This is a genomic window from Campylobacter fetus subsp. fetus, assembly GCF_900475935.1.
In the GTDB taxonomy this organism is placed as follows: Bacteria; Campylobacterota; Campylobacteria; order Campylobacterales; family Campylobacteraceae; genus Campylobacter; species Campylobacter fetus.
This window is the reverse complement of record NZ_LS483431.1, coordinates 746,821-1,208,193: the sequence shown is the minus strand read 5'-3', so window position 1 is coordinate 1,208,193 and position 461,373 is coordinate 746,821. Positions and strand designations below refer to the sequence as shown.

Sequence of the window (461,373 nt, the reverse complement as noted above, 5' to 3'; positions counted from 1 at the left end):
TTATAAAATATAGATTAAAAATATAGAACCAAGTATTATCCTATATATTCCAAAGCTGATATAGCTAAATTTAGATACGAATTTTAAAAACAGCTTGATAACTATCAAAGCTACTATAAATGCCATAAATCCGCCGACTAAAAATATCCATAAAGCTTCTTTGTTTTGCACGAAAATATCTGCGTTTTTATAGCTATCATAAGCAGTTGCGGCAAACATAGTAGGGATGGCTAGTAAAAAGCTAAATCTAGCCGCAACTTCACGACTAAGTCCGCAAAGTAGACCGGTTATGATGGTAGAGCCACTTCTTGAAGTGCCGGGTATCATGGCAAAGCATTGAGAAAGTCCTATTATAAAAGCTTGTTTGAAACTCACTTCGTGTAAGGTTTTCGTATCGCCCTCATAGTTTATCTTTTTATGCCAAAGCTCAACTACTATAAAAACGATACCGCCGATGATGAGCATATAAGCAACGGTGCTTGGCTCAAAAAATGTTTTTATGTGTTTGTAAGCCAAAAAGCCGATGATAGCTGTGGGCACAAAGCCTATAGCAAGCTTTATCCAAAGGTTAAAATCCTCTTTTAATCTATCAAAAAACATAAACACGACCGCTAAGATGCTTCCTAGCTGGATAACAACTTCAAAGCATTTTAACACGCTTGTTTGCTCAAGTCCAAGCAGCTTTGCGCTAAGTATCATATGCCCAGTCGAGCTAACAGGCAAAAACTCGGTCAGACCCTCGACTATTCCTAGTATTACTGCGTTTAAAAAATCCATTTAATTCCTTATTATATTGTTTAAATTTGTTATGTTTTCACTGATACTTTTTGGAGAGTAAGCGGCACTTACTATAGCTATTAGATCAGGCATAAGAGCACTAACTTCTTTTAAATTTAGAGCATTTATTCCACCTATGACACAGATAGGAACGTTTAAATTCTCTTTTGCTTTTTTTATAGTATTATGGTCGCAAAGAGGAGCGTTTGGCTTTGTTTGGCTTGGATACATCGCTCCAAAAGCAACGTAAGAAGCACCATCTTTTTGGGCTTTTAGCGCTAAATTTATGTCATTGTAACAACTAACTCCTATAATGGAGTTCTTACCTAGTAGCTCTTTTGCTTTTTTTATATCTTCATCGTCTTTTCCGATATGAACACCGTGTGCACCGCAAGCTTTTGCTAGAAACGGATCATCGTTTATGATAAACTTTGCGTTAAAATCATCGCATAAATTAGCTATGGATTTGAGTAATTTTATATCGTGATCTTGTGTTTTGTTTCTGTATTGAATTAACTTGATACCTGAATTTAAGAGCTCTAAAATTTGTTGGGAGATACTGTTTTGCGGAGTGAGTTCTTTGTCAGTTAAAACATATAATTGACACATTTTAAGTCCTTAAATTTAGCCCTAAAGTAGGGCTAAGCTATTTTAGATCGTATTTTTCAAGAAGTTTTTCGTATGTTCCATCGCTTTTGATATCTTCTAAAGCTTTGTTAAATTTGGCTAAAAACTCGCTATGTTTATCTTTATCAAACGCCATTGCAAAACCGTCGCTTCCGTCGTTTTCTTCAAGCCATTTTACTATGTCGGCGTTTTTCTTAAGATAGCCGTATCCTACTGAACTATCTACTATTACGGCATCGACTTTGCCGGCTTTTAGGTTCATGATGCTTCCTGCTATGCCTTCTGTGGCTATGACTTTTGCGCCTTTTATCCCGTGAGCAACGCTTTCTTGGACTGTGCCTAGCATTGCGCCTATCCTTTTTTTCTTAAGGTCGTCTTTTGAAGCGATCTCTTTGTCTGTCGCCATTTTTAGATATAAATTTTTTGTATAAAAATAAGGAGACGAGAAATCAACCGATTTTTTTCTCTCAGTTGTGGCACTCATACTAGCTGCGATAGCGTCTATTTTGCCGACTTTTAGAGCAGGTATTAGAGCGTCAAATCCGACTTTTATAAATTTATACTCAAATCCAGCTTTTTTAGATATAGCATCCACTAGATCTATGTCAAATCCAGCTATTTTATTGTTTTCATCCATATAGCCAAACGGAGGATACTCGGCGTCTGAGCCAAATATCAACGTTTTGGCGTTTGCTAAGTTTAGCATCAATAACAAAGCAAAGATAAATTTAAAAATTCTATTCATCAAACTCTCCTTTTTATTTGTTTGAGGCTATTTTAGATCGTATTTTGCAAGCAATTTATCATAAGTGCCATCACTTTTTAGCTCTTCAACTGCTTGATTGATCTTTGCTATCAGATCGGTATGTTTGTTTTTATCAAAAGCTATAGAAAAGCCTTCGCTACCATCTGGTTCTTTTAGAAACTCAGCTAGATCTTTGTTCTTGTTTAAGTAGCCATAACCTATAGAACTATCTACTAAAACAGCATCGACTTTGCCGTTTTTAAGCGCCATTATAGCTGCAAATATATCTTCGTTTGCCATAACTTTAACGCCTTTCATAGCGCGAGCCGCTATTTCTTGGACGGTTCCTAATTGTACTGCGATTTTTTTACCATCTAAGTTTTGCTTTGATGTTAGATCACCGTTTTTAGCTTGTTTGATAAATAAATTTTCCGTATTATAGTAAGGCTTTGTAAAACTGACTGCCTTTATGCGATCAGGAGTTGCGCTCATGGCCGCTGCTACCGCGTCTATTTTACCTGCTTTTAAAGCAGGTATTAGAGCGTCAAAGCTCATATTTACTATCTTATATTCAAATCCTACTTTTTTTGATAGAGCGTCTATTAGATCCATATCAAAACCGGCTATCTTGTTTTGTTCATCTATAAACTCAAATGGAGGATAAGTGGCATTTGTGCCTACTCTTATCACGTCTGCGGCGTGAGAAAAACCAGCCGCTATACAAGCAACAACGATAAATTTAAAAAAACATTTCATTTTGTTTTCCTTTTTTAGTGATTTAGTATCTTGTTTAAAAATTCGTTCAAACGCGGATTAGTGCAGTTTTCAAAGACGTTTTTCGGAGTATCGTCTACTGCGATGATGCCTTTATCCATAAAAAATATCCTATTTGCAACGTTTTTAGCAAATCCCATCTCGTGAGTTACCACAAGCATCGTAAGCCCGTCCTTAGCAACGTCTTTCATAATGCTCAAAACTTCACCTATCATCTCTGGATCAAGTGCGCTTGTCGGCTCGTCAAAAAGTATGATATCAGGCTCCATAGCAAGGCTTCTAGCTATGGCTATGCGTTGTTTTTGTCCGCCGCTTAGTTTATGCGGATAAGCATTTGCCTTGTTCGCAAGTCCGACTTTTTTTAGCAGTTCGTTTGCTTTATCGTTTGCTGTTTTTAGGTCGTAAAGTCCTGTTTGAAGCGGAGCAAGCGTGAGATTTTGCATCACAGTTTTGTTTGCGAAAAGATTGAAATGCTGAAATACCATAGATACTTTTTGGCGAATTTTATTTATGTTGATTTTAGGGTCTAAAATATCTATACCGTTTATAAAAATATGACCGCTCGTAGGCTCTTCAAGACGGTTAATGCAGCGTAAAAACGTACTTTTTCCACCGCCGCTAGGTCCGATGATGGCTACGACTTCACCTTTTTTTATCTCAGTGCTTATACTGCTTAAAACTTTTAAATTTCCGTAGTTTTTTACTAAATTTTCTATTTTAATCATTTTTGTTTAGCCTATTTTCTAAGAGTTTTGCAAGAAGCGAAAAGAATTTAACATTTGCGTAGTATATAACTCCCGCAAACAAGATAGGCTCGGGACTAAATAGAGTTGCTTGCAAGCTTTTACTTTGCATAGTAAGATCAAATATACCTATAAGTCCGACGACCGAAGTCTCTTTAAATAGGCTTATAAACTCGTTTGCAAGAGCCGGAAGTATGTTTTTAACGGCTTGAGGAAAGATGATTTGGCGCATAGAAACGCTGTAGCTAAGTCCCATAGCGCGAGCTGCTTCCATTTGACCTTTATCTACGCTGTTTATACCGCTTCTTACGATTTCGGCTACGTATGCAGAACTGTTTAGTCCAAGAGCTATTACCGCGGCGTAAAAGTTATCGCTAAGAGTAGCAAGTATGACAAAGGCAAATATCATGAGTTGCAAAAGTACCGGAGTTCCTCTTACTATATCTATGTATTCGTCTATGATAAATGATAGAATTTTGATATTTAAAAACTTTAAAAAAGCTAATATGAAACCAAGTACGATACCTATAAAAATACCGCCGAATGTAAGTCCTAACGTCGTAAAATATGAATCTACGTAAGCGCCTTTTTGGGCATCTGTTATGCTAACTGGGTAAGTATAGTAAATTCCTATAATTATAATAGCTATGGAAAATATAAATTTTAAAAATTTTTCATTATATAAATTTGTCAATATAAAACCTTGCTTAAATTTAGAATAATCGTAAATTATACAAAAAAATATATATTTTTAAACTTAAATGTGATAAGATAACTACTATATTGTTTTTGGGGGTTTTAAATGAGTTTGGGAGCATATATCGCTATCGCTTTGTATTTTGGCGTGCTTTTAGCTATAGGAAAATTATCTTACAATAAAAGAACAAATTTAAATGAGTATTTGCTAGATAATAGAAGTCTTGGACCGTTTATAACAGCTCTTAGCGCCGGAGCTAGCGATATGAGCGGTTGGATGTTGTTAGGTCTTCCCGGTGCGCTTTATTTAAGCGGTATTTCAAATATGTGGATTGCTATAGGACTTAGTATAGGAGCTTGGGCGAATTATAAATATTTGGCAAAACGTCTTAGGGTTTATACGGAAGTTGCAGGAGATAGTATTACGATTCCAGATTATCTAGAAAATAGATTCAAAGACAAAACAAAGGTTTTACGTATAATTTCCGGCATTTTCATTTTGGTATTTTTTACTCTTTATGTAAGTAGCGGTATTATAGCCGGGGGCAAGACTTTTGAAAGCTTTTTTGGACTTGGATTTAGCTCCGGGGCCATTTTAACGCTTTTGATAGTTGTTTCTTATACATTTTTTGGCGGATTTAAAGCTGTTTGTTTGACAGATGCATTTCAAGGAATGCTTATGTTTTTAGTTTTAGTTCTCATACCAGTCGTTGCTTTTTTAAATTTAAATATACCTGATGGAGAAAATTTCTTTAGCGAATTAAATAAATATAGTACCGCCGCTAATCAAGATCATTTAAATTTATTTGCCGGACAGAGTTTTCTTGGTATTTTAGGATTGCTTGCTTGGGGGCTTGGGTATTTTGGACAACCGCACATAATAGTTAGATTTATGGCGATTAGAAACTCAAAAGAACTTGATAGTGCTAGAAGAATAGGTATATCATGGATGGTTATCGGTCTCATAGGTGCTATGTCTAGCGGACTTATAGGATTTGTATATTTTAATGAAATAAGAAGTCCTTTAAACGATCCTGAAACCGTATTTTTAAAGCTTGGCGAGACTCTGTTTCATCCATTTATCGTCGGCGTTATAATATCTGCTGTTTTGGCGGCGATTATGAGTACTATATCAAGTCAGCTGTTAGTAAGTGCTAGCTCGATAACAAGGGATTTTATATTTGCATTTTATAAAAAAGACGTAAGTGATAAAACTCAAGTTTTGGTTGGACGTTTAGCAGTTATATTAGTTGCTATAGTAGCTACTTTGTTTGCGTTTAATTCTACTGATACAGTACTTGGTGTCGTAGGAAATGCATGGGCTGGATTTGGAGCTAGTTTTGGACCTGCGCTTTTGTTTAGTTTGTACTCACGCCATATGAGCGCACTTTCGGCTCTTGCTGGTATGATAGTGGGTGGAGTGACTGTGTTGTTATGGATAGTTTTTGGTCTTAGTAGCGTTGTTTATGAGTTGCTTCCAGGATTTGTATTTTCTAGTTTGGCTATACTTTTGGTAAATAAATATAGCAATATGATCAAAAAGATGTCTAACGAACCTAATTTATCTATAATAGGTGATGAATTTGATAAAATGAAACAAGGAAGTAGTAAACAAATTTAATTTCGCGATGATGTAGTTGCTGAATTTAAAAATACCTTGATGTTGTGAATTATGATTCGCATAATACTATTGGTTTAGGCTGAATTAAGCAGATAGGATTCAAGGTAATTTAAGTAATTATTAAGTAAAAAAAGTATATAATCCCAACTTCAATTCAAGTGGGTTCATAGCTCAGTTGGTTAGAGCATCCGGCTCATAACCGGATGGTCCCAGGTTCGAGTCCTGGTGAACCCACCACTGCATATTTTTAAATATAATCTTTAATATATCTCCATTTTTAGCATCAATCGGTATTTTTTTATTATCTTAATTGGCCTATTTTATTTTCTTTCATTTGCACTTACAAATTTGCTGTCAAATATTAAATTTTATATATCAATCAATTATAAAATCTTTAAACAAATTTAATTTAGATGTTAGAAATTTGTAAAATCATAGTAAATATGAATTATTATTATAATATATTAATTAAATTATAAGATATATTTTTATAAAATATACAAAATTTAAATATATCTACATTAAATTTAGTACGTAATATGATAAACAGAAAATAAAATTGAAAGGTAAAATATGTCAAATTTAACTACTAATTTAACTACCAAAACTAAACTTGTGGTGCTATCGGCTATTCTTCTTTTATTTACTATAATATCCGGAACTACGGCATTTATGGGATTTAAGAAATCAAATGAGTCTATAGCTTTTATCAAAGAAAAAAATATTGATTCCGTAACGCATTTAGAAAAGTTAAATATCGAACTACTTACATTAAGAATTGAAGTGTATAAATACATTGCTAATATAATAGATTATGACAAATTAAAGCAATCGGCAAATAAGTATGCAAATGTCGTTGATCAGTTTGAAAAAGATTACCCAAATACGTTTTCAACAGCAGATGATGAGGCTAATTTTAAAATAGTTTTAGAAAATGCTAAAATATATAAAAATACACTTATGCAAGCTATGGGGGGGGGTAAGGACGAATTATTAAACAAGCTTCTTGGACTCGGAAGTAAAATATCTAAAGGCATAGTTGATACCAAAAGCGTTAACGAGCAATCTATGCATCATACTATCGAATATATGAAAAACTATCTATCTTTACTAACCAAAACAATAATTATTATTATAGCTGTGTCTATAATAATAGGTGTGATATTATCTATAATCATAACTAAATCTATCAAAAAATCTATAGACGCTATATTAGATGGTTTAACATCGTTTTTTAAATTTATCTCAGGAGAGACGGATAAACCTCAAATTATTCCCCTCGTCTCAAAAGACGAGTTTGGAACTATGGCAAATATAATCAACAACAACATACAAAGCATCAAAGAAGGACTCTTGCAAGATAATAGAACAATAGAAGAGAGCAATCTTGTAATAGACTCTCTTAAAAAAGGTACTCTTAGTAAAACAGTTACAACCAAACCTCACAATGCTCAGCTAAAAGAGCTTACGAATTTATTAAATGAGATGATAAAAGAGTGGCACTCTATGATATCTACTATGCAAGCTACTCTAACTAGTTTTTCAAATAAAGACTTTAGAGCTAGAATAGAGATACACGGTATACAAAACGATATGTTAGGACTTATAAACGGTATAAACTATTTAGGAAATGAAATATCTGGTATGTTAAGTAGTAGCTTAAAAAACGGCCAAAGTCTAGAGCAAAAATCAATTCAGTTAAAAGAGTATATGCAAGACTTAGCAAATCAAACTAAAAATCAATCTACTAATGTAAATGAGAGTGCTGCAGCTATAGAACAGATGAGTAGCTCTATGAACTCTGTATCAAATATGGCAAATGATGTTATAAGACATAGTGATGATATAAAAAATATCATAGTAGTAATAAAAGATATAGCAGATCAAACAAACTTACTAGCATTAAATGCAGCTATAGAAGCAGCTAGAGCCGGAGAACACGGAAGAGGATTTGCAGTTGTTGCAGATGAAGTAAGAAAACTAGCTGAAAGAACTCAACGCTCACTAAGTGAGATAGAAGCAAATGTTAATATACTATCTCAAAGCGTAAATGAAGTAAATCAAAGCATAAACGAACAAGCAGATGCTATAAGGCAGATAAATGAAGCCGTTACAAATATAGATGAAACTACCAAATCAAACTTAGAAGCTACAAATAGCACAAATGATCTTGCAAATGAAATAAGTCAAATGGCAACTACTTCGGTAAAAGAAGCTAAAAACAGCAAATGGTAAATTTAAGATTTAAAGCCTTTTTATGAGGCTTTAAATTTAAAACAATCTATACGCTACATTGGAAAAATTTAAAATATATAAAATAAATATATTTAAAATCGTATTTAAATCTTTTTAAAAAATACTAATGCTAAATTTGCTACAATGTTAAAAGTACTCATAAAGGAGAGTTGATGCAATTTGGCAAAGCTGCGGTAAATTACGGTAAAAAGATAAGAGATAATAAACTTCAAGATATTGAATTTACAAAAGAAAATATTAGCCATAAAGAGCAGTTTGTGCTCAAAGTTTCTATGTATTGCGCACTTATTTTAGCAATTTTTGGTATAGGTTTTGGACTATTCGTAAAGAGTTTGACCATAGTTTTTGATGGAATTATAGCTCTTGTAAGCGTTGGGCTTGGACTTCTTAGCGTGGTTACTGCTCGTTATATTTATAAAGAAGACGATGATATTTTTCAATACGGATATATTCGTTTTGAGCCTATGGTGAATTTATTTAAAAGTCTTATTTTGCTTGTTGTATGTTTGTATGCATTTTTTAGTGCAATTAAAAGCATTTTTGGCGGAGGTTATACTTTGGAGCTTGGCGCGGCTGTGATTTATACTATAGTTGCTTTTGCCTTGTGCTTTATAATTTTTACTTATACAAGTTTTTATTCTAAATATTTAGGTTCCGAACTTATTTACGTAGATAGAGCAGAGTGGCTTATAGATTGCGTTTTATACTGTGGAGGCATTATAGCTTTTGGTTTGATCTATATCTTTGATCCTGCCCAAGAAAAGTGGTTTAGTCCTTATATAGATCCTATTTTGCTTGTTTTATTTTCGATTTTTCTTTCTGTGGCGCCGCTAAAAATTTTTATATCTAATCTTAAAGATTTAATTATGGTGGCTCCTAAAGATCTTGATGATAAAATAACAGAAATTATGCAGAGTTTAAGTCTAAAATACGGCTTTAGGGATTATGATACTCACGTTGCAAAAAGCGGTAGATTTTTTATTATAGAAGTTAATATTTTAAGTACTAGCAGCAATGATATACTTAGCGTAAGAGAGTTAGATTGTATCCGCAATGAGATAGAGCAGAGACTTGAGATACCTAGCTATAAAATTTGGCTTTTAGTGAGTCTAACGGCTAATCCAAAATGGTTATAAGATATAGTTTTTGATTTAAATTTATGCTGTTTTATAAATTTAAATCGCTCCAATCTGACTTGTTTTGCTGAAGCGATTTTATTTAATATATAAATAGTATATTTTATAAGCCTATTACGCCTATGCGCGTTCGATTTAGTTTATAATTTAACATAGCATCAAGTAAAGCTGCTGCGTAATCTTTGTAGCTTCCTTTGCTCTCTCCTTTGTCATTTACCTCAAATTCTTCGCTTATAATTTTGTATTTACCACTTTTTGGGGCATCTGGAATAAAATCGGCAGGAGGACTTACATATAACCAATTAATCTTGTTTTCACTGCGTAAAAACTCTAAACCTTCAGCCATAGCTTTTCCTAAAGGTTTGTATTCGTTTGGGAAATTTGGCATATCTATAAGCATAGTTGAATGATTTTTATCCATATATAAACTTCCTGCGCCGCCTACTATAACAAGCTTTGCCTTATTATTATGTAAAATTTTACATAAATGTTCTATGTGTTTTTTATGCAAATTTAAATCTTCCCACTCTCCAAAAGCATCAATTATATAATCAAATCCTTCCAAATTTTCTGAATTTAAAGAAAAAATATCTTTTTGCACGATTTTTATATCGTCTTTGAATTGCTGTTTTAAACCATTTCGTATAAAAGCGCTTATGTTAAAACCTCTACTTAACGCTTCATAAACGATTGCTTGTCCTGCTTTACCGTTTGCGGCTAATATAGCTATCTTTTTCATATGATCACCTAAATAAATTTGTATTTTTAACTTGCATACTAAAATTAATGCTAGAATTATAATAAATTTAAGTTCTAAAAAACAAGTAGATATTTTTTTATAATTTAGTATTATTTTTAATAGCATTGTCTATTTTAGAGATTTAAAGTGTATAATTTTTTAAATATTTTTAAATTTAATTGAGATATTGATCTCAAAATTTGTTATAATTTGGCTTGAAATTTAAAAAGGATTTTATCATGAATAGATATTTTTCTCCTTGTCCTGTGGAGACTACTTTAAATCTTATCGGCAATAAATGGAAATTTCTAGTTATTAGAGACTTAATGGGTGGTAAAAAACGCTTTGGCGAACTTAAAAAAAGTATAAGTGCAACTAAAAATCAAAGCATTAGTCAAAACGTATTAACTCAAAATTTACGTGAGTTAGAAGATGCAAAAATCATCAGCAGGAAGGTTTATGCCGAAGTGCCTCCGCGTGTAGAATACGCACTTACTCCGCTTGGCCATAGTTTAGAAAATATTTTAATCGCTTTAGAAAATTGGGGCGAGAGTTATAAAAACGGATTTTAAATTTATTTGATAGATTTGAATTTTTAAGATATTTTCAAATTTATTTTTATAAAAAATAGCTATTTTTTATCTTTATCAAATTGTTTTTTTGATATATTCGAGTCTAAGCTCAAATATATCAATTAAGTATTTATTTAAAAAAGCTATCTACGGCTCTTTGTAGCTCATCAAAACTGTTTTTTATATCTTTTGAAATTTCATTTATATCTTTTGAATTTACAAGGCTATTATCCGCTAGAATTCCGATTTTGCCTACTTCTGCAGTAATGTCTTTTAAATTTGATTTAGTTTGCGAGCTATGTTCTATAATCTTTTGAGTGGTTTTGTAGTTGTTGTTAAAAATAGATTCAAAGTTGTTTAATTTTTCATTCGTATCTGTGCTTTTTGATAGTAAATAATCTACATTTTCCATAGTTGATGATAGCGAATTTTTACTATTATCAACACCTTTTGTGATCTCTTTTATATTATTATTTATCTCTTCTAACGAGTTTTGCGTTGATTCAGATAGCTTTCTTATCTCGTCCGCAACAACTGCAAATCCCTTTCCGTGTTCTCCGGCTCTGGCTGCTTCTATAGCTGCATTCAATGCTAGTAAGTTTGTTTGATCTGCTACGTTACTTACGGTTTGTACTATTTTCATTATCGAATTTATGTTGTTTTTTAAAGAGTTGAAATGATCCGCAAGTTCGCTGTTTTGATTGAAAATTTTCTTTACTAAGTTTTGCACGTCTTCTAATAAATTTTTAATTTCTTGAGATGTGCTGAACATGCTTTCTTGATCCGCTTTTGCTTGGAGTATATCTTTGATAAAATTATCGAGTAGGGCGTTGATAGAGTTTGTTTTTGAATATGTTATATCTACGATATTTTTCATATTATTGTTGGAAATATATAGCGAATTTCCTATATTTTCTAATCCTTTGATGTTTTGACTATTTTTAATGGTATTTTCAGAAATTGCCGCTACGATAATTTTAATATTTTCTTTAAATTCATCTATGCTCGAAAGGATTTTTCCATTTTCCTTGCTAAAAGACGTATTTACTTTAATATCTGAGTTTAATGTTATATTGTTCAACTTTTTTATTATCTCTTTGGTCATATCTACTCCCCATCTTTTTTCATCGATATCGTGAAATACCAGTGCCGCAACTATTATGTATTGTACTATTTGACCGATTTGATTTTCGGTAAAGAAAAAAGCATTTATCGCTAAAACTAAGATTCCTGCTATATGTATTATTCTCATTCTAAAATAGAGTGATTTAAACATAATGATACTCCTTATTATTTTTTAAACTTATATCATTTTGTATTAAATCTTATATTGATATTTATCAATGTCTAAATTTAAATAAGTTTTATATAATTTTATTCTAATCTTTACTGTGATACAATGCAAAGTTATGTTTATATTAAACTCAAAGGGATATGAATGAAAAAGATACTATATCTGTTAGTCTTTGTGTTTATCGCTTCTGGCGCATTTTTGCTAGTAAATCATAAGTTAAAAATATTTAAATATGATTTTGAAGCGACTACCGTAAATGGTGAAGTTAGCATGAAGAGTTTTGATGGTAAATACAAGATATTGTATTTTGGCTATGTATTTTGTCCGGATGTTTGCCCTACGACACTCACTTTGGTTTCAACAGCTCTAAATGAGCTTAAGATAAATGACTCTGTAGAGATCTTGTTTGTTACTCTTGATCTAAAAAGAGATGATATCAAAAGTTGTGATGAGTTTGCTAAGTACTTTTATCCGAATTCTGTTTGTTTGAGATTTAGCGATAGTGAGCTAGATAGAGTAACTAAAAATTATGGAGCCAAATATCAAATAGTAGATTTAAATGACTCTGTGATGGAGTATTCTGTGGCGCATAGTTCGTCTATATATTTATTTGATAAAAAAGGTAGGTTTATAAAAGAAGTTTCAAACTTAACATACGAAAATGTGAAAAGTCAAATTCAAAACTTAGTTAAAAATCATTAAAATTTGATCTTTATAAATCTATAAGTAGGATCAAATCTAAATGTAAGCAGGTTTTGCAATATCCCAAATAAGCACATAAACGTTACAAAACTACTTCCGCCATAACTATAAAATGGCAGAGGTATTCCTACGACAGGCGCAAAACCTATAGTCATAAATATATTGACACTTACATATATAAATATTAAAATGGAAATTCCGCTTGTGACGGCCTTTATAAAGTAATTTCCTTTTAGTTTATAATTAAGACTTAATAAATGAGCTATCAAAAATCCATAAAGCAAGATAAGCACCATGCCCCCTATAAAACCGTGTCTTTCTATAGTATAGGCAAATATAAAATCACTTGTTGCTATAGGTAGAAATTTAAATCTAGTTTGAGTAGCTTCTTCAGCCGATTTTCCAGTGATTCCGCCGTTTCCTATTGCTATAATAGATTGCCTTACTTGATAGCTTGGCTCTTTACTCAAAAAATCTACTATTCGCTTTTTTTGATAGTCGTGCAAGCTTTCATAAATTACTGGAGCTGCTACACCGATGCAAATAGCGAGTGTTAGCCAAATTTTTTTATTTACTCCTATTATAAATAAAATACCATATCCTGTGATGATCAGCATCATTGCCGTACCAAGATCAGGCTCTTTTAGTATAAGTCCAAATGGTAGTAATATATAAATGCTGATTTTTAAAAACTGTTTTAGATTATATCCGTTTATACCAGGAGGATCTCTTTTTATAAGATATGCTAACATAAGAATAAAAGATGGCTTCATAATTTCACTAGGTTGAAGAGTAAAATGTACAAATGGAATTTCTAGCCATCTTTGCGCACCAAGTTTACTTACACCAAAAATATCAACACTGAAAAGTAAAATGATATTTATCCAATATACGGTAGGTATAAGCCACTCTATCTTTCTAATAGGCATCAAAAAAAAGAATGTAAAAGCTAAAAAACCTATGCTAAAATATACTATTTGTTTGCTAGATAACATGTCATTTGCTTCAGAGATTAGAGTATAAGATAAAATAATAATAGGAAGCACTAAAATAGGCTGAACAAAATCAAAATGCGTTAAAATACGCTTGTCTAATCGTATCAAATTTAAACCTAAGAATTTTTTGGTAAAATTATACTAAAAAAAGGATTAAGATTGAATGAATTTATATCTAGCAACAGTGCTAGGCTAGATCAAATTCTCGCTTCATATCTGAGCATTTCAAGAAATCAAATTAGTGAGCTTATAAAATCTGGAAATGTATATGTGAATGATAATTTAATGCTAAAACCGTCATTTAAAGTTCTTTTAAACGACAAAATCGGTTTTAATTTGCCTAAGGCTAAATTTGAAAACTGCGAGTTTAAAGCTGATTTTGATGTGAAAATTTTATACGAAGATGATGATATTTTAGTGTTAAATAAACCTTCAAATCTTACAGTCCATCCGGCACCTAGCGTTAAAGAAGCAACATTGGTAGAGTGGCTAAAACAAAACGGTTATATGCTCTCTACTCTTAATGGAGACATAAGAGCCGGTATCGTTCATAGGCTAGATAAAGGAACTAGTGGAGTTATAGTAGTAGCTAAAAATAACGCTTCTCACTCCGCATTAGCCGCTCAATTAAGTGATAAGAGTATGGGCAGAGTATATTTAGCTTTGATAGATTTCAATCTTAAAGATAAATTAATTATTGATAGGCCAATAGGCAGAAATCCGCAAAATAGATTGAAAAATAGTGTTGCGGCAAACGGTAGAGCTGCAAAATCCGCTTTTACGAATATTATTTGCGAAGACGATCTAAATTTAATAGCAGCGAAGTTATTCACGGGTAGAACTCATCAGATAAGAGTGCATTTAGCTAGTATAAATCGCCACATTTTAGGTGATAATTTATATGGTTTTAAGAGCAAAAATTGTAAAATAAAAAGAGTTATGCTGCATGCTTATATATTAAATTTAACACACCCTAAAAGCGGTGAAAAGATGCAGTTTATAGCACCTTTACCAACTGATTTTTATGATATTTTAAGTAAAAAAATTGACAAGGAGATTTTAAATGAAAAAATTGATCCCGAGTTTGTTAGCTCTGCTTTTTATGGCTTTAATGAGTGGATGTGCCTATAAAGTATCTCAGGTAAATCCAAATCTCCCGACCATAAATAGCCTAAAAACAATCAGCGATATGACTCAAATAGCGTTTGAGTGGAATCCTGTAAATGATGAAAATATCGCCGGATACTATCTTTATCGCTCAAATCCTAATGAAGATGGAAAAATGAGCGTAGTAGCAAATATCAAAGATAGATTCGCAACTCATTACGTAGATACAAACTTAGCTCCATCTACGGAGTACAGCTATGAGCTAAGAAGCTATGATAATAATGGTGATATATCAAACAACGGAGAGATTATAACTGTTTCTACAAGCAAACTAATTGAATCGGTATCTTTTGCCCAAGCCGTTTATGGATTGCCAAATAGAATTAAAATTTTATGGAGACCGCATCCAGATCCTAGAGTTGCTTCATATATAATTGAAAGAAATAATATTTCAAGCGATAAGTGGTATCGTATAGCTGAGGTAAAAGGTAGATTAAACGTAGAGTATATAGATGATGGTCTTGATCCAAATCATCATTATAGGTATAGAATACTTGTTAAAACAGTTGACGGCATTACTTCTGGACCAAGTGCTATTATATCTGCTCAAACGAAAGCTCTTCCAAATTTGGTTTTGAATTTGCAAGCGACAACAAATCTTCCTAAAAAGATAACTTTGACATGGGAGCCAAACACGAATGACGATTTTTCTCATTATAATATATATCGTTCGTCAAATGAGATATTTCCACTTTTGAAACTTACAGAAACGACATCTGTTCAGTATGATGATCTTATAAACGAAAACGGCGCTCAGATGTATTATAAAGTAACTGCGGTAGATAAAGACGGATTAGAAAGTCCAAAACAAAACAATCCGGTAGTGGGGAATACTCTAACATCTCCTAAATCTCCTATTATAACAGGAGCTAGCTTTAATGGTATAAGTATAGAACTTTCATGGAGCTCAGGAAGCGATAACAGAAGCGTAAAATACAAAATACTAAAATCAAGTGCTGCAGGTGAAGAAGCCATAGAAGATATAGTTGGTAATAGTTATAATGATGACCAAATACAATTTGGGCTTGAATATACTTATAAAATTGTAGGAATTGACGAGTACGGCATAAACTCAAATGAGTCCAAACAAGCTATTGTAGTAGCCAAGTAATGCCAAATTTCGTAGCAACCAGTCTAAAAAATCTCAAATTTCCGTTTGGGGCAGATGGCGTTGAGTTCTTATGGAGTGCAAAAGCAGGTGATGAAAGTCTTATCTATACAAAAACAGGTAAAAAGGAGTTTTTTTTACTTGTAAAGGATAAGAAAACCGAATTCGTAGTTAAATCAGATAAGCTAACTCGTCCTGCTAGTCTGGGCACTATCCAAAAAGCTCTTAGTGTATATAAAGATCTTAATGTTTTAGATCTAAAATCATCGACCATAGCTATTAAAAATGAAAAACAACTTGCAAAAAAAGAGTTTATATTAAACGACATTCAGTTTTTAGAAAAGCTAAAGAGCGGTGAGTTTAAAAAGATTTTTGTAGAGATTGGATTTGGCAGCGGAAGACATCTATTATATCAGGCAAAAACAGATGAAAATACTTTAGTAGTTGGTATAGAAGTTTATAAACGCTCTTGCGAGCAGGTAAATAATCTAGCTTTGAGTATGGGATTAAAAAATGTCATTCTTTTGAATTTAGATGCTAGATTGGTTATGTCTTTGCTCCATTCAAATAGCGTAGATAGATTGTTTCTACACTTTCCAGTGCCTTGGGAAAAGTCAGAAAAAAGACGCGTAGTGAGTGCTGAGTTTGCAAATGAGTGTCAAAGAGTTTTAAAATCAGGCGGCTCATTTGAGCTTAGGAGTGATGATAAAAATTACACCGATTTTACGATATCTTGTTTTTTAAATTTAAAAGAAGCTAAAATGGAGATCTATAAAAATCGTTTTTTAGATGTTTCAAGCAAATATGAAGATAGATGGATAAAACAAAATAGAGATATTTATGATGTTGTTTTTACAAATTTAATTGTTAGTGAGCAGAAAGTTTTGCATGGAGATTTTGAGTTTGGGACTGTTTTAGAAGAAGATATTTTGTCTAAATTCGAGAATAAAACTATAAAAAAAGATGACTATTTTATTCATATGGAGCGTATTTATAAAAAAGATAGCAGCGAAAAAAACGGCGGACTGCTTTTAAGGGTCGCATTTGGCTCGTTTTATAGACCTGAGCACTGTTTTATACTAGTGGAGAATTCAAAAGCCTCATATTTTATTAAAAAACCACTTCTTACTTATGAAAATTTAAAAGCACACAGCACTCTAAAGGAGTATTTAAGTTGCAGCACATCGTAGAAGCTAAGGATCTAAATATCGGATATGAAAGAGATCAAAATGTTATAAATGGAGCAAATTTTAACATAAACGTGAATGATTTTGTATTTATAACAGGCAAAAGCGGCAGTGGAAAATCTACGCTAATAAAATCTATGTACGGAGATATATCTGTAAATAGAGGCAGTCTAATAGTATGTTTAAGCGAGCTTAAAGATATAAACAGATCAAGCTTGGCGCTTCTTAGACAAAGAGTAGGAATAATTTTTCAAGATTTTAGACTTATAAATGAGTGGAATGTTGAAAAAAATGTAATGCTTCCTCTTATAATTAAAGGTTATAACCAAAGTGTATGTAAAAAACAGGCCGCAAAGCTGCTAAATCATGTAAATTTACTTCATAAAGCAGATAAATTTCCACTTGAACTAAGTGGCGGAGAGCAACAAAGAGTAGCTATGGCAAGGGCTTTAGTGCATAATCCTCAGCTTCTGTTATGTGATGAGCCTACAGGTAGTTTGGATGAGTATTCAAGTGATGTGATATGGTCGCTTTTAAAGTCTGCTAGAGATGGTCTTGGAACTTGCGTTGTTGTTGTAACTCATAAAATTCCATCTAGCTTGAGAACCGAGTATAGACATTTTGAACTATTAAATGGAGAGATAAATGAAATCATTTAAAAGCCATTTAGGTGTTATTTTTCCGCTTGTTATACTGCTTTTTTCTATCGAGTTTAGTTTTATGGTCGATAAGATAGTAAGTAATTACGAAACTACTATGGGAAATGATTATAATATTATTATCGTTTCTGAAAATGAGATTAGCAGTGATACGATCAAGCAAAATATTGAAACCTTTAAAGATTTAATACCCCTTGATACGAAATCTGTTTTAGATCGGCTTAAAAATGATGTTTCAACAAGAAATTTATCAGTATTAAGTAACTCTCTTCCAAAGTTTTACTCTTTAAAATTAAATAGTTTTCCAAGCTCTGAGTATATGTCAAAGATTCAAAGTAGATTGCTAAAAATAAATGGTATAAAAAAGGTAGAAACTTTTTCTAAAACATATGATAAAGTATATAAAATGCTTGTTTTATCAAAATCTATTTTTGAATATTTTGCCGTACTTATAGCTCTTATGGGAGTTGCTTTAATATTTAAACAGATGAAAATTTGGCTGTATGAGCATAAAAGAAGAGTCGAGATCATGACTCTTTTTGGGGCTCCATACTGGCTAAAATCTGCCATGCTATATAAATTAGCAATAATTGATAGCATTATAGCGACTAGTTTAGTAACTCTGTTTTATGCTTTTATTCCGGCTCTTGATATATTTCAAAATGCTGTTTTTAGCATAGGTTTTGAACTTCCAAATTTAGACTTGTTTAGCGATACGGTGCTGCTTTTTAGTGCTTCTATAGTGGTATCTATAATAGCAGTTAGTCTAGTGATGCTTCAGTCTAGAGAGCCTAAATGAGATTTATTTCACTACTATTATTATTTTATGTCGTTTTGTTCGGTGCTAGTGTTGCTGACAAGATACAAGACAAAAAAGAGACTTTAAGTTCTGCTAAGAAGTTAGAAACCCAATTAAATAAAAAACTTGAAGAATTAGTTAGCGATATAATAAAAGGCGAAGCCGATGTGAAAAATACCGCTATTCAGATAGAGGAGTTGGCTAAGCAAGTAAAAGAGTTGGAAAGTAGCGCAAATGATGCTAATGCAGAGTTAAACAAGCTTACTAGTCAAAATAGTGATTTGATAAAGAATCAAAAAGATATGGAAAAAAGATTGATTAGAATTATTAGTGAGGATTTTGCGTATGATCTTATAATTCCAAACGATTATGAAGAGAGCGAAGAGAGTATTATAGCAAATGAAGTTTTGTCTAAATTAAATTTGGTTATGCAAGATGAATTTAAAAAGATAGCAAAAAACTATGAGCAGACCGTAAATCTTATAAAATCTCAGTCTGATAAGATAAACTCAATTAAATTTGACTTAAGAGAGTTTAAACAAAAACAAGCAAAATTAAAAAGCCTTCAAAACAAACAAAAGAGCAATTTATCAAATTTAAAGCAAGATAAAGATATTTATTCAAAAAAGTTAGCAAAACTGCAAGATCAACAAGATGAGCTCAGAAAAACTCTTGAGAAGCTCCAAATTCTAGCTAAAAAAGAAGATGAAAAAAAAGAGACTAAACAAACCAAGCCAAATACTCCGGCTAATGCGAACACTGGAGATATAAAACAAATAGGATCTAGTTATAAAACAAGTAATGTTAAAAAATACGTAGGCGAAAAAACTATAGCTCCTCTTGATAATTTTAGCGTAAAGCAGAAATTCGGAGACTACGTTGATCCTATTTACAATATTAAGATTTTTAATGAATCTATCGTGCTTCGCTCTAACGAACCAGATGCAAAAGTAAAAAGTGTACTTGCTGGAACTGTGGTATTTGCTAAAGATACGCCGATACTTGATAAAGTAGTTATTGTGGAAAATTCAGACGGTATTCATACTATTTATGCTCATTTAGATAAGATAGCTCCTACTATAAAAGTAGGAAGTAAAATAAAAAAAGGTTATGTTATAGGAAGAGTTAAGCAGGATTTGACATTTGAAGTTACTCAAAAAAACTATCATATCAATCCTCTTGATCTTATTAGTCTTAAATGAGTTAATAAATATTAAGGAGTTTTTAGGTATAATTCCCAAATTTTAGGAGACAGTAATGAGTGACAAAAAGCGAGTTTTGGTTAAATTTTCAGGTGAGGCTTTGGCTGGCGGAAACGGTTTTGGAATAGATACTCACATATTAAAATACATAGCAGGCGAGATAAAAGGCTTAGTTTTAAATGGCATAGAAATCGGGATAGTTATAGGCGGTGGAAATATTATCAGGGGTGTAAGTGCGGCAAAAGACGGCATTATCAAAAGAACAAGCGGCGATCATATGGGAATGCTTGCAACCGTAATTAATGCAATTGCTATGAGAGAGGCTTTGGAGTATAGCGGACTTAGCGTTAGAGTTCAAAGCGCCATAAAAATGGAAGCTATTTGTGAGACGTTTATCATGGGTAGAGCGCAACGTCATCTTGAAAAGGGTCGCGTTGTTATATTTGCTGCTGGAACCGGAAATCCATTTTTTACCACCGATACTGCGGCTACTTTGAGAGCCATTGAGATAGATGCGAATATGATTATAAAAGCTACAAAGGTTAATGGGGTTTATGACAGAGACCCTATGAAATTTGAAGACGCTGTTTTATTAAACGAGATATCTTATGAAAGAGCTATGGAAGATAATATAAAAGTTATGGACGATACGGCAATAGCTTTAGCAAAAGATAATAAGCTTCCTATCGTAGTTTGTAATATGTTTGAAGAGGGTAATTTGCTTAAGATAGCAAATGGAGATTATACAAACTGCTCAGTAGTTAAAAATTAACAAGGAGAGATAATGCAAAGAACAGAAGAGATAGCAGCAAAAGCGCTTCAAGTAGTAGGCAATGATAGATATAAATTGGCTCTACTAGTAGCAAAAAGAGCTGAAATGCTAGCAGAGGGAGCAGCGCCGCTTGTAAAGATAAACGCTGCAAAAATGAAATTTACGGATATTGCTCTTCTTGAGATATCAGAGGGCAAGGTTTTGTTAGAGGCATTCGTTGAATCAAATAGATAATGGACAGATACTAGAACAGCTTATAGAAGAGGTTGTTGTCAGTAAAAATATTGAATCGGCAAAAGATGTTTTATACTCCGTTGCAAAGCCCACAGGAATGCTTTTAAAAGCAGTTGATTACTGTGTTAGGCTTCATGAGGGTCAGTTTAGAAAAAGTGGAGAACCATATGCCATACATCCTATATTGGTATGCTCTTTCGTAGCTCATATGGGTGGCGATGAGAGTATGCTTATAGCTTCTTTATTGCATGATGTTGTTGAAGATACCGAGTGTAGCGAAGATGAAGTTAGATTTGAATTTGGCGAAGAGGTTACAAATTTAGTAAGAGGGCTTACTAAGATAGTCGCTATAAGAGAAAATGAGTTGGCTAGTTCTAATTCAAATGAAAAATTAGCAGCCTCAGCGCTAACTTTTAGAAAAATGCTTTTAGTATCTATAGAAGATGTTAGAGTACTTGTAATAAAACTTTGTGATAGATTGCATAATATGCTAACATTAGAAGCCCTTAGGCCAGATAAACAAAAACGCATAGCAGAAGAAACTCTAGTTGTTTATGCTCCTATAGCACATAGACTTGGAATTTCGGCGGTAAAAAATATCTTAGAAGATCTTAGTTTTAAGTACGTTTTACCAAAAGAGTATTGCGTAATAGACTCATATATAAATGAACACAAACAGCAGCTTCAGTTAAAAATCAACTCATTTAGTCAAAAAGTAGGCGAAAAACTTCTTACTAGCGGTTTTACAGAAGATAGTTTTGAAGTTCAAAAAAGAATAAAGCATTACTACTCTATCTATCTAAAGATGCAAAGAAAAGGTATCAGTATGGAAGAGGTTTTGGATCTACTTGCAATAAGAATAATAGTTAAAAATCCAAAAGATTGTTACTTGGCTTTAGGTGTCCTTCATATGAACTTTAATCCTCTTATTTCAAGATTTAAAGATTACGTTGCTTTACCAAAACAAAACGGTTATCAGACTATTCATACGACTATTTTTGATAACAAAAGTATTATCGAAGCTCAAATCAGAACATTTGATATGCATAAAACTGCAGAGTACGGTGTAGCGGCTCACTGGAAGTATAAAAATGGAGGGTTAATAGCTCCAAAACTCGATTGGCTAAGCGATATAAGTGCCCAAGAAGGCGATGATAAAAGCATAGAAGATCTATATGAGTATGCAAAAGATAGTTTATATGTAGAAGATATAGCCGTTTATTCTCCAAAAGGAGGAATTTTTACTCTTCCACGTGGAGCTACTGCTCTTGATTATGCTTATGAGATACACTCTGAAGTAGGACTTCACGCTAAAGAAGCATATGTCAATAGAATACGAGTACCACTCTTAACAGAGCTCAAAAACGGTGATATAATCCGCATAGTAACGGGAAATGAAGCTCATTACCGCTGTTCTTGGTTATCAAATGTCAAAACAGGAAAAGCAAGAGCAACTATAAGAAGTTTTTGCAGACAAAAGATAAGAGAAGTAAATCAGCAAGTAGCTATGGATATATTAGTCGGTATATTTAATGTTGGAGAAAGAAAGATATTAGACTGGCTAGAGAGTGAAAATTTAAATAAAAAAATCGCAAGAGCCGCCAGTGATTCAGTTTATCTTCAAGACGTTGTAAATGCACTTAAAAAATATCCTAAACAAGATAAATTATTTAGTCTTAAATTTGCCGATAAATATGAGGTAAAAAAACAGAAATTTGATAATATCGTTGTCTATTCAAATCATACTATAAAAGGTGTAGAGTTTGACTACTGCTGCAATCCAAAACGCGGCGATGATATAATAGGCTTTAAAAATGGTCACAACGTAGTAGTTCATCATAAGCTTTGCGAAAGAGCTGCTAAACTTATGAGCGATAAAGAAGAGATGATATTTGTCAAATGGACCAGAAACGCACCGCATAGATATAAAATTATTTTAAGTATAGAGAATAAGCGCGGTAGTTTAGCTGCTTTTTTAACATATTTGGCTAAATTAAATGTGGATCTAGTAACTATTACTTTAAGCGAAAGCGATGACCTTATTGCTGCTGATTATTTTGACGTAACTATAGAATTAAATGAGAATTTAGATAGCAATATGATAAGAGATAAGTTAAAAGAGAGGTATAAGATAGCTGAGTTTAAATCCCTATCTGATGCTTACCATAATCAAGGAGAGTAATATGAATAATATAGATAGTATAATGCAAGAGATAAAAAAAGGTGTTGCTGAGATAATAGATTTCTCTCGTATTGAAAGCCTTATTAAAAATTATTACGAAAATGGTAAAAATTTCTATATAAAAGCAGGTTTTGACCCAACCGCTCCTGATCTTCACTTAGGGCATACCGTAGTTTTAAATAAAATGAGACTGCTTCAAAAACATGGCGGTATAGTTCAATTTTTGATAGGTGATTTTACTGCTAAAATAGGAGATCCAAGCGGCAAAAGCGCAACTAGAAAAGTGTTGGACGATGATACTATAGCTAAAAATGCAAAAACATATAAAGAGCAGGTTTTTAAAATTTTAGATGAGAGTAAAACCGAAGTTATGTTTAACTCGGCTTGGTTAAGCAAGCTAGGAGCAGATGGACTTATCGCTCTTGCAAGTACGTTTAACGTAGCTAGAATGCTAGAGCGAGACGACTTTACAAAACGCTATAAAAACGAAACTCCTATAGCTATAAGCGAGTTTTTATATCCTCTTTTGCAAGGTTATGATAGTGTAGCTATGAAATGTGATATAGAAATGGGTGGAACAGATCAGAAATTTAATCTTTTAATGGGTCGCACTCTTGGACGAACGTACGGTATAGGTAAAGAACAAGCTATTATTATGATGCCTCTGCTTGTAGGCTTAGACGGTGTAAATAAAATGAGTAAAAGCCTTGGCAATTACATAGGCGTAACAGAGAGTGCAAATGATATTTTTGCTAAAACTCTTAGCATAAGTGACGATCTTATGTGGGTATGGTATGAGCTTTTAAGCGATAAAAGTTCTGATGATATTTTAAATTTAAAAGCAGATGTTAGCAGTGCAAAATTGCATCCAAAAAAAGTGAAAGAGAATTTAGCTTTAGAAATTACAAGTCGTTTTCACGGAATAAGTGAAGCCGGGGCTGCAAAAGATGAGTTCGACAGAGTTCATTCTAAAAAAGAACTTCCAAGCGATATGCCTGAGTTTGAGATAGTTAAAGACGAAATTTGGATAGTAGAAGCGCTTAGCAATTGTGCATTGTGTTCTAGTAACGCTGAAGCGCGTCGTCATATAAAAGCAAACGCAGTGAGTGTAAATCAGCAAAAGGTTATAGATGAGCAGCTTAAACTTGCTAAGGGTGAGTATATTTTGCAAGTCGGTAAAAAAACGTACGCAAAATTAAAGGTAAAATAATGGAACTAAAAAGCTTAAAAATAGGCAAATATGAGATAAAATATCCTATTATTCAAGGTGGAATGGGACTTGGTATCAGTTGGGACAAGCTTGCTGGTAATGTTAGTTTAAATGGTGGATTAGGAGTTATAAGTTCAGTTGGAACCGGTTATTATGAACATAGAAGTCATATTGCTAAAGAGATAAATAATAAACCTTATGATAGTGAAAATTTCTACTCAAGAGATGGATTTAAAGCCATCATAGACAATGCTAGAAAAATATGCGGCGATAGACCTTTAGCTGCAAATATAATGTGTGCTAGTAATGATTATGCTAGGATAGTAAAAGACGCTTGTGAACATGGGATAAATATCATAATTTCAGGTGCCGGACTTCCTACAAATTTACCGGAACTTACAAAAGGCTTCAAAGACGTTGCTTTAGTCCCTATAGTAAGCTCCGCAAAAGCACTTAAAATAATATGTAAAAGATGGCATCTAAGATATGAAAAACTTCCTGATGCAGTTGTATTAGAAGGACCTCTTAGCGGCGGACATCAAGGATTTACCTATGAACAGTGTATTGATCCGGAGTTTCAATTAGAAAAGCTTATAGAACCTGTCGTTAAAGAAGCTAGTGAGTGGGAAAAGATCGGCGGAAAACCGATTCCTGTTATGGCTGCTGGTGGAATTTGGGATCATGGCGATATAGCAAAAGTCATAAGTTTGGGAGCAAGCGGCGTACAGATGGGAACTAGATTTATCGGAACTTTTGAATGCGACGCTAGCGATAATTTTAAAAGTGTTTTGCTAAATGCTAAAAAAGAAGATATAAAACTTATAAAAAGTCCGGTTGGATATCCTGCTCGTGGAGTTAGAACAAATTTAATAGAGTTAGTAGAAAAAAGAAGCGGACCTAAAATTCAGTGTATAAGCAACTGTGTGAGTCCTTGTTGTCGTGGTAAAGAAGCTAAAGAAGTCGGTTATTGTATAGCAGACAGACTTTATGATGCTTATTCAGGAAAAAAAGAGACCGGACTATTTTTTACCGGCGCAAACGGATATAGACTAAATGAGATAATTAGTGTGAAAGATCTGATAAAAAAGTTGGTATATGGGGAAAATAGTTAGAGTTCTTTTACTATTTATCCTAAGTGCGTTTGCATTCGGAGCTGACTTTTCGTCTTGGTTGGGCGAGTTTGATACGAAATTTTATAGCTCGGCAAAACAAGAACAGCTCCGTATTTATCATGATTTAAAAGGCGTTTATGTACATTCTATATTAAACGACAATAAAGACTTAAAAATACAAACTCTTTTAAGATTGGTAGATGGCTCAAAAAAGCTTGGGTTGGATTATAAAGTTTATGAAAGCGAACTTAAAAATTATGAAAATCAGGATATTATAAGCTACGCTCAAACTAAAGAATTAGTAAAAAAACCTGAAAAGCAGACTATAAATAAAAATATTATCCCGAAAGTTGAAACTTCTGCTAAAAAAATAGAATCTAAAGAGCAAAAAGTAGAGAATGAAGTTCAAAAAAGCAGCTCAAAAGAGAACGAAGATGAGGTAAAAAAACCTCTAAAGGTACTTAAATTTAGTAGCGATGATGATAGTTTTGTTTTGAGTTTAAATAGGGATATGGATGAAAAAGAGATTAAAACTTTTGAATTAAATACAAAAGAGCTATATAAAAGAATTTATGATATTAATGCGATTTTAACTACTCAATTTAAAAAACCAACTCAAAAAATATCTGATGATATAAGAGTCGCTCAGTTTGATAAAGATACGGTAAGGGTTGTATTTTATAGTGATAAAAAACAAAATATCAATACTAAATTTGAAAATAAAAATATAATTTTTTTCATAAAAGATGGAGTATCTAAAAAACCAGTTGCTAATTTAGACTCAAAATCTCAAACTCAAAAAACTAGTGATAAAACCGCTCAAAAAAATAAGACTCAGACCTCTGCTGTGGCTAAAACAGCTAAAAAAGAAGATGATAAAAAATCTCAAACACAAAATAAAAATACCATAAAAAATATACCTAGGAACAAAACTATAGTTTTGGATGCGGGACACGGTGGAAAGGACGCCGGAGCGGTCGGTTCAAGAACGCTTTATGAAAAAAATGTTGTTTTAAAAGTAGCTTTGAAAGCTGGAAAGATACTCAAAAATAGAGGTTACAAAGTTTATTATACGCGAGATAAAGATAAATTTATAGGTCTTAGAAATAGAACTAGTTTTGCCAATGATAAGATGGCTGATCTTTTTATATCTATTCATGCTAACGCCGCGCCAAATAGTAAAAAAGCTCCTGAAATGCAAGGTATAGAAACATTTTTTCTTAGTCCAACTAGAAGTGAGAGAAGTATGCGAGCAGCAAATTTAGAGAATAAATCAGATACAGATGAGATGAATTATTTCACTAAAATTAGCTTTTTAAATTTCTTAAATAGAGAAAAAATAATTGCCTCAAATAAACTTGCTATCGATATCCAAACAAATCTTTTAAGCTCTGTGAGAACTAATTATAACGTGTCTGATGGAGGAGTAAGGGAAGCTCCTTTTTGGGTTTTAGTAGGTGCGCTTATGCCAGCAGTTCTTATAGAAACTGGATATATTACTCATCCAAAAGAGGGAAAACTCCTTGCAAATGATGCTTACGCCGATAAATTAGCGGAGGGAATCGCAAATGGAATTGATGATTATTTTGCGAAAAATAGATGATAACTTTTAGAGGCGACGGACTTTATAATTCTAAATTTGATGATATATACTTTAATACAAATGAGCCTTTGATTGAATGTGAACATACTTATAGCAGCGTCTTAGATGAAATTAATGCTAAATTTATTGTTGTTGCAGAGGCTGGATTTGGCACCGGACTAAATTTTTTTAGCACCGTTTTAAAGTTTCTAAGTTTAAATAGTACCGAACTTCACTATATAGCCGTGGAAAAATATCCTTTTAAAAAGAGCGAATTAAGAGAAATATATCTTAAATTTGAGATATTAAAACCGTTTTTTGATGAGTTTATAGAGCAATATGAGATCTTAGATGGTGCATTGATTCGTATAAAGCTTTTAAATGAAAGAGTTATTTTAGATCTGTACTTTGGTGATATTTTAGATGCTTTTGATGAGCTTAGTTTTAGAGCAGACGCATGGTATTTAGATGGATTTTCTCCTACTAAAAATCCAGATATGTGGAGCAAAGAAGTTTTTGATAGGCTCAGCAAGTTTTGTAAAAATAGAGCTAAAGTACGTACTTTTAGCAGTGCTAAAATAGTTCAAAATAGATTTTTAGAGCATGGATTTAGTATAAAAAAATTAAAAGGTCATTATAAAAAACGCGAGATTTTAGAAGCTAGTTTGGAACACTCAAGCCCAAAAATACTTAAAGAACCGTGGTATGCATTGCCAAATATATCTAAATTTAGTGATGTTTTGATTATCGGTGCAGGAGTAGCCGGGTTAGCGGCTGCTTTTAAATTTAAAAAGGCTGGATTTAATGTTTGTATAGCTGAAAAAATGAGTGAAGCTGCTACAAATGGAAGTTCAAATTTAGCGGGAATTTTGATGCCTCTTATAACTAAACCTAAGGTTGCTTTAGGAAATATGCATATGAGCGCTTTTTTATTTGCTAGGCATTTTTATGCAAATAGTCCGTTTGCTGATTTTTGCGGCGTTTATGATTATGGTGTGAACGACTTAGAAAAAACAAGATTATCTCTTTGGGATAGTGAGATTTTTAAATTTGAAAACGATTTTGAGCCGTATCCAAGAGCGTTTATAAAAAGTGCCGCTCAAATACGACCAAAAGAGCTTTGCATGAGTTTAGCGAGTGAGTTTGATATAAAATACGGTTATGAGTTTGAATCGATAGAAAAAAGCACGGGCGGTTACGTAGTTAAATTTAAAAATTCAAAAAATATTTTTTCATCTCTTGTGATATTTGCTATGGGAGATGCTAGCACAAATCTGTTTCAAAACGTTTTTGCAGACGAATTCATGCAGCTTAGCAGTGTCAGAGGTCAAGTAACTCACTTAAATAAAGTTTTAAATTTAAATAGCGCATTTAGCGCTCGCGGTTATATGTGCAAAGATGTTAGAGGCATACAAGTTGTAGGCGCGACGTATGATAGAAATGATAATCGCAGCGCAGCAAGAGCTACCGATGATGAGAAAAATATAGATTCTTTATCTGAGTTTATAACAAATTTAGATGTTAAAGTAGTAGGTTCAAATGTTGGATTTAGAGGATATAGCGGCGATAGATTTCCAATTGTAGGTGCCGTGCATAATGCTAGTGAGTTTAAGAAAATTTACAAATCTTTATTATGGACAAAACATAGCAAAAACAATGAATTTGCCGTTCACCACGAAAATATTTTGATAAGTAGCGCTCATGGTTCAAGAGGACTTGGAACTGCTATTTTTGGAGCTGAAATTTTGCTAGATATCGCTTTAAATCGTCCTGTTTGCACTACAAACAGTATATTAAACTCTCTAAATCCTGCAAGATTTTTAGTAAGAAAACTTAAAAGAGGTTTAGTTAGATAAATTTTTATATCTGAACTAGGTATAAAAGTAGATTTGACGCCCACATTTAGCTTACGGTTTTAGTAAAATTGCTAGGATTCAATCCAAAGTATTTTTTAAAAGCAGTTGTGAAGTTATGGGGCTGTTTATATCCTAATTCTTTTGAGATTTGATTCAAACTAAGCTCTCCTTTTTCTATAAATTCCTTTGCTTTTTGCATTTTAGTATCCATATGTACGCTATAAGGAGTCGTTCTAAATAGAGTTTTAAAACCTTGTTTTAGCTTGCATTGGTTTAATCTTACTTTCTTTGATAGTTCTGTTATAGAAGGAGGGTTTTTATAATCGTTTTTTAAAATCTCCATGGCTTTATTTAAAGATAATATATCAAATTTACTCAAATTTAAGCTTTCTTTGAGATTTAAATTTAAATTTGTCAGCTCATAAGATAAAATTTCAAGTATTTTAGCTTTTATAAATAGAGCATTTATCTGTTTTTGGTTTATAAATTTATAAATTTCACTTGCACAAAATGCTGTTTTAGCATAAGTCGCTCTGTTTTGTATAATTTTTGAGCTATCCGTGTTTTGAATTTTTGTTGTTATATTTTTATCAAGATATTTTTCAAGAAACTCGTTTTTTATGGTTATTATCACGTTTTTGATTTGAGTATTTGCTTTGTAATGAATTACTCCTTTATCCATATAAAAGTAGTTTATAAGAGTTCGACCGGCTTTTGGAGCTAAATAAAAGTCGCAAACAGTACTTTTATAGTAGTGATCTGCGCTAAAAGTTATGTTTATCGTCACTCCTTTGAAGTCCGAGTCGTAGTTCGCGGCATTGTCTTCATAAATTATAAAATTGTTTATATGTAGACCTATATCTTTTGAAATTTCAACTATTTTGGTTGATATATTTGCTTTGTTTTGGTCTATTTGGATTGATTTATTTATGCGTGAAATGTCGCTATTATCTAAAATAAATTTATTCAAAAAATACTCCTTCGGTAAAATTTACTACTTATTTGGTAATTTTTATATTGAAATCTACTATCAATTTTAGTATTATAACAAAAATATCTAAGGAATTATAAATGTATAAAAAGATTACTATTTTACTATCTTTAGTTTTAGCAAGCAGTTTATATGCCGGTACAAAGCTTGATGATGTCATAGTAAGTGCAAATAGAAGTGCACAAAAACTTGATGATATAAGCAAAAGCGTATCTGTTGTAGATGGCGATACGATAAAGCGCAGACAAAGCACGAATTTAACCGGCATTATAGCCGATGAGCCGGGAATTTCTTATGCTCCTGATGGAATGAGCTCGGGACAGATTATTTTAAGAGGATTTAGTACTCAGAACTTTAGAGCACCTCTTTTTGTAGACGGTAATAGGTTTAGAGGTAGAAATACTCTTGAGTATATGCTTTTTGATCCAAACCAGATAGAGCGAATAGAGATAATAAGAGGTCCTGCTTCATCTTTGTATGGTACGGATTCCTTTGGAGGCGTGGTAAATGTTATAACAAAAAGAGCTACTGGGGATGTTCAAGCTCCATTTAATATAACAGATACTTATATAAGCAGTGAATATCAAAGCGTAAATCATGCGATTGCAAATAGATTTCAGCTTGGAGGAGTTGGAGACGGATTTGATATTTTGTTAGGTATAAACTACAAAGACGGAGATAATTACGGTACGAAAGAGGGCGTAATACCAAACTCGGACTATCTTTATAGAGGCTTTGATCTAAAAGCCGGTTATAGCTTTTTAGATACGAATAGAGTAGAACTTGCGGCTAGATATACTAAAGTAAATCGAGGTAGAGCTGCAGGACAATTTGCATCTCCTGGAGCCGGAAATGCACCCGGTGTTTTGCAAAGACAGATGAGAGAAGAGCCTATGAGGGAAAAATATTTAGCTTTGGGATATAGTGCGCAGATGCAAAACGGTAGTTTAGAAGCTAGTCTTTATAGAAGAGAGCTTTATACTCATATAAACGTAATTCCAAATTTAAACTCGCCGCAAAAATGGGTTGATAATTATGTTATTGGACCAGTTGTATATGGCGGTAAAAGTATAGTTGCTTATAGCGGTGAGTCTTTGTCTCAGACATATGGAATAGACTGGTATTATGAGAGTAGAGACGGTAGCGAGCAGAGCGTAAACGGTAAAAATAGAATAAAAAGTGCGCCAAATTCTACTCAACTAAATATCGGAGTGTTTGGGCTATTGGAGTATGGATTTGAAGGAGGAACTTTGCTGAGCGCTAGTCTTAGGCATGATTATTTTAAGACCGGACTTGAAACAAGTTTTATCAAAAATAACGAGATAAAAAAATTGTTTGAAAGTGCCGGAGATACGTCTACAAACAAAACTACTAGCGGTTTTGGTATGATATATCCTTTATTTGGAGGTTTGGATTTTGTTTTAAATATAAACTCATCTTTTAGGGCGCCATCAGTCACGGAGATAACGGCTGTTGGTGATGGAGTGAGCGGCGTATTTACTCTTCCAAATAGTAGTATAAAACCAGAAACCGGATTAAGTTATGAAACCGGATTAAAGTATAAAGACGGTTTGATAATTTCAAATTTAACAGCATTCACAAGCAGTTATAAAAATTTAATAGTTACGAGAAATATAACATATAAAAATACTCCCGCAAGGCAGCTGCAAAACGTAGGAGAATCTAGCATAAGCGGAATTGAGTTTGATATAGCTTATAAATTGCTTTCAAATTTGATTTTTAAAACAAATGCAAGTTATCTTTACGGCGAGGATAAAACGTCTCATAAACCATTGCCCCAGATAATGCCTTTAAATGGTTTTATCAGTCTAATGTATGAGCCAAAATCTATAAAAAAATCATATATAGAATATACTACTCAATGGGCGTCAAATAAGACAAGAACGGATAATTTGAGTGAGCGAGAACGAAGCGGTTACGCGGTTTCAAATTTATATTTTGGAAAAGAATTCGGAAATATGGGCGCTTTTAAGAGTGTGGAGTTGAATTTCGGCATTGAAAATATATTTGATAAAAAATATTCTATGCCATCAGTGCCCGAGGATATTAGATATCCCGTGAGCAAGACAAATCCGCTTTTAAATCCAGGTAGAAATTTTAAAATAGGCTTAAGAGCTAGTTTTTAGGAGATTTTATGAAAGATATTTTATTTATAGGAGCCAAGCCCTCCCAACTGAGTAATTTTGAGAGTTTAGGTGAGTTTAAAAGAGTTGAATGCGTTAGTCAATATAGTATAGAAGATATGGATTTTAACAGATATAACGGTATTTTGATGACTATTTATCTAGATCAATATCTAATAAAAAAACTTAGTTTCAAATTTGAAAACTTTTTAAATTTAGGAGGACGAGTGTTTTATAACGGTCATATTATTTTACCGTTTTTAAAGGAATTAAAAGAGTTTAAACCTATTCAAAATCCCAAATTTACGGATTTTTTTATTATGCAGTGCATTTATCATAAAATTTATGATCAAATAGACATAGAAAAGTTAAATACGAGAAAAGGCGTGGCAGGATTTTACTCAAGAGGTCAAAATCCACCTCCTTTAAACGCAGATATTATCACTTCTATAAGTAGCGGTAATGTTCCTGTTGATTGGGAGATTGAGGTTGGAAATGGAAAATTCTACTCTCATTGTGGAAATGATCTTTATACTTGCGGTGAAAATTACGAGATAAACTCTAAGATATTGAAAAATATCATTAGTTATTTAGGAGATAGATATGAATAGTATAGCGGCTTTAGATAGCGGAACACCGTATCATATAGTATCTTTGCATAAAAAACCTTTTAATAAATTTTTTTCAAAAGTTATTTATATACCTGAGCTTCAAATAGATGATTTGCATGATGTGGATATTTTGATAGTGACTTGCGCTAGTTCGATAGAAAAAATTCTAGAGCATAAAAATATTTTTTATGAGTTTTTAAAAGCCGGAAAGACTTTAGTCGTAATGGGCAGAAACGATGCTGAGCTTTGGCTGCATGGCGTGAAATTATCCAAGCTTCCTTTTAATTTTTGGTGGTGGTTAGATAAGAAAAATAATAGCATAGATATAGAGGTTTCAAATGCGGATTATGAACTATTTAAGTATATAAATTTTAACGATATGATATGGCATTATCATGATGGATATGAGCCTATGAACGGTGCTATAAGTGTTATAGAACATAAAATACAGAAAAAAACTATATTTTTAGATAATAAAGATTATTACGGTGGTAGACTAATATTAACTTCCTTAGATCCATTTTATCATCACGGAAGTTTTTTTATGCCAAATGCTACAAAATTTGCAGAAGCATTTTTAAGATATTTATCTAAAATGGAATTATATAAGTGAAAAAAATATTTGTTGTTTTATTTGTATTGCTTGTATCTTTATTTTCACAAGAAATAGAGTTTAGCGATGAGAGAGGAAATTTGATAAAGCTCGAAAAACCAGCTAGTAGAGTCATCAGTTTTCCGATTCCATTAGCTTCATTTAGCATAAGCGTAGATAATAACGCAGATAAACTAGTATCCATCCATCCGCTTGCAAAAATCGCAATTCAAAACGGTATCTTAGGAAGGATTTTTCCTAAGACGCTTGATTTACAAACAAATGCAGTCGGCTCAAATTTCGTTCCAAATGTGGAAGAAGTTATAAGATTAAAGCCTGATATAGTATTTCAATGGGCACATATGTCTCAAAAGATAGTTGAACCTTTGCAGAAAATAGGTATAAATTTAGTACTTTTAGACTATGGAGACGAGAAAAACGCTATTAATTGGTTTAAAATAATAGGCAAAGCTTACGATTTAGAACATAAAGTAGAAACTATACTTAAAAATAGAAGTTTTGTTGAAAATCAGATTACAACTAGCTTAAAAAATATACGTAATAGACCAAAAGTTCTATATTTTTTAAGGTACAAACAAGCTTTTTTGGTTTCAGGAAAGCAGACCTATCAAGATTATAATATTAAATTAGCAGGCGGGATAAACGTTGCTTCTCATATCGGTCAAAAAACTGTGAATTTAGAGCAGATATTACTTTATAATCCGGATATAGTACTATTAAATAATTTCGAGCAAGATCTCAGTCCCGAGGATATCTACTCAAATAAATTTCTAAAACATATAAATGCGGTAAAAAATAGAGCCGTTTATAAAATTCCCTTCGGTAGCGAGAGATGGGATCCCCCGTCTCAAGAGTCTCATCTGTCGTGGATATGGTTAAATAAGATATTTTATGGCAAATCTAGTTTAAATTTAAAAAAAGAGATGATGAATAGTTATAATATTTTTTATAATTATAATTTGAACGATAGTGAAATTTTATCTATTTTGCATTACGAAAAGAATAAAAATAGTAGATATTATGAAGATATATTGGAGTGATAAAATGAAAAAATACGCAGTTGTTTTGACTGCTTTGATTGCGATAGCCGGTTTTTCTCTTTTAGTAGGAAGAATAAGTTTAAGTGAGCTTTTATATAGTTCGCAAAATGAATTTTTTGATATGATATTGTTTGAAATAAGACTCCCAAGACTGATAGCGGCGTTTTTTATCGGAGCTAGTTTATCGGTAGCCGGAGCAGCGTTTCAAGCCATCTTTCAAAACCCTCTAGTAGGTCCAAATATATTAGGAGTGACAAGCGGTGCAGGATTTGGAGCCGTGGTGTTTATATTATTTTTTAACGAGCCGTTTTTGGTTCAAATAGGGGCTTTTGTATTTGGATTTATAGCTGTTTTAATGGCATATTTTATAGGAAATATATCAAATAAAAACTCAAAACTAATGCTAGTTTTAGCAGGCATTATAGTCGGAGCGTTATTCGGAGCTTTGATCGCCATAGTTAAATATTTGGCTGATCCTAATGATAAACTTCCAAATATCATATATTGGCTTATGGGAAGTTTGAACTTTACTAGCTGGTCTGATCTTCTGTTTTTGCTTCCCATATCGTTAGTCGGTCTATTTTTATTATGCTCTTTTAGCTATAAAGTAAATATTCTTTCTTTGAGCAGTGATCACGCAAGATTTTTAGGCGAGAGTAGAATGCTTAGTTTATCTATCATTATATTATCAACTCTTGTCGTATCGTCTAGCGTGGCTGTTAGCGGTATCATAGGTTGGGTTGGACTTTTGGTGCCGCATATAGTAAGAATGATATTTGGTGCAAATAATCTTGTAGTTCTACCTATGTCAGCTTTGATAGGAGGAGGTTATCTAATTTTAGTCGATACCGTAGCAAGGAGCGCTACTCAGTCTGAAATACCGCTTAGCATATTAACAGCACTTATTGGAGCTCCGCTTGTCGGTTTTATAATTATCAAAAAGGCAAATCAGTGGTTTTAAACGTAAATAATCTATCATTTAGTTACGCAGATGATTTAATTTTAAATAGAGTTAGCTTTGATATTTTAAAAGGTGAAACCGTATCGATTTTAGGTAAAAACGGTATAGGTAAAAGTACTCTTTTAAAGATATTATTGTCTTTGCAAAGCTATAGTAGTGGTGAAATATTTATAGACGGCGTTAATATCCGTTCTATAAATTTAAAACATAGAGCAAGGTTTCTAGGCTACGTACCTCAAGCAGAGAATTCAACATTTGCATTTTTAGTAAAAGATATTATTTTAATGGGTAGAAACGCTCATTTAGGGCTTTTCCAAAGACCGAGTAAATATGACTTGGATTATGTTTTAGAAGCTGCAGATATCGTAGGTATAACTAATTTGCTTAGTAAAAATATTTATGAGTTAAGCGGAGGAGAGAAACAACTTGTGTTGATAGCTAGAGCTTTATGTTTGTTTCCTAAGCTTTTGATTATGGATGAGCCGATATCCTACCTCGATGTTTTTCACCAAAACAAGATCTTATCTCTTATAAATCTTTTAAATACTAAATATAATATATCTGTTTTATTTACATCTCATTATCCAGATCATACTCTTGCTATATCTCACAAAACTCTTTTGCTAAATGGTGTTAATGGCGCTATATTCGGCGAGTCAAAAGATATTTTAACTGATGTAAATTTAAAAAATCTTTTTGGAATAAGCTTTTTTGGCTTAAAAATCAATGAAAAAGATAGACTGTTGCCAAAATGGAATATATGAAATTAGTATTTAGTTTTTAATCAGATATAAATTATCTTTTATATTTATAATTTTTTTTGTATAATTAACGCAAAAAAAGGAAATTTTATGCATTGGTTAGATAAAGAAATAGTCGTAGTCGAGATAGATGGGAGATTTTTTGCGCTTAATGGATGGGATGGAGAGTGCTATTCGAGATGTTGGGAGTGCGGTGATAGAAGAGGTGATAAATTTCATAAAGTGGTCGGAGTGGATACTTATAAGATTACTCCGCGCTTTGGAGATGAGTTTGTGTTGGAAAAAAATCCCCTTATCGGAACAATGGATGATATAAAAGAACAGATGTATAAAAGCTTGCTTCCTTATATGGGTCAAGCAAATACTATCAGCGGCGAGATACTGCGTGCAATACAGTTTATAGAACATAGCATTACAAAAAATACAGATATCAGTGGAGCTCTTAAATTTTTATCTTTAAATTTAGATGATGACTCCTGTTTGATTTTGATCGATGAGATAAGAAACAATGATTTTGAAAATTTTTCGGTATTGAAACAAAAGGTTGAAAATATAGTTTTAAAACAGTATGAAAATAATGAACTAGAGATAAATTATGATGATTTTGAGGATATGAACGACTAAAATTTGCGCTTGCAAATCTTGTCAAATTTGATTTGAGGTAAAAAATAAATGAAAATAGTAGAAATAAAAGACAGAAATTCGGTTTTGATAGAACGACTTGTAAACGTCTGGGAAGATTCGCTCAGAGTGACACATCTGTTTTTATCTGATCTGGAAATAGAGAATATAAAAAAATACGTCCCGCAAGCTCTATATGATGTTTCAAATTTGATTATTTTAAAAGATGAAAAAGGAAATATACAAGCATTTATGGGGATAGAAGGTCAAAAACTAGATATGTTATTTGTCTCTTCAAAAGAGCAAAATAAAGGTTTTGGAAAGAAACTCATCTGTTATGGTATAAACAACTATTCCATTAACGAAGTGTGCGTAAATGAGCAAAATCCTATAGCTAAACGGTTTTATGAATATATGGGTTTTCGTGTTTATAAAAGATCAGATATTGACGAACAGGGCAATCCATATCCTATTTTATATATGAGATTAGCATAAATTAGAGATCAAATCAGATATTTAAATTTAAAGGCGCTAAGAAGCGCCGTTTTAAATTTAGTTATTTATAATTTTTAATAGCTTTGTCTAAAATCTCTTCGGCTTTTTTAGCATCTTCAAAGCCTTTTACTTTTACCCATTTTCCTGGTTCGAGTAGTTTATAAGTCTCAAAAAAGTTTTTTATTCGGTTTAGCGTAGCTTCACTAAGGTCGCTTATAGAGTGGATATCTGCGTATCTTGGATCTATCTTAGTAACAGGAACCGCTAAAAGCTTTTCGTCCATTCCGGCTTCATCTTCCATGACTAAAACACCTATCAAACGGCAAGGTATCACGCTACCTGCTTGAAGCGGATATTCGTTTAGCACTAAGATATCTGCAGGATCGCCATCATCAGCCAAAGTGTTTGGTACAAAACCGTAGTTTGCAGGATAGAACATAGCTGAGTATAAAACTCTATCTACGACTACGGCACCGCTATCTTTGTCGATCTCGTACTTTATGTTTGAGCCAAACGGAATTTCGATAACTGCGTTTAGTTTGTCTGGATTGCTTCCGAATTTGATTTTGCTTATATCCATGATTTTATCCTTTGATTAAGTTTTCGATTAAATTTTTCATATCCGCTACTATTGTTTCTATAGTGCGTTCGCCATTTATCATGTGAAGTATTTTTTTGTCATTATAAAATGCGCGTATTTCTTTTATAGGGTCAAGATATACTTTCATTCTATTGTTAAATACTTCATTGTTATCATCGGCTCCGCGTGCTCTACCTAAAACTCTGTTTCTCGCTACTTCTTCGCTTACATCTACTTCAATGACGCCATCGAGTTTAACTTCGCTTTGAGAAGCTAAAACCCTATCAAGCTCTCTCATTTGCTCTTCGCTTCTTGGATATCCGTCTATTAAGATATAGTTTTTATCACTTGATCTTATGGCTGAGATGATAGTGTTTACGACTACTTCTAAAGGAACTAAATTTCCTTTAGATATAAAGCTGTCTATTAGCTTTCCTAGCTCACTTCCGCTCGCAACTTCGGCTCTTAAAAGATCTCCGGTTGAATAATGCGCAAATTTATCATCGTTTGCGGCTATCATACTTGCATCGGTTGTTTTGCCGCTTCCTGGCGCTCCGATGATTAAAAATAGTTTTTTCATTTAGTTTCCTTCCCTTTAAGTCTTAGTCCTAGCTCTCTTAATTGCTCGTTTGAGACATTGCTAGGAGCCTTTGTCATAGGGCAGCTTGCACGCTGAGTTTTAGGAAACGCTATAACATCTCTTATGCTAGCTGATTTTGTGACAAGCATGATAAGTCTATCAAGACCTATGGCAAATCCACCGTGTGGAGGTGCACCAAAACTAAGAGCGTCAAGTAAAAATCCGAATTTTTCTCTTTGCTCCGCTTCATCTATTTTTAGTAATTTAAATACTTTTTGTTGGATATCGTTTTTGTGAATTCTGATACTTCCGCCGCCAAGTTCTACGCCGTTTAAAACAACGTCATAAGCTATGCTTGTTATATCTTCAAGGTCTTCTTCGTCTGGGTTGTTTGGCATAGTAAATGGATGGTGCATCGCAGAGTAGCTACCGTCGTCATTTTGTTCAAACATAGGGAAATTCACTACCCATAAAAACTCAAGCTTGTTTTCGTCTATGATGCCAAGCTCGTTTGCAAGGAAAGCTCTAAATCTTCCCATATAATCAAGAACGGTTTTTTTATCTCCAATACCGAAAAATACGACGTCTCCTACTTTAAGTTCGCATCTTTTTATTAGTTCATCTACTTGCTCTTGTTCAAAAAATTTAACTAAAGGTCCTTTTAGTCCGTCTTCTTTAACTTGTATAAATGCTAGACCTTTTGCTCCGAATTTACGCACAAACTCTTCAAAACGTTGCATTTGACGTTTGCTAAAGATATTATCTCCTCCCGGAACTTTTATGGCTTTTGCACGGTTTTTCTTTGTATTTTGTGCAGGAGTGCTGAAAATTTCGTTATTTGATTTTGCAAATATATCTATGACATCAACCATAGGTAGATCAAATCTTAAGTCTGGTTTATCGTTACCGTAAGTCTCCATAGCGTCTTTGTACTCCATTCTTCTAAACGGAGTTATGATATCGTGTCCGCAAGCGTAAAATATATCTTTTAGAATTTCTTCGCCGACTTTTATCACGTCTTCTTGTGTGCAAAAGCTCATTTCGACGTCGATTTGAGTAAATTCTGGTTGGCGATCGGCTCTTAAGTCTTCATCTCTAAAACAACGGGCTATTTGAAAGTATTTATCAAATCCTGCACACATCAAAAGTTGTTTGAAAAGCTGCGGACTTTGCGGAAGTGCGTAAAAACTTCCCGGATATACGCGGCTAGGCACGAGATAATCTCTTGCTCCCTCAGGGGTAGCGCGAGTCAAAATAGGAGTTTCAACCTCTAAAAATCCTAGTCTATCAAGAGCGTTTCTACACGCTATAGAAGCTTTTGAGCGTAGTTTAAATTTATCAAAACTCTCCGTGTTTCTAAGGTCCAAAAAGCGGTATTTTAAGCGAATATCTTCGCCGACGTTTGGATCGCCGATAACAAACGGAAGTGCGGCGCTCTCGTTTTCTATGTATAGCTCATCAACTATGACTTCGATCTCGCCCGTTTTTAACTTCGGATTTATTAATCCTTCCCCTCTTGCTCTTATAGTTCCTGTAGCTTTTAAAACATATTCATCTCTTACTTTTGATCCTATTTCGTGTGCTGATTTGCTATCTTTTGGATCGCATACAAGCTGAATAATACCTGTTCTATCTCTTAAATCTATAAAAATGACACCGCCGTGATCACGGTATGAATTTACCCAGCCGCAAAGCTGGACTTTTTTGCCTATATCGTTGCTGCTAAGGTCGGTGCAATAATGACTCCGCATATTTTGTCCTTTCTTAATAAAAACTACTATTATAATACAAGTTTTATAAATTTTTTATCAAACTATAGTTTATATATTTAAATTTAAAATAGATTGTTATGTTTTTAAATTTAGTTATGATTTTATAGTTTAGTTTTTAAGCATTTTTTTTATAAAATACAAAAATTAGGAAAACATAATGATTGAAATTCATAAAAATTTAAAAGCCGTAGGAATATTAACTAGAAACGCAATAGACCAAAAAGACGCTATAAATACGTTAAAAAAAATACTTGAAAAATATGAAGTAAGCGTACTTTTAGAGCATCATATAGCAGCCGAGTTAAATGAAGTAGGCTGCAGTTTAGACGAGATGTTAAAAAATACAAATTTAATAATATCAGTAGGCGGCGACGGCAATTTCATCAGCACTTGCAGAAAATGCGCTAGTAGCGGCGTGTTTGTATTTGGCGTGCATACTGGACATCTTGGATTTCTCACTGATGTTACATTAAATCAGTGTGATAAATTTTTTGAAGAGTTTTTTAGAGGATGCTACGAAATAGAAAAACCATATATGCTTGAAGCTAAATTTAAAAAAGATGATAAGATAATGGAAAAATTAGCTTTTAATGATATAGTTTTGATGAGACGAAAGATCGATTCTACATCTAATATAGAAGCTTTTTTAAACTCAAAATACTTTAATTCATATTTTGGAGACGGCGTTATAATAAGCTCTGCCATGGGATCAACTGCTTATAATATGAGTGCAGGCGGAGCGATAATATATCCGCTTTGCGACGTTTTTAGTCTTACCCCTGTTTGTTCTCATAGTTTAACTCAGCGTCCGCTCATACTTCCAAAAGAGTTTAAAGTAGAATTTAAAAGCTGTGATGATGTTGTAGTTTTGATAGACGGACAAGATAGAGTGGATTTGAAAAATTATACTAGCGTAGAAGTTGGAATTAGCGATGTTAGAGTAAATCTTATCCGCCATAAAGATAGAGATTATTTTGAAATTTTAAAACAGAAGCTTAGATGGGGGCATAATGATAAGTAGAGTTTATATAAAAAACTATCTTGGATTTAGCGAGCTTGAGCTTAATTTTGGATCCGGACTTAGCGTATTTACCGGAGTCAGCGGAGCCGGAAAGTCTGTTTTAATGGGTGCGATTTTATCTGTTTTTGGATTTAAAGATAGTGAAGCAAAGCTTATAGAAGCTGATGTGGAGTATGATTTTTGCGCAGATGAATTTGGCATAGAAACAGCAGATATAAATACGTTTAAGTTATTAAAAGATAAAAGCACGAGATATTTTATAAATAATCAATCTATATCTAAAAAGAATCTTAGTTTGATAGCTGGTTCTCACTTAAAATATCTAAGCGCAAAAGAGATAGGCGAGTTTGAAAATAGCAGACTAATATCCGTTTTGGACGGTTTGGCTAGTAAAAATGATAAAAATTTTGTTCTAAATTTAAAAAACTTTACTACTAAATTTGAAGAGTTTATTCTCATCAAAAAGGAATTGGAAAAGGTTTTAGAAGAGGAAAAAAAAGTAGATGAGCTAAAGGAATTTGCTAGTTTCGAGATACAAAAAATATCAAGCATCAATCCACAAATAGGGGAATTTGATGAGCTTATCGCTACTAAAAAAAAGTTAAGTAAAAAAGACAAGATAGAAGCCGCATGGCAAAAAGCTGATGCTATATTTAACTATGAAAAAGCTGTGCTTGATGCTCTTGAGATCAGCGATATCGACGGGACGTTTTTTAGTGATGCGTTAAATGAGTTAAAGATCGCTAGAAGCAGCGTGAGTTTTGATGAATTTGACGATATTAATATCGAGGAAATTTTAGATAGAATTGAGAATTTAAACGGACTTATAAAACGTTATGGAAGCATAGAAGAAGCCATAGACGTGTTAAACACAAAAAAAGCGGAGTTGGCTCATTATGAAAAAATCGAGTTTGAAAAGAGTGAACTTGAGTTTAAATTTAAAAAACTTCATAGTGAAGTGTTGAATTTAGCAAGTAGCATTTCTAAAGCTAGAAATGAACAAATCACACAATTTGCCATGATTTTAAACGGATATTTAAAAGAGCTTTATATGGATATGGTATCTGTAAAATTATCCCAAAAAGAGTTGGGAAATGACGGCATTGATGCAGTAGAAATCAGTTTAAATAGTTCAAATTTAAAAACTCTAAGCAGCGGCGAGATAAACCGTTTAAGACTGGCTTTTATAGCAAGCGAAGCTAAAATAACAGGTTTTGGAAACGGAGTTTTGATACTTGATGAGATTGATTCTAATCTGAGCGGAAAAGAGGCTATGAGCATCGCAGATGTTCTTTTAGAACTTGCTAAGTTTTATCAGATATTTGCTATATCTCATCAGCCTCAACTCAGCTCAAAAGCGCATCATCACTTTTTGGTAGAAAAAAATGGCGAGAATTCATTTGCAAGAGAATTAGACGCAAATGATAGAATAAAGGAGCTTTCAAGAATGATAAGCGGTGAAGTTATAAGCGAAGAAGCTAGAGAATTTGCCAAAACGTTGCTTAATATTTAAAGATTAAACAAAGTTTAAAATGATACAATAAACAATTATTATTAATAATAATTATAAGGGAGATTATGAAAGAAAGAGTTTTAATAGTCGATGATAATAAGGCTTTAGCAAGATTAATAGCTAAGAAAATGGAAAATAATGTTGACATGGACATAGTTGTTGCTCATACTTTTAATGAAGCAAGAGATATCGTCGATGACAACGATGATTTTTTTATAGCGCTTTTGGATCTGAATTTACCAGATGCGCCAAATGGCGAAATAGTAGATTATATAATATCTAAAAATATTCTTGTTATAGTTCTTACAGGAAGTATAGATAGCGCGACAAAAGATATATTTATGAATAAAAATATAGTGGATTACGTCGTTAAAAGCAATATGAATAATATAGATTATATTTTTGATAGTATAAATAGACTTAGTAAAAACAGATATTATAAAGTTATGGTTGTTGATGATAGTACGCCGATGAGAAATAAAATTAAACAAATTTTACTCTCTCAGCAGTTTAAGGTATTTGCCGCAGCGCACGGAGAGGAAGCTATGAGTTATCTAGCCGATAATCCGGATATTAAACTCGTACTAACTGATTATAATATGCCGGTTATGGACGGATTTGAGCTTATGGGTCATATAAGGGAAAAATATTCTAAAAATGATCTAAGTGTTATAGCTATAACAGGAGATGGAAAAGACGCCGATACTGGAGCAAAATTTCTAAAAAACGGAGCAAACGATTTCATTGTTAAACCTTTTAGTAAAGAGGAGTTAGTTTGTCGTGTAAATAATAGTATCGAGTTTATGGAAAATATCAAATTTATGGCAAAGCTAGCTAATACGGATTTTTTAAGTGGAGCTTATAGTAGAAGATATTTTTATATGGATATGAAAGAGTATTATAAAAACTGTTCAGATCAAAGCTTTGCTGTTGCTATGTTTGATATAGACGATTTTAAAAAGATAAATGATAAATTTGGACATGATATAGGAGATATTATCATACAAAAACTCTCGAGTTTTTTAATAGGCTGGATTAGCGAAGGAGATTTGGTTGCTCGATTTGGTGGAGAGGAGTTCTGTGTAGTTTTGAAAAATATTAATTTTGATGATGCAGTTAAAAAAGCAGTATCTATAAGAGCTAAAATCGCCTCTTCTTTGATAAATATAAAAGGGTTTGATATCAAATTTACAGTTTCTATAGGCGTCACGAACGGAGATTTTTCTAAAAATATCGATCATATTATATCAAAAGCCGATGAAGCACTTTATAATGCTAAAATAGCAGGCAAGAATAGGGTAGAAATACTATGATCATAGATACGCATTGTCATCTTGATGATGAGAGATATGATGAGGATCTAGATGCTGTTCTTGAAAATGCATTTAAAAACGGTATAAAAAAAATAATAATTCCAGGCGCTGATATTAATGATTTACCAAAAGCCTGTAAAATAGCAAATAGTTATGAAAATTTATATTTTTCCGTTGGCGTTCATCCTTATGAAGTAGATGGATATGATAAAAGTCGTTTAGAATCGTTTGCAAATGATGATAAATGTGTAGCCGTTGGTGAGTGCGGACTTGATTATTTCAGGCTTCCTGAGTCCGGAGTTTTGGAGTATAAAAATAGGCAAAAAGAAGTTTTCATAGATCAAATAAAGCTTGCTTGTGAGCTCAAAAAGCCTCTTATAGTGCATATAAGAGATGCAAACGAAGATAGTCTAAATATATTAAAAGAGTATCAAAATGATCTTGTAGGTGGAGTTTTACATTGTTATAATGCAAGTCCGATTTTGCTTGAATTAAGCGATAAGTTTTATTATGGGATAGGCGGAGTTTTAACCTTTAAAAACGGTAAAAAACTGGTTGAAATATTACCTAAAATTCCAAAAAATAGACTTATAATAGAAACAGACGGTCCATATCTTTCTCCAGAACCGCATAGAGGAAGTAGAAACGAACCCGTTTTTACAAATTATGTAGCTCAGAAGATGGCCGACATATTAAATTTGAAAAAAGAAGAAGTTGAGGAGATGACTACAAAAAACGCACAAAAACTATTTAATATTTAAGGAGTTCAATGAGATTTTTTATAGCAATTTTATTATGTTTTTTAACTTATAGTTCGGCTTTTGGATTTATTCAAACTAGAGATGATTATAGTGCACAGCTAAGAATCTTAAAAGAACTTGATATAGACCCAAAATATATGAAAGATCCGCACTTTCTAGCTATGAAAGCCGAGAGATCAAATATAGCTAAAAAAGATTTTGTAAATACTATAAAAGAGGAGTATAAGCATATCTCTATGTTAAAAGAGCTTATAAGTAAAACAGATATGCCAAAATCGTTTTTATATCTAGCTATGGTTGAGAGCGGGCTTTCAAATAAAGCTGTTTCCAATGTAAAAGCCGTTGGTATGTGGCAGTTTATGGAAGGAACAGCAAAGCTTTATGGACTTAGAGTCGATAAGTACGTAGATGAAAGACGTGATCCGGTGGCTTCAACTTTGGCTGCAGTGCAATACTTAAAAAGATTAAAAGATCAGTTTGGTAAATGGTACCTTGCTATAATGGCTTATAATAGCGGTGAAGTAAGAGTAAAACAGGCTATACAAAAAGCAGGTACAGATGAGCTTAGCGTACTTATAGATCCTGATAAAAAATATCTATCATTAGAAACAAGGCTTTTTATAAGAAAAATTTTACTAGCAGCAAATATAGCAGAAGATAGCGATTTTATTATATCCAATGACTCATCAATGTTAAATAGACCAAATCAAATAAGCGTTTCAAAGGTTTTCGTTCCCGGAGGAACTAGCCTTGCCATGGTAGCTAGTAGCATCGGTCTTAGCTTAAAAAAACTAAAAGAGCACAATACTCATTTGAGGTATGATTTTACTCCGCCAAATCAAAAAGAGTATCATATATATATTCCAATCGGCAAAAAAGATCTATTTGCTACAAATTTTAAATCATTCAACAACGATCAGAAGTTTCAAATTTATAGTGTAAAAAAAGGTGACACTATAGCAAAAATAGCTTCAAAATGGCGTGTTGGTACTAAAGATATACAAAAATACAATGAGATAGCAAAACTAAGCCCAAATTCTCAGATAATTATCCCTGTATCAAAAAATACAGCTCCTATTTTTGAAAATTATAAAGTAAAAAAAGGCGATACCTTGATAGGGATATCTAAGAAATTTGATGTAGAAGTAAAAGAGATAATAAAAGCAAATAATATCAAAAATTCTAAAGTAGCAGCGGGAGATAGCCTTGTTATACCTAAATAAAATTTCAATTATAGTTATAACTATCCTATTTTTTACGGGTTGTTCGGTGGTAAAAAATTTACCTTATTATCCAGGTACTAGTGACTTTAAAACAAATAAAGTAAATAATTCCTCAAGTATGCAAAAAGCCACAATGCGTCCTTATACGATAAACGGCAAAACATACTATCCTACTGTTGTTGAAGTGGGTGACACTGCAAGCGGTATAGCTAGTTGGTACGGTCCTAATTTTCATGGCAAAAAGACTAGCAACGGCGAGAGTTATAATATGAACGCTATGACAGCAGCCCATAAAACTTTACCTATGAACACTATGGTTAAGGTTTCAAATTTAAAAAACGGAAAATCTACGGTAGTTAGGATAAATGATAGAGGACCTTTTGTAGCAGGTAGAATAATAGATCTATCAAAAGCCGCAGCAAACGATATATCTATGATAGCGGCCGGCACTGCTCCTGTTAGGCTTGAGGTTTTAGGATTTTATGGCAAGATAGAAACTCCAAGCAATAAATCAGCAACTACGCATACATATTCTGGAGGAAATTTCATGGTACAAATCGGAGCGTTTAGGAAAAGAGACGGGGCTAATACCTATAAAACTCAATACGATAAAACAAGTGGTTATAGAACCGCGGTTAGAAACTATATCTTAGAGGGAGAACCTATATATAGAGTATTCCTTACTGGATTTAGAAGCGAAGATGAAGCTAGAGATTTCATAGGCACTAGTAAATTTAAAGGCGCATTTATAGTAAGGGATAATTAAATGGTAAAAAAACATAGAGAAACTAAAGAGACTGATATTAGCGTAGAGCTTGAAATTTATGGAAGCGGCAAATGTGAGATAGATACCGGAGTAGGATTTTTTGACCATATGTTAAATGCTCTTTGCAAACATTCGTTGATGGATATAAAGCTTGTTTGTAAAGGAGATCTTTTTATAGACGATCATCATAGTGTTGAGGATTGTGGTATTGTATTAGGATCTGCTATAAAAGAGAGTATATATCCCCTTAGTTGTGTTGAGAGATATGGAAATAGTATAGTCGTTATGGATGAAGCTGCGGTTGAATGTGCAATTGATCTGTCAAATAGACCGTATCTAGTATATGAAAGTAGCTTAAATGAAAAAATAGGCACATTTGATAGTGAGCTTATAAGAGAATTCTTTCAAGCTTTGGCTATGAATGCAGGTATAACACTTCATCTAATAAGACTAAGAGGAGATAACTCTCATCATATAGCGGAGGCAACTTTTAAAGCTTTTGCCGTAGCATTTAGACGTGCTATAAGCAAAAATGATAGAATGGGAACACCTAGTACAAAAGGTGTTTTATGATAGAAATTATATTTTTAGATGTTGATGGCTGTCTTAGCGATGGCGGAATTTACAAAACAAATACCGGCGATGAGTTCAAAAGGTTTGACGTAAAAGACGGTTTTGCTATAGAACAGTGGAACAAACTAGGTAAAATCTCAGCCATCATAACTGGTAAAAGATCACTTATAGTCGAAAATAGGGCAAAAGAACTTGGTATAAAATACTGTTTTCAAGGAGTAAAAGATAAACTTGCTCAAGCAGATCAAATTTTAAAGTTAGAAGGATTTAGCTGGGGGAATGCTGCTGCTATAGGAGATGATTTAAATGACATGAAATTACTTTCTAAAGTAGCCATCAGTTTTAAGCCTATAGATGCTCATAACTCTCTGCAAACAGATATAGAACTTAGCAAAAAAGGTGGTTACGGTGCTGTTAGGGAGATGATAGATATATTAATAGAGCGTTTAAATTTAAAAGATGAGTGGATGAAGCGTTGGTTATAAAAATATTCTATTTTGTGATCGCTCTTTTTAGTGTAAGTATGGTGTTTTTGATGTTGCAAACTCCGTACTCGGCAAATATATATAAAAATGAGCTAAAAGTGGCCAATATGCAAGCTAGTAATGTTGTTAGCTATGAATTAAATTCTACTTTAGTATATGGAAGATATGAAGCTAGTGATGTCACAAGATATGAAACTTATGATCTTTTAAATAGTTTCAGCGGGTTGTTTTTAAGAGGAGATTACACTCACTCTTTGAGTTCAAAATTAGCTATATTAAAAGATGATAATATAACTTTAAAAAATAGTGCAATTTATAGAAATTTAATAACCGGATTAAGATATGACTCAGAGGAAATTGTCTATGATTCTAAAGCAAAAATTATAAATAGCAATGTGCCTTTTAAAATAACTCAAAACGCAGATACTATAGTAGGTCAAAGCGTAATTTACGATATGATGGATAATACGATATATGCACAAAAGGTAAAGGGATGGTTTTACGAAAAATAGTTTTAATTTTATGTTTTTTTACTATTGGTTTAAATGCCGAGCAAGTAGAAGTAACTGCCGATAATTTTTTTGCCGATGAGAAGTCACTAACCAGTGATCTAAAAGGCAATGTTGTTATAAAAAAAGGAAGTTATGATACTTTAACTTCTAATAGCGTAAAGATATATTTTGATATTAAAAGACAGCCTATTAAGTATGTTGCTACCGGAAATGCTAAATTTAAAGCTATTTTAAATAAAAAAAATTATAACGGCAGCGGAAATATACTTATATATGAGCCGTTAAAAAAAACTTATACATTGAGCGGAGATGCATATTTACATGAAGAGCAGACCGATAAAAAAGTATATGGCGATGAGATCGTTGTAAATCAAGGCGATGGAACATATAAAGTAAGTAGCAAAGATAAAAAGCCGGTAAAATTGATATTTCAAGTAGAGGATAAATAAAACGTGATAAGGATAGTAAGCGCTAAGTTTCTTACGTCATCTGTAAATTCTTTGGACGCTCCTGATTTTGGTATCAGCGAAGTCGCATTTTTAGGGCGTAGCAATGTTGGTAAGAGTTCTATAATAAATGCCCTTACAAATCATCAAGGTTTGGCAAAGTCCAGTTCTATTCCGGGAAAAACTCAGCTGATAAACTTTTTTGAAGTAATTTTTGATAATGATGGACAAAAAATACCTATTATATTTGTAGATTTACCGGGGTTTGGTTATGCTAAAGTAAGCAAAAGTCTTTATAGCGCATGGCAGAAAAATTTAGATGAGTTTTTAAAAAATAGAATTAATATAAAAACTTTTGTTCATTTAGTTGACTCTAGACATGCAAATTTAGAAAAAGATGAGAATTTAGGTGTTTATCTTAATGAATTTATAAGAAATGATCAAAAGATTTTAAATTTATACACAAAATGCGATAAGCTAAATCAGAGCGAAAGATCAAAAGTATTAAAGATGGATAGTTCTGCTATTTTGGTATCTAGTACAAAAAAAACCGGTATAGACAAAGCCAGTGAAACTATATATAATAGTGTTTTTGGACTGTAGGTTTCAATGATAACATATAAAAAAGCAAAATTAAAAAACATACCTCTTATGCAATCCATAGTGAAAAAAGAGATAGAAAACGGAATAATTTTATCTAGAAATGATGATGAAATAGCTACTAATATCCGTTCATATACGCTTGCTTATAAAGATGATGAGTTAGTCGGTTATAGTGCGCTTCACATTCATGCTTCAAATTTAGCTGAAGTAAGAAGCCTTGTTATAAAAGAGAATTTAAGAGGTCAAGGCATAGGAGGCGGGCTTGTAAAAGAGCTCTTAAAAGAAGCTAATGACTTAGAAATTGAGCAGGTTTTTACATTGACTTATCAAAAAAGTTTTTTTGAAAAATTAGGTTTTAATGAGATATCAAAAGAGAAGCTTCCGGCTCAAAAAATTTGGGCCGATTGTATCAAATGCAAACATTTTCCAGTATGCAACGAAATAGCGTTAATTTACTATCTTTAAGATTTATTGTATTTTGTGCTATGCTTATAGCTTATGAAATACTAAGTTCTACTAGCCACATAGTGCCGCCTTTTATCGGGTTATTTTTTGCCTATATAGTTATACTCAAAAATGAGAGCGAAAGAAATATGAATAACTTTGATAAGAGATGGTATCTGGCTATTTTATTTCTTATTTTTGCTGAGCAGATACATGGATTTGAGCTATTTTCTACAATTTTAAATTTTTTGATATTTTACTATTTTATACATGATTGGCTAAAAGTAAATATGAAATGGAGACAATGTCTGCTTATTATATTTATTTTTAGTGGATATATAGGAACTCTTTTGATGAGCAATTTAATCTTATATATTTTAAATCAACCGCGACTTTGGATAAGTTATGAATATCTTATTTATATAGTTGTTGAATCTGTTATAGCTATACTTCTTTTTAAGGAAAGAGTATTATGAGAATGCGTATTGTTTATGCTATCTTGATTTTAGTATGGACTATTTTGCTTGTTAGAATATATTATTTAAGTATAAAATCAAATGAATATTATGAAGAAATAGCTGAAAAAAACGCTATTAAAACTGAGCTTATAGCTCCTGTTAGAGGGCAAGTCTTTGATATAAAAGGAAAACCGTTAGCCGTAAATAGGCTTGGTTTTTCAGTGTTAGTAAAGCCTCACTTAAGAAAAAATGAGAAAGTTTTAGATGAAGAGCTAAAAATTTTAACTCATACTTTTACGGATTTAAATGTTACAAAATTAAAAAAAGAGTATTTAAAAAACGACTCTCCATACAATCAAGACTTTGTAGAAGTCATTGAATTTGTAGATTATGATAGTATGATTCCTCATTTTGCGAAGCTGAGTTTAAGAGAAAATATCATGATTAAACCAGCTAGTAAGCGTCATTATCCGTTTAATAATTTAGCAAGCCATGTTATAGGATATGTCGGCAGAGCAAACCAAAAAGATGTAGAAACCGATGAGCTGACTAAGCTTACAAATTATACCGGAAGAAGCGGTGTTGAGAGATATTATAATCAAATTTTACAAGGCAGCAGGGGGGAGAGAAAAACCAAAGTTACCGCGCTCAATCAAGAAGTTGAAGAGGTATCATATTCGCCAGCTACTAGTAAAGATATAACTCTTACTTTAGAATCAGAGTTGCAGCAGTATGTTACTGAAGCATTTAATAAAGACTCCGGAGCAGTGGTAGTGATGAGCCTTAAAGATGGTGCTATTTTAGCTGCAGGAAGTTTCCCGGAGTATGATTTAAATCCATTTGTAACAGGGATAACTCAAAAAGAGTGGGATGCCATTATAAATAATTTAGATCATCCGTTTACCAACAAATTAGTAAATTCTCTATATCCTCCAGGAAGCGTTGTCAAAATGGCTATGGGAATGGCGTTTTTTGATAGCGGGAAGATAGATCCTACTACAAAGATAATGTGTGATCCGTATTTTGAACTTGGCGGCAGGAAATTTCGTAACTGGAAAAATTACGGTTATGTAAATATGACTATAGTCGAAGCTTTAAAAGAGAGTTGCGATACATATTTTTATAGAGGTTCGTATAAAGTAGGCATCGATATTATCGCTCCTGTTTTGGAGAAATACGGATTTGGCGTTAGAAGTGGAATTGATCTTCCAAATGAGTATATAGGTATAGTTCCAAATAAAGATTGGAAAAGAACAAAATCAAAAGAGCCTTGGTATCAAGGAGATACGTTAAACACGTCTATTGGTCAAGGAAGCTTTTTGGCTACTCCTGTGCAAGTAGCAAGAGATACTGCTATCTTTGCTTCTGGTGTTGATATGACGCCACACTTTTTGCATAGCATAGATGGTGAGATCGTAGAGTGGAAAACTAAAGATATCTTAACCCCGCAAGAAAAATCATATCTAAAATATATTAGGCGCGGTATGTATGAGGTTGCAAATGTTCAGGGCGGAACTGGTTTTAGAGCTTTAAGTGCGTCTAAAATATCTCTTGGAGCAAAAACAGGAACGGCGCAAGTAGTAGGAATATCTCAAAGCGAGAAAACTAGAATGAAAGAGTCTGAGATGAAACGCTATGAGAGATCTCACGCGTGGATTACTACTTATGGGCCATATGAAGATCCGCAGTTTGTAGTTACTGTTTTGGTAGAGCACGGTAGTAGCGGAGGAAGTGCCGGGGGACCTATTGTAGCTAAAATTTATAATAAGTTGCTAGATATGGGTTATATAGATCAAAAATACATAAAGAAAGAGATAAAATAGTTTAGTTTTTTGTCTTTGTTGCTCTATATAAAAAGCTAAATACTTCAGCTACCGCTTTGTATAAATTCGGTGGAATTTCTTGGTTTATATCTATTTTGCTGAGTATCTCTACAAGGTCCGAATCCTCTTTTATAGGTATTTTATGTTTTTGAGCTTCTTCTATGATTTTGCTAGCCATCTCACCTTTTCCAGATGCTAGTACTTTTGGAGCGTTGTCTCTTTTTTTATTATATCCTAAAGCCACAGCTTTTTTAATTTTCGCCATTTTAAGCCTTCACATTGAATCCAAGATCGAATGCTTTTTCTTCATTGTATGGTTCAAATTTAGATTTGTTAGCAAGCGTAAAACTACTTACTATGAGTCCTAAATTTGTTATGGCTGATTTAAGCTCTTTACTGGAGCTTAAAATTATATTTTTAAACTCATCTGTACCGGTTAATATCGAAATATCTATATATTTCGTATCAAATAGTCCCAAAACTACCGAAATAGATCCAAATTTAATAAAATTAAGATCTATTTTTGCATAGAATTTATTCTTTTTACCATGCTTAAAAGCAACCGTGCTGCTTTCTAATCCATCCCAAGTATACGGCAAATACGTCTGCACCGAATTTTGAGCAAAGCTTATTAATTGATGCATTTCAATTTGAGTTATTAAGCGATTTACGTTTTGATTTATATTGTTTAAGCTTTGCTGATTAGCGGTTGCTTCTTTTATGTTTAGTAATGCTCCTTTTATATCGTTTTGCAGATTTTTAAAACTCGTGTTTTCATCAAAAGGAATGATTTTATCTATGTCGTTTCCAGCTCTTAAAGCGGCTTTTAAGAGATGTTTTATTTCAGTTACGTTATTTTTTGCATCGACGCTATTTTTATCAAAAAAGTTCATTATGTTTGATAGTTTTTTAGCGGCTAGATTAAGCTTTTCTTGTAAATTTAGACTATTAGCATCAGTGCTTATCTCTTTTGTCATTATGGATAAATTTATGTTTGCTACTTGATTTTGTGATGTTTCACTGCTTAATGAGTTTATTAAATTTGAAAGGTTTATTTGAGTATTTGGTGCTGCTTCTTTTTGTACTGCTTGAACAGCTTGTTTCGTTGTTGCATCAAGCTTTTGCGCAGCTATTTGTTTTGGATCTCTATTTAGTGCTATATCATGATCTTTTTTTAAGCTACTTTTTATATTTTCTATTTCCGTTTTTATGTTGTTTATAGTTTTTATAAACTCGTTTTTTATCTCTTTAATATCTTTTAAATTCGGTAATTCAAAATTAATTTTAGATAAAATTTGTTCCGAATTTTTTACTATTTGCGTTATTTGATCTAGTACTTTTGGCATTTGTACTTCTACGCTTTTTATATTTAATTTGTCACTTTTTGTCTGCATTAAATTTGATAATTTATCTAGGTATTTTATCGCATTTTCTAATTTCGCATGAGTGTCTATAAGACCTTTAAAATTTGAAGTTTGGATTATTTGTTGATTTTTATCTTTTGCATTTTGCAATATATTTTTTAAATTTTCAAAATTTTTTGCTATATCCGTACTTTCATCCTTTGCTAAATTTAAAAAACTATTTTCAAGCTGCTTATTTGAAACATTTTTCATAAGACTTAAAAGCTCTTTTATACTTGTGGGCAGAGTTTGAGGGTTTAAACTTTGAGCTATTTTAGCTTCTAACATAATGCCCGTATCTTTTATGGTTTGAGCCATATTTGTATTTTTTATATGCTCAACAGGTTTTAAAAACTCATCTAGTTTATTTGCAAGTTTTATAAGAGACGGTTCTGATTTTAGTGCTTTTGATAGTTCGTTTAGATCTTTTGCTAAATTTGGAGCCACTTGAGCCATCTTGACTTCAGCTAAAATTTTTGGCTTATATCCGCCCTCTTCATTGCTTGCTTTTAAAGCGTTTAGTAGTTTGTTAGTTAGTTTATTTAATTCTAAATCAAGCTTTGAAAGAGGTATATCTGCGTTTTGTATGACGTCTTTTTTAAATATAGTTTTAGACGAGATCTCTGATTTGAGGTCTTTTTTCTCCTCTTTTTTCTCGTCTTTTTGGGTAATTTGGGACTGAGCGGCTTGATTATTGTTTGTGATTATCATCTTTTAACTCATCAAAAACTACGCTATGACCGCTATGTCTTGTAAATGCGACTTCAAGTTCTTTTGGAATTGATTTTTGAAATATTGCAAATACTATCAGCAAAGCAAGCGTTAAACTATAAAAATATATAAAACCAAAATCCCCAAGCGTATTTATCGCAAATCCGATTATAAGTGGAGAAAAAAATGATCCTAAAAGATAGCTAAATAACAGCGCTCTTCCGACTTCTACGCATCTGCTTTTATCTTCTATAACATCATTTGCTCTAGCAAGAGCTAGTGCATATAATACGAAAATTCCTATACCTAAAAAAAATGCAAAAATATATTGAATATTTATAGACGGTTTTATAACTATAAATAAAAGTGACGAGATAAGTGCTATACAAGAGGCTAAAATAATGGCAAATTTTCTTCCAAATTTATCCGATAAAACTCCAAAAAACATATGTGATAAAAATCCACCGCACATAGATGAAACTATAAATACGCCGGCTTCTTTTGCACTATATCCTTGAGCTAGTATAAATAGAGCAGACATGGAAAAAAATCCATTTATAAGAAGTCCTGCTACTATGCTAGTTGCTAAGGCCAGAGGAGCTATACCGTAAATTTTAGGTAGGCTAATATTTGCAGTTTGGGGAATTTGCGGTGACCTTACTTTTAAAAAATTAAGAGGAATGGAACCTAGTATAATGAATATAGTTCCTATTAAAAATACTTTTGTAGCATCTAAATTTAGACTCATAATAATAGCTCCTAGACCAAAGCAGCTGTAAAATATAATCTCATAAAACGCTAAAACTCGTGATCTAATAGAGTTTGCGGTTTTTGCATTTAGCCAGCTTTCTATTACCATTACTATACTATAATAACAAAATCCGAGCATAAATCTTAAAAAAGCCCAAACTATAAGATTGCTGCTTAAATCATGCAATAAAGCTGAAATAGCAAAAATTGCAGTAAATATAGCATAAGCTCTCATATGACCGACTTTTGAAATAAGTCTATGAGAAACTACCGTGCAAGTAAGCGCTCCTATGAAAAAAAACGATGTTATCACTCCGATCATCGTTTTATCTGCATTCATACTAGTAAGGAGCACACCAGCAGAACTTACTACTAAACCGTTTGCAATAAAAATGAATGACATTCCAAAAAATAGCGCACTTAGCGATATTATAACTCTTTTGCTACTTACCACGTGTAAAAACTCCAGCTAAAAATACTCCAAGAGGCATCAAAACTAGCCCTAAGAGGAAAGAAAACGGCTCAAATAATTCTCTTCTTAGAAGCATAAAAAATGCTAAAATAAGAGTAATATATCCAAGCAGCCTATATGGTTTAAATGCTCCTACAATATCCATTTTTTTAAATTTAGCCTTTTTTTTGATCTCTTTTATATCTAAATCATTATCATCTTCTTCATTATCGTCAAAAAATGATTTTTCTTGCGCACTTAATTGATAATTTATAGATTTTTCATTAATTCTTTTTTTGTATCCGTAATAACTAGTAAAAAGTATAAAAGTAGAACAGATAAAAGCTACTTGCGAATTTAAAAGATAAATATATCCAAACGCTGCCATAAATAGTATCAAAACAGCGTCTAAAAAAACATAAAATATAATAAGATTTTTAAATTTCATCATCATCGTCTTTAAAATTCGGTGATGGTTTGTTTTTAAATTCCTCATAGCTTTTAATCTGCGATTTGTAAGCTTTATATACGTTATTTATAGCTGCTGCTACGCCTATAAAAATACCTATTCCAAGTCCCCAGTTAGAGCCGCTTAATAGCTTCAAACCCCATCCAATACCAAATCCCATTATCACAGCTACAACCATAGAAATACCAAGACTTAACCCGTCTGCTGCTCTGATTGCTTTGTTTATGTTTGTGGCTCTATTTGATTTTTCACTCATAACGCTTTGAAACTTTCTTCTATCGCATTTGCTGTTTTTTCTAGGCTTTTTTGGCTAAGTTTATCGCATACAAATCCTGTTTCAAACTGACTAGGAGCTAGATAGATGCCGCGCTTTATCATTTGTGCGTGAAATTTAGCAAACATTTTCGTGTCCGAGTTTAATGCGTCTTTATAGTTTTTAACAGGCCTATCATTAAAAAAGTATCCCCACATAGATCCTCTAACTTCGGTTTGCAAAGCTATACCTGCTTTTTTAGCACTATTTTCCAATGCTTCTACTATAAATTTGGATTTGTTTTCTAAATCTTTATATAAATTTGGAGAGTTATATATTTTGCTTAGCGATGCAAGTCCGGCTGCCATGGCTACTGGATTTCCGCTTAAAGTTCCTGCTTGATATACTCCTCCAAGCGGGCTTATCATCTCCATTATCTCGTTTTTTGCCGCAAACGCCGCAGCACTCATTCCTCCGCCGATTACTTTACCGAAAGTTACGATATCGGCTTGTATTTTATTAAATTCATAGCTTCCAGTAGCGCTTGCTCTAAATCCGCTCATAACTTCATCAAATATCAAAACCGCGCCGTACTCATCACAAAGTTTTCTAAGCGCATCTAGAAATACTTGATCTGCTGGGACTAATCCCATATTTCCTGCGATCGGTTCTACTATGATAACTCCTATATCTTCATTTTTAAAGCATTGCTCTACGCTTTGAATATCGTTGTAAATAGCAATGTGCGTGTTTTTTACGATATCTTCAGGTACTCCAAGTGAGCTTGAATATCCAAAAGTCGTAGCTCCGCTACCGGCTTTTACTAATAAACTATCGCTGTGTCCGTGGTAGCAGCCTTCGAATTTAATAATACCGTTTTTTTTGCTATATCCACGAGCCAATCTTATTGCACTCATTGTAGCTTCTGTTCCACTGCTTACAAAACGAATTTTTCCCAACCATGGAAATTTTGATAAAACAAGTTTTGCAAGAGCTGTTTCAAGCAGACACGGAGCACCAAAGCTAAGTCCTTTTTTCGCAGTTTTGATAACAGCTTCCTCTATATCCGAGTCGCAATGACCAAATATAAGAGGACCCCAGCTAAGAACATAATCTATATACTCATTTCCTTCAATATCGTATAAAAACTCGCCATTGCCGTGATCTATAAAAACAGGATCTGACCCTACCGATCCAAAAGCCCTTACAGGAGAATCGACACCGCCTGGTATATATGTTTTAGCTTCTAAAAAAGCATTTTTATTAGTCATTTGTTTTCCTTATTAAAAGTTTTTATATATTCGTATAAATTTAGTATCTCGTTATCTGTTAAAAAGTAGCTCGGCATTATACCTTTTGACTCTTTGACTGCTGATTTAAATTTATCAAAATCGAGATTATTTATCCTTGGAGCAATAAGTGATTTTTCTACGTAAACATTGTTTTTCCTATCTAAATTTTTATATTTTACTATGAGGCTTCCCTCTCCTTTTTCACCGTGACATTTATTGCATCCGATGCCGCGTGGATTTTGATATAGCATTTTAGCGTATTCTAATTTTGTTATGAACTCTTCAGCCATTAAAAAACTAAAAGACATTAAAAAAATATAAAGAAATTTCATCTAAAATCACCTGAGTTTAATTTGAATTTTGATATGATACAATTTTTGTAATAAAAAAAGTATAAAAAGGATGAACTTTGCAGATCATAGATGGAAAAAGCGTAAGTGCAAAAGTCAAAGAATACGTAAAAAACGAAGCAATAAGCTTAAAAAAATCAGGTATAACCCCAACATTAGCAGTAATTTTAGTAGGAGAGGATAAAGCCAGCCAAACATACGTCGCAAGTAAAGAAAAAGCTTGCCTGGCTTGTGAAATGGGTTCGGTGATGCATAGGCTTAGTAAAGAAACTAGTCAAAGCGAGCTTTTAGCTCTTATAGAGGTTTTAAATTTAGACGATAGCATTGATGGTATTTTAGTTCAGCTTCCATTGCCAAAACATATAGACACAAACAGAGTGTTGGAAGCTATCGATCCGACTAAGGACGTTGACGGATTTCACGCTGTAAATGTTGGAAAACTCTCAAGCGGACTTGATGGATTCGTGCCTTGCACTCCGCTTGGCATAATGGAACTTTTAAAAGAGTATGACGTAAATTTGCAAGGTATCGATGCAGTCGTTATAGGAAGAAGCAATATAGTCGGAAAGCCTATGGCGAGCCTTCTTTTAAATGCTGGAGCAACTATAAGCATCGCTCATTCTAAAACTAAAAATCTCCCCGAAATAACCAGACGTGCTAAGCTTGTAGTAGTAGCAGTCGGAAGACCAAATTTCTTAAATGCCGATATGGTGAGCGATGGCGCTATAGTCATTGATGTAGGCATAAATCGTTTAGATAGTGGTAAGTTAGTAGGCGACGTGGATTTTGATAGTGTTGCTCCAAAATGCTCTCTCATCACGCCTGTTCCAGGCGGCGTTGGACCTATGACTATCGCTATGCTTTTAAGTAATACATTAAAATCTGCTAAAAATAGAAAGCGCAATGTATGAAAAAATTTCTTTCTAAAGCTTATAATTTTTCTAGCAGTTGGACCGGGACTATAATTATAGTTTTGTTGTTTATATTTTTTGTCGCTCAAGCTTTTGTTATACCAAGTGGTTCTATGAAAAATACGCTTCTTATAGGTGATCATTTATTTGTAAAAAAATTTGCTTATGGCGTCTCTACTCCGCATATTCCGTTTTTAGAAGTTCCTGTTTGGTTTGATAGTGACGGAGATGGACATATAATAGAAGGAAGTAAGCCAAAACGTGGAGATATCGTTGTTTTTAGATATCCCGGAGATCCTAAAATTTACTATGTAAAAAGAAATTTTGCAAATGGCGGCGATGAGGTGATATTTGCACCAAAAACTATGTATTTAAGACCTTCTGGCGGTGATGCTCAGATAGAAGAAAACTATAATAAAAACGATATTGTTACACTACTTGGTAAGAAATTTGTTAAAGAGCCTTATAAATTTAAAGGTATTCACTATGAAAATAGGGGTGAAAAAGATAATTTTGCCGGGCAAAGCGCAGATACATTTACCATAGCGCTTTATTATCTAAATCAAAATAAATTTGCTATGACTCCAGCACTTATTCAGGAACTTCCGTCCGTGGACGGGCTTCCTTTTAATGCATTTTACTTTAAAGTTCCAGAAAATGAGTTCTTTATGGTCGGAGATAATAGAGAAAATAGCAATGACAGCAGATTTTGGGGAAGCGTACCGTATAAATACATAGTTGGAAAACCTTGGTTTGTATATTTTAGTTGGGATAAAGAGTATAAAGTTAGATGGGAGAGAATAGGCAGACTCGCTAGCACCTTAGAGACTGATGAGACGCTGATACATGAGTAATTTTGATGCGCCTACTATAATAACGCTTGTTGTAGTTTTGATAATATCTGTAGTAGGTCATGAGATAGCCCATGGTTTTGTCGCTTTTAAATTTAAAGATAATACGGCAAAAAATGCAGGCAGACTTAGTATAAATCCTTTAAAACATATCGATATTTTAGGTACGATTGTGGTTCCATCGCTTATGTATTTAGCCGGCGGAGTTTTATTTGGTTGGGCAAAACCTGTTCCTATAAATACATATACAGTGATTAAAAACGGTGGATATTTTGGCGCCATATGTGTTAGCTTGGCGGGCATTGTTTATAATTTTTTACTTGCTTTGGCTTCATTTTTGCTTATATATTTCGGAATCGCTCCAGAGTTTGGCCTAAGAGCGATAAGCATGCTTTTAACTATAAATTTGATATTAGGAATTTTTAATCTTTATCCTATACCGCCTCTTGATGGATCACATGCTCTTTCTTATGTTTTAAGGATTTTTAAATTTGAAAAATTAGCAAATTTATATCAAAGTCTTAGCAGATATGGATTTATAATTCTTGTAATTTTGATCATAAGTCCAGTGGCTAGTTATGTTTTTTCACCTATTTATACTATTTTGGATTTGGTTAGAACTATGCTTATATCACGCTAAATTCAGGTTTTTATGATATAATTATGCGAAATTTAAAGGTTATGGGATGATTTTATGAAAGTTGCTCAGATTTTTATAGCAAGTGATCACGCTGGATTTGATACTAAGGAGTTTGTAAAAAGTTATTTATCAAATTTCGAGTTTGATGTGGTTGATCTTGGAGCATATTCTAAAGATATGAGCGTAGATTATCCTGATTTTGCCGATAAAATGGCTGAAAATATAAATAACGATTTTAAATTTGGTATTTTAATATGCGGAACAGGAATAGGCATATCCATAGCCGCAAATCGCCATCCTCATATAAGATGCGCTCTTTGCCATGATGCTACTACTGCAAAATTAGCTCGTGAGCATAATGATGCAAATGTACTTTGCTTTGGCGGCAGAATAGTCGGAACTAGTATCATTCAAGATATGGTAAAAGTATTTTTTACTACTGAGTTTGCCGGTGGTAGACATGAAAAAAGAGTTTATAAATTAGGAAACTACAAATGCTAGTGGATTGGTTATTTTATACATTTTTAATATGCTTTAGCATATATCTCGTAGTAATGGTGTTTTATTATAAAACTTTGCTTAGAAAAGAGCGCTCAATGCGTGATTTTATGAAAAATAATCTTGATGATACCGAAATAGTTATCAGGAAACTACAAGTTCAGCTCCAACGTTCATTAGGAAATATCGATATTTTAACAGATGAACTAAATAAAATTAAATCAGATGTTACTAGTCTTCGTACTAGAAATTCTCAGTACCGTATAGAAAATGATAAATTAAGATTAAGAATAAAAGAGCTAGAGGGCAAGATAGAAGCTCTACTATAAAGTAAGGATAAAAATGAAAGAACTTTCTAAATTTGATAAAGAGTATCTTTTGGGTACTATAAGAGATATAAAAAATTTTCCAAAACCGGGAATTATATTTAAAGATATAACCACGCTTTTAGGCAATGCTAAAGCTTTTAAATTTCTACTTGATCACCTAGAAGATAGATATAAAGATGAAAATTTAGATTTTATAGTCGGTATAGAGAGCAGAGGATTTATTTTAGGTGCGGCACTTAGTGCGAGACTAAATTTAGGATTTGTACCTGTTAGAAAACCAAATAAACTTCCTTATATAACAATTTCACAAAAATATAGCTTGGAGTATGGATTTGATGAAGTTGAAATGCACATTGACGCATTTGATAGCATCAAAAATCCTAAAGTGCTTTTGGTGGATGATTTAATAGCAACCGGAGGCACGGCAAAAGCCTCGTCTCAGCTTCTAAAAAAATTAGGCGTAAATTTAGTAGAAGCTTGTTTTTTAGTGGATTTAGTGGAACTTGGAGGAAGCAAAGAGCTTAAAAGCGAGTGCCCAGTTTATAGTGTTTTAGAGGTCTAAAGATGGAAGAGACCTTAAAACATATATTATTTGAATACAAAAATTGGGCGTATCTTATTATTTTTGCTTGGTGTATTATGGAAGGTGAGATAGCTCTCATACTTGCTGGAATACTAGCTCACGAAGGGCATGTAAATCTTGCTATGATAGTGTTTGTAGCCGGTATAGGCGGATTTGTGGGAGATCAAATTTATTTTTATATAGGTAGATATAATAAAAAATATATTCAAAAAAAACTTGTTAAACAGAGACGAAAATTCGCAGTTGCGCATCTGCTTTTAGGACGATACGGTTGGCCTATAATTTTTATCCAGCGTTATATGTATGGATTTCGCACGATTATACCTATGAGTATTGGTATAACTCGTTATAGTGCTAAAAAATTTGCATTTATAAATTTGCTAAGTGCTTGGATGTGGGCTGCTATAACAATACTCTTAGCTTGGTATTTCGGTCAGCAGATCTGGAATGCGATTCACTGGGCAGAAGCTCACTGGTACTTTGCTATACCTATCATCATACTGTTCTTAACAGCGTTGATTTTAGGATTTAAACAATTGGAAAAAAATATACTAAATGAAAGGAAAAAACGACATGAAATTCACAATAATTGAAAAACCATTAGATGATATAAAAGCCGATTACGAAATAATTTTTGTTGTCAATAAAGATTTAAATCATAAATTTATAAAAGACGGAGATGAGTTTGATTTTTTTAAATTTAAAGGTGAAAATGTTCTTAATCTAACAACTTTAAGAAGAATTTATGTTGGCATAAAAGATCTTGAGCCAAATAGTATTAGATTAGGTGTTTCAAATGCTTATAACGCATTAAAAGATTTGAATTTAAAAACTATTAAAATGGCTAGTTACGTAGGATGCTGCTTTAAAATGAGTTTTCAGGCTATAGGCGAAGGATTTTTGCTAGGTAGTTACAAATTTGATAAGTATAAAACTGAAAAAAAAGAGAGCTCTATAAGCGAAATTTATATTTCTACCGATGAGTTTAGCGGTAAGCAGATAGCTTTATTTGAAGCAAATCTTGGCTTACAACATGCTCAGATAATAGCAGAATCTACAAACTATGCAAAAGATATAGTAAATGAAATACCCGATATTTATACTCCTCAAAAAATGGCAGAAGATGCAAAAAAGCTGTCCCTTAGTTATCCTAGTATAGAGTGTAAAATTCATGATGAAAACTATATAAAATCACAAAATATGAATGCATTTTTAGCGGTAAATAGAGCTAGTGCGCATCCTCCTCGTCTAATTCATTTAAAATATACTCCAAAAGATAACAGTCTTAAAAAGGTTGTTTTTGTAGGTAAAGGCTTAACTTATGATAGTGGCGGACTAAGTTTAAAACCGAGTGATTATATGCTAACTATGAAATCAGATAAAAGCGGTGCGGCAGCTGCTATGGCGATCATAATGGGAGCAGCTAGAATGGGGCTTCCTTTCGAGATACACGCTGTTTTAGGTGCAACTGAAAATATGATAGGCGGTAATGCGTATAAACCGGACGACGTGCTGATCACCAGAAGCGGCGTTAGTGTTGAAGTAAGAAACACGGACGCAGAAGGTCGTCTTGTACTAGCCGATTGTCTTGACTGGGCGCAAAGTGAGTTGAAACCTGATCTTCTTATAGATATGGCAACTTTAACAGGTGCTTGCGTTGTCGGTCTTGGTGAATATACTACAGGGATTATGGGAAACAACTATGAACTCCAAAATGAGTTCAAAAATTTTACGAAAAAGAGTGGCGAGTTTTTGACTATTTTAGAGTTTAATGATCATTTAAGAGAACTTGTGAAATCTCAAATAGCAGATATAAGCAATACATCTTCAAGCAGATACGGCGGAGCTATAACTGCCGGTATATTTTTAGATAAATTTATAAAAGACGATTATAAAGATAAATGGCTGCATCTTGATATCGCCGGACCCGCTTATACGGAAAAGGCTTGGGGTTATAATCAGTCTGGAGCTACTGGAGCTGGAGTGAGAGCAAATTTATATTATCTGGTTAAACTTGCTAGAAATGCCGAAAAAGGCTGCAAATAATGGGCTTAGCAGTAGGTATAGTAGGACTTCCAAATGTTGGAAAATCAACGACTTTTAATGCGTTAACAAAAGCTAGCAATGCAGAATCTGCAAACTATCCATTTTGCACTATAGAGCCAAATAAAGCCATAGTTCCGGTTCCAGATATACGCTTAAATGAGCTTGCAAAAATAGTAAATCCAAATAAAATCCAACATTCGACTATCGAATTTGTAGATATCGCAGGACTTGTGAAAGGCGCTAGTAAAGGCGAAGGACTTGGCAATAAATTTCTCTCAAATATAAGAGAAACCGAAGTAATTTTACATATGGTTAGATGTTTTGATGACTCAAATATTACTCATGTAGAAAATAGCATAGATCCTATAAGGGATATAGAAATAATTGAAACAGAGCTGATTCTAGCCGACATCGAACAGTTAAATAAAAAGATAGAAAAATTAAACAAAGAAGCAAAAGCCGGAGCAAAAGGTGCCAAAGAGAGTCTTGAGTGTGCAAGTAAATTACTAGAACATTTAAATGCAGGAAATAGTGCAAGCAGCTTTGAGCTTTTTGATAGTGATATTTTTAACAATCTAAATAAAGAACTCAGGCTGTTATCTGCTAAAGAGGTGATATACGGCGCAAATGTATCAGAAGACGATATATCCAACGATAATGAGTATGTAAAAATGGTAAAAGAGTATGCTTCTCATTCAAATCATGAAGTTATAAAGCTTTGTGCAAAGATAGAAGAAGAACTGATCTCACTAGATGATAATGAAGCTCATGAGATGTTAGAGAGTTTAGGGGCTAAGCAAAGCGGTCTTGAAAGTATTATAAAAACAGCATTTGCAAAACTAAATTTAATAAGTTACTTTACAGCCGGAGTTGTTGAAGTAAGAGCTTGGACCATACATAAAGGTTGGAAAGCACCAAAAGCAGCCAGCGTCATACATAATGACTTTGAAAGAGGCTTTATTCGTGCTGAAGTTATAAGCTACGATGATTATGTTGCTTGCGGCGGAGAATCTAAAGCCAAAGAGGCTGGAAAAATGCGTTTAGAAGGTAAAGAATATATCGTAAATGACGGCGATGTAATGCATTTTAGATTTAACGTTTAACCATCTATTAAGGAGCTTTTTTAAATTTATAAAAGCTCCTATGTTATAAATTTGACTCATATTTTTGAATTCTATTATTAAATACACTCTTTTTATATAAATTGTTACTATAAGAAACATAGATTAAATTATTTTAATAAAATATTAAACAAATATAATATCATTAATATTTATGTGATATAGTCGTTACATAAAATTATTGGAGTTAAAATTGGTTCAATTAGAAAATGTTAATAAGTATTTTGGCAACTTTCAAGCATTAAAAGATATAAATTTAACAGTAAAAGAGGGCGAGAAATTAGTTATCATAGGTCCAAGCGGAAGTGGAAAATCAACTGCTATTCGCTGTATAAATGGGCTAGAAGAGATCACTAGCGGTAGAGTAATCGTAGATGGAAAAGAGTTAAATAAAAAAACTAAACTTGAAATTTGCAGACAAAATGTGGCTATGGTATTTCAGCACTTTAATCTTTATCCGCATATGACTGTTTTACAAAATTTAACTTTAGCACCTATAAAACTTCGCAAAAAAAGTAAAGAAGAGGCAAACGAGATAGCTTATAGATACTTAAAAGTAGTCGGTTTAGAAAATAAAGCAAATGTTTATCCATCGACTTTAAGCGGAGGTCAGCAGCAAAGAGTTGCGATAGCTAGAAGTCTTTGCACTCAAAAAAGATTATTTTGTTTGATGAGCCGACTTCGGCTTTAGATCCTGAGACTATCCAAGAAGTTTTAGACGTGATGATAAAAATATCGGGAGAGAAATCCACAACAATGGTTGTTGTCACTCACGAAATGGGTTTTGCAAAGCAGGTTGCCGATAGAGTTATATTTATGGAAAATGGAACCATTTTAGAAGAAGCAGTGCCTAATGAATTTTTTAACAGTCCAAAAAACAAGAGAACAGAGATATTTTTAAGTAAGATATTAAAACACTAATATAAGGAGAAAGAAATGAATAAATTTGTAAAAGGTTTGCTGATTTTGGGCACAGGACTTGTATTTGCGGCGTGCAGCTCAAATACGAGTAGCGACTCTAAAGAGGCAAATTCAAACTTAGAAAATATAAAATCAAAAGGTATTTTCACAGCCGGAGTAAAAGACGATGTTCCTGGTTTCGGGCTTTTAAATAAGCAAACTGGAAAGATAGAAGGCTTTGAGATTGACATAGCAAAACTTTTATCAAAACATATTTTGGGTGATGAAAATAAAGTTAAATTGGTTTCTGTTACAGCAAAAACAAGAGGACCTATGCTAGATAACGGTACGTTAGATGCCGTTATAGCCACATTTACTATAACAGATGAGCGCAAGAAGACATATGATTATACAACTCCGTATTATAAAGATGCAGTAGGTCTTTTAGTAAGAAAAGATGGCGGTGTAAACACTCTAAAAGATCTTGAAGGCGGGACAATAGGAGTTTCTATGAGTTCTACTAGCAAAAAGAGTATTTTAGAAGCCGCTAAAAATCTTGGAATAGAGCTTAAATTTAATGAATATCCAGATTATCCTTCTATAAAAGCCGCTCTTGATGCAAAAAGAATAGACGCATTTAGCGTTGATAAATCTATACTTTTGGGATATATCGATGATAATAGTGTTATTTTAGATGAGAGTTTTGCTCCTCAAGAATACGGCATAGCTACTAGAAAAAATGATCCTGAGTTTTCAAAATACGTTGATGAGTTTGTAATAGCAAATAAATCTCAGATTGATGAATTGGCAAAAAAATGGGGTCTTAAGTAATGGATAGCCTAAGTCCATTTGCTTTGTGGAAATGGGAAGATACATTAGCTCACTGGCAGATGTTTGCTAGTGGGCTTGGCTTTACTTTAGGAGTAAGCATTTTAGCGCTTATCTTAGCTGGTGTCATAGGGGTAATAAGCGGTATGATGGCTACTGGAAAAATAGCTATTTTACGCTATTGTTCTCGTATATATGTTGAAGTATTTCAAAATACTCCACTTGTAATTCAGCTGTTTTTCTTATATTTTGCTTTGCCTCCTATGGGTATAAATTTAGACGTATTTACTATAGGAGTTTTAGGTATAGGCGCTTATCATGGTGCTTATATGAGCGAAGTAGTAAGAAGTGGTATAAACTCCATTCCTAAAGGTCAATTCGAAGCAGCCACGTCGCAAGGTTTTAGTTATATAGAACAAATGATGTATATCATATTACCTCAATCTATAAAAATCATATTACCGCCAGCCACAAATCAGGCAGTAAATTTGATAAAAAATAGCTCTGTACTTCTTATAATAGCAGGCGCGGAACTTATGTATATGAGCGATTCTTATGCGAGCGACAGTCTAAATTACGCAACTTCATATAGTGTTGCTGGAATTTTATATTTTATAATGTGTTTTCCACTTGCCATGTGGGCTAGAAATTATGAAGAAAAGCTTAAAAATGCACATTTGACAAGGAATTAATAATGGAAGCTGTTCTAAACTACATAAATTTAAAAAATCTATTATATGGACTAAGTCTTACGCTGATTATGGCGTTTTTTGCTGCCGTAGGGAGTATTATTTTTGGATCTATTTTGGCTGTTATGAGAAATTATGGGAATAAATTTATAAGAGGCATAGCAGGAGCGTATGTGGAAATTTATAGAAACACTCCGCTTCTACTATGGATGTATGCCGGATGTTTTGTTTTGCCTACTATTTTTTCATTTTTACAAGGATTTAGTTACGCAGTTTTGGGTACTATCGGGCTATTTTTATATACGTCTTCTGTTATGTCCGAGATAATAAGAGGAGGTCTAAACTCCATTCCTAAAGGTCAATTCGAAGCAGCCGCGTCGCAAGGTTTTGGCTTCTTTTATACTCTTTATAAGATAATTTTTCCACAAACAATCAAAAAAGCAACTCCAGCTATATTATCCCAAGTAATAACCACAGTAAAAGACACGTCTTTTATGGCTGGACTAGGAGTTTATGAACTAACAAATCAAAGTAAGCTCATACTAGCTAGTTTAAAAGAATTTAGCCATATACTCGCTGTTATAGGTTTGGTTGCAGCTATGTATTTTATAGTGTGCTTTAGCCTATCTATTATAGTTAGATATTATAATACTAGAACTACTTATTAATAAGCCATTGGCTTATTAAATTTTTAATTATAAATTGTTTCTTAATTTATTACTGAAATATAAAAATATTTTTTAAATTTTTTAATTAAATTTGCTTAAAGTATGCTATAATAGTGTTATATATTTTTTTAATTTTATTATTTTATTTTGATAGCTGGTATTAAGATATATTTTTTAAATTTAAAGTATAAAAAAATATACTAACTAACTTTTACTATCTAAATACCGTATTCATTGATTTTTAACTTGAGCTTTAAAGGATTAAGTGTTTATTAAATTATATAAAATTATAAAAATATATATTTAAAAACTGTTGGAAATTTTATTATAAACCAATAAATTTTAAATATAATACATTTACGATATTTTGCAATATTAGAGCAAGAAAGGTGTAACGATATGGATAGACGAGAATTTATAAAAAGCTCAGCTGCAGCTGCTGCTTGCTCGGCTGCTGGGATAGCAGTACCAAGCTCATTAAGCGCTGCTGAGAATCAAGATGGTTGGCGCTGGGATAAATCTGCTTGTAGGTTCTGTGGTACTGGTTGTGGTATCATGGTGGCTACAAAAAATGGTAAAATCGTGGCAGTCAAAGGTGATCCTCTAGCTCCAGTTAATAGAGGTCTTAACTGTATTAAAGGTTACTTTAATGCAAAAATTATGTATGGTGAAGACCGTATAACAAAACCTCTTCTTAGAGTTAATGCAAATGGTGAATTTGACAAAAAAGGTAAATTTCAAGAAGTTAGCTGGAAAAGAGCTTTTGACGAGATGGAAAAACAATTCCGCAAAACTTACGCAGAGCTCGGACCTACTGGTATAGGTGTTTTTGGTAGCGGTCAATACACTATACAAGAAGGTTACGCTATTTCTAAGCTAATTAAAGGCGGTTTTAGAAGCCATAATATAGATCCAAATGCACGCCATTGTATGGCTAGTGCCGTTGTTGGTTTTATGCAAACATTTGGTATAGATGAACCTGCTGGCTGTTATGATGATATCGAGCTTACGGATACTATCGTAACTTGGGGAGCAAATATGGCAGAAATGCACCCGATACTTTGGTCAAGAGTTAGTGATAGAAAACTTCAAAATAGCGATAAAGTAAAAGTAGTAAATTTATCTACTTATTCAACTAGAACTTCAAACATAGCTGATATAGAGATTATATTTACTCCGCATACCGACCTTGCTATATGGAACTATATAGCAAGAGAGATTGTTTATAATCACCCAGAAGCTATAGACGAAGAGTTTGTAAAAGCAAATTGTGTATTTACAACAGGACCAGTAGATATCGGTTATGGTATGCGTGCAAATATAAAGCACCCAAAATACCTTCCGAGTGAACTTGATACTGCCGCAAAAGAAAAATCAACAGTACTAAGCGAAAATGAAGGAGTTACTCTTGCTTATTTAGGAATGAAAGCAGGTGATACTTTAGAAAATAAAAGTACAGGCGCTCCGGATAAGCACTGGATAATTCAATATGAAGATTTTAAAAAGGCTTTAGCTCCTTATACTTTGGATTTTGTAGCTAAGCTTGCAAAAGGTGATCCAAACGAAGATTTAGAAGAATTTAAGAAAAAATTAAAAGCATTAGCCGACCTTTATATAGAAAAAAATCGTAAAGTCGTCAGTTTTTGGACAATGGGTATGAACCAACATACAAGAGGTGTTTGGGTAAATGAGCAAAGTTATATGGTGCATTTCTTGTTGGGCAAACAAGCAAAACCGGGTAGCGGAGCATTCTCATTAACAGGACAACCAAGTGCTTGTGGAACAGCTAGAGAAGTCGGTACGTTCTCACACAGACTTCCAGCAGATATGGTTGTTGCAAATCCAAAACATAGAGAAATTACTGAAAAAATTTGGAAAATTCCAGCCGGAACTATAAATCCAAAACCGGGTGCTCCATATATGAAGATCATGAGAGATCTTGAAGATGGAAAAGTTAAATTTGTATGGGTGCATGTAAATAATCCATGGCAAAACTCGGCAAACGCAAACCACTGGATAAAAGCGGCACGCGAGATGGATAACTTTATAGTAGTAAGCGACCCGTATCCTGGAATTTCAGCTAAAGTCGGAGATCTTATACTTCCGACTGCTATGATATATGAAAAATGGGGCGCTTATGGTAATGCTGAAAGAAGAACTCAACACTGGAGACAACAAGTTTTACCAGTAGGTGATGCTATGAGTGATACTTGGCAATATATGGAATTTGCAAAACGTTTTAAATTAAAAGATTTTTGGGGTGAAGTTAAAGTAGACGGCAAACTTACTTTACCAAATGTTTTAGATAAAGCAGTTGCGATGGGATATAATCCTGAAAATACTCTTTTTGAAGTTTTATTTGCCAACAAAAGTGCTATGAAATTTAGTAGTGATGATAAAATTATGGCCGGCTATGATAATACCGAAGTATTTGGTGATAGCAGAAATGTTGTTGGATCAGACGGAAACGTATTTAAGGGTTATGGATTCTTTGTCCAAAAATATCTTTGGGAAGAGTATCGTGAGTTTGGTCTAGGACACGGTCACGATTTAGCCGATTTTGATACTTATCACAAAGTTAGAGGTCTTAGATGGCCAGTTGTTGATGGTAAAGAGACTCTTTGGAGATTTAATACAAAGTATGATGTATATGCTAAAAAAGATAATCCAAACGGAGATTTTTCATTCTATGGAAATAAAAACGGAGCTTTAGTAACCGGAGATCTAGCCAAAGCTACTTCAAAAGAGAAAGAAGCACTTAAGAGCAGAGCTAAGATATTCTTTCGTCCTTATATGGATCCACCAGAGATGCCAAGCAAAGATTATCCGCTATGGTTATGTACGGGTCGTGTTCTCGAGCATTGGCATAGTGGTACTATGACTATGCGTGTTCCTGAGCTTTACCGTGCCGTTCCTGAGGCATTATGCTTTATGAATGAAATAGACGGAAATAAATTTGGTATTAAACAAAATGATATCATATGGGTTGAAAGCCGCCGTGGTAAAGTAAAAGCTAGGGTTGATTTCCGTGGTAGAAATAAACCTGCAGAGGGTTTAATATATGTTCCATGGTTTGATGAAAACGTATTTATAAATAAGGTCTGTTTGGATGCAACAGATCCACTCTCAAAACAAACTGACTTTAAGAAATGCGCAGTTAAGATTTATAAGGCTTAATTATGCAAAGAAGGGAAGCAATAAAACAAGGTTTTAGCTTAGTGGGTCTTTTGGCGGCTAGCGGATTTGCTTATTGTGAATTTGCTGCTGCTGAACCAACACTCAAACTCCGTCCACCAGCAGCAAGAGATGAAAATGAATTTTTAGCTCGCTGTATTCGTTGCGGATTGTGTGTAGAGGCGTGTCCGTTTGATACGCTGAAATTAGCACAGTTTAAAGACGGCGGAATTGGGCTAGGAACGCCATTTTTTAAGCCGCGTGAAATTCCTTGCTTTATGTGTACCGATATTCCGTGTGCAGTTAAATGCCCTACTGGAGCTTTGGACGTAGAAGCTGTTAGTAGCGATGGAAAACTTGATATCAATAAAGCTAGAATGGGTATGGCAGTTGTAGATGATAAAGCTTGTATAGCTTATTTTGGTCTTAGATGTGACGCCTGTTATAGAAATTGTCCACTTATAGATAAAGCGTTAAAACTTGAGTATAAACACAATGAAAGAACAGGAAAACACGCATTATTACTTCCTATAGTAGATACTGATGTATGTACTGGATGTGGTAAATGTGAGCAGTCTTGTATAACCAAGAAGGCTTCTATCACGGTTGTTCCTAGAGAAATTCTAAAAGGCGAAATGAACGATAATTACGTAAAAGGCTGGGATCAAAGTGATGAAAATAGGATCAAAGATAACGATACTAAAATAAAGCTAGATGGCAAGAAAAGTCTAAAATACCTAAATGGAGATGAGCTATGAAATTTACTATTTTAAGACGATTAGTTCAGCTTAGCATTATCTTGCTTTTTATTGCTGGTAATATTTTTGGAATTAAGATTTTACAGGGAAATTTAAGCAGTTCTTTACTGTTTGATACTATAAATTTAAGCGATCCTTTTGCTGTATTGCAAGTAGCTTTAGCTAGTTTTAGCGTATCTTCAGTAGCAATTACTGGAGCGATAATTGTTTTTGCATTTTATGCGCTTATTGCTCCGCGTGCATTTTGTGGTTGGGTTTGTCCTGTAAATATCCTTACGGATTTTGGGGCTTTTTTAAGAACAAAATTGAAAATAGGTAAAAATATCTTAAATATAAGTCAAAATTTAAGATATTATTTGCTGGCTTTAAGCCTTATATTTAGTTTGATTTTTGGTATAGCAGCTTTTGAAAGCTTAAGTTTTGTTAATGCATTTAACAGAAGTCTATTTTATCTAAGTTATAGCGTGATCAGCGTAGGCGTTATTATCATTATAATTGAAACTTTTGTAGGCAAAAGACTCATTTGTTCTCATATCTGTCCGCTTGGAGCGTTTTATGCGATTATCAGTAAATTTAGTCTGATTCGTGTTAAATACGACTTAAATAAATGCAGTAAATGCTACAGATGTAAAGCAGTTTGCCCCGAAGAGAGAGTTTTGGATCTAGTTGGAGTAAAAGATGGTATTATTGGCAGCGAGTGTATAAGCTGCGGCAAGTGTATTGAAGCTTGCAATGATGATGCGATTAATTTTAGTATATTAAAATTTGGAGATAATAAATGAAAACTATTATACTTTGTTTGGCTGCAGGATTATTTATAAGCGCTTGTAGTTTGGCTAATCCTGCCGATAAAAATAAAAGCCCTGTTTCTGATACTGAAATAGGTCTTAGAAACGTTGATTTAAACGATGAAAATAACGTTGCAAATCCTGATATAAAATGGTTAGGAGATGCCCCGGGAACTAATAAAACATTTGATAGAAGTTTCGAAAATGCACCTCCGCTTATTTCTCATAGTCTTGATGGATTGGTTCCTATTACTATCGAGAGCAATAGTTGCCTTAGCTGTCACGTTCCAGAAGTAGCAAAAGACGCTGGAACTATACCGGTTCCAAAGAGTCACCTTGTTGTTTTAAGAACCGGAAAAGATCTAAACGGACAAGTTAGTGATGAGAGATTTAACTGTACTCAATGTCACGTACCTCAAGCAGATGTTAAACCTCTTAAGAAAAACAATTTCAAAGCCGACTTTAGATATAAAGATAGCAATGAAAGCTCAAACTTACTAGATATTTTAAATCAAGGTATCTAAGAATGCCAGACCTTTCTAAAAGGACAATATTTAGTAAAATTTTGGGTCAAAAGAGATCCAATGTAATACCGCCGCCATATTTTGGCGGCAAATTTGATTGTAATGAATGTGATGGAAAATGTACATTTGTTTGCGAACGAGAGTTGCTAAATTTAGAAAACGGTGTCGTAAAATTTGATGCTTCAAATATAGGCTGTAATTTCTGTGAAAAGTGTGCTATAGAGTGTCCGAATGAGGTTTTAAATTTAGAAAATGGTGCGTTTATTAATGCCAATACTGTGATTGATGTGAATTTATGTATATCTTGGAATGGTGTAATTTGCTCAAGTTGTCAAGATGTTTGCGGATTTAGGGCTATTGATTTTTTTGGTATGTTGCGCCCTGTTATCAACGACAAATGCACTAACTGCGGTGAATGTATAAGCAGCTGTTTTAAGAGTGCGATTTCGATGAATTCAAAGGATTGTTTATGAAATTTTTTGTAGTGTTATTTAGCTTTTTTGTAGTTTTGTTTGCCGATTCAAAGCTGGATTTAGATGCAAATGTCGTGGGACTTAAACTAGATCAAAATAGACTTTTTATAGGATTGGATAGTGGCGAACTATATGATTATAATCTAGAAGATAAAAGTTTAGTAAAGCTACTGGAATTACCAAAAATTTCAACCACAACTCAAGAAAATATCGGTTCTAGAATTAGCAGTATAGATAATTTTAAAAATAAAATTGCTTTTATATACGAGACGGATAATAAACTAAAAAGAGTTGGTATTTTTGATGGAGAACTTACTTCGTTTGATGTAGAAGAAGGAATGAAACAACTATTTTTTATAGATGAGAATTTGGTTTTATTAGTTAGTCTTAGTAGTGAAATTTATTATCTTGATTTAAATTCTAAAAAGATTACTTTAAAAGCAAAACTTAGCTACTCATCTTGGATTGCCGATTCTGTTTATTTGTCAAATAAATCATGCCTTGTTTCTGTTAGCGAGGGCGGAGTTGTATATTATTTTGACGTAAAAAGTAAAAAAGTGATTAAAGATCTGCCTATACAAAAAGATATTTTATATAGCGTTGGAGCAGTAGGGGATAAATTTGTAGCTGGATCTGCTGAAAATTTGGCTTATTATTTTGACGGTATTAAACCTCATATATTCAAAACGGATAATAAGCATGTTTTTAGAGTCGGTTTGAGCGATGAGTTTGGTGCTTATTATACGGAAGACGGCATAGAGATATTTTCTGCTAACGGTAAGAAGATAAAACATATTGATTATGACAAAGATCAGATAAATTATTTGCTATTTTGGAATAATACTTTAATAAGTGCTAGTTATGATAATACAATTTATTTTTGGAGTATAAAATGAATATCTCAAGTGTTGTTGTGAATGTAATAGATCCTAGCTTTGTGAGCGACGTTATAAGCTCTATATCTGACATATATGGTTGCGAAGTTGTTACTCAAAGTGAAAATAAAATAGTTGTAGTGATAGAATCTCAAACATTTGATGATGAGATAAAATCATATAAAAGCATAGAGGCTATAAATGGCATTTCTACTGTGGCTATGATATATAGTTATCAAAATTTAGATGAAGACATAGAAAAATCGAATAATAACCATATAGGAGAAATAGTAAGAAAAATAGATGAAAGCGATGTTGATGATATAGTTTATAGCGGAAATCCAACCGTTTGATTTAACTTATGCTATTTTTCTTTATAAGTGAGATACTTTTATAGTATTTTGCCTATATTTTTTCCAAATTTTAGTGTATCGTCGGCTTTTACGTTATATTCTATACTATTTTTTTCACTTATCATCACAATAGTTGATCCTAGTTCAAAATTTCCTATATGATCTCCTTTTTTTAAATTTAAATTTGAATATTCATAATATACGGCTTTGGCTTCTATATTTGTATTTATTCGCGGTTCAAAATCAAATTTCATTTTACCGACATTCCAAGCCCCTATAAATACTAGCCAAATCTGTTTTTCATTGTTTAATTTAGCTTTTAGTATCACTCTCTCATTTTTGCAATATAGATTATCAACTTTTTCTAGCCAATTTTTTGCTACGCTAAAAAGCTTTCCTGGAATATAGTGCAAACTCATAATATCCAAATCACACGGAGAATGATAATGGTGATAATCCTTAGGAGATAAGTATATATTTATATACTCAAACTGTGACTCTAATTCACCTTTTTTAAGGCTTTTACCAAGAAGCTCATTAATACTATAAGAGTAGTTTTTTATACTATAAGCTGTTTGCTTATCTCCTTTTTTGCACTCAAGGCATATTCCGTCACTAGGGCTTATAAATCCATCTTCTAGCTTTCTTTGTTTATTTAAAGTACGTGTAAATAGCTCATTTAAGCTGTTATATTTATCTGCACTTTTAAATTCTTCCATATTTATATTAAATTTTTTTATATACCAACTATTTATTAAATTTTGAATAGTTTTTGGAAATTTATAGTGAGCTACAAGTCCGAAATAATTTGAAAATTTATTGTAATTCATTTTTTATCCTCTTTTAAATTTATATATACTATTTCGCTTTTACTTAAAATTCTTACTGGAGGACCCCAAAAGCCGATTCCGCTACTTACTAAAAGTTGCATTTTTTTACTTAATTTGTATAGTCCGTAAACGTATTTTTGATCAAGCCATACAAGTAAAGAAAATGGAAAAATCTGCCCAGCGTGAGTGTGTCCGCAGATAACTAAATCAACTTCTTGCTTAAGATAATTCAGAGATTTTGGTTGATGAGTTAGTAAAATAGTCGGTAAATTTGGATCTAAATTTGAAAGCGCTTCATCAAAATTCGGTTCAAAAATACCCATTTTAAGCCCTTGTATATCATAAACTCCGGCTAAATTTATACCTCCAAAACTTACGTTTTCATTTTCTAAAATTTTTAAATTTAAATTTTTAAATTTATTTAAAAGAGAACTTATACCATGATAATACTCATGATTTCCAACAACAAAAAATGTTCCGAATCGTGATTTTAGTTCATTTAAAGGATCTAAAAAGTCTCCTAAGCTCTCAGCGTTTAAATCTACTAAATCACCGACTATAAAAATAGCGTCGGGTGAGAGCGTGTTTATTCTATCAACTGTTTTTTGCAAAAAATCTTTTTGTAAAAATTGACCTATATGAACATCGGTAATTACTACGATATTTAATGGATTTGCAAGATTTTTTAGATAAATTTCTCTAGTTGTTATGTAAGTATTAAAGTTGGCGTTAAACAATCCTTTGAAAAAATATGTAAAAAAACCTATAAGAACGCTGATATCAAGTATAAATTTAATAGCCCTTCTTCTTCCTTTGCTAAATTTAGTTACTCCAAAAAGCAACGTATCATAAGGCAAAATTATACAAAATAGCATAAAACTTATACCAACGCTGATAATCGATATTTTATATAATATACCGCTCAGTTCGCCATTTTTTAAACTTATAAAAAATAGCAGTTCAAAAATAAATAATAACACAAAAAAAGCAGCTAAAATATTTTTAAATTTAGATAAAAGTAAGTTTTGTTTAAGCTTTTTATAGCAGTAAAAATTAATAGCTAAAAATATAGATATAGATACGATACTAAATAAATACGGGTTCAAAAACTACCTCTTTTTCGTAGTATAAAAATTATGTATGAGACGCAAAAACAGATGATTCCGGGTATTACCCAGCCAAGACCGATATCGTAAAACGGTATATTTTTAAATATATTTACTATGACAGGCAGCTTAATTCCTATTTGTTCTAAGGAGTAAGCAAGGCTTATTATCAATGTTAGATATACACAAGAGCGATATATCAGCTTTGAAGAGTTTATAATATTATTTATAAGAGCCAATAGTATCAATACTATAGATACCGGATAGAATGTAGTTAAAATAGGTATGCTATAATTTAATATATCATTTAAGCCTATGTTTGCCATACAAAAACTAGTAAAACTCCAGATGAATACCCAAAATTTATAACTAAGCTTAGGAACTATAGAGCTAAAATATTCGCTTGCTGAGCCTATAAGCCCCACTGTAGTGGTAAGACAAGCTAATAAAAATATAGATCCTAATATAAACTTTCCATAAAAACCAAATAGATAATGTGTTACTAAAGATAGTACGTTTGCACCGTTTACCGCTTCAGGAAATCTGCTAGCGCTACTAGCTCCTATATAAGATAGTATTATATATATACTCATTAATATAACTCCAGCTAAAATACCAGAGCTAATAACCGAGTTTGCAAGTCGTTTATTATCTTTTATACCGATACTTTTCATAGCTTGTATAACTACGATACCAAAAACAAGAGCCGCCATAGCATCCATAGTTTGATATCCGTCTAAAAATCCACTAGACATAGGGCTGATTGCGTATTTTCCACTTGCTTCGCCAAGTTCGCCTAAAGGATTTATAATACTAGCCATAAAAAGAGCAAAGATAAGCACAAGCATAATAGGAGCAAGCCATTTTCCTATAGTATCTATCATAGTGCTTTTGTTGATGCAGATTATATAATTTATGATGAAATAAACTGCGGTATATACAAAAAGTAGACTATCTCCAAAAGACGGCGAAAGACTAACTTCATAAGGCATATTTGCAGCTCTAGGAATTGCTAAAAGTGGACCTATAATTATATAGACAGATATAGTAAAAATTGGCGCAAATAGTCTATCTACACGTTTTACTAGTGCATCTAACGTACCGCTTTTTGCTACAGCCGCTATACCAAGTACCGGCAAAGCAACAGCAGTGAGGCAAAAAAATGCTATAGCTTCATATAAATTTTCTCCGGCTTCTTTTCCTACCATTGGTGGAAAAATGAAGTTTCCAGCTCCAAAAAACATGGAAAACAGCATCAAAGATATGATAAGAAAATCACTTTTTAATAGATTCTTTTTCAAATTTATACTTAATTTATAACTGAGTTAATTTTATGGTATAAAGATAGTATCTCATCTCTTTTTGTTATAAAGCTATTTTTATTTGCAATAAGATGAGCAGAGCTTTCCATGATGATATCGGCGACTTTTAGTCCATTTTGCTTCATAGTTGTTCCTGTCTCGACGATATCTACTATAGCGTCACTTAGTCCTACTATTGGAGCTAATTCTATAGATCCGTATAGTTTTATGATTTTTGCTGCAACTGCCTTGCTCGCGAAATAATTTTTTGTGATATTTGGCATTTTAGTTGCTATTTTAAGTTCTGGTTTTGTGTAATCTAGCGTATCGCTATTTTTTATACCTATGCAGACTTTGCATTTTCCAAGTTTTAAATTTAAAAGCCTCAAAACATCACAATTATGCTCTTCTAAGACGTCAAGCCCAACTACTCCTATATCTGCAGCACCTTCTGTAACATATGTAGGAATATCTTGATTTCTTACCATTAAAAATTCAAAATTATCTTTTATCATAGTTAATTTTCTATCTTCAAATTTAAACTCGTCATTAAAAATTTTACTAAAAATATTTAATGTTTCATCGGCAATTCTGCCTTTTGGTAAAGCTACTGTAAGCAAAATATCTCCTTATTTTCATTTATGGCTTTTTCCATACCTCTAAAAACTAAAGCCCTATCATAAATAGAGTTTTTAAAAAATCTCGATAAAAACTCTCCGTCTCCGCCCGTAAAATATATAGGTTTTTCGTTTGAAAGCTGTTCTACTAGTAAGATTATCGGTTTTATAACTCCATAGCTAATGGCGTCATTTGTTTTTTGCGGTAGACACTCAAGATCTATTTGTGAGTTTAGCGTTTGATTCAATCTAGAAGAGATTGTCTTCAAGCTATTTAAAGTAGTAGTTATACCGGGCATTATAAATCCTCCTAGATGAAATCCGTTTGACATTACATCCATAGTTATAGCACTTCCCGCGTCTACTACTAGTCCCGTATCTATACTATAGCAAGCCGCTGCTCTATCTACTCCAAGCCCTATATACGTTGTGTTGAAATTTATCTGTTTTTGTATATCTATAAACATAGGATTTCTTAATTTATCAGATAAACTATCATTTACATTTATATAATACACCGTCTCTTTTGGCTGCCAAGCTCTAAACTCGTCTATTTTGTAGCTCCATATTTTTCTATTTTGATAGAAAGTAGCGGTTGTATTTCCTATATCACATAAAAGCATAAAATTTCCAATCCGTGGCGTTCTTTATCACTTTAGAACAGATCTGAGATCTATAAAGTAGGATCAATTTTTTGATGTTGGTATCAAATTTAGTCTCCACAAGCTTAGTTATATTAACTAGCTCGTCAAGCTCTTTTTTTATAAATTTGCTTTTGGCTTCACGCATAAAAACAAGAGTATATAGACTATTTTTATCGATTCCTATAAATAGTTTATATGTACGTTTTTTACTAAACTCACCAAAATCCAGCGTTTTTAAATTTTTTAATAAAATTTTATTTTGGCTAAAAATTTCAGATATTTTATTATCCATATTTATTTAAATTTGATCTAGTTTTAAAACTTTATTATCGTAATAAAATGCATCTTTTCCGGCAAAACTTTTATCTTCGATTTCGTTGTTTAGCTCTATTATTTTGCTATTATTTAAATTTAGATCCGTTTTGATCAAATATCCTGTTTTTTCAAAAATGTAAAGATAATCCCCTTTTGGGATTACGTTTGAAAATATCGCAAATTTAAACTCTTTTTTATTTATAGGTTGAAGATCTAAGTCTGTTATCTCGATATTTCCATCTTTTAACAATATATATATTTTATTTTGATATGCTATTACGTCTTTTATCTGACCGTTGTAGTATTTCGTTCCGTTTGGGCTTATCATAATTAATTTTGTAGCCGTTGCCGCAAACATTTTGTCGTTTAAAACATCTAAAAATATTACATTATTAAAAAACGGATCACTACTCACTACGGCGTCTCTTATTATTCTTGCGTTTTGTTTATCGACTATCATAATTTTTCCATCTAGCGTCGGATATATTATAAGACTAGTAAGAAATACAGGATTGGCTGTTCTTGAGTCTTGGGCGAATGAGTCGCCTGTTCTATACTCAAGCATTGTAGTATCGCTGTTTATGTCTATTAAATATATAGTATTTTCAGAGCTAAGAGCTGCTAGATATCCGTCTTTTAGTGATGCAGATACAACTGTTCCTTGAAATTTTTTTGTATAGATAACGTCTTTACCTTCAATTATTTTCAAATTTCCGTCTAAATTCGCAACTATCAGTTTGCCGTTAAATTCACCTATAAAGTTATCTTTTTTATCTAAATTTAGACCGGGTATAATACTATTTTTTGATATTGCATCGCCATTTTTTAATGTAGCTCCGCTTTTTGTCGTATAATTTATAGATGAGCTTAAAGTTTCATTATAGCTAATTTTTCCAGCAATATCTGTAGGCTCAAAATACTCTCTTTTTGTACTACAACCAGCTAATATCAGCACGGCAAAAATAGAAGCTATGATAGTTATATTTTTCATATTTATTTTCCTTGATAGTGTTCTAGATTCTTAGCCACAGGCTCTAATGGCGAATTTGACGGTATTTTTGAAAACTCTATTTTAGCTTCTGGCAGTTTGTTTTCTGCTAGCAGCTCATATCCTTTTACAAGCGAATTGTAAGTAGATAAAAGTCCATCACCGCTCTCTCCTTTTGCATTTTGTAAAATTTGTTTTAAAAGCGGATCGATAGTTAGATTTGTTGCTTCATCTAATATCTTAGTGTTATTTGAGTCATAAGCTGTTTTTATAGCATAAAGAGCAAATAAAGATGGATTTTTTTGCATTAAGGTTTGTTTTGCTTCTTTATCGTTTGGATTTGATAAAAGAGCCGCATAAGCTTGGTTTGATTCTGTTATGTTGCTTGATTTTATTTGATCTAAAACCGCATAAGCTATTAACGCTGCTACTGCTACTGCAACTATCGCTATAATTATTTTTTTATTTTTTTTTATGAATCTTTCGCTTCTTATCGCATTTTCTAAAAATTGCTCTTGCGAACTTATCTCTGTTTTTATATAATTTAAATCGTCTTTGATAGCCAAAATAGTATCCTTAACATAAAATTTTGGTAATTCTAGCATAAATTTTCTTAAAAATATAAAACAGGAAGCTATATTATTTGTAAATTTATAAATTGAGCATAATTTTAAACTTCGTAGGTAACTTGCTTATTCAAAATTGAGTTAATTTTGATAATTTATTACTAAAAACCAATGAAAATGTGTTATAATTTTATAAAAAATCAAAAATGGAGTTGTATTCTATGCAAATTGATGACAAAATGCTTGAGAAACTTGAGAAATTAAGCGCACTAAAAATACCAGATCAAAATCGCGAAGAGTTTAAATCTCAGCTCGGAAAGATTGTTGATTTTGTTGATATATTAAATGAGTTAGACTTAGATGGCATAGAAGCTACCGTAAGCACCATAGGAGGCGGAACTCCGTTTAGAGAAGATATTTCAAAAGAAGGTAGCGTTATAGACGGTATTTTGACCCATGCTCCGAAAAAACAAAATAGATATTTTGAAGTACCAAAAATAATAGAGTAAAATATGAATATTGAAACTCTTTTAAAAACTGTGATGCATAACAAGGCGAGCGATCTACATTTAGTCGGTAGAAGTGAGCCTCAAATCAGAATTGATGGTAGCTTAAGACCGCTTGAAGGTAAAGTTTTAGATGGAAGCGATATAGAAAATTTATGCTACACTATTTTAACTGATGCGCAAAAAAGCGAATTGGAAGAGAACAAGGATTTAGATTTTGCTCTAGAATTACCAGGAATAGGGCGTTTTAGAGGTAATTGCTACTATACTATGAACGGAAGTTTAGCGGCTGCTTTTAGAATGATACCTCTAAATATACCAAGTCTTGATGATCTTAATGCTCCGGCTATTTTTAAAGAGTTGGTAAAAAAAGAAAAAGGTCTTGTTCTTGTTACTGGAGGAACGGGAGCTGGAAAATCGACGACTTTAGCAGCTTTGCTAAATGAGATAAATATTACTGAGCGAAAACATATAATCACCATAGAAGATCCTATAGAATTTGTTCATCAAAATAAGAATTCTCTATTCTCTCATAGAAACGTAGGCACCGATACTAAATCGTTTGCTAGGGCTTTGAAATACGCTCTTAGAGAAGATCCGGATATAATATTAGTAGGTGATTTAAGAGATCCGGAGACCATATCTATAGCTATAGCGGCCGCAGAAACAGGACACTTGGTATTTGGTACTTTGCACACAAACTCAGCCGTACAAACAATAAATAGAATAGTCGATAGTTTTAATGAGACAGAGCAGGCTCAAGTAAGAAATATGCTTAGCGTATCTCTAAATGCTATTATATCTCAAACTCTTGTGCCAAAAGCAGATAACGGCAGATTTGCCGTTCATGAAGTTTTGATAAATAATCATGCAATTTCAAATTTGATCAGAGAAAATAAATCTCATCAAATTTACTCTCAAATACAATTAAATCAACAAAATACAGGTATGCAAACACAAACTCAAGCGATGGAAAAGGCGGTGCAAATGGGTTTTATAACAAAAGAAAACGCTATAAGATATTCAACAAATCAGCAAGAATTAGCTGGAAAGTTAGGTGCAATTTAATGAATTTTGTAACTTGGTTTGATATTATTGTTATAGCCCTTGTGGTTATATTAGGTATAAAAGGTATAATAAACGGACTTGTAAAAGAGGTTTTTGGGCTTATAGGACTTATAGGTGGAGTTATTATAGCAAGCAGAAATGCTCAAAGCGTAGGAGATCTTATAAGCAGCAATATTTATCAATTAAACGATTCTTCTTCATTTTTCTTTGGATTTTTAGTAACTTTAATTCTATTTTGGTTTGTATGCTTGATAGCTGGAAATATATTTTCAAAGATGTTGTCTCTAAGTGGACTTGGGTTTTTAGATAGAATATTAGGATTTTTTATAGGAAGCGCTAAAATATTTTTAGTTTTTGCTATATTTTGCGCTATTATATCAAATATAAGTGTATTAAGCCAAAAAATTGAGCCATATTTTGAAAATAGCAAGGTTTATCCGGTTCTTTTGGCTAGTGGAAAGTTTATAATGAATATAGATTTAAATAGAACAAAACAAGATGCAATAGACAAATTTGATAATGAGCCTATGAGTGTTGATAGTAATGAGACAAATAGTACAAAGGAGGATAGATAGCTAATGACAAATGTTGATAATATCGAATACGACACGCTTCTTGATCGCTTCAAGAAGGTTTTAAGAGATAATGGTCTAAAATATACAAAGCAAAGAGAGATTTTATTGAAAACTCTTTATAATAATAGTGATCACTTTACACCAGAGCAACTTTATCTTTATATAAAAGATAGTCATCCTGATTTAAATTTAGGTATCGCTACTGTTTATCGTAGTCTAAATTTATTAGAAGAATCCGGAATGGTGACTTCAATTAGTTTTGGGGCTCAAGGTAAGAAATTTGAGTTAGCGACAAAACCGCACCATGATCATATGATATGCAGAACTTGCGGAAATATAATCGAATTTGAGGATCCGATTATAGAAAAAAGACAATCTATTATATCAAAAGAACACGGATTTAAGCTCACTGGTCATATGATGCAGCTTTATGGAGTATGCCAAGAGTGCAACAAGAAAAAGAATTGAGGTAAGATACGTGATATTTGAAAATGAATTAGAATTAACAAGGTTAGCTAAAGCAGATGAGCTTAGAAGCTTAGGAGTAAATCCATATCCTCACTTTTTAAAACGCGATATGAGTATTAGCGAGTTTAAAACCAAATTTGCCTATATCAAAGATTTAAATGGCGATGAAAAAAAAGCAGATGAAGAAGTAACTATTTCAGGGCGTTTGAAACTAAAAAGGGTGGCCGGAAAATCTACTTTTGCAAATATGGAAGATGAAAATGATAATATTCAAATTTACTACTCTTTAGGCAGTATAGGCGAAGAAGATTATACTAAATTTAAAAAAAATCTGGAAGTCGGAGATATAGTATTAGTCACCGGATACGCGTTTATAACAAAAACCGGTGAGTTTAGTATCCATGCAAGTAAAATAGTATTAGCTAGTAAAGCTATCAGTCCTCTTCCAGAGAAGTTTCACGGTCTTACCGATATCGAGATGAGATATCGTCAAAGATATCTTGATATGATAATGGATAAAGATGTTAGAGCCGATTTCGTAAAACGCTCACTTATAATAAGCACTATTCGAAGATTTTTTGAAGATAAAGGCTTTTTGGAAGTTGAAACTCCTATGATGCATCCGATAGCTGGCGGGGCAAACGCAAAGCCGTTTATCACTCACCATAACGCACTAGATGTGGATAGGTATTTGAAAATCGCTCCGGAGTTATATCTAAAAAGACTTATTGTAGGTGGTATGGAAGCCGTGTTTGAGATGAATAGATGTTTCAGAAATGAAGGAATGGACCTTACTCATAATCCGGAATTTACAAGCATTGAGTTTTACTGGGCATGGCATAATTATTTTGAAGCAATGGATTTAACTGAAGAGTTATTTGCTGTTTTATTAGATAGATTAAATTTACCACAAGTTATCGAATTTGATGGTAAAAGTATTGATTTTTCTAAGCCTTTTGCTAGAGTAAAATACATAGACGCTATAGTTGAAATCGGTGGTATTAGCAGAGATATAGTTACTAATAAAGATAAAATTTTATCAAAATTAAAAGCAGATAAATTTGAAGCGAATGATAAGCTGGATCTTGGTCATTTACAAGCTGAACTTTTTGATAATTATGTTGAAGATAAGCTAATAAATCCAACATTTATAGTGGATTTTCCTATATCTATAAGCCCGCTTTCAAGAAGAAGTGATGCAGATAAAAATGTAGCCGAAAGATTTGAGCTGTTCATCGCAGGTCGTGAGTTGGCAAATGCATTTAATGAGTTAAATGATCCAGTTGATCAGTATGAGAGATTTAAATCCCAAATAGAAGCAAAAAATGCAGGAGATGATGAGGCGCATGAGATGGATGAAGATTATTGTCAAGCATTAGGCTATGGTATGTCTCCAACCGTAGGATGGGGACTTGGCGTTGATAGGTTAGTAATGCTGCTTCTAAATAAAAAGTCTATACGAGATGTTATACTTTTTCCTGCTATGAAACCACTAAAAACCGAAAATAAGGAGAATAAAAAATGAGTTTGGAAAGTTTTGATAAGGATATTTACTCTTTAGTAAATAAAGAGTTAGAAAGACAGTGCGATCATTTAGAGATGATAGCTAGCGAAAATTTTACATATCCTGATGTCATGGAAGTTATGGGCTCGGTACTCACAAATAAATATGCTGAGGGATACCCTGGCAAAAGATATTATGGTGGTTGTGAGTTTGTAGATGAGATAGAACAAATAGCAATTGATAGATGTAAAAAGCTTTTTGGTTGCGAGTTTGCAAACGTTCAGCCAAATAGCGGAAGTCAGGCAAATCAAGGCGTTTATGGAGCGTTTTTGAAACCTGGTGATAAAATACTTGGTATGGATCTAAGCCATGGCGGACACCTTACTCACGGTTCTAAAGTTTCAAGCTCTGGAAAAAACTATGAGAGCTTTTTCTACGGTGTTGAGCTTGATGGACGTATAAATTATAATAAAGTAGAAGAGATAGCAAATATAACTAAACCTAAAATGATAGTTTGCGGTGCTAGTGCTTATGCTAGAGAGATTGATTTTAAGAAATTTAGAGAGATAGCCGATAGCGTTGGAGCATATTTATTTGCCGATGTTGCTCATATAGCAGGTCTTGTAGTAGCAGGAGAACATAACAATCCATTTCCTCACTGTCACGTTGTAAGTTCAACCACTCATAAAACATTAAGAGGTCCAAGAGGCGGTATCATCATGACAAATGATGAGGAATTTGCTAAAAAAATAAATAGTTCTATATTTCCGGGAATTCAAGGCGGGCCGCTTATGCACGTGATTGCTGGAAAAGCAGTTGGATTTAAGCATAATCTTAGTGAGGAGTGGAAAGTTTATGCTAAGCAAGTAAAGACAAACGCTAAAAAACTCGGAGAAGTCTTAATAAACAGAGGGTATGATCTAGTAAGCGGCGGAACAGACAATCACCTTGTTCTAGTAAGTTTTTTAAATAAAGAATTTAGTGGAAAAGATGCAGATATCGCTTTAGGTAACGCAGGAATAACAGTAAATAAAAATACGGTTCCGGGCGAAACTAGAAGTCCGTTTATAACAAGTGGTATAAGAGTAGGTAGCCCGGCACTTACTGCAAGAGGCATGAAAGAGAGTGAATTTGAGCTTATAGCAAACCGTATAGCAGATGTTTTAGATGATATAGATAATTCTTCAAAACAAGAGAAGATAAAAGCAGAACTAAAAGAGCTTGCTCACCAGTTTATTATTTATGACAAGGCGATGTTCTAATGCAGAGTATAGATTTAACTTTAATTAAAATGATAACAGATCACTATTATATAAAACGTGATGCTATTTTAAATAAGATTGAATATAAAGGTAGGCATTTTTTTGATAAATTTGAAAGAATAGACGAGCCTCTTAATTATAATGTACAAAAAGAGCATGAAGAACGTAAGATAATAGCTGCTCATTCATTAATTAGTAAAAATGATAAGATAGAAAATATAGTTTTTGATTATAATGGTAGAACTCCAGAGCGTTTTTGGCATAGGGCACAACTTATGCTTAGAGAAGAGGGTTTTATAAATTTTACAGCGTATGAAAGTAAGACTCCGGGCCATCTTCATCTGTATGTTCATAAAGGTCACACCACTTTAAGCGAAGGATATCAGATAGCAAATAGATTATCTGTTATGTTGGCTCAAAAGTTGCCTCAAGAATGGAGAATGTTTCCTAGTCTTGATTTGCCTCGCGAGTTTAATATTTTAGCGTTGCCTTATGCTCTATATCAAAAAGAGCGTGGAGCTAGCTGGTCAAAGCATATGTAAGGAGAAAGATATGGAAGAGAACAACAAAGGTCTGCAAGATATATTGCTAGATAAAAATGAAGATGATAAATCTAGTAAAATAAGAAAAATTTTAATCAGTGTTGCTGGACTGGTAATACTGTTTGTAATAGTTCTTATAGTCATGAAATTGTTAAATGGTGGCAGTCCTAGTACAGATACTAAAGAAGAGAGTTTAGCTCTTCCATCAGAACCGGAGCTTAGAGTAGAAACAAATCAGCCGGCTACTACTCCAAATAACGAAATTTTTGAACAAGTCCCTATAATTTCAGACACTAATTCTAAGGATAATTTTGAAAATATAGTAAATGAGTATAAAAATAATCAAGCCGCTATGAATAATAACCAGACAGTTGCCGCTCCTTTAAAAGCACCTGAATCTGTAGTTCCTGCTAAAGATAATACTCCAAAAGCCGAAACAAATAAAAATATAACTCCAAAGGTACCGACTCAGAAAAAAGCCGAGCCTTCAGCTAAACCAGCTCAAAAAGCAGCTGTTACTAAACCGGCTAAAACAGGAAATTTGGCTAGTGGAAACTATATACAAGTAGCGTCTCTTTCTAAGGTAAATTCAAATGATCCGTTTATAAAAAAGATCAAAGAAAATGGATTTGATTATCATGCGTATGAAACAACCGTAAATGGAAAAAATGTGGTAAAAATCTTAATAGGACCATATAATGGAGCAGAGCTAAATACAAATATGGAAAAAATCAGAAAAAATATATCAAGCGGTGCGTTTTTATTTAAGGTGCAGTAGTGAAGTATTTTGCTGTTTTTGGAAATCCTATAAATCATTCTATATCTCCACGCCTACATAACCTTGCTTTACAAGGTTATGGGCTGGCTGGATTTTATGGCAGAGTTCATTTAGAAGATGGACTTGAGTTAATAAATACATTTAATAAACTTGAATTGAGTGGAGCAAATGTCACGGTTCCATTTAAAGAGATTGTTCTAAATCAGTGTGACGAAATAGATGAAACTGCTAAAAGTATAGGTTCGTTAAATACGCTTGTAAAAAGAAACGGTAAAATATTTGGATATAATACGGATGCACCCGGATTTATGCTTGCTATAAGTGAGTTTAAAGATATCGAAAGTGCGTTGATTTTGGGGGCTGGCGGAACGGCTAGAGCTATTTGTTATATTCTTCAAAAAAACGGTATAGATGTAGAAATATTAAATAGAAGCAGCAGCAGAGCACAGAGTTTCAAAGATTGCAGTTTTTTTACACATCAAGACTATAAGCCTAAAGGCTACACTTTAGTTGTTAATACAACTTCCGCGGGACTTGCGGACGACCATTTGCCGGCTAATAGAGATATTTTAAAACAAGTGTTAGATAGTTCTAAATTTGCATTTGATGTTATTTATAATAAAAATACTCCTTTTTTAAATTTAGCAAAGTCGTGTTCTCTCACTTGCAAAGATGGAAAAGATATGCTGCTTTTTCAGGCTATCTTATCGTTTAATATTTTTTATGAAAATAAATTTGAAAATGAAAAAATTAGATCTTTTATGCAAGAAGCTTTGTTTTTCTAAATTTAAATTTTAACTTTATAAAGATCTTCTATCTTTTATCGCTTTAGTCAGAGATAAAATATCTACATTTTCAAGACTAACTCCAGTAGGTATGCCTTGTGCTATTTTTGTAAAACTTACGTCAAAATCTTTTAATTTATCTTCTATATATAGCATCATACCATCGCTATTTATGCTAGGAGTTAAAGCGAAAAGTAGCTCTTTGATTCCATTTTCTTTGATATTGGATTTCAATTTATCAAGTTTATTTGCATCATCGAAAACAAAGTACAAACCGTTAAATGAGTTTGAATACTCTATGGTTAATATATCTTTTGGCGTTTCTACTATACAAAGGGTTTTTTTATCTCTATTTATATCGCTGCATATATCACAGATCTCATTTTCGCTTATTCCACCGCACATTGAGCAGTGTTTTAGAAATCTTACAGCATCTTCTATGGTATGTGCTAAATTTAAACCAAAAAACGAGTCTTGTAGGGCTACGTGATACGCATATTTTAGTGCTGATTTTTTACCTACTCCCGGTATTTTTTCAAAACAAGACACAAGCTCGTTAAATTTTTCAAGCTTTTGATTTGGCATTTGTCGGCTTTTTAAAAGTTATGAAAAATGTATGATAACCGTCTGTATATTCATATAAAAATCCAAATTTATGCATTGCGCAAATATGCTCTATGATATATAATCCAAGTCCCATACCCGTATTTTTTGATGCGTTATCTCTTATAAATGCTTGTTTATAATGCTCAATAGGTTTTTCAAGCGGATTTCCCTTGTTTTTTATACAGATGTATTCTTCATCACATATGATGATAGCTTTTTTATCATCTGAATATTTTAGCGCATTGTCGATTAGATTTTTAATTGCCAAAGAAAATAGCTGAAAATCAACCCTTAAAAGAGCATCTTCTTTTATATCTACGCTTACTTTATTGTCAAAATCGTCTAATAACAATATATCTTTTGTTTGATCAAGTATCAAACTAAAATGGTAGTTTTCGTATTGTAAAGCATAGCTTTTACTTAATAGTTGTTCTATTTTTGCAAATTCGTTTATCAAGATATTTAATCTTTCAAATATAGCTACTAATCTATCTTTTTGTGTTTCATCGTCTAACATTTCGCTGACGATTCTACCTTTTCCGATAGGAGTTTTTAACTCATGCATGATAGTTCTAAGAAACAACTGTCTTGACATGATAAGTTCTTTTATTTTACATGCAGCATTATTGAACTCATAAGCGACTTCGGCTATTTCGTCATCGCCTTTTATTATATTGTTTTTACAGCATATGCTGTCCATATTTCCAGCAGCAAATTTTCTTATATCGTCTCTTAAATTTTTAAGCGGCAAAAGACTTTTAAATATAGAAACATATAAAGATATAAAAAGTGCTATAGTGATAATAAATCCTATTAAAAGTGAATCATTTGTCCCTTTTAAAGTGCTTTGAAGCATTATAACAACACTTTGATTTTTTATTCTCAAAAATAGTTCGTTTCTATAAAAAATAGTTTCTATTATACCTATTGGAGTATCTACTCTTTCGATCAGATCACCGTTATTTAATATTATTTTTTCTAAATTCGGATCTTTGATATATGCTAGATTAAAATTTTTAAAATACTGCTCCCAATCTTCTGGCATATTTGACTTTTTGTATAGTGAAAGTAGCCAGTTTATGGAGTTATACTGGTTTTCTTTTACTTTATCTAACACGCTTTCATGCTGAAGCTTTGAAAACATAAAAAATAGTGCACAAATTACAGTAAATCCTATGGCAAAGATAACTGTAATTTTTGTGGTTAAAGAGTATTTCATCCTATTAATTTATAACCGATTCCGCGCACTGAGAATATATGCTTAGGAGATTTTGAACTATCGCCTATTTTTGATCTTAATCTTCCTATAATTACATCAAGACTTTTTGAATCTTTGTCTTTCAAGCTTTTGCAGTGATATACTAGCTGTTCGCGAGATACTGAAAAACTATGTTGTTTTATGAGATATTCTAAGATTTCGTATTCGGCAGGGGTTAGTGTTAAAACATTACCGCCATATGAAATTTCATGACGTTTATCATCTACTTTAAATGCCGTATCTGCAGTCTCTTCTTGTATCTCATTTGTTTTTTTATATCTTCTTATTAGACTTATGATTCTAGCGTGCATCTCTTTTGGATCATAGGGTTTTGGCAAGTAGTCATCGGCTCCTATTTGTAGTCCTACAACTCGGTCATTTACATCGCTTCTTGCCGAGCTTATTATTATTGGGATGTCATATTTTTCTCTTATCTCTTTACAGACTTCTAAGCCATCCATTCCCGGTAAAGTTAGATCCAAAATAAGCAGGTCATAGTTTTTAATACCCGCGCTAAGTCCTAAATATGGATCTTCGTAATTAGTAACTTTGATATTAAATTTCAAAAGATATTCAGATAGTATTTGAGCAAACTCTGGATCATCTTCTATCATTAGGACATTTATCATTTTTTACTCCTGTAATTTTATGCTTTATTATATCAAAAAAATAGTAAAAACTTAACCTAAATTTAGTAAATGAACTAAAAATAAGTTAGTTTTATAGGCAGATTTGTTATATATAAATATTTTTAAATTTAGGGATAAATTTATTATTTTTTAGATAGAATACTTGGTTAAAATTTTAATTAAAAGGAAACGGTTTGGAGTTTGATTACTATGAAATTTTAGAAGTTTCAAGAGATGCTGATGGTGAAACTATAAAAAAAGCATATAGAAAACTTGCGCTAAAATATCATCCAGATAGAAATCAAGGCGATAAAGAAGCCGAAGAAAAGTTTAAACGTATAAATGAAGCTTATGAAATTTTAAGCGATGAAAATAAACGTAGTATTTATGATAGATATGGAAAAGATGGTTTAAGCGGCAGCGGATTTGATGATGGATTTGATCTGGGAGATATTTTTAGTTCATTTTTCGGCGGTGATTTTGGTGGAACAAGAAGTTCTAGAAATAGCTACAAATACCCATTAGATATAGAAGTAAATATTACTTTAAATTTTAATGAAGCTGTTTTTGGCTGTGAAAAAGAGATAAAATACAACTATAAAGTGCCTTGCGAAACTTGCAGTGCTACTGGAGCTAAAGATGGCAAAAAATCAACTTGCTCACATTGCGGTGGACGTGGAAAGATAAGTCATAGGCAAGGATTTATGAATTTTGTTCAGACTTGTCCTTATTGCGGTGGAACCGGAGAGATTATAAAAGATAAATGTTTAGACTGCTCTGGAAATGGATACAATGAAACTAGCGATAATATCAAAATAAATATTCCAGAAGGCGTTGATAATGGAAATCGAATACGCATTCAAGGCAAAGGCAATAAATCTTCTAATGGCGGCGGAGATCTTTACGTAAGAATAAACGTAAGAGATGATGAGCATTTTGTTAGAAATGGAGATGATGTTTATATAGAAATTCCGGTATTTTTTACTCAAGCCATGCTTGGTGAAACTATAAAAATACCAACCTTAAGAGGAGAAAGCGAGCTCAAACTTCCAGTTGGGGCTAAAGATAAACAACAATTTGTGCTTGAAAATGAAGGAATACAAAATACTCATACAAAATTAAAGGGCAGACTCATAGCGCAGATAGCTATAAATACTCCAAAAAAAATAACTGATGAACAAAAAGAGTTATTAGAAAAACTTCAAAATAGTTTTGGTATAAAAAGTGGTGAAAGTTCAGGCGATGAGGGTATTTTTGATAAGATAAAAAGTTGGTTTAAGTAGTTTTGGTCATAAAGACCAAAACTTTTATGTTTTACATGCCTTCAAAAGGGTTTGTAACTACGTTGTCACGATCCACTATATAAGGTATTAAAGCAACGTGTCTTGCTCTTTTTATAGCTTTTTCTACCATTTCTTGATATTTTTTGCTTGTACCAGTTAAACGTCTAGGCATAATTTTAAATCTCTCTGATAAGCAGTATTTTAAAAGAGTTGTATCTTTGTAATCTATAAATTCAACCTTAGCTTCTGTGTATTTGCAGTATTTTTTACTATATTTTCTTTTTTCTGCCATTGTATTGTCCTTTTAAAATGGAATTTCTTCATCGTCTATATTGACATCGATATTTTGTTTTGGTTTATTTTGGCGATTTTGGCTTTGGGTAGGTAAATCGCTGTCGATATCAATCTCTGGGATTTTCTCCTCATAAGGCTGCTCGTTCGTAGCTCTTTTTGGTGTTTTTTGAGCAAACGACTCTTGCTCTCTATAACCGCTATTCATATTGCTATCATTTTGGTATCCAGTAGGATTTTGGTAGTTACTTGAATAGCTTGTATTAGAGTATTGGCTATTTGTTTGGTCTTGATGAGAATCTTTAAATCCGCCTTGTGTCTGACTTCCTAACATCTCCATACTTTCTACGGTTATGCTATGTTTTGAGCGGTTGTTTCCATTTTGGTCTTGCCACTGATCAAATTTTAATCTTCCTTCAACAAGTATTTTACTTCCTTTGTTTAAGTATTGATTTGCTATTTCAGCTTGTCTACCAAAAAATGTAATGTCAATAAAGCATGTCTCTTCACGTTTTTCACCGTTTGCACCACTAAATTTACGGGTCACGGCTATACCTGTGCTACCAATAGCAGATCCGCTTTGAGCATATCTTAGTTCAATATCTCTTGTTAAATTACCGACTAAAATGACTTTATTAAACATTTTGCAACCTTTTAGTGATTATTATTCTGCTTCAACCGGTTTTTCCGGGGCTTTTAGCTCTTTTTTAGCAGGCATTAGTTTTTGACCTTTGCTTAGCTTGTCCCAAGCTGATATCTCTCTTTTGTTTTCATATTTTACAGTTAAGAATCTTATAATCTCTTCAGTGATTCTTACGTTTCTTACAAGTTCAGCGATTAATTGAGTAGGAGCCATAAAGTATATAACTACGTAAGTTCCTCTTTCATACTTGTCTATTTTATAAGCAAGTTTGCGAGTTCCCATCTCTATTACGCTAGCGATCTCGCCGCCGTTTTTTGTGATAACTTCTTTTATGAAGTCGACTTTAACTTTAGCTTCATCTTCAGTCAATGTTGGCTTTAAGATGAATAAAAGCTCATAATGTTTCATTCGTTCTCCTTATGGATTTTAGCTCTTTTTGGTAATTCAAAGAGCAAGGATTTGTGCATAAAATGCAGCTTATTATAATACCGAAGTCTTGCTTAAGATTTGCTGTTTTTTGCAATTAAATTTTGTATAGATAAAATAGATGATAGTAAAAAACATTCTTTATCTATATCTTTTTTTGTTTTTATATCATACTCTATAGAGTTTAATTTCATAAAAATATCCATATATAACTCTGTTTTTATGCTAAGAGCTTGTGATTTTATCTGGTTTAAAATAGTCGGAGGCGGAGTATATCCTATGGCTTTTTCTATATCAAATTTACCGTTGATTTTAACATAAGTTTGTATCTTAAATAGTCTAAAAAAAGATGAATACAGTGAGTTTATCAGTGCAATTTCATTGAAATTAGAATCATTCGTATAGCTAAAATAATCATCTTTTATGTTTTGCAAAGAGATAAGTTTATTAAAAAATAGTTCAAAACTAATTCCGTTTAAACTAAAAACTAACTTTTTTACGCTATCGTCATTGATAGTTTTAGTTAAATTTGCGAGCTTATTTAATTCACTGCTAGAAAGATATAAACTTTCATTTTGCAAACTGTAAATTTGATAAAGTGCGGATGTTTGTATGTTTAATCCCAGTTTTTCAGCGTGATACATAAGCAAACTAACGCCTTCAGCCGGAGTATTTGGCGAAAAAAACCTAACAAAATTTTCACCAAATGCCTTTTTAGTATCAAAAATTGTTTTCATATCACCTTCGTGCAGCTCATATATAAATGCATTATTTGTATTTTTTTTGCACAGATCTATCAGGTATTTTAACTCTTTTGCCGGTATTTTTTTATCTGTTTTTATATGCAGCGTACTTGAATCGCAAAATAACGACGACTCCATTAAGTGCGACTTTGCGCTGATAAAATCATATTCGTCAAAATACAAACTAAGTAAATTTTCACTTTTAAATTTAGAAATCAACTCTTTAGCAAAAATTTCTACTTGATACTCTTCATTCCCAAAAAGCAAAAAATAGTTTGGCAATCTATTAGAATTTAGCAGATTTTGAAACTCTTTTTTATACATCTAGTTTTTGTACTACTTTTCCTATAATTTTTGCACTTGGTATATCTACTTCTTTTATCTGCACCATAACAGAAGCAAGAAGTGAACAAGTAAAGTTTTCTATGTATATTCTAGCTCCTTTTATTTCATCGTCTAATTTAGCTATTGTTTGATTGCCGACTTCGCTTATGTAGCAGCGAAATACTTTATTGATATTATTTGTAGCCCATCTTGCAAATTTTCTATCCATAAAATCCCACGCTACTCTATCGGCTTCACGTTCAAGTTCGTTTAATCCCCTGCAAACTCCTTCTATATCCAAAAGGAGATAGTTAAAAAGTTTCGCATTATTCTCTAAATTTGCTTTTAAAAGTCTATGTAAAATAAGATCAGAATAACGTCTAATCGGACTTGTAAAATGAGAATACAGATCAAATCCTAAACCAAAATGTCCGGTAGGCTTACTTGCATATTCTGCTCTTTTTTGTGCTTTTATGATGAGTTTATCAACATCTTCTCTGATATTTAAACTATCTGCTTGAGTTTGGATTTTAGATATTAGCGCTACTAAATCACTTTCATAAGTAATTTCTATGCCAAGAGCTGCTAGATCATCTAAAAGCGTGTTTATTTTTTTAAGATCGGCTGGAGCGTGGTTTCTAAATATACCGTGATTTATTCTTTTTGCAGCGGCTTTATTTGCTAAAAGCATACAATCTTCTATAAGAGAGTGAGAAGGAGTCTCTTTTTCATACGTTGTTTTTAAGATATCTCCATTTGTAGAAATACTCATTCTAAGCTCTTTGCTTCTAAAATCAAATCCGTTTTGTAATCTTTTAAATTTCAGCTTTTTAGCAGTCTCAAATAGCGGCAAAATCCACTCTTGTATCTCATCATCTGTTTTTAAATTTAAAGCTAAAATTTCATCTACTTCATCATAATTAAACCGTTTTCTAGAGTGGATAACAGCTTCAAAAAGTTCCTCTTTTATAGACTCTAAATTCTCATCTAAAGATATTTTAAATACAAAAGCCAGCCTATCGCAATTTGGTTTTAAAGAGCAGATATTTTCACTAAGTGATCTTGGCAACATAGGAATGGCGATATGAGGAAAATAGATTGAAAATCCTCTAAATTTAGCCTCTTTATCTATACCGCTATAAGCGGCTACGTATTCGCTAACATCGGCTATAGCCACATATACGGTTCGATTTTTTACGTCATAATAAATAGCATCGTCAAAATCTTTTGCATCAACCGGATCTATCGTGCAAAATGGTAAATTTGTTAAATCTACTCTATTTGGATACATACTTTTATCTACGTTATCTCCAAAACTTTTTGCTTCGTTTTCGCATATTTTGGGGAAAAGATTTTTTTTATTGTAGATTGCTAATGATATTTTTTCATCTACTGATGGATCGCTTAATACGCCTAAAACTTCTGTTATATCATTATCTAGATTGTTGATTTTTAAAACAGTTCCTATTGGTAGTTCTTTTAAGGATTTTTGGCTGGCTTTAAGTGCTATAGTAAGAGAATTTGGGATGCTTACTCCCATTATGACTTGACCGAATTGCTTAGTATAAACTACGCTTGTTTCATTTGCCATAGCCAAAACTGCTATCATGGTTGCGTGTAGTCTGGATTTTTTAGATTTTGTTAATTTTGATAGTACTATATCTCCAAAATGAGCACCGTTTAAATCTCGATTTTCTATTATTATATCTTGTTTAAAACGCACATCGTATGGCATCAAAAATCCTGTGCCCCCACTACTTATATCAAGCTTACCGCAGACATATCCATCGTTTAAGTAATATTTGTTTTTATGCTTTTTAACAGCTTTTATCTGTTCTAGTACGCGCAGAATTTCTCGTTCGTCTATTTTTATAAATTTATCATCTACGCCGTTTACAAGGGCGTTTAAAAACTCTTTCACCCTTTTACTTTTTTAACCGCATCTATAAATTTAGCTTGTTCTAATCCATAAGTATCAAGAAGTGTTAATGTGCTTTGTATATTCTCATCGCTTAATATGCCAAATATATTAACGCTATTTTTTATAATTTTAAGTGCTATAGATGATGCTCTTATATGATTTGGAGCATCATCTGGACTATTTGAGTATAGTATAGCATCTATCATTTCTGTTTCTAAATTCCACTGTTCAAATATTTTTACCGTAACTTCCTCATTTGAAATTCCTACCATATCTATTTCTAAATCAGATAGTTCTGATGGAGTGCTAATGTGTGTTAAAGCATCTTTAAAAGCAGCATTTTTATCATTTTCCAAAATTTCTTTTGCTATAACTATTTTTCCTATTTCCATCATAAAACTAGCAGGAGAGAGTATGTTTAAAAGCTCTCTATCTATCTTGCTGTACCAGTTAAATGCAAGAGCGTTTTGAGTTGTAGCAATCTCCATAAATTGGCTATCTTTTATGTTATAAGGAGATAGATCTATAGAAAAAGATTTTTTAATCGCTCCGCAAAGCGCGAAACCTCTTATAGTAGCCATACCAAAAAGCGTAACTGCTCTATTTATATCTGTTATCTCTCGGCTAAATCCATAAAGCGGGCTATTGGCAGAACGCAATATATTTGCTGTTAGCATAGGATCTTTTTGTATAACTGTTATAAGCTCATTGATATCGCTATTTTCATCGTTACAGATTTGTTGTATTCTTACAATCGTATCATCAAGTGGCGGTAAAGTTTTTATGCTTTTATATATTGCTTGATTCATTTTTCTTCTCGGAAATTTTAATTTTGTATATTTTACAACACTTGGCTTTTTAAATCACTTAAATTTAAATAATTTTTTTAAATTTCAGTGATTTTAAATTTCTACAGTAGTATAATTCCTAAATAAATTTTAAAAAAGGAAAAGTTATGGCGATAACAGTTTATTACGACAAAGATTGCGATTTAAGCTTAATTAGATCAAAAAAAGTTGCTATGATAGGTTTTGGATCTCAAGGTCACGCCCACGCTGAAAATCTAAGAGATAGTGGTGTTGATGTCGTTGTAGGTTTAAATCCAAAAGGTAAAAGCTGGGCAAAAGCAGAAGCTAAAGGCTTTAAAGTAATGAGCGTAAGCGAGGCTACAAAATATGCCGATCTTATAATGATTTTAACTCCTGATGAGTTTCAAGCCGATATTTTTAAAGCTGAAATAGAGCCAAACTTAAGCGAGGGCAACGCCATAGCTTTCGGACACGGTTTTAATATACATTACGGTCAAATCATTCCCCCAAAAGGTATCGATTGCATAATGATAGCTCCAAAAGCTCCGGGCCATACTGTTAGAAACGAGTTTGTAAATGGTGGAGGAATTCCTGATCTTATAGCTGTTTCTCAAGATGCGACTGGCAAAGCAAAAGATCTAGCTTTAAGTTATGCAAGCGCAATAGGCGGTGGAAGAACAGGCATCATAGAAACTACGTTTAAAGCTGAAACGGAAACTGATTTGTTCGGTGAGCAAGCCGTTCTTTGCGGCGGACTTTGTGCTCTTATAAATGCTGGATTTGAAACTCTTACCGAAGCCGGATATGAGCCTGAAATGGCGTATTTTGAATGTTTGCATGAGATGAAACTTATAGTTGATTTAATCTATCAAGGCGGTATGGCCGATATGAGATACTCCATATCAAATACTGCTGAGTATGGGGATTATGTAAGTGGAGTAAGAGTAGTAAATGAAAGTAGTAAAGCTGCTATGAAGGCTATATTAAAAGAGATCCAAGACGGTACTTTTGCGAAAAACTTTATTTTAGAAAGAAAAGCTGGATATACTAAAATGAATGCTGAGAGAAAAATTAGCGAAGCAAGTCTGCTTAATAAAACAGGCGAAAAACTTCGCGGTATGATGCCTTGGATAAATAAAGGCAGATTAGTTAATAAAGACAAAAATTAATTGGCAAAGAGGTCGAGAAAAAAAGCCCCTAAAACTAAAAAAGGGGCTTTTTTAGTTTATATCGGTATAGCTGTTTGTTTGCTTGCGATTTTTGGCGTAATTTATGCTGTTTCAGGCTCTAAAAAAGATCCAAATTTAGATAGTCAAAAGACGATAAAAAAGATAGAGCGTTACTTAGATACGCAAAAAAATGAAATTTCTAAAGATAAAAATATATCGTTCAACAGACCAAATTTAAAAAAAGATAAAAATATTTCCGAGCTTTTTGAAACTTTGAAATTTAAAGTAGATAGCAATATCTCAGATTCCGATAAAAATATAACTGTTGCATTGCCAAAAGAACAGATCGTTTCGCCTTTAAAGCCGAATTTGAAAAAAGAAATATCTATGTTCGTTGATCAAAATATTACTTCAAAACTGGATGAAAATAGTTCAAATTCGAGTTTAAAATATGAACAAAAAAATATCGAAAAAATAGTGAAAAAACAAGATATTCATAAATTTGAAAAGCCAAAGCTCGTTATCATAATCGATGATCTTTCCACAATGGCTCAAGCAAGAGATATAAAGTCTTTAGGGCTTAAGATAACTCCGTCTATTTTTCCGCCGACAGATTTTTATCCAGATAGCGTAAAGATCTCAAAACAGTTTGAGTTTTATATGGTTCATTTGCCTTTAGAAGCGATATTTTTCAAGAAAAATGAGCAAAATACGTTAAATGTAGGCGATACGAAAGATAAGATAGAAAATAGAATATCAACTATAAAAAAGCAGTTTGGGAATGTATCTTATATAAACAATCATACCGGAAGCAAATTTACAAGTGATTACTCGTCTATGAAAATGCTTTTAAAATCCATGAAAAATCATAATATTTTATTTGTCGATAGTCTTACTTCAAAAGGTTCTAAAGCTAAACAAGTCACTAAAGAAATGGGACTTAAATACGTTTTTAGAGATGTGTTTATAGATAATGATCAAAGTAGTGTTGCTATATTTAAACAGCTTGAAATAGCTATAAAAAAAGCAAAGAAAAATGGTTTTGCTATAGCAATAGGTCATCCTTATAAGGTAACTTTTGAAACTATTAAAGTTGCTAAAAAAACTATTTTAAAAGATGTAGAAGTAGTATATTTAAAAGATATTTATGGACTTTATAACTGATATTTTAAGCTTAAAAAAGCTAAAAAAACCTGTAAATAAACTATATTATAAAGGAAATTTAGAACTCTTAAATTTCCCCAAAGTAGCGATAGTCGGCTCGAGAAAATGTACTTCTTATACAAAAAATATTGTTTTGAGTTTAGCCTCTACTCTTAAAAATTACGGTATTTGCGTAGTTAGCGGAGCGGCTATAGGTACCGATATACATGCTCACGAAGGCGCTTTTCCAAATACCATCGCAGTCTTTGGAAATGGACTTAATAATATATATCCGGCTCAAAACTCAAAAATGATAGAAAAAATTTATAAAGACGCATTGGCTCTTAGCGAGTATGAACCTAATACTTTTGCGACTCCTTGGAGTTTTTTAGAAAGAAACAGAATAGTCGTATCCCTAAGCGACGCCGTGATCATAGCAGAAGCGGATATTAAAAGCGGATCAATGTCTAGCGCAAGACTCGCTTTGGATATGGGAATTCCTCTTTTTGTATTGCCTCAAAGGTTTAATGAGAGCAATGGAACAAATGATCTGCTTAGTAAAAATAGGGCGAATTTAATAGCCGATTTTGATGAGTTTGCTTCTAAATTCGGAAGTTTAAACAGTGATTTGAGTAAAGACGATGTTTTGGAATTTATAAAAATAAATCAAAACTTTGATGAGTGTTACGCGAGATTTGGAGACGCTTTGTATGAATACGAGCTGGAGGGTAAAATTTCTATAGACGGAGTATATATAAGGATTTTATCTTGATAGTAGCTATCGATGTCGGACTAAAAAGAATAGGAGTTGCGGTTGCGGTTTTACCGACTGTTGTACTTCCTAGCGAACCTATTTTACGTAAAAATCGCAATCAGGCGGCGAAAGATACTTTAAAAATGTTAAAAGAAAAAAATGCGACAAAACTAGTAGTCGGCTTGCCAAAAGGCGGCAGCTGCGAGGATGAAATGGAAAGACGAATTAAGCATTTTATCTCTTTAGTCGGTTTTGATTCAGAGATAATTTATGTTGATGAAGCTTATAGCAGCTGCGAAGCTAGCGAACTGTCAAAAGATTCTAAAGACGGTAGATTTGATAGCATTGCCGCTATGGTGATTTTAAAAAGATATCTAAATATTTTGTGAGATTTGTATGAGTTTTAAAGATGATTTATATGATTTAGTTCCGCACGATAAATTCAGTAGTGTGTGGAATAGTTTTTTTAAGCCAAAAAATGTTGGGTTTTTTATAAATTTATTAAAAGCCGATGAGAAAAGTGTTTTAGACGAACTTAAGATTTTAGGTGTGGAGTTTTCTAAATTTTATGAGAATTTCTATATATGTAAATCAAATTTTAAAAGTATTTTGACTCATTGCGATTTATTTAACAGCGGTAAAATTTATATACAAAATCCAAGTAGTTTTTTAGCTCCATTGACGCTAAATGCAGCCCCTGGTCAAACCGTTCTTGATATGTGCGCTAGTCCTGGGGGAAAGAGCATAGCTCTATCAAATTTTATGAAAAAAAACGGCTATCTGGCTGCTATGGAATCAGATACCAATCGCTTCTTTACATTAAAATCAAATTTAAAAAAATATAACTGCGAATGGGTAAAGACATATAACAAAGATGCAAGAAGCGTTTCTCGCACTTGTTATGAAAAATTCGATAAAATTTTACTTGACGCACCTTGTTCTAGCTACTCTTGTTATAATGAAAACTTTAAAGAAAAATCTTACAAAGAGATAAAAAACATATCGAAGCTTCAAAAACAGCTACTAAATTCAGCTTTAAATGCATTAAAAAGTGGTGGAGAGATAGTTTATAGCACCTGTACTTTTTATAAAGAAGAGAATGAAGAAGTTATAAAAAATGCATTAAATTCGAAGTTTAAAATACAAATTCTTCCTATAGACGTAAATTTACAACAAGTAGTAAAAAGTGAATTTGGAATTAGAATTTTACCTGATGATACGATGGATGCATTTTTTATATCGCACTTAATAAAACTTTAGTTTTTTTTCCGTTTTGTATCCTAAGAAATTCGCCATACCCCCCCCATAGCTACTTGTTGCGATCTGTTCAGTACGGCTAAAAGAGCATCTTGCGTATAAGGTTGTCTTAATATAAATGTTTCAAAATCCAAAAGTTTATTTACATCATCATAGCTTGAGTTGTTGCTCAGTATTATAAATGTGATGTTTTTTCTCTCTTTATGCTCTTTTAAAACATTAATATCATTTTTTGATAATTTTTTGATAATTTTTGCTTGTATGAATACTAATTCCGGTTTAAAAATAGTATCTGTGATGTGCTTTTTTACTATTTCCCAATTGTGATTTGGTTTTGTTTTGATATCATAATGTCTTAATCCTGCAGTTAATGTATAGAACGAATTTATATCGTCTTCGGCGATAATAGCGCTTATTTCGTTTTTATACTCATTTATAAATTTATGATTATTGTCTTTTTGTATAGGAGTTAAAAGTAGATTAAAACTAAACTCAAATTCGCTAGATTTACTTTGATATCTTAGTTTTGATCCTAAAAGTTTTGCTATATCTGATGCTATAACTAGTTTTTTGTAGTTTATATTTTTTGTTTTTCCTTTTAAAGCATCTTTGATGTTATTGTCCATTTCTATAAGATTTGTATTTGCTTTTAGAGTCACTTTGTATACGTTGTTCGTAGCGTTTATACTTTTTATAGTAAGAACTATAGACGAGTTTGAAATTATATTTATGACAAATTGGGTCAACATATGCACTGCATATGATATAATTTTAAAATCCGCGCTAAAGTATCTGTGCTGTTTTGGATCGTAGTTAAATATAACTACGTTATTATTTTTTGCAGCTTTTATATGGAGTATTTTAAAAAATAGCTCAAGTCTCTCTACGATATCGCCTTGCTGCGGCTTTGATAACATAAATTTTCTATGTATTTTTTCCATATAAAATGGCTCTTGTATTATTTTTAATCTATTTTTTAACTGTAGTTTTTTAGGCTTTTCTATTCTTAAAAATATAATAAACATAATCAAGCTGATAAAAGCTACTATAAGAGCCGTAAAAATAATACTATTCATCAAAGCTGAGTTATTTTTTGTGTTTGAGTATAAATGATACGATGAGAAATATGTCGTTTTTAAATTTGAATTACTATTTACAGAAGTTTTTTCTTCTTTGGCTTGCGCCGTAAATAGAGTTAAAACAAGTAGCAAAATTCCTATAAAAAGCTTCATAAATATCTCCTAAATTATAAGCATACCGTCGCCATAAGAGTAAAATTTATATCTATTTTCTACGGCTTGTTTATAAATTTCCATCGTTTTTTCAAGTCCTATAAAACTTGCTACGAGCATTATCAGTGTTGATTTCGGTAGATGAAAGTTTGTAAGTAAAAAATCCTGTCTCAAAGGCTTGTTGTCAGGATGTAAAAATAGATCGCAAAATCCTTTTGGCTGTTTGGTTCTATAGTAGTACTCGATGCATCTAGTAACAGTAGTTCCGACTCCTAGAAGCTTTATATCTGAATCTATAATGTTTTTTGCTTTTTTGGATATACAGTAAAATTCGCTGTGCATTTTATGCTCTCTTATATCGCAGTGCTCAACTCCTTTAAACGTACCTGCGCCTACGTGTAGAGTGATATATGAGATATCATGAGTTTTGTTTAGATCATCAAGCATTTGATCGTTAAAATGTAAGCTTGCGGTTGGAGCTGCGACAGCGCCTTCATTTTTAGCAAATATGCTTTGATACCAGATCTCATCATCGGGAGTATCTTCTCTTTTTATATACGGAGGAAGCGGCACGTGACCTATATGAGATAAGATATTATAAATTTCACTTGTATTTAAAATTTGCTCATTTTTTTTAAATTTTACTATACGGCTAGAGTCGTCTTTTAGTTCTAAAACTTCAGCTTCAACTCCAAGATCAAATTTAAGTTTAGTTCCAACCTTTACTTTACCTCTTATATAACAGCTAAAAAGTGAGTTTTGAAGCGGCTGATTTAAAAGCATTTGTATTTCTGCACCGCTATCTTTACGACCGTAAATTCTAGCTTTTATTACCTTTGTATCATTAAAAATTATTGCACATTCGGGTAAAATTTCGCTTAGATTTTTAAATTTAAGATGACATACGCTATCTTTTTGTCTATCATAAACCAAAAGTCTTGCTTCTTCTTTTGGCATAGTCGGAGCGGCGGCTATAAGATCTTGAGGAAGTTTATAATCATAACTTGAAAGGCTGAATATATCGCTCATTGCTCTTCTTCTCGATTTTCTTGCATATCTTCTTCTTCATCTTTTTTTGCCGGATTTACCATTTTTGCTATAAATATAGAAAGAGCATATAACGCTATAAGCGGAATAGCTAGTAAAAATTGACTAAGTACATCAGGGGGAGTCATAATAGCAGCAAATATAAATATAATTACTACCGCATATCTAAAAAATCCTTTTAGCGCTTTATCATCGATCATGCCTAGCTTTGCTAAAAAAAATGTAACAACTGGAAGTTCAAAGCTTATACCGAAAGCTACTATTAGTTTCGTAAAAAATCCTACGTAGTCTCCTATGCTAGGAAGCGCTTGAAAAAGCTCTCCGCCAAAATTTATAAGAAAATGAAATCCCACCGGAACTACAAAATAGTAACAAAAAGCAGCTCCTACTAAAAACATAAAAGTAGCGCTTATAACAAACGGAATAACGTATTTTTTCTCATTTTCATAAAGTCCTGGTGCCACAAATAGCCAAAATTGCCAAAATATTACTGGCAATGCTAATAAAAGTCCGGCAAAAAATGCAACTTTCATAGCGGTGAAAAATGGCTCCGCAACTTGAGTGAAGATTATATTACTTCCATCTGGCAATACCGCTTTTAAAGGAGCGCTCATATAAGCCAAGATCGGATTCCAGAAGTTAAAACATACTACAAAACATACTATAATAGCAAATGCACTGATGATAAGTCGCTTTCTAAGTTCTATTAAATGTGGTCTTAAATCTTCAAACATTATGCCTCTTTTTTTATTTCTTTATTTTCTAAATTTAAATTTGGTGATGGTTTGCTCGGCTGTTCATTTAAAGTTTCGTTATTTAATGGATCATTATTTAACAGTGTTAAAGGATCTTTAGTTATCTCTTTTTTGATATCTGCTAAACTCTCGTTTATGCTGTTTTTTGTGCCGCTAACCGTACTTTTTAGCTCATCAAGCTCTTCAAAAGTCAGCTTTTTACGCACACTGCTAGCTGCGTTTGTTATATTTTCTTTGTATTTTTTTGCATCTTCTTTGAGTTCGGCTATCTTAACTTCTTGCTCAAATGTACTCTTTGCGCTATTTACAGTCTGCTTAAAGAGTTTGAAAAACTTAGCTATTTTTACCATAGCATCGGGCAATTTATCAGGACCTAAAAAAATAACCGCAATAACCGCTATTATGATTATTTCTGGCAGGCTCATTCCAAACATAGATGTTCCTAATTATAGATTTTTATATAACATTTTACAATCTTTTTTCTAATTGCTAGGTTAAGAATAAATAAATTTCATCACTAAGTAAGAAGTTTTTATTAAAAATGCGTCCATTTTTTATGTAAATTCTATTTTTCTTAGCTAAAATATTTGCTTTTTGGAGTTGTAAATCATTTAAATTTGAAATTTTAACTCCGACTATACTTCTAAGACCAAGAAAAATATGCTCATTTAATTTATCGTTTTTACTTAAATTCTCTACGGATTTTTCGAGCGGATTTTTGATGTAAGCTTCTAAATTCGGTGTAGAATAAAATCGTTTTTCTCCTATAGTTCCTACTGCGTAAGCTCCAAATCCAAGATAATCTTTTTGCTTCCAGTAACCTATATTGTGCAAGCAAGGTTTTCCGAAATTTGATATTTCATACTGTTTGTGACCTATATTTTCCAACTCTTGTATCATAAATTTAGCTAATGCAGGACTGTCTTTTTTGAGATTTATACGTTCAAAAAACGGAGTATTTTCCTCTAGCATTAAAGAATATGCTGAAACGTGAGATATATTTAGGTTAAAAATATTTTCAACTTCGGTTAAAAGAAGTTTTTTCGTATCAAGTTTTGTTCCGTACATTAGATCTATATTTATGTTGTTAAATTTAGCTATTTTAGCGTTTTGCACAGCTTTTGAAATACCGTTTTTTGAATGGATTCTACCAAGTAGCTTAAGCTTTTTTTCATTGAAACTTTGAGCTCCGAAACTTACTCTATTTACTCCAAGCTCTCTCATTTCCAAAAGCCATTTTAAGCTTGCTGAGTTCGGGTTTGCTTCGGTTGTTATTTCACAGTTTTTAGCAAGTTTCGGTTTTATAATTTCAAAAATATCCGAATAAAATCCAGCCTCGACACTACTAGGCGTACCGCCGCCTATAAAAATCGTACTTATTTTTTTATTTAAATTTAAAATAGATTCTTTTATTTCACTTTTAAGCGCACTAAAATAGCGCTTTGTTAAACTAAATTTATCGCTGTGAGAACCAAAAGCGCAGTAAGGGCATTTTGATTCGCAAAATGGTATATGTATGTAGATTTGCAAAGTTCCTCTTTCATTAAAAAGAAAAATTGTATAAAAATATCTCTTAAAACTCTTTTATTTATTAAACTTTAAACGCTTTTAGGGTAGCATTTTTTTTAAAATTTTAGGAAAAAAAATGGATAAAGAGAAAAACTACAGACCAAATGTAGCAGCAGTTATCCTATCTCCAACTTATCCGCTTGAGTGTAAAATTCTTATAGCTCAAAGATATGATATAATCGGTGCATGGCAGTTTCCTCAAGGTGGAATTGACAAAGGAGAAGTCCCAAGAGATGCACTTTTAAGAGAACTAGGAGAAGAGATAGGCACTAGTGATGTTGAGATTTTGTGTGAACATCCGGAATGGCTTAGTTATGATTTTCCACAAAATATAGCTAAAAAAATGGCTCCATACGATGGTCAAACGCAGAAATATTTTTTAGTAAGACTTAAGCCGATGGCAAAGATAAACTTAAATACTAAAAATCCAGAGTTTAATGATTATAGGTTTGTTATGCAAAATGAAGTTTTAGAAAGTGTTAATCATTTCAAAAAAAATGTATATAATAAGGTACTGAAATATTTTAAAGAGGAGGGGTATATTTAATGCTTATAGTTCAAAAATACGGCGGAACAAGTGTTGGTGTGCTTGAGAGGATTGAAGAAGTAGCAAAAAGGGTGATAGAGACAAAAAAAGCTGGAAATGACGTAGTAGTCGTAGTTTCAGCTATGAGCGGAGTGACTAATAAATTAATTGAATATGCTGAGTATTTTACCAAAAATGAGCCATGCTCCGCTGATATGGATATGCTATTAAGCTCAGGAGAAAGAGTTACTAGCGCACTTCTATCTATAGCATTAAATGAAAAAGGGTATTCTTCTATAGCTATGAGCGGTAGAGCAGCCGGTATACTTACTGATAGTACTTATACAAAAGCTAGAATTATAAGTATAGATAATTCAAATATGAAAAAAGCCATAAGCGAGGGTAAAATCGTAGTTTTAGCAGGTTTTCAAGGCGTTGATGCAAACGGATACGTTACTACTTTAGGGCGTGGAGGAAGTGATCTTAGTGCCGTTGCTATAGCAGGAGCTTTGAATGCTGATTTGTGTGAAATTTATACCGATGTAGACGGAGTATATACAACCGATCCTCGTATAGAACCAAAAGCTAAAAAGCTTGAAAAGATTAGTTATGATGAGATGCTAGAGCTTGCCAGTATGGGCGCAAAAGTACTGCAAAACAGAAGCGTTGAGCTAGCTAAAAAATTAAATGTAAGTTTAGTTACTAGAAGTAGTTTTAATAATAATGAAGGAACATTAATAACAGGAGAAGCAAATATGGAAAATAACAGTATGGAACAAGCATTAATCAGCGGCATCGCTTTGGATAAAAATCAAGCAAGAGTAACTATGCGCGGTGTTGTCGATAAGCCAGGAGTTGCAGCTGGAATTTTTAAGAAACTTGCTGAAAAAAATATAAATGTAGATATGATAATTCAAAACACGAGTCATGAAGACGGCACTACAAGTCTCGGTTTTACAGTGCCGCAAAATGAGATGGAAGCAGCTAGAAGCGTTGTAGATGGCGTAGCAAAATCTGTTGAAATAGACAGCGACGTAGTAAAGGTAAGCGTTGTCGGAGTAGGTATGAAAAGTCATAGCGGCGTAGCAAGTCTTGCTTTTTCAACTTTGGCTAATGAGAGTATAAATATACAGATGATCTCTACTAGTGAAATAAAAATATCTATGATAGTGGCATCAAAATATGGAGAGTTAGCAGTTAGAGCGCTTCATAAAGCTTATGAGCTAGATAACTAATGACTGATTTTATCAAGTGGAGCTTAGAAGCTATAAGAGATGAAGGCTCTCTTATGAGCTGGATGGAAGAAAGACGCGTGGAGTGGGCTCCACTGCTTGCTTCTAGAGTAAAATATCTATTTGAAGGCGTTACATTTATAGTTATTAGCGATGAGGAAAGAGATTGGTTCGAGAGCTATTTTTTAAGAAATATTAATCGTAGAGATAATGCTAGGCCGATACTTCCTTTTGTATCTTTAAAATCGCTTTATCCGTCATTTAATGAGATAAACTCTAAAGAGGAGATAAGTCTTTTAGAAGATATGTTAAGTATCGCTTTTCCAAATGGATTTATATATTTTTATGTAGGAAAGTCAAGTTCAAAATTATCTTTGATAGCAAAAAGCAAGGATGATAGCTATATGTGGCTTTTTGATGAGCAAGCGCAAAATAGCTTTTATCTAAGCTCGAATGATGATTTGCTTGATATTAAACTTCTATCTTTATTTAGACTTTTTAATAAAAGTATAGATGCTGTTTTGTTTGGTAAAGTAAGTTTATAGGAGAAGTTTTGCATAGTAAAATCATAATCTCAAGCGATTTTAGTAGCGTTAAAGATGAGCTTATAAGAGATATTAAGCCTAATTTTTTACGTATTTTTGAATATGATAATTTTTTGGTCGATGATGCAAAAGAGATTATAAATGAAGCTTATATAGCTGAGATAGAAGAAAAAGTTATAGTGATAATGGCTTTTAAATTTGGGATTGAGCCGCAAAATGCACTTCTAAAGATACTAGAAGAACCTCCAAAAAATAGCATTTTTATCCTTGTAGCGCCGTCTAAAAATAGTCTTTTGCCTACTATTCGTTCAAGACTTATGATAGAAAATAGAAAATTAAATTTACAAAGAGCGGCTACTGGTTTAAATTTAAAAAAACTAGAGCTTAAAGATATATATAATTTTATAGAACAAAGTATATCTTTAGAAAAAGTCGATAAACTAAATAAAACTTCTTTGCTAAACTTAGTAAAGTCGATAGTTTGCGAAGCTATCGATTCTGGAGCTTCTTTTAGTGTTGAGGATTATAGATATTTTTATAAAATTTACCGTTTAGTTGATCTAAATGCAAAATCGACTCAAGTTTTAACGCCGCTTTTATTACTGATTATGCAAAGGATGCGATGAGAGTTTTTAAGATAGATGCAAATAGTGGATTTGAAAGTATTTGCTATACCATAAAGCCTCAAAAGGCAGGGCTAAATATCATGAAACAAAAGAGCCATTTGAATTTTTTTTATATAAAAGATATAAAAAGAGCCGCAGCAAATATCTTAAAACAAGACGCTTTGAGTATAGGTGCCGAGTTGGTTAGTTCAAAAGAAACGGTTTTAGGCGGAGATGAACTTGAAAATGCACTTCTTATAGCAAATGATAAGCAAATTTCTTATTTAGCTAAAAAAGAGTTAATGCAAGATTTTGGACTGAAAACTTTAGCTAAATTTATCTCAAAAGAGTTCAGAAAACCGGATAATCCTCTTATTATGGGTGTTTTAAATTTTAATGAAGATAGTTTTAATCCGAGTAGTAGAACAAATATACATGAGGCTGTTTTTAAGATAGAAAAAATGATAAATGATGGCGCCAGCTATGTTGATATCGGTATGGTAAGTTCTCGTCCAGGAAGTCAATACATAGGTAGCGAACATGAATTTAATAGAGTTAAGCCGGTTATAGATGAAATTTATTCAAATAAATTGCACGAAAAGGTAAAGTTGAGTCTCGATAGTTTTGATGAAAAGTGTCTTAGGTACGCTTTGGAGCGTGGATTTAGTATGATAAACGATATAAGTGCAGACTGTTCGTTAGCCACGCTTGCAAAGGAATTTGGCGCTAGTTATTGTCTTATGCATAAAAAAGGCGATCCGCAAACTATGCAACAAAATGTTTGCGACTGTGAAATTTTAAGTGAAGTTGATGATTTTTTCAGTAAAAAGCTGGAAATTTTAGAAAGTTTGGGAGCAAAAGATATATATCTTGATGTTGGAATAGGATTTGGAAAAACGCCTAGAGATAATATGATTTTGATAAAGCATTTGGAGCATTTCTTGCATTTTGGTTATCCTCTTTTTGTCGGAGCTAGCAGGAAATCGGTTATTGATTTTTACTCTAAGAGCAGCGTTGAGCAGAGATTAGCCGGAACGCTATTTTTGCATCTTAATGCGTTTTATAACGGAGCTAGTATAGTGCGCGTTCATGATGTTGGCGAACATGCGCAGATGTTTAAATTAGCGCTTGCTTATAGAGATTTAGATATTGAGGGTTAGATGGATAAAAATGATTATTTAAAAGCAGTCGATAGTTTAAATTTATGGGCAAAGGCTTATTATACCGATGATTCTCCGATGGCGTCAGATGATGAGTATGACAAGCTTTATAACGCCGTAGTTCAGTTTGAAAAAGAAAATCCGGATTTAAAACTCTCTTACTCTCCTACAAATAGAATCGGTGGAGAGATTTTAGATGAGTTTAAGAAGATATCTCATATAGAAAAAATGTGGTCCATGGAGGATATATTTAGTGATAGCGAGCTTGTTGCTTGGATTTCTAGAGGAGATAAAACGGATTGCGAGTTTTTTGCCGAACCTAAATTTGATGGAGCTAGTTTAAATTTACTTTATGAAAACGGAAATCTTATAAGCGCTGCTACAAGAGGCGATGGAAGCGTTGGAGAAGACGTCACGAACAATGCAAAGGTCATAAGCTCAGTACCGTTGCAAATAGACTATAAAGATAAAATAGAAATAAGAGGCGAAGTCGTCATAACAAAAGATGATTTTGAATTGATAAATATTGAGCGTAGCAAAAATTCAGAACCGCCTTTAGCAAATCCGAGAAACGCAGCAGCCGGAAGCCTTAGACAGCTTGATAATGGTATAGTAAAACAGAGAAAACTTAAGTTTTATCCATGGGGAGTCGGAGAGAACTCTTTGAAATTTAATAAACATTCTCAGATTATGGATTTTGTAAGAAGTCTTGGTTTTTTACATGATAATTTTTGTAAAGTGATCAGAGGTATCGACGAGTTAAAAATTGCTTATAAAGAGCTTTTAAGTGTAAGAGAGCTTAAGCCTATTTTGATGGACGGAATGGTAATACGAGTAAATGATTTATCAAAAGCTAATCAGCTTGGTTATACCGTTAAATTTCCAAAATTTATGGTAGCTTATAAATTTCCTGCCACTGAAAAGACTGCAAGATTGATAGATATATTGCTGCAAGTAGGAAGAACAGGAGTCGTAACTCCAGTGGGATTGCTTGATGGAGTTTTGATAGACGGTGCGTTTATAAAAAATGTCACGCTTCATAATTTTGATGAGATAGATAGATTAAATTTAATGAAAAATGACTTTGTTACCGTGATAAGAAGCGGAGATGTCATACCTAAGATTACTGGAGTATTTAAAGATAGAAGAGACGGTAGTCAAAGTGAGATAATTCGCCCGAAAATTTGCCCTGAATGCGGAAACGAGCTTTTAGACGAAGGTGTTTTTATAAAGTGTCAAAATCTAACTTGCAAAGCTAGAGTCGTGAGTTCTATTATCTATTTCGCATCTAAAAAATGTATGAATATAGACGGTCTTGGTGATGCTATAGTAGAGCTTTTATATCAAAAAAATATTATTAAAGATATCGCTGATATTTATAGGCTTGATGAGCTTAGTTTTATAGGTCTTGAGGGATTTAAAACTAAAAAAATTTCAAATTTATTATCGGCTATTAATAACTCTAAAACTCCAAATTTAGATAAATTTATAGCGTCTTTAGGCATCGAACATATAGGCGAAGTTGCCGCTAAAAAAATAGCAAATAATTATGGAGATAGGTGGCTTGAATTAACTCTTGAAGAGCTTTTAGCTTTAGACGGATTTGGTGAAGCTATGGCTCTTAGTTATCTTGAGTTTATGAGAGTAAATTTAGAAAAAATAAAAGAACTTTTAGAATTTATCACTCCAAAAATGCAAAATTTAGAGTTAAAAACAAATATATTTTCAGGAAAAACAGTAGTTATAACAGGTACTTTGTCTCGCTCTAGAGATGAGTTCAAAGCAGAACTAGAAAGTTATGGTGCTAAAGTATCTAGCTCGGTGTCTAAAAAAACGGATTTCGTATTATATGGAAATGAAGCCGGAAGTAAGCTAGAAAAAGCAAATGAATTAGGTGTAAGAGCAATAGATGAGAGTGAGTATGAAAGTTTAAAATGAGAGCCGATGTTTTCGTATCTGCAACTCTTGGTATCAGCAGAAATCAAGCTAGTGAGCTTATAAAATCAAAAAATATAACTTTAAACGAAAATATGATAGATAAACCGAGTTTAGAAGTAAAGGGCGATGAGAGAGTTGTTGCAAATGATAATATTTATGTGAGTAGAGCCGCTCTTAAACTAAAAGGTTTTTTAGGCGAATTAAAACCGTGTTTTTTAAATTTAAATGCTCTTGATGTCGGCAGCAGTACTGGTGGATTTGTGCAAATTTTACTTGAAAATGGTGTTAAAAGCGTAACCGCTTTAGATGTGGGAAGTGCTCAATTAAGCACCGTTTTAAGAAACGATAAAAGAGTTATAGTACAAGAAAATACTGATATAAGAAAATTTAACTCTTCTAAATTTGATTTGGTTACGGTTGATGTTAGTTTTATATCTATTTTACAAATTTTAAACGATATTGACCGTTTAGCTAAACGAGATATAATTTTACTATTTAAGCCGCAATTTGAAGTAGGAGCGAATGCCAAAAGAAGCAAAAAAGGCGTTGTCAAAGATAAAAAGCTAATAAACTTATCTAAAGCAAAATTCGAAATAGCCGCAAGCGAACTTGGCTGGAGTTTAAAAAAGAGTAAAGAGTCTGTAATAACTGGTAAGGAGGGTAACCTTGAGTTATTTTACTACTATGTCAAAAGATAAGATAGAAGCGATTGCGATAGGCCATTTTGACGGTATTCACAAAGGTCACAAAGAGCTTATAAAAAAATTAGGTAAAAACGGCGCGTTGGTCGTTGTAGAAAGCGATAAAGCTTGCATAACTCCCGGAGATAGAAGAGAAGAGTACTCCGGAGTACCCTGTTTTTACTATCATTTAAAAGATATCGTAGAGCTTAGGGGAGACGAGTTTTTGAAGCTTTTACAAAACGAGTTTCCAAATTTAAAACGTATAGTCGTGGGTTATGATTTTAAATTCGGAAAAGATAGAGCTTGGGATAAACACGATCTTAAAAATTTATTTCACGGCGAAGTTTTGGTTGTAAATGAGTTTAGTTTTGATGGTCTCGGTGTTCATAGCTCTGCTATCAGGCGTTTTTTAAGAGATGGCGATATATATAGAGCAAATCGTCTTTTAGGGCGCGAATATAGCATTAAAGGCAGAGTTATAAGCGGTCAAGGTTTAGGAAAAAAAAGTATATATCCGACGCTAAATTTGGTGGTTGAGCCTTATATCACTCCCAAAAACGGAGTTTATGCAACTAGAACAAAAATAGGCGACGATACTTATAGTTCTATAACTTTTATAGGCAATAGATTTACGACAGATGGCGCTTTTAGCATAGAAAGTCATCTTTTTGACGTAGATTTAAAAGATAATATATATGAAGTTAGAGTATGTTTTATAGAAAGAATTAGGGATAATTTTAAATTCAACTCTCTAGATGAGCTAAAAACTCAGATATCAAAAGATATGCTTATAGCAAGAAATGTCGCAAAATGCTGTGATCTGAGTTTGCAAGACGATTATATACATGCAAGGGATCTGGTTTGAGAGATGAGGTTTTTAAACGTCCTATAAAAAAGCAGTTTGAGTTTGATGAAAGCGTAGTGAGTGTTTTTGATGATATGGTTAGTAGATCCGTGCCGTATTATTGCGATGTACAGGCTCTTATCTCTTTAATTTTAAGTAAAAATTTGTCACCAAACGCTAAAGTTTTTGATCTTGGTTGCTCTACTGCTACAACTTTACTTGAGATTTTTAAGCTTAGAAACGATCTAAGTTTAAACGGTGTCGATAGTAGTGAAGCTATGATAAAAACCGCAAGAAATAGATCTTTGGCTTACTTGGCAAATTTAAATTTATATGTGAGCGATATTTTGGATTTTGATTTTAGCGGTAGTGACGCTGTTATCTTAAATTATACGTTGCAATTCATTCGTCCTATAAAAAGAGAGGAATTTATAAAGAAGATATATTCAAATTTAAAAAGCGGCGGAATATTTATATTTAGCGAAAAATTGGTTTATGAAGATAAAAAACTAACTCTTGATATGATAGAAATATATGAAAATTATAAACATTCGCAAGGATATTCTAAATTTGAGATTGCTCAAAAGCGTCAAGCTTTAGAAAATATACTTATTCCATATAGCGAAAATGAAAATAAAGAACTCTGTTTAAATGCAGGATTTAAAAGCGTAGAAACGATTTTTAAATGGGCAAATTTTGCTACATTTATAGCTTTTAAATAATTCGGTTATAATTTTGTATCTATTTTGTTTCCAAAAGAAATTACAATTTGTTAATTTCTTAAGGAGACAAAATGAAAATACTTAAAACTTTTTTTAGCGCGACCATTGTTTTTGGAGCATTAAATGCAGCGGATATCGACGCAAATTTGATAGAAGCCGCCAAAAAAGAGGGCGTTATAAATAGCGTTGCTATGCCTGATACATGGGCAAACTGGAAAGATACCTGGGATGATTTAGCTAGGCTTTATTCGCTTAAACATAGCGATACTGATATGAGTTCTGCTCAAGAAATAGCTAAATTTAAAGCCGAGAAAAAAAACGCCACTGCAGATATCGGTGATGTTGGTCAAAGTTTTGGTCGCATAGCGATTTTGGAGGGCGTTAGCGAGCCTTTTAAAACTAGTTACTGGGATCAAATACCTGATTGGGCAAAAGACAAAGACGGTCACTGGATGTTAGCTTATACCGGTACTATAGCTTTTATAATAAACAATCAAACAGTAAAAAATCCTCCTAAAACTTGGAAAGATCTTAAAAACGCAACTTATAAGATTACAGTAGGCGATGTAAGCGTAGCGGCTCAAGCAGTTAGCGGAGTTTTGGCGGCAAATTATGCTTTAGGAGGAGATGAGAGAGACTTAAGTCCGGCTTTAAACTTTTTTGCCGAATTAGCAAAACAAGGTCGTTTAGCCATGGTAGATCCTAGTATTGCAAATTTAGAAAAAGGCGAGATAGACGTAGCTATAATTTGGGATTTTAACGCTCTTAATTACAGAGACAAAGTAGGCAAAGATAGATATTTGGTAACTATCCCGCAAGACGGATCTATAGTGAGCGGCTATACGACTATTATCAACAAATATGCTAAAAATATAAACGCAGCAAAACTTGCTAGAGAGTATATCTTATCTGATCAAGGTCAAATAAATTTAGCAAAAGGTTACGCAAGACCGATTAGAAATGCTTATATAGAGCTTCCCCAAGACATAAAAGACAAACTTATACCAGAAAATGAGTATAAAAATGCTAAACCTATAAAAAATCCGGAAGTTTGGGAAAAGACTGCAAAAAAGCTTCCAAGGCTTTGGCAAGAAAATGTTATTATAAATATCAAATAGGGAATAAAATATGAAAAAAATAGTATTTAGTGCTTTATTGATTTATAATTATTTGTTTGCGGCTCAGTATGAGGCAAATTTGGCAGGGCAAATGGCGATAGACTCAAAAAGCTTTATCTAAATTCCAAAAGACGCTCCCGAATTTTTTCAAAGTTACGGTAAATTTTCAAATTTTATTATAGAAGAAAAAGTTGAAACATATAGATCTAAAGGCGCGAGAGATACGGATTATTATCTACCTTTTGAAAATCAGCCTATACAAGGTTATAGAGGGATTAAATATATCCCGGGAGACGCAACGTACCGAGTTTTACCGATAGCGGTTTAGGAAAAAAAAGCATAATTCTTACGATGTTATGCTATATATTAGTTTAAATTTGATTTTAAAAATTTAAAATACAGAATTGTTAAAACTATATTTTTTAAAGATAAATATAAGAAATATCATTATCCTATCACGTCTGAGATAAGTAAATAGCGTTATTTGAGCGGATTTTGATTTGGAAAGTTTTCATATTATTGACGGAGAGTTTTGTGTAGCCGAGGAATTTGGACCTTTTTTACTGAATTTTGATAAAAGTGGAAATTTAAAAGAGGTTTATGATGTTTTTGTAGATGGCGTAAAGCTTCTCTCTCCAGATAATCCAAACGAGGCCAATCCCGGGTAACGTCAAACGCTCACGCGGATTTGAGGCGATGGCAAGTTCAAAAGATGGCTCAAAGCTCTTACTTCTCAAGTAGAGATCCAAATAAAACGTATGGTAACGAGTTTATTTTACTTGAAGTAGGCTTTTCTTAAGGCTAAATGATAGATGAGATATAAAGGTATTTTGATATTTTATACATAAATTTGTATCGGAAATTTAAAATAAATTATTTTTATTGAAGGAAGTAAAAATGTCTAAGGTGGTTTTAGTAATTCTAGACGGTCTTGAATATAGTACGGCACAGCAGTGTATGGGTGGTTTGCTCGCACTTTGTAATGCAAATATGGGTAAAATTTATAAGATGAAAAGCGAGCTTCCGTCTATCTCAAGACCGCTTTACGAGTGTATATTGACAGGAGTTAAACCGGCTTTAAGCGGCATACTAAATAATTATTGCAAACCTTTTAGCAGCAATAGAAGTATATTTGAGTATGCAAAACTAGCTAATTTAAAAGCCGGCGCGGCAGCGTATTACTGGATAAGTGAACTGTATAATAAAACTTTGTTTGACCGGGTTAAAGATAGAATTATAATAAATGAGCAGAGTTTAAACATACCTTACGGCATTTTTTATTATGAAGACGACTACAACGATAGTCATTTATTTAGTGACGCAGAGTGTTTGAGAGTTAAATTCGATCTTGATTTTACTCTTTTTCATTCTATGAATATAGATGATATAGGTCATAAATTTTCTCACGATAGCAAAGAGTATAGAAATGCTGCTAGAAAAGTAGATACTATATTATCTTCTTTGGTATTAAAATGGCTAGAAGAGGGCGTAAACGTGATAATCACAAGCGATCACGGTATGAATAACGATGGTACTCATGGTGGGAATTTAGATATAGAAAGAGACGTGGCGTTTTTTGTTTTTGGCGATAAGTTTAGTTTTGCTAGAGTTGAGGTAGAACAGAGCGGAATTTGCGGTTTAGTTTGTGAAATTTTAGGTGTAGATCACGATAAAAGCTTTGCTAAAGAGTTATTAAAATGAATAGAGAAAAGTTTATCGCTACTCTATTTTTAATTCCGTTTTTTGTGGTATTTTTTATGTTTATCGCAGCTCCGTTTTTATGGATTTTGATAAATAGTTTTATAGATCAAAACGGCGAGTGGGGGTTTGATAATTATAAAGAGATATTTGATAGTAGATTTTTTATGCAGAGTTTTTTAAATTCATTTTATATAAGTTTGATTTCAAGTTTTGTAGCGCTTATAATTTCTCTTTTTGGTTCATATTCGCTTTATAAAATTCAAACCTCGCATTTTGGGAATTTATTTTTGTCTTTAAATACTATGACTAGCAATTTTTCAGGAGTTCCTCTAGCCTTTGCATTTATCATTTTAATGGGTGCAAACGGCGCTATAAATCTGCTTTTTAAGGATTTGGGAATTGATTTTGTTATCGATATATACGGAAGCGTAGGGATAAACTTAGTATATATTTACTTTCAAATTCCACTTGCTATCTTGCTATTGTATCCTGCGTTTAATGTTTTAGATAAACAAAGCAGCGAATCTAGCGATATACTAGGAGCTAGCAGAGCTATTTATTGGCTAAAGGTCGCCATACCTATTATGATGCCCTCTATAATCGGAGTTTTTATAGTATTGTTTGCAAATGCGGTTGGAGCTTACGCTACTATTTATGCCCTTAGCAGCGGAAATTTCAATGTAGTTCCGGTGCGAATAGCGTCTTTGATAGCCGGAGATATCGACTTAAATCCGTATTTAGCTAGTGCGCTTAGCGTTATGCTGTTTTACGTGTCAAATTTATTTAATTACAAGAGACAAATATGAGTAGATTATCGAAAATTTATCATTATAGCGTTGTTTTAGTGTTATTTCTTATCATAGTTTTGCCTATGGCGGCTACTTTTATATACTCGATATCCTCAAGCTGGTCATCAAATATTTTACCGGACGGATTTAGTATTTCTCATTATAAAGAGCTTTTAAGCGATCCTAGATTTTTAAAAGCACTTTTAAACTCGCTTTTAGTATGTTTTGCGGCGATATTTTTAGCTATTTTATTTTTGTTTCCGGTTGTATTTTGTGCAAATTTTTACTTTTTAAATTTAAAAAACGTAATGAGTTTTATATCTGTTTTACCGTTTGCCATTGCTCCTATCGTGCTTAGCACCGGACTTTTAAATTTATATAGCGATACTATAAGTGGAACTCCGTATATACTTATAGGCTGTTATTTTTGTATCGCAGTACCTTTTGTATATAGAACTATTGATAATAATATCGCGGCTTTAAATTTAAAAGAGATAGTTTACTCAAATTATATTCTTGGAAACGGTATATTTAGAGCTATTTTTAGAGTAATAATTCCAAATTTAAAAGATTCGATACTTATAGCAGTATTTTTATCGTTTTCATTTTTGATAGGCGAGTTTTTATATGCAAATATACTTGCCGGTACGCAGTTTGAAACTCTTCAAGTATATCTTTACAATATAAAAAACAGAAGCGGTCACGTTTCAAGCGCAGCTATCGTTAGTTATCTGCTTTTGATATTTATAGCAAATTTTATAAGTTCATATATAAGTCACAGAAAAAAGGTTTAAAATGTCATACTTGCAAGTTAAAAATTTAAAAAAATCATATAAAGAGAAGTTTGTTTTCGATAATATTAATTTTAGCGCAAAAAGAGGTGAGCTGATAACTCTCTTAGGTCCGTCCGGATGCGGTAAATCCACTCTTCTTAGATGCATTTGCGGACTTAGTACTCCGCAAAGCGGAAAGATAATTTTAGACGATAAAGATATAACAAAAATTAGCATTAAAAAGCGAAATATCGGTATGGTATTTCAAAACTACGCTCTTTTTCCGAATTTAAATGTTTATGAAAATATCGCTTATGGATTAAAAATAAAAAAAATAGATAAAAAAGATATAGAAAAAAGAGTTAAAAAGATGCTTGAGACGGTTGGACTTGAAAAAGAGATAAAATCATATCCGCATCAACTCTCCGGCGGTCAGGCTCAAAGAGTGGCCCTTGCTAGATCTCTTGTTACTAAACCAAGTATGTTGTTGCTAGATGAACCTCTTTCGGCTCTTGATGCAAAGATAAGAAAACATCTAAGAGAACAGATAAAACTGATAACTAAAAAGATGAGTTTAACTACGATTTTCGTAACTCACGATCAAGAAGAAGCTCTTGCCATGAGCGATAGAATAATTCTTATGCAAGATGGTAAAATAGCTCAAAATAGCGACGCTTTAGAGTTGTATCACAAACCAAAAAATAAATTTGTAGCTAGTTTTATAGGAAGTTATAATATACTAAGCTCCGAGGCGCTTTTAAATTTAGTAAAACATGATTTTAAAAGAGATCTTGCGATCAGACCAGAAACTATAGAAATAACAAAAAACGGATCTATACAAGCAGTGGTAAAAGAGAAGATATTTTTAGGAAATATCATAAGATATTCCATGGATGCTAAAGGTATAAGCTTAAAAGTAGATACTTTGAATCACTCTCTAAACTCTTTGTATGAAGTGGGCGATAGTGTATTTTTAGAAATTCATTTAGAAATGATAAAGGAGTTGGATGATTTACCTGTATGATCTCGATAAAACTATTATAAAAGAAGATAGTGCTAAACTTTGGGTTGATTTTATGTATGAAAACTCTTTTGTAGGGTATGATTTTGTTTTAAAACAAGCTATTTTTGAAGAGGATTATGCAAAAGGAGTTCTTGATATGAATGCATATCAAGAGCATTTTTTGATGCCTTTAAAAGGTATGAAAAATAGTGATTTAAAACCGCTTTTAGATAGATATATAAAAGATAAAATAGAACCGATTATTTACAAAGATGCTCTAAATTTGATAGATCAAAACGGCGGCAGAAAGATAGTTATCTCAGCTACAAACGATTTTATAGTGAAAGCAATTTGTCGGTTTATTTGTATAGATGAGTTTTTAGCCACAAACAGCGAGATAATAAATGGAGTTTATAGCGCGCGGATGAGCGGAATTCCCGCATTTAAAGAGGGAAAAGTGAAGCGTATAAAAGAGTTGTTATCGCAAGACGAGTTTAAAGATACTGTTTTTTATAGCGACAGTATAAATGATCTTCCGCTTTTAAAAGCGGCGAAAATCGGAGTTTTGGTCAATCCTGATGATATGCTTTTAGAAGAGAATAAAAAGTTAAAATTTGGTGTTTTGAAATTTAAAAAATAGAACGAACTTATCTCGTAAAGATATAAATTTGATCTATTTATTTAAATTTAGTAGCTAAATTTAAATAATTTTAGCTCTAAAAAACCTATCATAGCATTCATAATGGCAAATCTTTTTGTTTTTAAAAGATCATTTAAGTCTATATCTTTTTGTTTTAAAAATCGATTTTGAAGCAATCTATCTCTTGTCGTACCTTTTAGCAGCGGAGTTTTCGGCGTTAACCATGTATCGTTGTAGCTATCAAATACGGCGATATTTGCTATACTTGTATCTGTGATGAGACCGTTTTTTATCATTATTATTTCATTGAAGTTGGATTTTACTGCTTCTATCTCGCTTCTATCGAGATATTTTTTATCGTAGTCAAAGTCTATATTTACTAGTTTGAACTCATAAAAATTACGTATTTCATATGGAAAATACTCCACATTTTTTAAATTCCCATTTATATCATAAATCACTTTTGCTCTAATAGTTCCGTTAAAAGAAGGCTGCAAAATATCCTTAAAATCAAATTTAAGACCGTTTATTGTAGAGTTTTCGGCTCTTTTTATATGAAAATTTAAGTTACAAATCTCTTTATCGATGATTTTTATCGTTTCAAAAAGGAAAATAGACTTTTTGTATGAGTTCATCATACTCCTTTTTTACGTCACTTCTAGTTGTTATACCTCCGCCGCTAAAAAATGATAATCCATTATCATCTTGTTTTACAAATCTTATCATGACAAAACTCCTGCAAATTTTACCATCAAAATATATAAAAACTCCACTATAAAATCCCCTGGGTTCATTTTCACACTCTTTTATGATCTTGCAAGTTTGGATTTTTGGAGTTCCTGTTATGGAACCAGCAGGTAAAAGTTTACTGAAAATATCGCCTAATTTAAGCTCTTTTCGCAACTTTCCGCTTATATGCGAGCTGGTTTGATATAAATTTTTCACACGCTCTATATATCTAAAACGCTCTACTTTTACATCTGTGGCTACCATGTTTAGATCATTTCTCATAAGATCTGTCATCATAACTTGTTCGCTAAATTCCTTTTGATCATTTAAAAGCAACTCTTTTGCATTTGGTATATCGGCATTTATCGTGCCTTTCATAGGAAACGTATGGATAAATCCGTCTTTTATGACCACGAACGGTTCTGGAGTGAAACATACAAAATCATCTTTTTTATAGATAACAGCAGCAGCATTTGAGTGATTATATATATCTTCTAAGTTTAAATTTGTTTTTATTTTTGTTTTGAAACATAAATTTAAAAGATAACTGTTTCCGTTTCTTTGATGGTTGATAACTTTATCAAAACTTTTTTTATACTCATCAAAACTAATCGGATATTTTTCTAAAAAATAGCTTATTGGTGTTTGATTTACAGCGTTTAATTTAAATTTAATTCCTAGTTTAATGGCATTTTGTGGGAAGCAAATTATACTATCATCTGGTTTATCATAGCTGATAATTGCTATAAAAGGCGTATTTTGAAATGAATTTAAAGCAGCTTTTATCATAGTTAAAGCCCCAAAATAGGGCTTTATTATTTATCTCTGATGCCTAACTCAGCGATAAGTTTCGTATAAGATTCGTAGTTTTTAGCTTTTAAGTATTTTAAAAGTCTTTTTCTTCTGCCGACTAGCTTAAGAAGACCTAGACGAGAACTAAAATCTTTTTTATTGATTTTTAAGTGTCCTGTAAGTTCTGAAATCCTTGTTGTAAGAAGTGCTACTTGAACTTCTGGAGAACCTGTATCTCCGCTTTTTCTAGCGAATTTCGCAACTATTTCTGCTTTTTTAGCCGAATCTAAAGCCATTTTTGACCTCCTGAGCGGTATTTGAATTTTGAACGAAAATTATATCTAAGTAAAGCAAAAAGAAAGCTGAAACTAAATTTAACCTACTAAATTTAAAAGAGTAAGCGTTATATCAATCAAAATTTAATAAAATTTGGTAAAATATTAAAATCAAAAATTTAAGGAGTCCATGTGCTATTTACTAAAGCTAGTGAATATGCTTTGTTATCTTTGATACTTTTATCACAAAGTAACTCTCCAAAAGACGTAGATACTATGTCGACTGAACTTGGAATTTCAAAAAGCTTTTTAGCTAAAATCTTGCAAAATCTTGCAAAAGAGGGAATACTAAATTCCTTTAAAGGTGCAAACGGCGGATTTATTTTAGCTAATAAGCCGGCAAACATAAGTATAAAAAATATTTTAGAAAGTGCCGAAAAAAGAAAAGCCTCTGTATTTGAGTGCAGCAATGCAAGAAGTGATTGCCCTAGCAATAAAGGTGACATTTGTAAAATGTGGCCTATGTTCAATTCATTACAATTAAAAGTCGACGACTTTTTAGACAACATTAGCTTAGCAGATATTATTAAGAAGTAAAATTGGCAAAACGTAATATATTGACGATGGTTGCTCCGTTTTTAGCACCATTTGTAAAGGCTAAAAGCCTAACCGTCGTTTTTGTTATTATAGCTATTTTAGCTATTATCATAGTTCCGCTCCCAAGCCCGGTACTTGATTTTTTCTTAGCGCTCTCACTATCAATTTCTGTATTGATAATATTAATTTCTATATATATACCAAAGCCGACAGATCTTAGCACGTTTCCTACTTTAATACTTATAATAACACTGTTTCGTCTATCTTTAAATATAGCCACAACGCGTATGATTTTAAGCGAAGGCCATAATGGTCCAGAAGCGGTTAGTGAGATTATCGCTAGTTTCGGACAGTTTGTCGTTGGTGGAAATTATGTTATAGGTATTATAGTATTTTGTATATTGGTTCTTATAAATTTTATGGTTGTAACAAAGGGCTCAACGAGAGTTAGTGAGGTACAAGCTAGATTTACTCTTGATGCTATGCCTGGAAAACAGATGGCTATCGATGCGGATTTGAATGCCGGATTGATAGATGAACAAACAGCGCGCTCACGTCGTCAAGAAATTATCGGAGAGGCAAACTTTTATGGAGCAATGGACGGTTCGTCTAAATTTATAAAAGGTGACGCGGTTGCCGGTATTATCATAACAATTATAAATATAATAGGTGGATTTTTAATAGGTACTTTTCAGCATGATCTTGATATGGCAAATGCTGCTCAAACATATACTATTTTAACTATAGGCGATGGTTTGGTCAGTCAAATTCCCGGTTTGATAACTTCAACCGCTACTGCTATTATCATAACTAGAGCTAGTAAAGATGAGGATAATTTTGCAGAAGGCGTTATAAGCCAACTTTTGGGTGAATATAAAACACTTTTGATAGTAGGATTTATACTGTTTGTGTTTGCTTTAGTGCCAGGACTTCCTACCTTTTCGCTTGGGTTTATGGCGATTTTATTTTTGAGTATAGGTTATATTATGAAGCAAACAGAAGAAGGGAATCTTGATTTTTCTAATATAAACAAAGATGAAAAAAAACCTCAAAAACAAGGCTCATCTACTTCTGCTGATACAGGTGGAGATATTAAACCTGCTAAAAAGAGTGAAGAAGAGATAGCAAAAGAAGAACAGATAAAGATAGATGATATATTGAAAATAGAGATTTTAGAACTCGATCTTGGATATGGACTTTTGAAACTAGCCGACGGGGATTTAATAGAAAGAATACGTGCTATGAGAAGAAATATAGCCGGACTTCTTGGATTTTTAATGCCAAAAATCAGAATACGAGATAATCTCCAACTTCCGCCAAATGAGTATAGATTTAAGTTAAAAGGCGTTGTAATCGGTCAAGGCGTTATATACGCCGATAAGTTTTTGGCTATGGATAGCGGATATGTGAGCAGTGATATAGATGGTATCGCAACAAAAGAGCCGGCGTTTGGACTTGATGCTTTATGGATAGATCAAGGATTAAAAGAAGATGCGATTCTTAGCGGATATACGGTTGTTGATCCAGCTAGTGTTATATCGACTCATATGAGTGAGCTTGTCAAACAAAACGCAAGCGAACTTCTGACCAAACAAGAGGTTCAAAATATTTTAGATAAAGTAAAATCAGAATATCCGGTCGTAGTAGAAGATACTTTAAAAGTAGCTAGCGTGGGACTTATACAAAAGGTTTTAAAAACTCTGCTTAAAGACAACATACCTATAAAAGATATGCTTAGCATACTTGAAGCAGTAGGAGATGTATCAGAAGTAAGTAAAAACTTAGATATGATAATCGAGCATGTAAGAGCCGCTCTTTGCCGAGTTATAACATCACTTTACGCAGATGAGAAGGGGCAGCTGAACTTCTATATATTAGACGCTCCTGTACAACAAAAGCTTATAGATAGTTTAAATTACAAAGACGGCGCTTATCATCTAATGATAAATGTGGCTCAAACTTCAGCCATAGTAAATGCTTTGCGTCAAAAAAGAGCAAATCGAAATATCAGCGAACAAGGCGATATGCTGCTTTGCGTTGAGCCTAGTATAAGAAAATTTATAGCAAATATAGTTCAAAATTTTGCTATAGATATAGTAATACTAAGCTTTGCCGAGATCGCGCCAAATACGCAGTTTGAAACGTTAGGCGTTATAGAAATACCAGAATTATAAAGGAAAAATATGAAAATTTACCACCTTAGTCACACAGATTTAGATGGATATTCAGCTCAGTTAGTGACTAGTTTTTATCTTAAAAATATAAAATTTTATAACTCAAATTACGGAAAAGAGATAGATGATAAATTTGCTCATATTTTATCTCAAATAGGGGATGAAAAAGCTATTATATTGATAACTGATCTAAATTTAACTATACAGCAATGTTCATATTACGAGAATTTAATAAGCGATAAAAATATAAAACTTATACTACTAGATCATCACCAAACAGGGCTTGAGTGTGCGGATAAATTTGGGTGGTATTACATGGATTCTAAAAGATGCGCAACTAAGATTACGTATGATTTTTTTAGTTCTATGTTTGGTGCGGATGAAAGGCTTGAGTCTTACTGTAATGTTGTAAATGCGGTAGATATATGGCTAAAAGATGATCCAAATTTCGAGCTTGGCAAGGTTTGTATGGGCATTATAGCCGGAGCAAGAGAGATAAATAAAGTGCTTTTTGAGGACAAGCATATGGAATATATGTTTTATTTGATGAACTCTTTTATGGAATTTATAGGGCAAAATAATGCTCACATAAAGCTAGATAATGAGATACATCAGATAAAAAAGGCATTTTTTAAATTTAAAAATGATGATACACTTAGTAATCTAAACTCATCTTATCTTGTAAGACTTTTAAGCTTTGAAAAAGATAAATTTACTATAGATTATAGAGGTCATAAAGGTATTTTAACTCATAATATAGGTAGTACATCGATTATCGGAAATGACTTTTTGGTGGCGAATCCGGATTATGATTTCTTTTTAGATGTTACTAGTAAAAAAACATTTAGTTTTAGAGCAAATGGAAATTTAGATGTTAGTTTGATGGCAAAAGAGTTGGTGGATGGAGGAGGGCATGTAAATGCTAGCGGCGGATTTTTTACAGGATTTAAGGATAGTTATAACTATGAGTTGGTAAAATCTCAAATAATACAGCTTATAGAGAAAAAAACAGGAGTCGTAAAATGAAAGATTATGAAAACGAAATCACGCAAGAAGAGATGAGTTACGAGCTAGATATAATGATGCAAGGAATGTTGTATTTTGCCGGAGTAAAAAAAGACAAACTTCTTGATGCTTGTGATATTTATATCGAAAATATCGATGATGTATTAGAAAATTCAGAAGCACAAGGTGTAGGCGAAGTCATAGAAGTAATTGAATTTATGAAAAAAAATTATAAAGAATTATTTAATTAATGGCTTATATCGCTTAGCTTTTTTATAGAGTTTTATTCTAATTTTCTTGACTATTTTGTGACAGTCTTTATAAAATTGTTTATAAAACTCTATTAATTTACAATCATTGTCTTTAGTACATATTAGCGAAAAGATGCTTTCTAAGTCGGTACGTTCTTTGTTTGTTAATTTACTCAAAGCGGTTTCCTAAAGCCTTTTTTATTTTTTTAATAGTATGAAGAGCCTCTTCATCATCAAGTTCGCAAAGCATTTTGCATATAGCCATAGCAGCTTGCGGATTTGTAGTACCTAATCTCCAGTCTTGGTATGTTCTCATAGATACTCCTAATCGTTCAGCCATTTGCGATTGAGATATTTTATTTCCAAGATTTTGGCTCTCAACAGCATTATGTAATATATTAAAAATATTGCTAACTTTTATCATACGTAAAATTATACAAGAATTATCATTAAATATACTTTAAAAAATATATTATATACTATATATGATATATAAATATATTAAATACGTTTGTTTTTACGCTATAATATATATTTTATACGAAAAAACGTGTATGTAGCCTAAATTTATGTTGATAGATATAAATTTTTGCAAATATTTTAATATTTTTATTTAAAAGACTTGACAAAGATAGGCTCAATGTTGTATAATTCACTTAGCAATTGAATAGGAAGAGTGCTAAGATGAAGGTAGATAAAAGAGATCTAATATTAGAATCAATCATACATGCTTACTTAGAAGCAAATGAGCCTATAGGCTCAAGCGAACTTGGAACGCGTATGAGTACTAGTATACCGGCATCTACGATTAGGGTTTATTTTAAAAAGTTAAGCGATGAGGGAGCTATAACTCAGCTTCACATAAGCGGCGGACGGATTCCTACAGTTCCAACTATGCAGTTTTACTGGCAAAATAGACTTAAATTTGATGATAATTTTATCATAAATGATAGTGATATTTTAAATTTTTTGGTCTATGATTTTGGTATTTACTGTATGATTTTTGGCGCAGGAAAACTAACATTGAAAGAGATCTTGAATTTGAAAGATAGATTTTTAGTTCTGGATTTTGAAAGCGAGAGTATAGTTATTAAATTTAATCCTAGAGTAGAGAAATTTTTAAATAACTTAGTAGGAATTAGTCTTGAAGAGCTTGATAGGATATCTATACAAGTGGGTCTTAGTGAGCTTAGAGCTAAAATAAAAGAGTTAAAAAGAAGTAGAATTTACTTCCAAGAAAATGAAAAAGTTGCATTTGAGATATGTAAGGATGAGAGGATAAAAACTATCTTAGATCCTGCTTTTGAACACTATTTTAGATCAAATTTGGCTTTCAAACCGGTTTTTAACTCGGGTTATATGGGGATTAAAACCGATGTTATTTATGAGGGTAAAAATGCCGTAATGATCTGTGCTGGTAGTGTTTATAGCGATTATGAGAAATTTTTAAATAGTATTAAGGAGGCAGCATGAGCGAAGATACCAATAAAAACGAAAATGTAGATAATATACCCGATAATTTTGATGATAATGTGAGTTTTACTAAACTCAATGAAGATGTAAAAGATGAGTTAGCTTTAGCAAAAGAAAGCTTGATGAGGGCTACTGCGGATTTTGAAAATATCAAAAAGCGCCTTGAAAGAGAAAAGGGCGAAGCGGTTAAATTTGCAAACGAGAGCTTTGCAAGAGATCTGCTGCCCGTCATTGATGCTTTAGAGATCGCTTCAAATTTGCAAAGCGGAGATGATGAAATAGCAAATAAAATAAAAGACGGTATAAACTTAACGATAGAACAGTTCAAAAAATGTTTTGAAAAATATGGAATTAAGGAGATTAGAACGGATGCAGAGTTTAATCCGGAATTTCACAACGCCATAAATTATATAGAGAGCGATGAGGTAGAAAGCGGTAAGATAGCTGCTGTTTATCAAAAAGGTTATCTATATAATGATAGGGTTTTAAGACCGTCTATGGTCGTAATTGCCAAGTAAATAAGAATTAAGTAAATTAAATTTAAAAGGATAAAAAAATGAGTAAAGTAATAGGAATAGATTTAGGAACAACAAATTCATGCGTAAGCATATATGAAAGAGGAGAAAGCAAAGTTATACCAAACAAAGAGGGTAAAAATACTACTCCTTCAGTGGTAGCTTTCACTGATAAAGGCGAGATCTTAGTAGGTGATACGGCAAAACGTCAAGCAGTAACAAACCCTGAAAAGACTATATTTTCTATAAAAAGAATTATGGGTCTTATGATGAACGAGAAAAATGCCAAGGAAGCAAAAAACCGCCTTCCGTATCATATAGTAGATAGAAATGGTGCGTGCGCCGTTGAGATAGCTGGTAAAACATATACTCCGCAAGAAATTTCTGCTAAAGTTCTTATGAAATTAAAAGAAGATGCAGAGGCGTTTTTAGGAGAGAGCGTCGTGGACGCCGTTATCACGGTGCCTGCATACTTCAATGATAGTCAGAGAAAGGCTACAAAAGAAGCAGGAACTATCGCAGGACTAAACGTACTTCGTATCATAAACGAGCCTACGGCTGCGGCTCTTGCTTACGGGCTTGATAAAAAAGAGGCTGAAAAAATCGTAGTTTATGACTTAGGCGGTGGTACGTTTGACGTAACCGTGCTTGAAACAGGCGATAGTGTAGTTGAGGTTTTAGCAACTGGTGGTAACGCTTTTTTAGGCGGTGATGATTTTGATAATAGACTTATTGACTTTTTAGTAAGTGAGTTCAAAAGTGAAACAGGGATTGATCTAAAAAACGACGTAATGGCACTTCAAAGACTAAAAGAAGCTGCTGAAAATGCTAAAAAAGAGCTAAGTAGTGCTATGGAGACAACTATAAATCTTCCGTTTATCACAGCTGATGCGACAGGACCAAAACACCTTACGAAAACTCTTAGCAGAGCTAAATTTGAAGGTATGATAGACGACTTAGTAGGCGAAACTATCACAAAGATAAACGAAGTAGTAAAAGACGCCGGTATAAGCAAAGGCGATATAAAAGAAGTAGTTATGGTGGGTGGTTCAACTCGTGTTCCGCTGGTACAAGAAGAGGTCAAGAAAGCATTTAGTAAAGAACTAAACAAATCAGTAAATCCTGATGAAGTAGTCGCCATCGGAGCTGCTATACAAGGCGCTGTTATAAAAGGTGACGTAAAAGACGTGCTTTTACTTGATGTTACTCCGCTAAGTCTTGGTATCGAAACTCTTGGTGGAGTTATGAGCAAACTTATAGAAAAAGGAACTACGATCCCTACTAAAAAGTCTCAAACTTTCTCAACTGCCGAAGATAATCAAAGTGCGGTTACTATAAACGTGCTTCAAGGCGAGCGTGAGTTTGCAAAAGACAACAAAAGTTTAGGTAACTTCAATCTTGAAGGTATAATGCCAGCTCCTAGAGGCGTTCCGCAAATTGAAGTTACGTTTGATATAGACGCAAACGGAATTTTAACTGTTTCGGCTAAAGATAAGGCTAGCGGTAAAGCTCAAAATATCACTATAAGCGGTTCAAGCGGTCTTAGCGAGGAAGAGATAAATAAAATGGTAAATGACGCCGAAGCTCATAAAGAAGATGACAAAAAAAGAAAAGAAGCCGTAGAAGCTAGAAATGCAGCAGATAGTTTGGCTCATCAAACCGAAAAATCTCTAAGCGAGATGGGTGAAAAAATTCCGGCCGAAGATAGAGCAAAGATCGAAGCTGCTTTGAATGATCTAAAAGAGGTATTAAAAGATGAAAGTGCTTCAAAAGAGCAGATCGATGTAAAAGTAAAAGCTCTAAGCGAAGTTAGTCATAAACTAGCCGAAGCTATGTATAAAGATCAAAATGCAGGTGCAGCGGATGGTGGCGCAGAGAAAAAGAAAAAAGACGATGATGTTATAGACGCAGAAGTCGAATAAATTTATCTATAAATTCTATAAATGGAGTTGCGATTTGATTCGTAACTCCAAATGCAAAGATATATAAATTCATTTATAGTTTTTTGCTTATTAAATGTTTTAAATTTAAGTATAATTTTAAGTGTCAAATTCGTAAGACTATTAAAAATTTACTACCCGTTTATACGTTTTAAATTCTCATTTCTGAGATTTTCTTCCATAAGTCTTATCTCCGTACTTCCTGTTTTGACTATTTCATCATCTATTTTCATCTCGTCATTGCTTATTTTTTTATTATATTCGACATTGTTTAATAGATATCTAAATGTGTTTAATCTAGCTTTTTTCTTATCGTTACTAACTATGATAGTCCATGGCGCATAAGGCGTATTTGAAGCTAGTAGCATTGAGTACTTTGCGACTGTGTATTGATCCCATAGTTCTTGACTCCTTTGATCTACTGGAGATAGTTTGAACTGTTTTAGTGGATCTGTTTTTCTATCTTTGAAACGTTTTTTCTGTTCATCTTTTGAAACCGAGAAGTAGAATTTAAACAGTAAAATTCCCGAACTTACCAGCATTTCTTCAAATTTAGGAACTTGCCTTAAAAATTCTTTATGTTGCTCTTGAGTACAAAATCCCATCACAGGTTCAACTCCAGCACGGTTATACCAGCTTCTATCAAATATAACTATCTCACCGGCACTTGGAAGATGGTCTGAGTATCTTTGAAAATACCACTGAGTTCTCTCAACATCGCTTGGTTTTTCCAAAGCGACGACTCTACATCCCCTAGGATTTAGATGTTCGGTAAGTCTTTTGATGACGCCGCCTTTTCCTGACGCGTCTCTTCCTTCTATTATAATCAATACTTTTAGACCAGTTTCTTTTACATGGTTTTGAAATTTGAGCAGTTCAATTTGTAATTGTCTAAGCTCTTTTTCGTATTTTAATTTAGATTTTTTTACTTTCACCATAATAAAATCATCTTTTTTTTCTTCCATTTTTGCTCCTTTTTAAAGTGTATATAATTTTATACTTAGTTAATTAAAAGTTTCATTAAAGTTTACCACTTTTGATGAAGATATTTACAAATATGAAGTAGAATTGACAAATATTTTTTTACAAGGAAATGCATTGCATAAGCTACTTATTTCATTTATCTTGTTTTTTAGTACTGTTTTTGCTGAGCCTCTTAGCGTAGAAGATGCTTTTAAAGTCAATATCACAGGCGATAAAACGCAAGGGATAAATATCAATCTCGTAGTAGATAAAAGTGTTTATTTATATAAAGACAAACTTAAAGTTAAGGTTTCAGATACCGATATAACCGAGTTTTTAAATTTACCTAAATACGAAAAACACGATGAGTATGATATATACGGCGGTACGTTTGATCTATTTATACCGGAGGGTTTGCTCAAAAATTTTGTAAATAGTAATGAGTTTGACATACAATTAAATTATCAAGGTTGCTCTTATAGTGGATTTTGTTATCAGCCTATAGAGAGTCATTATGTCGTTACTTATGATGGCGATAAAGCTCAAGTAAAAGAGGTATCTGTTTCAAAAACTATATCTTCAAATTCCAAGATAAATAAAAAAAATATCGTTGACTCGCAGCAAGATAAGATAGCAAAATCATTTACCGACGAGGGAAAACTTTTTACTATCATCACGTTTTTTGGTTATGGTTTGCTTTTATCTCTTACGCCTTGTATCTTTCCTATGATCCCGATAGTTTCAAGCATAATAGTATCAAAAACAGGTCAAAAACCATCGGCTAAAACAGGTTTTTGGATAAGTCTTGTTTATGTATTTTTCATGTCATTAGCTTACGCTTTGGCCGGAGTTTTGGCAAGTGTATTTGGTGCAAGCGTCCAAGGATTGCTTCAAATTCCAAGCGTTATTATAGGTTTTAGTATCATCTTTGTTTTGCTATCGTTTTCTATGTTCGGATTTTATAACATCGAGATGCCAAAAAAAATTCAAAACTATATAAATTTAAAGAGTGAAAAAAAAGGTGGAATAATCGGTGTCGGAATTATGGGGTTTTTATCCGCTCTTATAGTGGGACCTTGCGTTGCTGCACCTCTTGCCGGAGCTCTTTTATATATAGCTGAAAGCGGAGATGCTCTTTTTGGAGGTATAGCTCTATTTGTTATGAGTGTCGGTATGGGAGTTCCTCTTTTATTGATAGGTATTGGTAGTTCAAAACTACTTCCTAAGCCCGGATTTTGGATGGAAGAGATAAAAAGAATATTTGGATTTTTGATGCTTGCGATGGCTATCTGGATGCTTGATAGAGTAGTTGGATCTGAAATTTCAAATGCGCTTTATGGAGTTCTCGGAGTATTTTTTGCGGTATATTTAGGCGCGTTTAACGAAGCAAAAGACGGTGCTACGAAGTTTTTAAAATCGTTTGGAATATTGATATTCGTAGTTTCGATAATCTTAGTTTCTATATTTAGTATTTCCACTTTTGCTCCGAATTTAAGCTCATATAATAATTCTACGATATCAAAAAACAGCATCGATAAAATAGAGTTTAGTTATATTTCAAATTCAAAAGATCTTGAAGCCGTTATAAATAGCAGTCAAAAACCTGTTATGATCGATTTTTGGGCGATTTGGTGCGTAAACTGTAAAGAGCTTGATGAGAAAACATTTACAAATCCGGATGTTATAAAAAGATTAAAAGATTTTACTCTTATCAAAATAGATGTCTCTGATAATACGCCTGAAGATATAGCTATGATGAGAAAATACAATGTTTTTGGTCCACCGGCACTTATATTTTATAAAGACAAAAAAGAGCTGAACTCAAAACAGCTTGTAGGCTATGTGTCTTATGACGAATTTTTAAAACATATAGAAGATATTTAAAAATAAGCGGCTTTAAAAAGCTGCTTATTTTTAGTTTATTTTGAAACGATGCAGTTTTTTGTACTATTTTTACCTTTATACAATCTTTCATCTGCTTGTTTTATAAGTAAATTTCTATCATTTCCAACTTCAGATACTCCAAAAGTAACACTAAAATTAAATGTTTCATTACCTTCTTTTATTATGGTTTCGCTAATTTGAAATTTTATTTTTTGAATTTTGGTTAAAAAGTCATTTTTACTTATATCAAAAGATACTATTACAAATTCCTCTCCGCCCCATCTGCAAACTATATCTGTTTTGTTTGTATGATCTAAAAATATATTTGAGAGTGTTTTTAAAACAAGATCTCCGGTATTGTGTCCAAATTGGTCATTTATCTGTTTAAAGTTATCTATATCGCACATAGAGATTATCATGCTGCTTCGTCTTTTATTGTCTATTATTAAATTTAATGTTCTTTTATTTATAAGTCCGGTTAGATCATCTGTTTCGGACGCGTTTTTAAATTTATCGTTATCGTCTTTTAATTGATAAAAGTATGCGATATCTGTAGATTTTAATATCTTAGATATGATAAGAAGCATAACAATAAGAAATATAAAATTTGCCACATAAAAGTAGTCTTGATAATATGATACAGACTGCTCTCCTTCATTTGAGATATGTACCAAATATAGTGCTATATAGATAATAGATTCTGATAAAACCAATATATAAGATATAAGTCTATTTCTAAATATATCAATATACATGATAGATATTAAAGCTATCAATATAATTTGAAATCCATATCCCCATCCAAGTATCAAAACACTTATGCTAGAGCTAAATAAAATTTGTATATGAGCTATAAAAAATGCTTTTTCAAGCTCGTTTTTACCAACCGTTTTAATGCAGAAAATATATGTAAATACGCCGACTATGCTAACGATTGCTAAGTCGTACATTTTCAAACTAATAAAAGATATGAAGTAACTTATGCTGGCTACTAAAAACATAATTAGTACGGTTCTTAAATTTGTTGATAAATTATCACTTTTTATATTCATAATTTTTAAATACCAGTCTATTTTTTCCTTGACTTTTTCCATAATACATAAGCTCATCGACAATGCTAATAGCCGGTTCTAGCTCAAAGTCTGCTTCGATTTTGGTGAGATAGAGCGCCCCAAATGTTACGCTTACTTTTATTCCTTCCGGATTTAATTTTTCTACTTTTAGTCTTGCTGATTCTATGATGTCTTTTATATCCGTAGCATTTTTATTTTCTAAAATTATTAAAAATTCCTCTCCGCCCCATCTGCAAAGTTTGCCGTATTTTATAAAGCTGCTTTTTAAAGAAGCTGCGACTCTGCTTAGTATAGTATCACCAAAAATATGCCCCAACGTATCGTTTATATTTTTAAAATTATCAAGGTCGCATAGGATTATACATATGGATTTTAACTCTTCGTTTTTTAGCATACTTAAACGACTAGTTAGCATCTGACGCATAGGAGCCCTAGTATAAAATCCTGTTAAAAAGTCATGTTCTGCTATACGCTGATAATCTTTTTTCTTTCTTTGTAAATTTAAGATATCTACCGCGCCTACTATATTTAAATTTTGATGTAAAAAGAAGAATACAAATACGATTGCTAAAAATCCAGATATATATGATATATGTTTTAAATCATCATTTCCGTAGTTTATATCTTGATGAGCAAATAGATAGTGTAAAACAAGATAAGTTATGGATTGTGCTACTACAATTATGATTTTAAAATAACTATTTTTTATAGCAGATGAGTAGTATATCGCGATTAGACCGACTAAAAATAGTTCAAATCCATATCCCCAGCCCATGACTATTATATCGCAAACTATATTATAAGTACCGCTTAGTTGTATCCAGATATTTATCAGTGATTGGTATTTTTCTTCATATAATTCATCATAGATTATTATGGATATTGCAAATGTTATAGCACCATTTATAAGCAAAAAAGACATACCAAAATAAGCAAATACAATGCAATATGCAAATAGCAACAATAAATATATCACAAGTAGTTTATGATATACGTTTTGTGCTGATTCTAATTTGATTTCTTGTATAATTTGTTTCATATTTTTTATTTTATGATATCACAAAATAACTTAATCTAGTATATATACTAACTTTTAAAAAATGATTTTATCTTTGATAATCCAAGCTTTATTCCGCTACTTTTCATCACTTTTATAATATGTTTTAGTTCATTTTTTTCATAACAGATGTGTGGACATTTTCTGCATTTTGGTTTTTCTTTGTGTGGACAGTTTTGTAGTCTCTCATTGGCATATAAAAGAAGATGCTCACACTCTTTGCATAAGTTATACTCTATAAATTTATCTAAATTTACTCCTTTATAAATAGTTTTAAATTTAGATATAGTTTTTGGCTCATTTTTGTGATGATCATCGCAGTAAATTTGTGTAAATTTGGCTACGGTCGTTAGTTGCTCTAAAAATTGTTCATTTGTCATATTTGCCTTTTCGTGGCTATTGTATCACAAATTTATATAGTTAAATTTGATTTTAGTCAATCCTAAAACCGAATTTATCCGCTGCGGTCTTAAGATCTTCTTTTGTATCTATTCCGATACTTTTTGTTTGTATTTGCATCATTTTAATTTTTTTACCGCTTTGTAAAGCCCTAAGCTGCTCTAGTTTTTCTATATTTTCTAACTCTTTTGTCTCTAAAGTACAAAACTCTTTTAAATTTACTACGCTATATGCGTAAATTCCTATATGTGCTTTAAAAACCTCACATTCGTTTCTAGGATATGGCAGAAGTGAACGTGAAAAATACAGAGCGTTATCGTTTGTGTCAAGAACGACTTTTACTAAATTTGGATTTTGAGCGTCCTCTTTTTTGACTAGTTTAAAACAGCTTGCCATAAACGAGCCGCTTGCAATGGATTTACTTGCAAAATCTTTAAATTTAATCAAATTTTCTACTTCAAAAAACGGCTCATCGGCTTGAACATTTATAATGATCTCGTTATCTTTTAGATTAAATTTATCCGCTGCTTCATTTATGCGGTCGGTTCCGCTTTCGTGATTCACGTTTGTTAAAATAGCATCTAAGCCATAACTTTTTGCTATGTTTGCTACTTTTTCATCGTCACATGCTATTAGCACGTTATCCGCATTTTTGGCGTTCATCGCGGTTTTTACAAACATAGGAACGCCATCAATGGTTCTTAGAATTTTATGTTCAAAACGAGTTGAAGCGAGCCGAGCCGGTATGATTATCATTTTTTAAGCCAATTTATGATGTTTGATTTTATCTTATCTTGCTCTATAACGTCTTTATGAAGCTCTTTTTGTGAAAATAACTCTAAGATGGACTTTGGAATTTTTACGTCAAACTCTTTTGCAAGCTCTTTCATATCTACTAATTCATCTTGTGTAGGTTTATTTTTGATAGCTTTTACCATGCTTGGAGTAAATTTTACCCATTGAGCTGTAGATGTTATCACGCTAAGTTTATCATTGTCAACTAGTTTTAGGCAAGTTGCCGTATGAGGATCTATCAAAATACCTTTGCTTGAAACGTTTTTTATATAATTTTCACACTCTTCATCGCTACAAAAATCTGCTTCAAAATCTGCTTTTAGCTCCTCAAGTTCTTCTTGAGCGAGTTTATAAAATCCACTGTTTTTCAAACTATCCATAAGCTCTTTTGTTCTAATACTTCCAAACTTATCAAACAAAAGCCTTTCGACATTTGAGCTAATTAGTATATCCATAGCAGGGCTTATAGTTTGAATTAATTTTTTATCTTGCAGATTATAAATTCCTGTTGTGAAAAGTTCCGTTAATATATTGTTCGCGTTCGAAGCAATTTTTATTTTTCCTATATTTGCACCCATTTTTTTAGCGTAATACGCCCCTAAAGCATTACCGAAGTTGCCGCTTGGAACAACGATATCTATCGGTTTTTTATTACTGTTTATTTTTATACAAACATAGATATGATAAATAATCTGAAATAAAATTCTGCCGAAATTAACAGAATTCGCAGCACTTAAGTTAAGCCCCAAATTTGATAGCTCATTTTTAAAAGATTTATCGTTTAATAGCGCTTTTAAGGCTTTTTGAGCATCATCAAAATTACCTTTTATCCCTATGGATTTCAAATTTTTACCTTTTTGATTTACCATTTGTAAGCGTTGAACTTCGCTTGTGCCGTCTTTTGGATATATGCATACGACTTTTATATTTTGAACATCGCTAAATGTATTAAGTGTGGCAGGTCCGGTATCGCCGCTTGTTGCACACATAATGAGATATTTTTTATTATTTTGTTTGGCAAGCTCTTTTAAAATTACACCAAAAGGCTGAAGCGCCATATCTTTAAATGCTCTTGTAGGTCCGTGCCATAGCTCATTTATATATAAATTTTTATTTAATTTTTTTATTTCCACTGCTTCTTTATCAAATTTAGCGTATCTTTTTAATGCTTTTTTAAAAATATCTTTGTCTATATCAAATTTAAACTTTTTAATAACCATCATAGCTATCTCATCATACTTTAATTTAGATGCTTTTTTAAAAAAGTTATCATCTAAAATAGGTAAATTTATAGGCGCGTAAAGTCCGCCATGTTTTGCTGCTGGTTGCAATAAAGCTTCGTTTAAACTAACGCAAGAAACTTCTTCGTTGTTATTTAACCTTGTACCTACTAACATAGGTGATATTTTTGTACTTTTTTCTAACCATTTTTTATAGCTTTTTTCTATTTTTTTAGGTTTTATAGCTATGACTTCCGGTGTTTCATAAGGGTGATTTTTTAAAATAACATCTTTTATTTTCTTATAATTTCCTTTTATCATAATAAGAACTTCAGAGTCGTTTTGTACTTCATTTTTCCAAGTATAAAAGCTTTTCAGATCTTTTATACAATTCACACAAGCCGCAGCTTTTTTATCTACTAACTCTTTAGCTAACTTATTTGCTATTTTTTCATCTGGTGTTGTACTTAATACTATCATTTTATAACGCTCCCTATACCTTCATCTGTAAATATTTCAAGCAGCAAAGAGTGAGGAATTTTTCCATCTATTATGTGTGCTGCACCAACTCCGCTTTTTATACATTCTAAACACGCGTCTATCTTCGGTATCATTCCACCGCTGATTGCTCCGTTATTTTTCAACTCATTTATAGAAGTTTCGTTTAACTTGCTGATAAGTTTTTCATCCTTGTCTAAAACCCCCTTGATATCACTTAAAAATATAACTTTTCTAGCTTTTAATTTGCTAGCAATAGCACTTGCGCAAAGATCTGCGTTTATGTTATATGTTTCATACTCGCTTCCTATAGCTATAGGGGCGATGACTGGTATGAGTCCATCGTTTATTATGGTTAATATAACATTTTCATTGACGTCTGTTATCTCTCCTACAAATCCGTATTTTCCATCATCTAAGCTTTTTGCCTTTAACATATTATCGTCTTTGCCGCTTATGCCGATAGCCCTTGCGCCGTGTTTGTTTAAAAGACTTGTTATTTCTTTATTTATAAGTCCGCTCAAGGTCATTTCTACTACTTCCATAGCATCTTTATCCGTGACTCTTAAGCCGTCTATAAATTCACTTTTCAAATTTAGTCTTTCTAAAAATGAATTTATCTTTTTTCCGCCTCCATGTACAATGACGGCTTTAATGCCTACTAGTTGTAAAAGCACAATATCTCTTGCAAAATTATTTTTCAATTTTTCATCTATTTGAGCTGCGCCGCCGTATTTTATGACAAAAATTTCATCTCTAAATTTCTGAATATAAGGCAGGGCGCTTAATATTATCTCAGCTGTTCTTATGCTTTTTAACACAACTTTTCCTTAATTTATTTTATTATTTTATCATATTCTGGTTGTAATTATCTATAAACTTATCTAATTTTAGCTTGAATTGAGATGAAATTTCAGTACGCAGTTCTAAAATCGAAACATTAAAGCCGAAATCTCGTATTTTAACATAATCCTTTTGGGTCACCAAAATAGTTGTTGCATTCCATTTTTTAAATATATCTTCTATTTCTGATTTTTTAAATTTATGATGATCTTCAAACAACTCTATACCTAAGCAGCTATCAAATAGTTTTTTTAACCTTAATGGATTTGCTATAGCTGTTACTAAAACCATATTCGTTGTTTTGTTTATTATATAATTAGAGCTTATTATATCATCTTTTGTCGGAATAAAATCTGCAAATTTATAAAAACTTTTTGGATATCTATATGCGCCGCTAGGCAAAACTAGTTTAAAAATAGGTTCTATAGTAGGTTTCAAAATAATATTAAATTTAAAAATATCAAACTTTCCAAATCCATCATCAAGCAAAACAAGCTCTGCGCCGTATTTTATCGCTTCTTCTATGGCTAATTTTCTATTTTCGCTTACTATAACATTTGCATTTTTAAGGCTTAACGCATACTCCATAGCTTCATCGCCGCTCTCATCTACGCTGCATAATATTTCACCATCTATGCAGACTTTTAGCATACCTTTGCTGCTTCTTTTATATCCTCTTAATATGATAAAAGTTTTAAATTTGGTATTGTATTCATTAAAAATAGCTTTTGTAAGCGGAGTTTTGCCTGTGCCGCCGACTATTAAATTTCCAATACTTATTATAGGTATATCAAATTTGATCTGTTTTGAGAGTCTAAATTTAATAACTACTAAAATATAATATATCAAAGCCAACGGGCTTAAAGCCATAGAAATTAGCGTTTCAAGATACCTTGGACGATAAAAATATCTATTTATCCAACTATGCAGTTTTCTATCAAACACGAGTTTTTGCTACTGATTTTATTATATCACAAACATATTTTACTTCATCATTACTCATAGCGGCATAGATAGGTAAAGATAGCACTTGTTGATATACCTTTAATGCTTTTGGGAAATCATTTACCCTAAGATTGTATTTTGTTTTGTAATAGCTTAGCAGATGAAGCGGTATGTAGTGAAGACCTGTATGAATTCCTGCATCTTTTAACTCTCTTGCGAAGCCATCTCTGTTTTTATCTACTTTTATTATGTATTGATTATATATATGATCTCTTTTTATAACAGGAGTAGTTATATGCGGGCATGTTTTTAACTCTTCATTATATATTGCTGCTATTTCTTTTCGTCTTCTTATAAATATCTCTAGTTTTTCAAACTGAGCTATACTAAAAGCAGCGCAAAGAGAATTTAAATCATATTTTTGTCCTATATCTACTACATCATAAACATATCCTAAATTTCCATCTTTATCAAAACTATCATTTACTATTGCGTGATTTCTTATGAGCCTGGCGCGTTTTGCCATCTCATCGTCATTTGTCAATATAATACCAGTTGATGCAATAGCATGTTGTACTTGAGGATTTATCTGAAAACAAGACATATATGAGTCTAAATTTCCTATAAGCTTTCCTTTATATGTAGCACCCATAGCGCGACTAGCATCATCTATGATTTTTATACCGTTTTCTTTTGCTAAAGCATATATGGTATCCATATCTGCACTTTGTCCTGCGACGTGAGTTATGAATGCGGCTTTTAGTTTTTTATGTTTTTGTTCTTTTAATACCTTTTCTAGCTCGGTCGGACTTATGTTAAAATCATCTTCGTCTATATCTACAAATATCGGCTCAGCATCAAAGTGACGGATGACTTGAGCTATGCTAGGAAAAGCATTTACTGAGCAAATTATCTTGTCTCCTCTTTTAAGATCCATAGCACAAAGTGCTAAATGATTTGCCGCAGTTCCGTTATTTGTAGTTATAACGTGTTTTACCCCGAAATACTTCTTTATGTTATCTTCTAAATTTGTTACCATATAAACGGCGTTTTTATCAAGACTCTCTTTTACTAGTTCATGTTCTCTTTCGGTAATATATGGTCTAAAAAATGCTATATCTCTCATCTCTATCCTTTATTTAACTGATATTTGCAATCGGTACCGGATTTAGCTTAAAGCTATTTTTTTCTACTCTATCAAGTACGCTATCTACTAAATTTTTGTTAAAAATAGCGTATAAATTCTCTCTTTGATCGTTTTTTTCAAATTCTTTTAGCACGGCATCAACGCTAGAATAAGCAAAACCGATCTCATCTTCGTCTTTTTGACCTTCCCAAAGATCTGCACTTGGGGCTTTATTTATTATATTTTCATCTATTTCTAAGTATTTTGCAAACAAAAATAGGTCACTTTTATAAATATCTCCGATAGGATTTAGTGCGCAAGCCGTATCTCCGTATATAGTTCCATAGCCCAGTAGTCTCTCGCTTTTATTGCTTGTTCCTGCTACTAATGTGCCTAATTTAGCCGAGTTGTCGTATAATAGTATCATTCTAACTCTTGCTATTATATTGGCTTTTCTTAGTTTGTCCGTAACATCTAAAACAGATATAAAGCTTTGTACAATCGGTTCTATATTTATAACTTCATACTCTAAATCAAGCTTTTCACATAGGATTAAACCATCTTCTAAATTTAGATTATTTGAACTATTTGTAGGCATTAAAAGAGCGTGAGTTTTGGCTACTTTTGAACATAACGTGGCGACTATGGCAGAGTCAAGTCCGCCGCTCACTCCTATGCTAAATCCGCTAGCACCGGATTGTTTTAAATATTTATCTAAAAAGCATAATAATTTATTTTCTAAAAATTTAAAATCTTTCATTAAATTTACCTATAAGAAATTAGTTGCATTATAACGAAAAAATGTTAAAATAAAACTTTTAATTCGCTCTTGTGGGCAAAGGAGGGGAAAATGCAAATTTTATCAAAGTCTTTTGGAATTTATGATACAAATTGTTACATTTTAATAAATGAATCCGGTGAGGTTATAGTCGATCCAGGCGATGGAGCTTTTGAATGGGTGAGTAAAGTTTGCAAAAATCCGCTTGCTATTTTAAATACGCATGGACATTTTGATCATATTTATGATGATAATGCGATAAGGGATAAATTTAAAATACCTATTTATATACCAAAAGACGACGCTTTTTTATGTGAACAAGATCCGTTTACATATTTGCAAACTACCTTTAAACCCGATTTTTTAGTAGAAGATAATCAAATCATAGAAATAGGCAGTTTTAAATTTACATTTCACCATTTTGCGGGACATACTCCCGGATGTTCTATGATCGAGATAGGAGATGTTATGTTTAGTGGTGATTTTATATTTAAAAACTCTATTGGACGATATGATTTTCCTTTTTCAAATGCTGTTGAAATGAGAAAAAGCCTTGAGAGGGTTTTAAATTTCAAAGACTTCAAGCTATATCCAGGACATGGAGATCAAACTAGCTTAGAGAGTGAAAGACGAAATTTAAAACGCTGGATGCAGGCTATTTAGCAGCTTTTGAGGCTGCTTGCTCATTTTGTTTTTCTTTGTTTTTTTTCTGAAGTTTAAATATATGATCTTCTAAAACTACTATTTGAAAAGTTCCTTCGAAAACCTTTATTTCTTTGATTTTTCCTATAACTTTTATTTCTCGTTTTTTGGATTCGTCAAAATAAGCATGTGCTTCAAACTCTATGATATCTCCTACTTTAGCTGGAGCAAAAAAGCTTACTTTAGAACCTATTGTTACGCTAAAAGGCTGATTTACTGCTACTTGAGCAGACCAGTCTGCCGCGCTAAATATAAATCCGCTGTGAATAAGCCCCTCATCGTCATATATCATATCATTATTTGTTTTTAGAACTGTTTTTGAGTAGTTTTGCTTGGCGTCTATTATACTTCCGTTGAAGATCGTATTTATCGCCTGAGGTATATTCAAAGAATTTTGAAATAGACTTTCATCTATCACCGTTGCGCTATCTTTTATGCTATCACTATAGACATTTTCAGCCATTAAACTACCTTTTAACTTAATCTTACATAAACACGTTTTGGAGCAGGATAACCCTCTATAGTTAATTCAGGATCGTTTGGATCTAGAAAATTTTCCAAACTTTCCCCGTATATCCACTGTGTTTTTCTCTGCTCGTTAAAATCCGTATTTTTAATACTGAGTATATCAAAAGTTTTAAACTTAGCTCTCTCACACCAATTTCTAAGAGCTTTTATACTAGGTATAAAATAGATATTTGGTATCTTTGAGTAGGTGCTTTTCGGACTTAAGACAAACTCATCGTCTCTTTGTATAAACATAGTATCTATAAATACTTCACCGCCTTTATTTAGGCTACTTTTTAACTCTTTTAACGTTTTTATAGGATCACTTCTATGATATAAAACTCCAAGACAGAGTATCGTATCAAATTTGATATTATAATTAGGTAAATCTTGCACTCCAAGAAGCTCAAATTTGATATTTGATTTCACAAAATGATTTATAAAACTAAATTGCAAAAAGCTAAGTACGCTAGGATCGAATCCTACTATGCTTTTTGGCTCAAGTTCTAGCATTTTAAACATATAATATCCGTTATTGCAGCCTACATCGGCTACAATTTTATCTTTTAAATTTAAAAAAGGCTTGAGCCCATTAAATTTTATAAAGCTTTGCCATTCGCTATCTATAAGTGTAGCATTTAGCTTAAAAGGACCTTTTCTCCATGGTTTAAGGTCTTTTGCAAGATCTATTATGTTATCATCGAAATCATTTATTTCTATCTCTATGGCATCACTGAATTTAACTTGACAGCTATAATTTTTAAGATTATTTATTTTTTCAAAAAGCTTTTTGTTTGCATTATTTATTAGATTCATTTGACCAATCCAAGAGATTTTCGTCGCATTTTTTATGATAAATTCCGGCTCCGTCATAGTACTCTTTGCAGTCGTTATAATATTTATTTGAGATACCGCGTTCATTTATCCAAAGGCAACCTTGTAACAAAAAAACCAAAATAACAAAACTAACGATACGTTTCATAGCCGATATATTATCATTAAAATGCTATAATTTTTGTTAAAAAATATGCAAAGGCATTATAAAATGAAAGTTTTTGATTATTTTAATGAAATTTGCTCTATTCCGCATTGCAGTTTTGAAACAGATAAATTAAAAGAGTACCTAATGCAATTCTCAAAAGATAGCGGATTTAGCGTAAATAGCGATGAGTTTGGCAATATATATGCTATAAAAGGTAAGCCAAATATCTGTTTACAGGCTCATTATGATATGGTTTGCGTAGGAGATGCTCCAAATATAGAGATCATAAAAGAAAACGGTTTTTTAAAAGCAAAAAATTCAACTCTAGGTGCAGATAACGGAATCGGCGTAGCTATAATTATGGATATGATGAGAGAATTCGAGAGTCTTGAAGTTTTATTTACAAACAATGAAGAAGTAGGGCTTCTTGGCGCAAACGGATTTAATACTAAGTTAGTAAGCGGACGGATTTTAAATTTAGATAGCGAGCATGAAGACGGTGTTTTTATAGGATGCGCAAGCGGAGTTGGTATTTTTGCTAGTTCGAAAATAGAAACAAAAAATGAAATAAATAATGTTTACGAAGTAGAAATAAGTGGATTAAAAGGCGGTCACAGCGGTATAGAAATAGTAAAAGATATACCAAACGCTATAAAACTTTTAGCCGATTTTTTAGCTAAAAGCAAAGCAAAAATAGTTAGTATAAATGGTGGTGAAAGAAATAATTCTATACCGGTAAAAGCCGTTGCTACTGTGATTTGCGATGATTTAAATTTGCAAGGTAATAGTCTAATAAAAGTCAAAAAACTAGGTAAAAAAGATGCACTTGTGCTGAAAAATTCGGATTGTATTTTGAGCTTTATAAATTCATTTGCTCAAGGAGTAAGAAGTTATGATGAGAGTTTAAAAATCGTCAATGAGAGTATAAATTTGTCTATTATAAAGCAAGATAAAAATATGTTAGAAATAGAATTTTTTGCAAGATCTATGAGCGATTTAGGGCTTGAAAGAATTAAATCCGAAACAGAAGTTTTAGCTAAAATGGCTGGATTTGATGTGCGTTTTGCCGAAGAGAGCAGGGCTTGGACACCTAAGGTTACTGATTTTGCTAAAGAAGTATTATCTTCTATGCAAGAATTTAATAAAAATGTTAAATTTGAAGCTGTTCATGCAGGACTTGAGTGCGGAGTTTTACTATCAAAGCAGAGCGGTTTAGAAGCTTGTTCGATTGGTCCAAATATTTATTCGCCTCATAGTATCAATGAGTGTTGTGAGATAAATTCAGTGGATTTGATAAGTAGAGTTGTAAAAAATATAGTAAGAAAATATCAAAATTAATATATAAATTTAAAAAAAGCTTTCCGGAGTTAATACCCCAGAAAGCAAACTTTTCTAATAAAGTCCGAATTTGCCGTCGTTTCTTTTATAAATGATACGCATTTTGGCTTCCATATCATTAAATACATAAAATTGTGCACCTGAGTTTTTTAGTTTTTCTAAAGCTTCTTCTATCTCAATAGGCTTATAAAGTTCAAGTTCAGCCGGAACTATCTCGTCTACTCCATCTATATGAGGTTCGTCTATGATACCGTTTATACTTGCTTTTTCATCATCTTTGTTTTTATGGGTTGTTAGTTTATCGTGATGTCTACGTAAAACTTTGCTTGCTCTATCAACCGCTAAATCGATAGCCGCGTAAAGATCTTTATCTTTTTGTCTTATGACGATCGTATCTTTTTTTGCAAGGTTTATAGCAAATTCAACATCAAAGCCTTTTTTACCTTGTTTTTCATCTGCTGATATGATAACCCTACTTGAAATAATATCAAGATTGTATTTAGATAATGACTCAAATGCATTATCTATATAGTTTTTTATAGCTTGTGTTAATTCAAATTGTTTTCCTACAATACTTGTATTCATTTCATGCTCCTTTGGAATAAAGTTAATATATTATACCATAAAATCACGGTTTTTGGATAGTTGTACGCTTTATGGAGATCTGTTCTTGAGTAATCCTTGCGTCTGAGATTACGCTTGTATCTAAGATGACTGCTTGGATAGAAGTTTTAGGTTTTCCATCAGCGTCTTTTAGCTCTTGACCGTCTTTATCTTGTGTAATACCAGAATCTATCCATTCTGTACACTTGGTAGGCGGATTTGCTCCTATATACGTTACATCTACAGTAATTGTAAAAATGGGTTTGTCTGTTGTTGGATAGGATAAAGTGAAATTATTGTCGCAATCTGCTTCTGTAAAGTCTTTTTCTTGAATTTTTAGTATAGCGTACTCAGTTCCGCTAATAGCTAAAAGTTTTGCTTGTTCATATAGATATAAATCCGCGCTCTCTTTGCTACCTCCGGCTATGATTCTTAATGTAAGAGTTCCTACTATCCCAAGCATAACTACAAAAAATATCGCCATAATCAAACTAAAAGCTTTTTTCATCACTGCACCACCTGGGTTTTACAAACTTCTAATTTTTGACCTTTTATTTTAAAATTTGGATCTTCTAAGCAGAGTTTTATAGAGATAGAGTCGCTTCCGCCTAGATACATAAATCTAAGTGAGCTTACGTTTTCGGCTAATACGTTTTTCCTAACTTCTTTGTGCGTTCCATTATCATTTCCAAATGGAATAAATTCGGTTAGCCAAAGATTGTTATCCTTATCTATACTAAGTTGATTTATGGAGTGAGATAGATAGTATAGCTCAGATATTTCTAATTTATTAGTATCTTTCTTTTCAAGAAATTTCGGTTTATCTATATTTAAATTCGTATCATTTTTAATTTTTATTTTATGTGCTAAAGGATTTTTATCATCTGATTTTATATTATAGTATTGATCATTGTTGTTTCCCTGATCTACTTTAAATACTATAAAAAGATCACTAAAACCCAAATCTTTTATAATATTTTCAATCTTTGAAAAATTACTTCCCGGTGAGTTGATAGTTAGTACTTCTTCATTTTTATCTGTTTTATCTGGATGTGTTTTATCTTTATCTAAATTTATAAATCCGCTCCAGCCGAGTATTCTTTTATCATCGTTAAATATTCTTTGTGTTTCATAGCTTTGCATATACCATATAATCGGATATTTTTTATTAGTCTTTATATCGTCATCCGTTAGTTTGTCTAAACGCTTATATTTATTTTCTATATTTACTGATAAAGTCGGTTTTATGCGGTATGATAGTCGTTTTTCTATCTGCTCTATAACTGTTTTTGATATAGATTCTAGCTCTACTATACTTTTTTGTCTAATGTAATTTGTATAAATTACATCAAATATTTTAACTCCTATAGATAGCAATATACCAGAAATTACTATAGCTACGACTAGTTCTATCATAGTAAATGCGCGTTTCATTATTTAAACTCACTATTCGCAAAAGATTTTGTAATAATCTTAGGCGTTCCTATATTAAAACTATAAGCTCTCATTACTACGTTTTTTTTCTTATCTGAAAGAGTTGCTGTTGTTTCTATCTTTACTGAGATTTCATTTGTTGTATTTTTAGTATATGCTCCTTCTAGATTTCATTCATTGTTAGGTACGTAAAGATAGCTTACTGTTACGGTATAATCTAATTTTAGAATATTTTTACGCTCATTGAATTTTGGATTTGATATATCTATACTTCCTTTGTCTTGATCAAATTGATTTATTCCTTCTTTTTTAGCAGCAGTTCCTACGATTTCTGCATTGACTTCTTCTGTGGTGCCATCATCCTTTAATCTTGTAATATCCCTTTTGTTATAAAAGCTATTTAAACCCGGTCTACTTTTTGCCAGATTGTCTACAGATGATGTTTTTAAGATAGGGAAAGACGATGTATTTGAGTTTGATTGATTCAACGCACTGTTCCAAGGATATAATAATATTTGAGAGAGTTTTGTTTTTGATGAGGTTATGGCTTCTTGTAGTAAAACAGCTTCATTTGTTTTTGTGCTGGACATCACTAGTGCAGGTACAGCTGCCGCGCTAATTCCTACTATAACAATAACTAAGATAAGCTCTAATACCGTAAAAGCATGTTTCATAGTAGTTTAGTGGCTTTTGCCACTAAATTATTTCTTTTTAAGAAGCGTGCTTATTTTTTCAGCTTGACTATACTGAGGGTAATTCACAGGATCTAGTATAACTTGCGAAAGAGTCATATTTGTAGTATTACAAACTATAGGAGCCATAAAATTTACGCTTGATTCTTCTATAGGGCTAGAAATAACTAGCATATTATATACTTGTAATTCGCTTTTGTCGCTTATTTGCATTAAATCTTGATAGTATGTAGGTATATCAAATTCATAATTTCTTAGTGAATATGGATTTATCATAGTAAATGACGTATCTCCGTCTTTGTCTTGCATTTTAACAAAAAAATCATCAATCTTTGTAATTTCTACGTTTTTAATACCTTCAAAACCTAATATTGGACTTTTAACACTGAATGTCATCTGCATGCTCCTTTTTTAAATTTAGTATATTCTACCATTTTTTATCGTAAATTTAAAGTATTTTTTTAAAATTTTAGACTTAATGTTGAGAATTTCTTTAAATTTAAAACTATTTTAGTCGATAAACTAAATCCATAGCTGCCCACCACTCATCTTTTTTAGCATCTTCGATTCTTTTTTGGCATGGATCAGTTAATTTCCACCATTCTTTCGTAGCTTCATCATTAGCCATTTTTGTCATATCATAATCAAAATCATCTCCGTTGTACTCCATAATAGAAAAAAGCATATCATCTCTATGATAAATCTCATATCTGGTTATACCGCACTCTTTTATCATTTTATTTACTCCTGATAGCGGATTTTCATGAAGTTTTTTGTAGGTATCGATTTTGTCTTTTCTTATTTTTATCACACTTGCGAATTTCTGTGTTTTGTTGATTTTGTAGAGTTTTTTTGCGTTTTTTGAGAAAAAATCAGCGTCGTCTGCGAAGTACTCTCTTAAGATTTGTAAATGTTCGTCGAAATTTGAATACAGCTCGACAACCGGGAAATTCGAAGCATATAGAAGTTTACTTTTATCGAATTCTCCGGTTACGAAGTTAAGAAGATTTTTTACAAAACTTTTATCGTTGGTCGCAAATCCGGAAATTTTTAGATATGCGTTTGGAAGTTTTGCTATTTTAGACATTGTTCTTTTATATTCGCTATTTAGTTCTTTTACGTTTGCGCAGTGGTTTATCACTACTTTTAAATCAGGAACTAAAGATAGAGCACTATAGATATCTTCTATTTCATCAACTCTGTTACAGCTTTCAAATATCAGATCCATTTGGCTTAAAACTTCAAGCCCGGATATGAAACTTTTCTCTAAGCATCTTCCGCGCTTAGAGCTATCTATATGCAAAGGTTCTCTAACTCCTGCTATTCCAAGAGGTAGTCTCATATGCTCACATAGTTTTGCTCTCATAATTTTGGCTAATATAAAAGGACTGTTTAAACTAAATATATGTTCATCCTCTTTTACCCTATCATCGCAATCCACCTCGACATAAATTCCTCCTTTAAAGCAGAGATCGTATTTGCCATAAGCTTTGCATATATCATCTATATCAAAACTTCTGTTTATAACTCCTTTATAAGAGTTTAGCCAAGGTAAATGCAGTATATCTAAATCCCAGATATGAAAGTGAGTATCTACTATTTCAAGCATATTTTTAACCTTTTTAAAATTTAAATTAATCTAGTTTGCTTCCTTTAAATCCATACCAAGCAACAAATAAAAAGCACGGAAATAATACTAAAAATCCAGCGGCAGTTTGATGCGTTACGTCTGCTATTTTACCCATAATAAAAGGCATTATAGCGCCGCCTACTATACTCATTACAAGTATGCTAGAAGCAGGTTTTACTAAATTTGAAGGTATATTTACTATGCTTAAAGCAAATATAGTCGGAAAACTTATACTCATAAAGAAAAACATAGCTATAAGAGCATATACGCTTATAGGTCCGCTTAATATATAAAGCAAAATTATGATGATAGAGTTTATGAGTGCATATATTCCAAGTACGTTATTTGGACTAAATTTTACCATAAATGGAGTAGTTACGACTCTTCCTATCATAAATGCTACTAAAGCCGTACTAAGATACCAAGCTGCATTAGCATCACTAAGAGTATCCCAGTGTTCTACTGAGTAATTTATAAAAAAAGCTCCGGCTCCTACTTGAGCAGCTACATATAAAAATTGTGCTAAAACGCCTATTTTAAAGTGTTTATAGTTTAATAGATCTTTATATCCTCCGCTATTTTGTTGTTTTTCATCTTCGTTTGTTATCTCAGGCATTTTAATGATTATAAAAAGCAGCATGATAAACAAGACTATAGCCGCTATTCCTACGTATACCATTTGTACGTTTTTCATATTTTCATCCAAATTTCCATGACTTAAAGATAAAAATAGACTTCCGCCGATTATCGGTCCGATAAATTGCCCAACGCCATTAAAACTTTGAGCTAAATTTAGGCGAAAAGAGGCTCTTTTGTCACTTCCTAATTTTGTGATGTATGGATTTGCATTTGTTTCAAGACTTCCAAGTCCGCAAGCTAAGATAAAAAATGCAAGTAAGAATAGATCGAAATTCGCACTATTGCTAGCCGGAATTATCATCAAAGATCCAATAGCATAAAGCAGCAATCCTACTATGATACCGACTTTATAACTATATTTACTAGCTATAAGCGAAGCCGGTATGGCGATGATAAAATATGCACCAAAATACGCAGCTTGTAGAAGTCCAGAGTTTGCTTTTGTGATTCCAAGATGAGTTTGAAAGTTTTTGTTCATAACGTCTAAAAGTCCGTAACTAAGCCCCCATAGCAAAAATAGAGACGTAACTAGTATAAAAGTTATTTTGATATTTTTGTTTTGCATATTTTCTCCTTTATAATGCTCTATCAAGATGCACGTATCCGCCGTCTACAAATATCCATTGACCGGTAGTATGACTAGATAATTCGGATAATAAAAAAATAGCCGTATCGGCTATCTCTTTGACTGTGGTAAATCTATGTTCAAATGGAATTTTTTCTGTTATCAGCTTTAGTCTGGCTTCTGGATTTTCAAAGTTTTTTATCCAGTTTTCATAAAGCGGCGTGTAGCACTCCGCTACTATTATCGCGTTGCTTCTTACGCTATCTTTAGCCAAAGCCGCCGCCCACTCTCTACTAAGAGCTAGTATAGCTCCTTTTGCAGCAGCGTAAGCGCTAGTTTTGCCTTGTCCTGTAAGTGCTGTTTTGGAGCTGATATTTAGTATGGAGCCTTTGCTTGCTTTTAAGTACGGAAGCGAGCTATGAACGACTTCATAATAATGGGTTAAATTTGAATGCAAGCTTTTTTCAAATTCCATCCAGCTTGTCGATTCTAAATCTTTATTATCGTTTGCTCCTGCGTTATTTACTACTGCATAAATTCCTCTATATTCCTTAGCGGCATAATCGATAACTGGTTTTATCTCGTCTGTATTATTTAAATCTATCTGAATAAATTTAAATTTAGAAGTTAAACTTTTCAAGCTATTTTCAAATTCATTTGACGCTTTTGATCTAGATAGTATAATAGGAATAGCACCTTCTTTAGCCAATCCAAGAGATATACCCGCTCCTATGCCTTTTGCGCCGCCAGTAACTATGACAACTCTATCTTTTAAATTTAGATCCATGTTTTATCCTTTAAATTTAGTTAAACCGTTGTGGCAAGCCGCCATACCGAAAAGTCGTTTTGGTCATTTTGTTCAGCTTTTGTGAGTTTTCCGTTTGAGATGGCAACTATAAAATCTAAAATTTCTTCACCTACTTCTTTTATATTTTTTTGACCGTCTATTATGCTGCCTGCATTTATATCTATAGCGTCATTCATATTGTGATAAATGGCACTATTAGACGATACTTTTATAGTCGGAGTTATGGGACTTCCTGTAGGCGTTCCTCTTCCTGTAGTAAATACACATATATTACATCCTCCAGCAACCATTGCGCTTAACTGCTCTATATCGTTTCCGGGGGTATCCATTAGAGTAAGACCTTTTTGGGTGATAGGCTGCGCATATCTTTTTACGCTTATTACCGGTTGATTTCCTGCTTTGTAAATGCAGCCAAGAGATTTTTCCTCGATTGAGCTTAATCCTCCTTCTATGTTGCCCGGGCTAGGATTTGCTCCTCTTATATCTGCTTTTGAATCCAAAACTCTTTGTTCAAAGCTTGTTATGGTAGATATTACTTGTTCTTTTATATCTTCATTTATACTTCTAGCCGCTAATATATGCTCGGCTCCTATAAGCTCTGTAGTTTCAGCTAAGATAACGCTGCCGCCTTTTTGTATAACTATATCGCTAGCTACTCCTAAAGCAGGATTTGCGCTTAAACCTGAAAAACTATCGCTTCCTCCACACTCAGTACCTAAAATCAAATCGCTTAAATCACCGCGACTTTTTTTAAATTTAAGAGCATTTTGTAGCATATTTTTAGCTATTTTTATACCTTTTTCTATGCTTTTTCTAGTTCCTCCGCTTTGTTGAATGGTAAAATACTCCACTTCCTTATAAGGTGCTCTATCTTTTATCTCTTTTGCCACGTTTTGAGCGCTTATTACTTCACATCCAAGTCCTATTACTAAAACTCCATAAACATTTGGATTTGCACCATTTCCAACCAGTGTATCCATAGTCTGTCTTGCATCAAATTCAAGCTGGCTGCATCCGTGTTGATGAGTCACATATACTATTTTGCACTCATCATTTCCTAGTCCTAAACCATAGTTTATAGCAGCTGCTATCTTTTCTACTACTTTATTTGCGCAATGTACGCTAGGAAGGATTAAAATATGATTTCTAAGTCCAAAGCTGCCATCGCTTCGTCTATAGCCTTGAAGCTCGTATTTTTTATCGTTTGACGCTGCTTGTTTCTTATTTTTTAATTTTTGAGAAGCGATATGTAAATTTCCACTTATGTCTCCTCTGCCTCTAGTACCTTCGATATTGTGTACATGTATCCATGCGCCTTTTTTAATGTCTTGATTTGCTATGCCGATGATTGATGAGTATTTTATTATAGCTTCACCTTTTTTAATATCTTTTGTAGCGAATTTATGCCCTTTTGAGATATCTTCTATTATCGTTACGCCAAGTTCTACACTGTTTTTTTGAATGAGTTTTAAAGCAGTTGCCGCATTATCCTTTTCATCTACGTGAATAGCGTTCATTTTACTAACCTTCTCGCATCTTCTAATATCATTTTTGCTTTTTCAAATTTAATCTCGTCTAAAGAGTTAAACGGAAAAATAGCATTTTCATTTAAATTTAATCCATTTAAATTTAAAAGCTTTTTAAATATTAGTGAGAAATTAGCGTCTAGTGTATATAATTGCATTAGTTTATTTATGGCCGATGAACAGTTTTTTAAATTTATAAAATCATTATCATTTGCAGATTTTACAAGCTTTGTCCATATGTCCGGGGCTATATTTGATAATCCAGATATACAGCCGACTCCGCCAGCAAAAATATTATCTACAAAATGATCGTCAAAACCGGAGTATACGCTGAAATTATGTTGTTTTGTTGCTTCTATTATCTCTTTTGTATGAGAAACCATAGGAGTAGTATCTTTTATACCTTTTATATTTATATTTCGTTCTATAAGCTTTAAAACTGTTTTTGAGCTTATATCATTTCCTGTTCTAGCCGGATAATTATATATAAATATGTTTCCATGCACCATTTTTGCTAGTTTATCATAGTAGTCAAAAAGATTTTCCTGCGAAGCGGCGTAATAGTACGGAGATACTACTAAAACGCCTTTTGCACCGTTATCTATAGAGTAATTGCTAAGTTCTACGCACTCTTTAAAGTTTAAAGAGCCTGTTCCTACAAATAGTGGATATTTTGATATTTTTAAGTATAAATCTATGAGCTTCTTTTTTTGTTCGGTATCAAAAGCTGTAAATTCTCCGGTACTTCCAAAAAGCACAAATCCATCTAAGCTAAATTCGCAAAGATACTCCAAAAGTCTTGCATTTGCTTTTAAATCTATATTTTGCTCATCATCGAAAATCGTTACGGTAGGAGTATATATAACACTTTTCATAAATTCATCTTTCTAATTTATTTATCGTATATACAAACTAATATTTAATATACGATAAAATATAGTAACAAATTTATACTATAATGTCAATAAAATCGCAAATAATTATCATAAATAGTGTAGAAATGAAACACTTTATACGGTATATTAAAAATAAATTTATGTTCAATTATTTTATATTTAATTTTGTATATACGAACTATATGAGAAACTTGATAAATTTGAATTATTTTGATTTATAAATTAGGCTATTTTCTTTTTCTATAAGAGCGGCTTGAAGTTTTAAAATTTCTATAATAGAGCGAATTTTTTCATTATTTGATCGATATATCGGTAGGCTAACGCTAATTGAGGCTATGATTTTTCCATCAGATCTAAGAGGAACCGCCACGCATTCTATATCTTTATCGCTCTCTGCTATTTCGTGCGCGTATCCATTTGCCCGCACTTCATAAATTTGTTTTAAAAGTGAGCTTATATCCGAAACTGTATTTTGTGTATATTTTTGAAATGAGTTTTTATCTAAATATAGCTTTCTTATCTCATCATCATTTAATCCGCTAAGCAAGCACTTACCGAGCGCAGTAGCGTACGCAGGTAGATTTTTTCCTACGTATGATTCTAATTTGATGGCTTGTTTTGGTTCTGTTTTTTCTATATATAAAACATCTGACCCGTCAAGTACGCCTAGTTGGCATATTTCGCCGCAAACAAAGACTATATCTTTCATATGAGGTTTTATAGTATCTATAAAATCTAGCGAATGCACGTAAGCGTTTCCGATTTTAAAACAGTTTTTGCCGATATTTATCTTATTTTCATTTATTTGTAAAAAATCTTCATAAATGAGAGTTGTTAAAATAGGATGAAGAGTACCTTTTGATATACCTGTTATTTGTGAAATTTCAGAAAAACTAAGTCCGTTGTTGTTTACAAAAAGTACTTTAAATATCTCTAGAACTCTAAGAGTTGGATTGTGCAGTTTCTTTTCCATTTGCGGATTATAGCATAAATAATTTCAAATTTAAATATAGATTTTTTCTAAATTTACTAAATATTGATATAATCATTTACCATAAAATTTAAACCGATTTTATACTTTATTTATAGTAAAATATTGCATTACTAAAAAAAGGAAACAGATGAAAATAAATTTAAAAAGTGTCATCTTTGCAGTTAGCTTACTTGTTTTTGTCGGCTGCAGCGATAAAAATGACAATGAACTTTTTAATCTAACGCCAGATGGCTGGTATTCTCAAATTATCGAAGATATAAAAAGTAACGATTTAGATAGCGCCGATAAACATTATGTCTCATTTGCTAGCGAACACGTAGCTTCACCGCTTTTAGAGCAGATGCTACTTATATTAGCTCAAGCTCACGTAGATGAAGAGCAGTATATTTTAGCGAATTTCTATCTTGATGAATATATAAAAAGATATGGAACAAAGCAATCTATAGAATTTGCTCAGTATCTAAAGATAAAGGCAAATTTCGATTCTTTTACAAAACCGAATAGAAATCAAAAACTTATGCAAGATAGTATTTATGAGATAGAAAAATTTCTAAACGCATACCCAAATACGCAATACAGACCTCTTATAGAAACTATGTTGGTTAAATTTAGGTTAGCAAAACAGTATTTAGATACCCAAATTTATGATCTTTATGAAAGAACAGACAGAGGCGAGTCGGCTGAAATTTATAAAGATAAATTAGAAAGTTCGCCTTTAAATAACGTAGATTCTATAAAACCAAAACTTCCTTGGTATATGAGACCTTTTGAGTAGGAGATTTGATGCAGATAAATAGTATAAGAACTTTTCCGGCAAATTTACCGGTTATCGTGGAAGATGAGCTGTTTTTGTACCCTTTTATGATAACACCTCTTTTTTTAAATGATGAGAAAAACATAAAAGCACTTGACTTGGCTCTTAGAGATAATACTCCTATTTTGGTTGTATCATCAAAACCGCAAAATGAGGGTATGAGAGAGTTTGATACTTGCTATAGCGCTGGAGTTATAGGAAGTGTTATGAGAAGGATATCTCTTCCTGATGGTAGAGTAAAAATACTTTTTCAAGGCTCACAAAAAGGCAAAATCATAGCCAACATAAGCTCTGATCCGCTTATAGCGCTAGTAGATACTATAGATATAGAAAGACCTTCTAATCAAAAAGTGGATGCACTTTTGAGCGTGTTAAGAGAAAAGGTAAAAAGCTTAAGCTTATTAAATCACTTTTTTCCTCCAGATCTCTTAAAAACTATAGATGAAAGTATAGAAGCTACTAGGGTTTGTGATCTTATTTCAAGTGCTTTAAGACTTAAAAAAGGTGTAGCTTACGACTTTTTTATAGAAGAAAATTTAGAAAATAGAGTACTTAAAATAATTGATTATTTAATAGAGGAGATAGAGGCTAATAAACTCCAAAAAGAGATAAAATCAAAAGTTCATTCTAAAATAGATAAAGTAAATAAAGAGTATTTCTTAAAAGAGCAGTTAAAAGAGATACAAAAAGAGCTTGGTAGTGATGTTGGGCGTGAAGAAGAGATAAGTGAGTATAAAAATAAATTAGAAGCCAAAAAACCGTATATGGGAGAAGATGCTTATAAAGAGATAAATAAGCAAATTCTAAAACTATCACGTATGCATCCTGATGGCTCAGAAGCTAGCATGACAGGAAGCTACTTGGATTGGGCTTTAGATGTGCCTTTTGGAAATTTCTCTAAAAAAAAGCTAGGTGTAAAAGATGTGGCTAATCAGCTTGATAGCGATCATTACGGACTGCAAAAGCCAAAAAAACGCATAGTCGAATATTTTGGGCTAAGAGAACTTTTGGAACTTAGAGGACTTGATTCTAAAACAAATAATGGAGTTATACTATGTTTTGCGGGACCTCCTGGAGTAGGTAAAACAAGTCTTGCAAACTCTATTTCAAAAGCTTTAAAAAGAGAGCTTGTGCGAATAGCCTTGGGCGGGCTTGAAGACGTAAATGAGTTAAGAGGTCATAGAAGAACTTATATAGGAGCTATGCCGGGGCGAATAGTGCAAGGATTGATAGAAGCTAAAACCATGAATCCAGTCGTTGTTTTAGATGAGATAGATAAGCTTGCAAGATCATATAAAGGAGATCCAACCGCTGTTTTATTAGAAGTTTTAGATCCCGAGCAGAACTCTAAATTTAGGGATTATTATCTGAATTTTAATGTAGATTTAAGTAAGGTTATATTTATAGCCACCGCAAATGATATAGGACTTATACCAGCTCCGCTTAGAGATAGGATGGAGTTTATATCGTTAAATAGCTACACTCCGCAAGAAAAGTTTCAGATAGCAAAAAAATATCTCATTCCTTCAGAGCTTAAAAAACATGGATTAAAACCATCTGAAATCAGTATAACAAAAGAAGCTTTAAGCTTGATAATAGAAGAATATACAAGAGAGAGCGGAGTAAGAAATTTAAGAAGAAAAATAGCCGATATCTTAAGAAAAGTCGCTCTTGAGATTTTGGAAAATAAGATACAAAAAGTATCCATAACTCCTAAAAATTTAAAAAACTTTTTGGATAAAAAAGTATTTGAGATAGATAGCGTAGACAGCACGGATCAAGTAGGTATAGTTAACGGGCTTGCGTGGACGAGTGTCGGTGGAGATGTACTAAAAATCGAAGTTGTACGCATAAAAGGCAAAGGATCTATGCAGATCACGGGACAGCTTGGAGATGTGATGAAAGAGTCTGCCCAGATATCTTTTAGCCTAATTAAGACTCTTATTGATACAAATAAGATAAAAGTTCCAAAATCTATGCTTGCAAAAGACGATAAAGGCAAAGAAATGGCGGTTTATAACTCATTTGATCTTCATATCCACGTTCCTGAGGGAGCCACTCCAAAAGACGGTCCTAGCGCAGGTATAACTATGAGTACTGCCATAGCGTCTATACTTAGCGATACTCCTATAAAAAGCGATGTTGCTATGACAGGAGAGATCACTTTGAGTGGAAAAGTTCTTCCTATAGGAGGATTAAAGGAGAAGCTCATAGCAGCTTATAAAGCTAAAATAAAAACTGCTTTGATTCCGCGTAAAAATTATGATCGCGATCTTGAGGAGATACCAAGCGAGGTCAAAGAAAATATGCAGATAATTCCTGTAGATACGATAGAAGATGTCCTAAAGTTATCGTTTTCAAAGTAAATTCATACTCAATTTTATTTTATTATTATTTTGATTTTATTAAATTTAAACGCCTTTAAAAGGCGTTTAATATTATATTATTATATTAATATATTTAATCTATATATAAGATAATATTAGATACTATCATATCCTAGACTTCGTTTATTTGCAGTTTAAAACTAAAATATAGTGCAAGTTCCTATATTTATTTTTAACAATAAAATTTAATTTAATAATAAAAATATCTATTTACTAATAGTTATAAATTCATAAAAGGATCAAAATGCGTTTTTCATCTGTCATTGCAAGCTCTTTGCTATGTGCTACTGTTTTAAATGCTAGTTCAGACACTCCTAGCAAAAATTCAGTCGTGGTGTTGGATAAAATCAGTGTTAGCTCGAAGATAGAAAAAAATATCTTAGATGAGCCTACAAAAGTAGAAATTGCAGGAAAAGAGACTATTTTGGAATCTCCGGATCTAGCAAAGTCGCTTTTAAACGTTAGCGGATTTTCTATGACTAGAAAAGGTGGCGGAGGAAGTGAAATTTTATATCGTTCTCAAGGCGCCGGAAGGCTTCCTATATTCATAGATAACTCTTTATTGCATGGAGGTTGCGGCGGTAGAATGGACACTGCCGTTACTTATATATCTCCTGAAAATTATAGATCAGTTAGGATCATTAAAGGACCTCAAGACGTAAGATTCGGAGCTCTTATAAGCGGCGCGGTGTTATTTGATAGAGATATGCTTCGTCTTAGCGAAACTACTTTTAATGGAAATTTAAATGCGCTTTATGGTAGTTTTGATAGAAGAGAAACAAGCGTAAATTTATTAGGCGGAAATGATCTAGGAAGCTTGCAAGCAACCGGCGGAATTTATAAAAGTGGTGATTATAAAGATGGCGATGGTAACAATGTTCATTCTAAATATTCAAAAAAGACAGGCGCTCTTATAGCTACATTTACTCCTTTAGATGATACTGCTTTAAGCTTTAGTGCTGATTTTGGAAGCGGAAAAGCCGCTTACGCAGATAGAGCTATGGATGGAGTAAAGTTTGACCGCACGTCTTTTGGTTTTGGATTGGAGCAGGGCTTTGGCGAGCATCAGCTAAATATGCAAGCTTTTTATCATGAGATAGATCACGTTATGGATAATTTTTCTCTACGACCAAATATCAACAAAGGAAATAGTTATAATTATAGCAACCCAAAAAGAGAGATAAAAGGTATCAGAGCCGAGGGAGTTTTAAATTTCGGTGATTTAACAGGATTTATAGGTGCTTCATATAGTACAGACGAACATAGCTCAAGAAACGGCATGGGGTCAAGCGGCGGAATAGTAACAAATTTAGTTAGTAGTATGCCTTATAGAAAAAATGCAGTAATAGACTATACTTCTGGATTTGCTCAAGGCGAATATATAGAAGGCGATTATGGAATATTTAGCGGCGTTAGGATAGATCACGTTAGCATAGATAAATATAACGCAGGGCAATTAGCCACTACAAAAGATCAAAATCCGGTATCTGCGTTTGTTAGGTATGAGCGTTATTTAAATGATTTGACTTTATATGCGGGTTTAGGACATGCTCAAAGAGTTGCTGATTTTTGGGAGTTTTCAAAAGTAGGCGGTATGGATTTAAATAAAGAAAAAAATAGCCAAATCGACTTAGGAAGCGTACTTAAAAATGATAATTCCGAGGTGAGTTTCAATCTTTTTGCTTCTAAAATAGATGATTATATAATGCTTCGATACGGTACTGCTACGAGCGCGTTTAATACCGATGTTATGATGCTTGGCGGAGAGCTTGATGCAGAGATATTGCTACAAGATCTATTTAAAATAGGCGGTGGCGCTTCATATACATACGGAAAAAATTTAAAAAATACAAACGGTTTAAGAGACGGCGATCCTCTACCTCAAATTTCACCGCTTGCATTTAAATTTTTAGTTGGACTTGAGCAAAAATCATGGTTTGCAAATGCACAATTTTATGCTAATGCAGCTCAACATCGCTATAAAGAAGGTTATGGAAATGCCATAGGAAAGGATTTAGGATATAGTGATGATTTTTGGACGGTTGGACTGTATGGCGGATATAAATATAAAAATTATCAATTCTTGGTTGCGGCTGAAAATTTAAATAACGCACTTTATAGTTACCATAACTCCAAAAACGGATCAGCAATTTCTACTTTAGATATCCCTGCTACTACTAGAGTTTATGAACCGGGACGAAGCTTTTGGATAAAATTTAAAGCACATTTTTAATCAATATAAATTTAATTAATACAAAATTCCATACTCTATATACCAAATATTTATCTAGAGTATGGAATTTATTTCTATTTAGACTTTTAAATTTCCTGTATTTAAGCTATAATAACCTTAATATATAGAGTTAATCAGCTATATAACAAAAATAATATTAAGAACTGTAATCAATAAAAATTATTTCTATTTAAAATTTATTATCATTTAATAGATATAATTCTCAAACAATAAAATTTATTATAAAGGAATAAATATGGCAAAGTTATTAAATACAGCTAGCGGCAATCCAATCGCTGATAATCAAAATAGTTTAACAGCGGGCGTAAGAGGTCCTGTTTTATTACAAGATTATCAATTACTTGAAAAACTTGCATTTCAAAACAGAGAGAGAATCCCTGAAAGAACAGTACATGCAAACGGTAGCGGAGCTTATGGAGAGTTAGAAATCACTGAAGATATCAGCAAATATACTAAAGCTTCACTTTTCCAAAAAGGTGAAAAAACAAAACTATTTTTAAGATTTTCAACAGTTGCAGGCGAAGCCGGTGCTGCTGATGCTGAGAGAGACGTTCGTGGTTTTGCTATCAAATTTTATACAAAAGAGGGTAACTGGGATTTAGTGGGTAATAATACTCCTACATTCTTTTTAAGAGACGGTTTTAAATTTCCAGATTTTATCCATACTCAAAAAAGAGATCCAAAAACTCATTTAAGATCAAATAGCGCAGCCTGGGATTTTTGGTCATTAAATCCTGAAACACTTCATCAAGTAACTATACTTATGAGCGATCGCGGAATTCCTGCAAGCTACCGCCATATGCATGGTTTTGGAAGCCATACTTATAGCCTTATAAATGCAAAAGGTGAAAGATTTTGGGTTAAATTCCACTTTAAAACAAGACAAGGAATTAAAAATCTTACAAACGCAGAAGCTGGTGCTATAGTGGCAAAAGACAGAGAGAGCCATCAAAGAGATCTATATAATAGTATCGATAAAGGTGATTTTCCAAAATGGGATTTCAAAATACAAATTATGACTGAAGAAGAAGCTAATAACTGTAAATTTAATCCATTTGATTTAACAAAAATTTGGCCTCATGCAGAGTATCCGCTAATCCCGGTTGGCGTAATGACTTTAAATAAAAATCCTGAAAATTATTTCAACGAAGTAGAGCAAGCCGCATTTAGCCCAAGTAACATAGTTCCTGGCATTAGCTACAGCCCAGATCGTATGCTTCAAGCTAGAATTTTCAGCTATCCAGATGCTCAAAGATATAGAATAGGCGTACATTATCAACAACTAGACGTGAATAAACCGATAGTAAACGTAAATAATTATTATGTAGGTGGATCTATGAATAACGGTAGCTATAAACAAGAGCCGCACGCTTATTATGAGCCAAATAGTTTTGGCGGTCCTGCTGAAAACAAAGATTATCTTGAGCCTGATCTTGCTATATCAAATGCAGCTCAAAGATTTGATCATAGAGTAGATACAGATTATTATAGTAATGCAGCAGCGTTATTTGCGATACTTCCGGCTGATGAAAAAGAGAGACTTTATTCAAATATCGCTGAGAGTATGGATGGAGTCGAGGATTTCATCATAGAAAGAGCGCTTGGTCACTTTGAAAAAATTAATCCGGCTTACGCAGCAGGAGTAAAAGCGGCACTTTCTTCTAAGAAAAGTTGTTAATACGACTAAATAAAATAATTAAATAATTCTTAAGCTGCTTATTTTTAAGCAGCTTTTCAAATTTAAAAGTCTTTTTTGGAAGTTTTTCAAATTTGAAAAAAAAGGAAATAATATGGAAAATATAAACTTAACGCCAGAAGAAGAAAAAAGATATGAAGAACTTTGCGGATATGCTTTTAATTTTGCTAGAAATAATGAATATAGCGAACTTGAAAAGATGATAAATTCAGGACTTAGTCCAAATTTAAAAAATCATAAAGGTGATAGTTTGATTATGCTAGCAGCTTATAATGGTTCATTGGAAACTACTAAAATGCTTATTCAAAAAGGCGCTAGAGTAGATGAAAGAAATGATAGAGGTCAAACTCCGCTTGCTGGAGTATGTTTCAAAGGAAATTTAGAAATAGTAAAACTTCTAGTTGAAAATGGTGCGGATATAGATGCAAATAACGGCATGGGACTTACTCCGTACAGTTTTGCAGTTATGTTTAATAGAGGCGAAATAGCCGAGTATTTACTTACTAAAAGTAGAAAAAGAACTATTTTGAAGATAATAAGTGCTAAAGTCTTAAAACTATTTTCAAAGAAAAAATCTGCAAATTTAAATCAAACTCCTAGTACTGCGATATAAAAAAAGGGTTTTATAACCCTTTTTTACTCTATTTTTATAATATTTTTAAATTTAATTGTATGGCTTTTAATTCTATCAAAATTTTTATATTCGTAATTTTTGGAATATATTTTGCTTATAATTTTCAACTAAAAAAGGAGTTAAAATGCAAGTAACTGATAGTATTATCACAAAATATGTCGGCTCAGCTTATAAAAGTATCAACAATGATGATAATAGTTTTGGAGATACTTTGACTAATCTAGTTAGTCAATCGTCTAGTAATGACAATCCTTCAAATAGCAATAAGATAGACACCGTTGAAAAATTCTTAGAAAATTTGAGTAAATACGGTTCTGCCGTAACTCTAATAAATATAAATCAACAAAAAATTGATGAGAAATTAGAGCAAAAAAGACAAGAACTTATGGCTAGTTTGGATGTTGAGAACTTAAGCGATGAAGACAAAGCTAAAGCTATAGCAAGTATAAATGAGACTCTTGAGGATTATAAAAAACAGCTTGAAAAAGAGATGAATGAAAAACGTATGGCAGAACAAACCGACAAGGATAAGCTTAAATCCATACTTTCAAATTTATAATATTTTTATATTGATATTTATTTAGTTTTAGGGTTTTTGCCCCAAAACTAAATTTACATAAACTAACAAGAAAATGAAGTTTTAAACTCAAACGGAGTAGGTCTTTGCTCATAAGGCCATACTTGAGTTTCAAATTTATAATGTTGATATGTTTCTATAAATAAATTGCTCATTGCGGGACTTAGATATTTATTATCACGGATAACTGCTTCAAGGCTGCCTCTTAAAGTGTGAGGAAGTTGCTCTATACCTCGATCTCTTATCTCATCAAGAGTTAGCTCAAACAAATCTTCATCCATAGGACCGACAGGTTCCACTTTATTTTTTATACCATCAAGCCCTGCTAGAAGCATAGCAGCAAACGCTAAATATGGGCAAGCCGTGCTATCTGGAAATCTAAACTCCGCTCTAACGCTTTTCTCTCCTGAACCATAAGGAATACGACAACTAGCGCTTCTGTTTTGGCAAGAATAAGTTAAAATGCTAGGAGCTTCAAAACCAGGAATTAATCTTTTATAACTATTTGTACTAGGGTTTGTAAATGCAGCCACGCTTCTTGCGTGTTTTAAAACACCACCTATATACCACCTTGCGATATCGCTAAGATTTGCATAATTTCCATCTTTATAAAATAAATTTTTACCGTCTTTCCAGATAGATTGATGTACGTGCATACCGCTTCCGTTATCTCCATAAAGCGGTTTTGGCATAAATGTAGCTGTTTTACCGTTTAGATGAGCTACCATTTTTACTACATATTTATAAATTTGAACATTATCCGCAGCCTCTACAAGTGTGCCGAATTTGACGCCTATTTCGCCTTGTCCTTGAGCAACTTCATGATGAACCACAAAAGTTTCAAGTCCTACTTGTTCAAGTACATTTACCATTTCAGCTCTTAGATCCACCATGCTATCGACTGGTTGAACTGGAAAATATCCACCTTTGGTGCGTGGTCTGTGACCCGTATTGTATCCATCTGTATACTCTTTACCATCATTCCACTCGCCTTCTTCCGTATCTACTTCATACATAGCGCAATTTGGTTTATCTATAATGCGAACATTGTCAAATACAAAAAACTCATTTTCAGGTCCAAAGTAAGCTACGTCTCCTACACCGCTATCTCTTAGATATTGCGATGCCTTTTTTGCTATACTTCTAGGACATTTTTCATATAATTCACCTTTGTATATGTCATAAACATCACATATTACTATAATAGTCGTATCTGCAGTAAAAGGATCTAAAAACGCAGTTTCTACATCTGGTTTTAGCATCATATCTGATTTATGAATCGGCTGCCAAGCGTCTATAGAACTACCATCAAACGGAAGTCCGTTGAATGAATCTTCATTAATCGCTTTTATATTATACGATACGTGATGCCAAGTACCTTTTAAGTCCGTGAAACGAAAATCCACAAATTTGACTTCATTTTCCTTGCAGAACTCAAAAAATTCTTTTACGTTATTTACAAATTTGCCCATATCGGCTCCTTTAAAAATTTAAATTTTAAGAATTATACCATAAAATTTTAATTTTAAGCTTAGTTTTATATTAAAAATATAGTCTTTTTTAAATTTTAATCATTTTCCTATTTCTATTTATAAAAATCGCAGCTTCATTAAATCCAAATTCTTTCGCTTTTTGCATAGTTTTTTCCATATTTGCTCCGACATGATCGACTGCGTGAGCGTCGCTTGAAAAAGTTATAGGTATGTTAAACTCAGCTAGCATTTCTAAAATTTCATCACTAGGATATAACTCACTGACTGGTTTTCTATATCCTGCACTGTTTAATTCAACTACCAAATTTGCTTTTTTTATCTCTTTTATGGCATTTTTTGCTATGATTTTTATCTCTTTTGTTGGTTTGAAATTAAATACTTTTATAAGATCTATATGACCGACTATATCAAATTTTCCGCATTTAGCTAAATTTTCTATAGCATTAAAGTATTGTTCCCAAATTTGGTTTATATCTTTGTTTTTGTACTCGCCTATGAACTCTGGATTATCAAATCCCCATCCGCCGATAAAATGTACCGAACCGATGAAGTAATCACACTTTGCATTTAAAACTCGTTCATCCATATAGCCATCTAAAAAATCAACTTCATAACCAAATAAAATTTCCATTTTGTTATCAAATTTGGCTTTGACTTCATCTATTATTTGTCTATAAAGTTGCATTTGCTCAAATTTCATTCTGTATTTTTCATCAAATTTCATTGGATTGTGGTCACTAAATCCGTAGTATTTACACCCCATTGAGTAAGCTTTTTGTGCGTATTGTATAGGTGAGCCTGAAGCGTGATTACAAAGCGGTGTATGGTTATGTAGGTCTATTATCATTTTCTTTCCCCTAAGTTATTAATATATTTTTATTGTTCATAAAACCTTTATTAAATATATTTATTATTTAGCTGTATATTTAATACATTTTATAAGTAACAAATATATAAATCGAAAAAATCATTCAAATCAGCTAAAACTTTAAAATTAACTACATATAAAAATATATATAGCTAATTTTATTTTAAATTTTAAATTATACCGATAAATTAAATATCATAAAAATACTAAAATTACATGATCAAGACAAAAGTTATATAAAATATCGAATTAAAAGTTTAACTAAAATTATGTTGGAAAACACTTAATTTCATACGAATTGATTTAAATTTTGATATTAAAAAAAGACAATGATTTTACAGAAATGTGTTAAACTGCAATAAATTAAGATAGAATTAATTAAAATAATAGAATGGTGCGCCCTAGAGAATTCGAATCTCTGACCTTTTGAACCGCAATCAAATGCTCTATCCAGCTGAGCTAAGAGCGCACTAAATAAGAAGTCGCAATTATACAGAACTTTTCCTTAAAAGAAACAAAATATTTTTATAGAATATACTATAAATTTAATATTATACATTAGAATATGCTGATTAATTATTATAAAAATTTGTTAAAATATTTTGATTTAAAGCGACAGATATTTATCAAATCTTGACTTATTTATAATAAATTAATAGATAAATTTATTGTTTTAATAAATTTAAAAAAGCAGTATAAATAATCCAAATATATCATGAAGTATTATAAATATTAGAGTTACACAATCGATATTTTTTAAATTATTAAAAGATTTATAATACATTTTTTTATGTTTTAGAGGCTATTTTTTACAGCTATTTTTGTATTATATTATAAGTATTTTATATATTTTATAAAGTATATTTTTATAAAAATAGGAGTTGAAATTTAAAAAAATGTTGCTTGTAAAGCAATTTTTAGAAATTTTAAGCTACAATATGGGAATTAAGTTTTAGGAGTTTTTGATGACGCAAGAAGAGTTAGATGCTTTGATGGCTGATGGTCTTGATGGTGATGAACAAACGTCTGAGGTAAATGATGATATTTTAGATGAATCTTCTCAGAGTAGTAGTAATTCAAATTTAGAAACAGAGCAAGAGACAAGTAAATGTAAAGATAAAGATGAAGACAGTAGTTATAGAGTATCATCTACTAGTGCGTGGCCACCGCCTCCTCCTACGGATGATCACAAAATGGTTCGTCAATTAGATGATGTAACAAAAGACTCTGAAGAAAAAGCTACAGAGATGTTTGATAAGCTAGAAACTATAAATAATTTTTTTATGGACGCTGAAAATGTTTGTAATGAAGCAAAAGATTTAGCTACTAAAAATATAGAAGTATTTGAAAAACTTCTTGATAAATTTCCAAACGTCGCAACATTTGCCCAAATGCTCGAGTCAAATAAAGACTTAGAAGGCAAATTTGAAGATATCGTAGGCAATTTGCAAATGGGTCAAGATGAAGTGATGATGACTATGGATATGATGCAGTATCAAGATATTCATAGACAAAAAATAGAACGCGTTATAAACGTTATGAGAGCACTTAGTAAGTATATGAATAGCCTATTTGAGGGCAAAGTCGATGATGAGAAACGAGTTAGCTCTGCTGTGCATATAGAAGGCGATACAACTACTGAAAATATCGTAAGCAATGAAGATATAGAAGCTTTAATTGAAAATTTAGGCAAAAAGTGAAAAAACCCGAGCTTCTGAGTCCTGCTGGAAATTTAACAAAATTAAAAATAGCATTAAATTACGGTGCAGACGCTGTATATGCTAGTGTAGGCAGCTTTTCTTTACGCCAAAGAAGTGCAAAAGAATTTAATTTAGAAAGCTTTGAAGAGGGCGTGAGACTAGCTCATAAGCATAATGCTAAATTTTACGCTACTATAAATGGATTTCCTTTTAACGGTCAAATAGAACCTTTAAAAAGACATATAAAAACGGTGTCTAGTTTTGGTGTAGATGCATTTATCATAGCAACTCCGGGAGTTATGAGTTTAGCTAAAGAGATAGCTCCTGATATCGAAGTTCATTTATCAACTCAAGCAAATGTTATGAACTATCTTGATGCTTCTATCTATCATCAGATGGGCGCTAGTCGTATAGTAGCCGCGCGTGAAATGAGCTTAAAAGACGCAGTTTTAATAAAAGAAAAAATTCCTAGTCTTGAAATAGAAATTTTTTGTCACGGCTCTATGTGTTTTGCATACTCTGGACGTTGTTTGATATCTGCTGTGCAAAGCGGACGTTTTAGTAACCGCGGAAGTTGTGCGAATGACTGTAGGTTCAAGTATGAATTGTATGCTAAAAGTGAAGATAACGGAGCTTTATTTAGATTGGAAGAAGACGAGAGTGGAACTCATATAATGAACTCAAAAGATCTAAATTTAGCCGTTCATATAGAAAAGATTATAAAAACCGGAGCGATCGATAGCTTAAAGATAGAAGGTCGCACAAAAAGTGAGTATTACGCTGCTTGTACGACAAGAGCTTACAGAATGGCTATCGATGATGCGATAAACGGTAAATTCGAACCATCTGTATATGAAGCCGAGCTCAATACATTAAAAAATCGCGGATTTAGCGATGGATATTTGATACATAAACCTTATGAGAGATCAAATACTCAAAATCATATTTCTAGCATAGAAGAGGGCACTCATCAAGTTCATGCTATAAGTGAAGACGGCGAGTATTTTAAAACCAAATTTAAAATATCACCAAATGAAGCTTATGAGATAATGGCACCGATTGGGTCAGATATAAATTTAGGTCAAAATGAGCTTGGAATGGTTTATGAAAATGGTGGTAAGTATTTTGTGGAATTTACAAAACTCATTAGTAAAAAGGGTAAAGAATTTGACGAGATCCATAGCGGTAATGAAAATGAGATAAAACTTCCGTTTAAGCTACCTGAGTTTAGTTTTTTGCGAAAAGAGATCTAAAAAAATTCGTTAAGTTAAAGCGTTAAAATTTGATTTATAATGAAGTTTTGATTAAATTTGATAACTAATTTATATAAATTTTTATAAGTTTGAAAATAGCTTAACTCGGCTGTAAAATAGAAAATAAAAAGGAGTTTTGGAATGAAATTTGTTAGTATTATTATGGGAAGTAAAAGTGACTATGAAATAGTAAATGAAGCTGCTAAAATTTTAGAGAGTTTCGGTGTTAAATTTGAAATGATTATCAGTTCGGCTCATAGAAGTCCTAAGCGTACGCATGATTATGTTATAGATGCAGATAAAAGGGGCGCGACGGTATTCATCTGCGCTGCTGGTATGGCAGCTCATTTAGCAGGTGCAGTAGCTGCAAATACAGCCAAACCAGTTATCGGAGTACCTATGGGTGGTTCAGCCGTAAATGGTATAGACGCTCTTTATTCTACTGTTCAGATGCCAGCTGGTATGCCGGTTGCGACTCTTGCTATAGGCAAAGCAGGAGCAAAAAATGCAGCTTACTTGGCTATGCAAATTCTAGCACTAAATGATGAAAGCTTAAGTCAAAAATTATTAGACGATAGAACAAAACAAGCTTTAATGCTTGAAGAGGATTCTAAAAAAATAGAAGTTTTACTAGGATAAAAAGGAGCAAAATGAAAACCTATCTTGAAATCGACGAGTTCTGCAAACTAGTTCATCTAAACCGTGATGTTGTGGATGAAATGATCGAAAGAGGAGTTCTAAAAACAAAAACCGAAAACGATACTATCTATATAGAAGCGAATGAAGGCACTATGAGCGTTGTCCCAACTAGCTTAAATGAGATGAATATTACTTCAAATCCAACTCTTCCTGGGGAAAGTTTTGTAGAAAAAACTATAGGTACGATTTTAAATTTGCATGAAAAAGTTTTGGACGCCAAAGATGAGACTTTAGAAGCTTTGCGTAATGAAAATAAATTTCTAAAAGAAGCGCTTTATTCTATGCAAGATTTATATGATGAAGATAGAAAAACCGTTGAAACTCTTACTAATCAGCTTAAAATTTCTCAAGATGAAGTTGAATTTCTCAAAAGGAAATATAAACTTATGTGGAACAAAGCTGTAGAAAATTTTAAATCTTAAGTTATTTAAATTTAAGCTACTAAAGTGATAAAATTAAAGGAATTATATGACATTTAGCGAGATAATACTTACTCTTCAAACGTATTGGCATGAGCAAGGCTGCATTATAGTCCAGCCTTACGATATGCCTGCTGGCGCAGGAACTTACCATCAAGCAACATTTTTAAGAAGTCTTGGCGATAAACCGTGGAACGTAGCTTACGTAGCACCTAGCCGCCGCCCGACTGATGGTAGATATGGTGAAAATCCAAATCGTCTTGGGAGCTATTATCAGTTTCAAGTGATAATGAAACCAAGTCCAAAAAATATACAAGAACTCTATCTAAAAAGCTTGGAGCGTTTAGGTCTTGATATAAATAAACACGATATACGTTTCGTAGAAGACAACTGGGAAAGCCCAACTCTTGGAGCTTGGGGTCTTGGTTGGGAAGTTTGGTTAGACGGTATGGAAGTGACGCAATTTACGTATTTTCAGCAAGTAGGCGGAATTCCTTGCGAGTTAGTTAGTGCTGAAGTAACTTATGGAATTGAGCGTTTAGCTATGTATTTACAAGATAAAAATAACGTATATGATATAGTTTGGGATGAAAGAGACGGTAAAATCGTCACTTACGGTGATGTTCATAAACAAAGTGAATATGAGTTTAGCAAATACAACTTTGAGATCGCCGATACTGCTATACTTTTTAAACATTTTGAAGATTATGGTAAAGAGTGTAAAGCGATACTAGAACACGGCTTAGCCCTACCTGCTTATGACTATTGCATGCTCGCGGCTCATACATTTAACGTGCTTGATGCAAGAGGAGCTATAAGTGTTACGCAGCGTCAAGATTTTATACTAAAAATTAGAGAGTTAGCAAAGGGCTGTGCTTTAGCTTATAAAGAGAGCTTGCAAAAGTGAAAATATCCGAGATTTACGCTATTTTAGATAGTATCGCTCCATTTGAAAATCAAGAAAATTGGGATAATTCGGGACTTATTATAGGAAGTATGAACAGTGAGTTTGATCAAGTTGTTTTAAGCCTTGATTTAGATACGAATATAGTAAATAATGCTAAAGAAAAAACTCTTTTTATAACTCATCATCCGCTTATTTTTAAGGGTTTAAAGAGGCTTGAATTATCTAAATTTCCATCAAATTTAATAAATATAATGCTTAAAAAAGATATAAGTCTTATATCTATGCATACAAATTTTGATTTGCATGTGTTAAATAAGTATGTTTTGAGCGAAGTTTTAGGATATAGGGATTTTATAGAGGACGGTTTTATACTAAAATTTGACGTAAATAAAAGTTTTGAAGAGTTTGCAAATGAGATAAAAACGAAACTTAAAATATCAAATTTAAGAGTTGTAAAATCAAATGAATTTATAAAAACAGCTGCATTTTGTACGGGAAGCGGAGCAGATCTAATAGGTGATTTTGAAGCCGACTGTTTTTTAAGCGGAGATTTTAAATACCATACGGCTTTAGAATGTTATGAAAATTCTCTTAGTCTTATAGATATCGGACATTTTGAAAGTGAGCGGTATTTTGGGGATTCATTGGCTGCTTACTTGCAAAAAAACGGAGTTTTTGCTACAATCACAAATTCAATCAATCCATTTGAATATCGTTAATCAAAAAAAGGACATATATGAACAAATACCTAGAACAGCTAGTTAATCTATCTCAAATTGACCAAAAAATAGATAGCTATGCGCCGCGTATCGAGAATATTAATAAAAACTTAAACGTTAAAAAAGAGGAAATCTTATCTATAGATGAGAAGGTAGAAACTATACAAACAGAAATAGAAGAGTTAAAAAGTCAAATTTCAAATACAAACTCTCATATAGTTGAGTTTGGTGCGAAAATAAAAGATATCGGTAAAAAAAGCGGATCTGTAAAAACTGAAAAAGAGATAAAGGCTCTGAATTTAGAAGAAGATTTAGCAAAAGATCAACTAGAAGCGGCAAACAAAGAGATAACTAGATTGGAAAGGATTATAGAGTCAAAACTTAATTATGAAAATGAGCTTAAGCAAAAAAAAATAGAGATATCTAAAACTCTTAGCGAACTTGAAAATGAAGTTTCTGAAGAGCTTTCAAATATAGAAAAAGATAGAAATGAAGTATATACTCAAAAAGAGGATCTTTTAGCTAAGATGAATCAAAAAGTTTTGACTTTTTATGAAAAAATTCGTAAATGGGCTAAAAATACAGCCGTAGTTCCTGTAAGAAAACAGGCATGTTATGGTTGCTTTATGAAAATAAACGATAAAACTTATGCAAACGTTATAAAAAGCGAAGATATAATTACTTGTCCGCACTGCGGTCGTATTTTATACAAAGAAGAAAATGGCGAGTGATCTATACATTTTTAAGCTTTGTCATTTTGATTTTAGCATCGCCTTTTCTGGCTTTGCTAAGCTTTAAGTCTAAATTTAAAAATAGTATTCCTGCTAGATTTTTTTTAAAAAACAGTAAAAAACTTCCGGTTTCAAATTTCCATTTCCATGCATGCAGCCTAGGTGAAGTTGCTAGTATAGAGCCGTTTTTTAATTCTTGCGAGAGTTCGCGTATATCTGTTGTCACGCAAACAGGATTTGATAGGGCTAAAAAGTTTACTAATGATCTATGTTTTTTACCATTTGAATGTTTTTTGCCGTTTTGGTGGTCTCATTGTAAAGTGCTTGTGGTTTTTGAGGCTGAGCTCTGGCTAAATTTATTTAAAATAGCAAAACAAAATGGTAGCAAAACCATACTTTTAAATGCTAGGATTAGCGATAAATCTTATAAATCTTATTTGAGATTTAAATTTTATTATCAATGGATTTTTACCTATGTGGATTTGGTATTGGCTCAAAGCGATACTGATAAAATTCGCCTTGAGAGTCTTGGCGCAAAGAACGTAAAAGTGATAGGAAATATAAAGTCTGCAAACTTACTAAAACCAACTAAAATATATCAAAAACCTCAAAAAAGAGTTATTACTATAGCTAGTAGTCATGAAAACGAGGAGAAGCAGATACTCTCTTTATTGAATTTAAAAGATAACGATATGCTTTTTATAGCTCCTCGTCATCCTGAGAGATTTCAAAAAGTAGGTATTTTAGTGAGTGAATTTGCCAGCAAAAACAATTTGAGTTATGAAAAATTTAGCCAAAACTTAGGCTTTAAAAGCGATGTTGTGCTTATCGATACTTTAGGAGAACTTGTAAATATCTATAATATCAGTGATATAGTAGTTCTTTGTGGTAGTTTTGAAAAAGGTATCGGCGGACATAATCCTATAGAAGCGGCTCAGTTTAATTGTTCTATAATAAGCGGTGAGTTTGTTTATAATCAAAAGCCGCTATTTGAAGCGGTAGATGGCGTGGTGATGAGCGATTATAAGAGTTTAAATACGGCTCTAAACTCAAATTTAAAAAAATGTAGTATAAAAAATAGATGCGATTTTAACACAGTATTACAAGAGATAAAAAGCTACTTATAAGAGGTAAAAATGAAACAAGAAAAAGCATATAAACTTCTTGCTTTGCAAGAAGGTATTTCAAACAATGAAGCAAAAGAGTTGATAGATTCAGGTCTTGTGAGTGCAGGCGGCAAAAGACTCGTGCTCGCAAGAGGACTTTTAAACGAAAACACCTCTTTTAAAGTCACAAAACTCGCAAAGCCGGTTATGATTTATGAAGACGACAATATCGTAGCTGTAAATAAACCGCCTTTTATAACGAGTGAAAAAGTAGCAGAAATATTTAAATTTCCGCTTTTAAATAGACTCGATAAAGAGACTAGCGGCGTGATTTTGTTATATAAAAATGAAGAGTTTCAAAAAGCAGCTATAAAAGAATTTGCCAATAACAAAGTAAAAAAAACATATCTTGCTATAGTTAGAGGAATAGTAGTAGATGAATTTAGCGTAGAACTTCCTATAAGTACAGTAAAAACAAAGTCTGGAGCATTTTCTAAAATAGATTTAAGTCGTGGAAAAACAGCTATAACTCATGTAAGTCCTCTTATGGTAGAGGGTAAAAAATCACTCATAAAAGTCGGTATAGAGACCGGAAGAACTCACCAGATAAGATGTCATTTAGCTTACTCCGGTTACGGCGTGATAGGTGATGAAAAATATGCTAAAAATAGCTCAAAAAGAGTATATTTGCATAGTTTTGAAACTGCTCTTTTAGGTTATAAATTTAAAGCTTTGCCCGATAGAAGTTTTTGTGATTTTGGATTTGAAATTTCTAATGGAATTTTAAACTCATAGTTTTTAAAATAAATTTATAAAAAGATACTCCAAATAATTTCGGAGTATCTTAAATTTTTAGAATTTCTTTTTATTTACGTCCGCTAATATATTATCGGCTATGGTATTTACGTTTTGTGTAATATCGTTAGTAGTATTTGCAATTCCGACATTTGTTTGAGTTACGCTTTCTAACTGAGCTATAGATTCATTGATTTGTCCAAGACCTATAGTTTGCTCTTTTATAGATTCACTCATATCATTTACACTTTGTACTAAGATATTTACATTGACTTCAATTTCGCCTAAAGAGTTATTTGTTCTCTCAGCTAGTTTTCTAACTTCATCCGCAACAACCGCAAATCCACGTCCGTGTTCTCCTGCACGCGCCGCCTCTATAGCTGCGTTTAGCGCAAGAAGATTTGTTTGATCTGCGATATCTTTTATCACGCCCACGATATTTTTGATATCTTCGGCTTGTTTTGTAGTTTCAACAGTTCTATCGCTGATACTTTGCATAGAGCAGCTTATTTGTTCTACCGCGGCTGCGGATTGCTCAAGAGAATGTGCTTGTGTGCGCGATCCGTCTGTTAATTTTTGCATAGATTCTCTAAGCTCTTTGCTTTGCTCGGCTAGATCTTTGGCAAAACTTAAACTAGATCTTAGCATTTCTTTTATCTCATCTCCTAAGACATTAGTGGTTACTTCTACTTCTCCTTTTGCGTTTGCAATATTTGTTGTAAAATCAAGAGATTTATAAGAGTTAAATACGCGATTTATCTCATTCATATTGCTTCCTACTTTATTTTGAAGCACTAACAACATTTTGTTTAATACGTTTTTGAGTTCGATTAACTGCGGATTTGCAGGATCTTTTACTATCCTTGCGGTAAGATTTCCACCTTCTATTTCTTTTGCTGTTTCTACTGATTGTTGTACTGCTTCTTGATCTTTTATTAAACTATCTCTTGTTTTTGCTATATTTGCATTGATCATATTTCCCATAGCTCCTAGCTCATCGTTTGCATGGATTTTGATCATTTGTACTTCTTTACTTTCATGATTTATAAATTTAAAGAACGAGTCTAAAGCATTTAATAAAATTGGAAGCCTCATAGCAAGATTTGCTTTGATATAAAAGTAGATAAACGCTAAAGATACAACTAAAAATATCAATGACGCGACAAATATAGTTTTTTGTAGACTGTATAAAGGAGCAAATACAGAATCTATCGGCGCTGTGGTTATAATTGCCCAGTTGCTAGAGTCTCTTGCTGTAGTAAACGGAGCGACCACGGCGTAACTACTTACTCCTGTTGAAGTTGTATAATTTGAGAATATCTTAAATTCATTTTTAGCAACTGCATCTGTCAATGCTTTAGCATGAGGATTGATATCTTGAATCTTTTTTAATAGTATATTAGAGTTATCATGCACTGCTATTGTACCATCTTTTGCTATAATGGCTTTTGTATAACCGCTAAATGAATCTAATTTATTATCTAAAAGAAAATTTGAAATCTCTTTAAAATTAAGTGAAAATGCTATCACTCCGATCGGTTTTTTACTATCATTATTAAAAATAGGTAAAGCTACGTTAATTCCTATAAAACTATTTGATCCAAAAGATATTTTTTCGACATTTCCTACAAAAACTCTATTGCCATTAGGGTTTCCTTCAATTAAGGCTTTTTTTAAGATTGAGTCGTTGATCGCAGTATCTGAGGCTTGCATCGATTCTATGCCGCCTTTTTTGCTTGTATCTTCATCGCGGAATAATATTAGAAATTTTCCGCTTTCTGTAGTATATTTATTAATACCTTTAAACTGCTCTGGAGGATTTGTGAGATATAACATCGCATAATTCGCATAAAGACTACTGTCAAATACGTTTGATAGTATGCTCTCTATGTTTTCAAGTTTTATCTCATTCATAGGAACTCTATGAAAAAAGTCATCTATTACGGCGTGAGCACTTTGAGTAGTGGCTATGATTTCATTCATCATTCCTTCTATAGTAGCTGCGTATTTGAAAGCATCGTTTGTGATGATATATTCAGCATTTTTTGTCATATTACTGCTAGTTTGCCTAGCGACAATATAGCTTAAAATCGCAATTCCTATAGTGATGATAATACCGACTATAAGAACTAATTTGGTTCCGAGTTTTAGGTTTTTCAACGCACCCCCCCCCATCATTTTTCTCTCCTTATGATTTAATGATATTAAATTTAACATAGCATAATACCAGATATTAAATTTAGCCAAAATCATATTATAGTACGATAAATATATTATTAATAATAAATAAAAATATAATAACTCATTATGGTATATTAATAAAACAAAATACTTACAAAAACCATCTCCAATAAAGCATAGAAAGTATAATTATAAATGTAACTCCAACTAAACTAAGCAAAATCCCAAAGCGAAACATGTCCCAAATTTTAATCTCTCCTTTACTAAAAACGATAGCATTTGGTGGAGTCGATATAGGAAACATAAAAGAAAAACCAACGCAAATAGTCGCTACAAGCATAACTAAACTTTGCATTTGAGGATCTAGAAATCCTTTTGTAGAGGCAAATATAATAGAAAGCAAAATTGCTATTAATGCAGTTGAGCTTATGAACATAGTTAAAAATAGCACAACCATACAGACGCAAAGCAGAAAAACCAATATAGGAAGAGTGCCAAAAAATTCAAAAATAACTTTAAACGAATTTCCGAGTTGCATTTCAGATATCGCCATTGCTATGCAAAATCCAGCTCCGAATAAAAAATTTATTTCATAAGGAATAGACTTTGAATCCTCCCATTTTAAAAATCCTATTTTTGGTATAAACATTAAGAGTCCAAACGCCAGTAAAATCACATTTTCATTCAATCCAAGTCCGGGATAAATAGGTTTTATAGGCGAATTTAAAAGTAAAATTATAAGTAGAGCGGCTATCATTACGATAAGTCTTTTGTGTTCTAAATTTATGCTTATATCTTTAAAAATATCATTTTGTAAAGTATGATTTCCTATATTATAAGATAAAATTTTTACCATAGCATATAACATACATAGCGTTAGTGGTAGCATCATAGCTATCCAAGTTACAAATCCTATACTTTCAAATAGAGCCGTTTCTAGAAATCCTATAAAAATTAGGTTCGGAGGCGTTCCGATAGGAGTAGTAATTCCGCTTATACTTGCACCAAAAGCTACTGATAGCAAAAAACGAGTTTTTAAAATCGGATCATTAGATATAGACATTGCCACTGGTATAAGAAGTAATGCTACCGTGGAGTTTGAAAGCGCACTTCCAAGCATCACGCTAATAAGTCCTAATGCTGTTATAACTCCTTTTGGAGTTGATGGAAAATAACTTAAAACTTTTTTAGCTATGATTCGATGCAGGCCTATTTTTTCAACAGCAGTTGCCAACATAAAACCGCCTAAAAATAAGAATATTATAGGATTTGCATAGTTTCCAGTTGTGCTTTTTACATCTAAAATTCCAAAAGCAGGAAAAAGTATGATAGGTAGCAATGATACGATGCCTAAAGGTAAAGCTTGATTTGTCCATAATATGATAAGCAAGGTCAAAATACCTACAAAAGCTCCTATCTGTAAAGAAGCTTCAAAGTACGCTATACTAAGAATTGCTACTAGTAGAGCAGGGAGTATAGCGGCTATCAAGCCTAATGAAATTTGTTTTTGTGTTTTTGATTTTATTGTCATATAAATTTTACTTTTTAATTTCATAAGTTTACCTCGTATTTACATTAAATATATTTTATAATATTTTATTTGCATTATTTTTCAAAATTTATAAATATTTATGTGTAATAAAATTATCTTTTTATTAATATATTTTATTATATTTTTTCTTTATGTATAATAAATTTTTACCATAAAAATATTATAATTATATATTTATAGTATTATTTTATAGTATTATTTTAAATTTTATTAAATTTTTGTATATAGATACTTACTAAACAAAAATAGATTTACATCAAAAAAGCATTTAAACAATTTCAAAGTAAATAAAAGCTATAATTAGCACCTTTTAATAAAATTTATAAAGGTAAATTGTGTTTGAACTTATAGGTGAATCATTAAAATCAGCTGTTAATAAACTTAAATTTGTCGATGATGAAAAGGCGCTTAAAAATGCGCTTGATACCCTAAAAAAAGCACTTTTAAAAGCAGATGTTCATCACAAAGTTACTAAAGAATTAGTGAATTTAGTAGAATCCGACCTTAAAAAGACTTCAATTGGTCAAAAACAATTTTTAGATAGCATTAAATCAAATTTAACAAGTATTTTAACTGCTCCAAACGACGGAAATAAAGGTAGCGGCTTTGTTTATGCGAGTAATCCTCCAACCGTAGTTTTGATGGCCGGACTTCAAGGTGGCGGAAAGACGACTACGACCGTAAAACTAGCTAATTATCTAAAAGTTCGTAAGAAAAAAGTTTTAATCGCAGCTTGCGACTTGCAGCGTTTAGCCGCAGTTGAGCAATTGCGTCAGCTTTGCACCGCAAATGAGCTTGAGCTATTTTATATGGAAAATGAAAACGATCCTATAAAAGTAGCTAAAAATGCCTTACAAAAAGCAAAAAACGAGTTGTATGACGTTCTTTTAGTCGATACCGCAGGTCGTCTTGCTATAGATGAAACTCTTATGAGTCAGATAAAAGATATTAAATCAACTATAAATCCGCATGAGATATTTTACGTAGCTGATGCTATGAGCGGACAAGACGGCGTAAAAACTGCTGCTAGCTTTAATGAGGCGCTTGGCATAACAGGCGTGATTTTAAGTAAATTTGACGCTGATACAAAAGGCGGCGTTGCTATTGGCATAGCAAAACAGATAAATATTCCGCTTAGATTTGTCGGTGTAGGTGAAAAACCGGCGGATCTAGAGAGCTTTATACCAGATAGAATCGTCGGTCGTATAATGGGCGAGGGCGATTTGGCAACGCTTGCTGAAAAAACAAGCACGATAATAGATGAAAAAGAAGCAAAAAGATTAAACAAAAAAATCAAAAAGGGTGAGTTTAATTTTAATGACTTTTTAGCTCAGCTTGAGAGTGTTAAAAAACTTGGAAGTATGAAAAGCCTTATAGGGATGATACCGGGTCTTGGAAATATGGCAAATCAGATAAAAGATATAGATCTTGATAATAGCAAAGAGATAAAACATATAAAAGCTATGATAGATTCTATGACTCCAAAAGAGCGTGAAAATCCGGATCTTTTAAATAATGCTAGAAAGCGTAGAATTGCAGCTGGAGCAGGAATAGGTCAGATAGAAGTAAATAAATTTTTAAAACAGTTTAGCAATGCAGCAAAACTTGCTAAAAGATTTTCAAATAAAGACAGCATGAAAGGATTTGCTTCTATGATGGCAAATTCAAATCGCCCTAGATAAATTTAGGGCTTACTTATGGCTAAAATTTAGCTATAATTAAGCCTTAAAAAAAATAATGAGGAGAAAAATAATGGCAACAGTAGTTAGACTAACAAGAATGGGACGTAATAAAAGACCATTTTATCGTATAGTTGTTACAGATAGTAGAAAAAGACGTGATAGCGGTTGGATAGAGAGCATAGGATACTATAATCCAATGGTAGAACCAGAGGTTGTTAAAGTTGATGCTGATAGGCTTGCGTATTGGAAAAGTGTTGGTGCAAAACTTAGCGACAGAGTTGCTCGAATAACAAAATAATCACAATGGTAGAAGAATTTTTAAAAGAGTACGCAAAACTCATAGCCGATTGTCCTGAGCTGATAAAAACCGAAAAAATACATCTTGGTGAAAATTTCGATGAGATAATTATATATGCGAGTAAATCCGATACGGGTAGACTTATAGGCAAAGACGGAAAAATGATAAATGCTATTAAAACAGTGATTATAGGCTGCAAAGCAAAAGATCCAACATCATATAGAATTACGGTAAAAGCTATTGAAGAGTGATTTTGTAGAGGTTTGCATACTTGGAAAGACTGTTGGTTTAAAAGGGGCTTTAAAGCTCCATGACCGCAGTGATTTTCCTAATCAATTTAAAAAGGGTGCTAAATTCTATGATATAAATAGTAAAGAATTTGTCATAAAAAGTTATGATAGAAATAACAATCTGGTAATTTTTGAAAATTATGATAGCATAGATCTTGCTAAAACGCTTGTGAATTATATCTTATACAGAAGTATTAATGATACTATAAGAGATTGTAAGCTCGCAAAAGATGAATTTTTCTATTTTGATATCATAGGTTGTAATGTTTTTGAAGATAAAATTTTGCTCGGAGAGGTAATAGATATATTAGAAGTTGGAGCTGGATTTTTATTCAGTATAAAAACAGAGGGCGATCTCGTAAAAGCCGGTTTAAATTCCAATTTTTATATACCTTACAATGATAATTTTACTCAAAATATAGATATAAAATCTAAAAAAATTCAGGTTAAAAATTCGTTAGATATATTAAAAAATTCATAAATTATGCAGTTTAACTTTATAACTATATTCCCAAATTTAATTAAACCGTACTTTGATGACTCCATACTTTCAAGGGCGATCAAGAGTAGTATTATAAAGTTAAACTTCATAAATCCAAGAGATTTTAGCGCAGATAAGCATTTAAAAGTAGATGATTATATGATAGCTGGAGGTGCAGGGCTTCTTATGAAAGCTCAGCCCGTATTTGATGCTATTGACTCATTGGATAGTACTCACATTATCTATCTTACTCCAGCAGGTAAAAAATTTACTCAAAATGACGCAAAAAGACTATCTAAATTTGAAAATATTACTTTTATTTGCGGAAGATACGAGGGTATTGATGAGAGAATTATAGAAGAAAAAGTTAATGAGGTATTTTGTATAGGTGATTTTATAATGACCGGCGGGGAGCTTGGAGCACTTTGTATGTGCGATGCTATCACAAGAAATCTTAATGGAGTTTTAGGCAATCCGAATTCGCTTGACATCGAGAGTTTTGAGTATGGAATGCTAGAATCTCCGAGTTTTACTAAGCCAAACGTATATAATGGTTTGAGCGTTATTTCAGCTTTTTTAAAGGGTAATCATGGTAGAATCAACGCTTTGAAAAACAATATGGCGTTGTGTAAAACTAGGTTCTTCCGCCCTGATTTATATCAAAAACTCAGATCGCCAAAAAAACAGAAGGAAAAAAGATGAGAAACAAATACATAGAAGCATTTGAAAATGCTCAAATTGAAAACAAGTCTGTGCCTGATTTTCGTGCTGGCGATACTTTAAGAATTGCTATTCGTATCAAAGAAGGCGATAAAACTAGAGTTCAGAATTTTGAAGGTATCTGTATAGCTAGACGCGGTAGCGGTTCTGGGGAGACTTTTATCATCAGAAAAATAGGTGCAAATAGTGTTGGAGTTGAGAGAATTTTCCCTATTTATAGCGAAAGTTTAGAGAGTATTACGGTTCTTAGAAGAGGACGTATAAGAAGATCTAAGCTATTTTATCTAAGAGATAGACGCGGTAAAGCTGCAAGAATTAAAGAACTTAAAAAATAATTATAACTTTTATAATATCACGTCAAAAAAGGCGTGATACTCTTAATCTATATCAATCAATTTTATCTTAAAATTTACTATAATATTTTAAAATTTAAAGGAATATTATGGAAAAAATAGTATTTAATACAACATCTTTTGATGGCGTAAAAGCAATAAAACTAGTCGAAACTAATTTTAGCAAAGAGATTAGAATATCTATGCAAAGTGGATCTATAATGGCCGAACATAAAGCTCCAGCTACTATCATAGTGCAGGTTTTGAAAGGCTCTATTATGTTCTATGTAAATGAAAAAGAAAGTAGGCTTGATGAGTTTGATCTCATAACTCTTGATGCGAATATTCCACATTCTTTAGAAGCTTTAAGTGACTCTATAATTAGACTTAGTTTGGCTAAATCTGATAGTGAAAGTCGTGTTTTTAATGTTACAAATTTAAAACATTAAATTAAAATATTAACCCATCGCTCTCTTGAGTAGAGATTGCATCTGTTTTTTGTGAAGGCAGTGGAGAAGTACTTGTATATATTTCATCTATGCCTTCATAAATTTTATGATATACTCCATTTGGGGTTTCAAATTTACGTTTAGTTTGAGGAAATGCTGCTATATAATTTGTCATAAACTCCTTGAATACAGGAGCTGCGGTTCTTCCGCCACCTTCTATTTTTCTCATAGGTAGATTATTATCGTTTCCATACCAGATAATGGCTTGGACTTCAGGAGTAAATCCGCAAAACCACGCATCTACGTTATTATTTGTAGTTCCTGTCTTTCCTGCTACTTCTATACCTTCAACTTTTGCATTTCGCCCGGTTCCGGCATTTACGACATCTTTTAGCATATCTATCATTAAATACGCCTGCTGAGGATCTATGATTTTAGAACTTTCTTGCTCATATGTTGTTAATGTGCCGTTTGTGCTTTCGATGGATTTTATTAGCCTTGATTTGCTCTGCTCTCCTAAACCTGCGAACATTGAGTAATATTCGCTAAAGTTTATAAGGCTTACTCCAAAACTTCCAAGTGCTATTGAAAGATTTTGAGGTATATTATTAAAACCAAAATATGAAAGTTTTTGCTGAACTACGTCTAATCCTATAGAATTTAAAAGATTTATGGTGGCTAAATTACGAGACTGTCTTAAAGCATGTTTAAGAGTTATGTATCCTTCAAAATTTCCACCATAATTTTTTGGTTTCCAGTCTTTATCCTCTTCGCTTCTATTTACATTTTCAAATACTCTTGATATATCTGCTACTTTACTCATAGGAGAGTAGCCAAGATCAAGAGCGATTTGGTATATGAATGGCTTGAAGCTAGATCCTGGTTGGCGCTCACTTTGCGTGGCACGGTTGAAGTTACTTTTTGCGTAGTCGATACCTCCGACTAATGCTAGTATTTCACCATTTGTAGGATTAGTTACTATCATAGCGCCGTTTAGATAATTTTGATCTGCATTTTTATCTCTTTTTAATATCTCGTTATATCCAAATTTAAGCGCATTTTGCGCTATTTCTTGTACTTTGAGATCGGCATTTAATGTGATTTTATATCCACCGTATTTTATATCCGGAAATATTTTATAAGCTTCTTTTAATGTTTCATCTACTAGATACGGAGCCCTGTTTTGTGTTAATGTCTCATCATATACTACAGGAGTTTCTTTTAAGGCCTGAGCGTATTCGTTTTCACTTATCCAGCCTAATGCATACAGTCTTGTAATAACTCCATTAGCACGTGACAAAGATAGATCTATGTGTCTAGTAGGATCATAGTTACTAGGTGCTTTTGGGAGTCCTACTAGTATAGCAGTCTCTTTTATAGTAAGTTCATTTAACTCTTTTTTAAAATATCCGAGTGCTGCTGTTTTTATACCATAATAGCCGTGTCCAAAATATACTTGATTGAGATATCTTTCGATAATTTCTTCTTTGGTCAGATCTTCTTCTATCTTGAATGCTAAAATAACCTCTTTTAATTTACGAGTAAATTTTTTATCGCGTGTTAGAACCATATTTTTTATCAGTTGTTGAGTTAAAGTGGAGGCTCCTTCCACTAATGACATTGCTTTTATATCTTTTATGGCTGCTCTAAAAATAGCTTCTACATTTATACCTCCATGCTCAAAAAAGCTTGTATCTTCAACTGCGACTAATGCTTCGACAACTCTTGGAGGTATCTCTTGATATTTTGCATATTGTCTATTTTCTTCGTCAAAAACATTAGCTACAAGGTCTCCATTTCTGTCAAAAATTTGAGTTGTTAGTTTTGGTTTATACTCTACTATGGCAGATATATCTACTCTGATTTGTGAGTAAAAATATATAAGAGCTGCAAATATCGCAATTGCAATTATAGTAAAAAAGCCAAAAATATGCTTCATAAAAATACCTTTAAACTCTTTATATCAAGTCCCATGGCAGTTTGTTTATTACCATAGCTTTTTTGTATATATTTTTCATTAAATCCTTCTATCATCATAGCTCCCGCCTTTTTTTGCCAAAGACCACTACTTAGATAGTTTTGCATATCGTCTTTATCAAAAATATTAAATTTATACGTAGCAACGCTAAGCATATCTATGCAAAATTTATTCCCAAAAAACTTCATCGCTGTATATACGCTAGTAAAGTTACCGCTTTGCAAGTTTAACATCCATCTTGCTTCGTCTATATCTTTTGCTTTATTTAGTATAATATTATTGCAAATAACACTACTATCGGCAAATAAAACATTTGCAAATTCATCTTTAAATTTAGAAAAAAACTGCTTTGATTTTTCTGTAACAACATTCATAGAGTATGATTTTGCCGATGTTTTTGGTATGGAGCTTTCGTCATATTCCATGATAATTTGTTTAAATTCTATATTGAACTGAGATAGTATATTCGCTCTTGAAGGAGAACTAGAAGCCAGTATAATCATCAAATTCCTCTAAAAGTTATACCAAGATATATGCTTATAAACGATAAAACTATATTTAATGGAGTAAAGTAATATATGATTAAAACTAAATTTTCATGAGTTCCGATAACCTCATCGTTTAAAAATGCATTTTTGGCTAGATTAAATTTGTGCCACATATATGCGATGTTTGATAATATAAATAGCATCAAAGCCCATTTTGTAGCAACTATCGCCTCTATCATAGGATCTGAGATTTTGAACTCATCTCTGCTAAGAAGAAATATTCCGCTTATGCAAATAACTGATATTAAGCATAGTTCACTTATCATAAAACGCCTAAATTCTTTCAAAATAGTTTTGTATCTATGTGTGTTTTGCTCAATATCTTTGAAAAAATATCTAGAAAATATAACTACGCTTAATTGTACAGCTATAAATAACACTGAACTGCTTATATGTATAAACGGTGCTATTTGATCAATTCTTGCAAATGCGGTATTTGTTACGTTCAAAGTTTCTCACTTATAAATTTAGTAGCAGCATTTAGAGCTTCGTCTATTTTGCTTTCATCTTTACCTCCGGCAGTGGCAAAATCATCTCTTCCGCCTCCGCCTCCACCGACTATAGGAGCCACTGTTTTTACTAATTCTCCGGCTTTTATGCTTGTGTTTTTGCTTCCTGATCCTAAGCTTACTTTGCCGTCTTTTACACCGGCTAAAAATACGACTACTTTATCAAATTTATTTTTTAGTTCATCTATTTTGCTTTTTATATCTCCATCAAATTTAGATACTACAACCTTTACGCCGTTTATATCTTTCACGTCTAAATCTTTTGTATTTGAAGCGTTTTTTAGATCGTTTTGAAGTGATTTTATCTCATCTTTTAGCTTTTTTATAGAAAGCAACGGATCTACACCTTTTAAACTATCTTTTATATCGTTTATCTCTTTTCTGAACTCTTTTGATAGCTCAAGTGCCGCTTTAGAACAAACCGCTTCTATACGCCTTACTCCTGCGCTTACTCCGCTTTCACGGACGATAAAAAAACTTCCTATCTCATTTAAATTTTCTACGTGAGTTCCTCCACAAAGCTCTTTTGATGGGCCAAGTGTTAATACCCTGACTTTATCTGCGTATTTTTCACCAAATAGAGCTATAGCTCCGCTTTTCTTAGCATTTTGTATATCCATAATTTCTATCTTTGCTGGTGCACCTTTTAAGATCGCTTCATTTACGAAATTTTCGATTTTTTCTAATTCTTCTTTTGTTACTGGTTTTGGATGAGAGAAGTCAAATCTAAGCTTATCGGCTTCTACGCTACTTCCGGCTTGAGCTATATGAGCACCTAAGACGTTTCTAAGTGCTGCTTGAAGTAGGTGAGTGGCTGAGTGGTGACGGCGAATCTCTAGTCTATTTAAGCTAACTTCACAAAGTACTATATCGCCTATTTTTATGCTGTTTTTTGCTTCTATCATGCTTAAATTTAGACCGAAATACTTTTTAGTATCAAGAGCTTGATTTTCACCTAACATACCGGTGTCTCCACACTGTCCGCCGCTTTGTGCATAAAATGGAGTAGAGTCTAGCATCACGTATCCGATTTCACCGTTTTTTAACTCATTTACTCTTTTAAATTCGCTATTTAAAAGTGCTAAAACTTTGCTGCTGCTTTTTAGATTATCATATCCTATAAATTTATTTTCTCCAAATTCTTCAAGTAAGGTTTTAAAGTCTCCGCTCTCTTTTGCGGCGTCTCCGCTACCTTTCCAGCTAGCTTTTGCGCGTGCTTTTTGCTCATTCATAAGAGCGTCAAATTTAGCTTCGTCTACGCTAAGTCCTTTTTCTCTTAACATATCAGCAGTTAGATCAAGCGGAAATCCGTAAGTATCGTATAGTTTAAATGCTACTTCGCCGCTAAAGACGTTGCTAGAGGTTTTTGCTAGCTCTTCGTTAAATAGATCAAGCCCCGCTACTATAGTAGCTAAAAATCTCTCTTCTTCAAGTTTTATAAGCTCTTTTACATACTCTTTTTTCTCTTTTAGATACGAGTAGTGTTCGCCCATTAGCTCTACTACTTTATCAACTAGTTTATACATAAACGGTTCTTTTATACCAAGTAAGTATCCGTGGCGAACGGCTCTTCTTAATATACGTCTTAATACATATCCGCGTCCTTCTTTGTCAAAATTTACGCCTTGAGCTAGTAAAAACGTAACAGAGCGGATATGATCGCTGATCACTCTATAGCTAGCTCCTGTTTTATACTCGTACTGCTTATGACAAAGCTTTGCAACTTCGTTAATAAGAGGCATAAATAGCGAGCTGTCGTAGTTGCTAAATTTATCTTCTTTTATAGCCGTAACTCTCTCAAGCCCCATTCCTGTGTCTATAGAAGGCTTTGGAAGAGGAGTCATAGTGCCGTCTTTGCTTCTTTCAAACTGCATAAATACAAGATTCCAAATTTCTAAAAATCTATCTCCATCACCACCCATATAGTCTTCATCGCTGTTAAAATGCTCACTTCCTTGATCATAAAATATCTCACTACAAGGTCCACAAGGTCCAGTATCACCCATGGCCCAGAAGTTATCTTTATCTCCAAAGCGGTAAATTCTATCTTTTTGTATAAATTTTTGCCATAATTCATACGCTTCGTCGTCTTTTTCATGAACCGTAACATAAAGTTTGTCTTTTGGTAACTTTAACACTTCTGTGACAAACTCCCACGCGTAAGATATGGCGTCTTTTTTAAAGTATTCGCCAAAGCTGAAATTTCCCAGCATCTCGAAAAAAGTATGGTGGCGCGCTGTATAACCAACATTGTCTAAATCATTGTGTTTTCCGCCGGCCCTTATGCAGGTTTGACAGCTTGTACGAATAGGCGGATTTGGTCTTGGAACGTCTCCTGTAAAAATACTTTTAAAAGGTACCATTCCAGCATTTGTAAAAAGTAAGGTCGCATCATCTGGTACTAGGGGAGCCGATGCTATAATCTCATGTCCTTTGCTTTTAAAAAAATCCAAATATTCTTTTCTAATATCCATATTAAATTTCCTATAATTTATAAAATAGCTCCAATTCTAGCACAATTTTATTAAAAAATTAGTGAATTTGTATTTTTTGGTCTGATTTTCTACTATTTTTATATTTGAGTATATTTAATTGTGCTTAAAGTATGGAAATGGATTATGTATTAGTTGTAAAATATTAATATTTCAGAATAAAGATTGTATAATATTTTTAAATTTACAAAGGTCTAAAATGGCTAAAGATAGCAATCAAAATGAACTAAACAATGCAGATAGCGTAACTGTTATCAAAGATTTGAAAATAAAAGGTGCCAGCGCCACTATAAAACGCGGTACAACTGTAAAAAACATCAAACTTATAAGCAAAGATAATGAAGTCGAATGCAAGATACCGGGTATAGGAACAGTTGTTTTAAAAACGGAATTTCTAAAGAAAATTTAAATTAATACACTAGAAATTATTTAAATTTAAACTACATAGATCCAAGCATCGGTATGATAACAAAAAGCGTCGCCATAGAGAGTAAAATTTCAAAAGTTGTGATAGAACTCATCAAATTTACATCTCCACCAAGCTCTCTTGATAGTATGTGAGACGTCGGAGCTGTAGGCATCGCAGCGTATAAAGTAGCCACCGCTAGATATAAACCGTTTGCTCCCATGAGTTTAGCTAGCAAATACGCTATGATAGGCAGCAACACTAGTTTTGCAAATGAGCTTACTAAGATCTCTTTTTTGGCCGAGCTTATCGATCTTAGCTCAAAGCCTACACCCACAGATAAAAGCCCCATAGGCAATGCGGCGTGACTTACTATAGAAAGACTTTTAAAGATAAAAGTAGGTATATAGGCATTTGCTAAATTTAAGATATATCCGACTATACAAGCAACTATAAGTGGATTTTTTACTATCGTTTTTATGAAGTTTTGCATAGAAAACTTGCCGTTTTTGATGTATATGGCAAAAATTGATATGCAAAGTATATTTACAAAAGGTATCGCAAACGCTATAATTATGGCTGCGACAACTAAGCCGTCTTTACCGTATATCGCAGATGTAAGAGCTAAAAATACGTATGTGTTAAATCTGATTCCGCCTTGTACGACGGACGTGAATTCGGCGTTTTTAAAGCGGATTATTAAATTTAAAAGCACCAATATAACTAGCATTATTCCAAGGGAGCTAAGTGAAGAAAATACTATATTTATAGTACTTTTTATATCCAGATCCACGCTTCCTAGCTCATATATCAGCAAACAGGGCATTAAAACATAATACGTAAATTTATCCATCTTAGGCCAAAACTCAGTAGATGGAAATTTGATACTTTTAAAAAAATACCCAGTGCTTATTATCAGACAAATAGGCAAGAGCGCATTAAATATATATTCCATGTTTTACTCCGGATCTGGTTTGCAAAAAGCGCCATTATAGCACTTTTGGTATATTAAATCAAAGTTTTTAAGAAAATCTAAGATATAATTTTATCTAAAATAAAATTCGGGAAATAATATGGAAATTTATATACTTTTATCTTTGGTTATTTTTGTTTTTGGAGCTTTGATTTTTTATCAGTTTTTAAAGATAGATAAGTTTAAATTTGAGCTTAAATTACAAAACGAAAGATTTTTAAATTTACAGATCAAATTTGATGAAAATAGATCTGAACTACTCAATTTAGAAAACAAAATCCAAAATTTAAACGAGCAAAAAATGGAAGGCGAGATAGAAAAAGCAAAGCTAAAGACTAAATTAGATGAGCAGATCAATCTAAATTTGGAGTTAAAAGCAAGACAAGACGAGCTGGATTTGAAAACTAGAGAGTATTTTGAGCTAAAAACAAAAGAGATGAGCCAACATCTTTTAAATTTAAATACAAAATCTCTTGGCGAAAATTCACAAAAGATTCTTGAAAATCTGATAAATCCTCTCAAAAACGAGATAGAAAAATATCAAAAAGAGAGCGTAAATACAAGTACGATTTTTAAAGCAAATTTTGAAAATCTCAAAACAGAAACAAAAAACATAATCTCACAAGCCAAAAATCTCGCAGATGCGCTAAACGGTAACAAAAAAGTGCTAGGAAATTGGGGTGAGATACAGCTTGATAGCGTACTAGAAGCTAGCGGATTGATAAATGGAAAAAACTATTTTAAACAAGTCGGCTACAAAGATAAAGACGGAAATCAAAAATACCTAGACGTGGTTGTGGATTTTGGCGAAAGTAAAAAAGCTATCATAGATTCGAAATGTTCTCTTGTGAATTACAACGCGTATTTTAATGCTCAAAGTGACGAGCAAAAAAACCAATTTGCAAAAGCTCTAGCAGGAGATATCAAAAAGCACATTGAGCTACTTAGTTCAAAAGAGTATCAAGACTACGATACTAAAACGTATGAATATATATTTATGTTCGTGCCAAACGATAGCATATTTTACACCGCGTTAAATCAAGACAGCACGATATACGAGTATGCTTATGAAAAGGGCATTTTCATCACAACTCCGCTTACTCTTTTGATGGCGTTAAAAACGGTTTATATATGTTGGAGAAATTTAAAAAGCGATGAGAATGCTATGAGAATTCTTTCTGAGGCCGGTAGAATGTATGATAAATTTAGAGTATTTACTGAACAATTCGATAAGTTAGAGAGTCAGTTGAACACGGTTATAAAAACAGTAAGTTCTAGCAAAACAACTCTATATGATGGCAGCGGAAATTTGCTAAGCAGATTTGAGAATTTAAAAAAACTTGGTGCAAAAACTAATAAAAATATATCTAAAATTTATAACGAATCAGTTGAAAATAATTTAATTTAATTTTTAATATAAATTTATCTTGACTAAATCATTATAAAATTGTATAATTATATTGCAAAAACTGGGATCCTAGATTTTAAACTTTAAATTAAAATCAAAGGAGATAACTATGTGCTTAAAAAAGGTGTTTATACTTATGCTGATTACGATATCCGCTATGTTTGCCAAGCCTACTATTTATATACTTGCTACTGGCGGAACTATCGCAGGCAGCTCTTCAAGCTCTCTTAGTAGCGGCTATACTTCAGGAACGGTTACGGTAGATAAACTTATAGCTGCAGTTCCACAAATCAATGAAATAGCTACGATAAAAGGTGAGCAAGTAAGTAATATCGGCTCTCAAGAGATGAATAACGAAGTTTGGCTAAAACTAGCAAAACGCGTAAATGAGCTTTTAGCTAGCAAAAACGTAGATGGTATCGTGATCACTCACGGAACAGACACTATGGAAGAGACCGCTTATTTTCTAAATTTAGTCGTTAAAAGCGACAAACCTATAGTTATGGTCGGAGCTATGAGAAACTCAGACTCTTTAAGCAGTGACGGTCCGCTAAATCTATATAACGCCGTAAATGTCGCAATTGATAAAGAAGCAGCAGGCAAAGGTGTTTTGGTTGTTATGAACGATGAAATTCACGCTGCTAGAGAAGTCGCTAAGACAAACACTACTGCGGTAAATACTTTCGTTTCTCCAAATAGCGGTAAAATTGGTACCGTTATCTATGGAAACGTTAAGTTTTATATGCAGCCGACTAGAAAACATACAAAAAATAGCGATTTTGATATATCTAAAATCAGCTCTTTACCTAGAGTGGATATAATCTTTAGTCATTCAAATGACAATCCTGATTTTGTCAATGCTTCGCTTGAAAATGGAGCAAAGGGTTATAATTAACGCAGGAATGGGAAATGGAAACATATACCCATCCGCTCTAGAAGCTTTAGCAAAAGCCGTCAAAGACGGTGTAATTGTTGTTAGAGATAGTAGAGTAGGTAGCGGAGAGACTACGAATCCGGGTGAAATAGACGATGCAAAATATGGATTTTTAACAAGTGATAATTTAAATGCTCCAAAAGCTAGAGTGCTTTTGATGGTAGCTTTAACAAAGACAAGCGATCCTAAAAAGATTTGGGAGTATTTTTTAACTCACTAAGCGATACAGCCCCTTGATTTGGGGCTTTATTTGATTTTATTTATTTAATAGTTTTTTTACTAAATCATTTTCTTTTATATTGTTTTTAGCGGCAAATTCTTTTACGCTTATATCTTCAAATTTAAGTCCGTTTTTATTTAGGTATTCATTAAATAAGCTTTCATTCGTGCCGAAAATTTTCTCTGCAGTACTTAAATTTAGATTTGTAAAGTTTTGATATACGTCTTTAAACGGCGGTTTTGGATTATTTGGTGTAGCAGCTATAAAAACTACCGACGCCGCAAATAAAACTCCCATTATAGCCAGTTTTTTTCCTGCGAAGTACTTTTTGAACGGTGTTAAATTTGCCATTATATGCAGCACACAAGCTATCACCATTGCCATACCTATATACTCGTGTAAAACTTTTATACCGCTAGATTTTATATCAAAAAACATAAGAACTCCGGTTATTCCTACTACTATAAACGTAACTATCGTAGCTGTCGTGCCGATCGGTTTTGATGCTTTCATTTTTTCCCTTTTTTTATAAATTTGATGAAATTATTATAAAATAGTGTTAAAAAGTTGTGAATTTATATAAGTTTTTGATACAATACCACGCAAAAATTGAGGTAATTTTATGGATTGGATTTTATTTATCACAAGTTTCTTTTTGGCTGCTTTAAGTCCCGGCCTAAATATGCTTATGGCGCTTACTATCGGGCTTAGCGCAGGTTATAAAAGAGCGTTTTTATTTATCTTGTCATCTACTGTTTGTATAGCTGCTATCGTGTTTTTAAGCGGAATTGGGATAGGATTTTTGATAACTAAATTTCCGTTTTTCTTTACTGTTCTTAGGATTTTTGGTGCGTTTTATCTATTTTTTATAGCTTATAAGATGTTTTTAGCTACTAAAATAAATAGCAATATAAAGATAGATGTTAGAAATTTAAGTTCAAAAGCTATAGTTTTTCAAGGATTCGTAAGCTCTTTTGGCGATCCTATTATATGGGGATTTATGATAAGCTTATTGCCTAAATTTATGGATGTTCATAATCCTTTTAACTCTACTTTTGCTGCGTTTATCATAGTCATAGCTTGTATAGAGTTTGCAGCTACAAATATCTATGCTACTTTTGGCTCAAGCGTGAAGAAGTTTTTTAGTTCAAACTTTAAAGTCATAAATAAGATTAGCGCAACGCTGTTTTTACTACTTGGAGTCTGGATGCTTTTTGACGTGTTTAAATCTTTTTAGGTGTTATTATGGACTGGCTACTTTTTATAACTACATTTTGGGTGATTTCACTACTTCCTGGGCTAAATATGACTTTGGCTCTTAGTCTTGGTATGAGCGTTGGATATAAAAAAACGCTTTTTATGATGGCAGGAGCGACGATAAGCCTTGGTATAGTCGCTTTTGTATGCGCTGTTTCAGTAGGAGCGGTGTTGGCTAAATTTCCGATATTTTTTCAAATTTTTACCGTTATTTGCGCTTCTTATCTTTTGTATCTGAGCTATAAAATGTTTCTCGGAAGCAAATTTAACCTTGATGAAAAAGCAAAAGATATAAGCTCTAAAGCTCTGTTTTGGCAAGGCTTTATGAGCTCAGTATCAAATCCAAAAGCGTGGGCATTTTTTACCGCTTTATTTCCGCTTTTTATAGATAGCGTTTCGCCCTTTGGTATAAGACTGTATATGATGATACTCGTCTTGATGTTTATAGAAATCATAGACTTTAATATCTATGCTCTTGGCGGAGTCGCGTTTAAAAAACTGCTTAAAACTAAAGCTTATCTGATAGAAAGAGTAAGTGCGGTTTTGATAGCTATCATAGCAGTTATGATGATAATTGAGCGATTTTAAGTTTAAATTTGATATAATCGACCAAATTTTTAAAGGAAAAGTATGTCTAAAGTATGGAAATTTAAAGATAATATTGATACAGATATAATAATAGCCGCAAGATACTTAAATACTAGCAATCCAGATGAATTAGCCAAACATATTATGGAAGATGCGGATAAAGATTTTTATAGCAAAGTCACAAAAGGCGATATCATAGTAGCTGGAGAAAATTTTGGTTGCGGAAGTAGCCGTGAGCATGCTCCTCTCGCTTTAAAAGCTGCTGGTATAAGTGTAGTTATAGCGAGGTCTTTTGCAAGGATATTTTATAGGAATAGCTTTAATACGGGACTTTTGATATTAGAGTGTCAAAAGACTGATGATATAAGTGAAGGAGATAATCTAGAAGTTGATTTTAGCGGTGGAATTATAAAAAATTTAACTCAAAAAACTGAGTATAAATTTGAGCCGATTCCGGAATTTATGCAAGAGCTTGTTAGATCTGGCGGTCTTATTAATTATGCTAAAAAAAGTCTAAATTAAATTTAAAAATAAGGTAAAACATTTATGAATCGATATAATATTTGTGTTATAAAAGGTGATGGAATAGGTCCAGAGATAGCAGAAGAGGCTATAAAAGTACTCGATAGTGTTAGTGCTAAGTTTGGATTTGAGTTAAATTACGAATATTTTTTGATGGGCGGAGCGGCTATAGATGTATTTGGCGTACCGCTTCCTGATGAGACTTTGGAGTCTGCTTTAAAAAGTGACGCGGTTCTTTTTGGGGCTATAGGTGGATCAAAATGGGATAATTTGCCAAGAGACCTTCGTCCAGAAAGCGGTCTTTTAAAGCTTAGAAAATCTCTTGGAGCGTACGCAAATTTGCGTCCAGCGCTTATTTTTGACGAGCTTATAAATGCTTCTACTTTAAAACCAGAAGTATTACAAAACGTAGATTTGCTTGTAGTTCGTGAGCTTACTGGGGGACTTTATTTTGGTGAGCCAAGACAAAAAGATACAAATAGAGCTTTTAATACCATGGTTTATACTACTCAAGAGATAGAAAGAATATCTAAAATCGCTTTTGAAGCTGCTATGAAAAGAGATAAAAAAGTCTGTTTAGTAGATAAAGCTAATGTTTTAGAAACGTCTCAACTATGGAGAGAAGTAGCTTCTAAAGTAGCAAAAGATTATCCTGAAGTGAGTTTGGAGTTTATGTATGTTGATAACGCTTCAATGCAGTTAGTTAGAAATCCAGCCCAATTTGATGTTATTTTGACTGAGAATTTATTCGGCGATATTTTAAGTGATGAAGCAAGTATGATATGCGGCTCTATCGGTCTTCTTCCAAGCGCTTCTATAGGCGGAAAAGTAGGAATTTATGAGCCGATACACGGAAGTGCTCCTGATATTGCAGGACAAGGAATTGCCAATCCTATAGCTATGATACTTTCTGCAGCTATGATGTTGAAATATGCTTTAAATAAAAACGAAGCCGCAAACGATATAGAAAAGGCCGTAAGAGCTGTTTTAAGAGATGGATATAGAACAAAAGATATTGCTAAATTTGATGCTAAAGAAATTTGCACCACAAGTGAAATCGGCTCAATAATTAGTGATTACGTAAAAAAGATATGAAAAATACAATCACAGAAGCTTTAATTTATGAAAATCAAGGGCTTAGAAATGACGCCCTTGAAGTTTATAAAAACATTTTAAAAGCTGAGCCGCACAATCAAGAAGCTCAGTCGGCCGTAAGACGTCTTAGCGGTCTTAGACGCAAAAATGTTTATGTAAATGAGCAGATGCTTGATTTTTTTCTAAATTTAAAAACCGATGACGAAATAGGCATAAGAGAATTTAAAAGGTGGCTAGTTAAAATATGAAACTTGAAGATATCGCAAAAATTACTATAGATGAAGTTACAGCTGAACTTGAAAAGATACAAAAATTAGATGAAATTCGCGGCGATATTGTAAGCGTTGAAGAATCTGTTGCAAATAGAGTTGAAAACGATGATAAGTCAACTATTAAGCCTGAGTTTAAGGATGAAAGCGTAAATAGCGAAATTATTTTTCTAAAAAATTTAAAAGAGAGAATAGGCGTTTTATTTGAAGGCTTAAATAGTTCTGATAATAGCAATATGGAATTGAAGCTTGATTTGACAATAAAATTTTTGGAATTCGCACTTGCAAATATCGAACATCGTCTCACAAATCTTTCAAAATAACGAGTTAAGCACTCTAAAAAATATACTTAAACACCGGACTAAACGCGCTTATCTTGTTGGAGGATGCGTTAGAGATATGCTTCTTGGAGCTAAAAATATTGATTTTGATATAGAAGTTTATGATATAGATCCTTTCAAATTTGAAAATATTATGCATGATATCGGTGCTACTGGAGTTGGAAAAAGCTATTTTGTATATAAATATAAAAATTATGATATAAGCCTACCTAGAACTGAAAGTAAGAACGGAATAGGTCATAAAGCTTTCATAGTTTCATACTGTAACGATGAAAAAATTGCGAGTAAAAGACGCGATTTTACTATGAATGCTATGATGATCAATATATTTAATGGCGAAATACTCGACTTTTGGGGCGGTCGTAAAGATATACAAAACAAGATTTTGAAAATAGTTGATAAACATAGTTTTTGCGAGGATAGTTTAAGAGTTTTAAGAGCAGTGCAATTTGCTGCAAGATTTGGTTTGAAAGCGGATGAGCAAAGCTTAAAAATTATGCGCAATATCAGTATAGACGATCTTAGCAAAGATAGAATCAGATCTGAACTTGAAAAGTTTTTTATAGCTCCTCATAAAACTTTTGGAATAGAACTTTTGAGCGATTTGGGGCTAGATAAAAGACTTTTTGGAGTTAAATTTGAACCAGATAGTTTTGGTAAAATAGTTCAGCAGCATTTCAATATAACGCATGATTCAAGAAGTTTTTTATATGATCTTATAAACTTTTATAAATTAAATCCAAAAGAGATTTTAGATAGTTTGTCTCTCGGTAAATTCTATAAAAAATTGATAAACGAGCCGTTTTTAAAGCGAGCTAGCAGATATGAAATGATGAAAATAGCATTAAGTATGCCGCTTTCAAATTGGCTTGGGTTAAATACGAAAAATAGGGTAAGAATGGCAGTTGATTTAGGATTTTATGATAAAACATTTAATCCAAATATCGATATAAGCAAGTTATCTCATCTAAGAGGCAAGGACTTAGGAGAGCATTTAAAAGTGTTAAAAGAACTCGAAATTAAAGCTTTTTTAAAGGATAAAAGATGATCTGCATAGATCTTGGCTCAAATACTATACGAGTTTGCGCTATGGATGATAATCTTGAGATTACCCAAAGTTATGAAAAGATAGTCGGCTCAGCTAGAAATTTAAGCAGCGAAGGTCTTAGTATGGCAGCAAAAATGCGTATTACTGAGGCTCTTGGTGAAATTATCGTTACGTTTGATTTTAAAAATGATAGCCATATAGCAGTTGCCACTGAGGCTTTTAGGCTAGCATCAAATGCTAAAGATTTTTTTTATGATATTGAACGTGATTTTGGTATTAAATTTAATATCATTAGTGGAAATTTGGAGGCTAAATTAGCAAGATTGGGTGTGGAAAATAGAGCTTTGAAACTTGGATTTCATATAGATGAATCTTTGCTGATAGATCTTGGCGGTGCTAGCACTGAGATAAGTTTTGCAAATGAGTTTAAGAGTTTTAAATTTGGAATTGTAAGGTTTTGCGAGGAGTGTTGTAGCGATGAAGCAAAGTTTAAAATAGTCGCTAAAGATAAAATTCAAGATGCTTTGAGCTTTATTTCTAAATTTAATTTTAAAAATATTATTCTTACGTCTGGAGTTCCAACTAGCGTGGTTGCCTTAAAACTTGGACTAAAATATGAGAATTATGACGCTAAAATGATAAATGGAGCTATTTTAGATCTTGAGGATTTTGACGCAGCTCTATTAAAACTATCTTTATCAAATGACAAAGATAGTTTAGTAGGTAAAAATAGGACTTCTTTAGTAATAGCCGGAATTTATCTTTTAAAACCGATATTAGAAGAATTTAGCGTTCCATATATAGTGATAGACGATGGGTTAAGAGAAGGAATAGCAGTAGCCAGTAAGCTTGGATTATTAAATTTAAAGGAGTAAAAATGAGTGTAAAAGAGCGTATTTTAAATGATATAAAAGAGGCGATGAAATCAAAAGATAATTTTCGTCGCGATACTTTAAGAATGATTAGCTCAGCTTTTAAACAGATCGAAGTTGATGAGAGAATTACTCTTAGTGATGAGAGAATCTTTGCTATTTTACAAACCGAGATAAAGCGTAGAAATGAGTCTGCTTCTCAGTATAAAGCAGGCGGTAGAGAGGATTTAGAACAAAAAGAGCTTGAAGAGGTAAATATCATAAGTTCATATTTGCCAACGCAACTAAGCGACTGTGAGCTTGAAGAAAAACTACAAAATTTAATAAGTAAAAATAATTTTGCTAGTATTAAAGATCTAGGCGCACTTATGAAAGTTGCAAAAGAAGAGCTTGGCGCTAGTTGCGACGGCAAGAGAATGAGTGATTGTGCTAAAAAAATGCTGACAAAATAATCATTATTTTTTGTTCTGACTACTATTTGCTATCATTTGATCTATGTTTGAGAAAATGGTAGCGCTTTTATCCTCTATTTTTATAAATTGATTTATAAATTTGTCTATATTTTGCAGATTATATCCTGATTTCGACTCTGAAACATTTTGCTTTACCATATCTGTTATGGCATGTAGTTCTTCTTTGGTTTTAATGCAAAATTTATCCTTTGTGAATCTAGATTCAAAACTATTTTTGTAATTATTTATGATATCTGATTCTTGATCTGATAGTTCCTGAGTGCATCCTAGCTGGTTTAAAGTGTTGTTATACGCAGCTGTTTTATACATAACGATATCAAGTTTAGTTAGAATTCCCATAGTTTTGTTTTGAGTTAGTTCTGCAATTTGTGCGGTATTTTGCGCATCAAAACTAAATTTGCTTAATGCGTCTTTTAGATCTTGCGTATTTTTTGCAGCAGTTTGAGCTATTTTATTTATCATATCTGAGTTCTTATTTAACTCATCTGCTTCTTGAGAGAGTAAATTTACGTTTAAATCGATATCGTTTGTAGCTTTTGTAGTATTTTCGGCTAGTTTTCTAACTTCATCTGCAACAACCGCAAATCCACGTCCGTGCTCACCTGCACGTGCTGCTTCTATGGCTGCATTTAGAGCAAGAAGATTTGTTTGATCTGCGATATCTTTTATCAGACTTATGACATTGCTTATTTCATTCGCTCTTTGGTTTATTGTTTGTGTTGTTTGATTTGAGTTTTTTGTTATATTATCAAAATTTACGCAAAGTTCATTAACATTTTTTATGCTATCTTGCGCCAATGTAGCCGTTGTTTGCGATGAGCTTACTACTTGATTTAGATCTTTTACGCTTTTTTGAAGATCTTTTTTGATATCTGCTATACCTTTGTTTCCGTTTCCTAACTCACATAATTTTTGTGATAATATACCTCTGATTTTGCCTTTTTCACCTTCCAATACCCCAGATACGCCCTCGCTCATTGATTTAGCATTTACTTTAAATAATCCTTTGAATCCTTGAGTGTAGATATTTCTATATTCAAGTCCGTTTCTTGAAGCTTTTATGCTTGTATCGATTTCTCTTTGTAGCGCTTCTATTTGATCTAAAAGATTGTTTATGCATACTGCTATTTGTGTTAGTTTGGAATTTTTATCTACATCTGTAATCCTAGCTTCCAGTTTTCCGTTTGCAGCTTGAGTAGCGACATATAAAATTTGCTCATATAGTTTTTCATCAAAACTACTATTTTTGCTAAATATTGACATTTTTATCCTTTAGAACGCTGTAAATTATTTATGAAACAATCATAAGTGGTATTGTTTTGAGTTAGAAAACTATTTATAAATTTAGAAGAAGCTTCTACGCCTCCTGTTTTTTCCAATTCAACCATTTTTTGATATATCGGGACTATGGTTTTTATCGCTTCTTTGCTTGCTTTGCGCCTTACTGAGTAGTAGCCGATTATATTTCCGTGTTCATCAATGGATGGTGTAACATTTGCGCAAACCCAGTAATAAGCTTGATCGAAAGTTCTATTTTTAACAAATGCAAAGATTTCTTGTTTGTTTTTTATTCTTTTCCATAGCAGTTGAAAGACAAATTTAGGCATATCTGGATGTCTTACTATGTTATGATGTTTTCCTATTAGATCTTTGTTTTTTGAATTTACTACTTCTAAAAAAGTTTGATTGCAGTATGTAATGTCGCCTTTTAAGTCTGTTTTAGAGACTAAAAACGCCTCTTCATCTATATCCTTTTCTAATAGCCCGAGGCTGTCTTTCATATGATTCCTTTATTATAAATTTAAGTTTATAATATTATCATATGTTATATTAAAGTTATATTATTTTACAGCATTCGCCATATCCCACATCGGTAAAAATATACCTAGACCAAGGAGTATTATGGTAGCAGCTATAAATACGAGTAGTATCGGCTCAATATAGCTTGATATGTTGTCAATTAGAGTATTAAATTTCTCTTTATAGTAGTCTGTAACTTTCTCAAGCATAGAGTCTAAACTACCGCTTTTTTCTCCGGCACTTATCATTTGTAAAAGCATACCTTCATATAGTTTGGTTTCGCTAAATGCATAATTTAGTGGATTTCCTCTTTGTACATTTACTTTTACGCCTAAAAGTTTATTTTTAATATATGAATTTGAAATCGTCACACAAGCCGTATCAAGAGCGTCATTTATAGGTATACCTGCTCGAACAAGTTCAGTAAATATGAGATTAAATCTACTCATAGATGAAAAAAATATAATATTTTTTATTAGATAAACTTTTAAAATATATTTATCAAATATATTTTTAAATTTTCCATTTTTCTTATATAAATTAGTTAAGATAAATAGAAATAAAACGATACCTCCTAAGCAGATAAATCCATAGTTTGTAATAAGATATTCTATATTTAGGAGTATTCTAGTAGGCAAAGGAAGTTCTGCATTTAGCTGTTCAAAAATATCTCTAAATGTCGGAACTACAAGCACCATAAGCAGTACAAAAGCTATTGCTATAGCGCAAATAACTAAAGTAGGGTATCGAATGGCTTTTTTAAATTTTCTTTGATTATCCCAAATTTCTTGTAGTATTTCAGCTAATTTTTGTAGAGATTCTGCCATATTTCCGGACTCTTCACCAAGTCTTACCATTGCTATAACAACATTCCCTAGTTCATCGCTATATAAATTTAAAGACTCTGTGATGCTCATTCCGGCATTTAAATCATCATTTACATTTTCAAAAATTAGTTTTAGCCTTTTATCCGTTGTTGATTTTATAACCTCTTTTATGCTATCGTGTATTGATATACCGGCATTTGTCATAACGCTTAACTGTCTTATACAAGCTACTAAATTTGGTATTTTTACCTTTGGATATAATAATTTTTGAGTTAGTTTTTGTTTGATTTCGCTTATTTGCATATCAAGAGGTACAGTTTTGGTTTCTGTTACTTTTATTACGATTCCTCTGTTTTGTTTCATAGCGGTTTCTTTTGCTTCTACTCTATTTTCAGCTTTTATATATATCTTATTGCGTTTAGCTTTTATTATTTGTTCTACTTCATATATCTTCATACTTTTGCTACTCTATATATCTCTTCTATCGTTGTAATTCCGTTTGCCGCTCTTATGATTCCATCATAAAACATATCCGTAAAACCCTCTTCATATGCAACTTTTTTAAGCTCGTCTTTTGAAGCTTCACTTGCTATCATAGACGATATTTTATCACTTATAGGCAAAATTTCGCTTATCATTTCACGCCCTAAAAATCCTGTTTGAGAACATAGCTCACATCCTACGCTTTTATAAAATTGATACTCGCTAGGAAGCTGTTTTTGTATGTCTTTTATGATGTTTGCAGATAGAGCTATTTTTTGTTTACAGTGAGGACAGAGTTTTCTTATTAGACGTTGAGCTTCTATAGCTATCAAAGCTCCGCTTACTAAGTAGCTTTCAACGCCCATGTCTATCATACGAGTTATCGCTGAGATTGCATCGTTTGTGTGTAGTGTAGAAAATACAAGGTGACCAGTTAATGCTGCTTGTATGGCGATTCTTAATGTATCTTGATCTCTTATTTCTCCTATCATTATGATATCTGGATCTTGACGTAATATCGATCTTAACGCTACAGAAAACGTAAGACCCGCTTTTTCGTTTACATGCACTTGTTGGATCATATTTAATTGGTATTCTACTGGATCTTCTACGGTAATAATCTTTTTTTCTACGCTTTTTATATCGTTTAAAGCACCGTATAAAGTAGTTGATTTACCGCTTCCAGTAGGTCCTGTTACTAAAATTATGCCATAAGGTTGATGCATCGAGTGAGTAAATTTAGAGAAATTTTGTTGACGCATACCTAAATTTTCTAAGCTTATTACCACTTTGGATTTATCAAGTATTCTTAAAACTAAACTTTCTCCGTTTAAAATCGGCAAAGTCGATATACGAAAATCATATTCTCTGTTTAATATATGAGCAGAAAAACGCCCGTCTTGAGGTTTTCTACGTTCGGCTATATCCATATTTGATAAGAGTTTTATGCGGCTTATTAAAGGTGGATATATATCTTTATCAAATACAAAAGTCTCAGCGAGCATTCCATCGATCCGGCTTCTTACGATACAGTTTGTTTCTGTAGGCTCTATATGGATATCGCTTGCTCTGTTTTGTATAGATATCCTTAAGATCGTTTCAATGAGCTTTAAAATACCGCTGCTATCGCTATCTTGTGTAGTTTGGCTGCCGAGTTCTTTTCTGATTTCGTTGATTATGCCTTTTACGCTCTCATTTAATTCTATTTTGCTCATGTATTTATCTATGTTATTTGGATCACATACTACTACTTTGAGTAATTTTCTATTAAAAATATGACCGATTCTATCTTGAGCGTCTAAATCAAATGGATTTTTTAGTGCAACATATACATTTATCTCATCTTCTTTTATAGGAAGTGCACCGAGCTTTTTTAGCTGTACCGCAGATACTTTTTCAATGAGATTATAATTGAGTTTAATGTTTTCTAAATTTAAATACTCCAGCCTAAACTGTTTTGCAACATCTTTTAAGAACTCCTCTAAATCTAATAAAAAATGGTCTGTAATATCTTTTAGAGTTACTCTATCGCGCCTATAAAGATCTAAAATAGTATTTATAAAATCATCATAAGATATATTTGCATACTCCATCAAAATATCTTTTATGTTGTTGGCGTTTATCTTTGTTTCTAAATCATTTGCATTGTTTTGACTGAGTTTTCCATCTCTGATTAGAGTGAGTAAAACTTGTTTATCTATTTGACTTAGTTGGGCGTTTTTGTTTTGATAAAACTCAGGTCCTGAAATATCATTTTTTTCATTCATATTTTTTTTACCATTATAAAGTTTCTTTTTTGATCTGCTCTATAAGCTCTTCTATGCTAGCTGATCTATTTTTCTCTTGTAGTGCATTAAGAACTGTTAGCGCGTCTTCTTTTTTGCCTATTTTATACTTCGCTTTAGCAAAGATAACCCAGCCTTTTACCTCGTTTTCATCTATACTATTTATCGTAAAAGCCCATTTTATAGCATTTTCATAGTCGTTTTGTTTGTAAAACTCTTCAGCTAGTAAAATAGCGTATTTTATATCATTCGTACTATCAAATTTAGATTTTAGAGATTCTACTGACATATCTATGGTTTGAGATTCAATTTTTATGCTGTTTTGTGCTTGGTTTTTATTTTGCGCCTGATTTTGATATTGATTTGATTCGCTCTGATTTGTTTCTGAAAATTCCAAAATTTTAGTATCTTGAGGTAGAGGCAAATCAGAAATGATACGCTGATTTGTAATTTCAGAATCGTTTAAATTTGGTAAAGCGTTTTGAGAGATGATTTTTGGTATTAAGACATTGTTGTTATCTGCAGTTTTTATATCTTTTATTTTTTGCTTTGTTTGCTGATTTGGCAACGATTCATCTAGAGTGGTTTGTTTTTCGATATCTAGATTAAAGCCTACATCATCTTTTTTAGCTTGTTCTAGTAGCTCTTTTTCGTCTTGAGCTCTTTGTTGTTCTAGCTTTTGTTTAGCTATTTTTGCTTTTTCTTTTAGTTCATTTACGTGTTTTTTTAAATTTATATTTGCTATTTCATTTTGAAGCATATCGCTTTGTTTTTTCATATATAGATCTATAAAATACCCAGCAGATATACCAATGCTTAAGCATATAAGTATCGTAGCAGATAACATATATAGTTTTTTATTTCTATTTCTGTTATATTTTTTCCATTTGTTTTCCATTTCTTGTATTTCATAAGAATCAAGCATTTATAAGTCCCGAGTCTATGGCAGCCATTTCCACTACTTTTTTTAATAGACGTCTATTTTTTATGGTTGATGGTCTGCTTTCTTCATAATATTCATAAATTTCATATATTTTATATAACAGCTTATTTAGTACTCTTAAATTTCCATTAGTTAATTTATATATAAGTTTTATATGATTTATATTGTACATATCAAAATAACTATGGAGATTATGAAAAACCAACTTTTTTTCTATATATAAGCATATTTCATCCAGACTCGAGCTTTCTAATTCGATATTTTCCCAAATTCTGGTACGAAAATAATCCTTAGCCAGTGTGTCTTCCTCATCTGTTTTATGTACGGTAAAAAGTATCTTAAATAGCCTAGTATCTGCCATTAGTCTTATTTTTTCTATTAAAAAATTAGGATAAAGTTGCGCCTCATCTAAAAGTAAAATTATATATTTACTTTCATGTTGATCCGTTTTTAAACTATTTTTATAGTTTGCTATAAGGTTCTCGTATGTTGGATTTTCAATTTTTTGATTAAAAATCTCTATACTAAGAGCATTTATGAAGTCTGCTTCATTGAAAAATGGTTGAGGGAAAAATATTACTTTATCTTTTTGAGATATATCTTTATAAATTTTATGCAGTAGAAATGTCTTTCCGGATCCTGGTTTTCCATAAAATAACACTAGCTTTAGAGGTTTTTTAAGAGCGTTTAAAATTTTGTAATATGTGATAGTGGATTTATCTAAATTTACATAATCAAAAATACCGTTATCATCAACAAAAACCTCTTTTAAAGCAGTGTAGTTATTCATAAGACAGACTCTGAAAATCCAAGTTCTTTTAATGAATTTCGTATCTGTTTTGGAGTTTCGTTATTGATAACTTTTGGTGTTATTATAAAGATAAGCTCTGTTGTGCTAACTGAATCCTTAGTGCTTTTAAAAAGATTTCCGAACAGAGGTATATCTCCAAGAACCGGAACGCTTGTGTTGTCTTTACCTTTTGTTTCACCGATCAAACCACCAAGAATGATGGTATCTCCACTATTTACTTGAACTACTGTAGATAGTTTCTTTTGTAAAGTATCCGGGGCAATCTCTCTTATATTTGCTTGTCTTCTATTATCATCGCCGTATTTAAAGCTACTCAAACTAGGATTTATTCTTAGCATTATCCTGCCATCATCGCTTACTTCTGGAAGCAAATTTAAAAGTATTCCGATAAATATTGAGTATTGAGTATAAGTCGTATTAGTTACTGCTGTTTGCGTGTTGTTATTTGTTGTGTCTTCTTGTACTCTATAGTTTATATTGTCTCCAACCGTAATTAGAGCTTGTTGGTTATTCATAGTCATAATTTTAGGACTTGAGACGACTTTTGTTCTACCTTTTGTTTCGAGGAAATTTAAAACTCCGTCCATGCTTAGATTGATTCCGCCTCCAAGCACAAAACCGCCTGTTATATTTCTTAGACTTTGAGCCGGATTTCCTGCTGAGCCAGTACCAAATTGTATACTAGATGGAGCTCCTGTAACAGGATCGTTTCCAAGATAGCTGTTAAATCCAAGCTCAAATTTAGACCAATCTATACCTTTTGTATATGAATTACTTAGTTCTACTGCTATTATGGATACGTCTATCATTACTTGTTTTTTAAGTCTGTTTTCAAGCTGATTTAAGTAATCGCCTACTCTTTTTAGCTGAGTATTTGTACCAGTAACTGTTATGAGCCCCGCATTTGTATTTATAACAGGATCCGGTGCTATCAGTTTTTCGCTTCCGTTGTTTAGTATAGCTTTTAACTCTGCATTTAAATTTTGCCAAAAGTCAAATTTTTCGGTTGTTTTTATATGATTATCAAGTCCGTATCCGGCTTGATCGTTCGTATTTGAGTTATTGTTATTATTATTGTTTCCGCCAACCTCAGACGGAGATGAATCAACAGAAGCTTTTATGATAGCAGTTCCTTCTCTCACCGAAGTTATATAATCTATCTTAAACATTTTAGTCTGCATAGATGAAATTTTTAGTATATTTTTATAAAATGTATAGTCTAAATTGTTTTGATTTATTAATATATCAAATATCTCTTTTAACGTCATATCTTTGATATTTATACCAGATATCTGATTTTGCAGTACCTGACTTGCATATTCGTCATTTTGTATAATGCTAAAATGACACATATCCGAAAGTTGATTTAGTATCTCTGCTGTAGATACGCTGTTTGAGATTTTTATATTAAAAACTCTGCTTTTGCATTCATTTGCTAATGCTTCAGTACTAAAAAATATTGCTAAAATTGTTAATATCTTAAATATATTTTTATTTGTAATTAATAAGGACATTGCTGCTACCTTTTTTTAAATTTAATTTTATAGTTTGCGTTTGGTTTTGTAAAATTACACTATCTTTTTGGATACTAGATATAGTGTATATATCTATCGTGTCTTTTATACCATACCAGCTTTGATTTATTTTTACTTTGTTTTGAACTATCGCATATAATACATAAGGATCTTGAGCTGTTTCGTTAGTATCGATCTGTTCTTGGTCAATATTTCTTTGGCTTACGAATGGATCTTTTATATCTTTTAGTTCAGATGGGCTTAGAGTTTGCCTTGATTGAGATATGTTTTTTGTTATATCCATATATTTTTTCATGATTTCTTCATCGGCTGATAAGGTATATGATATAAGCATCAAAAATACATATTTTTTCATATTGATTTTATACCCCATACTATGATATTTAAATTTCCGTTTAGGTTATTTTGAGAGACATTTATATCTAAATTTTGTATATCTATTACGTTGTTCGATCGCTCTAAATTGCTTATGTATCTTACTATATTATTGAAATTTGCTTTAAACGATACATTTACATCGTAAAATTTTTCTACAGATAGAGGCTTTATCTTGCCTGTGTTGTTTATGATATCTATCACTGATATATTGTTATTTTTAGCTTCTAACGCTAAATAATCTAAAAATTTGTTTAAGTCTCTTTCGTTGAAAATTGATTGAGATAGTATTTTTAACTCTTTGCTTAGATATGAGTTTTCATCTTTTATATTTTGCAAATTAAATATATTTTGATTATATGTTTTTTTAGACATAGCTATGTTGTTATTTATTTCATCCGTATTTTTTAAATTCAGATATTGTTCTTGAGCAGAGTGATATCCGCTTAGTTTTTCTTCATAAAAATTTGATGTTTTATCTAGCACAAACATATACACAGTATATGAAATAATCAAAAATATAGCGACAAAAATGAGATAAACTTCGTTTTTTTTCTTTTTTGCAAAATATTCATCTAGTCTTGATAATATATTTTCAATATTCATTATCTTATCTCCACTGTTATATTGCTATCATACTGACCATTGCCGGTTAACGCTATCTGTTTCGTGCTTACTTTATAAGATTTTAGATTATCTATGTTTGTTATAAGCTTAGTTATTCTTTTATCATCATTGCTTATTAAACTTATAAGCGCTGTTTTATCATTTATCTTTATACTCGTCGTTTTAACTCCAAGCGCATTTATCTCTTTAGATATCTCATATAGCGCGATACTCTTTACTGGGTAATCTCGTTTTTTACTATAAATTTGATTTAGTAAGCTCTTTTTTAGACCTAATTGCTGATCTTGATCATAAATATTTTGCTTTGTGACTTGTATATCGTAGTTGATTTTATTTAGTTGATTTTCTAAGTTATTTACTATAATTTCTTGTTCACTTATGATTATATTTTGATCATTTATAAGCTTTGTAAGGTAGATTCCGCTGATTAATTGATAGATTGGATAGATTAAACTTATGATTAAAGTGCTTGTTGCTATTATCAAAAATATTCCGCCATCTCTTTGATATATGGCTGGAGGTCGCAAAAAAGGTGAAAAATTTAGTTTTGTTTTGTAGGATATATAATCTTTTGCGTATAAAGTCATCAATACATGTAAGCAGGAGGGGTCTAAATTTGATGATTTGATATTGTTAAAAAAGTTAAAATCGGATGTATTTATAAGAATTCTGTCTTGAATAAATTTTGCAAGTCCCGGTATATTGCCAACGCAACTTGTTGCATATATATTTTGTATGGAAAGTCCTTGGAATTTCGATACACTGTTTATAATATCTGAAACATAGTAAAATGCATCATCAAGAACCTGATTTAGGCCATCTTTTTGTTCGATATTTATCCCTTTTGTTTTAAGTTCGTCTAAAAAATCAGCAATCTCCACTTTATTTCCGGTCAGCTCACAGAATTTACTATTTATCTGTCCTAAAGATTGCCTTGCAAGCGATCTGCTAAGTACATATTTACCGTTATCGTATATAGTTAAAAACGCGTCATTTTCATCAAAATATATAAAACAATCCGTTTGACTACCCGATAGTAATTTTTCACTGTATAAAGATTCCATAAGCAGAGGTGCTATGGTTATACAATCTATATAATCTACTTTTTCTATAGTATTTTGATATAAATTTAGTATATTTTGATTATTTACTATAAATACAGTGTAAGAGGTATCTGAATCGTTCTGTTTTATATATTTTATCGTGTATTCCAAATTTGGATCAAGATCTAGTTCTTCATAGGCTTTTTGTGTTATTATGGCGTCTATTTCATCTGAATTTGAAGTAAGGGAATTAGTGTTTATTTGACTTATAATGACATCTTTATGCTCAATATACGATATATAAAATCCACTGTTTTTATTTAAATTGGATAGGCTTTTGGTTGTGAAAGTACTATCGAATTCATATATTTTTTCTTTAATAGGATTTATAGATATTATCGGTTTATGATTTTTATTTTTCATTCACAACCCTATATTTTATTCTTTGTCAATTCTGAAGCTATCATTGTAATATAAAAATAATAAAAAGTCAATACAAAAAGTTTTTTTTAATAATTGATTCATTGCTATTCCAATTTTTATCTATTTTGACGTTGATTTTTAAGAATATCTTATTATTTAATAAAGTATTAATAATTTTTCTAGCGTTTATACCTATTCTTTTAATTGTTTGACCGTTTTTACCTATTAATATAGCTTTATGATGCTCATTATCCGTAATTATAGTTGCATAAATTTCCGTAATATTTTGTTTTTCTACTACTTTATCTACATTTACGTCTGTAGAATAGGGCACTTCATCGCTTACGCATTCATAAACAGCTTCAAGTATAAAATCTCTAAAAATCTCACGTTCGTTTGCAGTAGTCAAGTACTGAGGATCATAGAAATATTCGTGTTCTGGCAGATATTTGTAAATTTCATCTAAAAGTATATTTTTGTATGCTTGTTTTTTTACGCTTAAAGGTATGATGGCTTTAAATTCATCAGAGTATATTTGATATTCGTTTAATTTAGCGAAAATCTCTTTATCGCTAGCTTCATCTATTTTTGTAATAGCTATGAGATGAGGAGCGTCTTTTTTTAAATTTAAAAACTTTTTATAGTTTTCTATGTTATCAAATACGCTTGCTACAAAAAGCAGTAAATCACAGTCTCCTATAGATTTTATTGCGGCTTCTACCATTAGTTTATTCATGGTTTTATTGCTTTCGTGAAGTCCTGGAGTATCTATAAATATAGCTTGAGAATCTTTGTGCATAACGATACCGTTTATTTTTCTTCTAGTAGCATTTTGCTTGTGAGAGACCATCGATATTTTTTCATTTAAGAGATAATTTAGCAGGCTACTTTTGCCTGCATTTGTCCTGCCTATAAGGCTTATAAATCCACTTTTCATAGTATATATTTCGCAAGATCTTCATTTTGACAGATATCGCCAAGCTTTTTGTCTACTAACTCTTTTGTGATAGTTACTTTTTCATTTTTATAGCTATCTGCATCAAAACTTATATCTTCAAGAACCTTTTCAATGACCGTATGAAGTCTTCTGGCTCCTATATCTTCTACTTTTTGATTTGTATTTTGAGTAACCTTTGCTATCTCTTTTATGCTTTCATCGCTAAACTCGAGTTCTACTCCTTCAACTCCTAAGAGCGCTTTGTACTGAGATAGAAGTGAGTTTTTAGGTTTTGTTAGTATTTCATAAAGTGCTTTTTCGTCTAAGCTATCTAAATTTACACGTAGTGGAAATCTTCCTTGAAGTTCTGGTATAAGATCGCTTGGCTTACTTATATGAAATGCTCCTGCAGCTATAAATAAGATGTGATCTGTTTTCAAATTTCCAAATTTAGTACTTACGTTCGAACCTTCCACTATAGGTAAAAGATCTCTTTGAACACCTTCTTTGCTGGGATCTTGACGTCCTGAGTTTCCGCTAGAAACTGCTACTTTATCTATCTCGTCTATAAATATAATACCTTCATTCTCGGCTCTTTTTAAAGCTTCTGTTTTTATACTTTCCATGTCTAAAATTTTTTCGCTAGCTTCATTTTTTAGAGCTTCTCTAGCATCTTTTACTTTAAATTCTTTTTTCACTTTTTTATTTGCTATACCTATGACTTTGATAAAACTTTCTTGCATAGCAGCCATATCTGGAGGCAAATTTCCACCGGCTTCAAAAGTAGATTGGTCTATGTCTAATTCGATATTTAAATGATCTAGTTCGCCTTTTTGGAGTTTGTCTTTCATACGCAAATAGCTAGATTCGTAATCTCTTAATTTATCCTCACTAGCACCTTTTGGAAGAGGAGGAAGAAGTTTTTCAAGTATCTTTTTTTCTATATACTCGTTTATTCTATCTGAATTTTTTTCGCGTTGCTCTTTTTTTACTAAATTTAAACTAGCCATAGCCAAATCTCGCACCATAGATTCAACATCTCTACCCACAAAGCCAACTTCGGTATATTTGCTAGCTTCTACTTTGATAAATGGCAAACCAAACATCTTTGAGAGCCGCCTTGCGATCTCGGTTTTACCGACTCCCGTAGAGCCTATCATCAAGATATTCTTTGGTATAATATCTTCTTGAATACTTTTATCAAGTTTCATTCTTCTATAACGGTTTCTAAGAGCTACTGCGATAACTCTTTTTGCGTCATCTTGTCCTATAACATAATCATCTAAAAATTTTACGATCTCTTTTGGTGTAAGATTCATTTTTCATCCCATAAAGCATAAGTTTTTATATTTGTATTTGTGTATATGCAAATTTCGCCTGCTATTTTAAGACTCTCTTTTACGAGTTCTTCTTCATTTATATCAGCAAATTTATCAAGAGCTCTTGCTGCGGCTAAAGCGTAATTTCCACCGCTTCCTATTGCTGCTATTTTTCCGTCTTCTGGCTCGACTACATCTCCCGTACCGCTTAGTAAAAATATATGTTCTCTATCAAGAACTAGCATCATAGCTTCAAGTTTACGCAGTACTTTATCTTTTCTCCACTCTTTACTAAATTCGATAACGGCTTTTAAAAGATCACCTTTAGTGCTTTCAAGTATACGCTCAAACATATCAAATAGATTAAACGCATCGGCGGTACTTCCCGCAAAACCCGCTAAAATTTTACCCCCTAAAAGCTTTCGGATTTTTACTGCGTTTCCTTTTAAAACGGTATTTCCAAAACTTACTTGGCCGTCTCCACCTATAATAGAGCCTTTGTTGCCCTTATAAGCTAAAATAGTTGTAGCATGAAACATTATTCACCCGCTACTTCAACTTTAAATTTAGCCGAAATTCCATGTTTTAGTTTCAACGCTACGTCATAAATTCCGGTTGCTTTTATATGATCACACTCAAGCGCTTTCTTATCTACTTCATACCCTTTTTGCTCTTTTAGAGCGTTTGCTATCTCGTCTTTTGTTATACTGCCAAATAGAGCTCCGTTTGCACCTAGCTTTGTTTTTATAATTATTTTTATATTTTCAAGTTCGGCTTTGAGCTTTTCATTTTGGTTGATTTCATAGTTTATCTCTTCTTGTGCTCTTTTTTTGGCTGCTTCGTATTGTTTTAAAACAGCGTCGGTAGCAGACTTTGCAAGACCTTTTCCTATCAAAAAATTATTACCATAACCATCTTTTACGTCTTTTACTTCCCCGGCTTTTCCAAGCCCTTTTACATCTTTTATCAGCAATACTTTCATAACATAATCCTTATTTAAAATTTAAAGTACATTCTAACATAAAACATTTAACATAACCATAAAATAGTATTTTGGAAGCTAAATTTAAACTTTTTTACACAATATTAATATTAATTTAGTATTTCAAATATCAATGTATAATTTTACAAAATTTTTTAAAAAAGGTATGGAAATATGGCTTTTGATAGGGTTTTGCAAGCTATTGATGATATAAAAAATGGCAAAATGATTGTTATGGTAGATGATGAGGATCGTGAAAATGAAGGGGATATAGTTTACGCTGCTTGTTTTAGCGATATAGAAAAAGTAAATTTTATGATAACTCATGCAAAAGGTGTTTTATGCACTCCTGTTACTAGAGAATTAGCAGATAAATTTGAACTTTCTCCAATGGTAAGTTCAAATACTAGTTGTCATGAAACAGCCTTTACAGTAAGCATCGATGCTAAAGAGGCGGCTACTGGAGTAAGTGCTTATGAACGTGATATGACTATAAAAATGCTAGTTGATTATAATACTAAAGCCGATGATTTTGTGCGTCCGGGACATATTTTTCCTCTTATTGCTAAAAAAGGCGGTGTTTTGGAGAGAACCGGACATACCGAAGGAAGTATAGATCTGTGTAAATTAGCCGGAGTTGCTCCGGTTTCTGTTATATGCGAAGTTGTAAATGATGATGGAACTATGGCTAGAAGAGTAGACTTGGAGAAGTTTTGTTCTAAATTCGGATTAAATATGGTGAGTGTTTCGGATATAATCGAATACCGTTTGCATCATGAAAAACTCATAAATATAGAAGATGCGAAACGGAGCTCTATAGCTGGTTTTGAAGCTTTAAGATACGATGTTAGTGATCATTTAGGAAATAAACATATTGCATTTGTGTTTGGAGATATTAAAGATAAAACAAACGTTAAATTTCATAAGATTAGAACAGATATAGAGCTTCTTAGCTCTCCAAAATATAAGGAATTTATATCTCACCTTAATATTTTAGATAAAGAAGGCGGAATTTTGATATTTCTTGATGGCGAGGATTGTAATTCAAATTTATTTAAAAATTATGGTGTCGGTGCTCAGATCGTAGCATATTTTGGTGTTAAAGATATAGAAATTTTAAGTTCAAGCGAGTATAAAGAATTTGTTGCTATAAAAGGTTTTGGATTAAATATACTTGGATATAGAAGTTGATATTTTCATAGTTTTGTCGTGGTATAGAAACGGCAAAACTATAAAGTTATTTTTATAAACTAAATTCTATAAATAAGATTTTTCTAAATTTAGTAAAATTTTCTTTGTTTCAATCCCATTTCCACCGCTATATCCGCCTAAATTTGATACTCCTACAACTCTATGGCATGGAATTATAATAGGAATTTTGTTTTTAGAATTCGCATTTCCTACGGCTCGAGCTGCTTTTGGAGAGTCGATTTTGTCGGCTATATATTTATAAGTTACAGTGTTTCCATATGGAATTTCAAGTAGTGCTTTATATACTTTTTGTTCAAATTCGCTTCCTACTATATTAATTTTAGTTGTAAAATTTATTAATTTTCCTTGAAAATACAGCTCTAATTCGTGTATGCAAAGGCTTAAGTTTTTGTCATTTACTTCTAAATCTAGAAATTCATCACAGAAATCTATATTTATAATTTTTCCATCATGACAGCTTATTTTTAAATTTCCAACCGGAGTTTTCATATATGCTATTTTCAAAATTTAATCCTTTTTTATACTAAATTTAAATTTTAAATTTACTTTTTCTTTAAAGTATCATAAAATATCAAATTTAAGTTTAATTTTTCTTTTTTCATTTTGTTAATTATGATAGAATTATATTAAAAATTTTATTAAAGGAAAAATTATGGGCTTTTTTGATGATTATAGTGTAGCTAAAGAAGAGCGTTCAAAACTCGGTATCCCACCGCTTCCACTTACGAAGGAGCAGACTAAAGAGGTTTGTGAATTGTTAAAAACCTGTCCGACTAAAGAACTTGTTGATTTGCTTGCAAATCGTGTAAATCCCGGGGTAGATGACGCTGCAAAAGTAAAAGCCGAGTTTTTAAACGAGATTATAAACCATGATTTAAAATGTGATTTGATCGATAAATTTACAGCTATAAAAATGCTTGAGCCTATGCTTGGCGGATATAGCGTGATAGTTCTTGTAGCTAGCCTTCATAATAGTGACGAGAGCATTCAAAAAGCATCGGCTGAAGTATTAAAAAACACTATTTTCGTACATGATTATTTTAATGATATTGCAAAACTTGCAAAAGATGGTAATAAATACGCTAAATCAGTTCTTGAGAGCTGGGCAAACGCCCAATGGTTCAAAGCTAGAGCAGATATACCAGAAAAAATCGAAGCTGTCGTTTTTAAAGTAGCAGGAGAGACAAACACCGATGATTTAAGTCCTGCAAGTGAAGCATTTAGCCGCTCAGACATACCGCTTCATGCAAATGCTATGTTAGTTAAGCGTCAACCAGGCAGTTTAGAAAAAATCGCCGAGCTTAAAAAGAGCGGCTTAGAAGTTATATATGTAGGCGACGTAGTTGGAACCGGAAGTTCAAGAAAAAGCGGTATAAATTCTATCCAGTGGCATTTGGGTCATGAGATAGATGGCATACCAAATAAAAAAACAGGCGGCATTATACTTGGATCTATCATAGCTCCTATTTTCTTCAATACTGCAGAAGATAGCGGCGCTTTACCTATCGTAGTAAATGTAGATGGCTTAGAAATGGGCGATAAGATCGAAATTTATCCATATAAAGGTGAGATAGTAAAAGACTCTAAAGTAGTAAAAACATTTAAACTTGAGCCAAATACCTTAAAAGACGAAGTAAAAGCGGGCGGCAGAATCCCACTTATAATCGCTAGAAGCCTTTGTTCTAAAGCTAGAGCCGAGCTTGGTTTGGGAAATGAAGATATATTTATAAAACCGTCTCAACCGGCAAATAACGACAACTCAGGTTATACTTTAGCTCAAAAAATGGTAGGTCGTGCGTGTGGAGTGCATGGCGTGAGAGCTGGAATGTACGTAGAGCCTATGACTTTAACAGTTGGCTCTCAAGATACGACCGGACCGATGACGAGAGATGAGATAAAAGAGCTCGCTAGTCTCGGATTTTCTGCTGATTTCGTTTTGCAAAGTTTTTGCCATACTGCAGCCTACCCAAAACCTACAGATGCTTTGATGCACAAAACTTTACCTGATTTTATGATGAGTCGTGGCGGCGTCAGCTTGAAACCTGGTGACGGTGTTATCCACTCATGGCTAAATAGAATGGTTTTACCTGACACCGTAGGAACAGGTGGCGACTCTCATACTCGCTTTCCTATCGGTATAAGCTTTCCCGCCGGTAGCGGTTTGGTTGCGTTTGCGGCTGTTCTTGGCTCAATGCCTCTAAACATGCCAGAATCCGTTTTAGTAAGATTTAAAGGTAAAATGCAACCTGGTATCACTTTAAGAGACCTTGTAAATGCGATCCCGTACTACGCTATCAAAAAAGGTCTTTTAACAGTCGAGAAAAAAGGTAAAATCAACGTATTTGCCGGTAAAATTTTAGAAATAGAAGGCTTGCCTGATCTAAAAGTAGAGCAAGCATTCGAGCTAAGCGACGCAAGTGCCGAAAGAAGTGCCGCAGCTTGCGCTGTAGCGCTAAACAAAGAGCCAGTCATCGAATACTTAAATTCAAACGTAGCTTTGATAGACGCGATGATAGAAGCCGGATACGGTGATGAGCAAACACTAGCTAGAAGAAGAGATAAGATGAAAAAATGGCTTGAAAATCCTACTCTTTTAGAGGCTGATAAAGATGCGAAATATCATACCGTTATCGAGATAGATATGAATGATATCACAGAGCCGATCCTTGCTTGCCCGAATGATCCAGATGACGTAGCTACATTAAGCGAGATTTTAGCCGATCCAAAACGCCCTAAAAATATAGATGAAGTTTTCGTAGGTAGTTGTATGACAAACATCGGTCACTACAGAGCCTTAGCAGAAGTTCTAAAAGGCGAAGGACAAGTTCCTGCTCGTCTTTGGATAGCACCGCCTACAAAGATGGATGAAAAACAGTTAAGAGTAGAGGGCAAATACTCGCTATTTGGCGCGGCAGGCGCTAGAACCGAAGTTCCTGGATGCTCACTATGTATGGGTAATCAAGCTAGAGTAGCTGATAATGCGATAGTATTTTCAACTTCTACTAGAAATTTTGATAATCGTATGGGTATGGGAGCTCAAGTTTATCTGGGTTCTGCCGAACTTGCGGCGGTTTGCGCAATGTTAGGTAGACTTCCAAGTGTAGAAGAATATATGAAGATAGTTCCGGCAAAACTTGCTGGAAAAGAAAATGAAATTTATAAATATTTAAATTTCAATCTAGTACCGAACTTCAAGCTAGAGTGTTATTAATAAAAAGGGCATTTTTGCCCTTTTTATAGATTTTTGAATTTATAACCTAGTTAAACTTCTTCCTTTTAACTTCACTAACCACTTCATTATCTATAGTTTCTAAACTCTATGTATTGCTAGCTTCTCTACCGTGATCTCCGGCTCTGCTTCTATAGCAGCATTTAATGCTAGTAAGTTTGTTTGATCTGTTATATCGCGTATATTAGTTATCTCATTACCTAAAAGATTAGTAACCTTTTCAACCTCTCCTTTGGCATTAGGTATATTAGAGGTAAAATCAAGATTTTTAAAATCATCAAATGTTTTTTGAATAACATTTATATCGGATCCTATCTTGCCTTGAAGAGTATTTAGGATTATCATTTTTATGGTTTAAGAAGTCAAAGAAGTTTTTGAGACGATATACTATCTTATTTAACGGTTTGAAATTTAGTTTTATAACAAACCAAACTATCAGTGATGAAATAATAATAGATATGATATTAAAGGCCGATGCTTTTTTTATAATTGAGTTTGTCTGATCTGTAAAAATTTAGCGTCTAAGTCATTGTTTATAAATAATTCACTAGACTCTTAAATGCTACATTATCCATATCTGCACCAAGTACGCCTATAAATTTACCTTTTATATAGATAGGTTTTACCGCACTTATAGATACAAGATTATTATATGCGTTTGTGTAAGGCTCGGTTATTATGAGTTTGTTTGCATTTTTTGCACTTGTATACCGTTTTCTTTCTCTTGCGTCAAAAGTAGAAGCCAGAAGTCCTTTTATACCTCCTGTGCTATACATCATTCCGTTATTATCTAATACCATATATATAAGTGTCAAATTTGAAGTTTTATCTATCGTAGATAATAAAAATTCTATATTTTCATTCATATAGTCTTGATTATCTGATTCTATAATATTAGATAGATGCTCTATACTTGAAATCAATCTATTTCTCTTGTTTTTCGGTATTAGCTTACTGCCTTCTACCGATCTTTTTTCTTTCGTTTTCGACTAGATGTATTATTTTAATTTGCGAATCTTTGTAATTTATATAGGATAGAACAGTTAAAATAATTATAAATATACCAGCTACGCTAAGTGTTATTTTATTTGATATACTGCTGCTTATAAAAGAGGATTTTTTAAAATTACCATAATTGTCGTTTATTTAATTGATTTGACGTCGTCATTCACTTTTATTATTATGATTAAATAGTTATTATTTTATCATAAGTATTTTTAAATCCAAATTTAGACAAAGAGTAGCAATATATAAAATTTAGTAAAATTTTAAAAAGTAAATATATTTATATAATGTTTAGGATACTGCTGATAAATCAACTCCAAAGGTTAGAGTAGGATTTGCCATAATTTTCCTTTTTTTATGTTATAATAATTTAAAAATAAAAGGTAGCCAAATGACAACCAAAAAAAGCCATACCCCCAAAAAAAGGTTTTGTATCTTTTGGGATTTTTTAATACTCTTTGGATTTAAGGCTGCGATTAAATATCTTTTTACAAGAGAATATTAACTCTCATTTATCCTTTTAGCTATCTCAAAATAATCAATAAACTCATTTAAGCTCATTGATAAAATTTCATTAAAACCAAAATGCAGGGTATAACCGATTAAGGCTATACCATCACTTAGTTTTTTGTTTCAACGCCAACTAATTTACTTATTTTTTCGCTTAATGCGGCGATTTCGCTCATAGGTAGGGCGTTTATAAAATATGTATTTGAAAAGATTTTTCAAGGTATAAAAATAAGCCGAGATGATGCTTATTTGCTCAAAATAGTTATTACACAAAATCACCTGATAAAGTCGTCTATTTATAATATGATTTGGAATGGTGTATTTGTTTTTTAAGAGTATTTCCGCTTTGGATTTTTAGTGGATTTTACATTTTATTTTATTAAGCAAATCGCAGAATACAAAAATTTACTCTTGATATAAAACAACTTTTATCTGTTTCAAATTTGTTATAATCGTTCAAATTTAAAAGGATAAAAATGAAAAATAACACGATAAATGAGCAAAACATTGAGACTCTTATGGATAGCTTTTATGACAAGATCAGAGTAGATAAAGATTTGGGTGACATATTTAATGCGGTTATCGGTACGAGCGATGAGGATTGGGAAGTTCATAAACAAAAAATAAGCGACTTTTGGAAAGGAATACTTTTTGGCTCGGGCGTTTATAACGGCAATCCTTTGCAAAAGCATTTCGAGCTGCTGCCTTTTCCAAAGGTGTTTTTTACCATCTGGCTAGGGCTTTTTGAAGATAGTTTAGATGAGATTTATGATGAAGAAAACAAAATTATCATTTTACAAAAAGCTCAAATGATAGCAAATAGATTTATGCATATGCTTTATAATGACTAATTAAATTTAAACCTATATAATAAAAACTTAAGTGTTATTTATAGTATTATTTTGCTTTTATGCATCTTTTTACTCCAAAAACAGCGCATGAAATAATGATTTTATATTCTTATTACTAAGCGTACTTAGTCCTTTATAAATTTTTGATGATAAACTAGAGTTTTTATATGTAAGCTCACGGTAGTTTTGAAACACTTCCCCAACAGCCTTTCCGCCAGATTCAAAATCAAGAAAGTTATTTAGGATTTTGCTCACTGCCCCGCCTGGTAAATCAGCTCCTTTTTTGACTGTATTTTTGACTAACTCCTCTAATTTGTCAAATCCTCTATCTACTAGTCTCTCATAGCTATCCCACGCCTTAGTATATGTGCTATCACCTTTTGGCTTAGCAAACTCACCAGCTTTGATACTTGTATCTGTTATTTTAGAGTTTGCTTCTGCCACTGGCTTTATGCTCTTTTGCTCTTTTAAATTTATACCGTGATAGTCATCTTTAGCCAAATTTTGGCTAGCTTTTATAACATCTTCAGGGCTTACACCTTTTTCGTTTGGCACTATGTAGCTGTTTGTATCAAGAGTTTTAAGCAGTGGATTTTTAGCTTTTGCTTTTTCCCAGCCGTTGCTTAGAGTTTTTGCTAGCTCATCTTTAAAGGCTTGTTTGAATTGTGGATTATCAGCTAGAAATTTATTTGCTCTTTTTATACCAGCCACTCCACCAGCACCAGCTAAAAATCCCAGTGCAAACTTAGCAGGATCAAAGCTGATATTTCCATTCTCATCAGTTTCTACGCCATTAAGCGTACCACCTACTAATCCACCACCGATATGCTCATTAGCAAAAACTTTATTTGAAGTTGGATTTACTTCTTTAGTGTTTTGTGGTATAATGTTGGTATTAGAGTTTAAAGGCGAATTCGTGCCTTTGGTAATAGGCTTAGCGGATATATCTAAGTCTTTCTCTAATTTCTCATAAGCCGTAACTATCCATTTATCTGTAGGCTCTCCGTAAAAATTAGATTTTATAACTATTTTAGCATCATTACTTAAAATTTGAATAGCTTCGTTTTTCTTATTTAATAATTTTCCATTTTGTATTATGTCTGGTATTTTATTGATAAAATCAATAGTCATATTATACGCCGCTGCTTTGCTAAACCCTTGCTCCATGTATTGAGCCATTCGCTTATCTATGATATGAGATAAACCATATCCATTATGTTTTGCCTTATCAGTGACTTCTCCCCAAACTAAAGTTATATCTTTGCCATCTTTCTCAAAAGCTCCAGCTACTTGTCCTTGTTTTTCTACTAATAGCTTTTTGATAGCATTAGATCCGTCGTGGTAAAACTCTGCGTAGTTTGTGCCAAACTCTTTAATAGGGTTGATATTTAATATTTTTTCTAAGCCTCGCCTATTTTCTTGAAGCATATTTTTAAAGCCATTTTCATCTATGCCGTGAGTTTTAGCTATGCTATATTTATAAGCACCTTTATCAGAATAATCTTTAGCAAACATCTTTTTAAGCGCTATTAATCCATCACTTAATTTTTCATTATTGCGAAGTACTTCGGGGATAGAGTATAAATTTAGCTCATTTTCTCTTTTTTGTTTTATCTCTAAATCTTTGTTAGCTTGTGCATTGGCTTTGTTTAATTCGGCTTGTTTTGCTTTTAACGCTTTTAATTGATTTAAGTCTTCAAGGATATTATCTGTTATTTTTTTAGCATTAGAATTAGATATTATTGCGTTAAACTGGTCACCTCTTATACGAAGTTTTATTAATTTTTCTAAATCTTTTATACTCTCTATACGTTTAATATTTTTAAATTTGTAGTTGCCATTATGGTCGACGTATTCTACTCTCATTGTATCAATTCCAAAATCTCTATTTATAGACCTATTAATAGATATTTTCTCATCTATGTATTCGTTTAAATATTTAGAAACTTGTTTAAAATCATCATTTATTTTATTACTCAAACTCACAATATTATCTGCTAAACTTAGCTCATTGCTTTTTGCTGCTTTTTGGGATATAATGTCATCAGCGTTAGTTTCTGTCTGAGATAGTGATTTTTCACTCGGGACAGTTGTAATATTCTCGCCGCGCACTTTACCGAGTTTTTCTAACGCTGTCTTTGTTCTTTCTTGTCTAAACCCATTAAATACCCAATTGTTTGAGCCATTTTTTTCTAAAATTATAACTCCTTTTTTACCAACGATATTAATCCTATTATGTTTGCCTTGCACGATAACGCCATTTTCTATAGTATCTATCAAATACTCTATTTTAAAATCACTATGTTTTTGGATAATCTTACTTAGTCCATAGCCATCACCAGTATTTGTATCATATTTTCCCCAAACTAAATCAATATCGCCTAAACCATCTTTCTCAAACGCTCCAGCTACTTGTCCTTGTTTTTCTACTAATAGCTTTTTGATAGCATTAGATCCGTCGTGGTAAAACTCTGCGTAATTAGTGCCAAACTCTTTTATAGGGGATATGTTGTAAGCTTTTTCTATTCTATTTCTAAATGAGCTATCCAAAAGATATTTTCTTGTTTCTGGAGTATTAGCCATAGGGTCATTAAAAAGGCTAACAATCCCGCCTTTGGTTTTAACTATTTGCTCATCGCTTATAATGCCATCTTGATATACTTCTTTAAAGCCACTCAGCATTGATTTGCCCATATTAATGCGTTCTTGTTGCGCTTTAATCGTCTGCGATGTTGCTTTATCGTTTGCTTCTTTTTTGCGTAATAAAGCTAAAAATGGGGCTAACTCTTTGTTGTCTTTTTCGATTTGTTTTATTATTTTATCTCTTGCAATAATTAATTCGTCTTTGCTAAATCCGTGCGTGAAGAGAATTTGCCTTTCTTTGTTTTTAAGCGTTAAGCCTTGTAAGAAGCTATCAATATCTTTTAAATATTGTTGTTGATTTTGAAGGGCTTTTTCTTGCTTTTGGACTTCTGCGTAAAATTTATTTGTGGATGTATCTTTTAGCCCATCCAAAAACTCTACATTATCACTTCTTAGGATTTGCTCTGCTTTAGCTTCTTTCTTAACCTTTGTCTCTGCTCTTTTTTCTTCAACCAGTGCTTTTTTCTCTTTTAAATTTAGCTTTTGCTTGTTTTCTATTTTATCTTTAGTGCTTTGTAAGACTTGCTTTTTGCTGGTGGATTGTGGTATAATACTACTCATAGCTTCTACACCTTGTTTAGCTACTTGTGGGGTGCTTAGTGTAGAGAGTGTGTCCCCACCTAATATTATATTTCCCTTTAATTTATTTTTTAAATCAGTATTTTTTATAGGCATAGCAGTTATACCGACAATATCGCCTTTATCATTTTCAATAACACTTAGATATTTAATAACCTGGTTGCAAAAGCATTTATTGCAGATTTTAGTTTTGCCCCTATAAAAACGTCTTTTGGAGTAGCTCCGCTATCCCAAATTTGCTGTAAAATTTGATTTAACTTCTCTTCTGTTAGTTTTGTAGCCGTTCCGCTCCAGTCGCCGCTTTCATCAAACGCTAAAACATTTCCGCGCTTTCCACTAGTAAATGCGCTTGAGTTTTTAGCTACGTAATGAAATATTCCTGCCATTTCCCCAGCAGTGGTTTCATCTCTAAGAGTTGGATTTTTAAAAACGCTTTTTTTAACGTCTGCGTCTCTACCTAAGCCAAATAATGCATATTCAATATCTTTTTTATGCTCTTTTGCTTTCTTACTTACTTCTTGTTCAAGCTCTTTACCGCCATACGTTGCTACGCTTTGCATAGTTTCAGATACCATTACTTCAGTGGTAAAAATCTGAACCGAGTTTGTACGTTTTTGCTTAGTAGATTTACCAGAACCAACAAAGTCGCTTATCTCGAGTTGTGCATTCTTTTTAGGCTCTGAAATGCTGTCTATTATCCAGCTATGTTCTATAGCCCTAACTGGACTTGTGCCTATCATGGTCATAAGCGGTGTTTCTTCTGCGCCTATTAAGATTATCTTGTCATATACCGACGATTTCAGCCCGACACGTTTATCGGTTACTCTATCATCAAAACCTGTACTTGTTATAGCCATTTATTTATCCTTTTTTAATAAAATTAGGCTATTTTTGCACATGTAGCAGTCTATAATCTACCCTAAATATAGACTTTATAAATTTTCTTACTAAATTTAGTGATTTTTATCTTTGCTAAGATAGATTTTTATATCTATTTTTTCTTTAGGGCTCAATATTTTAAATGAATTTAAAAAAGCTTGTCTAGCCTTTAGCTCTTCTTTGCTTTTTGGAGGGGAACTAAACTTTAACGCTTTATCCCATTTTAAGTCATCTATAAATTTAGGGTATTTGCTTAAAAATGTTGGAGTATTGTCAAATTTAGAGTTTTGTGGTATAATGTCATTGTTGGTTGAGATAGGAGACTTTATCTCATTAAACTTAGCATTAGCAGAAATAGCCTTGCTATCGCCAACAACAGTCTCTTTTAAATTCTTTTTTTCATAACTAGTAATAATCCAGCTATTATCCCCTTTACCCATCCATCCTTTAGATAAACCAACTGCATAAATTCTATTATTAGTCTTATAAATAATTGTATCAACACCATTTTTAGATACTACTTTACCTTTTTCTATTATTTCGCTTATACCATTTATCATCTTTTCAGTAGGATTTGCTCCGTTAAAATTTGCAAAATCATTTAAATGTTTAGCTTCTATCTTAGCAAGTCCATAGCCGTTTAGTTTTTTATCTACTTCTCCCCAAACTAAATCAATATCGCCTAGCTCTTTTCTTTGAAAAGCTCCAGCTACTTGTCCTTGTTTTTCTACTAATAGCTTTTTGATAGCATTAGATCCGTCGTGGTAAAACTCTGCGTAATTAGTGCCAAACTCTTTAATCGGCTTTGCTTTTACTTGTGAGCTTGGATATTTACCGTCTCGTTTGGTGTTTTGTGGTATAATATCGCTATTAGTAGGTGAAAAATGCTCTTTGCTGGTATTCATTTGCGACCCGGTTACTTGTTGACTATGTTGGGGATAGGTCGTCCCAACCACCGACTTATCATCAAATATCTTTTTATCTGTTTCGCTCATTTTTTTATCTTTATTCAAATGAATAATTCCGTTACTATCCCTACTGATTGTCATATCTGACATTCTTTTATCGCTTGTTTTAGTAGCAATATATGCTAAATTTGGGTCTTTTAAACTATTTCCAGCGTAATCTTGAAACTCAAATAGCATTTTTATAGTTTTATACACATCTCTTTTATTATTAAACATTTCAGGATGTTTGTCATAAAGATACTGCAAACTAGCCCTAATGCGAGCTTGTGGTAGTTTTAATTCATTAGTTAGTTCTTTTTCAATATCTATAAAAGCATTATAAGGGTATGTTTGTTTAGCACTATTTGGATAAGTCGCAAACCCATCGCCTTTTAAAACGTCATTATTTAAATTTGGCTTTAAATCGCTTTTTAAAACTTGGTTTAAATCATTACTAAACTCAACAACCATTTAATCGTATTAGCATCTGCTCCATTTGTCTCGGCTTGTTTTATATAGCCTTTTAGTCTGCCATCATTTATTTTTATATATTTAGCAGCTTCTCTTAAATGATATTTAAAGGCTGCATCGTATCCAAAATACGGTATATACTTAAATGCTATTCCTCTAATTGCGTTTAGATATCCTGTTTTGTGAAGTCAAATTTAAAGATGATCTTGAAAGCTATGTAGAAGTATTGTCTGATATCCAAAAAAGAGATGATTTTAAAGAGTGGCTATCTTACCTTGCTAGAGCCTTTAAACTGGCACTTTGTAGCGAAAAGGTGAGTGATATACTAAGTCAAGATGAGATAAAAACTTATAAAAGCAAGATCAAATTTTATAATGAACTAAGACAAGTGGCACAGCTAAGATATCATGAGACTTGCGATTTTGGTAAATATGAAGCGCAAATGCAAAAACTACTAGATACCTTTGTCAATGCAAATGGCATAAATGAGCTAACAAAGCTTGTAAATATCTTTGAGACAGAATTCGATGAAGAAGTACAGAGGGTCGAGGGTAAAAACGCCAAAGCCGATACGATCTTAAGTGCTATAAGTGCCGTGATACAAGAAAGGATGGAGTCAAATCCTGCATTTTACAAATCTATCTCAGACCAGATCGAAGACGTGATCAGCAAATACAAAGAAAAAAGACTTAGCGAAGAAGAAAAACTAGCCAAGGCAAAACAGCTAAAAGATCTCATAACCGGCGCGATAAAGCCAAACATAGATAAATATCCAAAGGAATTTGAAAATAAAAAATCTATATTTGCGATTTATGATAATCTAGTTGATATCTTAGGCGATATAGAAGTCCCAGACTCAAAGCTCATAATTAAAAATTTGACTATCAAATTTGATGAAATCTATGAAAAAGCATCAAAAAAGCCAGAATGGATCAAAAATAAAGATGTCGAAAACGACATTACTAGCGCTATGGAAGACATGCTATGGGATATAGAAGATGAGTACGGAATCTCTATCGAAAATAAAGAAATAATTTATCAAACAATCAGAGGTATCGGGATCGGCTTTTATGCTTGAAAATATTTTAATCGTTAAAAAAGATGTAAAAAACATCACATTAAAGGTAAAGCCTACAGGCGAAGTTGTTTTGACTACTCCAAAAGCTGTAAGTGATGAGTATACGGAGTATATTATCAAAAAAAGAGCTAAATGGATAGAGCAAAAAAAAGAATTTTTCGCGTCGTTTCAAACCAATCAAAAAGAGTATGTAAGTGGTGAGGAGTTTAGATATTTAGGTAAGAGTTATAGGCTAAAAGTCATTAGCTCAAAAGACGAAAATGTCAAACTCCAACGCGGCTATCTAGAAATTCGCACCAAAAACAAAAATGACCTAAACAAGAAGCAAAATTTGTTATATGAGTGGTACTATGAAAAGGCTTTGCTTCATTTTTTTAGCATTTTGCAAGAGTGGAACAAGATAGTAAAGCGTGATATAAAAGATATCAAGATAAGGCAAATGAAGACAAGATGGGGGAGCTGCAATCCATATAAATCATATATAAATCTCAATATCGAGCTTATCAAAAAGCCTAAAATTTGCATCGAGTATGTTATATTTCATGAATTAACTCATCTGATATATCCTGATCATTCAAGCAAATTTTATGAGTATTTATCGCTTTATATGAGCGACTGGGAAAAACGAAAAGAGATTTTAGGGCAATCGAATTTATAATTTAATTCATAATCGGTTGCTATTTATTTTTAAATTTAATATTTGTCAAGTAACGGATTTGAGTTTTAAACTTATCATATTTTTATCCAAATTTAGTTACACTTTGCGTATCAAATTTACGGAAGAAAAATATGCAAAGATACCCTACAAAACAAATTTTAGTCGGAAATGTCAAGATAGGCGGCGATGCTCCTATCAGTGTTCAGTCTATGACATTTGCAAAAACTAGAGATGTGAAAGAGTGCTTAGAGCAGATAAATAGGCTTTATTTTGCAGGTTGTGATATAGTTCGTTGCGCAGTGTTTAACAAAGAAGATATTGTTGGTCTTGAACAGGTAAAAAAAGATAGTCCGTTGCCTATAGTAGCTGATATACACTTTAATTATAGCTATGCTGTGGCTGTTTCTAAATTTGTAGATGCTATTAGGATAAATCCTGGGAATATCGGTGGAAAAGATAGGATAAAAGCTGTCGTGGAAGCATGTAAAGAGCGAAATATTCCTATTAGAATAGGCGTAAACTCAGGTAGTCTTGAAGAGCAGTTTGAAAATAAATACGGACGCAGCGTAAAAGGTATGGTGCAAAGCGCTTTATATAACATAGGATTACTTGAAGAGCTTGAATTTACCGATATCGCAGTGAGTTTAAAGTCTAGTGACGTGTATAATACCATGCAAGCTTATAGAGAGCTTCGTCCACTTACTTCATATCCGTTTCATCTCGGAGTTACTGAAGCAGGGACTACTTTTCATGCAACTATAAAATCAGCTATCGCTCTAGGAGGTTTGCTGCTCGAGGGTATCGGCGATACGATGAGAGTTAGTATAACAGGTGAGCTTGAAGAGGAGATAAAAGTTGCTCGCGCCATACTTCAAGATACCGGACTTCAAAAATCAGGATTAAATATCATATCTTGTCCTACTTGTGGAAGACTACAAAGTGATCTTGTGAGTGCTATAAAAATAGTTGAAGAAAAAACTAAGCATATAAAAGAACCTTTAAATGTAAGCGTGATGGGATGTGTGGTAAATGCGATAGGAGAAGCAAAAGGAGCTGATGTTGCTATAGCTTTTGGTAAAGGAAATGGACTGGTGATGAGGCACGGTGAAGTCGTAGCAAGACTAAAAGAGCATGAGCTAGTAGATAGATTTTTAAGTGAAATAGATGATGAGATCAAGCAAAGGGCTAGTAATAATGGCTGAGATAATAGGACAAAATTTATACGATCTTGATATGGAAAGATCGATTTTAAGTGCGATTTTATTTAGTGAGGATAATCTTGGCGAGATTTATGATCTTATAAATCCTAGTGATTTTTATTTAAAAGGTCACGCTGATGTTTACGGCGCTATGATAGAATGTTTAAATCATGATGAACCGGTTGATATGGCATTTGTTAAAAAACGACTTGCAAATAATTTTGATGATACTGTTTTTACCGAGATTATTACAACAAATTCTATATTGGATATAAAAAAATATGCTACGGAGCTAAAAGAGAAGTCTATAAAGAGATCTTTGATTAATGTAGCGCATAAAATTCCTAATAAAGTAAATGAAGATAAAGCAAGTCGTGATATGGTAGATGATATAAGCGGTGAAATTTACTCGCTTGTGGATAATTCAAATAACGGAATTATTAAAGAAAGTAAAGAGATTATTACCGATGTTATCAAAGAGTTGGAAAAACAAAAAAATCTAATTGATCGTGATATAGTCGGGATTGATACCGGATTTAAGGTATTAAATGAGAAAACAAAAGGCTTTAAAGACGGTGATTTGGTTATTATAGCTGCACGTCCTGGAATGGGAAAGACTACTTTTGTATTAAATCTTGTGCAAAAAGTGTTAAATCAAGATTTGGGCGTTGTATTTTTCTCTTTAGAAATGCCGGCAACTCAGCTTATGTTAAGGCTTCTTAGTGCTAAAACTTCAATTCCGCTTCAAAATTTAATGACTGCGGATATGGATAATGATGAAATCTCTAGGCTAAGCGATGCTTGCGACGAGATGTCTAGAAAAAAACTGTTTGTTTATGATAGCGGAAATGTGACCATTCATCAAGTAAGAACTCAGATGAGAAAACTAAAAGCGTCTCATCCCGAAATCAAACTTTGCGTGATTGATTATATCGGTTTGATGACAAATTCTTCGGCTTACACTGATAGACATCTACAAATAGCCGAGATTTCTAGAGGCTTAAAGCTTTTAGCTCGTGAGTTAAATCTTCCGGTAATTGCTTTATCTCAGCTAAACAGAAGTTTAGAAGCAAGAGCAAATAAAAGACCGATGTTAAGTGATTTAAGAGAATCAGGAGCCATAGAGCAAGACGCCGATACTATTTTATTTGTTTATAGAAATGATGTTTATATGGAGCAAGAAGAGAAAGAAAGGGAGCAAAAAGCAAAGCTTGATGGGAAAGAGTATGTGAGAAAATTTGTTCCAAATAAGATAGAAGAAAATGCTGAGATTATCATTGGGAAAAATAGAAACGGACCAACCGGTACCGTTGATGTGATATTTCAAAAAGAATTTACTCGTTTTGTCGATAAGAGTTTTTCAGCTCCTAGTATGAGCGTAGAGTTTAATGGATAGTAAAAAACAATAAAACCGCTTTTGGTTCTTTTAGCGGTTTTAAATTTATCTCGTTTTATTTAAATTTTGTGATTTTTTTGAGTTTGTATTATATAAAAAATCGCCGTTATAATTATAAATATAATAGATAAAAGAACTATTGTAGTACCGTATTTACCACTTAAAAACATATCCCCGGTGTTCATTCCGAAAAACCCTGTTATTAAATTTAACGGTAGAAAAAATGCCGAGATAACTGTTAAAATATATAAATTTTTATTATGTTTTTTATCTTTTAATGAATTATAATAACTAAAAGTTATAGCCAATCTTGAAGCGGTATCATCTATGATCTTGTCTATCCTTTTTAACGATTGTATATCGTTTTTAAACTCTTTTTTATAATTTATAAATTCATCTACAAATTCGTTTAAAGCTATCATAAAATATTGATGCAATATCGTAAAAATAGAAAAATTATGCTTTAATTTAAAGTATTTTTCTAAAAAATTGCTATCAAATTTATTTTTATATATTAGATTTTCAGTACTTAAAACTTCTTCTTCATACTTATCAAGATTTGTTCTAAAATAGTTTATAGCGCTTTTTACCGCTGTTTCAAATTTAGCAAAATCAACTTTTATAAACTCTTTGCCGTTTTTTTCAAATATCTCATCTCCTAAAAATACAAATCCCGCATTTTGACTATGAAAATCCGTGCTTATAATAAGCAGTTTGTAGCCTTCCCCACTGAAATATCCGCTTCTACTAGATGCTTTTTCTAGCTTTTTTCTATGTTCGTCATTTATCATATCATGCCTCTTTTTGCGTAGAATTCTCTTTTAAATTCTTTAAATTTACCTTGCATTATCGCTTCTCTCATCTGTTTTACTAAATTTAGATAATAATGCAGATTATGAAGACTTGCAAGCCTAAAAAACGTAAGTTCTCTAGCTTTATAAAGGTGATTTAAGTATCCGCGGCTAAAGTTAGAGCAAGTATAGCAGTCGCATTCAGGATCGATCTTGTTATCGTCTTTTATAAACGCTGCGGATTTTATGTTTATCTTCCCGAAACTAGTAAAAAGAGTACCGTTACGCGCGTTTCTAGTGGGCATAACGCAATCAAACATATCTACGCCTCGCTCCACGTTTTGTACTAAATCCTCAGGAGTTCCCACGCCCATTAAGTAGCGCGGGCGATTTTTGTCTATGAATGGCATAAGGGCTTCAACCGTGTCATACATCTCTTCATTGCTCTCTCCGACGCTTAGTCCGCCTATAGCAAGTCCGTCAAACTCCATCTCGCAAAGTGCCTCGGCGCAGAGTTTGCGCGCATTATAGTCGGTTCCGCCTTGAATGATCCCAAAGATATTTTGATCTATCCCCACGCTTTTTTGTTTGTTTGATTTGTGATATTCACACGCTATTTTCGCCCAGTTTATCGTCCTTTTTATGCTGAGATCAATTCTTTCTTTAGTAGCAGGGAGCGCTACAAGATCATCAAGTATCATCATGATATCGCTACTCAAATCATACTGAGTATCAAGTACACTTTTAGGTGTAAAATAGTGCATACTGCCATCTATATGGCTTTTAAATTTGATCCCGTTTTCATCCGGTTTTGAAATTTTTGATAGTGAAAATGCTTGAAATCCACCGCTGTCTGTTAAAAAACTTCTATCAAATTTACTAAAACCGTGCAATCCGCCAAACTCCCTTACAACCTTACTTGTTGGCCGTAAATATAAATGATAGGTGTTTGCTAGTATTATTTTTGCATCTAAAATTTCTTTTAAATCTATGGCATCCAAGCTTTTAACCGCTCCAAGTGTTCCGACAGGCATAAAAATAGGAGTTTGGATCGTCGAATGAGCTGTTTGCAAAGTGCAAGCTCTGGCGTTGCCGTCTGTTTTATCTATTTTAAAATTCATTTATGATACAATTCCTTTTTTAAATTTTGGAGATTTTATGAAAAATATCTTGATAATTGCGGATGGTATTTTAGCAAAACATTTCTTAGAAAGGCTTTTTAACACTAAATTTAATAGCCTTCACAACTATACGATTATAACTTATAATGAAGAAACTTTGCCAAAAACAGACGTAAATTTTGAAAATTTTAATTTTTATAGCTTTGATCCGACTAGTTTTTCAAAGCTTAAGTTGCATATGAAAGATAGTTATGAAAAAGCTATGGTAATTATGCAAAGTGAGTTTGACAGTAAATCCGTTTATGAAAATTTGAAAAAAATAAATTCCAAAATCGAGATAGACATAATGGATTTATGGGGATTTGATGAGGAGTTCAAGAGCGATCATAGGCTAAAACTTATAGATGCTAGGAAAATTTTAAGCTCGAGATTTATGGATTTTTTACCGGATGTTCCTGTCATTGCCGATAATATCGGTCTTGGTATCGGCGAGATAATGGAGGTAAAAGTACCTATAGGAAGCAGTTATGTATATCGTCACGTAGGAAATATCCGTAAAAAAAAGTGGAAAATAGCAATGATTTATCGGCATCAAAACTACATTATAGCTGCTCCGGATACAATAATTTTGCCAAATGACGTACTTCTTATAGTCGGAGAACCGCGCGTTTTGCAAAGCGTATTTAGAGCGGTAAAAAAAGAGCCCGGACAGTTTCCAAATCCGTTTGGAAACAATATATATCTAATTTTAGATATGAAAAATATGAGCGATGACGAGATGGATAGTCTCATAAAAGACTCTTTGCTGATTCATTCTAAGCTAAATAGCAAAAAATTATTTATAAAAGTTATAAATCCAACACTTTCTAATATGTTTAATAAGATCAAAAATCTTGCTACAAATAGCGTTTACGTTATAATTGATTATTTTAGTTTCGGGATAAATATAACCAAATCCAATATGGGCGAGTTCGATATCGGACTTATTATCACGGATACAAAGACGTTTAAAAGAAAAAAAGAGCTATTTTACTCCGTAAAGTTGCCCCTGCTAAAAATAGGCAATGCGGGATTTTGTACCATAAAAAACGGAGTTATAGTGGGAAATGAAGAGGATGCAGAAAGACAGTCTAGTGTCATAATGGACTGTTGTAAGCAACTAGATTTTAATATCGATTTTTATCATTTTAATTCTAAATTTAGTGGAGATGACAGTGGTTTAATTGAACATTTCGAGAGTCTTTCAAAACTATTTAATAAAAATGTTAATATAATAAAAGATATCGGAAATCCTCTTTTAAAACTTAGAAAAAGAAGTGATGTTTTGCAATTTTTATCTTTTAGTCAAAAAATTTTAGACGATGGGTTTTTGTCTATTTTTTCAAAAGATACAGATAGATTGCATTATATTCTTGATAAGAATTATCAGATGTTTATACCGCAAAATGATAAAATTAGGGAGTAAATATGAGATTTTTATTTTTTATAATTTTTTCTACTTGTTTATTTGCAAATGAAAATGATATAGTAAAAGATATATATAAATTAAGTCTTGAAGTAAGAGGAAATACTCATATATGCGGTTCTAGCGGCGATGAGTATTTTGTAAATTTAAACGAGATAATAACTCTCGGTCTTAATGATCCTATAAAATATGAAAAACAACTTCCAAATAAGCAAGATTATGAAGAGGCTACGTCAAAAGATAGGGAGTATTTTCGTTTTTGGGCTGTTAGAAGTATAAGCAATTTCATCCTTTTTAATGATTTTAATGACGCATATACAAAGTTAATTCCTAAATTAACGGATTATTATATAACTAAATTTGGATTTAGCAAGCAAAGAGCTATATTTTTTGCTATTCGTTTAGCAAATGAATTTTTATATATGGCCGTGGGAAATTATGAAAAGGCGTACAAGCTAAGTACTTTAGAGAGAATGGCTACGAATCCAAATTTAAATAAAGAGGAATTTATATCTCTTATTTATACTAATAAACCTACTAGAAATGAGATAACAAATTTATTAAATATTGCTTTGCTATATAATCAAAATGAAGATATATTGCAAACTCTTATAGATTTTGGTGCTAGCATAAATGGAGGTGATGAATCAGCTCTGTTTTTTGCTCTAAAAAATATGAAAAATGTTGAATTGTTGATAAAACATGGAGCAAATATAAATTATGAAAATTCATTCGGAAAAACTGCGCTATTTTATGCGATTGATTTTGGAGATATCGATTTAATCAAATTTTTGGTAGAAAATGGAGCTAATACAAATCATAAATATATAAACAAATCAGGAAAAGACGCTATAGCATCTGGATTTAGAAATATCCCGTTTTATCAAAATCTTTGTGCTTTAGAACATACTTCAAGAACCGTTTTTATGCATGCTGCATTTCATAGCGTTCCTGAAGTGCTAGATCTGCTTATAAAAAATGGAGCTAATATAGATGATATAGACGATATGGGATATAATGCCCTTGATTACGCTATTTGGAGCAAAAATAAAGAAAATATAATGTTTTTAGAAAGTTTGCAATTAAAATCAAATTTAGAAGGTGAAATATGAAAAATACAGCTTTTATAACCGGAGCAACGTCCGGTTTTGGAGAGGCAGTCGCTAGAGTTTTGGCAAGCGAGGGATATAAACTCATACTTCTAGCAAGAAGACTTGATAGACTAGAAAATCTCAAAAAAGAGCTGAAAAACGTACATATAATCAATGCCGATATAAGAGATAAAAATGCTATTTTTAAAGCTATAGATGAACTTCCTGAGCAATTTAGAGATATAGAAATATTGGTTAATAATGCAGGTCTTGCTCTTGGTCAAGAAAGAGTTTTAGAAGCAAATTTGGACGATTTTGAAACTATGATAGATACAAATATAAAAGGCTTATTATACGCTACAAAAGCCGTTTTACCTATAATGAATAGGAGAAAAAGCGGATATATCTTTAATCTTGGTTCGGTAGCTGGAGCATGGCCGTATCCGGGCGCTAATGTTTATGGAGCCACAAAAGCATTCGTAAAACAGTTTAGTTTAAATCTTAGAAATGACGTAAAAGGCAGCAACATACGAGTTACAGAAATAGCTCCTGGTATCGCAAAAACTGAGTTTAGCGTTGTTAGATTTAAAGGTGATGAAGATAAAAGCGACAGTGTTTATAACTCTACGCAGTATTTGAAAGCTGAAGATATCGCTAAAATAGTTCTTGATTGCATTAATTTACCAAAACATGTAAATATAAATACGCTTGAAGTAATGCCTACTACTCAGAGTTGGGCTGGATTTTTCTTTGAAAAAGAGTAAGTTTGCAAGAAAATAGCTGTGAGTACTTAAAACATTGCGGAAGTTGTACTTTGGATATGCCTTATAGTGAGCAGATTGATTTTAAAAAGAATTTTATAAAAGAGTATTTTAAAGATTTTCACAATGGCGAAATTATATTTTTCAGATCACCGATTTCTAAATTTAGAAGTAGGGCGGAGTTTGGCTTATATCACGATGATAATAGTCTTAGTTATACAATGAGAAGAGCCGATGGCGGCTATTTAAAGATAGATAAATGTTCTATAGTCGATGAGAAAATATCCGTCATCATGCCGGTTTTGTTGGATTTGTTAAAAGAAAATCAAAATTTAAAAGCAAAGATTTTTGGGGTTGAGTTCATAACTACAAGAGATGAAATTTTGATTATTTTACTTTATCACAAAGACGCATCTACTATAATTCAAGAGCTTACTTGGTTGCAAAGTAAGCTTAAAGTCGGTTTGATAGCAAGAAGCAAAGGTAAAAAACTTGTATTTGGAAGTTCAAGTTTAAATGAAAAATTATTTATAAACGGTAAAAGTTATCATTATGTTTTTGGAGACGCTGCTTTTATCCAGCCAAATAGAAATATAAATGAAAATATGATTTCATGGGTTTTAGACCATACTACGGATTGTAAAGATCTCCTTGAGCTTTACTGCGGACACGGAAATTTTACCATTCCTCTTAGTTTTAAATTTAACAAAGTTTTGGCTACGGAGATAAGCAAAGCTTCTATTAACAGTGCTTTAAAAAATTGCGAGTTAAACGGTGTAGATAATATCAAATTTACAAGATTAAGTGCCGAAGAACTTATGGAAGCTTTTCTCTTTAAAAGAGATTTTCGTAGATTACAAGATATAGATTTAAGAAGTTATGAATTTAGTCATATTTTAGTAGATCCGCCGCGAGCAGGATGCGATAAAAGCGTGTTAGATTTCATACGAAATTACGAAAATATAATTTATATATCTTGTAATCCGTTGACCCTAAAAGAGAATTTAAAACTACTTTGCAAAACGCATAGTGTAGATAAATTTGCTATTTTTGATCAGTTTGTTCATACAAATCACATCGAATGCGCAGTAGTTTTAAAAAAATATTAGAAGCCATTTAAACTGGCTTCCAGATTTATTTATCTATTTTACGTACTTTAGCAGTAACCATATTATTAAATATATTAAATAAATTTATTGATTGCTCTTCTGCGTATTTGAATTTTTCTATAATATCCATAGGATTTGCATGTTTGCTAGCTAGATCGATAGCTTTATTTACATATTCGTGGATTGTTTTATGCGGATCAAGTATTTGAGCGAACTCAACAGTATCTTCAAATATATCTTTGCCTCTTGATTCGTACCATTTTCCTAGACGACATGATGTGTGATCTGCTAGTTTTTCGTAATTTTTTGTTAGAACATTGCCATATCCGCCTACTTTAAATACAACGTGATCTAGTTTAACTAAAGATACGAAAATATCATATGATATGGCTTGAGCATTGTTTTCGATGTGTTTTGTTCTATCTACAAGGTCTTTAAATTTAGATATAAAACCTTCTACGTGTTTGTTTGACTCTATAGATATATTTTCAACTTCTTCGCTTTGAGCAAACATGTCGCTAGCATTTTGTTTTAGTAAGTTTATGTTCATCTCTACTTCAGCGGTTGCTTTTTGAGTACGCTCAGCTAGTTTTCTTACTTCATCTGCAACAACCGCAAATCCACGTCCGTGCTCACCGGCTCTTGCTGCTTCTATAGCTGCATTTAGAGCAAGAAGATTTGTTTGATCTGATATGTCTTTGATCAAATTTATCACGTTTGTGATCTCATCAACGCTTTTATGTAGATTTTCCGCTGTTGCGCGTGATCTATTTGATGAGTTTGTTATTTCGTTTAGGGATTCTATTAATCTATTGCTAGTTTGAGAAAGCTCTCCGATATTTTGTATATTTTCATCTATAGTTGTGATACAGTTATGCGATAATTCGAGATTTCTTTCTATTCCGCTTTGTATATTTTTAGCGCTATTTTTAATACCATCCACCATAACATGCGCCATAGAAGATATAGTATCACAATCTTGCGATTTTTCTATTTTTTCTTTTAGTCCTTGAATCTCCGTTTTTAGATCTTCATTTTCTTTTGTCTTATTTTCCAGCTCTTTTTTAAGAGCATCTATTTTTAATTCGTACTGTTTGTTTACATTATTTGATGAACCAAACACTTTTTACCCCCTTTTTTTTCATACCTTACTTTTACTTAATATTCTATGCTAATAATTATTTATATAGAATAATTATCAAACTTTATGAATACAATAATATAAAAATTTTGATTAAATAATACTTAAACAAAATAAAAAGATAAGGGGTGAGTATAGAATTGAGTTTGAGTAACACTCAAACTCGTAGAAAAGTGTTTAGTTAGTTTGATTTAGATTTTTTATATTCCATTAAGATATTATAAGCTTCATCTTTTAATCTTAATTTTTCTTTTTTAAGAGTTTCTAATTCATAAGGATCGGCGTATTCTCTGCCTTCTTCTATATCTGATATTCTTTGGTCAAGTTCATTGTGTTTGTCAAAAACGCTATCAAATCTTGCATTTTTACCTTTTAGTTCCGTGATTAAATCTCTGTATTCGTGTAGCATATTCTCTCCTTTAAAAATAATAATATCTTAGCATTGTATCATTTGCTTACTTAAAACTCATTTATGAACGGTAATCCGCGTTTATTTTAACATACGTGTGTCCTAAATCGCATCCGTAAGCCGTAAATTTAGCGTCTGCTATACCCAAAAAACAGCTTATTTTATAGCTGTTTTTTTTCATAACATTATGAGCTTTTATCTCTCTTTCTTGATCTAATTCGGGATTATTTTTGTCGAATACAAGCACATCGTCATAATATATAATTAACTTTTCTTCATCACATTCTACGCCGCTAGCTCCTATGGTTGAAGCTATTCTACCCCAGTTTGGATCTTCTCCAAAAATTGCTGTTTTTACTAAAAGAGAATTCGACAAAGCCTTTGCTGCCTTTTGCGCTTCATCATAGTTTTTTGCTCCATTTACTTCAAATGCTACTACTTTTGTACTTCCTTCCCCATCTTTTACTAAATTTAAAGCCATAGTTTTTGTGATAGTTTCAAGTGCAAATTTAAAAGCATCTTTGTCATAAACTCCGCTTTTTTGTGAGCTTAAAAGCATTAAAGTATCATTGGTGCTGGTGTCGCCATCTACGCTTATCGCATTGAAGCTCTCTTCTACGCAGCTTTTTAAAAGTTCATCCATATCTTTTTGCGGTATATTTGCATCTGTTAAGATAAAGCATAACATCGTCGCAAATGCTGGATTTATCATACCTGCACCTTTGCAGATACAAGCTATGTTAAAGCTTTTGCCATCTTCAAGTTCAATTCTAAAAGCTATCTCTTTTTTAAAGCTATCTGTTGTCATAATCGCTTGAGCTGTTGCGTCAGAATTGCGTGAGATAAGATCAAATTTGTTTGCGGCTTCTATTATTTTGTCTTTTTTAAGACGATATCCGATAACTCCGGTTGAACTCATGATAGGATTTATCAAATTTAGCTTCTTACCAAGTTCTTTAAATATATCATCTATATCATCTATACCGGCTTTTCCGGTCATTGCGTTTGCATTTTTTGAATTTAATAAAACAAAGTTTGTTTTGAAGTTTTTACCGTATTTTTTAAAATGCTTTATCGGAGCTGCTTGAAATTTGTTTGAAGTAAATATAGCTGAAACCATTACCGGCTCATCGCTTCTTATGAAGCCTAGATCATTATCTCCGTTTGTCTTAAATCCGGCATTTACTCCGCCGAAATAAAACCCTTCAACATTCTCAAGTCCATTTTTCAGGCTTATAAGATTAAACATATTTAAATTCCTCCGGTTTGTGTTTACTGAAAATGAGTTTTTTAGTAGCTCTTATACTCTCGGCAGTTCCTATAACTAGCAGTCTTGAGCCTGTTCCTATAAGAGTATCGCCTTTTGGCATAGGAGTAAATTTATTATTTTGATCTCTGATACCTACTACATCGGCGTTTGTGATATCTCGCAAATGAGTTTCTTTTAATCTTTTGAATCTTAGCCAAGATAGATCAGGAACTTTTATCTCCTCTATATCGATCGGCGAATCTTTTTTATATAAAAATTGCTCTAGCATATTTTCCATATCCGGTCGTACGCTCATAGCCGAAAGTCGTTGCGCGACTAATTTTGATGGAGATACTACCGAGTTTGCACCTAGTTTTTTTAGTTTTTGCGTGTCATCGTCATTATCTGAATTTGTCATTATAAAGTATGGTTTTATTCTACCAAGCTCTTTTTCATACAGTCTAACGGTTGCTATAAGAGCTATATTGTCAGCGATATTTGAACTTAAAGTTATAAGTCCTTTTGCGCTTGAGAGGTGAGTTTTTAACATAGCGTTTTGCGTGTGCGGCTCATCTACTATGTAATACGGATATTTATATATTTCAGCTAGACTAGGAAGATCTTCTCTATTATCTACCACAACAAACGGTATATGATTTTCTCTAAATTGTCTTGTGAGTTCTATAGTATAGATATTGTGATAGCAAATCACAAAGTGGTTTTTGAGTCTGGCTATTTTATATATCATATTTCTCTCCTTTAAAACCTTCGTTAAAGCACCTTTTTTAAGTACTTCTATAAAAAGACCCATAGAAAATGTAAAAACTCCAAATCCCATGAGAATAAAAGTTATAGTAAAAAGTCTCCCTGATGGACTAATAGGCGCAACTTCGGTAAAACCAACAGTCGTAAAGGTCATACCGGCTTGATAAATACCGTCTATTAAAGTGAATCCATCGATAAAAACATATCCTAAAGCTCCAAATAGCATCATAAGAACAACGGATATCAAAGGAAGTCTAAATGATTTTAACTGCTGGTAAAGTTCTGTATTTAGATCGTATTCTGGTTTGGACTCATCAGTCCAATTGAGGAATTTTTTAATCTTTTGTAGTAAAGACATTAATTCCTCTTTTTATGTATTAGTGTGATTGTTTTTTCATTGTTCTTAAAGTAGAAGCTGCAACTCTGATTTTTCTTGTTGTACCATCTTCAAGCATAACACGAACCGTACGAAGGTTTGGCATAAATCTTCTTTTTGTTCTATTATTAGCGTGACTTACGTTGTTTCCAACCATAGGTCCTTTTCCTGTTATTGCACATCTTTTTGACATATTTTTTTCCTTACAAACAAAAATTTGGGCTGATTATATCTAAAATAATTGTAAATTTAGCTTAAATTTGGGCATCATAAGCCCAAATTTTAGAAATTAAAACGCAGGAACTACAGCGCCTTTATAATTATCAGATATAAATTTTTTAACTGAGTCTGTGTTGATAGCATTATCAAGTGCTTTTATTTTTTTGCTATTTTGATTTCCGTCTTTAACAACTACTATATTAACATACGGACTCTCTTTACTTTCTATAAGAAGCGCATCTTTTGTAGGATTTAAATTTGCGTTCATAGCGAAATTCGTATTTATAACGGCTATATCAACATCATCTAAAGTTCTTGGAAGAGTGGCGGCTTCGATCTCTTTAAATTTAAGATTTTTAGGATTTTTAGTTATATCAAGCGGAGTTCTTAATTTAGCGCTCAAATCTACTTCTATAAGTTTAGCATTTACTAAAACATCAAGAGCGCGACTTTCGTTTGTAGGATCATTTGGTATACTTACTATAGCACCGTCTTTTAGATCTTTAAGAGATTTTAGTTTTTTACTATAAACTCCCATCGGCTCAAGATGTACGCCTACTGTTTTTACTAAATGAGTGCCTTTGTTTGCATTAAACTCATTTAAATACGGTATATGTTGAAAAAAGTTTGCATCCAAATCACCGTCTTCAACCGCTAGATTTGGAATTACATAATCATTGAATACTTTAATTTCAAGATCATATCCTGCTTTTTTTAGCTCAGGCTTTATAAACTCTAAGATCTCTGCGTGAGGAACTGGAGTAGCTCCGACTTTGATAACTTCTCCAAATGCTGCGCTTATAAGGCTAGAAGCAAGTAGCGCTGCGATAGTTAATTTTTTCATTTCGTCTCCCTTTTTTAAATTTGGCGGTATTATACTAAAAAATAGTTATGTAAATCAAGTGCTTTGATATAATTTTTTAAATTTTTACTAAATTTTATATTTAATTGCCTAAAAAAGGGAATATAAATTTATATATCTATTAAATATATTTATATATTTTCAGATAAAATTTAGTTGTAAAAACGATTTTAAATTTAGAAAATATTTATCAAATTATTTTATTTTCATAAAAATAGGATAATTTAACTCTAAGCTGATATAATAATATTAAAAAACAAGGAAATAAAGTGCAAAAAATTTTAACCATAGCAGGTTCTGATTGCAGTGGAGGAGCTGGCATACAAGCAGACATCAAAACTATAACTGCTCATAAAATGTATGCAATGAGCGTTATCACAGCTCTTACTGCACAAAATACAATGGGTGTTTATGGTGTTCATGAAGCTCCTAGTGAGTTTGTTAAAGCTCAAATAGACGCTTGTTTTAAAGATATCGTTCCAAATGCAGTTAAAATCGGTATGGTATCAAACTCATATATAATAAAAGCTATAGCAGCAAAATTAAAAGAGTATAACGCTAAAAATATAGTTATAGATCCGGTTATGGTAGCTACTAGCGGTGGTAAATTAATGCAAGATAGCGCCATAGAAGATGCTATAAGCGAGCTGTTTTGTCTAGCCGACATTATAACGCCAAATATAGCCGAAGCCGAGATTTTAAGCGATATAAAGATAATAGGCATACATCATATGAAAGAAGCTGCTTTAAAGATATCACAACTTACAGGCGGAGCGGTTTTAGTAAAAGGCGGGCATCTAAGAGATGATGCAAGCGATGTTTTGTATTACAACGGCAAATTTGAGGTGCTAAGCGAAGAAAGAGTTCATACAAACGATACTCACGGTACTGGTTGCACTCTTTCAAGTGCTATAGCATGTGCTTTAGGAGCAAATAAAGATATGTATTATGCAGTCAAAAGCGCCAAAAAATTCGTCACAACTGCTTTAAAAGGGGACTTAAAAATAGGCAACGGTAATGGCGCGATAGATCATTATTTCAGGATACCTGAGATTTTTTGATCTAGCTCGAAATGAGCTAGATATTATTTGAAAATATATTCAAAATTTTCGTATAAATTTATTTCTTAGTGATTTTATAGAGTAGGTTTCCTATCATCTGGATAACTTGAACTAAGACTATCAAGATGATTACCGTATACGCCATGATATCTGGACGAAATCTTTGAAAACCGTATCTCATCGCCACGTCCCCAAGCCCGCCTCCGCCAACGGCTCCGGCCATTGCGGTAAATCCAATCACTACTATAAGAGTTAGAGTTATAGCGTTTATAATGCTAGGAAGTGCTTCTATAAACATAATTTTAAATAAGATTTGAGTTTTGTTTGCACCATAGCTAAGAGCAGCCTCTATGACGCCATAATCCACTTCATTCATAGCGTTTTCTATAAGACGCGCTATAAACGGAGCCGAACCGATAGTAAGAGGAACGATAGCCGCACTTGTTCCTATGCTAGTGCCTACTATAAATTTAGTAAGAGGAAAAAGCACTATAATGAGTATTATAAACGGAAAACTTCTAAGCACATTTACTATTAAATCCAATGTGTTATAAATCCCTTTATTTGGTTTAAGACCGTTTGGTTTTGTCAAAACCAATATAATAGCAAGCCCCAAACCGATCATGAAAGCTAAAAACGTAGATATAAAAGTCATATAAAGTGTATCTATAGTCGCTTCTAAAAGAAGTTTTGGTATCATTTTTGCTCCTTTACTATCTCGTATAACACGCCTGATTTTTTTATAAATTCTTCTACTTTTATTTCATCTTTTGGATCTACGTTTATAACAAGACTTCCAAGCACGTTATTGCCCAATCTTTCTAGTTTTCCCCATACTATGTTGAAGTCTATATTAAGTTCTCTAGCCATTGATGTTATAACGCTGTTAAAAGCGACTTTAGGCGGAAAAAATAGTCTGATATTAACTCCGGTTGTAGGTAAAATTTCCTCTGCTCCTAAGAATTTTTTCATATTTTCATCCGGTTTCAAAAATAGGTCGATTATGTTACCTTGATTTGTTATGATACCTTGTTCAAGTAAAATAGCGCGGTTTGATATGCTCTTTACAACTTCCATTTCGTGAGTAACTAAAACTATAGTTATACCTAAGGTTTCATTTATTTGTCTTAAAAGAGTTAAAATTTGATTTGTAGTATTTGGATCAAGCGCACTTGTAGCCTCATCGCTAAGCAAAATTTTTGGTTTTAATGCTAGAGCTCTAGCTATCGCAACTCGTTGTTTTTGACCTCCGCTTAGCGAGTTTGGATAGTTGTTTGCTTTATCGCTTAGCCCTACAAGCTCTAAAAGTTCATGAACTCTTTTTTGGATATATTCTTTATCGTATTTCCAAAATTTAAGCGGAGTGGCTATATTTTCAAATACCGTTTTTCTGCTCATAAGAGCAAAATGTTGAAATATCATGCCTATATTCCGTCTTAACTCTCTAAGCTCATTTTCGTTTAAGTTTGAAACTTCTTTGTTATCTACTTTTAAACTTCCGCTTTGATAGCTCTCAAGTCCATTGATGCAGCGAAGCAGAGTGCTTTTTCCGGCGCCGCTGTGTCCAACTATAGCAAAAATTTCACCGGCTTTGATTTTGCATGAAACATCATTTATGATAAGATTTTTACCGTAGTATTTTTTTAAATTTGTTATTTGTATCATATTACGCCTAAGGTTTTAAGTTCGCTCATTACTTTTTCAAATTTATCTTTTGCCGTTGTTAATCCTTCGCGGTTGGCGCTTAAGACGGTCTCTGGAGCGTTGGCTACGAATTTTTCATTATTTAGCATACCTTCTAGTTTAGCTATCTCTTTTTCAAGCTTTGCTTTTTGCGAACTGAGTCTAGCGATGATAGGAGCGGTATCTACACCATCAAGTGGCACAAAGCTCTCAAGGTTTTCGCTTACGTCTCTGGCTGAGTTCGGTACTATCTCATCTGTTAGCTCTATCTCTTCGCATTTTGCAAGTAGTTTTATGTAGTTCGTAACTCCGTTTATATCTATTTTATTATTAAATTTAATATAAGCTTTTTTTACTTTTGCGTTGCCTTGATCTATAGTCGCTTTTGCGCGCCTTAAACTTACTATAGCTTCTATGACTGCGCTCCAAGTTTCGACTATTTTTTGATCTGGAGTGCTGATTTTAGGGTATTTCATCACCATTATAGATCCGGAATTTTCTAAGTTCGTACCGCTTAATTCGTGATACAAATACTCGCTGATGAACGGCATAAATGGACTTAGTAGTTTCATGCTCTCTTTAAATATCATTCCTAGCTCTATCACGCTACTTTTATCTACTTTTGATAGCTCGATTCCCCAGTCGCAAAACTCGTCCCAAAGGAATTTATATATATCGTTTGCCGCGTCGTTAAACCTATATGCGTCTAAATTTGATCTTACTAAATTTACGCAGCTTTTAAATCGGCTTAGCATATATCTACCAAGATCTGTTTTTATACTATTTTCATCAAAATCAGGAAAATTGCCCGCGTTTAGAAGTAGGAATTTACTTGCGTTATAAAGCTTGTTCGTGAAGTTTCTTACTAATACCATTTTTTCTTCGCTAAGTCTGATATCACGACCTTGCACGCAAAGCAAAGTGAGCGTAAAACGCAAGATATCGGCTGAGTATTCGTCTATTTTGGTAAGCGGATCTATCACGTTTCCGCTACTTTTACTCATCTTTTTACCGTCTTTATCTTTGACAAGAGCGTGAAGATAGATATCTTTAAATGGAAGCTCGCCCACTGCATTCCCGCATTGAAACATCATTCTAGCGACCCAGAAAAATAGTATATCAAATCCTGTTATAAGCATAGTGTTTGGATAAAATTCACTCAAATCTCTCTCAAACCATTTCTCATTTTTCAGCTCGTCCGCGTTTCCCCATCCAAGTGTCGAGATAGGCCAAAGTCCTGAACTAAACCACGTATCAAGAACGTCTGGATCTTGAGTAAATTTATTTCCGCCGCATTTTGGGCATTTTATTGGTTTTTCGTTTTCGTCTGCCCACTCATGTCCGCATTCACAGTAAAATACGGGAATTTGATGCCCCCACCACAGTTGCCTTGAGATGCACCAGTCTTTTAGCTCTCTCATCCATGCATTAAAGCTATTTATCCAATGAGACGGGAAAAACTCCGCTCCGCCATCATTTACATTTTGTATCGCCTCGTTTGCGATATCTGATTTTACAAACCATTGTTTTGATATGTATGGTTCTACTACGTTTTTGCAGCGATAGCAGTATCCGACTTGATTTTCATAGTCTTCTATCTTTTCTATAAAGCCCAAAGACTCTAGTTTAGCTACTACTTTATCTCTTGCTTCAAGTCTTTCAAGTCCTTCAAACTCACCGCACTGCTCATTTAATATGCCTTTTTCATCAAATACAGTTATGAACTCCAAGCCGTGTCTGTTACCGACTTCATAGTCATTTGTATCGTGAGCTGGAGTGACTTTAACTATGCCTGTTCCAAAGTCCATATCTACGTGATCATCGGCTATGATTTTTATGCGGCGATCAATGATAGGAAGAGTGACGAATTTGCCTACAAGACCCTTATATCTCTCATCTTTTGGATTAACCATTACGGCGGTATCGCCAAAGTACGTTTCTGGTCTAGTCGTTGCGACTATTACAAATTTATTGCTATTAACTATAGGATATTTTATATGATAAAGTTTGCCCTTATTTGCTTTGTGTTCGACTTCTACGTCGCTAAGTGCGCCATCGTGAGTACACCAATTTACCATATAATTTCCGCGAACTATCAAGCCTTTATTATATAAATTTACGAAAGCTTTTCTTACGGCGTTTTTAAGTCCCGCGTCCATAGTAAAGCGCTCTCTGCTCCAAGCAGGAGTTATACCAAGACGACGCATTTGATGAACTATACTTCCGCCACTTTTTTCTTTCCATTCCCAGGTTTTTTTAAGGAATTCTTCGCGTCCAATCTGTTCTTTTGTAACTCCGTTTGCTAAAAGTTGTTTTTCTACGACGTTTTGAGTGGCGATACCTGCGTGGTCAAGTCCGGGTTGCCAAAGCGCTTTGTATCCGTCCATTCTTTTATATCTTGTCATTATATCTTGTAAAGTAAATGTAAGCGCATGTCCTATATGAAGTACTCCAGTTACGTTTGGCGGTGGCATCATTATACAAAATTTCTTATCTTTTTCTAAGATAGCTTTGTTTCCGTCTATCTCGAAATACCCGCGATCTTCCCAAATTTTATAGAATTTTTCTTCAATTTCTTTTGGATTATAAAACTCAGCCATAAATTTACCTTTAAATTTAAAAAATGCTAGATTTTATCTAAATTTAACTAAAGTATCGTTTAATAGTATTTACTGTTTATAACTTTTGTATATATTATCTAGTAAATTTCAAGATATTTATAAATTTTAAATGATATAATACTTGAGAAAATCCAAAAATTGAAAGGAATAGTTATGGAGTATCGTATCGAAAAAGACACAATGGGTGAGATCAAAGTTCCAAACGACAAGTACTGGGGCGCTCAAACAGAAAGAAGTTTGGAGAACTTTAAAATCGGCAAAGGAACTATGCCAAGCGAGGTTATAGAAGGTTTTGCTTATCTTAAAAAAGCTTGCGCTATCGTAAATAATAAATTAGGTCGCTTAGACGACTCAAAAACAAAAGCTATCGGAGAAGCTTGCGACGAGATATTAAGCGGCAAACTAGATGGAAATTTTCCTCTTGTAGTATGGCAAACAGGAAGCGGAACTCAGTCAAATATGAATTTAAATGAAGTTATCGCTAATCGCTCTACCGAGCTTTTAGGCGAGGATTTTAGAACAAAAAAATTAGTTCATCCAAACGACGACGTAAATAAAGGTCAAAGTTCAAACGATACCTATCCGACAGCTATGAGAATCGCCTTTGTTTTAGAGCTGCAAAAACAACTTTTTCCGGCGATCGATAAACTTTTAGCTACACTTGAGGCAAAAAGTAGAGAGTTCAAAAATATCGTAAAGATCGGTAGAACTCACTTACAAGACGCTACTCCTTTAACTTTAGGTCAAGAGTTTAGTGGATATGCTCATATGTTAAAAGCTAGCAAAGCTCAAGTTTTAGCTACTCTTCCGTTTTTAGAAGAGCTTGCTATCGGCGGAACTGCTGTTGGTACGGGTCTAAATTCTCATCCTGATTTTAGTCCTATGGTGAGCGAAGTTTTGAACGATTTAACAAAAACAGAGTTTAAGTTCAAATCTCATCCAAACAAGTTCCACGGCTTAACAAGTCATGATGCAGAAGTTTTCTTAAGCGGTGCATTAAACGGACTTGCATCAAATTTAATGAAAATAGCAAATGACGTTCGTTGGTTAGCAAGCGGTCCAAGATGCGGTATCGGTGAGATAAATATCCCTGAAAACGAACCCGGAAGCTCTATCATGCCAGGTAAAGTAAATCCTACTCAATGCGAAGCCGTAACCATGGTAGCCGTCCAAGTAGCAGGAAATCACGTAAGCGTTGCGATGGCTGCGTCTCAAGGTAACTTTGAGCTAAACGTATTTAAACCTGTACTTACTCATAACTTGCTTGAGAGTATTCGTCTTTTAAGCGACGCTATGGTTAGCTTCAACGATCATTGCGCTTTAGGAATCACTGCAAATGAAGCCAAAATAGATAAACTTCTTCATGAAAGCCTTATGCTAGTAACTGCGCTAAATCCGCATATCGGATATGAAAATGCGGCAAAAATAGCAAAAACTGCTCATAAGCACGGTACGACTTTAAAAGAAGAAGCTATAAATTTAGGTCTTCTAACAGCTGCTCAGTTTGATGAGTGGGTAAAACCTGAAGATATGACTGCTCCTAAGAAGTAATATTATAAGTAACATTTATGTTAAGCTCAGAATTAATCGAGCTTAACGTCCTAATATCTTTTTTATCTATTTAGCTTTTTGCATAATTAGATCTGAAATAACCTGACTTGAGTTTCCAAGATTATATATTTCTTCATTTCTATATTTAAGTATTTTATCGTTCCACTCTTTTAAATTTAAATTTTCTATATGATTTACTAATTCATCAACACTCCTAGAAATAATATGCAAGTTTTCATCTGCAAAACTTAGCATCTTGCCGTTTATATTCTCTTTTTCAAAATCATCTCCCATAATATCAGATGGGTAAAATAGCATGCAAGGCTTAAGTGTAGTAAGCGGAAAGCTAAAAATCGTAGAAGAGTAGTCCCCTATAGAACAAATAGCTTTTTGCAGAGTTTCATTCGTAAGCTTTGGGGAGTCGTCATAGACAAATCCTTTTTTGCCTTGAAAAAACTTAGTTATTTCTACATTTTCTTTTTGGTTGTGAAAGTGAGGATTTGGTCTAAAAATTATTTCATATTTTAAATTTAGAAGTTTATCGATAGCTTCCATAACCTTTTTGTACGATTTAAAATGATGAAACATTACTAAGACAGATTTTTGCGGCTTTTTTGGAGTATAATTTTTAATCTGCTTATCGATATTTGGATAACCTAGCTTTAAGAGTTTAGCCTTGCTATTTAAAGCGTTAAAATAGATCTCATCGCTTTTCATAGCAGCTATATAGTAACACCCTATAGCCGTTCCAAAAGTATCTATGCTCTCTTTTTTTGTTATATCGCAAAATTTATGTGCTATAAGATAGCTTCTTAACATGGTCATATGATGAGAAAATACCATGGCAAATGTATTTTGATGCGCAAAACACTCACCTTGATAGCTAATATTTACACTAGAAAGTAGAACCTTGAAATTGTAATATTTTAAGCAATTCATAGGTATCAAGATATTTTTTAATCCCATAAAATTTCTATCTTTTTCATAATTTTCTATTGTTGTATTTACTATAAAAAGATTTTGATTGTTTTTTATAAGAATATCGAAAATATCGCCAAAATGTCTATTTCCATAGATACCGTAAGTGAGAATGGCAATGCTGTTTTTTAAATTTATATTCTCAAATTTAAGTAAATCTTCAGCTATAAATTCAAATCCGTCAGCCCAGATTAAATTTAGATTTTCTAGATTAGATATAAGTTTAGCTCTTATTTCTCTAGACTTATAAGTGCAAGTATCCGTGGCTAAAAGAACCGCCGTACCCCCCCCTACTATTTTTTCTAAGTTTTCTTCTAGCTTAGCACCGGTTTTAAAATCGTCTAAAAACGAGCATGTATGACCTAGTAAGTTTAGATTATAAGCTAGTATATGAGAGTGTCCGCCATTTGGATAGACAAAGTAATGCATTTTTCTCCTTTATAAATTTAAATAAAAAAATCAAGGATATCATAATTTATTTAAATTTGATTAGTTGGGTGCTGTATTTTCTATCTCTTTGACTGAAATTTAAGAACTAGTTTGATACAATTGCTACTTTTGAAATTTAAGGAATAAAATGGCGCTTAGCAAACTAAACCGCGAACAATACACAGCCGCAACCGCTCCAACGGGGTATAATCTAGTAATAGCTAGCGCAGGCACCGGAAAAACTAGTACGATTGTGGCTCGCATAGCTCATCTTTTAAATTTAGGTATGAAACCAGAGCGGATACTGCTACTTACTTTTACAAATAAAGCCGCAAGTGAAATGATAGATAGATTATCAAATTATTTTAGTGCAAAAACGGTCGGTTCTATCATGGCAGGGACTTTTCATTCTGTTTCAAATTCGCTTTTAAAAAAGTTAAATAAAGGCGTTATCTTAAAACAACCAAGCGAGCTGAAAACTCTTTTAAAAAGCTTGGTAGAAAGACGCGAATTTCATAGGATAGGTGAAGTAAAAGCTTACAGCGGCGCATATCTTTATGATGTTTATTCTCTTTTTTGCAATTCATGTGTGAATGATGAAAGTTTTGCCCAGTGGTTTAGTGAAAATTATAGCGATCAAACTGTTTATGCTGAGGTTTATGAGGATATTTTAAGAGAATTTGAGGAGCAAAAATCACGTTTTAATTATGCGGATTTTAATGATTTGCTTATTAAAATGAGAAACGAGCTAAAAAAGGGCGCAAAGGTATTTTATGATGAAATTTTAGTAGATGAGTATCAAGATACAAACTCGCTTCAAGGCTCTCTTATAGATTCTTTTAATGCAAAAAGCTTATTTTGCGTGGGAGACTTTGATCAGAGTATTTATGCTTTTAATGGTGCAAATATTGATATAATAGGAAGTTTCACTCAGAGATATAAAGATGCGAAAGTTTATTCTTTAAATGTAAATTATAGAAGTAGCGCAAAGATATTATCTTTGGCAAATAAAGTAATAGCGCAAAATCCTAGACTATATCCAAAAGAGCTTACGGTTAGCAGAATCGGAAATTTCAAATCTCCAAGTTTGCTCATTTATGATGAGTTGTTTTTGCAGTATGAAAATATATCTGAGATTATTTTAAATTCTCATTATAAAAAAGACGATATCGCGATAATTTTTCGCAATAATTCGAGCGCGGACGGACTTGAAGTCGCTTTGAAAGAGCAAGGAATTAGTTGTAAAAGAAAAGGCGGCGTTAGCTTTTTTGAATCACGCGAGATAAAAGCACTTATAGATTTGATCGGAATTTATATAAATCCAAAAGATATTATGGCGTTTATCCATGTTTTTGAATATGCTAGGGGAGTCGGAAACGCCTCTGCAAAGGAGATATTTGATACTCTTTTGGCTTTGGGTGATAGGAGCATTGTAAAAGGTCTTTTAAATCCGGATAAATCAGTTAAGGTTTTTGAACGTTCAAAAAAGAATCATCAGCTAGGACTTTTTGATGATTTTAGTGAGTTTATGGATAGCGCTAGATTTACTAGTCTTGGTCTAAGTAAAGAATTTATGGAAAATCCGGTTTTGAATTACTCGAATTTAAATACCAACGGAGCGATTTTTTTATACGAACTTTATAAATTATTGATGCAGATACAAGGAAAAACAAATTCATACGAAGTGGTTAATTCGGTGATAAACTCAGGAGTGTATTCTATTATTGTTGATTTTTTAGCTACTAAAAGAGCTACTTTAAAAAACGGAAATGTCGATGCAAATTTAAAAGATGAAGCAAAGGATAGAATTTATGCAAAATCAAAAGTGCTTTTAGAGATGAGCAAACGTCATAATTACTGTGATGTATTTTACAATTTTTTAACTCTTGGAAGAACTGAAATGAGTGAAGGTGAGGGCGTAAGTTTATTAACAGTGCATGCTAGCAAAGGTCTTGAGTTTAGCTTGGTTTTTGTAGTAGATCTAGCTCAAAATCGTTTTCCAAATTTAAAACTTATGGGGATGGGCGGGAGTCTTGAAGAAGAAAGAAGACTTTTTTATGTTGCGGTTACTAGGGCCAAAGATGAGCTATATCTAAGCTATGCAAAGTACGACAAAATCAGAAAAATAGACTACAAGCCAAGCTGTTTTTTAGAAGAAGCCGGGATGGTGAAACGTTTTGGAATTTAATATTTAGTAACAAAAGTATAAAAAAATAGCTTTGCCAACAGAGTTTAGCCGGCAAAGTTTTTTTGGATTTTAGCTGAAATATTTTTTCTTAGCAGAGTCCGAAATAGCATATAAAATTATGCTTTTTTGAGCGTCTGTGCTTATAATTACTTTGTCGTTTTGCTGAAACTTTGCTAAAACTTCATCTATAATTTTGCTATCTGGAATTAGCTCACATCTTTTTAGTATCGCATTTGAATAATTTATAGCTTGATCCATACTTAGCTTATTTTCCCATGAACTTTCAAAAGATGTAGTTTTAAACAAAATACCGTTTTTATCTAAAATATCTTTAAATTGAGCCGCTTTTATACAGCCGCGTACTGGTTTTTGCGGAGTTTGCTTATGCGAATCTATCAAAATATCAAGAAATTTACTTTTTTTATAATCTCCCCATCCTACGTAAATTCCTATATCTTTAGCTGCGCTAAATGCTTTTATAACATTTTCATCACTATGCAAAGCCGGAGTTAAAGAGGTCAAAACTATATCAAATTTATCTTTTATTTCGTAACTATCCCAGTCGCTTATAAAAGTTGTTATCAAAGAGTCTATACCTAGTGTTTTAGCGTCGTTTTCTAACACTTCAAGCATACCGGGCGACAGATCTATGCCGCATACTTTAGCGCCTTTGCTTGCAAGAGGAATTGCTACCGTTCCTGTTCCGCAACCTATATCTATGATACTTTTTCCTTCAAATCTTACACCTATTTCTTCACACCAGTTAAGTACAAAATTTACGTCTTTTTTCATTGCTGAGTCATTGTAGCGAGGGTAAGAATTTGACATATCGTCCCATGCGTTTGCGTTACTCATAAATCTCCTTTTTGTTGTATTGTATAATTTAAAATATATTAAACTATAGTTTTATATATTAAAATAATTTATGCATATAATTTTCTGTAAATTTATATACTATAAGAAGCACTAAAAATCATATTATATCACAATAAATTCTAAAAATTTAGATATATAAATTTATTTTTATCTACATAATATAATTTAGTATATTATGTATTGATTAATTTTTTAGTTAAATATATAAATAAAATAATAAATAAACTGAATTTATAAATAAAAACATTTCTTTCAAATTTATATTTTATAAAGCAATACTTGATATGCTTAGACTTTTTATTTAATATTATAGGAGTGTATGACGATGAAAAAGATTTTGCTGATTTTGACGGCTTTAAGCGTTTATCTGTTTGGAGAAGTTACTACTGTGGATTTTAACGAGGAGATTTTGAATGACAAAGATATTCAAATAGTAGATGTTAGAACTCCATCTGAATGGGCGCAAACCGGAGTATTTAAAGGAGCTATTTTGGTTACTTATAAAAATAGCGATGGAAGTATCAATCCAAATTTCGTTAATGAGGTAAAAAGTAAGCTAAACACAGATAAAAAAGTAGCAGTTATATGTAGAAGCGGAAATAGAAGCCGCCCGGCTTCGGTTTTGCTAGATGAGGGCGGCGTAAAAAATGTTATAAACATAGACGGCGGCATGAATAAAGCAGTAGATAAAAACATACCTACAATCAAACCTTAAAAATCAAAATAAATTTGATAAAGTAGTAAAAGTGCCTATTTAGAGCGCTTTTACCATAATATTCGTAAGCTTTTTAGCAAATTCATTTGGGTTATCTACTGGCATTCCTTCGCTTATTTTAGCCATATTTAAAAGTAAATTTGACACATCATTTACCATTATCTCGTTTTTTTCAAGTTTAGTAAATAGCTCGTGATTAGGATTTATCTCAAGTATAGGTTTTACTTTTATGGCTTTTTCACCCATCTGTTTAAATATGCTTTGCATAGCGTAATCCGGATCATTTTTATCAAATATAAGACACGCTGCTGAGTCATTTAGTCTGCTTGAGAGTTTTACGTCTTTTACATCATCTTTTAAAGCTTCTTTTATCTTTACAAGAAGCTCGGCGTGTTTACTCTCATCTATATTCTTATCATTTTTAATTTCATCATCTATATCGGAGCTATTTACGGCTTTTACCTGCGTTTTATCATATTCGTATACCATCGGCATTACTATAGTATCTATCTCTTCATCACAAATCAGAACGTCTATTCCTTGCTTTTTAAAGCTTTCTAGTAAAGGCGAGTTTCTAAGCATAATTTCATTTTGACCGCTTATATAGTATATGGATTTTTGATCTTCTTTCATAGAAGCTTTATACTCTTTAAGAGATATTAAACCGTCTTTATTGCTTGATTTAAATAAGCATAAATTTAGAATTTCGTCTTTATTTGTACTAAATCCGTAGAGTCCTTCTTTTAATACTTTTCCAAATAATGTGTAAAATTTTATGTATTTTTCTCTATCGTTATTTAGCATTTTTTCAAGTTCGCTCAATATCTTCTTAATGCTTTGATCTTTTACCGTTGCTAAAATGCGGTTTTCTTGCAGAATTTCACGACTTACGTTTAGCGGAATATCTTCTACGTCCATCACTCCTCTAACAAATCTAAGATATGGAGGAAGCAGTTCTTTTGCGTCATCGGTTATAAAAACTCTTTTTACGTAGAGCTTTACGCCGCTTTGATAATCAACTCTAAATAGATCAAACGGTTCGGTACTTGGGATATAAAATAGGGTTGTGTACTCTATCTTTCCCTCGGCTTTTGTATGTATATGCATAAGCGGATCGCTGTTATCGTGACTTAGCTGTTTATAAAAATCGTTATAATCTTCGACTTTTAAACTAGATTTAGACATTCTCCAAAGAGCTGAAGCTTTGTTAATTTGAGAATTTTTGCTCTCGTAATGACCTTCTTTCTCATCTCCGCTTGGCGCTATCCATTCGTCTTTGTCCATAAAAATAGGGTACGCGATATGATTTGAGTATTTTTTAACTATGCTTTCTATGCGGAAACTATCATTGAATTCATCGTCGTTTAAATATAGTATGATGTCTGTTCCTTGGCTATCTTTTGTAGTAGGCTCAATACTATAATTTTTTGTATCGCTTATCCACTTATAGGCTTTATCATCTAGTGCTTTACGGCTTATGACTTCTATTTTATTAGCTACCATAAATGCCGAGTAAAATCCAACTCCGAATTGTCCTATTAAAGAACTATCTTTTTTTGAATCTCCGCTCATTGAGCTTAAAAATCCTTTTGTTCCGCTTCTAGCGATAGTTCCTAAGTTATTTATCAGATCATTTTCATCCATACCTATACCGCTATCGCTAATGATCAAAGTTTTAGCATCTTTGTCTAGTTTTATATCGATTTTTGGTGTATAAACTAGACTTTTATAATTATCATCGGTAAGACAAAGATAGTTTAACTTATCAAGCGCGTCACTTGCGTTTGATATAAGTTCTCGTAAAAATATCTCTTTGTTTGAGTATAATGAGTGAATCATTAAATTTAAAAGATCGCTGACTTCTGTTTGAAATTCATGTGTAGCCATTTTCATTTCTCCTAAAAATTTTTAGCAAATTATATCTAAGAGTGCTAATTTTGTCAAGATATAATCAGCAAAGTTGATAGTAATTATATCAAGTTTTCTAAATTTTAAAAATTAAAATTGAGTATTTTTATTAATACTTTATAATTTTTTTTAATGAATTTATAATAATAAATATCAAATTATGCTATTATTATGTACAATTTAAATTTAAAATAAAAAAGGAATTGCAATGAAGCGATTTAAATTTAAAAATATAATATTTGCGATATTTATAGGATGTTCCAGCAGTGCCTATGAACAAACAAATAAATTTCCTAATGCTATAAAGAATCCTCTAAACTCAGCTCCTACGACTGCTCATTATAAACCGGTTTTGTTAGCCGCGGCAAACGACCTTGTTCGAGGTCCAAATAAACCGGTAAATCCGTCTAATCCTTTTGACGATACTAAGGTTTTTTATAACACTCCATCAGTCTCGGATTATGTATCTATCATCGGACAAAATGACGCTCTTATAACTATCTGGGCACTTGCACCGCTTAATTGGGTGTGGGGTTATTCTCCTTTAAATAGCCGTTCTTTCGGAGATGCTAGAATTTGGAGGTTTATTATTTATCCTAAGAACTTTGTGCAAATTCAAAATAAAAAGACCGGTACTTGCATAAATGCATATCAAAACGGTATTGTTCATATACCTTGCGAGGATACAAATCAAGCACAATTTTGGGAATTAAAACCGTTTAGTAACGGTACTGTTTTGATAAAAAATTTTGCTTCTCAGACTTGTTTGCAGTCAAACTCTACAAAGGGTTATAGTTATTATGGTTTATATTTAGTTGATTGTGCAGAAAAAGCTATAAATTTAGATCAACAGTGGCAGATAATAGCTCCTGCTATGACTACATCACCCATACCATTACCATCTAGATAAGGATTTGCATGAAAAATATTTATTTAATATTATTTTGTTTTAGCTTGAGTTTTGGAGCTATTGAGAATTATAATCTAGCTACTTGGAATATGCAAGGATCATCAGCTTCTACTGAAAGCAAGTGGAACGTAAATGTAAGGCAGTTAATAGCTGGAAGTAACGCTGCTGATATTTTATTTATACAAGAGGCGGGCAGTTTGCCGCATAGTGCTGTTCAAAGCCAAAGAGTAGTTCAAAGAGGCGGTATACCAGTACATGAATATATATGGAATTTGGGTACTAATTCACGTCCAAATATGGTTTATATATATTATTCTCGTGTTGATGTTGGTGCAAATCGTGTTAATTTAGCTATCGTATCTCGACTGCAAGCCGAAGAAGTTATAGTGCTTACTCCTCCTACTACTCTTTCAAGACCGATTCTTGGTATTCGTATAGGAAATGACGCGTTTTTTTCTGCTCACGCTCTTGCTAATGGAGGTACCGATTCTGCGGCCATAGTAGAAAATGTATATAGAAATTTTATATCTAGTCCGAATGTAAACTGGGTTATCGGCGGGGATTTTAACCGTGAGCCGAGTTCTTTGGTAAATATTTTAGAAAGTAGTGTTCGGCAAAGAGTTAGCATTATCACTCCAAACGCTCCGACTCAAAGCAGCGGCAGAACGCTTGATTATCTTGTTGCTGGAAACTCCGGAGCAAGTGCTTTTTCGGCTCCTGCTATAGCTGCTATACTTATGCTAGCAAATATGAGATCTCAGATTACCTCAGATCATATTCCCGTGAATTTTAGAAGATTTTAAGGAGTAAAAATGAAAATTTATAAATTTATGCTATCGATTTTATCTGTATGTTTTTTAAATATATCTTTGCAAGCCGATGACGATGAGACTAATTTTACGCCTTTGGTTAGTATAAGGAGTCTTTATTCTGGAGTTATTTTGAGTATGGAAGATAATCCGAGCAGCCTTATAAAAACAAATTGGAATTTAAGAGAGATAACTCTTCCTTATATCATCTCAAAAGACTATCCTTTTGGAACCGTGCAATTTGTATCTCCTGTAAATGATAATGTTTGCCTAGGACTAAGTTTAGCCGGAAAACTCACTACTATGTCTTGCGAGAGTACTGCGGTAGGAAACTATGGAAGCGTGTTTTCTATATTGCCTACAAATACTTCTGCTGTTCAGATAGAAGCTGTTGCCGGATTAAACGAGTGCCTTAGTATAGTAAATTCATACGCTAGTTCATCTATGGATAAGTTTGGAGTTAGAAAGTGTATTAAAGATCCTAATAAAAATATTTTACTTGAAAATTTGATTGTTATCGGCTCCGCATTTATGCCTGCAAAAGTCGTGCGATAACTTATATTAAAGCCGTGAAAAATATTTTTTCGGCTTATTTAATTAAAATTTCTAAATTTAAATATCCAAATTTAATATTTGTTTCTATTTATCGTTTTAAATTTGAATATAGTAAATAACATATTTATTTACTATATTAAAGTTATATTATTACTAAACAATAAGATTATATCTACTGTTATAAAAATATATTAAGCTAATTTATTTATTTTTATTATTTATAGTAAATTTAATAATTATTTAAGATTATATAAGATAGAATGACTCCATATTAAAAAGGACTAAAATGAACTTATTTAAAAAATCGCTCATTGTGGCGTATATTTCTATTCTTAGCTACTCTATTATGAGTGCTAATTCAAATGTCGATCCGGTGCATGGACCAAATAGAAGTGATGATCCGTATAATCCTGTTCCGGTATTTTACAACACTCCTTTTAACTCTGATCTTGTATCTATAATGGCTCAAAATGGAGTCGTTATAACCGTATGGGCTACCGCGCCTTTGAATTGGGTGTGGGGGTATAGTGCAAGAGATAGCGTACCTTTTGGTTATCTTAGAATTTGGAGATTAAAGCTTTATCCAAAAAATTATGTTCAAATCGTAAATGAATCCACTAAAACATGCCTAAGTGCTTATTTGAGTGGAGTTGTTCATACTACGTGCGACGTTAAATCCGCACCTCAATTTTGGGAAATGATACCATTTGATAATGGCGCCGTTCAATTTAAAAATTTTAGCGATGGAAGATGCTTGCAGACTGATTTTGAAAGAGGTTTTAAGTTTTATAACATAAATTTAACTCCTTGCGTAGAGAAAAATAGAACAAATATAGATCAGCAGTGGATGATAACGGCCCCAACCATAAAAACGCGCTCTGTAAAAGAGCCGCTTAATTTTTAAAGGATAAAAATGAAAAAATTTATAATATTAGCACTGCTTAGCGCAAGTCTAAGTTTTGCAGCTATAGAAGATTATAAAATTGCTACTTGGAATATGCAAGGATCATCGGCTTCTACTGAAAGCAAGTGGAACGTGAATGTACGACAGTTAATAACGGGAGACGCTGCAGCTGATATACTTATGTTGCAAGAATCGGGCAGCATACCGACTACAGCAGTAAATACTCAACGTGTTTTTCAAGGCGGCACCCCAGTAGATGAATATACGTGGAATTTAGGCACTAACTCACGTCCGAATATGGTTTATATCTATCACTCTAGGATAGATGTCGGTGCAAATAGGGTAAATTTGGCTATCGTTTCAACCAGAAGAGCCGATAACGTAAGTATAATATATCCTGAAATCGCTGCTGCTAGACCTGCCATAGGCATACATATAAGAAACGATGTATTTTTTACAGCTCATGCTTTGGCTAGCGGAGGACCAGACGCTCCATCTTTGATTCACCGCGTACACGACTCTTTTATAGGACAAGGAGGTATAAACTGGGTTATCGGCGGGGATTTTAACCGTGAGCCGAGCTCTTTACTAGGAGCTTTAGAAGGCGGACTTAGAAATAGAGTTAGCATTATCGCTCCAAATGCTCCGACTCAAAGCAGCGGCAGAACTCTTGATTATCTTGTTGCTGGAAACTCCGGAACAAGTGCTTTTTCGGCTCCTGCTATAGCTGCTATACTTATGCTAGCAAATATGAGAGCTCAAATCACATCTGACCATGTGCCAGTAAATTTTAGAAAATTTTAAGGAATAAAAATGAAATACATATATAAAAAAATCGCACTTGGTTTGGCTATTTTAATATCATCAATATCTTTATATGCTATAGACGAGCCTTCGGATTATACACCAATAGTAGCTATAAGAAGCTTGTTAACAGGAATTCCCATAACAAGAGATGATGGAGGAAAAGCTGCTTTAGGATCTAACTGGACAATAAGCGAAATACAACTTCCATCCAGAGTCGGGAAATTTCCGTTTGGAGTAGTTCAATTCGTATCTGTTATCAAGCCAGGAGATTGTTTAAGTATAGATATCAGGGATAAATTCAGCGTAACTCGATGCGAGAGTACAGCGGTCGGTCTATATGGAGTTGCATTTAGCATACTTCCTACTATTTCATCTGCAGTTCAGATTGAAAGTATAGTAAAACGAGGTTTTTGCCTTAGTGTGGTAAATCCTTACGCCGAACAGACGATAGATCAAATAGGACTTAAACCTTGCGTAGTAGATGAAAATCAAGATATACCTCTTGAAAATTTGTTTAATATCTCTCCTGCGTTTAATCAAGCTAGAATTACTCGTTAAAAACTGCTAGGAGATCTCTCTCTTAGCTATGCGTACATAACTTTAACTATCCAAAATCCAAAATAACAAAACAGCAAAGATAATAGTAAATTTGAAGCGATATTTAAAAATGCGTTCGTATAATTTCCTGATTGAAGTAAAAGCATATTTTCATAACTAAATGTAGAAAATGTCGTAAGTCCTCCTAAAAATCCTGTAACTAAAAATGATTTTAAATTGATATCTATATTTATATTTGAAGCAAGGCTCATTAAAAAACCTATGAAAAATCCACCTATGATATTTACGCTTAAAGTTCCAAGGGGAAAGGATAAATTCGGAAATATCTTACTTACAAATCCATTTGTGAAACTTCTTAGTATAGCTCCTAGTGCTCCGCCAAAGCCTATATAAAAAATAGTCGTAAAACTCATATGTTTTGATCTAAAAGAGCTTGCATTTTTGCTCTAGTTTCTTCTAGCCAAGTTTCATTACTAGTATCTATCAAATCCATATATATGACTTTTAGCAATCCGCTATTTAGCTTAAATCTTTTTGTATCTAAAATATTTCTTGAGTTTATGATGAGAACCGGCTGTACTTTTAAATTTAGTTTTGAAACGATTATTTTAGCTCCGCTTTGAAATTTAAGAAGCTTATCTCCTTCGCTTCTTGTGCCCTCAGGAAACATCGCTACAACCCTGTTGTTATCTACTCTATCTTTTACGTCTTTTATGAGTTTTGGAAGCGATCTGGGATCTTTTCTATCTATCGGAATCATTTTTGGTATTGTAAGTATTTTGCCTATTATAGGTATTTTGCCTATCTCTTTTTTGGCTATCCAAGATAGATTTGCCGGATGTATCTCTTCCATAACTATTATATCAAGTACGCTTTGATGATTTATTATTATTAAATTTGCTTCATCGATAGGTTTTCCTACTACTTCTAGCTGATATCTTATAAAAAATCGCTGCAATTTTGCCCACATACGCCTGATTTGTCGATTTTTATCTTTGAAAATAGCCATAAAAAGAACAACCCCCGCTATACTTAAAATAAGCTCTATAGCATAAAGTATAGTTTTTATTTTACTCAATATTTTCATTTGATACCCAGCCGATTTTTTTATTTTCGAGAAGTATTTTTGTATAATTTCCGTTTTTTGCCATTATTTTTACCTTTTCAGGTCTGTTGGCTACAAAAAATATAGTTGAGTTTGAAGTAGGAAGTATTTTGACTTCTGAATTGATTTTAAGTTTAGCATCGCTAAAAGGTCGGTTATCATAAAATGTATATATACCAAATGCTATAGCGATAATAAACGAGTAATAACTTCTTTTAAATATAAATAAGAGCAAGAAAATCACAATTATAGAGTATAAAGCAATATCTTTATATAGCTCAAACTCACTCTCTTTAGGATTTAAGTTTACTTGCGTACTAAGATCATCGACTTCAACTTTTATATCTATATCGAAACTTTCAAATTTAGAACTTTTTAGATTATAATAGCTAAAATTTATATTTTTTATATCTTTATCTGCTATAATAAAGTAGTTACCGTTTTGATTTACAAAATCTCCTTTGATAGACTCTATCCCTTGCTTTTCAAAGTTTTGCGGTATAAAAAATGAGCTTAAATTTCCGTTTTTGCTCTCAAGTTCTATTGTTATTAAGTTATAAAGCTCGTCAAATTTAGAACTTTTTACCTTCTTAATCTCTAGTTTATCTGCAACCATATTTGCAAATTTATCATCTGTTTTTAAATTTTTAATAAGCGGAATTTCCGTACTTATGCTTGATTTTTGAAAGAAACTATCGTTTCTATTTAGAGTTAAAGTTATATTACTGATATTTGCATTTGTGCTATTTGCCTCAAACCATAGTGTTGTTTCATAAATTCCGCGTTTAAGTTCACTCCAATTCGGTTTTGGATTTAGCCATATCAGATCGTTTGAATCCACGGTTAAGTTTAGGTCGAAATTTAAATTTTGTTCAGTGTCCGCTTTTAGTTTTATGCTAAAAACTTGATAGATATATACAGATCTAGGCATTTTAGATGCTGTTAGTATAAGCTTGTTTGGCTCTATGGTTTGGTAAATTTGTGTGCTATCTATGTTTTCATCTGGTTCGTCTGTTGGGGCAATTTTTTGTATTTCGGAAGGAAGAATTTGCTTTTTTGCATTTTGCTGTAATATTGTATTTTGCTGTTGGTTATTTTTTATCGTATTTTCTTTATTTTGCGTGGTTTTACCATCTATCATATCAAAAATACTAACTTCTTGTGCTACTAAAGTAGTATAAAAAGGCAGAAATAACAGTAAAATATACTTTAGCAAATCAAACCTTTTAGCATTTTTATACCGTCCTCGCTTCCTAGAATACTTTCTATAGCGCGTTCAGGATGAGGCATTAGTCCAAATATATTTTTATTTTTATTGCAAATTCCTGCTATGGAGTCAATTGAGCCATTTACATTTACAATATTGCCATCTTTATCACAGTATTTTAGTAATACTTGATCATTGTCATATAATCTTTTTATAGTATCATCATCAGCGTAGTAGTTTCCCTCTCCATGAGCTAAAGGTATATCTACTATGTCTCCATTATTTAAATTTGATAAAAATTTATTGTTAGTTGATATAATTTTTAAGTAATGAAATTTGCTTATAAAGCTCATATTTTCGTTTCTTCTCATTGCTCCATCTAAAAGATTTGTTTCTAAAAGCATTTGAAATCCATTGCAAATTCCAAGCACAAGACCGCCTTTTTTGGCGTGATTTATTACCGCATTCATAATCGGACTAAACTTAGCTATAGCAGCGGTTCTTAGATAATCACCATAGCTAAAGCCACCAGGAAGTATGATCAAATCAGTATCTACGCTAGTTTCTTTATGCCATATAATTTTAGTTTCACAGCCTAATTTATCAAAAGCGTACTGAGTATCTCTTTCACAGTTTGTTCCTGGAAAATGTATTATAGCTACTTTCATTTTTAGCCTTTTATAATCTCATAATCTTCTATTACCGTATTAGCAAGAAGCTCTTCACACATTTTTTTTATATCTTCATCGCTAGTTGCGTCATCTAAATTTAAAATTATTTGCTTTCCTATCCTAGCATCATTTATACCGTTAAAACCAAGTGAAGATAGAGCATGTTTAGTCGCTTTACCAGCAGGATCTAAAACTCCATTTTTTAAAAAAACATTTATTGTTGCTTTCATATAAAACCTTTAAATTTAATATCTAAATCTTTAAACAAAACTTTTTAAGCTATTTTAAGTAAGAGTGATTAAAATACCAAATCTACTTAAAATAGCTAAAAAGAGTATTTCTAAATCATTAGATAATTCTAAGAAAGTATGCGTCTAAGAACTTCTTCATACGCAACTTTTACGCTTCCTAGATCTTGTCTGAATCTATCTTTGTCCATTTTTTCATTTGTCACAGAATCCCAAAAACGGCAGCTATCGGGGCTTATCTCATCGGCAAGAAGTATATTTCCATCCTTATCCACGCCAAATTCAATCTTAAAATCGACTAATTTTAATCCTTTTTCTTTAAAAAATGGAAGCAATATAGAGTTTATCTCTCTTCCTAAATGTTTTAATCTGTCAAGGTCGTTTTCGCTTTTTACAAGATCCATTATGATGCAGTGTTCATCATTTACTAACGGATCGCCTAAAGCGTCATCTTTATAGTAAAACTCTACTAAAGTAAAAGGTAAAACTGTTCCTTCTTTTATCGCAAGTCTTTTGCTTAGACTTCCTGTTGCTATGTTTCTTACAACCACTTCAAGAGGTATTATTTTGCATTTTTTCACGACTTGTTCAGTGTCGTTGATAGTATCAACAAGCGCAGTTTCTATACCTTTGCTTTTTAACAGTTTAAAAAGTGCGGTTGAAATTTTGTTATTTAATGCGCCTTTACCACTTTCAGAGCCTTTTTTTTCAGCGTTAAATGCTGTCAAATCATCTTTAAATTCAGCTATAAGCAAGTCGTCATGTCCTTTGACAGACCACATCTTTTTCCCTTTGCCTTCATAGATCATTTCTAACTTTTCCACGATTTTCTCCTTACTTGATGTTTAATATCTTTATAGTATCTATAGCAGTTTTTAGTTGAATATCATCATAAATCTCTTTTTGTGTGATGATATTTTTATTTTCTTTGCTATTTTTTTCATCTTTTTTTGGTTCTATTTTATTTAATTCACTTTCTAAATGCTGTTTTAAATCACTCTCTTTTAAGCTAAATCCATTCTCATCTTCAGTCGGAGCTTTGCCCGGATATACTATAACATCAGGTTTTACGCCTACTGCTTGTATCGTACGACCGCTTGGCAGATAGTATCTTGCTACTGTTAGTCTAAGAGCTTCTGTTTTGTCAATAGGCATAACTATCTGTACGCTTCCTTTTCCAAATGTATTTTCACCTACTACGACAGCTCGTTTTAAGTCTTGCAGCGCTCCACTGACTATTTCGCTCGCACTCGCACTTCCGCCATTTACTAACACTACTAAAGGAACTTTTGTAACAAATAACGATGGATCGGCGATATAATTTTCATCTTCTTCTTTGCTTCTACCTTTTTGCGAAACGATAATTCCTTTATCTATAAATAAATTTGCTAAGCCGACTGCTTGATTTAAAAGTCCGCCCGGATTATTTCTAAGATCCAATACTATACCTTTGACGTTTGGATTTTCTTTTATAAATTCTCTAGCTTTTGATGTTACGTGCTGATCGAAATTTGTAACTCTTAGATAGAGTATATTATCGTCTTTTATCAATTTTGCTTGTACGGACTCTACTTTAATGATATCTCGGATTATTGTAAGATCAAATGGCTTTTTCTCTCCTTTTCTTACTACCGTAATATTAACTGGAGTCTTTGGTTTGCCGCGCATTTTGCTTACTGCTTCATCTATAGTTATTCCTATAGTAGAGTTACCGTCTATCCTTAATATAACATCACCTGATTTTACTCCTGCTTTAAACGCCGGCGTATCATCTATAGGCGCTATAACCGTTAGCGCCCCATCTTTCATCCCAACTGTTATACCAAGACCGCCGAACTCACCGCTTGTTTGTATCTGCATATCTTTAAATGCTTTTTCGTCAAGAAAACTAGAATGAGCATCTAAATTTGACATAAGACCCGCTATAGTTTTGTCAATTATTTGAGTAAAATTCTGATCATCTACATAGTATTTTTCGACAATTGCGATTGTCTTCGTAAGTTTTGCAAGAGCTTCTAGTCTACTAGCCTCACTGTTTTGTTTCGCATTGAGAGTTGTGAATAGTCCTATACTTAGAACTAAAACAAATCCAAATGCTTGAAAAAAATTTTTCTTTTTCAATTTCAAACTCCAAATTTTTAAAATCATTAATTCTATTAAAATTTGCCTAAATTTAAGGTAAAAATATCAAATTTTAGCCTATGAAAATAATATGAATTTTAAAAATTATTTTATGAACATTGACAAAGATAGACTAAAGTTGTATAATGCTCCTCATATAAAGTTTAAGGAGCAAAAATGGCAAATATATTTGAAGAATTAACCGATCAAACTAGAAGTTTGGTTGAAAATTCACTGAGCCTTGCTATAGGCAATAAAAACCCAGAAGCCTTGAGCTTGCACATGCTTTGGGCATTAGTCGCAGATAGTAACTCTATACTAAATCAAATTTTTAATAAAACAAACGTAAGCAAGGACGCGGTTTTGCTTGACATAAAAAGTCGCGCTTCTAAACTCCTTACTAGCTCAAACGTTAGTAGAGAAAATATCAAAGTTTCAAGCGAACTCGTAAATAGCTTAGAAAATGCAAAAGCCGTTATGATAAGCTTAGGAGATAGTTATATCGCTGTTGATACTTGGATTTTAGGTAACCTTGATAAAGAGCCTTTGAAAGAAATTTTAAGTAAATACATAAATTTAATAGAGCTTAAAAAAGAGCTAGAAGCCATTCGCGGTGGTCGCAATGTAGATAGTCAAACTAGCGATGAAACTCTTGATAGCCTTTCTAAATTTGGAGTGGATCTTACTAAAAAAGCAAGCGAAGGAGAGCTTGATCCTGTTATCGGAAGAGATGAAGAGATAACTAGGATGATGCAAATTCTCATACGTAAAACTAAAAATAACCCTATCTTGCTAGGTGAGCCAGGAGTGGGAAAAACTGCTATAGTAGAAGGTTTGGCTCAGCTTATCATCAAAAAAGCTGTTCCTACTAGTCTTGCAAACAAACGCGTCATCGCTCTTGATATGAGTGCCCTCATCGCCGGAGCAAAATACCGTGGTGAGTTTGAAGACCGTCTCAAAGCAGTCATCGACGAAGTAAAAAAAGCAGGGAATATCATACTTTTTATAGACGAAATTCACACTATCGTAGGAGCTGGAGCTAGTGAGGGTAGTATGGACGCCGCAAATATCCTAAAACCGGCTCTTGCTAGAGGCGAGCTTCACGCCGTGGGAGCTACTACTCTTAAAGAGTATCGTAAGTATTTTGAAAAAGACGCAGCCCTTCAGCGTCGTTTCCAGCCAGTAAATGTTGCCGAGCCGAGCGTAAATGAAGCTTTGCAAATTTTACGTGGTATCAAAGACAAGCTAGAAGTTCATCATAACGTAAATATCACAGATAGCGCTCTTGTGGCTGCTGCAAAGCTAAGCGATAGATATATAAGCGGTAGATTTTTACCGGATAAAGCTATAGACTTGATCGATGAAGCCGCAGCCGAGCTTAAAATGCAGATCGAAAGCGAACCTTATGAGCTTTCAAAGGCTAAAAGAGAGATCGAAACTCTAATAGTCGAAAAAGAAGCTTTAAAAATGGAAAATAGTGATAAAAATAGCGAACGTCTTAATGAGATAGAAAAAGAGGTTGCAAATTTAAATGAGAAAAAATCCGGACTAGAAGCTAAATTTAAAAATGAAAAAGCGGTATTTAACGGTATAAGCGAAGCCAAAAAACAGATAGAAAGTCTTAAAAATGAAGCCGAACTTGCAAAAAGAAATAACGCTTATGAAAAAGCCGCAGAGATAGAGTACGGTAAGATCCCAGAAGCAAGCGCTAAGATAAAAGAGTTAGAAGCTAAATGGGAAGAGATGAAAAAAGGCGGGGTTTTGCTTAAAAACGAAGTTGATGAGGATATGGTAGCGGGTATTCTTAGTAAATGGACTGGAATTTCAGTAAAACGTATGCTAACTAGCGAAAAAGAGAAATTCTTGCAAGTAGAAGAGCATCTAAAGCGTAACGTAGTAGGACAAGACGCTGCGCTTCACGCTCTTTCACGCGCCATAAAACGAAACAAAGCAGGGCTCAGCAGTCAAAATAGACCGATCGGTAGCTTTTTGTTTTTAGGACCGACTGGAGTTGGTAAAACAGAGAGCGCAAAGGCGTTAGCTAGATTTTTATTTGATGATGAAAAGGCTCTTGTTCGTTTTGATATGAGTGAATATATGGAAAAACACAGCGTTTCAAGGCTGCTTGGAGCGCCTCCTGGATACGTTGGGTATGATGAGGGCGGACAATTAACCGAAGCAGTTCGTAGAAAACCTTATAGCGTGATACTTTTTGATGAAGTTGAAAAGGCTCATAAAGACGTGTTTAATGTACTGCTTGGGATTTTAGATGATGGAAGGGCGACAGATAACAAAGGCGTTACCGTGGATTTTAAAAATACTATCATCATTTTGACTAGCAATATCGGTTCGTCTGCGATAGCAAATTTAAGTGGAGATGAGAGAGAAAATGCGGTAAAAGACGCGTTAAAAGACTATTTTAAACCTGAGTTTTTAAATAGACTAGATGATACGATCATCTTTAATCCTCTTGGTGCAAACGAGCTTAGCGGCATAGTTTCTATAATGTTTAAAGAACTAGAGGCCACTCTTCAAAACAGAGGCATTAAAGCAGTTCTTGATGAAAATGCTAAAGAGTTTATCGCTAAAGCGGGATTTGATCCGGTGTATGGTGCGCGTCCGCTTAGAAGGGCTCTTTATGAGTTAGTCGAAGATAAACTTGCTGAAATGATACTACGCGATGAGTTAAAAAGCGGCGACAGTATAAAAATATCTGCACTTAATGATGAAATAGTCGTAAATCTTATATAAAATATTTGGAGCGGAATTTTTACTTCGCTCCAAATTCACCCTTAAAATATAATTAAAAATTATTTTTATTTATAATGATTTATTTTTAACTATAATTAACTAAATTTAAAGTATAAAATTTGTATAATCTGCAAATTTAATTACGGAAAACAAATTTTGTCTAAATTTGAAATATTCAAATCTACTATCCCAGTTATGATGGGATATATCCCGCTTGGTTTAGCCTTCGGACTTTATGGAGTTGGCAGCGGTTTGCCGATCTGGGTTATGAGTCTTACTAGTATCGTTATTTATGCAGGAAGCGTCGAGTTTTTACTTGTAGCTTTTATCGTATCTGGATCATCTTTGAGTAGCGTTTTTTTCATATCCTTTCTTTTAAATTTTAGACATTTTTTTTATACTATGGCTATGCTTAATGAGATAAAATCTTTAAAAAATCGTATATATTTTATCTACGCTTTGACTGATGAAACTTTTGCTATACTAAAATCACGAAAACAAAATAGTGATGAAAACAGAAATTTAATTTTTAATATGACGGCTTTACTAAATCAAAGCTACTGGATTTTTGGAGTCAATCTAGGCGCTATACTTGGTTCAAGCTTAAATGTATCTTACAAAGGGATTGATTTTAGTCTTAGTGCTTTGTTTGCTATATTAACTTATCAAGTTTTTAAAAATAATCCAAATAAAAGTGTCTTATTTTTAGGTATTGGATGTTCTATAATAGGGCTTTTTATATTTCCACAGCAGTATTTTTTATTTGGCACTCTTATATTTGCAGTGGTGATTTTATTGCTTTTTAAGAGGTATTTTTGATGGAGTATTTGCCGTATATTTTGGTAGCCGGTTTTGCTACTATTCTTACTAGATTTTTGCCTTATTGGTTGTTTAAAAAACGCTCAGATAATAAAACTTTGTTGTATTTGCAGCAGACTACTACTTTAATCATAATGATTGTTTTACTATTTTATGCTCTTAGAAGTATGGAATTTTCTACGTTTAATTTAGGTTTTAGTGCTATATTTTGTCTATTTTTGGTATTTGCTTTACAAATTTGGAAGAAGAATTCTTTAATTAGTATAATGGTTCCTACTATAATTTATATGATCATTATAAGGTTTGTTTGATAAATTTAAAGCACGTAAAAAGATATCAGATAATATTTTTTAGAAATTTTTAAGCTTAAAGTAACATTATGTTATTCAATTAAAATAAATTTATTAAAATAATTAAGATAAATCGTTGTAAAATTACAAAGACAAAAAATTTATTTTATAAATTTATCTTATTATCAAGGAGAAGTTATGGTTGAGCACAAACTCTTAAATACCATACAAGATAGACTAGACTCTTTATCAAAGATGCCTAAAATCAAAAAAAATAGCTCAATAGCCCAAGCGCTTAAAGAAAACGGCTTTACCCGTAGAGACTTTATGAAATGGGCTGGAGCTATGACGGCACTTATGGCTCTTCCGGCTAGTTTTGCTCCGGTTGTTGCAAAAGCAGCTGAGCTTGCAGATAGACTTCCGGTTATTTGGTTGCATATGGCAGAATGTACAGGATGTAGTGAGAGTCTTTTAAGGACAGATGCTCCAACTATAGATAGTTTGATATTTGATTATATCAGCCTTGAGTATCATGAGACCGTTATGGCTGCTTCTGGATGGCAAGCTGAAGAGAATCTTGAAAATGCCATAGAGAAATATAAAGGAAAATATGTTTTAATGGTAGAAGGCGGAATACCCGATGGAGATAGCTCGTTTTATCTAACAGTTGGACCAAAAGGCACTACTGGAAGAGAGCACGCTATACATGCTAGTGATAATGCTTTGGCGATATTTGCTATTGGTACCTGTTCGAGTTTTGGAGGCATACAAGCAGCAAGACCAAACCCAACAAATGCAAGACCGCTTCATAAAATTACAAACAAACCTGTTATAAATGTGCCCGGTTGTCCGCCAAGCGAGAAAAATATCGTAGGAAATGTTTTAAATTTCTTACTATTTGGAACGCTTCCTGCGCTTGATGTATATAATCGTCCAAAATGGGCTTACGGTCTTAGAATCCATGATCTTTGCGAGAGGCGCGGTCATTTTGATGCTGGAGAGTTTGTACAAGAATTTGGCGATGATGGTGCAAAAAATGGTTATTGTTTATACAAAGTAGGCTGCAAAGGACCATATACATTTAATAACTGCTCACGCGAAAGATTTAATCAACATACAAGCTGGCCTATCCAAGCAGGTCATGGTTGTATAGGTTGTTCCGAGCCTGATTTTTGGGATAAAATGGGACCTTTTGAAAAGCCTCTTGGAGATAGATTATACGAAACGGTATTTGAGGGACTTGGAGCAGACGCTATAACTGATAAAATAGGTATAGGTGTATTAGCTATAACAGGAGTTGCTATAGCGGCTCACGCTTTGATATCAACAGCTACAAAAGATAAGGAGTAATACATGAGCGAGCAAAGAATAGTAGTAGATCCAATAACAAGAATCGAAGGACACCTTAGAATTGAAGTTGTTGTTGATGATAATAGTGTCGTAAAAGAAGCTTATAGCGGCTCAACTCTTTGGAGGGGTATTGAAACTATAGTAAAAGGCAGAGATCCAAGAGACGCCGGATTTATGACTCAAAGAATTTGTGGTGTTTGTACATTTTCACACTATAGAGCAGGAATTGAAGCTGTTGAAAATGCTCTTGGTATAGTTCCTCCTTTAAATGCAAAATTAACTAGAACACTTATGAATGCGGCTCTGTTTTTACACGATCATCCCGTACATTTTTATCAACTCCACGCGCTTGATTATGTTGATGTAGTTAGCGCTCTTAGTGCAGATCCTAAAAAAGCTAGCGAAGAGGCGTTTAAATATAGCGAATATCCTTACGCTTGCGGCGCCGATCAACTAAAATTAGTTCAAGATAAAGTTAAAAAATTTGTTGAAAAAGGAAATCTCGGACCGTTTGCGAATGCTTACTGGGGACATTCTACTTATAAATTTACTCCAGAGCAAAATCTTATAGCTCTTAGTCACTATTTGGAGTGTTTAAGACTCCAAAGAACAATAGCGCAAGCTATGGCCGTATTTGGTGCGAAACAACCTCACCCGCAAAGTTTAACAGTAGGCGGCGTGACTTGTATTATGGATTTACAAGATCCTGCAAGACTTGGCGAATATATGGTTAAGTTTCAAGAGATGGCTGATTTTATAAATCGTGCTTATTACGCTGATTTGGTTATGGCTGCTAAAGCGTATGCGAGCGAGCCAAGCGTTTTAAATGATGTAGGAACTCCAAATTTAATTACTTATACAGATTTTCAATTAGGAGCAAATGAGTATCTATTTGAAGGTGGATATATACTAAATGGAGATGTTAGTAAGGTTTATGAAGTAGATGAAAATAAGATAACTGAAGAAGCTACGAGATCATGGTATAAAAATGATGCTCCACTTCATCCTTACGATGGACAAACAGAGCCGAATTATACCGGATTTAAAGATGCTCAAACTATGAATGCTAAAGGTGAGATGGAAGATACTAAGGTATTTGATATCGCAGGAAAGTATAGCTGGATTAAAGCCCCAAGATATGATTCTGTGCCTATGCAAGTAGGACCTATAGCAAATATCGTTATAAACTACGCAAAAGGAAATAAAAACGTAGTTCCAGTAGTAGATAAATTCTTAAAAGACACCGGGCTTCCTTTATCTGCAGTATTTTCTACTTTAGGAAGGACGGCATGCCGTATGATAGAAGCTACTATAGTAGCTAATAACGCACTAAAAGCATTTAATAATTTGATTGAGAATCTAAAAGTAGATCAATCAACTTGCGCCAAATATGTTATTGATAATAATAAAGAGTACAAAGGAAGATTTATAGGAAATGTTCCTAGAGGTATGCTTAGCCATTGGTGTAGAATTAAAAATGGCGTTATCGAAAATTGGCAAGCAGTTGTTCCTTCAACTTGGAATGCAAGTCCAAAAGATAGTAAAGGACAAATGGCAAGTTACGAGGCGTGTTTAGTAGGTCTTAAAATAGCTGATTTAAAACAGCCTTTAGAGATCATTCGCAAAATTCACTCTTATGATCCTTGTATCGCTTGTGCTGTTCATGTTATGGATACTAAAGGTAATAAGTTAAGCGAATATAAAGTTAATCCAAATTTGATTTAAAGGAGCGAATATGAAAGAGAGTAAAAAACATATCGCCGAATATGAGTTTTCTATAGGACTTAGAGTAACACACTGGATAAGAGCTATATGCATCACTATACTTATAGTCAGCGGATTTTATCTGGCTTATGTGTTTGTTAGTCCTGCTATAACTAGCGAGCCTACAAATTTTATGAATGCTAAATGGCGTGCAGTTCATCAAATAGTCGGATTTATACTTATAGGCTGCTTTATTTTTAAAGTTTATCTATTTTTCTTCGATAGACAAAGTAAAATAGAAAGAGTCAGCGTGAAGGATTTTTTAAGCCCAAAAATTTGGATAGCTCAGATAAAATATTATCTATTTTTAGGTAAGCATCCACATCTGCACGGTACTTATAATCCTCTGCAATTTATAGCATATATAATGTTTTATATAATATTACTTGTAGTGTGTTTAACTGGACTTGTACTATATGCTCATGTTTATCATAACGGTCTTGGAGGTCTTATTTATGAGCCTATGAGAGTTGTTGAGTCATGGATGGGCGGATTGGCTAATGTTCGTTTGATACATCATATATCTATGTGGGCTATAATGGTGTTTGTAGTAGTTCATGTTTATATGGCTGTATTTAATGCTATAAAAGGCAAAGATGGAGCAATTGACGCCATTATAAGCGGTTATAAATTTCCAAAAGAGCAATAAGCATATGCGTGTGCTTATTTTAGGTATTGGTAATGTAATGTTCGCCGATGAGGGTATCGGCGTTCATTTTACAAAAATGATAGAAAAAAACTTCAAATTTAGTTCTTCTAAACATAGCCTAGACTTTGTAGATGGAGGAACTTTAGCAAATCTTCTAAGTCCGATTATCGCAAAATATGATTATGTTATTGTTGTTGATTGCATTGATGCCGATAACGGTGATATCGGAGATGTGTATTTTTTTGATTTTGATGATATGCCAAAAAGTATAAACTGGTCCGGTTCTGCTCACGAAGTAGAGATGCTTCAGACGCTAGAAATGATGGATTTGATAGGTGATAGACCGCAAACTAAGATACTCGGCGTTATCCCAAAAAGGATAGAACCTATGAGTTTTGAGCTTAGCAACGAGGTAAAAGCTAGCTCATGCACTATGGAAAAAGTTATTTTAAAACATTTAAAAGAGCTTGGATTTGATTATGAAAAAGTTGCGGATTTTACCGTTCAAACTATTGCAGATGAATGGAAAAAGGAGCAATTTTGATACTTCATTTTGAGTTTAAATTTAATAATAATCAAAAAACTTTAGCTTTTTTTCTTGAGTATTGGGCTAAAAAAAGTGGTTTGGATTATTCTATAACATTTAAAAATGATGATATAAATTTATATATAAATGGTGATGAACAATCTCTTAGCAAATTTAATGATGAGTTTATAATTATGGTTCCTCACTCTGTATTTTTGCAAAATAGTTCTGTAAAAATAGAAGATGAAATGCCTAAAAATAGTGATTTAAAGTTTGATTTTTCATTAGAAAATATTACTCCGCTTAGTTTAAAAGACGGTATAAATGAGTTTGGTTTTAGTAGCGATGAGAGTCTTATAAATGAGGCTATCTCTGAGATAAATGCCGGAAAAAGCTTCATTTATGATGGATATGAGATATCTAAATTTGATAATTTTGATTGTAGCTATCTGCTATCTACCGGATTAAAAACAGCCCCAAAAGTTTTTGTTTGCGATGAAAAATCTTTGATAGCTTTAGCCAGTTTTGAAAAACCAGTCGTAAGTTTAAAATTAAATGCTCTTTTTAGAACAAATCACAAAGATGCGCCTATGTATTTTGATCTTCGTTCGGCGTGGGATCTGAATATTTATAAAATTTGCGATATTTTAAACAAGCAAGGAATTAACTTTTTAAAAGTAAAATCTACCAAAGACGATTTTAAAATTTCAGTGCTTGATGATAGTTTTTTAGTACTTAAAAATAGTAAGTTTTTGCAACAAGGCGACCTTGATTTTATACATTCAAGAACCGATAAAAACTTAGCTTTATTTGGGCTTGTGTTAAAAGAGTATGATCTTTTAAATAAAAGTGTTTGCAGAATATTTTTAAGCAAACATAGTACTGATTTTATCAAGGTTTATAAAGGCGAAGATGAGTTTAATCTTTTAAATTTAAAAGCTCCGGAAAGTTTTGATGAAATTTATGCGAAAATTGCTTCATTTGAAGGCGGTGAAAGGCTTTTAGATAATTATAAAGCTAGCTACTCTTTACCATCAGGAGATATAAATTTAGCTAATAATTTTTACTCAATTTTTATGATTGTAGATAAAATTCTGGGTTTTAACGGTATGATTTTCGACTACGCCAGGGATTTTGGCGGTCAAAAGGGAGTTAGGATTGATTATAAAATGTCAAGCAAAGATGAGTTTGATTGGATAAGACTTATAAGATCTGCTATGAGTTTTAAATTAGCTGGAGCTGAGCCTAAAAATATATCATTTGGTTGCTTTGAAAGCTTAGCGCTTTTCTTAAGTGATTTTGGAGATATCATAAAAGATGAATTTGAGTGTGCAAATATGCTATTAACCGGCTCACTTTTTGAAAATAAAGTTATTGCAAATCTTACGTTAAAATACTCAAACTCAAACTATAAAACTTGTTTTAGCGGATACTATCCACTTGAAATCACTTAAAATTGAAATTTATGGGCTGGTTCAAGGTGTAGGATTTCGCCCGTTTATCTACTATCTTGCTAAAAAATTTGGTATTTTTGGTAGAGTTTTTAATGATTCCCAGGGAGTTAAAATTCAAATTTATGCAGATGATGAGGCTTGCGATAAGTTTTGTAAGGCTATTTTTGATGAGCTTCCTCCACTCGCGAGAATCGATGATTTTAAAGTAACTGGGTGCAGTTTTAAATTTGATGATTTTAAGATTATAGAGTCTAAACAAGCCCTAAAAACAGCTCCTATTTTACCTGATTTTGCTATATGCGATGAGTGTAAACGCGAATTTTATGATAAAGATGATAGGCGTTTTCATCATCCATTTATTAATTGTACGAATTGCGGTCCTAGATTTTCTATCATAAAATCTTTACCATATGATCGTAAAAATACGACTATGAGTAGTTTTGCGATGTGTGATGAGTGTAAAAACGAGTATAGCAATCCGTATAATCGTCGTTATCATGCTCAGCCTATCTCATGCAAAACTTGTGGTCCAAAAGTTAGTTTTAAGAATCTTGATGGTATCGTTTTAGCTAATGATGAAGAAGCGATAAGACTGTGCGCAAATGAGTTAAAAAGCGGTAAGATTATAGCTATAAAAGGTATCGGCGGATTTCATTTGGTTTGTGACGCTACAAATCAAAAAGCTATAAGTAGTCTAAGAGAACGTAAAAATCGCCCTGATAAACCATTTGCCATTATGTGTAAAGATATACAAATGGCTTCTTTAGTGGCGTATATAAATGAGTTTGAAAAAGATGCTCTTACCTCAAATATAAAACCTATTATTTTACTTAAAAGTAAAGAAATTTTGCCTGCAAATCTAGCTTTGAATTTAAAAAAAATCGGCATATTTCTACCTCCGACATCGCTTCACTTGCTGCTTTTTGAATATATTGATTTTCCTATTATCGCAACTAGTGCAAATATAAGCGGTGAGCCGATAATAATTGATTTTGAAAGTATTTCCAAAAAGCTTATAAAAGTTTGCGATGGCGCACTTGATAATGATCGAGACATTCTAAATCCGAGCGATGATAGTATAGCTTTTGTATATCAGTCATATCTTGCTTGGTTACGCACTTCAAGAGGTATAAAACCAAAGATAATACACTCTAAATTTGATAAAAAAGGGTGTTTTTTGGCTATAGGAAGTGAGTTGAAAAATCAATTTGCTATTTATAAAGACGGATTGATATTTAGTTCTGCTTATATAGGCGATTTAAAAAATAAAGCTACTTTTGACAGATTTTTGATGGTGCTTGATATGTTTGTGCATACTTATGAGTTTAAATTTGAGTTTGTAATCGCAGATAAACATCCGTATTTTTTACATACTAAGCATTTTGCGAAGCAGGGTTTTACCGTGCATAAAGTGCAACATCATTACGCCCACATTCTTTGCGTTATGTTAGAAAACGATATCACGGACAGCGTTTTGGGATTTGGTTTTGATGGTACGGGTTATGGTGATGATTCTCATATTTGGGGCGGCGAGGTTTTTATTTGTGATACTAAAAACTATGAAAGAGTAGCTAAATTTGATGATTTTGATCTTATAGGTGGAGATAATGCTATCAAAAATATATACTATTTAACTTATTCTATTTTGTGTAAATATAATATAGATGCTCCTAAATTTTACTCCAAATTTGAACAAAATCAGCTTTTAAATTTAGATAAAGTTATGAAAAGTGGTATAAATATAATTAAAACTAGCTCTCTTGGAAGAATTTTTGATGCATTTGCATGTTTAGTTTTAGGTATAAATAAGGTTAGCTATGATGCGCAAGCGGCTATGGAGTTAGAAAGTTTATATGATGATACTATTGATATTTCATATGATTTTTGTATAAATGATGGAATTATCAGCTATAAAGAGCCATTTTTACGAGCTTTAAGCGACTCTCCTAGTGTTGCGGCGACTGGATTTATAAATGGTATAGCTAATCTTATTTTAGAATTAGCCGAGCTTTATAAAAAGCCAGTTGTGCTTGGAGGCGGAGTTTTTCAAAATGAAGCTCTGCTAAAACGCGTAATTCTAAATTTAAATAAAAATAGTATATTTTTTTATCTGCCAAAAGATGAGCCTGTTAATGATTCTAGTATAGCTATGGGGCAGATTTATTTTGGTTTAAAATTTTTGGGTTATAATGCAAATAATTTAAAAACATAAAAAAGGGTAAAAGATGGAACAAGAAGATAAAATAATTAGGTTTAGCGTGTCTCTACCCGAGCATCTGTTAGATGAACTAGATGATATGATCAAAGATCGCAACTATGCTAGTAGGAGCGAATTCACAAGAGATTTGATCAGAGAGAAAATCGTTAAGTATAGTTGGCTTAATGATAATGAGGATTTAGTAGGTGTTCTTACCATCATTTATGATCATCATCAAGGAGAACTTATGGGTAGAAAAATGGCTATAGAACATGATTCTATGGTAAATATAGTCTGCACTAATCATATCCATATGGACCATCATAACTGCCTTGAAACTATGGTTTTAAAAGGTATTGCTAGAGATATTGAAGAGTTTAGTAATAATATCTCAGGACTAAAAGGCGTAAAATTCGCAAAACTTGTTAAAGCAGCGGTACCTAAATATTAATAAATAAATTTAAAAGGAAAAATATGTGTAAAGATTGCGGTTGTAGTATGGGAAACCATGCTCATTCACACGAACATACTCATAATGGTCTCACTCATACTCATTCACATGAGCATATAGGTGAACATACTCATGATCACCACGCCCATCCAGCTTTAAATGAGAAAAAAACAGTTGAAGTTATAGAAAAAATTTTAAAAGAAAATGATCACGAAGCAGAGCATAATAGATCTCACCTTGATGAACATGGAATACTTTGTATAAATTTAATGAGTAGTCCAGGAGCAGGAAAAACAACTCTTCTAGAGGCAACTATAAAAAACGGTGATTTTAAAATCGGTGTTGTTGAGGGTGATCTAGAAACTAATCAAGACGCCAATAGAATACTAAAAGCTGGAGCAAAAGCTCATCAGATAACAACCGGTCAGACTTGTCATTTGGATGCTTTTATGGTTCATGAAGGTCTTCATCATCTACCTTTAAGCGAGCTTGATCTTGTATTTATAGAAAATGTTGGAAATTTAGTTTGTCCGGCTAGTTATGATGTCGGAGCTCATATAAATACAGTTTTATTAAGTGTTCCTGAAGGCGGCGATAAAGTAACAAAATATCCGGTGATGTTTAGAGCCGCAGATGTTCTTATAATAACAAAAATAGGGCTTTTAGAACATTTTGACTTTGATATCGGTGAGGTAAAAAAAGATGCTAGAAAGCTAAATCCAAAAGTTGATATCATAGAAGTAGATAGCAGAACAGGCGCTGGAATTGAGCAATGGATAAATTATATTAAGATGAAAAAGGAATTTAGATAATGTGTCTAAGCATACCTTCAAAAGTAGTGCAAATCGATGAAAATAATTTTGCCATAGTAGAGACTCTTGGAGTTAAGCGCGGTGTTAGTTTGGATCTTATAAACGAACCTGTAAATATAGGGGATTATGTTCTTATACATGTAGGATTTGCTATGGAAAAGATAGATACCAAATATGCGCTTGAGAGTTTAAAAATATATGAAGATATCGTGCGTCAGATGAAAGATGAAGAAATAGACCTTTATGAGGGCGATATGGGATTGCAAAGTAGGGCTTAATGGATTTAATAAACGATTTTAGAGATAAAGATAAAATTTTAGCTATTAGCAAACTTATACAAAAACAGAGTAAAAAACCATTTAATATAATGGAAATTTGCGGTGGTCATACTCATAGCATAATGAAATTCGCAATTCCTCAGTTAGTAGGAGAGCATATAAATTTTGTTCATGGTCCAGGCTGTCCCGTGTGCGTAATGCCTAAAAGTAGGATAGATGAAGCTATAAAATTAGCTAGTATGAATGGCGTGATATTCTGCACTTTAGCAGATATGTTAAGAGTTCCGGGAAGTAAAAGTTCGCTTTTAAAACTAAGAGGTGAAGGACACGATATAAGAGCGTTGTATTCTCCGCTTGATGCTATTAAAATAGCTCAGGAAAATACTGATAAAAACGTTATATTTTTTGCTATCGGATTTGAAACAACCACTCCTATGAGCGCTGTTTTAGTGGAAAAAGCTATAAATTTAAATTTGCAAAATATATTTTTTCATATAAATCACGTAACTGTTCCTACTCCAGTAAGAGCCATAATGAGCGATGAAAATGTAAAAATAGACGCATTTTTAGGACCAAGCCATGTAAGCATTATAACAGGAAGCGCTATTTATGAGAGTTTAGCTAATGAGTTTAAAACGCCTATCGCTGTTAGCGGATTTGAGCCGCTTGATATTATGGATAGTATATTAAATTTGGTAAAACAACAAAATGCAGGCACGTATGAAGTATATAATCAATATGCAAGAGTTGTTAGCAAAGATGGAAATTTAAAAGCTAAAGAGTTGATAAATAGATATTTTGAGCCATGTGATTTTGAGTGGAGAGGACTCGGCAATATAAATAAAAGCGGAATGAAACTTAAAGATGAGTTTTCAAATTTAGATGCTAGAGTTGTTTTTGATTGCAGTGTTGATAGTGCGGGTGAAAATAGAGCCTGTATATGCGGCGAGATACTTAGAGGGCGAGCTAAACCTTATGATTGCAAAGTTTTTGGTAAAGTTTGCAATCCTCAAAATCCAATAGGTAGCTGTATGGTTAGTGGCGAAGGAGCATGCGCAGCATACTATAAATATGCTAAAAGGGCTTGATATGGATAAGATAATGTTAAGTCATGGTGGCGGCGGAGAAGAGATGAATGAGCTTATAAACGGGCTTATTTTCAAAATTTTTAATAATGATATTTTAAAAGACAGCAATGATAGTGCTATTTTAAATTTAAATAATAAAGTGGCTTTTAGCACGGATAGTTTTGTGGTAACTCCTATAAAATTTAAAGGTGGAGATATCGGTAAAATAGCAGTTTGCGGCACAGTAAATGACTTAGCTATGGTAGGTGCTAGCGCAAAATACCTAAGCTGTTCTCTTATACTTGAAGAGGGATTTGGCTTGGATGAGTTAAAAGATATCTTGAACTCTATAAAGAAAACTGCCGATGAAGCGGGCGTGAGCATAGTGTGCGGCGATACAAAAGTAGTTCCTAAAGGGAGTTGTGATAAGATATTTATAAATACGACGGGGATCGGCGAAATTATAACAGATCAAATAGAAGTAAAAAATTTAGAGGTTTGCGCTAAGATACTTTTAAGCGGAGACATAGGAAGACATGGGGCGGTTATACTAGCTAGCAGAGAGGAGTTAGCTCTTACAAGCGAGTTAGAAAGCGATTGCAAAGTACTAAAAAGTGTTGTTTTAGAGCTTTTAAACTCAGGCATAAAACCTTTTTGTATGCGCGACGCGACAAGAGGAGGATTGTCGGCTGTTTTAAACGAATGGGCTAATTTTAAAAATTATGAAATTAAAATTTATGAAGAAAAAATAGCTTTAAGCGATGAAGTCGTCGGTATTTGTGAGTTACTGGGATTTGAAGCGTATGAGCTAGCAAATGAAGGAACATTCGTTTTGGCAGTAGATCCTAAAGATGAGCAAAAAGCCTTAGAGGTATTAAGAAAATATGATAAAAATGCAAACATCATAGGTGAAGTTGTAAGTGATAAAAGAGCTGGAGTTTTGCTAGAAAATAGTTATGGCGGAAATAGATATTTAGAGCCCCCAAAAGGCGAATTGTTACCTAGAATTTGTTAAAAAGGATAATTTTATGCATGAGTTAGCTATAGTTCAAGATTTATTTAAGCTTTGTGAGACAAATGCTATGAAAAACAATGCGCAAAAAATCATGAAAGTAGAGATCCAAGTAGGCAGGTTAAGCGGTGTCGAACCTCACTATTTAGAGAGTGCATTTGACGCTTTTAAAGTTAATACTATTTGCAGCTCGGCAAAACTTATTATAAATACGCAAGATGTGGTTGTAAGATGTTTGGAGTGCGGTTTTGAGAGTATTTTGCTGGATAATAATTTTGTATGTTCAAAATGCGGCTCAAACAATCTTGAAGTTATATCTGGAGAAGATATGTATCTTATGCGTCTTGAAATGGAGTAGGGCGATTATTGAAATAGTATAAAAGGTAGTTCAAGAGTATTTTTTATAATATTATATGGTGTTTTTATGATATCAGTTACCACTTGAGTCTCAAATTTAGGCTCGTCAAGCGTTCCTCGTACTTTTATAACCGTTGATATGGTTTTGTCTTTCCCAAGAAATATATGACTGACGACTGGAATTTTGCTTATGATAGAGCTAGCGTCTTTTAGTAGTTTTAACTGAAAAGTCATATTAATATCTTTTGTTTTTAGATCTATTGTACCGTTTCCGGTTATATCAGCACTACTTCCGCTAAGATCGATAGCTTTTATGGTGAGCAAATTATCATCTCTTTGAACTAACATAATTCCGTTATTTACAGTAAATCCTTTGTCGTTGAAATCAGGAACTTTAAATATCAGTAATGAAGGGATAGAGTCAAGAAAGCTCAAAAATTGTTGGTAGAACTTATAATTGCTTAAATAAGTATTACTTACTTTTATTTCGCTTTTAAATTTAGTAAAGCCTTCTCCGTTTAATCTAACAGTGAAATTTCCGTCTTTAAATCCGTCTAATCCTAAAAAATCATTGACAAAAGAAGCGTCTAAGCCATCGCCTTCTATTTTTACACTATTTTTTTGCTTGTTTAGTTTTACTTCTCCGTTATCGAATAATCCGTCGAAATTTAGTTCGTTATTGTTTATATTTCCGCTAAATTTAATAAAATTTAGAGTTCTATTTAAATCCATTATTATAATTGAAGAGTTTTTTGCGGCGAAATTCAGGTTTTTTTCATACTCTTTTTTGGATGAATTTGCATCAACTAATAATTTTAGATTATTTAAATTTAAATTTATATCCGAGTCTGTTATACTCATTTTCAAATAATCACTTTTGCTTATTACATCTATATTTTTATTTATTAAAATTTTAAAATGATCTTCGTCGTATGGGTTGTTTTGTAAATTTAAAAACGGTAAATCAAACTTTGCACTACTAAAATCAACATCAAATTTAGAAAAATCAGGAGTTTGTATAAGCAGATCGCCATCCATAATACTTAATTTCTCCATAAGCGGCGAATACTGTTTTAGTTCTTTTAAATTTTTAACCTTTATTTGGTTATTTTTTGCTATATTTATAGATAAATTTAGTTTGTCGGCTGTTATATTTAGATCTTTATTATAATCCAAATTTATAGTATCGTTTATATCTGAAGCCGCAAAAATTCTACACTCATTTATACATAATTTGTTAAATTTAGCATCAAATTTAGCTTTTTTTAAATTTGCATCAAGCTCTCCGTCTACGTTTGCGTCAAATATATTATTCATCAAATTTGAGTTTTTAAATTTAATTACGTTGTTTTTTAAATATATATTTGCATATTTAGTATAAAAATCAGCTCCTCCGATATCTATATTTGCATCTTTTAGCATAAACTCGCCGTTGCTTGAGATGGAAAACGGATCAAAAACTATATCGAGAGTTAAGTTGCTATCTAGATTTCCGCTTTTTTGAGAAACAGGAAAATCTATGCCATATGCTTTTAAAATAGCGTGTATATCATTATCTAAAAATGAATTTGTCGTTATATTTACACTCATATTCGAGTTTTTTCCTATTATATTTCTTATCACGACAGAACTTCCATCTAGCGGTTTTTCCATGTATGTCGGTTTTTCAAGATGAAAAAACAGACTATCATTTTTTAGCTCCGCATATGCTAAATTAGACTTTACGGGGGTTATATTTTCATGAAATTTAATGGATAAATCTTTCGCAACTGCTTTGGCGTATAGTTCATTTGGATAAAAATCAAAATTTTTTAAGTTTAGTTTTCCGTGCAGCGAATATAAAGTATATTCTTTTGCTATGATATATCCATAAATCCAGTTTTTGATCTCTGTGTGAAGATCTGTTTTTTCAGCTAGATTATCTATAAATTTTTCGATACTATTTGCATTTACATTTGAAATATTATAATCCAATATATTATTTTTTAGATTTAAACCTATATCTCCAGATAACTCATATGATCTGAATTTACCGCCAAAATAGTATCTGTTGTCATATAAATCTGCTACTAAATTTCCATTTATCGTTATATTGAAATCTTTAAGCGACAGTTCGCTTACATTTGCTATTAATACTTTATTTTTATTTTCTATTTGGGTATTTATGGTAAGATAAGGCGTATTGACATAAAATATATTGTCTTTATATAATAATGTTGAATTTATATCTTGATAAGAGATATTTTCTATATTTATCTCTTTAAAAAGTCTGCCTAGCCAGATTGCGTTATCTGCGATATCTAAAAGCTCTTTGCTGCTAGATTGTTCGCTTTTTTTGTTATAAATTTCAATATTTTTTATATTTACAATTAGTTTTTTATCTAATTTTATATATAATTTTTCTATTCGCAGTAGTTCGGAGTCGAAGCTATCTATGCGAATACCATTTATTAAAGTTAAAATTAAGGCAATTATAATGGTTATTGAAAATATTAAAAAAAAACGAGCTTTTTTAATAATTTGTGAAATAGCGCTCATACTTTTCCTAAGTCTGTTTGCAACGCTCGCTAGACCTATTGATACTAGTAAGGTTGTGTATCTTCCTAATGGAAGCGTTGGCGAAATTATATCGTATTTAGATAAGCGCAATTTTAATGTTAATAAATTTGATAAATATATTTTAGTTTTTATGGGATTTCCGCAGTCTGGCTGGATAGAAATAGGTCAAAATAGACTTAGCAAATTTGATTTTTTGTATAAATTAACAACCGCAAAAGCCGCTATGGTAGATATAACCCTGATTCCCGGTGAGACAACTTTGTATTTTTTAAAAGATATCGCAAATGAATTAAATTTAGATTACAATCGTTTAACTCATGAGTATAATAAACAATCCCCCATCAAAGAGGGTTACCTTGTTCCAGATACTTATAAAATTCCAGTAGGTATAAGCGAAAAACATCTAATTTATTATTTGATAAATTCATCAAAACGTTATCATGAGCATATAAGCAATAAAATATTTGGCGAGTGGGATGAAAAAAAATGGTTTAATTTTCTTATTATAGCTTCTGTAATACAAAAAGAGGCTGCCGATGCAGAAGAGATGCCTATCGTCTCTTCAGTCATTTATAACAGACTCAAAAAAGGTATGAAGTTGCAGATGGACGGTACGTTAAATTATGGATTATATTCGCATGAAAAAGTAACTGCGGAACGTATTAGAAAAGATAATACTAGGTATAATACGTATATTCATAGCGGATTGCCGCTAACTGCTGTTTGTAACGTATCTTTAGATGCTATAAAAGCGGCAATTTTTCCTAGAAAAACTGATTTTTTATATTTTGTAAGAAATCCAAAAACCGGAAAACATACGTTTTCTAAGAGCTATGAAAATCATGTAAATGAGATTAAAAAGGCAAAATAATATCTCGGTTTCGTCTTTTTAATTGAGTATTTATTAATACTGATTTTATTTAAATTTGAATATAATCAAAAATTTAAAATAAATTAAAAAGTAGGCAGATGGAAGCTTTTTTATTAGCAGAGTATATAGGTATAGCCTCTGCTGCTTTGAGCGGATTTTTGTTTGGTATAAAAAGAGGCTGTGACTGGCTTGGCGTATTTCTCGCAGCGTTTTTAACGGCTCTAGGCGGCGGACTTATGAGAGATGTTATAGTTGGACGTCCGGCTTATTCATTTACGCACCATATGCCGGTTTTAATTGTGATAGGAGTGATGTTTATAGCTATATTTCTTAAATTTCACCGCGAAAATAGAAACGATCTTGAGAAAAAATTTATATTTATAATGACCGACGCCGTTGATGTGATAAGCTTTTCTATAGTTGGAGCTATAGTTTCGCTCGAGTATGGACTAAACGTATTTGGCGTTGTTATGGTGGCTTTTTGCAACGGTGTTGGCGGTGGTATTTTAAGAGACGTACTTTTAAATGAAGTTCCTTGGTTTTTAAAAACCGGGCTTTATGGAACTATTAGCATGAGCATAGGCTTGATCTATTATTTTATGAGTTTATACGGTCTTACTAATATATATTGGATAATGGCTCTGTTCGCCTTAGGTGTTATTTTTAGACTCTGTGCTTACTACAGAAAATGGAATTTGCCGCAAATTTATTATAAGGAGTAGTTATGTTGATGGGAAATTATGCTAGAGTTGATTTAGGATTTAAAAAAGGTAAGGGCGCTATTTTATGGAGTCTTGACGGAAAAGATTATGTAGATTTTGGAAGTGGTATTGGGGTATGTTCGCTTGGTCATAGTAATAAAAAATTAGCAAAAACTATAAAAAATCAAGCAAAAACACTTCTGCATACTTCAAATATATATAAAATAAAACCTCAAGAAAAGCTTGCTGATAAGATGTGCGATCTACTTGGAGAGCCGTACTATCTATTTTTTGCAAATTCCGGAGCTGAAGCAAACGAGTGTGCTATAAAATTAGCTAGAAAGTACGGAAATTCATTTGAAGAGAAGAAATACGAAATCATAACTCTTGGCAACTCATTTCACGGCAGAACAATTGCTACGCTCAAGCTTACCGGACAAGAAAAATTTCATTCAAAGGATTTCGCTCCGTATCCAGATGCTTTTAAATTTTTTAATACTATAGATGAAATTATAGAAAATCTTAATGATAAAACAGTTGCTGTTATGGTCGAGCTTGTGCAAGGCGAGGGCGGTATAAATCCTCTAAATATAGCCGAAATACAAAAATTAGCTCAAATTTTAAAAGAGCGAAATATACTATTTATCACAGATGAAGTTCAATGCGGAGTATATAGAACTGGTGAGTTTGTAACTAGTCAAATTTATGGCGTAACTCCAGATATCATAACTTTTGCAAAAGGTCTTGGAGGCGGCGTTAGTATAGGAGCGTGCGCTAGTAAAAAAGATATTTTTAAAGCCGGAGATCATGGAAGTACGTTTGGTGGAAATTTTTTAGCGATGAGCGCCGGGATCACCGTTTTAAAAGAGATGAAAAAACTTAAAAAAAGCGGAAAATTAGACGAAGCCATAAAAGAGTTCAAAAATAATTTAGATGAGCTTGTTAGCAACTATAGCGATGTTTTTAGAAGCAGAGTAGGACTAGGTCTTATGCAAGGACTTATATTAAAAAATCCTGAAAATTTAGCATCAGTGTTAAATAAAGCCTTAGAAAAAAGGGTTCTTGTGCTAAAATCCGGTAAAGATACATTGAGGTTTTTACCGCCTTTAAATATCAGTAAAAAAGAGATAAAAAAAGGTTTTAAAAGATTAAAAAATGCCTTAAACGAACTAAATTTGGAAAGATAAATGAAGCTTTTAACACATAATTTAAACGGTAAAGATATCTTAGCAGTATTAGGTGCCGATGGCAGCGTAATAGATATATCTAAAGCAAATATATATAAAAAAGATATGAATGAACTCATTCTTACTTTAAATAATGATGAAAAAACAAGATTAGAGAGTTTAAGTCATGAAATAGGCGGTATAAAATATGAAAATACGGTAAAAAGATCTCCTATAATTTTTCCTTTGCAAGATATAATCTGTCTTGGTATAAATTTTATGGAGCATGCTGTCGAGTCTTATAAATTTAAAAAAATTGAGTTTGATGGAAAAAGAGAGTATCCGGTTTATTTTTCAAAAAGAGCAAACGAGATAGTAGGAGACGGCGGTTTTATAGAGTCCCATAACGATATAACCAGTACTCTTGATTATGAAGTTGAATTAGCAGCCATAGTCGGCAAAGACGCTAAAAACATAAGTCCGGATGAAGTAAATAAATATATATTTGGTTATACTATTTTAAACGATATCAGTTCAAGAGATATACAAAATAGATATAAGCAATGGTACTATGGCAAAAGTCTTGATGGGGCAACTCTTATGGGTCCTTGGATAGTGACTGATTTAGATGTTGCAAATTTGAAAATAGAATCTCGTATAAATGGAGAACTTCGTCAAAGTTCAAATACTAATAAAATGATATTTGATATAAATTATGTTTTAAGCGATCTTAGTAAAGGAATGACGATAAAAGCCGGCAGCATAATATCTTTAGGCACTCCGAGCGGTGTAGGTATGGGATTTACTCCGCCAAAATACTTAAAGACTCAAGATGTGGTTGAATGTTATATAGAAGGTATCGGAACTTTAACTAATATTGTAAAATAGAGTGTAAAATAATTTTAATTTTATTAAAAATTATTTATAATTAAGCATTAAAAAAACTAAAAAAAGGAAAATTATGGCAGATGAAGCTAAAACAACAGAGGGCGGAAGTAAAAAAAGTCCGGTAGTTCTTATAGCTATCGTTGGAGTTCTTGTATTTTTACTTATTATCGGTGCTTTAGTAGCATTTATGTTAGTAGGAAGCAGTTCTGAGCAAAAAATGGAAGCAAATCAAGCTCCAAACAGCACCCAACAGCAAGCAGCTCCGAGTCCAAAGCAGCGTTCAAATGACTTTTTTAATGTTGGTCCAATGTATCCTATGGATCAGTTTTTAGTAAATTTACTTAGCGAAAGCGGTTCTAGGTTTCTAAAAACTACTTTAAATTTAGAGCTTAGCGAACAGACTTTAAGTCCTGAAATAGATAAGAAAAAACCTCTTATTAGAGATATTATCATAAGAACTTTATCTTCAAAAACTTATGAAGATGTTAGCACTTCAAAAGGTAAAGAGCGTTTGAAAGATGAGTTGGTAACTAAGATAAATGAGATACTAAGAGACGGATATATAAAAAATGTATATTTTACTGATTTTATCGTACAATGATAGGTATAGATATAGTCAAAATAGACAGAGTAACATCTGCTAAATCTAAATTTAAAAGTAAATTTATATATAAGTTTTTGCTATCTAGTGAAGTTGCTTTAGTCAAAAACGATGCAAGCTTAGCAGGTATTTGGGCAGCTAAAGAGGCTGCTAGCAAAGCTTTGGGTTGCGGAATTGGTGCTGAACTTAGCTTTTTAGATATTGAAATTTATAAAGATAAAAAAGGCGCACCGAAGCTAAAGTTTAACGAAAATATAGTAAAAAAGTTTAATATAAAAAATACAAGTTTAAGTATCACGCACGATGGCGGATTTGCCATCGCAGCCGTGATAGTAGAAAATTAATCATACAATGTAGTTGATAGATATCTCTCTCCAGTATCGCAAAGTATGGTTACTATCGTTTTACCGTGGTTTTCAGCTCTTTTTGCCACTTCTTTTGCAGCATATACATTTGCACCGCTAGAAACTCCGACTAAAAGACCTTCATTTTGAGCTAATGCTTTTGCCGTAGCTATAGCATCTTCATTCGATACGGTAAAAAACTCATCGATAACGTCTCTGTTCAAATTTTTTGGGATAAAGTTTGCACCTATACCTTGTATGGCGTGAGGTCCTGCTTCTCCTTTGCTTAAAAGAGGTGATTTCTCAGGTTCTACTGCTATAATCTTTACGTTAGGATTTTTTGCTCTTAATACCTCTGCTATACCGCTTACCGTGCCGCCTGTGCCAAATCCAGCTACAAGTATATCTACCTTGCCGTTGGTATCGTTTAGTATTTCTATTGCGGTTGTGTTTTTGTGCATAGCAGGATTTGCTGGATTGTCAAATTGACTTGGGATGAAGCTATTTTCGGTTTCGTTGGCTATTTTTATAGCTTCATTAACAGCTCCTTGCATACCGTATTTAGGATCTGTTAATACAAGATTCGCACCGAATGCTTTTAGCAGTTTTTGACGCTCTAAACTCATTGAGCTTGGCATAGTTAGTATCATTTTAAGTCCTAATTGAGCGCAGACCATAGCTAGACCAACACCTGTATTTCCACTAGTAGGTTCGATGATAACGCTATTTTTGTTTATCTTTCCTTCGCTCATACCTACTCTTATCATATTAAGAGCTATTCTATCTTTTACTGAATGGCTTGGGTTTAAAAACTCACATTTTGCTAAAATAGTTGCATCATTTCCAAATTTATTTATTCTAACTAACGGAGTATTGCCAATAAGCTCAGTTACATTGTTTGCAATTTTCATTAATTTCTCCTTAAATCACATAGTTCAAATATTTTTTAGCTTGACTTTGATACTCTTTAAAGCTGCTTAGCGGTTTTGAAAAAAGTTCTGTGAGTTTTTCATTATACTCTTTAAAAAATAGATTATATGAACTATGTTCTACATTTAAAGAAGTTAGCCCAAAATCATTTTCTAAAGCATAAAAAATATCGTAAAAAGTTATCTCATCTAAAGTTTTATTTAAAAAGTAACCACCCTTAAGCCCTTTTATACTACTTACAAAACCGGCATTTCTTAGGGTGTTTAAAACTTGTTCTAAATAGTTTTTTGGTACACCTATATTTTGAGATATGTCTTTAAGAGAGACCGGATTTTTTTGGTCTCCTTTTGATATTTCAAACATTGACATTAGCCCATACACGCCTTTAGTACTTAGTAAGCTCATTGCATCGCCTCTTTTAAATCATTGATCAGATCATCGGCATTTTCAAGACCTATGCTAAGTCTGATAAGTCCCTCGCTTACTCCAGCATCTTCAAGCTCTTTTTTGCTTAGCTGCTGATGAGTAGTGCTAGCAGGATGTGTTATTATTGATTTGCTATCGCCTATATTTACAACTACGCTAAATATTTTTACGTTATTTAGTATTTTTGCAGCAGTTTTGCCGTCTCCTACATCAAAACTAAGCAATCCACTAGCAAGACCGTCTGTGAAATTTGCTTTTACGTATGAGTTTAACTTCGAGCTAGCAAGACCTGGATAATTTACGCTTTTTACTTTTGGATGCTTTTCTAAAAACTCAGCTACTTTAAGCGCATTTTTTGAATGCTCTTTTATCCTTATGCTAAGAGTTTCTAAACCCTGTATAAGTTGAAATGCGTTAAATGCCGAAAGAGTAGCTCCTATATCTCTTAATAGACTTAATCTTATTCTTAACGTAAATAGATCAAACATTCCTTTTAAATCCGAATAAACAAGTCCATGATAACTCTCATCTGGAGTGTTGAAATGAGCATATCTCGGATTGCTTACTAACTTATCGTTTAATCCGTCTCTGCTTGCTATTGCCCCGGCTACGCTTAAACCTTGACCACTTATGTATTTGCTAGCACTATGGACTACTACGTCAACGCCTTTTTTTAACGGATTGAATAAAATAGGTGTCGCAACCGTATTATCGGCTATCGTTATCACATTGTGGCGATTTGCTATTTGTACTATTTTATCTACATTTGAAATAGCGATTTGAGGATTTGAAAGAGTTTCAAAAAATATAGCTTTTGTTTTATCATCTATAAGTGCTTCTAAGTCATCGGCATTATCTGAATCAAATATCTTTGCTTTTATACCAAATCTTTTTATAGTATGAGTTAAAAGAGTTGTAGCTCCTCCGTAAATTTTTTGTGCCACTATGATATTATCCCCAGCTTCTGCGAGGTTAGCTATAGAGTAAAATATCGCTGCTTGACCGCTAGAAGTGCTTATAGCTGCTTTTGCGCCTTCTAGAGCTGCTATTCTAGCTTCAAATACGTCTAGTGTAGGGTTTGTTAAACGAGAGTAAATTTGGCCAAGCTCTTTTAAAGCAAATCTATTTGCCGCAGTTTCACAACTACCAAAATCATATGCCGTACTCTGGTAAATCGGCACAGCCATTGTACCGTGTCCATCTTTTGAGTTATAGCCAAAGTGTGTTGCTAGGGTTTCTTTTTGCATACAAAAATCCTTTTAAATTTTATTTGATATTTTAATTTTATCAAAAAATTTTACTAATGTCAAGCATATAAGTATAAATTATATATGTTTTATTATGAATCTTATTATATCGCTATTAAATTATTTATTTACTAATATAGTATCTATTTATAATATCTATATGGTATATTATTTATATTGACAAATATCAACAGAAATAGTATTAAATTTTTCTACAATTTCAAAATGCACCATTATAAATTTAAGAAGGAACAAAATGAGCAAGCAAGAATTAGAAATGTTTTGTCATCAGTGTCAAATGAGCGCCCCCGGAGGTTGTGGAAGTAAGGGTCAAGATAGCGGAACTTGCGGTAAAGATAGCACGTTAGCTAGACTTCAAGATATGATGATATTTGGTTTAAAAGGTATGAGTGCGTATCGCCACCATGCAAACGAGCTTGGTGCAGATACGAAAAAAGTAGATGATATCATATCTAAAACGCTGTATTTTACGCTTACGAATATGAACTTCAACTTTGATGAACATATAGCTCAGCTTTTAGAAGTAGGAAAAGCCGGAGTAGAAGTCATGGACGCTTTAAGCGGCGCTCATACTACTAAATTCGGTGTGCCGACTCCGGTAAAAGTTACGCAAAATAAAGCAAACGGCAAAGCTATCTTAGTAAGCGGACACAATCTTCATGCTTTAAAAGCTCTGCTTGAACAAACTGCTGGTAAAGGCATAAATATCTATACTCACTCAGAAATGCTTCCTGCTCACGCTTATCCTGAGCTAAATAAATTTAGCCATTTAAAAGGAAATTTAGGTAAAGCGTGGTTTGATCAAACTAAACTTTTTAACGAGTTTAAAGGCGCTATTTTGATGACTACTAATTGTATCGTGCCGCTTCGCAAAAACTGTGAGTATGCAGATAGATTATTCGGTTATGATATAGCTGGAAGCAAGGGCGTAACGCACATAAACGGCGATGACTTTAGTCCGCTTATACAAAAAGCTTTAAGTCTGCCTGAGATAAGCGGATTTGATAGTGATGATTTCATAGTAACAGGACATCACTATAAAGCGGTTTTACCTATGGCGACAGAGATTTTAGAAGCACTTAATTGCGGTAAAATAAGAAGATTTTTCGTGATCGCAGGGTGTGACGCGCCAGGAAATAGTAGAAATTATTATAGAGAGTTGGCTTTATCTTTACCAAAAGATTGCGTGATCTTGACTTCGAGCTGCGGTAAATTTAGATTTAACGACGTTGATTTTGGATATATAGAAGGTACGAAAATACCGCGCTACTTAGACCTTGGTCAGTGCAACGACAGTAACGGAGCGGTTAAAATCGCTACTGCACTAAGCGAGGCAACTAGTATAACTATAAATGATTTACCGATAACTATCTCACTTATGTGGATGGAGCAAAAAGCGATCATTATACTTCTTGCGCTTTTATATCTTGGAGTAAAAAATATCCATATCGGACCGACTTTGCCGGAGTTTATAAACGAAGAGATATTAAATTTCTTGGTGGATAAATTTAATATAGGTTTGATAAGTGGTGACGCTAAAGCCGATCTGATAAAATATCTTGGCAAGTAAATTTAAGTAGGTAAATTTGATGAGTGAATTTGGAAATTAAATTTAAAAAATCAATTTTTTAAATTTATGCGCGTATCAGACTTGTTTTGTTAGAATCTTTTTAAATTTAAGGAGATAAAATGGAGCAAGTCAAGTATCTTTTAAATCATGAAAATATTAGTTTGACGGCTATTGATGATAGTATAAAAGTTACAAATCCAGCTACTAAAGAAATCCTAGCTTATGTCAAAAAGACTGATGAAGCAAGCATAGCAGATATCATCCAAAACGCAAATTTAGCTTTTAAAAGCTGGTCTTCTGCTTTAGCTAGTTTTCGCAGCGATATACTGATGAAATGGTATGAACTAGTCATGCAAAATAGGGCAAATTTAGCCAGACTTATGACTTTAGAGCAAGGAAAAAGTTTTAACGAAGCCAGCGGTGAGATAGCATACGCGGCTAGTTTTATAAAATGGTTCGCCGCGCAGGCTTTAAGAAATGACGGCGATATCTTAACGAGTGTTAAAAAAGATGAAAAACTTCTCGTGATAAAACAGCCCATAGGCGTTTGCGCTGCGATAACTCCTTGGAATTTTCCTTCTGCTATGATAACTAGAAAAGCAGCTCCGGCACTTGGAGCAGGGTGCTCTATGATAGTAAAACCGGCTAGTCAAACACCGCTTAGTGCTTACGCTTTGGCAAGTTTGGCTTACACTGCAGGTATCCCAAAAGATCTATTTGTTATCGTTAGCGGGGACGCTGATATGATGAGCACGGCATTTGCAAACTCAAAAATCATAAGAAAGATAAGCTTCACTGGCTCAACCGAAGTAGGTATAAAAATTTATGAAAAAAGCGCGAAAACTATCAAAAAACTTAGCCTTGAGCTAGGCGGAAATGCTCCGTTTATTGTATTTAATGATGCAAATTTGGATAAAGCAGTAGATGGAGTAATGGCTAGTAAATTTAGAAATAGCGGCCAGACTTGCGTTTGCGCAAATAGAATATATGCTCAAAGCGGTATTTACGACGAGTTTTGTGCTAAATTAAATATCGCTATAAAAAGCTTAAAACTAGGAAACGGGCTAGAAAATGGAGTAAATCAAGGACCGCTTATCGATGAAAATGCTCTTAAAAAAGTGGAAGAGCATATAAACGACGCTTTAAAAAAAGGAGCTAAATGCTTAAGCGGCGGTAAAAGAAGCTCGCTTGGAGGAACTTTTTTTGAACCGACTTTGCTAAGCGGCGCGACTAAAGATATGCTAGTAGCGCGTGAAGAGACATTTGGACCGCTTTGTCCGGTTTTTAAATTTCAGAGCGACGAAGAGGCGATAGAAGCGGCAAACGATACTGACTTTGGGCTTGCTAGCTATATTTTTACGAATGATCCAAAAAGGCAATGGAATATGTCTGAAAGCCTAGAGTACGGAATGGTTGGCGTAAATACCGGACTCATCAGCAACGAAGTGGCTCCTTTTGGCGGTGTGAAGTTTAGCGGGCTTGGGCGTGAGGGAAGCAGATATGGTATGGACGAATATACGGAGCAAAAATACATCTGTTTAAATTTATAGTCTATTTTTATGAGACCTCAACTTTATTTGCTTTTATGATGCGCCTAGATAAAAATCGATAAATTTATGGTATGTTCGAATTCAAAATATTTCTTTAGAATATTGAATGTACCTATAATTTTAGTTTTGTTTTGATATAATTTTTATAAATTTAGCTTTTTGGAAATATTATGAATGATGATAAATTTAAAAGAGTAAGATATTTAAGAGCACTTGAAAAGTTTGCTAAATTAGTGATAAGAAATCTCAAAAGAGAAGATTTCGATACTACTAAATTTGATATTTTAGTAAAGAAAAACACTCAAATTTTAGAAAAAATCGAGCCGGCATATCTTGATCAACCATATACGAAGTCACTTTGTGAATTTGTGAATTTTGCTCTAAACTCACATGATAAAACAGAGCTTTTAAAAGCCGCAAACAATTTAGATAAGCTAAAAAATTCCAGAAACTACAAAAAAGAAAAACATAAAAAAGGAAACTACGATGAGTAATAAATGTGTAATTTTTGACATGGATGCGACGCTCATAGATAGCAAAAAGGCTATATATTACACTATAAACTATATCAGAAAAGAGCTAAATATGACGCCTTTAGATGCTGAGTTTATAATAAAAACTATAAATGATCCGCTTAAAAATCCTATAAAAGAGTTTTACGGGATAGAGCAAGCTAGTGGAAATATGAGACATATTTTTGAAGAGGAATTTGATAAAAATTATATGCTTTATGCAACCGTTTATGAAGAGGCGATGAAAGTCGTAAGCAGCTGCAAGAATTTGGATTACAAACTCGCAGTAGCCACGAACGCTCCACATGCTACCATAGAAAGCATTCTTAAAAATTGTGGAATTTTGGATAGTTTCGATATGATTGTCGGTTCAAATAAAGAAATTCCTCAAAAACCAGATCCTACAATGCTAAATCTTATCAGAGATTCTTTTAAATGTGAATGTGTTTTTGTAGGAGATAGTGCCAAAGATTACTTAGCATCGAAAAATGCTAAAATGGATTATATACAAGTTCTTTGGGGGCGAAACGAGATAATAAAAGGTGCGGTAAATTGCCGAAACGCTACCGAAGTTATGGAGATTTTGCGTTAATTTTTATTTTGCTATCTGTTTTAAATTTATAGGTAAAATTGAATTTTAAATTTAGAAAATATTTCTACTCACCCGCTAAATGCCGTGTTTTTAAATTTTAAAAATATAATTTTATATAGTTTTAAATTTGAAGGGATTTTTATGGATAAATCTTATTTTTCGTATCTTCCTGTTAGCTTATTTGGTTCTGTTATGGGGCTTTGCGGACTTAGTATAGGCTGGAAATTAGCCGCTTTTCATTTTGGATTTAATGGATTTATGGCTGATATTTTAGCTTTGTTAGCCGTTTTGGATTTTATTATTTTAAGTATATGTTACACTATAAAGATGATATATAAGACTCAAAGTTTTAAAGATGAGTTTATAAATCCTATGACAAAGAGCTTTTTTGGAACTTTTATTATATCTATTTTACTGCTTCCTATAGTTATATTTGAATATTTTCCAAAAATTGCTTTTATATTATGGATAGCAGGAGTTGTTTTGATGCTAAGTTTTGCCATATATATGGTAAGTTTTTGGCTTAGTAAATCGCAAGATATATCGCACGTTACTCCTGCATGGGTGATACCTGTAGTAGGTACGCTAGATATTCCTCTTGCAAAAAATTTATTTAATTTTAATTATTTAGATGACGCCTCTATAGCGGCTCTTGGCGTAGGTCTATTTTTTGCTATACCTATCTTTGTTATTATCAAAACAAAACTTCTGTTTTCTGAGCCTATGCCAGATAAATTAATACCTACTCTAATGATAATTTTAGCTCCATTTAGCGTTGGATTTTCTGCATATATAGAGGTTGTAAAAAATGTAGATATATTTGCTAAAGGGTTGTATTTTATAGGATTGTTTCTATTTTTTGCCATGCTTCCCAAACTTAGAAATGCTACAAAATGTTGTCCTTTTAGAGTTACTTGGTGGGCAGTGAGTTTTCCATTGGCGGCACTTTTAGTCTCGACTATCAAGATGGCAATTGAGTTGAATGAGCTGTATTTGGATATTTTAAGCGTTGTATTTTTGATTACATTTACTATAGCTATATTTTGGCTTACTTATAGAACTTTAAAAGGAGTATTTAGCTTAGAACTCCAAAATCTTACTTAAAATTTAAAAATATTAGCTTATTTTTATTTAAAATTATATGTTAGTTTATACTTAAATTTAAATTTGGTTATGATTATATCGAATTTCTTAATTTTTTATAAATTCAAAAAATAAATGAGCCAAAAGATAGAAAAATTAACCAAATATTTGATAAAATTGTAAAAATTTATATTATAAAGGATAAAAATGGCTGATATAATCTACACTTACACAGATGAAGCCCCCGCGCTTGCTACGTTTTCACTTTTTCCGGTGATTAAAGAGTTTTTAAATAGAGCAAATATCGATATACAAACAGTTGATATATCTTTATCGGGAAGGATTTTGGCAAATTTCAGCGAATATTTAAACGATGATCAAAAAGTACCGAATTATCTTGAGATTCTTGGAGAAATGACAAAAGAGAAATCTGCAAACATTATAAAACTTCCAAATATATCGGCCTCTCTTCCACAACTAAATGCTGCTATAGCTGAGCTTCAAAGTAAAGGTTATGCCGTGCCAAATTACATAGAAAATCCTACAAACGATAAAGAAGAGAGCATAAAAGCAAGATATGCAAGAGTTTTAGGAAGTGCCGTAAATCCGGTTCTTAGAGAGGGAAATTCAGATAGAAGGTGTGCCGGAGCTGTAAAAGCATACGCAAAAGAGTTTCCTCATAAAAACGGGGCTTGGGATTCTAGTATAAAAACTCGCGTTGCTTATATGCAAGACGGCGATTTTTACGGCAATGAAAAGTCTATAATAGCTAAAAATAGTTGTGAATTTAAAATAGAATTTCAAAATAAGTTTGGAGAAACAAAACTATTAAAAAGCGGTATAAAAGCAGGTAAAGGTGATATCATAAGCGCTACATTTATGAGCGTTAAAAAGCTTGACGAGTTCATAAATAGTACGATGCAAGATGCTAAAGATAGCTCACTTTTATACTCTGTGCACTTAAAAGCTACTATGATGAAAGTAAGCGATCCGGTTATTTTTGGTCATTTTGTTAAGGTATTTTTTGAAGAAATTTTCAGTGAATTTGAAAGTGAACTCAAGAGTGCCGGAATCATAGCAAATAACGGTTTAAAGGATTTATTTAGTAAAATAGAAAATCTTCCTATAAAAGATAAAATACTTTCTAAATTTCAAGAGATAATTCAAAAAAATCCAGATTTAGCTATGGTAGATAGTGATAAAGGTATTACAAATTTGCATGTGCCAAGCGATGTAATCATAGATGCTTCAATGCCTGCTATGATAAGAAATAGCGGTAAAATGTGGGATAAAGAGGGAAAAACAAGAGATACTTTAGCAGTCATTCCAGATAGAACTTACGCTACTATATATGAAGCAACTATCGATGATTTAAAAGTAAACGGAGCATTAAATCCGGCAATTATAGGAAGTGTTTCAAACGTAGGTCTTATGGCAAAAAAAGCAGAAGAGTATGGTAGTCACGACAAAACATTTATAGCTTCTGAGAGCGGCAAATTTATACTTAGCTCGGATTCTGGTGAAAAAATGGAATTTGAAGTAGAAAATGGTGATATATTTAGAGCTATGCAAGCTAAAGACGAAGCTATAAAAGACTGGATAAAGCTAGCCGTAAGCAGAGCTAAAGCTACCAATGCTCCGGCGATATTTTGGTTAGATAAAAACCGTGCCCACGATGCAAATATGATACAAATCGTAACAGATGAGCTAAAAAAATATGATATTTCAAATTTAGATATAAGTATAGCCGAGCCGACAAAAGCTATAAAAAGAAGTATATCTATAATTAGAAGCGGAAAAGATGCCATAAGCGTGACAGGAAATGTACTAAGAGATTATTTGACCGATCTTTTCCCTATACTTGAGCTAGGAACTAGTGCGAAAATGCTATCTATCGTGCCTTTACTAAACGGAGGTGGACTCTTTGAAACCGGCGCCGGCGGAAGTGCGCCAAAAATTGCCGGACAACTTATAGAAGAAAATCATCTTAGATGGGATAGTTTGGGTGAATTTTTGGCTCTTGGAGCAAGCCTAGAGCATCTTTCAAACATAAGCGGTAAAAAAGAGGCAAAAATTCTAGCCGATACTCTTGATAAAGCTATCGTAAGTTATCTTAAAAATGATAATTCTCCTCGCAAAAATGTAGGTGAAAACGATAATCGAGGAAGTCACTTTTATCTTTCATTATATTGGGCGGACGAGTTATCAAAAAGTGAACTAAAAGATAAGTTTATTAACATAGCAAACGCGTTAAATGAAAATAAAAATGTGATAATAAACGAATTAAACGGTTCTCAAGGTCATAAAGTAGATGTTGGCGGTTATTATAAATTTGATGATAAATTAGCTTCAGATATTATGCGCCCAAGTAAAAATTTTAATAATGCAATTGGAAAATGAGTTGAAAATAGCAATTATAGGTGCTGGAAATGTAGGAGCAAGCTGCGCAAGCTTGCTCATATCTCGTAAAGTGTGTAAAAAAGTAACACTTATAGATATAAATAAAAATTTAGCAATTGCAAAAGCTATGGATTTGGCTCAGATGGCAGCTGTTTTAAATTTAGACATAGATATTTTTGGTGGTGATAATTATGAACTTTTAAAAGATTTTGATATTGTTGTTATCACAGCCGGATTTGCTAGAAAAGATGGACAAAGCAGAGATGATTTAGCTATGATGAACGCAAAAATAGTATCTCATAGCTCAAAAATGGTATCTAAATTTGCACCTAAATCCATTATAATAGTAGTCACTAATCCCCTTGATATCATGGTTTATGTTGCTTTTAAAGAAAGCGGATTTGCTCGCCATAAAGTAATTGGAATGGCAGGTGAGTTAGATAGTGCACGTTTTAGATATTATATGTCGCAAAAACTCGGTTTAAACGTTGCACAATGCTTTGGTAAGTGTGTTGGAATGCATAATAATAGTATGATATGCCTTGAATCTAGTATAAAATTTAAAAATCAATCAATATGCAAAGATGAGTTTAAAAAATATTTTGAAGATATTAAACTCAATACAAAAAACGGCGGTTCAAATATAGTTAAACTAATGGGAACTTCAGCATTCTACGCACCTGCGGCTGGAGTTGTTAAGATGTGCGAATGTATCCAAAACGACAACGATGAAACTCTTAGTTGCTCGGTTTTGGATGAAAATTTGATACCGACTGGAAGACTGGTTAAATTAAACAAAAACGGCGTACAAAAAATTTTTGATCTAAATTTAACTAATGAAGAGAGTAAAATTATGGATAAAAGTATATCTGAATTTATATTGGTCATAAATAAAATTTATTTCAGTGACAATAAAAATTAATATTAAATAAAAATGTAAATTTAGTTATTTAGTAGGTCTTTTTTATCAACTTTTTTAAGTTAAATTTACACAAATTTAAAGTTAAAGGAGTTCTATGAATATCCATGAGTTTCAAGCCAAAGAGCTTTTAAGAGATTTTGGCATAAACGTCGCTGATGGCATTATGGTAGTTAGTGTAGACGATGCACTAAATGCGGCTAAAAAACTCGGCGGTTCTGTTTGGGCTGTGAAGGCTCAGATACACGCTGGAGGTCGCGGTCTAGGTGGTGGTGTAAAAATCGCAAAAAGCTTAGATGAAGTAAAAGAGTATGCGAGTAAAATTTTAGGAATGACTTTAGTTACTAAACAGACCGGACCAGAGGGAAAACTTGTTAAAAAACTATATATAGAAAAAGGAACAAATATAGACAAAGAGTATTATCTAAGTCTAACCTTTGATCGTATAAACGAGTGTATAGCTGTGATAGCATCAGCTGATGGCGGTATGAATATAGAAGAAGTAGATCATGATAAAATAATCACTATAAGAATAGATCCTCAAATAGGGCTTAGAGACTTCCACTCTTTAGCTATTGCTGATTTTTTAAATTTAGATAAAGATTTGAGTGTTAAGCTTCATGTGCTTTTATCTAAATTATATAGACTTTACTGGCAAACTGATTCAAATTTAGTAGAGATTAATCCTCTAGTTTTAACAAAAGAAAATGATTTAATACCTCTTGACGCAAAAATGGGCTTTGATGATTCAGCTCTATTTAGACAAGAAAAAATAGCAAATATGCGTGATATCGATGAAGAAGAGCCTAGTGAACTTGAGGCAAAAACCTATGGTCTAAGCTATGTAAAGCTAGATGGAAATATCGGCTGCATGGTAAATGGTGCCGGACTAGCTATGGGTACTATGGACACTATCAACGGCGTAGGCGGAAAACCAGCTAATTTCCTTGACGTGGGTGGCGGTGCTAATCCGCAAACCGTAGCAAAAGCTTTTGAAATTATCTTGAGAGATAAAAATGTAAAATCTATATTTGTAAATATATTTGGTGGAATAGTAAGATGCGACCGCATTGCAAATGGTATTTTAGAGGCTACAAAATTAACCAAAGTAGAAGTACCTGTCATAGTAAGACTAGATGGAACAAATGCAAAAGAAGCTGCGGAGATATTAAAACAAGCAAATATAACAAATATCATCTCTGCACCTGATCTAGAAAGTGGTGCTAAGATGTCTGTTGAATTAGCAAACAAGTAAGGGGATAGTATGAGTATATTGGTATATAAAAATACAAAAGTTATAGTTCAAGGATTTACAGGAAAAGAGGCTACTTTTCATGCTGAGCAGTGTTTGGCTTACGGCACAAATATAGTTGGTGGCGTTACTCCATTTAAAGGTGGTATGATACATCTTGGAAAACCTGTATTCGATACTGTTGTAGAGGCTGTAAAATCAACTAATGCAACAGTTAGTTTGATATTTGTCCCTGCTAAGTTTGTTGCAGCTAGTATAATAGAAGCCGCCGATGCTGGTATAGAGTTAGCAGTAGTTATAACCGAGCATACTCCAGTTAGAGATATGCTAGAAGCTAAGAATTATGCAAATAAAAAAGGTATGAAATTAATAGGTCCAAACTGCCCCGGAATTATAAGCGCTGATCAAGCAAAATTAGGTATAATGCCCGCTATGGTTTTTAAGCGAGCAGATGTAAATATAGGGCTTATATCAAAGTCTGGAACACTTACTTATGAAGGAGCAAACCAAATTTTAAGTGAAGGTTATGGTATATCTACTGCTGTTGGTATCGGCGGAGATAGCGTTATAGGATTAACTTATAGTGAGCTTTTACCTATGTTTGAGAATGACCCTGATACAAAAGCTATTGTTATGATAGGCGAAATCGGTGGAAGTTTAGAAATAGAAGCTTGCAACATTATAAAAAATATGAAAAAACCGGTTGTAGCTTTTATAGCAGGTCAAAGCGCTCCAAAAGGCAAAAGAATGGGGCATGCAGGCGCTATTATAAGCGGAGAAGATTCAACGGCAGCCGGAAAAATGAAAGCCTTAAGTGCCGCGGGAGCTCATGTAGTAGCTAGCCCAGCACACATAGGTAAAAAAATAAAAGAATTAATAGGCTAATAGGAGAATATGATGATAGAACAACCAGTCGGTATAGCTGTTTGGGTAGATGAAAGCAGGTGTAAAGCCTGCGACATTTGTGTTAGTTACTGCCCGGCAGGAGTTTTGGGCATGAAAGAAGATATTCATGCAGTACAAGGAATGATGATAGAAGTAGTTCATCCAGAATCCTGTATAGGATGTAGAGATTGTGAGCTCCATTGTCCAGACTTTGCTATCTATGTGGCTGAAAAGGGTTTTAAATTTGCAAAAATTAGCCCAGAAGCTAAAGAAAGAGCAGTTGCTGTTAAAGCAAATCACTTTAGGAAACTTAAATAAGGATAGCAAAAATGAGAGAATTAATCACGACAGGAAATTCACTTGCGGCGCGTGCTGCTGTGGAATGTGGCTGTAATTTTTTTGGCGGATATCCGATAACTCCATCAAGTGAAATTGCACATGAACTTAGTGTTTTACTACCTAAAAAAGGCGGTAAATTTATACAAATGGAAGATGAGATAGCCGGAGTTTCCGTAGCTCTTGGTGCTAGTATGAGTGGTGCTAAAGCAATGACTGCTAGCTCAGGTCCTGGAATTTCTTTAAAATCCGAGCAAATTGGTCTTGGCTTTATAGCTGAAGTTCCGCTTGTTATAGCAAATGTTATGCGTGGCGGGCCATCGACCGGACTTCCGACTCGCGTTGCTCAAGGAGATATTTTACAAGCCAAAACTCCTAGCCATGGCGATTATTGCTCTATTGCAGTAGCTCCTGGAAGTTTAAGCGAAATTTATACAGAAACCGTAAGAGCCTTTAATCTTGCTAATCGTTTTAGCACTCCTGTTTTCTTGCTACTTGATGAAACTATAGGTCATATGCAAGGTAAAGCTAATGTTCCAGATATAGCAGATTTAAAAATAGAACCTAGACGCGAGTTTAAAGGTGATCCAAAAGATTATAATCCTTATGAAGCTGCGGCTGATGAACCTGCTACTTTAAATTCATTTTTTAAAGGATATAGATATCACATAACCGGACTTCATCACGGACCTACTGGATTTCCTACCGAAGATGGAAAAATGGTTGATTATAATATAAAAAGATTATTTAATAAGATACATGCTCACTTAGATGAAGTATTAAATTATGAAGAATATAAGCTAGATGATGCAGAAATATGTGTTATTTGTTATGGAAGCGTAAGTCTTGCTGCTAAGGAAGCTGTCGATAAATTAAGAGAAGATGGTGTAAAAGTCGGAATATTCAGACCTATAACTATATGGCCAAGCCCGGAAGTGAAGCTAAAAGAAGTTTGTTCTAAATTTAAAAAGATTTTAGTGGCAGAATTGAACATGGGTCAATATTTAGGTGAAATACAAAGATGCAGCTTAAGAGATGATTTTAAAACTCTCCTTAAAGCAAATGGACGTCCGATAAGTCCAACTGAAATTATAAATAAAGTTAAGGAGTTTTAAAATGGCTTTTAACTATGATAATTATTTAAGAACAAATAAAATGCCAACACTTTGGTGCTGGGGTTGTGGAGACGGTGTAATTTTAAAAAGCGTTATAAGAGCTATAGACACTATGGGTTGGAATATGGATGATGTATGCGTAGTAAGCGGTATAGGTTGCTCCGGTAGATTTTCAAGCTATGTAAATTGCAACACGGTTCATACTACTCACGGTCGCGCCATCGCTTATGCGACAGGTATAAAACTAGCAAATCCAGAAAAGCATGTAATCGTTGTAACCGGTGATGGCGATGGACTTGCGATAGGTGGCAACCATACAATTCATGGATGTAGAAGAAATATAGATATAAACCATATATTAATAAATAACTTTATCTACGGTCTTACAAACTCTCAAACAAGTCCTACAACTCCACAAGGATTTTGGACTGTTACTGCTCAATGGGGAAATATAGATCCGAATTTTGACGCTGCAAAGCTTGCAACCGCGGCCGGAGCTACGTTTGTTGGTCGTGAAACTGTTATAAATCCATCAAGAATTGAAAAACTTTTAGTTGAAGGATTTAAACATGAAGGTTATAGCTTCTTTGATATTTTCTCAAACTGCCATATAAATTTGGGTAGAAAAAATAAGATGGGCGAAGCTACTCAGACTATAAACTGGATAGACGGTAGAACTGTTTCTAAAACTAAGTTTGACGCACTAAGCGATGAAGAAAAACTAGGCAAATTTCCAACCGGCGTACTTCATAAAGACGATAGTCATATAGAGTACTGCAAAGCTTATGAAAAAGTTATAGAAGCTGCTCAAAACAAAACAAAAATCAACTTTGAGGAGATAAAATGAGTTCAGCAGAGTTAAGATTTGTCGGAGTAGGCGGACAAGGTGTTATACTAGCTGGAGAGATTCTCTCAGCGGCGAAAATAGAAGCGGGCGGATATGGAGTAAAAGCTTCTACCTATACTTCACAAGTGCGTGGCGGTCCAACAAAAGTTGATATCATTCTTAGTGATGAGGAGATAAGATATCCTTATGCAAATGAAGGCGAAATACAGTTTATGCTAGCTACTGCGCAAAATAGTTACGATACTTTTAAAAGTGGTGTGAAAGAGGGCGGTATAATCGTAGTAGAACCGAATTTAGTAAAGCCTAGTGAAGAAGATAAAAAACGCTGGAAAATATATGAAATTCCTATTATTTCTATCGCTAAAGATGAAGTCGGAAATGTTATCACTCAAAGCGTCGTTGCTTTAGGTGTTGCTGTAAAATTTACAGGCGTTATGGATGCAGAAATCGTACGTAAAGAGATGTTAAGCACGGTTCCCGATAAAGTTAAAGAAGCAAATAATAAAGCGTATGATCTCGGTATGGCTTACGCTTCAAAGTGTCTTTAATATATTTTAAATTTATAAATAATAAATTTAAAAATCCAAAGCTCTTTTTCTGGGCTTTGGATCTACATTTATTTACCTTTTTAACTTATATTTTTTAGAAATTATTTTAGCTGTAAATGGGGTAAATATAACTATAGCGACCAGCAGCCATAAAGCCAAGTTTATCTCTCCTTTAAAAAATATATCTATTTTTCCACCGCTTATAGCAAAAGCTCTTCTTAAGCTATCTTCCATAATACCGCATAATACATATCCAAGTATAGTAGTCGCCATAGAAAAGTTAAGTTCTCTTAAGAAATATCCAAAAACACCTAGTATCATAGATAATAAAAGAGCAAATGAGCTGGCATTTGCAGAGTATACGCCAGTAAGAGCTAATAAACTAATACCCAGTACGGTACCCGAAGTATATAGGTATCATAGCTCAGGCTCATTAAATGTAAATCTTAATATTCCAGTAGTAGAATCTACACCGACTACAGCTATAAGAATCCCTATGATAACTCCGGTTAAGCTTTTTATACGTATAGCTATACTAGAAAGTATAGAGGTAAAAAAAGTAAGCCCTATCACTGCTATGCTACCACTTATAAAAGATGCGATTCCAGATATAGCTAAAGCTGGATCCGCAAAACCATTTTTTGCCATACGATACCCGTCAAGAGTCGTAAATACCGCTCCGGCGTCCCCCAGTACGTTTAAAGGTATGCTTAAAATCCTACCGCCGAACTCAGCTCCATAGTATAACCCACATAGCATAATAAGAGACGATTCGACCAGAAGACCTAAAAATATATGTTATAGGTAGCAGTATAGCGACTCCGTTGATAGGATCTAGCCTGGGAAGAGACCCAAAAAGAGTTTCTAGCATAGCTCCAAGAAATACTAAAAATAAATTTAAAGTCTGAAAAGCTACGCTAAATACGTCTCCTAAAAGAGATAAATTTTTATCTATTTTCCTAAAATATTTTCAAAAATTACGCCGGTAGGTAGCGGAATATCCAAAACTTCTTTAAATACCAAATAAACGGTAATGCTGATCAAAATTCCGCATATCGCCGCCTCTATATTCTTAGCTTTAAATATTTTAGATATCAAACTAACTAGTATAAAAGTTGCAAATAAAAATCCTAAAAAATCAAAGCTTAATTGATATAAAACTATAAGCGTAACCAGATATATGAGTTTTAAATTTATAGATAAATTTGCAAATTCCGCTTTATTTGGTCCGATAATTATAAAAACGGACAATATACTAAGCAAGATTCCAAGCAGCATAGGAAAAGTTTTAGGACCAAGAGGATCATATGAAAATGCTACATTGAAGCTCATCGCACCATAAATGACAAATATTCCTGTACAAAATAAAAATACTCCAAATAATCTTTCTGTCATTTTGCAAGCCCAGCCTCGCGCGCCATATTTCTAAATTTAGCGACTTCGCTTTTGACAAAATGGTCAAACTCCGAACCTATCATAGTAAAAGGCTGCAAACCTCCAAGGTCGCGTTCTTTTTTAAATTCATCGGTTTGCGATAGTTCTTTTAATTTTTCTACCCAAAAATTGTACTGTGCATTACTAACTTTTGGTCCCATATAATATCCTCTCCAAGTACTCCAAACTACGTCATATCCTTGTTCTTTTGCTGTTTGGATATCTTTAAATTTACCATCAAGTCTCTGATCTGATAGAACAGCTAAAACTCTGTATTTTCCAGAATCTAACTGCCCCGAAAGCTCAGATATACCTCCTGAATAAATTTGAATACGTCCTCCTAAAAGAGCAGTCAAACTCTCTTCTCTGCCTTCAAATGCTACGTATTTCATATCTTGCGGATTTATACCGGCGGTTTTGGCTATAAGTATAGACAACCAGTCTTGACTTCCTACTGAGCCTCCTGATCCTATAGCAAAGCCTTTCGGATCTTTTTTTAGATCTTCTAACATATCTTTGAAATTTTGCCATTTTGAATCTGATTTTACGACTATAGCTCCATAATCAGCTCCAATATCAGCAAGCCATTTTACGGCATTTTCATTATATTTTCCGAATTTTCCCTGAGCTATATTTAAAGCAGAACCAGAATTAAATGCTACTATAACATCTCCGTCGTTTGGTTTTTGACCTATTACGTGATTATACGCTACGGCTCCGACTCCTCCGGGTATAAAATTTACTATCATAGGTTTGTTTAGCAGATGTGTTGCAGCAAAAGAGTTGGCTGCGATTTTGCAGGTGAGATCAAATCCTTCTCCCGGTTTTGCCGGTGCTAAACAAGTAGGTTTTTTAGGTTCAAATGCTTGTAGAGAATTTGCTAAACTAAGTATAACGACAGCGCTAAAAGCAAGTTTCACAGATTTTTTCATAATTAATTCCTTATTTTTTGATTTTCAAGGATTATAACATATAAATAAATATAATAAGTTTGATAAAATAAGATTTATTATTTAAGTTTTTTAGCATAAATTCGGTAAAAAATAATTTTATTATATAAAAAATATAAGCTTTAACATAAAATAGTTGTGCATATATTTATCGATATGTTGTTATATATTGTATATTTTTTCAAAAATACACATAGTATAATTTTAAATTTATCTGAAATAATAAAAATAAATTTAAAAATATATTTTTATTGTTTTATTATTTTAATATCTATATTATAAGTGTTTCATATGGAAACACTTATTGAGATTGAAATATATATCGTATTTATTTATGTTAAATAAATTTAACTAAAAGATATAATTTTTTAAGCACATTTTTTATCTTAATTAGATATAATCATAAAATAATTTTATTTTAAGGATAGTAGATGTCAAAGATAGGCGTAATTTATGGCTCAAATCAAGGCGATACAAAAGAAGTTGCTGAGTATATAGCTAGTAAATTTGATAGTGAAATTATTAATGCTACCGATTTAACGGCCGATTTTTTCACTAAATTTGATAAATTTATATTTGCAGCTTCTACTCATGGTCATGGTGAGCTTCAAAAAGATTTTAAAGCTAAACTCGGACTAGTTGCCGAAGCTGATTTTAATGGAAAAACCATAGCTTTAGTCGGAGTAGGCGGTCAAGTTAAGCACGGATCTACGTTTTTAGACGGTTTAGTAGAGTTTTTACCGCTTATCCGCGGAGCCAAACTAGTTGGCTCTAGTCAAGTTGACGGATATAAATTTAGCCATTCGTTATCATTTATAAACGGTAAATTCATCGGAGCTTCAATAGACTTTAAAAATGATCCAAATTGGAAAGCAAGAGCTGATAAATGGGTCGATAGTGTGAAAAACGAGTTTTAAATCACAACTCGTTTTGCTGTGTGCTGGCTTGTCCAACACACAATTTTATAGCGATAAATTTATTTATGAACCGATAATCCCGCCATCTTCTTTTACTATCATTATTACAGATGATTTTGGTGTTTTATCTTCTCTCTTTGGAAAATGTGAACCTTTTAGTCCTTCTCCTGGATGCTGTACGCTTACAAACATGGTTTTATAATCATCGCTAAAAGTAATTCCTGTAATCTCACAAGCTATCGGCCCTGTTGCAAATCTCTTGATCTCTTGAGTATACGGATCTGCGCATAAAAGTTGGTTGTTTCCCATATCTTCATAATCTGCACTGTTTGAATAGTCGCCATCCGTTGCTATCCAAAGTCTTCCGTCTCTATCAAAACTAAGTCCGTCCGGAGAGTTAAACATATTATTTATATTTATATTATTACTACCTTTATATAAATTATTTTTAACTTTTGGGTTTCCTGCTAGAACAAATATTTCCCAGATAAACTCGTCGCTAGCATGATTTTGACCAGTTGGTTTCCATTTTAAAATTTGACCGTATTTATTATAAGCGCGTGGATTTGCCGCGTCTGGTGTTTGTCTTATTTTATTATTTGTGAAAGTAGCATACAAAAATTCTGAATTTGGATCTTTGCTTATCCACTCACACCTATCCATAGCAGTAGCACCTACAAAACTCGCTGCTTCTCTAGCTCTTATAAGTATATCCGCTTGCGATATGAAACCATTTTCTTTGGTAAGCCCGTTCTTCCCCATACTGAGCTCTATCCATTTTAATTTGCCTTTAAAATCTCCAAATTCTCCTTCAAATTTAGCCACGTAAATCGTGCCGAATTCTAAAATATCTCTATTTGCTTTCATATTTTGATAATTAAATTTATCTCTTGCTATAAATTTATAAACAAATTCATTATTTTCGTCGTCTCCGCTATAAGCCACTACGTTACCCGTTTTATCGACTACTATCTCACAGTTTTCATGTTTAAATCTACCAAGGGCTGTTCGTTTTTTAGGCATTGAGTTTGGATCAAACGGATCTATTTCTACTATCCAGCCAAATCTATTTGGCTCATTCGGAGTAATTTTTATGTCAAATCTATCATCAAAAAGATGCCATTTATAAACATCTCCTTTTGTTTTTATACCATATCTTTTGAAGCTTTTGTTGGGCTCAAACAAACTGTCTTTAGAGCCGAAAAAATCATCGAAATTCTCTTCGCAAGTAAGATATGTTCCCCATGGAGTTTTTCCGCATCCGCAGTTATTTAGCGTACCTAACACGATTTCTCCTTTTGGATCATTATTTGTTTTTACGCTATCATCTCCTTTTACAACACCGGTTATGAGCATAGGAGTGCTCATTGTTATCCTGCGGTTATGTTTGCCGTCTATAACAAACTCATATAAATTTGAATTATCTCTTTTTATATCTATAATACTTATCCCAAGACTATTTTGTTGATATATGATATCATTTGCACTCATTTGGTTGCCGTTGTGATTGAACATTAGCTCAGGATTTACGTATTCGTTATTTGTTACCAAAATACCTTCTGTTGAGTCATTTACCGAAAAATATTTTTGACCATCAGCGTTGTCTCCAAATACCAAATTTGCATTTTCAGCATAAATTTTATCTATATTTTTATTTTCATCGAAACTTTTTGCTTTACTAAACATTTTATCGCCCCATTTGATCAAAACTTTTGCTTTGTAACCTTTGGGGGCTTTAAAATCATCATCCGTGCTAATAGGAACAGAATCGAAATTTATTAGATTTTTTGAAGGTGTGTTTAAAAGAGGATTTACAAAAAATCCACCCATACAAGCCAAACTACCCAACTTCAATACATTTCGCCTTTGCATTTTGTTTCCTTTTAAATTTAATATAATTAAAATTTAACATGAATTGGAAACAAAATAGCTACATTTTATAAAATATCTAAGCCGATTTTAACTGTTTTAATGTCTGATTTTGAATATAAAACTTAATAATTTCGCATATATTTTGTAGTTACAACTAAATTTATATAGATAAAATAGTATTTTTAATCTCTTGTTAAGCAGTGTAAATCCATCGCTTTTAAAACTGTTTTTTATATCCGCACAAGCAAATTTAATAGCTTTTTCATAATCATCAAAACTATATGGTTTCATAGTTAGCGCCGCGTTATATCTTAAAATGAGAAAATAACATTCCAGATAAGCTTTTTGAGTTTTTAAAAGGTTAAATTTAGAAAAGAAATTTCTTAAATCCATTTCTACGGCTCTAACATCGGTAAAATGTTTAAGTTTAAATTTTTTTGAACTATTATTATCTCCGATTCTGTAGTTATAAATCGGATCGTTTAATTTTGCGATTTTGTTTGCTAGCCATATAATTTTAGCATTTAAATTCGCATCTTCGGCTATAAAAACGTCTTTTAAGAATTTTAAATTGTTATTCTTTAAAATTTCGGTTTTGATTATCTTTGCACATACCGTAGGAAAAGTACTTTTAGATGGATTTAAAGTGAAATAATCAAACAAAAATCGCTCTTTATCTACTATTCCTTCATTACAAATATAGTTTTTTTGATATTTTATTTCACCGTTTTTATAGTAATTAAAATCACCAAATACGATATCTGCATCTAAATTTAAAGCGATATTATAAAGCTTATTTAAAATTCCATTTGAGCTTAGAAAATCATCGCTATCTAAAAACATTATAAACTCACCACTGCTAGCTTCTATTCCTGCATTTCTAGCTGCGCTTGCGCCATTATTTTTTTGATCTATGATAATAAAACGGTTATCGGTATTGGCAAATTCATTTAAAATCTTTATAGTATCATCACTGCTTCCATCATTGATCGCTATTATTTCTATCTCTTTTAAACTTTGATTTAGTAGTGATTCTAAGCACTCATTTATATAATCCCTTGCATTAAAGCAAGGGATTATCACGCTGATTTTCGACACTATTTTTTATAGCTTTCTACAAATTTAGCTATTCTGTCGATCCCTTTTTTTATGCTATCCATATCGCAAGCAAAACTTAATCTAAAGTATCCATCCATACCGAATCCCACGCCAGGAACAGTGGCTACAAGTGCGTTTTCTAGCATATCTTTACAAAATTTCACAGAGTCAGACTCGATATCTTTACAACTTACGAATAGATAAAATGCACCGTCTGGTTTTACGACGTTAAGTCCTTTTATAGCGTTTAATGCAGCTACTGCGTAGTCGCGTCTTTCTATAAATTTAGATCGCATAAACTCTATATCTTTATCTGCTTCACCAAGCAAAGCAGGTATGGCTCCGTCTTGAACGAGACTAGAGATATTACTAGTGCTTTGGCTTTGTAATTTTTTAACTGCTGCAACAAGATCATCTATAACGCTAGCCATATATCCAAATCTCCAGCCCGGCATCGCTCCGCACTTGCTAAGACCGTTTATAGTTATAGTACGTTTAAACATATCGGGACTTATGCTAGCTGTGGCTACGAACTCACCGTTAAATGTAAGCTTTTCATAAATTTCATCGCTTAAAACAATGATATCTGTACCTTCTAAAACTTTCGCTATAGCTTGAAGCTCAGCTTTTGTATAAACGCCGCCGCATGGATTGCTAGGACTGTTTAGTACGATAGCTTTTGTTTTTGGAGTGATAGCTTTTTTTAAAGCTTCGCTTGTGAGTTTAAATTTACTGCTTTCATCAGTTTCTATTATAACTGGTTTTCCGCCGCTAAATTTAACTATCTCAGGATAGCTTACCCAGTATGGAGAAGCCATTATAACTTCATCTCCATCATCTATAATGCACTGAAAGATATTGAACAAAGAGTGTTTTGCTCCTACGTTTGTAACAATTTGATTTGTTTTGTACTCTAAGTTGTTGTCTCTTTTTAGCTTTGTAGCTATAGCTTTTAATACTTCAGGGCGTCCTGGCACCGGAGTATATTTTCCACAACCAGAGTCTAATGCTCTTTTTACGGCTTCTTTTATAACATTTGGGGTATCAAAGTCAGGTTCGCCTGCGCTAAAACTTATGACATCTTGCCCGTTTGCCTTCATCTCTTTTGCTTTTGAGCTAATAGCTATGGTTAGGCTCTCTGAAAGTACTCCAATCTTCTTAGATAACATCTTTTTCACTCCTTGATTGATTTTATGTATTGTTTATATAATTCGTCTAATTCGATATCTGGTTTTATGATATTATCGCTACTTTTTGCAACTTCTTTTTCAAGTATTTCTAATTTTTTTATAAGGTATCCCAACATCTCTTTTGTTATATCTGGAAGCTTATTGTGCTCAAAAGGTTGAGCACATCCGCCAACTGCTCTAGCAGGAACTCCTACGGCAGTACAATTAGCACCTACATCTTTTACTACAACTGAATTTGCTCCTATCTTAGAGCCTTTTCCTATAGTTATATTTCCAAGTATTTTAGCTCCAGCCCCTACAACTACTCCATCTTCTAAAGTAGGGTGGCGCTTTCCTTTTTCAAGACTTACTCCACCAAGAGTAACTCCTTGATATATCAAACAATCATCTCCTATAATCGCAGTTTCACCTATTACTACTCCAGTTGCGTGATCTATGAAAACTCTTCTGCCTATTTTTGCGGCCGGATGAAGATCTACCCTTGTGAGAAAATTACTTATACCGGCTAAAATTCTAGCTAATTTATGCCAATTTTTTTCCCATAAAAAATGAGTAAAACGATAATTTACTATAGCCCAAACACCAGGATAGTTAAATATAAGCTCTACACAACATCTATAAGCTGGATCTTGCACCTTTGGCTGATTTAAATCTTCTTTTATAATATTCCAAAAGCTCATATTTTATCCTATAGTTTTTAAGTAGCCATTGTCATTTAAAAACAGATATAATTCCCCTAAAATATGTTTTTTCTGTTTTTCATCAACTAGCGTAGAGTTTTCTATTCTTTCATTTAGAATATCTCTAATAGCATGTATATCATAATCCAAATCTTCCAAAATATCCATGATAGACTGAGATTCAAGTATATTTTTAATCTCATAACTACCGCTATCATTTAAAAATACAGTCGCTTCCGTCGGGTGGGTAAAAAGATTATGTTTCATACCAAGCACCTCTTGATATGCTCCAACTAAGAAAAATCCTAAGAAATACTGCTCTTTTTCTACATCTACATCGTGTAAAAATAGCGGATTTTTATTTGCATCAAAGCTTATCTCTCCATCGCTATCACAAGTGATATCCCAAATAGACGCAGATAAAGTAGGGCGCTCATCAAGTCTATCAAGAGGCATTACAGGGAAGTTCTGTCCAAGACCCCAAAAATCAGGCAAACTTTGAAACATAGAGAAATTCACTAAGTATCTTTCTTGAACTTCTTCTTGAATTTTAAGAAGTTCTGCGTAATTTTGTTTGTTACCAAGCATGGAAATAGCTTTTTTCATAATTAGGTGAACTAAAATCTCTGAATTCGAGCGATCATGCAAATCTACATAACCAAGGTCAAATAGCGTCAAAACGCTTTCCATATGAGCAATGCTATCATGAAGATACTCTATAGCATTGCTAGGTTTTATACTAGTATAAAGATCGTAAAGCTCGCTTATAAGAGGAGGGTTATTCTTTTTTAGTACTAGTTTTTCTTCTGTGTATTCTTGACTAAATAACTCAAGCACGGGAGCAACCAAAACAGCGTGATTTGCAGCTATATATCTACCGCTTTCTATAAAAATATCCGGTTCGATTTCGTTTTTTTGATTTGCTATTGTTTTTAGCAGATAAACAACGTCGTTTGCATACTCTTTTAGTGTATAGTTTCTGCTAGGATGCTCTTTAAATTGGGAATACTCTATAGCTAAACCGCCGCCTAAATTTATAGCTTTTAAATTTGAAGCTCCCATTTTTCTAAGCTCTGCATATATATTACCAGCTTCTACAAGAGCTTTTTTAAGAGGATGAATTTCGTTTATCTGACTTCCGATATGAAAATGTATCATTGTAAATTGCTCTATAAGTTCGTTGTCTTTTAACAAATTCACGGCTTCAATGAGCTCTGTTGAAGTTAATCCAAATTTGGAGTTTATACCGCCGCTTTTTGCCCAAACACCAGTTCCGCTACTATGAAGTCTTATGCGAAGCCCTATGCTTGGTTTTGGAGTAAATCTCTCTTTTGCCGTTGCGATTATAGCTTCAAGCTCATTTAGTCCTTCTATGGTAAGAGTGATGTTATGCCCCATTTCAGCAGCGATAAATCCTATATCTATAAGCTCTTTATCTTTAAATCCATTTACGGTAATAGGAGCTCCGTAGTTATTGTAAGCCATAGCTAGCAAAAGCTCTGCTTTACTTCCGGCTTCCAAACCGTATCCATATGACTCGCCTAATTTTACTAGATTTTCCACGAAACCTGGGTATTGATTTACTTTCAGCGGATAAACGGCGTTGAAGCTTCCTGAGTACTCAAACTCTTTTTTGGCTCTGTCGAAACTAGAATAAACTTGAACAATCTGTTTTTTAATAAGATGAGGAAATCTAAGTAATAAAGGACCTCTATATCCATCATCTCTTATATCTTTTACTATATCGATTATGGCAGGTTTAAAATCAGTGTTTAGGCATACTTTTCCGCTATCTATGATGAAATTTGAGTCTCCCCATAAACTAAGTCCATAATCATTTGTCATAATTCACCTTCTAAATTTAAAATCTTTATACGCTTTTCATTTTTATTTTCTAAATTTTTATACCAAATTTCACCGTTTTTGGCTTCATCTTCACCCATGCATAAAAATAGTTTAGCAAATTTTTTATCTGCTAAATTTAGATGTTTATTTGGACTTTTGGCTTCATAAGATATCTCTACTTTATAGTTTTTCCTGAGTTTAAAGCCTATTTTATAAATTTCATCTATATATTTTTTATCTAAAGCACAGATATAAATACCATCTCTAGAATTAGGCATATCTTTTTGTTTTAATATCTCCATTATACGTTCTATTCCCATAGCCCAGCCTACTGCAGGAGTAGATTTTCCGCCTAAAAAATCGACTAATCTATCATATCTTCCACCTCCTGCTACCGCACTTTTAGAGCCTATTTCATCGCTTACAAACTCAAACGCGGTTTTACAGTAGTAATCAAGCCCTCGAACAAGTCTTCCATCTACTTCAAATTTAACTCCATTTTTAGTTAAAATGTCTTTTAGTTGTTCAAATTCACTGTAACACTCTTCGTTTAAATTTTCAGTTATAAGCGGTGCATTTTTAAGCAGTATTTGGCAATGTTCTTTTTTACAGTCTAATACCCTAATAGGATTTGTAACAAGTCTACGACGACAATCCTCGCACAATTGATCTTTTTTTTCATCTATAAAAGAAATTAATTTTTGTCTGTATTTTGGCATACATTCACTATCGCCAAGAGAATTTATCTTTAATGTAGTTTCTATACCAAATTTATCTAAAATTTCGTTTAACATAAGTATGACGCTTGCATCTTCATAAACGCTTGCTTCTCCAAAACACTCCACGCCAAATTGATGGAACTCTCTTAAGCGTCCGCGCTGTGGTCTTTCGTAACGAAACATACTGCCATAGTAATAATAACGCTTCACTCCACCGGCTTTGTCAAATTTAGCTTCTATAAAAGCTCGAACTACTCCAGCAGTTCCTTCTGGTCTTAAGCAGACATCGTTGCCGCCTTTGTCGATAAACTGATACATCTCTTTACCGACTATATCACTACTTTCACCAACGCTTCTTTTAAATAGTGATGTTTCTTCCATCTTTGGAGTTTCGCATAGTTCATATCCGTAATTTTTTGTTATTTGTTCGCAAGTTTCTACTATAAATTTATAAAGTTTTCCATCGCTATCAAGCAGGTCTTTCATCCCACGAAGAGCATTTATCATATAAATTTCCTTATTTTTTCTTGAATTTCAAGAACCTCAAGCGAGGCATCGATTTCCAAAACATCAAACTTTAAATCGGAAAGTATTATACTCATAAATCCTTGAACTCTCATTAAATACTCAATCCCGCGCATCTCTATCTCATCACTAGTTCCACGACTAAATAGTCTATTTCTAAGCAGTATTTCATCGGCTTTTAAAAATACGAATTTATCTCCAAGATCACCGTTTAACGCAAATTTATTTAGATCCAAAAGTAAGCCGATATCTAAAGAGCTATCATTTGCCATAGCATAAGCCATACCAGAAACAAAGCTTCTATCGTTTAAAACGAGATTTGCATAGTTGGGTTTTAGGACTTTTTCATAATGTTCGGCACGATCGGCTAAAAACAAAAAAATTTCGGTTTTATTGGAAATCTTACTTGCATTTTTAAGTAAATAATCCCTAACCATAAGCCCAAACTCTGTGCCTCCGGGCTCTTTTGTTATCACGGCGTCATTTCTAAACTCTTTTAAAAGTGAAATTTGAGTTGATTTTCCGACGCCATCAACTCCTTCAAAATTTACTAACATAATTTTCCTTTGATCTCTTCTAACACGCTAGTAGGAACTAAACTTCCTATATCTCCTCCATGCTTTAGCACGGATCTTACGATAGAGCTTGATATAAAAGCATTTTTTAAACTCGGCATAAAATATACAGTTTCAAACTCGCTCCAAAGAGAGGCGTTTGCGTATCCGATCTGAAGCTCGTACTCAAAGTCGCTAACTGCTCTAAGACCGCGAACTACCGTATTTATACCTTTTGATTTAGCAAAATCCACAAGCAGATTATCAAAACCTATAACACTTACTTTTGGTATATCTTTAGTGGCTGTTTTTGCTAAGCTGATTCGCTCTTCATAACAAAAATAAGGCGTTTTACTCTCGTTTAACGCAACTGCTACTATAACATTATCAAAAACCCTGCAAGCTCTTTTTATGACATCCATGTGACCATTTGTAATAGGATCAAACGTGCCGGGATATATACAAGATTTATTCATTTTTTACCTTATTAAAACTCTATTTTTCGAAATAACGTTAGCTTTAAAAACTTGGTTGTTTTCGTTTCTAACTTGGATTATATCTCCTACGTTACCGTCTTCTAACGCAGTTACCAATACTTCAATATTTAAAGCTCCATCTTTTAAAACCGCATTTATCAAATCGCCTTTTTTTATATCGCTTAATGTTTTAAACTGTCTATTTGTCAGAATTTTACCTCGTTTAATTCTAGTTCTTGTTATAAGTTTTATATTTTTCGGAGCTTCTTTTAGCGCCTCTTTGTCATACTCTTTTAAGCTTACACTTTTTTGTTCATAATCGCTTAAATTTAATATATGATCTCTATCTATATCTTTTATAGCAACTAAAACATTTACGTTGGCGTCTATTTTAAATTTAAAAAATATGCTTTTATTTAGTTTATTTGGCATTTCATAAAGAGCCCTAAAGTTTCCATCATTACTTCTAATAGATAATATAAAAATATCTTTTAGCTTATATGAAGAAAAATCTTGCGGCAAGGAGCTAGGTTTTTCTATCGAAATCGAATTTATAGTAGCATTTGGAATATCTTCTTTGATCTTAATTTTTAAAGATTCGGCTAAAGTAAGAGCAAAAAGATTATGTGAAAATATGATAAAAATAGTGATAAGTATAAAGATGGAGCGGGAAACGAGATTCGAACTCGCGACCCCAACCTTGGCAAGGTTGTGCTCTACCCCTGAGCTATTCCCGCTTGTATCGTTTTGGAAGCGTGATTTTACCATATTTTTGCTCATAAGTCAAGATAATTTATATATTTCAACTATTTCTTGGTCAGAAATTTCGCCTTCTCCGATACTTGAAATATATATCGCATTAGAGATAGATATAGGTATTATCATCGCAGGACTAAATTTATTTTCATTTGTCACTATAAACTCACCGTTTTCATAACGACCTATTACAATATTTGCACGAGTAGGTTTGAGTTTTAAATTTCCTTTAAATTTAGCTTTGTATGTTTTATGTAAAAATTCATTAAATCCGCAAAGTTTTTTTATAGCAGGAACGACAGATAAAAAGCATCCCATAAAACACGCCATCGGATTTCCTGGTAAAATAAATACTATTTGTGAATCGTTTTGGTATAGTTTTGTAGGTTTGGCCGGACGCACATCGATACTTGAAAATATCTCTTTGAATCCTAGTTCTAAAAGTACGCTTTGCATAAAATCCGCTTCTCCTTTACTAGCACCTCCGCTAGTAATCAAAACATCGTAATTCTTCGCATTTTTTATCTGCTCTTTTAGGATATTTTTCTCATCTTTTAATATACCTTTGTACTCAGCATCAAATCCATTTTGTTTCAACATAGCAAGCACTCCAAAAGCATTTGCATTATAAATAGATCTTTCATCAGAGTTTTGCCATGGTTCGTTTATCTCATCTCCACTGCTAAAAATAGCTATTTTCAAATTTGAAAAAACTTTTACATAGCTGATACCTTGAGCTGCCAAAAGCATGATGTTAGCAGGAGTTAGCAGTTCGTTTTTATACAGTAAAATATCGCCTATCTTAGCTTCTTCTCCAGCCATTTTTCTGGCATTATCTTTTTTTACGTTGTCTTTTATAATAAGATATCCATTTTCATCAAAACTCTCATCTTCTACCATCATTACGGTATCTGATCTAGTTGGAAAAATAGCTCCGGTCATTATTTTATAACATTCATTCTTTTCTATGCGATACTCTTTTTTATCGCCTGCAAATATAGTTCCTTTTATCAAAAGAGGATTTTTTCTATCATTATAATTAAAAGCATATCCATCAAGAGCCGAGTTATCAAAAGCAGGTAAGGGTTTAACGGCGATAATGTCGCTAGCTAGAACTCTTCCAAAAGCCGTATCTAAACTGATAAACTCATAATTTTCCACCGGTTTTAAATTTGAAATTGTTTCAAATACGCTTTTAACATCCATTTAATAATCCTTTATTCGCTAAGTCTTTTTATATCTGCTCCAAGGCTTTGAAGTTTTATTTCTAAGTTTTCATAACCGCGGTCTAAGTGATAAATTCTATGAACTCTAGTAGTTCCGTTTGCTACAAGAGCAGCTAGAACAAGAGCCGAACTCGCTCTTAAGTCAGTAGCCATTACGTCTGCTCCATTTAAGCTAACGCCGCTAACAGTAGCTATGTGTCCGTTTAATTTTATATCTGCACCCATACGATTTAATTCGCTTGCATGCATAAAACGATTTTCAAATAGCCTTTCATCAATTGTGCTTACACCATTTGCCACGCAAGCTAAAGCCATAAATTGAGCTTGCATATCGGTAGGAAATCCTGGAAATTCAGTTGTGATAATTTGTACGGGGCTTAATTTTGCATTCGATATGACTTTGATACTTTTATCTCCGAGTTCAAAATTTACGCCCATATCGCTTAATTTTCCTAAAACAGAAACCAAATGATTTGGCTCTACTTGTTTTAATGTTATCTCTCCTCCTGCTATAGCAGCAGCGCAAAGATATGTTCCAGCTTCGATTCTATCTGGTATAACGCATATTTTATTTAAATTTAATAACTCACCGCCGCCACCATAAATAGTAAGTTCATTTGTGCCGATACCTTCTATTTTTATACCGCTATCATTTAGAATTTGACATACTTGCACGACTTCAGGTTCTTTTGCTGCGTTTAAAATTTTAGTCGTTCCTCTTGCAAGAGCTGCTGCCATAACTATATTTTCGGTTCCAGTAACTGTTATTTTATCAAATATTATATTTGCGCCTTTTAAGCCGTCTTTTGCTCTTGCTATAACATAACCGTCTTTTATTTCTATATTTGCACCCATTTTTTCAAGTGCACTTAAATGGAGATCTATAGGTCTAGCGCCAATCGCACAGCCTCCAGGAAGTGAAACTTCACAATGACCAAATCTAGCTAACAAAGGACCTAACACAAGTATAGAGGCTCGCATTTTACGTACGATGTCATATGTAGCTTTTGTAGAATTAATGGTAGTTGTATTTATAACTAAATCAAGGTTTTCAAATTTATAAACTGCGCCTAAGTTTTGCAAAAGTTTTATAAGCGTTTTTATATCCGCAACTTGTGGAATATTTCTTATCACAACATCATTTTTTGCTAAAATACTCATAGCAATAAGCGGAAGCGCGGCGTTTTTTGCTCCGCTTATATAAACGCTACCAAATAGCTTTTTTCCACCTTTTATCTCCAAATAATCCATAATAAACCTTTAAAAAATAAGTATGATTATACTATATTTATGCTTACAATTAAGAATATTTTGGTACAATTTTAAAAATTTTTTATCAATCATTTAGGATATTATATGACTTTAAAGACCGTGATAGTAGGAGTTGCCGGCGCTTTTATATTTGCTGGTTGTTCTTTTAAAACTACACCGCCTACAAGCCAGAGTGCAGGTAAATTTCATCAATATGAGTTCAATAACGTATATAACGTAAATTTAAGTAAATATATAAATAAAAAATTAGGCAAAGATTGTTCCGGATTTGTTAGTTTAGTAAATCAAGATAGTAATAGTATATATTTTAATTCTAGTGAGCTCGATAATTTTTATGATAAAGAAGGAAGAAAATCACAAGCTATTTTTAATTTATATAAATCACAAAATAAAATATATTTTATCGATCCTAAACCGGGCGATCTAGTATTTTTTAGTAACACTACTCACAACACAAAAACAAGCAAACAGAAAAAAATCACACATTTAGGTATTATTCAAGATATAAATTCTAACGGAACCATAAGTTTTGTTCATAATACAAGCGGAAAAAATATAAAAAGCGTTATGAATTTAAAATACAAAAATTTACATATGATAAACGGTAAAAAAGTAAATGCATATATTATTACAAAATGCCAATCAAAATCTTGCTTAGTATCCAATAAATTTGCCGGTTTTGGCAAAGTAGACAAAACTCTTAAAATAAACTAATTAAAATCGAAAATAGTATTTTAAATTTGATTAAGCTAAATTTAATTTAGCTTAATCTCACTCTGTATTTTAAATGAAATCATTTAAACTTAATATGTAACGGCGTAAAATATCTGCGATCCGTGAACTCCTAGAACTAGCTGCAACTCTATGTCGCTTGTTCTGCTAGGTCCTGATATAAAAACTACGTTTGTAGGCAGTTTTCCGTCTTCTTTTTTTATCTTATTTAGCATATCGCAAAGCGATTTTACTATGCTATCTTTTTTGATAAGAGCTATGCAGACTTTTGGAGTTAAGCTTAGAAGTCTTGGTTGAGACTTTGAAGATGCTATGCAAGCTACTCCGTGCGAACTTACACCTCCTCTAGCATCTATAATACTTACATCATAGTCGAATATCTGAGCCTTAAATCCATCTACCGGTTTATCAAATTTAAATTTATTTTCTATATTTAAATTTGCAACATCAAAACTAAGAGAATCTGGATAAATCAGATTTTTTACCGTCTCTTTGTCGATAATTTTTTGAATATCTTCATTTAATTTTTCAGGCGAACTCTCCACGAGTAAGGCTTTATTTGCTACGATTCTTTGTGTAAATTCAGCATATATATCGTCATCTGAGCTAATTATATGACTTGATGGATTCTGACTAGGAGCGCTTACGTCAATGTTTGGCATTTTATATCCGCTAGATTTGATTTTGTTTAGTATAATCTCTTTGCTACTCATATCTAACCCCTTGTATCTGTTTAATCTCTTTGTGTAAATCGTATTTAAAATCCGGAAGATCTTTATAGTTTAACCAGTTACTTATTACTGGCATCCATCTACCGTTTTGTAATATACTGCTAAATATTCCTGCGCTTTTCATAGCTGTTCTCCAGATAAATCCGTTGGTTGCCATAGCGGAATAACCTTTAAATGCTATTTGTTCGGCTCTATTTTTTTCTAAATTTGATGTTCCCATAGGCGGATTTTTACCTTCGCCGATCTTATCTCTTCTTAATTTTCGTATAAGATCCGCTAATGGAATTTCTACCGGGCATACTTCCGAACATCTACCACAAAGCGAACAAAGAGAGACTATATCTCCATAATTATCCATACCGAATATTTGAGGACTTATAACTTCTCCTATGGGTCCCGGATATACCGCTCTATAGCTATGACCGCCGATCTTATCATATACGGGACAAAAATTCATACAAGCACCGCATCTAATACACCTAAGTGCTTCGCTATACTCTTCATGCGCTAACATATTTGTTCTGTTGTTATCTAAAAGAATTATATGGCACTCTCGAGGACCGTCAAGTTCGCCGTCTCGGCGCGGTCCTGAGATTATGTTGTTATAATTAGTAATAAACTGTCCAGTAGCACTTGGCGAAAGCAGGGTGTCTGTAGTGGCGGCGTCTTCTATGGATTCAACTACTTTTTCTATACCGCAGATACTAACTAATATATCCGGCATAGTCGTACACATCCTCCCGTTACCTTCATTTTCTATCAGCCATATTGCACCTTCTTTTGAAAGGGCGAAATTCACTCCGCTTAATCCCATTTTAAGAGTTTTAAACTCTTCTCTCATTTTTTGTCTAGCTATAGCATTTAATTTTTCCGGTTCGCTTTCTTTTTTTGCACCCCATTTCTCATGAAATATTTCACCTATTTCATAACGATTTTTATGGATAGCTGGAACAACTATATGAACAGGAGGTTCTCCGATAAGCTGTATTATAACTTCTCCAAGGTCGGTTTCAAAAGGTTTCATTCCTCTATCTTCTAAGTAGTGATTTAAATGAATCTCCTCACTAGCCATGGATTTACCTTTTAAAATAGTATCTATACCTTTATCTACCATCAGATTATATATGATTTCGCAAGCTTCTTCCGCCGTAGATGCCCAGTGGATTTTAAATCCATTGTCAGTAGCATTTTTCTCGAATTCAATGAGTCTTTCGCCCAAAGTATTTAAAGCTTTTTGTTTTACAAATTTACCTTTTTGTCTAAGACCTTGCCAGTCTTTGAAATTCGCATTTATCAGTTTTGCTCTATTTGTTTGAAGAGTATGCATTGCAGAGTCTAGATTCGCTCTCATCTGCTTATCGGCTAGCTTTTGTATGATTATATCTTCATGTGCGTTCATATTAAGCCTCCTTCTGTGCGTTTTAATAAAAAGTCGTATAGATGGATGCTTTTTATATCTTCTCCCATTTTGCTCATAGTTCCAGCTATATTCATGAGACAACCGCCATCCGCGCTTATGAGGTATTTTACCCCTGTTTTTTTGATATCGTCTATCTTTGCTTTTGCCATAGCATTTGAGATTTCAGGCTCTTTTACAGCAAAAGTTCCACCAAATCCACAGCACTCTTCTTCTCTTTGAAGCTCTATAAGCTCTACGTTGTTTAGTTTTTTTATTAAATTTTTTGCATGCTCTATACTTTTTGTAACTCTTAAAGCGTGACAATTGCTATGCCACGTTACTTTTATAGGATCACCTTTGTCTTTTATAGGAAGTTGAGTATCTAAAAACTCGCATAAATCCATAACTCGAGAGCTAAATTTTTTCACTTTTTCGTAATTTGCATCATTTTCAAACAACTCTACATAGTCATGCATCATCATACCGGCACAAGAGCCGCTAGGTACTAAAATAGGGTAGTCTTCACTAAAAAGCTCTACATTATAAAGAGCGATTTTTTTACTCTCTTCAAAGTAGCCGGAGTTATAACTCGGTTGTCCGCAACAAGTTTGATCTTTTTTAAATATGACTTCTACGCCGCAATTTTGTAGCAATTTTGTAGCACTTACTACCATTCTGCCCATAGTAGCACTGCCTAAACAGGTTGCGTATAAATAGACTTTATCTTGCATACATATCCTTTAAATTTAGTTTAAGTCTCTTATTTTTATATTATAAAACCTAGCTATATATTATCATTTTATAAGCAAAAATTTAATAAAAACATTCTTTTTAATTATATTTTTCTAAAAATGTGAGTTTTTGTAACATTTAAGCCGATTTTTTGTAAAATCTCAAATACAAAGTTTCAGACAAAAGGTATAATTTGACAGCAACTCCGTTTCTCATAGCTATAAATGCCGTTGTGTATTTTTTAGAATATTTTGTTTATAATTCACGCTCATTTAGTATATTTTTTGGATTAAATGAACTTTTCTTTGAAGGAGCATACTGGCAACTTATAACCACTATGTTTTTACATGGTTCTCTTATGCACATACTAATGAATATGGCTGTATTATATCAATTTGGTATGCTTTTAGAAAGATATCTTGGATCTGTAAAATTTTTGCTATTATATATAGTAGGCGGAGTTATAACTAGTGCTCTTAGCCTTAGTTATTTAATGTTTGCAAATGTAAATTTAGTAGGAGCTAGCGGAGCTATAAGCGTTCTTTTAGGATTTATGGCAAATCTTGATAGATATAGTAGAAAAGGGCTTATAATAGCGATTTTGTTGATGAGTTTTGCTCCGCTTCTTCTTGGAATTAATATCGCTTGGTATGCGCATCTTTTTGGTTTTGCCATAGGCTATTTAGCCGCTTTTTTAAAGGTATTTAGATGAATTTTTTCGATGAAGTTTGGGAAATTCTAAATGAAAGCCGCTTAGAAATTAAATTTTTTAAATTTGAACAACTGTTTTTTAAATTTAAAAATGACGAATACGAATTTAATGTTAATTTTATTCCAAAAAGTCTTACAACTCCTAGTTATGCTAAAATATGCGATGTATGCGAGATGAAGGATTTGAAAAAACATAGTCAAAATAAAGCCCTAGCCACATTTTTACACTCTATAGCTCATATAGAATATAGTGCGATAGATATAGCACTTGATGCTTGTTATAGGTTTTTAAATTTACCAAAAGAGTTTTATTTTGACTGGCTTGAAGTAGCAGATGATGAGATAAAACATTTTAAAATGATAAATGAAAAACTGGAAAATGCGGGATATAATTACGGAGATTTTACCGTACACAATGGACTTTTTATAGCTATGCAAAAAACAGAAAATAGTCTATTAGATAGAATGGCTGTGCTACCTAGATTCATGGAAGCAAATGGACTTGACGCAAATTTATTTATGATGAAAAAAATCGCAAACGATAAGCAAAAAAATTACCTTTTAGATATATTAAAAACAATACATGATGAAGAAATAGGGCATGTTAAAAAGGGAGATAAATGGTTTAAATTTGCCTGTAAAGAGCAGGGTGTTGATCCAAAAGAGTGGATGAATATAGTTTTAAAACACTATCCAAAAGCATTTCATACGAAACGAGAACTTGATGTAAAACATAGGCTAATGGCTGGATTTGATCAAAGCGAGCTTGATAAAATTATAGATTTACAGGAGAAACAGTGAAAAAAATATACTTCATAAGACATGCAAAAGCTACTAAAGAAACTAATAACGATTTTGATAGAGATCTAAACGATAAGGGTAAAATGAATGCTAAATTTATGGGTAAAAGATTAAAAAAACATAGCGTTATACCAGATATGATATTTTCATCGCCTGCAAAAAGAGCGATCAAAACCGCAAATTTAATATCAAAAGAGATAGGATATAAAAAAGATATAAAAACCGTAAAAGAGCTTTATGAAGCTAGTTTAGAAAGTATATTTAAATTTTTAAACAGTTTAAACGATGAATTAAATAGTGTTTTCATAATAGGGCATAATCCGAGTTTGACTGAAATTTGCGAATTTCTTAGTGATTCAGATATTGGAAATATCCCGACTAGCGGAATATTTTGCATAGAATTTGAAGGGAGTTTTGAGCATATCAAAGAGAGTCATGCTCACGCGCTGTTTTTTGATTATCCAAAGAAGCATTAAACTCTCTAAAAATAAAAGTTTAAATAGCTTCAAAATAATAAGCGTTTCTAAGCTTTTGCTCAAGCCCTAAAACATAGTCTGTGCAAGTAGCTTCTATCTCGGCTTGGTCTGTTACAACTACTGTTGTTCCGTCGCTTTTTGTTCTAGTAAATCTTTGTTTTCCTGTTTTTAAAAACTTTTTGACGGCTAAAACAATATCATCTATACTATTTTTTCCATCAAACATAAGCGCAAATCTAGCATCTTGAGCAGTCATTTCGCCGACTAGTAAATTTAAAGCAGTCGCCATAGCGATAACCGGATCCGATTCTTTGCTAAAGTACTTTATATAGTTTTCATAATTCTGTTTTATCCTAGTTTCATTTGGCTTGTATGCAAGAGCTTTTAGTTCTATATTTGTGAAATTGATACTTCCATAGCATATAAATTTCATTAATGCTTCATATATTTCATTCTCTTTCTGTGGATATTTTTCCAAAAAATAGGCTGAGTTTAAGCTATTTGGATAGTTTGAATTGAACTCTTGGGCTATCCATTCATATGTTGTTTGGTATTTTACAGCTTTGTTTCTATCTTCTATATAATTATCCGTTATATCAAATTTACCAAAAAAATACAGCTTATCGATATCTGTTTTTTTGAATGTTCCATTTAATGCTTCGGTAATTGAACTTGCATTTTTGCTCGTTGTCAGTACGCTTGAACGAAACGCTCTATTGGATAAAAAGTCTCCATACTGCTCTTTTTGTATGCGTTCATTTGGCCTAGAGTTTTGCGGGAGATCATCGATACAAGTTATATAAGTAGGAGTCATAGAAGCGTCTATAAGATATTCAAGATCTTGATTTTTTGCTCGCTCTACAAACTCATAAAAGTAACAAGGGTCATTAAACGTCTCTAAATACTCATGCAAAATGTAAAAATTTTCATATGAATCGGCTATATTTTTTGCATTTTCAAGCATTACTGAGCTAAATCCATTTTTTCTCATACTTCCATCAGGAAGAGCATTTATATATTCAACGTATGATTTAAGCATATGTTTTGATTTCTCAAGTCTAGCTATATCGCTAGTTTCGTTTTTAGAAGAGTAGACCATAAGATCTCTTATTATATCTTTATATTTCCATCCTGGATAGGTGTTGTACGATACATACATTATACCATTGTCTGTCAAAAGCTTTCTACCCCCCCCAATATCGCGTTTTTCACATCATCTGGAACCCAGCTATAAACACCGTGAGAGATAACATAATCAAATTTTCCAAGCTCTTGCGTAGCATGAGAAATGTCAAGCTGCATAAGTTTTAAGTTTTTAATTTTCATATCTTTTATAAGCTTTTTTCCTAAATTTATCTGAGTTTCAGAGATATCTATACCTATAAACTCTGATTCAGGATTAGAAATAGCACTCATTATAAGATTTCCACCAAAGCTACACCCTATCTCAAGAACTCTTGCATTATTAACAGGAGCAGGGGAGAGACCTAGTAAAGTAGCTATTGATTCGAGTTTGTATATAGAGCTATTTGCGAATGGTTTTGATTTATAAGGGAAATCATCATACGTCTTTTTTATATCTTTCATTTACTTAGCCTTTTTAAAATTTAAGTAATTATAACAAAAAAATTATCTATTACAACAAAATATTAGAAATAGAAAAAATAAGAAAATTGCTAAAATATACTATGTAAAATAATACAAATAATTATATGTATAAATAGATAGAAATTATTGCATTAAATTTAATGGATAAGTTTTTATACTACAAAAAGTAAAGTACATCAAATAGCTATAAAATCATCATTTAATACATAATTAGAATAGTGCAAAAACAAGAATTCATAATAGTTTGAAAATTATAGTTTTCAATATAAAATAATAAAAATAGTTAAGATTTTACCTTTTAATCTAAAATTAGCCGATTATTGATCAATTATAATAGCTAGGCTTTAGTTAGATATACTCATACTTATTTTCTGTTTTAAGCGTATTTGAAGTATATCTAAATTTATGTTTTTATAAACTCGGTTGGATACGTTTATAAAGTAAGTCCAAACTTTATAAGATGATTAAGATAGTTTTGTTTGCAAAGCTTATGTTTAAAACTTGAAATATATCTCTGTTTTGATATAAATTATTATATGTATAAACTATCAGTTTATTATGAAGAATTGAATGCTTTTTTGAATTAATTTTTATGGATAATGATGCAGATACAAGCAGATTTAGTAACAAAAAGCGCTTTTTGCATTATTTGCGCGCTCCCCTATTTTGCAATTATATTTGTAAATACACTAAAAAATTAAGAAATAATGCTTTTTATCCCGTTTACAAGCTCAACCGAAGCCTCGATTTCAACTTTTCTAGTAGATATACTTTCTACATTTGCACCTATGCTAATACCCTTTGCTTTACCGTATTTAAATAAAAATTCAAACATATCAAGGCTTAAACTTATAGAAGCTTTAAGTGGATCATCGCTTTTAAACAGTCTATTTTCAAACTGTTTAGGTACTGAAATTCCAAGCCAACGCATAAACTCAAGCGTTTTCAAACTCCCGCAAGGCGTAAATGTAAATATAATAGGTACTTTTTTGATATTTAAATTTGAATAATCGTCTAAAAATCGTTTGGCGTTTTCTAGATTATATACGGCTTGCGTGATAAAAAACTCGCAGCCTTTTATGGTTTTTCCGGCAACACGCAGATCTTCATCGCCTTTTTTCTCATGTCTTTCCGGTATGCAGATGCCGCCCAAAGTTATATCTCGACCTTGTTCTTTTTGAGTTTGTATGCCATATCAAGACTTAGTTTCGGACTGTCTTTTTTGGAGCTAGCGCCTACAAATACGCTTAAATTTTCACCAGAATCATTTAAAAATCTGCAAAATTCGTCTTGCGTATAATTTCCAACAGCTTTGTAAATAACGGCTGGATAAGCTAGTTTTAAAAACTCTTTATGATAAATTTCGGGTTTTATAGTTCCACAAAACTCAAAGGTACGCTCACTTTTATTTCTATTGCTTTCATCTTGCAAATCATATATAACCAATCCATCAATGCCTCTATTTTCTAGCCTTTCTAACTGCTTTTTTGCAACTATTATTGCTTCTTCGTGAGTTAAATTTAGTTTAGGAGGCGTCAGACCGTATAACAAAATTCCCGGAGTATTATCTTTTATCTTCTTTTTCAGCATATTTTTTTTACTTTCAAATTTGCTCATCATAAGATGAGCAAAATATCAATACATATTTCTAACTTAAACGAACGATTTTAACGGCTGCAGTCATATTTGTAAGACTAGGTTTGACCTCTTCCCATTTTCTTGTTTTTAGACCGCAATCTGGATTTATCCAAAGTTGGCTTTTTGGAAGAACTTCTAGTAAAGCGTGAATTTGAGTAGCTATCTCTTCTACGCTAGGAACTCTTGGACTGTGGATATCATAAACTCCTGGTCCTACTTCTTGTTTATAGCCAACTGATTTAAATATTTTAAGTAGCTCGTTTCCGCTTCTAGCAGTTTCTATGCTGATAACATCGGCATCCATCGCTTCAATGGTTTTGATGATATCGTTAAACTCCGAATAACACATATGGGTGTGAATTTGGGTCTCCGCTTTAGCTGAACAAACGCTTAGTTTAAAGCAATCTACCGCAAATTTTTCATAAGCGGATACATTTTCATGTCTAAGCGGATAGCCTTCTTTAAACGCAGCTTCATCGACTTGTATGATTTTGATACCTGCATTTTGAAGGTCGCTTATCTCATCGTAAATACAAAGTGCAAGCTCCTTTGCTATCTCGCTTCTTGGTTTATCATCTCTTACAAAGCTCCAGTTTAAGATAGTAACCGGTCCAGTTAGCATACCTTTCATGATCTTGTTTGTTTTGCTTTGAGCGTAACTTATCCAATCCACGGTCATAGCTTTTGGACGACTCACATCGCCAAAAAGGAGCGGCGGTTTAACGCATCTACTACCGTAGCTTTGTACCCAACCATTAGTACTAAACGCGTATCCTTTTAGCTGCTCGCCGAAATACTCGACCATATCATTACGCTCAGGCTCACCGTGAACTAGTACGTCTAAACCGCACTCTTCTTGAAAAGCTATACACTCATCAATATATTTTTTGATATCTTTTTCATAAGCTTCTTGCGATATCAGAGATTTTTTATAAGCATTTCTTACTTGACGGAGCTCCGGAGTTTGCGGGAAACTACCTATAGTCGTAGTCGGAAGCTCAGGAAGATTAAATTTAGCTTTTTGAGTTTTTATACGCTCTTCATAAGGAGTATCTCTTTCAAATTTAGATAGGTTTTTTACTCTTTCTTGAACAGTTTTATCATTTACTAACTCAGAAGTCTTTCTTGAAGCGATAGCCGCCCTATTTTTAGCAAGCAAACCCTCGCCTGATTCACAAAAATGCTCATTATTTGCTAGTTTTTTTAGTAGTTTTACTTCGGTTAGTTTTTCTACCGCAAAGCTAAGCCACTCTTTTATACTTAGTTTTTCTTCGTATTTTAGAGTATATGGAACGTGTAAAAGTGAGCAAGAGGTGCCGATATTTAGGCGTTCGCTTGAGATATACTCTTTAATCTTATTTATCAGCTCAAGCTTGGCGTCAAGGTCACTTACCCAAACGTTTCTACCGTCTATAAGTCCGGCAAACAGAACTTTATCGCTATTTTTTAGGATCTCTAAAGAATCTTTTTGGCAACTTGCATGTACAAAATCAAGCCCAACGCCCCAAACTTTAGTTTTTACGATCTCTTTTACGGCTTCGTTTGCATGCTCAAAATACGTCATAAATATAATCTTAACATTATCATTAGTACATAGCTTTTCATAAACTAGAACTATTTTATCTTTTAATTTTTCAGCTTTATCGGTAACAAAGATAGGCTCGTCTATCTGAACTACGACTTCGTTATCAAGCTTAGAAATTTCAACCAAAAGCTTAGCGTACTGCTCTACTAAGGCGTCTAAATGACAAAGCGCGCAACTTCCGTCAGTTGTTTTACTAAGCGCTAAAAACGTGATAGGTCCTATCAAATTTATCTTTGGAGTGATACCCTGGGCTTTTGCTTCTTTATATTCGTTTAATATTTTTGTAGGATTTAGGCTAAATTTAGTCTCTTTGCTAAGTTCTGGAACTATGTAATGGTAGTTTGTATTGAACCATTTTGTCATTTCCATAGCTACGCTTGTTTTGTTGCCTCTTGCCATTGAAAAGTATAGATCAGTTCCACTAAGTCCGTCAAATCTCGGTGGGATCGCTCCAAAAGCTACAATGTTATCAAGCATTAAATCATAATAAGAAAAATCGTTTGCGCTTATAAAATCTATATGCGCATCTTTTTGATACTTCCAGTGTCTTACTTTTAGCTCTTTTGCTATGCGCTCAACTTCGCTAAAATCGCTCTTACCGGCCCAAAAACTCTCAAGCGCGAATTTTAGCTCTCTTTGCTCACCTATTCTAGGAAATCCTGTTATAAAACTTTTTGACATATTTAATCCTTCGTTAAAATACATATTATACTATATAAGGTCTTAGACCAACTAAATTTAAAAAATACAAGATTTATTTTAGTAAAATTTACGCATCTCAAAAAGAACTAACGGCGGTTTTAATCCGTGGAGTTTATAGAATAATTTATCATCGTCTAAGTATAAGAAAAAATGCTTATGTAGCAGTGTAAGGCGAGTTTTGCGTTTAAAAATACAGTTACAATGAATAGGAAAAGTAACGATAAAAGCTAGATATGAAAATACGCTTATAAAAGTAAATTCTAAATTAAGTATAAATTTAAAATCTTTTTTATTTTCTAGTGCTTTGCTTATTGCTTTGTAGGCTAACACACATGGGACAACTCATACTTACGCCTTTATGATTTTAAAATAGTTCGATGATTGTAACTAAAAAAATATAAAATTTGACTGAAAATAAAATATTTATAGACCATTTTATAAAATATAAAAACATACATAAAAACTATAAATTTGTAATTGAGTGAGCTAAATTACAAAAAAACAAACATCGCAAGCAACGTCGCAGACGCAAACTTTATCTTACGCCAAACAACAGTATAATAGGTTTTCGAGATGTATAACGACTACAAAGCTGAAAGAGACACTGTAGACAGATATTTTCAAAAGTATTTAACTGGCGATAACGCTTCTTTTGTTAAATAGCCTAAAATCCAAGATAATGCAGCTTATATAGAAAGATTTTATTAAAGCCACCGGACTTGAGTTTAGAAAACTTAAAAAGCGTTAAAAATAACTTTGAAAAAGATAGGGAAACTACTGTAAAATATTCTAATGAATATCGATGATAAAATCTTTAAAAAATAAACAGTAACGGAACATTTGCTCTTCAATTTAGCAGCCAAAGAGAAATTGTGATAAATGAGCCCTATAAAAATAGCAAAAAAATTCTTGAGTTAGATACAAAAGAAGTTCAAAAACTTCTTAGAGTTTTGGAGTGGGTTTTATAGTAAATTTACGCGGCTAAAATTCATAAAAACCGCGTAAATTTGATAATCAAAAAGTACTAACTCTCTTTAAATAGTTTTGAAGCAAGTATTTGCACTTTATCTTGATCGCTACCTTTTTTGAGTGTTTTAAATACTTTATTAAGATAATTCTCAAAGAATTCATGATTATTTAACGATTTTTCGTTGTCAGCTCTAATGACGCTCGTATATTCTCCATCATTGCCTAAATCATACGAAAGATCATTGTCTATTAGCTGTACTCTTAATATCTCGCTTAATTTACCTTGTAAAACACTTTCATATATAGGAGTCATGAGCTCAAGACGTCTTTCTAAATTTCTTGGCATCCAGTCTGCACTTGATATATAAAACTTAGGATTTGCATGTTTAAAATAAAATATCCTAGCGTGCTCAAGGTATTTTCCTATAATAGAGCGTACGCGTATATTTTCACTCATACCTTCTACGGCCGGTCTAAGACAACAAATTCCTCTTATTATAAGATCTATCTGAACTCCTGCCCTACTTGCGTTATAAAGCTCTTTTATCACGTCGCTATCTACTAAAGCATTCATTTTAGCAATTATTTTACCATCTTTGCCCATCTTTGCTTCGTTTTTTATCATCTCTATAACTCTTTCTTTTATCTGCATAGGAGACATAGATAGAGCATTTAAACGACGGTTTTTACTAAATCCAGATAATATATGAAAAAACGTTGTAGTATCTTTAGCAAATTCTTCTCTGCTAGTAAAATAACTTACGTCGGTGTAGATCTTTGCACTACTTCCGTTGTAATTTCCGGTACCAAGATGCATATAGAATTTTAGCTTGTCGCCTATTTGCCTTATTACTTGAGATACTTTTGCATGTACTTTAAATCCCGTGATACCGTATATAACGTGTGCTCCTGCGTTTTCAAGTGCTTTTGCCCAGTGAAGGTTATTTTCCTCATCAAATCTAGCCTTTAGCTCTACCATAACAGTTACTTGTTTGCCATCGCTCGCAGCGTCTATGAGAGATTGAATTATACTTGAGTTTTTCTCTACTCTATATAAAGTCATACGTATAGATATAACTTTTGGATCTTTCGCAGCCTCTTTTATAAACTGTGTTACCGGCTCAAAGCTCTCATATGGGTGAAAAAGCAAAACGTCTTCTTTATCTATTGCTTCAAACATTGAGACGTTTTGTCCAAAGGGCGGAAGTGTTTTTGGCGTATAGGGCGGAAGTAGTAAATGAGAAAATTCTTTATCGCCTATAATTTGCCATAAAGCTCCTAGAGTTAGAGGAATGCTGTATTCATAGATATCTTTATAGAAAATTTTCATATGTAAATTTAAAAACTCAAGTATCTCCGGATCTGGATCTTTTTCGATTTGTAAACGTACAAAAGCACCTTTTCTGCGAAGTTTCAGACCTTGCTCAAGTATAAGCATAAAGTCATCTGCTTCTTCTTCTTCGATAACCATATCAGCATTTCTAGTTACTCTAAATGCGCAGCTAGCAAGAAGTTTATATCCGGGAAATATCTCTTCAGCGTGGCGATGAACTATACTTTCAATCGGCACGTAAATACCATCTCCGGCGTTGTAAAACCTAGGAAGCACTCTGCTGATTCTTATCATTCCAAACTTAACTATCTCCGGATGCGCTTCATCACAAAGCTTTACCGCAAGTCCAAAACTAAGGTTATTTAAGTGCGGAAACGGATGAGTTGCATCAACTGCTATAGGCACGATAACAGGTAAAATATTTGAAAAAAAGTAATCATCCGCTCTAGCTTTTATATCATCTTCTAAATCTTCATATTTTTTTATATGCAAACCGGATAAAGATAACTTTGTAACTGTTTCTTTATAATAATCTTCTAAAATTTGTTGTTCATCTTTTAGGTATTTTCTTATCTCTCTTAGCTGATCAAGCGGTGTCATCTCATCACTTCCGCTTACTACGACTCCAGCAGCAAAAAGCTGTTTAAGACCTGCTATACGTATCATATAAAACTCATCTAAATTTGTCGAATAAATAGCTATAAACTTAAGTTTCTCAAGTAGTGGAAGATCTTTTTCGCACTGAGACAAAACACGTGAATTAAATCTAAGCCAAGATAGCTCACGATTGATAAAAATATCTTTGTTTTCCATAAACCAACCTTTTAATTTGGCATAATTATACTAAAAATGAGTGAAAATTTCACTTAATATTCTAAATTTAAAATAGAATTATCATTAAATTGTGTAAATTTGGGTAATAAATTCATGATAAAAAGTTCAAATTTAATTTTTTTATAGTCTCTCTTAAAAAATATAAAGCCAACCAAACAACACAAAACTTAGCCGCAAACGGAGTTAGCCATACTCCGTTTACTTCTAAAAAATTTGTCAAAATATACAAAAAAGGTAAAGGCAGAAGCAAATTCGCACTTAAAGATATGCTAAGAGAGTAAGCAGGTCTATTTAAAGCAGTAAAAAACGAATTAGCAAATATAATGAACCATGAACATAGATACACCGGTGAAAAAACCAGTAAAGCCTCCTTGCTAGCTGCTATAAATTCGATATCTCTGCTAAAAAACGAAACTATAAAATCGCTACCAAAAGATATCGCCACAACAATCATAACTCCAAGAGCGATAGCGCCAAAAAACGTTCGCCAAAACAGAGCCATGATAAATTTAATATTTTTCGCACCGTAATAATAGCTAAGAAGAGGCTGCATTCCATCGCACATACTAAATATCAAAGACGCCATAAAACTATCTATGGCAAAAATTACCTCAAGTATAGCCACGCCCCGCACTCCTGCGATATCTAGTAGCAAAGCGTTTGCCGCGATGACGAAAAGCGATGTAGAGATATTTGTCAAAAACTCTGAACTGCCATTGTATATTATGTTTTTTATGATTTTTAAATTTATAAACGCTTTGCTTAATTTTAACTCTAAATTTCCAAATACAAACGGTGTAAATCCAAGCAAAGTCCCTAAACTAAGTCCGATGCAAGTAGCTAAAGCGGCGCTGAAAAGTCCCCATTCTAAAATTACTATAAAAATATAGTCTAAGACTATATTTATAAACGCAACAAAGATATTTACGCACATACTATATATAGGTTTTTTACAAATTCTAAGGTAGTTATCTAACATAAAACAGAGCATTATGACTGGACAAAACAGCGCAAAAACCTTAGCATACTGCGCCGCAAGTACAGCTAATTCTTTATCGTCTATCAAGTAATTACTAATAGGTTCTATAAAGAAAAAACCAAATAAAAACACAAAGCACGCAAAGATAAAAACAGTTATCAAACTAAAGCTAAATATCCCGCAAGCTTGTTTAAATCTACCGCTTCCAAGACGAAGCGCTATTTGTACAGATGAGCCTACTGCTATCATATCTATGAGCGCAAAACTTATCATTATAAAAGGCATAGTAAGTCCCATAGCTCCAAGCGCCTTTGTACCTATCATCTGCCCGACGAATATAGTATCTATGATAAAATAAAACGAGATGAAAGCCGTGCTTATCATATTTGGAAAAGCATATTTTATAAATAATTTTGTAGGTTTAAAGCTCATATCAACTCCTATTTTTTAAATTTTTTGCTATTTAAAAAATAAAACGCTAATAAACTCCGTTGATAGCTTGTATGTATAAATTTAATTTTAAGTATAATTTATTTTGACAAGCGTACCGATAAGTCATCATAAATCACCTTTTTTAAATTTAAACAATTATACAAAAAATAAGTAAAAATTCCACTTAATATTAAATCTGTTAAATATATTTAATTATAAAATACAATATAAAATTTGGTAATTATGTAAAATACGCACCATAAAGTATAAATTTAATAAGGTTTTTACATTAAAATTTAAATATAAAAACCTTAAATTTCAATTAGAAATTATAACTAAAAGTTAAGTTAAATAGCCTTGGATCGCCATAAACCATCTTATTTGCTCCTATACCTTCATAATATCGTTTATCAAATAAATTATCGATATTTAGCTGGATATCAAAGTTTTTATTGATTTTATATCCAAGCATTAAATTTACTAAAGCATAGTCATTTTGAGTTATTCGCCTATCACCGCTACCTACGTAAATTTTACTTTTATATAAAATACCTCCGCCTATTCTAAGATTTTGAATGGTATATTTAGCAAATAAATTAGCAGTAGTTCTGGCGGCTTCAGTGTTGTATTTCATACCTTTTGCATCTTCTGCTTTAAAATGAGTAAGACCAAAACTTAAGCTCAAATCACTATTTATATCGCCCATAACATCAATTTCAAATCCCTTGCTCAAAACACCTTTTGAAGCGATATAAGCAGATTGTGACGTACCAGGTATCTTTATATCTGGTTCATAAGCCGTTGCAAGCTTATCTTGTTCTATTTTAAATAGACCAAATGAAGTTTGAAGAGCTCCTCCAAAGTACTCTGCTTTGATACCGACTTCATAGTCTTTACCTTCTATAGGATCAAGATATTTTCCATTTATATCTTTTTTATTTTGCGGTTTAAATATACTTGTATAACTAGCATAAAGAGAATAATTTTCGTTTAAATCATATACTATTCCTATGTACGGAGTTATTTCTCTTGTAAAATTTCTATTTGCATTTCCGCCTTCAATGCTATATTTCCAGTAACTCATTCTACCGCCTACTAAAAATTTAGCATAGTCTGTAATTTGAAATTTATTTGCCATATATATTGCTTTTTGAATAGTTTTATCAGGATTATTTTGATCTATATATGGAAATCTCGGATCGTTTATATATAAATTGTTGAAATTTAAAATAGTATCGGAAGTAAATTTAAGTCCGGCAGGCGTATTTTTTGAATTCCAATAGCTACTTACGTTATCTGCGCTTTTTTTATAGTTATTATACATAGCACCAAAAACAAATTCATGATTTTTATCAAAAGCGGCGTAAGGAAGCGTTAGATAACTATCGATATTGTGTATATTTTCTTCACGTTTGTTTGCATAGACGGAAAGCCCGTCGATATTTCCTATGTTATTCGTAGGGAGATTTCCACCATAATAAAGCAAATTTGAGTCAGTGTTTGCGCGTCTAAACGAATATGAATAATTAAAAACGGCATCGTTTCTAAAAAAATATTTATAATCGGCGTAAAAATCAAGAGTTTTTATATCCCATCTAGTCCAAGGCTGAGAAAAAATTTGGTTTTTACTAAAATTTGTTCTGCTTTTATTTGTATAAAATGCTGGCATACCGCCCCAACGAATTCCGTTTCTTTGCAAATCTTGATAAAATCCGGCTAAAGAAACCCAAGAGTTATCGCCTACATCGGCATCTATAACGGTATAAATCACGTCATTTTTACGTTTATAATAATCCATAAAAGATCTAGATTTATCATGTGAAAACGAAAGTCTTCCTCTTATGCTGCCATCTTTGTTTAAAGGGGATAAAACATCACCTGAGATACCGTATTTATCATATGATCCTCCGCTTGTTTTTAATACCGCTTTAAAATCTCTACTATCTGCTCTTTTTCTTATAAAATTGATACTAGCCGCAGGATTTCCGGCGCCCGCTAGAAGTCCGTTTGCTCCTTTGACTACTTCAACTCTCTCATATGGTATCAAGCTCATATCGTTTGCTCCAAGTGAAAAACCGCCGAAACTCGGCATAGAATCAAGCAGATAATAATCAACACTAAAACCCCTAATAGTCGGATAAACGCGCTCATCCCATTTGTTAAGAGTAACTCCTGGTATATGACGAAGCAGCTCTTGATAGTCATTTACGTCAAGATCTCTTAGCTTTGCTTCTGTTATAATACTTAAAGACTGCGGTATTTCTCGAACATTCAAATCAAGCCTTGTAGTGCTTTTAACGATCTCTTGAGTATTATAGTTTTTATCGTCATTTCTTATAGGAGCTGCTATATCTACAGCCTCTAAAGATACCTGATTTGTTTCGTTTGCTAAAATTTTAGTATTTTCTTGAAGTACAAATATAGCAACTACTGCCGAAAGTAAAATTCTACTTAACTTCATATCGTCTCCTTAGTTTCATTATTTTCTTATTTTTTTCTTTTTAACCAAAGATAAATACCGGTAATGCTTAGCATAAATGGCGTCAAACCCACTAAAAACCAGATAAATTTAGTCACCTCATTGTAATAACCAAAATGCGCTTTTCTAAATGTAGATAAAAATCGATCGCTTATTTTTGCGTTTTCTATATTTTTTATCTCTATCAATTTTCCGCTTTGTTTGTCGTAACTTACTTGATTCGAGTACTGATGATGAAGGAAATTTTGATTCTTATTCATTCCGTAAAACGTGATGTTTCTATCGATGTAAAACGGATAACTTATATAATAAGGTATAAATCCGTCAAAATCAATTTGGGACTTTTCAAAAAGCTCATCAATCGATAAATTTTTGTTATAAATTTTTTCATTTATTCTAAAATTTTCATCTATTTGACCAGCTTGTTTAAATAAAAAATTTAATGCCCACCAAGATCCAGTAAGACCGATTATAAATAAAAGCGCAGACGCCCAAACTCCTATAAATTTATGTATATCCGTCATAGCGACTGCTATATTTTTAAATCTTAACTTAAATAAATTTATCCAAAACCGGTTATAAATAACAAATCCGCTAACTCCTATAAAAAACATTATTAAACCCAAAATTCCAACCATTATCCTGCCATTTTGCTCCAAAAGTAAATTGTCGTGAATCTCAAGTATAATATCGCTAAGATAACTATCGTGCGGCTTTAGTTTATCCATAATTTTGCCTGTGTATTGATCAATATATATTGACTTCCATTGTGTATCATTGTGTTCAATGAGATAAACTCTATCTGATTTTGTATTATCTGTATTTATAAGCCAACCTACTATTTCATGGTTGATATAAGTATTATTGATATTTCTAGTCATATCATCAAATTTAACTCTTTGCCCGCCAGGTGTTACGCTCACTACGTTTGGCATTATGAGATTATCAAACTCTGTTTTATATACCAACACAGATCCGCTAAATCCTATAACGATAAGCGGAATAAAAAATATAATTGCCAGGTATTTATGAATTCTATAAAATATTTTTCTCAAATTTATCCTTAAATATAATTTAATTTAATTTTATATATTAGAAAATATTAAAATTAAGATAAAAATGATGGAATTATATATAACTAAAACTTATATATTGTTTAATAATAATGATTATTAAAATAATCCGTTATAAAATTTATAAAATTAACTGTTTTTATGAGCTATTTCAAGAATTTTAATAATATATTTTATTATTTTTAAATGAAAATGTATCTAGATAAATACTAATTATAGATGCTAAAATTACTTTATAAAACACTAGTATTATAATATTTTATAATAGATCAATCGTATTATTTATAACAAATTTAACACGCCAACCGTGACTAATATCGCGGTACTTAAATTTAATAAATATTTAAAGCTCTCTAAGTTTTGCTATCTCGTCTCTTAGAGCCGCAGCTTTTTCAAATTCCAAATTCTTAGCCGCTTCAAGCATCTGTTTTCTTAGTTCTTTTACGATTTTTGCTCGCTCACTCGCCGGCATTTTTTCTAATTTTTTGGCTTTGTTATATAAATTTGGTAGATCTTCTTCTTTTAAGCTATCTTCTAAATTTCTACTAGCCGAGCGCGGAGTTATACCGTACTTTTTGTTATAATCGCCCTGATATTTACGCCTTGCTTCAGTTGTATCTATGGCTTCTTTCATAGAATTTGTTATTTTATTTGCAAATAATATAACCGTTCCATTTACGTTTCTAGCTGCTCTTCCCATAGTTTGTATGAGGCTTGTACGACTTCTTAAAAAGCCCTCTTTGTCGGCGTCTAAAACAGCTACCAAAGAGACTTCTGGTAGATCTAGCCCCTCACGGAGTAAATTTATACCAACAAGCATATCGAACTCCCCTTTTCTAAGACCTCTTATAAGCTCGTTTCTTTCGACTGCGTCGATGTCTGAGTGCATGTATTTGACCTTGATACCAAGTTCTTGGTAGTAGCGCGTTAGCTCTTCACTCATCTTTTTAGTTAGAGTCGTTACTAGCACTCTTTCGCCTCTTGCTATGACTGCTTTTGCCCTATCAAACAAAACTTCTACTTGATTATCGCTACTTATGACTTCTATGCGTGGATCAAGAAGTCCGGTAGGCCTAAGTATTTGCTCATAAACATGACCTTGTGAGAGATCTATCTCATACTGGTTTGGAGTGGCTGAGACAAACAGATAGTTTGCCTTTTTTGCTATAAACTCATCAAATTTCAAAGGTCTGTTATCAAGCGCAGAAGGAAGTCTGAAACCGTACTCGACTAAAACCTCTTTTCTACTTCTATCGCCTGCGTACATTCCGCGAAATTGTGGCAAACTCACGTGGCTTTCATCTACTATAACAAGATAGTCCTTGCCGCTCACTTCAAAGTAATCAAACAAAGAATACGGCGTCTCTCCTGCTTTTTGCCCTGTTAGATAACGCGCGTAATTTTCTACGCCTTTGGTACTTCCGGTGCTTGAGAGCATCTCAAGGTCAAATTCCACTCTTTGCTTAAGCCTTTGATACTCGACTAATCTATTTTCTTTTTCATAAAATGCAAGCCTATCTTCAAGTTCAAGCTCGATATCTTTTATCGCTTGTTTTAGTCTATTTTCGCCGACTATAAACTGACTTGTTGCATATAGTATAAATTTGCTAACGTCTTTAGTGCGTTTATTTTCTAATACGTCAAAGTGATACATAGCGTCAAGCTCGTCTCCAAAAAACTCAAGTCTGATGGCTTCATCGTTAAAATACGCCGGATAGATATCTACCACGTCACCATTTACTCGAAAATCTCCACGATCAAAGTACGCATCGTTTCTTTTATATCCCATATCTACTAGTTTTAAAAGTAACTCTTTTTGATTTAAGCTCATACCTAAACTCAGCAGTAAAACCATACCTTTATATTCAGCAGGATTTCCTAAACCGTAGTTTGCAGATACGGAAGCCACGACTACCACATCATCAAACTCAAGCAAATTCGCAGTCGCACTAAGTCTTAAACGCTCCAATTCTTCATTTATAGAGCTATCTTTTTCTATAAAAAGATCTTGGCGCGGTATATAGGCTTCAGGTTGGTAGTAATCATAGTAGCTTATGAAATACTCGACGTGATTTTTAGGAAAAAAGCCTTTGAATTCGCTATAAAGCTGCGCGGCTAAGCTTTTGTTGTGTGTCATGATGAGAGTCGGCATATTTAGGCGTTTTATCACATTTGCCATCGTAAAAGTTTTACCGCTTCCAGTTACTCCTAAAAGGACGTTAAATTTATTTCCGGATCTTATGCTATCTACTATGTTTGTTACGGCTTTTTCTTGATCATCGCTTGGCTTAAATTTACTAGATATCTCAAATTTATCCATATATTCTCTTTTTTATTTTTGCGAAATTATATCATAAATAATAAAGATGTTTATCTATATAAATATTTGTATAATTTTAAAAATATACACGTAAATCCAGCATTAATCTATTAAAATTCTCACATTTTTATGCAGATATGACAAAAAATATGCTAAAATAAAATAAATTATTTCTATAAAAAAGGAAGACTATGTTTGAGAATGAAAAAGTTTTAAATACACTAGCCTCAAAAGTAACAGAGCTGATGCTAAAATATGAAGAAGTATGTGAAAATAATGAAGCCCTAAGAAACGAATTAGTAAGCGTAAAAGCGCAAAACGAAGCTAAAACAAATCAAATAATGCGTCTTGAAGAGGAGCTTAAAAACCAAAATCTAGCCAGTGACGATCTACTTAAGCAGGTTGAGGCTGTTCTTGGTAGATGAAACAAATCATTCTTACAATAGCCTCCAAAGACTATACTATCCGCTTAGAGGATGAATTCGCGGAGGCTTTCGGTGAAGATATAAAAAATTTATTACAAGATAAATATCAGTTTGGAGTAAAAGATCTGCTAACTGCTTTTATACAAAAATGCCATGAAGCATATATCCAAAAAGAGCAAATGGATAAGCTTCTTGGAGATCTTGATAAAACTTTAAAGTAGGTATAAATTTAAAGATATTTACAAATAAGGGAGGGGCTGGTTTTATGAAGGAAAAATCCACTATATTATTATCTCGTGGCTTCACAATGATGGAAATTTTGTTTGTTATCGTGATTTTAGGGATATTAGCTAGCATTGCAGTTCCTAGACTAGTAGCCAACAAACAAGACGCACAAATATCTCAACTAAAATCACAAATAACCACCATAAGAGAAGGAATAAGAGATTACGCAAACCAGCAAAGATTAGCAAAAAAAGTGAAAAAAAAGATATTTATCCAGAGCAGTTAGAAGAAGGTGAAATAAAAAATAGACCGAATTTATTTGAATACGTAATTTCAACTCCGATAAAATCAAACGGAGTTGGTTGGCTGCCAAATAATGCCATAGCAAAAACTCAAGGCTGGTCGGATCAAGCTAATTATGGAACAAGATATCTGTATTCTCTTGGAAACGGTAAAGTGGATGAAGTCATAACAATGGATTACTGTTCGCCTACTACTACTAAACGTACGGATAGATGTAACGATGATAATATAGGAGACTTTATATGCGTAACTGGATGCAACAAAATAGAAGGAAAGCCACATCCTTAAATTTAAAAGAATATAAAATATGAAAAAAGCATTTAGTTTAGTGGAGCTTGTTTTTGTAATGGTCATTTTAGGTATACTTGCTAGCTTTATAATTCCTAGTTTTTCAGCAAAAAAACAAGATGCAGATATAGCAACCATAAAAATACAAATCGCTGCCATAAGAGCAGGAATAAGAGATTACACGACATCTCAGATAATATCAGGAAAAACTCAAGTGAGTTGGAGACCTTTTCTTGCAAATTACGCTAGTTCTACTTGGGATACGGTAAATCCGTCAGAAAATCAATCCATATATCCACTCTCTTTAGAGAGCAGATTTGAAACTAAAGAGTTATTTTCAGTGGTTTTACCCAAAGGGTATCATATAAAAGGAGCCAACAATAAAAATGAAAAAGGTTGGAGTAGGTTTAACGATGCCGGAGGTACTACATTTTCCGGTAGATATTTTGTAAGATTTGGAAAAGAGACTGTTCGTTTTGATTACTGTTCCAAAACGACAAATGCTGCTAGCGGCTCCATATGTGGTTCTAGAGACAGCCCAGACGCAAATTTGACAGGTAAATTATATTGCACTGGTGATAAATGCGGTTTGTTGGGTGAAGAACAAATTTAATAAATATAAAATTTACAAAAAGGAGAGACTAGCTTTATGAATATTAAATTTAAAAAATATATCAGGGGGGTTAGAGGTTTTACCGTGATAGAGATAGTTTTTGTTATAATTATCTTAGGTATGTTGGCTAGTATTTTAGTTCCTAGACTAGTAGCCAACAAAAACGACGCCGAAATAGCAAAAGTAAAAATGCAGATATCAGCCATAAGAAGAGGTATAGAGTACTACAAAGCAGCTCAGATGGGAAAAGGATATTATGACGAGTTATACTGTTTTACAAAATGCTCTCCACAAGGCAATAGCGCTCAAGAAAATGAAGGTAGATCCAAATTTGATATGGACTTTCTTAAAACTAGAAATAAAGGAGTATATCCTATGATGTTAGATCAATCCAGAAAAAAGAAGGGTAGCGATTATCGCTTATTATTTAAAATGGTTTTAGCTACTCCTATAAAAGGTGCTGAAAACAACAACGAGAAAGGCTGGAGCAGAATAAATAATAGTGGCGGAGATCCATATGATGGAAGATACTTTTTAAGAGTTGCGAATAAATCTATTATATTTGATTATTGTTCTCCTACTTTGCATAAGTATAACGACAGTATGTGTTCTAAAGGTGGTAAGTTTATTCCGTCTTTGAATGGTAAATTTTTCTGTATCGGTCAACCATCATCTGCTACTCGTGCCGATAGAATTGCGGATTGTGCTTTACTAGGTGAAGAGTATATAGATAGTCAAACACTCGATACCATAGAAGATCCTTCATACTGGAGCGATCCGGCAGAAACAATATAAGAAGATATTTTTAAGAGAGTATAAATATGAGAAAAGCATTTACTATGATCGAGATTGTGTTCGTCATTATCATTTTAGGAATACTAGCTAGTATAGCAATACCGATTTTTAATATAAACCGCGAAGACGCTCAAATAGCAAAAGCACAAGTAGAGCTAGCTACCATAAGATCGGTAATAGCCCTAAAAAGAAGTGATAGTTTCTTGATATCTGATGAGTCGGTTATAGATTTAAACGATGTTCTAAAAGAAGCCGAAGTAAGCACACAATACAATACTAGTTCGGACTACTTGTTAAGATGGTCGGTAAATGAAGCAAATTTAAAACTAGATATAAAAAATAATGTAACGGTGACTTTTAGCATTGATAAAAACGGAAATTTATACTGCGATCCAAACGCAAATGATCTTTGTAAAAAAATAGAGAAAAAACTTTAAATTTACGATGAATTATTACGAAATAGCTCTTAGCGGTTTGAATTTAAAACCGCTTACTTATGAAAGCAAATTTGATATCGAAATTTTTAGCGCAGTTAGCGTAAAAGTGAAAAACAGAATTTGCAACGGATTTGTGATAAAAAGCGTAGAAAAACCGAAATTTAAAACGTCTGCTATTTTGGAAATTTTACCGCAAAAACTTACGCAAATTCAGATTAAATTAGCTGAATTTATATCCAGATATTACACTTGCGAAATCGGTGTTTGCTTAGGGCTTTTTGAGCCTTACTATGAAATTTCAAATATGAATTATAGTTTTATAAAATCCCCGAAATTAAGCCAAAAACAGCAAAATGCTCTTGAGTTTATCAAGCAAAATAGCGTTTCATTACTTTTTGGAGATACCGGAAGCGGAAAAAGCGAAGTATATATATCTCTTATAAAAGAGGTATTAAATGAAAATAAACAAGCCCTACTTTTGATGCCAGAAATCTCTCTAACACCGCAGATGCAAACGCGTTTGGAGAGTTATTTTGGTTCGTCTGTAGGTATCTGGCACTCAAAAATAACACCCAAAAATAAAAAAATCTTATTAGAAAGATTTTTTCGTGGAGAGATCAAGCTAATAGCAGGAGCTAGGTCTGCACTATTTTTGCCGTTTTGGAATTTAGGACTTATAGTAGTTGATGAGGAGCATGATGATAGCTATAAAAATAGTAGTGAGCCGTACTATAATGCTAGGGATCTAAGCGTTTATCTAGCAAGTTTTGGAGATATAAGAGTTGTTTTAGGAAGCGCTACTCCAAGCGTGAGTAGTTTTTTTAAATTTAAACATTTTAGACTAAAAGGAACATTTTTTGACTCTAAAAAAGAGTTTATTTATGATAATTTCTCAACCGCTCTAAGCAATCTAATAATAGAAAATATAGATAAAACTCTAAAAATGGAAAAACAAGCCGTTATTTTCTTGCCTACTAGGGCTAATTTTAAATTCTTAACTTGCATAAATTGTTTTAACAGCATAAAATGTCCTTTTTGCAGTGTTTCTATGAGCCTTCATAAAAAAACCGGATCTCTTAAGTGCCACTACTGCGGCTTTAGTACCGCTATACCAAACAGTTGCCCTAAGTGCGGTAGCGATATGTTAGAAGCAAACAAAATAGGTACTAGCGAGCTTGTTTTGAGTCTGGAAAAAGCCTTTCCGAATGCTCAAATAGCTAAATTTGATAAAGATGAAATTACTACGCAAAACAAGCTAACAACTCTGCTAAAAAACTTTAACAACAAAAAGATAGATATCCTTGTAGGCACGCAAATGCTAAGCAAAGGTCACGACTATCATAACGTGGATTTAGCTGTGATCATGGGGCTTGATGAGCATCTTGAATATGCGGATTTTAGAGCTAGAGAAAAGACTTTGGCTCTTACTATGCAAGTTGCGGGTCGCGCTGCTAGGGTCGGTGAAGGAAGAGTTATTATCCAGACAAATAAATCTGAGTTTTTTCAAGAGTACTTAGAGGATTATGATAAATTTTTAGAAGATGAGTTGGAATCTAGAAATCCCTTATATCCACCGTTTGTACGACTTCTTAGAATAGTTATAGAAGATAAAAATGAACAAAATGCTTTGAAATTTGAAAAAGATATATTATCAAATTTAAAAGATATTTCAAATTTAGAAATTATAGGTCACGGAAAAGCACTTATAGAGTTTATTGCGTTGAAATATAGAAGATCTATTTTATTAAGATCAGACTCTCATATTCCTCTACTAAAAGCCGCTAAAATAGCTAGAAATTACGGAGCCCACGCGGATATAGATCCGGTAAATTTTAACTAAATTCTTTTGCCTTGACTAAAGTATTTGGAAGTTTTAAACTCTTTGCGGTTTTACTAAAGATGATGAGATCTTCGACACTTTGAATACTCCAAGGCACTCTTTTTACACACTCTTTAAATATCTCAGCAGCAGCTATAGCGTCATTTAAAGCTCTATGGTGAGCATTGCTTATACCTAAAAGCTCTTTTAACGTGCCAAGTCCGTATTTTTGCGAAATTATCGTTCGGCGTGCTAAATCAATCGTACAAATTCGTCTATTTAAAAGCATTCCAAAACCAAGACGTTCTAAACTTATGCTTATAAAATCATAATCAAATTTAACGTTATGTGCGACAAATACGCTATCTCCTAAAAACAGCTTGAATTTTTCAAGCACATTCGCAAGACTAGGTGCTTTAGCTAAATCAGCGGCATAAATTCCTGTTAATTCGCTGATATTTTCCGGAACGTTTGGAGCATAAACAAAACTTTCAAAACGCCCTATTTCAACTCCGTCCAAGAGTTTTAGCGCTCCTATTTCTATGATTTGACCACTGTTTATACCGCCGCTTGTTTCTATATCTACCACGCAAAAAACTTGATCTTTGAAATCCGTGTATTTGCTTTTTAAAGTAACTTTTCCGCTCTCTGTCTTTACTAAACCAAGCCCTAAAATATTCCAATCATCAAAATCTTTGACATTGATTATCTCTTTTAAGCTTGATATATCGTTTGCTTTTTGCAAGAAATCATAATAATTAAGGCTGCTTTTACCGAGTAAATTTATAAAATTTTCTAACTTTTGTTCCAAATTGATAACTTTTTATAATTTTAATGCCTTGATGGCTTGTTCGTAGTCATTTGAGCTAAATACAAAATTTCCTGCTACTACTATATCCACTCCCGCTTCATCAAGTTCGCTAACATTTAGCCCGTTTACGCCGCCATCTACTTCTATCATACATTTTGCACCGTTTTTTTCTATAAGATCTCTAAGCTCTTTTATCTTTTTTAGAACAGAAGGTATAAATTTTTGTCCACCAAAGCCCGGATTCACACTCATTAAAAGTACCATATCGACTTCGTTTATTATGTATTCTAAGCTAGAAACAGGAGTGTGTGGATTTAGCACTATAGCCGGACTTACTCCGTTCTTTCTTATATATTCTATGAGTCTTAAAGGATGTTTTTCTTCTTCTATATGAAAGCTAAGAAATTTAGGTTTTAGCGGTAAAAACAGATCCACGAAAAACGGTACATTTTCTACCATTAAATGAATATCCAAAGGCTTTGAAGACGATTTTGCTACTGCATTTACTACTAGCGGTCCTACGGTTAAATTCGGCACAAAATGACCGTCCATCACATCTATGTGAACAAGGTCCGCTCCAGCCTCGCAGATAGCCTTTACTTCGTCATCAAGTTTTCCAAAATCCGCGGATAATATACTAGGTGCTACATACATTTATTAAACCTTTTTAAATTTCAGAAGTTATTTTACACTTTAATTACATAAAATTCAATAAAACAATGGATATTTTGAGATAGCTTCTTTAGAAATTTATGCTATACTAAAAATAAAAAAGGATAAATTTGAAAAGTATTTTTTTGGTTTTAGCACTCTTGATAGCTAGTTTTTGGCATTGGGGCGTGCATTTTGGCGTGACTATTTTAGCTATATCGTTTTTGATATTTTTTCATGAACTTGGTCATTTTTTAGTTGCTAGATTTTTTGGCGTTAAAGTAAATACTTTTAGTATCGGATTTGGTGAAAAAATCTATACAAAAAGAGTTGGAAACACAGACTACTGCTTAAGTGCCATTCCGCTTGGCGGCTATGTACAGCTTAAAGGACAAGACGATTTAGACCCAAAGCTAAAAAATTATGATAGCGATAGCTATAACGTTTTAAGCCCTATAAAACGCATAGCTATACTTTTTGCCGGTCCGTTTTTTAATCTATTACTAGCATTTTTCTTATATATCGCATTAGGATTCATCGGAGTAGATAAATTAGCTCCTATCATAGGAACTATCCAACAAGGCTCTGCCGCTAAGAGTGCAGGAATGTTAAAAGACGACAAAATAATAAGCATAAACGGCGTACTTATCAAGCAGTGGGACGACATCAAAAAACAAGTTAAACTTGAGCCGATAAATATCATCATCGATAGAAATGGTGAGCGTTTGAATATAAACTTAACACCTAAAATCGGTGAAAGTATGAATATATTTAGAGAAAAAATTCAAACTCCACTCATAGGTATAAGCCCAAGCGGCGAGATAACAAAAGTATATAATCCGGGTTTAAGCAGTATTTCTTACGCATTTAACGAAACCTTAGAAAGCTCAAAACTCATCTATAAAGGGCTTGAAAAGCTGATAACCGGAGTAGTTCCTATCAAAGAGATGGGCGGCATAGTCGCTATGGCCGACATCACGACAAAAGCTTCTACTATAAGCGTTTCGGTGTTATTTTTGATAGTAGCGTTGATATCTGTAAATTTAGGCGTTTTAAACCTGCTTCCGCTTCCGGTACTTGATGGCGGACATATAATCTTTAACCTTTATGAGATGGTGTTTAAAAGACCGGTAAATGAAAAGGTTTTTACGGCATTAAGTTACGGTTCTATGGCGTTTTTATTCGCATTGATGGCATTTACTATATTTAACGATATATTAAGGCTTGCAGGAGTTTATGAATGAGATTAGATGAAATTTTAAGCAAAATAGGAAGCACAAAACTCATCGCTGTTTCAAAAAATGTCACCGAAAACGAAGTTTTGGAGCTATATAATCAAGGTCAAATAGACTTTGGAGAAAACAGAGTTCAAGAGCTAAAACGTAAAAAAGAGATTTTAAAAGATCTAAATTTAAACTGGCATTTTATCGGTCGCTTACAAGCAAATAAAATCAATCATCTTCTAGCTTTGCATCCTAATTTATGGCAAAGCTGCGAGAGTTTTTCTATGGCTGAAACTGTGGATAAAAGGCTTGATTATATTTTACCGACCCTACTTCAGATAAACTCGGCTCACGAAGAAAGCAAACAAGGCGTAGATCCAAATGCGGCTTGTGAAGAGTTTTTGCGTATCAAACAGAGCTGCAAAAATCTAAATTTAATAGGAGTGATGAGCATCGGTGCTCATAGCGATGACATAAAAGAGATACAAAAAAGCTTTGAGAGCACGTATAAAATTTATGAGAATTTGCAAGAACATGGAGCAAAGATCTGTTCTATGGGAATGAGCAGTGATTATGAACTAGCTATAAAATGCGGCTCAAATATGATTCGTCTCGGAACGATTTTATATAAATGAAATTTATAAATAAAAGAGATTACGGCTATAAAACCGTACCTTAGTATATAAATCAGACTTAGAAGCACTTTTGGTACAAGCAGAGTATTTTACGGTAGAAAATAGTTTAAGCTTATTTCAGATTTTTGCGCAACATAGATCGCAATTTATAATAAGAATTTGTTTTTTTAAGTAATTATTAGTGTAAGTATAAAACTTACACTTTTAAATTTTTATTAATATATGGAATTACTAGTTTCTTTGCCACATAAAACTTTACTTTTTATTTGGCCTAAAAGCTTTCATCTTACTCTCATCAGTTTGTAAATAAGCCGCTCCTATCAAATCTAAACAGTATGGAATTGCCGGAAATATAGGCTCTAAACACTCTCTTATGGCTTTTGGCTGACCGGGAAGATTTACTATAAGAGTTTTACCTCTTATACCTGCTGTTTGTCTAGATAAGATAGCCGTAGGAACAAATTTTAAACTAGTAGTTCTCATCAGCTCACCAAATCCAGGCATAAGCTTTTGGCAAATTTCCTCAGTAGCTTCAGGAGTAACGTCTCTAGGAGATGGTCCGGTACCTCCTGTAGTGAAAATGAGATCACACTTAGAAACATCACACATATCTTTTAAATTTTCAACTATCAAATCATACTCATCTGGTATAATTTTATATATAAACTCGGTTTCACTTATAAGCCAATCTTGCAAAATATCTTTTATAGCAATTCCGCTTTTATCTTCATAAACTCCACTGCTAGCTCTATCGCTTAGAGTTAAAACTCCTATTTTAGCTTTCATGTATCTTCCTTATCATATCTTTTATAGTCTCTCTATCTACGCTTTCATTATCCACTAGATAGCTACTAAGTGCAAAAAGTTCTTTTTGTATGCCTTTTATAAGCTCAGCCGTCTCATTTAAACACTCATCTAAAATATCTTTTATATCGTTATTTGTCGCCATAAGATTTCCAGTCATAGCGTAGTCTATAACAAGTTTTTTAGCAAGTTCTCTCGCATTTAATATATCATTACTTGAATTAGTATATAGCTCATTTTTATAAATTTTCAGTGCTACGCTACCTGCTAAATATACCTTTATACGAGATAAAATCATAGTCTTAGACTCTAAGAAACCATCTTGAGATAAAAATCTATCTTCAAGCAAAGATATCTTATCAAAATCTATACCAAACCACTCGGCACTAAGTGCTTTAGCTCCTTGATATAGAGCTTGAATTTCTTTTTCACTTTGACTCAAAGAGTAAATTTTCTTTTTACCGTATAAAACTCTATTTTCCACAGCTTTAAAATCATCGTTTTGAATGATAGCTCTGTGATTTCTAAGAGCATTTATAGCTGCTTCATTTACAAGAGTTGCTAGTCCTGCTCCGCTAAATCCTGTGGTGTTTTTTGCTACAGTATCTATATCTACTTCATGTTTTTTATCTTTTAGATAAGACTTTAGTATCGCCATTCTATCTTTGCAGTCCGGCAAACTTAAAAATATCCTTCTATCAAAACGACCGCTTCTAAGTAGAGCTTCATCTATCATCTCTATTTTATTTGTAGCTGCTATAACTATAACGCCGCTATTATCGGTAAATCCGTCCATCTCTGTTAATAGCTGGTTTAAAGTAGCCTCTCTTTCATCGTTTCTACCGCCGCCTCTAGCCTTGCCAACTGCATCTATTTCATCTATAAATATAATACTTGGTGCATATGCTTTTGCTTTTGAAAACAGTTCTCTAACTCTTTTTGCACCCATTCCTACATAAATTTGTACAAAACTTGCACCGCTTTGATAGAAAAATGGTACATTAGCTTCTCCTGCGACTGCTTTTGCTATAAGAGTTTTACCTACTCCCGGAGGTCCTACCATTAAAACGCCTTTTGGCATTTTTATACTGAGTTCTTGATACGCTTTTGGATTTTTCAAAAAATCCACTATCTCCATTAACTCTAATTTTACGTCATTTATCCCAGCAACATCTTTAAACATAACATTTGATATAGCAGGAGCAACATCTGAGCTAACTATTTGGTTTAAATCATTTGTATCTGTTGTGGAGCTTTTTTTATAATTTAAATTAGCTTTTTTAAAGTATTTTAATCCAAAAACAAACATAACAAGAAATATAATAATGAGCAACAAATTCTCTAAAATACTATAATCGCTGCTAACTTTCAAAGGAACTTTTTGACCTAATTCGTTTAAATTTATGGAGTCTTTTACAACATAATAGTTCTGACTTCCAGCTTTTATAACGATCTTTTCTCCATCTATAACCGCACTTTGGATAGAGTTTGATTGCAAAAAATTATCATATTGCATTAAACTTATATATTTTGGAATATTTCTAAAAAAAACTACACCAAGAAGAACTATTAAAATAGTTCCTGCCGCTATAACCCAAATTTTTTTATTTAAATTAAATTCAAATTTCCGCATAATTTTCATCCGGTTTTACCTCGTAATTGCTAAGCTCTACCCACTCTTTTGATATGTCTTTATCTGATTTGATCTTTATCTTGTTATAAAACTGATCAAATCCGTCATAAAGTCCATCACTGCCTTGTTTTTCTACTAAAATATTTAAATTTGTTTTGTTTCTTTTTCTAAATTCAAAATTATTTACAAATGCTATATTTTTTAGGATTTTTAGACGATTTTTTGCTACTACGCCATCTACATCAATCTTCATAGAAGCCGAATGAGTCCCGCTTCTAGGGCTAAATATGAATGCGTGGAGATGAGTTATAGGAAATTTTTTAAAGTTCTCTAAACCCTCTTCCCATACTTTTTCGCTCTCTCCTGGATGAGCTACTATATAATCACTACCGAGAGCAAACCCTAAATTTGAAAGCTCGTTAAAAAGTTCTATATCTTTAAACGCCCTATTTCTGCGACGCATTATATCAAGCATAGTTTGACTCGTATGTTGCAACGCTATATGAAGATGCTTTTCTAGCCACGACTCTTGCAAAATTTCTCTAAAACTCTCATCTATTTGACTAGGCTCAATGCTGCCGAGTCTTATTCGTTTTATACCTTTTATACTACCTAATTTTTGAAGAAGTTTTCCAAGTGAACTACTTTTTTCTTCTCCATAACTACCTATATTTGTACCAGTTAGCACTATCTCATTATATCCGTTACTAGCTAGAATTTTAGCCTCGTTTAGTATAACTTCTTCATCTATGCTTCTACTTTTTCCTCTTACAGAAGGTATAATGCAGTAGCTGCATTTAAAATTACAACCCTCTTGGATCTTTATAAAAGCTTTTGTATGATTTTCATAGTTGCTTACTATATTTTTATCGATAAAATTTAGATCCCCAAGCTCAAAAAATGGGTTTTGCGAATTTAAAAATTCATCTATTTTAGATTTATTGCTAGCTCCAAGAACTCCAAAAACGGAGCTTTTCTTAAATAACTCTTCACCTTTACTAACAGCCCCACAACCTGTTAAAACCACTTTTTTACCGCTATTTTTCACTTGATTTATGTAGCTTCTTACTCCGCTATCGGCTCCATTTGTAACTGTGCATGAATTTACTACTATTATATCTGCTTCATTTTCGTTATTTGTTATTTTATAGCTTTTTATATAGCTTTTTATAAGTTCCGTATCGTAGATATTTGTTCTACAACCAAAAGTTTTAAAGTATATTTTCAATATAAAATTTCCTTACTAACATCAGTTATATGACTCATAGGCTTACTCTTTTTACCAAAAAACAGAGTTTGAGTTGGGAAAGCTATTTTTATATCTTCTTCTAAATTTAAAGCTTCGATAATCTCGGCGCTAATAGTGCTTCTAAGAGCTAAAGCCGCATATGAGTTTGTCATATACCATACGCTTATATTTATACCGTACGGCTCAAAAAAGCTATAAATTCTAGGCTCGACATTTGGATTTTTTATACTATACTGATCTCTTAGCTTATTCATCTGTTTTTTGGCTATATCTGTATATCCTTTTGAGTATTTTCTCGTGATATTTTTTATGATATACATAGCTTTTTTATGGTTGCTGTCAAAACTAAGCATTATATCTATACCGTCCCATACGGTTTTCATACCGCTGTGAGTATAGTTTGCTATAAGTTCGGTAAAAATATAATTATTTGGTACGAATATTATACGTCCGCTTCTTCTATTTGTAAGATAAGTAGTCAGAGTTATATCTTCATAAATGGTCATTCTAAGCAGACTTATATCTATGATATCACCTACATAATCACTATTTTGATATCTAACTCTTATTCTATCGCCGACGTGAAAAGTACCGCCGAAAATGATAACGCTCCAGCCAAGCAAGCTCATAAACATATCTTTCATCGCGATAGCAAGACCAGCAGAAGCAAATCCAAGTATAGTTACCATATAGCTTACGTTTTCTATATATGCAAACAGTAAAATAAATATAATAATAGTAAAGTTTATCACATTTATAAATTTATTTATCGTATAAAATTTTTGATTATCCGTTACGTATCTTTTTGCAACAAATTTACATAAAAATCCTATTAATATAACTACAATTATCGTAAAAAGTATGCTTAAAGCTTGTTTTATCTGCTCTTTTACTTCCAAACTAGCTCTATTTATAGATTCATCAAGCTTTTTTTGATATACGCCAAACGTGGTTGTAGCGATATCTTGTGCGATCTGAAACTCGCTAATCTCACGTCTAGTTTCATTAAGCTTGGAAAGATTTTCGCTGCTTGAGTTTATATCGTAAATTTCTTGCTGCAAACTCTCTTTTTCTATAAAAACATTAAGTGCATCTTCTAATTTTATAAGCCGATTTATATACTCTTCTTTTTCGTTTTTTAGCTTTTTAATATATGAAAATCCAGATATAAGAGCTATAGGATTTGTGATCTTTTTAATCTCTTCTATCTCAGGGACTACGAGCATACTTTGAAAAGGTGATCTTTCATACTCTTTTAAAAGCTCTATCTGCTCTTTTAAGCTGGAAATTCTTTTTTTTAGATCATCCGCTTTTTTGCTATTTTTTTTATCTAAATTCTCTAGCTCGTTTTTTGCATATTCTAACTCTGTAACTAAATTTTGGTAAGTATTGTAATTTGAGTACCTAATAAGCCAAATATTATTTTTTATCTTAGCATCATAATTTGATATTTTTGCGTTTAATTCATCTATTTTTTGGCTAGAAGCGTCATTTACAACTCCAAAAACAGATAAAAACGGTATTAGAACAACAAAAATTACAAACAGTTTTTTCATTTAAACATCCTCAAAATATCTAAAACGCTATTTTTATCTATATCGTTTCTCAAAGCGTATGATCCAATACCGTTTGGAAGTATAAATTTGATCTTTTTGTTTTCACTCTTTTTATCTAGAAAAAACGAGTCGTAAAATACCTCTTCATCGCTTATACGATAAGTAGTAGGCAAACCAAATTTTATAAGAGTCTGCTCTATAATATCTAGATCTTTTTTAGACAAAAGACCAAGCTTACAAGCTAAATGATTTGCCATATTTATACCAATAGCAACCGCTTCGCCGTGTAGAAATTTTTTATAATTTGTTTGCATTTCGATAACATGAGCAAATGTGTGACCGTAATTTAATACTGCGCGAATTCCAGATTCCTTCTCATCTTTTGCTACTACTCCTGCTTTTATCTCTACGCATTTTGCTATGATTTGTTTTAGTATTTGACTATTTTCTACGCTATTATCTTGTATAAATTTAAAAAAATCTTTATCAAACATAGTAGCCATTTTGATCACTTCAGCCATTCCCGCATTAAACTCTCTATTTGGTAAAGAGTTTAGAAATTTAGTTTCACAATATACGGCCTTTGGTTGATAAAAAGTACCGATAAGATTTTTTCCGAATTTATTATTTACTCCTGTTTTGCCGCCTACACTTGCGTCTACTTGCGCTAAAAGCGTTGTCGGGATATTTATAAAATTTATACCGCGCTCATAAATACTAGCCGCAAATCCGGTCATATCACTTATAACTCCACCTCCAAGAGCTATAAGAGTACTGTTTCTCTCAAGTCTGCTTACAAAAAGCTGCTCTAATATATACTCGATCATAGCTAGATTTTTATACTGCTCGCCATCTGGGATACAAACGCTAAATATCTCGTCGGCGTCTATCAAATTTAAAATCTCTCCAAGATATAAACCGCCTACTTTTGAGTTTGTTATTACGGCAATTTTGCCTTTAAATTTAAGATTTTTAAGTTCATCTATAAATACGCTATAATTTTTATTATCATCGTTCAAATTAATATCTATTTTCATATATTCTGCCTTTTTTTAAATATTTTACCTAAAATTTGATTAAAATAAAATCATCATTTGATTTTACAAAAATATTATAAATTGTATTAAGCATTTATAATATACAGACGTTTTCTCTCATTTGAACTAGCTATATTTAGAGCTTTTCTATATTTTGTTATCGTTCTTCTAACAAGCTTGATATTAAACTCTTTTTCTATCTTAGATAGTATGGCTTCATCGCTAAGAGGTTTTTCGTGATTTTCGTTTTTTATAAGATTTTTAACAAAATCTTTTATGGCCGCATTTGATATATCTTCGCTAGCCGCTGCGGCAAAGAAATTTTTAAGAGGAACTATACCGCGAGCACAGCTTAGAAATTTATTTTGTATGGCTCTGCTGATAGTAGATGGATTTCTTCCTAAATCTCCTGCTATATCTTTTAGCTTCATAGGCTTTATATCTCCGCCTAAAAAATAGTCGTATTGGTACTCTATTATCATTAATCCTATCTTATAAAGTGTGGATTTACGCATTTCTAAAGCATCTATGAGATCTTTTGCTTCTTTTACTCTTGAAGAGACAAACTCGTTTTTTTCATCGATTCCTTCTGTATCTATAAGAATATCTGGATAAAACTCGTCATTTACTTTTATCTCTATGCCGTTATCGTTATTAAATACGAAAATATCTGGAATAATCTGACTATCATCTTCTAAATACTCTATAGCGGGCGGATTTTTAAATTTTTTAATGATCTTTATAGCATCTTCATAATATTTTTGTTTAGTATATCTGCTCAAATTTTCAAAATCATTGATGATAGTTTGTACAAGAGTATAAATTTTATCGTCGCAGTCTATATCGTCAAGCTGAAATATAAAGCTCTCTTTATAATCCAAAGCCCCTACTCCGGTTGGCTCAAGATATGCAAATCTTAGTCTTATCCGCTCAACTTCACTTTTTTCAAATTTAATAAATTTATGATCATCCCATTCAAAATATCCTTCATTGTTTATACATTCTACTATCAAATTTGCAATTTCTATTGATTTTTGAGTAGGAAAAAGAGGAGAGTTTATCTGAGAATATAGCTTTTCATACAAACTTTCTTTATAAATACTAGATGATTCTATAGTATCACTTATGGAATTTTTATAAAGATCGCCGTAAAAATTTTTCGTGTGTTTTTTAGGAGTTATTTCTAAAGCGGCAAACGGATTGTCTTTTATAAAAGGCTCCAAAGTATCTTTTAACTCATCGCTGCTTGCTTGAAGTATCGGAAGCCAGTTTCTAAGAGTCTGATTGAGCTTAGCTTTTTGAGTAACTTTTTGAGCTAGTTTCATCAGTCTAGTAGCCTAAATTCCTCTCCAAGATAGTGCGTTCGTACAAGTTTATTATTTGCCACTTCATTTGAGCTTCCACTAGCTAATAAACTACCGTTTTTAATGACGTACGCTCTATCGCAGATGGCTAAAGTTTCTCTTACGTTGTGATCTGTTATCAAAACTCCTATATTTAACTTTTTTAAATCATTTATGATGCCTTGTATATCGGCTACGGCGATCGGATCCACACCGGCAAATGGCTCATCAAGAAGCAAAAACTTAGGCATTATCATTAAGCTTCTTGCTATCTCGCATCTTCTTCTTTCGCCGCCGCTCAAACTAAGACCTTTTCTCTGTCTAATAGGCTCTATATTTAACAAATTAAGCATTTCATTTACTTTTGTATCTATGATTTTTTTATCAGTATAAAAAATTTCAGCTGCTAAACTTAAGTTTTCTTCAACGCTCAAATCTTTAAAAACGCTACTTTCTTGAGGCAAGTAACCTATACCAAGCCTTGCTCTTTTGTGTAAAGGAGTAGATGATATATCTTTAGAATCTAGAAAAATATGACCCTTGCTAGGAGCTATAAGTCCGCAAATCATATAAAAAGTTGTTGTTTTACCAGCTCCGTTTGGACCAAGCAAACCAACCACTTCGCCGCTGCTAACTTCAAGCGATATACCATTTATAATTCTAGTTTTTTTTATAGTTTTTTCTAAATTTTTTACTTCAAGTTTATGCAAAATCCACCTCGTATATACGTTTATCATTTAAAACAGATATTTTTACAACGCAAACTTTTATCTCGTATTTGCCAAGCATATTAATAAGATTTTCATCTCCCCATTCAACTATGTGAAGCCCATCCTCAAAGAAATTTTCAAACAAACCGTTTTTTTTAATCGACTCAAAACCGTTTTGATATATATCATAATGATAAATATTACCATAATTTTGCATCACGCTAAAAGTCGGCGATGAAACATTTTCATTTATACCAGCAGATTTTACGATGGATTTTACAAGAGTTGTTTTACCGCTTGCAAGATCTCCTTGAAGTACTATAACTCCGGATTTCGGAAGCTCTTTAACTATCAAATCAAGCTCATCTACGCCTAACTCAAATCTCTTTAACATACTTCTCTTGCTCGCTTTTTGGTATGGTTTTTAAAGTAGGAAGCGAAATGACCATATAGCTTACTTCTCTAGCAAGAAACTTTATAGTTATTTTATCGCCTACTTTGACTTCTTTGCTAGGTTTAGCAAGCTTATCATTTATGCTAATAACTCCGCTTTTGCACATATCTTCGCTGATAGCGCGGCGTTTGGTGATATTAACGGTATTTAAAAATTTATCTATTCTCATGTATATAATTCTAGCCAATTTTGGCTGAATTTTTGTTTCAGCTTAAACTAAACTCAACTTCAATTTGGAAATTCGTATCATTTTTGATAGATGGAAATTTGGATTTTGTCTTTTGTATAGCAGTTAAAACAGCTTCATCTAAAACCATATACGTCGAGCTATGGTCTATTTTTACGTTAGTTACTTCTCCGCTAGCTTTATACATAAACGAAACTTTTACAATTCCAGTTTGTCTTTTTCTCCTTGCAGAGTTAGGGTAATTTTTTCTAGCATAGTTTGCTATAATATTTCTTATTTTTGTTCCTATAATCATATTTTCGTTTACGGTGTTTTTTGGCTGCTGTTCTATTTTATTTTGATTGGTATTTTGATCAAATATTTTTTGCTCAATGCTATTTTGAGCAATACTTTTTAAATTCGGATCTATGCCTGGCATCTGCTTTGTTTCAATGTTTTGAACAATCTGTTTTTTAGGAGTTTGTTCTTGTTTTTTATCGGGTTTTGTATGCTTGATTATCTTTTTAGTATAGATTTGTTCTATCTTTTTTTCTATTATCTTTTTTTGAGGCGCTTGATCAACCTCTTTTTTCTCTTCTATAATAGGTTCGGAAACTTCTTCATATGGTTTTGGTATATCTTCTAAACTATTTAAATTTGAGAAAGTGAGTTTTAAAAGTTGCTCGTTTTGGATCTGATCTGCAGAGTCTTTCGCGTTTAGCAAAATAAATCCGAAAATTAACCCCGCATGCAGCAACAAAGATATAAAAAATCCAATAAAACTATTCATTGCTTACCTTAGCAGATATAGCAAATTTCTCATGATTTTGACTTTTTAATGCATCAATAACCTTAATGAAAGACTTAAATTTACTACTTTTATCGCTTCTTAATATAATTAAAGTTTCTGGACTGATATTTGATATTTTATATGCGATCTCATTTTCTAAAACAAGTTTATCATCTATAAATATATTAGAATTTTTATCGATAGCTATTATCACTCTTGCACTTTCATCGCTATTTGTAGCACTTTGAGCTTTTGGCAAATCGACTTTAATATTTCCTTCGGCAATAAAAGTAGAAATACTAAGAACAATAGCGAGCAAAACAAGCATAATATCTATAAAAGGAACTATATTTAATCCGTCTCTTTTAGCAAGTCTCATATCTAGCTCTCATATCTGTTTAAAAAAACATCTACTTTTCTTATAAATCCATTATAAATTATAAGTGTAGGTATAGCAACTATAAGTCCTAAAGCAGTAGCTTTAAGTGCTAAAGATAAACCTATCATTATAGACTTAGTATCGATTCCTCCGCTCATACCCATATCATAAAATGTTATCATAATGCCTGCCACAGTACCTAAAAGTCCTATATAAGGTGCATTCGTGTAGATGATATAGAGTATCGTAAGATTTTTTGTAAGGTCCTCTTCAAAGAGATTTTTGCTGACGTATTTTTTAGGATCAACCTTTAGATAAAAAAGCACTCTTTCAATGCTGAACCAAACCACTAAAAAACTCATAAAAACAAGAATAGATATAATAATATAATCAATATTTCCTTTTAAATACTCCATACATCCTCCCTAAAGCAAAATAAAATATATATTATAGCACACTTTATTTATAAATTTGAGTCACAAATTTATTACAAAATTGACAAAATAAACATTGATATATAAAATATTAAAATATTTTATTGATATAGAAAAAATAATAAATATAAAAACAAACAGGAAAGAAGCTTAAATTTAAAATTTAGTTTTTAAATTTTAAAAAATATGTGGATAAAAGCCCTTCTTTGCAGAAGGGGCTTAAATTATTTCTTTTTAGTTGAACATTTTGAACTGCCGCAACCAGCGCTTGCAACTGCATCTTTAAGATTCTTACCTACTTTAAATTTAACAGCTTTTTTAGCAGGTACTTTTATTTCTTTTCCTGTACTTGGAACTTTGGCTGTTCTAGCGGCTCTTTCAGTTACTCCAAATGTACCAAATCCTACAAAAGTTACACTATCACCTTTTGTTAAAACTTCGCTTATACTTCCAAGGAAACCGTCAAGTGCAAGCTCAGTGTCTTTTTTTGTAAGTCCAGCTTTAGAAGCAACTAAGCCCACAAATTCTGCCTTTGTCATTTCAAATCCTTTATTTAAAATTTTAAAATAGCATATTGTACATTATTTTTTAACTTTATTCAAGTATTTTCCATACTTTTTAAAAGAAAATATGCTAAAAATAGCTTAAATTTACATATAAAATATATAAAAAATGTTAAAAAAGTTTAATTAATATTTTTTATTGTTATTGTTTTAAGATTTTATCTATAATTATCTTAGCACCGTTTGGAGAAACGATATTTCTTAAACCCATTGAAATACTATTTATATCTAAATTCATAATATCCGTAAATAGTATATTTTTATCTAATCCATTCTGCTCATAAATTTTAGCTAGATTACTATCTAGCAAAAACTTAGCATTGTAAAATTGATGATTGCTAGCGGCGTAAGGATACGGTATAAATATAGTAGGAAGTGCATTTGCGCAAAGCTCCCAAAGAGTACTTGCTCCGGCTCTGCTTATACATAAATCGGATTTTTGCATATATACTTCGATCTCGTTACTAAAATCAAATACAACGGCTTCAACGCCCATTTCGTTATATTTGGATCTGGTTGTTTCTAACTCTTTTGCTCCGCATTGATGTATGATATTAATATTATGATTTTTTAAATTTAAAGCTAAATTTAAAGCTAAACTATTTATAAAACTAGCACCCTGAGAACCGCCTAAAAAAAGTATAGTTTTTAACTCATTTCTAACTCTAGCCGTATTAAAAAATTTTATATCTATAGGATAGTCATAGGTATCTGTTCCGTATGAGCTAAAAAATTTCTTACAAAATGGTTTTAAAATAGAATTTAATTTACCTTTTATAGCGTTTTGTTCATGTATAAATAGCTTTTTTCTAAATATAACCGCCCCAAAAGAAGCTGGAGCGGAGCTATATCCGCCGACGCTTATTACAGATGAGATATTATGTTCCGTAAAAATGCAGCGGCATTTAAAAGCTAATTTAATTATATTAAGCAAGGCAAACAATTTATGAATACCTTTTTTATTTACTACGCCTCTACTAGGAAAAAAATATTTAAATTTAAATATATCGCTATGCTCAAACCACATTCTGTCTTGACCGCTATTTGAGCCTATAAATATCACATTTTCACCGCGGTTTTTTAGTTCTATCGCTAAAGCTTTTGCTATAGCAAGATGACCGCCCGTACCTCCTCCTGTTATAGCTATCATGATAAATCCGCCTTTTTGCTAATCATAAGAACCATACCTATACCGACACAAAGTGCTAAAATAGAACTTCCGCCATAGCTCAAAAATGGAACTGCTATACCTTTTATAGGAGTTATAGATGTAATTCCATAAGCATTCATTAAAAACGCCATTGTTATTATAGAACCTATACCAAGAGCAAATAGATGATATACTTTATTTTGACTTCTTGAAGATATCTTAAATATACGATAAATAGTATAAATCATCAAAAAAGTTATGACCAATATCCCAACAAATCCTATCTCTTCAGCAATTCCCGCTAAAACAAAGTCGGTATGAACCTCACTTAAAAATCCTAGCTTAAATGTCCCGTTTCCAAGCCCAACGCCAAAAAATCCTCCATGATAAATTGCATTTAAAGAGTGGCTTATCTGATAAGGTTCTTCGCTATCGCTAACTCTCATAAACTCAGCCATATTTGATGGTAAAATCGACAATATAAAGTCTTGATTCGTCACCCACCAAGATTTAAAACGTCTAATTCTGTGGTCTTGAGATATAATAGCAAGAAACACCATAATAACACCGATCAATCCCAAAATTCCAAAAAACTTCTTACTAGTTCCGGCGAAAGTGGCAAGTATCATTAAAGCTAGAGTTAAAACAACTACTTGCCCAAGATCTTTTTGCATAATAGCTATCAAAAATACAGCCATTCCAAACACTACAAAATACGGTAAAAGCAGTCTAAACTCATCTTTTAAACGTTTTTTGTTATTATCTATTCTTCTAGCAAAACTCCAAGCTAGAAAAAATACAAATCCTATCTTAAAAAACTCGACAGGAGACAAAGATATACCTCCAAGTCTTATCCATCTTTTAGCTCCACCGGTCACCGGCACAAGAGAAGCTGGCAAAAACTGCATAATAACCATAAGTAAGAAAGAGCTAAAAAATATAAAAAATCCTATGAACTCAAACGTAGTAAGACCCATTAAAAACGGCTTATCCGGATTTAGCCTAGAGATAGACCAAATGATGAAAACTCCGGCAGTTCCGACTATAAATTGCCTAATAAAAAAGTGATAGCTAGTATAGTCGTAATATAAAACGGTAAAAGCCGGTAAAGATAGCGAGAAAATAATTCCAATGGCAATCAAAACCGTACATGTATAAAATAGTTTCGTATCGGCAAACAAGTTAAACCTTTTTAAATTTTAGGTTTAGATTATAATTAAACTTAGCTTTTAATACAATAAAAATAATTTTTAATATGAAATTAGCAAATTATCAAAATTCCTTCTGCGTATCTTTGATTAAACTATTTTATTGCACTATTTACTTTTAAATTTAGTTATCGTTTAGATCTTCTGCGACTTTAGCGGCTAATTTTAGCTTATCACTATCGAAGTGAGTATATATCCTAGAAGTATTTAAACTAGCGTGGCCAAGGGCTTCTTGAACTAAAACCAGATCTTTTTGTTTTTTGTAAAGCATAGTCGCAAACGTATGACGAAGCATATGCGCGCCGTTTTTCTCTTTTCTGATACCAGCACCAAATAAAATCTGCTCAACAATGCGACTTACATAAGCTTGAGTTAGCTTCTCTCCGTTTCTATTTACAAAAAGATATCCTTCGCTATTTATATAGTTTATTGCTATATTTTGTAGATGTTCATCTATAAGATGTTTTTTTATCATCACAATACGATATTTATTACCTTTGCCTCGTATCCTAAGGATATAAAGATCGCCGTCTTCACTAATATCTTTTCTTTTTAAATTTAGAGCCTCGCTTACACGAATTCCGGTAAAAACAATGGTTTTGATGATTAGTTTATTTCGATTTGAGTTCATTTTAAAATCCGCCTCATCAATGGCATTTAAAAACCTTTTGACCTCTTCTTCATTCATAAACTCAGGAAGTTTTTGACCTTTATTTCCACTAACTCCACCCCAGTTTTTAAGCTCGATATCAAAAATATGCGCCTTACCGTCTTCCTCGTTTTGTTTTCCTATAAACTCAAAAAAGTTTATCACAGCGATTCGGTAATTTTTTTTGCTAGCATCGCTGAGACTTCCTGTGATACTTGCTAGAACTTCGCTTATAAGCTCTTCATCGATCACAGCTAAACTTGTGAGTTCATAAAATTTAAGCACTTCGTAAATCTTTTTTAACGGATTAAAATACGTATTTATACCAGTAAGTCCAGCGTTTCTGGCTTTTTTTACAAAACCATCAAGCTCATCTATGTTTGCAACTCCTTTTGTAAGTGCGTAATTCACGCTAGCCAAAGCAGCTTGATCTTTGAGCTCTTTGTTTGAGAGTGAGTTTAGCTTGTATTTTACAAAACGAGTCAGCCAAAACAAAAATGAGCTTTCAAAACTCTCTTTACAGTCTAATTTATATTTCATAGTATTAAATTTACTCCGAATTTTAGCAGATAAATAACCGTTTAAGATTATTTATCTAAAATAACTAAAATTTTCTTCCGTTTTTTCCGGCGATTATAAAGCGTAAAGCGTTAAGTTTTATAAATCCGTTCGCGTCTTTTTGGTCATAAACACTATCTTCTTCAAACGTGCAGTAAGCTTCGTTAAATAGATTATCTGTCTTGCTATCTCTACCGATGACCATAACATTGCCTTTATAAAGCTCGACTCTAACAGTACCATTCACATTCTTTTGGCTCTCGTCTATCGCAGCTTGAAGCATTTTACGCTCAGGCGAAAACCAGTATCCGTTATATACTAAACTAGCGTATTTTGGCATAAGTTCGTCTTTTAGATGTGCTGCTTCTCTATCCATAGTAATGCTCTCTATAGCTCTGTGAGCTTTTAGCATTATAGTGCCTCCTGGAGTTTCATAGCAACCCCTACTTTTCATACCCACATAGCGGTTTTCTACGATATCAAGGCGCCCAATCCCATGTTTTGCACCAAGTCTGTTTAGCTCTGTTAAGATCTCGTGAGGCTTCATTGATTTAGCATTTATCGCAACAGGATCGCCGTTTTTATACTCTATTTCGATAATATCGCTCTCATCAGGAGCATTTTTTGGACTGACGCTCCATCTCCACATATCTTCTTCTGGGGCGTGATTTGGATCTTCTAAAACAAGTCCTTCATAAGAGATATGAAGTAAATTCGCGTCCATAGAATATGGAGATTTACCTTTTTTCTTGCTTATATCTATCCCATTTTTCTCTGCATATGCTAGAAGTTTTTCACGGCTATTTAGATCCCACTCTCTCCAAGGAGCGATAACTTTGATATTTGGATTTAAGGCGTAAGCTCCTATCTCAAAACGAACTTGATCATTTCCTTTACCAGTAGCACCATGACTTACGCAGTCTGCTTTTGTGGCAGCAGCTATCTCAACAAGACGTTTTGCTATAAGAGGACGAGCGATAGATGTGCCTAAAAGATATTCGCCCTCGTATATAGCATTTGCTCTAAACATAGGAAATACGAAGTCTTTTACAAACTCTTCACGCAAATCCTCTATAAAGATATTTTCAGGTTTTATACCTAAGCTTATAGCTTTTTTGCGAGCTGGCTCGACCTCTTCTCCTTGACCGATATCGGCTGTGAAAGTCACGACTTCACATTTATACTCGTCTTGTAGCCATTTTAAAATGATACTTGTATCAAGTCCGCCGCTATAAGCCAAAACAACTTTTTTAACATCCTTCTTTTGCATCTGCTGACCTTTATGATTTAAAAATTTTGCTGATTTTAGCTAAAAACAGATAAATATGTAATAAAAAAATGAAATTTAAGGAAGATGGCATTTTTAATCTATTATTTAAGTTAAATTTAAAAAATAATACTCAATCAAAAATTTAAATTTAAATTTCTTTAAATTTCACGCAAAATTCAGTCCTATCATCACCGCTTACGCAATTTACTTTAAATCCAAGCTCATCGCAATATCTTTTTACGAGGCTTAGACCTATACCAAAACCACCATTTTGTGAGTCAAAACGACTAAATTTATCATAAATTTTATTTAAATTTTCTTTTGAAATAGTAGATCCGAAATTTACAACGCAAAAATTATCTTGTTTTAAATTGATGATAACTTGCTGACTTTTAAAACTATATTTAATAGCATTTGAAATTATATTATCAAGTATTTTTTTAAATTTAAAACTATCAGAATCAACTTCCGCATCCTCTAAATTTAAAATTATTTTAATGTCTTTATTTGCCGCACTCATTTCAAAAATCTTTGCACGTTCTATAAAAATATCTTTTAAATTTAATTTTTCTATCTTATTTGGTTCGCTTTTTAAATTTAAAGCCAAATCATTATATAAATTTGATAAAGTTTTAGAGGCTATTTTAATGTTTTCAAGGTATTTTGAAGGATTTTTATCAAACATTTCTACGCTCATAAGTATCACACTTAAAGGCGTATTTATCTCATGAGTAGTATCCGTGATAAAGTTATTTAAAGTTTTTATTTGATTTAAAAGTGGCAGATAGGAGAGTTTAACGATAAAATACGCTATAACAGATATAGCCAAAAGCACGATGATTGAGATCATAGATATCTTGACAAAAAGCCTATTTATGCTAGCGTGAGGACTTTGTGTTCTAAGTTCTAAATTTAATTCTATAGTTCGTCTTTTTGTATGAATATCGTCGCTGTAATACATAAATTTATCATCTACGTAATATCGACCATTATAAATAGGTCTATCAAAGTTTTTTAATACATATCTTTTTGATCTGATATCATAAAGATTTATATCATACTCGCTTTTAAGATCCAAGATCTCGCCTATGCCGCCATTTATCCTAAGCATATACTCAATCTCATTCGCATACGCTCTTAGATCTTTTACGGTTTTTTCGTATATATCATTTTTTGCCTCTTTGTAGTATGAAACTGCGAAAAACAGCAAAAAGAGCATACTAGTTATGGTATAAAGCAAAAAAATAGGAAGAATATATTTTTTATGAGACATATTCATATCCAAGTTTTGAGTGGCTTATGATTTTTTCGTTACCTATAAGTTTTCTAAGATTTCTTATATAGACTCTTAGGCTTAGTTCGCTCGGTACTTCATCAAATTCCCAAATTTGAGAATAAATTTCATCTCGGCTTAAAATTCTATTTTTATTTTTTAAAAATAGACATAAAAGCTCAGTCTCTTTTTTAGCAAGAGGCAGAACTTTGCCATCTTGCATCAATTTTTTTTGTAGGATATCAAATTTGAAATTACTATTAATAATGATAAAATTATCATCTACATAGTGATTAAAGTTTCGTTTCAGTATATTTTGTACTCTTAAAAGAAGTTCGGCTAACTCAAATGGCTTTTTTATATAATCGTCACAACCGACTTTAAAACCCTTTGTAACGTCATTGATACCATTTAATGAAGTGGCAAATATACAAGGAGTCGCCACTCCTGAGGATCTAAGCTCGTCTAATAGTTCAAATCCACTACCGCCTATGATTTTGACATCAAATATAAATAGATCAAAATTTTTTTCATAAGCAATACTTAGAGCTTTATCATAGCTATCAGAAGCTTCTACTTCATAGCCGAAGCTTTGAAGATATGAACTTATCATATCTTGCAGCATCGGCTCATCTTCTAAGACTAGGATTTTGCTCATTTATTGATTATATGGACAATCCGCATTTGATTGGCAGTTGTAACCACCGCCCATGCCCATTCCTGGATTTCCCATGCCCGGATTTCTCATGCCGTAATTTCTATTATGTTTTTTCATAACAGATCTGCAAACTGCCGGATTAAAATACTCGTCTTTGCCAAGAGTCGCCATATTTTTTCTCATTTGCATTCTAAATTCTTTATTGAAATCATCTCTTTGATCAGGAGTCATATTTTTAGTGACTTCTAACATCTCATTATGAATTTTAAAACACGCATCTCTTATTATAAGCTCTTTTGCGCTAGCGTCCTTTTTAACCGCAAAAATTTTATTGCTAAGCTCTATAGCTTTATCATTCGCACCAAATGCAAAACTGCTAAGAACCGCCGTTACTAAAGCGGCTGATAAGATTTTACTTTTCATCGTTCATCCTTTATCTTGAAATATGATGGAATTATAAGCTTAAATTGTTGATTTTTTGTGAATTTATAAAACCATATTAATTTTACTTATAAAATCAAGAGGATTTACTTGAACATTGTTTATAATTACTCCAAAGTGCAAGTGCGGTCCGCTAACTCTACCGCTATCTCCGCTAAGACCTAATATATCGCCTTTATTTACTTTTTGACCGACTTTTACGATGATATCGCTAAGATGGTAATACTGAGTATAAATACCGCTTCCATGATCTATAACCACACTTTTACCGGCGTAATATCTATCTTTTGCTATCTTTACTATTCCGCTATTTGCAGCTATTACGCTTTCTCCGACCGCAGCTCTAAAATCCGTTCCTCCGTGATAACTTTTTATAAGTCCGTTAAATACTCTAGCAGTGCCAAAATCACTTGTTATAAAACTATTCATAGGAGATATAAATTTATCATTAAAAAATAGACCTTTACTAACTGTTTTATAAATTTGTTGAGCTTCACGCCTCTCTTTGTCTATACGTTTCATAACAGATTGAGGCGGTTTTACTTTTGATTCTGAAACGGTAATTTTTTCTTGTTTATAATCTTTCTTAACAAGTTCAAACTCAGTAATTCCCATCTCTCCGTCTAAACTATTTTTAACATTGATATTTTTTGTTTCGTAATAACTAGCCGGCACAAAAGCTATTTTAAATCCCGGTTTTAATGGATGATCTATCCAGGATATTTTTTTGTCGTTTGCGGTTAATTTTCCAGCATATTGTGATTCGATACTGATGATTTGCGTCTCGCCGTTTCCTATAGTAGCGCTAAAGGCTGCTGTTATAAATAGCAGTAAAATAAGTAGAAATCTTTGCATAAGAGTATGATATCCTTCTATAATTTGTTGTCAAAATAATATCATAATTTACATTAAATTTAAAATATTAAACCGAATACAACGACATAAACCTTTTTCTGCTTATCGGAGAATATCCGTTTAGATGCTCATAAGCCTCTTCCGTGTCGCCATCTGTAAGCTCTTTTATCTTTTCTATTAATTCAAAAAGCTCTTCGTCATCTAAATTCTCAAAGTCGCCACAATCTTCTAAAACCTCTTGGATCATAGCTTCTAATTCTAATTCATCATAGCTCATAGCAGCTCCTTAAAAAAATTTTCGCCATAATACCTAAAAAATCTTAATAATACCTTTATTATCTTGATAACAGAAATCATCATAAATTTAAAAATTAAAAAATTAGTTTTAAAAGCGATAAATTAAGTTTTATTTAAGTAGATTAATATAATAATTACAAAACTTTCAAATAAAGAGATTATATGAGTTCAAATTTAAAAATATTAAATGAAATTTTACCGTATTTTTCGCTTATTCATAGCGTTCCTGGTCGCCTTAGAGTTAGAGTTTCTCCTCGTATAAAGGAGCTTCAATCAAACATAGGCTTAGATGAAATAGATAAAATCATAGCAAAAATAGACGGTATAAATAGCGTTAAATTCAATAAATTAGTAGGCTCGGTTACCGTTTTATACGATCAAAATAAATTTCCAGAACATCTCTGGAATGATATGCTAAATGGTCAAAATTTAGAACACATATCTAAAAAAATTGAAGAAATCAAAAGGAGTTGCAATGCAAATTAAATTTGATAACTACTCTAAAGAAGAGATTTACAATCTTGCTTTTAACTATGAAAATAGAGGAATTCTTATCTATTCTAATTTTGTCGATACAGAAATTTTTAACCAAATTTTATCTATTAAAAAAAGCGGTTTAGAGCTGCTAAAAAACCTAGCAGACGAGAAAAATTACAGTATAAATTTAAACGAATGCGAAGTTTTAAATCCAAAAGATAATTTTGAAAAATTAATAGTCGCTATAAATTACGAACTAGAGATAAATGAATTTTATAAAAACGCATCGGAATTTATGGATGATGACGTAAAAGATCTATTTTTTAGACTTTGGGCTACTTCAAATAACGAATATATCCCGGCTCTAAAAGCATCTTTGTTAAGTATATCTTGTCAAAACTTAGCTCCAAATATACAAAACTCAAATCAAAATAATACTGATCCAAAGTCAAATAACAGTATAAAAGATTTTCTTGAAGAGGCAAACAAAATAGCTTCAGGAGAAGCAAATATGGAAAACATAAATACTCTTTTAAATCATCCGAGTTTTCCGTTTTTTAGCGGAGTTGCAGCCGGAGGATTAATAGGATTATTGATAAATGAAATCATAAAAAAGGAAAAAATCGATGAATAATATCTCAAATAAAGGATTTAAAATGGCACTTCCATTCTTAGCCGGAGCTTTAGTAGGCGGGCTTGCTATATATGCTTTTAATAATAGAAAAGCGATACAAAATAGCCTTTTAACAGGACTTGATAAAGGTAAAGAGATAGCTAAAAAAGCAAAAGATAGCTCTTTAAAAGTAGTCAAACTTGAAAATTTAAGCAGCGAAAAACCGGTAAAAACTAGAAAACCGAGAAAACCGCAAGCAAAAAAAGCACCGCAAACAGATCAAAACAAACAAGATTTTCAAATTTAAATAATAGTATAGATTTAGAAGGAATTTAAAATATGAATAACAGTTTATTTTCTACTTCGAGACTACCTGCGGATAATTTTCTTAGCGGTTCCTTGATAGGTTTTATAGCATCTAGCGCCATCTCTTTAAATCAAGTAAAATATGGTCAAATAGATACAAAAACCGCCATGAAAAAAGTTTTAAAAATTAGTATTGAAAGCGGTATCGCCGCCGGATTTGGGATATGGGCGTCAAATGACGTAGTACAAGGAAAATATATAAATGCGGCTATAAAAGTAGCTGCTGGATTATCTATGATAAAAGCAACAAATAGTATTTTAAAGGAAAACAAATGACAAATCCATACATTAACAACCAAAACACAGACAAATCAGCTATAAATGAAACTATAAATAACTTAACAAAAGATATTCCATTTATACCAGATAACTTTAATACGGCAGGATTTTTAAAAGGAGTATTGCTAGGTGCTGGAATCACATATCTTTTAACAAACCAAAATGCGCAGCAAACACTATTTAAAGCGATAGTAAAAGCCACAAATTTATTACAAAGCGGTACCGAAGAGTTAAAAGAGAGATTTGAAGATGCCAAAGCTGAAGTCAATGCCCAAAAATAGTCTAAAAATAGCCAGTCACGTAAATAACAGAGTTAGATTTATCTGCAACGAACTAAACGAATTTATCGATGAGAGAAATCTTGAAGCTGAAATTTTAAAGTTAGAAGATGTTCTAAACGCAAGAGTAAATAAAGCCGCAAAAAGCATTATAATAACTTATAGTCGAAATTTAAAAAATATAATACAAGATATCAGTAACATACAAATTTCAACTTTAAAAAGTATAAAAAATGCTCCAAGCAAAGCTGAAATTTATAAATCAGCAGCGATATTAGCCTTAACTAGTATAAATAAAAATAAATTTATAAACATAGCAGCTACTCTTGCAGGCTCTAAAGAACTTTTTAAAGAAGGCGCTTATGAGTTACTTCACGAAGGGCTTACAAGTAAGACTCTTGAAGCGTTGGCTGTTGGAGTCAGCCTCGCAAGAGGAGATTACTCAGCTGCAAACGGTACGAATCTCCTTTTAAATTTAGGTGAATACATAGAAGAAAGTACGGTACATAAAAGTGATGATCTAATAAAAGAATTAGCACGTCCAAATGTAAAAGAGGCGTGGATAGAAGTGATAGGTAATGGCAAAAAAGAGCTCAAGCTCATAAATGCAAAAGATATAAAAATAGGAGATATAGTAGTAGTATCTACTGGTGAGAGCATAGCTATAGACGGATATATCGTAGAAGGAAGTGCTAGCATAAATCAAGTGAGCATGACAGGAGAAGCAGAACCGGTCAAAAAAGAGCGTGGCGATAGAGTTATGAGCGGAACTATAGTTGAAGAAGGACGTATAAAAATATGGGCAGAACTTATAGGCGATGAAACTGCCACTAGTCGCATAAAAAAATACATTCAAGCAAGCTTAAACGAGAAATCATCAATAGGGTTAAAAGCTACGAAACTTGCAGATAAATTAGTACCAGTAACTCTTGGACTAGCCGGTCTTAGTTATATAATAAATAAAAATACGATGGCTATGGCTTCGGTGCTGCAAGCAGACTATTCATGCGCTCTGAAATTAGCAACGCCAGTAGCCTTTAAAACAAGTATAAGCAAAGCTGGACGTGATGGTATCTTGATAAAAGGAGCAAAAGCAATAGAAGCTCTAGCAAATGCAGATACATTTGTTTTTGATAAAACAGGAACTCTTACATACGGAAATTTAAGCGTAGCCGAAATTTATAGTTTTGATGAAGGAATTAATTCGGATGAACTGTTAAATTTAACAGCAAGTGCAGAAGAGCACTACTTTCACCCAGTAGCCGAAGCTATAGTCAAAGCAGCAAGGCAAAGAGGTTTTCATCACATACACCATGAAGAAGTAGAGTTCATAGTAGCTCACGGTGTAAAAACGGTGGTAAAAGGAAAAGAAGTAGTTATAGGAAGCAGGCACTTTCTTGAAGATGATGAAATGATAGATTTTTCTGCTCATAAATCAAAGCTTGAAGAGAGTATCAAAAGCGGATTTGCTATGCTATATATAGGATACGATAAAAAATTAATAGGTACAATAGCTCTAAAAGACGAGATAAGAGACAATGCAAAAGAGTGCATAGAGAAATTAAAAGAGTACGGCGTAAAAGAGATAATAATGCTAACAGGAGATGTACAAAACAAAGCCGATGAAGTAGCAAAAAGTATCGGTGTAGACAAGGTATTTGCAAATTGCTTACCTACGGATAAAGCACAAATTATTGAAAATTTAAGAAAAAGCGGAAAGAATATAGCATTCATAGGAGACGGTATAAACGACGCTCCAAGTCTAGTGAAGTCAAATGTCGGAATAAGCATGAGCAAAGGTGCTGATATAGCAAAAGCAAGCGCTGATATAAGTCTTTTAAAAGACGATATATGCTCAGTAGCAAAGGCAAAACTAATAGCAAATAAAACTATGGAAAAGATAAATTTAAATTTCAAAGCAACAGTAGGTATAAACTCAGGAATACTGCTTGGTGCAACTCTTGGCAAACTAAGTCCTATACAAACCGCTGTTTTACATAACGGAACTACCATAGCATTGCTTTTAAACTCACTAAATAGTGCAGATATAAATCAAAATTATTAGTTTTATAATTTTATAGCATATTAATATTTTGTAAGATATAATAAAATATTAATATATAGGAGACTTTAATGAATTTTATAATCTCTTTACTAGATAACCTTAATGACTGGTTATATACATATTATCTTGTTGTCCTGCTTGTTTTTGTAGGTATTTTCCTAAGTTTTAAATTTGGATTTGTACAGATTGGGATGTTCATAGAAAGCCTTAAAGCAGTAACAGAAAAAGCAGATAGCGATGTCTTGCATCCTGAACATATAAGCCCTTTTCAAGCACTTATGATATCAACCGCCAGTAGAGTCGGCATAGGAAATATAGCTGGAATCGCTTTTGCCATCACAGTCGGTGGAGCCGGAGCTATATTTTGGATGTGGGCAATGGCATTTTTTGGCGGAGCAAGCGCATTTGCAGAAAGTACGTTAGCTCAAATTTATAAAAGCAAAGATGGAAATGGATTCAAAGGCGGACCCGCATACTATATAACAAAAGCTTTAGGTATGAAACGCATAGGCACTTTATTTGCAATTATACTAATACTTACTTACGCCTACGGTTTTAACGGATTACAAAGTTATACCATGACTTCAGCTTTTCAAATTTACACTCCGGCAACCACCTGGGAAGAGTTTAAAAATAGCGGAATAACTATCTATATAGGAATTATTTTAACAATTATAACTACTATTTTATTTTTTAGCAAAAGTTACACCATAGGTAAAGTTAGCTCTATTATTGTGCCTTATATGGCTATCGCATATACTCTTTTAGCAGTAATCGCCATAATTTTAAACTATGAAAAAATACCTGAAGTTTTGACGCTTATATTTAAAGAAGCGTTTGATTTTAAAGCTATTTTTGGAGGTTTTGCCGGATCTGCAATTGCAATAGGCATAAAAAGAGGACTTTTTTCAAATGAAGCAGGTATGGGCTCGGCGCCAAATGCAGCTGCTGCTGCCCATACTAGCCACCCTGCAAAACAAGGATTAGTACAAAGTTTTGCGGTATTTATAGATGTATTTATATGTACTAGTACAGCGTTTTTAGTGCTATTTTCTACTAAATTTATAGAAAAAGGACAAGAACTAACAGCGCTTCCTCTCGTACAACAAGCTATGCAAGAGTATTTCGGAGATATAGGATTACACTTCGTATCGGCAGCTATTGCATTATTTGCCATAACATCTCTTATAGGAAATTACTATTACGCTCAAGCAAATATAAAATATTTAACAAATAATAGGATAATTATGTTTTTATTTAAAGTTTCTGCTGTAGCGATGGTATTTATAGGAGCTCAAATGAACTTAACCATAGCTTGGAGTTTAGCAGATATACTTATGGCAGGTATGGCGACTTTAAATATATTGGCAATACTATTTTTATCTAATATAGTTAAAGTAACGCTTCGAGACTATATAATACAGAAAAAAGCAGGAAAAGAACCTGTTTTTAAAGCTAAGGAATTAGGTATAAAAAATGCAGAATGTTGGGAATAAAATATCAAACAAACTCTTAGACTTAGAGTTTCAAAGAAAATCAGCCAAAATAGCTTTAAGCGCTAGTCTTGGCATACTTACTATAACGGCTTTTAATATGAAAAATAAAAAAGCGGCAAAACTCCATACTATAGCAGGTGCCGCAATGGTGGGATTTAGTCTATGGCACGCCGGTCTTTATGGGACAAAATATGCTAAATTTTTAAACAAGCATAGTAAAAAACGTCTAAAGGCAAGCGAAGTATGAAAATCTACATATATATCTTACTTCTTATATTTACTGGCTGTTCTGCTAAAAACAATGCTCAGCACAATATAGCAGTCGCCGCACAAAATGATAATATAAAAGAAGTTGTACAAGAGTCTCAATCGCAAAATATCGAAGTTGATTATATGAACTTCGATGAGCAAAATAAACAAGATATAATGTTAGCTTATGGAACGCTTCTAGATGATGCAAATGTAAATGCATGGGCTAAAGGCACAGAAGCAAATTTAGTCGGTAAAATCCTTATAAGTCAAGCTACGTTTAATAAAATAGCAAATGAAATTTCACAGTACATAAGGGATTTTCGCAAAATTGATGGTAAAATCAGCATATATTATCAAGTTAAAGAAAAAGTTGTATATCAAGGAAAGTATTGAGCTGTTTTTTTGAGATAAAAAGATAAGATAAGCTATTATTTTTTTACCCAATAAAGCTGCTCAAATACATGTAAATCTCTGCTGTTTAAATTTCTACTACCGCGAAAAGCGTTGTATTTCTGCTCTTTTAACTCAACTCTACCTATCTTTGATAAATTCGTTATAAACTCATCTTTATCTATGAAACCTTCATTGTTAAACGATATCAACAGATACTTTGATTTTAAATTATTTATAAGCTCAAAAAATGCCAAACAAGCATCTCTTTTTTTATTATAAACGCTTCTATTCCATTGTTTTGGAATGCCACTCACTAAGCTTATATCTTTTGGTTTTTCATATTTTGCTATTAAATTTAACATAAAATAGTTTGAGCCATAAGGATGTTGATTGTATGGAGGATCAAGGTAGGCAATATCTACTTCTTGCATATCTTTAGCAAACTCTAAGGCGTCTTTTTGGGCAACATATGAGTCGCATTTAAAATTCGAAAGCACAGGTTTTTTCAAAGTTATATCGCTCATTATCCTTTTAAGAGCGTTTTTTCCGTTTCCTCCAAACTCGCCTATTCCAAGTTTATTTTTATAAAATCCCTTAAAAACACCACTAGTATTACTATGAACGCTTACTTCAGAAAGAAGCGGAGCTAAGAAAAATACCCTTAATTCATCTGGAACTATCTCATCTATAGCAGTTCTTAAAGTATCTATAATCATCGCATTTTTAAGAGTAAAAAATACCCTGTCGTCTTTTTTGATATCATTTTCATCTTTTGGAGCATATAAAGATGTTATAAACCCTCTTTTTAAATCTTTTATATCACTTAATTTATGATAATAAAAATCAAGTTTTTCATTTAGTTCATCGCTATAATTTGTTTGATAGCACTCATTTATAACTTTTGAATACAACTCAAGATCATTTGTATATATCGTATGCGAATGGGCTCTAGCCATTCGTGCTACGATACCAGAGCCGCTAAAAATATCTGCAAAACTAACTTTATCTTTTTTTATATCTTGCTTTACACCTTTTATACCAGCTTCTATAAAACCTAGCAAGGAACGTTTATTTCCAAGATAAGTTATTAGTTGCTCTTTTAAATAGCGTGGATTTTCACTCAAGCGCTAATTTCCTTTATATCAGCCACTTTTAAAAATGCTTTATAAATTTGACCTATAATGGAGATTCTATTAGCTTTTATTTTTGGATTATCGTGATTTATCATCACAGAGTCGAAGAAAAGATCAATACTGTTTTTTAATCCAAACAAACTCTCAAGATATGTTTTTGTATCGTCTATATTTAAATTTAGAGCTTTAAATTTATTGTTTAATTCATTTTCCACGTCTTCTTCAAATAAACTCTCATTTACTTCTGCAATCTCGCTATCTTTTATAATATTAGACAGTCGTTTAAATGTAGAGAAATTATCTTTAAAATCCTTCATTTTGCATATTTCATCAAGTGCAATTATGGCTGCATTTAATCTTTTCAAGTCACTCTGTGAGCTATTTAAACACGCTTTTATAACAGAAGGGTTAACATCGTAAATGCTATAAAGTCTTTCATATACAAAACTTTCAAGATAGTTTAAATCAAAATTTTTATAATTTGGTTTTATTAAATTTAAAATATTTCTCAAATCAAAATTTATACCTAAATTTAGTACTATTTTTATAATTCCGCTAGCCGCTCTTCTTAATGCGTATGGATCTTTATTTCCGCTTGGTATCTTACCTATACTAAAAAGCCCCATTAAAGTATCAAGTTTGTTTGATATCGCCACTAAACTTGAAAATAGAGTTTTTGGATATAAATTTGCGTTTGGCAAATACTGCTCTTTGATAGCGCCTATTATAAACGGATTTTCGTCTCTATATGCAGCGTAATACCCACCCATTACTCCTTGGAGATTTGTAAATTCATAAACCATATTAGTAGTAAGATCGGCTTTGCTAAGCATGACAGCCCTATCAAGTTCATCAGCGTAATCTCCACCAAACTCATATCTTAAATCCTTATCGTAGATACTAGCTAAAATTCTAGCGATTTGTCTCTCTCTGAGTTCTTTATCGTACATACTGCCTAACTCATTTAGATAAGTGATATTTTTTAGCTTTTCACTACTAAACTCGCTAGCTAAATCACTATGCCAAAAAAACTTAGCATCGCTTAATCTTGCTCTTAAGACTTTTTCATTTCCTCTTATTATTAAATTATGGTCATCTGTAATAGCGTTGCTTACTACTACAAAATGATTGCTAAGTTTTCCATCTGCATTATGCAAAGGAAAATAGCGTTGATTTTCCTTCATTGAAGTGATAATAACTTCGCTAGGAACCTCTAAAAACTCTTTTTCAAAACTACCTAAGAGTGCCGTTGGATACTCTGTTATAGCTACAACTTCATCTAAAAGATCAAAATCAAGCTCTATTTTCAGGTTATTTTTAGTCTCAATAGTCTTAAATTCGTTTAAAATTTTCTCTTTTCTCTGAGTAGCGCTTAGTATAATTCCATTTTTTCGCACAAGCTCAAAATACTCATCTATACTAGAAAAATCTATCATATCATAACCGAAATTTCTATGTGGATAAAACGCTTTTTTACTCTTAACTCCAAAAATTTCAAAATCCAAGCTTTTTTCACCTAAAATAGATATTAATGAGCGTATAGGGCGTATAAACTCATATTCGCCGTTTCCCCATCTCATACTTTTCCCGAAATTTAAAGAGAGTATGAATTTCTCTATCATAGCAGGCAGTAAATCAGAAACAAGCTTGCCTTTTATAACGCTTTTATGATATAAAACCTCTTTACCTTTAATCTCTTTAAAACCAAGCTCATCTTGACTTATGCCACACTTCTTAGCAAATCCCAAAGCAGCCGCGCTCCATTTACCGTCTTGCAGAGCAACGCTTTTTGGAGCTCCTATATTTTCAACTTCTAAATCAGGCGTAAGTTCTGGTATATCGCCGTTTATCACGATTCTTCTTGGAGTATATTCAAGATTAAATTTGCTATCAAGTCCGTATTCGTCTAAAACTTGCTTCCATTTTGGTTTTATATTATTTAATTCCCTTAAAAAAGGGATTGCCGGCAACTCTTCAACGCCGATTTCAATCAATAGCTTCATCTTTTTTCTCCTTATTATCTTAACTTCTGAGACAATATCAGCCTATTTTAGTAACAAGCTTTTAAACCCAAACAAACAAAAGTTGATATTTTCATAAAATAACTCTGTTTTAACTATATTTAACTAATTTGATGAGTTATTATCATCTACTTTATCTTCATTTTTACCTTTTGCTTCTTTCCTTTTTGCTATTTGTTCATCTCTGAGACGATTTTTTTCCATCATTTGACGATTAAATCCTACAACTAAAACAAATATCAAAAATACAAGCAAAACCCAAACTAAAAAATTAAAAAAATCACTCAACAACAAGCTCCTTCTCGCCTTTATAACTCCAAACTAACGCATTTTTATAAACTAAATTTTGCCCGTTTTTTATCTTTTTAGAGCGACTAAATACTCTTAATTTCTCACCGTTGATAGATGTAAAACCATCTTTTACATCTATTTTCAAATTTGAAACAACATCGCCGCTCCTAGCGCTTTTTATCTCATCTTGACTTATCATAAATTTGCTTATATCAGTATCAAAAGCAGTATCTACGTTTTTATACGATATGCTAGAAATCTGCATATTTCCTTTATAAAGATCTGTTTTATTTACTATAGCTTCAACCTTCGTGCCAAGTGGAAGTTTTGGATTTTTTTCATATACGTATATACCTCTTCTACTTTTATCAGCCAAAATATAACCGAATTTATCAACGTAAATAACTACTCCGACGACCTCTGCCCTCTCATCGCTCACTGCATAAATTTCATCTATACTTTTTTTTAAAACGGGTGAATCTCTAAATTCTGAAGTTAATACCGCATAAATAGCGTAATGATCGGAAAACTTCCCGCTAGATAAAAAACTTGGCTTGAATACGCCAAAACTAGAGTTTTTGTATCTAATATTTCCGTTAAAAAAGCTATTTTGAAGCATTATGTGATCTATAGCGCCACCTTTTTTATATGAACTTCTATCTCTGTTTCCTACAAATTCCCAGAGATTTTTAAATTCTCCGTTTAAATCATTTAGCAAAAATCCATATCCATAATTACTATTTAAGTCGCCTAAAATTATACTGTTTTTTTCATTTTCGACTGCTTTTATCATAGTATTTGCAGCTGTTTTTCTATCTTTTAAACTATTTTTTGCTGCCGGGAAATGAGTTGAGAAAAACTTTATTGTCTCACCTCCAAAACTTATCTCGCTTACTAAAATAGGTCTGGTTTTTAAATTTGGAATTACGATTTTTCGGCTACTTAAAATAGGATATTTCGACATTACTCCAAGTCCTACGGGAGCATTTTTATTTGTAGCAAACTCATAAAATTTATACCCGCTTTTCATAGCCAACTGCTTTAAAACAGAGCTATTTTCTATCTCTAATACAGAAATAAAATCCGCATCTAGCGCTTTTATCACTCGCGAAATATTATTTAATTTTTGAATATATTTAGCCGTATTCCATGTTCCATCTTTGAAATCTTTATATTCGCTCCCGTCTATATTATCATCAAAAAGATTTTCTACGTTATAAGTCGCTATCTTAAGTTCAGCTGAAATAGAAAAAATAGCTATAAAAAGTAGGATTAAAACTCGCAAATTTCATCCCTAAAATTAAACTCGTTTATATTTTGGCGTATCGCTTCATAAGTTATAATTCCTACGCTAGTAGCTAAATTTAAACTTCTTCCATCACCGCTCATCGGTATCGTGATACAGTTTTCTTTTTTTATTTTCATTAAATCAAGCGGCAATCCAGATCCCTCGGCACCAAAAAATAGAAAATCTCCTTTTTGGAATTTAGTGTTAAAATAGAGCCTATTTGTTTTAGTAGTAGCAAAGAAAAATCTATCTTTAAATTTGATATTTTGAGTTAAAAAATCATCCAAACTCTCCCAAATAACAAGATCCAATTTATCCCAATAATCAAGCCCGGCACGCTTTAAATGCTTATCATCAAGCATAAATCCAAGCGGCTTTATAAGATGAAGTCTGCAACCTGAATTCACGCACATTCTTCCTATGCTTCCGGTATTCGTATGAATTTCTGGTCGAACCAAAACTATATCAAACATCTAAAAAATCACCGTTTTATTTTTATAAACAAAAACCCTCTCATCAAAAACAAGATCAAGCGCATTTGAAAGTACGACTTTTTCTACATTTTTACCTGCTCTTTGCATATCACGCCAGCTCATTTCATGATTTACTCTTACAACATCTTGAGTAATGATAGGTCCTTCATCAAGATCATTAGTAACAAAATGAGCCGTTGCTCCGATGATCTTTACTCCTCTTTCATGAGCCTGTTTATAAGGATTTGCTCCTATAAAAGCCGGTAAAAATGAGTGATGAATATTTATAATTTTTTTAGGATAATTTTTTACGAAATTCGAGCTTAGAATTCGCATATATTTTGCTAAAATCATATAATTAAATTTGTATTTTTTCAATTCGTTTAAAACTAAATTTTCATGTTCTTCTCTGCTAATTCCATCTGAACTAACAAAATGAAAAGGAATATCAAATTTTTCAGTAAGAGGTCTCAGAGTGTCGTGATTTGCTATGACTGCAAGAATGTTTGCGTTTAACTCACCGCTACTATGTTTTATCAGTAAATCTCCTAAGCAGTGGCTCTCTTTTGTAGCTAGTACAACAACATCTTTTTTAGTTATCTCTTCACAAAATATAATCGCATCTTTAGGTAAAAAAGCACTTAATGTATTCTTAAACTCACAAACATTTATATCGCCCACCATCACAGCACGCATATAAAATCGTTCATTTTCATGATCAACAAACTCACTTGTACTAACATAATTTAGACCATTTTTAAAAACTATCTCGCTAACTCTTAGTATTAGACCCTTTTCATCATAACAATCAATTTTTAAAATATAATTCACACCCGCTCCAAAAATTTAAAAAAATTGCGTAGATTATACAATTTTTTTACTAAAAAATAGATTATCCATAAACAAGACTATCTAAAATACAATTGTAAATAAAATATCATAATTACGCGATGCTAGTAATATTTTGAAGCCTTTGAGTATTTATTTTGAGTGTATTATTGACTTTTATAAGACTTAAATTTGATTTATTTTATATGAGTTCTTTTTTCAAAGAAAAATCAAAAGCTTTAACGCTATGTGTTAGTTCACCAAAAGAAATAGCGTCTATACCACAATCTGCAAGCTTTTTTATCTTATCTAAACTCATATTTCCAGAAGCTTCTATAAAGGCTTTTTGAGATACAATTTTAACAGCCTCTCTCATCATTTCTAAACTCATATTATCAAACATAATCATATCTATACCTAAATTTAAAGCCTCTTTTACTTCATTTAAACTTCTTGTTTCTACTTCTATTTTAAATTTATTTCCATATTTTTGGCGTATTTTAGTAACCGCGTTAGTGATGCCTCCTGCTGCGTCTATATGATTGTCTTTGATTAAAATCATATCGTATAGCCCTATTCTATGATTTTCTCCGCCGCCGCATTTTACGGCGTATTTTGCTAACATTCTATAAGCAGGAAGCGTTTTTCTAGTGTCTAGTATTTTTACATTGCCTTTGGATTCTTTTACGAAAATAGAGGTTTTTGTAGCTATGCCAGAGAGATAGCTTATGAAATTTATGGCTACTCTTTCGGCTTGTAAAATGTTTATCACGCTTCCTGATACTTTTGCTACCATATCTGCGTATTTTATCGCATCACCGTCTTTGAAATACAGTTCCACAGAGATATTTTCATCTATAAATTTAAAAACTTTTTTAAATATATCTATACCGCAAAGCACACCATCAGATTTACAAATCAAATAAAAACTATCTTTTTCATCATTAAAAATAGCTAAACTAGTGATATCTCCGCTACCACTTAAATCCTCTTTAAAGCCTAAGTTTATAAGTTCGTTAATATATGTATTCATAACTAGTATTATGATATAAAAACACTTAAATAGCAAATAAATTTAAATAATTAAACGATAAACATTTACCATATGTTGCTAAAATACACATTTTTATTAAAGGATATAAGTGCTAAGCGATATTATAAATTTTCTAGTTGATCTAGTCGCTGATTGGGGTTATATAGGTATATTTTTACTAATGGCTCTTGAGAGTAGTTTTTTTCCATTTCCGAGCGAAGTCGTGATGATACCTGCTGGCTATCTTGTATATAAAGGCGAAATGAGTGTTACTCTAGCTTTCTTAGCCGGAGCCTTTGGCAGCTTAGCCGGAGCTTTATTTAACTACTATTTATGTTTCTTTTTCGGTAGAAGTTTTATACAAACATATGGAAAATACGTAGGAATAACAGATGAAAAAATGGATAAATTTGAAAATTTCTTTAATAAATACGGAGAAATTTCAACATTTAACTGCAGATTGATACCGGGCATAAGGCAGTATATAAGTCTTCCTGCCGGGCTAGCTAAAATGAATATTCTTAGATTTTGTATTTTTACTACTTTAGGAGCCGGCATTTGGGTAGCGATTTTGATAGCTATCGGATATTTTTTAGGTGATCAAAAAGAGCTTATCGCTGAATACTTACATACTATAATAATAGTGCTTCTCATAGTAGTAGCGATGATTACGGCTGCATATATCTATATCCAAAAGAAGAAAAAAGCAAAGAGCTAATCTTTTGCTTTTTTAATCTCATTTAAAACATCTATAAGTTCGTCTAAATTTTCATAAGGTATATGTACTTTCCAGTCTGGCTCATTATCGCCTTTCAAACTAACTCCTATACTTATAATAGGCTTTGAGTCTTTTCCATAAGGCTCATCGATGTGAGCTACCAAAATAGATCCTTTTTTGGTGCCCTCTAATGCAATAACTTTTTCTAATTTAGCATTTGTCATCTTTTTACTCCAAACTCTTTTAAAAATTTAGCCTGAAGTTTAAACCACTCTTTCAACTCCATTATAGGATATCCTGCATAGTTTTTTCCCGGTTCTAAATCTTTGCTAACAGCGCCGCGACCTGCTATTTGAGCAAAATCTCCTATTTTTAAGTGACCGGCAGTACCGCTTTGTCCTCCCATAACAACATTTCGTCCGAGTTTCGTGCTTCCAGCAAGACCCGTTTGACTTACGATAATGCAACCAAAACCGATCTCGCAATTATGACCGATTTGAACTAGATTATCTATTTTGCTATATTTTTTAACAATAGTCGGCTCAAAAACGCCTCTATCTATAGTTGTGCAAGCTCCTATTTCTACATTATCTTCTAATTCTACCCAGCCATTATGATAAATTTTTATATGCTCACCGGTTTTTGTATGAGCATATCCAAAACCATCACTTCCTATAACCGCATTAGCATTTATATGGCACTCATTTCCTATCTTGCAATCATTATATATTACAACATTTGGATGAATTATGCAGTCTTGTCCTATGGTTACGTTATCTCCTATATAAGCTCCTGCCATGATGATACTTCTAGATTCTATTTTTACATTGTTACCTATATATACATTTGGCATTATAGTAACACTTTCATCTATCACAGCTGGGGATTTTGGATAAAATAGAGGCTTAGAAAACGTTTTTGATAAAATAGCAAAAGCAAGGTGCGGATTTTCTACTATTACGGCTCTACTTTTTACTAAATTTGCTAAATTTGAAGTTACTAAAATAGCTCCCGCTCTGCTTTCATCTATAAATTTACTATTTTTTTCGCTATCGCAATAACTAAGCTCATCTACATTAGCTCTTCCAAGAGAATTTAGAGCCGAAATTTCCATATCGGCGCCTACAAACTCTAAATTTAAAATCTTATAAATTTCACTTAATCTCATCATACTTCCATCATTACCGATCCGCTTCTTACTATTTGAATCGGGTTATATTTTTTCATTACTTTTATAAAACAGTCAATTCGCTGAGCATTATCACACGCCATGACTATGATGCAATTTTCATTTGCATTTGCAACCATACCGTTATATGATTTTAATATAGGATCTAATCCACTAAAGTTTTCATTTAAAGATATTTTTACTAAAACCATCTCTTTTTCTACGAACTCACCGCTATCTATAACTTTATAAGTCGGTATAAGTTTATGAAGTTGTTTTACTATCTGTTCAAAAACCCTCTCATCACCACTAGTCACTATAGTAACTCTTGAAAACTCACTATCTGGTACTGGAGCTACGGTGAGCGAGTCAATATTATATCCACGCCCTGAAAAAAGCCCTGCAATACGACTTAAAACGCCATGTTCATTTAAAACAATAGCCGATATAACTCTTCTCATCTCCTACTCCAATATCATATTATAAATTGCAGCTCCGGCTGGAACCATAGGTAAAACATTCTCAAATCTATCTATCTTAACTTCTATAACGCTTACAGTATCGATTTTAAGAGCCTCTTTAAGTGCATTTTTAAACTCGTCTTTAGTTTTTACAACAAAACCTTTTCCGCCAAAACCCTCACAAATTTTAACAAAATCTGGCTGAATGCTAAGATCCGTATTTGAATATCTTTCACCATAAAAAAACGTCTGCCACTGACGAACCATTCCTAAAAAATTATTATTTAAAATTATATTTATAACGCGTTTTTTATTTGCCGATAAAGTCATTAATTCTTGTATATTCATAAGAAATCCACCATCTCCGCTAACTGCTACGACAGGAACATCAACCGCCCATGCAGCGCCCATAGCAGCAGGAAGTCCATAACCCATAGTTCCTAATCCGCCGCTAGTAAGAAGTTGCCTTGGACGAGTAAATGGATAAAACTGCGCTACCCACATCTGATGTTGTCCGACATCCGTTGCTATAACAGCGTCATCTCCGGCTATTTTGGCTAAATTTTGAATAACCCATTGCGGTTTTAAAATCTCATCGCTGTCTTTATATGTAAGCGGATGAAGTTTTTTATATATAGATATCTGCTCTATCCATGGATCAAAACTGCCTTCTGAGATATTTATCTTATCATTTAATTCTATTAAAACATTCTTTAGATCGCCTACTATAGGATACTCTGCATTCACTATCTTTCCGATGCTGCTTGGATCTATATCTACGTGTATAACTTTTGCATTTTTTGCAAATTCACTAAGCTTACCAGTTACCCTATCATCAAACCTAGCTCCAAAACAGATAATCAAATCCGCTTCGCTTAAAGCCATATTTGCAGCGTAACTTCCATGCATTCCGACCATTCCTAAGTTTAACTCGTCGTCGCTTCTTAAAGTTCCAAGAGCCATAAGGGTTTCAACAGTCGGGATGTTTGCAGTATGAATAAATTTTCTAGCCTCATCCGCAGCATTACTATTTATAGCACCTCCGCCTAGATAAACTATAGGTTTTTTGGATTTTGATATTATCTCACACGCTTTTTTAATCTGATTTGGATGACCTTTTACATTTGGTTTATAGGTTTGCATTTTTATCTCGCTTGGATAATTGAAATCGCCCATAGCCGCAGTTACGTCTTTTGGTATATCCACATGAACAGGGCCCGGACGTCCGCTTCTAGCTATATAAAAAGCTTCTTTTAAAATACGTGGAAGTTCATCTATAGTTTTAACTAAAAAATTATGTTTTACACAAGGGCGAGAAATTCCCACCGCATCAATCTCCTGAAAAGCATCAGTACCTATGAGCGGTAGCGGGACTTGACCGCTTATAAGCACCAGTGGAATCGAATCGGCATAAGCAGTAGCGAGACCTGTCACGGCATTTGTAAAACCCGGACCACTTGTAACAAAAGCAACACCGACCTTGCCAGAAGCTCTAGCATATCCATCAGCAGCATGAACTGCTGCTTGCTCATGTCTAGTCAAAACATGAGTAAAATAGTCTTGCTTATATGTTTCATCATAAATGTTTAAAGCCGCTCCTCCAGGATAGCCAAAAACAACACTAACTCCTTCGTGCTTTAATGCTTCACTTATCATCTGTGAACCATTTAATTTTTTCATCGTTCCACCTTTGTATAAAATACAAAATTATAGCGTTAATTATGTTAAGTAAATTTAAAACAGAATAAAAGCAAGGTTAAAAATATATGAAAAATATCGATAAGTGTGTAGAAATCACACACTTATCAAATTTATATATAATTATAGTAGGATAAATCGCATATTTAGTTTAGTATATTTAGATTTAAATACCGCTTTTTAAAAGCTCGTTAAACTCTTTTATCTCTTTTTCTTGGGCTTTGATGATATTTTTTGCTATTTGTATTATAGTTTTATCTTTTGTGTATTTTAAAATTTGATTTGAAGCGTCTATGGCACCTTTATGATGAAATATCATAGACTCTAGAAAATCTCTATCTACGTTATTAGTGTCTTTTACCTTTCCCATATCTGCCATCATATTTTTCATGTCTAATCTTTCGGCGGCAACAAACTCATCATATTTAGCACTATCTAGCTTTGTAGTAAAATAAGTTTTGTTTTTTAAAATATCGTTAAACTCTTTTATCTCTTTTTCTTGATCTGATATTATGGTGCTTGCTATCTTTCTTACTGTATCGTTTTTACTAAATTCAAGTAGAAGCTTAGAAGAATCAACCGCTCCTTGATGATGCGGTATCATATTGCTTAAAAAATCGACTTCCACGCTGCCTGAACTTACAAAAGGAGTATTTACCATAGGTTCATGCATACTCATCATTATTTTATATGACGCAGAATTACCGATGGAATCGTGCATATGATCATTTTGAGCAGCACTTAAATTAAAAGCCAAAGCGATGCTTATCGCTATAACTGTTTTTTTCATAGTTGTCCTTTACACTTAAATTTATAAATGAGAATTTAAACTAAAAATACTAAATATTTTGATAATTGTTTTAATATAAATTATATATTATAAGTAAGCAAAGTAGAGTTTAGCATATTATAAATAATAAATTTAAGCTAAACTCTTTTTCATTTGGAATATTCAAAAGTCGATGTTATAAATTTAAAAAGGCCAAATAGTCTCTAAAACCTTTGTTCCCCAAGGCTTGCTAGTAGCTCTTTGTAAATCTCCTTCTGTCTTATATAGTATCTTAGCATCAGAGATATAGCGAGACTCTATTTGATTATTTTGGCTAATATCATATGGTCTTATAACGCCACTTATCTGCATTATCTGCTTTTCGTTATTTATAAGGATCTCTTTACTACCTTCTATAAAATAATTACCGTTATTTAGGATTTTTATAATCCTTGCAGAAACTGTCGTATTAAAAGTCTCGTTTCTAGTACTAGTGCCGCTTCCGCTATAATTATTTGCTCCGCCGGCTGAAAATCCTATGCCTGAAATTTTATTAATATCATTTGCGATTCCAGATAGCGCTGAGTTAGCAGGAGTCGTAAAAGTACCTCCGCTCAAAGACGTAGTGCTATCTTTTTTTGTTGTTTTATCGGCTTTTGATGTTTGATTTGCCGTCTCTTGTATAACAACAGTTACGATATCATTTACATTCATAGCTTTTCTATCTGAAAATAGCGGATTGTCTCCTCTACCAAAAAGACTGCCTGGACTGCTTACACCTATGCCGTTTTCTTTTGATGGAAGCTGTTCCACATATGCCGGTGGCTCCATGGAAATGTCCGGGTTGGCACCTGTTGCGCAACCTGCAAAAAACGGTAAAATAAAAACTAAAATATATTTCTTTTTCATAAACTGCCTTAAAATATAAATATGCTACAATTAAAGCAAATTGAGTTCCAAATACATTAAACATAGGAGAAAACAGTGTTAAAAGCTATCTATATTCTTGAATCGGACTACCAAAACGATAAATTTAGGCAAAATTTACTGAAAGAACTTAGTGAAATTAGTAACAAAAATACTATATTTTTTCCCATTAGCGATATAAATGAGAAAAATTGTAACACTTTTCTAACAAAAAGTGAAGCTAAAGAAATTTTAAAAAATGGTAAAAAAAATCAATTAATAAAATCAATTATCTCTAAATTTGATAGTATAGATGCGAATTTTATAGTTATAGTAGGAAGTTCGATAGAAAGTCTTGACGCCGATATAGCTAAAAATCTTAACGCTCCTTTTTATCTCAGCCCAGAAAGTGAGTTTAAAAAAGATATTTTAGGATTTACTTACATTAATGATATAAACGAGATAAAAACCGCAAACAGTAGCTGTATAACGCCGCTTAAATTTGAAAAAATGCTTTTTGATAGAGCTAAATCAAATTTGAAAACAGTAGTTTTACCAGAAAGCAATGATGATAGAGTATTAAAAGCTGCTCAAATTTTGCTTGAAAATGAAGCTGTGAATATAATACTTTTAGGAGAAAAAATAAATATAGAAGAAAGAGCGGAATTTCTAAATCTAAATTTAGAAAAAGCAGTTATTATAAACACAAAAGATAACGCCTACAAAGATGATTTTACAAATACCTTATATGAACTTAGAAAATCAAAAGGGATGGAGCTAGAAAAAGCAAAATCATTGATGGAGGATAGAACGTATTTTGGAACGATGCTAGTTTATAAAGGCGTAGCAGATGCTATGGTAAGCGGAGCTAGCACGACTACTGCACAGACCATTCGCCCTGCTCTTCAATTTATCAAAATGAAACCGGGAATTAGCAATGTAAGTGGAAGTTTTATCGTCTGTTTAGATACTAAAACTCAAATTTACGCAGATTGCGCTATCACGCCAAATCCCACAACAGACCAACTAGCAAATATAGCTATAAGCACTGCAAAAACAGCTAAAAATTTTGGACTTGATCCTAAAGTAGCAATGCTAAGTTACTCCACTGGCGACAGTGGATGTGGTGAAGATGTAGATTTTATAATAGAAGCAACAAAAAAAGCAAAAGAACTTGATCCTAACTTAAAAATAGAAGGTCCAATTCAGTTTGACGCTGCGGTAGATAAAGCAGTCGCCGCTAAAAAATTACCAAACTCAGCAGTAGCTGGAAACGCAAATACATTTATATTTCCAAATTTAAACTGCGGAAATATCTGCTATAAAGCAGTACAAAGAACCGCAAATGCTATAGCTATAGGTCCAATTTTGCAAGGACTAAATAAACCAGTAAATGATCTAAGTCGTGGATGTTTGGTTGAAGATATAGTAAATACGGTCTTAATAAGCGCAATACAATCTCAAGGAGAATAAATGAAAATTTTGGTTATAAACTCAGGTAGCAGCTCGATTAAATTTAAACTTTACGATATGAGCGATGAAAGCGTTATATGCAAAGGTTTAATAGAACAAATAGGCGCAAAAAACTCATATGCAAAAATAGTCACGAAAACCGGTGAAATAGCTGAAAAAAGAGAAGAAATTCCTGATCACGGTACAGGAATAGACGTGATGAATGAGCTTTTATTTAACAGTCACGCATTAACAAGCCTTGATGAGATAGACGGCGTAGGTCACAGGGTAGTTCAAGGCGCAGATCTTTTCAACGACGCTGTACTTGTAGATGATGATGTTTTGCAAAAAATAGAAGAACTTATACCGCTTGCTCCGCTTCATAATCCAGCTCACTTAGCAGGCATGAAAGAGACTTTGAAAGTTAGACCAGATATTCCAAATGTAGCTGTTTTTGATACCGTTTTTCATCAAACAATGCCAAAAAGCTCATATATGTACCCTCTTCCAATTGAATTTTATGAAAAATATAAAATAAGAAGATACGGTGCTCACGGTACATCGCATCAGTTTGTAGCAAAAGCCGGCGCAAAAATTCTAGGTGTTGATTTTGACCATTTTAGCTGTATCACGCTACACCTTGGAAACGGTGCTAGTATAGCAGCTATAAAAAATGGAAAATGTATCGATACAAGTATGGGTTTAACTCCTCTTGAAGGTCTTATGATGGGAACAAGATGCGGAAGCATAGATCCTGCCATTGTACCTTTTTTGATGAAAAATGCAAACTTAAGCGGCGAGGAAATTGATACCATAATGAATAAGAAAAGCGGTCTTTTAGCAATAGGCGGCTCAAACGATATGCGTGAAATAGAAGCTAGAATGGATGCCGGAGATGAAAATGCAAAACTTGCTTTTGAGATGTTTGTGCTGCGCATAAAAAAATATATCGGTGCTTATATATCAATACTGGGTGAAATAAATGCTATCATATTTACCGCTGGTATAGGTGAAAATGATGCTAGAATCAGGGAAGCCGTTTGTAGCGGACTTGAAATATTTGGTATAAGAATGGATAAAGATAAAAATGCCGCTAAAAAAGATGAGCCACGCCGCGTAGGTCTTCCTGAAACAAAAGTTCGCATCATCATAGTTCCTACGGATGAAGAACTAGCTATAGCAGAAGATACTCTGCGTATAATAAATCAATCAAAAAAATAACAATTGTTAAAGAGCTATTTTTAAATAAATTTAGCTCTTTTTTAAATTTATATACTGCCTTACTTTATATGAAATTCGGTGCGTCATTACTAAATAAAATGAGATCTCCGGCAACAGTATGATTTGCCAAAAAATCTTGCATTTGCGATCTATCTTTTAACAGCACGACTTCTGGTTTTACAAGAAATTTAGTAAGAGATTTCTCGTTTAAACTATTTGTTATCACGACTATATCAAACACTTCATTTATCTTTTTTGACAGCTCTTCATTTAAGCTACTTTTTCCTTCAACTATACCAGGAGTTAGCAATACCTTCTTTCCGCTATAGCTATTTACAAGTTCATAGCTCTCTTTCATCCCTTTTAAATTTCCATTAAAACTATCATCGATGATGATTTTTCCACCAGCTTCAATCCTCTCCAAACGATGTTCCACGCTTTTTATCTTTAAAATAGCATTTTGAAGAGTTTGCTCATTTACTCCAAGTTCCATCGCAAGAAGTATACAAGCACAAAGATTATAAGCGTTAAATCCTCCAAGTAACTTTGAACTAAAATGAAGTTCTTTAGCATTATATAAAATACTAAATTTAACTCCATCTAAATTTGAAACTATATTTTTAACCAAAATATCATAAATTACTATATTTTTATCATAGTTTTTCAAAGTAGAGCTATGTAAAAAAGCTTTTTTAATTCTAGATGAATTAAGGGCTTCAAGCTTTGTAGTGCGAACATTTTCTATGCTTTTAAAATACTCTATATGAGCGTCTCCTATCTCTCCGACTATCACAAAATGAGGCTCTAAAAACTCAGTTATATCTTTGATATCTCCTTTTAGTCTAGCACCTGCTTCAGCTATATAAATTTGGGTATTAAAACTTAGGTTTTCATTTATATCTCTTATTATTCCTGATAAAGTATTTACGCTTCTTGGGGTTTTATAAACATTGAAATCATCTTTTAGCATATCATAAAGAAAATTTTTCATACTAGTTTTACCGAAACTAGCAGTTATCAATACGATTTTTAAATTTGAAATGTTATTTATCTTGTTTTTAGCCTCTTTTTTAAATTTCAAAGCCAAAATATACTCATAAATAAAGCTAAAACAAAGAGCAAAACCAACACTAAATATAAGCTGTAATACGGCTATCTGTTCAAATTTAAAAAATAAACTAACAACAAAAAATATCAATAAAAAAAGAAAAAATCTCTTAACTCGATTTGTTAAAACCAGTCTTTTATCAAGCTTTTTTTGCCATAAAATAATGGCCACGCCATATAAAATAGATCCGATAAATAAAATTACATAATTTTGAAACATACTTATATACGTCAATGGAATAATAGCGTAATAAAGATGCCACAAAGGTTTAGTATAATGAAATAACACACGCTCAAATTTATAATTATACCATTGCAAAGCAGTGATGATATACAAACCAAAACATAACGTTATAATAAAATTTGAAACTAATTTTAAAGATATTTCAAGCATCGTCATCTCCTGATTCTAAAATACAACCTTGTGTATATGCGTCATCTAAATTTTTACTTTGAGTCTCATGCGCTAAGGATATTTTTATCTTATCGCTTATAAATTTAGAGTGCAATAAAAAGAAAAAGTGGTCACCATTTAGCGGATAAAACTCACTATTTACGATAAGCTTCGATATAGTTTCTCCGCTTTTAAGAGGCGTTGATTTATCATCTTTTCCCCAGAAAATCAATGTCTTAGCCTTGCAATTTGCAAAAATATGTCTAAAATCCTCATCAACAACATTTTTTAGAGTTTCATACATCTCTTTACTCATTCCAGCCACATCTTTTGTCGCAAACAGTTTATAAAATTTACCAAAACCAAATAATTTAATTAGTTTAAAAATCTTTATCTTAAAACGAACTAAAAATGATTTTTTAGTTATTATGCCGGCGCTGCTTAAAAGAACTAGTCTAGGACTATTTAACAAGCTAGCAACCTTGCCGCCAAAACTATGCCCCATGATAAAATCAGGTTTTACGCCTATTAAATTTAAAAATTCAGATACTATAATAGCGTATTTTTTTGTATCTAAAGGATGTTTTAGAGTACTTTTACCAAAACCGGGAAGATCTATGTATATCTGTTTGAAATCATCTAAATGGTTCAAAAAAGCTTTTTTCATAATCTCTTTATTTGCACCCCATCCATGCAAAATCAAGATAGAAATATCTGCATTAGGATTTACAATATCATAATTTATGCTATAAACTCCGCCATTTACCTTTACGTCTTTAATCGCCATTTTCAGCTCTCTCTTTTTTCTGAGTAGTATATATCGCTTCTAGCAAAACTACTGCATCATTTAGTCTTTCGTACTCGTCCATATTTAAAAGTACCGCTTCAAAGCGGTTGTTTTTAACTATAAACGCTCTTTTCATCTCTGCTTTTGCGATTTTAGTAAGTATGGAACTAAAATTTCTCACGACTTCTGTTGCGGTGTATACTTCATTTTTACTAAATGTAGCCATGACAGATCCTTAATGTAGAATTTTATGTAAAATTCTACATAAATTTGGCTTAGAAAGATTTTAAAGTTTTATGCTAGCTTACCTTTATTGCTTGTTATAGAATTAATAAATTTATAGTCTATATCTATATTTTTTGATGGTTTTATAGAATTCGCCAATTTTTCTACAGATGACGTAAAGTCGGTAAATAAATAGTTTGCCATGCTACCGGGATTTGGATTTATCTCATTTAGATAAACTTCATTATCTAAAACAAAAAAATCACATCTTATCAAAGCTCCGTCAAAATTTCCACCATTATAAATTTTAGCAAAAGCGTCTTTTATCGCTATTTTTAGACTATCGTCTATATCGGCTTCTTTTGCACAGCTACTAGAAAAACTCATATATTTTTGTTCAAAATCTAAAAAATCATTCTTTTTTGGCTCTTCTATAAAAGAGTATATAAAATCATTTTCGGCTTTAAATCCTGCTAAATTAAACTCTCTTATACCTTCTTTAAAAGGCTCTACTAAGATATCTTTATCAAACTCAAATGCCACGTCTAACGCATAATCTAAATTTGAAATATCCCTAACAACGCTCACGCCTATACTACTTCCAAGTCTTGCTGGTTTTAGTATAAAAGGAAGTTCGGTTTTAACTATATCGCCTCTTTTTATCATCTCATAAGGAAGAGATTTTACAGCGCATTTATGAGCTAATAGTTTTGTGAGTTCTTTGTTGAAACTCATCACGCTAGCTTCTAATCTAGGGCCAATAAAAGTTACGTTATAAAACTCAAACATACCGGCTATTTTGCCGTCTTCGCCATCTCTGCCGTGTATTAAATTTATATAGCAATCCACGTTTAGATCATTCATACCAAATATCCCGTGAGCCGCAAAACCACCTTTTTTTAGATGAAGTTTTTTTGAGTTTTTATACTTATGACTGCTAAAAAAATTTGCTCTCATATCGTCACTATTTATAAGATAAAAATCTCCGAATTTATCTACGAAAATAAAACTAAGTTCGCACTTTAAAGCCTTTTTTACCGCTATGGCCGAGACTATGCTTATCTCATGTTCAAAACTCACTCCGCCAAATACTATACCAAATTTCATAACTATCCTTACGCAAGTTTTTTAAGCGCTTCTTTGATAAGAGAAGCAGTATCATTACTAGAACATTCATTTAATACTTTTGAAATTCTATCTCTTTTAAAACCTAAACTTTCTAAAGCCATAAACGCTTCATTTTGATAACTAGGCATAGAATTAATCTCTCCAAACTTAGCATCGCTTAGTTGAGCTATAAGAGTTCTTGCAGTTTTTGGACCTATACCAGGGACTCTTCTTAAAACAGCGTCATCGCCGTTCATAACTGCTATACTAAATTCATCTGGACCCAAGCTGGAACAAACCGCCATAGCCGTTGAAGCACCTATACCGTTTACTTTTAAAAGCATTTCAAATATACGCTGCTCACTCTCTTTTATAAAACCGTAAAGCAAATTCGCATCTTCTCTTATCACTTGAGTTATAAAAAGTTCGACTTTTTCACCTTTTTGCAAGCTTGCACTAGTAAAAAGTGATATGGAAATTCCGTAACTCACTCCGCTAAGAGTTTTTATCCAGACGTTAGTCGGCTCTTTTTTTGTAATTATTCCTTCTATTGCTTTTATCATTGTTATATCTCGTTTGATTTTTTTATTTCGTAGATCTCTTCATCGCCCAAAGTAACGCACTTTAATGTTATAAGCTTCGCCAACTCATTTTCTCTCGTACTATAAGTAATATCTTTTTTTGGTTCAATCAATCTAAATTTAATCTCATTTAGCTCTTTCCACCTATCTTTATTTATAATTTTAGCTTTAAATACCATACTTTGCATACTTTTTAACTCTTCTTTCAAATCGTTTAAAGCAGCTTTTTTACCGTTTAGATCTTTTAGCATACTATTATATTCATAGACTAAAGCTTGAAAATCTTTTAATTTATTTAAAAATGACATGGGAGGCGCTTTGCCTGTGCTTCTTAACTCTTCTATTCTACGTTTTATCGAATTTACCGATTCTCGGTTTGAGTCTATAATATTTTTTTTGCTTTCTAACTCTCTTGGTATAACTAATATATCGGTCTTTAGCTTAGACATAGTTTTAGAGTACTCTTCTAGCTTTCCTTCATAATTTAGTATCTCTCCAGAATCTATGCAAATTCTATTGTTTGTTCCTTTTAGTTCGTCTATTTCTACCAAAGTCGATGCAGTTATACTAGAGTTTGCAAAAAGACGCTTGATATGAACTTCATTTGCTATTATTTCTCCGCCTATAACTGAGTTTATAAATACCTTTTTTGCCCTAACATAACCGCTTTCCAACCTATCTATCTTTGCTTCATCACATATTAATCGCCCTAAATGCACGGATATCTCTGCTGTTTGAGCCTTTATAACTGATTTTGCATGAGTTTGACCACCTATAATAACATCTTTGGCTACGATATGCGCGCCTTTAGCTACGTTTCCTTCTACGTTTATAGAAGTTGTTTCTATACTCATGCCAGCACCGACGGCGTCTTTTAAAATATCTTTTTCTTTAATATTGATTTTTACGTCAGATTCTAAGCTAGTTTCTATAGATCCGGTTGTTTTAAAGCTTACTTCATTTATATCAAGCTCATCTTTTATATCATACGTGCCTTTTTCTTCGTTTACGTAACCGTTTTTCTTAGCTATGTATTTTATGCTATCGTCATCTTCTTTTACATCTATATTTTGACTTACGTTAATCTTCTCTTTTATTAGAATTTTTGGCTCATTAACAGAGATAACATCTCCTTTAACATTTCTACCAGCAATTCCGGTTTTAGGCTTTATATATTCTATAATGACTTCGCCTTCCGTAACTCCTTGAACAAATCCTCTATTCGAGTAATTTACCTTGTCGTCTTTATTCTTTTCACTATTTTTTAATTTGCTTTTATAGTAAAATATCATATTATCGTCTACAGCCACTACAGGATCTACTCCAGTGACCACTACAAACGTAAATGCCTTATCGATAATCTCTTTTATACGCAAAATAGACGTTACTTTATTTATCTCTCTAAGCATTATATAGTCTCTTATACCTATCAGTATATTTGCTTTTAATAACTTTTTTTGTATGAAATTTATAAGATCTCGTTCAAATGAAGGATAGTATTTCACGTTTGAATCCTCTTTTATAGAGGCTACTACTTTTGTCATATTTTTATTTGTACCCAATGATACTTTTGGTAACATAGGCTGCTTTTTAACTCGTCTATCAAAAAATTCTACTTTATAATTTTGAGATATAGATAAATTTGGATTCGACATAAACTCGTCATCATCAAACATACGAAGCTCGCTGTCGATAGCGCTTATAAAATCATCTTCGGGTTTTAATTTATACCGCGTATCGACGGAAATTATATTAAAATCAACATTATCAACGCTAACTCCGGCGTTAGAAGCTATAAATTCCATATCTTGATATGGATTTTTCGTATCTACTATTATCGACGGCATTATAACTTCATCAGCCATAAAAATCCTTGGTCTATGATTAATTAATATTTAATTATACATTAAAACCACTAAATTCTATATAAAAAATAGTCGCAAAACAAAGACTGATTTATAAATACAAATTGACTTAATAATGAAATTATATTATACTACACATTTTAAAATAACATAATTATACTTTTTTAAATTATTAGTATAAAATTAAATTTTAGCTAGGAGTTTTCAAATTTGAAACCAAAACTTATCCTTATAGGAGCATCCACAGGCGGTCCAGGTCATCTTAAAAAGCTACTTTTTGACCTAAACCTTCCTAAAAATACATCAGTAGTGATAGCTCAGCATATGAGTTCTATGTTCATCCATAGTTTTGTTACACAGTTTAATCAAGATATAAATCCGGATGTAGAACTGCTAGATAAAAAAATGCACCTTGAAAACAAAGTGTATATTTGTGAGAAAAATAGCGTAATACTAAACTCACAAACATTAAGTGCAAACATTGATGAAAGCAAAATTGTAACTACTTTTAATCCAAATGTCAATATGCTGTTTAACTCAGCAGTTCCTGTCTGTAAATACGTAAGCGTGATGGCAATATTATTAACCGGTATAGGAGATGATGGCGCTGCAGGGCTTGATAAATTATACAAAGCCGGAGCAAAATGCATAGCCGAAAACGAAGAATCGGCCATAGTATACGGTATGCCAAAACGCGCAAAAGAGTTAAATACAAAATTAGAAACTGCAAACTTACACGATATAAAAATTAAATTAGAGAGATTTATTAATGAGTGAATTTGTATATGATGAAAATGGACTACAAGCGTTAATTAGTCTTATTAAAAAACTATGCGGCAACGATCTAACCAACAAAAAAGATATCATCAAAACCAAAATATCCAACTTTGCCACAAATAAAAATATACCGGATATGGATGCTTTATTAAAAAAAGTTTCTTTTGAATCAAAACTCAGACAAGAGCTTTTAAATTTAATAACCATAAACGAAACATATTTTTACAGAGAGTTAAATCAACTAAACTCTGTTATATACTATGCAAATACTATGGCTTTGAGCGACAACGTAAAGATTTTATGTGCTCCTTGCAGTAGCGGCGAAGAGGTATATTCTTTAGGAATGATCGCAAAAACTATCGGTATAGATAGACAAAGACTAAAAATAGTAGGTATAGATATAAACTCAGAAGTTATCCAAAGGTGCAAAGACGGTATATACAACCAAAGATCTATACAAAACGTAAGCTCAAATCAAAAAAATATGTATTTCAACAAAGTTGATGATATGTACCAAATCAAAAAAGAGCTAATGCCTCAAATGGAGTTTAAAGTAGCAAATATATTTGATGAAAGCTTATTTAAATTAGGAATGTTTGATATAATCTTATCAAGAAATATGATGATATATTTCGATGAAGAGTATAGGCTGATGACTATCGAAAGATTTCATAAGATCCTAAAACCTTTTGGAAGATTATACGTAGGTCACGCCGATCTAGTTCCATACACAGATCTTTATACGAAAATAGTAGATATCGGCTCAAGCTACTATGAGAAGTTATAAAAAATACTTCTCATAGACAAATTTATAATAAAACGCGCCTATAAAAAACATAAATCCCATTATAAATGTTATCATAGCAAGCCCCATGCCGAGTTCATAGGCTACTCCTATGAGTAACGATACGCTAGCAGATACTATAAAATACACCATATCTTTATAAGCTATAACGCGCCCGTAATACTTTTTGTCGCAGTTGTTTTGAAGCATTGTAAATGTAAATGACCAAAGAGTAGATGTACAAAATCCTGCCGCCACCAATCCTATAAGCCCTAAGTAATAATCAAACTGCAAAATTGCCCATAAAGATATACCCAAAAACTCACCGACAAAAAGCCAAATAAGCGTCTTTGTGTTTGTAAATTTACTAAGTGCGATAGGTCCTACCACAAGCGATATAGCTCTAGTCATATTCATAAAACCGATTATCAAAGATACGCTCATTATCTCTTTGTATTTGTAATTTGCCATAAGAGCTATCAGATTATCATACGCAGTTATGCCTACAAAAGAGTGAAGTAGTATAAGATGCATTATAATAGGACTATTTTTTATATATTTTAGACCGTCTTTCATCATCTCAAATGCTTTTTGCGTTCTTGTTTTTACGATATCTGGAATTCTAAGCTTTGTGAGTAAAAACATCCCCAAAATATACAAGCCAAAATCAAATAAAAATGCCTCTTTAATGCCGAAATAATGTATAAAAACTCCGGCTATGCCCATACCTGCAGTATATGATGCGGCCCAGATGATAGAGTGTATCTCATTTGCTAGTTTGAGATTTTTTTTGGTCATCAAGCTAGGAAGCAAGCTCATCTCTGTTTGAAAATAAGTCACTCCGGTTCCCATTCTAACAAATATAAGAATAAACAAAAGCGGAAGCAAACTAAGATCATCTATAAAAACTAGCATCAAAACAGTCACTGTTTCTACAAACATAAGAAATATCATCATAGGTTTTGCACTAAATTTATCTATTATTATGCCGTTTATCGGAGCTAAAAAAACATTTGGTATAAACGCCATCGCCGCAGCAAGCGTTACGGCCCACACAGGAGCGTTAAGCTCTATTAAAAGAGTAAAAATTCCGGTATGTGAAAACCACATTCCAAAGTAACAAATAAATTGTATAGAAGTTAAAATCCTAAGATTTGAATTGTATCTTAGGAGTGCGAGATATTTTATCATTTTTGGAGTTTATAGGTATAATAATCTTTAAACTCACCTTCTATTAAATTTTTATCAGCATCTAGTCTATTTAAATTTAAACCGTCTTTTTTAAAGTAAAATGTCTCGTTATCATCGCTAGTAATTATTATAATCTCACCGTCAGTCTTATATAAACCGCTTTGAGTAAAAGTTTGGTTTATATCTTTTACATAGGTATCAGACAAGATAAAACTTCCGTTGCTATCTAGCTGCAAAATGGACTTTATCTCACTACAATCAGCGCAAGGGAGTGTAGTTTCAAATGTTTTTCGGTCGTTAGTAGGCTGATTTGCCGATCCGCAACCAACAAAAATAGTAAATGCCACTATGGACAAAATCATATTTTTCATTTTAACTCCTTATTTTTTGAAACGCAATTATATCCAATATTTTATAAATTTGCTCACGTATATATATAAAATTTAATTATATTTTATAATGTTAGATATTAAAATAATCGATATTTTTAAGCCATCTTTTTGCAAATTATGATAAAATTTAGCCCAAAAAAAGGATAAATTTTGAACAGAATAAACAAAAAAGAAGCTCTAAATTTGATAAAAAACGCAGATCTAAACGAACTTGGAAAACTAGCATTTGACAAAAAACTAAAACTGCATCCAGACAAAATCACAACTTTTATAGTCGATAGAAATATAAATTATACAAATACATGCTGGGTAGATTGTAAATTTTGTGCGTTTTATCGCCACGTAAATGAAGATGAAGCATATATACTTAGCTTTGATGAGATAGATCAAAAGATAGAAGAACTAATCGCCATAGGCGGCACTCAGATACTATTTCAAGGAGGCGTTCATCCAAAACTAAAGATCGAATGGTACGAAAACTTAGTAGAGCACATAGCAAAAAAATATCCGGATATAGATATACACGGATTTTCTGCAGTTGAGATAGACTATATAGCAAAAATTTCCAAAATTTCTACTTTAGAAGTGTTAAAAAGACTACAAGCAAAAGGACTCTATAGCATACCAGGAGCCGGAGCGGAGATACTAAGTGATAGAGTAAGAGATATAATAGCCCCTAAAAAGTGCAGTACTCAAACATGGCTAGATATCCATAAGCAAGCTCACGATATAGGTATGAAAACTACCGCCACTATGATGTTTGGCACGGTTGAAACAGATGAGGAAATAGTAGAACATTGGGATAAAATACGAAGTCTACAAGATCAAACAGGCGGATTTAGAGCCTTTATATTATGGAGTTTTCAGTCTGAAAATACGAAACTAAAATCGGAATATCCTACTATAAAAAAACAATCTCCGAATCGTTACTTAAGACTTCTAGCAGTTTCAAGACTATTTTTAGATAATTTCAAAAACATACAAAGCAGTTGGGTAACGCAAGGCAGCTATATAGGACAATTAGCACTTAAATTCGGAGCAAACGATCTAGGAAGTACTATGATGGAAGAAAACGTAGTAAAAGCCGCCGGAGCAAGCTTTAGAATGAGTCAAAATGAGATGATAGAACTTATCAAAGATATAGGCGAATTTCCTGCTAAAAGAAACACTAACTATGATATTTTAGAGCGCTTTTAAGCTCTAAATATTATTTCTCATAAATATTATATTTTTGAATTTAAAATATCTTAACTCAAAAACAAAATTTCATATGAACTATACGACATACTAATTTATACTCGGTGGATGGTTGAAAGGTGATGTATTAACTAGTGAAAAGATTGACCTATTAAAGAGCAATGATACTTAAAAATGTATTTAAGAATAATGAGAAATTAATTCTAGATGGATTTAATATACCGCCATTAAAGATAAATTAGAAATCTAGTACAAAAACGGTTCACTTAAAAACAATCAGAATCTAAAACTACTAAATAACAACGAAGCTTACTATAAAATCTTAGAACGGTTGAAAATACTTTTTTTAGATAAATATACGAATATTAGAACAAATAAATGTTAATTAGATATAAAAGAGAGATTTATAAAAATAAAGAGAAGTTAAACGAGGCTAAGAGTAACTGCAGATTATAATATAGACGGCTATACGTATGGTGGAAGTATCTTTTAAAACTCCAAAATGCTATCTTTAGGAGATATCGAAAAAGAGAAACCAAACGAGTTATTACAACAAGTATCTACTGATAATGAAAGAGCTAGTATTTTATAGATTTTTATAATATTAATGCTAAATGAAGTAAAAAGATTGAAGTAGATATATTACCATCAAGATATCAGGAATATTAAATTTAAAAGCAGAAAATGGGGGTATAGTTTTAGACACGAACTCAGCCACCGTATAAAAACAATAACTTAAATTTTATAGTTATAAAAAATATAGATAAAATATAAAATAATAAAAAAAGTGTGTTTTTGATAGAGTAAATTTAAAAAGCCCCACATAATGCAGGGCTTTTTAGAACAAAGAACTATTCTATTTTTCCGCTTTTGATACGAGCGTCATAGATAGTACGAAGTTTCTTAATGTCTTGTTGTACTTCAAATACTCCATGCCAGTGAGCATAGTCAGGAGCGCCCATCACAGCACCCATTCTCATACGACGACCTTGATGATGCCATAAATAGTAGTAAGTTATTTGGAACTCATCAGACCATTCGTCTTTTTTGAGAAGACCTTTAGCTTTCAAGTCATCAAGCATTTTTTTAGCTTCTGTGTGATAAGTATTGTAAAGTTCAACATGGTTATCAGCACTTACAAAGAATGAATCAGTTGCTTTTGAAGAGTGGCAAGATTTACATACTTGTTTCATCTCGGTTCTAGCAGCTTCTGGTCCATTTATATTTCCAGCTAGTGGTGTTCCTATACTTATTTTACCTTCTTTAGCATAAGTTTCAGCAGCTGTGTCATATCCGCCTGTTCTTAGGTTGCTATGTGGAGCCCATAGATTCCATTTTAGACGTACGCTAACATTGTGAGTAGTGTTTAGATCACCTATTCCACTCATGTGACAAGTAGCACAAGTCGGAGCTCTATAGTCCGGAACATCCCAAGTATCTGGGGCACTATCCCATTTCCATGTATTACCCTCAGCATTGAAGATCTTTCCGTGCATTGAGTTGTTGTAAATCTCAATGTTTGGATGATCAGGTCCAAGGTGGCAAGATGCACAAGCAGATGGTTTTCTAGCTTCAGTCATATCAAATTTATGGCTAGAGTGGCAAGATTTACAACTACCTACGCTACCATCAGGATAAGCATTACCGATACCATAGTTTGGCCAGCCTTTTCCAGGAAGCGGATAACCCTCTTTATCAAGTTTAATTTCCATACCGTGGCATTGTATACAACCAGTAGAAGCAGGAGCATCTTTTAGATTCTCATTTCCTGCGTAAAATGGTGCATCATTTTCATATGGTTTACCATTAGCTTCATAGTGATACATAAGTTCAACCATACCTTTTTTAGCAAACATTTGAACTCCGCCTCTTGCGTGACCGCTTTGTTGGAATTGTTCAACTTCTTTAGCGTGACATTTAGCACAAGTTTTTGGGCTGACCAAAATACTTACGTGATTACCACTATCTTTTGGGTGCTCTTTTTTGATAGCCATAGGACTATCGGCAGGAACCGCGTGACAATCCACGCAACTTACAGCAGCGTGAGCATGGCGAGAACTTTTCCAGTCATTTACGATACCTGGAGTTTTGTCTTTATGACACTCGATACATTTAACAGCCAATGGGCTTAAATTTCTATCAACCTTCATTGTCTTTGTAAGATTGATATTTCCAACGCTATCAGCAAAACCGATAGCGGCGATACAGGTTAATGCTAAAATAAATTTTTTAAGCATTTCTCATCTCCTTACTTTGTAATATTGAAATCACCAAATTTAGCTTTAAGGTGAAAACCAAGATTTTTGTGTCCGACATGCTCGTGACATTCGACACAGGTTTTATTTATATTTTTGGCAAAATAATCACGGTGCGGTAAAAATGACTTCATATTTTGTGAAGAAACATTTTTTATATCACCATGACAGTGCATACAGCCACTGTCATACACATATCTTTTAGACTCTTTTCTTCTTGCTTCCCAATCAAATTTTTCAGGACTTCCAAAGAGTGTAATGGCACCTTCAACCATACCATTAACAGCCTTTTGATACGTATATTTGACTATATTGTCATGCGGTAAGTGACAAGTAACACACTCTGCTTTAAATCCAACTTTGTTATTTCCTCCATGAATATCGTTCTTATACGAACTAACCATAGGTTCCATAACATGACAGGACGTGCAAAACTTATCTCCACCAGTCACATACATAAACTGTGCTATACCAAGAGCAAATACAAGACCAACTAAGCCACCTATAATAAAGATAGCTATAGTAAAAAGCTTTGTCTTTCTCAACTCCACTCCCTCCCTAGAAAATTGCTTTTCTACGATTTAGAATGTTATTCTAACATATTTTTAATATATATACAACGACTTTCGTCAAGTTTTTTGGGGTTTTTATAAATTTATGTAAATTAGTAACACTAAATATTAAATAAGCTTATAAGCTTTTCATTATCTTTAAAGGTTAAATTTAGATTATCATCTAATTTTATAATGCCTTGTTGCTTAAACTGGCTTATAGTTCTAGATAAAGTTTCTGGAGCTATATTTAGTATAGACGCTATCTGAGTATGTTTGATAGTGGAAAATAGATCAGGATTTTCTACTATAAATTTCGCTACCTTAGCATCGCTTTTCAAAGTTAGTTCATTTTGCAATACACCATTCATAATCCTAAGTTTTTGCGAAAGAGATTTTAAAAGTTCAAAGCAAATAGACGGATTCGATAAGAAATCTGTTTTAAATTTATTATAATTTATACGTAGAACCTCGGCGTTGTTTAAAAATACTCCGCTTGCCGGATATGAGATATTTTCAAAATTTACAAGCTCGGCAACTAAGGATATAGGACGAAGCGTATGTAAAAATATCTCTTTTCCTTTTGGAGTGCTTTTATAAATTTTAATAGTACCTTTTACAAGCACATTAAACCATTGTGGTTCATCTCCTTCCATAAACAAAAATTCATCTTTTTTATAACTTTTTATCACAGATATATTTTCAAGTCTTTTTAAATCCTCATCATTCAAACCGCTAAAAAATGGAATTTCTTTTATCAACATATCATTTATCCTTCATCAAAAATCAAAAAGAGTACGCTCGGTTTTGGTCTCATTTAGACTACTTTCAAGCTCATGAAAATCAGAAAATACAAGTGCGTATTTAAAATCGCTCATCATTTTTAAATCATTTAAACTCTCAAAACAAAAATCTGCCATATCTCTAAGACGATGATTGATAGGGGTACATATAAACGTATTTTCAAATTTAGACTTTAAAAACTTAGCTTCTGTTATAAAAAGCTCTTCATTATTTTCGCATATAAACGCTCTATAACTAGCTCCAAATGGCTTGATATTTAAAAATCTATCTACAAAAATGGCTCTAAAATGGTTAAACTCACAAAAATCTTTTATATTGAAATTTAGATTATAATCATAAAAAAACTGCATAACTTTAGCCAAATCACTAGCAAAAATAGACGGAAAATTCAAATTTTCATAGTATGTATCAAGAAACATTATGCTAGTATAAAAAATAGAGTGAGAATGTATCAAAGAGAAATTTTGACTATCTTTTATAGCTGTTTTTTCAAAAATTCTATTTAGTAAAATCTCGTCTTTGCTTAAAAATATGTCATTATGTGCGGCATTTATTATTTTTGTTAAAATCTCATTTAGGTTAGAACTTATCAAGCTTATTTTTTTAGGCAAGCTCAAGCAGCTAAATATAGCGTTTTGAGCAACATTTAAATGAAAAAATTTAAGCTCTTTTTGTGTAGCTATAAAACGAGCTAAACGAAGCACGCTAGAAGCTAAATTATCAACCTTTATTATAGCTATCTCATCATCATATATTTCTAAGTTTAAATCGGTTATAAGAGCGTAAGCTCCGTTTTGTATAGCCAAAATAGCATCATCTCTAGTGGCATTCAAAGCTATAAAAGCAAAACCATTTTTTACATCATCGACTTCTAAGCAAAATCCACTCACCATACTTATTTTTGGGTTATTTTGCAGCTCTCCATCAACAAGACGAGTTAGATTTTCTATACGCATTATCCGACTAAACTTCCGTTTTTTACAGGCGCCAAAGTGCTAAGAAGTACTAATTTACCATCTTCTGCGCTAAGTATCATGCCTTCGCTTAAATGTTTAAATATCTTAGCTGGTTTTAAATTTGCCAAAACGCAAACTTGTTTTCCTATCAGATCTTTTGGATCGTAAAATTTAGCGATACCGCTTATGATCTGACGCGGATTAGCTTCGCCAAGATCGATTTTAAATTTTAAAAGTTTATCGCTACCATCGATATTATTACACTCTAAGATAGTTCCTACTTTTATCACACATTTTTTAAAGTCGTCTATTTTTATCTCACTGTCTTTTGAAACATTCTCTTCTTTGATTGCACTGCTCATATCAGGAACAGCCATAAGCTCGGATTCTACTTTAGTAAAAAGAGGTTCCGTGCTGCTTGATTTTAAATTTAAAAGCTCATTTTTCAAAATAATATCGTTATAAGTCTTAGTATTTATCTCAAAGCCCAAAGTTTTAGCTATTTTATCACTACTTTTTGGCATAGCCGGACTTAATAAAACAGCTACTTTTGCAAGTAAATTTGCTACTAAAGCGACTAAAGCGTTTGCTTCGTCTGTTTTACCCTCTTTTATCAAATTCCAAGGTTCATACTTTGCTACACTTGCGTTTGCTAGACTTAAAACTTTCCAAAGCTCCTCCAAATAACGATTTGTAGCTACTTCGTTTATAGCTTCTATAGCTTGATCAAGATGAGTTTTAGCAGATTCTAACTCATTTAAATAAAGCTTAGTTACGTTTTGGCTATTTATCTCATAATTTGAGTATTTAGAGCTCATTCCTACTATACGGCTCAGTAAATTTCCTAAATCATTACTAAGTTCGCTATTTATACGATCAATAAGAGCTTTTTGCGAAAAATCACCGTCTTGACCAAACGGTACTTCGCGAAGCAAAAAATACCTAAAAGCCTCAAGTCCGTAAGCATTTGCCACGGCTCTTGGATCTACTACATTTCCTATACTTTTACTCATTTTCTTACCATCTCTTGTCCACCAACCGTGAGCTGCCACGCTAGTAGGAAGAGGAAGTTCTAAACTCATCAAAAACGCAGGCCAATAAACGGCATGAAATCTTAAGATATCTTTTCCAACTAAATGCATCGTATCGTTCCAATAATCCATTTTTTTGTTATCGGTAGTATAGCCAAGCGCCGAAAGATAGTTTATAAGCGCGTCTAGCCACACGTACATAACATGACGCGGCTCATTTAAACTACTAGGAAGCTTCACTCCCCATTCAAAACTGGTTCTAGTGATAGATAGATCTTTTAAACCGCCTTTTACAAAGCTTATAACCTCATTTTTCTTGCCTTTTGGAAGTATACAATTGCCCTTCTCATACCATTTTAATAACTTATCTTGATAGTCCGAGAGTTTGAAAAAATAACTCTCTTCTTTGACGATTCTTGTTTTTTTACCACAATCCGGACAAAACTCATCATCTATCAGCTGATTTTGCGGAAAAAACGTCTCACAACTAACGCAGTAATTTCCTTCATATTCGCCTTTATATATATCACCTTTTTCATACATTTTTAAAAATACATTTTGCGCGGTAAATTTATGGTAGTCATCGGTAGTTCTTATAAAATGATCATAACTAATCTCAAACTCATCCCAAAGAGATCTAAACTTAGCGCTTACTTCATCGGCGTACTCTTTAGGTGTTTTACAGTGTGCTTTAGCAGCCTCTTCTATCTTTTGACCATGCTCATCGGTTCCTGTTAAAAAAAACGTATCATATCCTACTAGACGGTAATACCTAGCCATGGTATCGGCTATAATAGTTGTGTACGCGTGACCTATATGAGGCACGTCATTTACATAATAAATCGGTGTTGTTATAAATTTTTTCATCTATTTCCTTTTTTAAATTTAAAAGTCAAACTCGCCACCTCTGCCCTCGTTCATCTTTTCATAGGTGGCGTTGACATAATTTTTTCTATTTTCACATTTAAAAAATAGCTCGCAGCTCATACAACTGTTTAAAGAATTACTCTGCTGGCACTGTTTGAGTTTTGATGTTGTTATCTCGAACTGAAGCGCTACAAACTCTTTTATCTTATCGCAGCGAAATACGTTAGAGCAATTTGAGCAACTTTTATCGACATCTCTAACGCTTTTATTTCGGCAATCTTCGACGTCTAATTTTTTATTTTCATAGATACTTTCATCTATATCTTTAAACTCTTTTAACTCAGTCATTGTAAAACTCTAAAAGTCTGTTTATTTCATATTTTGAGCCGAAAAAGCAAGGCGTTGTTTGGTGAATTTTTTCTAAGTTTATCTCAAAAAGAGACTTGTTTTCTCCATTTGTAGTAGCGCCGCCGGCTCTTTCATATATGAAAGCAAAAGGCAAAACTTCAAAAGTAACTCTAAGCTTTCCGTTTGGCGCGTCAGTTGTAGCCGGATAACTAAAAAGTCCGCCGCCTTTAAGTAGAATTTGATGTAAATCACTAACCATGGCACCACTATATCTAAGGCGATAACCCTCATCAAATAGAGTTTTTATAAAGTCTCTATGAGCCCCGCTCCAGCCTTTTTGAGTACCGCCAGTCGCGTTTAGTTTACCTTTTTCTTTTAGACTTAGATCTTTTTTAAATTTAAAGCTTCCATCTCTATCTAAACGGTAAAGTTTTGGAGTATCTTCGCACACTACCATTTCAAGTCTAGGTCCATAAATGCAGTAGATCGCCGCTACTAAATTTGAGGGTTTTAACTCGTTTTTATATACACCGAAAATACTTCCGACGGCGAAATTTACATCGACCAAACTACTTCCGTCAAGCGGATCATAAGCGATGATAAACTCGCCGTCTTTATGGATATCGAGCGCGTCTTCTTTTTCCTCGCTTACAAGTGATCTTACGCTTGAAACTCCTATAAACTCTTGTGTGATGATGTTGTCGCTTTTGACATCAAGTTTTAACTGAGTGTCGCCTGTGGAGTTTGCATGATCCGTGTAGCCAAGGTCGGCGTATTTTAACTCTTCGCTTATTTTAACTGCGATTTTTTCTATAGTTTTTATAATTTCTTGCATTTTATACCCTTTTTGCATTATTATCTATCCATTTTATGATATTTTCTATATCGTCAAGTCCAAATTTAGGCTTATTCCCATTACCAAAACCGTCTAAATTTGTAGCGTAAGCATCACTAAATGACTTATATCTATCATCAACCTCATCCCTAAATACGCTTATGCGAGGCAATGGGATAAACTTAAGCCCCTCGACTATAAGATAATCAAACTCGCCAAAATAGCTTATAAGCTTCTTTAGGTCATTCTCACACTCTGTTTTGCTAGGCGAGAATTCCTCTGTTTTGTTGTCGTGAGCCTCTGAGCCTACGCGCTCATCTCCCCCAAAAAGTCCGCTTTGCAAAAGCACGGTAGTGCGTTTTGGACTTACTACTGCAACGTCTGCGCCAAGCGAACTAAAAAGATAACTATCTTTGCCCTCTTTGTCAAATTTAGACTTATCGCCTGGATCATGCTTTGTGATAGCTACTTTGTAGCCCTGTTCTATGAGCTTGCTTGCTATCTTTGCGATGAGCGTAGTTTTACCGCTTCCGCTTCTGCCAGAAACTGCCACAGCTAAACGTTTTATAAGATATCCTTGTTAAATTTTGGGATATATTTTAGCTAAATAATCATAAAAAATGGTTTATTGTATAAAAAAGTGTATAAAATTGCATATAAAACATTTTTTGGAGTTTTTAAAATTTTAATATGATAAATTTATTTATTATAATTTTAGTATAAAAAATAAATTCCAATTCCGACTATAACAATTACAAATAAATCAAATAATATATAAAATGGAACGAATTTGAATAAAAAGTAAAAAATAAAACAGATACCACTAAAAACTATAACTGAAATATAAAAAGCTAAACTGATCAAACTAAATAATATTTTAAAAAGATTTTGTTGAATTTCAGCATTAAGTTGTTCAGTCTTTTGTTGGCACTTTTGCGCTTCTTTTTGATTGAGTTGAAAATAATATTCTTTATTTTTTTCTTCTAGCTCAATTTTTCTAATAATTCTTGATCGATCACTTTATAAATACCTATTTTATTTTAAGGTTTTAAATTACCAAGTTGTTGAAAAAAGTCATTATTCATTTTTTTACTCTATAGGTGTTATTGTATGTGTTTTTGGATCAAATTTTCTGCCGTATCCACCACCTGTACCTTTTTTAAATGATTCAGCGTATAAAGCAGCTCCTGCATTTTTACAATCTTCTATTTGAATTTGAGTTAATTATTTAGCTGCTTTACATTCCTTAGATCTAGCTTCTGCTTCAGGTATATTTTGTTTATAGTATTCTACTGTTTTAGCCTTTGGCTCTTCACCACATCCAACTAAAAATCCAGCAAACAATAAAGAACCAATTACAGGTGTTAAAATTCTCATTTTTCTCTCCTAAAGTTTTAATATTTTTTGAAATATTTATTTTCAAAATATAAGAATAAACAAAATAGAAGTGATCTTAGTAAATTAATTACAAATAAAAATTATACAATATTTATATACCCTTAATATTAATTTTTATTTTTCAATATAGATAAATTTAGCACTATTTTCATAATGCTAAATTTGGTTAAATCGCTATAAAATATCTATTTTGTAGTGGATTTTTTATCAGATTGTGGTTTGCGTGGTCTGCTTGAAGCTCTTGGCTTTGGAGCGTCTTTAGTAAATTTATCGCCTCTGTCTGGTTTGTCACTTCCAAATTTCTTTTTCGGGCTAAATTTATTACCAGAATATTTTTCATCAGAACTTTTGTCACTACTTCTAGGCTTTTTATCAGAGCTAAATTTCTTTTCGCCGCTAAATTTTTTGTCTTTGTCATCAAAAGATTTTTTATCGCCGAAAGATTTCTTTTTCTCGCCAAATTTTTTATCGTCTTTTTTAAATTTGAATTCTCTTTTTGCTTCGCCATCAAAACTACTATTTGAATCTTTTGCGCGACTATTTTTAGAAAATTCCTTTTTGTCTTTTGAAAATTCACTCTTGACACCATCTCTTCTGTATTCGCGTTTTGACTCGTCTTTTTTAAATTTACGTTTAAAATCGCCGTCTTTTTTTGGTCTGTCCCTAAATTCACCCTTAAAATCATCTCTATTTCTACCGCGTTTTGACTCGTCTTTTTTATCGCTATTAAACTCTCTTGGCTTTCTCTCTTTTTTATCTATTTTATTTCCGTTTCTGTCATCTCGTTCTGAGCTTTTGTTCATATTTTGTCCACGTCTGATAGGCTGAGGTTTTACTCTTAGATCGGCTTCAAATCCGCTAAAGCTTTCTCTTATTAGTTTTTTATCGATCAATTTTTCAATATCGATTAAAAACTTAAACTCATCAACGCAAACCAAAGATATCGCAACGCCATCATTTCCGGCGCGTCCTGTTCTACCTATCCTATGAACATAATCCTCAGGCACATTTGGAAGCTCTAAATTTATAACAAACGGAAGTTCTTTTATGTCTAATCCGCGCGCTGCTATATCCGTTGCTACAAGAATTTTTGTTTTACCGTTTTTAAATTTCTCAAGTGTTTTTGAACGCACGCTTTGACTTTTATCTCCATGCAAAGCAGCTACGCTAAAGCCTAAAGTATGTAGATAAGACGAACATTTATCCGCACTTCTTTTGGTACGAGTAAAAACCAAAGCTTGATCTATGCTCTCCACTCCAAAAACCTCGTTTAAAAGCTCCATTTTTTTATCTCGATCTACTAAAATCACGCGTTGTATGATATTTAAAGCAGTGCTGTTTTGCTCTTCTATTTGGATACGCAAAGGATCTTTTAGCATAGAATTACAAAGCGACATAACCTCACTTGGATACGTCGCGGAAAATAGTAAATTTTGTCTTTTTTCAGGAAGCATTTTTACTATTTGTTTGATATCGTGGATAAATCCCATATCAAACATACGATCAGCCTCGTCAAATACTAGCGTATCGATATGCTCTAAGCTTAAAGCATTTTGCAAAGCAAGATCCAAAAGTCTGCCAGGAGTCGCCACCACGATATCTATACCACTTTTTAAAGCTTGAATTTGTGGGTAAGAGCTAACTCCGCCAAATACTGGCAAAGTTTTAAACGGTAACTTTTTCGCGTAAGATTTGATGTTTTGCGTGACTTGATTTGCAAGTTCTCTTGTAGGAACAAGCACTAAAACACGAGTTTGAGGACGCTTTTTGTTGCGTTCTTTTGACGATAATTTTTCTAATATAGGTAGCGCAAATGCAGCAGTTTTTCCCGTGCCTGTCCTAGCTCCTGCTAAGATATCTTTTCCTTGCATTATAGCAGGTATCGCGACTTGTTGGATCTGCGTAGGAGCGTCGTAATTTAGCTCTTTTAATGCTTCTAATATAGCAGAGCTGAGATCGAAATCTGAAAATAACATAAAAATTTATTCCTTTTGTGTTAAAGGCTAAAGCCTTAAAAATTTGTAAAAATAAGTTTGATCTTATAAAACTAAAATATAAAGAGAATATCAAAAAGCAATCATCTAGTGTGGAATTATTGAATTGTCGTCAGTCAAAAAACTCTTTTGTATATTTTGCTTTAATTATACTTAAAAACAAGACTTATTTTAGCAAAATATTCGAAATATTTTTAAATTTAAGTAAAAATTTATGATTTTTTATAAATTTGACTTTAAATTAGAGTAAATTTAAATACCGAATTTAGCAAACCAAAGATATAATAAGCAAAATTTTCATTTATTATTCACAATAACAATATTTTTCTGGCGGAGTCTATGCTAAAATACTTTTTTACAAATAGCTTTGGAATTTTGGTTTCTCGTGTTCTTGGGCTTATAAGAGATCTAATGACTGCAAATGCACTTGGAGCAAGTGTCTGGAGCGATATATTTTTTGTCGCTTTTAAACTTCCGAATCTATTTAGACGACTTTTTGGAGAAGGAGCTTTTACTCAAGCATTTTTGCCTAATTTCGTAAAAGTATCTAATAAAGGTCTATTTTTAGCAGAGATTCTTTTAAAATTTAGCTCAACTATGCTTGTTCTTACGCTAGGAGTTATGATTTTTGCACCGTTTGTAACAAAAATTTTAGCTTACGGGTTTGATGAAAATAGTATAAATTTAGCTGTTCCTCTTGTAAGAATTAACTTTTGGTATCTGATTTGTATATTTATAGTTACGTTATTTGCATCTGTTTTACAGTATAAAAACCACTTTAGCACTACAGCTTTTAGTACTGCACTTCTAAATTTATCGATGATAACTGCTCTGCTTCTAGCAAATAATTTACCTCAAAGCGACATAGTATATTATCTCAGTTGGGGAGTTGTGGCGGGAGGTATTTTGCAAGTGATAACTCATATTATAGCTTTAAAAAAACTGAATTTGATAAAATTATTAAATCTTGGAATATTTAAATTCATAAAAGGAAAAAGAGCTTCCAGCAAAGGATTTTGGGCAAATTTTTCTCAAGGAGTAGTAGGCAGCAGCGCAAACCAACTAAGCGATTTTATAAGCACGTTTATAGCTAGCTTCTTAATGGCTGGGAGCATCAGTTATCTTTACTATGCAAACCGAATTTTTCAGCTTCCTCTTGCGCTTTTTGCAATTGCATTATCAACTGCGATATTTCCAAAAATTTCAAAACAGATCAAAGCAAATAGCACTAAAAATGCTCATGACTTATTAGCAAAAAGCTTTCATATACTATTTTTCTTACTTATATTTTCTACTATTGGCGGAATAGTTTTAGCTAGAGAAATTATCTGGCTACTTTTTCAAAGAGGCGAGTTCAATGCAAACAATACGATAGAAGCCGCAAAAGTCCTACAAATGTATATGTTAGGGCTTATACCTTTTGGGCTTTATAAACTATTTTCACTCTGGTTATATGCGAACATGAAACAAAAAATAGCCGCAAAAATTTCAATTTATTCGCTTATTTTAAACGTAATATTAAGCTTAATTTTATTTAAACCGCTTGGCACAATGGGATTAGCGCTTGCCGGGTCTGCTTCTGGATTATTCTTGCTAGTTTATGTTATTTTCATTTTTGGATTTAAAAACTTTTTAGATATAATCCTTAGTAAAAAAACTCTTATAACTATTTTTAGCGGTATAGTTTTTACTTTTTTTATCATATATTTTAAGGAATTTATTTATGATTATTTACGATAGCATTTTAAAACAAAAGGTTGAATTTAAACCGATTAGAGAAGATGAAGCAAATATATATGTCTGCGGGCCTACGGTATATGATGACGCTCACTTAGGTCACGCAAAAAGCAGCATAAGCTTTGATCTACTTCGCCGCACCTTAAAATCTCTTGGATATAAAGTTAAATTTATAAAAAATTTCACGGATATAGATGATAAAATACTAAAAAAAATGAGCCAAACCGGTAAAAGTTTAGAGGATATAACAAATCATTATATAAGCAGATACAAAGCCGATATGTACGCTCTAAACGTCGCAGATGCGGATATAGAGCCAAAAGCTACTACAAGTTTAACTTCTATTATAAATTATATAAAAACTTTATTTGAAAATGGCTGGGCGTATAAAATAGATGACGGCATCTACTTTGATACTAGTAAAGACGATAAATACCTTAGCTTAAGCGGTAGAAAAGACGAAAATTTAATAGCAAGAGTAGCCTCAAAAGATGAAAAAAAAGATGAAAAGGATTTTGTATTATGGAAATTTGATGAAAATTGGTATGATAGTCCATTTGGACGTGGAAGACCGGGCTGGCACAGCGAATGTGTAGCGATGATAAAAGACCATTTTTGTGGAAGCTGTGAGTTTGAAATAGATATCCACGCCGGAGGTGCAGATCTACTTTTTCCGCATCATGAAAACGAGGCCGCTCAGTGCAGATGCGCTTATAATAAAAATCTCGCTAAATACTGGATGCATAACGGTTTTGTGCAAGTAAATAATGAAAAAATGAGCAAAAGCCTCGGAAATTCATTTTTTATAAAAGATGCGCTTGAGCTAGTTCCTGGCGAAGCTTTGCGGTTTTATCTGATGAGCAGTCATTACAGAGCAAATTTCAACTACGATATAGATGATCTAAAATCCAGCAAAAAAAGACTTGATAAAATTTACCGTCTAAAAAAAAGATTGATAGGAGTTAAAGCCAGTAAGACAGATGCTAAATTTAAAAAAGATATTTTAGATGCTATGAGCGATGATTTGAATATCTCGGTGGCTCTTGCGATACTTGATGAAATGGTAAATAACGCAAACGCAAAACTAGATAACGAGCCTAAAAACAGAGATTTTAAACAGATTTTGGTTTCTAATTTGGAATTTGTAAAAGAGCTTCTTGGAATACTATATATCGATGAGTTCAAATGGTTTCAATGGGGTGTAGATGATAGTTTAAAACAAGAAATTTCAGTTCTCATAGATCAAAGAAATATGGCAAAAAAAGATAAAAACTTTATACTTGCCGATCAGATAAGAGATAAATTAACAAATATGGATATATCTATAATGGATACTCCAAACGGCACAATGTGGGAGAAAGTATGAACGGAGTAAAAGATGTATTTAAACGGTTCATTCCGTATTTTAAAGACTATATACCGCAATTTGCGTTAGCCATAATAGGAATGATCATGGCAAGCGTGGGCACTGCGGTTTCGGCATATTTAGTAAAGCCTGTTTTAGATAAAATTTTTGTAGAAAAAAACGAAAGTCTGTTATATCTGCTTCCTTATGCTATTATTGCTATTTATTTTTTAAAGAGCCTTGGAACATATCTTCAAGCATACTTTACAGCATATATCGGCCAAGATATGGTAAAAAGATTTAGACAAAAACTCCTTGATAATCTGCTAATTCTCGATATGAGCTTTTTTAATAAATTTAGAACAGGCGAGCTAATAAGCAGAAACACAAGCGACATAGAACGCATAAGAAGCATAGTATCATATATGATACCTGAGCTTACAAGAGAGTTTATAACGATCATCGGGCTGCTAGTAGTAGTTATTTACCAAAGCCCTACTTTGGCTGTTTTTGCTCTTGTTATATTTCCTATAGCCATCTATCCCTTATCTAGACTTGCAAAAAAAATGAAAAAAATATCACGCAAATCTCAAGAAAAAACAAGCGACATAAGTTCAGTTCTAAGTGAAATTTTTTCAAATATCGAAATAGTAAAAGCAAATAATGCAGAAAATAAAGAGTTAAAAAGATTTGATGAACATAACGAGAAGTTTTTTAGGTTAAATTTAAAAAGCGTAAAAGTAAACGAGTTGGTGAGTCCAATGATGGAAACATTAGGCTCTATAGGAGTTGCTGTAGTCATAATCATCGGCGGCAAACAAGTTATAGACGGAACTATAACAGTAGGAAGTTTTTTCTCGTTTTTAACTGCGCTTTTTATGCTTTATACACCGATAAAACGTATATCAAGTCTATATAATAAAATGCAAGATGCAGTAGCGGCTAGTGAAAGAACATTTGAGCTTCTTGATAGAAGCGCTAGCATTATAGGTGGAAATTTAGAGTTTCCTAAAACGGTAAATTCTATAACATTACAAGATATACACTTTAGTTATAACGATAAAAAAGTGCTAAAAGGAATAAGTTTAAAAGTAAATAAAGGTCAAATGATAGCGATTGTAGGTAGCAGCGGAGGCGGTAAAACTTCACTTATAAATTTATTAATGCGATTTTACGATGCAAACAGCGGTAGCATTCTCATAAATGAAAACGATATTTGCGAGTTTAGCTTAAAAAGTCTCAGACAAAACATAGGTTTAGTAACTCAAAGAGTTTATATATTCAATGAGAGCGTCGCTGCAAATGTAGCTTATAGCGGTGAAATTGATGAGAAAAAAGTAGTTTGCGCTCTTAAAACGGCAAATGCTTATAACTTTGTAGATAAATTAGACAACGGAATTTACACTATCTTAGATGAATTCGGAGCAAATTTAAGCGGCGGTCAAAGACAAAGAATAGCAATAGCAAGAGCTTTGTATAAAAATCCGCAAATTTTAATATTTGATGAAGCTACGAGCGCTTTAGATAATGAAAGCGAAAAAGAGATAACAAATGCCATAGAAACACTTAGCAAAGATAAAATAATATTTGTAATAGCACATAGATTAAGCACGGTAAAAAATGCCGATAAAATCGCTGTTTTAGATAACGGCAAAATAGTAGGATTTGGAGATGATAAAACTTTAGAAAATGAGTGTGAAGTATATAAGAAATTGAAGCTCGGGAGCCTTAGTTAATGGTAATTTTAAGGTTACATTGGCTAAAATTGTTGATTTTAAAGGAAGGCTATGGATTATAGAGATATTAAAAAACTGTTTTTCAAACTAGACCCAGAAACTGCCCATAAAATAGCCGAATGCGGCTTAAGAACAGCTGCAAATTTGCCGTTTGCGGCAGATTATCTAGTAGATAAATTTTGTTATACAGATACAAAATTGTCACAAAATATATTTGGGTTAAATTTCTTAAATCCAGTTGGACTCGCCGGTGGATTCGATAAAAATGCAACTATGTTAAGAGCTCTATTGGCTCTTGGATTTGGATATTTAGAGTATGGTACGCTAACTCCAAAACCGCAACCAGGAAACCCAAAACCGCGTCTTTTTAGACTCATAGAAGAAAAAAGTATACAAAATGCTATGGGATTTAATAATGATGGAGTAGATAAGATAAAAAAACGAGTAGAAAAACTCTATCCGTTTGCCGTGCCGTTATTTGCAAATATAGGAAAAAACAAGATTACTCCAAATGAAGAGGCTATAAAAGATTACGAACTTTTAGTACGCGAACTTAGCGGATTTTGCGATGCTTTTGTTTTAAATTTAAGTTCGCCGAATACTCCGAATTTAAGAGATTTACAAGAAGATAAATTTATAACAGAACTATTTGAGATAATAAAACCGCTTACTAATAAACCTATTATATTAAAAATATCTCCGGATATAAAAGAGGATAAAGCTATACAAATATGCTTAAATGCTGCGAATTTGGGCATAGACGCGATTATTGTAAACAATACTAGTATAGATTATTCATTAAGCAGTAATGCAAAAAACTTTGGCGGCTTAAGCGGAGCTTTAATAACTCAAAAAAGCAAAGAGATGTTTAAGAACATAGCAAAAGAGCTTTTTGGCAAAACAATTCTTATAAGCTGCGGAGGTATAGACAATGCAAAAGAAGCTTATGAGCGTATAAAAATGGGAGCGAGTTTAGTTCAAATTTATACAAGTTTTATATTTGAAGGTCCATCTATCTGCAAAAATATAAATAAAGAATTAGTTAATCTTTTAACAGATGATGGATTTGAGAATATATCTCAAGCAATCGGCGCTAATTTAAGGAAATAAATGCTACCAAAATTCAGTAAAATAACACTAAATAATGGTCTTGAAGTGTATCATACGCCTTTAAATTTAGGCTCAAACGTTATTAGTATAGATCTGTTTTATAAAGTCGGAAGCCGAAATGAAACTATGGGAAAAAGTGGAATCGCCCATATGTTAGAGCATCTAAATTTTAAATCTACAAAAAATAGAAAAGCCGGAGAATTCGATGAAATAGTAAAAGGTTTTGGCGGAGTAAATAACGCAAGTACGGGATTTGACTATACTCATTACTTTATAAAATGTTCAAATCAAAACTTAGATAAATCGCTAGAGCTATACTCAGACATAATGGAAAACTTAAATTTAAAAAATGAAGAGTTTTTACCAGAAAGAGATGTGGTTTTAGAAGAAAGAAGATGGAGGACAGATAACGATCCAATCGGATTTTTATATTTTAGACTATTTAATAATGCCTTTATCTATCACCCGTATCATTGGACTCCGATAGGATTTTTTACAGATATACAAAACTGGAGCATAGATGATATAAAAGCATTTTGGCAAACATATTATCAACCAAAAAATGCATTTTTAATGATAACTGGAGATATAGATGAGCAAACGGCTTTCGATATATCAAAAAAACATTTTGAACATATAAAAAACGGTAAAAATATACCTAATTTCTATTTTAAAGAGCCGGAGCAAAACGGTAAAAAAGAGGTAGTTTTACGCAAACAAAGTGACGTGGAAATGGTAGCCATAGCATATAAAATTCCGCCATTTAACCATGAAGATCAAGTTGGGCTATCTGCTATTTCAGATTATCTAAGCAGCGGTAAAAGCTCACTTTTACAAAAAAAACTCATAGATGAGCTAAATTTAGTAAATCAAATTTATGCTTATCCTATGGACTGCGTAGATGATGGATTGTTTATATTTATAGCAATTTGCAATCCTGATGTTAAAGCCAAACAGGTACAAAAAGAGTTATTAAATTTAATAAAACAGATAAAACAAGATCTCGTAGAAGATGAAGAATTGATAAAAATAAAAAACTCGTTGAAATCAGATTTCATCTACTCTTTAGATAGTGCTAGCAAACTTGCAAATTTATACGGAAGTTATATAGCAAGAGGAGATATAACTCCTCTTTATGATTTGCAAAATAAAACCGAATCTCTAACTAGTTCAGACGTACAAAAAATAGCAAAAAAATATTTTGTAAGTAAAAATTCAACAACGATAATCTTGAAAGGAACAAAATGAAAAAAGCCATTTTTGGGGCTATGACGGCTCTTATAACTCCATTCAAAAATGGAAAACTAAATGAAGCAGGCTATGAAAAGCTCATCAAAAGACAGATCAAAAATGGTATTGACGCTATTGTGCCAGTAGGAACTACTGGGGAAAGTGCCACTTTAACTCACGATGAACATAGAATTTGTATAGAAATAGCCGTAGAAACTTGTAAAAATACAAAAGTAAAAGTTCTAGCCGGAGCAGGAAGCAACGCTACTCATGAAGCAGTGGATTTGGCTGAGTTTGCAGAAGCTCATGGAGCCGACGGTATACTTTCTGTAGCTCCGTATTATAACAAACCAACTCAAGAAGGGCTTTATCTTCATTATAAAAATATAGCAAACTCGGTAAAAATACCTGTGCTGCTATATAATGTTCCTGGTCGTACCGGATGCGATATACTTCCTGAAACCGTTATTAGGCTATTTAACGACTGTGAAAATATTTACGGAGTTAAAGAAGCAAGCGGAAGCATAGATAGATGTGTTGATCTACTAGCTCACGAGCCAAAACTTTATGTTTTAAGCGGTGAAGATGCGATAAACTATCCTATTTTAAGCAATGGCGGTAAAGGCGTTATATCTGTTACTTCAAATTTACTTCCAGATCAAACCGCAGCACTTACTCACTACGCACTTGATAATGAGTTTTTAAAAGCAAAAGAGATAAATGATAGACTTTATAATATAAATAAAATAATGTTTTGCGAAAGTAATCCTATACCAATAAAAGCAGCTATGTTCATAGCAGGTCTTATAGACACTTTAGAATATAGACTTCCGCTTTGCAACCCAAGTGTAGATAATCTTAAAAAGATTGAAGAAACTATGAAAAGTTATGATATAAAAGGATTTTAATGAGTTGTTATAATGATGAGTTTAAAGGCAAAACATTAGTAATAAGCGGTGGAACTAGAGGAATCGGTAGAGCTATTGTTTTAGAGTTTGCAAAAGCCGGAGCAAATATAGCATTTACGTATAATTCAAATAAAGAAATGGCTGAAAAACAAGCATGTGAGCTAGAAAAAGAGTTCAATATAAAAAGCAGAGCATATGCGTTAAATATATTAGAGCCTGAAACATATAAAGAGCTATTTTTACAAATAGACGAGGATTTCGATAGAGTTGATTTTTTCATATCAAACGCTATAATCTCAGGTAGAGCAGTAGCTGGTGGATATACTAAATTTATGAAATTAAAACCTCGCGGTATAAACAATATATTCACCGCAACCGTTAATGCTTTTGTCTGCGGAACGCAAGAAGCGGCAAAAAGGATGGAAAAAGTCGGCAGCGGAAGCGTTATAAGCCTTAGCTCAACTGGAAATTTGGTTTATATAGAACACTACAGCGGTCATGGAACCGCAAAAGCAGCGGTAGAAGCTATGGCAAGATACGCAGCGACAGAACTTGGAGATAAAAATATCCGCGTAAACGTAGTAAGCGGCGGTCCTATAGAAACTGACGCTTTAAGAGCTTTTACAAATTATGAAGAAGTTAGAGACGCCACGGCCGCATTAAGTCCGCTTGGTAGAATGGGTCAACCGACAGATCTTGCTGGAGCATGTCTATTTCTATGTAGCTCAAAAGCTAGTTGGGTGACAGGGCATACCTTTATAATAGATGGCGGTACAACTTTTAAATGAGTCTTAACCTTCCAAATTCTCTAGCACTACTTAGAATTATTCTTGCACCGTTACTATTTTTTTTGCTATTGCAAATAGAAACTCAAAGTAATTTTGTGTACATAAGCTGGTTAAATTATTTTTGTGCTCTTATCTTTGTTATAGCAAGTATTACTGATTTTTTTGATGGGTATATCGCTAGAAATTGGAATCAAAAAACAAAATTAGGAGCAATACTAGATCCTTTAGCAGATAAAATGCTTATTTTAGCTGCTTTTTTAGGCCTTATGATGGTAGATAGAGCAAGTCCTTGGGCTGTATATCTTATACTTGTTAGAGAGTTTTTTATAACAGGATTTCGGGTAGTAATGGCAACCGAAAACATCGATATAAGTGCATCTCTAGCAGGTAAAATAAAAACGATATTTCAGATGATAGCTATAGGATTTATAACTATGCAGTGGTGGGGTGGGGCAATTTTATTGTGGGTTGCTGTGGCTCTTACTTTATACTCTGGATATGAATATATCTATGCGTATACAAAGCATATTAAAAGAATATAGTTTTACTATATTTTATCCTTTTATTTATTTTTATTACTGATATATAGTAGTTTAAAACATATATATGATAACTTGACATATTTATTTATTTTGGATAGTATAACAAAAATATAATAAAAGGATAAAAAATGAAAAAAATACTTAGCCTTATGTTCGCGGCATTGATTTTTATAGGTTGCAGCAGTGCAAATAGCGATAAAAACGATGCACCGGTATTAAGGATAGGCACAGAAGGAACATATAGTCCATTTACTTATCACGATAACAGTGGTAAACTAGTAGGATATGATGTAGAAGTTATAGAAGAAGCAGCTAAAAGAGCCGGATTTAAACCGGAATTTTATGAAACCAACTGGGATGCTATATTTTCTGGACTGAATTCAAATCGTTTCGATATGATAGCAAATCAAATAAGCGATAACAATCCAAAAAGAGCTGAACTTTATACTCTTAGCAATCCTTATATAGTGACATCTGCGGCAATAGCAGTAAGAGCGAATAACGATACTATAAAAAGCTTAAAAGATATAAACGGTACTAAAATAGCGCAAGCCATAGGTAGCGCATACTATGATACAGCAGTTGCCAATGGAGCAAATATCGTTTTAGTAGATAATCTTGCACCTGCCATAAAAGCTGTTAGTCAAGGTAGAGCAGATGGCACTATGAACGATAAACTTGCTATCTTAAACTACTTAAAAACCACAAACGATGCAAATGTAAAAATAGCATTTACCACAGGTGAAGGAACTAAAAGCGTGTTTTTATTTAAAAAAGAGTTAACAGATGCTAGAGACAAAATAAATATTGCTCTTGATACAATGAAAAAAGACGGAACTCTCAAAAAAATATCTGAAAAATATTTTGGGATTGACGTAAGTGAATAGTTATATAGAATCATTCTTACCTATGATAAGAGGAGCGGTGCAATACACCATTCCTCTTAGCCTAATATCCTTTATCTTAGGTATTAGCATCGGTATCATGGTAGCCCTTATAAGAATCGATTCAAGTAAAAATTTACTCACAACTATTTTAAAATATATCTGTGCATTTTATATATCAATAATAAGAGGAACTCCTCTTCTCGTACAACTTTTCATCATATTTTATGGACTACCGAATATAGGTATAACTTTAAATCCGTTTATAAGCTCAATTATAGCTTTTAGCTTAAATATTGGTGCATACTCTAGTGAAACTATAAGAGCTAGCATTTTAGCAGTTCCAAAAGGACAGTGGGAAGCTGGTTGGAGCATAGGTATGAACAACTTTGATACATTTACAAAAATAATAGCTCCGCAAGCATTTAAAATAGCTTTGCCAACACTCTCAAATACATTTATTAGCCTTGTAAAAGACAGCTCTTTAGCATCAGTAGTGCTCGTAGCTGAGTTATTTAGAGAGGCTCAAACTATAGCTTCTCAAAATTATGAGTTTTTACTTACTTATTCAGAAGCCGCATTAATATATTGGGTCATATGCATATTTTTAGGCTATTTACAAACAAAACTTGAGATTAAATTCAGCAAACATTTATAGGTGGAAATATGCTAGACATTAAAAATTTAAATAAATTTATAAAAAATAATCATATCTTAAAAGATATTAGTTTTCATGTAGATACGGGAGATATTTTAGCCATTATAGGACCGAGTGGAAGCGGAAAAACTACTCTTCTTAGGTGTCTTAATTACTTAGAGATGCCTAATAATGGTACTTTAAGCTTTTGCGATGGATCTTTAAATCTTGATTTTAGTGAGCATATCGATAAAAAAGATATATTAAAACTTAGAAGAAAAATGGGTATGGTATTTCAGTCTTATAATCTTTTTCCGCATAAAACAGCTCTTGAAAATGTCACCGAAGGACTCATTGTCGTACAAAAAATACATAGAGACGAAGCTGAGCACATAGCTCTTGAAATTATTAAAAAAGTTGGACTTAGCGATAAAATAAATTTATACCCAAGCTCACTAAGCGGAGGTCAACAACAAAGAGTAGCTATAGCAAGAGCAGTCGCCTTAAATCCGGATATTTTGCTTCTTGATGAACCGACCAGCGCACTAGATAAAGAGCTTGTTGGAGAGGTATTAAATACTTTAAAACTGCTTGCAAAAGAGAAACAAACCATGGTATTAGTAACTCATGAACTAAACTTTGCAAAAGATGTAGCAAATAAAATAATGTTTCTAGAAGGCGGTGAAATAATCACTATAGAAAATCCAAAAGAGTTCTTTGAGAATCAAAAAAATCCTAGGATACTTAGGTTTTTAGGAAATCTAAGCGCTAATTAATAAGGCTAAAAGTGAGCATAAACGATAAAAAGGGGTTGATTTTAGGTATCAGCACCTTTGCGATGTGGGGCGTATTTCCTATATTTTTTAAATTTATAGATTCAGTAGGAGCGATAGAAATATTAGCTCACCGCATAATCTGGTCTGCAATCATACTTTTTATTTTACTTAAATTTAGAAATAAAATCATTAATGTAAAACGACTTCTAAAGATAAAAAAAGTCGCTTTGACTCTATTTATAACCGGAATTTTGATAGCTTCAAATTGGGGAATTTTCATATATGCAGTAAATCAAAATCAAATCTTAGCAACAAGTCTTGGATATTTTATAAATCCTCTTTTTTCCATACTTCTTGGAGCGATAATTTTAAAAGAAAAACTAAGTACAACGTTAAAAATATCTATTTTAATCGTATTTTTTGCTATATGCATTCAAATTTACGCACTTGGAAGCTTGCCTTTTATATCTCTTATATTGCCATTGTCTTTTGCATTATACGGACTTATTCGCAAGAAAGTAAGCATTCCGACTTTTGAAGGGCTTTTTATAGAAACGCTTCTTTTAGTGCCGATAGCTATAGCGTATATTTCATATCTTGGATTAAACTCAAATAGTAAATTTGGATTTGAACTAAATGGATTATTACTATTTTTAAGCGGATTTGTTACCATAATACCTCTATTAACCTTCAACGCATCAACAAAATACCTAAAACTATCTACAATAGGATTTTTGCAGTATATAAGCCCTAGTTTAAGCCTTTTGATTGCTATTTTTGTGTATAATGAGACTCTTGATAGCTACAAGCTTATCAGTTTTATTTTGATCTGGATTAGCTTAGTAATAGCTGGTATCAGTGGATTATGGAGAAAAAATGGGTGAACAAGATATTATATTAATAGCCATTGTGGTGATGATAATCGCAGCTATTTTAAATTCACAAATCAACAAACTAACAAAAAAGATAGAAAAAGATGAGTTAAATCCAAATTTATCATATTATGATAGCTTTTGTAATGCCATAGATGAAAAAATCTCATGGCTTAGAGAGTTAGTAACCGATGGAAATATAAATGATAGTGCTAGTAAAGATACTTGTTTAGAGATGTTAAGCAATTTTAGCAAAGAACTCGTTTTTTTACAAACTATGAATACAAACACAAAAGATAAAGCAGTTTGGGAAGAAAAACTTTTTAATTTTTTAAGCAAAATAGACGATTTTGTTATTTCAAATTTAAAAGATGCAGAAAATGTAAGCCAAAAAATAAAAGACGATTTAAAAGCTGAATTTGATAAATTCAGCTCATAAACCTTCTTTTGATCTAAGTATCCTTGTATAGGCGTCCTTTATACGCTCTTTGCTTATCTTGCCGCTATTTACCGCATTTAATATCGCGTCATTTATTATTTTTATAGAGTTTGAATTATTTAAAAAATACTCACTAACCAAAACTATATCCACTCCGGCGTTTATCGCTCTTACGACTTTTTGTTCTATGCTAAGCTCGCCAAGACCTTTCATAAGAAGATCGTCGCTCATAACTGCACCTTTAAATTTAAAACGATTTTTCAAGATATCGCTTACTATATGTTTTGACAAAACCGCCGGATTTTTATCATCTAAATTTGGTATATACACGTGAGCTACCATGATGAAACTTGCTTGACCTCGTTTTATCAACTCAAAATACGGCTTTAATTCATCAAAATCGTAGTTATCCACAACTGTTTTTTCTTTATGAGTATCTTTGATAGCATTTCCATGGCCAGGAAAATGTTTTAGCACAGTTTTTATGTTTGCCTTGTCAAATGATTTTATAAACTCGCTACTATATGCTATAACTTCATCAGGATTTTTACTGAATGCTCTATTTTTTTGTCCTATTATAGATGAGTTTGGATTATAAACATCGACGACGGGAGCAAAGTTCATATTGATTCCAAGGTTTTTTAACTGATCTGCCATATCTTTGTATATGATACCGGCTTTATTTAAATTCATCTTGCTACCGACTTCGTAGGCCGATGGAAAATGCTTAAAGCCGTCTTTATTTATAAATCTACTGACTTTTCCGCCCTCCTCGTCGATAGCAATGAGAAGCTTGTGTTTTGATTTTGATGAAGATAATTTTTTCGTAAGTTTGATAAGCTCGTCTTTTGTGCTGATATTTCTAGCAAGAAGCATAACTCCGCCTATACGACCAAAACCTGCATCAAGTACAAGTTGATCAGTCCAACTATCATTTGCGCTTGAGTGGCTAAATCCTATCATAATCATTTGACCTATCATCTTTTTAAGCTCTGCTTCATCATTTGAAGCACCAAACAACAAATAAACGCTAGCAAAAAATATAATTAATTTTTTCATTTTCTTTTTAATAAATCCTTGAGTGATTCTTTAACATTTTTTCCATTTAGCATAGCACAAACTTCAGCTGCGATCGGCGTATAAATCGACTTTTCATTTGCGATTCTTGTGATAGCATAGGCTGTAGGTACGCCCTCTGCAACCTCTCCAAGCTCTTTTAAAATTTCATGAATAGGCATTCCTTTTGCAAGTCCAAGCCCTACTCTATAATTTCTTGAAAGTACACTAGAAGCTGTTAAAAATAGATCTCCGGCTCCACTAAGCCCCAAAAATGTCTCATTTTTAGCACCGAAATACTCGCCAAAACGGCTCATCTCGACAAGTCCGCGCGATATCAAGCTTGCTCTTGCATTATTCCCAAGCATTAAACCATCACAAATTCCACTTGCGATCGCGATAACATTTTTATAAGCTCCGCAAATTTCACTACCTATAACGTCGCTGCTTATATATGTTTTGATAAAATTTGGAAATGCGCCCGCCCAAATTTTTGCCAAATTTTCGTTATGACTACTGATAACCAAAGCACACGGCAATTTCTGTGTTACTTCACTAGCAAAGCTAGGACCGCTTAAAAATGCTAAATTTTCAAAACTGGTAAATTCGCAAAATATCTCATCTATAAATTTAGAACTACTAGTTTCTATACCTTTTGAAGCAACTAATATTTTTTGATTTTTATCAATAAAGTTTAAATTTAAAAACTCTTTAATACTTTGCGTAGCTATACTAAAAACGATATATTCGCATTCTAAAGCATCTTTTAAATTTACAAAATCTTCCAAATCTCTTTTTGTACGAGAACTTATAACACAATTATTTTTTTGCTTAAGAGCAAAAAAAAGTGCCTGTCCCCACTTACCGGCTCCTATCACTGCTATTTTCATATTTACGACTCTTAAAGTTTTGATTTTAACAAGTCATTTACCTTGCTTGGGTTAAATGCACCTTTTCCTTCTTTCATAACTTGACCTACGAAAAATCCAAAAAGCTTGTCTTTTCCGCTTTTAAACTCAGCTACTTTATCGCTATTTGCAGATAAAACGCTATCAATGATAGCCAAAATCGCCGAATCATCGCTGACTTGTTTAAGACCGAGTTTTTCTATAACGCTACTAACATCTTCATCGTGCTCCATAACATAATCAAGCACGTCTTTTGCGGCTTTTTGACTGATAGTTCCGTCTTCTATGCGACTTATTAAATTTGAAAGTTTTTTACTATCAACAGGACTTGTTTCTATCGTAACACCGTTTTTAAGACGCCCTAAAAGCTCCACACAAAGCCAAGTAACGGCAAGTTTCGGTGAGTTTTTTGCTTCTATAAGATCTTCAAAATATCTCGCCATCTCATAACTACTTATGATGACTTCGGCATCACTCTCTTTTATGCCAAGATCTTTTACATATCTTGCCTTTTTTTCATCTGGAAGTTCAGGCAACACACTGGCTTCTTCCATCATCTCATCAGGTATTATGACAGGAAGCAGGTCCGGATCTGGGAAATAACGATACTCGGCGCTATCTTCTTTACTTCTCATCGACTTTGTAACAAGCTTATTTGTATCAAAAAGCCTTGTTTCTTGATAAACTTCTTCATCATATTTGCCATCTTCCCAAGACAGTATTTGGCGCTCTACTTCGTATTCTATGGCTTTTTGGATAAATTTAAACGAATTTAGGTTTTTTATCTCGACTCTAGTATAAAGTTTTTCATCGCCTTTTGGACGTATGCTGACATTTACATCACAACGAAATGAGCCTTCTTGCATATTTGCGTCGCTGATATTTAAAAACCTAAGTATACTATGAAGTTTTTTGAGATACGCCACTGCTTCATCGCTATTTCTAAGATCTGGTTCGCTTACTATCTCAAGAAGCGGAGTTCCTGCACGGTTTAGATCTACTAAACTTTTGTTTGTTTCATGATTATTTTTACCGGCGTCTTCTTCAAGATGAGCTCTTGTTATGCCTATTCTTTTTATTTCACCGCCTACTTTTATGAAAAGCTCACCTTTTTCAACGATAGGAATGGTAAATTGTGAAATTTGATACGCTTTTGGAAGATCGGGATAAAAATAGTTTTTTCTATCAAAGACACTTTTTTTATTTACGGTCGCATTTATGGCTTTACCAAAGCTAATGGCTTTCTTTACGGCTTCTTTATTTAACACCGGAAGTGCTCCAGGAAGTGCTAGACAAGTCGGGCATACGTGAGTGTTTGGTTCATCGCCAAAACTAGTGCTACAACTGCAAAATATCTTTGTTTTGGTATTTAGCTGACAATGGACTTCTAATCCTATAACGGTCTCGAACATAAAATTACCTTTTTATTATCTATATTTGTGTGATTTTAGCATAAATTTATTGAATTTTTAATTAGCAAAATATCTGATAGATGCAAATCCGGCGGCTTTTGCTAGTTCCACCATTTTTATATGCTTTTTAGTAGTTATACCACCAAGCCCAAATACTTTAACGGATGAATTTAAAACGATTTTTTTTAGGGTCTCTATGCCGACTGGTTCACCTTTGTTTGGGGTCGAAAATATGGGGCTAAAAGTTATAAAATCAGCGCCTAATTTTATAGCGTCTTCTATCTCTTTTTCATTGTGTGTACTAGCGAATTTAATTAAACTTTGTGGAGTATTTTTTAAATTCGCTATCAAATTTGAGCTAAAATGGATACCGTCGGCTTTTAAATTTAATGCTAAATTTAGATCGTTGTGTATTATAAATTTAGCCTTGAAATTCGGTTTTAAACTCATAAAAATTTCAGCTTTTTTAACATAATCGCTACAAATTTTATCTCTAAAAAGTATAAAATCAGCTGTTTGAAGTCTTTCAAATTTAAAAAAACTATCTTTTAAATTTGAATATAATTTAGGATCTGTTATTGCGTAACTTAACATTTGCTTCAAATAATGCTATCAAAATATAAAAAAACAGAGCTAAAATAATACCAAAAAGCCCTCCGTAAAATAAAGATAAAATATAACCTATATGATGAAAATTAAAAAATGAATAAAGAGCACCAAGAACCGCTATAGCCCAAGACGCTCCAAGTAGAAAATGTAAAAAATATCTAATAAAAGATATCAAATCCTTAATGCTCCTCACTAACAACAACAGCGCCTGCTAAATAAACATAAGTTAAAATCATAAAAATAAATGTTTGAAGAAGTGCCATAAAAGTAAGAAGAGCGAATGCAGGAAGCGGAGCCACCCATGGAGCAAGGCTAAGTACAACCATTAAAAATAGATCATCGCCCTTGATATTTCCAAAAAGACGAAATGACAATGAAACAATGCGTGAAAGATGAGAAACTATCTCTATAGGAAACATAAGCGGAGCTAAAATTTTATTTGGTCCCATAAAGTGAGCAAAATATTTTATAATTCCTTGAGTTCTGATACCTTCAAAATTATAATACAAAAATACGCTAAGAGCCAGACATAAGGTTAAATTTAAACTAGAACTAGGAGCCTCGAATCCCGGAATAATACCAATCACGTTACTAGTAAGAACAATCAGACCTATTGTAGCAACAAGCGGAAGATACTTCCTAGCTAATTCATCACTACCCATTACGTCGCGTCCCATTGATACTATACCTTCCAAATAAGCCTCCAAAAGATTTTGCGATCCTCTAGGGACAAGCTGCATAGACCTTGTAGCAAGTTTTGCTACTATAAGAACGATAATAGCGACTAAAATAAGATGAAAAAGATAGTTAAAAGTATGGCTATGCATAATCATATCTGAAAAGAGAAATAGTTCCTTCATTAAACAACCTTATTTAAAATTTTCTTGCGATTATAGCTAAATTTATATTAAATTCAAGTTAAAAGCTGTTTTACAAAAAGATCATAAATTAGCTTTAAAATAGTACAAGCTACAACTACTAAAAATACTATTTTTATAAATTTAACCTCTTTTTTAATAACCATTTTTGATCCAAAATATGCACCTATAATTTGACCAAATCCCATGATTATACCAAGCATCCAAAGAATCTGTCCGCCGGCTATAAAAACTCCCAAAGATACTATATTTGAGGTAAAATTTAGAGCTTTTGTATGAGCGACTGCTTTTTTCATATGAATTCCAAGCAGCGCAACCATAGCAAACATCCAAAAAGATCCGGCTCCGGGTCCAAAAAATCCATCATAAAATCCAAGCATCAAGCCAAAAGTTATATAAAAAACCTTAGGGCTTAGCTTTGCAGCTCTATCTTTCTCGCCGATCTTTGGACTAAAAATAGTATATAAAAATATTAAAATCAAAAATATAGGTATAAGATAACTAAGAATTTTCGGATCTATGACTAATACGCAAATCGTGCCTAAAACAGCACCTATAAAAGTAAAAACAACTCCTATCCAAATATCTTTATAATTTATATAACCTTTTAAACTAAAATTTAAAGTAGCAGTGAAACTTCCGAAGCTAGATTGGAGTTTATTGGTAGCTAAAGCTATATGTTCTGGGATGCCTACTGATATGAGAATCGGTATAGTGATTAGCCCTCCACCTCCAGCTATGGCATCCACAAAACCGCTAAAACATGCTACAAAAAAGAGTAGCGCATAGTGCCAAAGTTCGAATTCCATAATAAGCCTTTATTTTAAATTCGGAATATTACAGCATTCAAACTTTATTACTAATTAAATGCCGATATGATGTTATTTAACCGGAACTTCAAATCCTACGATTATATTTGGCCATGTTTTTTTAGAGTGCAAACCGGCTATAATTTTATCGGTACTAAACTTCTCAAATGCGTCTTTTGCGTTGAAATCGCTATTAAAATCGATCTCTCCAGATGCTATAAGTTTAGAATCTTTAACCTCGTATTTCATAGGAATTTCTTTTTCTACATTATTAAATTTAACACTCATTTTAACTTCGCCTACATTATCATCGCCGCTTACTGAGGTGATTTTAGATTCAACATTTTGAGATGCTAAATGAGAGAAAAATTTCTCTTTTATATTTTTATCTCTTATTGGATTTTTGAAAGTATCAATACTGTTTAAATCTATACTTGCAGTAGCTCCAGTAAGTATCTCAGATACGCTTCCACTACTTTTTGGAAAACTAAATTTTACATCGTTAAAAGTAGAAGGAACGGCTGTTTTATTGGCTGTTTTAAATGCAGTTATATCAATCTTAGCTAAATTTGTATCTATCTCAAGCGCAAAAGCTAAATTTGCAAGAAGCGCAGCCGCACTAATTATTAACATAGGTTTTTTCATTTTGTCTCCTTATTTTAAAAATTAGTTTTTATTATCAAATAAATTTACTTAAAATAAGGTTAAAAATCATAAATTTTTAGTACTTTTTGATATCTAATTTCATTATTGCATAATATCAAAAGCATATCGTTCTCCATAAATTCAAAAGATCCGCCTACTTTTACATACTCTGAGTTTCGCTTAGCTAAAAGTATTAAAAAGTCATCTGGAAGTTCTAATTCAGATAAGTTCTTTCCTATGATTTTTGAATTTTTTCCTATTGTGTATTGTTTTAAATCATTATGTGAAATTGGAGTATTTGGAAAATTTGATGCGATAATTTTTGGAGTTTCTATGACACCAAAAATCTTTGCGCTCTTATTCAAAGTAGTTCCTTGAGTTAAAACCGATATTAAAACCATAAAAAATATCACATTAAATATCAGCTGAGCATTTGGAGTATTTGACGATAGAGGATATGTAGCAAGTATGATCGGCACGACGCCTCTAAGACCGACCCATGATATGAAAAGCTTCTCTTTTGTAGTATATTTTGAAAAAATAGTTGAGATAAACACACTAATGGGTCTAGCGATAAACATAACCACAAAAGCCATTATAATGCTTATAAAAGCTACATTTGGAAGCTCACTTGGAAACACCAAAAGTCCCAAAGTTAAAAATACGAATATCTGCATCATCCATGCAATACCATCAAAAAATCCAATCAAATTTTTCTTATATAAAAACTCCTTTTTATTTGCAAAAATTCCAGCCGTATAAACAGCTATAAAGCCATTTCCGCCGATATTTTCCGTTAATCCAAACAAAATAGCTATCAAAGATATAAGTAAAACCGGATACAATCCCCAGTAGCCGAGTTTTATTCTATTAATAAGACTTGGTATCATAACGCCAAATAGATATCCCATAACTCCGCCCAAAACAAATTCAAGCAAAAGCCCTAAACCTAAAATAAATTTATCTGGTATGCTAGCAGCTGTTATGAGGCTTAAAATCGTAATAGTTAAAAATATCGCCATAGGATCATTGCTTCCGCTTTCAAACTCTAAAAGCGAAGATAGATTATTTTTAAATTTAGTAGAACGCATTATAGAAAATACAGCAGCTGCATCAGTTGAACTTATTATAGCACCGAAAAGTAAAGATTCTAAAATGGAAAATTGCATTATATAATAAGCAAATAATCCAGTAATCCCTGCTGAAATAACGACTCCTAAAGTAGCTAGTATAAAACCTGTTTTAAAAATCGGTTTTATGGATTTATAACTAGTATTAAATCCACCCGCAAAAAGAATATAAACAAGAGCTATCGTTCCTACATCTTCTGCTATCTTTGCATTATCAAACTCTAGTCCGATTATACCATCGCTCCCAGCAAGCATACCGATACCAAGAAACATTAAAAGCGCAGGAATACCATATTTATCGGAAATTTTACTAAATATAACGCTAAATAAAAACAACATTCCAAAAAGTATTAATGTCTGATCCAAGTTAATCCTTTATTATATATTTCTATCTATTTTACACTGTAAAGCTTCATGTATAAGCACTCTAGCAACTGCTCTTTCTTCTTTTATAAGGTGGAAATTCTCTCCAAAATCAGCATATAATTGCTTCTCTTCGGTCCCCGTAAATCTAATAACGGTATTGACAGGATAATCAAGATCTTTTATAGAGTTTGCTATCATCTCTAACTTTTGTTCATTGCTCACAGTTAAAATTATAGCCGCACATGTTTTTATAGATGCTTTTTCTAGTGTAATTTTTTGAGTTGCATTACCAAAAAATACATTTTCTCCGCGGCTTCTTCCAAGCTGAACCAAGCTTATATCACTCTCTATAACAAGATATAACAATCCTTGAGCTTTCAGTCTATTTACAACTTCTTGACCGAGTCTTCCATAGCCGCAAACTATAAAATGATCGCTTAAATCTTGTACTTTTAGCTTTTCAAACTCAGGTATTTCGCTCTCTTCTTCTAGTCTGTCGGCTAAATGTCCGATGTTTTTTAAGATAAACGGAGTAGCTACCATAGATATAATTACAACCGCGGTTAAAATTTGAGAAGTTTCTGAATTTAACATATTATTTACGTTTAAAAGAGCAAAAATAGCTAAAGCGAACTCGCCAATCTGACATATACTAAGAGCTGTTTTTATGGCTACTCTTTTTTTAAGATAAGTTGCTAAAAGTGCATATACAACAGCTATTTTGATCACCATAACATCGACCAAAATCACTATTATCATTAATAAATTTTCAAATATTATCTCAAAGTTTATCTGCATTCCTACAGTTATAAAAAATAACCCTAAAAGCAGATCTCGAAAAGGTATAAGATCAGCTTCTATCTGATGTTTGTACTGAGTTTCTGCTATAAGCATACCGGCTATAAAAGCTCCTAAAGAGTAGCTAAAACCAAAATAATGCGCCAAAAAACTAGCTCCAACCACGCTAAATAAAATAGTCGTTATAAATATCTCTTGTGAATTTGTCTTGATAACTAAATAAAGCATCCAGTTAAACAGATACTTTCCTATAAAATACAACAAAAATAGAAGTATAATCGCACTTGTTAGAGTCGTCGTCACAAGATCGCTTACAGAAGTTGTTTTTGAACTAAATATATCTATCATAAGAAGCAACGGGATAACGGCGATATCTTGAAAAAGAAGTATTCCAAGAGCTTTTCTTCCATAAACTTGACTTATATCTCCGTTATCGTTTAATGTTTTTAATACAATAGCTGTTGAACTCAAAGATAGAGCAAAGCCTATTATAAGCGATGTTTGTTGTCCTATATCAAAAGCGTATTGAGCGATCATGGAAAATATAATTCCAGTTACAAAAACCTGAATTATTCCATTTAAAAACACCTCTTTTTTCATAGTCAAAAGATGCTTAAAACTAAACTCCAGTCCTATCGTAAACATCAAAAATACAATGCCAAACTCGGCTATATGAGTAAGATCGGTATTGTAAGTAAGTCCGAAAGTTTTTGATATAAATATGCCAGTTACAATATATCCTATAATAGTAGGAATTTCATACCTTTTAAAAAATACGTTAAGCACTATAGCAAATGCAGTAGCTGCTAAAAACAGCTCTAAAAAATTGTCCATTTTAATTACTTTTCATCATTCAAAAATATCAAATCAAAGCTATTTTTTCTCTTTACTAAAGATCGTTTTGTATCGCTGCTATTTATCTTTTCTAAATTTAATCTCAATTCGTCTATGATATTTTCATACTCCTCAATCTGAGTTTTCAGTCTTAATATCACATCGACTCCGGCTAAATTTACACCCAAATCTCTAGTCAATCTTAAAATCATCTTTATTCTATCAAGATCTTTTTCACTATAAAGTCTCATTTTTCCGCCCGTACGAGAAGGTTCTACTAAACCTTCTCTCTCATACTGACGTAGAGTTTGAGGATGTATACTAAGAACTTTAGCAACAACGCTAATTAAATAAACCGGCTCATCATAACTTTTCATAATTTTACTCCTTAAAGCTTCTCTTCAAGTACCTTAACTAGCTCTTTATCCATAGAGCTAACATCGGGCAAGACTACATTTACACTAAGATACATATCTCCAAAAATACCACTTTTTCTATTTTGTACGCCATAACCTTTAAGTCTTATTTTTTGACCGTTTTTTGTATTTGGAGCTATTTTTATATTAACACTTTTTTTAAATGTATCAACACTAATTTTTCCACCAAAAAGCGCAATTTTAAGTGGAATATCTATAGGCATATAAAGATCATCGCCTTCTCTTTTAAATTTAGAATCCTCAGAAACTTCAACACTTAACAAAACGTCCCCTTTTGCTCCGTTTGAACTCTTTCCTTTTCCTCTTATGCGTAGCTTTTCGCCACTATTTATGCCAGCAGGTATTTTTATCTTGACGCTCTGTCCGTTTATGTTGATACTATATTCTCCGCCGTTTATAGCTACGTTAAAAGGAATGGTTATTTTTGAGTTTATATCTAAATTCTGCTCAAATCCGCTTCCAAATCCATTAAAACCTCCAAAATCCCTACTGCTAAAACTACTTCGACTACTAAAACCGCCAAATCCACCGCCAAAAATATTTCTTAAAATATCATTGATATCGGCTCCGTTTTGGGAACTTGCAAAATCATGAAAACTTTGACCGCCAAACATACTATCGCCGTGAGTATCGTACTGAGCACGTTTCTCATCGTCACTTAGTATCTCATAGGCTGCGTTTATCTCTTTAAATTTCTCTTCTGCTCCGGCTTCTTTATTTATATCGGGATGATATTTTCTTGCTAATTTTCTATACGCCTTTTTTATCTCATCGCTAGTTGCGTTTTTATCTACTCCAAGAGTTTCGTATAAGCTATTACTCATAATACTACCTCACTTATGTTATTTTATATGAATTATAGCACAATACTTGAGCTTATGTCAATCAACTTTAAGTTAATTTCAAACATTTTCATTTTCAAATTCTAGTTGTTATTAAATTTAAAAAAACTATACAAACTAAAAATATATTAAACTTACATTTATCGCTAAGTAATATAATTTGCATTACAAAATTTAAAAAAGGAACAACTATGAATAAACTAACGATTATTTCTATAATAACAGCCGCAAGTCTATTTGGCGCAGATGTTAAATTTAGTGATGCAAATAACAACTACGCAAGAGTAAATCCAAGTGCAGATGCAAATACTGTTTTATCATATCACAGCTCTATAGAAAAAGCTAAAAAATCTGTAGTAAATATATCAACATCGAAAACTATAAAAGTAAAAAACAATCTAAATAGTCTAATGGACGATCCGTTTTTTAAAGAATTTTTTGGATTTAACTTCAAAACTCCAAAAGAAAGAAGTCAAAAAGCAACGTCTTTAGGATCCGGAGTAATCATCTCAAACGATGGATATATAGTCACAAACTATCATGTAGTCGAAGATAGCGATGAGATCATAGTAACATTGCTTGATAATTCAAAAGAGTATAAAGCAAAAGTAGTCGGCATAGATCCAAAAACAGATCTTGCTATTATAAAAATAGATGCTAAAAACTTTCAAGCTATAAGTTTTGCCGATAGTTCAAAACTTCTTGAAGGAGACCTTGTATTTGCTATAGGAAATCCATTTGGTGTAGGCGGAAGTATAACAAGTGGAATTATTTCAGGGTTGAATAAAGATAATATAGGATTAAACCAATATGAAGATTTCATACAAACAGACGCTAGCATAAATCCGGGAAATAGCGGTGGAGCGCTGGTAGATAGCAGAGGAGCATTAGTCGGTATAAACTCTGCCATTCTTAGCAGAAGCGGCGGAAATAACGGCATTGGGTTTGCTATTCCATCGAATATGGTAAAAACAATAGCGCAAAAACTAATCTCAGATGGAAAAATCACACGCGGATATATAGGCGTTATGATATCAAATTTAACCGATGATCAAAAAGAAATTTATACAAACAAAGAAGGTGCTTTAGTAACAAACGTAGAAAAAGATAAACCAGCCGACATAGCAGGTCTTAAAAGAGGAGACCTTATAATAAAAGTTGGAAATCAAACGATAAAAAACGCAAATGATCTAAAAAATCTCATAGGATCATTAGAACCGAACAAAGAGATAAAAATAACGTTTGAAAGATCAAATCAGATAAAAGATACAACATTAAAACTAGCAAATATGGACTCAGGCTATATAGATCCAAAAGATGCGTACTTAACAGACGGACTTAGTTTACAAAATTTAAGCGATGAAATAAGATATAAATTCCAAATTCCAAAAGATATAAAAGGAATCATAATTACAAATGTTAAAGATGATTCAAATGCTGCAAATGCAGGCTTTGAAGCAGGAGATATAATCGTTCAAGTGAATGAAAAAATAATATATAACGTAGATGATTTCACAAAAGAGATAAAATCAAGCAAAGCTCAAAACAAAAAACCTATCATTTGGATAAACAGAAGCGGCGTATTAATGGGATTAGTACTAAAATAATATAAAAGCCGGTCAAACGCCGGCTGTATTTAAAAATATATTTAATCTTTCTTAGTTATAATAAAATCAAATTTAAAAGGCTTTGCATGATAAATATTTTAATGATCGAAGACGATTTAGAGCTTGCTGAAATTTTAACAGAGTATTTAGAACAATTTGACGTACGTATCACTACTTGCGAAGATCCGTATTTAGGACTTTCCACACTAAATACAAGTAAATTTGATCTAGTTATTTTAGATCTTACTTTGCCCGGTATCGATGGACTTGAAGTATGCAAAGAGATAAGAAAGAAAAACGATATTCCTATTATTATTTCAAGTGCAAGACACGATCTAAGCGATAAAGTAAATGCTTTTGAGTTTGGAGCAGACGACTATCTTCCAAAACCATATAATCCTCAAGAACTGCTAGTTAGAATAAAAAGCCATTTAAGAAGACAAAATATCAAACAAAGAGAAGAAAATAAGGCAAAAAAAGATCTAATTTGTGATGATTTTAAACATATTATAACACTAAAAGGAACGCCTTTAAATCTCACAGTCGCCGAATACGATATACTAAAATACTTAATTAAAAAAGAAGGAGGAGCTATAAGTAGAGAAGAGCTTATTTATAACTGCGACTCTATAAACGAGGATAGTACAAACAAAAGCATAGATGTTATCATAGGACGTATAAGAGTAAAGCTTGGCGAAAATCCAAAAGAGCCAAAATACATTCACGCTATACGCGGCGTTGGCTACAAACTAGAACAATGAAATTTTCATCGATTTTTTATACGATAACTCTAATTTTTGCTATAGCTACGACTAGCATTTTTCTTGCGTTTTTATGGTTGATGGATTATGATAAACAAAATTATACAAGAGAGCTAAACACAAAATACTCAGTCGTTGCAAGAGCTACTTTACTTTATATGAGCGAACTTATAGATGAGAACGAGTACAAAAGCCAGATACAAAATTTTGAGATGCCTGAGATAAAAAATCAAAAACTAAAAAGCGAAATACTAACAAATGCTAGCATACTAGAAGAGATATCTGCAGATATAGGATCAAGCGCTATTTTATTTTTTAAAAAGAGAAATTATCTAAAAATAGTTCATAAAGACACTACTTTGTTACTGCAAGATAATAATTATCAACCCTATAGATATGATATTATCAAAGTAATTTTTGGGCTTGTATTTTTTATACTTCTTATAACATATATATTTATAATAAGAAAAATAAAACCTTTAAGAAAATTAAAGCGTCAAATAGATAAATTTGCAAGTGGAAATCTAAATATAAAAAACGTAAGTACAGGAAATGACGAAATATCTGAAGTCGCAGATGCATTTTATAATGCAGTAATGCAGATAAAATCTTTAAATCAATCGCGCCAGTTATTTTTAAGAAACATTATGCACGAATTAAAAACACCTATCACAAAAGGCAGGATAACAGCCGAAATGATAGAAAAAACTAAAAATCAAGAGAGGCTTATAAACGTATTTGAACGCCTAGAAAGTCTTATAAACGAATTTGCAGCATTAGAAAGAGTAACATCTGGAATAGCTATAGAAAACTCAAAACTATATAAAATAGTAGATATCATAGATGAAGCCGCAGATATAGCAATGGCGGAAAAATCATTAATCACGATAAATGCCATAGACGATGTGAGCATAAACGGTGATTTTAAACTATTATCTATCGCTTTTAAAAATATGATAGATAACGGTATAAAGTATTCAGACGATAAACATATAAATATAACTATTACAAATAAAAATATCAAATTTATAACCAAAGGCGACAAACTTGAACAAGAGCTTAACTATTATATAGAGCCATTTACGCAAGGTTCAAACGCTAAAAAAAGCTTTGGTCTTGGTCTTTATATCGTAGATAATATATTAAAAAGTCACAATCTAAATTTAGAGTACTGCTATAAAAACGGATTAAATATATTTATATTTAACGGATTGAAGCCTCAAATTTAATACAAATTAAAATATCAATGAAAAGATAAATAAAACCATACCTCCAGCAGATAAAAATATGGCTATACTTTTAAATTTAATAGCAGGAATTAGTAAAAAATTAAAAAATACAAATATCCAAAACGGTATGAAAATATCACTTTGTTTATTAGCAAATTCTAAAAAAGCAAGCATTTGCAAATCGAAAATTCCTCCGAGATTAAAAAAATGAAGAATTATACTAAGAGGATAAAAAACAACAAAAACATAAGCCAAAGGTATAACGCTTAATTGGTACAAACTTGCCGAAGTAAAAAAATAATACACCGGAATATTCATCGCACCAAATACGAAAATCTCCAAATATAAAGTATGCAAGGCTATCTTGAGTCTACTTTTTAGATCGTTTTTATCTCCAAAATGATGGATATATAAAAATATAAAAAATACACCTAAACAAGAAAAATAAAATCCGATCGAAAACAGAAGTTTCGGACTAAAAGCAACAGCAATCAAAATAGTCAAACACAAATTTCCAAATTTAAATATACTTAGTCCTCTGCTAAGAAGTAAAAATCCAAAAACCCCCATTATATATGAACGCAAAAAACTAGGAGTAAAATCCAAAATATAAAGATAAAATCCCATTAAAATAAATATAAAAATACTTAGATGAAAATTTATATTTACATATGGAAAATATCTACTTTGCAGTGGTATAACAACCGGCTTTACGATAAAAAATATAAAAGCAAATATAAGACTAAGATGAAATCCGCTAATAGCTATAATATGAGCTATACCCCAATTTGTCACGTTCGCTCTTAGATCTTTATTTATAGGTGAAGCAAGATAAAGAGCGCTGTAAAGCTCTTTTAATTTAGGATTTTCATGCTGATTTTCTATGCTATTTTGAACATTATCCGTGAAGCTTAGACTGCTTTTTTGAGGTTCGATCTTAAAATTAGGTAAGAAAAAACTATTCTTTAAATACTCTTTAAATTTAAGATTTTTACTGATTACGCCGACTCTTGCATCTGTAAAATCGATCTTGTTTTTTGTTCTTGTATAAAACGTAAACTCGTTAGATTTGAGCTTTAAAATAAAATAACTGTTATTTTTTCCCTGTTTTTCATAATTTTGAATAATTTTTGCATTTATAAACGAATATTTAGCATCTCTAAAACTCTCAAATTTAAAATACTCAAGCATTAAATTTACTCCAAAAATCAAAATGCAAAGGCCAATCACAGTAGCAATCTGCATTTTGGTTTGAAATAAATTCATCTATTTTGCTATAGCTTTATAATAACTCAACTCATCATTTAAAAGACGATATTTTTGATTTAAAAGCATATTTTGTACGCTAATAAGAGAGTTTTTGGCCTCCAAAAGATCTTTTAACTCAGCTTTGCCCTCGCTGTATTTACTTTCATAGATCGCTACTATCATTTCGCGTTCTTTTTTGATATTTTGCATATTTTCATATCTTTGTTTATCGCCCTCATAATAATTTACATATTTTATCACCTCATTTACAGCATTTGAAAGAGTTTTTTCATATGTTAAAACATTTTTTTTAAACTGCGCTTCAGATATATTTATCTGCTTTTTTAACCGTGAATAATCAAGAAAAGGTAAATTGATATTTAAAGTACCGCCTAAAATATTAAATCCAAAACTATCACTAAATTTTGAGTCACTATCACTTAAACTAGCACCTATGCTAACACTCGGATAGAGATTTTTTTCACTAACTTTATAGTCGTAAAAACTAGCGTTTAAATTTGAAATAGCCTCATTTATATCTGGTCTATTTTTTAATATCGCAAAATCTATATCAAGGCTTATGTCGCTATTTTGGACGTTTGAAAGGCTTAATTCATCAAATTTAATATCGCTTCTAGTAAAGTTTTTAATGATTTCATAGCTAGTTTCTAGCTCTCTGATATTTGATAAAATTTGATTTTGCAGATCAAGTATATTTTGTCTGCTCTGCCTTACGCTTAAAATTTCCTCTTTGCCTAATTCATACTTAGTAAAAACAAGCCTATCAAGCATATTTAAATTCTCTAAGTTTTGTTTTAAATTTCTTATAGCGTCATTTAGATAAAGTATATTAAAATACGTATCGGTCACGCTATTTATTATCGTTAGACGCAGATTTTCAAGAGTACTTTGACTAGCTTTAGCTTCCCAGTCTCTAGCTTCGTAATTATCAAAAATTTTACCGTAAATATCTACTTCATAGCTAAGAGCAAACTCACTAGAAAAACCGTTTTTCCAACCGCTAGATGTTTTGATATCTTTATTAGTCGATGCTCCAAATTTACCTGAAGGAGTCGGGAAAAAATCGTCTCTGATAAGCCCTGCTTTTAACATGGCGATCTCTAAATTTAAAACAGCGATATTTATATCTTCGCTATTTTTTAAACTCAAATCTACTAAATTATTTAGCACTGTTTGATTAAAATCTTTATACCATGAAGGCTCATAAAAATTTACGTTTTTTACATTATACTCCAGAGATTTAGAAGCACATCCGACAAAAATCAAGCTAAATAAAACAAATATTATATTTTTCAAATTTACTCCCTTAAAAGCGCATCTATAGGATTTAGCTTAGATGCGTTTCTAGCAGGTATATAGCCAAAAACTATGCCTATCAAGCTCGAAACTCCAAGCGCTATAAATATAGAAGCCGTGCTAAATATCATCTTAAAATCTCCGCCAAATACGTTAAATCCGTAACCAATCGCATATGCAAGCCCTATTCCTATACTTCCGCCAATAGCACAAAGCAGTATCGCTTCTATCAAAAATTGAGTCATTATATCTTTGCTTTTTGCGCCTATCGCCATTCTTATACCTATCTCTTTTGTACGCTCAAATACACTAACTAACATGATATTCATAACACCTATTCCGCCGACCATCAAAGATATAAGCGCGATTCCAGATATCAAAAGACTCATCGTATTCATCGTACTTTCTATGGTTTGTCTGATAGTATCTGAGTTTCTAGTAAAAAAATCCTTACTTCCGCGCCTAATTTTCAAAACTTCGATTATGCTTTGCTCAGCCACTTGAGCATTTACTCCATCTTTTAGTTTTAACATAATAGATCTTATATCTCTATCGCCTGTTAATTTATTCATAGTTGTAGTATATGGAGCATATACAGTTAAGTTATCGCCGCTAAAAGAAGTCTCATCTCGTTTTACTAAGCCTACTATCGTAAATGGTTGTTTGTTAAATAAAATTACTTTTCCGATAGGATCTACATCTTTAAAAAATGCATCTTTTGTAAATTGATCTATTATGATATTTGATCTTGAGTTTATAATATCGTCTTTTGTAAAATCTCTACCCTTTTCTATCTTAAGTCCGGATATCGCCAAAGAGTACTCGCTTCCGCTTCTAAGACTACCGCTAAAACTCTGATTTGCATAGGTCAAAAGTCCACTAGTGTTCATTCTAGGAGTTGAAAAATCAACAAAATCAAGCTTTCCCAATAAATTTGAATCATCGATGCTAAGACTGCGAACTCTACCTGAGTGCATATCGCCAAAACCTTTTCCGGGAAATATAGTAATCGTATTTGTGCCCATATTATTGATATCAGATAGGATTTTTTGCTGACTACCTTTAGCAAGAGCTACAACACAAATAACAGAAGCTATACCGATGATGATACCGAGCATGGTAAGAAACGATCTTAATTTATGCGATTTTATAGCGCCGAGCGACATAACAAAACTCTCAAAAAACTGATCTCTTATAGCTTTTAAATTAGGTTTTATCTCTTTTAAATTTTGTTTCAGTTCATAAATTTGACTATTTTTTCTAGTATCGCTTATGATATTTCCGTCTTTTATCTCGATAATCCTATCTGCCCAAGCAGCTATATCTTTATCGTGAGTAACTACGATGATAGTATGACCGTCTTTGTGCAAACTATCTAAAATTTGCATAACCATCACGCCGCTGCTACTATCAAGAGCACCAGTCGGCTCATCGCAAAGCAGTATCTCCCCGCCATTCATAAGCGCTCTTGCTATACTAACGCGTTGCTGCTGACCACCACTCAAATGGTTTGGCATAGTATCAAATTTAGTTTCTAATCCAAGTTTTACTAAGATATCTTTTGCTCTATTTATCCTATCGGCTTTACTCATACCTGCATAAATTCCAGGAAGCGCAACATTGCTTTTAGTATCATTTGAACTTAGAAGATTATAACGCTGAAATATAAAACCGAATTTTTTAAGTCTTAAATTTGAAAGCTCGTCTTTTTTAAATTTGCTTATATCCAAAGAGTCCAAAAGGTATTTTCCGCTAGTTGGGGTATCAAGACAGCCTAAGATATTCATAAGCGTAGATTTTCCGCTACCTGATTGACCTATGATGGCTACAAACTCGCCTTTTTTTATCTCTAAATTTATACCTTTTAAAACTTCACTACTAACGCCGCCGGTTATAAAACTTTTCTTAATATTTTCTAGTTTTATCATACTCTTATCTTTGGTGATCTAGTATTTAAAAGTTTTTTTAATTCATCGCCGCCAAGTTGAGACGTAACTACTTCATCTCCCTCGCTTAACCCGCTTAGAATTTGAGTATCAACACTGCTACTAATACCCACCTCTACTCTTACTTTTTTTATCTCTTCACCGTTTTTTATAAGAACAAAATTACCGTTTTCATCACTTTTTATAGCCATCGTAGGAAGTAAAAGAGTATCTTTTATCTCTTTTATTATTATAGTATTTTGCGTCGTCATACCGATTCTTAAAAACTCGCTTGAATTATCGACTTTTAATTTTGCATAATAATACACTGCCGAACTACCCGAACTAGAGCTTGAACCTGAACTAGAGCTTGTGGTTTTATATTTTCCATCACTTAGCGTAGTAAGACCGGGATCTATAGATGTAAGAGATCCTGTATATTTTTTATTTATATCCGAAAGAATGCTGTATTCTACTCTATCGCCTATGCTTATCTTGGGTACGTCGCCCTCGCTTATTTGCATTCTAATTTCCATTTTACTAAGATCGGCTATATTTACCAAAGTCGGAGTTGTTTGATTCGCATTTAAAGTTTGTCCGACCTCTACTGGCACAGAAACTACAACTCCATCAAACGGAGCTCTAATATCCGTATAGTTTAAATTTGTTCTGGCCGTACTTATTTCTATTTGAGTCTGTTTTATTTGGGCTTCTATCTCTTTTAAACTTGCGTTTTGAAGACTTAGAGTATTTTTATAGTTTTCTAAATTTTCAACAGATGTTGCATTTTGTTCTGCTAGTCTTAGTTCACGATTATACTGAATTTCAGCTATGTTTAAAGAAATTTTAGCTGATTTTAGCTTAGCATTTAGTATCTCAAGAGCTGCTAATTGTTGATCTAGCGTATTTTGCTGTTTTATAGAGTCTATTTGAGCGATTTTATCGCCTTTTTTAACTTTATCTCCAACTTTTACATAAAGTTCTTTTATTTGTCCACTTACTTGAGCTCCAACATCTACTAAATTCTCCGCAAAAACCTCGCCTACGGCTTCTACGCTTTGGGTTAAATTTCCTTTTTTTACTATAGTTGTTAGATACTCATTTTCTGGTTTTTTGGAATTTTGATAGTACCAAAAACCAAAAATAGCCACCAAAACAGCTGCAGCTGCTATCCATTTTTTCATTATTATCCTTAAGATATTTTTTATAATTTTAATCAAATTTTGTGAAAAAATTGTTAAAAACAAGACAAGTGACACAAACAACGATTATATCGTTATTTTATAAAAATTTCAATACATTAAAATAACATAAAATATCTATTTGAACTGTTAATGTAATTATATTCGATACGCGTATTTATATCTGAAAAAAGATATAAATTTTATTAATTGGCATATCTGCTTGAAGATGATTATTAAATACGCTAAAAAATTCCTTTAACTCTAGACATCAATTTTAAATTTACTAATTATCCTTTATTTTATAAAATATATTTTCATCAATTTTTATTGAATTATCTATAAATGTTGCATATATAAAAAATAATAATAAAGATCAAAATTGCCAACCTAAATAACCATAAATATATAATAGTAATTGTAAAACATATCATAATTTATCTTAAAAAGCCAAATTTAAAAAAATTATCTTATAATAACTAAAATAATAAATTATACCGAGGAAGTAGCTATGCAGGGTCTAAAAACGCAAATTAAAAAATATTTAAAAGATAAAAATGCTCTTTTGGTAGCTCATTATTACCAAAAAGATGAGATTGTAGAAATAGCCGATATTACCGGAGATAGTCTAGAATTAGCCAAAAAAGCATCTAAAAGTGATAAAAATTTAATTATTTTTTGCGGAGTAGCTTTTATGGGGCAAAGCGTTAAAATTTTATCTCCGCACAAAAAAGTCATAATGCCAAAACTAGCTTGCTGTTCTTTGGCAAAAATGATTGATGAGGAGTATTTTAAGCAAAGTATAGAAAAAATCACACAATGCGGTATAGCCAAAGAAGATATTTTCCCTATAGTTTATATAAATTCTAGCGCAGCCGTGAAAGCAGAAGTAGGAAAAATGGGCGGAGTCGTTTGTACTTCTAGTAATGCCGATAAAATTTTTGATTACGCTATTCAAAGTAATAAAAAAATCTTTTTTTTACCAGATAGATGCTTAGGAATAAACCTAGCCAAAAAAAAGGGTTTAAGTTTTTGCATACTAAATAAAGCAGATAAAAAAAGTATTTTAGAGTCCCAAATTCTTTGCTATGATGGTTTTTGCTCCGTACATCAAGCTTTTACCACGCAAGATATCGAAAATTATAGAAAAAAGTATAAAGATATACTAATCATAACCCATCCAGAGTGTGATCCAAGCGTCGTAGAAAAGTCTGATTTTGTAGGATCTACTAGTCAAATCATAGATTTTGTTAAAAAGCTAAGCCCTGCCCAAACTATCGCAATCGGAACTGAATTTAATCTTGTTAATCGCTTAAGAAAAGGTTCAAATAATACTTTTGTACTCTCAAGCACTCCTCCGATTTGTCCTACTATGAACGAAACTACTTTGCATGATCTGCTAAGAGTTTTAGAGGCTATGGAAGGCAGAAGTGAGTTATTTACTATGATGAACGAAGTGATTGTACCGCAAGAAAATATACACTATGCAAAACTAGCTTTGGATAAAATGTTAGATTTCGCATAACAAATTTAAATTTGATATAACAAAATGCAATTAGCTAAAAATATATAAAATAAAATAATTAAGATAAATAATGCTTATAACAATAATTTTACTTTAAAAACTAGCGGTAAAAACGGTGTTAGGCGAGCTATTTTATTTTATATTGGATTAACAAAAATAATTCTATAATTATAGAAAATTTTAAGGATAAATTTTATAATGATCTTCGCACCTATGTTTTCTATATTTATATTATTGGCCTCCGGATATTTAGCTAAAAAAACAAAAGTTTTAGCCCAAAATCAATCTATATTTTTCATTGATTTCGTACTTTGCTTTGCTTTGCCTGCTTTGATATTTGATAAAATTTATCACGTTACTATAGACACTCATCTTATAAATATCATTTTAACAGGTCTTACTTCATCGATAATTGCTATGTTTATAGCAGTCGGCGCCGGTATCGTTTTTAAATTTAAAAAACCAACGATAGTAAGTTTAGCGCTTCTTAGTATGTTTGGTAATACGTTATTTGTCGGTATGCCGATAGTAGAAGGGTTTTTTGGCGATAGCGCGTTAAATGAGGTTATATTTTACGATCAACTTGCCACCGGAATACCTATTTCTATACTAGGTCCGCTTATACTATCTTTAGGAGCTCCGGCTAAAGTTTCCATCATTCAAAATACAATGAAAATCCTCAAATTCCCGCCGTTTGTAGCACTTCTTTTAGGATTAATATGTAAAAACTTCGAGCTTCCAGATGTTATATTTGCGCCGCTTCGTATGTTTGCTAGCAGCGTTGTGCCTGTAGCTCTATTTGCAGTTGGTATAGGGTTAGGATTTAACAGCATAAAAAGCGCTTGGAAAAGCTCATTAGTCGTATTAGGTGCTAAAATGGTGTTAGCTCCAGCGATTTTTGTTCTTATTACTATGATATTTGATATAAAACTAAATCAAAGCTGGATGGTCGGTCTTTTAGAAACGGCAATGCCTCCTATGGTATTAGCAAGCGCTATGATATTAAAAGCAAACCTTGATACGAATTTAGCTATATCAAGCGTTGCCCTTGGTATAATATTTACTTTTATTACAATTCCTACTATATTTATTATAATGAATTAAATTTTGAATTTAAAAAAATAAAAATGACAAAATACAAAAAAGGGCTTATACTAGCAATTATCGGCGTTACTTTGATGAGCTTTGAATCTCCGGCTATAAAATTTGTTAAAGCTAGCGGATTTGATTATATATTTTTCTTTGGGCTATTTTTATTTATGAGTTCGATTTTTATCTCTGTTATATTTATTAAACCAAAAAAAATTAAATATGTATTCTTAGCAGATTCAAAAGGTACTATTTTAGCAGCTCTTGCTCTTGGACTTAGTAATATATTTTTTATATATGCCGTTAAATTTGCGGGTATAGCGCTGCCTGTTATATTGCTATCTTCAGCACCTCTATTTTGTGCTATACTCGATAAAATCATATTTAAAAAATCAACTCCCAAAAGCATATTTATAGCAACGTTTTTCGTTGCAATAGGAATCATAATAGTAGTCTATGAAAGACTTGATCTTAACTCTATTATAGGAGTTATACTATCGTTTTTATGCGTAATCAGCTTTTCTATGCTGTTTGTGTTATTAAGCGCTCATAAAAATGTTAGTAGAACATTGGCTATAAGCGGAGGCGGACTTGTAATGTTTATGATCTCTTTACCGTTTTTTAAATTTGAAGCTAGTTTAAGCGATATCATCACAATAGCCATCGTAGGTATATTTATAACTCCTGCTTCAAGAATACTTATAGGACGTTCGTCTCTTTACCTTATACCTGCTCAGCTTGGACTTATAGCAATACTTGAAGCTATTTTAGCTCCTTTTTGGGGATTTGTATTTCTTGGAGAAGATATCAGCTCTAGTCTTATTATAGGCGCAAGTATTATCATAGTAAGTATAGCTATAAATACAATTATTATAGCTAAAAAATCTACTTGAAACTAGCCACTAAGTTTCCTATAAGCAAATTCCATCCATCAACTAGCACAAAGATAAGCAACTTAAATGGAAGAGATATCATCACGGGCGGCAACATCATCATACCCATAGACATAAGCACAGAACTAACGACCATATCTATAACCAAAAACGGCAAATACAGCAAAAATCCTATCTCAAAAGCTGTCTTTAATTCGCTGATGATAAAAGCTGGAGCAGCTATAGTAAAAGGTATATCATCTACCGTATTTGGATTTGGTAGTGCCCTTATACGATAAAAAAGAGCTAGATCTTTTTCTCTGGTATTTCTTACCATAAACTCTTTAAATGGCTTTGCTCCAATAGCAAAAGCATCTTGATAACCGATTTTCTCTTCTAAATACGGCTTTATGCCTTCATTATAAGATTGTTTAGCAACTGGCTCCATAATAAAAAACGTAAGAATCAAAGCTAAAGAAATAAGTACGTTTGTAGGCGGCATTTGTTGTGTTCCCATAGCTTGTCTAAGAAATGAAAATACAATAATAAGCCTTAAAAAGCTAGTCATCACAAAAATAAGCGACGGTGCAAGAGCAAGCAGAGTAAGCACAATCAAAACATTCAGGCTAGTAACTAGCTGCTGGGGCGTATCTGGAGCGCTAAGATTTAAATTTATAGTAGGTATGGTTACAGTCTCGGCTGCAAAACCGGTTACAAATCCAAAAAATATTAAAAAAAATAGTTTCAAATTTAGCCTTACGTTAAAATATTAAATTCTAGCTAAATTTTTGTAAAAATCAATTTAAATTTAAAGATCAAATACTAAAATCTCCAACTATAATAAATATATAAACGCATCAACGCCTATAAAGCGCATTTAAAGCAACATAGGTTTTAATATTTTTTTATGCTTATCTTAGTTACAATATCTCTACTAAATTTAGAGAGAAAATGATGAATGAAATATCTATAATAATCCTAGCCGCAGGCAACGGCACACGTATGAAATCAAATAAATCAAAAGTCCTGCATACGCTTTGCGGGGAACCAATGATATCGCATATATTAAAAAAGTCTTACGAAATTTCCAACGACGTAAGAATCGTCTTATCGTATCAATTTGAAGAGGTTAAAAATAGCGTTTTAAGCGAATTTAAAGATGTTAAAATTTATAAGCAAGACACTATAAATAGACCGGGAACAGCCGGAGCTGCAGAAGCTGCACTAGAAAATTTAAATTCTAAAAAAACACTTGTTATTTGCGGAGATATGCCTTTAGTAGAGGTAAATGAGCTCAAATCTCTATGCGACAATACGGCAGATATATCGCTTTCTGCTTTTAGAGCAAAAAATCCTTTTGGATATGGAAGAGTTGTGTTAAACCAGCAAAACGTAATAAAAATAGTCGAACAAAAAGATGCAAACGATGATGAAAAAAAGATAGATCTTTGCAACGCCGGAGCTTACTGCTTTGATACAAATTTACTAAAAAATATAATACCTCTTATCAAAAACGAAAACGCTAGCCGCGAGTTTTATCTAACTGATGCTATAGAATTGGCTTTGAAGCAAGGATTTATGGTAAAAAGCGTACTTGTAGATGAGACAAATTTCATGGGTATAAATGATAAATTTGCACTTAGTATAGCCGAAGAGATAATGCAAAACAGAATAAAAGAAAATCTTATGAAAAACGGTGTAATAATGAGCCTTCCAGATACTATTTTTATAGATAGCAGAGCCGAATTTGAAGGTGAATGTAAGCTTGAACCAAATGTTGTGATTTTAGGCAATAGCTTTATAAAAAATTCTCATATAAAAAGCGGATCCGTTATTGAATTTAGCGAAGTTTGCGATAGCGATATAGGGCCTATGGCGCATTTAAGACCTAATTCCAAAATATACAAAACACACATAGGAAATTTTGTCGAACTAAAAAACGCAAGTTTAAATGAGGTAAAAGCAGGACATCTAAGCTACCTTGGAGACTGCGAGATTAACAGCGGTACGAATATCGGCTGCGGCACCATAACTTGCAACTACGACGGTAAAAAAAAGCATAAAACAATTATAGGAAAAAACGTATTTATAGGAAGCGATACTCAACTTGTAGCTCCCGTTAATGTAGCAGACGATACTTTAATAGCAGCCGGAAGCACGGTTACAAAAGATACAAACAAAGGCGATTTAGTTATCACAAGAGGCAAACAGATAAATAAGGCTGGATATTTTTATAAATTTTTTGGCAAAAACGATGAAAAATAAAGATATTTTACTAGCGGTATGCGGAAGTGTTAGCTTTTATAAAGCTTATGAAATTTTAAGTTTATTAAAAAAAGAAGGTGCAAACGTCCGCGTTATGTTAAGCGATGGTGCTTTAAAATTTACAAATTTAATAAGCTTTGAAGCGCTTTGCGATAAAAAAGTATTATCAAGCGTGAGTGAGAACTGGCAAAGCGGGCTAGACCATATCTCATATAGCAAAAACGATCTTATAATCATAGCTCCAGCCTCTGCAAATACTATAAACAAGATATCTTGCGGTATCGCAGATAATGTGTTTTTAGAGACTATTTTAGCATCAACTTGTCCTAAACTTCTAGCTCCAGCAGCAAATCATAATATGCTTGAAAACTTCGCAACCAAAAAAAGTTTGGAAATACTCTCGCAAAACGGTTATGAAATTTGCGAGCCAATTTCAAAAACTCTAGCATGCGGAGATATCGGAAAAGGTGCTTTAGCAGATCCCAAAATTATAGTAGAAATGGCAAAAAGAGTGCTTGGAAAAGATGAGTTTTATATCGGTAAAAAAGTTATAATAACAAGCGGACCTACTACTGAAAAAATCGATGACGTACGGGGTATAACAAACTTTTCAAGCGGAAAAATGGCAAAAGCTCTAGCAGATGCGTTTTACTATTTAGGCTCAGAAGTTATATTTATAAGCTCAAAAGAGTTTGAAACTCCATACAAATTTATTAAATTTGAAAACTCAAACGAGCTTTTAGCAATATTAAATTCCCAAAATACAGATAAAAACGATATTTTGATAATGTGCGCCGCAATTAGTGATTATATACCAAAAGCTAAATTTAATGGCAAAATGAAAAAAAATGAAAACGGAATAAATTTGGAGCTGATTTTAAATACGGACATATTAAAAAATACTAATCTAAAATGCAAAAAAATAGGCTTTAAAATGGAAATGGATAAAAATACCGCTATACAAAATGCAAAAAATATGCTAATAGATAAAAATTTGGACGCGGTTTGTTTAAATATTTTAGATGAAAATATAAAATTCGGAAGCGACGAAACGTATATTGATTTTATCACTAAAAAAAGCTGTAAAACAACTGAATTTACGGATAAATTAAGTGCGGCAAAAAAGATAGCGGAGTTCATAAAAACACTATGATAAACTCAGTTTCAAAAGTAAAAAAACTACAAGCACAAAGCAGAATTCCTAATGTCATAAATGCAAGCCTTCCAGTAATCATAAAAGTCATAGAAAAAACAGGATATAACCGTTATAATCTCAAATTTGGAAGTAAAACAGTATCTACAAAATCAGAGCCAAAACTAGAAGTAGGCGAAGAATACTTTGCAAATATAAGATCTCAAAGCGGCGGTGTTATAAATATAAATGGGCTAATAAAAAGAGAAAATATTGGCGAATATTTAGAAAACGGATCCGAACTCTTAGAAAAAATTCTAAGCAACCGAAATATATCTTGGTTGATACCTTATATCAAAACAAAACTTGCAAATCCGAAAAATGAAAATGAGTTTTTGATATATTCAAATATGATTTTAGCATTAAATGACGGAGTCATCAACGTACCATTTTTTTATGAAAAAAGAAGCGGCTTAGCACAGATAAAACTTGGGGAAGAAATCCTATTTTATCTATTATTTAGCAATTTTGCACCGATTATAGCTAGTATAAAAAACGGTAGGATTTTAACCATACAGTCTGCGTATTTAAGTTTTTCTAAAACTCTCGGAGAGGCTCTTGGTTGCGAATATAAAAAAGCAGATATTAGACCTTTTTGGGTTAAAAAAAGTAATTTTTTAGATTTTAAAGGCTGATCTTGAACAAACTAAATCATCTAGCTATTATTATGGACGGCAACGGTAGATGGGCGAAAAAAAGAGGTCTAGTGCGTACAAATGGACACCAAATAGGAGCCAACGTAGTAGAAGATATAGTTAGTTACTGCCGCAAAAACAGCATAAAAAATTTAACACTTTATGCATTTAGTACAGAAAATTGGAAACGACCTAAATCCGAAGTTGATTTTTTGATGAATTTATTAAAAAAATTTATTAAATTAAAAGAAAATATGCTTTTAGAAAACAATATTCGCTTTAGCACGATAGGAAATTTAGAGCCGCTTAATGAGGATTTAAAATTTGATATATTAAATTTAAAAGAAAAAACTATGAATAACTCTAGTTTAAATTTAATTTTAGCTATCAACTATGGAAGCAAAGACGAGATAATAAGAGCGATTAAAAAAACCCTCTTATACGGTGAAGAAATCAATGAAGCATCCATATCAAAACATCTTGACACGAACGAATTTGGAGATGTAGATCTGCTCATAAGAACCGGCGCAGAGCAAAGGCTTAGCAACTTTTTATTATGGCAAGCAAGCTACGCAGAACTCTGTTTTACACCGACTTTGTGGCCTGATTTTAATAGCGACGAACTAAACAACATTGTAAAAAACTATAAAAATAAACATAGAAAATTCGGGGGATTATAGTGGAAATTTATTATATTTTATTTTTCATATTTAGTATTTGTATAGGATCGTTTTGCAATGTTTTGATATACCGAATGCCTCTTGCAAAGAGTATAATCTACCCAGCTAGCCACTGTCCAAAATGCGAGCATAAATTAAGCTATATACATAATATTCCGCTATTTTCTTGGATATTTTTACGAGGTAAATGCGCATTTTGTAAAGAAAGTATTTCGCCTATTTATCCTATCACGGAACTTGTCTGCGGACTTCTTGGTATGTTTAGCCTATATATCAGCTCGAATTTAATAAACGCGATACTTCTTGGGCTCTGTTTAATTCTGCTTTTTACTCTTAGCGTTATTGATTTTAAATATAGCGCCGTACCTGAGAGTCTGCTTATTATAACTTATTTTTTAGCTATTTTCAGCACATTCGATAGCGAAAATACTATTGCATTTGACGAAAGTTTGTTAAATTCTCCATTTGTGATATCGTTGATATTTGCCGGAGCGATTACTATCGTAAAAAGCGTAGCAAGTGCTTGGATAAATCGAAATAGCGCCGAAATAATAGAACCTATGGGTGATGCCGATACTATAATAATAGCCATAATAGGTGCTTTGGCAGGAATCGGTCTTGGAATTTTTGCTATTGTTCTAGCTGCAATTTTACAGATAATTTTACATATTTTACTAAAAAAACAGAACAAAGAAGTGCCGTTTATCCCTGCTCTTAGCTTATCTCTTTTCATAATTTTGATTTTTAAAACAGAATTTTTGCAACTCCTTGAGATATATCTTAAATTTGTGGGGATATAATGAATAAAGTAAATAAATACCTTTTTGCTAGTTTTTTGTCGACTTTTGCATCTTTGTTCGCAACTTTATTTCTTATTATGTCTATTGTATTTTTTATACAAATAGCAAGAATAACAAGCTATATAGAGATAAGCTTTTCAGAACTTTTAAAACTTTATCTATTTATGTTGCCTCAAATACTTCTATTTACTATTCCTATAGGATTTTTTGTATCTGTTGCAATGAGTTTTTTTCGACTTTCAAAAGAAAATGAAAGCATAGTAATGTTTACTTTAGGGCAAGATCCAAAAAATATATCTAATTTCTTTATATTTATATCTTTTATTGTATCGGTAGTGATGCTGATAAACTCATTGATAGTTATGCCTATAGCTCAAAATCTAAACGATAATTTCATAGAATACAAAAAAACAAAGCTAAGTTTAAATATAAAGCCAAGCGAATTTGGACAAAAATTTGGAAGCTGGATGGTATTTATAGAAAAACAAAATGACAATAATGATAGTTTAAAATATGAAAATATAGTAATGTATGACGTTTCAGACGAAAATGAAAGGCTCATCACATCACAAAGTGGAGATATAAAAAATCAAAACTCAAATTTAGAACTTATCCTTAAAAAAGGGAAAATGTATGATATAAGAGATAACAAATGGAATATCAGTAGCTATGAAAACATGGTAATTAGAACTCTAATAAAAGATAATAAAAACGAAATATACTCTTTAAAAGAGTACTGGCTAAAAGCATTCAGCGATGATAAAAGAGCAAAGGACCTTAGTATATATACACTTATTGCGCTGTTTCCATTGGCTTCAGTGATGTTTGCTCTTAGTTTCGGGATCGTTACTTATAGATACGAAAAAGGAATAATATATTTTGGAATATTTGGTGTTTTATTTGCGTATTTTGCTTTTATAATGCTATTTGCAAGGCAACCTATTTATGCTATTCCGATTATTTTTATAGTTAGTTTTGTATTTTCGGCTTTGACCTTTAGTAAAAAAATATTGATGAAATATTGATGAAAATCGCCCTCACCTACTCATACAACGGTTCTAAATTCAAAGGCTCGCAAACACAACCAGATAAAAATGCAGTTGAAGACTGTCTTAATTTTGCTTTAAATAGAGTTGGAATTTTTAAACCGGTCGTATCTAGTTCTCGCACGGATAAAGGAGTTCACGCTATATCTCAAGTATCATGTGTAGAGTGCGGAGAGTTTTGGAACGAAAGATTTGAGCGGTTAAAAAATCAGATAAATAAGCATACGAAACCATATATTTATATAAAAAACATACAAAAAGTAAGCGATGAATTTCATCCGCGTTATGACGCCGTTGCTAGAAGTTATCGCTATATCATATATCACGATGAGCAAAATGTATTTTTAGCAGACTATGTGCATTTCTATAAAACTTTAAACATACAAAGACTAAACATAGCTTTAAAACTATTTATAGGAAAACATGATTTTACACCGTTTTATAAAGTAGGAAGTGGCGAAAAATCAACAGTGAGAGAGATATTTTACGCAAAAGCTTATCAAATTTACAAAACAAAAGACGCCAAATTCAGCGCTAAATTTAAAACACAAAAACCGACTCTTACTATTATAAATTTCAAAGCAAATGGCTTTTTAAGAGCACAAGTAAGACTAATGGTAGCAAATGCTCTGCAAGCATGTAAAAGTGATGAAAATTTATATAAGTTTATCTCAAATTTCAAAGAGCAAAAGCCGCTCACTAGAATGCCCTCTCCGCCAAATGGATTGTATCTAAAACGGGTATTTTATTGAATTTACCAAATTTAAATAACATAGATACTATAACTAACGCTTATAAAATGTTAGCGGGAATAAATTTATTCGTTTTTGCTAACCTACAAAAAAACTATAGATATAACAACTTTAGCAAATAAAATATTACTGCATTACTTTAATCAGCTAAAAAGATAAAGAAGCTCTAAGATAAATAGGAATAGTCTCGCTCGGCATATTAGATGATTTATGTAAAGCTTTTGATGTAGTTAAGCTTAAATATATATTACCAAGATTATACCTTGCTCCAAAGGATACGCCGGCTAAAAAATCTTTATTCGGTAAAAGATAATCCCTGCCATAACCAATATCAAACCCGATAAAAGGTTCTAATGCGCTTAGATATTTTGACACGTTTAAAAAATGAAAAAAAATAGTATTATTGTCATATATTCCATAATCAAGCGCTGCTGAACTTTTTTTAAAGCCTCTAACGGTATATTCATCGCCGATTAAAAATTTATCTGCATACAAAAGCGGTTCATTAGAGTAGCTACCTCCGATACTGCTTTTATATAAAATAACTAAACTATCATTGAGATAGAAATTCTTTTGGTAAGTCAAGTTAGCATTGATCTTGTTAAATTCTACTTTATATAAAGAATCTTTAACATCTTTTTTTCCGCCAAAAAACGGTACTCCTTTTTGGTATTCTAAATTTAAAAACAAAAATCCACCGATAGCAGTAGTTAGGTATTCTATTCCGCTTGCTATGCTTGAGTGTTTTCCGCTTGAAATTTCTAAAAATATATCATCAATCTTATTCGTATTTTCCTTGATATCAAAATTAACATATACTGAAAATTTATCATTACTGCTACGATGAAGAATTTTTCTGAGTGTAGCTTTATGTCTTAAATTCGTACTTTTTCTAGTAAAGTTAGAATTATAACCTTCAATTAAATCTTTATTATCACTATATTGCAAGGAGTAATTTAACTGATAACTTTGTACAGGCAAAGTATAATTAACACCGTAAATATCTTCACTTTCATTTCGCATATCTTTTAATAAACCTTTGATAAAACTAAAACGTATAGAATCATTGATATTTAAAGGATTATTATAAGCTAGATGAATACCGGTCTTGCCTGTAGATTTATCACCACTATTATCAGAATCAATCATAAAATCAAAAGGCTTGGCGTCGCTTGTGACAAAAATATCCGAATAGCCGTATTCCTTGCTTGCTTTTATCAAAGCTTTTACATTGCTTGCGCCATTGCTTAAATTTTCTATACCGGTATCTAAATCAAAAATATTAAATTTATCCCCATTTTTTAAAGGCATACCAAAATCAAGCCTTGTTGTATTATTATTCTCATTTAAATACACTTCTCCTACAAATCCGTATTTTATATCAAGTATAAGAATTTGATTTTCTTTATCTATTTTTTCAATATCTATAGCCGAAGTAGAATATCCTTTAGAAAAAATAAAATTTGTAAGTTCTTTAACAATATTATAAATATCATTAAAATTTAATGGAGTATTTAAATATTTTTGCAAAAGCTTATCGGTTTTAGCGGTCAAATTATCTTTATTTTTAAATTCAATCTTTTTAAAGATATATGTTTCGATCTTGATTTCATCTCTATCTAAGGGCAAAATTCGCTCTTGTTTTTGATTTTTTTCTAAATTATCAAATTCTTTTTCTATGTAAAATTGCTGTTCTTTTTTATCGAGCAAATCAAATATACTTGCAGAGTTCTCTGCTTTTAAAAAACAGAGAAAACTCAAAAGTAAAAATATTATTTTCATAATTTTCAATTAAAACCTCGTTGTTTCAGTGATTTCATTAACATGCATTGTATTCGTACTTGATGTAGGATTAGAATTCATTCCCCTAATATGATTGACCGCATCTTTAACTTTCGTTACTGAAGTGCTAAAATTAACGGTTCCCCCTGCCCAAGAACTATCTGTAGAACTTTGAGTATTTTGAGTATCAGTGCTAATAATATTATTTTTATTTCCATTTATATTAATATTGCTAGCTGAGTTTGCACTACCTGTTTTGTTGATATGATCTTCGATATCAACTACTGCGCCAAAACTTGTATTTGTTCCGCCATTTATTCTTACAGTGGCACCATCGCTTTTTTCATAAGTTTTTACATCAGATTCTAAAACTTTTCTTGCAACTTCTAAATTTCCGGAACCTACTTTTGAATTTAAAATTCCGGCTTTTAAGCTCAAACTTTCGCCTACACCGCCGTTAATTTCATTTTTAGCATTAAATCCGCTTTGAGTTGAAACTTCAGCCTTATTTGATTTATTATATCCAAAACCTACCATACCAGAAACGCTTCCTGTAGCAATATGATTGCTTGATAATGCTCCAGTTATCGTTCCGCTTAAAGTTCCGCCGTATTTTTCAGAATTTGAAGTATCGACTAGAGAATTGATTTCTAAATTTTTACCTATATCTAAATTTACGTTATTGGCATTTACATTAGCTCCGTTAAGAACTGTGTTATTTTTAGTTTTAATGCTTACATCATTATTTGCATTAAGAGTGGTATTGCTAAATTTAGATTCGTCGGTTCTAGAATACGAACCGTTAGTAAAAAATTCTACCGCGTTACCCGCAACTCCACCATCTATAATATGGTAACCTGCGGTTTGTCTATTGGTAATTGTTGCCTCAAATTGTATATTTGAAGAACTAGCTTTAGACTTTGCAGCATTTACAATCAAATCCTTTTTTGAATTTATACTAATATTATTTGCATTTGCATTAGTTCCATTTAAAGTAATATTTCCTTTAGTGCTCGAAATATTTAAATTTTCTCCCGCAGTAATCTGCGTGATATTTTCATTTGAACTAGAACTTTGACTTTGATTGAATTTAAAACCTATGGTTTGGTTGGAATTTCCAGTAACAAGATTATTACTCAACATATTAACCGTACTTGCTGAAATTTGTGCCGCAATGATACCTGGATTTGGTTTTAAGCCTTTTTGCTCAGAGTGTAAATTTTGCGATACTTGATTAGCAAAAGAAGCGATAGGACTCAAAGATTCCAATTTTTCTTTAACACTAAGACTAAAACCGGTGCTACTGTGTGTTTTTGTATCTGCGTATTTGGTGCTTTTGATTTCTCCGCCTTTAAGATTAATATCTTTATTTGCCTTCAAATTTGCTCCACCTATATCTAAAGTATTATTTGAATTTACATTAATATTTGAACCTTCTAATCTACTTGAAACGTTAGTAACTTCGTTGGTAGTTTTTTGTGTTGATATCAATTCAACTCCGACTTCTCCAGCTCCAAAAAGATCAGATCTCAATCCGCCTTGAGTAATGCTACTTTCACTATCTAATTTTTTAGTATTAGCAATTTGCCCAGCATGACTATAATTTGCGCTTATACCTTGACCGCCTAATTCTAAATTCGCATTAGCAAAAATTCCTACGCCAAGAGAATTAGTTTGCGTGTGTGTTTGATTTTGTGCGGCAATAAAATTTACTTCATTACCGTTGACATTTGTTTCTTCACCTTTGAGATTGCTACCTTTGATATCTACTTTGTCTTTAGCATTTAAATTAACCTCGTTATTTGCACTAATACTTGATGAAGCAACCACAGAACTTTCTACATTTTGGGTAGTTTGTCTAAAGCCGGCAATTTGAGTATTTGAAGCTTGAGACGAACTTGAAATTTTAGTCGCTCCACTATTTACGCTAATATTTTTGGCATTTAAATTAGCAGAATTTTGTGCTTGAATATTAGAACCTGTTATTTTCACATCATTACTTGCATTGATATTAATATTATTTTGTGAGGTTAAAGAACTACCTTGCGAAGTTGAAGTAGTCAAACTAGTACTTTTATGGTTTATTTCCGTTGAGCTTCTACTATATTCCTCGTTTTGTATTTTCGTATTTTCTTGAGCATCTGCGATATTAACATTTTGTGCATTTATATCAATAGACCCTTGCTGCGAAGTAGAGCTTATATTACTAGATACTATATTAGCATCTTTTTTTGCGCTAATGCTTAAATTATCCGCACTTATATTTGAGCTTAAAACAGTATTGCTTTGTGTAGAACTTGTAGAAACATTATCGCCTGTCTGTTCTTGAGTAAATGAAGATGAAGTTGAATAATCATTTTTAATATTCACATCACCGTCTTGAGAGTTTAAATTTATCTGCGAATTTTGAGCGCTAGCAGTTATATCGCTATTTTGGATATTTAAATCATCGTTTGTGTTAATAGTTACGGAATTTTGTCCTTTAATCTCGGTTTTAGATACAGAAGTACTAGTTCCTTCTTCATTAGTAGCTAAAGCGGTATTTATATTTGCTCTATTTGCGTTTATATTTACTTCGCTTCCATCTAGCTGAGAACTACTAAAATTAGCCTCATCGCTAGCATTTATATTAACTTGTCCTTCTGAAGAAATACCACTTAAAGATGAACTTAATGAGCCTGTATCGATACTTACTGCGGCTTTGCCGACAAGACCGCCCCTATCGTTTGAAACAACGTCATCTTTGTGAATATTAATAGTAAATAAGCGCGAATTAACGATATCTGGGATGGAACTTAAAATTAAATCTCTACTATTAACCGCTTTTTTTACGTTAGATTCTATCAAAGCAAAATCTCTATTTAAAGAACTTGATAATCCTTGCGTTATGCTGCTAGAAACTATGTTTAATCTACCATTAGATGCTATTTGAGCTTGTGATTTTGCTTTAAAAATCATTTTTGCATTAAGATTCCAACTATTCTGATTTGGAACAAATCTTTGAGAAGCGTAATTACTGCCTAATAATAAAGAAAAATACTGTCTAAGCGTCTTATTTTTTCTTGCCGCATCTTTAAGAGCGTTCCAAGCAGATTCTCTTTGATGGTTTTTTGCCGCATTGCTTGAAAAATATCTTAAAGCATCAAGTAAGCTTTCTCCTCTAGTGAAATAATGGGTTGAATTTGTATTCCAACTACCAAGATACTCTCTAGCAAAAAATCCACCAACTTTTATTTTAGAAAAAACTTCTCTCATGGTTATATCTTTACTTAAAGTTACATTGTTAATTTTTCCGAAAGTTGATATATTATTTTTAGCTAGTATCTTCCCTTCATTATAAATTCGCCTATTTCTATCTCGCGAAATAGTATTTATATTAATATTTTTACTTGACTGAATTATACCTTGTCTACTATCTAATGAATTGATATATTTTAATATATTATTAACTCTAGCTTCCATATTCCATCGTTTAAATGCAGTATCGCCGTAATTTGCCCAGCCAAATCCTCTTGTATTATCAGTAAAATATGTAAGCGAACCTATCATTTGCGCTATGTTATTTAAAGTTTGCGCTTCTATATTGATATCTCTACTTGCATATATCAAAGAGTTATTATTCACATATTTTGAGTTAATACTTAAATCTTGCAAACTATCAATCATTGAATCATTCATAACGATCAATGCATTCAAAGTAGTATTTTTAACAGAATACAAATAACCATTATTTTCAATACTTCCACGCGAATGTAAAACCAAATCTTTCCCGCTTGCAACCAAAGCATTAATATAAATATTTCGTGCATTTAGTTGAATCGAACCTAAATTTTCAAGTTTTGAATTTACACGCAAATTTTCGTTACTTGAAATATCAAGTAAATTTTTTGCATGTAATGTTCGAGCATTAAGATCCAAATCATCATTTGCTTCTAACGTGATATTATTTTGACTTATGATTTTGCCGCCGTTATCAAAAGCGCTAAGTACTAAATCAATATTATTATTGGCTGATATTTCTCCTTTATTGTTTAAGGAATTTGTATTTAATACTATATCATTTAAAACATTGATAGAACCGAAATTGTCAATTTTATCTGTAGCGTTTACCGAGATAGTACCGGCATAAATTTGAGATTTTTTTTGATTTGTTTTAAAAATATCTTTTGTTTCTTTACTTATATCTACTGTTTTAGCATTTTCAAAAGAATTAGAATTAACGGTTATCTCATTACCTCTGTAAAGTCCTTTATTGGTAATTTTTCCTTCTGCTTTTAAACTTATGTTGTCTGCATTGATTAAAGAGCTTTGAATTTCTTTTGCTTCTATGCTGATACTTCCGTTTCTATTTACGCCTAAAGCTTGAAACTCAACCTTATCTTTAGCTTTAACCATAACATCCTTAATACTCCTCACAACCCCGCTATGCCTTACACCGACTCCTTCTTCGGTGCTAATTAAAGTAACTTTATTTGCATACATAGAACCAAGATACTTTCCATCGATTCCATAATCAATTTTTTTATCTTTTTGTGTGGTTAATTTAGCACTTATTTTAGGTGAATTTGGATTATTTAAATCTACTGTATTAAGTCCGGCAATAAAATTAATATTAGATAAATTTTTACCTTTTTCATAATGAGCAATACTGCCGGCGATATCTATACCGCGGCTAATTACATTAAAGTAATCTCCATCAACGATAATGCCACTGTTACCTATTTTAATTCTCGCATCACTATCGATATTAAGAAAATTA

At 32.6% G+C, this 461,373-nt stretch carries 466 protein-coding genes, 3 tRNA genes and 10 pseudogenes (1 of these 479 only partly in view); 249 read left to right on the top strand and 230 right to left on the bottom strand.

Features of this window, described 5'->3' with window-relative positions; genetic code table 11:
- From DQN38_RS06050 to DQN38_RS06025, 6 genes are read right to left on the bottom strand one after another with little or no spacing between them, the layout of a single operon-like run.
- Positions 1–777 (bottom strand): undecaprenyl-diphosphate phosphatase, encoded by a 777-nt coding sequence (locus tag DQN38_RS06050; RefSeq protein ID WP_002849995.1) that lies wholly within the window; start codon positions 775–777, stop codon positions 1–3.
- The gene (thiE, locus tag DQN38_RS06045; protein WP_065843637.1) at positions 778–1,386 is read right to left on the bottom strand and encodes a thiamine phosphate synthase; all 609 of its coding nucleotides are present in this window, start codon (positions 1,384–1,386) and stop codon (positions 778–780) included.
- A gap of 37 nt (positions 1,387–1,423) precedes the next feature.
- On the bottom strand, positions 1,424–2,149 hold the full coding sequence (locus tag DQN38_RS06040) for a transporter substrate-binding domain-containing protein (RefSeq protein ID WP_002849991.1): 726 nt from the start codon (positions 2,147–2,149) through the stop codon (positions 1,424–1,426).
- A 27-nt stretch (positions 2,150–2,176) separates the two neighbouring features.
- A complete protein-coding gene (locus DQN38_RS06035; protein ID WP_065843638.1) occupies positions 2,177–2,905 on the bottom strand; it encodes a basic amino acid ABC transporter substrate-binding protein in 729 nt (242 codons plus the stop codon).
- A gap of 14 nt (positions 2,906–2,919) precedes the next feature.
- Entirely contained in the window at positions 2,920–3,648 is a 729-nt protein-coding gene (locus DQN38_RS06030; protein WP_065843639.1) for an amino acid ABC transporter ATP-binding protein, read from the bottom strand.
- Positions 3,641–4,360, bottom strand: a complete 720-nt coding sequence (locus DQN38_RS06025; RefSeq protein ID WP_002849986.1) for an amino acid ABC transporter permease — start codon at positions 4,358–4,360, stop codon at positions 3,641–3,643. Before DQN38_RS06025 ends, DQN38_RS06030 begins: the two co-directional genes overlap by 8 nt.
- Before the next feature lie 108 nt (positions 4,361–4,468).
- On the opposite strand from DQN38_RS06025, the gene putP reads away from it, so the two are divergent.
- The 5 genes and pseudogenes from putP to DQN38_RS06005 all read left to right on the top strand — a co-directional run bounded on the left by putP (position 4,469) and on the right by DQN38_RS06005 (position 9,375).
- Positions 4,469–5,983: a sodium/proline symporter PutP gene (putP, locus tag DQN38_RS06020; protein ID WP_065843640.1), complete on the top strand. Its 1,515-nt coding sequence runs from the start codon at positions 4,469–4,471 to the stop codon at positions 5,981–5,983.
- A gap of 160 nt (positions 5,984–6,143) precedes the next feature.
- Positions 6,144–6,220: transfer RNA gene (locus DQN38_RS06015), tRNA-Ile, on the top strand.
- Positions 6,221–6,556: 336 nt separating this feature from the next.
- Positions 6,557–6,943: pseudogene (locus DQN38_RS09305) on the top strand (MCP four helix bundle domain-containing protein); the annotation flags it as partial.
- Positions 6,944–7,819: 876 nt separating this feature from the next.
- A pseudogene (locus tag DQN38_RS09300) lies at positions 7,820–8,218 on the top strand (methyl-accepting chemotaxis protein); the annotation flags it as partial.
- A gap of 173 nt (positions 8,219–8,391) precedes the next feature.
- The gene (locus DQN38_RS06005) at positions 8,392–9,375 is read left to right on the top strand and encodes a cation diffusion facilitator family transporter (protein WP_065844140.1); all 984 of its coding nucleotides are present in this window, start codon (positions 8,392–8,394) and stop codon (positions 9,373–9,375) included.
- 103 nt (positions 9,376–9,478) lie between these two features.
- On the opposite strand, the gene DQN38_RS06000 is transcribed toward DQN38_RS06005, so the two are convergent.
- Positions 9,479–10,114 (bottom strand): NAD(P)H-binding protein, encoded by a 636-nt coding sequence (locus DQN38_RS06000; protein WP_065844139.1) that lies wholly within the window; start codon positions 10,112–10,114, stop codon positions 9,479–9,481.
- 239 nt (positions 10,115–10,353) lie between these two features.
- Between DQN38_RS06000 and rrpB the strand changes: the two genes are divergently transcribed.
- Positions 10,354–10,686, top strand: coding sequence for a MarR family transcription factor RrpB (rrpB, locus tag DQN38_RS05995; RefSeq protein WP_038453828.1), 333 nt, complete (start codon positions 10,354–10,356; stop codon positions 10,684–10,686).
- 130 nt (positions 10,687–10,816) lie between these two features.
- Here the strand turns inward: rrpB and DQN38_RS09295 are convergent, their stop codons facing one another.
- On the bottom strand, positions 10,817–11,458 hold the full coding sequence (locus DQN38_RS09295) for a methyl-accepting chemotaxis protein (protein ID WP_394326871.1): 642 nt from the start codon (positions 11,456–11,458) through the stop codon (positions 10,817–10,819).
- Positions 11,459–12,124: 666 nt separating this feature from the next.
- Between DQN38_RS09295 and DQN38_RS05985 the strand changes: the two genes are divergently transcribed.
- Entirely contained in the window at positions 12,125–12,682 is a 558-nt protein-coding gene (locus DQN38_RS05985) for an SCO family protein (protein ID WP_002849917.1), read from the top strand.
- Here the strand turns inward: DQN38_RS05985 and DQN38_RS05980 are convergent.
- Positions 12,679–13,785, bottom strand: coding sequence for an FtsW/RodA/SpoVE family cell cycle protein (locus DQN38_RS05980; protein WP_002849915.1), 1,107 nt, complete (start codon positions 13,783–13,785; stop codon positions 12,679–12,681). The genes DQN38_RS05985 and DQN38_RS05980 overlap by 4 nt on opposite strands.
- A gap of 51 nt (positions 13,786–13,836) precedes the next feature.
- Here DQN38_RS05980 and DQN38_RS05975 point away from each other — a divergent pair, with 51 nt between their 5' ends.
- From DQN38_RS05975 to mnmC, 13 genes are all read left to right on the top strand, one after another.
- Complete coding sequence (locus DQN38_RS05975) at positions 13,837–14,808, top strand: RluA family pseudouridine synthase (protein WP_038453823.1); 972 nt, start codon at positions 13,837–13,839, stop codon at positions 14,806–14,808.
- Positions 14,741–15,955 carry a fibronectin type III domain-containing protein gene (locus DQN38_RS05970; protein WP_002849911.1) on the top strand — a complete coding sequence of 405 codons (1,215 nt, stop codon included), beginning with the start codon at positions 14,741–14,743 and terminating at the stop codon, positions 15,953–15,955. Before DQN38_RS05975 ends, DQN38_RS05970 begins: the two co-directional genes overlap by 68 nt.
- Positions 15,955–17,142 carry a tRNA (guanosine(46)-N7)-methyltransferase TrmB gene (trmB, locus tag DQN38_RS05965; RefSeq protein ID WP_002849909.1) on the top strand — a complete coding sequence of 396 codons (1,188 nt, stop codon included), beginning with the start codon at positions 15,955–15,957 and terminating at the stop codon, positions 17,140–17,142. The genes DQN38_RS05970 and trmB overlap by 1 nt, the downstream gene beginning before the upstream one ends.
- Positions 17,127–17,798, top strand: coding sequence for a cell division ATP-binding protein FtsE (locus tag DQN38_RS05960; protein WP_065844059.1), 672 nt, complete (start codon positions 17,127–17,129; stop codon positions 17,796–17,798). Before trmB ends, DQN38_RS05960 begins: the two co-directional genes overlap by 16 nt.
- Positions 17,785–18,597, top strand: coding sequence for an FtsX-like permease family protein (locus tag DQN38_RS05955; protein ID WP_024305464.1), 813 nt, complete (start codon positions 17,785–17,787; stop codon positions 18,595–18,597). The genes DQN38_RS05960 and DQN38_RS05955 overlap by 14 nt, the downstream gene beginning before the upstream one ends.
- Positions 18,594–19,799 carry a murein hydrolase activator EnvC family protein gene (locus DQN38_RS05950; RefSeq protein ID WP_024305465.1) on the top strand — a complete coding sequence of 402 codons (1,206 nt, stop codon included), beginning with the start codon at positions 18,594–18,596 and terminating at the stop codon, positions 19,797–19,799. Before DQN38_RS05955 ends, DQN38_RS05950 begins: the two co-directional genes overlap by 4 nt.
- 55 nt (positions 19,800–19,854) lie before the next feature.
- Positions 19,855–20,571: a UMP kinase gene (gene pyrH / locus DQN38_RS05945; RefSeq protein WP_002849882.1), complete on the top strand. Its 717-nt coding sequence runs from the start codon at positions 19,855–19,857 to the stop codon at positions 20,569–20,571.
- 12 nt (positions 20,572–20,583) lie between these two features.
- A complete protein-coding gene (locus DQN38_RS05940) occupies positions 20,584–20,805 on the top strand; it encodes a DNA-directed RNA polymerase subunit omega (RefSeq protein WP_002849881.1) in 222 nt (73 codons plus the stop codon).
- A 97-nt stretch (positions 20,806–20,902) separates the two neighbouring features.
- Positions 20,903–22,987 (top strand): RelA/SpoT family protein, encoded by a 2,085-nt coding sequence (locus DQN38_RS05935; protein WP_002849880.1) that lies wholly within the window; start codon positions 20,903–20,905, stop codon positions 22,985–22,987.
- Between the two features lies 1 nt (position 22,988).
- A complete protein-coding gene (gene tyrS / locus DQN38_RS05930; RefSeq protein ID WP_038453814.1) occupies positions 22,989–24,197 on the top strand; it encodes a tyrosine--tRNA ligase in 1,209 nt (402 codons plus the stop codon).
- Positions 24,197–25,309 (top strand): nitronate monooxygenase, encoded by a 1,113-nt coding sequence (locus DQN38_RS05925; RefSeq protein ID WP_111738214.1) that lies wholly within the window; start codon positions 24,197–24,199, stop codon positions 25,307–25,309. Before tyrS ends, DQN38_RS05925 begins: the two co-directional genes overlap by 1 nt.
- Positions 25,293–26,912: an N-acetylmuramoyl-L-alanine amidase family protein gene (locus DQN38_RS05920; RefSeq protein ID WP_065844058.1), complete on the top strand. Its 1,620-nt coding sequence runs from the start codon at positions 25,293–25,295 to the stop codon at positions 26,910–26,912. The genes DQN38_RS05925 and DQN38_RS05920 overlap by 17 nt, the downstream gene beginning before the upstream one ends.
- Entirely contained in the window at positions 26,909–28,747 is a 1,839-nt protein-coding gene (mnmC, locus tag DQN38_RS05915; RefSeq protein WP_035170815.1) for a bifunctional tRNA (5-methylaminomethyl-2-thiouridine)(34)-methyltransferase MnmC2/FAD-dependent 5-carboxymethylaminomethyl-2-thiouridine(34) oxidoreductase MnmC1, read from the top strand. Before DQN38_RS05920 ends, mnmC begins: the two co-directional genes overlap by 4 nt.
- A gap of 46 nt (positions 28,748–28,793) precedes the next feature.
- Here mnmC and DQN38_RS05910 read toward each other — a convergent pair whose 3' ends face one another.
- Positions 28,794–29,717 (bottom strand): helix-turn-helix transcriptional regulator, encoded by a 924-nt coding sequence (locus tag DQN38_RS05910; RefSeq protein WP_002849869.1) that lies wholly within the window; start codon positions 29,715–29,717, stop codon positions 28,794–28,796.
- Positions 29,718–29,818: 101 nt separating this feature from the next.
- On the opposite strand from DQN38_RS05910, the gene DQN38_RS05905 reads away from it, so the two are divergent.
- The 8 genes from DQN38_RS05905 to DQN38_RS05870 all read left to right on the top strand — a co-directional run bounded on the left by DQN38_RS05905 (position 29,819) and on the right by DQN38_RS05870 (position 36,984).
- On the top strand, positions 29,819–31,885 hold the full coding sequence (locus DQN38_RS05905) for a TonB-dependent receptor (RefSeq protein WP_065844057.1): 2,067 nt from the start codon (positions 29,819–29,821) through the stop codon (positions 31,883–31,885).
- Between the two features lie 8 nt (positions 31,886–31,893).
- Positions 31,894–32,493, top strand: a complete 600-nt coding sequence (locus tag DQN38_RS05900) for a hypothetical protein (RefSeq protein WP_065844056.1) — start codon at positions 31,894–31,896, stop codon at positions 32,491–32,493.
- Positions 32,486–33,106: a hypothetical protein gene (locus DQN38_RS05895; RefSeq protein WP_111738213.1), complete on the top strand. Its 621-nt coding sequence runs from the start codon at positions 32,486–32,488 to the stop codon at positions 33,104–33,106. The genes DQN38_RS05900 and DQN38_RS05895 overlap by 8 nt, the downstream gene beginning before the upstream one ends.
- On the top strand, positions 33,103–34,146 hold the full coding sequence (locus DQN38_RS05890) for an ABC transporter substrate-binding protein (protein WP_065844054.1): 1,044 nt from the start codon (positions 33,103–33,105) through the stop codon (positions 34,144–34,146). The genes DQN38_RS05895 and DQN38_RS05890 overlap by 4 nt, the downstream gene beginning before the upstream one ends.
- Positions 34,127–35,107 carry a FecCD family ABC transporter permease gene (locus tag DQN38_RS05885; protein ID WP_011732117.1) on the top strand — a complete coding sequence of 327 codons (981 nt, stop codon included), beginning with the start codon at positions 34,127–34,129 and terminating at the stop codon, positions 35,105–35,107. Before DQN38_RS05890 ends, DQN38_RS05885 begins: the two co-directional genes overlap by 20 nt.
- Entirely contained in the window at positions 35,098–35,871 is a 774-nt protein-coding gene (locus tag DQN38_RS05880; RefSeq protein ID WP_065844053.1) for an ABC transporter ATP-binding protein, read from the top strand. The genes DQN38_RS05885 and DQN38_RS05880 overlap by 10 nt, the downstream gene beginning before the upstream one ends.
- A gap of 87 nt (positions 35,872–35,958) precedes the next feature.
- Positions 35,959–36,492 carry a hypothetical protein gene (locus DQN38_RS05875; protein ID WP_002849861.1) on the top strand — a complete coding sequence of 178 codons (534 nt, stop codon included), beginning with the start codon at positions 35,959–35,961 and terminating at the stop codon, positions 36,490–36,492.
- A 48-nt stretch (positions 36,493–36,540) separates the two neighbouring features.
- On the top strand, positions 36,541–36,984 hold the full coding sequence (locus DQN38_RS05870) for a GNAT family N-acetyltransferase (protein ID WP_065844146.1): 444 nt from the start codon (positions 36,541–36,543) through the stop codon (positions 36,982–36,984).
- 61 nt (positions 36,985–37,045) lie between these two features.
- Here DQN38_RS05870 and ppa read toward each other — a convergent pair whose 3' ends face one another.
- Genes ppa through aspS form a run of 3 tightly spaced genes read right to left on the bottom strand, consistent with a single transcriptional unit; the run spans position 37,046 to position 39,895 of the window.
- On the bottom strand, positions 37,046–37,564 hold the full coding sequence (gene ppa / locus DQN38_RS05865) for an inorganic diphosphatase (RefSeq protein WP_002849859.1): 519 nt from the start codon (positions 37,562–37,564) through the stop codon (positions 37,046–37,048).
- A gap of 4 nt (positions 37,565–37,568) precedes the next feature.
- Complete coding sequence (locus DQN38_RS05860) at positions 37,569–38,144, bottom strand: adenylate kinase (protein WP_002849858.1); 576 nt, start codon at positions 38,142–38,144, stop codon at positions 37,569–37,571.
- Complete coding sequence (aspS, locus tag DQN38_RS05855) at positions 38,141–39,895, bottom strand: aspartate--tRNA ligase (RefSeq protein WP_065844147.1); 1,755 nt, start codon at positions 39,893–39,895, stop codon at positions 38,141–38,143. Before aspS ends, DQN38_RS05860 begins: the two co-directional genes overlap by 4 nt.
- Positions 39,896–40,073: 178 nt before the next feature.
- Here aspS and DQN38_RS05850 point away from each other — a divergent pair, with 178 nt between their 5' ends.
- The 14 genes from DQN38_RS05850 to mrdA all read left to right on the top strand — a co-directional run bounded on the left by DQN38_RS05850 (position 40,074) and on the right by mrdA (position 51,857).
- Complete coding sequence (locus DQN38_RS05850) at positions 40,074–40,937, top strand: NAD(+) kinase (protein ID WP_010401859.1); 864 nt, start codon at positions 40,074–40,076, stop codon at positions 40,935–40,937.
- Complete coding sequence (locus DQN38_RS05845; RefSeq protein ID WP_011732116.1) at positions 40,927–42,450, top strand: AAA family ATPase; 1,524 nt, start codon at positions 40,927–40,929, stop codon at positions 42,448–42,450. The genes DQN38_RS05850 and DQN38_RS05845 overlap by 11 nt, the downstream gene beginning before the upstream one ends.
- Before the next feature lie 65 nt (positions 42,451–42,515).
- Entirely contained in the window at positions 42,516–43,763 is a 1,248-nt protein-coding gene (locus tag DQN38_RS05840; protein ID WP_002849855.1) for a GGDEF domain-containing response regulator, read from the top strand.
- Positions 43,760–44,524 carry a TatD family hydrolase gene (locus DQN38_RS05835; RefSeq protein ID WP_002849854.1) on the top strand — a complete coding sequence of 255 codons (765 nt, stop codon included), beginning with the start codon at positions 43,760–43,762 and terminating at the stop codon, positions 44,522–44,524. The genes DQN38_RS05840 and DQN38_RS05835 overlap by 4 nt, the downstream gene beginning before the upstream one ends.
- 8 nt (positions 44,525–44,532) lie before the next feature.
- Positions 44,533–45,747 carry a lytic transglycosylase domain-containing protein gene (locus DQN38_RS05830; RefSeq protein ID WP_042960308.1) on the top strand — a complete coding sequence of 405 codons (1,215 nt, stop codon included), beginning with the start codon at positions 44,533–44,535 and terminating at the stop codon, positions 45,745–45,747.
- A 46-nt stretch (positions 45,748–45,793) separates the two neighbouring features.
- Positions 45,794–46,513, top strand: a complete 720-nt coding sequence (locus DQN38_RS05825; RefSeq protein WP_002849852.1) for a septal ring lytic transglycosylase RlpA family protein — start codon at positions 45,794–45,796, stop codon at positions 46,511–46,513.
- On the top strand, positions 46,514–47,086 hold the full coding sequence (gene hisB / locus DQN38_RS05820) for an imidazoleglycerol-phosphate dehydratase HisB (RefSeq protein WP_002849851.1): 573 nt from the start codon (positions 46,514–46,516) through the stop codon (positions 47,084–47,086).
- Positions 47,083–47,571: a KdsC family phosphatase gene (locus DQN38_RS05815; RefSeq protein ID WP_002849845.1), complete on the top strand. Its 489-nt coding sequence runs from the start codon at positions 47,083–47,085 to the stop codon at positions 47,569–47,571. Before hisB ends, DQN38_RS05815 begins: the two co-directional genes overlap by 4 nt.
- Positions 47,550–48,083 (top strand): hypothetical protein, encoded by a 534-nt coding sequence (locus DQN38_RS05810; protein WP_128973651.1) that lies wholly within the window; start codon positions 47,550–47,552, stop codon positions 48,081–48,083. Before DQN38_RS05815 ends, DQN38_RS05810 begins: the two co-directional genes overlap by 22 nt.
- A complete protein-coding gene (locus DQN38_RS05805) occupies positions 48,065–48,532 on the top strand; it encodes an LptA/OstA family protein (protein WP_011732113.1) in 468 nt (155 codons plus the stop codon). Before DQN38_RS05810 ends, DQN38_RS05805 begins: the two co-directional genes overlap by 19 nt.
- A 3-nt stretch (positions 48,533–48,535) precedes the next feature.
- The gene (yihA, locus tag DQN38_RS05800; RefSeq protein ID WP_065844136.1) at positions 48,536–49,132 is read left to right on the top strand and encodes a ribosome biogenesis GTP-binding protein YihA/YsxC; all 597 of its coding nucleotides are present in this window, start codon (positions 48,536–48,538) and stop codon (positions 49,130–49,132) included.
- Between the two features lie 6 nt (positions 49,133–49,138).
- Positions 49,139–49,597, top strand: a complete 459-nt coding sequence (locus tag DQN38_RS05795; protein ID WP_011732112.1) for an N-acetyltransferase — start codon at positions 49,139–49,141, stop codon at positions 49,595–49,597.
- Positions 49,564–50,052: a hypothetical protein gene (locus DQN38_RS05790; protein WP_024305176.1), complete on the top strand. Its 489-nt coding sequence runs from the start codon at positions 49,564–49,566 to the stop codon at positions 50,050–50,052. The genes DQN38_RS05795 and DQN38_RS05790 overlap by 34 nt, the downstream gene beginning before the upstream one ends.
- Positions 50,049–51,857, top strand: coding sequence for a penicillin-binding protein 2 (mrdA, locus tag DQN38_RS05785; RefSeq protein ID WP_038453776.1), 1,809 nt, complete (start codon positions 50,049–50,051; stop codon positions 51,855–51,857). The genes DQN38_RS05790 and mrdA overlap by 4 nt, the downstream gene beginning before the upstream one ends.
- A gap of 1 nt (position 51,858) precedes the next feature.
- On the opposite strand, the gene DQN38_RS05780 is transcribed toward mrdA, so the two are convergent.
- From DQN38_RS05780 to DQN38_RS05750, 7 genes are read right to left on the bottom strand one after another with little or no spacing between them, the layout of a single operon-like run.
- Entirely contained in the window at positions 51,859–52,122 is a 264-nt protein-coding gene (locus DQN38_RS05780) for a FlhB-like flagellar biosynthesis protein (RefSeq protein WP_002849839.1), read from the bottom strand.
- A 1-nt stretch (position 52,123) separates the two neighbouring features.
- Positions 52,124–53,971: a hypothetical protein gene (locus DQN38_RS05775; protein WP_065844135.1), complete on the bottom strand. Its 1,848-nt coding sequence runs from the start codon at positions 53,969–53,971 to the stop codon at positions 52,124–52,126.
- Positions 53,952–55,124: an MFS transporter gene (locus DQN38_RS05770; protein WP_049752896.1), complete on the bottom strand. Its 1,173-nt coding sequence runs from the start codon at positions 55,122–55,124 to the stop codon at positions 53,952–53,954. Before DQN38_RS05770 ends, DQN38_RS05775 begins: the two co-directional genes overlap by 20 nt.
- 40 nt (positions 55,125–55,164) lie before the next feature.
- Positions 55,165–55,623: a hypothetical protein gene (locus DQN38_RS05765; RefSeq protein ID WP_038453772.1), complete on the bottom strand. Its 459-nt coding sequence runs from the start codon at positions 55,621–55,623 to the stop codon at positions 55,165–55,167.
- Positions 55,610–55,897 (bottom strand): AtpZ/AtpI family protein, encoded by a 288-nt coding sequence (locus DQN38_RS05760; protein ID WP_011732106.1) that lies wholly within the window; start codon positions 55,895–55,897, stop codon positions 55,610–55,612. The genes DQN38_RS05765 and DQN38_RS05760 overlap by 14 nt, the downstream gene beginning before the upstream one ends.
- On the bottom strand, positions 55,894–57,165 hold the full coding sequence (gene hemL, locus DQN38_RS05755) for a glutamate-1-semialdehyde 2,1-aminomutase (RefSeq protein WP_111738211.1): 1,272 nt from the start codon (positions 57,163–57,165) through the stop codon (positions 55,894–55,896). The genes DQN38_RS05760 and hemL overlap by 4 nt, the downstream gene beginning before the upstream one ends.
- On the bottom strand, positions 57,162–57,518 hold the full coding sequence (locus DQN38_RS05750; protein WP_011732105.1) for a c-type cytochrome: 357 nt from the start codon (positions 57,516–57,518) through the stop codon (positions 57,162–57,164). The genes hemL and DQN38_RS05750 overlap by 4 nt, the downstream gene beginning before the upstream one ends.
- A gap of 77 nt (positions 57,519–57,595) precedes the next feature.
- On the opposite strand from DQN38_RS05750, the gene folD reads away from it, so the two are divergent.
- The 20 genes and pseudogenes from folD (at position 57,596) to DQN38_RS05650 (ending at position 74,545) form a co-directional block, all read left to right on the top strand.
- On the top strand, positions 57,596–58,447 hold the full coding sequence (folD, locus tag DQN38_RS05745; protein ID WP_010402657.1) for a bifunctional methylenetetrahydrofolate dehydrogenase/methenyltetrahydrofolate cyclohydrolase FolD: 852 nt from the start codon (positions 57,596–57,598) through the stop codon (positions 58,445–58,447).
- A complete protein-coding gene (gene lepB / locus DQN38_RS05740; RefSeq protein WP_002849827.1) occupies positions 58,444–59,301 on the top strand; it encodes a signal peptidase I in 858 nt (285 codons plus the stop codon). Before folD ends, lepB begins: the two co-directional genes overlap by 4 nt.
- Positions 59,294–59,938: a site-2 protease family protein gene (locus DQN38_RS05735; protein ID WP_002849824.1), complete on the top strand. Its 645-nt coding sequence runs from the start codon at positions 59,294–59,296 to the stop codon at positions 59,936–59,938. The genes lepB and DQN38_RS05735 overlap by 8 nt, the downstream gene beginning before the upstream one ends.
- Before the next feature lie 54 nt (positions 59,939–59,992).
- The gene (gene rpiB / locus DQN38_RS05730; RefSeq protein WP_002849823.1) at positions 59,993–60,439 is read left to right on the top strand and encodes a ribose 5-phosphate isomerase B; all 447 of its coding nucleotides are present in this window, start codon (positions 59,993–59,995) and stop codon (positions 60,437–60,439) included.
- On the top strand, positions 60,433–60,765 hold the full coding sequence (locus tag DQN38_RS05725; protein WP_002849821.1) for a membrane protein: 333 nt from the start codon (positions 60,433–60,435) through the stop codon (positions 60,763–60,765). Before rpiB ends, DQN38_RS05725 begins: the two co-directional genes overlap by 7 nt.
- Before the next feature lie 13 nt (positions 60,766–60,778).
- On the top strand, positions 60,779–61,327 hold the full coding sequence (apt, locus tag DQN38_RS05720) for an adenine phosphoribosyltransferase (protein WP_002849820.1): 549 nt from the start codon (positions 60,779–60,781) through the stop codon (positions 61,325–61,327).
- A gap of 2 nt (positions 61,328–61,329) precedes the next feature.
- Entirely contained in the window at positions 61,330–61,941 is a 612-nt protein-coding gene (locus tag DQN38_RS05715; protein WP_038453761.1) for a DedA family protein, read from the top strand.
- Positions 61,922–63,394 carry a leucyl aminopeptidase gene (locus DQN38_RS05710; RefSeq protein WP_111738210.1) on the top strand — a complete coding sequence of 491 codons (1,473 nt, stop codon included), beginning with the start codon at positions 61,922–61,924 and terminating at the stop codon, positions 63,392–63,394. Before DQN38_RS05715 ends, DQN38_RS05710 begins: the two co-directional genes overlap by 20 nt.
- The gene (gene ychF / locus DQN38_RS05705) at positions 63,394–64,497 is read left to right on the top strand and encodes a redox-regulated ATPase YchF (RefSeq protein ID WP_002849817.1); all 1,104 of its coding nucleotides are present in this window, start codon (positions 63,394–63,396) and stop codon (positions 64,495–64,497) included. The genes DQN38_RS05710 and ychF overlap by 1 nt, the downstream gene beginning before the upstream one ends.
- 211 nt (positions 64,498–64,708) lie before the next feature.
- A pseudogene (locus tag DQN38_RS05700) lies at positions 64,709–65,436 on the top strand (amino acid ABC transporter ATP-binding protein).
- A 15-nt stretch (positions 65,437–65,451) separates the two neighbouring features.
- Positions 65,452–66,246 carry a transporter substrate-binding domain-containing protein gene (locus tag DQN38_RS05695; RefSeq protein ID WP_024305174.1) on the top strand — a complete coding sequence of 265 codons (795 nt, stop codon included), beginning with the start codon at positions 65,452–65,454 and terminating at the stop codon, positions 66,244–66,246.
- A complete protein-coding gene (locus DQN38_RS05690; protein WP_002849816.1) occupies positions 66,246–66,935 on the top strand; it encodes an amino acid ABC transporter permease in 690 nt (229 codons plus the stop codon). Before DQN38_RS05695 ends, DQN38_RS05690 begins: the two co-directional genes overlap by 1 nt.
- A 2-nt stretch (positions 66,936–66,937) precedes the next feature.
- Complete coding sequence (locus DQN38_RS05685) at positions 66,938–67,600, top strand: amino acid ABC transporter permease (RefSeq protein ID WP_002849815.1); 663 nt, start codon at positions 66,938–66,940, stop codon at positions 67,598–67,600.
- A gap of 399 nt (positions 67,601–67,999) precedes the next feature.
- Complete coding sequence (napA, locus tag DQN38_RS05680; RefSeq protein ID WP_011732100.1) at positions 68,000–70,777, top strand: nitrate reductase catalytic subunit NapA; 2,778 nt, start codon at positions 68,000–68,002, stop codon at positions 70,775–70,777.
- Between the two features lie 2 nt (positions 70,778–70,779).
- Complete coding sequence (gene napG / locus DQN38_RS05675) at positions 70,780–71,532, top strand: ferredoxin-type protein NapG (protein WP_002849813.1); 753 nt, start codon at positions 70,780–70,782, stop codon at positions 71,530–71,532.
- Positions 71,529–72,314 (top strand): quinol dehydrogenase ferredoxin subunit NapH, encoded by a 786-nt coding sequence (napH, locus tag DQN38_RS05670; protein ID WP_065844113.1) that lies wholly within the window; start codon positions 71,529–71,531, stop codon positions 72,312–72,314. The genes napG and napH overlap by 4 nt, the downstream gene beginning before the upstream one ends.
- Positions 72,311–72,844, top strand: coding sequence for a nitrate reductase cytochrome c-type subunit (locus DQN38_RS05665; RefSeq protein ID WP_002849811.1), 534 nt, complete (start codon positions 72,311–72,313; stop codon positions 72,842–72,844). The genes napH and DQN38_RS05665 overlap by 4 nt, the downstream gene beginning before the upstream one ends.
- Positions 72,845–72,846: 2 nt before the next feature.
- The gene (locus DQN38_RS05660) at positions 72,847–73,317 is read left to right on the top strand and encodes a 4Fe-4S binding protein (protein WP_002849810.1); all 471 of its coding nucleotides are present in this window, start codon (positions 72,847–72,849) and stop codon (positions 73,315–73,317) included.
- Entirely contained in the window at positions 73,314–74,213 is a 900-nt protein-coding gene (locus DQN38_RS05655; protein WP_065844114.1) for a WD40 repeat domain-containing protein, read from the top strand. Before DQN38_RS05660 ends, DQN38_RS05655 begins: the two co-directional genes overlap by 4 nt.
- Positions 74,210–74,545 carry a chaperone NapD gene (locus DQN38_RS05650; RefSeq protein WP_065844115.1) on the top strand — a complete coding sequence of 112 codons (336 nt, stop codon included), beginning with the start codon at positions 74,210–74,212 and terminating at the stop codon, positions 74,543–74,545. The genes DQN38_RS05655 and DQN38_RS05650 overlap by 4 nt, the downstream gene beginning before the upstream one ends.
- Positions 74,546–74,583: 38 nt before the next feature.
- On the opposite strand, the gene DQN38_RS05645 is transcribed toward DQN38_RS05650, so the two are convergent.
- The 8 genes from DQN38_RS05645 to DQN38_RS05610 are packed head-to-tail and all read right to left on the bottom strand — an operon-like array spanning position 74,584 to position 80,951.
- Positions 74,584–75,375: a phosphatidylserine decarboxylase gene (locus tag DQN38_RS05645; RefSeq protein ID WP_011732099.1), complete on the bottom strand. Its 792-nt coding sequence runs from the start codon at positions 75,373–75,375 to the stop codon at positions 74,584–74,586.
- Entirely contained in the window at positions 75,372–76,481 is a 1,110-nt protein-coding gene (locus tag DQN38_RS05640) for a metallophosphoesterase (protein WP_065844116.1), read from the bottom strand. Before DQN38_RS05640 ends, DQN38_RS05645 begins: the two co-directional genes overlap by 4 nt.
- Positions 76,478–77,782, bottom strand: a complete 1,305-nt coding sequence (brnQ, locus tag DQN38_RS05635) for a branched-chain amino acid transport system II carrier protein (RefSeq protein WP_111738209.1) — start codon at positions 77,780–77,782, stop codon at positions 76,478–76,480. The genes DQN38_RS05640 and brnQ overlap by 4 nt, the downstream gene beginning before the upstream one ends.
- 8 nt (positions 77,783–77,790) lie before the next feature.
- Entirely contained in the window at positions 77,791–78,402 is a 612-nt protein-coding gene (hisG, locus tag DQN38_RS05630) for an ATP phosphoribosyltransferase (protein WP_010400265.1), read from the bottom strand.
- The gene (locus DQN38_RS05625) at positions 78,390–79,022 is read right to left on the bottom strand and encodes a type III pantothenate kinase (protein WP_002849782.1); all 633 of its coding nucleotides are present in this window, start codon (positions 79,020–79,022) and stop codon (positions 78,390–78,392) included. The genes hisG and DQN38_RS05625 overlap by 13 nt, the downstream gene beginning before the upstream one ends.
- A complete protein-coding gene (locus DQN38_RS05620) occupies positions 79,009–79,335 on the bottom strand; it encodes a hypothetical protein (protein ID WP_002849781.1) in 327 nt (108 codons plus the stop codon). The genes DQN38_RS05625 and DQN38_RS05620 overlap by 14 nt, the downstream gene beginning before the upstream one ends.
- Before the next feature lie 6 nt (positions 79,336–79,341).
- A complete protein-coding gene (locus DQN38_RS05615) occupies positions 79,342–80,349 on the bottom strand; it encodes an L-seryl-tRNA selenium transferase (RefSeq protein ID WP_038453751.1) in 1,008 nt (335 codons plus the stop codon).
- A gap of 2 nt (positions 80,350–80,351) precedes the next feature.
- Positions 80,352–80,951 carry a hypothetical protein gene (locus tag DQN38_RS05610; RefSeq protein ID WP_225893264.1) on the bottom strand — a complete coding sequence of 200 codons (600 nt, stop codon included), beginning with the start codon at positions 80,949–80,951 and terminating at the stop codon, positions 80,352–80,354.
- 182 nt (positions 80,952–81,133) lie between these two features.
- Between DQN38_RS05610 and gatC the strand changes: the two genes are divergently transcribed.
- Genes gatC through DQN38_RS05570 form a run of 9 tightly spaced genes read left to right on the top strand, consistent with a single transcriptional unit; the run spans position 81,134 to position 88,400 of the window.
- Complete coding sequence (gene gatC / locus DQN38_RS09010) at positions 81,134–81,421, top strand: Asp-tRNA(Asn)/Glu-tRNA(Gln) amidotransferase subunit GatC (RefSeq protein ID WP_002849777.1); 288 nt, start codon at positions 81,134–81,136, stop codon at positions 81,419–81,421.
- A gap of 3 nt (positions 81,422–81,424) precedes the next feature.
- Entirely contained in the window at positions 81,425–82,486 is a 1,062-nt protein-coding gene (locus DQN38_RS05605) for a type IV pilus twitching motility protein PilT (RefSeq protein ID WP_120655514.1), read from the top strand.
- Entirely contained in the window at positions 82,486–83,061 is a 576-nt protein-coding gene (locus DQN38_RS05600; RefSeq protein ID WP_002849774.1) for a CvpA family protein, read from the top strand. The genes DQN38_RS05605 and DQN38_RS05600 overlap by 1 nt, the downstream gene beginning before the upstream one ends.
- Before the next feature lie 3 nt (positions 83,062–83,064).
- Complete coding sequence (locus tag DQN38_RS05595) at positions 83,065–83,529, top strand: Fur family transcriptional regulator (protein ID WP_002849768.1); 465 nt, start codon at positions 83,065–83,067, stop codon at positions 83,527–83,529.
- A 13-nt stretch (positions 83,530–83,542) separates the two neighbouring features.
- Positions 83,543–85,054, top strand: a complete 1,512-nt coding sequence (gene lysS, locus DQN38_RS05590; protein ID WP_225893286.1) for a lysine--tRNA ligase — start codon at positions 83,543–83,545, stop codon at positions 85,052–85,054.
- Positions 85,051–86,295: a serine hydroxymethyltransferase gene (locus DQN38_RS05585; RefSeq protein ID WP_111738208.1), complete on the top strand. Its 1,245-nt coding sequence runs from the start codon at positions 85,051–85,053 to the stop codon at positions 86,293–86,295. The genes lysS and DQN38_RS05585 overlap by 4 nt, the downstream gene beginning before the upstream one ends.
- Positions 86,295–86,837, top strand: coding sequence for a DUF1882 domain-containing protein (locus DQN38_RS05580; RefSeq protein ID WP_111738207.1), 543 nt, complete (start codon positions 86,295–86,297; stop codon positions 86,835–86,837). Before DQN38_RS05585 ends, DQN38_RS05580 begins: the two co-directional genes overlap by 1 nt.
- 10 nt (positions 86,838–86,847) lie before the next feature.
- On the top strand, positions 86,848–87,615 hold the full coding sequence (locus tag DQN38_RS05575) for an SPOR domain-containing protein (protein ID WP_065844027.1): 768 nt from the start codon (positions 86,848–86,850) through the stop codon (positions 87,613–87,615).
- Entirely contained in the window at positions 87,615–88,400 is a 786-nt protein-coding gene (locus tag DQN38_RS05570; protein ID WP_002849763.1) for a shikimate dehydrogenase, read from the top strand. Before DQN38_RS05575 ends, DQN38_RS05570 begins: the two co-directional genes overlap by 1 nt.
- Positions 88,401–88,415: 15 nt before the next feature.
- Here the strand turns inward: DQN38_RS05570 and recR are convergent, their stop codons facing one another.
- From recR to DQN38_RS05555, 3 genes are read right to left on the bottom strand one after another with little or no spacing between them, the layout of a single operon-like run.
- The gene (recR, locus tag DQN38_RS05565; protein WP_002849761.1) at positions 88,416–88,985 is read right to left on the bottom strand and encodes a recombination mediator RecR; all 570 of its coding nucleotides are present in this window, start codon (positions 88,983–88,985) and stop codon (positions 88,416–88,418) included.
- The gene (locus DQN38_RS05560) at positions 88,966–90,225 is read right to left on the bottom strand and encodes an ArsS family sensor histidine kinase (RefSeq protein ID WP_011732094.1); all 1,260 of its coding nucleotides are present in this window, start codon (positions 90,223–90,225) and stop codon (positions 88,966–88,968) included. The genes recR and DQN38_RS05560 overlap by 20 nt, the downstream gene beginning before the upstream one ends.
- The gene (locus DQN38_RS05555) at positions 90,222–90,893 is read right to left on the bottom strand and encodes a response regulator transcription factor (RefSeq protein WP_002849759.1); all 672 of its coding nucleotides are present in this window, start codon (positions 90,891–90,893) and stop codon (positions 90,222–90,224) included. Before DQN38_RS05555 ends, DQN38_RS05560 begins: the two co-directional genes overlap by 4 nt.
- A 194-nt stretch (positions 90,894–91,087) precedes the next feature.
- Between DQN38_RS05555 and dnaJ the strand changes: the two genes are divergently transcribed.
- A complete protein-coding gene (dnaJ, locus tag DQN38_RS05550; protein WP_065844028.1) occupies positions 91,088–92,176 on the top strand; it encodes a molecular chaperone DnaJ in 1,089 nt (362 codons plus the stop codon).
- Between the two features lie 31 nt (positions 92,177–92,207).
- Here the strand turns inward: dnaJ and rpsR are convergent, their stop codons facing one another.
- The 6 genes from rpsR to DQN38_RS05520 all read right to left on the bottom strand — a co-directional run bounded on the left by rpsR (position 92,208) and on the right by DQN38_RS05520 (position 97,333).
- Entirely contained in the window at positions 92,208–92,468 is a 261-nt protein-coding gene (rpsR, locus tag DQN38_RS05545; RefSeq protein WP_002849757.1) for a 30S ribosomal protein S18, read from the bottom strand.
- Positions 92,469–92,480: 12 nt separating this feature from the next.
- A complete protein-coding gene (locus DQN38_RS05540) occupies positions 92,481–93,110 on the bottom strand; it encodes a single-stranded DNA-binding protein (RefSeq protein WP_065844029.1) in 630 nt (209 codons plus the stop codon).
- Positions 93,111–93,131: 21 nt separating this feature from the next.
- Positions 93,132–93,518 (bottom strand): 30S ribosomal protein S6, encoded by a 387-nt coding sequence (rpsF, locus tag DQN38_RS05535; protein ID WP_002849755.1) that lies wholly within the window; start codon positions 93,516–93,518, stop codon positions 93,132–93,134.
- Between the two features lie 92 nt (positions 93,519–93,610).
- Positions 93,611–94,603, bottom strand: a complete 993-nt coding sequence (locus DQN38_RS05530) for a DNA polymerase III subunit delta (RefSeq protein ID WP_065844030.1) — start codon at positions 94,601–94,603, stop codon at positions 93,611–93,613.
- Complete coding sequence (locus DQN38_RS05525) at positions 94,596–96,524, bottom strand: RNB domain-containing ribonuclease (protein ID WP_002849749.1); 1,929 nt, start codon at positions 96,522–96,524, stop codon at positions 94,596–94,598. The genes DQN38_RS05530 and DQN38_RS05525 overlap by 8 nt, the downstream gene beginning before the upstream one ends.
- Positions 96,521–97,333, bottom strand: a complete 813-nt coding sequence (locus DQN38_RS05520) for an HDOD domain-containing protein (RefSeq protein ID WP_002849747.1) — start codon at positions 97,331–97,333, stop codon at positions 96,521–96,523. Before DQN38_RS05520 ends, DQN38_RS05525 begins: the two co-directional genes overlap by 4 nt.
- Positions 97,334–97,479: 146 nt before the next feature.
- On the opposite strand from DQN38_RS05520, the gene ilvC reads away from it, so the two are divergent.
- Genes ilvC through DQN38_RS05495 form a run of 5 tightly spaced genes read left to right on the top strand, consistent with a single transcriptional unit; the run spans position 97,480 to position 101,659 of the window.
- Complete coding sequence (ilvC, locus tag DQN38_RS05515; RefSeq protein ID WP_002849745.1) at positions 97,480–98,502, top strand: ketol-acid reductoisomerase; 1,023 nt, start codon at positions 97,480–97,482, stop codon at positions 98,500–98,502.
- Complete coding sequence (locus DQN38_RS05510) at positions 98,503–99,666, top strand: divergent polysaccharide deacetylase family protein (protein ID WP_011732090.1); 1,164 nt, start codon at positions 98,503–98,505, stop codon at positions 99,664–99,666.
- Entirely contained in the window at positions 99,650–100,417 is a 768-nt protein-coding gene (locus tag DQN38_RS05505; RefSeq protein WP_065843754.1) for a DNA-processing protein DprA, read from the top strand. Before DQN38_RS05510 ends, DQN38_RS05505 begins: the two co-directional genes overlap by 17 nt.
- Entirely contained in the window at positions 100,414–100,788 is a 375-nt protein-coding gene (ruvX, locus tag DQN38_RS05500; RefSeq protein ID WP_002849740.1) for a Holliday junction resolvase RuvX, read from the top strand. Before DQN38_RS05505 ends, ruvX begins: the two co-directional genes overlap by 4 nt.
- A 7-nt stretch (positions 100,789–100,795) precedes the next feature.
- On the top strand, positions 100,796–101,659 hold the full coding sequence (locus DQN38_RS05495) for an RsmB/NOP family class I SAM-dependent RNA methyltransferase (protein WP_038453728.1): 864 nt from the start codon (positions 100,796–100,798) through the stop codon (positions 101,657–101,659).
- 20 nt (positions 101,660–101,679) lie between these two features.
- Here DQN38_RS05495 and DQN38_RS05490 read toward each other — a convergent pair whose 3' ends face one another.
- Genes DQN38_RS05490 through hemW form a run of 5 tightly spaced genes read right to left on the bottom strand, consistent with a single transcriptional unit; the run spans position 101,680 to position 106,220 of the window.
- The gene (locus DQN38_RS05490) at positions 101,680–102,888 is read right to left on the bottom strand and encodes a hypothetical protein (RefSeq protein ID WP_065838969.1); all 1,209 of its coding nucleotides are present in this window, start codon (positions 102,886–102,888) and stop codon (positions 101,680–101,682) included.
- A 9-nt stretch (positions 102,889–102,897) separates the two neighbouring features.
- The gene (gene queA / locus DQN38_RS05485) at positions 102,898–103,917 is read right to left on the bottom strand and encodes a tRNA preQ1(34) S-adenosylmethionine ribosyltransferase-isomerase QueA (RefSeq protein ID WP_038453726.1); all 1,020 of its coding nucleotides are present in this window, start codon (positions 103,915–103,917) and stop codon (positions 102,898–102,900) included.
- Positions 103,914–104,669, bottom strand: a complete 756-nt coding sequence (gene tatC / locus DQN38_RS05480) for a twin-arginine translocase subunit TatC (protein ID WP_002849731.1) — start codon at positions 104,667–104,669, stop codon at positions 103,914–103,916. Before tatC ends, queA begins: the two co-directional genes overlap by 4 nt.
- Positions 104,669–105,124, bottom strand: a complete 456-nt coding sequence (tatB, locus tag DQN38_RS05475; protein WP_002849729.1) for a Sec-independent protein translocase protein TatB — start codon at positions 105,122–105,124, stop codon at positions 104,669–104,671. Before tatB ends, tatC begins: the two co-directional genes overlap by 1 nt.
- A 55-nt stretch (positions 105,125–105,179) precedes the next feature.
- A complete protein-coding gene (gene hemW, locus DQN38_RS05470) occupies positions 105,180–106,220 on the bottom strand; it encodes a radical SAM family heme chaperone HemW (RefSeq protein ID WP_038453724.1) in 1,041 nt (346 codons plus the stop codon).
- 115 nt (positions 106,221–106,335) lie between these two features.
- Here hemW and DQN38_RS05465 point away from each other — a divergent pair, with 115 nt between their 5' ends.
- The 16 genes and pseudogenes from DQN38_RS05465 to DQN38_RS05390 all read left to right on the top strand — a co-directional run bounded on the left by DQN38_RS05465 (position 106,336) and on the right by DQN38_RS05390 (position 120,537).
- On the top strand, positions 106,336–106,806 hold the full coding sequence (locus DQN38_RS05465; protein WP_002849725.1) for an RNA pyrophosphohydrolase: 471 nt from the start codon (positions 106,336–106,338) through the stop codon (positions 106,804–106,806).
- A complete protein-coding gene (locus DQN38_RS05460) occupies positions 106,806–108,020 on the top strand; it encodes an aspartate kinase (protein ID WP_065843752.1) in 1,215 nt (404 codons plus the stop codon). The genes DQN38_RS05465 and DQN38_RS05460 overlap by 1 nt, the downstream gene beginning before the upstream one ends.
- Complete coding sequence (locus DQN38_RS05455; protein ID WP_011732088.1) at positions 108,020–108,562, top strand: HobA family DNA replication regulator; 543 nt, start codon at positions 108,020–108,022, stop codon at positions 108,560–108,562. The genes DQN38_RS05460 and DQN38_RS05455 overlap by 1 nt, the downstream gene beginning before the upstream one ends.
- 8 nt (positions 108,563–108,570) lie before the next feature.
- The gene (locus DQN38_RS05450) at positions 108,571–109,188 is read left to right on the top strand and encodes a DNA polymerase III subunit delta' (RefSeq protein ID WP_065843751.1); all 618 of its coding nucleotides are present in this window, start codon (positions 108,571–108,573) and stop codon (positions 109,186–109,188) included.
- The gene (gene folP / locus DQN38_RS05445; RefSeq protein WP_065843750.1) at positions 109,185–110,327 is read left to right on the top strand and encodes a dihydropteroate synthase; all 1,143 of its coding nucleotides are present in this window, start codon (positions 109,185–109,187) and stop codon (positions 110,325–110,327) included. Before DQN38_RS05450 ends, folP begins: the two co-directional genes overlap by 4 nt.
- Entirely contained in the window at positions 110,328–112,265 is a 1,938-nt protein-coding gene (ligA, locus tag DQN38_RS05440) for an NAD-dependent DNA ligase LigA (RefSeq protein ID WP_065843749.1), read from the top strand. It begins immediately after the preceding gene.
- On the top strand, positions 112,262–112,963 hold the full coding sequence (tlyA, locus tag DQN38_RS05435) for a 23S rRNA (cytidine-2'-O)-methyltransferase TlyA (protein WP_002849715.1): 702 nt from the start codon (positions 112,262–112,264) through the stop codon (positions 112,961–112,963). Before ligA ends, tlyA begins: the two co-directional genes overlap by 4 nt.
- The gene (locus DQN38_RS05430; RefSeq protein ID WP_002849713.1) at positions 112,932–113,813 is read left to right on the top strand and encodes a bifunctional riboflavin kinase/FAD synthetase; all 882 of its coding nucleotides are present in this window, start codon (positions 112,932–112,934) and stop codon (positions 113,811–113,813) included. Before tlyA ends, DQN38_RS05430 begins: the two co-directional genes overlap by 32 nt.
- Positions 113,810–114,514 (top strand): carboxy-S-adenosyl-L-methionine synthase CmoA, encoded by a 705-nt coding sequence (gene cmoA, locus DQN38_RS05425; RefSeq protein WP_002849711.1) that lies wholly within the window; start codon positions 113,810–113,812, stop codon positions 114,512–114,514. Before DQN38_RS05430 ends, cmoA begins: the two co-directional genes overlap by 4 nt.
- A 77-nt stretch (positions 114,515–114,591) precedes the next feature.
- A complete protein-coding gene (locus tag DQN38_RS05420) occupies positions 114,592–115,632 on the top strand; it encodes an ABC transporter substrate-binding protein (protein WP_024305207.1) in 1,041 nt (346 codons plus the stop codon).
- 10 nt (positions 115,633–115,642) lie between these two features.
- Positions 115,643–116,367: pseudogene (locus tag DQN38_RS09080) on the top strand (esterase-like activity of phytase family protein); the annotation flags it as partial.
- 162 nt (positions 116,368–116,529) lie between these two features.
- Complete coding sequence (locus tag DQN38_RS05410; protein ID WP_065843748.1) at positions 116,530–117,333, top strand: alkaline phosphatase family protein; 804 nt, start codon at positions 116,530–116,532, stop codon at positions 117,331–117,333.
- Positions 117,330–118,139, top strand: a complete 810-nt coding sequence (locus DQN38_RS05405; RefSeq protein WP_065843747.1) for an ABC transporter permease — start codon at positions 117,330–117,332, stop codon at positions 118,137–118,139. Before DQN38_RS05410 ends, DQN38_RS05405 begins: the two co-directional genes overlap by 4 nt.
- Entirely contained in the window at positions 118,136–118,915 is a 780-nt protein-coding gene (locus tag DQN38_RS05400; protein ID WP_011732081.1) for an ABC transporter permease, read from the top strand. Before DQN38_RS05405 ends, DQN38_RS05400 begins: the two co-directional genes overlap by 4 nt.
- Before the next feature lies 1 nt (position 118,916).
- On the top strand, positions 118,917–119,918 hold the full coding sequence (locus DQN38_RS05395) for an ABC transporter ATP-binding protein (RefSeq protein WP_038453628.1): 1,002 nt from the start codon (positions 118,917–118,919) through the stop codon (positions 119,916–119,918).
- The gene (locus tag DQN38_RS05390) at positions 119,902–120,537 is read left to right on the top strand and encodes an HAD family hydrolase (RefSeq protein WP_002849701.1); all 636 of its coding nucleotides are present in this window, start codon (positions 119,902–119,904) and stop codon (positions 120,535–120,537) included. Before DQN38_RS05395 ends, DQN38_RS05390 begins: the two co-directional genes overlap by 17 nt.
- Positions 120,538–120,584: 47 nt before the next feature.
- Here DQN38_RS05390 and DQN38_RS05385 read toward each other — a convergent pair whose 3' ends face one another.
- Genes DQN38_RS05385 through rpsO form a run of 3 tightly spaced genes read right to left on the bottom strand, consistent with a single transcriptional unit; the run spans position 120,585 to position 122,354 of the window.
- On the bottom strand, positions 120,585–121,172 hold the full coding sequence (locus tag DQN38_RS05385) for an aminotransferase class IV (protein ID WP_065843746.1): 588 nt from the start codon (positions 121,170–121,172) through the stop codon (positions 120,585–120,587).
- A complete protein-coding gene (locus tag DQN38_RS05380) occupies positions 121,138–122,055 on the bottom strand; it encodes an aminodeoxychorismate synthase component I (protein WP_111738206.1) in 918 nt (305 codons plus the stop codon). Before DQN38_RS05380 ends, DQN38_RS05385 begins: the two co-directional genes overlap by 35 nt.
- Before the next feature lie 26 nt (positions 122,056–122,081).
- Positions 122,082–122,354 carry a 30S ribosomal protein S15 gene (gene rpsO, locus DQN38_RS05375; protein ID WP_002849698.1) on the bottom strand — a complete coding sequence of 91 codons (273 nt, stop codon included), beginning with the start codon at positions 122,352–122,354 and terminating at the stop codon, positions 122,082–122,084.
- Positions 122,355–122,525: 171 nt separating this feature from the next.
- Here rpsO and DQN38_RS05370 point away from each other — a divergent pair, with 171 nt between their 5' ends.
- The 4 genes from DQN38_RS05370 to DQN38_RS05355 are packed head-to-tail and all read left to right on the top strand — an operon-like array spanning position 122,526 to position 126,360.
- Positions 122,526–122,930: an Rrf2 family transcriptional regulator gene (locus DQN38_RS05370; protein WP_065843744.1), complete on the top strand. Its 405-nt coding sequence runs from the start codon at positions 122,526–122,528 to the stop codon at positions 122,928–122,930.
- A 2-nt stretch (positions 122,931–122,932) separates the two neighbouring features.
- On the top strand, positions 122,933–125,104 hold the full coding sequence (flhA, locus tag DQN38_RS05365; RefSeq protein ID WP_225893263.1) for a flagellar biosynthesis protein FlhA: 2,172 nt from the start codon (positions 122,933–122,935) through the stop codon (positions 125,102–125,104).
- A gap of 9 nt (positions 125,105–125,113) precedes the next feature.
- On the top strand, positions 125,114–126,130 hold the full coding sequence (locus tag DQN38_RS05360; RefSeq protein ID WP_065843743.1) for a DHH family phosphoesterase: 1,017 nt from the start codon (positions 125,114–125,116) through the stop codon (positions 126,128–126,130).
- Positions 126,127–126,360: a hypothetical protein gene (locus tag DQN38_RS05355; RefSeq protein WP_002849694.1), complete on the top strand. Its 234-nt coding sequence runs from the start codon at positions 126,127–126,129 to the stop codon at positions 126,358–126,360. Before DQN38_RS05360 ends, DQN38_RS05355 begins: the two co-directional genes overlap by 4 nt.
- Positions 126,361–126,529: 169 nt before the next feature.
- On the opposite strand, the gene DQN38_RS05345 is transcribed toward DQN38_RS05355, so the two are convergent.
- Complete coding sequence (locus DQN38_RS05345; protein ID WP_024305213.1) at positions 126,530–126,784, bottom strand: helix-turn-helix domain-containing protein; 255 nt, start codon at positions 126,782–126,784, stop codon at positions 126,530–126,532.
- Between the two features lie 260 nt (positions 126,785–127,044).
- Between DQN38_RS05345 and DQN38_RS05340 the strand changes: the two genes are divergently transcribed.
- The 3 genes from DQN38_RS05340 to dnaK are packed head-to-tail and all read left to right on the top strand — an operon-like array spanning position 127,045 to position 130,270.
- Positions 127,045–127,833 carry an HrcA family transcriptional regulator gene (locus DQN38_RS05340; protein WP_002849691.1) on the top strand — a complete coding sequence of 263 codons (789 nt, stop codon included), beginning with the start codon at positions 127,045–127,047 and terminating at the stop codon, positions 127,831–127,833.
- Positions 127,830–128,351 carry a nucleotide exchange factor GrpE gene (locus tag DQN38_RS05335; protein WP_011732078.1) on the top strand — a complete coding sequence of 174 codons (522 nt, stop codon included), beginning with the start codon at positions 127,830–127,832 and terminating at the stop codon, positions 128,349–128,351. Before DQN38_RS05340 ends, DQN38_RS05335 begins: the two co-directional genes overlap by 4 nt.
- A gap of 38 nt (positions 128,352–128,389) precedes the next feature.
- On the top strand, positions 128,390–130,270 hold the full coding sequence (dnaK, locus tag DQN38_RS05330; protein WP_011732077.1) for a molecular chaperone DnaK: 1,881 nt from the start codon (positions 128,390–128,392) through the stop codon (positions 130,268–130,270).
- A 152-nt stretch (positions 130,271–130,422) separates the two neighbouring features.
- On the opposite strand, the gene ppk2 is transcribed toward dnaK, so the two are convergent.
- Positions 130,423–131,253 carry a polyphosphate kinase 2 gene (gene ppk2 / locus DQN38_RS05325; protein ID WP_011732076.1) on the bottom strand — a complete coding sequence of 277 codons (831 nt, stop codon included), beginning with the start codon at positions 131,251–131,253 and terminating at the stop codon, positions 130,423–130,425.
- A gap of 133 nt (positions 131,254–131,386) precedes the next feature.
- Between ppk2 and dsbD the strand changes: the two genes are divergently transcribed.
- Positions 131,387–133,135 (top strand): protein-disulfide reductase DsbD, encoded by a 1,749-nt coding sequence (gene dsbD, locus DQN38_RS05320; protein ID WP_111738205.1) that lies wholly within the window; start codon positions 131,387–131,389, stop codon positions 133,133–133,135.
- A 35-nt stretch (positions 133,136–133,170) separates the two neighbouring features.
- Here the strand turns inward: dsbD and DQN38_RS05315 are convergent, their stop codons facing one another.
- The 9 genes from DQN38_RS05315 to DQN38_RS05275 are packed head-to-tail and all read right to left on the bottom strand — an operon-like array spanning position 133,171 to position 141,851.
- Positions 133,171–134,229: a GGDEF domain-containing protein gene (locus tag DQN38_RS05315; RefSeq protein ID WP_170117944.1), complete on the bottom strand. Its 1,059-nt coding sequence runs from the start codon at positions 134,227–134,229 to the stop codon at positions 133,171–133,173.
- The gene (locus DQN38_RS05310) at positions 134,171–135,247 is read right to left on the bottom strand and encodes a GGDEF domain-containing protein (protein WP_167497339.1); all 1,077 of its coding nucleotides are present in this window, start codon (positions 135,245–135,247) and stop codon (positions 134,171–134,173) included. The genes DQN38_RS05315 and DQN38_RS05310 overlap by 59 nt, the downstream gene beginning before the upstream one ends.
- Positions 135,248–135,294: 47 nt before the next feature.
- Positions 135,295–135,645: a nitrous oxide-stimulated promoter family protein gene (locus DQN38_RS05305; protein ID WP_011732073.1), complete on the bottom strand. Its 351-nt coding sequence runs from the start codon at positions 135,643–135,645 to the stop codon at positions 135,295–135,297.
- A gap of 52 nt (positions 135,646–135,697) precedes the next feature.
- Entirely contained in the window at positions 135,698–136,420 is a 723-nt protein-coding gene (gene kdsB, locus DQN38_RS05300) for a 3-deoxy-manno-octulosonate cytidylyltransferase (protein WP_002849673.1), read from the bottom strand.
- Complete coding sequence (gene thrC / locus DQN38_RS05295; protein WP_081303754.1) at positions 136,417–138,159, bottom strand: threonine synthase; 1,743 nt, start codon at positions 138,157–138,159, stop codon at positions 136,417–136,419. Before thrC ends, kdsB begins: the two co-directional genes overlap by 4 nt.
- Positions 138,156–138,998 carry an acetylglutamate kinase gene (gene argB, locus DQN38_RS05290; protein WP_002849668.1) on the bottom strand — a complete coding sequence of 281 codons (843 nt, stop codon included), beginning with the start codon at positions 138,996–138,998 and terminating at the stop codon, positions 138,156–138,158. The genes thrC and argB overlap by 4 nt, the downstream gene beginning before the upstream one ends.
- Positions 138,999–139,020: 22 nt before the next feature.
- On the bottom strand, positions 139,021–139,965 hold the full coding sequence (locus tag DQN38_RS05285) for a tetraacyldisaccharide 4'-kinase (RefSeq protein ID WP_011732071.1): 945 nt from the start codon (positions 139,963–139,965) through the stop codon (positions 139,021–139,023).
- Complete coding sequence (locus DQN38_RS05280) at positions 139,958–141,091, bottom strand: DegT/DnrJ/EryC1/StrS family aminotransferase (RefSeq protein WP_065843828.1); 1,134 nt, start codon at positions 141,089–141,091, stop codon at positions 139,958–139,960. Before DQN38_RS05280 ends, DQN38_RS05285 begins: the two co-directional genes overlap by 8 nt.
- Before the next feature lie 13 nt (positions 141,092–141,104).
- Positions 141,105–141,851, bottom strand: a complete 747-nt coding sequence (locus DQN38_RS05275) for an NAD+ synthase (RefSeq protein WP_002849663.1) — start codon at positions 141,849–141,851, stop codon at positions 141,105–141,107.
- Positions 141,852–141,941: 90 nt separating this feature from the next.
- Here DQN38_RS05275 and DQN38_RS05270 point away from each other — a divergent pair, with 90 nt between their 5' ends.
- Complete coding sequence (locus tag DQN38_RS05270) at positions 141,942–142,532, top strand: MBL fold metallo-hydrolase (protein ID WP_002849661.1); 591 nt, start codon at positions 141,942–141,944, stop codon at positions 142,530–142,532.
- Here the strand turns inward: DQN38_RS05270 and DQN38_RS05265 are convergent.
- From DQN38_RS05265 to DQN38_RS05255, 3 genes are read right to left on the bottom strand one after another with little or no spacing between them, the layout of a single operon-like run.
- Positions 142,525–143,034 (bottom strand): hotdog family protein, encoded by a 510-nt coding sequence (locus tag DQN38_RS05265; protein ID WP_002849653.1) that lies wholly within the window; start codon positions 143,032–143,034, stop codon positions 142,525–142,527. The genes DQN38_RS05270 and DQN38_RS05265 overlap by 8 nt on opposite strands.
- Positions 143,035–143,045: 11 nt before the next feature.
- Complete coding sequence (cmoB, locus tag DQN38_RS05260) at positions 143,046–143,894, bottom strand: tRNA 5-methoxyuridine(34)/uridine 5-oxyacetic acid(34) synthase CmoB (protein ID WP_065843830.1); 849 nt, start codon at positions 143,892–143,894, stop codon at positions 143,046–143,048.
- Positions 143,878–144,060: a hypothetical protein gene (locus tag DQN38_RS05255; RefSeq protein ID WP_010400361.1), complete on the bottom strand. Its 183-nt coding sequence runs from the start codon at positions 144,058–144,060 to the stop codon at positions 143,878–143,880. Before DQN38_RS05255 ends, cmoB begins: the two co-directional genes overlap by 17 nt.
- A 63-nt stretch (positions 144,061–144,123) precedes the next feature.
- Here DQN38_RS05255 and DQN38_RS05250 point away from each other — a divergent pair, with 63 nt between their 5' ends.
- Positions 144,124–145,398 (top strand): M28 family peptidase, encoded by a 1,275-nt coding sequence (locus tag DQN38_RS05250; protein WP_011732069.1) that lies wholly within the window; start codon positions 144,124–144,126, stop codon positions 145,396–145,398.
- Between the two features lie 54 nt (positions 145,399–145,452).
- Here the strand turns inward: DQN38_RS05250 and hpf are convergent, their stop codons facing one another.
- The 12 genes and pseudogenes from hpf to DQN38_RS05195 form a co-directional block, all read right to left on the bottom strand.
- On the bottom strand, positions 145,453–145,983 hold the full coding sequence (gene hpf / locus DQN38_RS05245) for a ribosome hibernation-promoting factor, HPF/YfiA family (protein ID WP_002849646.1): 531 nt from the start codon (positions 145,981–145,983) through the stop codon (positions 145,453–145,455).
- Positions 145,984–146,026: 43 nt separating this feature from the next.
- Positions 146,027–146,509: a hypothetical protein gene (locus DQN38_RS05240; protein ID WP_065843826.1), complete on the bottom strand. Its 483-nt coding sequence runs from the start codon at positions 146,507–146,509 to the stop codon at positions 146,027–146,029.
- Positions 146,509–147,435, bottom strand: a complete 927-nt coding sequence (locus DQN38_RS05235; protein WP_002849642.1) for a type II secretion system protein — start codon at positions 147,433–147,435, stop codon at positions 146,509–146,511. Before DQN38_RS05235 ends, DQN38_RS05240 begins: the two co-directional genes overlap by 1 nt.
- Before the next feature lie 170 nt (positions 147,436–147,605).
- The gene (locus tag DQN38_RS05230) at positions 147,606–148,109 is read right to left on the bottom strand and encodes a type II secretion system protein (protein ID WP_170117943.1); all 504 of its coding nucleotides are present in this window, start codon (positions 148,107–148,109) and stop codon (positions 147,606–147,608) included.
- 27 nt (positions 148,110–148,136) lie between these two features.
- Complete coding sequence (gene fliW, locus DQN38_RS05225) at positions 148,137–148,523, bottom strand: flagellar assembly protein FliW (RefSeq protein WP_002849638.1); 387 nt, start codon at positions 148,521–148,523, stop codon at positions 148,137–148,139.
- Positions 148,524–148,632: 109 nt separating this feature from the next.
- Positions 148,633–149,736 carry an L-rhamnose mutarotase gene (locus tag DQN38_RS05220; protein ID WP_002849637.1) on the bottom strand — a complete coding sequence of 368 codons (1,104 nt, stop codon included), beginning with the start codon at positions 149,734–149,736 and terminating at the stop codon, positions 148,633–148,635.
- A 25-nt stretch (positions 149,737–149,761) separates the two neighbouring features.
- Positions 149,762–150,961, bottom strand: coding sequence for an L-fucose:H+ symporter permease (fucP, locus tag DQN38_RS05215; RefSeq protein WP_011732067.1), 1,200 nt, complete (start codon positions 150,959–150,961; stop codon positions 149,762–149,764).
- 10 nt (positions 150,962–150,971) lie between these two features.
- Positions 150,972–151,748: an SDR family oxidoreductase gene (locus tag DQN38_RS05210; protein ID WP_065843825.1), complete on the bottom strand. Its 777-nt coding sequence runs from the start codon at positions 151,746–151,748 to the stop codon at positions 150,972–150,974.
- Positions 151,749–151,768: 20 nt separating this feature from the next.
- Positions 151,769–153,016, bottom strand: a complete 1,248-nt coding sequence (locus DQN38_RS05205; protein WP_046037378.1) for a UxaA family hydrolase — start codon at positions 153,014–153,016, stop codon at positions 151,769–151,771.
- A 51-nt stretch (positions 153,017–153,067) separates the two neighbouring features.
- Positions 153,068–153,286 (bottom strand): annotated as a pseudogene (locus DQN38_RS09005) (UxaA family hydrolase); the annotation flags it as partial.
- Positions 153,283–154,170, bottom strand: a complete 888-nt coding sequence (locus DQN38_RS05200; RefSeq protein ID WP_065843824.1) for a dihydrodipicolinate synthase family protein — start codon at positions 154,168–154,170, stop codon at positions 153,283–153,285. The pseudogene DQN38_RS09005 and the gene DQN38_RS05200, both read right to left, overlap by 4 nt.
- Positions 154,171–154,396: 226 nt before the next feature.
- Positions 154,397–155,164 carry an IclR family transcriptional regulator gene (locus DQN38_RS05195; RefSeq protein WP_011732064.1) on the bottom strand — a complete coding sequence of 256 codons (768 nt, stop codon included), beginning with the start codon at positions 155,162–155,164 and terminating at the stop codon, positions 154,397–154,399.
- Positions 155,165–155,312: 148 nt separating this feature from the next.
- On the opposite strand from DQN38_RS05195, the gene DQN38_RS05190 reads away from it, so the two are divergent.
- The 6 genes from DQN38_RS05190 to DQN38_RS05165 all read left to right on the top strand — a co-directional run bounded on the left by DQN38_RS05190 (position 155,313) and on the right by DQN38_RS05165 (position 163,529).
- Positions 155,313–155,960 carry an outer membrane protein assembly factor BamD gene (locus DQN38_RS05190; protein ID WP_002849630.1) on the top strand — a complete coding sequence of 216 codons (648 nt, stop codon included), beginning with the start codon at positions 155,313–155,315 and terminating at the stop codon, positions 155,958–155,960.
- A gap of 8 nt (positions 155,961–155,968) precedes the next feature.
- On the top strand, positions 155,969–158,365 hold the full coding sequence (gene lon / locus DQN38_RS05185; RefSeq protein ID WP_038453584.1) for an endopeptidase La: 2,397 nt from the start codon (positions 155,969–155,971) through the stop codon (positions 158,363–158,365).
- A 265-nt stretch (positions 158,366–158,630) separates the two neighbouring features.
- Positions 158,631–160,619, top strand: a complete 1,989-nt coding sequence (locus tag DQN38_RS05180) for a TonB-dependent receptor domain-containing protein (RefSeq protein ID WP_065843822.1) — start codon at positions 158,631–158,633, stop codon at positions 160,617–160,619.
- A gap of 256 nt (positions 160,620–160,875) precedes the next feature.
- Positions 160,876–162,318: a catalase gene (locus DQN38_RS05175; protein ID WP_002849625.1), complete on the top strand. Its 1,443-nt coding sequence runs from the start codon at positions 160,876–160,878 to the stop codon at positions 162,316–162,318.
- 112 nt (positions 162,319–162,430) lie between these two features.
- Entirely contained in the window at positions 162,431–162,949 is a 519-nt protein-coding gene (locus tag DQN38_RS05170; protein ID WP_002849623.1) for an ankyrin repeat domain-containing protein, read from the top strand.
- A 145-nt stretch (positions 162,950–163,094) separates the two neighbouring features.
- Entirely contained in the window at positions 163,095–163,529 is a 435-nt protein-coding gene (locus DQN38_RS05165; RefSeq protein WP_065843821.1) for a hypothetical protein, read from the top strand.
- Between the two features lie 62 nt (positions 163,530–163,591).
- On the opposite strand, the gene glnA is transcribed toward DQN38_RS05165, so the two are convergent.
- The 3 genes from glnA to DQN38_RS05150 form a co-directional block, all read right to left on the bottom strand.
- Complete coding sequence (gene glnA / locus DQN38_RS05160; RefSeq protein WP_002849620.1) at positions 163,592–165,019, bottom strand: type I glutamate--ammonia ligase; 1,428 nt, start codon at positions 165,017–165,019, stop codon at positions 163,592–163,594.
- A gap of 88 nt (positions 165,020–165,107) precedes the next feature.
- Entirely contained in the window at positions 165,108–165,887 is a 780-nt protein-coding gene (locus tag DQN38_RS05155) for a histidinol-phosphatase (RefSeq protein ID WP_065843845.1), read from the bottom strand.
- Positions 165,888–166,300: 413 nt separating this feature from the next.
- Positions 166,301–166,377, bottom strand: a tRNA-Arg gene (locus DQN38_RS05150).
- Positions 166,378–166,873: 496 nt separating this feature from the next.
- On the opposite strand from DQN38_RS05150, the gene DQN38_RS05145 reads away from it, so the two are divergent.
- The 9 genes from DQN38_RS05145 to DQN38_RS05105 all read left to right on the top strand — a co-directional run bounded on the left by DQN38_RS05145 (position 166,874) and on the right by DQN38_RS05105 (position 174,237).
- A complete protein-coding gene (locus tag DQN38_RS05145; RefSeq protein ID WP_011732062.1) occupies positions 166,874–167,608 on the top strand; it encodes a hypothetical protein in 735 nt (244 codons plus the stop codon).
- On the top strand, positions 167,605–168,861 hold the full coding sequence (locus DQN38_RS05140; RefSeq protein ID WP_002849617.1) for a peptidase U32 family protein: 1,257 nt from the start codon (positions 167,605–167,607) through the stop codon (positions 168,859–168,861). The genes DQN38_RS05145 and DQN38_RS05140 overlap by 4 nt, the downstream gene beginning before the upstream one ends.
- A 141-nt stretch (positions 168,862–169,002) precedes the next feature.
- The gene (gene purE / locus DQN38_RS05135; RefSeq protein ID WP_011732061.1) at positions 169,003–169,500 is read left to right on the top strand and encodes a 5-(carboxyamino)imidazole ribonucleotide mutase; all 498 of its coding nucleotides are present in this window, start codon (positions 169,003–169,005) and stop codon (positions 169,498–169,500) included.
- Between the two features lie 11 nt (positions 169,501–169,511).
- On the top strand, positions 169,512–169,982 hold the full coding sequence (locus DQN38_RS05130) for a DUF3972 domain-containing protein (RefSeq protein WP_011732060.1): 471 nt from the start codon (positions 169,512–169,514) through the stop codon (positions 169,980–169,982).
- Between the two features lie 46 nt (positions 169,983–170,028).
- On the top strand, positions 170,029–170,886 hold the full coding sequence (gene glyQ / locus DQN38_RS05125; protein WP_002849611.1) for a glycine--tRNA ligase subunit alpha: 858 nt from the start codon (positions 170,029–170,031) through the stop codon (positions 170,884–170,886).
- Positions 170,883–171,605 (top strand): Nif3-like dinuclear metal center hexameric protein, encoded by a 723-nt coding sequence (locus tag DQN38_RS05120; RefSeq protein WP_065843846.1) that lies wholly within the window; start codon positions 170,883–170,885, stop codon positions 171,603–171,605. The genes glyQ and DQN38_RS05120 overlap by 4 nt, the downstream gene beginning before the upstream one ends.
- Positions 171,606–171,622: 17 nt before the next feature.
- A complete protein-coding gene (locus DQN38_RS05115; RefSeq protein ID WP_111738204.1) occupies positions 171,623–172,336 on the top strand; it encodes a zinc ribbon domain-containing protein in 714 nt (237 codons plus the stop codon).
- Positions 172,333–173,463 carry a lipid IV(A) 3-deoxy-D-manno-octulosonic acid transferase gene (gene waaA, locus DQN38_RS05110; protein WP_024305186.1) on the top strand — a complete coding sequence of 377 codons (1,131 nt, stop codon included), beginning with the start codon at positions 172,333–172,335 and terminating at the stop codon, positions 173,461–173,463. Before DQN38_RS05115 ends, waaA begins: the two co-directional genes overlap by 4 nt.
- A gap of 9 nt (positions 173,464–173,472) precedes the next feature.
- Positions 173,473–174,237, top strand: a complete 765-nt coding sequence (locus tag DQN38_RS05105; RefSeq protein ID WP_002849608.1) for an RluA family pseudouridine synthase — start codon at positions 173,473–173,475, stop codon at positions 174,235–174,237.
- A 57-nt stretch (positions 174,238–174,294) separates the two neighbouring features.
- Here the strand turns inward: DQN38_RS05105 and DQN38_RS09290 are convergent.
- A pseudogene (locus tag DQN38_RS09290) lies at positions 174,295–174,675 on the bottom strand (methyl-accepting chemotaxis protein); the annotation flags it as partial.
- 1,894 nt (positions 174,676–176,569) lie between these two features.
- Complete coding sequence (locus DQN38_RS05095) at positions 176,570–177,973, bottom strand: SLC13 family permease (protein ID WP_065843848.1); 1,404 nt, start codon at positions 177,971–177,973, stop codon at positions 176,570–176,572.
- A 332-nt stretch (positions 177,974–178,305) separates the two neighbouring features.
- Here DQN38_RS05095 and ffh point away from each other — a divergent pair, with 332 nt between their 5' ends.
- From ffh to DQN38_RS05060, 7 genes are all read left to right on the top strand, one after another.
- The gene (gene ffh, locus DQN38_RS05090; protein ID WP_010400988.1) at positions 178,306–179,652 is read left to right on the top strand and encodes a signal recognition particle protein; all 1,347 of its coding nucleotides are present in this window, start codon (positions 178,306–178,308) and stop codon (positions 179,650–179,652) included.
- A 70-nt stretch (positions 179,653–179,722) separates the two neighbouring features.
- A complete protein-coding gene (rpsP, locus tag DQN38_RS05085) occupies positions 179,723–179,950 on the top strand; it encodes a 30S ribosomal protein S16 (RefSeq protein ID WP_002849606.1) in 228 nt (75 codons plus the stop codon).
- Positions 179,951–179,955: 5 nt separating this feature from the next.
- Complete coding sequence (locus tag DQN38_RS05080; RefSeq protein WP_002849604.1) at positions 179,956–180,201, top strand: KH domain-containing protein; 246 nt, start codon at positions 179,956–179,958, stop codon at positions 180,199–180,201.
- Positions 180,191–180,721, top strand: a complete 531-nt coding sequence (gene rimM / locus DQN38_RS05075) for a ribosome maturation factor RimM (protein WP_042960416.1) — start codon at positions 180,191–180,193, stop codon at positions 180,719–180,721. Before DQN38_RS05080 ends, rimM begins: the two co-directional genes overlap by 11 nt.
- A gap of 3 nt (positions 180,722–180,724) precedes the next feature.
- Positions 180,725–181,423 carry a tRNA (guanosine(37)-N1)-methyltransferase TrmD gene (gene trmD / locus DQN38_RS05070; RefSeq protein WP_065843849.1) on the top strand — a complete coding sequence of 233 codons (699 nt, stop codon included), beginning with the start codon at positions 180,725–180,727 and terminating at the stop codon, positions 181,421–181,423.
- On the top strand, positions 181,420–181,776 hold the full coding sequence (rplS, locus tag DQN38_RS05065; RefSeq protein WP_002849599.1) for a 50S ribosomal protein L19: 357 nt from the start codon (positions 181,420–181,422) through the stop codon (positions 181,774–181,776). Before trmD ends, rplS begins: the two co-directional genes overlap by 4 nt.
- Before the next feature lie 107 nt (positions 181,777–181,883).
- A complete protein-coding gene (locus tag DQN38_RS05060) occupies positions 181,884–182,222 on the top strand; it encodes an AraC family ligand binding domain-containing protein (RefSeq protein WP_002849598.1) in 339 nt (112 codons plus the stop codon).
- Between the two features lies 1 nt (position 182,223).
- Here the strand turns inward: DQN38_RS05060 and DQN38_RS05055 are convergent, their stop codons facing one another.
- Genes DQN38_RS05055 through alaS form a run of 4 tightly spaced genes read right to left on the bottom strand, consistent with a single transcriptional unit; the run spans position 182,224 to position 187,731 of the window.
- Positions 182,224–184,161 (bottom strand): transglycosylase domain-containing protein, encoded by a 1,938-nt coding sequence (locus DQN38_RS05055; RefSeq protein WP_038453554.1) that lies wholly within the window; start codon positions 184,159–184,161, stop codon positions 182,224–182,226.
- Positions 184,158–184,703, bottom strand: a complete 546-nt coding sequence (maf, locus tag DQN38_RS05050) for a septum formation inhibitor Maf (protein ID WP_002849596.1) — start codon at positions 184,701–184,703, stop codon at positions 184,158–184,160. The genes DQN38_RS05055 and maf overlap by 4 nt, the downstream gene beginning before the upstream one ends.
- The gene (locus DQN38_RS05045; RefSeq protein ID WP_002849595.1) at positions 184,703–185,197 is read right to left on the bottom strand and encodes a hypothetical protein; all 495 of its coding nucleotides are present in this window, start codon (positions 185,195–185,197) and stop codon (positions 184,703–184,705) included. Before DQN38_RS05045 ends, maf begins: the two co-directional genes overlap by 1 nt.
- Positions 185,194–187,731, bottom strand: a complete 2,538-nt coding sequence (gene alaS, locus DQN38_RS05040; RefSeq protein WP_065843850.1) for an alanine--tRNA ligase — start codon at positions 187,729–187,731, stop codon at positions 185,194–185,196. Before alaS ends, DQN38_RS05045 begins: the two co-directional genes overlap by 4 nt.
- A 217-nt stretch (positions 187,732–187,948) precedes the next feature.
- Here alaS and DQN38_RS05035 point away from each other — a divergent pair, with 217 nt between their 5' ends.
- Positions 187,949–188,158 carry an alkylphosphonate utilization protein gene (locus tag DQN38_RS05035; protein ID WP_038453548.1) on the top strand — a complete coding sequence of 70 codons (210 nt, stop codon included), beginning with the start codon at positions 187,949–187,951 and terminating at the stop codon, positions 188,156–188,158.
- Between the two features lie 31 nt (positions 188,159–188,189).
- On the opposite strand, the gene DQN38_RS05030 is transcribed toward DQN38_RS05035, so the two are convergent.
- Entirely contained in the window at positions 188,190–189,110 is a 921-nt protein-coding gene (locus DQN38_RS05030) for an AEC family transporter (RefSeq protein ID WP_024305378.1), read from the bottom strand.
- Positions 189,111–189,228: 118 nt separating this feature from the next.
- On the opposite strand from DQN38_RS05030, the gene DQN38_RS05025 reads away from it, so the two are divergent.
- Positions 189,229–190,536 (top strand): DNA recombination protein RmuC, encoded by a 1,308-nt coding sequence (locus DQN38_RS05025; protein WP_065843851.1) that lies wholly within the window; start codon positions 189,229–189,231, stop codon positions 190,534–190,536.
- A 103-nt stretch (positions 190,537–190,639) separates the two neighbouring features.
- Positions 190,640–191,690 (top strand): annotated as a pseudogene (locus tag DQN38_RS05020) (type II asparaginase).
- A gap of 36 nt (positions 191,691–191,726) precedes the next feature.
- Here the strand turns inward: DQN38_RS05020 and DQN38_RS05015 are convergent.
- A complete protein-coding gene (locus DQN38_RS05015) occupies positions 191,727–192,203 on the bottom strand; it encodes a DUF4405 domain-containing protein (RefSeq protein WP_065843973.1) in 477 nt (158 codons plus the stop codon).
- A 109-nt stretch (positions 192,204–192,312) separates the two neighbouring features.
- On the opposite strand from DQN38_RS05015, the gene DQN38_RS05010 reads away from it, so the two are divergent.
- The 9 genes and pseudogenes from DQN38_RS05010 (at position 192,313) to DQN38_RS04970 (ending at position 198,134) form a co-directional block, all read left to right on the top strand.
- Entirely contained in the window at positions 192,313–192,927 is a 615-nt protein-coding gene (locus DQN38_RS05010; protein WP_011732046.1) for a LysE family translocator, read from the top strand.
- Positions 192,928–192,935: 8 nt separating this feature from the next.
- Complete coding sequence (locus tag DQN38_RS05005) at positions 192,936–193,535, top strand: LysE family translocator (protein ID WP_002849582.1); 600 nt, start codon at positions 192,936–192,938, stop codon at positions 193,533–193,535.
- 42 nt (positions 193,536–193,577) lie between these two features.
- Positions 193,578–194,057: a 3-isopropylmalate dehydratase small subunit gene (locus tag DQN38_RS05000; RefSeq protein ID WP_002849579.1), complete on the top strand. Its 480-nt coding sequence runs from the start codon at positions 193,578–193,580 to the stop codon at positions 194,055–194,057.
- 24 nt (positions 194,058–194,081) lie between these two features.
- Positions 194,082–195,152 carry a 3-isopropylmalate dehydrogenase gene (gene leuB / locus DQN38_RS04995; RefSeq protein ID WP_002849578.1) on the top strand — a complete coding sequence of 357 codons (1,071 nt, stop codon included), beginning with the start codon at positions 194,082–194,084 and terminating at the stop codon, positions 195,150–195,152.
- On the top strand, positions 195,149–195,400 hold the full coding sequence (locus tag DQN38_RS04990) for a hypothetical protein (RefSeq protein ID WP_002849577.1): 252 nt from the start codon (positions 195,149–195,151) through the stop codon (positions 195,398–195,400). Before leuB ends, DQN38_RS04990 begins: the two co-directional genes overlap by 4 nt.
- A 179-nt stretch (positions 195,401–195,579) precedes the next feature.
- Positions 195,580–195,744: pseudogene (locus tag DQN38_RS09285) on the top strand (CiaD-like domain-containing protein); the annotation flags it as partial.
- The gene (locus tag DQN38_RS04980) at positions 195,704–196,810 is read left to right on the top strand and encodes a tRNA nucleotidyltransferase/poly(A) polymerase-related protein (protein ID WP_002849575.1); all 1,107 of its coding nucleotides are present in this window, start codon (positions 195,704–195,706) and stop codon (positions 196,808–196,810) included. The pseudogene DQN38_RS09285 and the gene DQN38_RS04980, both read left to right, overlap by 41 nt.
- Positions 196,807–197,685 carry a Ppx/GppA phosphatase family protein gene (locus DQN38_RS04975; protein ID WP_011732044.1) on the top strand — a complete coding sequence of 293 codons (879 nt, stop codon included), beginning with the start codon at positions 196,807–196,809 and terminating at the stop codon, positions 197,683–197,685. The genes DQN38_RS04980 and DQN38_RS04975 overlap by 4 nt, the downstream gene beginning before the upstream one ends.
- Positions 197,686–197,687: 2 nt before the next feature.
- Positions 197,688–198,134 (top strand): GatB/YqeY domain-containing protein, encoded by a 447-nt coding sequence (locus tag DQN38_RS04970; protein WP_002849571.1) that lies wholly within the window; start codon positions 197,688–197,690, stop codon positions 198,132–198,134.
- 3 nt (positions 198,135–198,137) lie between these two features.
- Here DQN38_RS04970 and DQN38_RS09140 read toward each other — a convergent pair whose 3' ends face one another.
- The 14 genes from DQN38_RS09140 to rplI form a co-directional block, all read right to left on the bottom strand.
- Positions 198,138–199,133, bottom strand: a complete 996-nt coding sequence (locus DQN38_RS09140) for a methyl-accepting chemotaxis protein (protein WP_152759159.1) — start codon at positions 199,131–199,133, stop codon at positions 198,138–198,140.
- 287 nt (positions 199,134–199,420) lie between these two features.
- Complete coding sequence (locus DQN38_RS04960) at positions 199,421–199,936, bottom strand: PAS domain-containing protein (RefSeq protein WP_002849568.1); 516 nt, start codon at positions 199,934–199,936, stop codon at positions 199,421–199,423.
- A gap of 60 nt (positions 199,937–199,996) precedes the next feature.
- Entirely contained in the window at positions 199,997–201,238 is a 1,242-nt protein-coding gene (locus DQN38_RS04955) for a type II secretion system F family protein (RefSeq protein WP_002849567.1), read from the bottom strand.
- A complete protein-coding gene (locus DQN38_RS04950) occupies positions 201,235–203,031 on the bottom strand; it encodes a GspE/PulE family protein (RefSeq protein ID WP_002849566.1) in 1,797 nt (598 codons plus the stop codon). The genes DQN38_RS04955 and DQN38_RS04950 overlap by 4 nt, the downstream gene beginning before the upstream one ends.
- A 13-nt stretch (positions 203,032–203,044) precedes the next feature.
- Positions 203,045–203,947 carry a CDC27 family protein gene (locus DQN38_RS04945; protein ID WP_170117942.1) on the bottom strand — a complete coding sequence of 301 codons (903 nt, stop codon included), beginning with the start codon at positions 203,945–203,947 and terminating at the stop codon, positions 203,045–203,047.
- Positions 203,948–203,966: 19 nt separating this feature from the next.
- Positions 203,967–204,782 (bottom strand): ATP-binding protein, encoded by an 816-nt coding sequence (locus DQN38_RS04940; protein WP_111738202.1) that lies wholly within the window; start codon positions 204,780–204,782, stop codon positions 203,967–203,969.
- Positions 204,779–206,317 carry a pilus (MSHA type) biogenesis protein MshL gene (gene mshL / locus DQN38_RS04935; protein ID WP_002849561.1) on the bottom strand — a complete coding sequence of 513 codons (1,539 nt, stop codon included), beginning with the start codon at positions 206,315–206,317 and terminating at the stop codon, positions 204,779–204,781. Before mshL ends, DQN38_RS04940 begins: the two co-directional genes overlap by 4 nt.
- Positions 206,295–206,693, bottom strand: a complete 399-nt coding sequence (locus DQN38_RS04930; RefSeq protein WP_011732040.1) for a hypothetical protein — start codon at positions 206,691–206,693, stop codon at positions 206,295–206,297. The genes mshL and DQN38_RS04930 overlap by 23 nt, the downstream gene beginning before the upstream one ends.
- Positions 206,690–207,319 carry a hypothetical protein gene (locus DQN38_RS04925; protein WP_111738201.1) on the bottom strand — a complete coding sequence of 210 codons (630 nt, stop codon included), beginning with the start codon at positions 207,317–207,319 and terminating at the stop codon, positions 206,690–206,692. Before DQN38_RS04925 ends, DQN38_RS04930 begins: the two co-directional genes overlap by 4 nt.
- On the bottom strand, positions 207,319–208,806 hold the full coding sequence (locus tag DQN38_RS04920; RefSeq protein WP_111738200.1) for a hypothetical protein: 1,488 nt from the start codon (positions 208,804–208,806) through the stop codon (positions 207,319–207,321). Before DQN38_RS04920 ends, DQN38_RS04925 begins: the two co-directional genes overlap by 1 nt.
- A gap of 67 nt (positions 208,807–208,873) precedes the next feature.
- The gene (gene era / locus DQN38_RS04915; protein ID WP_011732038.1) at positions 208,874–209,743 is read right to left on the bottom strand and encodes a GTPase Era; all 870 of its coding nucleotides are present in this window, start codon (positions 209,741–209,743) and stop codon (positions 208,874–208,876) included.
- A complete protein-coding gene (gene hslU, locus DQN38_RS04910) occupies positions 209,740–211,062 on the bottom strand; it encodes an ATP-dependent protease ATPase subunit HslU (RefSeq protein ID WP_011732037.1) in 1,323 nt (440 codons plus the stop codon). The genes era and hslU overlap by 4 nt, the downstream gene beginning before the upstream one ends.
- Complete coding sequence (hslV, locus tag DQN38_RS04905; RefSeq protein WP_002849553.1) at positions 211,059–211,601, bottom strand: ATP-dependent protease subunit HslV; 543 nt, start codon at positions 211,599–211,601, stop codon at positions 211,059–211,061. The genes hslU and hslV overlap by 4 nt, the downstream gene beginning before the upstream one ends.
- Positions 211,601–212,044 (bottom strand): 50S ribosomal protein L9, encoded by a 444-nt coding sequence (gene rplI, locus DQN38_RS04900; protein WP_002849551.1) that lies wholly within the window; start codon positions 212,042–212,044, stop codon positions 211,601–211,603. Before rplI ends, hslV begins: the two co-directional genes overlap by 1 nt.
- Positions 212,045–212,218: 174 nt before the next feature.
- On the opposite strand from rplI, the gene DQN38_RS04895 reads away from it, so the two are divergent.
- Positions 212,219–213,235, top strand: a complete 1,017-nt coding sequence (locus DQN38_RS04895) for a bifunctional 3,4-dihydroxy-2-butanone 4-phosphate synthase/GTP cyclohydrolase II (RefSeq protein WP_002849550.1) — start codon at positions 212,219–212,221, stop codon at positions 213,233–213,235.
- A 66-nt stretch (positions 213,236–213,301) separates the two neighbouring features.
- On the opposite strand, the gene DQN38_RS04890 is transcribed toward DQN38_RS04895, so the two are convergent.
- On the bottom strand, positions 213,302–213,760 hold the full coding sequence (locus tag DQN38_RS04890; RefSeq protein ID WP_042960094.1) for a methylated-DNA--[protein]-cysteine S-methyltransferase: 459 nt from the start codon (positions 213,758–213,760) through the stop codon (positions 213,302–213,304).
- A gap of 148 nt (positions 213,761–213,908) precedes the next feature.
- Here DQN38_RS04890 and DQN38_RS04885 point away from each other — a divergent pair, with 148 nt between their 5' ends.
- Entirely contained in the window at positions 213,909–216,467 is a 2,559-nt protein-coding gene (locus DQN38_RS04885) for a bifunctional aconitate hydratase 2/2-methylisocitrate dehydratase (protein WP_065843808.1), read from the top strand.
- Positions 216,468–216,611: 144 nt separating this feature from the next.
- Here DQN38_RS04885 and DQN38_RS09280 read toward each other — a convergent pair.
- Positions 216,612–216,680 (bottom strand): annotated as a pseudogene (locus DQN38_RS09280) (hypothetical protein); the annotation flags it as partial.
- A 179-nt stretch (positions 216,681–216,859) separates the two neighbouring features.
- Here DQN38_RS09280 and DQN38_RS09135 point away from each other — a divergent pair.
- Positions 216,860–216,988: a hypothetical protein gene (locus tag DQN38_RS09135; RefSeq protein WP_259459117.1), complete on the top strand. Its 129-nt coding sequence runs from the start codon at positions 216,860–216,862 to the stop codon at positions 216,986–216,988.
- A 30-nt stretch (positions 216,989–217,018) separates the two neighbouring features.
- Here DQN38_RS09135 and DQN38_RS04875 read toward each other — a convergent pair whose 3' ends face one another.
- Positions 217,019–217,408 carry a cache domain-containing protein gene (locus tag DQN38_RS04875; protein WP_065843807.1) on the bottom strand — a complete coding sequence of 130 codons (390 nt, stop codon included), beginning with the start codon at positions 217,406–217,408 and terminating at the stop codon, positions 217,019–217,021.
- Positions 217,409–218,476: 1,068 nt separating this feature from the next.
- Between DQN38_RS04875 and DQN38_RS04870 the strand changes: the two genes are divergently transcribed.
- Positions 218,477–218,851, top strand: coding sequence for a group III truncated hemoglobin (locus DQN38_RS04870; RefSeq protein ID WP_002849544.1), 375 nt, complete (start codon positions 218,477–218,479; stop codon positions 218,849–218,851).
- Between the two features lie 69 nt (positions 218,852–218,920).
- On the opposite strand, the gene DQN38_RS04865 is transcribed toward DQN38_RS04870, so the two are convergent.
- The 3 genes from DQN38_RS04865 to DQN38_RS08920 form a co-directional block, all read right to left on the bottom strand.
- The gene (locus DQN38_RS04865) at positions 218,921–222,169 is read right to left on the bottom strand and encodes a putative barnase/colicin E5 family endoribonuclease (RefSeq protein ID WP_065843806.1); all 3,249 of its coding nucleotides are present in this window, start codon (positions 222,167–222,169) and stop codon (positions 218,921–218,923) included.
- A gap of 44 nt (positions 222,170–222,213) precedes the next feature.
- Entirely contained in the window at positions 222,214–222,930 is a 717-nt protein-coding gene (locus tag DQN38_RS04860) for an SU10 major capsid protein (RefSeq protein WP_158004952.1), read from the bottom strand.
- 96 nt (positions 222,931–223,026) lie between these two features.
- Positions 223,027–224,370 (bottom strand): putative barnase/colicin E5 family endoribonuclease, encoded by a 1,344-nt coding sequence (locus DQN38_RS08920; protein ID WP_065843805.1) that lies wholly within the window; start codon positions 224,368–224,370, stop codon positions 223,027–223,029.
- A 160-nt stretch (positions 224,371–224,530) separates the two neighbouring features.
- On the opposite strand from DQN38_RS08920, the gene DQN38_RS04850 reads away from it, so the two are divergent.
- The 4 genes from DQN38_RS04850 (at position 224,531) to DQN38_RS04835 (ending at position 228,701) form a co-directional block, all read left to right on the top strand.
- Positions 224,531–225,448: a type I restriction enzyme endonuclease domain-containing protein gene (locus DQN38_RS04850; RefSeq protein ID WP_065843804.1), complete on the top strand. Its 918-nt coding sequence runs from the start codon at positions 224,531–224,533 to the stop codon at positions 225,446–225,448.
- Positions 225,441–226,106, top strand: coding sequence for a M48 family metallopeptidase (locus DQN38_RS04845; RefSeq protein ID WP_065843803.1), 666 nt, complete (start codon positions 225,441–225,443; stop codon positions 226,104–226,106). Before DQN38_RS04850 ends, DQN38_RS04845 begins: the two co-directional genes overlap by 8 nt.
- 131 nt (positions 226,107–226,237) lie before the next feature.
- Positions 226,238–227,308, top strand: coding sequence for a flavodoxin-dependent (E)-4-hydroxy-3-methylbut-2-enyl-diphosphate synthase (gene ispG / locus DQN38_RS04840; RefSeq protein ID WP_065843802.1), 1,071 nt, complete (start codon positions 226,238–226,240; stop codon positions 227,306–227,308).
- A 4-nt stretch (positions 227,309–227,312) separates the two neighbouring features.
- On the top strand, positions 227,313–228,701 hold the full coding sequence (locus DQN38_RS04835; RefSeq protein WP_024305236.1) for a replicative DNA helicase: 1,389 nt from the start codon (positions 227,313–227,315) through the stop codon (positions 228,699–228,701).
- 59 nt (positions 228,702–228,760) lie between these two features.
- Here the strand turns inward: DQN38_RS04835 and DQN38_RS04830 are convergent, their stop codons facing one another.
- Positions 228,761–229,492 carry a CorA family divalent cation transporter gene (locus tag DQN38_RS04830; protein WP_002849533.1) on the bottom strand — a complete coding sequence of 244 codons (732 nt, stop codon included), beginning with the start codon at positions 229,490–229,492 and terminating at the stop codon, positions 228,761–228,763.
- Positions 229,489–230,613, bottom strand: coding sequence for a tRNA guanosine(34) transglycosylase Tgt (tgt, locus tag DQN38_RS04825; RefSeq protein ID WP_002849532.1), 1,125 nt, complete (start codon positions 230,611–230,613; stop codon positions 229,489–229,491). The genes DQN38_RS04830 and tgt overlap by 4 nt, the downstream gene beginning before the upstream one ends.
- Positions 230,614–230,650: 37 nt before the next feature.
- Here tgt and DQN38_RS04820 point away from each other — a divergent pair, with 37 nt between their 5' ends.
- Genes DQN38_RS04820 through trmA form a run of 4 tightly spaced genes read left to right on the top strand, consistent with a single transcriptional unit; the run spans position 230,651 to position 235,039 of the window.
- Positions 230,651–232,078, top strand: a complete 1,428-nt coding sequence (locus tag DQN38_RS04820; RefSeq protein ID WP_011732027.1) for a COG3400 family protein — start codon at positions 230,651–230,653, stop codon at positions 232,076–232,078.
- Positions 232,079–232,080: 2 nt separating this feature from the next.
- On the top strand, positions 232,081–233,190 hold the full coding sequence (locus DQN38_RS04815) for an ankyrin repeat domain-containing protein (RefSeq protein ID WP_002849531.1): 1,110 nt from the start codon (positions 232,081–232,083) through the stop codon (positions 233,188–233,190).
- Positions 233,187–233,933 (top strand): SDR family NAD(P)-dependent oxidoreductase, encoded by a 747-nt coding sequence (locus DQN38_RS04810; protein ID WP_065843800.1) that lies wholly within the window; start codon positions 233,187–233,189, stop codon positions 233,931–233,933. Before DQN38_RS04815 ends, DQN38_RS04810 begins: the two co-directional genes overlap by 4 nt.
- A gap of 2 nt (positions 233,934–233,935) precedes the next feature.
- Positions 233,936–235,039, top strand: a complete 1,104-nt coding sequence (gene trmA, locus DQN38_RS04805) for a tRNA (uridine(54)-C5)-methyltransferase TrmA (RefSeq protein ID WP_065843799.1) — start codon at positions 233,936–233,938, stop codon at positions 235,037–235,039.
- Positions 235,040–235,064: 25 nt separating this feature from the next.
- On the opposite strand, the gene DQN38_RS09275 is transcribed toward trmA, so the two are convergent.
- The 7 genes and pseudogenes from DQN38_RS09275 to DQN38_RS04775 all read right to left on the bottom strand — a co-directional run bounded on the left by DQN38_RS09275 (position 235,065) and on the right by DQN38_RS04775 (position 240,042).
- A complete protein-coding gene (locus tag DQN38_RS09275; protein WP_225893285.1) occupies positions 235,065–235,415 on the bottom strand; it encodes a CZB domain-containing protein in 351 nt (116 codons plus the stop codon).
- Positions 235,416–235,481: 66 nt separating this feature from the next.
- Positions 235,482–235,769, bottom strand: a pseudogene (locus tag DQN38_RS09270) (methyl-accepting chemotaxis protein); the annotation flags it as partial.
- A gap of 592 nt (positions 235,770–236,361) precedes the next feature.
- Positions 236,362–236,589, bottom strand: a complete 228-nt coding sequence (locus DQN38_RS04795; protein WP_002849526.1) for an HP1242/YdcH family protein — start codon at positions 236,587–236,589, stop codon at positions 236,362–236,364.
- Between the two features lie 61 nt (positions 236,590–236,650).
- Complete coding sequence (gene argJ / locus DQN38_RS04790) at positions 236,651–237,838, bottom strand: bifunctional glutamate N-acetyltransferase/amino-acid acetyltransferase ArgJ (RefSeq protein ID WP_111738199.1); 1,188 nt, start codon at positions 237,836–237,838, stop codon at positions 236,651–236,653.
- Positions 237,831–238,961: a potassium channel family protein gene (locus DQN38_RS04785; protein WP_011732024.1), complete on the bottom strand. Its 1,131-nt coding sequence runs from the start codon at positions 238,959–238,961 to the stop codon at positions 237,831–237,833. Before DQN38_RS04785 ends, argJ begins: the two co-directional genes overlap by 8 nt.
- Positions 238,962–238,980: 19 nt before the next feature.
- Positions 238,981–239,172: a 50S ribosomal protein L28 gene (gene rpmB, locus DQN38_RS04780; RefSeq protein ID WP_002849521.1), complete on the bottom strand. Its 192-nt coding sequence runs from the start codon at positions 239,170–239,172 to the stop codon at positions 238,981–238,983.
- Between the two features lie 96 nt (positions 239,173–239,268).
- On the bottom strand, positions 239,269–240,042 hold the full coding sequence (locus tag DQN38_RS04775; protein ID WP_038453479.1) for a MetQ/NlpA family ABC transporter substrate-binding protein: 774 nt from the start codon (positions 240,040–240,042) through the stop codon (positions 239,269–239,271).
- 287 nt (positions 240,043–240,329) lie between these two features.
- Between DQN38_RS04775 and thiD the strand changes: the two genes are divergently transcribed.
- Complete coding sequence (thiD, locus tag DQN38_RS04770; RefSeq protein ID WP_002849517.1) at positions 240,330–241,121, top strand: bifunctional hydroxymethylpyrimidine kinase/phosphomethylpyrimidine kinase; 792 nt, start codon at positions 240,330–240,332, stop codon at positions 241,119–241,121.
- Between the two features lie 58 nt (positions 241,122–241,179).
- On the opposite strand, the gene DQN38_RS04765 is transcribed toward thiD, so the two are convergent.
- Genes DQN38_RS04765 through DQN38_RS04755 form a run of 3 tightly spaced genes read right to left on the bottom strand, consistent with a single transcriptional unit; the run spans position 241,180 to position 245,404 of the window.
- Positions 241,180–241,821 carry a methionine ABC transporter permease gene (locus DQN38_RS04765; protein ID WP_002849515.1) on the bottom strand — a complete coding sequence of 214 codons (642 nt, stop codon included), beginning with the start codon at positions 241,819–241,821 and terminating at the stop codon, positions 241,180–241,182.
- A complete protein-coding gene (locus DQN38_RS04760; RefSeq protein ID WP_065844235.1) occupies positions 241,818–242,786 on the bottom strand; it encodes a methionine ABC transporter ATP-binding protein in 969 nt (322 codons plus the stop codon). Before DQN38_RS04760 ends, DQN38_RS04765 begins: the two co-directional genes overlap by 4 nt.
- Positions 242,783–245,404 carry a valine--tRNA ligase gene (locus DQN38_RS04755; RefSeq protein ID WP_111738198.1) on the bottom strand — a complete coding sequence of 874 codons (2,622 nt, stop codon included), beginning with the start codon at positions 245,402–245,404 and terminating at the stop codon, positions 242,783–242,785. The genes DQN38_RS04760 and DQN38_RS04755 overlap by 4 nt, the downstream gene beginning before the upstream one ends.
- 174 nt (positions 245,405–245,578) lie before the next feature.
- Between DQN38_RS04755 and fumC the strand changes: the two genes are divergently transcribed.
- Positions 245,579–246,976, top strand: coding sequence for a class II fumarate hydratase (gene fumC, locus DQN38_RS04750; RefSeq protein ID WP_111738197.1), 1,398 nt, complete (start codon positions 245,579–245,581; stop codon positions 246,974–246,976).
- Positions 246,977–247,042: 66 nt separating this feature from the next.
- Here fumC and DQN38_RS04745 read toward each other — a convergent pair whose 3' ends face one another.
- Complete coding sequence (locus tag DQN38_RS04745) at positions 247,043–248,383, bottom strand: hypothetical protein (RefSeq protein ID WP_231944611.1); 1,341 nt, start codon at positions 248,381–248,383, stop codon at positions 247,043–247,045.
- A gap of 148 nt (positions 248,384–248,531) precedes the next feature.
- On the opposite strand from DQN38_RS04745, the gene DQN38_RS04735 reads away from it, so the two are divergent.
- Positions 248,532–250,571 (top strand): ATP-dependent helicase, encoded by a 2,040-nt coding sequence (locus DQN38_RS04735; RefSeq protein ID WP_011732017.1) that lies wholly within the window; start codon positions 248,532–248,534, stop codon positions 250,569–250,571.
- Positions 250,572–250,640: 69 nt separating this feature from the next.
- Here DQN38_RS04735 and DQN38_RS04730 read toward each other — a convergent pair whose 3' ends face one another.
- Complete coding sequence (locus DQN38_RS04730) at positions 250,641–251,426, bottom strand: class I SAM-dependent methyltransferase (protein ID WP_011732016.1); 786 nt, start codon at positions 251,424–251,426, stop codon at positions 250,641–250,643.
- Positions 251,427–251,772: 346 nt separating this feature from the next.
- Here DQN38_RS04730 and DQN38_RS04725 point away from each other — a divergent pair, with 346 nt between their 5' ends.
- Complete coding sequence (locus DQN38_RS04725) at positions 251,773–252,162, top strand: rhodanese-like domain-containing protein (RefSeq protein ID WP_042960580.1); 390 nt, start codon at positions 251,773–251,775, stop codon at positions 252,160–252,162.
- Between the two features lie 39 nt (positions 252,163–252,201).
- On the opposite strand, the gene htpG is transcribed toward DQN38_RS04725, so the two are convergent.
- Entirely contained in the window at positions 252,202–254,049 is a 1,848-nt protein-coding gene (gene htpG / locus DQN38_RS04720; protein ID WP_002849500.1) for a molecular chaperone HtpG, read from the bottom strand.
- A gap of 229 nt (positions 254,050–254,278) precedes the next feature.
- Here htpG and DQN38_RS04715 point away from each other — a divergent pair, with 229 nt between their 5' ends.
- The 6 genes from DQN38_RS04715 (at position 254,279) to DQN38_RS04690 (ending at position 258,613) form a co-directional block, all read left to right on the top strand.
- On the top strand, positions 254,279–254,980 hold the full coding sequence (locus DQN38_RS04715; RefSeq protein ID WP_038453470.1) for an RICIN domain-containing protein: 702 nt from the start codon (positions 254,279–254,281) through the stop codon (positions 254,978–254,980).
- 8 nt (positions 254,981–254,988) lie between these two features.
- Complete coding sequence (locus DQN38_RS04710; protein ID WP_111738196.1) at positions 254,989–255,783, top strand: cytolethal distending toxin subunit B family protein; 795 nt, start codon at positions 254,989–254,991, stop codon at positions 255,781–255,783.
- Between the two features lie 9 nt (positions 255,784–255,792).
- Positions 255,793–256,344 (top strand): RICIN domain-containing protein, encoded by a 552-nt coding sequence (locus DQN38_RS04705; RefSeq protein ID WP_002849497.1) that lies wholly within the window; start codon positions 255,793–255,795, stop codon positions 256,342–256,344.
- 286 nt (positions 256,345–256,630) lie between these two features.
- On the top strand, positions 256,631–257,248 hold the full coding sequence (locus tag DQN38_RS04700) for an RICIN domain-containing protein (protein ID WP_002849490.1): 618 nt from the start codon (positions 256,631–256,633) through the stop codon (positions 257,246–257,248).
- A 9-nt stretch (positions 257,249–257,257) separates the two neighbouring features.
- Entirely contained in the window at positions 257,258–258,052 is a 795-nt protein-coding gene (locus tag DQN38_RS04695; RefSeq protein ID WP_002849489.1) for a cytolethal distending toxin subunit B family protein, read from the top strand.
- Positions 258,053–258,061: 9 nt separating this feature from the next.
- Positions 258,062–258,613, top strand: a complete 552-nt coding sequence (locus DQN38_RS04690) for an RICIN domain-containing protein (RefSeq protein WP_002849488.1) — start codon at positions 258,062–258,064, stop codon at positions 258,611–258,613.
- A 26-nt stretch (positions 258,614–258,639) separates the two neighbouring features.
- On the opposite strand, the gene crcB is transcribed toward DQN38_RS04690, so the two are convergent.
- From crcB to DQN38_RS04655, 7 genes are all read right to left on the bottom strand, one after another.
- On the bottom strand, positions 258,640–259,026 hold the full coding sequence (crcB, locus tag DQN38_RS04685; protein ID WP_002849487.1) for a fluoride efflux transporter CrcB: 387 nt from the start codon (positions 259,024–259,026) through the stop codon (positions 258,640–258,642).
- The gene (locus DQN38_RS04680) at positions 259,023–259,700 is read right to left on the bottom strand and encodes a lysophospholipid acyltransferase family protein (protein ID WP_011732014.1); all 678 of its coding nucleotides are present in this window, start codon (positions 259,698–259,700) and stop codon (positions 259,023–259,025) included. The genes crcB and DQN38_RS04680 overlap by 4 nt, the downstream gene beginning before the upstream one ends.
- On the bottom strand, positions 259,684–260,934 hold the full coding sequence (locus tag DQN38_RS04675) for an SH3 domain-containing protein (protein WP_111738195.1): 1,251 nt from the start codon (positions 260,932–260,934) through the stop codon (positions 259,684–259,686). Before DQN38_RS04675 ends, DQN38_RS04680 begins: the two co-directional genes overlap by 17 nt.
- Positions 260,928–261,593, bottom strand: a complete 666-nt coding sequence (gene purQ, locus DQN38_RS04670) for a phosphoribosylformylglycinamidine synthase subunit PurQ (RefSeq protein ID WP_002849485.1) — start codon at positions 261,591–261,593, stop codon at positions 260,928–260,930. The genes DQN38_RS04675 and purQ overlap by 7 nt, the downstream gene beginning before the upstream one ends.
- A 2-nt stretch (positions 261,594–261,595) precedes the next feature.
- Positions 261,596–261,826, bottom strand: a complete 231-nt coding sequence (gene purS / locus DQN38_RS04665) for a phosphoribosylformylglycinamidine synthase subunit PurS (RefSeq protein ID WP_002849484.1) — start codon at positions 261,824–261,826, stop codon at positions 261,596–261,598.
- A 128-nt stretch (positions 261,827–261,954) separates the two neighbouring features.
- A complete protein-coding gene (gene purC, locus DQN38_RS04660) occupies positions 261,955–262,668 on the bottom strand; it encodes a phosphoribosylaminoimidazolesuccinocarboxamide synthase (protein ID WP_002849483.1) in 714 nt (237 codons plus the stop codon).
- A 10-nt stretch (positions 262,669–262,678) separates the two neighbouring features.
- Positions 262,679–263,980 carry a S41 family peptidase gene (locus tag DQN38_RS04655; RefSeq protein WP_372683080.1) on the bottom strand — a complete coding sequence of 434 codons (1,302 nt, stop codon included), beginning with the start codon at positions 263,978–263,980 and terminating at the stop codon, positions 262,679–262,681.
- A 162-nt stretch (positions 263,981–264,142) separates the two neighbouring features.
- Between DQN38_RS04655 and DQN38_RS04650 the strand changes: the two genes are divergently transcribed.
- The 15 genes from DQN38_RS04650 (at position 264,143) to DQN38_RS04580 (ending at position 279,743) form a co-directional block, all read left to right on the top strand.
- The gene (locus tag DQN38_RS04650; RefSeq protein WP_038453456.1) at positions 264,143–266,716 is read left to right on the top strand and encodes an ATP-dependent Clp protease ATP-binding subunit; all 2,574 of its coding nucleotides are present in this window, start codon (positions 264,143–264,145) and stop codon (positions 266,714–266,716) included.
- Between the two features lie 195 nt (positions 266,717–266,911).
- Positions 266,912–267,535, top strand: coding sequence for an AzlC family ABC transporter permease (locus tag DQN38_RS04645; RefSeq protein ID WP_170117941.1), 624 nt, complete (start codon positions 266,912–266,914; stop codon positions 267,533–267,535).
- Positions 267,535–267,846, top strand: coding sequence for a branched-chain amino acid transporter permease (locus tag DQN38_RS04640; protein WP_011732010.1), 312 nt, complete (start codon positions 267,535–267,537; stop codon positions 267,844–267,846). The genes DQN38_RS04645 and DQN38_RS04640 overlap by 1 nt, the downstream gene beginning before the upstream one ends.
- 177 nt (positions 267,847–268,023) lie before the next feature.
- Entirely contained in the window at positions 268,024–269,175 is a 1,152-nt protein-coding gene (locus DQN38_RS04635) for a hydrogenase small subunit (protein ID WP_011732009.1), read from the top strand.
- 3 nt (positions 269,176–269,178) lie between these two features.
- Positions 269,179–270,900, top strand: a complete 1,722-nt coding sequence (locus DQN38_RS04630; RefSeq protein ID WP_002849472.1) for a nickel-dependent hydrogenase large subunit — start codon at positions 269,179–269,181, stop codon at positions 270,898–270,900.
- Between the two features lie 10 nt (positions 270,901–270,910).
- Positions 270,911–271,588, top strand: coding sequence for a Ni/Fe-hydrogenase, b-type cytochrome subunit (gene cybH, locus DQN38_RS04625; protein ID WP_002849471.1), 678 nt, complete (start codon positions 270,911–270,913; stop codon positions 271,586–271,588).
- A gap of 4 nt (positions 271,589–271,592) precedes the next feature.
- Entirely contained in the window at positions 271,593–272,132 is a 540-nt protein-coding gene (locus tag DQN38_RS04620; RefSeq protein WP_002849469.1) for a HyaD/HybD family hydrogenase maturation endopeptidase, read from the top strand.
- On the top strand, positions 272,129–273,568 hold the full coding sequence (locus DQN38_RS04615; protein ID WP_065843937.1) for a hypothetical protein: 1,440 nt from the start codon (positions 272,129–272,131) through the stop codon (positions 273,566–273,568). The genes DQN38_RS04620 and DQN38_RS04615 overlap by 4 nt, the downstream gene beginning before the upstream one ends.
- On the top strand, positions 273,555–275,780 hold the full coding sequence (gene hypF / locus DQN38_RS04610) for a carbamoyltransferase HypF (protein WP_038453448.1): 2,226 nt from the start codon (positions 273,555–273,557) through the stop codon (positions 275,778–275,780). Before DQN38_RS04615 ends, hypF begins: the two co-directional genes overlap by 14 nt.
- Positions 275,781–275,793: 13 nt before the next feature.
- Complete coding sequence (gene nikR, locus DQN38_RS04605) at positions 275,794–276,216, top strand: nickel-responsive transcriptional regulator NikR (RefSeq protein WP_011732006.1); 423 nt, start codon at positions 275,794–275,796, stop codon at positions 276,214–276,216.
- Positions 276,217–276,239: 23 nt separating this feature from the next.
- Positions 276,240–277,028, top strand: coding sequence for a hydrogenase nickel incorporation protein HypB (hypB, locus tag DQN38_RS04600; protein ID WP_111738194.1), 789 nt, complete (start codon positions 276,240–276,242; stop codon positions 277,026–277,028).
- Positions 277,028–277,306, top strand: coding sequence for a HypC/HybG/HupF family hydrogenase formation chaperone (locus DQN38_RS04595; protein WP_065843936.1), 279 nt, complete (start codon positions 277,028–277,030; stop codon positions 277,304–277,306). The genes hypB and DQN38_RS04595 overlap by 1 nt, the downstream gene beginning before the upstream one ends.
- Complete coding sequence (gene hypD, locus DQN38_RS04590; protein ID WP_065843935.1) at positions 277,306–278,394, top strand: hydrogenase formation protein HypD; 1,089 nt, start codon at positions 277,306–277,308, stop codon at positions 278,392–278,394. The genes DQN38_RS04595 and hypD overlap by 1 nt, the downstream gene beginning before the upstream one ends.
- A 1-nt stretch (position 278,395) precedes the next feature.
- On the top strand, positions 278,396–279,388 hold the full coding sequence (gene hypE, locus DQN38_RS04585; RefSeq protein WP_024305511.1) for a hydrogenase expression/formation protein HypE: 993 nt from the start codon (positions 278,396–278,398) through the stop codon (positions 279,386–279,388).
- 13 nt (positions 279,389–279,401) lie between these two features.
- Positions 279,402–279,743, top strand: a complete 342-nt coding sequence (locus DQN38_RS04580) for a hydrogenase maturation nickel metallochaperone HypA/HybF (RefSeq protein ID WP_002849461.1) — start codon at positions 279,402–279,404, stop codon at positions 279,741–279,743.
- 5 nt (positions 279,744–279,748) lie between these two features.
- On the opposite strand, the gene DQN38_RS04575 is transcribed toward DQN38_RS04580, so the two are convergent.
- Positions 279,749–282,280, bottom strand: a complete 2,532-nt coding sequence (locus DQN38_RS04575) for a YhdP family protein (RefSeq protein ID WP_081303761.1) — start codon at positions 282,278–282,280, stop codon at positions 279,749–279,751.
- Between DQN38_RS04575 and mltG the strand changes: the two genes are divergently transcribed.
- From mltG to acpS, 6 genes are all read left to right on the top strand, one after another.
- Positions 282,177–283,172 carry an endolytic transglycosylase MltG gene (gene mltG, locus DQN38_RS04570; protein ID WP_011732004.1) on the top strand — a complete coding sequence of 332 codons (996 nt, stop codon included), beginning with the start codon at positions 282,177–282,179 and terminating at the stop codon, positions 283,170–283,172. The two genes, DQN38_RS04575 and mltG, sit on opposite strands and share 104 nt — an antisense overlap.
- A gap of 98 nt (positions 283,173–283,270) precedes the next feature.
- Positions 283,271–283,894 carry a trimeric intracellular cation channel family protein gene (locus DQN38_RS04565; protein WP_010399559.1) on the top strand — a complete coding sequence of 208 codons (624 nt, stop codon included), beginning with the start codon at positions 283,271–283,273 and terminating at the stop codon, positions 283,892–283,894.
- A gap of 2 nt (positions 283,895–283,896) precedes the next feature.
- Entirely contained in the window at positions 283,897–285,060 is a 1,164-nt protein-coding gene (locus DQN38_RS04560) for an aspartate aminotransferase family protein (protein WP_065843934.1), read from the top strand.
- Positions 285,061–285,927 carry a fumarylacetoacetate hydrolase family protein gene (locus DQN38_RS04555; protein WP_065843933.1) on the top strand — a complete coding sequence of 289 codons (867 nt, stop codon included), beginning with the start codon at positions 285,061–285,063 and terminating at the stop codon, positions 285,925–285,927.
- 73 nt (positions 285,928–286,000) lie between these two features.
- The gene (fliL, locus tag DQN38_RS04550) at positions 286,001–286,528 is read left to right on the top strand and encodes a flagellar basal body-associated protein FliL (RefSeq protein WP_002849449.1); all 528 of its coding nucleotides are present in this window, start codon (positions 286,001–286,003) and stop codon (positions 286,526–286,528) included.
- Positions 286,525–286,872: a holo-ACP synthase gene (acpS, locus tag DQN38_RS04545; RefSeq protein ID WP_002849445.1), complete on the top strand. Its 348-nt coding sequence runs from the start codon at positions 286,525–286,527 to the stop codon at positions 286,870–286,872. Before fliL ends, acpS begins: the two co-directional genes overlap by 4 nt.
- Here acpS and cysK read toward each other — a convergent pair.
- The 3 genes from cysK to DQN38_RS04530 are packed head-to-tail and all read right to left on the bottom strand — an operon-like array spanning position 286,869 to position 289,475.
- On the bottom strand, positions 286,869–287,783 hold the full coding sequence (cysK, locus tag DQN38_RS04540) for a cysteine synthase A (RefSeq protein ID WP_002849443.1): 915 nt from the start codon (positions 287,781–287,783) through the stop codon (positions 286,869–286,871). The genes acpS and cysK overlap by 4 nt on opposite strands.
- A 10-nt stretch (positions 287,784–287,793) precedes the next feature.
- Positions 287,794–288,207 (bottom strand): RrF2 family transcriptional regulator, encoded by a 414-nt coding sequence (locus DQN38_RS04535; RefSeq protein ID WP_111738193.1) that lies wholly within the window; start codon positions 288,205–288,207, stop codon positions 287,794–287,796.
- The gene (locus DQN38_RS04530) at positions 288,204–289,475 is read right to left on the bottom strand and encodes an O-acetylhomoserine aminocarboxypropyltransferase/cysteine synthase family protein (RefSeq protein WP_065843984.1); all 1,272 of its coding nucleotides are present in this window, start codon (positions 289,473–289,475) and stop codon (positions 288,204–288,206) included. Before DQN38_RS04530 ends, DQN38_RS04535 begins: the two co-directional genes overlap by 4 nt.
- A 256-nt stretch (positions 289,476–289,731) precedes the next feature.
- Here DQN38_RS04530 and hcp point away from each other — a divergent pair, with 256 nt between their 5' ends.
- From hcp to DQN38_RS04465, 13 genes are all read left to right on the top strand, one after another.
- Positions 289,732–291,066 (top strand): hydroxylamine reductase, encoded by a 1,335-nt coding sequence (gene hcp / locus DQN38_RS04525; RefSeq protein ID WP_065843985.1) that lies wholly within the window; start codon positions 289,732–289,734, stop codon positions 291,064–291,066.
- 119 nt (positions 291,067–291,185) lie between these two features.
- Positions 291,186–292,616 carry an NAD-dependent succinate-semialdehyde dehydrogenase gene (locus DQN38_RS04520; RefSeq protein WP_065843986.1) on the top strand — a complete coding sequence of 477 codons (1,431 nt, stop codon included), beginning with the start codon at positions 291,186–291,188 and terminating at the stop codon, positions 292,614–292,616.
- 170 nt (positions 292,617–292,786) lie between these two features.
- Positions 292,787–293,110: a hypothetical protein gene (locus DQN38_RS04515; protein WP_002849434.1), complete on the top strand. Its 324-nt coding sequence runs from the start codon at positions 292,787–292,789 to the stop codon at positions 293,108–293,110.
- A complete protein-coding gene (locus DQN38_RS04510; protein WP_065843987.1) occupies positions 293,103–293,720 on the top strand; it encodes an HAD family hydrolase in 618 nt (205 codons plus the stop codon). Before DQN38_RS04515 ends, DQN38_RS04510 begins: the two co-directional genes overlap by 8 nt.
- A gap of 141 nt (positions 293,721–293,861) precedes the next feature.
- Positions 293,862–294,824, top strand: a complete 963-nt coding sequence (locus DQN38_RS04505; protein WP_065843988.1) for an SLAC1 anion channel family protein — start codon at positions 293,862–293,864, stop codon at positions 294,822–294,824.
- Positions 294,825–295,010: 186 nt separating this feature from the next.
- Entirely contained in the window at positions 295,011–297,203 is a 2,193-nt protein-coding gene (locus DQN38_RS04500; protein ID WP_065843989.1) for an NADP-dependent isocitrate dehydrogenase, read from the top strand.
- Entirely contained in the window at positions 297,187–298,125 is a 939-nt protein-coding gene (locus DQN38_RS04495; RefSeq protein WP_223261864.1) for a malate dehydrogenase, read from the top strand. Before DQN38_RS04500 ends, DQN38_RS04495 begins: the two co-directional genes overlap by 17 nt.
- Positions 298,126–298,219: 94 nt before the next feature.
- The gene (sucC, locus tag DQN38_RS04490) at positions 298,220–299,377 is read left to right on the top strand and encodes an ADP-forming succinate--CoA ligase subunit beta (protein ID WP_002849429.1); all 1,158 of its coding nucleotides are present in this window, start codon (positions 298,220–298,222) and stop codon (positions 299,375–299,377) included.
- Between the two features lie 9 nt (positions 299,378–299,386).
- Positions 299,387–300,259 carry a succinate--CoA ligase subunit alpha gene (gene sucD, locus DQN38_RS04485; RefSeq protein WP_065843990.1) on the top strand — a complete coding sequence of 291 codons (873 nt, stop codon included), beginning with the start codon at positions 299,387–299,389 and terminating at the stop codon, positions 300,257–300,259.
- Between the two features lie 9 nt (positions 300,260–300,268).
- On the top strand, positions 300,269–300,577 hold the full coding sequence (locus tag DQN38_RS04480) for a 4Fe-4S binding protein (protein ID WP_035148099.1): 309 nt from the start codon (positions 300,269–300,271) through the stop codon (positions 300,575–300,577).
- An 11-nt stretch (positions 300,578–300,588) separates the two neighbouring features.
- The gene (locus tag DQN38_RS04475) at positions 300,589–301,710 is read left to right on the top strand and encodes a 2-oxoglutarate synthase subunit alpha (RefSeq protein ID WP_065843991.1); all 1,122 of its coding nucleotides are present in this window, start codon (positions 300,589–300,591) and stop codon (positions 301,708–301,710) included.
- Between the two features lies 1 nt (position 301,711).
- The gene (locus tag DQN38_RS04470) at positions 301,712–302,557 is read left to right on the top strand and encodes a 2-oxoglutarate ferredoxin oxidoreductase subunit beta (RefSeq protein WP_011731998.1); all 846 of its coding nucleotides are present in this window, start codon (positions 301,712–301,714) and stop codon (positions 302,555–302,557) included.
- On the top strand, positions 302,554–303,105 hold the full coding sequence (locus DQN38_RS04465) for a 2-oxoglutarate:acceptor oxidoreductase subunit OorC (protein ID WP_002849421.1): 552 nt from the start codon (positions 302,554–302,556) through the stop codon (positions 303,103–303,105). The genes DQN38_RS04470 and DQN38_RS04465 overlap by 4 nt, the downstream gene beginning before the upstream one ends.
- A 72-nt stretch (positions 303,106–303,177) precedes the next feature.
- Here the strand turns inward: DQN38_RS04465 and DQN38_RS09000 are convergent, their stop codons facing one another.
- The 4 genes from DQN38_RS09000 to DQN38_RS04450 form a co-directional block, all read right to left on the bottom strand.
- A complete protein-coding gene (locus DQN38_RS09000) occupies positions 303,178–303,426 on the bottom strand; it encodes a hypothetical protein (RefSeq protein ID WP_002849420.1) in 249 nt (82 codons plus the stop codon).
- A 96-nt stretch (positions 303,427–303,522) separates the two neighbouring features.
- The gene (locus DQN38_RS08995) at positions 303,523–303,864 is read right to left on the bottom strand and encodes a tripartite tricarboxylate transporter permease (RefSeq protein ID WP_024305505.1); all 342 of its coding nucleotides are present in this window, start codon (positions 303,862–303,864) and stop codon (positions 303,523–303,525) included.
- Between the two features lie 192 nt (positions 303,865–304,056).
- Positions 304,057–304,500 (bottom strand): tripartite tricarboxylate transporter TctB family protein, encoded by a 444-nt coding sequence (locus tag DQN38_RS04455; RefSeq protein ID WP_042960163.1) that lies wholly within the window; start codon positions 304,498–304,500, stop codon positions 304,057–304,059.
- A complete protein-coding gene (locus DQN38_RS04450) occupies positions 304,497–305,471 on the bottom strand; it encodes a Bug family tripartite tricarboxylate transporter substrate binding protein (protein ID WP_111738192.1) in 975 nt (324 codons plus the stop codon). Before DQN38_RS04450 ends, DQN38_RS04455 begins: the two co-directional genes overlap by 4 nt.
- A gap of 449 nt (positions 305,472–305,920) precedes the next feature.
- Between DQN38_RS04450 and DQN38_RS04445 the strand changes: the two genes are divergently transcribed.
- Positions 305,921–306,406 carry a flavodoxin domain-containing protein gene (locus DQN38_RS04445; RefSeq protein ID WP_002849410.1) on the top strand — a complete coding sequence of 162 codons (486 nt, stop codon included), beginning with the start codon at positions 305,921–305,923 and terminating at the stop codon, positions 306,404–306,406.
- 63 nt (positions 306,407–306,469) lie between these two features.
- On the opposite strand, the gene DQN38_RS04440 is transcribed toward DQN38_RS04445, so the two are convergent.
- The 12 genes from DQN38_RS04440 to murA all read right to left on the bottom strand — a co-directional run bounded on the left by DQN38_RS04440 (position 306,470) and on the right by murA (position 318,598).
- A complete protein-coding gene (locus DQN38_RS04440) occupies positions 306,470–308,278 on the bottom strand; it encodes a PhoX family protein (protein ID WP_170117940.1) in 1,809 nt (602 codons plus the stop codon).
- A gap of 96 nt (positions 308,279–308,374) precedes the next feature.
- A complete protein-coding gene (locus tag DQN38_RS04435) occupies positions 308,375–309,376 on the bottom strand; it encodes a glycosyltransferase family 2 protein (protein WP_011731995.1) in 1,002 nt (333 codons plus the stop codon).
- On the bottom strand, positions 309,376–310,545 hold the full coding sequence (locus DQN38_RS04430) for a pyridoxal phosphate-dependent aminotransferase (RefSeq protein ID WP_002849404.1): 1,170 nt from the start codon (positions 310,543–310,545) through the stop codon (positions 309,376–309,378). Before DQN38_RS04430 ends, DQN38_RS04435 begins: the two co-directional genes overlap by 1 nt.
- Positions 310,546–310,550: 5 nt before the next feature.
- Positions 310,551–311,246 carry a serine O-acetyltransferase gene (gene cysE / locus DQN38_RS04425; protein WP_002849403.1) on the bottom strand — a complete coding sequence of 232 codons (696 nt, stop codon included), beginning with the start codon at positions 311,244–311,246 and terminating at the stop codon, positions 310,551–310,553.
- Positions 311,247–311,249: 3 nt separating this feature from the next.
- The gene (gene speA / locus DQN38_RS04420) at positions 311,250–313,091 is read right to left on the bottom strand and encodes a biosynthetic arginine decarboxylase (RefSeq protein WP_002849401.1); all 1,842 of its coding nucleotides are present in this window, start codon (positions 313,089–313,091) and stop codon (positions 311,250–311,252) included.
- Positions 313,088–314,317: a histidine--tRNA ligase gene (gene hisS, locus DQN38_RS04415; protein WP_011731994.1), complete on the bottom strand. Its 1,230-nt coding sequence runs from the start codon at positions 314,315–314,317 to the stop codon at positions 313,088–313,090. Before hisS ends, speA begins: the two co-directional genes overlap by 4 nt.
- Positions 314,314–314,892, bottom strand: a complete 579-nt coding sequence (gene tmk, locus DQN38_RS04410) for a dTMP kinase (RefSeq protein ID WP_024305501.1) — start codon at positions 314,890–314,892, stop codon at positions 314,314–314,316. Before tmk ends, hisS begins: the two co-directional genes overlap by 4 nt.
- Positions 314,886–315,365, bottom strand: coding sequence for a pantetheine-phosphate adenylyltransferase (gene coaD, locus DQN38_RS04405; RefSeq protein WP_065844143.1), 480 nt, complete (start codon positions 315,363–315,365; stop codon positions 314,886–314,888). The genes tmk and coaD overlap by 7 nt, the downstream gene beginning before the upstream one ends.
- Positions 315,366–315,368: 3 nt before the next feature.
- On the bottom strand, positions 315,369–315,887 hold the full coding sequence (flgA, locus tag DQN38_RS04400) for a flagellar basal body P-ring formation chaperone FlgA (protein WP_025370336.1): 519 nt from the start codon (positions 315,885–315,887) through the stop codon (positions 315,369–315,371).
- Positions 315,888–316,027: 140 nt separating this feature from the next.
- Positions 316,028–316,102 (bottom strand) — tRNA-Gly (locus DQN38_RS04395).
- A 46-nt stretch (positions 316,103–316,148) separates the two neighbouring features.
- The gene (locus DQN38_RS04390; protein WP_065844142.1) at positions 316,149–317,327 is read right to left on the bottom strand and encodes a molybdopterin molybdotransferase MoeA; all 1,179 of its coding nucleotides are present in this window, start codon (positions 317,325–317,327) and stop codon (positions 316,149–316,151) included.
- Between the two features lie 11 nt (positions 317,328–317,338).
- Positions 317,339–318,598: a UDP-N-acetylglucosamine 1-carboxyvinyltransferase gene (gene murA / locus DQN38_RS04385; protein WP_111738191.1), complete on the bottom strand. Its 1,260-nt coding sequence runs from the start codon at positions 318,596–318,598 to the stop codon at positions 317,339–317,341.
- A gap of 105 nt (positions 318,599–318,703) precedes the next feature.
- Between murA and DQN38_RS04380 the strand changes: the two genes are divergently transcribed.
- On the top strand, positions 318,704–319,333 hold the full coding sequence (locus DQN38_RS04380) for an NlpC/P60 family protein (RefSeq protein ID WP_002849396.1): 630 nt from the start codon (positions 318,704–318,706) through the stop codon (positions 319,331–319,333).
- 89 nt (positions 319,334–319,422) lie between these two features.
- Here DQN38_RS04380 and DQN38_RS04375 read toward each other — a convergent pair whose 3' ends face one another.
- Genes DQN38_RS04375 through DQN38_RS04365 form a run of 3 tightly spaced genes read right to left on the bottom strand, consistent with a single transcriptional unit; the run spans position 319,423 to position 322,212 of the window.
- Positions 319,423–320,064 (bottom strand): LutC/YkgG family protein, encoded by a 642-nt coding sequence (locus DQN38_RS04375; RefSeq protein ID WP_065843932.1) that lies wholly within the window; start codon positions 320,062–320,064, stop codon positions 319,423–319,425.
- On the bottom strand, positions 320,057–321,481 hold the full coding sequence (locus DQN38_RS04370) for a LutB/LldF family L-lactate oxidation iron-sulfur protein (RefSeq protein ID WP_065843931.1): 1,425 nt from the start codon (positions 321,479–321,481) through the stop codon (positions 320,057–320,059). Before DQN38_RS04370 ends, DQN38_RS04375 begins: the two co-directional genes overlap by 8 nt.
- Complete coding sequence (locus tag DQN38_RS04365; protein WP_065843930.1) at positions 321,478–322,212, bottom strand: (Fe-S)-binding protein; 735 nt, start codon at positions 322,210–322,212, stop codon at positions 321,478–321,480. Before DQN38_RS04365 ends, DQN38_RS04370 begins: the two co-directional genes overlap by 4 nt.
- 194 nt (positions 322,213–322,406) lie before the next feature.
- On the opposite strand from DQN38_RS04365, the gene DQN38_RS04360 reads away from it, so the two are divergent.
- The 3 genes from DQN38_RS04360 to DQN38_RS04350 are packed head-to-tail and all read left to right on the top strand — an operon-like array spanning position 322,407 to position 324,201.
- Positions 322,407–322,925, top strand: coding sequence for a rhomboid family intramembrane serine protease (locus tag DQN38_RS04360; protein WP_002849393.1), 519 nt, complete (start codon positions 322,407–322,409; stop codon positions 322,923–322,925).
- Entirely contained in the window at positions 322,922–323,725 is an 804-nt protein-coding gene (locus DQN38_RS04355) for a ferritin-like domain-containing protein (protein WP_011731989.1), read from the top strand. Before DQN38_RS04360 ends, DQN38_RS04355 begins: the two co-directional genes overlap by 4 nt.
- Positions 323,722–324,201 carry a SixA phosphatase family protein gene (locus tag DQN38_RS04350; protein ID WP_065843929.1) on the top strand — a complete coding sequence of 160 codons (480 nt, stop codon included), beginning with the start codon at positions 323,722–323,724 and terminating at the stop codon, positions 324,199–324,201. The genes DQN38_RS04355 and DQN38_RS04350 overlap by 4 nt, the downstream gene beginning before the upstream one ends.
- A gap of 19 nt (positions 324,202–324,220) precedes the next feature.
- Here the strand turns inward: DQN38_RS04350 and DQN38_RS04345 are convergent, their stop codons facing one another.
- From DQN38_RS04345 to uvrB, 10 genes are all read right to left on the bottom strand, one after another.
- On the bottom strand, positions 324,221–325,378 hold the full coding sequence (locus tag DQN38_RS04345) for a methyltransferase regulatory domain-containing protein (protein ID WP_128973635.1): 1,158 nt from the start codon (positions 325,376–325,378) through the stop codon (positions 324,221–324,223).
- Positions 325,375–325,788, bottom strand: coding sequence for a class I SAM-dependent methyltransferase (locus DQN38_RS04340; protein WP_035169218.1), 414 nt, complete (start codon positions 325,786–325,788; stop codon positions 325,375–325,377). The genes DQN38_RS04345 and DQN38_RS04340 overlap by 4 nt, the downstream gene beginning before the upstream one ends.
- A gap of 718 nt (positions 325,789–326,506) precedes the next feature.
- Complete coding sequence (locus tag DQN38_RS09060; RefSeq protein ID WP_231944624.1) at positions 326,507–326,962, bottom strand: methylenetetrahydrofolate reductase; 456 nt, start codon at positions 326,960–326,962, stop codon at positions 326,507–326,509.
- A 2-nt stretch (positions 326,963–326,964) separates the two neighbouring features.
- Positions 326,965–327,429 carry a hypothetical protein gene (locus DQN38_RS09055; RefSeq protein WP_231944622.1) on the bottom strand — a complete coding sequence of 155 codons (465 nt, stop codon included), beginning with the start codon at positions 327,427–327,429 and terminating at the stop codon, positions 326,965–326,967.
- Between the two features lie 28 nt (positions 327,430–327,457).
- Entirely contained in the window at positions 327,458–329,713 is a 2,256-nt protein-coding gene (gene metE, locus DQN38_RS04330) for a 5-methyltetrahydropteroyltriglutamate--homocysteine S-methyltransferase (protein ID WP_011731988.1), read from the bottom strand.
- A gap of 1,045 nt (positions 329,714–330,758) precedes the next feature.
- Complete coding sequence (locus DQN38_RS04320; RefSeq protein ID WP_002849380.1) at positions 330,759–332,849, bottom strand: RNA degradosome polyphosphate kinase; 2,091 nt, start codon at positions 332,847–332,849, stop codon at positions 330,759–330,761.
- A gap of 112 nt (positions 332,850–332,961) precedes the next feature.
- Positions 332,962–334,281, bottom strand: coding sequence for an MATE family efflux transporter (locus DQN38_RS04315; protein WP_065843926.1), 1,320 nt, complete (start codon positions 334,279–334,281; stop codon positions 332,962–332,964).
- 322 nt (positions 334,282–334,603) lie between these two features.
- Positions 334,604–336,742 (bottom strand): TonB-dependent siderophore receptor, encoded by a 2,139-nt coding sequence (locus tag DQN38_RS04310; RefSeq protein WP_038452387.1) that lies wholly within the window; start codon positions 336,740–336,742, stop codon positions 334,604–334,606.
- Between the two features lie 26 nt (positions 336,743–336,768).
- Positions 336,769–337,815 (bottom strand): PepSY-associated TM helix domain-containing protein, encoded by a 1,047-nt coding sequence (locus tag DQN38_RS04305; protein WP_011731985.1) that lies wholly within the window; start codon positions 337,813–337,815, stop codon positions 336,769–336,771.
- Between the two features lie 361 nt (positions 337,816–338,176).
- A complete protein-coding gene (gene uvrB / locus DQN38_RS04300) occupies positions 338,177–340,153 on the bottom strand; it encodes an excinuclease ABC subunit UvrB (RefSeq protein WP_042960621.1) in 1,977 nt (658 codons plus the stop codon).
- A gap of 191 nt (positions 340,154–340,344) precedes the next feature.
- Here uvrB and DQN38_RS04295 point away from each other — a divergent pair, with 191 nt between their 5' ends.
- The 8 genes from DQN38_RS04295 to DQN38_RS04265 all read left to right on the top strand — a co-directional run bounded on the left by DQN38_RS04295 (position 340,345) and on the right by DQN38_RS04265 (position 345,079).
- Positions 340,345–340,578, top strand: a complete 234-nt coding sequence (locus DQN38_RS04295; protein ID WP_002849367.1) for a coiled-coil domain-containing protein — start codon at positions 340,345–340,347, stop codon at positions 340,576–340,578.
- A complete protein-coding gene (locus DQN38_RS04290) occupies positions 340,575–340,799 on the top strand; it encodes a hypothetical protein (RefSeq protein WP_002849366.1) in 225 nt (74 codons plus the stop codon). The genes DQN38_RS04295 and DQN38_RS04290 overlap by 4 nt, the downstream gene beginning before the upstream one ends.
- Positions 340,800–340,885: 86 nt before the next feature.
- Positions 340,886–341,089: a type II secretion system protein gene (locus tag DQN38_RS09125; RefSeq protein ID WP_269460505.1), complete on the top strand. Its 204-nt coding sequence runs from the start codon at positions 340,886–340,888 to the stop codon at positions 341,087–341,089.
- A gap of 170 nt (positions 341,090–341,259) precedes the next feature.
- On the top strand, positions 341,260–341,394 hold the full coding sequence (locus tag DQN38_RS09120) for a hypothetical protein (protein ID WP_269460504.1): 135 nt from the start codon (positions 341,260–341,262) through the stop codon (positions 341,392–341,394).
- Positions 341,395–341,413: 19 nt separating this feature from the next.
- On the top strand, positions 341,414–342,007 hold the full coding sequence (locus DQN38_RS04280) for a type II secretion system protein (RefSeq protein WP_225893280.1): 594 nt from the start codon (positions 341,414–341,416) through the stop codon (positions 342,005–342,007).
- A 36-nt stretch (positions 342,008–342,043) separates the two neighbouring features.
- A complete protein-coding gene (locus DQN38_RS04275; RefSeq protein ID WP_065843941.1) occupies positions 342,044–342,802 on the top strand; it encodes a hypothetical protein in 759 nt (252 codons plus the stop codon).
- Positions 342,803–342,828: 26 nt separating this feature from the next.
- A complete protein-coding gene (locus DQN38_RS04270; protein WP_002849361.1) occupies positions 342,829–343,239 on the top strand; it encodes a type II secretion system protein in 411 nt (136 codons plus the stop codon).
- Between the two features lie 7 nt (positions 343,240–343,246).
- On the top strand, positions 343,247–345,079 hold the full coding sequence (locus DQN38_RS04265; RefSeq protein ID WP_111738189.1) for a primosomal protein N': 1,833 nt from the start codon (positions 343,247–343,249) through the stop codon (positions 345,077–345,079).
- Here DQN38_RS04265 and DQN38_RS04260 read toward each other — a convergent pair.
- Both DQN38_RS04260 and rpe read right to left on the bottom strand, forming a co-directional pair.
- Positions 345,072–345,869, bottom strand: coding sequence for a 3'-5' exonuclease (locus tag DQN38_RS04260; RefSeq protein ID WP_002849360.1), 798 nt, complete (start codon positions 345,867–345,869; stop codon positions 345,072–345,074). The two genes, DQN38_RS04265 and DQN38_RS04260, sit on opposite strands and share 8 nt — an antisense overlap.
- 12 nt (positions 345,870–345,881) lie before the next feature.
- Positions 345,882–346,523 (bottom strand): ribulose-phosphate 3-epimerase, encoded by a 642-nt coding sequence (rpe, locus tag DQN38_RS04255; RefSeq protein WP_002849359.1) that lies wholly within the window; start codon positions 346,521–346,523, stop codon positions 345,882–345,884.
- 128 nt (positions 346,524–346,651) lie between these two features.
- Here rpe and rseP point away from each other — a divergent pair, with 128 nt between their 5' ends.
- Both rseP and DQN38_RS04245 read left to right on the top strand, forming a co-directional pair.
- Entirely contained in the window at positions 346,652–347,764 is a 1,113-nt protein-coding gene (gene rseP, locus DQN38_RS04250; protein ID WP_065843940.1) for an RIP metalloprotease RseP, read from the top strand.
- The gene (locus DQN38_RS04245) at positions 347,761–348,378 is read left to right on the top strand and encodes a YggS family pyridoxal phosphate-dependent enzyme (protein ID WP_065843939.1); all 618 of its coding nucleotides are present in this window, start codon (positions 347,761–347,763) and stop codon (positions 348,376–348,378) included. The genes rseP and DQN38_RS04245 overlap by 4 nt, the downstream gene beginning before the upstream one ends.
- A gap of 255 nt (positions 348,379–348,633) precedes the next feature.
- Here DQN38_RS04245 and mog read toward each other — a convergent pair whose 3' ends face one another.
- The 22 genes from mog to DQN38_RS04135 all read right to left on the bottom strand — a co-directional run bounded on the left by mog (position 348,634) and on the right by DQN38_RS04135 (position 367,835).
- Entirely contained in the window at positions 348,634–349,164 is a 531-nt protein-coding gene (gene mog / locus DQN38_RS04240; protein WP_002849356.1) for a molybdopterin adenylyltransferase, read from the bottom strand.
- Positions 349,154–350,824 (bottom strand): ATP-dependent metallopeptidase FtsH/Yme1/Tma family protein, encoded by a 1,671-nt coding sequence (locus tag DQN38_RS04235; protein WP_081303762.1) that lies wholly within the window; start codon positions 350,822–350,824, stop codon positions 349,154–349,156. Before DQN38_RS04235 ends, mog begins: the two co-directional genes overlap by 11 nt.
- Positions 350,802–352,046, bottom strand: a complete 1,245-nt coding sequence (gene mtaB, locus DQN38_RS04230; RefSeq protein ID WP_024305230.1) for a tRNA (N(6)-L-threonylcarbamoyladenosine(37)-C(2))-methylthiotransferase MtaB — start codon at positions 352,044–352,046, stop codon at positions 350,802–350,804. Before mtaB ends, DQN38_RS04235 begins: the two co-directional genes overlap by 23 nt.
- Complete coding sequence (locus tag DQN38_RS04225; protein WP_002849353.1) at positions 352,040–353,620, bottom strand: mechanosensitive ion channel family protein; 1,581 nt, start codon at positions 353,618–353,620, stop codon at positions 352,040–352,042. The genes mtaB and DQN38_RS04225 overlap by 7 nt, the downstream gene beginning before the upstream one ends.
- On the bottom strand, positions 353,617–354,657 hold the full coding sequence (gene aroB, locus DQN38_RS04220; RefSeq protein ID WP_065844084.1) for a 3-dehydroquinate synthase: 1,041 nt from the start codon (positions 354,655–354,657) through the stop codon (positions 353,617–353,619). The genes DQN38_RS04225 and aroB overlap by 4 nt, the downstream gene beginning before the upstream one ends.
- Positions 354,658–354,743: 86 nt before the next feature.
- Positions 354,744–355,982, bottom strand: a complete 1,239-nt coding sequence (locus tag DQN38_RS04215; protein ID WP_038453373.1) for an RNA polymerase factor sigma-54 — start codon at positions 355,980–355,982, stop codon at positions 354,744–354,746.
- Entirely contained in the window at positions 355,982–356,710 is a 729-nt protein-coding gene (gene lptB / locus DQN38_RS04210) for an LPS export ABC transporter ATP-binding protein (RefSeq protein WP_002849347.1), read from the bottom strand. Before lptB ends, DQN38_RS04215 begins: the two co-directional genes overlap by 1 nt.
- A complete protein-coding gene (gene tsaE, locus DQN38_RS04205; protein WP_002849345.1) occupies positions 356,703–357,104 on the bottom strand; it encodes a tRNA (adenosine(37)-N6)-threonylcarbamoyltransferase complex ATPase subunit type 1 TsaE in 402 nt (133 codons plus the stop codon). The genes lptB and tsaE overlap by 8 nt, the downstream gene beginning before the upstream one ends.
- On the bottom strand, positions 357,088–357,333 hold the full coding sequence (locus DQN38_RS04200; protein WP_065844083.1) for an RNA-binding S4 domain-containing protein: 246 nt from the start codon (positions 357,331–357,333) through the stop codon (positions 357,088–357,090). The genes tsaE and DQN38_RS04200 overlap by 17 nt, the downstream gene beginning before the upstream one ends.
- A gap of 37 nt (positions 357,334–357,370) precedes the next feature.
- Positions 357,371–358,120 (bottom strand): energy transducer TonB, encoded by a 750-nt coding sequence (locus tag DQN38_RS04195; protein ID WP_065844082.1) that lies wholly within the window; start codon positions 358,118–358,120, stop codon positions 357,371–357,373.
- Complete coding sequence (gene exbD / locus DQN38_RS04190) at positions 358,113–358,499, bottom strand: TonB system transport protein ExbD (RefSeq protein ID WP_065844081.1); 387 nt, start codon at positions 358,497–358,499, stop codon at positions 358,113–358,115. Before exbD ends, DQN38_RS04195 begins: the two co-directional genes overlap by 8 nt.
- A gap of 2 nt (positions 358,500–358,501) precedes the next feature.
- A complete protein-coding gene (gene exbB, locus DQN38_RS04185) occupies positions 358,502–358,915 on the bottom strand; it encodes a TonB-system energizer ExbB (protein WP_002849338.1) in 414 nt (137 codons plus the stop codon).
- Between the two features lie 242 nt (positions 358,916–359,157).
- Entirely contained in the window at positions 359,158–359,472 is a 315-nt protein-coding gene (locus DQN38_RS04180) for an HU family DNA-binding protein (RefSeq protein ID WP_002849336.1), read from the bottom strand.
- Between the two features lie 166 nt (positions 359,473–359,638).
- On the bottom strand, positions 359,639–360,646 hold the full coding sequence (locus DQN38_RS04175) for a UDP-N-acetylglucosamine--N-acetylmuramyl-(pentapeptide) pyrophosphoryl-undecaprenol N-acetylglucosamine transferase (protein WP_002849334.1): 1,008 nt from the start codon (positions 360,644–360,646) through the stop codon (positions 359,639–359,641).
- A complete protein-coding gene (locus tag DQN38_RS04170) occupies positions 360,643–361,827 on the bottom strand; it encodes an FtsW/RodA/SpoVE family cell cycle protein (RefSeq protein ID WP_011731977.1) in 1,185 nt (394 codons plus the stop codon). The genes DQN38_RS04175 and DQN38_RS04170 overlap by 4 nt, the downstream gene beginning before the upstream one ends.
- A 151-nt stretch (positions 361,828–361,978) precedes the next feature.
- A complete protein-coding gene (locus DQN38_RS04165; protein ID WP_065844080.1) occupies positions 361,979–363,043 on the bottom strand; it encodes a tyrosine-type recombinase/integrase in 1,065 nt (354 codons plus the stop codon).
- 64 nt (positions 363,044–363,107) lie between these two features.
- Positions 363,108–364,331, bottom strand: coding sequence for an argininosuccinate synthase (locus tag DQN38_RS04160; RefSeq protein WP_002849322.1), 1,224 nt, complete (start codon positions 364,329–364,331; stop codon positions 363,108–363,110).
- A gap of 148 nt (positions 364,332–364,479) precedes the next feature.
- A complete protein-coding gene (locus DQN38_RS04155) occupies positions 364,480–365,604 on the bottom strand; it encodes a sensor histidine kinase (RefSeq protein WP_065844213.1) in 1,125 nt (374 codons plus the stop codon).
- Entirely contained in the window at positions 365,594–366,262 is a 669-nt protein-coding gene (locus tag DQN38_RS04150; protein WP_024305227.1) for a response regulator transcription factor, read from the bottom strand. The genes DQN38_RS04155 and DQN38_RS04150 overlap by 11 nt, the downstream gene beginning before the upstream one ends.
- Positions 366,263–366,685, bottom strand: coding sequence for a hypothetical protein (locus DQN38_RS04145; protein ID WP_002849316.1), 423 nt, complete (start codon positions 366,683–366,685; stop codon positions 366,263–366,265).
- A gap of 63 nt (positions 366,686–366,748) precedes the next feature.
- Positions 366,749–367,558 carry a peptidoglycan metallopeptidase Pgp3 gene (pgp3, locus tag DQN38_RS04140; RefSeq protein ID WP_038453357.1) on the bottom strand — a complete coding sequence of 270 codons (810 nt, stop codon included), beginning with the start codon at positions 367,556–367,558 and terminating at the stop codon, positions 366,749–366,751.
- A 67-nt stretch (positions 367,559–367,625) separates the two neighbouring features.
- A complete protein-coding gene (locus tag DQN38_RS04135) occupies positions 367,626–367,835 on the bottom strand; it encodes a hypothetical protein (protein WP_002849310.1) in 210 nt (69 codons plus the stop codon).
- Positions 367,836–368,017: 182 nt separating this feature from the next.
- On the opposite strand from DQN38_RS04135, the gene DQN38_RS04130 reads away from it, so the two are divergent.
- The 9 genes from DQN38_RS04130 to DQN38_RS04090 all read left to right on the top strand — a co-directional run bounded on the left by DQN38_RS04130 (position 368,018) and on the right by DQN38_RS04090 (position 374,074).
- Positions 368,018–368,341, top strand: a complete 324-nt coding sequence (locus tag DQN38_RS04130; RefSeq protein WP_065844447.1) for an HMA2 domain-containing protein — start codon at positions 368,018–368,020, stop codon at positions 368,339–368,341.
- Positions 368,331–368,966, top strand: coding sequence for a hypothetical protein (locus DQN38_RS04125; protein ID WP_011731973.1), 636 nt, complete (start codon positions 368,331–368,333; stop codon positions 368,964–368,966). The genes DQN38_RS04130 and DQN38_RS04125 overlap by 11 nt, the downstream gene beginning before the upstream one ends.
- Positions 368,959–369,252, top strand: a complete 294-nt coding sequence (locus tag DQN38_RS04120; RefSeq protein WP_065844207.1) for a hypothetical protein — start codon at positions 368,959–368,961, stop codon at positions 369,250–369,252. Before DQN38_RS04125 ends, DQN38_RS04120 begins: the two co-directional genes overlap by 8 nt.
- Positions 369,253–369,284: 32 nt before the next feature.
- Positions 369,285–369,587: a magnetosome protein MamC family protein gene (locus DQN38_RS04115; RefSeq protein WP_065844206.1), complete on the top strand. Its 303-nt coding sequence runs from the start codon at positions 369,285–369,287 to the stop codon at positions 369,585–369,587.
- Positions 369,584–369,871: a YtxH domain-containing protein gene (locus tag DQN38_RS04110; RefSeq protein WP_002849304.1), complete on the top strand. Its 288-nt coding sequence runs from the start codon at positions 369,584–369,586 to the stop codon at positions 369,869–369,871. Before DQN38_RS04115 ends, DQN38_RS04110 begins: the two co-directional genes overlap by 4 nt.
- Entirely contained in the window at positions 369,858–371,933 is a 2,076-nt protein-coding gene (locus tag DQN38_RS04105) for a heavy metal translocating P-type ATPase (protein ID WP_002849303.1), read from the top strand. Before DQN38_RS04110 ends, DQN38_RS04105 begins: the two co-directional genes overlap by 14 nt.
- A 68-nt stretch (positions 371,934–372,001) precedes the next feature.
- Positions 372,002–373,429: an alanine/glycine:cation symporter family protein gene (locus DQN38_RS04100; RefSeq protein WP_065844449.1), complete on the top strand. Its 1,428-nt coding sequence runs from the start codon at positions 372,002–372,004 to the stop codon at positions 373,427–373,429.
- Positions 373,410–373,676, top strand: coding sequence for a hypothetical protein (locus tag DQN38_RS04095; protein WP_034959644.1), 267 nt, complete (start codon positions 373,410–373,412; stop codon positions 373,674–373,676). Before DQN38_RS04100 ends, DQN38_RS04095 begins: the two co-directional genes overlap by 20 nt.
- Complete coding sequence (locus tag DQN38_RS04090; protein ID WP_065844013.1) at positions 373,673–374,074, top strand: hypothetical protein; 402 nt, start codon at positions 373,673–373,675, stop codon at positions 374,072–374,074. Before DQN38_RS04095 ends, DQN38_RS04090 begins: the two co-directional genes overlap by 4 nt.
- A 35-nt stretch (positions 374,075–374,109) precedes the next feature.
- On the opposite strand, the gene DQN38_RS04085 is transcribed toward DQN38_RS04090, so the two are convergent.
- The 7 genes from DQN38_RS04085 to nadC all read right to left on the bottom strand — a co-directional run bounded on the left by DQN38_RS04085 (position 374,110) and on the right by nadC (position 381,141).
- A complete protein-coding gene (locus DQN38_RS04085; RefSeq protein ID WP_065844014.1) occupies positions 374,110–375,198 on the bottom strand; it encodes a DNA adenine methylase in 1,089 nt (362 codons plus the stop codon).
- The gene (gene glyS / locus DQN38_RS04080; RefSeq protein ID WP_065844015.1) at positions 375,195–377,210 is read right to left on the bottom strand and encodes a glycine--tRNA ligase subunit beta; all 2,016 of its coding nucleotides are present in this window, start codon (positions 377,208–377,210) and stop codon (positions 375,195–375,197) included. The genes DQN38_RS04085 and glyS overlap by 4 nt, the downstream gene beginning before the upstream one ends.
- Positions 377,211–377,333: 123 nt before the next feature.
- Positions 377,334–377,516 carry a hypothetical protein gene (locus DQN38_RS04075; protein ID WP_111738262.1) on the bottom strand — a complete coding sequence of 61 codons (183 nt, stop codon included), beginning with the start codon at positions 377,514–377,516 and terminating at the stop codon, positions 377,334–377,336.
- Complete coding sequence (locus DQN38_RS04070) at positions 377,509–378,804, bottom strand: endonuclease/exonuclease/phosphatase family protein (RefSeq protein ID WP_065844017.1); 1,296 nt, start codon at positions 378,802–378,804, stop codon at positions 377,509–377,511. The genes DQN38_RS04075 and DQN38_RS04070 overlap by 8 nt, the downstream gene beginning before the upstream one ends.
- Positions 378,792–379,280 (bottom strand): tRNA (cytidine(34)-2'-O)-methyltransferase, encoded by a 489-nt coding sequence (locus DQN38_RS04065; RefSeq protein WP_011731968.1) that lies wholly within the window; start codon positions 379,278–379,280, stop codon positions 378,792–378,794. Before DQN38_RS04065 ends, DQN38_RS04070 begins: the two co-directional genes overlap by 13 nt.
- Positions 379,281–380,111, bottom strand: a complete 831-nt coding sequence (gene purU / locus DQN38_RS04060) for a formyltetrahydrofolate deformylase (protein WP_065844018.1) — start codon at positions 380,109–380,111, stop codon at positions 379,281–379,283.
- 199 nt (positions 380,112–380,310) lie between these two features.
- Positions 380,311–381,141: a carboxylating nicotinate-nucleotide diphosphorylase gene (nadC, locus tag DQN38_RS04055; RefSeq protein ID WP_065844019.1), complete on the bottom strand. Its 831-nt coding sequence runs from the start codon at positions 381,139–381,141 to the stop codon at positions 380,311–380,313.
- Positions 381,142–381,250: 109 nt separating this feature from the next.
- On the opposite strand from nadC, the gene DQN38_RS04050 reads away from it, so the two are divergent.
- The gene (locus DQN38_RS04050; RefSeq protein ID WP_042960591.1) at positions 381,251–381,859 is read left to right on the top strand and encodes a DedA family protein; all 609 of its coding nucleotides are present in this window, start codon (positions 381,251–381,253) and stop codon (positions 381,857–381,859) included.
- Here DQN38_RS04050 and DQN38_RS04045 read toward each other — a convergent pair.
- The 6 genes from DQN38_RS04045 to flgH form a co-directional block, all read right to left on the bottom strand.
- Positions 381,856–382,083: a hypothetical protein gene (locus DQN38_RS04045; protein WP_002849277.1), complete on the bottom strand. Its 228-nt coding sequence runs from the start codon at positions 382,081–382,083 to the stop codon at positions 381,856–381,858. The genes DQN38_RS04050 and DQN38_RS04045 overlap by 4 nt on opposite strands.
- Positions 382,080–383,027, bottom strand: coding sequence for a UDP-3-O-(3-hydroxymyristoyl)glucosamine N-acyltransferase (gene lpxD, locus DQN38_RS04040; protein ID WP_002849276.1), 948 nt, complete (start codon positions 383,025–383,027; stop codon positions 382,080–382,082). The genes DQN38_RS04045 and lpxD overlap by 4 nt, the downstream gene beginning before the upstream one ends.
- On the bottom strand, positions 383,027–383,488 hold the full coding sequence (gene ilvN / locus DQN38_RS04035; protein WP_002849273.1) for an acetolactate synthase small subunit: 462 nt from the start codon (positions 383,486–383,488) through the stop codon (positions 383,027–383,029). The genes lpxD and ilvN overlap by 1 nt, the downstream gene beginning before the upstream one ends.
- Positions 383,489–383,491: 3 nt before the next feature.
- Positions 383,492–385,168 (bottom strand): acetolactate synthase large subunit, encoded by a 1,677-nt coding sequence (locus DQN38_RS04030; protein ID WP_002849272.1) that lies wholly within the window; start codon positions 385,166–385,168, stop codon positions 383,492–383,494.
- 184 nt (positions 385,169–385,352) lie between these two features.
- Positions 385,353–385,976, bottom strand: coding sequence for a DUF305 domain-containing protein (locus tag DQN38_RS04025; protein ID WP_065844183.1), 624 nt, complete (start codon positions 385,974–385,976; stop codon positions 385,353–385,355).
- 183 nt (positions 385,977–386,159) lie between these two features.
- On the bottom strand, positions 386,160–386,864 hold the full coding sequence (flgH, locus tag DQN38_RS04020; RefSeq protein WP_002849268.1) for a flagellar basal body L-ring protein FlgH: 705 nt from the start codon (positions 386,862–386,864) through the stop codon (positions 386,160–386,162).
- A gap of 75 nt (positions 386,865–386,939) precedes the next feature.
- Between flgH and pta the strand changes: the two genes are divergently transcribed.
- Complete coding sequence (pta, locus tag DQN38_RS04015; protein ID WP_065844182.1) at positions 386,940–388,334, top strand: phosphate acetyltransferase; 1,395 nt, start codon at positions 386,940–386,942, stop codon at positions 388,332–388,334.
- On the top strand, positions 388,335–389,534 hold the full coding sequence (locus DQN38_RS04010) for an acetate kinase (protein WP_002849266.1): 1,200 nt from the start codon (positions 388,335–388,337) through the stop codon (positions 389,532–389,534).
- A gap of 64 nt (positions 389,535–389,598) precedes the next feature.
- Here DQN38_RS04010 and DQN38_RS04005 read toward each other — a convergent pair whose 3' ends face one another.
- The 6 genes from DQN38_RS04005 to DQN38_RS03980 form a co-directional block, all read right to left on the bottom strand.
- Positions 389,599–391,035, bottom strand: coding sequence for a Mur ligase family protein (locus DQN38_RS04005; RefSeq protein ID WP_065844103.1), 1,437 nt, complete (start codon positions 391,033–391,035; stop codon positions 389,599–389,601).
- Positions 391,028–391,822, bottom strand: coding sequence for an EstV family lipase (locus DQN38_RS04000; protein WP_011731964.1), 795 nt, complete (start codon positions 391,820–391,822; stop codon positions 391,028–391,030). The genes DQN38_RS04005 and DQN38_RS04000 overlap by 8 nt, the downstream gene beginning before the upstream one ends.
- Positions 391,812–392,048 carry a prevent-host-death protein gene (locus tag DQN38_RS03995; protein WP_002849263.1) on the bottom strand — a complete coding sequence of 79 codons (237 nt, stop codon included), beginning with the start codon at positions 392,046–392,048 and terminating at the stop codon, positions 391,812–391,814. Before DQN38_RS03995 ends, DQN38_RS04000 begins: the two co-directional genes overlap by 11 nt.
- A 68-nt stretch (positions 392,049–392,116) precedes the next feature.
- Positions 392,117–393,154, bottom strand: coding sequence for a D-alanine--D-alanine ligase (locus tag DQN38_RS03990; RefSeq protein ID WP_038453327.1), 1,038 nt, complete (start codon positions 393,152–393,154; stop codon positions 392,117–392,119).
- An 8-nt stretch (positions 393,155–393,162) separates the two neighbouring features.
- Positions 393,163–393,717 carry a Holliday junction branch migration protein RuvA gene (gene ruvA, locus DQN38_RS03985; RefSeq protein ID WP_002849261.1) on the bottom strand — a complete coding sequence of 185 codons (555 nt, stop codon included), beginning with the start codon at positions 393,715–393,717 and terminating at the stop codon, positions 393,163–393,165.
- 2 nt (positions 393,718–393,719) lie between these two features.
- On the bottom strand, positions 393,720–395,600 hold the full coding sequence (locus DQN38_RS03980) for a flagellar assembly protein A (RefSeq protein WP_002849260.1): 1,881 nt from the start codon (positions 395,598–395,600) through the stop codon (positions 393,720–393,722).
- Between the two features lie 210 nt (positions 395,601–395,810).
- Between DQN38_RS03980 and DQN38_RS03975 the strand changes: the two genes are divergently transcribed.
- On the top strand, positions 395,811–396,377 hold the full coding sequence (locus DQN38_RS03975; protein WP_002849259.1) for a CheB methylesterase domain-containing protein: 567 nt from the start codon (positions 395,811–395,813) through the stop codon (positions 396,375–396,377).
- Positions 396,370–397,164, top strand: coding sequence for a CheR family methyltransferase (locus DQN38_RS03970; protein WP_002849258.1), 795 nt, complete (start codon positions 396,370–396,372; stop codon positions 397,162–397,164). Before DQN38_RS03975 ends, DQN38_RS03970 begins: the two co-directional genes overlap by 8 nt.
- Here the strand turns inward: DQN38_RS03970 and DQN38_RS03965 are convergent.
- Positions 397,159–398,349 (bottom strand): MFS transporter, encoded by a 1,191-nt coding sequence (locus DQN38_RS03965; RefSeq protein WP_024305222.1) that lies wholly within the window; start codon positions 398,347–398,349, stop codon positions 397,159–397,161. The two genes, DQN38_RS03970 and DQN38_RS03965, sit on opposite strands and share 6 nt — an antisense overlap.
- Positions 398,349–398,723, bottom strand: coding sequence for a copper resistance protein NlpE (locus DQN38_RS03960; protein ID WP_038453321.1), 375 nt, complete (start codon positions 398,721–398,723; stop codon positions 398,349–398,351). The genes DQN38_RS03965 and DQN38_RS03960 overlap by 1 nt, the downstream gene beginning before the upstream one ends.
- A gap of 171 nt (positions 398,724–398,894) precedes the next feature.
- Here DQN38_RS03960 and DQN38_RS03955 point away from each other — a divergent pair, with 171 nt between their 5' ends.
- A complete protein-coding gene (locus DQN38_RS03955) occupies positions 398,895–399,941 on the top strand; it encodes a dehypoxanthine futalosine cyclase (protein ID WP_011731961.1) in 1,047 nt (348 codons plus the stop codon).
- A gap of 851 nt (positions 399,942–400,792) precedes the next feature.
- On the opposite strand, the gene DQN38_RS03950 is transcribed toward DQN38_RS03955, so the two are convergent.
- The 10 genes from DQN38_RS03950 to DQN38_RS03905 form a co-directional block, all read right to left on the bottom strand.
- The gene (locus tag DQN38_RS03950; RefSeq protein ID WP_002849252.1) at positions 400,793–402,178 is read right to left on the bottom strand and encodes a multiheme c-type cytochrome; all 1,386 of its coding nucleotides are present in this window, start codon (positions 402,176–402,178) and stop codon (positions 400,793–400,795) included.
- An 11-nt stretch (positions 402,179–402,189) separates the two neighbouring features.
- On the bottom strand, positions 402,190–402,747 hold the full coding sequence (locus DQN38_RS03945) for a cytochrome c3 family protein (RefSeq protein WP_225893279.1): 558 nt from the start codon (positions 402,745–402,747) through the stop codon (positions 402,190–402,192).
- A 122-nt stretch (positions 402,748–402,869) separates the two neighbouring features.
- Positions 402,870–403,511, bottom strand: coding sequence for a Crp/Fnr family transcriptional regulator (locus DQN38_RS03940; protein WP_065843956.1), 642 nt, complete (start codon positions 403,509–403,511; stop codon positions 402,870–402,872).
- A gap of 15 nt (positions 403,512–403,526) precedes the next feature.
- Entirely contained in the window at positions 403,527–404,507 is a 981-nt protein-coding gene (locus DQN38_RS03935; RefSeq protein ID WP_065843955.1) for a hypothetical protein, read from the bottom strand.
- Entirely contained in the window at positions 404,507–406,405 is a 1,899-nt protein-coding gene (metG, locus tag DQN38_RS03930) for a methionine--tRNA ligase (RefSeq protein ID WP_065843954.1), read from the bottom strand. The genes DQN38_RS03935 and metG overlap by 1 nt, the downstream gene beginning before the upstream one ends.
- Before the next feature lie 18 nt (positions 406,406–406,423).
- The gene (locus tag DQN38_RS09045; RefSeq protein WP_034959638.1) at positions 406,424–406,753 is read right to left on the bottom strand and encodes a hypothetical protein; all 330 of its coding nucleotides are present in this window, start codon (positions 406,751–406,753) and stop codon (positions 406,424–406,426) included.
- The gene (locus DQN38_RS03920) at positions 406,746–407,588 is read right to left on the bottom strand and encodes a class 1 fructose-bisphosphatase (protein ID WP_111738188.1); all 843 of its coding nucleotides are present in this window, start codon (positions 407,586–407,588) and stop codon (positions 406,746–406,748) included. The genes DQN38_RS09045 and DQN38_RS03920 overlap by 8 nt, the downstream gene beginning before the upstream one ends.
- 1 nt (position 407,589) lies before the next feature.
- Positions 407,590–408,141, bottom strand: a complete 552-nt coding sequence (locus DQN38_RS03915; protein WP_081303764.1) for a molybdopterin-guanine dinucleotide biosynthesis protein B — start codon at positions 408,139–408,141, stop codon at positions 407,590–407,592.
- A gap of 671 nt (positions 408,142–408,812) precedes the next feature.
- The gene (locus DQN38_RS03910) at positions 408,813–408,965 is read right to left on the bottom strand and encodes an EexN family lipoprotein (protein WP_042960219.1); all 153 of its coding nucleotides are present in this window, start codon (positions 408,963–408,965) and stop codon (positions 408,813–408,815) included.
- Between the two features lie 206 nt (positions 408,966–409,171).
- Positions 409,172–410,962, bottom strand: coding sequence for a DEAD/DEAH box helicase (locus DQN38_RS03905; protein WP_065843952.1), 1,791 nt, complete (start codon positions 410,960–410,962; stop codon positions 409,172–409,174).
- A 357-nt stretch (positions 410,963–411,319) separates the two neighbouring features.
- Here DQN38_RS03905 and murJ point away from each other — a divergent pair, with 357 nt between their 5' ends.
- From murJ to DQN38_RS03840, 13 genes are all read left to right on the top strand, one after another.
- Positions 411,320–412,720, top strand: coding sequence for a murein biosynthesis integral membrane protein MurJ (gene murJ, locus DQN38_RS03900; protein ID WP_065843951.1), 1,401 nt, complete (start codon positions 411,320–411,322; stop codon positions 412,718–412,720).
- A complete protein-coding gene (gene cysS / locus DQN38_RS03895; RefSeq protein ID WP_111738187.1) occupies positions 412,704–414,083 on the top strand; it encodes a cysteine--tRNA ligase in 1,380 nt (459 codons plus the stop codon). The genes murJ and cysS overlap by 17 nt, the downstream gene beginning before the upstream one ends.
- A complete protein-coding gene (locus DQN38_RS03890; RefSeq protein ID WP_111738186.1) occupies positions 414,080–415,798 on the top strand; it encodes an ABC transporter ATP-binding protein in 1,719 nt (572 codons plus the stop codon). The genes cysS and DQN38_RS03890 overlap by 4 nt, the downstream gene beginning before the upstream one ends.
- 51 nt (positions 415,799–415,849) lie before the next feature.
- The gene (locus DQN38_RS03885; protein WP_002849228.1) at positions 415,850–416,908 is read left to right on the top strand and encodes a quinone-dependent dihydroorotate dehydrogenase; all 1,059 of its coding nucleotides are present in this window, start codon (positions 415,850–415,852) and stop codon (positions 416,906–416,908) included.
- Positions 416,909–418,156, top strand: coding sequence for a M16 family metallopeptidase (locus DQN38_RS03880; protein ID WP_065844038.1), 1,248 nt, complete (start codon positions 416,909–416,911; stop codon positions 418,154–418,156).
- Complete coding sequence (gene dapA, locus DQN38_RS03875) at positions 418,153–419,046, top strand: 4-hydroxy-tetrahydrodipicolinate synthase (RefSeq protein WP_065844039.1); 894 nt, start codon at positions 418,153–418,155, stop codon at positions 419,044–419,046. The genes DQN38_RS03880 and dapA overlap by 4 nt, the downstream gene beginning before the upstream one ends.
- On the top strand, positions 419,046–419,834 hold the full coding sequence (locus tag DQN38_RS03870; protein ID WP_002849226.1) for an enoyl-ACP reductase: 789 nt from the start codon (positions 419,046–419,048) through the stop codon (positions 419,832–419,834). The genes dapA and DQN38_RS03870 overlap by 1 nt, the downstream gene beginning before the upstream one ends.
- On the top strand, positions 419,831–420,376 hold the full coding sequence (pgsA, locus tag DQN38_RS03865; protein ID WP_065844040.1) for a CDP-diacylglycerol--glycerol-3-phosphate 3-phosphatidyltransferase: 546 nt from the start codon (positions 419,831–419,833) through the stop codon (positions 420,374–420,376). The genes DQN38_RS03870 and pgsA overlap by 4 nt, the downstream gene beginning before the upstream one ends.
- Before the next feature lie 128 nt (positions 420,377–420,504).
- A complete protein-coding gene (locus DQN38_RS03860) occupies positions 420,505–421,263 on the top strand; it encodes a transporter substrate-binding domain-containing protein (RefSeq protein WP_011731953.1) in 759 nt (252 codons plus the stop codon).
- Positions 421,256–421,918, top strand: coding sequence for an amino acid ABC transporter permease (locus DQN38_RS03855; protein ID WP_034959632.1), 663 nt, complete (start codon positions 421,256–421,258; stop codon positions 421,916–421,918). Before DQN38_RS03860 ends, DQN38_RS03855 begins: the two co-directional genes overlap by 8 nt.
- An 8-nt stretch (positions 421,919–421,926) precedes the next feature.
- On the top strand, positions 421,927–422,673 hold the full coding sequence (locus DQN38_RS03850; RefSeq protein WP_011731951.1) for an amino acid ABC transporter ATP-binding protein: 747 nt from the start codon (positions 421,927–421,929) through the stop codon (positions 422,671–422,673).
- Between the two features lie 11 nt (positions 422,674–422,684).
- Positions 422,685–423,557: an EamA family transporter RarD gene (gene rarD / locus DQN38_RS03845; RefSeq protein ID WP_002849220.1), complete on the top strand. Its 873-nt coding sequence runs from the start codon at positions 422,685–422,687 to the stop codon at positions 423,555–423,557.
- A complete protein-coding gene (locus DQN38_RS03840; RefSeq protein WP_065844041.1) occupies positions 423,550–423,984 on the top strand; it encodes a hypothetical protein in 435 nt (144 codons plus the stop codon). The genes rarD and DQN38_RS03840 overlap by 8 nt, the downstream gene beginning before the upstream one ends.
- Here the strand turns inward: DQN38_RS03840 and DQN38_RS03835 are convergent.
- The 11 genes from DQN38_RS03835 to DQN38_RS03780 all read right to left on the bottom strand — a co-directional run bounded on the left by DQN38_RS03835 (position 423,979) and on the right by DQN38_RS03780 (position 434,690).
- Positions 423,979–425,043, bottom strand: coding sequence for a glycoside hydrolase family 3 N-terminal domain-containing protein (locus DQN38_RS03835; protein ID WP_002849217.1), 1,065 nt, complete (start codon positions 425,041–425,043; stop codon positions 423,979–423,981). The two genes, DQN38_RS03840 and DQN38_RS03835, sit on opposite strands and share 6 nt — an antisense overlap.
- The gene (locus tag DQN38_RS03830; RefSeq protein WP_065844042.1) at positions 425,040–425,930 is read right to left on the bottom strand and encodes an NAD(P)H-dependent glycerol-3-phosphate dehydrogenase; all 891 of its coding nucleotides are present in this window, start codon (positions 425,928–425,930) and stop codon (positions 425,040–425,042) included. Before DQN38_RS03830 ends, DQN38_RS03835 begins: the two co-directional genes overlap by 4 nt.
- An 11-nt stretch (positions 425,931–425,941) precedes the next feature.
- Entirely contained in the window at positions 425,942–427,360 is a 1,419-nt protein-coding gene (gatB, locus tag DQN38_RS03825; protein ID WP_111738185.1) for an Asp-tRNA(Asn)/Glu-tRNA(Gln) amidotransferase subunit GatB, read from the bottom strand.
- A gap of 57 nt (positions 427,361–427,417) precedes the next feature.
- On the bottom strand, positions 427,418–427,954 hold the full coding sequence (locus DQN38_RS03820) for a thiamine phosphate synthase (RefSeq protein WP_010402361.1): 537 nt from the start codon (positions 427,952–427,954) through the stop codon (positions 427,418–427,420).
- 194 nt (positions 427,955–428,148) lie between these two features.
- Positions 428,149–428,829, bottom strand: coding sequence for a F0F1 ATP synthase subunit A (locus DQN38_RS03810; RefSeq protein ID WP_002849211.1), 681 nt, complete (start codon positions 428,827–428,829; stop codon positions 428,149–428,151).
- Between the two features lie 53 nt (positions 428,830–428,882).
- Positions 428,883–429,656, bottom strand: a complete 774-nt coding sequence (locus DQN38_RS03805) for a TSUP family transporter (RefSeq protein WP_002849209.1) — start codon at positions 429,654–429,656, stop codon at positions 428,883–428,885.
- Between the two features lie 72 nt (positions 429,657–429,728).
- Positions 429,729–430,301: a YceI family protein gene (locus DQN38_RS03800; protein WP_011731948.1), complete on the bottom strand. Its 573-nt coding sequence runs from the start codon at positions 430,299–430,301 to the stop codon at positions 429,729–429,731.
- Between the two features lie 59 nt (positions 430,302–430,360).
- Complete coding sequence (locus DQN38_RS03795; RefSeq protein ID WP_038453288.1) at positions 430,361–431,797, bottom strand: potassium/proton antiporter; 1,437 nt, start codon at positions 431,795–431,797, stop codon at positions 430,361–430,363.
- A gap of 12 nt (positions 431,798–431,809) precedes the next feature.
- The gene (locus tag DQN38_RS03790) at positions 431,810–433,429 is read right to left on the bottom strand and encodes a cation:proton antiporter (protein WP_011731946.1); all 1,620 of its coding nucleotides are present in this window, start codon (positions 433,427–433,429) and stop codon (positions 431,810–431,812) included.
- Positions 433,430–433,434: 5 nt separating this feature from the next.
- Entirely contained in the window at positions 433,435–433,806 is a 372-nt protein-coding gene (locus DQN38_RS03785) for a heat shock protein transcriptional repressor HspR (RefSeq protein WP_002849199.1), read from the bottom strand.
- An 11-nt stretch (positions 433,807–433,817) separates the two neighbouring features.
- On the bottom strand, positions 433,818–434,690 hold the full coding sequence (locus DQN38_RS03780; RefSeq protein WP_002849197.1) for a DnaJ family protein: 873 nt from the start codon (positions 434,688–434,690) through the stop codon (positions 433,818–433,820).
- Between the two features lie 209 nt (positions 434,691–434,899).
- On the opposite strand from DQN38_RS03780, the gene DQN38_RS03775 reads away from it, so the two are divergent.
- The 3 genes from DQN38_RS03775 to DQN38_RS03765 all read left to right on the top strand — a co-directional run bounded on the left by DQN38_RS03775 (position 434,900) and on the right by DQN38_RS03765 (position 438,305).
- On the top strand, positions 434,900–436,315 hold the full coding sequence (locus tag DQN38_RS03775; protein ID WP_002849195.1) for a Do family serine endopeptidase: 1,416 nt from the start codon (positions 434,900–434,902) through the stop codon (positions 436,313–436,315).
- 86 nt (positions 436,316–436,401) lie between these two features.
- Positions 436,402–437,076 carry a response regulator transcription factor gene (locus tag DQN38_RS03770; protein WP_002849193.1) on the top strand — a complete coding sequence of 225 codons (675 nt, stop codon included), beginning with the start codon at positions 436,402–436,404 and terminating at the stop codon, positions 437,074–437,076.
- Entirely contained in the window at positions 437,073–438,305 is a 1,233-nt protein-coding gene (locus tag DQN38_RS03765) for an ArsS family sensor histidine kinase (RefSeq protein WP_065844167.1), read from the top strand. The genes DQN38_RS03770 and DQN38_RS03765 overlap by 4 nt, the downstream gene beginning before the upstream one ends.
- Before the next feature lie 6 nt (positions 438,306–438,311).
- Here DQN38_RS03765 and DQN38_RS03760 read toward each other — a convergent pair whose 3' ends face one another.
- From DQN38_RS03760 to DQN38_RS03745, 4 genes are read right to left on the bottom strand one after another with little or no spacing between them, the layout of a single operon-like run.
- Complete coding sequence (locus tag DQN38_RS03760; protein WP_065844168.1) at positions 438,312–439,571, bottom strand: ComEC/Rec2 family competence protein; 1,260 nt, start codon at positions 439,569–439,571, stop codon at positions 438,312–438,314.
- Positions 439,572–440,870, bottom strand: coding sequence for a TolC family protein (locus DQN38_RS03755; protein WP_002849185.1), 1,299 nt, complete (start codon positions 440,868–440,870; stop codon positions 439,572–439,574).
- A gap of 2 nt (positions 440,871–440,872) precedes the next feature.
- Positions 440,873–442,798 carry a MacB family efflux pump subunit gene (locus tag DQN38_RS03750; RefSeq protein WP_038453279.1) on the bottom strand — a complete coding sequence of 642 codons (1,926 nt, stop codon included), beginning with the start codon at positions 442,796–442,798 and terminating at the stop codon, positions 440,873–440,875.
- Positions 442,795–443,979, bottom strand: coding sequence for an efflux RND transporter periplasmic adaptor subunit (locus DQN38_RS03745; RefSeq protein ID WP_081303786.1), 1,185 nt, complete (start codon positions 443,977–443,979; stop codon positions 442,795–442,797). Before DQN38_RS03745 ends, DQN38_RS03750 begins: the two co-directional genes overlap by 4 nt.
- Before the next feature lie 508 nt (positions 443,980–444,487).
- Here DQN38_RS03745 and nadA point away from each other — a divergent pair.
- From nadA to DQN38_RS03730, 3 genes are all read left to right on the top strand, one after another.
- On the top strand, positions 444,488–445,501 hold the full coding sequence (gene nadA, locus DQN38_RS03740) for a quinolinate synthase NadA (protein WP_024305256.1): 1,014 nt from the start codon (positions 444,488–444,490) through the stop codon (positions 445,499–445,501).
- A 198-nt stretch (positions 445,502–445,699) separates the two neighbouring features.
- The gene (locus tag DQN38_RS03735; protein ID WP_002849178.1) at positions 445,700–446,605 is read left to right on the top strand and encodes an AEC family transporter; all 906 of its coding nucleotides are present in this window, start codon (positions 445,700–445,702) and stop codon (positions 446,603–446,605) included.
- 23 nt (positions 446,606–446,628) lie between these two features.
- Positions 446,629–447,483: a DMT family transporter gene (locus DQN38_RS03730; RefSeq protein ID WP_011731941.1), complete on the top strand. Its 855-nt coding sequence runs from the start codon at positions 446,629–446,631 to the stop codon at positions 447,481–447,483.
- On the opposite strand, the gene fliP is transcribed toward DQN38_RS03730, so the two are convergent.
- Positions 447,476–448,210 carry a flagellar type III secretion system pore protein FliP gene (gene fliP / locus DQN38_RS03725; protein ID WP_042960611.1) on the bottom strand — a complete coding sequence of 245 codons (735 nt, stop codon included), beginning with the start codon at positions 448,208–448,210 and terminating at the stop codon, positions 447,476–447,478. The genes DQN38_RS03730 and fliP overlap by 8 nt on opposite strands.
- A 206-nt stretch (positions 448,211–448,416) precedes the next feature.
- Here fliP and glmU point away from each other — a divergent pair, with 206 nt between their 5' ends.
- From glmU to truA, 7 genes are read left to right on the top strand one after another with little or no spacing between them, the layout of a single operon-like run.
- The gene (glmU, locus tag DQN38_RS03720; RefSeq protein ID WP_011731939.1) at positions 448,417–449,727 is read left to right on the top strand and encodes a bifunctional UDP-N-acetylglucosamine diphosphorylase/glucosamine-1-phosphate N-acetyltransferase GlmU; all 1,311 of its coding nucleotides are present in this window, start codon (positions 448,417–448,419) and stop codon (positions 449,725–449,727) included.
- Complete coding sequence (gene coaBC, locus DQN38_RS03715; RefSeq protein WP_065844154.1) at positions 449,717–450,880, top strand: bifunctional phosphopantothenoylcysteine decarboxylase/phosphopantothenate--cysteine ligase CoaBC; 1,164 nt, start codon at positions 449,717–449,719, stop codon at positions 450,878–450,880. Before glmU ends, coaBC begins: the two co-directional genes overlap by 11 nt.
- Positions 450,877–451,554 carry a hypothetical protein gene (locus DQN38_RS03710; RefSeq protein WP_010392707.1) on the top strand — a complete coding sequence of 226 codons (678 nt, stop codon included), beginning with the start codon at positions 450,877–450,879 and terminating at the stop codon, positions 451,552–451,554. Before coaBC ends, DQN38_RS03710 begins: the two co-directional genes overlap by 4 nt.
- Positions 451,555–451,556: 2 nt before the next feature.
- Positions 451,557–452,234, top strand: a complete 678-nt coding sequence (gene uppS, locus DQN38_RS03705; RefSeq protein ID WP_011731937.1) for a polyprenyl diphosphate synthase — start codon at positions 451,557–451,559, stop codon at positions 452,232–452,234.
- A complete protein-coding gene (locus DQN38_RS03700) occupies positions 452,234–453,034 on the top strand; it encodes a prepilin peptidase (protein WP_065844155.1) in 801 nt (266 codons plus the stop codon). The genes uppS and DQN38_RS03700 overlap by 1 nt, the downstream gene beginning before the upstream one ends.
- Positions 453,034–454,059, top strand: coding sequence for an LptF/LptG family permease (locus DQN38_RS03695; protein ID WP_111738184.1), 1,026 nt, complete (start codon positions 453,034–453,036; stop codon positions 454,057–454,059). The genes DQN38_RS03700 and DQN38_RS03695 overlap by 1 nt, the downstream gene beginning before the upstream one ends.
- Positions 454,056–454,832: a tRNA pseudouridine(38-40) synthase TruA gene (gene truA, locus DQN38_RS03690; RefSeq protein WP_002849168.1), complete on the top strand. Its 777-nt coding sequence runs from the start codon at positions 454,056–454,058 to the stop codon at positions 454,830–454,832. Before DQN38_RS03695 ends, truA begins: the two co-directional genes overlap by 4 nt.
- Before the next feature lie 147 nt (positions 454,833–454,979).
- On the opposite strand, the gene DQN38_RS03685 is transcribed toward truA, so the two are convergent.
- Entirely contained in the window at positions 454,980–456,623 is a 1,644-nt protein-coding gene (locus DQN38_RS03685; RefSeq protein ID WP_111738183.1) for a ShlB/FhaC/HecB family hemolysin secretion/activation protein, read from the bottom strand.
- Positions 456,624–461,373, bottom strand: the 3' portion of a protein-coding gene (locus DQN38_RS03680; protein WP_065843978.1) for a two-partner secretion domain-containing protein. The gene runs 488 nt beyond the window's last position; 4,750 of the gene's 5,238 nt are visible here — the last part of the coding sequence; its start codon lies off the right edge, out of view; its stop codon occupies positions 456,624–456,626.

What these genes read in the sequence shown, in the direction of transcription:
- DQN38_RS06050 (WP_002849995.1), bottom strand. Translation starts at nt 777, where the DNA reads ATGGATTTTTTAAACGCAGTAATACTAGGAATAGTCGAGGGTCTGACC.
- thiE (WP_065843637.1), bottom strand. Translation starts at nt 1,386, where the DNA reads ATGTGTCAATTATATGTTTTAACTGACAAAGAACTCACTCCGCAAAAC.
- DQN38_RS06040 (WP_002849991.1), bottom strand. Translation starts at nt 2,149, where the DNA reads ATGAATAGAATTTTTAAATTTATCTTTGCTTTGTTATTGATGCTAAAC.
- DQN38_RS06035 (WP_065843638.1), bottom strand. Translation starts at nt 2,905, where the DNA reads ATGAAATGTTTTTTTAAATTTATCGTTGTTGCTTGTATAGCGGCTGGT.
- DQN38_RS06030 (WP_065843639.1), bottom strand. Translation starts at nt 3,648, where the DNA reads ATGATTAAAATAGAAAATTTAGTAAAAAACTACGGAAATTTAAAAGTT.
- putP (WP_065843640.1), top strand. Translation starts at nt 4,469, where the DNA reads ATGAGTTTGGGAGCATATATCGCTATCGCTTTGTATTTTGGCGTGCTT.
- DQN38_RS06005 (WP_065844140.1), top strand. Translation starts at nt 8,392, where the DNA reads ATGCAATTTGGCAAAGCTGCGGTAAATTACGGTAAAAAGATAAGAGAT.
- DQN38_RS06000 (WP_065844139.1), bottom strand. Translation starts at nt 10,114, where the DNA reads ATGAAAAAGATAGCTATATTAGCCGCAAACGGTAAAGCAGGACAAGCA.
- rrpB (WP_038453828.1), top strand. Translation starts at nt 10,354, where the DNA reads ATGAATAGATATTTTTCTCCTTGTCCTGTGGAGACTACTTTAAATCTT.
- DQN38_RS09295 (WP_394326871.1), bottom strand. Translation starts at nt 11,458, where the DNA reads ATGTTCAGCACATCTCAAGAAATTAAAAATTTATTAGAAGACGTGCAA.
- DQN38_RS05985 (WP_002849917.1), top strand. Translation starts at nt 12,125, where the DNA reads ATGAAAAAGATACTATATCTGTTAGTCTTTGTGTTTATCGCTTCTGGC.
- DQN38_RS05970 (WP_002849911.1), top strand. Translation starts at nt 14,741, where the DNA reads ATGAAAAAATTGATCCCGAGTTTGTTAGCTCTGCTTTTTATGGCTTTA.
- trmB (WP_002849909.1), top strand. Translation starts at nt 15,955, where the DNA reads ATGCCAAATTTCGTAGCAACCAGTCTAAAAAATCTCAAATTTCCGTTT.
- DQN38_RS05955 (WP_024305464.1), top strand. Translation starts at nt 17,785, where the DNA reads ATGAAATCATTTAAAAGCCATTTAGGTGTTATTTTTCCGCTTGTTATA.
- DQN38_RS05950 (WP_024305465.1), top strand. Translation starts at nt 18,594, where the DNA reads ATGAGATTTATTTCACTACTATTATTATTTTATGTCGTTTTGTTCGGT.
- pyrH (WP_002849882.1), top strand. Translation starts at nt 19,855, where the DNA reads ATGAGTGACAAAAAGCGAGTTTTGGTTAAATTTTCAGGTGAGGCTTTG.
- DQN38_RS05940 (WP_002849881.1), top strand. Translation starts at nt 20,584, where the DNA reads ATGCAAAGAACAGAAGAGATAGCAGCAAAAGCGCTTCAAGTAGTAGGC.
- DQN38_RS05935 (WP_002849880.1), top strand. Translation starts at nt 20,903, where the DNA reads ATGCTTTTAAAAGCAGTTGATTACTGTGTTAGGCTTCATGAGGGTCAG.
- tyrS (WP_038453814.1), top strand. Translation starts at nt 22,989, where the DNA reads ATGAATAATATAGATAGTATAATGCAAGAGATAAAAAAAGGTGTTGCT.
- DQN38_RS05925 (WP_111738214.1), top strand. Translation starts at nt 24,197, where the DNA reads ATGGAACTAAAAAGCTTAAAAATAGGCAAATATGAGATAAAATATCCT.
- DQN38_RS05920 (WP_065844058.1), top strand. Translation starts at nt 25,293, where the DNA reads ATGGGGAAAATAGTTAGAGTTCTTTTACTATTTATCCTAAGTGCGTTT.
- mnmC (WP_035170815.1), top strand. Translation starts at nt 26,909, where the DNA reads ATGATAACTTTTAGAGGCGACGGACTTTATAATTCTAAATTTGATGAT.
- DQN38_RS05905 (WP_065844057.1), top strand. Translation starts at nt 29,819, where the DNA reads ATGTATAAAAAGATTACTATTTTACTATCTTTAGTTTTAGCAAGCAGT.
- DQN38_RS05900 (WP_065844056.1), top strand. Translation starts at nt 31,894, where the DNA reads ATGAAAGATATTTTATTTATAGGAGCCAAGCCCTCCCAACTGAGTAAT.
- DQN38_RS05895 (WP_111738213.1), top strand. Translation starts at nt 32,486, where the DNA reads ATGAATAGTATAGCGGCTTTAGATAGCGGAACACCGTATCATATAGTA.
- DQN38_RS05885 (WP_011732117.1), top strand. Translation starts at nt 34,127, where the DNA reads ATGAAGATATATTGGAGTGATAAAATGAAAAAATACGCAGTTGTTTTG.
- DQN38_RS05875 (WP_002849861.1), top strand. Translation starts at nt 35,959, where the DNA reads ATGCATTGGTTAGATAAAGAAATAGTCGTAGTCGAGATAGATGGGAGA.
- DQN38_RS05870 (WP_065844146.1), top strand. Translation starts at nt 36,541, where the DNA reads ATGAAAATAGTAGAAATAAAAGACAGAAATTCGGTTTTGATAGAACGA.
- ppa (WP_002849859.1), bottom strand. Translation starts at nt 37,564, where the DNA reads ATGGATATAAGCAAAATCAAATTCGGAAGCAATCCAGACAAACTAAAC.
- DQN38_RS05860 (WP_002849858.1), bottom strand. Translation starts at nt 38,144, where the DNA reads ATGAAAAAACTATTTTTAATCATCGGAGCGCCAGGAAGCGGCAAAACA.
- aspS (WP_065844147.1), bottom strand. Translation starts at nt 39,895, where the DNA reads ATGCGGAGTCATTATTGCACCGACCTTAGCAGCAACGATATAGGCAAA.
- DQN38_RS05850 (WP_010401859.1), top strand. Translation starts at nt 40,074, where the DNA reads ATGATTGAAATTCATAAAAATTTAAAAGCCGTAGGAATATTAACTAGA.
- DQN38_RS05845 (WP_011732116.1), top strand. Translation starts at nt 40,927, where the DNA reads ATGATAAGTAGAGTTTATATAAAAAACTATCTTGGATTTAGCGAGCTT.
- DQN38_RS05840 (WP_002849855.1), top strand. Translation starts at nt 42,516, where the DNA reads ATGAAAGAAAGAGTTTTAATAGTCGATGATAATAAGGCTTTAGCAAGA.
- DQN38_RS05835 (WP_002849854.1), top strand. Translation starts at nt 43,760, where the DNA reads ATGATCATAGATACGCATTGTCATCTTGATGATGAGAGATATGATGAG.
- DQN38_RS05830 (WP_042960308.1), top strand. Translation starts at nt 44,533, where the DNA reads ATGAGATTTTTTATAGCAATTTTATTATGTTTTTTAACTTATAGTTCG.
- hisB (WP_002849851.1), top strand. Translation starts at nt 46,514, where the DNA reads ATGGTAAAAAAACATAGAGAAACTAAAGAGACTGATATTAGCGTAGAG.
- DQN38_RS05815 (WP_002849845.1), top strand. Translation starts at nt 47,083, where the DNA reads ATGATAGAAATTATATTTTTAGATGTTGATGGCTGTCTTAGCGATGGC.
- DQN38_RS05805 (WP_011732113.1), top strand. Translation starts at nt 48,065, where the DNA reads ATGGTTTTACGAAAAATAGTTTTAATTTTATGTTTTTTTACTATTGGT.
- DQN38_RS05795 (WP_011732112.1), top strand. Translation starts at nt 49,139, where the DNA reads ATGATAACATATAAAAAAGCAAAATTAAAAAACATACCTCTTATGCAA.
- DQN38_RS05790 (WP_024305176.1), top strand. Translation starts at nt 49,564, where the DNA reads ATGCAACGAAATAGCGTTAATTTACTATCTTTAAGATTTATTGTATTT.
- mrdA (WP_038453776.1), top strand. Translation starts at nt 50,049, where the DNA reads ATGAGAATGCGTATTGTTTATGCTATCTTGATTTTAGTATGGACTATT.
- DQN38_RS05780 (WP_002849839.1), bottom strand. Translation starts at nt 52,122, where the DNA reads ATGGCGAAAATTAAAAAAGCTGTGGCTTTAGGATATAATAAAAAAAGA.
- DQN38_RS05775 (WP_065844135.1), bottom strand. Translation starts at nt 53,971, where the DNA reads ATGATAATCACAAACAATAATCAAGCCGCTCAGTCCCAAATTACCCAA.
- DQN38_RS05770 (WP_049752896.1), bottom strand. Translation starts at nt 55,124, where the DNA reads ATGTCATTCATTTTTATTGCAAACGGTTTAGTAGTAAGTTCTGCTGGT.
- DQN38_RS05765 (WP_038453772.1), bottom strand. Translation starts at nt 55,623, where the DNA reads ATGATGAAATTTAAAAATCTTATTATATTTTATGTTTTTTTAGACGCT.
- DQN38_RS05760 (WP_011732106.1), bottom strand. Translation starts at nt 55,897, where the DNA reads ATGAGTGAAAAATCAAATAGAGCCACAAACATAAACAAAGCAATCAGA.
- hemL (WP_111738211.1), bottom strand. Translation starts at nt 57,165, where the DNA reads ATGACTAATAAAAATGCTTTTTTAGAAGCTAAAACATATATACCAGGC.
- DQN38_RS05750 (WP_011732105.1), bottom strand. Translation starts at nt 57,518, where the DNA reads ATGAAATTTCTTTATATTTTTTTAATGTCTTTTAGTTTTTTAATGGCT.
- lepB (WP_002849827.1), top strand. Translation starts at nt 58,444, where the DNA reads ATGAAAAAATTTCTTTCTAAAGCTTATAATTTTTCTAGCAGTTGGACC.
- DQN38_RS05735 (WP_002849824.1), top strand. Translation starts at nt 59,294, where the DNA reads ATGAGTAATTTTGATGCGCCTACTATAATAACGCTTGTTGTAGTTTTG.
- rpiB (WP_002849823.1), top strand. Translation starts at nt 59,993, where the DNA reads ATGAAAGTTGCTCAGATTTTTATAGCAAGTGATCACGCTGGATTTGAT.
- DQN38_RS05725 (WP_002849821.1), top strand. Translation starts at nt 60,433, where the DNA reads ATGCTAGTGGATTGGTTATTTTATACATTTTTAATATGCTTTAGCATA.
- apt (WP_002849820.1), top strand. Translation starts at nt 60,779, where the DNA reads ATGAAAGAACTTTCTAAATTTGATAAAGAGTATCTTTTGGGTACTATA.
- DQN38_RS05715 (WP_038453761.1), top strand. Translation starts at nt 61,330, where the DNA reads ATGGAAGAGACCTTAAAACATATATTATTTGAATACAAAAATTGGGCG.
- DQN38_RS05710 (WP_111738210.1), top strand. Translation starts at nt 61,922, where the DNA reads ATGAAATTCACAATAATTGAAAAACCATTAGATGATATAAAAGCCGAT.
- ychF (WP_002849817.1), top strand. Translation starts at nt 63,394, where the DNA reads ATGGGCTTAGCAGTAGGTATAGTAGGACTTCCAAATGTTGGAAAATCA.
- DQN38_RS05695 (WP_024305174.1), top strand. Translation starts at nt 65,452, where the DNA reads ATGAATAAATTTGTAAAAGGTTTGCTGATTTTGGGCACAGGACTTGTA.
- DQN38_RS05690 (WP_002849816.1), top strand. Translation starts at nt 66,246, where the DNA reads ATGGATAGCCTAAGTCCATTTGCTTTGTGGAAATGGGAAGATACATTA.
- DQN38_RS05685 (WP_002849815.1), top strand. Translation starts at nt 66,938, where the DNA reads ATGGAAGCTGTTCTAAACTACATAAATTTAAAAAATCTATTATATGGA.
- napA (WP_011732100.1), top strand. Translation starts at nt 68,000, where the DNA reads ATGGATAGACGAGAATTTATAAAAAGCTCAGCTGCAGCTGCTGCTTGC.
- napG (WP_002849813.1), top strand. Translation starts at nt 70,780, where the DNA reads ATGCAAAGAAGGGAAGCAATAAAACAAGGTTTTAGCTTAGTGGGTCTT.
- napH (WP_065844113.1), top strand. Translation starts at nt 71,529, where the DNA reads ATGAAATTTACTATTTTAAGACGATTAGTTCAGCTTAGCATTATCTTG.
- DQN38_RS05665 (WP_002849811.1), top strand. Translation starts at nt 72,311, where the DNA reads ATGAAAACTATTATACTTTGTTTGGCTGCAGGATTATTTATAAGCGCT.
- DQN38_RS05660 (WP_002849810.1), top strand. Translation starts at nt 72,847, where the DNA reads ATGCCAGACCTTTCTAAAAGGACAATATTTAGTAAAATTTTGGGTCAA.
- DQN38_RS05655 (WP_065844114.1), top strand. Translation starts at nt 73,314, where the DNA reads ATGAAATTTTTTGTAGTGTTATTTAGCTTTTTTGTAGTTTTGTTTGCC.
- DQN38_RS05650 (WP_065844115.1), top strand. Translation starts at nt 74,210, where the DNA reads ATGAATATCTCAAGTGTTGTTGTGAATGTAATAGATCCTAGCTTTGTG.
- DQN38_RS05645 (WP_011732099.1), bottom strand. Translation starts at nt 75,375, where the DNA reads ATGAATTACAATAAATTTTCAAATTATTTCGGACTTGTAGCTCACTAT.
- DQN38_RS05625 (WP_002849782.1), bottom strand. Translation starts at nt 79,022, where the DNA reads ATGCTTTTATGTGATATAGGAAATACAACCGCTACTTTCTATCAAAAT.
- DQN38_RS05620 (WP_002849781.1), bottom strand. Translation starts at nt 79,335, where the DNA reads ATGGATAATAAAATATCTGAAATTTTTAGCCAAAATAAAATTTTATTA.
- DQN38_RS05615 (WP_038453751.1), bottom strand. Translation starts at nt 80,349, where the DNA reads ATGAAAAATATAACTATCATAGCTTCTATTTTTGCCGTGCTGATATTA.
- DQN38_RS05610 (WP_225893264.1), bottom strand. Translation starts at nt 80,951, where the DNA reads ATGCTAGAATTACCAAAATTTTATGTTAAGGATACTATTTTGGCTATC.
- gatC (WP_002849777.1), top strand. Translation starts at nt 81,134, where the DNA reads ATGCAAATTGATGACAAAATGCTTGAGAAACTTGAGAAATTAAGCGCA.
- DQN38_RS05605 (WP_120655514.1), top strand. Translation starts at nt 81,425, where the DNA reads ATGAATATTGAAACTCTTTTAAAAACTGTGATGCATAACAAGGCGAGC.
- DQN38_RS05600 (WP_002849774.1), top strand. Translation starts at nt 82,486, where the DNA reads ATGAATTTTGTAACTTGGTTTGATATTATTGTTATAGCCCTTGTGGTT.
- DQN38_RS05595 (WP_002849768.1), top strand. Translation starts at nt 83,065, where the DNA reads ATGACAAATGTTGATAATATCGAATACGACACGCTTCTTGATCGCTTC.
- DQN38_RS05585 (WP_111738208.1), top strand. Translation starts at nt 85,051, where the DNA reads ATGAGTTTGGAAAGTTTTGATAAGGATATTTACTCTTTAGTAAATAAA.
- DQN38_RS05580 (WP_111738207.1), top strand. Translation starts at nt 86,295, where the DNA reads ATGCAGAGTATAGATTTAACTTTAATTAAAATGATAACAGATCACTAT.
- DQN38_RS05575 (WP_065844027.1), top strand. Translation starts at nt 86,848, where the DNA reads ATGGAAGAGAACAACAAAGGTCTGCAAGATATATTGCTAGATAAAAAT.
- recR (WP_002849761.1), bottom strand. Translation starts at nt 88,985, where the DNA reads ATGCCAAATCAAAAGCTTGAAAAATTTAACGAGCTTGTGTCTTGTTTT.
- DQN38_RS05560 (WP_011732094.1), bottom strand. Translation starts at nt 90,225, where the DNA reads ATGAAATACTCTTTAACCACAAAAATTACAGTTATCTTTGCCATAGGA.
- DQN38_RS05555 (WP_002849759.1), bottom strand. Translation starts at nt 90,893, where the DNA reads ATGATAAATGTCCTAATGATAGAAGATGATCCAGAGTTTGCTCAAATA.
- rpsR (WP_002849757.1), bottom strand. Translation starts at nt 92,468, where the DNA reads ATGGCAGAAAAAAGAAAATATAGTAAAAAATACTGCAAATACACAGAA.
- DQN38_RS05540 (WP_065844029.1), bottom strand. Translation starts at nt 93,110, where the DNA reads ATGTTTAATAAAGTCATTTTAGTCGGTAATTTAACAAGAGATATTGAA.
- rpsF (WP_002849755.1), bottom strand. Translation starts at nt 93,518, where the DNA reads ATGAAACATTATGAGCTTTTATTCATCTTAAAGCCAACATTGACTGAA.
- DQN38_RS05530 (WP_065844030.1), bottom strand. Translation starts at nt 94,603, where the DNA reads ATGTATAAAAAAGAGTTTCAAAATCTGCTAAATTCTAATAGATTGCCA.
- DQN38_RS05520 (WP_002849747.1), bottom strand. Translation starts at nt 97,333, where the DNA reads ATGAATCAAGCAATATATAAAAGCATAAAAACTTTACCGCCACTTGAT.
- ilvC (WP_002849745.1), top strand. Translation starts at nt 97,480, where the DNA reads ATGGCGATAACAGTTTATTACGACAAAGATTGCGATTTAAGCTTAATT.
- DQN38_RS05505 (WP_065843754.1), top strand. Translation starts at nt 99,650, where the DNA reads ATGGACTTTATAACTGATATTTTAAGCTTAAAAAAGCTAAAAAAACCT.
- DQN38_RS05495 (WP_038453728.1), top strand. Translation starts at nt 100,796, where the DNA reads ATGAGTTTTAAAGATGATTTATATGATTTAGTTCCGCACGATAAATTC.
- DQN38_RS05490 (WP_065838969.1), bottom strand. Translation starts at nt 102,888, where the DNA reads ATGAAGCTTTTTATAGGAATTTTGCTACTTGTTTTAACTCTATTTACG.
- queA (WP_038453726.1), bottom strand. Translation starts at nt 103,917, where the DNA reads ATGAGCGATATATTCAGCCTTTCAAGTTATGATTATAAACTTCCTCAA.
- tatC (WP_002849731.1), bottom strand. Translation starts at nt 104,669, where the DNA reads ATGTTTGAAGATTTAAGACCACATTTAATAGAACTTAGAAAGCGACTT.
- tatB (WP_002849729.1), bottom strand. Translation starts at nt 105,124, where the DNA reads ATGTTTGGAATGAGCCTGCCAGAAATAATCATAATAGCGGTTATTGCG.
- DQN38_RS05465 (WP_002849725.1), top strand. Translation starts at nt 106,336, where the DNA reads ATGGATAAAGAGAAAAACTACAGACCAAATGTAGCAGCAGTTATCCTA.
- DQN38_RS05460 (WP_065843752.1), top strand. Translation starts at nt 106,806, where the DNA reads ATGCTTATAGTTCAAAAATACGGCGGAACAAGTGTTGGTGTGCTTGAG.
- DQN38_RS05455 (WP_011732088.1), top strand. Translation starts at nt 108,020, where the DNA reads ATGACTGATTTTATCAAGTGGAGCTTAGAAGCTATAAGAGATGAAGGC.
- folP (WP_065843750.1), top strand. Translation starts at nt 109,185, where the DNA reads ATGAGAGTTTTTAAGATAGATGCAAATAGTGGATTTGAAAGTATTTGC.
- ligA (WP_065843749.1), top strand. Translation starts at nt 110,328, where the DNA reads ATGGATAAAAATGATTATTTAAAAGCAGTCGATAGTTTAAATTTATGG.
- tlyA (WP_002849715.1), top strand. Translation starts at nt 112,262, where the DNA reads ATGAGAGCCGATGTTTTCGTATCTGCAACTCTTGGTATCAGCAGAAAT.
- DQN38_RS05410 (WP_065843748.1), top strand. Translation starts at nt 116,530, where the DNA reads ATGTCTAAGGTGGTTTTAGTAATTCTAGACGGTCTTGAATATAGTACG.
- DQN38_RS05405 (WP_065843747.1), top strand. Translation starts at nt 117,330, where the DNA reads ATGAATAGAGAAAAGTTTATCGCTACTCTATTTTTAATTCCGTTTTTT.
- DQN38_RS05400 (WP_011732081.1), top strand. Translation starts at nt 118,136, where the DNA reads ATGAGTAGATTATCGAAAATTTATCATTATAGCGTTGTTTTAGTGTTA.
- DQN38_RS05395 (WP_038453628.1), top strand. Translation starts at nt 118,917, where the DNA reads ATGTCATACTTGCAAGTTAAAAATTTAAAAAAATCATATAAAGAGAAG.
- DQN38_RS05390 (WP_002849701.1), top strand. Translation starts at nt 119,902, where the DNA reads ATGATTTACCTGTATGATCTCGATAAAACTATTATAAAAGAAGATAGT.
- DQN38_RS05385 (WP_065843746.1), bottom strand. Translation starts at nt 121,172, where the DNA reads ATGAACTCATACAAAAAGTCTATTTTCCTTTTTGAAACGATAAAAATC.
- DQN38_RS05380 (WP_111738206.1), bottom strand. Translation starts at nt 122,055, where the DNA reads ATGATAAAAGCTGCTTTAAATTCATTTCAAAATACGCCTTTTATAGCA.
- rpsO (WP_002849698.1), bottom strand. Translation starts at nt 122,354, where the DNA reads ATGGCTTTAGATTCGGCTAAAAAAGCAGAAATAGTTGCGAAATTCGCT.
- DQN38_RS05360 (WP_065843743.1), top strand. Translation starts at nt 125,114, where the DNA reads ATGAAAATTTACCACCTTAGTCACACAGATTTAGATGGATATTCAGCT.
- DQN38_RS05355 (WP_002849694.1), top strand. Translation starts at nt 126,127, where the DNA reads ATGAAAGATTATGAAAACGAAATCACGCAAGAAGAGATGAGTTACGAG.
- DQN38_RS05345 (WP_024305213.1), bottom strand. Translation starts at nt 126,784, where the DNA reads ATGATAAAAGTTAGCAATATTTTTAATATATTACATAATGCTGTTGAG.
- DQN38_RS05340 (WP_002849691.1), top strand. Translation starts at nt 127,045, where the DNA reads ATGAAGGTAGATAAAAGAGATCTAATATTAGAATCAATCATACATGCT.
- DQN38_RS05335 (WP_011732078.1), top strand. Translation starts at nt 127,830, where the DNA reads ATGAGCGAAGATACCAATAAAAACGAAAATGTAGATAATATACCCGAT.
- dnaK (WP_011732077.1), top strand. Translation starts at nt 128,390, where the DNA reads ATGAGTAAAGTAATAGGAATAGATTTAGGAACAACAAATTCATGCGTA.
- ppk2 (WP_011732076.1), bottom strand. Translation starts at nt 131,253, where the DNA reads ATGGAAGAAAAAAAAGATGATTTTATTATGGTGAAAGTAAAAAAATCT.
- DQN38_RS05315 (WP_170117944.1), bottom strand. Translation starts at nt 134,229, where the DNA reads ATGGAAAAAGTCAAGGAAAAAATAGACTGGTATTTAAAAATTATGAAT.
- DQN38_RS05310 (WP_167497339.1), bottom strand. Translation starts at nt 135,247, where the DNA reads ATGAAACAAATTATACAAGAAATCAAATTAGAATCAGCACAAAACGTA.
- DQN38_RS05305 (WP_011732073.1), bottom strand. Translation starts at nt 135,645, where the DNA reads ATGACAAATGAACAATTTTTAGAGCAACTAACGACCGTAGCCAAATTT.
- kdsB (WP_002849673.1), bottom strand. Translation starts at nt 136,420, where the DNA reads ATGATAATCATACCGGCTCGGCTCGCTTCAACTCGTTTTGAACATAAA.
- thrC (WP_081303754.1), bottom strand. Translation starts at nt 138,159, where the DNA reads ATGATAGTATTAAGTACAACACCAGATGAAAAAATAGCAAATAAGTTA.
- DQN38_RS05280 (WP_065843828.1), bottom strand. Translation starts at nt 141,091, where the DNA reads ATGAGAGATATAGCATTTTTTAGACCATATATTACCGAAAGAGAACAT.
- DQN38_RS05275 (WP_002849663.1), bottom strand. Translation starts at nt 141,851, where the DNA reads ATGAAAGATTTTAAATTTTTAGAAAATAAATTATTATGCTTTTTAGAT.
- DQN38_RS05270 (WP_002849661.1), top strand. Translation starts at nt 141,942, where the DNA reads ATGCAAATTTTATCAAAGTCTTTTGGAATTTATGATACAAATTGTTAC.
- DQN38_RS05265 (WP_002849653.1), bottom strand. Translation starts at nt 143,034, where the DNA reads ATGGCTGAAAATGTCTATAGTGATAGCATAAAAGATAGCGCAACGGTG.
- cmoB (WP_065843830.1), bottom strand. Translation starts at nt 143,894, where the DNA reads ATGAATCTAATAAATAATGCAAACAAAAAGCTTTTTGAAAAAATAAAT.
- DQN38_RS05255 (WP_010400361.1), bottom strand. Translation starts at nt 144,060, where the DNA reads ATGAAACGTATCGTTAGTTTTGTTATTTTGGTTTTTTTGTTACAAGGT.
- DQN38_RS05250 (WP_011732069.1), top strand. Translation starts at nt 144,124, where the DNA reads ATGAAAGTTTTTGATTATTTTAATGAAATTTGCTCTATTCCGCATTGC.
- hpf (WP_002849646.1), bottom strand. Translation starts at nt 145,983, where the DNA reads ATGAATACAAGTATTGTAGGAAAACAATTTGAATTAACACAAGCTATA.
- DQN38_RS05240 (WP_065843826.1), bottom strand. Translation starts at nt 146,509, where the DNA reads ATGAAAAAAGCTTTTAGTTTGATTATGGCGATATTTTTTGTAGTTATG.
- DQN38_RS05235 (WP_002849642.1), bottom strand. Translation starts at nt 147,435, where the DNA reads ATGAAACGCGCATTTACTATGATAGAACTAGTCGTAGCTATAGTAATT.
- DQN38_RS05230 (WP_170117943.1), bottom strand. Translation starts at nt 148,109, where the DNA reads ATGAAACATGCTTTTACGGTATTAGAGCTTATCTTAGTTATTGTTATA.
- fliW (WP_002849638.1), bottom strand. Translation starts at nt 148,523, where the DNA reads ATGACATTCAGTGTTAAAAGTCCAATATTAGGTTTTGAAGGTATTAAA.
- DQN38_RS05220 (WP_002849637.1), bottom strand. Translation starts at nt 149,736, where the DNA reads ATGCTTGAAATAGTAGATACTCACTTTCATATCTGGGATTTAGATATA.
- fucP (WP_011732067.1), bottom strand. Translation starts at nt 150,961, where the DNA reads ATGCAAAACAAAAATATCAAAATAACTTTTATACTAGTTACGTCTCTA.
- DQN38_RS05210 (WP_065843825.1), bottom strand. Translation starts at nt 151,748, where the DNA reads ATGGATCTAAATTTAAAAGATAGAGTTGTCATAGTTACTGGCGGCGCA.
- DQN38_RS05200 (WP_065843824.1), bottom strand. Translation starts at nt 154,170, where the DNA reads ATGAAAAGTGTTATATATACTCCTACCGTAACGATTTTCGATGATGAG.
- DQN38_RS05195 (WP_011732064.1), bottom strand. Translation starts at nt 155,164, where the DNA reads ATGGAAAAGAAACTGCACAATCCAACTCTTAGAGTTCTAGAGATATTT.
- DQN38_RS05190 (WP_002849630.1), top strand. Translation starts at nt 155,313, where the DNA reads ATGAAAATAAATTTAAAAAGTGTCATCTTTGCAGTTAGCTTACTTGTT.
- lon (WP_038453584.1), top strand. Translation starts at nt 155,969, where the DNA reads ATGCAGATAAATAGTATAAGAACTTTTCCGGCAAATTTACCGGTTATC.
- DQN38_RS05180 (WP_065843822.1), top strand. Translation starts at nt 158,631, where the DNA reads ATGCGTTTTTCATCTGTCATTGCAAGCTCTTTGCTATGTGCTACTGTT.
- DQN38_RS05175 (WP_002849625.1), top strand. Translation starts at nt 160,876, where the DNA reads ATGGCAAAGTTATTAAATACAGCTAGCGGCAATCCAATCGCTGATAAT.
- DQN38_RS05170 (WP_002849623.1), top strand. Translation starts at nt 162,431, where the DNA reads ATGGAAAATATAAACTTAACGCCAGAAGAAGAAAAAAGATATGAAGAA.
- DQN38_RS05165 (WP_065843821.1), top strand. Translation starts at nt 163,095, where the DNA reads ATGCAAGTAACTGATAGTATTATCACAAAATATGTCGGCTCAGCTTAT.
- glnA (WP_002849620.1), bottom strand. Translation starts at nt 165,019, where the DNA reads ATGGGCAAATTTGTAAATAACGTAAAAGAATTTTTTGAGTTCTGCAAG.
- DQN38_RS05155 (WP_065843845.1), bottom strand. Translation starts at nt 165,887, where the DNA reads ATGATAATAGACCTACATAACCATACACCGCTTTGTAATCACGCTTCA.
- DQN38_RS05145 (WP_011732062.1), top strand. Translation starts at nt 166,874, where the DNA reads ATGACGCAAGAAGAGTTAGATGCTTTGATGGCTGATGGTCTTGATGGT.
- purE (WP_011732061.1), top strand. Translation starts at nt 169,003, where the DNA reads ATGAAATTTGTTAGTATTATTATGGGAAGTAAAAGTGACTATGAAATA.
- DQN38_RS05130 (WP_011732060.1), top strand. Translation starts at nt 169,512, where the DNA reads ATGAAAACCTATCTTGAAATCGACGAGTTCTGCAAACTAGTTCATCTA.
- glyQ (WP_002849611.1), top strand. Translation starts at nt 170,029, where the DNA reads ATGACATTTAGCGAGATAATACTTACTCTTCAAACGTATTGGCATGAG.
- DQN38_RS05115 (WP_111738204.1), top strand. Translation starts at nt 171,623, where the DNA reads ATGAACAAATACCTAGAACAGCTAGTTAATCTATCTCAAATTGACCAA.
- DQN38_RS05105 (WP_002849608.1), top strand. Translation starts at nt 173,473, where the DNA reads ATGAAACAAGAAAAAGCATATAAACTTCTTGCTTTGCAAGAAGGTATT.
- DQN38_RS05095 (WP_065843848.1), bottom strand. Translation starts at nt 177,973, where the DNA reads ATGAAATTAAAAAGTAAAATTTATATGACAATAAAATCAAAAACACAA.
- rpsP (WP_002849606.1), top strand. Translation starts at nt 179,723, where the DNA reads ATGGCAACAGTAGTTAGACTAACAAGAATGGGACGTAATAAAAGACCA.
- DQN38_RS05080 (WP_002849604.1), top strand. Translation starts at nt 179,956, where the DNA reads ATGGTAGAAGAATTTTTAAAAGAGTACGCAAAACTCATAGCCGATTGT.
- trmD (WP_065843849.1), top strand. Translation starts at nt 180,725, where the DNA reads ATGCAGTTTAACTTTATAACTATATTCCCAAATTTAATTAAACCGTAC.
- rplS (WP_002849599.1), top strand. Translation starts at nt 181,420, where the DNA reads ATGAGAAACAAATACATAGAAGCATTTGAAAATGCTCAAATTGAAAAC.
- DQN38_RS05060 (WP_002849598.1), top strand. Translation starts at nt 181,884, where the DNA reads ATGGAAAAAATAGTATTTAATACAACATCTTTTGATGGCGTAAAAGCA.
- DQN38_RS05055 (WP_038453554.1), bottom strand. Translation starts at nt 184,161, where the DNA reads ATGAAGCATATTTTTGGCTTTTTTACTATAATTGCAATTGCGATATTT.
- maf (WP_002849596.1), bottom strand. Translation starts at nt 184,703, where the DNA reads ATGATTATACTGGCTTCTAGTTCTCCTTCAAGAGCGAATATACTATCT.
- alaS (WP_065843850.1), bottom strand. Translation starts at nt 187,731, where the DNA reads ATGGATATTAGAAAAGAATATTTGGATTTTTTTAAAAGCAAAGGACAT.
- DQN38_RS05035 (WP_038453548.1), top strand. Translation starts at nt 187,949, where the DNA reads ATGGCTAAAGATAGCAATCAAAATGAACTAAACAATGCAGATAGCGTA.
- DQN38_RS05030 (WP_024305378.1), bottom strand. Translation starts at nt 189,110, where the DNA reads ATGGAATATATATTTAATGCGCTCTTGCCTATTTGTCTGATAATAAGC.
- DQN38_RS05025 (WP_065843851.1), top strand. Translation starts at nt 189,229, where the DNA reads ATGGAAATTTATATACTTTTATCTTTGGTTATTTTTGTTTTTGGAGCT.
- DQN38_RS05015 (WP_065843973.1), bottom strand. Translation starts at nt 192,203, where the DNA reads ATGAAAGCATCAAAACCGATCGGCACGACAGCTACGATAGTTACGTTT.
- DQN38_RS05010 (WP_011732046.1), top strand. Translation starts at nt 192,313, where the DNA reads ATGGATTGGATTTTATTTATCACAAGTTTCTTTTTGGCTGCTTTAAGT.
- DQN38_RS05005 (WP_002849582.1), top strand. Translation starts at nt 192,936, where the DNA reads ATGGACTGGCTACTTTTTATAACTACATTTTGGGTGATTTCACTACTT.
- DQN38_RS05000 (WP_002849579.1), top strand. Translation starts at nt 193,578, where the DNA reads ATGTCTAAAGTATGGAAATTTAAAGATAATATTGATACAGATATAATA.
- leuB (WP_002849578.1), top strand. Translation starts at nt 194,082, where the DNA reads ATGAATCGATATAATATTTGTGTTATAAAAGGTGATGGAATAGGTCCA.
- DQN38_RS04990 (WP_002849577.1), top strand. Translation starts at nt 195,149, where the DNA reads ATGAAAAATACAATCACAGAAGCTTTAATTTATGAAAATCAAGGGCTT.
- DQN38_RS04975 (WP_011732044.1), top strand. Translation starts at nt 196,807, where the DNA reads ATGATCTGCATAGATCTTGGCTCAAATACTATACGAGTTTGCGCTATG.
- DQN38_RS04970 (WP_002849571.1), top strand. Translation starts at nt 197,688, where the DNA reads ATGAGTGTAAAAGAGCGTATTTTAAATGATATAAAAGAGGCGATGAAA.
- DQN38_RS09140 (WP_152759159.1), bottom strand. Translation starts at nt 199,133, where the DNA reads ATGAGCGAGGGCGTATCTGGGGTATTGGAAGGTGAAAAAGGCAAAATC.
- DQN38_RS04960 (WP_002849568.1), bottom strand. Translation starts at nt 199,936, where the DNA reads ATGAAAGACAGCCTCGGGCTATTAGAAAAGGATATAGATGAAGAGGCG.
- DQN38_RS04955 (WP_002849567.1), bottom strand. Translation starts at nt 201,238, where the DNA reads ATGAAGATATATGAAGTAGAACAAATAATAAAAGCTAAACGCAATAAG.
- DQN38_RS04950 (WP_002849566.1), bottom strand. Translation starts at nt 203,031, where the DNA reads ATGAATGAAAAAAATGATATTTCAGGACCTGAGTTTTATCAAAACAAA.
- DQN38_RS04945 (WP_170117942.1), bottom strand. Translation starts at nt 203,947, where the DNA reads ATGGAAAACAAATGGAAAAAATATAACAGAAATAGAAATAAAAAACTA.
- DQN38_RS04940 (WP_111738202.1), bottom strand. Translation starts at nt 204,782, where the DNA reads ATGAATAACTACACTGCTTTAAAAGAGGTTTTTGTTGATGATAACGGT.
- mshL (WP_002849561.1), bottom strand. Translation starts at nt 206,317, where the DNA reads ATGTCCTTATTAATTACAAATAAAAATATATTTAAGATATTAACAATT.
- DQN38_RS04930 (WP_011732040.1), bottom strand. Translation starts at nt 206,693, where the DNA reads ATGAAAAAATATGTATTTTTGATGCTTATATCATATACCTTATCAGCC.
- DQN38_RS04925 (WP_111738201.1), bottom strand. Translation starts at nt 207,319, where the DNA reads ATGAATATTGAAAATATATTATCAAGACTAGATGAATATTTTGCAAAA.
- DQN38_RS04920 (WP_111738200.1), bottom strand. Translation starts at nt 208,806, where the DNA reads ATGAAAAATAAAAATCATAAACCGATAATATCTATAAATCCTATTAAA.
- era (WP_011732038.1), bottom strand. Translation starts at nt 209,743, where the DNA reads ATGAAAAGTGGATTTATAAGCCTTATAGGCAGGACAAATGCAGGCAAA.
- hslU (WP_011732037.1), bottom strand. Translation starts at nt 211,062, where the DNA reads ATGAATCTTACACCAAAAGAGATCGTAAAATTTTTAGATGATTATGTT.
- hslV (WP_002849553.1), bottom strand. Translation starts at nt 211,601, where the DNA reads ATGTTTCATGCTACAACTATTTTAGCTTATAAGGGCAACAAAGGCTCT.
- rplI (WP_002849551.1), bottom strand. Translation starts at nt 212,044, where the DNA reads ATGAAAGTATTGCTGATAAAAGATGTAAAAGGGCTTGGAAAAGCCGGG.
- DQN38_RS04895 (WP_002849550.1), top strand. Translation starts at nt 212,219, where the DNA reads ATGGCTTTTGATAGGGTTTTGCAAGCTATTGATGATATAAAAAATGGC.
- DQN38_RS04885 (WP_065843808.1), top strand. Translation starts at nt 213,909, where the DNA reads ATGGGCTTTTTTGATGATTATAGTGTAGCTAAAGAAGAGCGTTCAAAA.
- DQN38_RS04870 (WP_002849544.1), top strand. Translation starts at nt 218,477, where the DNA reads ATGAAAAATAACACGATAAATGAGCAAAACATTGAGACTCTTATGGAT.
- DQN38_RS04865 (WP_065843806.1), bottom strand. Translation starts at nt 222,169, where the DNA reads ATGCCTATAAAAAATACTGATTTAAAAAATAAATTAAAGGGAAATATA.
- DQN38_RS04860 (WP_158004952.1), bottom strand. Translation starts at nt 222,930, where the DNA reads ATGGCTATAACAAGTACAGGTTTTGATGATAGAGTAACCGATAAACGT.
- DQN38_RS08920 (WP_065843805.1), bottom strand. Translation starts at nt 224,370, where the DNA reads ATGGTTGTTGAGTTTAGTAATGATTTAAACCAAGTTTTAAAAAGCGAT.
- DQN38_RS04845 (WP_065843803.1), top strand. Translation starts at nt 225,441, where the DNA reads ATGCTTGAAAATATTTTAATCGTTAAAAAAGATGTAAAAAACATCACA.
- ispG (WP_065843802.1), top strand. Translation starts at nt 226,238, where the DNA reads ATGCAAAGATACCCTACAAAACAAATTTTAGTCGGAAATGTCAAGATA.
- DQN38_RS04830 (WP_002849533.1), bottom strand. Translation starts at nt 229,492, where the DNA reads ATGATAAATGACGAACATAGAAAAAAGCTAGAAAAAGCATCTAGTAGA.
- tgt (WP_002849532.1), bottom strand. Translation starts at nt 230,613, where the DNA reads ATGAATTTTAAAATAGATAAAACAGACGGCAACGCCAGAGCTTGCACT.
- DQN38_RS04820 (WP_011732027.1), top strand. Translation starts at nt 230,651, where the DNA reads ATGAAAAATATCTTGATAATTGCGGATGGTATTTTAGCAAAACATTTC.
- DQN38_RS04815 (WP_002849531.1), top strand. Translation starts at nt 232,081, where the DNA reads ATGAGATTTTTATTTTTTATAATTTTTTCTACTTGTTTATTTGCAAAT.
- DQN38_RS04810 (WP_065843800.1), top strand. Translation starts at nt 233,187, where the DNA reads ATGAAAAATACAGCTTTTATAACCGGAGCAACGTCCGGTTTTGGAGAG.
- DQN38_RS04795 (WP_002849526.1), bottom strand. Translation starts at nt 236,589, where the DNA reads ATGCTACACGAATACAGAGATTTAATCACGGAACTAAAAGGTAAAAAT.
- argJ (WP_111738199.1), bottom strand. Translation starts at nt 237,838, where the DNA reads ATGTTTAATCTTATAAGCCTGAAAAATGGACTTGAGAATGTTGAAGGG.
- DQN38_RS04785 (WP_011732024.1), bottom strand. Translation starts at nt 238,961, where the DNA reads ATGTCTTTACTACAAAAGATTAAAAAATTCCTCAATTGGACTGATGAG.
- rpmB (WP_002849521.1), bottom strand. Translation starts at nt 239,172, where the DNA reads ATGTCAAAAAGATGTGCAATAACAGGAAAAGGACCTATGGTTGGAAAC.
- DQN38_RS04775 (WP_038453479.1), bottom strand. Translation starts at nt 240,042, where the DNA reads ATGAAAAAATTAACTATCGCAGCGCTACTTGCTTCTAGCCTTATAAGC.
- DQN38_RS04765 (WP_002849515.1), bottom strand. Translation starts at nt 241,821, where the DNA reads ATGATACCAAAACTTCTTTTAGAAGCGACTATAGATACACTTTATATG.
- DQN38_RS04760 (WP_065844235.1), bottom strand. Translation starts at nt 242,786, where the DNA reads ATGATACAAATAACAAATTTAAAAAAATACTACGGTAAAAATCTTATC.
- DQN38_RS04755 (WP_111738198.1), bottom strand. Translation starts at nt 245,404, where the DNA reads ATGGCTGAGTTTTATAATCCAAAAGAAATTGAAGAAAAATTCTATAAA.
- fumC (WP_111738197.1), top strand. Translation starts at nt 245,579, where the DNA reads ATGGAGTATCGTATCGAAAAAGACACAATGGGTGAGATCAAAGTTCCA.
- DQN38_RS04745 (WP_231944611.1), bottom strand. Translation starts at nt 248,383, where the DNA reads ATGCATTACTTTGTCTATCCAAATGGCGGACACTCTCATATACTAGCT.
- DQN38_RS04735 (WP_011732017.1), top strand. Translation starts at nt 248,532, where the DNA reads ATGGCGCTTAGCAAACTAAACCGCGAACAATACACAGCCGCAACCGCT.
- DQN38_RS04730 (WP_011732016.1), bottom strand. Translation starts at nt 251,426, where the DNA reads ATGAGTAACGCAAACGCATGGGACGATATGTCAAATTCTTACCCTCGC.
- DQN38_RS04725 (WP_042960580.1), top strand. Translation starts at nt 251,773, where the DNA reads ATGAAAAAGATTTTGCTGATTTTGACGGCTTTAAGCGTTTATCTGTTT.
- htpG (WP_002849500.1), bottom strand. Translation starts at nt 254,049, where the DNA reads ATGGCTACACATGAATTTCAAACAGAAGTCAGCGATCTTTTAAATTTA.
- DQN38_RS04715 (WP_038453470.1), top strand. Translation starts at nt 254,279, where the DNA reads ATGAAGCGATTTAAATTTAAAAATATAATATTTGCGATATTTATAGGA.
- DQN38_RS04710 (WP_111738196.1), top strand. Translation starts at nt 254,989, where the DNA reads ATGAAAAATATTTATTTAATATTATTTTGTTTTAGCTTGAGTTTTGGA.
- DQN38_RS04705 (WP_002849497.1), top strand. Translation starts at nt 255,793, where the DNA reads ATGAAAATTTATAAATTTATGCTATCGATTTTATCTGTATGTTTTTTA.
- DQN38_RS04700 (WP_002849490.1), top strand. Translation starts at nt 256,631, where the DNA reads ATGAACTTATTTAAAAAATCGCTCATTGTGGCGTATATTTCTATTCTT.
- DQN38_RS04695 (WP_002849489.1), top strand. Translation starts at nt 257,258, where the DNA reads ATGAAAAAATTTATAATATTAGCACTGCTTAGCGCAAGTCTAAGTTTT.
- DQN38_RS04690 (WP_002849488.1), top strand. Translation starts at nt 258,062, where the DNA reads ATGAAATACATATATAAAAAAATCGCACTTGGTTTGGCTATTTTAATA.
- crcB (WP_002849487.1), bottom strand. Translation starts at nt 259,026, where the DNA reads ATGAGTTTTACGACTATTTTTTATATAGGCTTTGGCGGAGCACTAGGA.
- DQN38_RS04680 (WP_011732014.1), bottom strand. Translation starts at nt 259,700, where the DNA reads ATGAAAATATTGAGTAAAATAAAAACTATACTTTATGCTATAGAGCTT.
- purQ (WP_002849485.1), bottom strand. Translation starts at nt 261,593, where the DNA reads ATGAAAGTAGCTATAATACATTTTCCAGGAACAAACTGTGAAAGAGAT.
- purS (WP_002849484.1), bottom strand. Translation starts at nt 261,826, where the DNA reads ATGAAAGCAACAATAAATGTTTTTTTAAAAAATGGAGTTTTAGATCCT.
- DQN38_RS04650 (WP_038453456.1), top strand. Translation starts at nt 264,143, where the DNA reads ATGGCAAATATATTTGAAGAATTAACCGATCAAACTAGAAGTTTGGTT.
- DQN38_RS04645 (WP_170117941.1), top strand. Translation starts at nt 266,912, where the DNA reads ATGATGGGATATATCCCGCTTGGTTTAGCCTTCGGACTTTATGGAGTT.
- DQN38_RS04640 (WP_011732010.1), top strand. Translation starts at nt 267,535, where the DNA reads ATGGAGTATTTGCCGTATATTTTGGTAGCCGGTTTTGCTACTATTCTT.
- DQN38_RS04635 (WP_011732009.1), top strand. Translation starts at nt 268,024, where the DNA reads ATGGTTGAGCACAAACTCTTAAATACCATACAAGATAGACTAGACTCT.
- DQN38_RS04630 (WP_002849472.1), top strand. Translation starts at nt 269,179, where the DNA reads ATGAGCGAGCAAAGAATAGTAGTAGATCCAATAACAAGAATCGAAGGA.
- cybH (WP_002849471.1), top strand. Translation starts at nt 270,911, where the DNA reads ATGAAAGAGAGTAAAAAACATATCGCCGAATATGAGTTTTCTATAGGA.
- DQN38_RS04620 (WP_002849469.1), top strand. Translation starts at nt 271,593, where the DNA reads ATGCGTGTGCTTATTTTAGGTATTGGTAATGTAATGTTCGCCGATGAG.
- nikR (WP_011732006.1), top strand. Translation starts at nt 275,794, where the DNA reads ATGGAACAAGAAGATAAAATAATTAGGTTTAGCGTGTCTCTACCCGAG.
- hypB (WP_111738194.1), top strand. Translation starts at nt 276,240, where the DNA reads ATGTGTAAAGATTGCGGTTGTAGTATGGGAAACCATGCTCATTCACAC.
- DQN38_RS04595 (WP_065843936.1), top strand. Translation starts at nt 277,028, where the DNA reads ATGTGTCTAAGCATACCTTCAAAAGTAGTGCAAATCGATGAAAATAAT.
- hypD (WP_065843935.1), top strand. Translation starts at nt 277,306, where the DNA reads ATGGATTTAATAAACGATTTTAGAGATAAAGATAAAATTTTAGCTATT.
- hypE (WP_024305511.1), top strand. Translation starts at nt 278,396, where the DNA reads ATGGATAAGATAATGTTAAGTCATGGTGGCGGCGGAGAAGAGATGAAT.
- DQN38_RS04580 (WP_002849461.1), top strand. Translation starts at nt 279,402, where the DNA reads ATGCATGAGTTAGCTATAGTTCAAGATTTATTTAAGCTTTGTGAGACA.
- mltG (WP_011732004.1), top strand. Translation starts at nt 282,177, where the DNA reads ATGCGAATACCATTTATTAAAGTTAAAATTAAGGCAATTATAATGGTT.
- DQN38_RS04575 (WP_081303761.1), bottom strand. Translation starts at nt 282,280, where the DNA reads ATGAGCGCTATTTCACAAATTATTAAAAAAGCTCGTTTTTTTTTAATA.
- DQN38_RS04565 (WP_010399559.1), top strand. Translation starts at nt 283,271, where the DNA reads ATGGAAGCTTTTTTATTAGCAGAGTATATAGGTATAGCCTCTGCTGCT.
- DQN38_RS04560 (WP_065843934.1), top strand. Translation starts at nt 283,897, where the DNA reads ATGTTGATGGGAAATTATGCTAGAGTTGATTTAGGATTTAAAAAAGGT.
- DQN38_RS04555 (WP_065843933.1), top strand. Translation starts at nt 285,061, where the DNA reads ATGAAGCTTTTAACACATAATTTAAACGGTAAAGATATCTTAGCAGTA.
- fliL (WP_002849449.1), top strand. Translation starts at nt 286,001, where the DNA reads ATGGCAGATGAAGCTAAAACAACAGAGGGCGGAAGTAAAAAAAGTCCG.
- acpS (WP_002849445.1), top strand. Translation starts at nt 286,525, where the DNA reads ATGATAGGTATAGATATAGTCAAAATAGACAGAGTAACATCTGCTAAA.
- cysK (WP_002849443.1), bottom strand. Translation starts at nt 287,783, where the DNA reads ATGAAAATTGCAAACAATGTAACTGAGCTTATTGGCAATACTCCGTTA.
- DQN38_RS04535 (WP_111738193.1), bottom strand. Translation starts at nt 288,207, where the DNA reads ATGAGCTTACTAAGTACTAAAGGCGTGTATGGGCTAATGTCAATGTTT.
- DQN38_RS04530 (WP_065843984.1), bottom strand. Translation starts at nt 289,475, where the DNA reads ATGCAAAAAGAAACCCTAGCAACACACTTTGGCTATAACTCAAAAGAT.
- hcp (WP_065843985.1), top strand. Translation starts at nt 289,732, where the DNA reads ATGAGCAAGCAAGAATTAGAAATGTTTTGTCATCAGTGTCAAATGAGC.
- DQN38_RS04520 (WP_065843986.1), top strand. Translation starts at nt 291,186, where the DNA reads ATGGAGCAAGTCAAGTATCTTTTAAATCATGAAAATATTAGTTTGACG.
- DQN38_RS04515 (WP_002849434.1), top strand. Translation starts at nt 292,787, where the DNA reads ATGAATGATGATAAATTTAAAAGAGTAAGATATTTAAGAGCACTTGAA.
- DQN38_RS04510 (WP_065843987.1), top strand. Translation starts at nt 293,103, where the DNA reads ATGAGTAATAAATGTGTAATTTTTGACATGGATGCGACGCTCATAGAT.
- DQN38_RS04505 (WP_065843988.1), top strand. Translation starts at nt 293,862, where the DNA reads ATGGATAAATCTTATTTTTCGTATCTTCCTGTTAGCTTATTTGGTTCT.
- DQN38_RS04500 (WP_065843989.1), top strand. Translation starts at nt 295,011, where the DNA reads ATGGCTGATATAATCTACACTTACACAGATGAAGCCCCCGCGCTTGCT.
- DQN38_RS04495 (WP_223261864.1), top strand. Translation starts at nt 297,187, where the DNA reads ATGCAATTGGAAAATGAGTTGAAAATAGCAATTATAGGTGCTGGAAAT.
- sucC (WP_002849429.1), top strand. Translation starts at nt 298,220, where the DNA reads ATGAATATCCATGAGTTTCAAGCCAAAGAGCTTTTAAGAGATTTTGGC.
- sucD (WP_065843990.1), top strand. Translation starts at nt 299,387, where the DNA reads ATGAGTATATTGGTATATAAAAATACAAAAGTTATAGTTCAAGGATTT.
- DQN38_RS04480 (WP_035148099.1), top strand. Translation starts at nt 300,269, where the DNA reads ATGATGATAGAACAACCAGTCGGTATAGCTGTTTGGGTAGATGAAAGC.
- DQN38_RS04475 (WP_065843991.1), top strand. Translation starts at nt 300,589, where the DNA reads ATGAGAGAATTAATCACGACAGGAAATTCACTTGCGGCGCGTGCTGCT.
- DQN38_RS04470 (WP_011731998.1), top strand. Translation starts at nt 301,712, where the DNA reads ATGGCTTTTAACTATGATAATTATTTAAGAACAAATAAAATGCCAACA.
- DQN38_RS04465 (WP_002849421.1), top strand. Translation starts at nt 302,554, where the DNA reads ATGAGTTCAGCAGAGTTAAGATTTGTCGGAGTAGGCGGACAAGGTGTT.
- DQN38_RS09000 (WP_002849420.1), bottom strand. Translation starts at nt 303,426, where the DNA reads ATGATACTAGGTGTTTTTGGATATTTCTTAAGAGAACTTAACTTTTCT.
- DQN38_RS08995 (WP_024305505.1), bottom strand. Translation starts at nt 303,864, where the DNA reads ATGCTATGTGGGTTATACTATGGAGCTGAGTTCGGCGGTAGGATTTTA.
- DQN38_RS04455 (WP_042960163.1), bottom strand. Translation starts at nt 304,500, where the DNA reads ATGACAGAAAGATTATTTGGAGTATTTTTATTTTGTACAGGAATATTT.
- DQN38_RS04450 (WP_111738192.1), bottom strand. Translation starts at nt 305,471, where the DNA reads ATGAAAAAATCTGTGAAACTTGCTTTTAGCGCTGTCGTTATACTTAGT.
- DQN38_RS04445 (WP_002849410.1), top strand. Translation starts at nt 305,921, where the DNA reads ATGTCAAAGATAGGCGTAATTTATGGCTCAAATCAAGGCGATACAAAA.
- DQN38_RS04440 (WP_170117940.1), bottom strand. Translation starts at nt 308,278, where the DNA reads ATGCAAAGGCGAAATGTATTGAAGTTGGGTAGTTTGGCTTGTATGGGT.
- DQN38_RS04430 (WP_002849404.1), bottom strand. Translation starts at nt 310,545, where the DNA reads ATGTTATCTAAGAAGATTGGAGTACTTTCAGAGAGCCTAACCATAGCT.
- cysE (WP_002849403.1), bottom strand. Translation starts at nt 311,246, where the DNA reads ATGAGCTTTTGGAATATTATAAAAGAAGATTTAAATCAGCCAAAGGTG.
- speA (WP_002849401.1), bottom strand. Translation starts at nt 313,091, where the DNA reads ATGACAAATGATTATGGACTTAGTTTATGGGGAGACTCAAATTTCATC.
- hisS (WP_011731994.1), bottom strand. Translation starts at nt 314,317, where the DNA reads ATGATAAATGCTCTTCGTGGGATGAAAGACCTGCTTGATAGCGATGGA.
- tmk (WP_024305501.1), bottom strand. Translation starts at nt 314,892, where the DNA reads ATGTTAGTAAATTTTGAAGGAGTTGATGGCGTCGGAAAATCAACTCAA.
- coaD (WP_065844143.1), bottom strand. Translation starts at nt 315,365, where the DNA reads ATGAATAAATCTTGTATATATCCCGGCACGTTTGATCCTATTACAAAT.
- DQN38_RS04390 (WP_065844142.1), bottom strand. Translation starts at nt 317,327, where the DNA reads ATGGATGTTAAAAGCGTATTTGAAACAATTTCAAATTTAAAACCGGTG.
- murA (WP_111738191.1), bottom strand. Translation starts at nt 318,598, where the DNA reads ATGGATTATTTGGAGATAAAAGGTGGAAAAAAGCTATTTGGTAGCGTT.
- DQN38_RS04380 (WP_002849396.1), top strand. Translation starts at nt 318,704, where the DNA reads ATGACTTTAAAGACCGTGATAGTAGGAGTTGCCGGCGCTTTTATATTT.
- DQN38_RS04375 (WP_065843932.1), bottom strand. Translation starts at nt 320,064, where the DNA reads ATGAGTAGCAAAGAGATTATACTAAACAAAATCAAATCTAGCGGATAT.
- DQN38_RS04370 (WP_065843931.1), bottom strand. Translation starts at nt 321,481, where the DNA reads ATGAACGCACATGAAGATATAATCATACAAAAGCTAGCCGATAAGCAG.
- DQN38_RS04365 (WP_065843930.1), bottom strand. Translation starts at nt 322,212, where the DNA reads ATGCAAGATAAAGTCTATTTATACGCAACCTGTTTAGGCAGTGCTACT.
- DQN38_RS04355 (WP_011731989.1), top strand. Translation starts at nt 322,922, where the DNA reads ATGAATTTTTTCGATGAAGTTTGGGAAATTCTAAATGAAAGCCGCTTA.
- DQN38_RS04340 (WP_035169218.1), bottom strand. Translation starts at nt 325,788, where the DNA reads ATGAAAGATATAAAAAAGACGTATGATGATTTCCCTTATAAATCAAAA.
- DQN38_RS09055 (WP_231944622.1), bottom strand. Translation starts at nt 327,429, where the DNA reads ATGATGAGCAAATTTGAAAGTAAAAAAAATATGCTGAAAAAGAAGATA.
- metE (WP_011731988.1), bottom strand. Translation starts at nt 329,713, where the DNA reads ATGTCAAAAAGTTTTATAACAGGATTTCCTAGAATAGGTGAGCAAAGA.
- DQN38_RS04320 (WP_002849380.1), bottom strand. Translation starts at nt 332,849, where the DNA reads ATGGAAAACAAAGATATTTTTATCAATCGTGAGCTATCTTGGCTTAGA.
- DQN38_RS04315 (WP_065843926.1), bottom strand. Translation starts at nt 334,281, where the DNA reads ATGAGCTTTAAACCTACAAAATTATTTATAAAATATGCTTTTCCAAAT.
- DQN38_RS04310 (WP_038452387.1), bottom strand. Translation starts at nt 336,742, where the DNA reads ATGAAGTTAAGTAGAATTTTACTTTCGGCAGTAGTTGCTATATTTGTA.
- uvrB (WP_042960621.1), bottom strand. Translation starts at nt 340,153, where the DNA reads ATGGATAAATTTGAGATATCTAGTAAATTTAAGCCAAGCGATGATCAA.
- DQN38_RS04295 (WP_002849367.1), top strand. Translation starts at nt 340,345, where the DNA reads ATGTTTGAGAATGAAAAAGTTTTAAATACACTAGCCTCAAAAGTAACA.
- DQN38_RS04290 (WP_002849366.1), top strand. Translation starts at nt 340,575, where the DNA reads ATGAAACAAATCATTCTTACAATAGCCTCCAAAGACTATACTATCCGC.
- DQN38_RS09125 (WP_269460505.1), top strand. Translation starts at nt 340,886, where the DNA reads ATGATGGAAATTTTGTTTGTTATCGTGATTTTAGGGATATTAGCTAGC.
- DQN38_RS04280 (WP_225893280.1), top strand. Translation starts at nt 341,414, where the DNA reads ATGAAAAAAGCATTTAGTTTAGTGGAGCTTGTTTTTGTAATGGTCATT.
- DQN38_RS04275 (WP_065843941.1), top strand. Translation starts at nt 342,044, where the DNA reads ATGAATATTAAATTTAAAAAATATATCAGGGGGGTTAGAGGTTTTACC.
- DQN38_RS04270 (WP_002849361.1), top strand. Translation starts at nt 342,829, where the DNA reads ATGAGAAAAGCATTTACTATGATCGAGATTGTGTTCGTCATTATCATT.
- DQN38_RS04265 (WP_111738189.1), top strand. Translation starts at nt 343,247, where the DNA reads ATGAATTATTACGAAATAGCTCTTAGCGGTTTGAATTTAAAACCGCTT.
- rpe (WP_002849359.1), bottom strand. Translation starts at nt 346,523, where the DNA reads ATGTATGTAGCACCTAGTATATTATCCGCGGATTTTGGAAAACTTGAT.
- DQN38_RS04245 (WP_065843939.1), top strand. Translation starts at nt 347,761, where the DNA reads ATGAGATTAGATGAAATTTTAAGCAAAATAGGAAGCACAAAACTCATC.
- mog (WP_002849356.1), bottom strand. Translation starts at nt 349,164, where the DNA reads ATGAAAGCTAAAATAGGAGTTTTAACTCTAAGCGATAGAGCTAGCAGT.
- DQN38_RS04235 (WP_081303762.1), bottom strand. Translation starts at nt 350,824, where the DNA reads ATGAAAATTATGCGGAAATTTGAATTTAATTTAAATAAAAAAATTTGG.
- DQN38_RS04225 (WP_002849353.1), bottom strand. Translation starts at nt 353,620, where the DNA reads ATGAAAAAACTGTTTGTAATTTTTGTTGTTCTAATACCGTTTTTATCT.
- aroB (WP_065844084.1), bottom strand. Translation starts at nt 354,657, where the DNA reads ATGAAAATAGATATTAATTTGAACGATGATAATAAAAATTATAGCGTA.
- DQN38_RS04215 (WP_038453373.1), bottom strand. Translation starts at nt 355,982, where the DNA reads ATGAAACTAGCTCAAAAAGTTACTCAAAAAGCTAAGCTCAATCAGACT.
- tsaE (WP_002849345.1), bottom strand. Translation starts at nt 357,104, where the DNA reads ATGTTAAAGAGATTTGAGTTAGGCGTAGATGAGCTTGATTTGATAGTT.
- DQN38_RS04200 (WP_065844083.1), bottom strand. Translation starts at nt 357,333, where the DNA reads ATGAGAATAGATAAATTTTTAAATACCGTTAATATCACCAAACGCCGC.
- DQN38_RS04195 (WP_065844082.1), bottom strand. Translation starts at nt 358,120, where the DNA reads ATGAATAGTTTTATTGGATTTTTTATATCTTTGTTGCTGCATGCGGGG.
- exbD (WP_065844081.1), bottom strand. Translation starts at nt 358,499, where the DNA reads ATGAGACTTGCTAAAAGAGACGGATTAAATATAGTTCCTTTTATAGAT.
- exbB (WP_002849338.1), bottom strand. Translation starts at nt 358,915, where the DNA reads ATGGAGTATTTAAAAGGAAATATTGATTATATTATTATATCTATTCTT.
- DQN38_RS04180 (WP_002849336.1), bottom strand. Translation starts at nt 359,472, where the DNA reads ATGACAAAGGCAGAATTTGTGGGCTTAGTTGCTTCTAAAGCTGGACTT.
- DQN38_RS04175 (WP_002849334.1), bottom strand. Translation starts at nt 360,646, where the DNA reads ATGATAGCTATAACAGGAGGAGGTACGGGCGGTCATCTTGCTATAGCA.
- DQN38_RS04165 (WP_065844080.1), bottom strand. Translation starts at nt 363,043, where the DNA reads ATGAAATATAAATTAGACTGTAAAGAGAGTTTTGAAAGCTCATTTTTG.
- DQN38_RS04160 (WP_002849322.1), bottom strand. Translation starts at nt 364,331, where the DNA reads ATGCAAAAGAAGGATGTTAAAAAAGTTGTTTTGGCTTATAGCGGCGGA.
- DQN38_RS04155 (WP_065844213.1), bottom strand. Translation starts at nt 365,604, where the DNA reads ATGTCTCATAAAAAATATATTCTTCCTATTTTTTTGCTTTATACCATA.
- DQN38_RS04150 (WP_024305227.1), bottom strand. Translation starts at nt 366,262, where the DNA reads ATGAGCAAAATCCTAGTCTTAGAAGATGAGCCGATGCTGCAAGATATG.
- DQN38_RS04145 (WP_002849316.1), bottom strand. Translation starts at nt 366,685, where the DNA reads ATGAAAAGTAAAATCTTATCAGCCGCTTTAGTAACGGCGGTTCTTAGC.
- pgp3 (WP_038453357.1), bottom strand. Translation starts at nt 367,558, where the DNA reads ATGCAAAGATTTCTACTTATTTTACTGCTATTTATAACAGCAGCCTTT.
- DQN38_RS04135 (WP_002849310.1), bottom strand. Translation starts at nt 367,835, where the DNA reads ATGAGCTATGATGAATTAGAATTAGAAGCTATGATCCAAGAGGTTTTA.
- DQN38_RS04130 (WP_065844447.1), top strand. Translation starts at nt 368,018, where the DNA reads ATGAGTTCAAATTTAAAAATATTAAATGAAATTTTACCGTATTTTTCG.
- DQN38_RS04125 (WP_011731973.1), top strand. Translation starts at nt 368,331, where the DNA reads ATGCAAATTAAATTTGATAACTACTCTAAAGAAGAGATTTACAATCTT.
- DQN38_RS04120 (WP_065844207.1), top strand. Translation starts at nt 368,959, where the DNA reads ATGAATAATATCTCAAATAAAGGATTTAAAATGGCACTTCCATTCTTA.
- DQN38_RS04115 (WP_065844206.1), top strand. Translation starts at nt 369,285, where the DNA reads ATGAATAACAGTTTATTTTCTACTTCGAGACTACCTGCGGATAATTTT.
- DQN38_RS04110 (WP_002849304.1), top strand. Translation starts at nt 369,584, where the DNA reads ATGACAAATCCATACATTAACAACCAAAACACAGACAAATCAGCTATA.
- DQN38_RS04105 (WP_002849303.1), top strand. Translation starts at nt 369,858, where the DNA reads ATGCCCAAAAATAGTCTAAAAATAGCCAGTCACGTAAATAACAGAGTT.
- DQN38_RS04100 (WP_065844449.1), top strand. Translation starts at nt 372,002, where the DNA reads ATGAATTTTATAATCTCTTTACTAGATAACCTTAATGACTGGTTATAT.
- DQN38_RS04095 (WP_034959644.1), top strand. Translation starts at nt 373,410, where the DNA reads ATGCAGAATGTTGGGAATAAAATATCAAACAAACTCTTAGACTTAGAG.
- DQN38_RS04090 (WP_065844013.1), top strand. Translation starts at nt 373,673, where the DNA reads ATGAAAATCTACATATATATCTTACTTCTTATATTTACTGGCTGTTCT.
- glyS (WP_065844015.1), bottom strand. Translation starts at nt 377,210, where the DNA reads ATGAAGCTATTGATTGAAATCGGCGTTGAAGAGTTGCCGGCAATCCCT.
- DQN38_RS04065 (WP_011731968.1), bottom strand. Translation starts at nt 379,280, where the DNA reads ATGTTTGATATAGTTTTGGTTCGACCAGAAATTCATACGAATACCGGA.
- nadC (WP_065844019.1), bottom strand. Translation starts at nt 381,141, where the DNA reads ATGAATACATATATTAACGAACTTATAAACTTAGGCTTTAAAGAGGAT.
- DQN38_RS04045 (WP_002849277.1), bottom strand. Translation starts at nt 382,083, where the DNA reads ATGACAAATGCTAAATTAGAAAAAGTTATTGCATTAGAGGGCACCAAA.
- lpxD (WP_002849276.1), bottom strand. Translation starts at nt 383,027, where the DNA reads ATGAGATTAAGTGAAATTTATAAGATTTTAAATTTAGAGTTTGTAGGC.
- ilvN (WP_002849273.1), bottom strand. Translation starts at nt 383,488, where the DNA reads ATGAGAAGAGTTATATCGGCTATTGTTTTAAATGAACATGGCGTTTTA.
- DQN38_RS04030 (WP_002849272.1), bottom strand. Translation starts at nt 385,168, where the DNA reads ATGAAAAAATTAAATGGTTCACAGATGATAAGTGAAGCATTAAAGCAC.
- DQN38_RS04025 (WP_065844183.1), bottom strand. Translation starts at nt 385,976, where the DNA reads ATGAAAAAAACAGTTATAGCGATAAGCATCGCTTTGGCTTTTAATTTA.
- flgH (WP_002849268.1), bottom strand. Translation starts at nt 386,864, where the DNA reads ATGAAAAAGAAATATATTTTAGTTTTTATTTTACCGTTTTTTGCAGGT.
- DQN38_RS04010 (WP_002849266.1), top strand. Translation starts at nt 388,335, where the DNA reads ATGAAAATTTTGGTTATAAACTCAGGTAGCAGCTCGATTAAATTTAAA.
- DQN38_RS04005 (WP_065844103.1), bottom strand. Translation starts at nt 391,035, where the DNA reads ATGCTTGAAATATCTTTAAAATTAGTTTCAAATTTTATTATAACGTTA.
- DQN38_RS04000 (WP_011731964.1), bottom strand. Translation starts at nt 391,822, where the DNA reads ATGGCGATTAAAGACGTAAAGGTAAATGGCGGAGTTTATAGCATAAAT.
- DQN38_RS03995 (WP_002849263.1), bottom strand. Translation starts at nt 392,048, where the DNA reads ATGGCTACATTTAGTAAAAATGAAGTATACACCGCAACAGAAGTCGTG.
- DQN38_RS03990 (WP_038453327.1), bottom strand. Translation starts at nt 393,154, where the DNA reads ATGAAATTTGGTATAGTATTTGGCGGAGTGAGTTTTGAACATGAGATA.
- ruvA (WP_002849261.1), bottom strand. Translation starts at nt 393,717, where the DNA reads ATGATAAAAGCAATAGAAGGAATAATTACAAAAAAAGAGCCGACTAAC.
- DQN38_RS03980 (WP_002849260.1), bottom strand. Translation starts at nt 395,600, where the DNA reads ATGGCTGATGAAGTTATAATGCCGTCGATAATAGTAGATACGAAAAAT.
- DQN38_RS03970 (WP_002849258.1), top strand. Translation starts at nt 396,370, where the DNA reads ATGAGTGAATTTGTATATGATGAAAATGGACTACAAGCGTTAATTAGT.
- DQN38_RS03960 (WP_038453321.1), bottom strand. Translation starts at nt 398,723, where the DNA reads ATGAAAAATATGATTTTGTCCATAGTGGCATTTACTATTTTTGTTGGT.
- DQN38_RS03950 (WP_002849252.1), bottom strand. Translation starts at nt 402,178, where the DNA reads ATGCTTAAAAAATTTATTTTAGCATTAACCTGTATCGCCGCTATCGGT.
- DQN38_RS03940 (WP_065843956.1), bottom strand. Translation starts at nt 403,511, where the DNA reads ATGTTGATAAAAGAAATTCCATTTTTTAGCGGTTTGAATGATGAGGAT.
- DQN38_RS03935 (WP_065843955.1), bottom strand. Translation starts at nt 404,507, where the DNA reads ATGCGTATAGAAAATCTAACTCGTCTTGTTGATGGAGAGCTGCAAAAT.
- metG (WP_065843954.1), bottom strand. Translation starts at nt 406,405, where the DNA reads ATGAAAAAATTTATAACAACACCGATTTATTATGTAAATGACGTGCCT.
- DQN38_RS09045 (WP_034959638.1), bottom strand. Translation starts at nt 406,753, where the DNA reads ATGACTGAGTTAAAAGAGTTTAAAGATATAGATGAAAGTATCTATGAA.
- DQN38_RS03920 (WP_111738188.1), bottom strand. Translation starts at nt 407,588, where the DNA reads ATGCAAGAAATTATAAAAACTATAGAAAAAATCGCAGTTAAAATAAGC.
- DQN38_RS03910 (WP_042960219.1), bottom strand. Translation starts at nt 408,965, where the DNA reads ATGAGAATTTTAACACCTGTAATTGGTTCTTTATTGTTTGCTGGATTT.
- DQN38_RS03905 (WP_065843952.1), bottom strand. Translation starts at nt 410,962, where the DNA reads ATGTTATTTTCAGATTTCGATCTCAGCTCTGCTATATTAGAAGCATTA.
- murJ (WP_065843951.1), top strand. Translation starts at nt 411,320, where the DNA reads ATGCTAAAATACTTTTTTACAAATAGCTTTGGAATTTTGGTTTCTCGT.
- cysS (WP_111738187.1), top strand. Translation starts at nt 412,704, where the DNA reads ATGATTATTTACGATAGCATTTTAAAACAAAAGGTTGAATTTAAACCG.
- DQN38_RS03890 (WP_111738186.1), top strand. Translation starts at nt 414,080, where the DNA reads ATGAACGGAGTAAAAGATGTATTTAAACGGTTCATTCCGTATTTTAAA.
- DQN38_RS03885 (WP_002849228.1), top strand. Translation starts at nt 415,850, where the DNA reads ATGGATTATAGAGATATTAAAAAACTGTTTTTCAAACTAGACCCAGAA.
- DQN38_RS03880 (WP_065844038.1), top strand. Translation starts at nt 416,909, where the DNA reads ATGCTACCAAAATTCAGTAAAATAACACTAAATAATGGTCTTGAAGTG.
- dapA (WP_065844039.1), top strand. Translation starts at nt 418,153, where the DNA reads ATGAAAAAAGCCATTTTTGGGGCTATGACGGCTCTTATAACTCCATTC.
- DQN38_RS03870 (WP_002849226.1), top strand. Translation starts at nt 419,046, where the DNA reads ATGAGTTGTTATAATGATGAGTTTAAAGGCAAAACATTAGTAATAAGC.
- pgsA (WP_065844040.1), top strand. Translation starts at nt 419,831, where the DNA reads ATGAGTCTTAACCTTCCAAATTCTCTAGCACTACTTAGAATTATTCTT.
- DQN38_RS03860 (WP_011731953.1), top strand. Translation starts at nt 420,505, where the DNA reads ATGAAAAAAATACTTAGCCTTATGTTCGCGGCATTGATTTTTATAGGT.
- DQN38_RS03850 (WP_011731951.1), top strand. Translation starts at nt 421,927, where the DNA reads ATGCTAGACATTAAAAATTTAAATAAATTTATAAAAAATAATCATATC.
- DQN38_RS03840 (WP_065844041.1), top strand. Translation starts at nt 423,550, where the DNA reads ATGGGTGAACAAGATATTATATTAATAGCCATTGTGGTGATGATAATC.
- DQN38_RS03835 (WP_002849217.1), bottom strand. Translation starts at nt 425,043, where the DNA reads ATGAAAAAATTAATTATATTTTTTGCTAGCGTTTATTTGTTGTTTGGT.
- DQN38_RS03830 (WP_065844042.1), bottom strand. Translation starts at nt 425,930, where the DNA reads ATGAAAATAGCAGTGATAGGAGCCGGTAAGTGGGGACAGGCACTTTTT.
- gatB (WP_111738185.1), bottom strand. Translation starts at nt 427,360, where the DNA reads ATGTTCGAGACCGTTATAGGATTAGAAGTCCATTGTCAGCTAAATACC.
- DQN38_RS03820 (WP_010402361.1), bottom strand. Translation starts at nt 427,954, where the DNA reads ATGTTAAGTTACGCAATAACAGATCCTAAATTATATTCAAATTTAAAA.
- DQN38_RS03810 (WP_002849211.1), bottom strand. Translation starts at nt 428,829, where the DNA reads ATGAAGGAACTATTTCTCTTTTCAGATATGATTATGCATAGCCATACT.
- DQN38_RS03805 (WP_002849209.1), bottom strand. Translation starts at nt 429,656, where the DNA reads ATGGAATTCGAACTTTGGCACTATGCGCTACTCTTTTTTGTAGCATGT.
- DQN38_RS03800 (WP_011731948.1), bottom strand. Translation starts at nt 430,301, where the DNA reads ATGAAAAAACCTATGTTAATAATTAGTGCGGCTGCGCTTCTTGCAAAT.
- DQN38_RS03790 (WP_011731946.1), bottom strand. Translation starts at nt 433,429, where the DNA reads ATGGACAATTTTTTAGAGCTGTTTTTAGCAGCTACTGCATTTGCTATA.
- DQN38_RS03785 (WP_002849199.1), bottom strand. Translation starts at nt 433,806, where the DNA reads ATGAAAAGTTATGATGAGCCGGTTTATTTAATTAGCGTTGTTGCTAAA.
- DQN38_RS03780 (WP_002849197.1), bottom strand. Translation starts at nt 434,690, where the DNA reads ATGAGTAATAGCTTATACGAAACTCTTGGAGTAGATAAAAACGCAACT.
- DQN38_RS03775 (WP_002849195.1), top strand. Translation starts at nt 434,900, where the DNA reads ATGAATAAACTAACGATTATTTCTATAATAACAGCCGCAAGTCTATTT.
- DQN38_RS03770 (WP_002849193.1), top strand. Translation starts at nt 436,402, where the DNA reads ATGATAAATATTTTAATGATCGAAGACGATTTAGAGCTTGCTGAAATT.
- DQN38_RS03765 (WP_065844167.1), top strand. Translation starts at nt 437,073, where the DNA reads ATGAAATTTTCATCGATTTTTTATACGATAACTCTAATTTTTGCTATA.
- DQN38_RS03760 (WP_065844168.1), bottom strand. Translation starts at nt 439,571, where the DNA reads ATGAATTTATTTCAAACCAAAATGCAGATTGCTACTGTGATTGGCCTT.
- DQN38_RS03750 (WP_038453279.1), bottom strand. Translation starts at nt 442,798, where the DNA reads ATGATAAAACTAGAAAATATTAAGAAAAGTTTTATAACCGGCGGCGTT.
- DQN38_RS03745 (WP_081303786.1), bottom strand. Translation starts at nt 443,979, where the DNA reads ATGAAAAAATGGATAGCAGCTGCAGCTGTTTTGGTGGCTATTTTTGGT.
- nadA (WP_024305256.1), top strand. Translation starts at nt 444,488, where the DNA reads ATGCAGGGTCTAAAAACGCAAATTAAAAAATATTTAAAAGATAAAAAT.
- DQN38_RS03735 (WP_002849178.1), top strand. Translation starts at nt 445,700, where the DNA reads ATGATCTTCGCACCTATGTTTTCTATATTTATATTATTGGCCTCCGGA.
- DQN38_RS03730 (WP_011731941.1), top strand. Translation starts at nt 446,629, where the DNA reads ATGACAAAATACAAAAAAGGGCTTATACTAGCAATTATCGGCGTTACT.
- glmU (WP_011731939.1), top strand. Translation starts at nt 448,417, where the DNA reads ATGAATGAAATATCTATAATAATCCTAGCCGCAGGCAACGGCACACGT.
- coaBC (WP_065844154.1), top strand. Translation starts at nt 449,717, where the DNA reads ATGAAAAATAAAGATATTTTACTAGCGGTATGCGGAAGTGTTAGCTTT.
- DQN38_RS03710 (WP_010392707.1), top strand. Translation starts at nt 450,877, where the DNA reads ATGATAAACTCAGTTTCAAAAGTAAAAAAACTACAAGCACAAAGCAGA.
- DQN38_RS03695 (WP_111738184.1), top strand. Translation starts at nt 453,034, where the DNA reads ATGAATAAAGTAAATAAATACCTTTTTGCTAGTTTTTTGTCGACTTTT.